The sequence below is a fragment of the Staphylococcus sp. TCBT05 genome, from assembly GCF_055179755.1.
In genome coordinates this window covers 922,743-1,374,888 of sequence record NZ_JBUQDQ010000038.1, presented here as the reverse complement: position 1 = coordinate 1,374,888, position 452,146 = coordinate 922,743, and the positions used below count along the sequence as shown (strand labels likewise).

General features: G+C 33.1%; 445 protein-coding genes, 1 tRNA gene, 1 other RNA gene, 5 pseudogenes, 1 riboswitch and 1 other annotated feature (1 of these 454 running past the window's edge). Of the genes and pseudogenes, 338 read left to right on the top strand and 114 right to left on the bottom strand.

What is annotated here, in order from left to right; genetic code table 11:
- Positions 1 to 445: 445 nt before the first annotated feature.
- Complete coding sequence (pdxR, locus tag ACY191_RS13665) at positions 446 to 1,843, bottom strand: MocR-like pyridoxine biosynthesis transcription factor PdxR (protein WP_107641623.1); 1,398 nt, start codon at positions 1,841 to 1,843, stop codon at positions 446 to 448.
- Between the two features lie 99 nt (positions 1,844 to 1,942).
- Here pdxR and pdxS point away from each other — a divergent pair, with 99 nt between their 5' ends.
- Both pdxS and pdxT read left to right on the top strand, forming a co-directional pair.
- A complete protein-coding gene (gene pdxS, locus ACY191_RS13660; RefSeq protein WP_042737944.1) occupies positions 1,943 to 2,830 on the top strand; it encodes a pyridoxal 5'-phosphate synthase lyase subunit PdxS in 888 nt (295 codons plus the stop codon).
- A 1-nt stretch (position 2,831) separates the two neighbouring features.
- The gene (gene pdxT, locus ACY191_RS13655; RefSeq protein ID WP_042737945.1) at positions 2,832 to 3,407 is read left to right on the top strand and encodes a pyridoxal 5'-phosphate synthase glutaminase subunit PdxT; all 576 of its coding nucleotides are present in this window, start codon (positions 2,832 to 2,834) and stop codon (positions 3,405 to 3,407) included.
- A 48-nt stretch (positions 3,408 to 3,455) separates the two neighbouring features.
- Here pdxT and ACY191_RS13650 read toward each other — a convergent pair whose 3' ends face one another.
- Complete coding sequence (locus ACY191_RS13650; protein ID WP_042737946.1) at positions 3,456 to 4,670, bottom strand: NupC/NupG family nucleoside CNT transporter; 1,215 nt, start codon at positions 4,668 to 4,670, stop codon at positions 3,456 to 3,458.
- Between the two features lie 157 nt (positions 4,671 to 4,827).
- Between ACY191_RS13650 and ACY191_RS13645 the strand changes: the two genes are divergently transcribed.
- From ACY191_RS13645 to tuf, 28 genes are all read left to right on the top strand, one after another.
- Positions 4,828 to 5,289: a CtsR family transcriptional regulator gene (locus ACY191_RS13645; protein WP_042737947.1), complete on the top strand. Its 462-nt coding sequence runs from the start codon at positions 4,828 to 4,830 to the stop codon at positions 5,287 to 5,289.
- 21 nt (positions 5,290 to 5,310) lie between these two features.
- Entirely contained in the window at positions 5,311 to 5,862 is a 552-nt protein-coding gene (locus tag ACY191_RS13640; protein ID WP_042737948.1) for a UvrB/UvrC motif-containing protein, read from the top strand.
- Positions 5,855 to 6,865: a protein arginine kinase gene (locus ACY191_RS13635; RefSeq protein WP_042737949.1), complete on the top strand. Its 1,011-nt coding sequence runs from the start codon at positions 5,855 to 5,857 to the stop codon at positions 6,863 to 6,865. Before ACY191_RS13640 ends, ACY191_RS13635 begins: the two co-directional genes overlap by 8 nt.
- A 13-nt stretch (positions 6,866 to 6,878) precedes the next feature.
- Positions 6,879 to 9,341 carry an ATP-dependent Clp protease ATP-binding subunit gene (locus tag ACY191_RS13630; protein WP_042737950.1) on the top strand — a complete coding sequence of 821 codons (2,463 nt, stop codon included), beginning with the start codon at positions 6,879 to 6,881 and terminating at the stop codon, positions 9,339 to 9,341.
- A 446-nt stretch (positions 9,342 to 9,787) separates the two neighbouring features.
- Positions 9,788 to 11,158 carry a DNA repair protein RadA gene (gene radA, locus ACY191_RS13625; RefSeq protein ID WP_042737951.1) on the top strand — a complete coding sequence of 457 codons (1,371 nt, stop codon included), beginning with the start codon at positions 9,788 to 9,790 and terminating at the stop codon, positions 11,156 to 11,158.
- 67 nt (positions 11,159 to 11,225) lie between these two features.
- Positions 11,226 to 12,284: a PIN/TRAM domain-containing protein gene (locus ACY191_RS13620; RefSeq protein WP_042737952.1), complete on the top strand. Its 1,059-nt coding sequence runs from the start codon at positions 11,226 to 11,228 to the stop codon at positions 12,282 to 12,284.
- Between the two features lie 425 nt (positions 12,285 to 12,709).
- Positions 12,710 to 14,164 (top strand): glutamate--tRNA ligase, encoded by a 1,455-nt coding sequence (gene gltX, locus ACY191_RS13615; protein WP_042737953.1) that lies wholly within the window; start codon positions 12,710 to 12,712, stop codon positions 14,162 to 14,164.
- Positions 14,165 to 14,513: 349 nt separating this feature from the next.
- Positions 14,514 to 15,155 carry a serine O-acetyltransferase gene (cysE, locus tag ACY191_RS13610; RefSeq protein WP_042738251.1) on the top strand — a complete coding sequence of 214 codons (642 nt, stop codon included), beginning with the start codon at positions 14,514 to 14,516 and terminating at the stop codon, positions 15,153 to 15,155.
- A complete protein-coding gene (gene cysS / locus ACY191_RS13605) occupies positions 15,139 to 16,539 on the top strand; it encodes a cysteine--tRNA ligase (protein WP_229366923.1) in 1,401 nt (466 codons plus the stop codon). Before cysE ends, cysS begins: the two co-directional genes overlap by 17 nt.
- 1 nt (position 16,540) lies before the next feature.
- Positions 16,541 to 16,930: a Mini-ribonuclease 3 gene (locus ACY191_RS13600; RefSeq protein ID WP_042737955.1), complete on the top strand. Its 390-nt coding sequence runs from the start codon at positions 16,541 to 16,543 to the stop codon at positions 16,928 to 16,930.
- A 4-nt stretch (positions 16,931 to 16,934) separates the two neighbouring features.
- Positions 16,935 to 17,684, top strand: a complete 750-nt coding sequence (gene rlmB, locus ACY191_RS13595; RefSeq protein WP_042737956.1) for a 23S rRNA (guanosine(2251)-2'-O)-methyltransferase RlmB — start codon at positions 16,935 to 16,937, stop codon at positions 17,682 to 17,684.
- Positions 17,681 to 18,208, top strand: a complete 528-nt coding sequence (locus tag ACY191_RS13590; protein ID WP_107526762.1) for an NYN domain-containing protein — start codon at positions 17,681 to 17,683, stop codon at positions 18,206 to 18,208. The genes rlmB and ACY191_RS13590 overlap by 4 nt, the downstream gene beginning before the upstream one ends.
- A 152-nt stretch (positions 18,209 to 18,360) precedes the next feature.
- Complete coding sequence (locus ACY191_RS13585; RefSeq protein ID WP_229366924.1) at positions 18,361 to 18,849, top strand: sigma-70 family RNA polymerase sigma factor; 489 nt, start codon at positions 18,361 to 18,363, stop codon at positions 18,847 to 18,849.
- Between the two features lie 134 nt (positions 18,850 to 18,983).
- Positions 18,984 to 19,127 carry a 50S ribosomal protein L33 gene (gene rpmG / locus ACY191_RS13580; RefSeq protein WP_082039164.1) on the top strand — a complete coding sequence of 48 codons (144 nt, stop codon included), beginning with the start codon at positions 18,984 to 18,986 and terminating at the stop codon, positions 19,125 to 19,127.
- Positions 19,128 to 19,255: 128 nt separating this feature from the next.
- Positions 19,256 to 19,435 (top strand): preprotein translocase subunit SecE, encoded by a 180-nt coding sequence (gene secE, locus ACY191_RS13575; RefSeq protein ID WP_042737958.1) that lies wholly within the window; start codon positions 19,256 to 19,258, stop codon positions 19,433 to 19,435.
- 14 nt (positions 19,436 to 19,449) lie between these two features.
- Positions 19,450 to 19,998 (top strand): transcription termination/antitermination protein NusG, encoded by a 549-nt coding sequence (gene nusG, locus ACY191_RS13570; protein ID WP_042737959.1) that lies wholly within the window; start codon positions 19,450 to 19,452, stop codon positions 19,996 to 19,998.
- Between the two features lie 291 nt (positions 19,999 to 20,289).
- Positions 20,290 to 20,712 carry a 50S ribosomal protein L11 gene (gene rplK, locus ACY191_RS13565; RefSeq protein ID WP_042737960.1) on the top strand — a complete coding sequence of 141 codons (423 nt, stop codon included), beginning with the start codon at positions 20,290 to 20,292 and terminating at the stop codon, positions 20,710 to 20,712.
- A 228-nt stretch (positions 20,713 to 20,940) separates the two neighbouring features.
- A complete protein-coding gene (gene rplA, locus ACY191_RS13560; protein ID WP_042737961.1) occupies positions 20,941 to 21,630 on the top strand; it encodes a 50S ribosomal protein L1 in 690 nt (229 codons plus the stop codon).
- Between the two features lie 98 nt (positions 21,631 to 21,728).
- Positions 21,729 to 21,876: a sequence feature (ribosomal protein L10 leader region), on the top strand.
- A gap of 70 nt (positions 21,877 to 21,946) precedes the next feature.
- Positions 21,947 to 22,453, top strand: a complete 507-nt coding sequence (gene rplJ / locus ACY191_RS13555) for a 50S ribosomal protein L10 (protein WP_463270057.1) — start codon at positions 21,947 to 21,949, stop codon at positions 22,451 to 22,453.
- 37 nt (positions 22,454 to 22,490) lie between these two features.
- Complete coding sequence (gene rplL / locus ACY191_RS13550; protein WP_042737963.1) at positions 22,491 to 22,859, top strand: 50S ribosomal protein L7/L12; 369 nt, start codon at positions 22,491 to 22,493, stop codon at positions 22,857 to 22,859.
- 258 nt (positions 22,860 to 23,117) lie between these two features.
- On the top strand, positions 23,118 to 23,726 hold the full coding sequence (locus ACY191_RS13545; RefSeq protein ID WP_042737964.1) for a class I SAM-dependent methyltransferase: 609 nt from the start codon (positions 23,118 to 23,120) through the stop codon (positions 23,724 to 23,726).
- 199 nt (positions 23,727 to 23,925) lie between these two features.
- Entirely contained in the window at positions 23,926 to 27,477 is a 3,552-nt protein-coding gene (rpoB, locus tag ACY191_RS13540; protein ID WP_042737965.1) for a DNA-directed RNA polymerase subunit beta, read from the top strand.
- Positions 27,478 to 27,637: 160 nt separating this feature from the next.
- Positions 27,638 to 31,234, top strand: a complete 3,597-nt coding sequence (rpoC, locus tag ACY191_RS13535) for a DNA-directed RNA polymerase subunit beta' (RefSeq protein WP_229367372.1) — start codon at positions 27,638 to 27,640, stop codon at positions 31,232 to 31,234.
- Between the two features lie 162 nt (positions 31,235 to 31,396).
- Positions 31,397 to 31,651, top strand: a complete 255-nt coding sequence (locus ACY191_RS13530) for a ribosomal L7Ae/L30e/S12e/Gadd45 family protein (RefSeq protein WP_042737967.1) — start codon at positions 31,397 to 31,399, stop codon at positions 31,649 to 31,651.
- 94 nt (positions 31,652 to 31,745) lie between these two features.
- Positions 31,746 to 32,159: a 30S ribosomal protein S12 gene (rpsL, locus tag ACY191_RS13525; protein WP_042737968.1), complete on the top strand. Its 414-nt coding sequence runs from the start codon at positions 31,746 to 31,748 to the stop codon at positions 32,157 to 32,159.
- Between the two features lie 70 nt (positions 32,160 to 32,229).
- A complete protein-coding gene (gene rpsG, locus ACY191_RS13520) occupies positions 32,230 to 32,700 on the top strand; it encodes a 30S ribosomal protein S7 (RefSeq protein ID WP_042737969.1) in 471 nt (156 codons plus the stop codon).
- Positions 32,701 to 32,819: 119 nt separating this feature from the next.
- Positions 32,820 to 34,910 (top strand): elongation factor G, encoded by a 2,091-nt coding sequence (gene fusA / locus ACY191_RS13515; RefSeq protein ID WP_042737970.1) that lies wholly within the window; start codon positions 32,820 to 32,822, stop codon positions 34,908 to 34,910.
- 223 nt (positions 34,911 to 35,133) lie between these two features.
- Complete coding sequence (tuf, locus tag ACY191_RS13510) at positions 35,134 to 36,321, top strand: elongation factor Tu (protein ID WP_042737971.1); 1,188 nt, start codon at positions 35,134 to 35,136, stop codon at positions 36,319 to 36,321.
- A 169-nt stretch (positions 36,322 to 36,490) separates the two neighbouring features.
- On the opposite strand, the gene ACY191_RS13505 is transcribed toward tuf, so the two are convergent.
- Positions 36,491 to 37,666, bottom strand: a complete 1,176-nt coding sequence (locus ACY191_RS13505; RefSeq protein WP_042737972.1) for a M20 family metallopeptidase — start codon at positions 37,664 to 37,666, stop codon at positions 36,491 to 36,493.
- A 187-nt stretch (positions 37,667 to 37,853) separates the two neighbouring features.
- Between ACY191_RS13505 and ACY191_RS13500 the strand changes: the two genes are divergently transcribed.
- A complete protein-coding gene (locus ACY191_RS13500) occupies positions 37,854 to 39,044 on the top strand; it encodes a glycine C-acetyltransferase (RefSeq protein WP_042737973.1) in 1,191 nt (396 codons plus the stop codon).
- A 98-nt stretch (positions 39,045 to 39,142) separates the two neighbouring features.
- Here the strand turns inward: ACY191_RS13500 and ACY191_RS13495 are convergent, their stop codons facing one another.
- Positions 39,143 to 39,604, bottom strand: coding sequence for a hypothetical protein (locus ACY191_RS13495; protein ID WP_042737974.1), 462 nt, complete (start codon positions 39,602 to 39,604; stop codon positions 39,143 to 39,145).
- Between the two features lie 268 nt (positions 39,605 to 39,872).
- On the opposite strand from ACY191_RS13495, the gene ACY191_RS13490 reads away from it, so the two are divergent.
- The 22 genes and pseudogenes from ACY191_RS13490 to ACY191_RS13385 all read left to right on the top strand — a co-directional run bounded on the left by ACY191_RS13490 (position 39,873) and on the right by ACY191_RS13385 (position 59,975).
- Complete coding sequence (locus tag ACY191_RS13490; protein WP_107511995.1) at positions 39,873 to 40,448, top strand: GNAT family N-acetyltransferase; 576 nt, start codon at positions 39,873 to 39,875, stop codon at positions 40,446 to 40,448.
- Between the two features lie 22 nt (positions 40,449 to 40,470).
- Complete coding sequence (locus ACY191_RS13485; protein ID WP_042737976.1) at positions 40,471 to 40,977, top strand: GNAT family N-acetyltransferase; 507 nt, start codon at positions 40,471 to 40,473, stop codon at positions 40,975 to 40,977.
- A gap of 231 nt (positions 40,978 to 41,208) precedes the next feature.
- Positions 41,209 to 41,874: a Wzz/FepE/Etk N-terminal domain-containing protein gene (locus ACY191_RS13480; protein ID WP_107589876.1), complete on the top strand. Its 666-nt coding sequence runs from the start codon at positions 41,209 to 41,211 to the stop codon at positions 41,872 to 41,874.
- A gap of 14 nt (positions 41,875 to 41,888) precedes the next feature.
- Positions 41,889 to 42,593, top strand: coding sequence for a polysaccharide biosynthesis tyrosine autokinase (locus tag ACY191_RS13475; RefSeq protein WP_229366925.1), 705 nt, complete (start codon positions 41,889 to 41,891; stop codon positions 42,591 to 42,593).
- A complete protein-coding gene (locus ACY191_RS13470) occupies positions 42,586 to 43,353 on the top strand; it encodes a tyrosine-protein phosphatase (RefSeq protein WP_107641624.1) in 768 nt (255 codons plus the stop codon). The genes ACY191_RS13475 and ACY191_RS13470 overlap by 8 nt, the downstream gene beginning before the upstream one ends.
- Positions 43,354 to 43,381: 28 nt before the next feature.
- Positions 43,382 to 45,197 (top strand): annotated as a pseudogene (locus ACY191_RS13465) (polysaccharide biosynthesis protein).
- 61 nt (positions 45,198 to 45,258) lie between these two features.
- A complete protein-coding gene (locus ACY191_RS13460) occupies positions 45,259 to 46,380 on the top strand; it encodes an MATE family efflux transporter (protein WP_229366926.1) in 1,122 nt (373 codons plus the stop codon).
- Positions 46,370 to 47,587: a glycosyltransferase family 39 protein gene (locus ACY191_RS13455; RefSeq protein WP_229366927.1), complete on the top strand. Its 1,218-nt coding sequence runs from the start codon at positions 46,370 to 46,372 to the stop codon at positions 47,585 to 47,587. Before ACY191_RS13460 ends, ACY191_RS13455 begins: the two co-directional genes overlap by 11 nt.
- Positions 47,577 to 48,134: an acyltransferase gene (locus ACY191_RS13450; protein WP_229366928.1), complete on the top strand. Its 558-nt coding sequence runs from the start codon at positions 47,577 to 47,579 to the stop codon at positions 48,132 to 48,134. The genes ACY191_RS13455 and ACY191_RS13450 overlap by 11 nt, the downstream gene beginning before the upstream one ends.
- Positions 48,135 to 48,137: 3 nt before the next feature.
- Positions 48,138 to 49,139, top strand: coding sequence for an NAD-dependent epimerase (locus tag ACY191_RS13445; RefSeq protein WP_229366929.1), 1,002 nt, complete (start codon positions 48,138 to 48,140; stop codon positions 49,137 to 49,139).
- A 19-nt stretch (positions 49,140 to 49,158) separates the two neighbouring features.
- On the top strand, positions 49,159 to 50,433 hold the full coding sequence (locus tag ACY191_RS13440) for a nucleotide sugar dehydrogenase (protein ID WP_229366930.1): 1,275 nt from the start codon (positions 49,159 to 49,161) through the stop codon (positions 50,431 to 50,433).
- Positions 50,434 to 50,435: 2 nt separating this feature from the next.
- A complete protein-coding gene (locus ACY191_RS13435; protein WP_052495402.1) occupies positions 50,436 to 51,581 on the top strand; it encodes a glycosyltransferase family 4 protein in 1,146 nt (381 codons plus the stop codon).
- A 15-nt stretch (positions 51,582 to 51,596) separates the two neighbouring features.
- Complete coding sequence (locus tag ACY191_RS13430) at positions 51,597 to 52,190, top strand: sugar transferase (protein ID WP_107512542.1); 594 nt, start codon at positions 51,597 to 51,599, stop codon at positions 52,188 to 52,190.
- Positions 52,190 to 52,807, top strand: coding sequence for an acetyltransferase (locus ACY191_RS13425; protein WP_463270056.1), 618 nt, complete (start codon positions 52,190 to 52,192; stop codon positions 52,805 to 52,807). The genes ACY191_RS13430 and ACY191_RS13425 overlap by 1 nt, the downstream gene beginning before the upstream one ends.
- 6 nt (positions 52,808 to 52,813) lie before the next feature.
- Positions 52,814 to 53,947, top strand: coding sequence for a DegT/DnrJ/EryC1/StrS family aminotransferase (locus ACY191_RS13420; protein WP_269669182.1), 1,134 nt, complete (start codon positions 52,814 to 52,816; stop codon positions 53,945 to 53,947).
- Positions 53,948 to 54,322: 375 nt separating this feature from the next.
- Positions 54,323 to 55,027, top strand: a complete 705-nt coding sequence (locus ACY191_RS13415; RefSeq protein ID WP_042737986.1) for a CoA transferase subunit A — start codon at positions 54,323 to 54,325, stop codon at positions 55,025 to 55,027.
- Complete coding sequence (locus ACY191_RS13410) at positions 55,020 to 55,667, top strand: 3-oxoacid CoA-transferase subunit B (RefSeq protein ID WP_229366931.1); 648 nt, start codon at positions 55,020 to 55,022, stop codon at positions 55,665 to 55,667. The genes ACY191_RS13415 and ACY191_RS13410 overlap by 8 nt, the downstream gene beginning before the upstream one ends.
- Before the next feature lie 9 nt (positions 55,668 to 55,676).
- Positions 55,677 to 56,453, top strand: coding sequence for a 3-hydroxybutyrate dehydrogenase (locus ACY191_RS13405; protein ID WP_229366932.1), 777 nt, complete (start codon positions 55,677 to 55,679; stop codon positions 56,451 to 56,453).
- An 82-nt stretch (positions 56,454 to 56,535) separates the two neighbouring features.
- Entirely contained in the window at positions 56,536 to 56,958 is a 423-nt protein-coding gene (locus tag ACY191_RS13400) for a hypothetical protein (RefSeq protein WP_229366933.1), read from the top strand.
- A gap of 9 nt (positions 56,959 to 56,967) precedes the next feature.
- The gene (locus tag ACY191_RS13395) at positions 56,968 to 57,921 is read left to right on the top strand and encodes an ornithine cyclodeaminase family protein (RefSeq protein ID WP_229366934.1); all 954 of its coding nucleotides are present in this window, start codon (positions 56,968 to 56,970) and stop codon (positions 57,919 to 57,921) included.
- Positions 57,922 to 58,118: 197 nt separating this feature from the next.
- Positions 58,119 to 59,033 (top strand): 5'-nucleotidase, lipoprotein e(P4) family, encoded by a 915-nt coding sequence (locus tag ACY191_RS13390; RefSeq protein ID WP_229366935.1) that lies wholly within the window; start codon positions 58,119 to 58,121, stop codon positions 59,031 to 59,033.
- 99 nt (positions 59,034 to 59,132) lie between these two features.
- The gene (locus ACY191_RS13385) at positions 59,133 to 59,975 is read left to right on the top strand and encodes a sialate O-acetylesterase (RefSeq protein ID WP_107641967.1); all 843 of its coding nucleotides are present in this window, start codon (positions 59,133 to 59,135) and stop codon (positions 59,973 to 59,975) included.
- Between the two features lie 61 nt (positions 59,976 to 60,036).
- Here ACY191_RS13385 and ACY191_RS13380 read toward each other — a convergent pair whose 3' ends face one another.
- Positions 60,037 to 61,422, bottom strand: coding sequence for a GntT/GntP/DsdX family permease (locus tag ACY191_RS13380; protein ID WP_229366936.1), 1,386 nt, complete (start codon positions 61,420 to 61,422; stop codon positions 60,037 to 60,039).
- Positions 61,423 to 61,920: 498 nt separating this feature from the next.
- Here ACY191_RS13380 and isaB point away from each other — a divergent pair, with 498 nt between their 5' ends.
- From isaB to cidR, 3 genes are all read left to right on the top strand, one after another.
- Positions 61,921 to 62,481: an immunodominant staphylococcal antigen IsaB family protein gene (gene isaB, locus ACY191_RS13375; protein ID WP_042737994.1), complete on the top strand. Its 561-nt coding sequence runs from the start codon at positions 61,921 to 61,923 to the stop codon at positions 62,479 to 62,481.
- 183 nt (positions 62,482 to 62,664) lie between these two features.
- Complete coding sequence (gene bla, locus ACY191_RS13370; protein ID WP_042737995.1) at positions 62,665 to 63,525, top strand: class A beta-lactamase; 861 nt, start codon at positions 62,665 to 62,667, stop codon at positions 63,523 to 63,525.
- 116 nt (positions 63,526 to 63,641) lie between these two features.
- On the top strand, positions 63,642 to 64,517 hold the full coding sequence (gene cidR / locus ACY191_RS13365) for a cidABC operon transcriptional activator CidR (RefSeq protein WP_042737996.1): 876 nt from the start codon (positions 63,642 to 63,644) through the stop codon (positions 64,515 to 64,517).
- A 675-nt stretch (positions 64,518 to 65,192) separates the two neighbouring features.
- Here cidR and ACY191_RS13360 read toward each other — a convergent pair.
- Positions 65,193 to 66,137 carry a LacI family DNA-binding transcriptional regulator gene (locus ACY191_RS13360; RefSeq protein ID WP_229366937.1) on the bottom strand — a complete coding sequence of 315 codons (945 nt, stop codon included), beginning with the start codon at positions 66,135 to 66,137 and terminating at the stop codon, positions 65,193 to 65,195.
- A 142-nt stretch (positions 66,138 to 66,279) separates the two neighbouring features.
- Between ACY191_RS13360 and eda the strand changes: the two genes are divergently transcribed.
- The 5 genes from eda (at position 66,280) to ACY191_RS13335 (ending at position 71,263) form a co-directional block, all read left to right on the top strand.
- Complete coding sequence (gene eda / locus ACY191_RS13355; protein WP_042737998.1) at positions 66,280 to 66,897, top strand: bifunctional 4-hydroxy-2-oxoglutarate aldolase/2-dehydro-3-deoxy-phosphogluconate aldolase; 618 nt, start codon at positions 66,280 to 66,282, stop codon at positions 66,895 to 66,897.
- Positions 66,898 to 66,900: 3 nt separating this feature from the next.
- Complete coding sequence (locus ACY191_RS13350; RefSeq protein ID WP_042737999.1) at positions 66,901 to 67,872, top strand: sugar kinase; 972 nt, start codon at positions 66,901 to 66,903, stop codon at positions 67,870 to 67,872.
- Between the two features lie 129 nt (positions 67,873 to 68,001).
- Positions 68,002 to 69,408, top strand: coding sequence for a glucuronate isomerase (gene uxaC / locus ACY191_RS13345; RefSeq protein ID WP_229366938.1), 1,407 nt, complete (start codon positions 68,002 to 68,004; stop codon positions 69,406 to 69,408).
- 2 nt (positions 69,409 to 69,410) lie between these two features.
- Positions 69,411 to 70,442, top strand: coding sequence for a mannonate dehydratase (locus ACY191_RS13340; protein WP_229366939.1), 1,032 nt, complete (start codon positions 69,411 to 69,413; stop codon positions 70,440 to 70,442).
- A complete protein-coding gene (locus ACY191_RS13335; protein ID WP_229366940.1) occupies positions 70,442 to 71,263 on the top strand; it encodes an SDR family oxidoreductase in 822 nt (273 codons plus the stop codon). The genes ACY191_RS13340 and ACY191_RS13335 overlap by 1 nt, the downstream gene beginning before the upstream one ends.
- 243 nt (positions 71,264 to 71,506) lie before the next feature.
- Here the strand turns inward: ACY191_RS13335 and ACY191_RS13330 are convergent, their stop codons facing one another.
- A complete protein-coding gene (locus ACY191_RS13330) occupies positions 71,507 to 71,989 on the bottom strand; it encodes a GyrI-like domain-containing protein (protein ID WP_229366941.1) in 483 nt (160 codons plus the stop codon).
- Between the two features lie 100 nt (positions 71,990 to 72,089).
- On the opposite strand from ACY191_RS13330, the gene ACY191_RS13325 reads away from it, so the two are divergent.
- The 3 genes from ACY191_RS13325 (at position 72,090) to ACY191_RS13315 (ending at position 75,476) form a co-directional block, all read left to right on the top strand.
- Complete coding sequence (locus ACY191_RS13325; RefSeq protein WP_229366942.1) at positions 72,090 to 73,049, top strand: helix-turn-helix transcriptional regulator; 960 nt, start codon at positions 72,090 to 72,092, stop codon at positions 73,047 to 73,049.
- Positions 73,050 to 73,199: 150 nt separating this feature from the next.
- Positions 73,200 to 74,921 (top strand): ABC transporter ATP-binding protein, encoded by a 1,722-nt coding sequence (locus ACY191_RS13320; RefSeq protein ID WP_229366943.1) that lies wholly within the window; start codon positions 73,200 to 73,202, stop codon positions 74,919 to 74,921.
- 453 nt (positions 74,922 to 75,374) lie between these two features.
- Positions 75,375 to 75,476, top strand: a complete 102-nt coding sequence (locus ACY191_RS13315; RefSeq protein ID WP_000228874.1) for a type I toxin-antitoxin system Fst family toxin — start codon at positions 75,375 to 75,377, stop codon at positions 75,474 to 75,476.
- A 144-nt stretch (positions 75,477 to 75,620) separates the two neighbouring features.
- Here ACY191_RS13315 and ACY191_RS13310 read toward each other — a convergent pair whose 3' ends face one another.
- On the bottom strand, positions 75,621 to 78,164 hold the full coding sequence (locus ACY191_RS13310) for an AAA family ATPase (protein ID WP_229366944.1): 2,544 nt from the start codon (positions 78,162 to 78,164) through the stop codon (positions 75,621 to 75,623).
- 355 nt (positions 78,165 to 78,519) lie between these two features.
- Positions 78,520 to 79,386, bottom strand: a complete 867-nt coding sequence (locus tag ACY191_RS13305) for a MurR/RpiR family transcriptional regulator (protein WP_229366945.1) — start codon at positions 79,384 to 79,386, stop codon at positions 78,520 to 78,522.
- Between the two features lie 174 nt (positions 79,387 to 79,560).
- Between ACY191_RS13305 and ACY191_RS13300 the strand changes: the two genes are divergently transcribed.
- From ACY191_RS13300 to ACY191_RS13285, 4 genes are read left to right on the top strand one after another with little or no spacing between them, the layout of a single operon-like run.
- Complete coding sequence (locus tag ACY191_RS13300; protein ID WP_405051314.1) at positions 79,561 to 81,051, top strand: aldehyde dehydrogenase family protein; 1,491 nt, start codon at positions 79,561 to 79,563, stop codon at positions 81,049 to 81,051.
- Between the two features lie 13 nt (positions 81,052 to 81,064).
- Entirely contained in the window at positions 81,065 to 81,934 is an 870-nt protein-coding gene (dapA, locus tag ACY191_RS13295) for a 4-hydroxy-tetrahydrodipicolinate synthase (protein WP_229366947.1), read from the top strand.
- 30 nt (positions 81,935 to 81,964) lie between these two features.
- Positions 81,965 to 83,335 (top strand): flavin monoamine oxidase family protein, encoded by a 1,371-nt coding sequence (locus ACY191_RS13290; RefSeq protein WP_042738017.1) that lies wholly within the window; start codon positions 81,965 to 81,967, stop codon positions 83,333 to 83,335.
- A gap of 31 nt (positions 83,336 to 83,366) precedes the next feature.
- Complete coding sequence (locus ACY191_RS13285) at positions 83,367 to 84,686, top strand: MFS transporter (protein WP_042738018.1); 1,320 nt, start codon at positions 83,367 to 83,369, stop codon at positions 84,684 to 84,686.
- A gap of 250 nt (positions 84,687 to 84,936) precedes the next feature.
- Here the strand turns inward: ACY191_RS13285 and ACY191_RS13280 are convergent, their stop codons facing one another.
- From ACY191_RS13280 to ACY191_RS13270, 3 genes are all read right to left on the bottom strand, one after another.
- On the bottom strand, positions 84,937 to 86,160 hold the full coding sequence (locus ACY191_RS13280; protein WP_042738019.1) for an Nramp family divalent metal transporter: 1,224 nt from the start codon (positions 86,158 to 86,160) through the stop codon (positions 84,937 to 84,939).
- Positions 86,161 to 86,176: 16 nt separating this feature from the next.
- Positions 86,177 to 87,124, bottom strand: coding sequence for an agmatinase family protein (locus ACY191_RS13275; protein WP_042738020.1), 948 nt, complete (start codon positions 87,122 to 87,124; stop codon positions 86,177 to 86,179).
- Between the two features lie 229 nt (positions 87,125 to 87,353).
- Positions 87,354 to 88,598 carry a Glu/Leu/Phe/Val family dehydrogenase gene (locus tag ACY191_RS13270; RefSeq protein ID WP_042738021.1) on the bottom strand — a complete coding sequence of 415 codons (1,245 nt, stop codon included), beginning with the start codon at positions 88,596 to 88,598 and terminating at the stop codon, positions 87,354 to 87,356.
- A gap of 222 nt (positions 88,599 to 88,820) precedes the next feature.
- Between ACY191_RS13270 and ACY191_RS13265 the strand changes: the two genes are divergently transcribed.
- From ACY191_RS13265 to mmuM, 10 genes are all read left to right on the top strand, one after another.
- Positions 88,821 to 89,141, top strand: a complete 321-nt coding sequence (locus tag ACY191_RS13265) for an ArsR/SmtB family transcription factor (protein WP_042738022.1) — start codon at positions 88,821 to 88,823, stop codon at positions 89,139 to 89,141.
- A gap of 31 nt (positions 89,142 to 89,172) precedes the next feature.
- Positions 89,173 to 91,635: a heavy metal translocating P-type ATPase gene (locus ACY191_RS13260; protein ID WP_042738023.1), complete on the top strand. Its 2,463-nt coding sequence runs from the start codon at positions 89,173 to 89,175 to the stop codon at positions 91,633 to 91,635.
- 217 nt (positions 91,636 to 91,852) lie between these two features.
- A complete protein-coding gene (locus ACY191_RS13255) occupies positions 91,853 to 92,737 on the top strand; it encodes a DNA/RNA non-specific endonuclease (protein WP_042738024.1) in 885 nt (294 codons plus the stop codon).
- Positions 92,738 to 93,050: 313 nt separating this feature from the next.
- The gene (locus ACY191_RS13250) at positions 93,051 to 93,362 is read left to right on the top strand and encodes a PTS sugar transporter subunit IIB (protein ID WP_229366948.1); all 312 of its coding nucleotides are present in this window, start codon (positions 93,051 to 93,053) and stop codon (positions 93,360 to 93,362) included.
- A gap of 15 nt (positions 93,363 to 93,377) precedes the next feature.
- A complete protein-coding gene (gene celB, locus ACY191_RS13245) occupies positions 93,378 to 94,673 on the top strand; it encodes a PTS cellobiose transporter subunit IIC (protein WP_042738026.1) in 1,296 nt (431 codons plus the stop codon).
- 6 nt (positions 94,674 to 94,679) lie between these two features.
- Positions 94,680 to 94,997: a PTS lactose/cellobiose transporter subunit IIA gene (locus tag ACY191_RS13240; protein WP_042738027.1), complete on the top strand. Its 318-nt coding sequence runs from the start codon at positions 94,680 to 94,682 to the stop codon at positions 94,995 to 94,997.
- Positions 94,998 to 95,005: 8 nt separating this feature from the next.
- On the top strand, positions 95,006 to 96,391 hold the full coding sequence (locus tag ACY191_RS13235; RefSeq protein WP_229366949.1) for a glycoside hydrolase family 1 protein: 1,386 nt from the start codon (positions 95,006 to 95,008) through the stop codon (positions 96,389 to 96,391).
- Positions 96,392 to 96,427: 36 nt separating this feature from the next.
- Entirely contained in the window at positions 96,428 to 98,335 is a 1,908-nt protein-coding gene (locus ACY191_RS13230) for a BglG family transcription antiterminator (protein WP_229366950.1), read from the top strand.
- 708 nt (positions 98,336 to 99,043) lie between these two features.
- A complete protein-coding gene (locus ACY191_RS13225) occupies positions 99,044 to 100,381 on the top strand; it encodes an amino acid permease (RefSeq protein WP_229366951.1) in 1,338 nt (445 codons plus the stop codon).
- The gene (mmuM, locus tag ACY191_RS13220; RefSeq protein WP_042738032.1) at positions 100,382 to 101,290 is read left to right on the top strand and encodes a homocysteine S-methyltransferase; all 909 of its coding nucleotides are present in this window, start codon (positions 100,382 to 100,384) and stop codon (positions 101,288 to 101,290) included.
- 276 nt (positions 101,291 to 101,566) lie between these two features.
- Here the strand turns inward: mmuM and ACY191_RS13215 are convergent, their stop codons facing one another.
- Complete coding sequence (locus tag ACY191_RS13215) at positions 101,567 to 102,571, bottom strand: fatty acid desaturase (RefSeq protein ID WP_042738033.1); 1,005 nt, start codon at positions 102,569 to 102,571, stop codon at positions 101,567 to 101,569.
- A gap of 604 nt (positions 102,572 to 103,175) precedes the next feature.
- Between ACY191_RS13215 and ACY191_RS13210 the strand changes: the two genes are divergently transcribed.
- Together ACY191_RS13210 and ACY191_RS13205 are read left to right on the top strand one after the other, a co-directional pair.
- Positions 103,176 to 104,576 (top strand): amino acid permease, encoded by a 1,401-nt coding sequence (locus ACY191_RS13210; RefSeq protein ID WP_107527876.1) that lies wholly within the window; start codon positions 103,176 to 103,178, stop codon positions 104,574 to 104,576.
- A 95-nt stretch (positions 104,577 to 104,671) separates the two neighbouring features.
- Positions 104,672 to 105,145: an SRPBCC domain-containing protein gene (locus ACY191_RS13205; protein ID WP_229366952.1), complete on the top strand. Its 474-nt coding sequence runs from the start codon at positions 104,672 to 104,674 to the stop codon at positions 105,143 to 105,145.
- A 220-nt stretch (positions 105,146 to 105,365) separates the two neighbouring features.
- On the opposite strand, the gene ACY191_RS13200 is transcribed toward ACY191_RS13205, so the two are convergent.
- A complete protein-coding gene (locus ACY191_RS13200) occupies positions 105,366 to 106,553 on the bottom strand; it encodes an MFS transporter (protein WP_229366953.1) in 1,188 nt (395 codons plus the stop codon).
- A gap of 125 nt (positions 106,554 to 106,678) precedes the next feature.
- Between ACY191_RS13200 and ACY191_RS13195 the strand changes: the two genes are divergently transcribed.
- The 6 genes from ACY191_RS13195 (at position 106,679) to ACY191_RS13170 (ending at position 113,108) form a co-directional block, all read left to right on the top strand.
- The gene (locus ACY191_RS13195; RefSeq protein WP_042738037.1) at positions 106,679 to 107,569 is read left to right on the top strand and encodes a LysR family transcriptional regulator; all 891 of its coding nucleotides are present in this window, start codon (positions 106,679 to 106,681) and stop codon (positions 107,567 to 107,569) included.
- A 438-nt stretch (positions 107,570 to 108,007) separates the two neighbouring features.
- The gene (locus tag ACY191_RS13190; RefSeq protein ID WP_107512766.1) at positions 108,008 to 108,967 is read left to right on the top strand and encodes an NAD-dependent epimerase/dehydratase family protein; all 960 of its coding nucleotides are present in this window, start codon (positions 108,008 to 108,010) and stop codon (positions 108,965 to 108,967) included.
- A gap of 417 nt (positions 108,968 to 109,384) precedes the next feature.
- Positions 109,385 to 110,425 carry an NAD(P)-dependent alcohol dehydrogenase gene (locus ACY191_RS13185; protein ID WP_042738039.1) on the top strand — a complete coding sequence of 347 codons (1,041 nt, stop codon included), beginning with the start codon at positions 109,385 to 109,387 and terminating at the stop codon, positions 110,423 to 110,425.
- Positions 110,426 to 110,675: 250 nt separating this feature from the next.
- Positions 110,676 to 111,752 carry a branched-chain amino acid aminotransferase gene (locus ACY191_RS13180; protein WP_042738040.1) on the top strand — a complete coding sequence of 359 codons (1,077 nt, stop codon included), beginning with the start codon at positions 110,676 to 110,678 and terminating at the stop codon, positions 111,750 to 111,752.
- 186 nt (positions 111,753 to 111,938) lie between these two features.
- Complete coding sequence (locus ACY191_RS13175) at positions 111,939 to 112,631, top strand: HAD family hydrolase (protein WP_042738041.1); 693 nt, start codon at positions 111,939 to 111,941, stop codon at positions 112,629 to 112,631.
- A gap of 87 nt (positions 112,632 to 112,718) precedes the next feature.
- The gene (locus tag ACY191_RS13170; RefSeq protein WP_042738042.1) at positions 112,719 to 113,108 is read left to right on the top strand and encodes a hypothetical protein; all 390 of its coding nucleotides are present in this window, start codon (positions 112,719 to 112,721) and stop codon (positions 113,106 to 113,108) included.
- 69 nt (positions 113,109 to 113,177) lie between these two features.
- Here ACY191_RS13170 and ACY191_RS13165 read toward each other — a convergent pair whose 3' ends face one another.
- Together ACY191_RS13165 and ACY191_RS13160 are read right to left on the bottom strand one after the other, a co-directional pair.
- Positions 113,178 to 113,840 (bottom strand): deoxynucleoside kinase, encoded by a 663-nt coding sequence (locus ACY191_RS13165; protein WP_042738043.1) that lies wholly within the window; start codon positions 113,838 to 113,840, stop codon positions 113,178 to 113,180.
- Complete coding sequence (locus ACY191_RS13160) at positions 113,833 to 114,450, bottom strand: deoxynucleoside kinase (RefSeq protein WP_229366954.1); 618 nt, start codon at positions 114,448 to 114,450, stop codon at positions 113,833 to 113,835. The genes ACY191_RS13165 and ACY191_RS13160 overlap by 8 nt, the downstream gene beginning before the upstream one ends.
- A 62-nt stretch (positions 114,451 to 114,512) precedes the next feature.
- Here ACY191_RS13160 and tadA point away from each other — a divergent pair, with 62 nt between their 5' ends.
- The 3 genes from tadA (at position 114,513) to ACY191_RS13145 (ending at position 116,563) form a co-directional block, all read left to right on the top strand.
- Complete coding sequence (gene tadA / locus ACY191_RS13155; protein ID WP_042738045.1) at positions 114,513 to 115,004, top strand: tRNA adenosine(34) deaminase TadA; 492 nt, start codon at positions 114,513 to 114,515, stop codon at positions 115,002 to 115,004.
- A gap of 100 nt (positions 115,005 to 115,104) precedes the next feature.
- Positions 115,105 to 115,977, top strand: a complete 873-nt coding sequence (locus ACY191_RS13150) for a Cof-type HAD-IIB family hydrolase (protein WP_042738046.1) — start codon at positions 115,105 to 115,107, stop codon at positions 115,975 to 115,977.
- Between the two features lie 19 nt (positions 115,978 to 115,996).
- Positions 115,997 to 116,563 carry an NADPH-dependent FMN reductase gene (locus tag ACY191_RS13145; protein WP_042738047.1) on the top strand — a complete coding sequence of 189 codons (567 nt, stop codon included), beginning with the start codon at positions 115,997 to 115,999 and terminating at the stop codon, positions 116,561 to 116,563.
- Positions 116,564 to 116,791: 228 nt separating this feature from the next.
- Here the strand turns inward: ACY191_RS13145 and ACY191_RS13140 are convergent, their stop codons facing one another.
- From ACY191_RS13140 to ACY191_RS13120, 5 genes are all read right to left on the bottom strand, one after another.
- The gene (locus ACY191_RS13140; RefSeq protein ID WP_042738048.1) at positions 116,792 to 117,127 is read right to left on the bottom strand and encodes a transcriptional regulator, SarA/Rot family; all 336 of its coding nucleotides are present in this window, start codon (positions 117,125 to 117,127) and stop codon (positions 116,792 to 116,794) included.
- A gap of 59 nt (positions 117,128 to 117,186) precedes the next feature.
- Complete coding sequence (locus tag ACY191_RS13135) at positions 117,187 to 117,696, bottom strand: hypothetical protein (protein ID WP_229366955.1); 510 nt, start codon at positions 117,694 to 117,696, stop codon at positions 117,187 to 117,189.
- A gap of 804 nt (positions 117,697 to 118,500) precedes the next feature.
- Positions 118,501 to 119,379: a GTP cyclohydrolase FolE2 gene (gene folE2 / locus ACY191_RS13130; RefSeq protein WP_042738050.1), complete on the bottom strand. Its 879-nt coding sequence runs from the start codon at positions 119,377 to 119,379 to the stop codon at positions 118,501 to 118,503.
- A 14-nt stretch (positions 119,380 to 119,393) separates the two neighbouring features.
- Positions 119,394 to 120,059: a bacillithiol biosynthesis deacetylase BshB2 gene (gene bshB2 / locus ACY191_RS13125; RefSeq protein WP_042738051.1), complete on the bottom strand. Its 666-nt coding sequence runs from the start codon at positions 120,057 to 120,059 to the stop codon at positions 119,394 to 119,396.
- 12 nt (positions 120,060 to 120,071) lie between these two features.
- A complete protein-coding gene (locus ACY191_RS13120; RefSeq protein WP_042738052.1) occupies positions 120,072 to 120,431 on the bottom strand; it encodes a YojF family protein in 360 nt (119 codons plus the stop codon).
- Between the two features lie 371 nt (positions 120,432 to 120,802).
- Here ACY191_RS13120 and nagB point away from each other — a divergent pair, with 371 nt between their 5' ends.
- The 8 genes from nagB to ACY191_RS13080 all read left to right on the top strand — a co-directional run bounded on the left by nagB (position 120,803) and on the right by ACY191_RS13080 (position 127,880).
- Entirely contained in the window at positions 120,803 to 121,543 is a 741-nt protein-coding gene (gene nagB, locus ACY191_RS13115) for a glucosamine-6-phosphate deaminase (protein ID WP_107513262.1), read from the top strand.
- A 108-nt stretch (positions 121,544 to 121,651) separates the two neighbouring features.
- A complete protein-coding gene (gene hxlA, locus ACY191_RS13110) occupies positions 121,652 to 122,284 on the top strand; it encodes a 3-hexulose-6-phosphate synthase (protein WP_042738054.1) in 633 nt (210 codons plus the stop codon).
- Positions 122,285 to 122,286: 2 nt separating this feature from the next.
- Entirely contained in the window at positions 122,287 to 122,835 is a 549-nt protein-coding gene (gene hxlB / locus ACY191_RS13105; protein WP_042738055.1) for a 6-phospho-3-hexuloisomerase, read from the top strand.
- A 328-nt stretch (positions 122,836 to 123,163) separates the two neighbouring features.
- Entirely contained in the window at positions 123,164 to 124,537 is a 1,374-nt protein-coding gene (locus ACY191_RS13100; RefSeq protein ID WP_229366956.1) for an AMP-binding protein, read from the top strand.
- Complete coding sequence (locus tag ACY191_RS13095; RefSeq protein ID WP_229366957.1) at positions 124,534 to 125,691, top strand: thiolase family protein; 1,158 nt, start codon at positions 124,534 to 124,536, stop codon at positions 125,689 to 125,691. The genes ACY191_RS13100 and ACY191_RS13095 overlap by 4 nt, the downstream gene beginning before the upstream one ends.
- Positions 125,648 to 126,013, top strand: coding sequence for a hypothetical protein (locus ACY191_RS13090; protein WP_229366958.1), 366 nt, complete (start codon positions 125,648 to 125,650; stop codon positions 126,011 to 126,013). The genes ACY191_RS13095 and ACY191_RS13090 overlap by 44 nt, the downstream gene beginning before the upstream one ends.
- Complete coding sequence (locus ACY191_RS13085; protein WP_042738059.1) at positions 126,013 to 126,276, top strand: hypothetical protein; 264 nt, start codon at positions 126,013 to 126,015, stop codon at positions 126,274 to 126,276. Before ACY191_RS13090 ends, ACY191_RS13085 begins: the two co-directional genes overlap by 1 nt.
- Positions 126,277 to 126,467: 191 nt before the next feature.
- Complete coding sequence (locus ACY191_RS13080; RefSeq protein ID WP_229366959.1) at positions 126,468 to 127,880, top strand: MFS transporter; 1,413 nt, start codon at positions 126,468 to 126,470, stop codon at positions 127,878 to 127,880.
- A 703-nt stretch (positions 127,881 to 128,583) separates the two neighbouring features.
- Here ACY191_RS13080 and vraX (ACY191_RS13075) read toward each other — a convergent pair.
- Both vraX (ACY191_RS13075) and thiD read right to left on the bottom strand, forming a co-directional pair.
- Positions 128,584 to 128,754: a C1q-binding complement inhibitor VraX gene (gene vraX / locus ACY191_RS13075; protein ID WP_042738061.1), complete on the bottom strand. Its 171-nt coding sequence runs from the start codon at positions 128,752 to 128,754 to the stop codon at positions 128,584 to 128,586.
- Between the two features lie 340 nt (positions 128,755 to 129,094).
- The gene (gene thiD / locus ACY191_RS13070) at positions 129,095 to 129,925 is read right to left on the bottom strand and encodes a bifunctional hydroxymethylpyrimidine kinase/phosphomethylpyrimidine kinase (RefSeq protein WP_042738062.1); all 831 of its coding nucleotides are present in this window, start codon (positions 129,923 to 129,925) and stop codon (positions 129,095 to 129,097) included.
- A 169-nt stretch (positions 129,926 to 130,094) separates the two neighbouring features.
- Between thiD and ACY191_RS13065 the strand changes: the two genes are divergently transcribed.
- The 6 genes from ACY191_RS13065 to ACY191_RS13040 all read left to right on the top strand — a co-directional run bounded on the left by ACY191_RS13065 (position 130,095) and on the right by ACY191_RS13040 (position 135,219).
- Complete coding sequence (locus ACY191_RS13065) at positions 130,095 to 130,751, top strand: uracil-DNA glycosylase (RefSeq protein ID WP_229366960.1); 657 nt, start codon at positions 130,095 to 130,097, stop codon at positions 130,749 to 130,751.
- 3 nt (positions 130,752 to 130,754) lie between these two features.
- A complete protein-coding gene (locus ACY191_RS13060) occupies positions 130,755 to 131,138 on the top strand; it encodes a DUF5327 family protein (RefSeq protein WP_107527372.1) in 384 nt (127 codons plus the stop codon).
- A gap of 24 nt (positions 131,139 to 131,162) precedes the next feature.
- Complete coding sequence (locus ACY191_RS13055; protein WP_107512341.1) at positions 131,163 to 131,525, top strand: DUF423 domain-containing protein; 363 nt, start codon at positions 131,163 to 131,165, stop codon at positions 131,523 to 131,525.
- Between the two features lie 54 nt (positions 131,526 to 131,579).
- A complete protein-coding gene (locus tag ACY191_RS13050; protein WP_042738066.1) occupies positions 131,580 to 133,067 on the top strand; it encodes an APC family permease in 1,488 nt (495 codons plus the stop codon).
- A gap of 178 nt (positions 133,068 to 133,245) precedes the next feature.
- Complete coding sequence (locus ACY191_RS13045) at positions 133,246 to 133,701, top strand: MarR family transcriptional regulator (protein WP_042738067.1); 456 nt, start codon at positions 133,246 to 133,248, stop codon at positions 133,699 to 133,701.
- A 120-nt stretch (positions 133,702 to 133,821) separates the two neighbouring features.
- Positions 133,822 to 135,219 (top strand): DHA2 family efflux MFS transporter permease subunit, encoded by a 1,398-nt coding sequence (locus ACY191_RS13040; protein WP_042738068.1) that lies wholly within the window; start codon positions 133,822 to 133,824, stop codon positions 135,217 to 135,219.
- Between the two features lie 337 nt (positions 135,220 to 135,556).
- Here ACY191_RS13040 and ACY191_RS13035 read toward each other — a convergent pair whose 3' ends face one another.
- The 3 genes from ACY191_RS13035 to hemQ all read right to left on the bottom strand — a co-directional run bounded on the left by ACY191_RS13035 (position 135,557) and on the right by hemQ (position 138,124).
- Entirely contained in the window at positions 135,557 to 136,015 is a 459-nt protein-coding gene (locus ACY191_RS13035) for a threonine/serine exporter family protein (RefSeq protein ID WP_042738069.1), read from the bottom strand.
- Positions 136,016 to 136,026: 11 nt separating this feature from the next.
- Entirely contained in the window at positions 136,027 to 136,800 is a 774-nt protein-coding gene (locus ACY191_RS13030; protein ID WP_107512329.1) for a threonine/serine exporter family protein, read from the bottom strand.
- Between the two features lie 574 nt (positions 136,801 to 137,374).
- The gene (gene hemQ / locus ACY191_RS13025; protein ID WP_042738071.1) at positions 137,375 to 138,124 is read right to left on the bottom strand and encodes a hydrogen peroxide-dependent heme synthase; all 750 of its coding nucleotides are present in this window, start codon (positions 138,122 to 138,124) and stop codon (positions 137,375 to 137,377) included.
- 160 nt (positions 138,125 to 138,284) lie between these two features.
- On the opposite strand from hemQ, the gene pta reads away from it, so the two are divergent.
- The 6 genes from pta (at position 138,285) to ACY191_RS12995 (ending at position 145,760) form a co-directional block, all read left to right on the top strand.
- Positions 138,285 to 139,274: a phosphate acetyltransferase gene (pta, locus tag ACY191_RS13020; protein ID WP_162846339.1), complete on the top strand. Its 990-nt coding sequence runs from the start codon at positions 138,285 to 138,287 to the stop codon at positions 139,272 to 139,274.
- A complete protein-coding gene (locus tag ACY191_RS13015) occupies positions 139,274 to 140,110 on the top strand; it encodes a lipoate--protein ligase family protein (protein ID WP_042738073.1) in 837 nt (278 codons plus the stop codon). Before pta ends, ACY191_RS13015 begins: the two co-directional genes overlap by 1 nt.
- 765 nt (positions 140,111 to 140,875) lie before the next feature.
- Complete coding sequence (gene mvk, locus ACY191_RS13010; protein WP_107512331.1) at positions 140,876 to 141,799, top strand: mevalonate kinase; 924 nt, start codon at positions 140,876 to 140,878, stop codon at positions 141,797 to 141,799.
- Between the two features lie 5 nt (positions 141,800 to 141,804).
- On the top strand, positions 141,805 to 142,788 hold the full coding sequence (gene mvaD / locus ACY191_RS13005; protein ID WP_229366961.1) for a diphosphomevalonate decarboxylase: 984 nt from the start codon (positions 141,805 to 141,807) through the stop codon (positions 142,786 to 142,788).
- 12 nt (positions 142,789 to 142,800) lie between these two features.
- Positions 142,801 to 143,877: a phosphomevalonate kinase gene (locus ACY191_RS13000; protein WP_042738076.1), complete on the top strand. Its 1,077-nt coding sequence runs from the start codon at positions 142,801 to 142,803 to the stop codon at positions 143,875 to 143,877.
- 251 nt (positions 143,878 to 144,128) lie between these two features.
- Positions 144,129 to 145,760, top strand: a complete 1,632-nt coding sequence (locus ACY191_RS12995; protein ID WP_229366962.1) for an alpha-glucoside-specific PTS transporter subunit IIBC — start codon at positions 144,129 to 144,131, stop codon at positions 145,758 to 145,760.
- Between the two features lie 65 nt (positions 145,761 to 145,825).
- Here ACY191_RS12995 and ACY191_RS12990 read toward each other — a convergent pair whose 3' ends face one another.
- Positions 145,826 to 146,593, bottom strand: coding sequence for a MurR/RpiR family transcriptional regulator (locus tag ACY191_RS12990; RefSeq protein ID WP_229366963.1), 768 nt, complete (start codon positions 146,591 to 146,593; stop codon positions 145,826 to 145,828).
- Between the two features lie 221 nt (positions 146,594 to 146,814).
- Between ACY191_RS12990 and ACY191_RS12985 the strand changes: the two genes are divergently transcribed.
- From ACY191_RS12985 to ACY191_RS12890, 20 genes are all read left to right on the top strand, one after another.
- Positions 146,815 to 147,900 (top strand): Gfo/Idh/MocA family protein, encoded by a 1,086-nt coding sequence (locus ACY191_RS12985; RefSeq protein ID WP_229366964.1) that lies wholly within the window; start codon positions 146,815 to 146,817, stop codon positions 147,898 to 147,900.
- A gap of 13 nt (positions 147,901 to 147,913) precedes the next feature.
- On the top strand, positions 147,914 to 148,630 hold the full coding sequence (locus tag ACY191_RS12980; protein ID WP_229366965.1) for a ThuA domain-containing protein: 717 nt from the start codon (positions 147,914 to 147,916) through the stop codon (positions 148,628 to 148,630).
- 21 nt (positions 148,631 to 148,651) lie between these two features.
- The gene (locus ACY191_RS12975) at positions 148,652 to 149,692 is read left to right on the top strand and encodes a Gfo/Idh/MocA family protein (RefSeq protein WP_042738081.1); all 1,041 of its coding nucleotides are present in this window, start codon (positions 148,652 to 148,654) and stop codon (positions 149,690 to 149,692) included.
- A gap of 19 nt (positions 149,693 to 149,711) precedes the next feature.
- Entirely contained in the window at positions 149,712 to 150,680 is a 969-nt protein-coding gene (locus tag ACY191_RS12970; RefSeq protein ID WP_229366966.1) for a sugar phosphate isomerase/epimerase family protein, read from the top strand.
- A 365-nt stretch (positions 150,681 to 151,045) separates the two neighbouring features.
- Positions 151,046 to 151,393, top strand: coding sequence for a YuzB family protein (locus ACY191_RS12965; RefSeq protein ID WP_107512339.1), 348 nt, complete (start codon positions 151,046 to 151,048; stop codon positions 151,391 to 151,393).
- A 466-nt stretch (positions 151,394 to 151,859) separates the two neighbouring features.
- Positions 151,860 to 152,798 (top strand): aldo/keto reductase, encoded by a 939-nt coding sequence (locus tag ACY191_RS12960; protein WP_042738084.1) that lies wholly within the window; start codon positions 151,860 to 151,862, stop codon positions 152,796 to 152,798.
- Between the two features lie 453 nt (positions 152,799 to 153,251).
- Positions 153,252 to 153,797, top strand: a complete 546-nt coding sequence (locus ACY191_RS12955) for a flavodoxin family protein (protein WP_042738085.1) — start codon at positions 153,252 to 153,254, stop codon at positions 153,795 to 153,797.
- Between the two features lie 132 nt (positions 153,798 to 153,929).
- Positions 153,930 to 154,406: a GNAT family N-acetyltransferase gene (locus ACY191_RS12950; protein WP_042738086.1), complete on the top strand. Its 477-nt coding sequence runs from the start codon at positions 153,930 to 153,932 to the stop codon at positions 154,404 to 154,406.
- A gap of 20 nt (positions 154,407 to 154,426) precedes the next feature.
- A complete protein-coding gene (locus ACY191_RS12945) occupies positions 154,427 to 155,743 on the top strand; it encodes an HD domain-containing protein (RefSeq protein WP_182475061.1) in 1,317 nt (438 codons plus the stop codon).
- 106 nt (positions 155,744 to 155,849) lie between these two features.
- On the top strand, positions 155,850 to 156,377 hold the full coding sequence (locus tag ACY191_RS12940; protein ID WP_229367375.1) for a YwhD family protein: 528 nt from the start codon (positions 155,850 to 155,852) through the stop codon (positions 156,375 to 156,377).
- A 182-nt stretch (positions 156,378 to 156,559) separates the two neighbouring features.
- A complete protein-coding gene (locus ACY191_RS12935; protein ID WP_042738089.1) occupies positions 156,560 to 156,976 on the top strand; it encodes a YwiB family protein in 417 nt (138 codons plus the stop codon).
- Positions 156,973 to 158,640 carry an arginine--tRNA ligase gene (gene argS / locus ACY191_RS12930; protein ID WP_042738090.1) on the top strand — a complete coding sequence of 556 codons (1,668 nt, stop codon included), beginning with the start codon at positions 156,973 to 156,975 and terminating at the stop codon, positions 158,638 to 158,640. Before ACY191_RS12935 ends, argS begins: the two co-directional genes overlap by 4 nt.
- 132 nt (positions 158,641 to 158,772) lie before the next feature.
- Positions 158,773 to 159,408 (top strand): endonuclease III domain-containing protein, encoded by a 636-nt coding sequence (locus tag ACY191_RS12925; RefSeq protein ID WP_229366967.1) that lies wholly within the window; start codon positions 158,773 to 158,775, stop codon positions 159,406 to 159,408.
- A 61-nt stretch (positions 159,409 to 159,469) separates the two neighbouring features.
- The gene (locus tag ACY191_RS12920) at positions 159,470 to 160,345 is read left to right on the top strand and encodes an ABC transporter substrate-binding protein (RefSeq protein WP_229366968.1); all 876 of its coding nucleotides are present in this window, start codon (positions 159,470 to 159,472) and stop codon (positions 160,343 to 160,345) included.
- 264 nt (positions 160,346 to 160,609) lie between these two features.
- Positions 160,610 to 161,560, top strand: a complete 951-nt coding sequence (locus ACY191_RS12915; RefSeq protein ID WP_042738259.1) for a FecCD family ABC transporter permease — start codon at positions 160,610 to 160,612, stop codon at positions 161,558 to 161,560.
- Positions 161,561 to 161,653: 93 nt separating this feature from the next.
- On the top strand, positions 161,654 to 162,349 hold the full coding sequence (locus tag ACY191_RS12910; protein ID WP_042738093.1) for an HAD family hydrolase: 696 nt from the start codon (positions 161,654 to 161,656) through the stop codon (positions 162,347 to 162,349).
- A 3-nt stretch (positions 162,350 to 162,352) separates the two neighbouring features.
- On the top strand, positions 162,353 to 163,150 hold the full coding sequence (locus tag ACY191_RS12905; protein WP_229366969.1) for an alpha/beta fold hydrolase: 798 nt from the start codon (positions 162,353 to 162,355) through the stop codon (positions 163,148 to 163,150).
- A gap of 150 nt (positions 163,151 to 163,300) precedes the next feature.
- The gene (locus ACY191_RS12900) at positions 163,301 to 163,807 is read left to right on the top strand and encodes an SA0570 family protein (protein ID WP_107527831.1); all 507 of its coding nucleotides are present in this window, start codon (positions 163,301 to 163,303) and stop codon (positions 163,805 to 163,807) included.
- 181 nt (positions 163,808 to 163,988) lie between these two features.
- The gene (locus tag ACY191_RS12895; protein ID WP_042738096.1) at positions 163,989 to 164,699 is read left to right on the top strand and encodes a hypothetical protein; all 711 of its coding nucleotides are present in this window, start codon (positions 163,989 to 163,991) and stop codon (positions 164,697 to 164,699) included.
- A gap of 189 nt (positions 164,700 to 164,888) precedes the next feature.
- A complete protein-coding gene (locus tag ACY191_RS12890) occupies positions 164,889 to 165,689 on the top strand; it encodes an alpha/beta fold hydrolase (protein ID WP_463270059.1) in 801 nt (266 codons plus the stop codon).
- A 292-nt stretch (positions 165,690 to 165,981) separates the two neighbouring features.
- Here the strand turns inward: ACY191_RS12890 and sarA are convergent, their stop codons facing one another.
- Positions 165,982 to 166,356: a global transcriptional regulator SarA gene (gene sarA / locus ACY191_RS12885; RefSeq protein ID WP_042738097.1), complete on the bottom strand. Its 375-nt coding sequence runs from the start codon at positions 166,354 to 166,356 to the stop codon at positions 165,982 to 165,984.
- Positions 166,357 to 167,244: 888 nt separating this feature from the next.
- Complete coding sequence (locus tag ACY191_RS12880; protein ID WP_042738098.1) at positions 167,245 to 168,174, bottom strand: DMT family transporter; 930 nt, start codon at positions 168,172 to 168,174, stop codon at positions 167,245 to 167,247.
- Between the two features lie 262 nt (positions 168,175 to 168,436).
- Here ACY191_RS12880 and ACY191_RS12875 point away from each other — a divergent pair, with 262 nt between their 5' ends.
- On the top strand, positions 168,437 to 168,700 hold the full coding sequence (locus ACY191_RS12875; RefSeq protein WP_042738099.1) for a hypothetical protein: 264 nt from the start codon (positions 168,437 to 168,439) through the stop codon (positions 168,698 to 168,700).
- A gap of 439 nt (positions 168,701 to 169,139) precedes the next feature.
- Here the strand turns inward: ACY191_RS12875 and ACY191_RS12870 are convergent, their stop codons facing one another.
- Together ACY191_RS12870 and sroA are read right to left on the bottom strand one after the other, a co-directional pair.
- A complete protein-coding gene (locus ACY191_RS12870; RefSeq protein WP_042738100.1) occupies positions 169,140 to 169,358 on the bottom strand; it encodes a DUF2922 domain-containing protein in 219 nt (72 codons plus the stop codon).
- Positions 169,359 to 169,372: 14 nt separating this feature from the next.
- Complete coding sequence (sroA, locus tag ACY191_RS12865; protein WP_229366970.1) at positions 169,373 to 169,579, bottom strand: sigS mRNA-stabilizing protein SroA; 207 nt, start codon at positions 169,577 to 169,579, stop codon at positions 169,373 to 169,375.
- Between the two features lie 149 nt (positions 169,580 to 169,728).
- Between sroA and ACY191_RS12860 the strand changes: the two genes are divergently transcribed.
- The 9 genes from ACY191_RS12860 to ACY191_RS12820 all read left to right on the top strand — a co-directional run bounded on the left by ACY191_RS12860 (position 169,729) and on the right by ACY191_RS12820 (position 178,708).
- Entirely contained in the window at positions 169,729 to 170,280 is a 552-nt protein-coding gene (locus tag ACY191_RS12860) for a tyrosine-type recombinase/integrase (RefSeq protein ID WP_107512843.1), read from the top strand.
- Between the two features lie 22 nt (positions 170,281 to 170,302).
- Positions 170,303 to 172,699, top strand: a complete 2,397-nt coding sequence (locus ACY191_RS12855; RefSeq protein WP_042738103.1) for a DUF4040 family protein — start codon at positions 170,303 to 170,305, stop codon at positions 172,697 to 172,699.
- A complete protein-coding gene (gene mnhB2 / locus ACY191_RS12850; protein WP_042738104.1) occupies positions 172,686 to 173,111 on the top strand; it encodes a Na+/H+ antiporter Mnh2 subunit B in 426 nt (141 codons plus the stop codon). The genes ACY191_RS12855 and mnhB2 overlap by 14 nt, the downstream gene beginning before the upstream one ends.
- Positions 173,108 to 173,455, top strand: coding sequence for a Na+/H+ antiporter Mnh2 subunit C (gene mnhC2 / locus ACY191_RS12845; protein ID WP_042738105.1), 348 nt, complete (start codon positions 173,108 to 173,110; stop codon positions 173,453 to 173,455). Before mnhB2 ends, mnhC2 begins: the two co-directional genes overlap by 4 nt.
- A complete protein-coding gene (gene mnhD2, locus ACY191_RS12840; RefSeq protein WP_042738106.1) occupies positions 173,448 to 174,950 on the top strand; it encodes a Na+/H+ antiporter Mnh2 subunit D in 1,503 nt (500 codons plus the stop codon). Before mnhC2 ends, mnhD2 begins: the two co-directional genes overlap by 8 nt.
- On the top strand, positions 174,947 to 175,429 hold the full coding sequence (mnhE2, locus tag ACY191_RS12835; protein ID WP_042738107.1) for a Na+/H+ antiporter Mnh2 subunit E: 483 nt from the start codon (positions 174,947 to 174,949) through the stop codon (positions 175,427 to 175,429). The genes mnhD2 and mnhE2 overlap by 4 nt, the downstream gene beginning before the upstream one ends.
- Positions 175,426 to 175,728 carry a Na+/H+ antiporter Mnh2 subunit F gene (gene mnhF2 / locus ACY191_RS12830; RefSeq protein WP_042738108.1) on the top strand — a complete coding sequence of 101 codons (303 nt, stop codon included), beginning with the start codon at positions 175,426 to 175,428 and terminating at the stop codon, positions 175,726 to 175,728. The genes mnhE2 and mnhF2 overlap by 4 nt, the downstream gene beginning before the upstream one ends.
- Complete coding sequence (locus tag ACY191_RS12825) at positions 175,703 to 176,149, top strand: Na+/H+ antiporter subunit G (RefSeq protein ID WP_042738109.1); 447 nt, start codon at positions 175,703 to 175,705, stop codon at positions 176,147 to 176,149. Before mnhF2 ends, ACY191_RS12825 begins: the two co-directional genes overlap by 26 nt.
- A 507-nt stretch (positions 176,150 to 176,656) precedes the next feature.
- Positions 176,657 to 178,708 carry a cation:proton antiporter gene (locus tag ACY191_RS12820; RefSeq protein ID WP_042738110.1) on the top strand — a complete coding sequence of 684 codons (2,052 nt, stop codon included), beginning with the start codon at positions 176,657 to 176,659 and terminating at the stop codon, positions 178,706 to 178,708.
- 328 nt (positions 178,709 to 179,036) lie between these two features.
- Here ACY191_RS12820 and mntC read toward each other — a convergent pair whose 3' ends face one another.
- From mntC to ACY191_RS12805, 3 genes are read right to left on the bottom strand one after another with little or no spacing between them, the layout of a single operon-like run.
- Positions 179,037 to 179,963 carry a manganese ABC transporter substrate-binding lipoprotein MntC gene (mntC, locus tag ACY191_RS12815; RefSeq protein ID WP_042738111.1) on the bottom strand — a complete coding sequence of 309 codons (927 nt, stop codon included), beginning with the start codon at positions 179,961 to 179,963 and terminating at the stop codon, positions 179,037 to 179,039.
- Positions 179,960 to 180,793 carry a metal ABC transporter permease gene (locus ACY191_RS12810; protein ID WP_042738112.1) on the bottom strand — a complete coding sequence of 278 codons (834 nt, stop codon included), beginning with the start codon at positions 180,791 to 180,793 and terminating at the stop codon, positions 179,960 to 179,962. The genes mntC and ACY191_RS12810 overlap by 4 nt, the downstream gene beginning before the upstream one ends.
- A gap of 16 nt (positions 180,794 to 180,809) precedes the next feature.
- Positions 180,810 to 181,541 (bottom strand): metal ABC transporter ATP-binding protein, encoded by a 732-nt coding sequence (locus ACY191_RS12805; RefSeq protein WP_229366972.1) that lies wholly within the window; start codon positions 181,539 to 181,541, stop codon positions 180,810 to 180,812.
- Positions 181,542 to 181,661: 120 nt separating this feature from the next.
- Here ACY191_RS12805 and ACY191_RS12800 point away from each other — a divergent pair, with 120 nt between their 5' ends.
- Positions 181,662 to 182,306 carry a metal-dependent transcriptional regulator gene (locus ACY191_RS12800; RefSeq protein WP_042738114.1) on the top strand — a complete coding sequence of 215 codons (645 nt, stop codon included), beginning with the start codon at positions 181,662 to 181,664 and terminating at the stop codon, positions 182,304 to 182,306.
- A 258-nt stretch (positions 182,307 to 182,564) separates the two neighbouring features.
- Here ACY191_RS12800 and ACY191_RS12795 read toward each other — a convergent pair whose 3' ends face one another.
- Positions 182,565 to 183,317 (bottom strand): M50 family metallopeptidase, encoded by a 753-nt coding sequence (locus ACY191_RS12795; protein WP_229366973.1) that lies wholly within the window; start codon positions 183,315 to 183,317, stop codon positions 182,565 to 182,567.
- A gap of 304 nt (positions 183,318 to 183,621) precedes the next feature.
- Between ACY191_RS12795 and tarA the strand changes: the two genes are divergently transcribed.
- Positions 183,622 to 184,377, top strand: coding sequence for an N-acetylglucosaminyldiphosphoundecaprenol N-acetyl-beta-D-mannosaminyltransferase TarA (tarA, locus tag ACY191_RS12790; RefSeq protein WP_107579341.1), 756 nt, complete (start codon positions 183,622 to 183,624; stop codon positions 184,375 to 184,377).
- A gap of 600 nt (positions 184,378 to 184,977) precedes the next feature.
- On the opposite strand, the gene tagH is transcribed toward tarA, so the two are convergent.
- Positions 184,978 to 185,772 (bottom strand): teichoic acids export ABC transporter ATP-binding subunit TagH, encoded by a 795-nt coding sequence (tagH, locus tag ACY191_RS12785; RefSeq protein WP_042738117.1) that lies wholly within the window; start codon positions 185,770 to 185,772, stop codon positions 184,978 to 184,980.
- A 378-nt stretch (positions 185,773 to 186,150) separates the two neighbouring features.
- On the opposite strand from tagH, the gene ACY191_RS12780 reads away from it, so the two are divergent.
- The 4 genes from ACY191_RS12780 (at position 186,151) to tagD (ending at position 189,743) form a co-directional block, all read left to right on the top strand.
- Positions 186,151 to 186,951 (top strand): ABC transporter permease, encoded by an 801-nt coding sequence (locus ACY191_RS12780; RefSeq protein ID WP_042738118.1) that lies wholly within the window; start codon positions 186,151 to 186,153, stop codon positions 186,949 to 186,951.
- 151 nt (positions 186,952 to 187,102) lie between these two features.
- On the top strand, positions 187,103 to 188,197 hold the full coding sequence (gene tarB, locus ACY191_RS12775) for a teichoic acid glycerol-phosphate primase TarB (protein WP_229366974.1): 1,095 nt from the start codon (positions 187,103 to 187,105) through the stop codon (positions 188,195 to 188,197).
- On the top strand, positions 188,194 to 189,252 hold the full coding sequence (locus tag ACY191_RS12770) for a glycosyltransferase family 2 protein (RefSeq protein WP_229366975.1): 1,059 nt from the start codon (positions 188,194 to 188,196) through the stop codon (positions 189,250 to 189,252). The genes tarB and ACY191_RS12770 overlap by 4 nt, the downstream gene beginning before the upstream one ends.
- Positions 189,253 to 189,344: 92 nt before the next feature.
- Positions 189,345 to 189,743 carry a glycerol-3-phosphate cytidylyltransferase gene (gene tagD, locus ACY191_RS12765; RefSeq protein WP_042738121.1) on the top strand — a complete coding sequence of 133 codons (399 nt, stop codon included), beginning with the start codon at positions 189,345 to 189,347 and terminating at the stop codon, positions 189,741 to 189,743.
- A gap of 548 nt (positions 189,744 to 190,291) precedes the next feature.
- Here tagD and pbp4 read toward each other — a convergent pair.
- Positions 190,292 to 191,587: a penicillin-binding protein PBP4 gene (pbp4, locus tag ACY191_RS12760; protein ID WP_042738122.1), complete on the bottom strand. Its 1,296-nt coding sequence runs from the start codon at positions 191,585 to 191,587 to the stop codon at positions 190,292 to 190,294.
- A gap of 220 nt (positions 191,588 to 191,807) precedes the next feature.
- On the opposite strand from pbp4, the gene ACY191_RS12755 reads away from it, so the two are divergent.
- From ACY191_RS12755 to ACY191_RS12700, 12 genes are all read left to right on the top strand, one after another.
- Positions 191,808 to 193,526, top strand: a complete 1,719-nt coding sequence (locus tag ACY191_RS12755) for an ABC transporter ATP-binding protein (protein WP_107512420.1) — start codon at positions 191,808 to 191,810, stop codon at positions 193,524 to 193,526.
- Between the two features lie 388 nt (positions 193,527 to 193,914).
- Positions 193,915 to 195,144, top strand: coding sequence for a NupC/NupG family nucleoside CNT transporter (locus tag ACY191_RS12750; protein ID WP_042738124.1), 1,230 nt, complete (start codon positions 193,915 to 193,917; stop codon positions 195,142 to 195,144).
- Positions 195,145 to 195,652: 508 nt separating this feature from the next.
- Positions 195,653 to 196,489, top strand: coding sequence for a YitT family protein (locus ACY191_RS12745; protein WP_042738125.1), 837 nt, complete (start codon positions 195,653 to 195,655; stop codon positions 196,487 to 196,489).
- Positions 196,490 to 196,809: 320 nt separating this feature from the next.
- On the top strand, positions 196,810 to 197,613 hold the full coding sequence (locus ACY191_RS12740; RefSeq protein WP_042738126.1) for an ABC transporter ATP-binding protein: 804 nt from the start codon (positions 196,810 to 196,812) through the stop codon (positions 197,611 to 197,613).
- Between the two features lie 34 nt (positions 197,614 to 197,647).
- Positions 197,648 to 198,625, top strand: coding sequence for a FecCD family ABC transporter permease (locus tag ACY191_RS12735; protein ID WP_371130142.1), 978 nt, complete (start codon positions 197,648 to 197,650; stop codon positions 198,623 to 198,625).
- Positions 198,622 to 199,638, top strand: coding sequence for a FecCD family ABC transporter permease (locus tag ACY191_RS12730; RefSeq protein ID WP_042738128.1), 1,017 nt, complete (start codon positions 198,622 to 198,624; stop codon positions 199,636 to 199,638). The genes ACY191_RS12735 and ACY191_RS12730 overlap by 4 nt, the downstream gene beginning before the upstream one ends.
- A gap of 212 nt (positions 199,639 to 199,850) precedes the next feature.
- Entirely contained in the window at positions 199,851 to 200,822 is a 972-nt protein-coding gene (dhaK, locus tag ACY191_RS12725) for a dihydroxyacetone kinase subunit DhaK (protein WP_042738129.1), read from the top strand.
- A 24-nt stretch (positions 200,823 to 200,846) separates the two neighbouring features.
- Complete coding sequence (gene dhaL, locus ACY191_RS12720) at positions 200,847 to 201,422, top strand: dihydroxyacetone kinase subunit DhaL (RefSeq protein ID WP_463270055.1); 576 nt, start codon at positions 200,847 to 200,849, stop codon at positions 201,420 to 201,422.
- A gap of 1 nt (position 201,423) precedes the next feature.
- Positions 201,424 to 201,783: a dihydroxyacetone kinase phosphoryl donor subunit DhaM gene (gene dhaM, locus ACY191_RS12715; RefSeq protein ID WP_042738131.1), complete on the top strand. Its 360-nt coding sequence runs from the start codon at positions 201,424 to 201,426 to the stop codon at positions 201,781 to 201,783.
- 170 nt (positions 201,784 to 201,953) lie between these two features.
- Positions 201,954 to 202,454: a hypothetical protein gene (locus ACY191_RS12710; RefSeq protein WP_229366976.1), complete on the top strand. Its 501-nt coding sequence runs from the start codon at positions 201,954 to 201,956 to the stop codon at positions 202,452 to 202,454.
- A 302-nt stretch (positions 202,455 to 202,756) separates the two neighbouring features.
- Positions 202,757 to 203,824, top strand: a complete 1,068-nt coding sequence (locus ACY191_RS12705) for a YkvI family membrane protein (RefSeq protein WP_042738133.1) — start codon at positions 202,757 to 202,759, stop codon at positions 203,822 to 203,824.
- 154 nt (positions 203,825 to 203,978) lie between these two features.
- Positions 203,979 to 205,010, top strand: coding sequence for an alpha/beta hydrolase (locus tag ACY191_RS12700; RefSeq protein ID WP_229366977.1), 1,032 nt, complete (start codon positions 203,979 to 203,981; stop codon positions 205,008 to 205,010).
- A 389-nt stretch (positions 205,011 to 205,399) separates the two neighbouring features.
- Here ACY191_RS12700 and ACY191_RS12695 read toward each other — a convergent pair whose 3' ends face one another.
- Positions 205,400 to 205,906, bottom strand: a complete 507-nt coding sequence (locus ACY191_RS12695; RefSeq protein ID WP_107512428.1) for a GNAT family N-acetyltransferase — start codon at positions 205,904 to 205,906, stop codon at positions 205,400 to 205,402.
- A gap of 121 nt (positions 205,907 to 206,027) precedes the next feature.
- On the opposite strand from ACY191_RS12695, the gene ACY191_RS12690 reads away from it, so the two are divergent.
- From ACY191_RS12690 to ACY191_RS12670, 5 genes are all read left to right on the top strand, one after another.
- On the top strand, positions 206,028 to 206,945 hold the full coding sequence (locus tag ACY191_RS12690; protein WP_107512429.1) for an NAD(P)H-binding protein: 918 nt from the start codon (positions 206,028 to 206,030) through the stop codon (positions 206,943 to 206,945).
- A gap of 16 nt (positions 206,946 to 206,961) precedes the next feature.
- A complete protein-coding gene (locus tag ACY191_RS12685) occupies positions 206,962 to 207,642 on the top strand; it encodes a response regulator transcription factor (RefSeq protein ID WP_042738137.1) in 681 nt (226 codons plus the stop codon).
- The gene (locus ACY191_RS12680; protein WP_042738138.1) at positions 207,629 to 208,651 is read left to right on the top strand and encodes a sensor histidine kinase; all 1,023 of its coding nucleotides are present in this window, start codon (positions 207,629 to 207,631) and stop codon (positions 208,649 to 208,651) included. Before ACY191_RS12685 ends, ACY191_RS12680 begins: the two co-directional genes overlap by 14 nt.
- 495 nt (positions 208,652 to 209,146) lie before the next feature.
- On the top strand, positions 209,147 to 209,764 hold the full coding sequence (locus ACY191_RS12675; RefSeq protein ID WP_042738139.1) for a DUF47 domain-containing protein: 618 nt from the start codon (positions 209,147 to 209,149) through the stop codon (positions 209,762 to 209,764).
- Between the two features lie 14 nt (positions 209,765 to 209,778).
- Complete coding sequence (locus tag ACY191_RS12670) at positions 209,779 to 210,786, top strand: inorganic phosphate transporter (RefSeq protein WP_042738140.1); 1,008 nt, start codon at positions 209,779 to 209,781, stop codon at positions 210,784 to 210,786.
- Positions 210,787 to 211,230: 444 nt separating this feature from the next.
- Here the strand turns inward: ACY191_RS12670 and ACY191_RS12665 are convergent, their stop codons facing one another.
- Positions 211,231 to 212,046, bottom strand: coding sequence for a LysM peptidoglycan-binding domain-containing protein (locus tag ACY191_RS12665; RefSeq protein ID WP_042738141.1), 816 nt, complete (start codon positions 212,044 to 212,046; stop codon positions 211,231 to 211,233).
- A 488-nt stretch (positions 212,047 to 212,534) separates the two neighbouring features.
- On the opposite strand from ACY191_RS12665, the gene ACY191_RS12660 reads away from it, so the two are divergent.
- The 3 genes from ACY191_RS12660 to ACY191_RS12650 all read left to right on the top strand — a co-directional run bounded on the left by ACY191_RS12660 (position 212,535) and on the right by ACY191_RS12650 (position 214,603).
- Entirely contained in the window at positions 212,535 to 213,194 is a 660-nt protein-coding gene (locus ACY191_RS12660) for a Bax inhibitor-1/YccA family protein (protein WP_042738142.1), read from the top strand.
- Between the two features lie 187 nt (positions 213,195 to 213,381).
- Positions 213,382 to 214,098, top strand: coding sequence for a YebC/PmpR family DNA-binding transcriptional regulator (locus ACY191_RS12655; RefSeq protein ID WP_042738143.1), 717 nt, complete (start codon positions 213,382 to 213,384; stop codon positions 214,096 to 214,098).
- 1 nt (position 214,099) lies between these two features.
- On the top strand, positions 214,100 to 214,603 hold the full coding sequence (locus tag ACY191_RS12650; protein WP_042738144.1) for a cupin domain-containing protein: 504 nt from the start codon (positions 214,100 to 214,102) through the stop codon (positions 214,601 to 214,603).
- Between the two features lie 59 nt (positions 214,604 to 214,662).
- Here the strand turns inward: ACY191_RS12650 and ACY191_RS12645 are convergent, their stop codons facing one another.
- The gene (locus ACY191_RS12645) at positions 214,663 to 215,775 is read right to left on the bottom strand and encodes a 5-methyltetrahydropteroyltriglutamate--homocysteine S-methyltransferase (protein ID WP_042738145.1); all 1,113 of its coding nucleotides are present in this window, start codon (positions 215,773 to 215,775) and stop codon (positions 214,663 to 214,665) included.
- A 211-nt stretch (positions 215,776 to 215,986) separates the two neighbouring features.
- Between ACY191_RS12645 and ACY191_RS12640 the strand changes: the two genes are divergently transcribed.
- From ACY191_RS12640 to ACY191_RS12620, 5 genes are all read left to right on the top strand, one after another.
- The gene (locus ACY191_RS12640; protein ID WP_229366978.1) at positions 215,987 to 216,670 is read left to right on the top strand and encodes a ribonuclease FAU-1 family protein; all 684 of its coding nucleotides are present in this window, start codon (positions 215,987 to 215,989) and stop codon (positions 216,668 to 216,670) included.
- Between the two features lie 278 nt (positions 216,671 to 216,948).
- The gene (locus ACY191_RS12635) at positions 216,949 to 217,806 is read left to right on the top strand and encodes a LysR family transcriptional regulator (RefSeq protein WP_042738146.1); all 858 of its coding nucleotides are present in this window, start codon (positions 216,949 to 216,951) and stop codon (positions 217,804 to 217,806) included.
- A 93-nt stretch (positions 217,807 to 217,899) separates the two neighbouring features.
- On the top strand, positions 217,900 to 219,111 hold the full coding sequence (locus tag ACY191_RS12630; protein ID WP_107527407.1) for a sugar efflux transporter: 1,212 nt from the start codon (positions 217,900 to 217,902) through the stop codon (positions 219,109 to 219,111).
- Between the two features lies 1 nt (position 219,112).
- Positions 219,113 to 219,601, top strand: a complete 489-nt coding sequence (locus tag ACY191_RS12625; RefSeq protein ID WP_042738147.1) for a DUF456 domain-containing protein — start codon at positions 219,113 to 219,115, stop codon at positions 219,599 to 219,601.
- 269 nt (positions 219,602 to 219,870) lie between these two features.
- Positions 219,871 to 221,040 (top strand): MFS transporter, encoded by a 1,170-nt coding sequence (locus ACY191_RS12620; protein WP_042738148.1) that lies wholly within the window; start codon positions 219,871 to 219,873, stop codon positions 221,038 to 221,040.
- A gap of 794 nt (positions 221,041 to 221,834) precedes the next feature.
- Here the strand turns inward: ACY191_RS12620 and ACY191_RS12615 are convergent.
- A complete protein-coding gene (locus tag ACY191_RS12615; protein ID WP_463270054.1) occupies positions 221,835 to 222,518 on the bottom strand; it encodes a DUF1129 family protein in 684 nt (227 codons plus the stop codon).
- 96 nt (positions 222,519 to 222,614) lie between these two features.
- Between ACY191_RS12615 and ACY191_RS12610 the strand changes: the two genes are divergently transcribed.
- The 4 genes from ACY191_RS12610 (at position 222,615) to ACY191_RS12595 (ending at position 224,631) form a co-directional block, all read left to right on the top strand.
- Positions 222,615 to 223,085 carry a GNAT family N-acetyltransferase gene (locus ACY191_RS12610; protein WP_229366979.1) on the top strand — a complete coding sequence of 157 codons (471 nt, stop codon included), beginning with the start codon at positions 222,615 to 222,617 and terminating at the stop codon, positions 223,083 to 223,085.
- 39 nt (positions 223,086 to 223,124) lie between these two features.
- Positions 223,125 to 223,337: an SA0632 family lipoprotein gene (locus ACY191_RS12605; protein ID WP_052495406.1), complete on the top strand. Its 213-nt coding sequence runs from the start codon at positions 223,125 to 223,127 to the stop codon at positions 223,335 to 223,337.
- Positions 223,338 to 223,698: 361 nt separating this feature from the next.
- Positions 223,699 to 223,995: a hypothetical protein gene (locus tag ACY191_RS12600; protein ID WP_042738151.1), complete on the top strand. Its 297-nt coding sequence runs from the start codon at positions 223,699 to 223,701 to the stop codon at positions 223,993 to 223,995.
- A 93-nt stretch (positions 223,996 to 224,088) separates the two neighbouring features.
- Complete coding sequence (locus tag ACY191_RS12595; RefSeq protein WP_042738152.1) at positions 224,089 to 224,631, top strand: GNAT family N-acetyltransferase; 543 nt, start codon at positions 224,089 to 224,091, stop codon at positions 224,629 to 224,631.
- Between the two features lie 242 nt (positions 224,632 to 224,873).
- Here ACY191_RS12595 and ACY191_RS12590 read toward each other — a convergent pair whose 3' ends face one another.
- A complete protein-coding gene (locus tag ACY191_RS12590) occupies positions 224,874 to 226,289 on the bottom strand; it encodes an aminotransferase-like domain-containing protein (RefSeq protein ID WP_232165284.1) in 1,416 nt (471 codons plus the stop codon).
- 162 nt (positions 226,290 to 226,451) lie between these two features.
- On the opposite strand from ACY191_RS12590, the gene ACY191_RS12585 reads away from it, so the two are divergent.
- Positions 226,452 to 227,069, top strand: a complete 618-nt coding sequence (locus ACY191_RS12585) for a LysE/ArgO family amino acid transporter (protein ID WP_107513194.1) — start codon at positions 226,452 to 226,454, stop codon at positions 227,067 to 227,069.
- Positions 227,070 to 227,297: 228 nt separating this feature from the next.
- Here ACY191_RS12585 and ACY191_RS12580 read toward each other — a convergent pair whose 3' ends face one another.
- From ACY191_RS12580 to ACY191_RS12565, 4 genes are all read right to left on the bottom strand, one after another.
- Entirely contained in the window at positions 227,298 to 227,864 is a 567-nt protein-coding gene (locus ACY191_RS12580) for an LOG family protein (protein WP_042738155.1), read from the bottom strand.
- Positions 227,865 to 227,882: 18 nt separating this feature from the next.
- Positions 227,883 to 228,332 (bottom strand): YaiI/YqxD family protein, encoded by a 450-nt coding sequence (locus ACY191_RS12575; protein ID WP_229366981.1) that lies wholly within the window; start codon positions 228,330 to 228,332, stop codon positions 227,883 to 227,885.
- Between the two features lie 4 nt (positions 228,333 to 228,336).
- Entirely contained in the window at positions 228,337 to 229,038 is a 702-nt protein-coding gene (locus tag ACY191_RS12570; RefSeq protein ID WP_229366982.1) for a hypothetical protein, read from the bottom strand.
- A 203-nt stretch (positions 229,039 to 229,241) separates the two neighbouring features.
- Positions 229,242 to 230,117 (bottom strand): undecaprenyl-diphosphate phosphatase, encoded by an 876-nt coding sequence (locus ACY191_RS12565; RefSeq protein WP_042738158.1) that lies wholly within the window; start codon positions 230,115 to 230,117, stop codon positions 229,242 to 229,244.
- A gap of 278 nt (positions 230,118 to 230,395) precedes the next feature.
- On the opposite strand from ACY191_RS12565, the gene ACY191_RS12560 reads away from it, so the two are divergent.
- Entirely contained in the window at positions 230,396 to 232,027 is a 1,632-nt protein-coding gene (locus ACY191_RS12560; protein ID WP_042738159.1) for an ABC transporter ATP-binding protein/permease, read from the top strand.
- Entirely contained in the window at positions 232,024 to 233,697 is a 1,674-nt protein-coding gene (gene cydC, locus ACY191_RS12555) for a thiol reductant ABC exporter subunit CydC (protein WP_229366983.1), read from the top strand. Before ACY191_RS12560 ends, cydC begins: the two co-directional genes overlap by 4 nt.
- Before the next feature lie 87 nt (positions 233,698 to 233,784).
- Here the strand turns inward: cydC and mgrA are convergent, their stop codons facing one another.
- Positions 233,785 to 234,228 carry a global transcriptional regulator MgrA gene (gene mgrA / locus ACY191_RS12550; protein ID WP_463270053.1) on the bottom strand — a complete coding sequence of 148 codons (444 nt, stop codon included), beginning with the start codon at positions 234,226 to 234,228 and terminating at the stop codon, positions 233,785 to 233,787.
- Positions 234,229 to 234,450: 222 nt separating this feature from the next.
- Between mgrA and ACY191_RS12545 the strand changes: the two genes are divergently transcribed.
- The 5 genes from ACY191_RS12545 (at position 234,451) to mdh (ending at position 238,382) form a co-directional block, all read left to right on the top strand.
- The gene (locus tag ACY191_RS12545) at positions 234,451 to 235,383 is read left to right on the top strand and encodes a CobW family GTP-binding protein (protein WP_463270052.1); all 933 of its coding nucleotides are present in this window, start codon (positions 234,451 to 234,453) and stop codon (positions 235,381 to 235,383) included.
- 27 nt (positions 235,384 to 235,410) lie between these two features.
- Complete coding sequence (locus tag ACY191_RS12540; RefSeq protein ID WP_042738163.1) at positions 235,411 to 236,319, top strand: aldo/keto reductase; 909 nt, start codon at positions 235,411 to 235,413, stop codon at positions 236,317 to 236,319.
- 25 nt (positions 236,320 to 236,344) lie between these two features.
- Positions 236,345 to 236,644 (top strand): hypothetical protein, encoded by a 300-nt coding sequence (locus ACY191_RS12535; protein WP_042738164.1) that lies wholly within the window; start codon positions 236,345 to 236,347, stop codon positions 236,642 to 236,644.
- 76 nt (positions 236,645 to 236,720) lie between these two features.
- Positions 236,721 to 237,332 carry a DedA family protein gene (locus ACY191_RS12530; RefSeq protein WP_042738165.1) on the top strand — a complete coding sequence of 204 codons (612 nt, stop codon included), beginning with the start codon at positions 236,721 to 236,723 and terminating at the stop codon, positions 237,330 to 237,332.
- 111 nt (positions 237,333 to 237,443) lie between these two features.
- Positions 237,444 to 238,382, top strand: a complete 939-nt coding sequence (mdh, locus tag ACY191_RS12525; protein WP_042738166.1) for a malate dehydrogenase — start codon at positions 237,444 to 237,446, stop codon at positions 238,380 to 238,382.
- 217 nt (positions 238,383 to 238,599) lie between these two features.
- On the opposite strand, the gene ACY191_RS12520 is transcribed toward mdh, so the two are convergent.
- From ACY191_RS12520 to ACY191_RS12510, 3 genes are all read right to left on the bottom strand, one after another.
- Positions 238,600 to 238,875, bottom strand: coding sequence for a hypothetical protein (locus ACY191_RS12520; RefSeq protein ID WP_042738167.1), 276 nt, complete (start codon positions 238,873 to 238,875; stop codon positions 238,600 to 238,602).
- The gene (locus tag ACY191_RS12515) at positions 238,872 to 239,489 is read right to left on the bottom strand and encodes a DUF1361 domain-containing protein (RefSeq protein WP_042738168.1); all 618 of its coding nucleotides are present in this window, start codon (positions 239,487 to 239,489) and stop codon (positions 238,872 to 238,874) included. Before ACY191_RS12515 ends, ACY191_RS12520 begins: the two co-directional genes overlap by 4 nt.
- Before the next feature lie 463 nt (positions 239,490 to 239,952).
- Positions 239,953 to 240,372 carry a PPC domain-containing DNA-binding protein gene (locus ACY191_RS12510; RefSeq protein ID WP_042738169.1) on the bottom strand — a complete coding sequence of 140 codons (420 nt, stop codon included), beginning with the start codon at positions 240,370 to 240,372 and terminating at the stop codon, positions 239,953 to 239,955.
- A 322-nt stretch (positions 240,373 to 240,694) separates the two neighbouring features.
- On the opposite strand from ACY191_RS12510, the gene norA reads away from it, so the two are divergent.
- The 10 genes from norA to ACY191_RS12460 all read left to right on the top strand — a co-directional run bounded on the left by norA (position 240,695) and on the right by ACY191_RS12460 (position 253,348).
- Positions 240,695 to 241,855, top strand: coding sequence for a multidrug efflux MFS transporter NorA (gene norA / locus ACY191_RS12505; RefSeq protein WP_042738170.1), 1,161 nt, complete (start codon positions 240,695 to 240,697; stop codon positions 241,853 to 241,855).
- 366 nt (positions 241,856 to 242,221) lie between these two features.
- Positions 242,222 to 242,998, top strand: a complete 777-nt coding sequence (locus tag ACY191_RS12500; protein ID WP_306669273.1) for a hypothetical protein — start codon at positions 242,222 to 242,224, stop codon at positions 242,996 to 242,998.
- A gap of 205 nt (positions 242,999 to 243,203) precedes the next feature.
- Entirely contained in the window at positions 243,204 to 243,659 is a 456-nt protein-coding gene (gene ybaK / locus ACY191_RS12495; RefSeq protein ID WP_107512575.1) for a Cys-tRNA(Pro) deacylase, read from the top strand.
- 217 nt (positions 243,660 to 243,876) lie between these two features.
- Positions 243,877 to 244,638, top strand: coding sequence for a DeoR/GlpR family DNA-binding transcription regulator (locus ACY191_RS12490; protein WP_229366984.1), 762 nt, complete (start codon positions 243,877 to 243,879; stop codon positions 244,636 to 244,638).
- The gene (gene pfkB / locus ACY191_RS12485; protein ID WP_042738173.1) at positions 244,635 to 245,558 is read left to right on the top strand and encodes a 1-phosphofructokinase; all 924 of its coding nucleotides are present in this window, start codon (positions 244,635 to 244,637) and stop codon (positions 245,556 to 245,558) included. The genes ACY191_RS12490 and pfkB overlap by 4 nt, the downstream gene beginning before the upstream one ends.
- A 2-nt stretch (positions 245,559 to 245,560) precedes the next feature.
- Positions 245,561 to 247,504: a PTS fructose transporter subunit IIABC gene (locus ACY191_RS12480; protein ID WP_042738174.1), complete on the top strand. Its 1,944-nt coding sequence runs from the start codon at positions 245,561 to 245,563 to the stop codon at positions 247,502 to 247,504.
- 174 nt (positions 247,505 to 247,678) lie between these two features.
- Positions 247,679 to 248,848: an N-acetylglucosamine-6-phosphate deacetylase gene (gene nagA / locus ACY191_RS12475; protein WP_042738175.1), complete on the top strand. Its 1,170-nt coding sequence runs from the start codon at positions 247,679 to 247,681 to the stop codon at positions 248,846 to 248,848.
- 268 nt (positions 248,849 to 249,116) lie between these two features.
- Positions 249,117 to 250,466, top strand: a complete 1,350-nt coding sequence (locus ACY191_RS12470; protein WP_042738176.1) for a hemolysin family protein — start codon at positions 249,117 to 249,119, stop codon at positions 250,464 to 250,466.
- A gap of 183 nt (positions 250,467 to 250,649) precedes the next feature.
- Entirely contained in the window at positions 250,650 to 251,489 is an 840-nt protein-coding gene (locus ACY191_RS12465; protein ID WP_107512572.1) for an aldo/keto reductase, read from the top strand.
- A 794-nt stretch (positions 251,490 to 252,283) separates the two neighbouring features.
- On the top strand, positions 252,284 to 253,348 hold the full coding sequence (locus tag ACY191_RS12460) for a glycosyltransferase family 2 protein (RefSeq protein WP_229366985.1): 1,065 nt from the start codon (positions 252,284 to 252,286) through the stop codon (positions 253,346 to 253,348).
- 207 nt (positions 253,349 to 253,555) lie between these two features.
- On the opposite strand, the gene ACY191_RS12455 is transcribed toward ACY191_RS12460, so the two are convergent.
- The 5 genes from ACY191_RS12455 to queC form a co-directional block, all read right to left on the bottom strand.
- Positions 253,556 to 253,816: a GlsB/YeaQ/YmgE family stress response membrane protein gene (locus tag ACY191_RS12455; protein WP_042738179.1), complete on the bottom strand. Its 261-nt coding sequence runs from the start codon at positions 253,814 to 253,816 to the stop codon at positions 253,556 to 253,558.
- 60 nt (positions 253,817 to 253,876) lie between these two features.
- Positions 253,877 to 254,473, bottom strand: a complete 597-nt coding sequence (locus ACY191_RS12450) for a hypothetical protein (RefSeq protein ID WP_229366986.1) — start codon at positions 254,471 to 254,473, stop codon at positions 253,877 to 253,879.
- 397 nt (positions 254,474 to 254,870) lie between these two features.
- Positions 254,871 to 255,587 (bottom strand): 7-carboxy-7-deazaguanine synthase QueE, encoded by a 717-nt coding sequence (gene queE, locus ACY191_RS12445; protein WP_042738181.1) that lies wholly within the window; start codon positions 255,585 to 255,587, stop codon positions 254,871 to 254,873.
- Positions 255,580 to 256,005 (bottom strand): 6-carboxytetrahydropterin synthase QueD, encoded by a 426-nt coding sequence (gene queD / locus ACY191_RS12440; protein WP_042738182.1) that lies wholly within the window; start codon positions 256,003 to 256,005, stop codon positions 255,580 to 255,582. The genes queE and queD overlap by 8 nt, the downstream gene beginning before the upstream one ends.
- Position 256,006: 1 nt before the next feature.
- Positions 256,007 to 256,678: a 7-cyano-7-deazaguanine synthase QueC gene (queC, locus tag ACY191_RS12435; RefSeq protein ID WP_229366987.1), complete on the bottom strand. Its 672-nt coding sequence runs from the start codon at positions 256,676 to 256,678 to the stop codon at positions 256,007 to 256,009.
- Positions 256,679 to 256,931: 253 nt separating this feature from the next.
- Between queC and ACY191_RS12430 the strand changes: the two genes are divergently transcribed.
- The 7 genes from ACY191_RS12430 (at position 256,932) to ltaS (ending at position 264,060) form a co-directional block, all read left to right on the top strand.
- Positions 256,932 to 257,525: an anthranilate synthase component II gene (locus ACY191_RS12430; RefSeq protein WP_229366988.1), complete on the top strand. Its 594-nt coding sequence runs from the start codon at positions 256,932 to 256,934 to the stop codon at positions 257,523 to 257,525.
- Positions 257,509 to 258,648: a chorismate-binding protein gene (locus ACY191_RS12425; RefSeq protein WP_229366989.1), complete on the top strand. Its 1,140-nt coding sequence runs from the start codon at positions 257,509 to 257,511 to the stop codon at positions 258,646 to 258,648. The genes ACY191_RS12430 and ACY191_RS12425 overlap by 17 nt, the downstream gene beginning before the upstream one ends.
- The gene (locus ACY191_RS12420) at positions 258,648 to 259,256 is read left to right on the top strand and encodes an aminotransferase class IV (protein WP_229366990.1); all 609 of its coding nucleotides are present in this window, start codon (positions 258,648 to 258,650) and stop codon (positions 259,254 to 259,256) included. Before ACY191_RS12425 ends, ACY191_RS12420 begins: the two co-directional genes overlap by 1 nt.
- Positions 259,257 to 259,409: 153 nt before the next feature.
- Positions 259,410 to 259,613 (top strand): hypothetical protein, encoded by a 204-nt coding sequence (locus tag ACY191_RS12415; protein WP_042738187.1) that lies wholly within the window; start codon positions 259,410 to 259,412, stop codon positions 259,611 to 259,613.
- A gap of 28 nt (positions 259,614 to 259,641) precedes the next feature.
- Positions 259,642 to 260,349, top strand: a complete 708-nt coding sequence (locus ACY191_RS12410; protein WP_042738188.1) for a 5-oxoprolinase subunit B family protein — start codon at positions 259,642 to 259,644, stop codon at positions 260,347 to 260,349.
- Positions 260,337 to 261,341, top strand: coding sequence for a 5-oxoprolinase subunit C family protein (locus ACY191_RS12405; protein WP_042738189.1), 1,005 nt, complete (start codon positions 260,337 to 260,339; stop codon positions 261,339 to 261,341). The genes ACY191_RS12410 and ACY191_RS12405 overlap by 13 nt, the downstream gene beginning before the upstream one ends.
- A gap of 778 nt (positions 261,342 to 262,119) precedes the next feature.
- Positions 262,120 to 264,060 carry a polyglycerol-phosphate lipoteichoic acid synthase LtaS gene (gene ltaS, locus ACY191_RS12400; protein ID WP_042738190.1) on the top strand — a complete coding sequence of 647 codons (1,941 nt, stop codon included), beginning with the start codon at positions 262,120 to 262,122 and terminating at the stop codon, positions 264,058 to 264,060.
- 394 nt (positions 264,061 to 264,454) lie between these two features.
- On the opposite strand, the gene ACY191_RS12395 is transcribed toward ltaS, so the two are convergent.
- Positions 264,455 to 265,273: a ZIP family metal transporter gene (locus tag ACY191_RS12395; protein ID WP_042738191.1), complete on the bottom strand. Its 819-nt coding sequence runs from the start codon at positions 265,271 to 265,273 to the stop codon at positions 264,455 to 264,457.
- Positions 265,274 to 265,386: 113 nt separating this feature from the next.
- Here ACY191_RS12395 and ACY191_RS12390 point away from each other — a divergent pair, with 113 nt between their 5' ends.
- The 6 genes from ACY191_RS12390 (at position 265,387) to ACY191_RS12365 (ending at position 273,776) form a co-directional block, all read left to right on the top strand.
- Positions 265,387 to 267,267 carry an ABC-F family ATP-binding cassette domain-containing protein gene (locus tag ACY191_RS12390; protein ID WP_107526561.1) on the top strand — a complete coding sequence of 627 codons (1,881 nt, stop codon included), beginning with the start codon at positions 265,387 to 265,389 and terminating at the stop codon, positions 267,265 to 267,267.
- Positions 267,268 to 267,280: 13 nt separating this feature from the next.
- Complete coding sequence (gene recQ, locus ACY191_RS12385; RefSeq protein WP_042738193.1) at positions 267,281 to 269,059, top strand: DNA helicase RecQ; 1,779 nt, start codon at positions 267,281 to 267,283, stop codon at positions 269,057 to 269,059.
- Between the two features lie 306 nt (positions 269,060 to 269,365).
- Complete coding sequence (locus ACY191_RS12380; protein ID WP_229366991.1) at positions 269,366 to 270,325, top strand: ABC transporter ATP-binding protein; 960 nt, start codon at positions 269,366 to 269,368, stop codon at positions 270,323 to 270,325.
- Positions 270,326 to 271,840: an ABC transporter permease/substrate-binding protein gene (locus ACY191_RS12375; RefSeq protein ID WP_042738195.1), complete on the top strand. Its 1,515-nt coding sequence runs from the start codon at positions 270,326 to 270,328 to the stop codon at positions 271,838 to 271,840.
- A gap of 168 nt (positions 271,841 to 272,008) precedes the next feature.
- Positions 272,009 to 273,064, top strand: a complete 1,056-nt coding sequence (hisC, locus tag ACY191_RS12370) for a histidinol-phosphate transaminase (protein ID WP_229366992.1) — start codon at positions 272,009 to 272,011, stop codon at positions 273,062 to 273,064.
- A 163-nt stretch (positions 273,065 to 273,227) separates the two neighbouring features.
- A complete protein-coding gene (locus ACY191_RS12365; protein ID WP_229366993.1) occupies positions 273,228 to 273,776 on the top strand; it encodes a 5' nucleotidase, NT5C type in 549 nt (182 codons plus the stop codon).
- A gap of 323 nt (positions 273,777 to 274,099) precedes the next feature.
- Here ACY191_RS12365 and ACY191_RS12360 read toward each other — a convergent pair whose 3' ends face one another.
- The 5 genes from ACY191_RS12360 to ACY191_RS12340 all read right to left on the bottom strand — a co-directional run bounded on the left by ACY191_RS12360 (position 274,100) and on the right by ACY191_RS12340 (position 280,047).
- Entirely contained in the window at positions 274,100 to 275,062 is a 963-nt protein-coding gene (locus ACY191_RS12360; protein WP_107526582.1) for a diacylglycerol/lipid kinase family protein, read from the bottom strand.
- A gap of 118 nt (positions 275,063 to 275,180) precedes the next feature.
- Positions 275,181 to 276,689: a peptide MFS transporter gene (locus tag ACY191_RS12355; protein WP_042738199.1), complete on the bottom strand. Its 1,509-nt coding sequence runs from the start codon at positions 276,687 to 276,689 to the stop codon at positions 275,181 to 275,183.
- 251 nt (positions 276,690 to 276,940) lie between these two features.
- On the bottom strand, positions 276,941 to 278,455 hold the full coding sequence (locus ACY191_RS12350; RefSeq protein WP_229366994.1) for a peptide MFS transporter: 1,515 nt from the start codon (positions 278,453 to 278,455) through the stop codon (positions 276,941 to 276,943).
- A 190-nt stretch (positions 278,456 to 278,645) separates the two neighbouring features.
- Positions 278,646 to 279,146 carry a preQ(1) synthase gene (gene queF, locus ACY191_RS12345; RefSeq protein WP_042738201.1) on the bottom strand — a complete coding sequence of 167 codons (501 nt, stop codon included), beginning with the start codon at positions 279,144 to 279,146 and terminating at the stop codon, positions 278,646 to 278,648.
- 34 nt (positions 279,147 to 279,180) lie between these two features.
- On the bottom strand, positions 279,181 to 280,047 hold the full coding sequence (locus ACY191_RS12340; protein WP_042738202.1) for a DMT family transporter: 867 nt from the start codon (positions 280,045 to 280,047) through the stop codon (positions 279,181 to 279,183).
- 730 nt (positions 280,048 to 280,777) lie between these two features.
- Here ACY191_RS12340 and nrdI point away from each other — a divergent pair.
- The 7 genes from nrdI (at position 280,778) to ACY191_RS12305 (ending at position 288,997) form a co-directional block, all read left to right on the top strand.
- A complete protein-coding gene (gene nrdI / locus ACY191_RS12335; RefSeq protein WP_107512128.1) occupies positions 280,778 to 281,176 on the top strand; it encodes a class Ib ribonucleoside-diphosphate reductase assembly flavoprotein NrdI in 399 nt (132 codons plus the stop codon).
- A complete protein-coding gene (gene nrdE, locus ACY191_RS12330; RefSeq protein ID WP_042738204.1) occupies positions 281,139 to 283,244 on the top strand; it encodes a class 1b ribonucleoside-diphosphate reductase subunit alpha in 2,106 nt (701 codons plus the stop codon). Before nrdI ends, nrdE begins: the two co-directional genes overlap by 38 nt.
- Positions 283,245 to 283,476: 232 nt before the next feature.
- Complete coding sequence (nrdF, locus tag ACY191_RS12325) at positions 283,477 to 284,445, top strand: class 1b ribonucleoside-diphosphate reductase subunit beta (protein ID WP_042738205.1); 969 nt, start codon at positions 283,477 to 283,479, stop codon at positions 284,443 to 284,445.
- A gap of 686 nt (positions 284,446 to 285,131) precedes the next feature.
- Positions 285,132 to 286,100 carry an ABC transporter permease gene (locus tag ACY191_RS12320; RefSeq protein ID WP_042738206.1) on the top strand — a complete coding sequence of 323 codons (969 nt, stop codon included), beginning with the start codon at positions 285,132 to 285,134 and terminating at the stop codon, positions 286,098 to 286,100.
- Positions 286,090 to 287,049, top strand: coding sequence for an iron chelate uptake ABC transporter family permease subunit (locus ACY191_RS12315; protein ID WP_229366995.1), 960 nt, complete (start codon positions 286,090 to 286,092; stop codon positions 287,047 to 287,049). Before ACY191_RS12320 ends, ACY191_RS12315 begins: the two co-directional genes overlap by 11 nt.
- The gene (locus ACY191_RS12310; protein WP_229366996.1) at positions 287,046 to 287,846 is read left to right on the top strand and encodes an iron ABC transporter ATP-binding protein; all 801 of its coding nucleotides are present in this window, start codon (positions 287,046 to 287,048) and stop codon (positions 287,844 to 287,846) included. The genes ACY191_RS12315 and ACY191_RS12310 overlap by 4 nt, the downstream gene beginning before the upstream one ends.
- Before the next feature lie 110 nt (positions 287,847 to 287,956).
- Entirely contained in the window at positions 287,957 to 288,997 is a 1,041-nt protein-coding gene (locus tag ACY191_RS12305; RefSeq protein WP_042738209.1) for a ferrated catecholamine ABC transporter substrate-binding lipoprotein SstD, read from the top strand.
- A 184-nt stretch (positions 288,998 to 289,181) separates the two neighbouring features.
- Here ACY191_RS12305 and ACY191_RS12300 read toward each other — a convergent pair whose 3' ends face one another.
- A complete protein-coding gene (locus ACY191_RS12300; protein ID WP_229366997.1) occupies positions 289,182 to 289,694 on the bottom strand; it encodes a transposase in 513 nt (170 codons plus the stop codon).
- Between the two features lie 351 nt (positions 289,695 to 290,045).
- Between ACY191_RS12300 and ACY191_RS12295 the strand changes: the two genes are divergently transcribed.
- Positions 290,046 to 290,372, top strand: coding sequence for a PH domain-containing protein (locus tag ACY191_RS12295; RefSeq protein WP_042738211.1), 327 nt, complete (start codon positions 290,046 to 290,048; stop codon positions 290,370 to 290,372).
- Positions 290,373 to 290,451: 79 nt separating this feature from the next.
- On the opposite strand, the gene ACY191_RS12290 is transcribed toward ACY191_RS12295, so the two are convergent.
- The 3 genes from ACY191_RS12290 to ACY191_RS12280 form a co-directional block, all read right to left on the bottom strand.
- Entirely contained in the window at positions 290,452 to 290,766 is a 315-nt protein-coding gene (locus ACY191_RS12290) for a CHY zinc finger protein (RefSeq protein ID WP_229366998.1), read from the bottom strand.
- 16 nt (positions 290,767 to 290,782) lie between these two features.
- Entirely contained in the window at positions 290,783 to 291,703 is a 921-nt protein-coding gene (murB, locus tag ACY191_RS12285; RefSeq protein ID WP_042738213.1) for a UDP-N-acetylmuramate dehydrogenase, read from the bottom strand.
- A 164-nt stretch (positions 291,704 to 291,867) separates the two neighbouring features.
- Positions 291,868 to 292,392 carry a GrpB family protein gene (locus ACY191_RS12280; RefSeq protein ID WP_042738214.1) on the bottom strand — a complete coding sequence of 175 codons (525 nt, stop codon included), beginning with the start codon at positions 292,390 to 292,392 and terminating at the stop codon, positions 291,868 to 291,870.
- Positions 292,393 to 292,518: 126 nt separating this feature from the next.
- On the opposite strand from ACY191_RS12280, the gene ACY191_RS12275 reads away from it, so the two are divergent.
- From ACY191_RS12275 to ACY191_RS12265, 3 genes are all read left to right on the top strand, one after another.
- Complete coding sequence (locus tag ACY191_RS12275) at positions 292,519 to 293,406, top strand: EMYY motif lipoprotein (RefSeq protein WP_229366999.1); 888 nt, start codon at positions 292,519 to 292,521, stop codon at positions 293,404 to 293,406.
- A 158-nt stretch (positions 293,407 to 293,564) separates the two neighbouring features.
- Entirely contained in the window at positions 293,565 to 293,885 is a 321-nt protein-coding gene (gene ytxJ, locus ACY191_RS12270) for a bacillithiol system redox-active protein YtxJ (RefSeq protein ID WP_042738216.1), read from the top strand.
- 357 nt (positions 293,886 to 294,242) lie between these two features.
- On the top strand, positions 294,243 to 295,367 hold the full coding sequence (locus ACY191_RS12265) for a glycerate kinase (RefSeq protein ID WP_042738217.1): 1,125 nt from the start codon (positions 294,243 to 294,245) through the stop codon (positions 295,365 to 295,367).
- Between the two features lie 255 nt (positions 295,368 to 295,622).
- Here the strand turns inward: ACY191_RS12265 and pepT are convergent, their stop codons facing one another.
- The 4 genes from pepT to gdpS form a co-directional block, all read right to left on the bottom strand.
- Positions 295,623 to 296,855: a peptidase T gene (gene pepT / locus ACY191_RS12260; protein WP_107512803.1), complete on the bottom strand. Its 1,233-nt coding sequence runs from the start codon at positions 296,853 to 296,855 to the stop codon at positions 295,623 to 295,625.
- 12 nt (positions 296,856 to 296,867) lie between these two features.
- Entirely contained in the window at positions 296,868 to 297,368 is a 501-nt protein-coding gene (locus ACY191_RS12255; protein ID WP_371130123.1) for a threonine/serine exporter family protein, read from the bottom strand.
- A gap of 15 nt (positions 297,369 to 297,383) precedes the next feature.
- The gene (locus tag ACY191_RS12250) at positions 297,384 to 298,145 is read right to left on the bottom strand and encodes a threonine/serine exporter family protein (protein ID WP_042738219.1); all 762 of its coding nucleotides are present in this window, start codon (positions 298,143 to 298,145) and stop codon (positions 297,384 to 297,386) included.
- Between the two features lie 443 nt (positions 298,146 to 298,588).
- Entirely contained in the window at positions 298,589 to 299,659 is a 1,071-nt protein-coding gene (gene gdpS, locus ACY191_RS12245; protein ID WP_107512802.1) for a GGDEF domain-containing protein GdpS, read from the bottom strand.
- Between the two features lie 404 nt (positions 299,660 to 300,063).
- On the opposite strand from gdpS, the gene ACY191_RS12240 reads away from it, so the two are divergent.
- The gene (locus ACY191_RS12240; RefSeq protein WP_042738221.1) at positions 300,064 to 301,113 is read left to right on the top strand and encodes a glycosyltransferase family 4 protein; all 1,050 of its coding nucleotides are present in this window, start codon (positions 300,064 to 300,066) and stop codon (positions 301,111 to 301,113) included.
- Between the two features lie 306 nt (positions 301,114 to 301,419).
- Here the strand turns inward: ACY191_RS12240 and ACY191_RS12235 are convergent, their stop codons facing one another.
- A complete protein-coding gene (locus ACY191_RS12235) occupies positions 301,420 to 302,061 on the bottom strand; it encodes a YigZ family protein (protein ID WP_229367000.1) in 642 nt (213 codons plus the stop codon).
- Positions 302,062 to 302,235: 174 nt separating this feature from the next.
- Between ACY191_RS12235 and fakB1 the strand changes: the two genes are divergently transcribed.
- From fakB1 to whiA, 19 genes are all read left to right on the top strand, one after another.
- Positions 302,236 to 303,099, top strand: a complete 864-nt coding sequence (gene fakB1 / locus ACY191_RS12230; protein WP_229367001.1) for a fatty acid kinase binding subunit FakB1 — start codon at positions 302,236 to 302,238, stop codon at positions 303,097 to 303,099.
- A 282-nt stretch (positions 303,100 to 303,381) separates the two neighbouring features.
- Positions 303,382 to 304,464 (top strand): DEAD/DEAH box helicase family protein, encoded by a 1,083-nt coding sequence (locus ACY191_RS12225; protein ID WP_229367002.1) that lies wholly within the window; start codon positions 303,382 to 303,384, stop codon positions 304,462 to 304,464.
- Positions 304,457 to 305,131, top strand: coding sequence for a ComF family protein (locus ACY191_RS12220; RefSeq protein ID WP_229367003.1), 675 nt, complete (start codon positions 304,457 to 304,459; stop codon positions 305,129 to 305,131). Before ACY191_RS12225 ends, ACY191_RS12220 begins: the two co-directional genes overlap by 8 nt.
- Positions 305,132 to 305,197: 66 nt before the next feature.
- Positions 305,198 to 305,776, top strand: a complete 579-nt coding sequence (hpf, locus tag ACY191_RS12215) for a ribosome hibernation-promoting factor, HPF/YfiA family (RefSeq protein WP_042738226.1) — start codon at positions 305,198 to 305,200, stop codon at positions 305,774 to 305,776.
- Positions 305,777 to 306,071: 295 nt separating this feature from the next.
- A complete protein-coding gene (gene secA, locus ACY191_RS12210) occupies positions 306,072 to 308,609 on the top strand; it encodes a preprotein translocase subunit SecA (RefSeq protein WP_042738227.1) in 2,538 nt (845 codons plus the stop codon).
- Positions 308,610 to 308,829: 220 nt separating this feature from the next.
- Positions 308,830 to 309,940 (top strand): peptide chain release factor 2 gene (gene prfB / locus ACY191_RS12205; protein WP_463270051.1). Its coding sequence is split into 2 segments (ribosomal slippage): positions 308,830 to 308,901 and positions 308,903 to 309,940, totalling 1,110 coding nucleotides; the frame shifts between segments, so codons are not numbered across the junction.
- A gap of 380 nt (positions 309,941 to 310,320) precedes the next feature.
- The gene (locus ACY191_RS12200) at positions 310,321 to 311,250 is read left to right on the top strand and encodes a COG3942 and LysM peptidoglycan-binding domain-containing protein (protein ID WP_107580346.1); all 930 of its coding nucleotides are present in this window, start codon (positions 310,321 to 310,323) and stop codon (positions 311,248 to 311,250) included.
- A gap of 229 nt (positions 311,251 to 311,479) precedes the next feature.
- Complete coding sequence (locus ACY191_RS12195; RefSeq protein WP_042738230.1) at positions 311,480 to 312,121, top strand: YfbR-like 5'-deoxynucleotidase; 642 nt, start codon at positions 311,480 to 311,482, stop codon at positions 312,119 to 312,121.
- Positions 312,122 to 312,126: 5 nt separating this feature from the next.
- Positions 312,127 to 312,357: a CsbA family protein gene (locus ACY191_RS12190; RefSeq protein WP_107512776.1), complete on the top strand. Its 231-nt coding sequence runs from the start codon at positions 312,127 to 312,129 to the stop codon at positions 312,355 to 312,357.
- Between the two features lie 305 nt (positions 312,358 to 312,662).
- A complete protein-coding gene (uvrB, locus tag ACY191_RS12185) occupies positions 312,663 to 314,645 on the top strand; it encodes an excinuclease ABC subunit UvrB (RefSeq protein ID WP_042738232.1) in 1,983 nt (660 codons plus the stop codon).
- A 5-nt stretch (positions 314,646 to 314,650) separates the two neighbouring features.
- Positions 314,651 to 317,488, top strand: a complete 2,838-nt coding sequence (gene uvrA / locus ACY191_RS12180; RefSeq protein ID WP_463270050.1) for an excinuclease ABC subunit UvrA — start codon at positions 314,651 to 314,653, stop codon at positions 317,486 to 317,488.
- A 459-nt stretch (positions 317,489 to 317,947) separates the two neighbouring features.
- Positions 317,948 to 318,883, top strand: coding sequence for an HPr(Ser) kinase/phosphatase (hprK, locus tag ACY191_RS12175; protein WP_042738234.1), 936 nt, complete (start codon positions 317,948 to 317,950; stop codon positions 318,881 to 318,883).
- Between the two features lie 3 nt (positions 318,884 to 318,886).
- Positions 318,887 to 319,723 carry a prolipoprotein diacylglyceryl transferase gene (lgt, locus tag ACY191_RS12170; protein ID WP_042738235.1) on the top strand — a complete coding sequence of 279 codons (837 nt, stop codon included), beginning with the start codon at positions 318,887 to 318,889 and terminating at the stop codon, positions 319,721 to 319,723.
- 9 nt (positions 319,724 to 319,732) lie between these two features.
- Positions 319,733 to 320,206, top strand: a complete 474-nt coding sequence (locus tag ACY191_RS12165) for an acyltransferase (protein WP_042738266.1) — start codon at positions 319,733 to 319,735, stop codon at positions 320,204 to 320,206.
- Positions 320,207 to 320,235: 29 nt separating this feature from the next.
- The gene (locus ACY191_RS12160; protein ID WP_042738236.1) at positions 320,236 to 321,672 is read left to right on the top strand and encodes a tetratricopeptide repeat protein; all 1,437 of its coding nucleotides are present in this window, start codon (positions 320,236 to 320,238) and stop codon (positions 321,670 to 321,672) included.
- 65 nt (positions 321,673 to 321,737) lie between these two features.
- Positions 321,738 to 322,682, top strand: coding sequence for a thioredoxin-disulfide reductase (trxB, locus tag ACY191_RS12155; protein ID WP_042738237.1), 945 nt, complete (start codon positions 321,738 to 321,740; stop codon positions 322,680 to 322,682).
- A gap of 422 nt (positions 322,683 to 323,104) precedes the next feature.
- A complete protein-coding gene (gene rapZ, locus ACY191_RS12150) occupies positions 323,105 to 324,031 on the top strand; it encodes an RNase adapter RapZ (RefSeq protein WP_229367005.1) in 927 nt (308 codons plus the stop codon).
- On the top strand, positions 324,018 to 325,013 hold the full coding sequence (locus ACY191_RS12145; RefSeq protein ID WP_229367006.1) for a gluconeogenesis factor YvcK family protein: 996 nt from the start codon (positions 324,018 to 324,020) through the stop codon (positions 325,011 to 325,013). Before rapZ ends, ACY191_RS12145 begins: the two co-directional genes overlap by 14 nt.
- Before the next feature lie 41 nt (positions 325,014 to 325,054).
- The gene (gene whiA / locus ACY191_RS12140) at positions 325,055 to 326,002 is read left to right on the top strand and encodes a DNA-binding protein WhiA (protein ID WP_042738240.1); all 948 of its coding nucleotides are present in this window, start codon (positions 325,055 to 325,057) and stop codon (positions 326,000 to 326,002) included.
- A 214-nt stretch (positions 326,003 to 326,216) separates the two neighbouring features.
- Here the strand turns inward: whiA and ACY191_RS12135 are convergent, their stop codons facing one another.
- Both ACY191_RS12135 and ACY191_RS12130 read right to left on the bottom strand, forming a co-directional pair.
- Complete coding sequence (locus ACY191_RS12135) at positions 326,217 to 326,606, bottom strand: hypothetical protein (RefSeq protein WP_229367007.1); 390 nt, start codon at positions 326,604 to 326,606, stop codon at positions 326,217 to 326,219.
- Between the two features lie 30 nt (positions 326,607 to 326,636).
- Positions 326,637 to 328,025 carry a DHA2 family efflux MFS transporter permease subunit gene (locus ACY191_RS12130; RefSeq protein WP_229367008.1) on the bottom strand — a complete coding sequence of 463 codons (1,389 nt, stop codon included), beginning with the start codon at positions 328,023 to 328,025 and terminating at the stop codon, positions 326,637 to 326,639.
- Between the two features lie 134 nt (positions 328,026 to 328,159).
- On the opposite strand from ACY191_RS12130, the gene ACY191_RS12125 reads away from it, so the two are divergent.
- The 4 genes from ACY191_RS12125 (at position 328,160) to ACY191_RS12110 (ending at position 331,231) form a co-directional block, all read left to right on the top strand.
- Positions 328,160 to 328,828, top strand: coding sequence for a TetR/AcrR family transcriptional regulator (locus ACY191_RS12125; RefSeq protein WP_229367009.1), 669 nt, complete (start codon positions 328,160 to 328,162; stop codon positions 328,826 to 328,828).
- 114 nt (positions 328,829 to 328,942) lie between these two features.
- Positions 328,943 to 330,079 (top strand): FAD-dependent oxidoreductase, encoded by a 1,137-nt coding sequence (locus tag ACY191_RS12120; protein WP_232165279.1) that lies wholly within the window; start codon positions 328,943 to 328,945, stop codon positions 330,077 to 330,079.
- Positions 330,080 to 330,124: 45 nt separating this feature from the next.
- Positions 330,125 to 330,376 (top strand): hypothetical protein, encoded by a 252-nt coding sequence (locus ACY191_RS12115; RefSeq protein WP_229367011.1) that lies wholly within the window; start codon positions 330,125 to 330,127, stop codon positions 330,374 to 330,376.
- A gap of 135 nt (positions 330,377 to 330,511) precedes the next feature.
- Complete coding sequence (locus ACY191_RS12110) at positions 330,512 to 331,231, top strand: SAM-dependent methyltransferase (RefSeq protein ID WP_229367012.1); 720 nt, start codon at positions 330,512 to 330,514, stop codon at positions 331,229 to 331,231.
- Between the two features lie 337 nt (positions 331,232 to 331,568).
- On the opposite strand, the gene ACY191_RS12105 is transcribed toward ACY191_RS12110, so the two are convergent.
- From ACY191_RS12105 to ACY191_RS12095, 3 genes are all read right to left on the bottom strand, one after another.
- The gene (locus ACY191_RS12105) at positions 331,569 to 331,895 is read right to left on the bottom strand and encodes a putative quinol monooxygenase (RefSeq protein WP_107580428.1); all 327 of its coding nucleotides are present in this window, start codon (positions 331,893 to 331,895) and stop codon (positions 331,569 to 331,571) included.
- Between the two features lie 37 nt (positions 331,896 to 331,932).
- A complete protein-coding gene (locus ACY191_RS12100; RefSeq protein WP_229367013.1) occupies positions 331,933 to 332,334 on the bottom strand; it encodes a cytidine deaminase in 402 nt (133 codons plus the stop codon).
- Positions 332,335 to 332,529: 195 nt separating this feature from the next.
- Positions 332,530 to 332,601, bottom strand: a tRNA-Arg gene (locus ACY191_RS12095).
- Positions 332,602 to 332,755: 154 nt separating this feature from the next.
- On the opposite strand from ACY191_RS12095, the gene clpP reads away from it, so the two are divergent.
- Positions 332,756 to 333,340 carry an ATP-dependent Clp endopeptidase proteolytic subunit ClpP gene (gene clpP, locus ACY191_RS12090; RefSeq protein ID WP_042738244.1) on the top strand — a complete coding sequence of 195 codons (585 nt, stop codon included), beginning with the start codon at positions 332,756 to 332,758 and terminating at the stop codon, positions 333,338 to 333,340.
- A 720-nt stretch (positions 333,341 to 334,060) separates the two neighbouring features.
- Here clpP and ACY191_RS12085 read toward each other — a convergent pair.
- Both ACY191_RS12085 and ACY191_RS12080 read right to left on the bottom strand, forming a co-directional pair.
- Positions 334,061 to 334,957, bottom strand: coding sequence for a TIGR01777 family oxidoreductase (locus tag ACY191_RS12085; protein ID WP_107580313.1), 897 nt, complete (start codon positions 334,955 to 334,957; stop codon positions 334,061 to 334,063).
- Between the two features lie 378 nt (positions 334,958 to 335,335).
- Positions 335,336 to 335,533, bottom strand: coding sequence for a hypothetical protein (locus ACY191_RS12080; RefSeq protein WP_229367044.1), 198 nt, complete (start codon positions 335,531 to 335,533; stop codon positions 335,336 to 335,338).
- 292 nt (positions 335,534 to 335,825) lie between these two features.
- On the opposite strand from ACY191_RS12080, the gene ACY191_RS12075 reads away from it, so the two are divergent.
- The gene (locus ACY191_RS12075) at positions 335,826 to 336,506 is read left to right on the top strand and encodes a DUF4887 domain-containing protein (protein ID WP_229367045.1); all 681 of its coding nucleotides are present in this window, start codon (positions 335,826 to 335,828) and stop codon (positions 336,504 to 336,506) included.
- Positions 336,507 to 336,648: 142 nt separating this feature from the next.
- Here the strand turns inward: ACY191_RS12075 and ACY191_RS12070 are convergent, their stop codons facing one another.
- On the bottom strand, positions 336,649 to 336,882 hold the full coding sequence (locus ACY191_RS12070) for a hypothetical protein (protein ID WP_042738249.1): 234 nt from the start codon (positions 336,880 to 336,882) through the stop codon (positions 336,649 to 336,651).
- Between the two features lie 372 nt (positions 336,883 to 337,254).
- On the opposite strand from ACY191_RS12070, the gene ACY191_RS12065 reads away from it, so the two are divergent.
- The 12 genes from ACY191_RS12065 (at position 337,255) to ssrA (ending at position 349,838) form a co-directional block, all read left to right on the top strand.
- Positions 337,255 to 338,283, top strand: coding sequence for a sugar-binding transcriptional regulator (locus ACY191_RS12065; RefSeq protein WP_107512320.1), 1,029 nt, complete (start codon positions 337,255 to 337,257; stop codon positions 338,281 to 338,283).
- 40 nt (positions 338,284 to 338,323) lie between these two features.
- On the top strand, positions 338,324 to 339,331 hold the full coding sequence (gene gap, locus ACY191_RS12060; protein WP_042739634.1) for a type I glyceraldehyde-3-phosphate dehydrogenase: 1,008 nt from the start codon (positions 338,324 to 338,326) through the stop codon (positions 339,329 to 339,331).
- 135 nt (positions 339,332 to 339,466) lie between these two features.
- Positions 339,467 to 340,657 (top strand): phosphoglycerate kinase, encoded by a 1,191-nt coding sequence (locus ACY191_RS12055; protein WP_042739635.1) that lies wholly within the window; start codon positions 339,467 to 339,469, stop codon positions 340,655 to 340,657.
- Between the two features lie 83 nt (positions 340,658 to 340,740).
- A complete protein-coding gene (tpiA, locus tag ACY191_RS12050; RefSeq protein WP_107512319.1) occupies positions 340,741 to 341,502 on the top strand; it encodes a triose-phosphate isomerase in 762 nt (253 codons plus the stop codon).
- Between the two features lies 1 nt (position 341,503).
- Positions 341,504 to 343,024 (top strand): 2,3-bisphosphoglycerate-independent phosphoglycerate mutase, encoded by a 1,521-nt coding sequence (gene gpmI / locus ACY191_RS12045; RefSeq protein ID WP_229367046.1) that lies wholly within the window; start codon positions 341,504 to 341,506, stop codon positions 343,022 to 343,024.
- Positions 343,025 to 343,215: 191 nt separating this feature from the next.
- Entirely contained in the window at positions 343,216 to 344,520 is a 1,305-nt protein-coding gene (gene eno, locus ACY191_RS12040) for a surface-displayed alpha-enolase (RefSeq protein ID WP_042739638.1), read from the top strand.
- A gap of 314 nt (positions 344,521 to 344,834) precedes the next feature.
- Positions 344,835 to 345,296, top strand: a complete 462-nt coding sequence (locus ACY191_RS12035) for a hypothetical protein (RefSeq protein WP_042739639.1) — start codon at positions 344,835 to 344,837, stop codon at positions 345,294 to 345,296.
- Positions 345,297 to 345,364: 68 nt separating this feature from the next.
- Positions 345,365 to 345,598, top strand: a complete 234-nt coding sequence (gene secG / locus ACY191_RS12030) for a preprotein translocase subunit SecG (protein ID WP_042739640.1) — start codon at positions 345,365 to 345,367, stop codon at positions 345,596 to 345,598.
- Positions 345,599 to 345,730: 132 nt separating this feature from the next.
- Positions 345,731 to 346,471 carry an alpha/beta hydrolase gene (locus ACY191_RS12025; protein ID WP_042739641.1) on the top strand — a complete coding sequence of 247 codons (741 nt, stop codon included), beginning with the start codon at positions 345,731 to 345,733 and terminating at the stop codon, positions 346,469 to 346,471.
- A 36-nt stretch (positions 346,472 to 346,507) separates the two neighbouring features.
- The gene (rnr, locus tag ACY191_RS12020) at positions 346,508 to 348,886 is read left to right on the top strand and encodes a ribonuclease R (RefSeq protein ID WP_232165244.1); all 2,379 of its coding nucleotides are present in this window, start codon (positions 346,508 to 346,510) and stop codon (positions 348,884 to 348,886) included.
- Between the two features lie 22 nt (positions 348,887 to 348,908).
- Entirely contained in the window at positions 348,909 to 349,373 is a 465-nt protein-coding gene (gene smpB, locus ACY191_RS12015) for an SsrA-binding protein SmpB (RefSeq protein ID WP_042739643.1), read from the top strand.
- Between the two features lie 104 nt (positions 349,374 to 349,477).
- Positions 349,478 to 349,838: a transfer-messenger RNA gene (gene ssrA, locus ACY191_RS12010) on the top strand.
- A gap of 108 nt (positions 349,839 to 349,946) precedes the next feature.
- Here the strand turns inward: ssrA and ACY191_RS12005 are convergent.
- Both ACY191_RS12005 and ACY191_RS12000 read right to left on the bottom strand, forming a co-directional pair.
- Positions 349,947 to 351,053, bottom strand: a complete 1,107-nt coding sequence (locus ACY191_RS12005; RefSeq protein ID WP_463270049.1) for a tyrosine-type recombinase/integrase — start codon at positions 351,051 to 351,053, stop codon at positions 349,947 to 349,949.
- Positions 351,054 to 351,062: 9 nt separating this feature from the next.
- Positions 351,063 to 351,590 (bottom strand): helix-turn-helix domain-containing protein, encoded by a 528-nt coding sequence (locus ACY191_RS12000; protein ID WP_107524430.1) that lies wholly within the window; start codon positions 351,588 to 351,590, stop codon positions 351,063 to 351,065.
- 182 nt (positions 351,591 to 351,772) lie between these two features.
- Here ACY191_RS12000 and ACY191_RS11995 point away from each other — a divergent pair, with 182 nt between their 5' ends.
- From ACY191_RS11995 to ACY191_RS11930, 14 genes are all read left to right on the top strand, one after another.
- Positions 351,773 to 351,991, top strand: coding sequence for a helix-turn-helix transcriptional regulator (locus ACY191_RS11995; protein WP_463270048.1), 219 nt, complete (start codon positions 351,773 to 351,775; stop codon positions 351,989 to 351,991).
- A gap of 36 nt (positions 351,992 to 352,027) precedes the next feature.
- Complete coding sequence (locus tag ACY191_RS11990; protein ID WP_463270047.1) at positions 352,028 to 352,210, top strand: hypothetical protein; 183 nt, start codon at positions 352,028 to 352,030, stop codon at positions 352,208 to 352,210.
- Between the two features lie 2 nt (positions 352,211 to 352,212).
- A complete protein-coding gene (locus ACY191_RS11985) occupies positions 352,213 to 352,521 on the top strand; it encodes a hypothetical protein (protein WP_463270046.1) in 309 nt (102 codons plus the stop codon).
- A gap of 58 nt (positions 352,522 to 352,579) precedes the next feature.
- The gene (locus ACY191_RS11980; protein ID WP_463270045.1) at positions 352,580 to 354,196 is read left to right on the top strand and encodes a phage resistance protein; all 1,617 of its coding nucleotides are present in this window, start codon (positions 352,580 to 352,582) and stop codon (positions 354,194 to 354,196) included.
- A gap of 166 nt (positions 354,197 to 354,362) precedes the next feature.
- Entirely contained in the window at positions 354,363 to 355,166 is an 804-nt protein-coding gene (locus ACY191_RS11975) for a bifunctional DNA primase/polymerase (protein WP_463270044.1), read from the top strand.
- Complete coding sequence (locus ACY191_RS11970) at positions 355,153 to 355,437, top strand: pathogenicity island protein (RefSeq protein WP_463270043.1); 285 nt, start codon at positions 355,153 to 355,155, stop codon at positions 355,435 to 355,437. The genes ACY191_RS11975 and ACY191_RS11970 overlap by 14 nt, the downstream gene beginning before the upstream one ends.
- Complete coding sequence (locus ACY191_RS11965) at positions 355,434 to 355,847, top strand: hypothetical protein (protein ID WP_463270042.1); 414 nt, start codon at positions 355,434 to 355,436, stop codon at positions 355,845 to 355,847. Before ACY191_RS11970 ends, ACY191_RS11965 begins: the two co-directional genes overlap by 4 nt.
- A 91-nt stretch (positions 355,848 to 355,938) precedes the next feature.
- Complete coding sequence (locus ACY191_RS11960) at positions 355,939 to 356,769, top strand: zinc ribbon domain-containing protein (RefSeq protein WP_463270041.1); 831 nt, start codon at positions 355,939 to 355,941, stop codon at positions 356,767 to 356,769.
- A 15-nt stretch (positions 356,770 to 356,784) separates the two neighbouring features.
- Entirely contained in the window at positions 356,785 to 357,258 is a 474-nt protein-coding gene (locus ACY191_RS11955) for a hypothetical protein (protein ID WP_112369595.1), read from the top strand.
- Positions 357,259 to 358,395: 1,137 nt separating this feature from the next.
- Entirely contained in the window at positions 358,396 to 358,869 is a 474-nt protein-coding gene (locus tag ACY191_RS11950; protein WP_232197784.1) for a phage terminase small subunit P27 family, read from the top strand.
- Between the two features lie 25 nt (positions 358,870 to 358,894).
- Positions 358,895 to 359,431 carry a pathogenicity island protein gene (locus tag ACY191_RS11945; protein WP_232197785.1) on the top strand — a complete coding sequence of 179 codons (537 nt, stop codon included), beginning with the start codon at positions 358,895 to 358,897 and terminating at the stop codon, positions 359,429 to 359,431.
- The gene (locus ACY191_RS11940) at positions 359,428 to 359,754 is read left to right on the top strand and encodes a hypothetical protein (protein ID WP_463270040.1); all 327 of its coding nucleotides are present in this window, start codon (positions 359,428 to 359,430) and stop codon (positions 359,752 to 359,754) included. Before ACY191_RS11945 ends, ACY191_RS11940 begins: the two co-directional genes overlap by 4 nt.
- Positions 359,751 to 360,083 carry a sigma-70 family RNA polymerase sigma factor gene (locus tag ACY191_RS11935; RefSeq protein ID WP_463270039.1) on the top strand — a complete coding sequence of 111 codons (333 nt, stop codon included), beginning with the start codon at positions 359,751 to 359,753 and terminating at the stop codon, positions 360,081 to 360,083. Before ACY191_RS11940 ends, ACY191_RS11935 begins: the two co-directional genes overlap by 4 nt.
- 234 nt (positions 360,084 to 360,317) lie before the next feature.
- Positions 360,318 to 360,842 carry a hypothetical protein gene (locus ACY191_RS11930; RefSeq protein ID WP_463270038.1) on the top strand — a complete coding sequence of 175 codons (525 nt, stop codon included), beginning with the start codon at positions 360,318 to 360,320 and terminating at the stop codon, positions 360,840 to 360,842.
- Positions 360,843 to 360,958: 116 nt separating this feature from the next.
- Here the strand turns inward: ACY191_RS11930 and ACY191_RS11925 are convergent, their stop codons facing one another.
- The gene (locus tag ACY191_RS11925) at positions 360,959 to 361,138 is read right to left on the bottom strand and encodes a hypothetical protein (RefSeq protein ID WP_463270037.1); all 180 of its coding nucleotides are present in this window, start codon (positions 361,136 to 361,138) and stop codon (positions 360,959 to 360,961) included.
- Positions 361,139 to 361,257: 119 nt separating this feature from the next.
- Here ACY191_RS11925 and ACY191_RS11920 point away from each other — a divergent pair.
- A pseudogene (locus ACY191_RS11920) lies at positions 361,258 to 361,449 on the top strand (hypothetical protein).
- A gap of 27 nt (positions 361,450 to 361,476) precedes the next feature.
- A complete protein-coding gene (locus ACY191_RS11915) occupies positions 361,477 to 361,863 on the top strand; it encodes a YbgA family protein (RefSeq protein ID WP_041612995.1) in 387 nt (128 codons plus the stop codon).
- 129 nt (positions 361,864 to 361,992) lie between these two features.
- On the opposite strand, the gene ACY191_RS11910 is transcribed toward ACY191_RS11915, so the two are convergent.
- Positions 361,993 to 362,574 (bottom strand): hypothetical protein, encoded by a 582-nt coding sequence (locus ACY191_RS11910; RefSeq protein ID WP_463270036.1) that lies wholly within the window; start codon positions 362,572 to 362,574, stop codon positions 361,993 to 361,995.
- A gap of 348 nt (positions 362,575 to 362,922) precedes the next feature.
- On the opposite strand from ACY191_RS11910, the gene ACY191_RS11905 reads away from it, so the two are divergent.
- The 10 genes and pseudogenes from ACY191_RS11905 (at position 362,923) to ACY191_RS11860 (ending at position 371,721) form a co-directional block, all read left to right on the top strand.
- A complete protein-coding gene (locus tag ACY191_RS11905) occupies positions 362,923 to 363,321 on the top strand; it encodes an NUDIX hydrolase (RefSeq protein WP_158256572.1) in 399 nt (132 codons plus the stop codon).
- Between the two features lie 28 nt (positions 363,322 to 363,349).
- Positions 363,350 to 365,095 carry a DNA/RNA helicase domain-containing protein gene (locus ACY191_RS11900; RefSeq protein ID WP_463270035.1) on the top strand — a complete coding sequence of 582 codons (1,746 nt, stop codon included), beginning with the start codon at positions 363,350 to 363,352 and terminating at the stop codon, positions 365,093 to 365,095.
- Between the two features lie 505 nt (positions 365,096 to 365,600).
- The gene (locus tag ACY191_RS11895; RefSeq protein WP_229367055.1) at positions 365,601 to 365,762 is read left to right on the top strand and encodes a hypothetical protein; all 162 of its coding nucleotides are present in this window, start codon (positions 365,601 to 365,603) and stop codon (positions 365,760 to 365,762) included.
- Positions 365,763 to 365,955: 193 nt separating this feature from the next.
- Complete coding sequence (locus tag ACY191_RS11890) at positions 365,956 to 366,156, top strand: sigma factor-like helix-turn-helix DNA-binding protein (protein ID WP_411841252.1); 201 nt, start codon at positions 365,956 to 365,958, stop codon at positions 366,154 to 366,156.
- Between the two features lie 1,205 nt (positions 366,157 to 367,361).
- A pseudogene (locus ACY191_RS11885) lies at positions 367,362 to 367,682 on the top strand (hypothetical protein).
- 304 nt (positions 367,683 to 367,986) lie between these two features.
- Entirely contained in the window at positions 367,987 to 369,198 is a 1,212-nt protein-coding gene (locus ACY191_RS11880) for a Fic family protein (RefSeq protein ID WP_229367056.1), read from the top strand.
- Positions 369,199 to 369,354: 156 nt separating this feature from the next.
- Positions 369,355 to 369,675, top strand: a complete 321-nt coding sequence (locus tag ACY191_RS11875) for a nuclear transport factor 2 family protein (RefSeq protein WP_229367057.1) — start codon at positions 369,355 to 369,357, stop codon at positions 369,673 to 369,675.
- A 227-nt stretch (positions 369,676 to 369,902) separates the two neighbouring features.
- Positions 369,903 to 370,247, top strand: coding sequence for a DUF4260 domain-containing protein (locus tag ACY191_RS11870; RefSeq protein WP_229367058.1), 345 nt, complete (start codon positions 369,903 to 369,905; stop codon positions 370,245 to 370,247).
- Between the two features lie 343 nt (positions 370,248 to 370,590).
- Entirely contained in the window at positions 370,591 to 371,013 is a 423-nt protein-coding gene (locus tag ACY191_RS11865; protein WP_229367377.1) for a VOC family protein, read from the top strand.
- A gap of 222 nt (positions 371,014 to 371,235) precedes the next feature.
- The gene (locus tag ACY191_RS11860) at positions 371,236 to 371,721 is read left to right on the top strand and encodes a DUF2798 domain-containing protein (protein WP_042739710.1); all 486 of its coding nucleotides are present in this window, start codon (positions 371,236 to 371,238) and stop codon (positions 371,719 to 371,721) included.
- Positions 371,722 to 371,837: 116 nt separating this feature from the next.
- On the opposite strand, the gene ACY191_RS11855 is transcribed toward ACY191_RS11860, so the two are convergent.
- Complete coding sequence (locus ACY191_RS11855) at positions 371,838 to 372,065, bottom strand: hypothetical protein (protein WP_107513475.1); 228 nt, start codon at positions 372,063 to 372,065, stop codon at positions 371,838 to 371,840.
- A 414-nt stretch (positions 372,066 to 372,479) separates the two neighbouring features.
- Between ACY191_RS11855 and ACY191_RS11850 the strand changes: the two genes are divergently transcribed.
- From ACY191_RS11850 to ACY191_RS11825, 6 genes are all read left to right on the top strand, one after another.
- Positions 372,480 to 372,794 (top strand): hypothetical protein, encoded by a 315-nt coding sequence (locus ACY191_RS11850; protein WP_229367059.1) that lies wholly within the window; start codon positions 372,480 to 372,482, stop codon positions 372,792 to 372,794.
- A gap of 309 nt (positions 372,795 to 373,103) precedes the next feature.
- Positions 373,104 to 373,829 carry an esterase/lipase family protein gene (locus tag ACY191_RS11845; RefSeq protein ID WP_463270033.1) on the top strand — a complete coding sequence of 242 codons (726 nt, stop codon included), beginning with the start codon at positions 373,104 to 373,106 and terminating at the stop codon, positions 373,827 to 373,829.
- A gap of 160 nt (positions 373,830 to 373,989) precedes the next feature.
- Positions 373,990 to 374,622, top strand: a complete 633-nt coding sequence (locus ACY191_RS11840) for an esterase/lipase family protein (protein ID WP_229367060.1) — start codon at positions 373,990 to 373,992, stop codon at positions 374,620 to 374,622.
- 139 nt (positions 374,623 to 374,761) lie between these two features.
- The gene (locus ACY191_RS11835; RefSeq protein ID WP_463270032.1) at positions 374,762 to 375,292 is read left to right on the top strand and encodes a hypothetical protein; all 531 of its coding nucleotides are present in this window, start codon (positions 374,762 to 374,764) and stop codon (positions 375,290 to 375,292) included.
- Between the two features lie 292 nt (positions 375,293 to 375,584).
- Complete coding sequence (locus ACY191_RS11830) at positions 375,585 to 376,118, top strand: CHAP domain-containing protein (protein WP_229367061.1); 534 nt, start codon at positions 375,585 to 375,587, stop codon at positions 376,116 to 376,118.
- Between the two features lie 213 nt (positions 376,119 to 376,331).
- Entirely contained in the window at positions 376,332 to 376,871 is a 540-nt protein-coding gene (locus tag ACY191_RS11825) for a DUF1541 domain-containing protein (RefSeq protein WP_463270058.1), read from the top strand.
- Positions 376,872 to 376,955: 84 nt separating this feature from the next.
- Here the strand turns inward: ACY191_RS11825 and ACY191_RS11820 are convergent, their stop codons facing one another.
- The 3 genes from ACY191_RS11820 to ACY191_RS11810 all read right to left on the bottom strand — a co-directional run bounded on the left by ACY191_RS11820 (position 376,956) and on the right by ACY191_RS11810 (position 379,790).
- Positions 376,956 to 377,312 carry a DoxX family protein gene (locus ACY191_RS11820; RefSeq protein ID WP_042739715.1) on the bottom strand — a complete coding sequence of 119 codons (357 nt, stop codon included), beginning with the start codon at positions 377,310 to 377,312 and terminating at the stop codon, positions 376,956 to 376,958.
- A 434-nt stretch (positions 377,313 to 377,746) separates the two neighbouring features.
- A complete protein-coding gene (locus ACY191_RS11815) occupies positions 377,747 to 379,177 on the bottom strand; it encodes a YfcC family protein (protein WP_229367062.1) in 1,431 nt (476 codons plus the stop codon).
- A 346-nt stretch (positions 379,178 to 379,523) separates the two neighbouring features.
- On the bottom strand, positions 379,524 to 379,790 hold the full coding sequence (locus tag ACY191_RS11810; protein WP_052495447.1) for a zinc ribbon domain-containing protein: 267 nt from the start codon (positions 379,788 to 379,790) through the stop codon (positions 379,524 to 379,526).
- Positions 379,791 to 379,965: 175 nt separating this feature from the next.
- Between ACY191_RS11810 and ACY191_RS11805 the strand changes: the two genes are divergently transcribed.
- The 4 genes from ACY191_RS11805 (at position 379,966) to ACY191_RS11790 (ending at position 382,053) form a co-directional block, all read left to right on the top strand.
- The gene (locus ACY191_RS11805; RefSeq protein WP_042739717.1) at positions 379,966 to 380,772 is read left to right on the top strand and encodes an alpha/beta hydrolase; all 807 of its coding nucleotides are present in this window, start codon (positions 379,966 to 379,968) and stop codon (positions 380,770 to 380,772) included.
- A 55-nt stretch (positions 380,773 to 380,827) separates the two neighbouring features.
- On the top strand, positions 380,828 to 381,010 hold the full coding sequence (locus ACY191_RS11800; protein ID WP_042739718.1) for a hypothetical protein: 183 nt from the start codon (positions 380,828 to 380,830) through the stop codon (positions 381,008 to 381,010).
- 138 nt (positions 381,011 to 381,148) lie between these two features.
- On the top strand, positions 381,149 to 381,535 hold the full coding sequence (locus tag ACY191_RS11795; protein ID WP_042739719.1) for a VOC family protein: 387 nt from the start codon (positions 381,149 to 381,151) through the stop codon (positions 381,533 to 381,535).
- Between the two features lie 83 nt (positions 381,536 to 381,618).
- Complete coding sequence (locus ACY191_RS11790; RefSeq protein WP_229367063.1) at positions 381,619 to 382,053, top strand: GNAT family N-acetyltransferase; 435 nt, start codon at positions 381,619 to 381,621, stop codon at positions 382,051 to 382,053.
- A 217-nt stretch (positions 382,054 to 382,270) separates the two neighbouring features.
- Here the strand turns inward: ACY191_RS11790 and vraX (ACY191_RS11785) are convergent, their stop codons facing one another.
- From vraX (ACY191_RS11785) to tsaT, 6 genes are all read right to left on the bottom strand, one after another.
- Positions 382,271 to 382,435: a C1q-binding complement inhibitor VraX gene (gene vraX / locus ACY191_RS11785; RefSeq protein ID WP_157946389.1), complete on the bottom strand. Its 165-nt coding sequence runs from the start codon at positions 382,433 to 382,435 to the stop codon at positions 382,271 to 382,273.
- 1,017 nt (positions 382,436 to 383,452) lie between these two features.
- On the bottom strand, positions 383,453 to 383,629 hold the full coding sequence (locus tag ACY191_RS11780) for a hypothetical protein (RefSeq protein ID WP_162846374.1): 177 nt from the start codon (positions 383,627 to 383,629) through the stop codon (positions 383,453 to 383,455).
- A gap of 314 nt (positions 383,630 to 383,943) precedes the next feature.
- Complete coding sequence (locus tag ACY191_RS11775) at positions 383,944 to 384,075, bottom strand: hypothetical protein (RefSeq protein ID WP_257211185.1); 132 nt, start codon at positions 384,073 to 384,075, stop codon at positions 383,944 to 383,946.
- Positions 384,076 to 384,200: 125 nt separating this feature from the next.
- Positions 384,201 to 385,157 carry an arsenic resistance protein gene (locus tag ACY191_RS11770; RefSeq protein WP_042739721.1) on the bottom strand — a complete coding sequence of 319 codons (957 nt, stop codon included), beginning with the start codon at positions 385,155 to 385,157 and terminating at the stop codon, positions 384,201 to 384,203.
- Positions 385,158 to 385,456: 299 nt separating this feature from the next.
- The gene (locus ACY191_RS11765) at positions 385,457 to 385,714 is read right to left on the bottom strand and encodes a hypothetical protein (protein ID WP_229367064.1); all 258 of its coding nucleotides are present in this window, start codon (positions 385,712 to 385,714) and stop codon (positions 385,457 to 385,459) included.
- A 166-nt stretch (positions 385,715 to 385,880) separates the two neighbouring features.
- Positions 385,881 to 386,066, bottom strand: a complete 186-nt coding sequence (tsaT, locus tag ACY191_RS11760; RefSeq protein WP_042739723.1) for a type II toxin-antitoxin system toxin TsaT — start codon at positions 386,064 to 386,066, stop codon at positions 385,881 to 385,883.
- 336 nt (positions 386,067 to 386,402) lie between these two features.
- Here tsaT and ACY191_RS11755 point away from each other — a divergent pair, with 336 nt between their 5' ends.
- Both ACY191_RS11755 and ACY191_RS11750 read left to right on the top strand, forming a co-directional pair.
- Entirely contained in the window at positions 386,403 to 386,609 is a 207-nt protein-coding gene (locus tag ACY191_RS11755) for a TM2 domain-containing protein (RefSeq protein WP_042739724.1), read from the top strand.
- 522 nt (positions 386,610 to 387,131) lie between these two features.
- Entirely contained in the window at positions 387,132 to 387,347 is a 216-nt protein-coding gene (locus ACY191_RS11750; protein WP_042739725.1) for a YozE family protein, read from the top strand.
- A gap of 7 nt (positions 387,348 to 387,354) precedes the next feature.
- Here the strand turns inward: ACY191_RS11750 and ACY191_RS11745 are convergent, their stop codons facing one another.
- The 5 genes from ACY191_RS11745 to ACY191_RS11725 all read right to left on the bottom strand — a co-directional run bounded on the left by ACY191_RS11745 (position 387,355) and on the right by ACY191_RS11725 (position 392,313).
- Positions 387,355 to 387,594: a hypothetical protein gene (locus ACY191_RS11745; RefSeq protein ID WP_042739726.1), complete on the bottom strand. Its 240-nt coding sequence runs from the start codon at positions 387,592 to 387,594 to the stop codon at positions 387,355 to 387,357.
- Positions 387,595 to 387,828: 234 nt separating this feature from the next.
- On the bottom strand, positions 387,829 to 389,124 hold the full coding sequence (locus ACY191_RS11740) for a CitMHS family transporter (protein ID WP_042739727.1): 1,296 nt from the start codon (positions 389,122 to 389,124) through the stop codon (positions 387,829 to 387,831).
- 579 nt (positions 389,125 to 389,703) lie between these two features.
- A complete protein-coding gene (locus ACY191_RS11735; RefSeq protein WP_042739728.1) occupies positions 389,704 to 389,955 on the bottom strand; it encodes a hypothetical protein in 252 nt (83 codons plus the stop codon).
- 258 nt (positions 389,956 to 390,213) lie between these two features.
- Positions 390,214 to 390,741, bottom strand: a complete 528-nt coding sequence (locus ACY191_RS11730) for a GNAT family N-acetyltransferase (protein WP_042739729.1) — start codon at positions 390,739 to 390,741, stop codon at positions 390,214 to 390,216.
- Between the two features lie 1,146 nt (positions 390,742 to 391,887).
- Positions 391,888 to 392,313 (bottom strand): organic hydroperoxide resistance protein, encoded by a 426-nt coding sequence (locus tag ACY191_RS11725; protein ID WP_042739730.1) that lies wholly within the window; start codon positions 392,311 to 392,313, stop codon positions 391,888 to 391,890.
- A gap of 328 nt (positions 392,314 to 392,641) precedes the next feature.
- On the opposite strand from ACY191_RS11725, the gene aroD reads away from it, so the two are divergent.
- Complete coding sequence (aroD, locus tag ACY191_RS11720) at positions 392,642 to 393,361, top strand: type I 3-dehydroquinate dehydratase (RefSeq protein WP_107512404.1); 720 nt, start codon at positions 392,642 to 392,644, stop codon at positions 393,359 to 393,361.
- Between the two features lie 67 nt (positions 393,362 to 393,428).
- Positions 393,429 to 393,968, top strand: a complete 540-nt coding sequence (locus tag ACY191_RS11715; protein WP_229367065.1) for a nitroreductase family protein — start codon at positions 393,429 to 393,431, stop codon at positions 393,966 to 393,968.
- A gap of 66 nt (positions 393,969 to 394,034) precedes the next feature.
- Here the strand turns inward: ACY191_RS11715 and ACY191_RS11710 are convergent, their stop codons facing one another.
- Positions 394,035 to 394,355, bottom strand: coding sequence for a thioredoxin family protein (locus ACY191_RS11710; protein WP_042739733.1), 321 nt, complete (start codon positions 394,353 to 394,355; stop codon positions 394,035 to 394,037).
- Between the two features lie 142 nt (positions 394,356 to 394,497).
- Here ACY191_RS11710 and ACY191_RS11705 point away from each other — a divergent pair, with 142 nt between their 5' ends.
- The 7 genes from ACY191_RS11705 to ACY191_RS11675 all read left to right on the top strand — a co-directional run bounded on the left by ACY191_RS11705 (position 394,498) and on the right by ACY191_RS11675 (position 399,186).
- Positions 394,498 to 394,851, top strand: coding sequence for an arsenate reductase family protein (locus ACY191_RS11705; RefSeq protein ID WP_042739734.1), 354 nt, complete (start codon positions 394,498 to 394,500; stop codon positions 394,849 to 394,851).
- Between the two features lie 174 nt (positions 394,852 to 395,025).
- Positions 395,026 to 395,406, top strand: a complete 381-nt coding sequence (gene gcvH / locus ACY191_RS11700) for a glycine cleavage system protein GcvH (RefSeq protein WP_042739735.1) — start codon at positions 395,026 to 395,028, stop codon at positions 395,404 to 395,406.
- Between the two features lie 296 nt (positions 395,407 to 395,702).
- Positions 395,703 to 396,095, top strand: coding sequence for a toprim domain-containing protein (locus ACY191_RS11695; RefSeq protein ID WP_042739736.1), 393 nt, complete (start codon positions 395,703 to 395,705; stop codon positions 396,093 to 396,095).
- Positions 396,092 to 396,391: a thioredoxin family protein gene (locus ACY191_RS11690; protein WP_042739737.1), complete on the top strand. Its 300-nt coding sequence runs from the start codon at positions 396,092 to 396,094 to the stop codon at positions 396,389 to 396,391. The genes ACY191_RS11695 and ACY191_RS11690 overlap by 4 nt, the downstream gene beginning before the upstream one ends.
- 55 nt (positions 396,392 to 396,446) lie before the next feature.
- A riboswitch (SAM riboswitch) is annotated at positions 396,447 to 396,554 on the top strand.
- Between the two features lie 83 nt (positions 396,555 to 396,637).
- Positions 396,638 to 397,663, top strand: a complete 1,026-nt coding sequence (locus ACY191_RS11685; RefSeq protein WP_042739738.1) for a methionine ABC transporter ATP-binding protein — start codon at positions 396,638 to 396,640, stop codon at positions 397,661 to 397,663.
- Positions 397,656 to 398,351: a methionine ABC transporter permease gene (locus tag ACY191_RS11680; protein WP_042739739.1), complete on the top strand. Its 696-nt coding sequence runs from the start codon at positions 397,656 to 397,658 to the stop codon at positions 398,349 to 398,351. Before ACY191_RS11685 ends, ACY191_RS11680 begins: the two co-directional genes overlap by 8 nt.
- A 22-nt stretch (positions 398,352 to 398,373) precedes the next feature.
- Positions 398,374 to 399,186, top strand: a complete 813-nt coding sequence (locus ACY191_RS11675; RefSeq protein ID WP_042739740.1) for a MetQ/NlpA family ABC transporter substrate-binding protein — start codon at positions 398,374 to 398,376, stop codon at positions 399,184 to 399,186.
- 621 nt (positions 399,187 to 399,807) lie between these two features.
- On the opposite strand, the gene ACY191_RS11670 is transcribed toward ACY191_RS11675, so the two are convergent.
- Entirely contained in the window at positions 399,808 to 400,836 is a 1,029-nt protein-coding gene (locus ACY191_RS11670; protein ID WP_229367066.1) for a hemolysin family protein, read from the bottom strand.
- A gap of 442 nt (positions 400,837 to 401,278) precedes the next feature.
- Between ACY191_RS11670 and sufC the strand changes: the two genes are divergently transcribed.
- The 12 genes from sufC (at position 401,279) to ACY191_RS11610 (ending at position 414,060) form a co-directional block, all read left to right on the top strand.
- A complete protein-coding gene (gene sufC / locus ACY191_RS11665; RefSeq protein ID WP_229367067.1) occupies positions 401,279 to 402,040 on the top strand; it encodes a Fe-S cluster assembly ATPase SufC in 762 nt (253 codons plus the stop codon).
- A gap of 97 nt (positions 402,041 to 402,137) precedes the next feature.
- Complete coding sequence (gene sufD, locus ACY191_RS11660) at positions 402,138 to 403,445, top strand: Fe-S cluster assembly protein SufD (RefSeq protein ID WP_042739743.1); 1,308 nt, start codon at positions 402,138 to 402,140, stop codon at positions 403,443 to 403,445.
- A 148-nt stretch (positions 403,446 to 403,593) separates the two neighbouring features.
- The gene (locus tag ACY191_RS11655; RefSeq protein WP_229367068.1) at positions 403,594 to 404,832 is read left to right on the top strand and encodes a cysteine desulfurase; all 1,239 of its coding nucleotides are present in this window, start codon (positions 403,594 to 403,596) and stop codon (positions 404,830 to 404,832) included.
- Positions 404,822 to 405,268, top strand: a complete 447-nt coding sequence (gene sufU / locus ACY191_RS11650; protein WP_042739745.1) for a Fe-S cluster assembly sulfur transfer protein SufU — start codon at positions 404,822 to 404,824, stop codon at positions 405,266 to 405,268. The genes ACY191_RS11655 and sufU overlap by 11 nt, the downstream gene beginning before the upstream one ends.
- Positions 405,269 to 405,427: 159 nt before the next feature.
- A complete protein-coding gene (gene sufB, locus ACY191_RS11645; protein ID WP_042739746.1) occupies positions 405,428 to 406,825 on the top strand; it encodes a Fe-S cluster assembly protein SufB in 1,398 nt (465 codons plus the stop codon).
- Positions 406,826 to 407,084: 259 nt separating this feature from the next.
- Positions 407,085 to 408,104, top strand: coding sequence for a hemolysin family protein (locus ACY191_RS11640; protein ID WP_107590038.1), 1,020 nt, complete (start codon positions 407,085 to 407,087; stop codon positions 408,102 to 408,104).
- A 48-nt stretch (positions 408,105 to 408,152) separates the two neighbouring features.
- Positions 408,153 to 409,214 (top strand): NAD(P)H-dependent flavin oxidoreductase, encoded by a 1,062-nt coding sequence (locus ACY191_RS11635; RefSeq protein ID WP_042739748.1) that lies wholly within the window; start codon positions 408,153 to 408,155, stop codon positions 409,212 to 409,214.
- Positions 409,215 to 409,499: 285 nt separating this feature from the next.
- Positions 409,500 to 410,348, top strand: coding sequence for a DUF72 domain-containing protein (locus ACY191_RS11630; RefSeq protein WP_229367069.1), 849 nt, complete (start codon positions 409,500 to 409,502; stop codon positions 410,346 to 410,348).
- A gap of 7 nt (positions 410,349 to 410,355) precedes the next feature.
- Positions 410,356 to 411,183: a sulfite exporter TauE/SafE family protein gene (locus ACY191_RS11625; protein WP_042739750.1), complete on the top strand. Its 828-nt coding sequence runs from the start codon at positions 410,356 to 410,358 to the stop codon at positions 411,181 to 411,183.
- A gap of 21 nt (positions 411,184 to 411,204) precedes the next feature.
- A complete protein-coding gene (locus ACY191_RS11620) occupies positions 411,205 to 412,524 on the top strand; it encodes a bifunctional metallophosphatase/5'-nucleotidase (protein WP_042739751.1) in 1,320 nt (439 codons plus the stop codon).
- An 81-nt stretch (positions 412,525 to 412,605) separates the two neighbouring features.
- Positions 412,606 to 413,538 (top strand): lipoyl synthase, encoded by a 933-nt coding sequence (lipA, locus tag ACY191_RS11615; protein WP_042739752.1) that lies wholly within the window; start codon positions 412,606 to 412,608, stop codon positions 413,536 to 413,538.
- A 138-nt stretch (positions 413,539 to 413,676) separates the two neighbouring features.
- Positions 413,677 to 414,060, top strand: a complete 384-nt coding sequence (locus tag ACY191_RS11610; protein WP_042739753.1) for a YutD family protein — start codon at positions 413,677 to 413,679, stop codon at positions 414,058 to 414,060.
- Between the two features lie 167 nt (positions 414,061 to 414,227).
- On the opposite strand, the gene ACY191_RS11605 is transcribed toward ACY191_RS11610, so the two are convergent.
- Positions 414,228 to 414,494, bottom strand: a complete 267-nt coding sequence (locus ACY191_RS11605) for a DUF3055 domain-containing protein (RefSeq protein ID WP_042739754.1) — start codon at positions 414,492 to 414,494, stop codon at positions 414,228 to 414,230.
- A 133-nt stretch (positions 414,495 to 414,627) separates the two neighbouring features.
- On the opposite strand from ACY191_RS11605, the gene ACY191_RS11600 reads away from it, so the two are divergent.
- The 8 genes from ACY191_RS11600 to dltD all read left to right on the top strand — a co-directional run bounded on the left by ACY191_RS11600 (position 414,628) and on the right by dltD (position 421,655).
- On the top strand, positions 414,628 to 415,059 hold the full coding sequence (locus ACY191_RS11600) for a DUF86 domain-containing protein (RefSeq protein WP_042739755.1): 432 nt from the start codon (positions 414,628 to 414,630) through the stop codon (positions 415,057 to 415,059).
- Between the two features lie 6 nt (positions 415,060 to 415,065).
- Positions 415,066 to 415,854: a TIGR01457 family HAD-type hydrolase gene (locus ACY191_RS11595; protein ID WP_229367071.1), complete on the top strand. Its 789-nt coding sequence runs from the start codon at positions 415,066 to 415,068 to the stop codon at positions 415,852 to 415,854.
- A gap of 10 nt (positions 415,855 to 415,864) precedes the next feature.
- Positions 415,865 to 416,824, top strand: coding sequence for a 2-hydroxyacid dehydrogenase (locus ACY191_RS11590; RefSeq protein ID WP_463270031.1), 960 nt, complete (start codon positions 415,865 to 415,867; stop codon positions 416,822 to 416,824).
- A 519-nt stretch (positions 416,825 to 417,343) separates the two neighbouring features.
- The gene (locus tag ACY191_RS11585) at positions 417,344 to 417,484 is read left to right on the top strand and encodes a teichoic acid D-Ala incorporation-associated protein DltX (RefSeq protein ID WP_229367072.1); all 141 of its coding nucleotides are present in this window, start codon (positions 417,344 to 417,346) and stop codon (positions 417,482 to 417,484) included.
- 14 nt (positions 417,485 to 417,498) lie between these two features.
- Complete coding sequence (gene dltA, locus ACY191_RS11580; RefSeq protein ID WP_229367073.1) at positions 417,499 to 418,962, top strand: D-alanine--poly(phosphoribitol) ligase subunit DltA; 1,464 nt, start codon at positions 417,499 to 417,501, stop codon at positions 418,960 to 418,962.
- A complete protein-coding gene (gene dltB, locus ACY191_RS11575; protein WP_042739760.1) occupies positions 418,962 to 420,176 on the top strand; it encodes a D-alanyl-lipoteichoic acid biosynthesis protein DltB in 1,215 nt (404 codons plus the stop codon). The genes dltA and dltB overlap by 1 nt, the downstream gene beginning before the upstream one ends.
- A gap of 22 nt (positions 420,177 to 420,198) precedes the next feature.
- Positions 420,199 to 420,435, top strand: coding sequence for a D-alanine--poly(phosphoribitol) ligase subunit 2 (gene dltC, locus ACY191_RS11570; RefSeq protein ID WP_042739761.1), 237 nt, complete (start codon positions 420,199 to 420,201; stop codon positions 420,433 to 420,435).
- On the top strand, positions 420,432 to 421,655 hold the full coding sequence (gene dltD, locus ACY191_RS11565; protein WP_229367074.1) for a D-alanyl-lipoteichoic acid biosynthesis protein DltD: 1,224 nt from the start codon (positions 420,432 to 420,434) through the stop codon (positions 421,653 to 421,655). The genes dltC and dltD overlap by 4 nt, the downstream gene beginning before the upstream one ends.
- Before the next feature lie 192 nt (positions 421,656 to 421,847).
- Here the strand turns inward: dltD and ACY191_RS11560 are convergent, their stop codons facing one another.
- Complete coding sequence (locus ACY191_RS11560) at positions 421,848 to 422,090, bottom strand: NifU family protein (protein WP_042739763.1); 243 nt, start codon at positions 422,088 to 422,090, stop codon at positions 421,848 to 421,850.
- 108 nt (positions 422,091 to 422,198) lie between these two features.
- Here ACY191_RS11560 and ACY191_RS11555 point away from each other — a divergent pair, with 108 nt between their 5' ends.
- Complete coding sequence (locus tag ACY191_RS11555; protein WP_042739764.1) at positions 422,199 to 422,513, top strand: YuzD family protein; 315 nt, start codon at positions 422,199 to 422,201, stop codon at positions 422,511 to 422,513.
- A gap of 265 nt (positions 422,514 to 422,778) precedes the next feature.
- Here the strand turns inward: ACY191_RS11555 and ACY191_RS11550 are convergent, their stop codons facing one another.
- Positions 422,779 to 423,843, bottom strand: a complete 1,065-nt coding sequence (locus ACY191_RS11550) for an NAD(P)/FAD-dependent oxidoreductase (protein WP_107513205.1) — start codon at positions 423,841 to 423,843, stop codon at positions 422,779 to 422,781.
- Positions 423,844 to 424,308: 465 nt separating this feature from the next.
- Between ACY191_RS11550 and ACY191_RS11545 the strand changes: the two genes are divergently transcribed.
- The 6 genes from ACY191_RS11545 (at position 424,309) to ACY191_RS11520 (ending at position 429,892) form a co-directional block, all read left to right on the top strand.
- Positions 424,309 to 424,545 (top strand): YuzB family protein, encoded by a 237-nt coding sequence (locus ACY191_RS11545; RefSeq protein ID WP_042739766.1) that lies wholly within the window; start codon positions 424,309 to 424,311, stop codon positions 424,543 to 424,545.
- A 13-nt stretch (positions 424,546 to 424,558) separates the two neighbouring features.
- Entirely contained in the window at positions 424,559 to 424,918 is a 360-nt protein-coding gene (locus ACY191_RS11540; protein WP_042739767.1) for a HesB/IscA family protein, read from the top strand.
- A gap of 224 nt (positions 424,919 to 425,142) precedes the next feature.
- Positions 425,143 to 426,351 carry an NAD(P)/FAD-dependent oxidoreductase gene (locus ACY191_RS11535; protein ID WP_042739768.1) on the top strand — a complete coding sequence of 403 codons (1,209 nt, stop codon included), beginning with the start codon at positions 425,143 to 425,145 and terminating at the stop codon, positions 426,349 to 426,351.
- 134 nt (positions 426,352 to 426,485) lie between these two features.
- Complete coding sequence (locus tag ACY191_RS11530; protein WP_229367075.1) at positions 426,486 to 427,967, top strand: leucyl aminopeptidase family protein; 1,482 nt, start codon at positions 426,486 to 426,488, stop codon at positions 427,965 to 427,967.
- A 203-nt stretch (positions 427,968 to 428,170) separates the two neighbouring features.
- On the top strand, positions 428,171 to 429,487 hold the full coding sequence (locus tag ACY191_RS11525; protein WP_229367076.1) for a Na+/H+ antiporter family protein: 1,317 nt from the start codon (positions 428,171 to 428,173) through the stop codon (positions 429,485 to 429,487).
- A 30-nt stretch (positions 429,488 to 429,517) separates the two neighbouring features.
- Positions 429,518 to 429,892 (top strand): PaaI family thioesterase, encoded by a 375-nt coding sequence (locus ACY191_RS11520; RefSeq protein ID WP_042739771.1) that lies wholly within the window; start codon positions 429,518 to 429,520, stop codon positions 429,890 to 429,892.
- An 85-nt stretch (positions 429,893 to 429,977) separates the two neighbouring features.
- On the opposite strand, the pseudogene ACY191_RS11515 reads toward ACY191_RS11520, so the two are convergent.
- The 9 genes and pseudogenes from ACY191_RS11515 to ACY191_RS11475 form a co-directional block, all read right to left on the bottom strand.
- Positions 429,978 to 431,129 (bottom strand): annotated as a pseudogene (locus ACY191_RS11515) (NAD(P)-binding domain-containing protein).
- Between the two features lie 691 nt (positions 431,130 to 431,820).
- Entirely contained in the window at positions 431,821 to 432,177 is a 357-nt protein-coding gene (locus ACY191_RS11510) for a Na+/H+ antiporter subunit G1 (RefSeq protein WP_042739773.1), read from the bottom strand.
- Complete coding sequence (mnhF1, locus tag ACY191_RS11505) at positions 432,155 to 432,448, bottom strand: Na+/H+ antiporter Mnh1 subunit F (RefSeq protein WP_107527661.1); 294 nt, start codon at positions 432,446 to 432,448, stop codon at positions 432,155 to 432,157. Before mnhF1 ends, ACY191_RS11510 begins: the two co-directional genes overlap by 23 nt.
- Before the next feature lie 2 nt (positions 432,449 to 432,450).
- Entirely contained in the window at positions 432,451 to 432,927 is a 477-nt protein-coding gene (gene mnhE1, locus ACY191_RS11500) for a Na+/H+ antiporter Mnh1 subunit E (protein WP_042739775.1), read from the bottom strand.
- A gap of 1 nt (position 432,928) precedes the next feature.
- On the bottom strand, positions 432,929 to 434,425 hold the full coding sequence (locus tag ACY191_RS11495) for a Na+/H+ antiporter subunit D (RefSeq protein WP_229367078.1): 1,497 nt from the start codon (positions 434,423 to 434,425) through the stop codon (positions 432,929 to 432,931).
- Positions 434,412 to 434,759, bottom strand: coding sequence for a Na+/H+ antiporter Mnh1 subunit C (gene mnhC1 / locus ACY191_RS11490; RefSeq protein ID WP_042739777.1), 348 nt, complete (start codon positions 434,757 to 434,759; stop codon positions 434,412 to 434,414). Before mnhC1 ends, ACY191_RS11495 begins: the two co-directional genes overlap by 14 nt.
- Positions 434,759 to 435,187 (bottom strand): Na+/H+ antiporter Mnh1 subunit B, encoded by a 429-nt coding sequence (gene mnhB1, locus ACY191_RS11485; RefSeq protein WP_042739778.1) that lies wholly within the window; start codon positions 435,185 to 435,187, stop codon positions 434,759 to 434,761. The genes mnhC1 and mnhB1 overlap by 1 nt, the downstream gene beginning before the upstream one ends.
- Positions 435,168 to 437,585 (bottom strand): Na+/H+ antiporter subunit A, encoded by a 2,418-nt coding sequence (locus tag ACY191_RS11480; protein ID WP_463270029.1) that lies wholly within the window; start codon positions 437,583 to 437,585, stop codon positions 435,168 to 435,170. The genes mnhB1 and ACY191_RS11480 overlap by 20 nt, the downstream gene beginning before the upstream one ends.
- A gap of 128 nt (positions 437,586 to 437,713) precedes the next feature.
- Positions 437,714 to 438,094: a kinase-associated lipoprotein B gene (locus tag ACY191_RS11475; RefSeq protein ID WP_229367080.1), complete on the bottom strand. Its 381-nt coding sequence runs from the start codon at positions 438,092 to 438,094 to the stop codon at positions 437,714 to 437,716.
- A 67-nt stretch (positions 438,095 to 438,161) separates the two neighbouring features.
- Between ACY191_RS11475 and ACY191_RS11470 the strand changes: the two genes are divergently transcribed.
- The 6 genes from ACY191_RS11470 (at position 438,162) to ACY191_RS11445 (ending at position 444,090) form a co-directional block, all read left to right on the top strand.
- Complete coding sequence (locus ACY191_RS11470) at positions 438,162 to 438,755, top strand: peptidylprolyl isomerase (RefSeq protein WP_042739781.1); 594 nt, start codon at positions 438,162 to 438,164, stop codon at positions 438,753 to 438,755.
- 289 nt (positions 438,756 to 439,044) lie between these two features.
- Complete coding sequence (ygs, locus tag ACY191_RS11465; RefSeq protein WP_042739782.1) at positions 439,045 to 439,425, top strand: S1 domain-containing post-transcriptional regulator Ygs; 381 nt, start codon at positions 439,045 to 439,047, stop codon at positions 439,423 to 439,425.
- A 273-nt stretch (positions 439,426 to 439,698) separates the two neighbouring features.
- Complete coding sequence (locus ACY191_RS11460; protein WP_042739783.1) at positions 439,699 to 440,832, top strand: NADH-dependent flavin oxidoreductase; 1,134 nt, start codon at positions 439,699 to 439,701, stop codon at positions 440,830 to 440,832.
- A 246-nt stretch (positions 440,833 to 441,078) separates the two neighbouring features.
- Entirely contained in the window at positions 441,079 to 441,207 is a 129-nt protein-coding gene (locus tag ACY191_RS11455; protein ID WP_267868253.1) for a hypothetical protein, read from the top strand.
- A 339-nt stretch (positions 441,208 to 441,546) separates the two neighbouring features.
- Positions 441,547 to 442,737, top strand: coding sequence for an ornithine--oxo-acid transaminase (locus ACY191_RS11450; RefSeq protein ID WP_229367082.1), 1,191 nt, complete (start codon positions 441,547 to 441,549; stop codon positions 442,735 to 442,737).
- A gap of 108 nt (positions 442,738 to 442,845) precedes the next feature.
- Positions 442,846 to 444,090 carry a Glu/Leu/Phe/Val family dehydrogenase gene (locus ACY191_RS11445; protein WP_042739785.1) on the top strand — a complete coding sequence of 415 codons (1,245 nt, stop codon included), beginning with the start codon at positions 442,846 to 442,848 and terminating at the stop codon, positions 444,088 to 444,090.
- A gap of 249 nt (positions 444,091 to 444,339) precedes the next feature.
- Here ACY191_RS11445 and ACY191_RS11440 read toward each other — a convergent pair.
- The 3 genes and pseudogenes from ACY191_RS11440 to ACY191_RS11430 all read right to left on the bottom strand — a co-directional run.
- Positions 444,340 to 445,305: pseudogene (locus ACY191_RS11440) on the bottom strand (glycerophosphodiester phosphodiesterase); the annotation flags it as partial.
- Positions 445,306 to 446,188: 883 nt separating this feature from the next.
- Complete coding sequence (argH, locus tag ACY191_RS11435; protein WP_229367083.1) at positions 446,189 to 447,568, bottom strand: argininosuccinate lyase; 1,380 nt, start codon at positions 447,566 to 447,568, stop codon at positions 446,189 to 446,191.
- Entirely contained in the window at positions 447,558 to 448,763 is a 1,206-nt protein-coding gene (locus tag ACY191_RS11430) for an argininosuccinate synthase (protein WP_042739787.1), read from the bottom strand. Before ACY191_RS11430 ends, argH begins: the two co-directional genes overlap by 11 nt.
- A 348-nt stretch (positions 448,764 to 449,111) precedes the next feature.
- Between ACY191_RS11430 and ACY191_RS11425 the strand changes: the two genes are divergently transcribed.
- From ACY191_RS11425 to lepB (ACY191_RS11410), 4 genes are all read left to right on the top strand, one after another.
- Positions 449,112 to 450,443, top strand: a complete 1,332-nt coding sequence (locus tag ACY191_RS11425) for a glucose-6-phosphate isomerase (protein ID WP_229367084.1) — start codon at positions 449,112 to 449,114, stop codon at positions 450,441 to 450,443.
- Between the two features lie 292 nt (positions 450,444 to 450,735).
- Positions 450,736 to 451,311, top strand: coding sequence for a TVP38/TMEM64 family protein (locus ACY191_RS11420; protein ID WP_042739789.1), 576 nt, complete (start codon positions 450,736 to 450,738; stop codon positions 451,309 to 451,311).
- 4 nt (positions 451,312 to 451,315) lie between these two features.
- Positions 451,316 to 451,837, top strand: coding sequence for a signal peptidase I (lepB, locus tag ACY191_RS11415; protein WP_042739790.1), 522 nt, complete (start codon positions 451,316 to 451,318; stop codon positions 451,835 to 451,837).
- A gap of 18 nt (positions 451,838 to 451,855) precedes the next feature.
- Positions 451,856 to 452,146, top strand: partial view of a signal peptidase I gene (gene lepB / locus ACY191_RS11410; protein ID WP_042739791.1) — the 5' portion only. 285 nt of this gene lie beyond the right edge of the window; only the first 291 of its 576 coding nucleotides appear in the window; it begins with the start codon at positions 451,856 to 451,858; its stop codon lies beyond the right edge, outside the window.

Here is a 452,146-nt window from a genome sequence, read left to right as displayed (position 1 = left end):
AGAGACCGTAAGGTCTCTTTTTTTTATATCCAAGGAGCTTAACTTCTGAATCACACTGACAAGTAGAAAGCGTTTGAAGCTGACGAATTGAGCGAACGACGACTTGAACTTATACGTGGTAAGTGAAAGAGGAGAAAGAGAAAATGAGGAAAGATGCGAGCGCTTGACTACATGTCAGAAAAGCTTCTTAGCGCCGATGGTAGCAGACTTACGTTCCGCAAGAGTAGGATAAGTGGAATATAAGAGCTAAAGCGCTTATATAAGTACCACTAAACTAAAAAGATAGAAAATAGAAATCTTAGTACATAGACTAATAGACATGATGTAATAAAAAGGCTGTAATAAGTGGTACTTTACAGGCAAGTAGAGACCGTCATGTCTCTTTTTTTATATCCTAAGCGCTTAACTTAAGTATTACTAACCTCAATTTATTTTATTATTTTAATCATTTCTTAATTAAAGTCTTAATTAAAGCTTGTGTATGAATTTCAAGTTTTGAAAATGGAATTCCACCGAATCCTAATATAAATTTTACATCTTGTAAGTTTTGATCATATTCATTAAATGGTATGATTTTTAGGTTATTTTGTTTTGCTCTCTTTAAGCACTCTTCTAATGTAAGACCATTTCTTACTGTTAAGGTGAAATGCATGCCAGCAAATGCACCGTTGACTTCTAATTGTTCTTGGTAAGGTGTGAGTGCATCAATTATGAATTTCAATTTAGCCTTATATACTTTCCTCATTTTATTTAAATGGCGTTCAAAACTACCTGATTCCATAAAGCTGGCTACCATTTTTTGCAAATGAGTTGGGACGGTATTACTTTCTTTATTGGAAAGTGTATCGTATCTTGAACAAAGATTTTTGGGGAGTACTAAATAAGCCATTCGACAACTTGGATAAAGAGATTTTGAAAAGGTACTGATATATATCACTTTGTCTTTAGTATCTAAACTTTGTAATGCAGGGATGGGTTTGCCGAAGTAACGAAATTCCGAGTCATAATCATCTTCAATTATATAACGCTGTTCACTTTGTTGTGCCCATTGAATGAGTTGGGTACGCTTTTTTAAATTCATTACATACCCAGTAGGGAATTGATGTGATGGAGTGACATATGCAACATTGTGATTGAATTTCTTAAATGCCTCTAAAGCAATACCAGTTTTTTCTACTGTAATTTGTTTATACTTGATTTGTTTTTTATCTAGTATTTTTTTAATTGGAGGATAACTCGGATTTTCAATATAAAATTGTGGTTTATTTAGAATGTCTGTCACTAAATTAATCAGTTGTTCAGTTGAAGAACCAATTATTATTTGTTCTGGATGACACGTTACCCCACGACTATTAAAAAGGTAATGTGCAATTTCTTGTCTCAATTGCCATTCTCCTTTTGGGTTTGTACGTTGTAATAGTGATAGTTGATCATCTTCGAAGGCGTCTCTAGCATATTTTCTAAATTGTTTCATTGGAAAATATTCTGCATCTATTTCTGATAAGTTAAACGCCAAAGTTTCATTGTTATTTTCATTATTACTAACTTCATTAGAGCTATATGCGATAGTTTGATTTGGTGATTCATTTAAATGTGTAGCATTGCGATTAACAATAGGTAAGGTTTCAATGTCGGACACGAAGTATCCTGATCGTGGCTTGGAATAAATATAGCCTTCATCTAAAAGTAGTTGATATGCATGTTCTATTGTTGTATGACTGATTGATAGATGCTGGCTCAAAGCTCTCTTAGATGGAAATTTATCATCAGATTGGTATTGGCCTTCGATGATTTGCTGTTTTAAATTTTCATATAAATTGAGATAAAGATGTTTATTAGGCATTTAACTGACCCCTTGAAATATTTTAAAATTGTACCTTTTTAAATACCAGTTTATCTTTTAAAATGAATTTAATCAACTAAGTAAAGGGGTAATTTATTCATGTCTAAAGTTACTGGATCAGAAAGAGTAAAAAGAGGAATGGCTGAAATGCAAAAAGGCGGCGTTATTATGGACGTTGTTAATGCAGAACAAGCTAAAATTGCAGAAGAAGCAGGTGCCGTTGCGGTAATGGCATTAGAACGTGTACCTTCTGATATAAGAGCTGCAGGTGGTGTAGCACGTATGGCTAATCCTAAAATTGTAGAGGAAGTTATGAATGCTGTTTCAATTCCTGTTATGGCAAAAGCACGTATCGGTCATATTACTGAAGCACGTGTATTAGAATCTATGGGTGTTGACTATATCGACGAATCTGAAGTTTTAACGCCAGCTGACGAAGAGTATCATTTACGTAAAGATGCTTTCACTGTACCATTTGTATGTGGTTGCCGTAATTTAGGAGAAGCTGCTAGAAGAATTGGTGAAGGTTCTGCGATGTTACGTACTAAAGGTGAGCCAGGTACAGGAAATATCGTTGAAGCAGTGAGACACATGCGTCAAGTAAATGCGGAAGTTAGTCGTTTAACTGTAATGAACGATGATGAAATTATGACTGAGGCTAAAAACATTGGAGCACCATATGATGTTTTAAAAGCAATTAAAGACAATGGTCGTTTACCAGTAGTTAACTTTGCTGCAGGTGGTGTAGCAACTCCTCAAGATGCTGCATTAATGATGGAATTAGGTGCGGATGGCGTGTTCGTTGGTTCTGGTATTTTCAAATCAGAAGATCCTGAAAAATTTGCAAAAGCAATTGTTCAAGCTACAACGCATTATCAAGATTATGAATTAATTGGTCGTCTAGCTAAAGAATTAGGCACAGCAATGAAAGGTTTAGACATCAATGAATTATCATTAGAAGAACGTATGCAAGAGCGTGGATGGTAATATGAAAATTGGTGTACTAGCATTGCAAGGTGCTGTGCGAGAGCATATCAGACATATTGAACTCAGTGGACATGAAGGTGTAGCTGTAAAGCGTGTAGAGCAATTAGCAGAAATTGACGGATTGATTTTACCAGGTGGCGAATCTACTACATTGCGTCGATTGATGAACTTATACGGTTTTAAAGAAGCGTTACAACAATCTACTTTACCTATGTTTGGCACATGTGCAGGTTTAATTGTGTTAGCACAAGATATTGTAGGCGAGGAAGGTTACCTAAATAAATTAGATATCACAGTTGAACGTAATTCATTTGGCAGACAAGTAGATAGCTTTGAAAGTGAGTTAGATGTAGCTGGGATTGCGAAAGATATTGAAGGTGTATTTATAAGAGCGCCTCATATTGTAGAAGCTCACGGTGAAACGAAAGTGTTAAGTGTTGTGGGTGAGAAGATTGTGGCAGTTCAAGAGGGACGTTATTTGGGTGTTTCATTCCATCCAGAATTAACTGATGATTATAGAGTCACGCAATATTTTATTGATCACATCGTAGCACCTACTACTGTTGAAAAAGTATAATAAAAAAAGCAGTTTGGTTAAATAACCAAACTGCTTTTTTGTTGTTTATTAAATGAAGAATCCTGCAATTGCTGCAGAAATAAATGATACTAATGTTGCACCGAAAAGTAATTTTAAGCCAAAACGTGCAACTACGTCACCTTTTTCACTGTTAAGTGATTTTATAGCTCCAGAAATAATTCCAATTGAACTGAAGTTAGCAAAAGAAACAACGAATACAGAGATTACACCTTTAGCGTGATCACTAATTTCCTTTGTCTTACTTAAGCTTTGCATTGCAACGAATTCATTTGATAATAATTTAGTTGCCATAATTGAACCAGCTTGTACAGCATCGTGCCAAGGTACGCCAATTAAGAATGCAAATGGTGCAAAAACAAACCCAATTAATGTTTGGAAATCCCATGTGATACTACCACCGCTAACTGCAGTGAAGATAGCACTAACAACGCCATTTAATAATGCAATGATAGCAATGTACCCAATTAACATTGCACCTACGATAATTGCGACTTTAAATCCATCAAGGATATATTCACCTAGCATCTCGAAGAAAGATTGTTTCCCAGCTTCACTTTCTTCTACGATTAATTTATCTTCCTTTGCATCAACTTTGTAAGGATTGATGATTGAAGCGATAATGAAACCACCAAATAAGTTTAATACAACAGCAGTAACGACATAGCGTGGTTCAATTAATGTGAAATATGCGCCGATGATTGAAGCAGAAACTGTCGACATTGCTGAAGCAGTCAATGTATATAAACGTTGACTTGGAATGTGTGCCAGTTCCTTTTTCAGTGAAATAAACACTTCTGATTGCCCAAGGATTGCTGCAGCTACTGCATTATAAGATTCTAAGCGTCCCATTCCATTAATCTTAGAAATAGCTAAGCCTAAAACATTAATAATCCAAGGTAAGATTCTCGTATATTGTAAGATACCGATTAGTGCCGAAATAAATACAATTGGTAATAACACGTTAAAGAAGAAAGGTGGGTTTTTAGGATCTACGAATTCAAATCCGCCAAAAACGAAATTAACCCCTTCTGCAGCTTTAGCTAATAGATAATTGAATCCATCAGATATAGCGCCGATAACTGTAATACCGAATTTAGTTTTAAGTAAAATAAACGCAAATACAAGTTGAATAACAAGTAACAGACCAACGTATTGCCAACGTACTTTCTTTTTGTCAGAACTAAAAAGGAAAGCTAGTCCTAAAAATACAGCAATTCCAATTAATCCAATGATAATGTGCATAATTTTTTCATCCCTTTTATTTTTTCTTAATACCTATAATACAATAAAATATCAGTCTCTGAACATCATTAATCAAAAATTTTTCAAACATATTGGTTGAAAAAGGTCAAAGTTGGTCATATAATATAGTCAAAGAAGGTCAAAAGAGGTGATAATCATGCACAACATGTCCGACATCATAGAACAGTACATTAAAAAATTATTTGAAGACGCCAATGAAGACGTGGTGGAAATCCAACGTGCAAATATTGCACAACGTTTCGACTGTGTGCCTTCGCAATTAAATTATGTAATCAAAACACGTTTTACTAATGAACATGGTTATGAAATTGAAAGTAAACGAGGTGGCGGTGGTTATATCCGAATCACTAAAATTGAAAACAAAGATGAAACTGGGTATATTAACCATCTACTTCAATTAATTGGACCTTCAATTTCACAACAACAAGCGTATTATATTATAGATGGTTTGTTAGACAAATCTTATATCAACGAGAGAGAAGCAAAAATGATTCAAGCAGTTATTGATAGGGAAACGTTGAAGATGGATGTAATTGCTAGAGATATTATCAGAGCAAATATTCTTAAACGTTTATTACCTGTGATTAATTATTATTAAAGTAAAGTGAGGTGTTTGGTCGTGCTATGTGAGAATTGTCATTTAAATGAAGCGGAAGTTAAGTTAGCAGTTAAAGGACAAGATGGCGTGAATGAGAAATGGGTTTGTTCAACTTGTGCTCAGGGAGGAAATCCATGGACGCAGAATCAACAACTTCAGTCTCAAGATGATATTGAAGGTGCATTTGTTGTTAAACAAATTTTACAGCATTTAGCAGCTAAACACGGAATTGAATTTGATGAAGTAGCTTTTAAAGAAGCAAAACGATGTCCAACTTGTCGCATGACACTTAAAGATATCGCACATGTCGGTAAATTTGGTTGTGCAGACTGCTATGCAACTTTCAAAGATGACATTGTTGATATAGTGCGACGAGTACAAGGTGGCCAATTTGAACACACTGGGAAAACACCTCGTTCATCATATAGAAAGTTAGCATTAAAGAAACAAATTGAGGAAAAGTCAGAACACCTCAATAAGTTAATCGAAGAGCAAAACTTTGAAGAAGCAGCTGTTGTTCGAGATGAGATCAAGGCACTAAAAGCGGACAGTGAGGTGAGCCGCGATGAGTAAAGATTATATTAGTCCTTATATGAGTGAATGGATGCGTGATAAAGAGGAAAGTCCAGTTGTCATGTCATCGAGGATTCGTTTGGCAAGAAATTTAGAGAATCATGTGCACCCACTTATGTTTCCATCAGAACAAGATGGATTTAGAGTGATAAATGAAGTACAAGATGCGCTTCCAGATTTGTCGATTCAACGTTTGGATACGATGGATCAACAGAGCAAGTATAAACTTGTTGCGAAACATCTTATAAGTCCAGAGTTAATAAGACAGCCAGCTTCAGCGGTATTACTCAATGATGATGAGTCACTTAGTGTAATGGTAAACGAAGAAGATCATATTCGTATACAAGCAATGGGTAATGATTTATCATTGAAATCACTTTTCGAGAAAGCATCTCATCTAGATGACGAACTTGATAAGGCAGTTGATATTAGCTTTGATGAACACCTAGGTTATCTCACAACTTGTCCTACAAATATCGGAACGGGTATGAGAGCAAGTGTGATGTTGCATTTACCAGGATTATCGATAATGAAACGAATGAATCGTATTGCTCAAACGATTAATAGATTTGGTTTTACGATTAGGGGTATATATGGGGAAGGCTCTCAAGTTTATGGTCATATATACCAAATTTCGAATCAATTGACATTAGGTAAAAATGAAGAAGCAATAATTGAGAGTTTAACTGAAGTGGTTCAACAAATTATAAATGAAGAATTACAGATTCGTGAACGATTAAATGAACATAATCATACGGAAACGTTAGATAGAGTTTATCGATCGTTAGGAATTTTGAAATATAGTAGACTCATATCAATGGAGGAAGCTTCGTTAAGATTAAGTGAAGTGAAACTTGGCATTGATTTAGGCTATATTGAATTGAAAGACTTCAAATTTAATGAGTTGATGATTGCGATACAATCACCATTCTTATTAGATGAAGAAGACGAGAGAACCGTGAATGAAAAAAGAGCGGATATATTGAGAGAACATATCGTTTAGGAGGTCATGTTATATGCTATTTGGTAGATTGACAGAGCGTGCGCAACGCGTATTAGCACACGCCCAAGAGGAAGCAATTCGATTAAATCATTCAAATATTGGAACAGAGCACTTACTTTTAGGTTTAATGAAAGAACCAGAAGGTATTGCTGCTAAAGTTTTAGAATCCTTTGATATTACTGAAGAAAAGGTAGTAGAAGAAGTTGAAAAGCTTATAGGTCAAGGACAAGAGCAAATGGGTGCGTTACATTACACACCAAGAGCAAAGAAAGTAATTGAATTATCAATGGATGAAGCTAGAAAGTTACATCATAACTTTGTTGGCACTGAACATATTTTACTTGGTTTAATTCGTGAAAATGAAGGTGTCGCTGCTCGCGTATTTGCAAACTTAGATTTAAATATTACAAAAGCACGCGCGCAAGTTGTGAAAGCTTTAGGTAGTCCAGAAATGAGTAATAAAAATGCACAAGCAAATAAATCAAATAACACACCAACACTCGATGGACTTGCACGTGACTTAACAGTAATTGCAAAGGATGGTACATTAGATCCTGTTATTGGTAGAGATAAAGAAATCACTAGAGTTATTGAAGTATTAAGTCGTCGTACAAAGAATAACCCAGTATTAATCGGGGAACCAGGTGTAGGTAAAACTGCAATTGCAGAAGGTTTAGCTCAAGCAATCGTTAACAATGAAGTACCTGAAACATTGAAAGGCAAACGTGTCATGTCACTAGATATGGGTACAGTTGTTGCCGGAACAAAATACCGTGGTGAATTTGAAGAGCGCTTGAAAAAAGTTATGGAAGAAATTCATCAAGCTGGTAATGTTATCTTATTCATCGATGAGTTGCATACACTAGTAGGTGCAGGTGGTGCAGAAGGTGCAATTGATGCATCAAACATCTTAAAACCAGCACTTGCACGTGGAGAACTACAATGTATCGGTGCGACAACATTAGACGAATATCGTAAGAACATTGAAAAGGATGCTGCGCTAGAACGTCGTTTCCAACCTGTGCAAGTTGATGAGCCAACAGTAGAAGATACAATTGAAATCTTAAAAGGTTTACGTGATCGCTATGAAGCGCATCACCGCATTACGATTTCAGATCAAGCACTTGTATCAGCTGCTAAATTAAGTGACCGTTATGTATCTGATCGTTTCTTACCAGATAAAGCAATTGACTTAATTGATGAAGCAAGTTCAAAAGTTAGACTTAAAAGTCATACAACACCACCTAACTTAAAAGAAATCGAGCAAGAAATTGAACAAGTGAAAAATGAAAAAGATGCAGCTGTTCATGCTCAAGAATTTGAAAATGCAGCTAATCTTCGCGATAAACAAACTAAATTAGAAAAACAATATGAAGATGCTAAGAATAAATGGAAAAACACACAAAACGGTGAAAATACTTCACTTTCAGAAGATGATATCGGTGAAGTTATCGCTGGTTGGACTGGTATTCCATTAACAAAAATTAACGAAACTGAATCTGATCGCCTATTAAACTTAGAAGGTACGCTTCATGAAAGAGTTATCGGTCAAAAAGACGCTGTTAATTCTATTAGTAAAGCTGTGAGACGTGCTCGTGCAGGATTGAAAGATCCTAAACGTCCAATTGGTAGCTTTATCTTCTTAGGACCAACGGGTGTAGGTAAGACAGAACTTGCTCGAGCATTGGCTGAGTCAATGTTTGGTGAAGATGACGCGATGATTCGTGTTGATATGAGTGAGTTCATGGAGAAACATGCTGTGAGTCGTTTAGTCGGAGCACCTCCAGGCTATGTAGGTCATGATGATGGTGGTCAATTAACAGAAAAAGTAAGACGTAAACCTTATTCAGTTATCTTATTCGATGAAATTGAAAAAGCACATCCTGATGTCTTCAATATCTTATTACAAGTATTAGATGATGGACATTTAACAGATACTAAAGGTCGTCGTGTTGACTTCCGAAATACGGTAATCATTATGACTTCAAACGTCGGTGCACAAGAATTACAAGATCAACGCTTTGCTGGTTTTGGTGGCGCATCAGAAGGTGAAGACTATGAAACAATTCGCAAGACGATGATGAAAGAATTAAAAAATGCTTTCCGTCCAGAATTCTTAAACCGTGTTGATGATATTATCGTATTCCATAAACTATCTAAAGACGAATTAAAAGAAATCGTTACAATGATGGTGAATAAATTGACAAATCGTTTGTCTGAACAAGATATCAATATTCACGTAACTGAAGCTGCGAAAGAAAAAATTGCTGAAGAAGGTTATGATCCAGAATATGGTGCAAGACCTCTAATTCGTGCAATTCAAAAAACAGTTGAAGATAATTTGAGTGAATTAATCTTAGACGGTAATCAAATTGAAGGTAAAAACGTAAATATTGATTACGATGGAAAAGAATATAAGTATGATATAACTGATAGAGTTCCAACAGAACAAGATAAAGAAACAACTGAATCGTAAAGCTTAATGTGCAGTACAATTATAGTGAATGACTATAATTTAGCTGTACGATATACTAAAGAAGTGACTAGCTAATTTCCTGTGATTATGAAATTGGTTAGTCACTTTTCTTTTTTTAAAATTTAAAATGCACAAAATGGTGAAAGATTTAAGTCATCGATGAAGCTTTGTCGATGTTGCCTTGACATGAAACTAGGCAATTAATATAGACTTATTATCAACATGAGTGAAATTAATTAATGCAAAGAACTTATATATAGTTGGCACAACACGCGATAACGTGGTAACTTATTAAAATAACTTTCTGCGAAAATGAATATCATAAATAGAAATACTATAAATAATATAGTAATTGTTCAAAAAATAAATGGAATGAGAATAAAGTTTGTCATTAAGCAAGTAGAGGTTTAAAATAGATTTGTTCATAGAAAGTTGGAGGTGCGAATTTGGCCAAAAAGAAAGTGATTTTTGAATGTATGGCATGTGGGTATCAGTCGCCTAAATGGATGGGGAAATGTCCGAATTGTGGTGGCTGGAATCAGATGGAGGAAATCGTTGAACAAAAGGCAGCGAGTCCTAAACATGGCGTGCGTAGCCGTGATAATGTTGCAAAGGTACAAAAATTAAATGATATTCAACACGAGAATACACCTAGAATTATCAGCAAATCAGCTGAATTTAACAGAGTGCTTGGTGGTGGAATCGTTAATGGTTCTTTAGTGCTCATCGGTGGGGATCCAGGTATTGGGAAGTCAACATTGTTACTACAAGTATGTGCGGCTTTATCGCAATCCTATAATGTACTCTATATAACAGGTGAGGAATCACTCAACCAAACTAAATTAAGAGCTGAAAGATTAGATGAAGATTCAAGCCAGCTCAATGTATTTGCTGAAACAGATTTAGAAGTCATTCACGAAACTGTTAAACAATTGAAACCGGATTTGCTCGTTGTGGATTCAATTCAAACAATATTCCATCCTGAAATTAATTCGGCACCAGGTTCGGTATCCCAAGTCAGAGAAAGTACACAAAGTTTGATGAATATCGCAAAGCAGATGAATATCGCGACTTTTATCGTTGGACATGTGACGAAGGAAGGGCAAATTGCTGGACCTCGTTTGCTAGAGCATATGGTGGATACGGTGCTTTATTTCGAAGGTGATGAACATCACGCGTACCGCATATTGCGAGCTGTGAAAAATAGATTCGGTTCGACAAATGAGATGGGTATTTTTGAAATGAAGCAAAGTGGGTTGAAAGGTGTTAAGAATCCTTCAGAAATGTTTTTAGAGGAACGTTCTACCAATGTTCCAGGTTCGACCATAGTTTCTACAATGGAAGGCACTAGACCATTATTAATTGAAGTGCAGGCGTTAGTGACGCCTACAACATTTAATAACCCTAGAAGAATGGCAACAGGGATAGACCATAATAGACTTAGCCTCCTTATGGCAGTGCTAGAAAAAAAGGAGAATTATCTTTTACAGCAACAAGATGCATATATTAAAGTTGCAGGCGGTGTTCGATTGACTGAACCTGCCGTCGATTTAGGGATAATCGTTGCAACAGCGTCGAGCTTTAAAGATTTGGCTGTTGATGGTTTAGATTGCTTTATAGGTGAAGTAGGTTTGACTGGCGAAGTGAGAAGAGTATCGCGTATAGAACAGCGTGTTCAAGAAGCGGCTAAACTCGGATTTAAAAGAGTTATTATTCCGGAAACGAATATTGGCGGTTGGCAATTCCCAGAAGGCATAAAGGTAATAGGTGTTAAAAGTGTACATGAAGCATTGAAGTATGCTATTAACAAACAGTAAATTTCTAAAACATACAGATAACCATTATTGGAATCTGTATGATTTTCTTGAGAGAGGAGAGTTAAACTTGAACGTGTTAAGACTCATTATTATCTTGTGCTACGTTATACTCGGTGCAAGTTTAGGTGTGTATCTCATACCAGAAATCATTGTTGATGCAGGTTTGAGTAAATTCACACTACTCACTAACAACTATTTTAATGGTTTGTTAGGGATAGTTATATTCTTTTTAATATTTGGATGGTTTATTGGTAAAGCAACACTAGCTATGAAAGAGCTTGAACAGGCTATTATGCGTAGAAGTGCCATTGAAATTCTATTTGCAACAATCGGATTAATTATCGGTTTATTAATTTCAGTAATGATTTCATTTATTTTCCAAATTATTGGAAATACAGTATTAAATCATTTTGTGCCTGTCATTGTGACAATTATTCTGGGTTATTTAGGATTTCAGTTTGGACTTAGAAAGCGTGATGAAATGCTATTGTTTTTACCGGAAAATATGGCGCGTTCAATGTCAATCAATGCACGCAATGCTGTACCTAAAGTGATTGATACAAGTGCAATCATCGATGGTAGAATACTAGATATTATTGAATGTGGTTTTATTGATGGGGAAATCTTAATTCCTCAAGGTGTGATTAATGAGTTGCAAGTAATTGCAGACGCAAACGATAGTGTGAAAAGGGAAAAAGGACAACGTGGTTTAGATATTTTAAATAGTTTGTATGATACTAAATATCCGACTCGAATCATTCACCCAACTAAATCTCACAGTGATATCGATGCTATGTTGATAAAGTTAGCACAACATTATAGAGCGCATATTATTACGACAGATTTCAATTTAAATAAAGTATGTCATGTCCATGGGATTCAAGCATTAAATGTCAATGACTTATCAGAAGCGATAAAACCTTCTGTACATCAGGGAGATCAATTCAGTTTGTTGTTAACCAAGATGGGAAAAGAAGCTGGACAAGCTGTAGGTTATTTAGATGATGGTACGATGGTTGTTGTTGATAATGCTAAAAAACATGTTGGTGAACATATAAATATAGAAGTCATTAGTTTATTGCAAACTTCTTCTGGAAGAATTATCTTTGCAAAAAAACTGGCTTAATTTTCTTGAAGGTTTGATGTGAAAGTGTAGCATAGGTTGTTACAATTTCACATCAAACCTTTTATTGTTATTGTGTCCTATTATTGCTACTTGTAAGAGGAATTACAAGGGAATTTAAGCAGAGTGATACCATAATAACCTTGAAAGTGCTACAATAGATAGCGAAATTGTATTGTTATGTATCGTAGTAGCGTTGTGTTTCTAAATTAGAACTTAGTATTAAGTGTATAGTGGCACTTTGAAATTCATCATGCTATGATAATTAAGCGAATGAATAAACAAATTGATAATGGTTGAACGTGTTGTAGAAGTAAATGTTACTAGTCTTCTGTTGCGTTTAACTATTTTTAATGTGTGTTCAGAATAAATTTTAGAATACAAGTGAGTATTAACAAATACTAAATTATTAAACAGGAGTGAACATAATGAGTGATCGTGTAAGAGTCAGATATGCACCAAGTCCGACAGGTTATTTGCATATTGGTAATGCAAGAACTGCATTATTTAACTATCTATTTGCTAAACATTATGATGGAGATTTTGTGATTCGAATTGAAGATACAGATAGTAAGCGTAACCTTACTGATGGTGAATCATCTCAATTTGAAAATTTAAAATGGTTAGGTATTGAATGGGATGAGTCTATAGATAAAGACAAAGGATATGGGCCATATCGCCAATCTGAGCGTGCTGAAATTTACAATCCACTTATTCAACAACTGTTAGATGAAGATAAGGCGTATAAATGTTACATGACGGAAGAAGAGTTAGAAGAAGAGCGTCAACAACAAATTGAACGTGGTGAAATGCCTCGTTACGGTGGTAAACATGCCCACTTAACTGAAGAAGAGCGCCAACAATTTGAAGCAGAAGGTCGTAAGCCATCAATTCGTTTCCGTGTACCAAAGGACACAACTTTCTCATTTGATGACATGGTTAAAGGTGAAATTTCATTTGATTCAAATAATATTGGAGATTGGGTTATCGTCAAAAAAGATGGCGTGCCAACATATAACTTTGCAGTTGCAGTAGACGACCACTATATGGAAATCTCTGACGTGATTCGTGGGGATGACCACATTTCAAATACACCAAAGCAATTGATGATTTATGAAACATTCGGTTGGGAAGCACCACGTTTTGCACATATGTCATTAATTGTAAATGAAGAGCGCAAAAAATTAAGTAAGAGAGACGGTCAAATCTTACAATTTATTGAGCAGTATCGTGATCTTGGATATTTACCAGAAGCGTTATTCAACTTTATTACATTATTAGGTTGGTCTCCAGAAGGTGAAGATGAAATTTATTCACCAGAAGAGTTTATTAAGATATTTGATGAAAAGCGTTTATCAAAATCTCCAGCATTTTTCGACAAACAGAAATTAGCATGGGTTAACAATCAATATATGAAACAAAAGGATACTAATACAGTATTCGAACTTGCTCTACCTCATTTGATTAAAGCAGAATTACTTCCTGAAAATCCAAGTGAGTCAGAATTAGCTTGGGGACGTAAATTAGTTGCACTTTATCAAAAAGAAATGAGCTACGCAGGTGAAATTGTACCATTATCTGAACTGTTCTTCCGTGATGAACAAGTATTAGGTGCAGATGAGCAAGAAGTTATCGATGGTGAACAAGTTCCTGAATTAATGTCGCACTTATACAGTAAACTTGAGGCGCTTGAGCCATTTGAAGCAGCAGAAATTAAACAAACAATCAAAGCTGTTCAAAAGGAAACAGGTATTAAAGGTAAGCAATTATTTATGCCAATCCGTGTTGCTGTTACTGGACAAATGCATGGACCTGAATTACCAAACACGATTGAAGTGCTAGGTAAAGACAAAGTGTTATCACGATTAAAGAAATACGTTTAAGTCAAAGCATTTTTTAGCTGTGTAAACATCGTATAGTAGTAAAATTTCACTTGAAAAATAACACTAAACGGCATATGATTAGAATTGAATTAGCGAAGGATTAGTAGATAACCATCAATGTACAGAGAGTGTGCGGTTGCTGTGAGCACATCATTGTAATTATTGAATGCACCTTTGTGTTTAGAATTGAATTAGCATTGACGAGAATATAAGTAGTCTATAATTATTGTAGTATTTACACAATATAAGGCGTTAGCTTATAGAAAATGAGAGTGGAACCGTGCAAAAGCGCCTCTAACAAATGTGTTAGAGGTGCTTTTTTGATAGGGAGGTAGCAATCTTGTTTAAGATTTTGAAACGGATAAAAGATGATATAAATATGGTGTTTGAACAAGATCCAGCAGCACGTAGTACATTAGAAGTTGTTACTTCTTATGCGGGCATACATGCAGTTTGGAGTCATTTAATCGCACATGAATTATATAAAAGGAAAAAATTTGTTACAGCGAGATTGATTTCACAAGTAGCACGATTTTTTACAGGGATAGAAATTCACCCAGGCGCACAAATAGGTAAACGATTATTTATCGACCACGGTATGGGGGTAGTCATTGGAGAGACTTGTCGTATTGGAGATAATGTTACTATATATCAAGGTGTGACATTAGGTGGTACGGGTAAAGAAAAAGGTAAGCGTCATCCAGACATTGGAGATAATGTATTAATTGCAGCTGGTGCTAAAGTGTTAGGTAATATCAAGATTGAATCTGACGTAAATATTGGTGCCAATTCAGTTGTGTTAGAATCTGTACCAAGCTATTCTACTGTAGTTGGTATACCAGGACATATTGTAAAGCAAGATGGTAAACGTATTGGTAAAACATTTGACCATAGAAATTTACCAGATCCAATTTACGAGCAATTAAAAGAATTAGAGAAACAACTTGAGAAAACGAGAAATGGAGAGATACAAGATGATTACATTATATAATACGCTCACACGTCAAAAAGAGACGTTTAAGCCTATTGAACCAGGTAAGGTTAAAATGTATGTTTGTGGACCTACTGTCTATAACTATATTCACATTGGGAATGCAAGACCAGCTATCAATTATGATGTAGTAAGAAGATACTTTGAATATCAAGGGTATGAAGTGATATATGTCTCAAACTTCACTGATGTTGATGATAAGTTAATCAAACGTTCGCAAGAATTAAACGAACCAGTACCAGATATTGCTGACCGTTATATCAAAGCATTCCATGAAGATGTAGGGGCATTAAATGTTAAACAAGCCACTTCTAATCCACGTGTAATGAATCACATGGACGATATTATTCAATTTATTAAAGAGTTAGTTGATGAAGGTTATGCATATGAAAGTGGAGGAGACGTTTACTTTAGAACAAGAAAGTTTGAAGGTTATGGTAAATTAAGTCATCAGTCATTAAATGATCTGAAAGTTGGCGCTCGTATTGAACAAGGTGAACAGAAAGAGGATGCCTTAGACTTTACGTTATGGAAGAAAGCGAAGCCAGGTGAAATCAGTTGGGATAGTCCGTTTGGTGAAGGAAGACCAGGATGGCATATTGAATGTTCAGTTATGGCTTATCACGAATTAGGTGCTACTATTGATATTCATGCTGGCGGTAGTGATTTACAATTCCCACACCATGAGAATGAAATAGCACAATCAGAAGCACACAACCATGCCCCATTTGCAACATATTGGATGCATAATGGCTTTATAAATATTGATAATGAGAAAATGAGTAAATCATTAGGTAATTTCGTGTTAGTACATGACATCATCAAACAAATTGATCCTGATGTGCTACGTTTCTTTATGATTAGTGTCCATTACAGAAGTCCAATTAATTATAATATGGAACTTGTAGAAGCAGCGAAAAGTGGTTTGGAACGTATCAGAAATAGCTATGAAGCTATAGTGGAAAGAGAAGCAATTGCAACAGATGTTATCGAGCAATCAGAATATAGCGAAGCAATCGATAAAGTGCTTGAACAATTTGAAACAGTTATGAATGATGATTTCAATACGGCTAATGCAATCACAGCATGGTATGATTTAGCAAAATTAGCAAACAAATATGTATTAGAAAACACTACTTCTACCACTGTATTAAATCGTTTTAAAGAAGTATACCAAATATTTAGTGATGTATTAGGTGTACCACTTAAAGGAAAAGAATCAGATGTATTATTAGATGCTGACATAGAAGCATTGATTGAAGAGCGTAATACTGCGAGAAAAAATAAAGACTTTGCACGTGCAGATGAAATTCGTGATGAATTAAAAGCGCAAAATATCATTTTAGAAGATACTGCACAAGGTGTGAGATTTAAGCGAGGCTAACATGGATAATAAATTATTAAATCCACTTACATTAGCATATATGGGTGACGCAGTGTTAGATCAGCATGTAAGAGAGTATATTGTATTGAAACTTAAAGCTAAACCCAATCGTTTACACCAAGAAGCAAAACGTTATGTTTCTGCTAAAAGTCAGGCGCAAACATTAGAACAACTGACTGAAGCTGACTGGTTTACTGACGTAGAGCTTGATGTTGTGCGCAGAGGTAGAAATGCTAAAAGTTATACCAAGGCTAAAAATACAGATATTCAAACATATAGAAAAAGTTCAGGTCTAGAAGCGGTCATTGGTTATTTGTATTTGGAAAAGGAACACGATAGATTACAAGCATTGTTGCAATATATTGTTCAATGTGTAGATGAAAGGAAGTGATACTGTGGAAGATATCGTAATAGTAGGACGCCATGCGGTAAAGGAAGCAATCGTATCTGGTCATACAATTAATAAAATATTAATACAAGATACGATTAAAAAAGGACAAATAAATGAGATTTTAAAACAAGCGAATAATAAGAAAATTATTGTCCAAAGTGTACCGAAGTCTAAAATTGACAACTTATCTGATGCACCTCACCAAGGTGTAGCAGCTTATATTGCACCATACGAGTATGCTGATTTTGATGCATTTTTATCAGAACAAAAGAACAAAGAAACATTATCTACAGTATTAATATTGGATGGTTTAGAAGATCCGCACAACTTAGGGTCTATTTTAAGAACGGCTGATGCCTCAGGTGTCGACGGTGTGATTATACCTAAAAGGCGTTCGGTAGCGTTAACTCAAACGGTAGCAAAGGCGTCAACAGGTGCCATTCAACATGTCCCGGTCATGAGGGTGACAAATTTAGCGCAGACGATTGAAACATTGAAGGAAAATGGTTATTGGGTCGTTGGTACAGAAGCGGAGAATGCTACAGATTATAGAGAGATGGATGCGGCAATGCCTTTAGCTATTGTGATTGGTAGTGAAGGACAAGGAATGAGTCGACTTGTAAAAGATAAATGCGATTTTTATATTAAAATTCCAATGGTAGGTCACGTCAATAGTTTGAATGCCTCAGTAGCCGCTAGCTTAATGATGTATGAGGTATATCGTAAGCGAAATCAGATTGGAGATCAGACATGAAGGATCGCTACTTGATTGTCGATGGTTACAATATGATTGGGCAGTCTCAAGAACTTAGCCGATTATCGAAAGAAAATTTAGAAGAAGCGCGAGAACAGTTGTTAACTGCAATTGCTAATTATAATGCGGTGATTGCTGACGAAGTAGTATGTGTCTTTGATGCTTATGAACAAGCAGGTGCACATTCTGAATATATGTATCATGGGGTTAAAGTGATTTTTACGAAGGAAAAGGAAACCGCAGATAGTTATATTGAGCGATATGTGTATGATTTATATGATAAACACACACGTCATATCACTGTTGTAACCAGTGATATGAGCGAACAACACGCTATATTTGGTACTGGTGCATACCGAATTTCTTCAAGAGAAATGTGGCGAGATTTAAAGGAAAACGAAATCACTGTCTCGAAGGAACTTGAAGGGTTCAATGAGCAAAAGCCACGAACTCGAATTGAACTTTCAAATGAAATATTAGAAGAATTTGAAAAACTAAGACGAGGCAATAATAATAAAGAATAATATGGCAAGTTGCTTTTTATTATTTGTCCGCTGTATCCTATGCTTAATCATTTAAGTTAAGAAAGGATACATGAATGCAAGAGAACACCAATGTTAATAAGTATGTACAATACGAAAATGTTAATTTAACTATCCATTCGGTGAATTGTATTTTGGAACAAACGAGAACGCATATTATTCAAAGAGTAAATCATTTTTCTATTCATCCAAACGATCGTGAAGATATATGCCAGGAAATACTTTTGAAAGTATTCCTTGCCCTGAATTGCTTTGATTTTGAACGTAATATACCACTAGAGCACTATATTAATCGTATAATAAAGCATGCTAAATGTGACTATATCCGAGACAAAGTGAAACGATTGAAACGACAAGAATCTCTTGTTCGAGAACACATCGTGAAGTATGGTACGCCCATAGCAAGTTCTAAACTAGAGTTGGATTTAATAACTAAAGATAGTATATGCATGCTACACAAACGTTTAGCTGATTGTACAACGCTAGAACGAAAAATTATGCAACTTGCATTTCGAGACCATAAGCCTAAAGAAATTGCTCACATTTTAAATATTGAAGTTAAAGTAGTTTACAATGCAATTCAACGTTGTAAAATGAAACTCAAGCCATATTTACAAGTTTGAATTTGCAAATATGTATCTATTTTAAAGGTGAAAATAGGCAATGAGTATGTGCTTGACCTATTGTGATGACAATTGACAATTGACTTGTATGTTATGTATAGTAGATTGGTATTATAATGAGTTGGGTGAGTAAAATGAAAAAAGTACCACTAAGTTGTGAAGTTTGTGGAAACAGAAATTATAATGTTCCAAAGCAGAGTAATCTTACATCTAGATTGGAATTGAAAAAGTATTGTCCAAGGTGTAATGCACATACCTTGCATAAGGAATCAAAGTAAAGTTAGCAATGTGATGAAAGTTAATCGAGTGAATAAATACCGACTAAGATAAGGTGTTATGTTTGCTTGGTTTTGTAGTAAGGAAATAAGCAAATAAGGAATAAAGAAATCACACGGAGGTCTTATAAATGGCTAAAAAAGAAAATTTCTTCCAAGGCGTTAAGTCAGAAATGGAAAAGACAAGTTGGCCAACCAAAGAAGAATTGTTTAAGTACACAGTCATTGTTGTAGCTACAGTAGTATTTTTCTTAGTGTTCTTCTATGCCTTAGACTTAGGAATTGGTAAAATTATAGAGTTAATCAAATAGATAGGAGTGACGACATGTCTGAAGAAGTTGGCGCAAAGCGTTGGTATGCTGTGCATACTTATTCTGGGTATGAAAATAAAGTTAAGCAAAATTTAGAAAAACGTGTTGAATCTATGAATATGACAGAGCAAATATTCAGAGTTGTGATACCGGAAGAAGAAGAAACACAAGTAAAAGAAGGTAAAGCAAAAACACTTACTAAAAAAACATTCCCTGGTTATGTATTAGTCGAACTTGTTATGACTGATGAATCATGGTATATCGTTAGAAATACGCCAGGTGTTACTGGCTTTGTCGGTTCGGCAGGTGCTGGTTCTAAGCCAAACCCACTGTTACCAGAGGAAGCGCGTTTCATCTTAAAACAAATGGGCATGAAAGAAAAAACTGTTGATGTACAAATTGATTTAGGTGAACAAGTGAGAATTAAATCAGGACCATTTGCGAACCAAGTCGGTGAAGTTCAAGAAATTGAAGTTGAAAAGTATAAATTAACAGTACTTGTAGACATGTTCGGTAGAGAAACACCAGTAGAAGTTGAATTTGATCAAATAGAAAAGCTATAAAATAGTTAAGGTAGAAAAAGGAATACAAGAGCAAGCTCATGCATAAGAACACCTAAGCCATAAAATGTCTAAGGTAGGAGAAGGAATACAAGAGCAAGCTCATGCATAAGAACACCTAAGCCATAAAATGTCTAAGGTGTTCTAAAAATTAACTATTGATTTAATATATAGTTTGATGTTATAATACTGTGGTCGCGCTTTTAGAGCGTTCATTTCGTCACGAAATGTAGAAGAGTGGGAGGGCAAAACTTAGTCCTGTGACCACATCACGATATCAAGGAGGTGCACATCGTGGCTAAAAAAGTAGAAAAAGTAGTTAAATTACAAATTCCTGCAGGTAAAGCAAATCCAGCACCACCAGTTGGTCCGGCATTAGGTCAAGCAGGTGTGAACATTATGGGATTCTGTAAGGAATTCAACGCACGTACGCAAGAGGATGCAGGTTTAATCATCCCAGTTGAAATCAGTGTATATGAAGATCGTTCATTTACATTCGTAACTAAAACACCACCAGCTCCAGTATTACTTAAAAAAGCAGCTGGTATTGAAAAAGGTTCTGGCGAACCAAACAAAAACAAAGTTGCTACAGTAACTAAAGATCAAGTACGTGAAATTGCTAACTCAAAAATGCAAGATTTAAATGCTGCTGACGAAGAAGCAGCTATGCGTATTATCGAAGGTACTGCACGCAGCATGGGTATCACAGTTCAATAATTAAAGTAATGATTTATAGATAGACGTATAGAAGCAGATGACAGATAATGACAAACATGATGACAGCGTTCAATATTGTCGTAATATGAGGTGAAATGTCATTTATTATGGAAGCAATTCCTACGATAAAATAACACTTTTAAACCTCACTGTTATCTGCTCTTAACTTGCAAAAGCAAGTAAACGTGGGAGGAAATTCCGCTAAAACCACTAAAGGAGGAACATGAAATGGCTAAAAAAAGCAAAAGATATCAAGAAGTAGCTAGCAAAATCGACCGCCAAAAACAATATTCTGTTGAAGAAGCTGTTGAACTAGCTAAAGAAACAAGTATCGCTAACTTTGATGCATCTGTTGAAGTTGCATTCCGTTTAGGTATCGATACTCGTAAAAATGATCAACAAATCCGTGGCGCAGTAGTATTACCAAATGGTACTGGTAAGTCACAAAGTGTATTAGTATTCGCAAAAGGTGATAAAGCATCTGAAGCTGAAGCTGCTGGTGCAGACTTCGTTGGCGAAGGTGAATACGTAGAAAAAATCCAACAAGGTTGGTTCGACTTTGACGTAGTAGTAGCTACACCAGATATGATGGGTGAAGTTGGTAAATTAGGTCGTGTATTAGGACCTAAAGGTTTAATGCCAAACCCTAAAACTGGAACAGTTACAATGGACGTTAAAAAAGCTGTTGAAGAAATCAAAGCTGGTAAAGTTGAATACCGCGCTGAAAAATCAGGTATTGTTCATGCATCAATTGGTAAAACATCATTTGATACTGACAAACTTGTTGAAAACTTGAAGACTTTACAAGATGTATTAGCTAAAGCTAAACCATCTTCTGCTAAAGGTACTTACTTCAAATCAATCACAGTTACTACAACAATGGGACCTGGAGTTAAAGTTGACGCTTCAACTTTCTAATATCCACCTCATGCTATAAAAATAAATTTCAAGACTAAGGCAATTTTGCAGTAGTCTTGAAATTTAATATTGACATAACACAATATAAGGTTTATATTGATGTATGTATTATTTTACCTAAGACAGTAGGAGTTAGTAATAACTTAAAACATGATCCTACCGAGGCTAAAATTGACTTGAACGTGATTATTTTAGAACTTTCAAGCACTTTTTGCCATGGGTAGAAAGTGCTTTTTTTATTGAGGGATAGACGAGATAATACATCTTAGTCGACTCAAGATTAAAAGCACCAAATAAAATTTATGGAGGTGTCTAAATGTCTGCTATCATCGAATCAAAAAAACAACAAGTTGATACAATTGCTGAACAACTTAAAAATTCAGTATCAACAGTAATCGTTGACTATCGTGGTCTTAGCGTTGCTGAAGTAACTGAATTACGTTCACAATTACGTGAAGCTGGTGTTGAATACAAAGTATTGAAAAACACTATGGTTCGTCGTGCAGCTGTACAAGCTGGTGTCGAAGGTTTAGATGAGCACTTAGTAGGTCCTACAGCGGTTGCTACTTCAACTGAAGATGTAGTTGCTCCAGCTAAAGTACTTGCTAAATTCGCAAAAGAACATGAAGCTTTAGAAATTAAAGTTGGTGTTATGGAAGGTGCAGTTATTTCAGCTGAAGAAGTTAACACAGTTGGTACATTACCATCACACGAAGGACTTGTTTCTATGCTATTATCTGTATTACAAGCTCCAGTCCGCAACTTCGCATATGCAGTTAAAGCTGTTGGAGAAAACAAAGAAAACGAAGAAAGCGCTGAATAATTGCGCATAATAATTAAAAAAACGGAGGAATATTAAAATGGCTAATCAAGAACAAATCATTGAAGCAATTAAAGAAATGTCAGTTTTAGAATTAAACGACTTAGTTAAAGCAATCGAAGAAGAATTTGGTGTAACTGCAGCAGCTCCAGTAGCAGCAGCAGGTGCAGCAGGCGGCGCAGACGCAGCAGCAGAGAAAACAGAATTCGACGTAGAATTAACTTCTGCTGGTTCATCTAAAATCAAAGTTGTTAAAGCTGTTAAAGAAGCAACTGGCTTAGGATTAAAAGACGCTAAAGAATTAGTTGACGGAGCTCCTAAAGTTGTTAAAGAAGGTTTAGCTAAAGAAGAAGCTGAAAAACTTAAAGAAGCTTTAGAAGAAGTTGGCGCTACAGTAGAATTAAAATAATTCTTGCTGGCTAACAGTTAATAATTATATATTGCAAGTTTATAATGTTGCTTAGTTTATCACTAACTAAAGTGACGAGATTTAAGTTACGTTGAAACTTGAAATCTTTGAGAAATGAAAACCCCGTTATTGTAATAACGGGGTTTTGTCTTATTTTGTCTATATCTATGATTTGAGGATAATTCAGTAATGACTTTTATACTCAGCGAAATGGGTATAGTATTAATCTAAGAATAAAAGATTAAATGAGGTGTAGTCATGAGTCATTATTATGATGAAAATCCTGAAGTAGAAAGTGATGAATCACTTTTTACATACTCCTACAACAACCATGACATTGAGCTAATTACAGATGCAGGTGTTTTTTCAAAAGGGAAAATCGACTTTGGATCTGACTTATTGGTAAGCACTTTTTTAAATGCACATCCCCCAGGACCTACAAAACATATATTAGATGTTGGTTGCGGTTATGGCCCAATTGGTTTAATGATTGCAAAGGTATCCCCGCATCATGAAATTACGATGGTAGATGTTAATCGACGTGCGCTAGCATTAGCGAAAAGAAATCAACAGAAAAATCATATTGATAATGTGGAGATAGCAGAAAGTGATGGGTTATCCCAAGTTGAAGATCAAGCATTCGACTTTATCTTAACGAATCCGCCGATAAGAGCTGGGAAATCAGTGGTCCATGGTATTTTAAATGACGCTTATAGTAAATTGAAACAAGATGGCGAGCTTTATGTAGTTATACAAAAAAAGCAAGGTATGCCATCAGCAAAAAAGAAAATGCAAGAAACATTCGATAATGTTGAAGTAGTAGAAAAAAGTAAAGGTTATTACATTTTAAGAAGTGTAAAAGGTTGATTAAAATGTCTGCTTCTGATATAGTTATAGAATGTAAAAATTTATGTTCAATAAGTGTGTACTTTTACGTTCAAAATAACATTGTATATAATATGAAATAGAAAATGGTGTCATCAGGAGTGCTACCGTTTTCTTTTTGTCTTATTATATTTGCTATTTTTCTAAAAGTAAACACACAATTTTTGAGGGGTGAATCTGTTTGGCAGGTCAATTTGTCCAATATGGAAGACATCGTAAACGTAGAAACTATGCGAGAATTTCAGAGGTATTAGAATTACCGAATTTAATTGAGATTCAAACTAAGTCTTACGATTGGTTCTTAGAAGAAGGTTTATTAGAAATGTTTAGAGACATTTCTCCAATTGAAGATTTCACAGGAAATCTATCATTAGAATTTGTAGATTATAGACTTGGTGAACCAAAATATGATTTAGAAGAATCTAAAAACCGTGATACAACGTATGCAGCACCTCTTCGTGTTAAAGTACGTCTAATCATTAAAGAAACTGGCGAAGTAAAAGAGCAAGAAGTGTTTATGGGCGATTTCCCATTAATGACAGATACAGGTACATTCGTAATCAACGGTGCTGAACGTGTAATCGTATCACAATTAGTTCGTTCACCATCCGTTTACTTCAATGAAAAGCTAGACAAAAACGGCAACACAAACTTTGACGCAACAATTATTCCTAACCGTGGTGCATGGTTAGAATATGAAACTGATGCCAAAGATGTTGTTTATGTACGTATTGACAGAACTAGAAAGTTACCATTAACAGTATTATTAAGAGCTTTAGGTTTCTCAACGGATCAAGAAATTGTTGATTTGTTTGGTGAAAGTGAATACTTGCGTAATACATTAGAAAAAGATGGAACTGAAAATACTGATCAAGCATTGCTTGAAATTTATGAGCGTCTACGTCCTGGTGAACCACCAACAGTAGAAAATGCTAAAAGTTTATTATATTCACGTTTCTTCGATCCAAAACGCTATGATTTAGCTAGTGTGGGTCGTTACAAAGCGAATAAGAAACTTCACTTAAAGCATCGCTTATTCAATCAAAAATTAGCTGAACCAATTGTTAATGCAGAAACTGGTGAAATTGTTGCTGAAGAAGGTACAGTACTTGATCGTCGTAATTTAGACGAAATCATGGATGTATTGGAATCAAATGCAAACAGCGAAGTGTTTGAATTAGAAGGAAGCATCATTGATGAGCCTGTAGAAATTCAATCAATCAAAGTTTACGTACCTAATGATGAAGAAGGTCGTACAACGACAGTGATTGGTAACGCGTTCCCAGATTCAGAAGTGAAATGTATTACACCTGCTGATATTATTGCATCTATGTCATACTTCTTTAACTTACTAAGTGGTATTGGCTTCACTGATGATATCGACCATTTAGGAAACCGTCGTCTACGTTCAGTAGGGGAATTATTACAAAACCAATTCCGTATCGGTTTATCAAGAATGGAACGTGTAGTACGTGAAAGAATGTCTATTCAAGACACAGATTCAATCACACCACAACAATTAATCAACATTCGCCCTGTAATTGCATCTATCAAAGAATTCTTTGGTAGTTCACAATTATCACAGTTCATGGACCAAGCAAACCCATTAGCTGAGTTGACGCATAAACGTCGTCTATCAGCATTAGGACCTGGTGGTTTAACTCGTGAACGTGCTCAAATGGAAGTACGTGACGTTCACTATTCTCACTATGGCCGTATGTGTCCAATCGAAACACCTGAGGGTCCAAACATCGGACTTATCAACTCATTATCAAGTTATGCGCGTGTAAATGAATTTGGTTTCATTGAAACACCATATCGTAAAGTTGATATTGAAACACAATCTATTACAGATCAAATTGACTACTTAACAGCTGATGAAGAAGACAGCTATGTAGTAGCACAAGCAAACTCTGTATTAGATGAAAATGGTCGTTTCGTAGAAGATGAAGTCGTTTGTCGTTTCCGTGGTAACAACACTGTAATGGCAAAAGAAAAAATGGACTACATGGATGTATCACCTAAACAGGTTGTATCTGCTGCGACAGCATGTATTCCTTTCTTAGAAAACGATGACTCTAACCGTGCATTGATGGGTGCGAACATGCAACGTCAAGCTGTACCTTTGATGAATCCTGAATCACCATTTGTTGGTACAGGTATGGAACACGTAGCTGCACGTGACTCTGGTGCTGCAGTTGTTGCTAAACGTAAAGGTCGCGTTGAGCATGTTGAATCTAATGAAATTCTTGTTCGTCAACTTATTGAAGAGGATGGCCAAGAATACGAAGGCGAATTAGATCGCTATCCATTAGCTAAATTCAAACGTTCAAACACAGGTACATGTTATAACCAACGTCCTATTGTTAGCTCAGGTGACGTTGTGACTAAAGGTGAAATCTTAGCTGATGGTCCTTCAATGGAATTAGGTGAGATGGCACTTGGTAGAAACGTAGTTGTAGGTTTCATGACTTGGGACGGTTATAACTATGAGGATGCTGTAATCATGAGTGAACGTCTTGTTAAGGATGACGTTTATACTTCAATTCATATTGAAGAGTATGAATCAGAAGCACGTGATACTAAATTAGGACCTGAAGAAATCACTCGTGATATTCCGAACGTTTCTGAAAGTGCACTTAAAAACTTAGATGACCGCGGTATTGTATACGTAGGTGCTGAAGTTAATGATGGTGATATCCTAGTAGGTAAAGTAACGCCTAAAGGTGTAACTGAATTAACTGCAGAAGAACGCTTATTACATGCAATCTTCGGTGAAAAAGCACGTGAAGTACGTGATACATCATTACGTGTGCCTCATGGTGCTGGTGGTATTGTTCTAGATGTTAAAGTCTTTAACCGTGAAGAAGGAGACGACACATTATCTCCTGGTGTAAACCAATTAGTACGTGTTTATATCGTTCAAAAACGTAAGATTCACGTTGGTGATAAGATGTGTGGACGTCACGGTAACAAAGGTGTTATTTCTAAGATTGTTCCAGAAGAAGACATGCCTTATTTACCAGACGGAACACCTATCGATATCATGTTAAACCCATTAGGTGTACCATCACGTATGAATATCGGACAAGTATTAGAGTTGCACTTAGGTATGGCTGCTAAAAACTTAGGTATTCATGTTGCGTCACCTGTATTCGATGGTGCCAATGATGAAGATGTTTGGTCTACAATTGAAGAGGCCGGTATGGCACGTGACGGTAAGACTGTACTTTATGATGGACGTACAGGTGAACCATTTGATAACCGTATTTCTGTCGGCGTAATGTACATGTTGAAACTTGCACACATGGTTGACGACAAATTACACGCACGTTCAACTGGACCATACTCACTTGTTACACAACAACCACTTGGTGGTAAAGCACAATTCGGTGGACAACGTTTCGGTGAGATGGAGGTATGGGCACTTGAAGCATACGGTGCTGCATATACACTTCAAGAAATCTTAACTTACAAATCAGATGACACAGTAGGTCGTGTTAAAACATACGAATCTATTGTTAAAGGTGAAAATATTTCTAAACCAAGTGTTCCTGAATCATTCCGAGTATTGATGAAAGAGTTACAAAGTTTAGGATTAGACGTTAAGATTATGGACGAGCATGACAATGAAATTGACATGCATGACACTGAAGATGAAGATGTTGTTGAGCGTAAAGTTGATCTTCAACAAAAAGATGCTCCAGAATCACAAAAAGAAATCACTGACTAATCGCATTTAAGTTTATAAAGGTATATTCCATATCGAGTAGCCAATTCGGCACTCGATAGTGGTCTTGCCATTTATCAATATAGAGCAATCAATCAATTTGCACAGCTAATCTAAATTGAAGGAGGTAGGCTCCTTGATTGATGTAAATAATTTCCATTATATGAAAATAGGACTTGCTTCACCTGAAAAAATCCGTTCATGGTCTTTTGGTGAGGTTAAAAAGCCAGAAACAATAAATTACCGTACTTTAAAACCAGAAAAAGATGGTCTTTTCTGTGAAAGAATATTCGGACCTACAAAAGATTGGGAATGTAGTTGTGGTAAATACAAACGCGTACGCTATAAAGGTATGGTTTGTGACAGATGTGGTGTAGAAGTAACAAAATCAAAAGTGCGCCGTGAAAGAATGGGTCACATTGAACTTGCTGCTCCTGTATCTCACATTTGGTACTTCAAAGGTATTCCAAGTCGTATGGGTCTATTATTAGACATGTCACCAAGAGCATTAGAAGAAGTAATTTACTTTGCATCTTATGTTGTTGTTAATCCAGGACCAACTGGTCTTGAGAAAAAGACATTACTATCTGAAGCTGAATTCAGAGAGTACTATGATAAATTCCCAGGACAATTCACTGCTAAGATGGGTGCCGAAGGAATCAAAGAACTACTTGAAGAAATCGATTTAGATTCTGAATTAAAATTATTACGTGATGAGTTAGAATCAGCTACTGGTCAAAGACTTACACGTGCTATTAAACGTTTGGAAGTTGTTGAATCATTTAGACATTCTGGTAACAACCCAGCGTGGATGATCTTAGACGTACTTCCAATTATCCCACCTGAAATCAGACCAATGGTTCAATTAGATGGTGGACGTTTTGCTACAAGTGATTTGAACGATTTATACCGTCGTGTTATTAACCGTAATAACCGTTTGAAACGTTTATTAGATTTAGGTGCGCCTGGTATCATCGTACAAAACGAAAAACGTATGTTACAAGAAGCTGTAGATGCGTTAATCGATAATGGTCGTCGTGGCCGTCCAGTTACTGGACCAGGTAACCGTCCATTAAAATCACTTTCTCATATGCTTAAAGGTAAGCAAGGTCGTTTCCGTCAGAACTTATTAGGTAAACGTGTTGACTATTCAGGTCGTTCAGTTATCGCAGTTGGACCAAGCTTGAAAATGTATCAATGTGGTCTACCGAAAGAAATGGCACTTGAATTGTTCAAGCCTTTCATTATGAAAGAATTAGTACAACGTGAGATTGCTACAAACATTAAAAATGCTAAGAGCAAGATTGAGCGCATGGATGACGAAGTATGGGATGTTTTAGAAGATGTAATTAAAGAACACCCAGTACTACTTAACCGTGCACCTACACTTCACAGACTAGGTATCCAAGCATTTGAACCAACATTAGTAGAAGGCCGTGCGATTCGTTTACATCCACTTGTAACGACAGCATATAACGCCGACTTTGATGGTGACCAAATGGCTGTTCACGTACCTTTATCTAAAGAAGCACAAGCAGAAGCACGTATGTTAATGCTTGCTGCACAAAATATCTTGAACCCTAAAGATGGTAAACCAGTTGTTACACCATCTCAAGATATGGTATTAGGTAACTATTACCTAACTTTAGAACGTAAAGATGCTGTGAATACAGGTACAATCTACAATGATACAAATGAAGTATTAAAAGCTTATGCTAATGGTTACGTACACCTACACACGCGTATTGGTGTTCACGCTAAATCATTTAACAATCCAACATTCACTGAAGAGCAAAATAATAAAATCTTAACAACTTCTGTTGGTAAGGTAATCTTCAATGAAATTATTCCGGATTCATTTGCTTACATCAATGAACCATCACAAGCCAATTTAGAAGGTGAAACACCTAATAAATATTTCGTGTCAGCAACTGAATTAGGTGAAGGTGGACTAAAAGCTTACTTTGAAAATGAAGAATTAATTGAACCTTTCAATAAAAAATTCTTAGGTAACATCATCGCAGAAGTGTTCAACCGTTTCAGCATTACAGACACATCTATGATGTTAGATAGAATGAAAGACTTAGGTTTCAAATTCTCTTCTAAAGCAGGTATCACAGTTGGTGTATCAGACATCGTGGTATTACCAGACAAGAAAGATATCTTAGATGAGCATGAAAAATTAGTTGAAAGAGTTACAAAACAATTCAACCGTGGTTTAATCACTGAATATGAACGTTATAATTCTGTCGTTGAAATTTGGACAGATGCTAAAGATCAAATTCAAGGTGAATTAATGCAATCACTTGATAAGACTAACCCAATCTTTATGATGAGTGACTCTGGTGCCCGTGGTAACGCGTCTAACTTTACACAGTTAGCCGGTATGCGTGGATTAATGGCCGCTCCATCAGGTAAGATTATCGAGTTACCGATCACATCTTCATTCCGTGAAGGTTTAACAGTATTAGAGTACTTTATCTCTACACACGGTGCGCGTAAAGGACTTGCCGATACAGCACTTAAGACTGCCGATTCAGGTTATCTTACTCGTCGTCTTGTTGACGTTGCACAAGATGTTATCGTTCGTGAAGAAGATTGTGGTACGGACAGAGGTTTACTTGTTTCTGATATTAAAGAAGGTACAGAAATGATTGAACCATTTATCGAGCGTATAGAAGGTCGTTATTCTAAAGAAACAGTTCGTCACCCAGAAACAGATGAGATTATTATCCGTCCAGACGAATTAATTACTGCAGATATCGCAAAACAAATCGTAGACGCTGGATTTGAAAAAATGTATATCCGTTCTGCATTTACTTGTAACACACGTCACGGTGTATGTGAAAAATGTTACGGTAAAAACCTTGCTACTGGTGAAAAAGTTGAAGTTGGTGAAGCAGTTGGTACAATTGCAGCCCAATCTATCGGTGAGCCAGGTACACAGCTTACAATGCGTACATTCCATACAGGTGGGGTAGCAGGTAGTGATATTACACAAGGTCTTCCTCGTATCCAAGAGATTTTCGAAGCGCGTAATCCAAAAGGACAAGCGATTATTACGGAAATCGAAGGTGTTGTGGATGACATCAAACTTGCGAAGGACCGTCAACAAGAAATCGTAATTAAAGGTGCAAATGAAACAAGATCTTATCTTGCATCAGGTACATCTAGATTGAAAGTTGAAATCGGTCAAAGCGTTGAACGCGGTGAAGTATTAACAGAAGGTTCTATCGAGCCTAAGAACTACTTATCAGTATCAGGTTTAAATGCAACTGAGAGCTACTTATTAAAAGAAGTTCAAAAAGTTTACCGTATGCAAGGTGTAGAAATTGATGATAAACACGTTGAGGTTATGGTAAGACAAATGTTGCGTAAAGTACGTATCATCGAAGCTGGAGATACTAAGTTATTACCAGGTTCATTAGTTGATATTCACAACTTTACTGATGCTAACCGTGACGCATTTAAAGAGCGTAAACGACCTGCAACAGCTAAACCAGTATTATTAGGTATCACTAAAGCGTCTCTTGAAACTGAAAGCTTCTTATCAGCAGCTTCATTCCAAGAAACAACTCGTGTACTTACAGATGCTGCAATTAAAGGTAAACGTGATAACTTACTTGGTCTTAAAGAGAATGTTATCATCGGTAAATTAATTCCAGCAGGTACTGGTATGAGACGTTATAGAGATGTTCAATATGACAAAGCTGTACCAGCACAAGAAGAAGTGGAAGAAGTTCAAACTACTGAAATTTAATTCACTGATTTAATATAAACAAGGTGATCGGAATGCTTTATTTCGGTCACTTGTTTTTTATTTATTTTTTTAATAAATTATGCGATAAAACGTTGACTGAATCACATAGGAGATGTTATTATTGTAAAGGTTGATGCAAGCAGAACTTTGGAGGATATCTAAATGTCTAATGAAAAAGTTGCACGCTTTAACAAACAACAATATGTTGTTGGTCTTAAACAAACGCTTAAAGCTTTGAATAAAGATCAAGTTACATCATTGATAATTGCTCAAGACGTAGAAGTTCATTTATTGACTCGCGTGTTAAGCCAAATCAATCACAAATCAATACCTGTCTCATTTTTCGAAGGCAAACGTGCTTTAGGAGAATATGTAGGTATCAGTGTGAGTGCAACGATTGTTGCATGTCTGAAATGAGATTAGTAAGATTTATCTTACTAAATTTTATTTACCCTTAAAATGAACCACCTGGATGTGTGGGATTATAAAACAGGAGAGGAGGAAACATTCAATGCCAACTATTAATCAATTGGTACGCAAACCAAGACAAAGTAAATCAAAGAAATCTGATTCACCAGCATTAAACAGAAACTTTAACAGTAAACAAAAGAAATTTACTGACTTAAATTCTCCACAAAAACGTGGCGTTTGTACTCGTGTAGGTACAATGACACCTAAAAAACCTAACTCAGCGTTACGTAAATATGCTCGTGTTCGTTTATCTAACAACATCGAAATCAATGCGTATATCCCTGGTATCGGACATAACTTACAAGAACACAGTGTAGTACTTGTACGTGGTGGACGAGTAAAAGACTTACCTGGTGTACGTTACCACATCGTTCGTGGTGCACTTGATACTTCAGGTGTTGATGGACGTAGACAAGGACGTTCATTATACGGAACTAAAAAACCTAAAAATTAATTTTAAGATTGCGTAAATTTTCGCAACACAATTTGAAAATATACTATAATAGGAAGGGAGGACTTACATTATGCCTCGTAAAGGATCAGTACCAAAAAGAGACGTATTACCAGATCCAATTCATAACTCAAAATTAGTTACAAAATTGATCAACAAAATCATGTTAGATGGTAAACGTGGAACAGCTCAAAGAATTCTTTATTCTGCTTTCGACCTAGTTCAAGAACGTAGTGGTCGTGAAGCTGTTGAAGTATTCGAAGAAGCTATCGACAACATCATGCCTGTATTAGAAGTTAAAGCTCGTCGTGTTGGTGGTTCTAACTATCAAGTACCAGTAGAAGTTCGTCCAGAACGTCGTACTACTTTAGGTTTACGTTGGTTAGTAAACTATGCACGTCTTCGTGGTGAAAAAACTATGGAAGAGCGTTTAGCTAACGAAATCTTAGATGCAGCTAACAACACAGGTGGCGCAGTTAAGAAACGTGAAGACACTCACAAAATGGCTGAAGCAAACAAAGCATTCGCTCACTATCGTTGGTAGGATAGAAGCTTTCTCCCTGAGTATGTTCCAAAAGGATGGTTTACCATCAGTGGTGCGTGCTTAGGGCATCGCCATATTTATAGTATTTATTCGCAGTAATACTGGAAGGAGAAAAATACATGGCTAGAGATTTTAGTTTAGAAAAAACTCGTAATATTGGTATCATGGCTCATATCGACGCTGGTAAAACAACTACGACTGAACGTATTCTTTACTATACTGGACGTATCCATAAAATTGGTGAAACTCACGAAGGTGCTTCACAAATGGACTGGATGGAACAAGAGCAAGATCGTGGTATCACAATTACATCAGCTGCAACAACAGCTCAATGGAATGACCACCGTGTTAACATTATCGATACACCAGGACACGTAGACTTCACAGTAGAAGTTGAACGTTCATTACGTGTACTTGACGGTGCGGTAACAGTACTTGATGCTCAATCAGGTGTTGAACCACAAACTGAAACAGTTTGGCGTCAAGCTACAACATATGGTGTTCCTCGTATTGTATTTGTAAACAAAATGGACAAATTAGGTGCTAACTTTGAATATTCAGTAAGTACTATTCATGACCGTTTACAAGCAAACGCGCAACCAATCCAATTACCAATTGGTGCAGAAGATGAATTTGAAGCAATCATTGACTTAGTTGAAATGAAATGTTTCAAATATACAAATGACTTAGGAACTGAAATTGAAGAAATTGAAATTCCTGCAGATCATCAAGAAAGAGCTGAAGAAGCTCGTTCAACATTAATCGAAGCTGTTGCTGAAACAAACGACGAATTAATGGAAAAATATCTTGGTGATGAAGAAATCAGTAACGACGAATTGAAAGCTGCAATCCGTCAAGCAACTACTGACGTAGAATTCTACCCAGTACTTGTTGGTACAGCATTCAAAAACAAAGGTGTTCAATTAATGCTTAACGCAGTAATTGACTACTTACCATCTCCATTAGATGTTAAACCTATTGTTGGTCACCGTGCTGACACACCAGACGAAGAAGTTATCGCAAAAGCTGATGACAATGCTGAGTTTGCTGCTTTAGCATTTAAAGTTATGACTGACCCTTATGTTGGTAAATTAACTTTCTTCCGTGTTTATTCTGGTACATTAACTTCAGGTTCTTACGTTAAGAACTCTACTAAAGGTAAGCGTGAACGTGTAGGTCGTTTACTACAAATGCACGCTAACTCTCGTGAAGAGCTTAACACTGTATACGCTGGAGATATCGCTGCAGCAGTTGGTCTTAAAGACACTGGTACAGGTGATACTCTATGTGGTGAGAAGAATGACATCATCTTGGAATCAATGGAATTCCCAGAACCAGTTATTCACTTATCAGTAGAACCTAAATCTAAAGCTGACCAAGATAAAATGACTACAGCTTTAGTTAAGTTACAAGAAGAAGACCCAACTTTCCATGCTTCTACTAACGAAGAAACTGGACAAGTTATCATCGGTGGTATGGGTGAACTTCACTTAGATATCCTTGTTGACCGTATGAAGAAAGAATTTAACGTTGAATGTAATGTTGGTGCACCAATGGTTTCTTATCGTGAAACTTTCAAAACATCAGCTCAAGTTCAAGGTAAATTTGCTCGTCAATCAGGTGGACGTGGACAATACGGTGACGTTAAGATTGAATTCTCACCAAACGAAACTGGTGCTGGATTCGAATTCGAAAACGCTATCGTTGGTGGTGTAGTTCCTCGTGAATACATTCCATCAGTAGAAGCTGGTCTTGTTGATGCAATGGATAACGGTGTATTAGCTGGTTACCCATTAATCGACGTTAAAGCGAAATTATTTGACGGTTCATACCATGATGTCGATTCATCTGAAATGGCCTTCAAAATCGCTGCATCTTTAGCACTTAAAGAAGCTGCTAAAAAATGTGATCCAGTTATCTTAGAACCAATGATGAAAGTAACAATCGAAATGCCTGAAGAATACATGGGTGACATCATGGGTGACGTAACATCTCGTCGTGGACGTGTTGATGGTATGGAACCTCGTGGTAATGCACAAGTTGTTAATGCTTATGTACCACTTTCAGAAATGTTCGGTTATGCAACATCATTACGTTCAAACACTCAAGGTCGCGGTACTTACACTATGTACTTCGATCACTATGCAGAAGTTCCTAAATCAATCGCTGAAGAAATCATCAAGAAAAACAGTGGTAACAACGCTGAATAATTGATTAGTTTATAAGTGTCTTTTATAGTCACTTTGACTAATTAGGGTGCAATTCGTACCCTATGGTTTTATCAATTGATTTTTTGGGAAAAATGCATTATAAAGGTACTATATGGATAGTACTTATCCCTAAAGGATAAATTGTCTTCTCATGATGGTGAGAAACTGTCATGAGAGATAAATTTTAATATTAATTTTCTAACAGAATAGGAGAGATTTTATAATGGCTAAAGAAAAATTTGATCGCTCAAAAGAACATGCCAATATTGGTACTATCGGTCACGTTGACCATGGTAAAACAACTTTAACAGCTGCTATCGCAACTGTATTAGCAAAAAATGGTGACACTATTGCACAATCATACGACATGATTGACAATGCTCCAGAAGAAAAAGAACGTGGTATTACAATCAATACTGCACACATCGAATACACTACTGAAAAACGTCACTATGCTCACGTTGACTGCCCAGGACACGCTGACTATGTTAAAAACATGATCACTGGTGCTGCACAAATGGACGGAGCTATCTTAGTAGTATCTGCTGCTGACGGTCCAATGCCACAAACTCGTGAACACATTCTTTTATCACGTAACGTTGGTGTTCCAGCATTAGTTGTATTCTTAAACAAAGTTGACATGGTTGACGATGAAGAATTATTAGAATTAGTTGAAATGGAAGTTCGTGACTTATTAAGCGAATACGACTTCCCTGGTGACGATGTACCAGTTATCTCTGGTTCAGCATTAAAAGCTTTAGAAGGCGACGCTGACTATGAGCAAAAAATCTTAGACCTAATGGAAGCTGTTGACACTTACATTCCAACTCCAGAACGTGATTCTGACAAACCATTCATGATGCCAGTTGAGGACGTATTCTCAATCACTGGTCGTGGTACTGTTGCTACAGGCCGTGTTGAACGTGGTCAAATCAAAGTCGGTGAAGAAATCGAAATCATCGGTATGCAAGAAGAATCAAGCAAAACAACTGTTACTGGTGTAGAAATGTTCCGTAAGTTATTAGACTACGCTGAAGCTGGTGACAACATTGGTGCATTATTACGTGGTGTTTCACGTGAAGATGTTCAACGTGGTCAAGTTTTAGCTGCTCCTGGTACTATTACACCACATACAAAATTCAAAGCGGAAGTTTACGTTTTATCTAAAGACGAAGGTGGACGTCATACTCCATTCTTCACTAACTACCGCCCACAATTCTATTTCCGTACTACTGACGTAACTGGTGTTGTTAACTTACCAGAAGGTACTGAAATGGTTATGCCTGGCGATAACGTTGAAATGATCGTTGAATTAATTTCTCCAATCGCTATCGAAGACGGTACTCGTTTCTCTATCCGTGAAGGTGGACGTACTGTAGGATCAGGCGTTGTTACTGAAATTAACGAATAATCATTATTTATTATGATTTGAGAGTCTCCTTAGGGAGGCTCTTTTTTTGTGGCATAATATATAGCTTTTTATAAAAAATAAATGCTATAAGTATTATTAGATGTAATAGCAAAAGAGACAATGGGGTATAAAAAAAGCGCTATTAATAGCGCTTTTTACATAAGATGATTTATAGTTGTTTAAATATATTTTCTAATTCTAGAATTTTTAAAAACTCACTTACTGCGTATTTCATGGCCTTTTCATCAATATTAAAATATGGGCTATGATGAGGGTAATCAGAGTTCTTTTCTGGGTTACCACATCCAGTTAAAAAGAAAGCGCCTGGACGTACTTTTAAATAGTGTGAAAAGTCCTCTCCGACCATCATTAAATCAGATTCATTGTATCTTAAATTAATATCATTAGCGGCCTGTTTAACAACTTCGTAGCAATTTGCATTATTATGAACAGGTAAGTATCCTTTAATATAATCTAATGAATATTCTATATCATTTGCAACAGCTAATCCCTGTAATAGTTTGTCCATTTTATTAATAACGTGATCTTGAATATCTGTATCAAATGTGCGAACGGTACCTCTGCAGTATGCTGAATCGGGTATGACATTATCGGCTGAGCCAGCTTGAATCATGCCAAAGCTAAGTACTGCTTGCTTTACAGGGTCAATTGTACGAGAGATTATTTTTTGTGAACTCATAATAAATTCAGCCATAATTACTACAGGATCAATTGTTTCATGTGGCTTGGCACCATGTCCGCCTCTACCATGAATTGTAATATTAAATTCATCAGGAGATGCCATCATAGCGCCTGGACGTGAATATATCGTACCTGTAGGATAACCACTCCAAAGATGGTTACCATAAATTCTATCGACACCTTGCAAGCATCCATCATCAATCATCTCTTGAGATCCACCCGGCATAATTTCTTCACCATATTGAAAAATTAAGACAACTGTACCATTTAATTGATTTAAATGACTCTCTAATATTTCAGCAACAGCCAGTAATATTGCTGTATGACCATCATGGCCACATGCATGCATTGCACCTGGATTCTTTGACTTATAATCGACATCCGTTAATTCATCAATCGGCAAAGCATCAAAGTCTGCTCTTAGAGCGATTGTAGGACCGTCACCATTTCCTTTAAAGCGAGCAACAATGCCATTGCGTCCTACAGGTGTTTGAATTTCACAAGATAATTGGCTTAATTGATTCATAATGAAATCATGCGTGTGATATTCCTCAAAAGATAATTCAGGGTACTGATGGAGATAGCGACGTACTTGAACCATTCTATTTTCTTTTTCATTTGCTAGTTGAAACCAATCAAACAACTTCAACCCTTCTTCCATAACTTTTTATCTAGTATACCATTTCAACACGATAATCAATAGGTACAATTAATTAATGCAAAGTATATTGCTTAAAACACAGTTGTCGTGGGCATTGTTCTACTTCCCTCAAACTTTAAAATAGGTTATGATTAACTTAACACAAAGACAATTCAAAGGGGGACTTGCAGTGGTACAGTCACTACATGGCTTTTTAGATGAAAATATTCAGTATTTGAAAGATAACGGTTTGTATAATGAAATTGATACAATTGAAGGTGCAAATGGACCTGAAATTAAGATCAACGGGAAATCATATATTAACTTGTCTTCAAATAACTATTTAGGACTAGCAACAGATGCAGATTTGAAACAAGCGGCAAAGGATGCAATTGATACACATGGTGTTGGTGCAGGTGCAGTGCGTTCAATCAACGGTACGTTAGATTTACATGATGAGCTAGAAACAACGTTAGCTAAGTTTAAAGGTACAGAAGCTGCAGTTGCGTACCAATCAGGATTTAACTGTAATATGGCAGCAATCTCTGCTGTTATGAATAAAAATGATGCGATTTTATCGGATGAATTAAACCATGCTTCTATTATTGATGGTTGTCGTTTATCTAAGGCAAAGATTATCCGCGTTAATCATTCAGATATGGATGATTTAAGAGCTAAAGCAAAAGAAGCAGTCGAATCTGGTCAATATAATAAAGTAATGTATATTACTGATGGTGTGTTTAGTATGGATGGCGATGTTGCAAAATTGCCAGAAATTGTGGAAATTGCTGAAGAATTCGGCTTGATTACTTATGTTGATGATGCACATGGTTCTGGTGTAATGGGTAACGGTGCTGGTACTGTGAAACACTTTGGTTTACAAGATAAGATTGACTTCCAAATTGGTACATTATCAAAGGCTATTGGTGTAGTCGGTGGTTATGTTGCTGGGACACAATCGCTTATTGATTGGTTGAAAGCTCAATCAAGACCATTCTTATTCTCAACATCATTAGCTCCTGGAGACACGAAAGCAATTACTGAAGCTGTGAAGAAGTTAATGGCGTCAACTGAATTACACGATAAACTTTGGGATAATGGAAATTATCTAAAAGCAGGATTGAAGGAATTAGGCTTTAATATCGGGGATTCTGAAACGCCTATTACACCTGTTATTATCGGTGATGAAAAGGAAACACAAGCATTCAGTAGTCGTTTGAAAGAAGAAGGCGTATATGTTAAATCAATTGTCTTCCCAACTGTTCCTAAAGGCACTGGACGTGTACGTAACATGCCAACAGCTGCCCATACAAAGGAAATGCTAGATGATGCATTAGCTGCATTTGAAAAGGTTGGCAAAGAAATCGGTATTATTAAATAATATAGTCAATTTACATTAAGATTGATTTAATATCATGTCTCAATGAAAGAAGCAACTTGTACATCACATTTTAGATGTTGCAAGTTGCTTTTTAGCTACTATTTATATTTATCATAGATCGCTTTGTTTTTTTCTAGTAATTCTTCACGGCGTTGCTTATTTTGTAAGAATGGGATAGCAAACCATAAAATATGCAACATACTGGCCAAAATAATTAAAATAATCGGTATAAATATTTCAATAATACTTATATCTACGATAAATGAAACAATTACAAATGCTGTAATAGATGGTAAAGCGGAAACAACAACTACAGTGAGTAGTACAAATTGTAATACTTGTGTAGCAGTCGTACTAAATATATCTAATATCAATATACCAATATAGAATAACGTAATAATGGCTAGTAGCGTAATAACCCATCCTGCTGAAATACCATTTTGATTTTCAATATATTTTTGATAAGGCGTCAACATAGGTAAAATAAATAAAAACATCGTAGATAACCAAGATAATATGCCGAAAAACACGAAAAATATTTTAGATGTATTACTGTTCATAAGTAACACCCTCCTTTATCTACCAACCACATGTATACAATTTAAGCGACAGTCGTTGTATGCTAAAGGGACATTTTTTGTGCAAATCATGTTAGCGTTTTCATTATATTATATACCCAAAATATAAAATTTTAACGCAGATAAAGTGCTTAGATAGCTTTATTTCTCTTTGCGTATCAGATGTATTATGATAGGTATAAAGTCATTATCATTAATTTGGATAATTGAACGTAATTACACTATAAAATTAGATAAAGGTTGTTAATCATTGAAACAAAATTTAAGGTTGCAATTCAGTACTCAACGGCTTATCATAAGACCGTTGGAAGAAAATGACTATGAAATTTGGCTTTCTGGATTTATAAATCGTAAACCATCACAACATCAATTTGATGAGGGACAAGTTGATATGTCTGATGCGACTCAACCCTGGTTTGCTGAGTTGGTTGAACGTCAACGCCAGGCGAGAAATGCTGATGATTTATATATTTTTGCAATTTTCGATAAGGTGAGTGCTGCTCATATTGGCATGCTAGATTTGAAGAATTTGAGTAGAGATGCATTTCAATGGGCAGAGATTGGTTATTTTATTCATAATCAATATTGGCGTCAAGGCTATGCCTTTGAAGCGATATCGGAATTAATTAAACAAGCTAAAGATAATTTTAAGTTTCACCGACTAGAGGCACATATTGATATTGGAAATAAACCATCGCAACATTTAATTGAAAAGTTAGGATTTCACTATGAATGTTTAAGAAAGGGATTTATTTTCCAAGATGGCGCATGGACGGATCAACTCGTTTATTATCAGAATTTACACGATGATCCAATAAATATTTAAGGAAATAGAAAGGAGCGTTGACATGATGGAATTTAGAGAGTTAACAATGAGTGATGAATCTTTGTATTGCGATTATATGAGTGAATGGATTGACCATGACGAACAAGTTGTGCCAGCAGCAACGAATATTGTTAAATATGATAACTTTGAGACATTAGTGCATGAGTTGGCAGATAATAAATCACGTAATTCAGAAATTGATAATACGACCTTATTTTTGATTGATGAAAATGAAATCATTGGAGCAGCAAATATTCGTCATGATTTAAACGATCACTTGAAGCGTGTTGGCGGTCATATTGGATATGGAGTACGTAAGAAACATCGCGGTAAAGGGTATGGAAATAAGATATTAAAGAAATCATTAGATTATTTGTCACGTATTGGTGTTCAAGAAGCATTAGTGACATGCGACGAATCCAATAAAGCGTCTGCTGCTGTGATAAAGCATAATGGTGGCGAAGAAATTGAACCTGCATTGTTAGATGATGGGACAGTCATACGTCGATTTCAAATTGAAATTAGTTAAGGTCATTTTTACTATATAAAATAATTTACTCAAGCCTTTTGGCATAAATACAAAACTGTGTTTATGTCGAAAGGCTTTTTTGCGCCTTTTTTTGTAGATGTATAGATATTAATTATATTTTAAGGTTTTGTAAAATTAGTTAAATAAAAATAATCAATGCACAACAGACTATTGTGCAAAACAGAAATGTTTGGTTTAATAGAATTAAATTTTGTTTTTTGGGAGGTTTATATGGAAAATACATTTGATTTATCTAAAATCACACGTATTATCAAAAAGAATTTAAAGTTACTTATCTTGTTACCATTAATTTGTTTAATAGTTAGTGCTATTATTACTTTCTTTTTTATGACGCCTAAATATCAAGCAACCACTCAGGTTCTTGTTAATGAAAAAAATAAAGATCAACAAATGATGGCTCAAGAAGTACAAAGTAACATAGAGCTTGTTAATACATATTCTGAAATCATCAAGAGTCCACGAATTATAGATAAGGTTTCTAAGTCTGTAAAACATCAATATTCATCAAGTGAAATTTCTAGTATGTTAACTGTTACAAATCAAGATCGATCTCAAATACTAGAAATAGGGGTTACAAGTAATAGCAGGAGAGATTCTGAAATTGTAGCTAATAAAATTGCAAAAGTATTTAGTAAAGAAGTACCAGATATTATGAGTGTCGATAATGTATCTATTTTATCTAGTGCAGATGGCACTGCATCAAAAGTTGAACCGAAGACAATCGTTAATTTAGGTCTTGGATTATTAGCAGGATTATTCATTGCATTTTTAATTATTATATTTAAAGAACTATTCGATAAACGTATTCGTACCGAAGAACAGGTGAAAGAAGAGTTTAATATTCCAGTATTAGGATCAATTCAAAAATTTGAATAAGAAAGGAATTTATTATGGCAAAGAAGAATAAGGGTGCATCAAAAATATCGCCACTTTTTACGTATGACAAACCAAAGTCCATTATAAGTGAGAAATTCAGAGGTATCCGTTCGAATATTATGTTTTCAAATGCAGATAAAGAAATCAGTAGCATATTGATTACTTCAGAAAAGGCTTCATCTGGTAAAAGTACCATTTCTGCAAATATTGCAATTACATATGCTCAAGCTGGTTATAGAACCTTAATTATTGACGGAGACATGCGTAGAGCAACTCAACATTATGTATTCAATTTAACTAACAATAGTGGTCTTTCAAATTTGATTATTGGTAAAACACTAGAAATAGATGCAGTTAAAGAGACACATATTGAAAACCTTGACGTATTAACTTCAGGACCGGTACCACCAAACCCGTCAGAATTGATAACAACTAGAAAGTTCCGTGAATTATATCAAAAATTAGCTACTGAATATGACTTTATCATTATTGATACACCACCAGTTAATACAGTGACTGATGCACAATTATATGCACAAATTGTGAGAGATTGCATTCTAGTTATTGATAGTGAAAAAAGTGATAAAAATGAAGTGAAAAAGGCAAAAGAACTCATTGAACAATCAAACGGCAAAGTTATTGGTGCAGTTTTAAACAAAGCAGCTAAAGATAATTCTTCAAGTTATTACAACTATTATGGGGATGGAAATGATGATTGATATACATAACCATATTTTATATGGCATCGATGATGGACCAAAATCACTTGAAGATGCCATTGAACTTATTAGACAGGCAATATCAGAGGGTGTAACAGGTATTGTGGCAACTCCACATCATTTACACCCTAACTTTTCAAATGATATCAATAGTATTCAAGAAAAGCTTATTGTATTGGATACTGCACTGAAACATCAAGAGTTGAATATTGATTTATATTATGGACAAGAAATTAGGATTACTGATCAAATTTTAACAGATATTGAAGCAGGAAAAATAACAGGAATAAATGGGTCAAATTATTTATTAATTGAGTTTCCTTCAAATGAAGTACCAGTTTATACGAATAAATTATTTTATGAAATTCAAACAATGGGATACATACCAATCATCGCGCATCCAGAGAGAAACAAAGCTATTGTACAAGATTTGGATGTGCTTTTTGAGTTGGTCGATGGTGGTGCTTTGGCGCAATTGACCTCTGGATCGTTAGCAGGCGATTCTGGAAAGAATATTAAAAAGACTTCGCTCAAAATGATTGAAAATGATTTAGTCCATTTTATAGCATCAGATGCGCATAGTGTTGACCAAAGGCCATTTTTAATGGATATATTATTGCAAGATAAAAGTTTGAAAAATTACAGAGATGAAATAGAAGGCTATTTTATCAATGCTGAAAAATTGATTAAGAATGAAAAGATTATAAAAGGACGTCCAACTAAAGATTATAAACAAAAGAAATGGTTTGGCATTTTTTAGAATAAATTATAGTGAATGAGGGGATTAGGTGACACATCTTTCTATCAGAGTGCGATTAATGTTGCTCATATTTATAGATTCATTAATCGTAACATTTTCAGTTTTTTTGGGCTATTTAATTTTAGAACCGTTTTTTTGAGAGTTATTCAATAAGAATTTTAATGATTTCAGCAATTAGTTTATTGATATTTCACCATCTCTTTGCAGCAATATTTAATTTATATCATCGTGCATGGGAATATGCGAGTGTCAGTGAATTGCTACTTGTTGTTCAATCTGTGACATGTTCTATATTAGCAACAATTGTTGTTGTACCACTAATTACATGGCAAGCACCATTCTTAAGATTATATTTTATTACGTGGATGATGCACATCATACTAATTGGGGGATCCAGAATATTTTGGAGAGTTTATAGAAAATATGTAGTAGGTAAAGCAGTTAAGAAAAAAACAACATTAATTGTTGGTGCAGGTCAGGGCGGTTCATTACTAATTAGACAAATGTTAAGAAGTCCAAATATGGGCATGGAACCTGTACTGGCAGTTGACGATGATATTAATAAGCAAAAAATTGTAATTACTGAAGGTGTGAAAGTTCAAGGATACATAAAGGACGTGCCACATTTAGTAAACAAGTATAAAATCAAAAAAATTATTATAGCAATACCTACTTTATCATCAGGTCGAATGAAGGAAATTAATGATATTTGTAATATTGAAGGCGTTGAAATCTTTAAAATGCCTAATATTGATGATGTACTTTCAGGTGCACTTGAAGTTAATCAATTAAAGAAAGTCAAAATTGAGGACTTACTTGGTAGAGAACCTGTAGAGCTGGATATGGCTATGATATCAAGACAATTGACGAATCAAACCATTTTAGTAACGGGCGCAGGTGGTTCCATTGGATCAGAAATTTGTCGACAGGTATGTAAGTTTAATCCAAAGCGCATTATATTATTAGGCCACGGTGAAAATAGTATTTACTTGATACATCAGGAATTAACAAAAAAATATAAAGATCAAATTGATATTGTACCAGTAATAGCAGATATTCAAAATAAGCAAAGAATGTTAGAAGTTATGCAAGAACATAAACCATATGCGGTATACCACGCGGCAGCGCATAAACATGTACCGTTGATGGAATATAATCCGAAAGAAGCTATTAGAAATAATATATTAGGAACAAAAAATACAGCAGAATCTGCAAGGGAAGCTAACGTAAATAAATTTGTAATGATTTCTACTGACAAAGCAGTTAACCCACCAAACGTAATGGGTGCTACTAAACGTGTAGCTGAGATGATTATTCAGAGTTTAAATGATGAATCAAGTAAGACAAGCTTTGTAGCAGTACGTTTTGGTAATGTACTGGGTTCAAGAGGATCAGTGATTCCATTGTTTAAGAAACAAATTGAAGCGGGAGGACCTGTTACTGTTACACATCCTGATATGACGCGTTACTTTATGACGATACCTGAAGCTTCTAGATTGGTATTACAAGCTGGTGCCTTAGCAAAAGGTGGAGAAATATTTGTATTAGACATGGGTGAACCAGTTAAAATTGTAGATTTAGCTAAAAATTTAATCCATCTAAGTGGTAAAAAAGAAGAAGATATTGGTATTGAATTCTCGGGAGTGAGACCAGGAGAGAAATTATTTGAAGAACTACTTAACGAAGATGAAATACATCCTGATCAAGTATATGAAAAAATTTATAGAGGTAAATCGAAAGTATATACCAATAGCGAGTTATTGCTAAAAGTCAATAGAATAACAAATGGAGAAATAGACGTTGTAGACTTTGTAAATCGGAGTGATAGTTACTTTGAAGCATAATTTTTTAGTATACCTTCTAGGGAATATTGTCTTCGGCTTTATGCAATGGATAGTTATTTTATTGATTTTAAAACTAGGTACACAAAATGATTTAGGTGCATACACATATGGTGTGGCATTAATTGCTCCATTAGTATTATTGCTATCTTTTGGATTTAATACATTGATAGTCACAACGGATGAATTCAAAAGAGAACGTTATTTTAAAGCAAGATTCATTATGTCTGTTCTTATTTTACTTATCTATATGATTATTATCATGCTTTTTACAAGCATAAATTCAAATCAGTACCTTTTACTATTTATGGTTGGATTAAGTAAAGTTGCTGAAAATTTATTAGATATTAATTTTGCTTATTATATAAAAGAACAAAAGCACAGATTTGTTGGATATTTCAAACTTGGATTATCTTTTTTACAAATGGGGTTAATTATAGCTTTATATTATACAATAGGAAATTTAGTTTTACCTTTTACTATATACAGTCTACTAACAATAGTTTGCTTCTTTATTATTAATAAACAGGCATTTGTTTTAGAAAAACTAAACATAAGTGAATATAAAAAGTTAATTTCATTGGGTATTCCATTATCCATTACATTATTTTTATCATCATTAAACACCAATATACCAAAGTATGTCTTAGAATATGCTTCAAGTATTGCAGCAGTTGGTATATTTAGTAGTATTTTAACAATTTATTCTGCGGGTAATACGTTCTTCTTTTCGATATACAACTACGTGTTACCCAAGACTGTTGAAAATAAATTTAATTTTAATTATTTGAAAAAATTGTTTGTTGGAATTATTATAGGTGGCATTTTTTCATACATTATTGTGATTATTGTCAGTTTTACTATTCTAGATAACATTATAGTTATTATGTTTAATCAAAAGTTTTTAGCTTATAAATCACAAATTTTAATTATTATTTTCAGTGCAATATTGGTTTATATGAGTATTCTATTTGACCTTTATATCAATGCGCATAATAAATATAAATATAACACTAGAATACAGGTGATAAGCGTAGTCATCGTCTTATTATCAAGTTTGATACTGATTAATTTATTTGGGATTTTAGGCGCCACATATACATTCACTATTTTTGCAATTTCCATATTTGTTATGAAATTGATCTTGAGTCTTAAAATAATCAAAGGAGTAAAAAATGAAATTTAAGAAAGAGCTCTTATTAATCATCCCCTTAATTTTATTATTTGCTTTAGCGCTTTGGTATGGGTGGTTTAACATATTTTTAATTGTGATTATAAATCTATTAATCTTAATGTATTTATTAATTAGTAAGTTAAATATAAAACTATTTTTATTAATAATAATTCAATGGTTGATTTATCTTACAGCATTAATTACTCATAAATATTTTATTGAACTGCCTGGTTCTGGTAACGATGATGTCAGATTTGAAAAATTGGCCATAGGCTATTATAACCATTTGGCATTAAACATGAATGTGAATGTATTTCAAAGCTCGACTGCCTACTCTAAATTGCTATCCTTTGTTTATTTTCTAGGCAAACCTTTTGAAATTTTGCCTGGATTAGTCAATATCACCGTACATACAATTTGTGTTATTTTGTTATACAAAATTGTTGTGAATGTATTTGGAAATCAAAAAGTAGCAATTATTAGTTCATATTTATTTGTTTTATATCCACTGACACTTATTAACACTGTTATTACTTTAAGAGAGATATATGTAATATTATTTGTCTTAATTTTTACTTTAGCAATTTTAAAATATCATGATAGCAAAAGGATTTTATATCTATTTATCAGTATATTGGCGATTGTTTTAGGTAGCGTTTTCCATGTGGGTATGGTAGGACTTCTAGCTGTACTAGGTGTTTATTTTTGTTTGTTTTCAAAACAGAATTTCTTGTTTAAGTCGTTTGTAGTTATTTTATCAATTTTGGCATTACTATTATTTATTACCAAAACTGACAATACTAAAATTCAAAATAGTATTGGTACAGGGGAGAATATGGAAGTAAATGAAATGACAAGTTCAAGAGCTGACTACATTAGTCCAACTGAAAGAGGCGGTTTGGGTACTAAAGTTAAACAGGAAGTATTCTTTGCTTTCAAACCATTCCCATGGGAAGTAAGAACGGTTTCCGATATGATTGGATTTTTTAATATTGTGTTAATCGTTATTGCATTTATTTTAGGTATGCGTATTTACAAGCAAACTAAGAATCAAAAAGTCTTAATCATCTTAATAATTGTGGCGTTATCATTTATGGTATTTGCGTTAGGTACATATAACTATGGTTCTGCACTAAGACATCGTGATAAAACGTCATTATTATTGATTATGTTTATCTGCCAATATTATTTTGGGAGGAAAAAATTAAATGAACAATAAAATTTATAGTTTAATGAAGCGTTTTAGCAAATTATTACGTTTTTTCCCATATAAATTAAGAACATCATTATATGAAATTAATACTGGTACTAATTTTAAAATTCAGCTTGCACTACGCTATATCATTTTGGCAAGTATGACAAATAAAATTGGTAATAATGTGTACATTGGTAAAAATGTAAGTCTTAAAAATATGAAAGATACAATTATTGGGGACAATGTGAGTATCCATGATATGTGTTATATAGATGGCTATGGAGGTTTGGAAATAGGTAATAATGTTTCGATAGCACATAGCTCTACATTAATTACTACGAATCATACATGGAAAGACACTACAATACCAATTAAATATAATGAGGTATCTAAAGGGAAAATTGTTATTAAAGATGATGTTTGGATTGGTTGTGGGGTCAGAGTTTTAAGTAATGTGACTATCAAACAAAGATCTGTTGTGGCAGCAGGTTCGATTGTTGTGAAAGATTTGGAATCTGGATGGTTAGGTGCAGGTGTACCAATGAAAAAGATTAAAAAATTGGAGGAATAATTTATGAAAATATTAATAACAGGTGCTGCTGGGTTTATAGGCTCTCATTTAGCTAAAAAGTTAATTGCACAACATCATGAAGTTATCGGTGTAGACAATATAAATGACTACTATTCTGTGTCGTTGAAAGAAGATAGATTAAAGTCAATAGGCGATAATAACTTTACATTTTTTAAATTGAACTTAGAAGATTATGAAGACTTGAAGGAAGTATTTATTAAAGAACAGCCAGAAGTCGTAGTTAATTTAGCTGCACAAGCAGGGGTTAGATATAGCTTAGAAAACCCAAGAGCATACATTGATGCAAATGTAGTAGGGTTTATGAATATACTTGAATGTTCAAGACACTTTGACGTGAAACATTTAATTTATGCATCTTCAAGTTCAGTATATGGTGCGAATACATCTAAACCATTTAGTACATCAGACAATATTGACCATCCATTAAGTTTATACGCTGCAACGAAGAAATCAAATGAACTTATGGCCCATACATATAGTCACTTGTATCAATTACCAACAACAGGATTAAGATTCTTTACAGTATACGGACCGTGGGGAAGACCAGATATGGCATTATTTAAATTTACTAAAGCGATTGTAAATGATGAAGCTATTGATGTGTATAATCATGGAAATATGATGCGTGATTTTACTTATGTGGACGATATTGTTGAAGCGATTAGTAGACTTATTAAGAAACCAGCTGAACCAAATCCTGAGTGGTCAGGTGCTAATCCGGATCCATCTTCATCTTACGCACCATACAAAGTATATAATATCGGAAATAATAGTCCGGTTAGATTAATGGAGTTTGTTGAAGCCATAGAAAATAAATTAGGTAAAACTGCTAAAAAGAATTATATGGATTTACAAGCAGGTGATGTACCTGAAACTTATGCTAATGTAGACGATTTATACAATAATATTGACTTTAAGCCAGAAACATCAATACAAGACGGCGTTAACAAATTTATTGATTGGTATTTAAATTATTACAAATAAAATAAGGGAGAAATCATTAATGGATAGAAATATAGCTGTTGTAGGTTTAGGATATGTTGGTTTACCAGTTGCTGTATCATTTGGGAATAAACACAAGGTTATCGGTTTTGATATTAATGAAAGTAGAATAAGCGAATTAAAAAATAATTATGATAGAACGAATGAGGTAACAACTGAAAAACTTGAAGCTTCAAATGTAGAATATACTTCAGATAGAGACAAATTAAGTGAGTCAGATTTTATTATTGTGGCTGTTCCAACACCAATTGATAAACATAATAAGCCAAACTTAACACCACTGATTAAAGCAAGTGAAACAGTTGGTAGTGCATTAAAAAAAGGCTCTATTATTGTTTATGAATCAACAGTTTATCCTGGGGCAACTGAAGAAGCGTGTGTCCCTGTCTTAGAGAAATTTTCAGGACTAGAATGTGGAAAGGATTTCTTTATTGGCTATTCACCTGAGCGAATTAATCCTGGTGATAAAGAACATACATTTGAAACAATTATAAAAGTTGTATCTGGTCAAACTCCAGAAGTCCTAGAAATTGTAGCTGAAGTATATGACTCAGTAGTTAAAGCGGGTGTTTACAAAGCTTCATCAATTAAAGTCGCAGAGGCTGCAAAGGTAATTGAAAATACACAGAGAGATGTAAATATTGCATTAATGAATGAATTAGCAATTATTTTTGATAAATTAAACATTGATACGAACGAAGTATTAAAAGCCTCAGGTACGAAATGGAACTTCTTAAACTTTAAGCCTGGATTAGTAGGTGGGCATTGTATAGGAGTTGATCCATATTATTTAACTCATAAGGCACAAGAGGTAGGACATCATCCAGAAGTAATACTCTCAGGTAGAAGAATTAATGATAATATGGCAAAGCATATAGCTTCTAATGTTATAAAAGAGATGTTAAAACATGGAATGGAAGTTCAAAATGCCAGTGTTAATGTTTTAGGATTAACATTTAAGGAAAACTGTCCTGACTTAAGAAATACAAAAGTGATTCATATTATTGAAGAATTAGCATCGTATGGTTTGGAAATTAAGGTTAACGATGTAGAAGCCGATAAAAAAGAAGCTAAAGATATCTTTGATATTGACCTTAAAGATAAGGAACAAATGTCAAAAGCAGATGTGTTAATTTTCGCAGTCTCGCATAAAGAATATTTGGAAAATAAGTCTGAGTATATAAATTTAGTACAAGAAAATGGTGTGATATTTGATATTAAAGGAGTAATATCTGATAAGGATATAAACGAAAGTCAAAGACTTTGGAGGCTATAGTGATGAAAATTGTCCAAATTGCAGCTATAGAAATGACACATTTGAAGTTATTAAAGGCACTGAATGAAACAAGCGTACGTGAAGGTCATGAAGTGCATTGCATTAGTACTATGGGGGAACAACAAGATGAACTCGAAAAGCAAGGTGTGCATGTTCATAATATAAATATTGATAGAAAAATCAGTCCTGTGAATAACTTGAAATCTATTTTAAAGATGGTCAAATTATTTAGACAAATTAAGCCTGATATTGTGCATGTTCACACACCTGTTGCAGCAGTGTTGGGTAGGATTGCAGCTAAATTAGCTCGTGTAAAAACAATAATATATACTGCACATGGTTTTTACTTCCATGATGAAATGAATACAGTCCAATATAAAGTGTATTTTAATATCGAAAAATGGATTGGCAAATTAGCGACAGATTATATTTTTACTCAAAGTGTTGAAGATTATGAAGTGGCTAAAAAGAATAATTTTTTACTTGAATCAAAACATAATAATTATTTGCACATCAGTAACGGTATAGATATCGATAATAAATTTAATTATGATGTTGTAACTTCAAAAGATTTATCACATTTAAGAAATAACTTAAATATTTCACATGAAGATATTGTGGTTTCATTTATTGGAAGGTTAGTTAAAGAAAAAGGTATTTTGGATTTATTAAATTCATATGAAAAACTGACTTCAAAAAATGTTAAATATATAATTATTGGTGACTTGCCTGATGGTGAAAGGGATACAGAGACAATTCATTTAATTGAAAAATTTAAACAAAATAAAAACATCACTTTTACTGGTCAAATATCAAATATAAATGAATATTTAGCAATTAGTGATATTTACTGTTTACCATCATATAGAGAAGGCATGCCACGATCAATTATTGAGGCTATGGCAATGAAAAATGCTGTGATTGCTACAAATATTAGAGGTTCTAGAGAAGAAGTGGTCGATGGAGAAACAGGTTATATCGTTCCCTTAAATGCACCAAAGTTTATTGCAAATAAAATTGATATTTTGGCAAATGATGCAGCAGAATTAAGCCGATTTAAAAATGCGGGATATCAACGCGCGAAAGATTTATATGATGAAAAAAATGTGGTGGAAAAACAATTATTCGTTTTTGATGCTAACAAATAGTTTGAGGGTGAGTGCATGTTAAAAAGATTGTTCGACTTTTCTGTAAGTTTATTTGGATTGATACTAAGTGCACCAATTTTAATTATTGCTTACTTTTTAATCGCGACAAAGCTAGGAAAGCCTGTGTTATTTAGACAAATTAGACCAGGTAAAAATGAAGTGCCATTTGAAATCTTTAAATTTCGTACAATGACGGATGAAAAGGATAGTAATGGTGAACTGTTGCCAGATGATCAAAGAATGACCAAATTAGGCGCTACTATTAGAAAAACAAGTGTTGATGAGTTACCACAATTATTTAATGTGTTAAAAGGTGACCTAAGTTTAGTAGGACCAAGACCGTTATTAATGGAATATTTACCCTTATATAATGAAGAACAGAAAAAACGTCATCAAGTTAAACCAGGCATAACAGGTTGGGCTCAAATCAATGGTCGTAACGCAATTACTTGGGAACAAAAATTCAAATTAGATGTTTGGTATGTAGAAAATCAGTCTTTCAAATTGGATATGTATATTCTTTATAAAACTGTTCAAAATGTTTTACAAAAGAAAGATATTAATGCTACGGATCATGTCACAACAGAGAAATTTAGAGGTAATTTATGATGAAAAAGGTTGTAATCATTGGTAATGGCGGTCATGCCAAAGTCATAAAGGATGTTATTAATGCACAGGGTGAATTTATCTTGGCTGGTTATTTAGACAATAACATTGATAATTATTATGAAGAAAGTGGATGCTTTTATGATAATTTATCACATTTAGAGCGCTATCGTAATGATTATTACTTTATTATTGCCATTGGTGATAATAAAGTAAGGGCACAAATTTTTGAGCAAAGTAATATAGCGATTAAGCAGTTCGCGAAAATGATTCATCCTACTGCAATCATCAGTCCTTATAGTGAGATAGGCTATGGAACAGTGGTAATGCCGAATGCTGTTGTTAACGCAGATACGGTTATAGGTGAACATGTCATTATAAATACGAGTGCTGTTGTAGAACATGATAATCGTATAGGAGATTATGTTCATATTTCACCTGGAGCAATGCTAGCTGGTGGTGTTTCAGTGGGGAGGCAAACACATGTAGCTATAGGCGCCAAAGTCATACCGCAAATTAATATAGGCCAAGATTGTGTCATCGGTGCAGGTGCTACTGTTATTAATGATATTGAATCGTATCAAACGGTTGTAGGGACACCTGCAATATCTAAGGAGTGAATATAATTGGAAAATGAAAGAGTATTCTTGTCTAGACCGCATATGGGCGGAGACGAACTAGATTTTATCAACCAAGCATTTGAACAAAACTGGATTGCTCCATTAGGAGAAAATGTTACTGGATTTGAAAATGATATAAAAGCATATGTTGGTGTGAATGAGGCTTTAGCAGTAAGTAGTGGAACAGCTGCGATTCATTTAGCTTTGATAGAAAGTGAAGTTGGTGTAGGAGATATTGTATTTTGTTCATCATTAACATTTTGTGCAACGTCTAATCCTATTTTATATCAAGGTGCAACACCCGTACTTATCGATTCTGAATTAGATTCTTGGAATATGTCTCCAAATGCACTTGAAAAAGCTTTTGAAAAATACGCAGCAAAAGGTCAATTGCCTAAAGCTGTGATTGTAGTTAATTTATATGGTCAATCTGCACAATTAGATAAAATAAAAGCACTTTGTGACCGATATAAGGTGATATTGATTGAAGATGCGGCTGAATCGTTAGGATCTGAGTATCAAGGGGCAATGAGTGGTAGCTTAGGAGATTATGGAATATTTTCATTTAATGGCAACAAGATCATCACAACAAGTGGTGGAGGAATGTTAGTAACTCACAGTAAATCTAATAGAGATCATGCATTGTTCTTATCTACACAAGCTCGAGATAAAGCGTTACATTATCAACACAGTGAGTTAGGTTATAACTATAGATTAAGTAACATTTCAGCGGGAATTGGTAGAGGACAAATGAAAGTATTAGATAAGCGAGTTGAAAGAAGAAGAGCAATCTTTGATAAATATCAACGTGAACTAAGTGATATCGAAGGGCTCGAATTCCAACCTGAACTAAAAGATTCCAAATCAAATCGATGGCTTACAGCGTTGACTATTGATGAAAGTAAGGCTGGTTTCTCTGCAAATGACATAATTCATAAATTAGATGAAGTAAATATTGAGGCGCGACCAGTATGGAAACCTATGCATTTACAACCACTATATAAAGATTATGATTTTATTTTTGATCATGACGATAATGCAAAATTCCTATTTGATCATGGTGTCTGTCTGCCATCTGGATCAGATATGACTGAAGCACAACAAGATAAAGTCGTTGCTATAATCAAAGAACTAAAATAATAAAATTAGTAATAACAATTTATACTGAATTAAGTATAGTTGTTGATGTTCTGTCATTTTATAATAGTGATTTATCACTGAATTTCGTAACAGGCTAAAACATTAAGTAACAATGTTTTAGCCTGTTTTTTCACCTTAAAAAGTCAAATTAATATCTTTAACTGTTGTTAAAGCAAACAATTAATAATTAGCGCAGTTACTGTGTGCAAAATGGCAGTGCAATATTTAACTAGAATACCATTTATGATTCCTTCTCAGTATACGAACTGCTATAAAAAGACTTTCAACTGAAGATAAAGTATAATAAATATTAGTACTAGGTGCTAAATAGCTAAATGAAATATGTAATTATCAACGATAGAAATGAGGGATATGATGTCTAAAGTAATTCAAAATTTAGAATCTGCATTTGAGGGCTTAACGGATGGCATGTCGATATTAGCAGGTGGATTTGGGTTATGTGGTATACCGGAGCATTCAATTGAAGCAATTCGTGCTAAGGGGACGAAGGGTTTAACAGTGGTGAGTAATAATTGTGGAGTAGATGATTTTGGTTTAGGTAGATTACTGGAAAATAAGCAAATTGATAAGATGGTTAGTTCTTATGTAGGTGAAAATAAAATCTTTGAGCAACAGTTAATTAATGGTGAATTGGATGTGGAATTAACGCCACAAGGTACATTAGCTGAGAAATTGCGTGCAGGTGGTGCTGGTATTCCAGCATTTTATACGAAGACGGGTGTCGGTACGCTTGTCGCTGAAGGTAAGGAAACGCGTGACTTTGATGGTGAAACATTTCTTATGGAGCGAGCAATAACAGGGGATTATGGCATTGTTAAGGCGAAAAAGGCGGATACTTTTGGTAATTTAGTCTTTGAGAAGACTGCGCGTAATTTTAATCCGCTATGTGCCATGGCTGCAACGACTACAGTTGTTGAGGTTGAGGAATTAGTAGAAATTGGTGAAATTAACCCAGATGAGGTACATTTGTCTGGTGTATATGTGGATTATATTTATTTAGGGAAGCATTTTGAAAAGAGAATAGAGAAACGCACTGTAAAGGAGGCTAATCATGAGTAAACAAATCCAAAGGCATAGGATTATTCAACGTGCAGCGAAAGAAATTGAAAGTAATATGGTTATTAATCTTGGTATCGGTATGCCGACATTAGTTGCCAATGAGCTTAATGATCATGTGCAGAATGTTTACTTCCAATCTGAAAATGGTTTATTAGGTATTGGACCTTATCCAACGGAGGATGAAGTAGATGCTGATTTAATCAATGCGGGTAAGGAGACGGTTACTGCTGCTAAAGGTGCATCATTCTTTGATAACGCAGAGTCCTTTGCCATGATTAGAGGTGGTCATATCGATTTGGCCATTCTAGGTGGTATGGAAGTTTCTGAGAAGGGTGATCTGGCAAATTATATGATTCCAGGGAAATTAGTCAAAGGTATGGGTGGCGCCATGGATTTAGTCGTTGGCGCAAAGAAAGTGGTTGTGATAATGGATCATATGAATAAGCATGGAGAGTCTAAAATTAAGGCACAGTGTGAGTTACCGTTAACTGGTGCGCAAGTGGTGGATACATTAATTACTGATTTGGCAGTATTTCAATTTGAACATGGAGTGATGCAGTTAATAGAACTACAAGAGGGTGCGACGTTAGAGCAAGTTGAAGCAAGTACTGACGCGTACTTTGAAAATCATTTAAAGTAGGTGTGAACAATGGTCAAAGATAAAGTGACGATAATTACGGGTGCGGCAAGTGGTATTGGTCTTGGCATTGCAAAGGTATTTCTTGAACATGGAGCAAAGGTCGTATTGGCTGATATGAATAAAGAGAAATTAACTAGTGAGGTAGAGCAGTTAATTGCATTGGGGTATGATTGTATGGCAATTCAAGTAGATGTCACAGATGAAATGGCTGTTCAACAAATGATAGACCAGACCGTAGAGCAATATGGTCGTTTGGATGTATTGTTTAATAATGCGGGCCTTCAGCATGTTGAAGCGATAGAGTCATTTCCAACAGATAAATTTAGACAAATGATTGATATTATGTTGACGGGAAGCTTTATTGGTACGAAATATGCTTTGCCAATTATGAAGGCGCAACAAAGTGGCAGAATCTTAAATATGGCTTCAATTAATGGTGTGATAGGATTTTCTGGAAAGGCAGCTTATAATAGTGCGAAACATGGCATTATTGGTTTGACGAAAGTAACAGCATTGGAAACGGCTACAGATGGTATTACTGTGAATGCGATTTGTCCTGGTTATATAGATACACCATTAGTTAGAAATCAGATGGCTGATTTAGCTAAGCATAGAGGTGTGAGTGTGGAAGCGGTACTTGAGGATGTATTATACCCATTGATTCCACAAAAGCGTTTGGTTGATATTGCTGATGTTGCGAATTATGCGTTGTTCTTATGCAGTGATGGTGGAAAAAGTGTGACAGGTCAATCTATATTAATTGATGGTGGTTATACTGCACAATAATTATTATAAATATGTGTGATTTAGAGTTGTCATGCTTTATGTTATGTTTGAAGAAATAGTATTCAGATAAGGTGTAATAAATATGAAGCGGTATGATGCGCAATTTTCAGAAATGCTTACTATATTAGTACCAGTTATTCTGGTCTTATTATCAAACTTTATAGATAAATCGTCATATCATTTAGTGTTAATGACACTATATTTAATTGTTTTAGGGTACGTAGTAATTAGAAAGTTAATTACTACGGTACAGGCTATTGATAATTATCGACATACAAGGCAACCGGTGTTTATAACGGTGAAGGCAGATTTGTGGTTGGCCTTTACTTTTTACATAATATTTATGATGTGTATTGTAGGTATAATTTATACGATTTTATTTTGGAAGTGGCCAGTAAATATTGTAGTTATAGCATGTATTGTGGGAGTGATTTTCCTGCTAATATTTATTACAAGTATCTTGGGTAAACGCTCATTTGTCTTTAGTGATAATCATGAACAGTAGGGGTGTTTTATGCTTTATATTAATGCAGAGGAACAAGAGAAATTGTTAAATATGGAAGAAGTCGTTGATGCGGTTGCACAATCATTGCGTGCTTATTCTGAAGGCAAGACGGATACGCCGTTGCGTTACGTATTACCATTTAATGAGGATAATCGCTATTTAGTAATGCCGGCATTATCAGATGAATTAAAAATAGTTGGCTTGAAAACGGTGACGGTTGCACCTAATAATTCAAAACAAGGTAAGAATACAATTGTTGGTTCGGTTATTTTATCAGACTATGAAACTGGTGAAACGTTGGCTGTTCTAGAAGGTTCTTATTTAACTAAAATTCGTACGGGTGCAATTTCTGGTGTAGCCACTCAGTATCTTGCGCGTAATGATGCATCGACTTTATGTGTTATTGGTACAGGTGACCAAGCTCAAGGACTCATTGAAGCGGTACTTGCAGTGAGAGATATTAAGCGAATTCAGTGCTTTAATCGTACATATGACAAAGCTGTGAAATTTGCTGAGATGGTACAGCAACAACATAAAGAACTAGAGGTTGAAGTATATGAACGAGTAGAGCATGCTATTGCTGGTGCTGATGTGATTGTTACTGCAACCAATGCTCAGACACCAGTGTTTGACCAAATGTTAGAGCCTGGGGTACATGTTAATGCGGTAGGCTCATTTAAACCAGACATGCAAGAGTTGCCATCTCAATTAATCGCGAACGCGGATAAGGTAGTTGTAGAAGCTGAATCTGCTGCTTTAGAAGAAACAGGCGATTTGCTTACACCTATATCAGAAGGTGAATTTACTGCTAATGATTTGCATGGCGAATTGGGACATATCGTGGCAAAACGCTTGGAAGGCAGAGTTTCAGATGACGAAATTACGGTATTTAAATCTGTAGGCGTTGCTATAGTAGATATTGTGGTTGCAAATTATTTTTATCGTAAAAAGTTAAATGCATAATAGTAATCTATCATAAGAGGTTGACCATTGGTGTGCTTTAGTTTGCGAATGCAATATTAAAAGTGTCATAACAGCGATGGGGCCTCTTTTTTTAATATATAAAAACTTTATTGTGTAACCAAATTAATGTTTAAAATTAATTTATAGCATAGTAAGATAGTGATAAGAAATATACATAATAATTAGGGGTGGCGTAATTGAATAAAATCGCAAAGTATTTAACAGTTTTTTCTTTAGCAAGTACTATGACTTTATCGACAACGGTGACTGCAGATGCAAACACTACTACAGCAACGAAACAATCGGAAGTAAAGCAACAAGCATCAACTGAGCAACAGGTTAATCTAGGTGCTGAGAATATCATGGCAGTTTCATGGTATCAAAATTCTGCTGAAGCTAAGGCTTTATATTTACAGGGGTATAACACAGCAAAGACGAATTTAGATCAAGAATTGAAAAAACATAAAAAGAATAATGGACATAAGAAATTAGCGATTGCATTAGATATTGATGAAACAGTATTGGATAATTCGCCTTATCAAGGTTATTCTGCATTACATAATAAATCATATCCAGAAGGTTGGCATGAATGGATTCAAGCAGCTAAAGCTAAACCAGTTTATGGTGCTAAAGATTTCTTGCAATATGCTGATAAAAAAGGTGTAGATATTTATTATATTTCTGATCGCGATAAGGACAAAGATTTTAAAGCAACTAAAGAAAATTTAATAGCGCAAGGATTACCACAAGCAACAGATCAACATATTATGTTAAAAGGTAAGAATGACAAAAACAAAGCAGAGCGTCGCGATAAAGTTAGAAAAAATCATAAACTAGTTATGTTATTTGGTGATAATTTATTGGACTTTGGTGATCCGCAACAACCGACACAAGCTTCACGTGAACAATTAGTAAATAAACACCAAAAAGATTTTGGTAAGAAGTATATTATTTTCCCTAATCCAATGTATGGTAGTTGGGAATCAGTGCTATATAATAATGACTTCAGTCAATCTGATGCTAAAAAGGATCAATTACGTAAGCAGTCTATCCAATATTTTGACCCTGAAACAAGTGCAATTAAGCAAGGTCAAACAACAAATAGCAATTAATAGTTGCAGGTAGAGCCACTAAAATGTGACAATAATCCAATATCATATGACTAGTAAATGGTGAATAGAAGTTAAATGCGTATAAGGGGGTTAAGAAAAATGAAATCAATATTATTAATTGGTCAATCTAATATGGCTGGACGTGGCTTTATAGATAGCGTATCTCCGATTATTGATGAGCGCATCAAAGTATTGAAAAATGGTCGTTGGCAAATGATGGCTGAACCTATTCATGGTGACAGATCTGTTGCGGGTATTGGTCCAGCAGCTTCATTTGCTAAAATGTGGGTTGATGCACATCCTGGTGAAACGCTTGGTTTAATTCCTTGTGCTGATGGAGGTACAGAGATTGATGAGTGGTCAAAGGATGGCGTGTTAACACGTCATGCATTAATGGAAACTCGCTTTGCGTTAGAAACGAGTGAATTAATCGGTATCTTATGGCATCAAGGTGAAAGTGATAGTTCTGGTGGGAAATATCGAACATACGCTTCTAAGTTACAACAATTGATTGAGGTATACCGCTCTGAATTAGCATTGCCGCAGTTACCATTTATTATAGGTGAGCTCGGAGATTATCTAGGAAAATCAGGATTTGGTTTAAGTGCTAATGAATATAGTCAAATCAATCAATGCTTAAGAGATGTGGCAAATGATGTAGAGCATTGCTATTACGTTACAGGTTCTGGATTGCAGGCTAACCCAGATGGCATTCACATTGATGCAGCATCACAACGTTTATTAGGAATGCGTTATTTTGCAGCATTTAATCAACGAACGCATATTCCTGAACCATTATTAGAGGAAGAACACGCAGACACGCTATTATATAAAACGGAATATACGAAAAATGAACAAATGTATCAGTTAGTTGAATCATTTTCAAAGAGTGAGATTAACTTTGAAACATTTGCTGCTGAAATGGCTAAATTGCAATCATAAAATAAAGGTGTCGTATGTACAGTATCGAATTGTACATATGACACCTTTTAAATATTGAAATTTAGAATAAATTGATAACTGCATTTAGTAGTAACACCATGACTAATCCACATAATCCGACTATGGATTGTACGATTGTAATAGTCTTAAAGGTTTCTCCCATGGACATCCCGAAAGATTCTTTAACTAACCAAAATCCACCATGGTTAACGTAATTAAAGAATAAAGAGCCTGATCCAATGGCAATCGTCAGCAACTCGACATTGATAGAGGAGTCGGCTTGAATTAATGGAAATAATAAATTTGTAGCTCCAACAATACCCACTGTTGCAGAACCAGTTGAAATAGAAAGCAGCGCTGCAACAATCCAGCCCATCAATAATGCAGAGAGTGAAAATTGATCAGCTAAATGTACAATTGAAGTACCTACACCAGAGTCTTCAAGTACTTGTCCGAATGCACCCCCACCTGCAATAATCAACATGATACCTGCAATTGGTTTTAAGCTGCTGCCTAATGCGTCTCTTAACTGTTGAGTGTCTTGTCCTCTAAGATAACCTAGGGTAAGCAATGCATAAAGTACACCGATGAACATTGCAATAATTGGACTGCCTAAAAATTCGAATACTTTGTATTGAAGTGATTGTTCTCTAAAACAAACACCGGCAATAGCATGTAAGAGCATCATTACAACAGGAACGAGTATAGTTGAAAAGGCAAGTGCTGTTGAGATGGGTTGACGTGTTGTAAGATTTGAGTCATTGGTATATTGTTGCAACAAATCGTTACTCGGTTTTACTGATAAACGAGGTGTAATAAATTTACCGTATAAAGGACCGGCAATGATGATGGTAGGGATGGCACAAATCATACCATAAATCATAGTCAAACCAATATTAGCACCAAATTGGTTCACAGAAATCAGTGGACCAGGGTGAGGTGGTACCATACCGTGCATCGTACATAATGCGGCAATTACAGGTACACCAATTGCTATGTATGCAGAGCCCTTTATAGTATTACTGTCTTCAAGTTTTCTAGCAATGGTAAATATGAGTGGTAAGAGCATGATGAGTCCTACTTCAAAGAACATTGGAATGCCGATGATAAATGCTGCAAGTGCCATGAGCCATGGTAAACGTTGAGGTGTCGCATTTTTTAATATAGCAGTTGCAATACGATCGCTTGCACCTGAATCAGAAAGTATCTTGCCTAACATTGCTCCGAGCGCAATGGTAACACCAGTTTCACCTAATGTTGAACCGGCCCCTGTTTCAATAGATTTAACGATTTTATCGATGTCTAATCCAGAAGTAAATCCAACAAAAATAGCAGTTAAGAGTAAAGCTAATAGTGGATGAAAGCGTAATTTGGAAGTTATTAAAAAGATTAATAATAGAATACTTACTACCGTAATGATTAATAATTGATAATCATGCGATGTCATAACAATGCCCCCTTTGTTTGAAGGTTGATGAATACAATTAATTAATTTTTTAAAGAATCAATACTATATACAACCATAAAAGATATTTTAATCCGAATATATAAATGTTTCAAGAAAACGTTTTCAAAAATTAAACATTGAAAGAAATTTTTATAAAAATAAAGTTAAAGTTTATTACTTGAATTTAGTTAAAATCGGAGTAAGATAAAAGGTGAATAATTACACTTTGGATTAGGGACTTAAAGAAGGAGTGAGTTTAAAGTTAGGTGAATCATTTCTATACTATGCCACTTTGATTTCAAGTATTGGATCTCCCGCATTGTTATAAGTTCGTTAACTTGCCACTCGTGTTGATTCGCTATCTTAAGACTTGGTGCTATGTGTTACATGTCACTTTCGCATGTAGGATATAGCTCAACATAATGACGTATCTATAATGCGAATAAAGTAGTTTTATATCTTGCCAATAGCGTAATTTTAATACGAGGAGTGTTTATTATGCGGAAAATAAATAAAATGTTATCTTCCACAGCAATCGTATCTGCATTGGTATTAGGGACGTCTACAGTATATCTAACGGCTAATGGACCTGAGATTCAAGCGAAGGCAAGTAAAGAAGCAACATGGGGTTATGGAACAAGTGGTGTGTCAGCTAAAGCAGAACTCCCATGGTATAAATATGAAGGTTATACATCATATGATGCAGATTTCACACAAGATTATAACTTTGTTAGAGCTTTAAAATATGACAACGTAACTATTAATGGTTATAAAGTAGATACAGATGCAAAGGCTGAATTTGATCATACTAAAAAACTTTATGATACATCGGTTGAATTTAATAGCGATGATGAAGTAGTTCAAATTACATTCTTTACCAAACCAGATGCTGTATCTAAAGCAACATTCAAAGATGCACACAGCTCAAATGAAATTGTAGATGAAGGAAAATTAGGTAATGGCGACGGTACATTTGTTAAATATGGAACAAATGACGGCTCATATACAGCATTCTTTGACCAAAATGATAAGTTAATGGAAATTACAATTGGACAATAAATTGAATTAAATATAAGGCTATATTGATTTGATAGGAGTAGCGAACCTCTATTGTAATTATTATAATAGGGGTTCTTTTTCATATAATGTATATCTTAAATCATTGTCTTATAATTTTTAGAGAATTATAATAAATATAATAGAACGATTTTGTATATAAATTGTATAAAAAAGGGGATAGTTATGAAACGAATTACTATTATGGTGTTAGTTGGATTGATAACGTTAGTTATAAAGGCACAAAGTGTGGATGCCAGCGAAAGTAAATCAATAAAAGATTTAGAAGCAACTTATGATACGACTATAGGTGTTTATGGGATAAATACGCAAGATGGTAAACAAATTGAGCATCGTGCGAATGAACGTTTTGCTTTTGCTTCGACTTACAAGGCTATTGCAAGTGGCATATTATTGAATCAACTTTCACCACAAGATTTGAATCAAAAGGTAACAATTAATAAATCAGATATTGTTACATACTCACCGGTTACAGAAAAATATATTGGTAAGACGATGACGCTTAGACAACTCATTGAAGCGTCGATGTTGAAAAGTGATAACACTGCAAATAATAAAGTAATTCAAGCAATAGGTGGTGTGAATGCATTTAAATCAGAATTACGTCAGCTAGGTGATTGTGTATCAGAACCGCAAAGGTTAGAGCCGGATTTGAATAATTATGATCCTAAGAAAATTGCTGATACGACAACACCGCGTGCTGCAGCTACGACACTTAATTACATTTTAACGCATTCTAATATGCATAAGGGCAATTTACAGTTCTTAAAAGAGCTAATGATTAAAAATGAAACAGGAGATAGCTTAATCAAAGCAGGTGCTGCTAAAGATGATATCGTTGGTGATAAGAGCGGACAAGGTATTACTTATGCAACGCGTAATGACTTAGCATTTATTTATCCAAAGGGGCAATCAAAACCAATTATATTAGCGATTTATACCAAGCAAAGTGATAAAAATGCGAAACCTAACGATGAAGTTATAGCAAAGACAGCTGAAATTGCGATTAAGTATTTGAAGCATTAAATTATTGTGAATCGTTCTTTAGTATAGATGGATTGAAGATGTGAGTATACTTCAATTCATCTCAATTTTAGAATATAGAATGAAAGTAAATTGGAATGAGATTAAGGAAGTGCGATATGGAAATTAAGCAGATGAAATACTTTGTTGAGGTAGTGAAACATGGTGGAATGACGCAAGCATCAGAACATTTATTTATTGCGCAGTCTACGATTAGTAAAAATATTAAGAGCTTGGAAAGCGAATTTAATATTCAATTATTTGATCGAACGAAAAAGCATATTGTCTTAACAGATGTGGGAGCCATTTTTTACGAAAAATGCATAGAGGCCTTGGCGGTCATAGACGATTTATCTTTACAAATGGGGGATGTTACCAATCTTGAACGCGGTCATATTCGAATTGGTATATCCGCTATTATGAATGTCAGATTATTTACAGAGAGTTTAAACAGATTCCATCAACAATTTCCAAATGTGACTTATGAGGTCATTGAAGGTGGGGGAAAGGCAGTTGAATTCTATTTAAATAATGATGATATTGATGTTGGTATTACAACCTTACCTGTAGATAATGATATTTATCATGCTGTACCTTTATATAAAGAGAAACTGTTGCTCGTTGTTGATAAACAATCCCCCTTTGCTACAGAAACTGTCGTGCATTTGGGTGATTTAAAACGAGAAAGCTTTATTATGTTCCACGATGATTATTATTTGAAAGATCAAATAATAGAGAGCTGTCGAAAGGTTGGCTTTCATCCCAAAACGGTAGCCAAAATGTCTCAAATTACCTTTATTGAAAATATGATACGTGATGGCATAGGAGTAAGTATTTTACCAGAAAGTATAGTTAATGTCCTAAGTAATGAAGTGGTTGGAATTGAGTTGGATGAGGCTGACGTTGCATGGAATTTAGGTATTGTATGGAAAAAAGACAGTTATATGAACTATGTTACAAATGAATGGATTAAGTTTATTTCAAATATTCAATAAACCATAAGAGGTAATAATGTGCTTAACAAGGTATACACACACTAGATGAGTCACTACTGTTATACTGGAAAATATAATGATGAATGGATTGCTTTGTACAAGTAGGTAGAGATAGCGCAAGATAACAAACGAATATGACACGTATAGAATGAGAAAAAGCGTGCCATTTTGTCTTAAGTATTCCTTTGAGGAATGGTTTGTATTCCAACTATGTATTTTAATCATGGTTCAACAGGTTATATAATAAGGGTGTAGAGGGTTGTGAGTAATGATAATTTATTCACGATGATTCATCAATAAGTCAGTTTCAAACTATTCAAAAGTTGATACACCTAAGTATTACGATGACTTATGTTAATTAGTCAGAACTCATAACTTAATTATGCTATGTTAAGCATCGCATTTTCGAAGGTATGATTTATAAAATGTAAGCGTAATCATTAGTATGGTGCTAAGTGAATGAGATTACGTGAGTCGAAGTATTTTGAGCCGTTACGTTCGATTGTTGTATCGTACCTTTGTTTCAATGTGTTGTTGTTAAGACATTAGTATTTAGCGATTCGTTGAAATAATGAAACTATTCTGACCCTCTAGATAACTATCTCTCTCAAGTAAAACGCCTAAAGTTACATCTGTCCAATGTACTTTAGGCGTTTTATTATTTGTATATGAATGTTACATATTATTTTGAAGTTCTGGATGTAAGTCATAGGATGCTTCTGTGTCTTCGCCGTTAATAATTTTGTTTAGTATTGCAACGATTTGTTCTGCGATTTGTGATGTTGGTACACCAATTGCGTTTACTGGATAATCTAATTTTTTTATTTGTGGAATGTTATCATATGAGTAAATAATAGGTTGCTGTGTTTCATCTAAAGCATTAATGGTGCCCACTGTTATATCATAACTACCACAAATTACGCCTGGCGCTAAGCTGTTTGTCTGTAGAAATTTCTTGATAGAAGTTTCTGTTTCAATGGAATTTAATCCTTTGGAATTGATAAGGCGATAGTCAATATTGTGCGCAGTGCAATATGTTTCAATGGCACGCTTTTTGGTGATTTGACGCACATCATTGGTGTCCGTATCACCGATATAATCAATGGATTCAATGCCCTTTTCTTGTAATGCTTGAATAGCCATAACCATTGCTTCTGCGTGATTGACATTAATAATTGGGTAAGGTGTATTTCTATCCGCACCATAAGCGACGACTGAAATATTATGATAAATCTCAGGTGGTAGATTAGTATGTTCACCTTCATCAAAGATAACGATACCATCGCATCCAAATTCAACAAACTTTTTGGACGCAGTAGAGACATCATCTATAGATACAAACATTGCATAACCATAAGATTTGATAGCGTGATTAATTTCAGAAATGAGGTGCGTTACAGCTATTCTGTCAACAGAAGGCCATATTAAACCAATTGTGCCACTCTTTTTTGAGACTAACGATCTGGCAGATTGGTTGGCTATGTAATTCATTTCAAGTGCTTTTTGTTGTATCATTTGCTTTGTTTTTGGCTTTACTAAATGTGAATTTTTCAATGCTTTACTTACTGTAGAATAACTGACGCCACAGGCTTCGGCGACATCTTTTAAAGTTACAGCCATAGAACGTCTCCTTGAAAGTATTTGATTTAAGATAGAATTAATTATAACATAGAGGTAAGCGTTACAATATTTTTTTGAACAAAAATAACAACGTTGTTATTTTTAAGTAAAGGATAAATTTCTCTGATAAGGGGCTGTAATTATGAATTCCGTCGAAATTTTAAAGGCAATAAATAAAGGTAAGCACATCGCTGTTATGCGAACGAATGAACCCAATACATTTATAGAAATCGCACAGACAATTATCGATAATGGATTAACGATTATAGAGGTCACATTAACAACGCCTCAAGCATTAAATATTATTAGTAAGTTATCTGAAAGAGATGATGCATTGATAGGTGCTGGAACAGTCCTTGATAGTGTGTCGGCTCGAAATGCCATATTAAATGGTGCCAAATTTATAGTCAGTCCTTCATTTGATGTGGAAACTGCAAAAGTAGCAAACCTTTACGATGTCCCTTATATTCCAGGCTGTATGACAGTGAAGGAAATGGTAGAGTCTTTAAAGTATGGCTGTAAATTATTGAAACTATTCCCGGCAACGCAATTTTCACCAAAGTCAATTAATGATTTTAAAGGGCCGTTACCACAAATAGAAATTGTACCAACTGGAGGTATCGGTAAAGCCAATCATAAAGCGTGGTTAAATGCTGGTAGCTTTGCTGTAGGCATTGGTAGTGAAATAACGAAAGTATATCAAGAGCAAGGTAGAGCAGCACTGGAACAATATATTGTTGATTTAAAAAGTGAGGTGTAATGAATGACTATCTATGGTTTAGGAGAGGTCATGTTACGGTATACGCCACCCGATTATAGTTTACTGAAAAATGCACATACATTTGATGTGCAAGTTGGAGGTGCTGAATTAAATACACTCATATCATTGTCAAGCTTTGATCATAATACCGAAATGATTACAGTGTTGCCTGAGCATGAATTAGCAAAAATTCCATTACAGAAAATGGCACAGACAAAGATCGGCACGCGCAATATTAAATATCGTGAAGGGCGCTTAGGTACTTATTACTTAGAAGAAAGTTTTGGTTTTCGTAGTAGCAAGGTTATTTACGATAGGCAACATTCAACATTTGCAGAATTTGAAGCAACATTGTTTGATATAGAACAAATGCAAGCTGGAGATTATTTTGTGATAACAGGTATTACTTTAGCAGTGAATTCAATGTTACGTAATAATATTATTTCATTGTTAACGCAGATCAAAGCACGTGGTGCACACATTGTATTTGATATTAATTATCGAAGTAATCTTTGGGATAAGGAAGTGGCAAAGGCAACTGTTGAATCGATACTCCCATTAGTTGATGTGTTGCTCTTTGGCAAGATGGATGCTACACATTTATTAAATTTAAATTCAGAAATTGATAGCATGGAAACATGCGCGCGAACAATTCAGGATCACTATCATATTCCAATGCTCGCTTCTAGTAATAGAGATATTGCGGCCAGTACTTTACAAGGGGTTATATTGCAAGGGGATACGTTTATAACAGGCGAGATATATCCTTACCAAGTATTAAATCGTATTGGTGCAGGTGATGCATTTATGTCAGGTATCATACACGGATTAATTGAGCAATATCCGATAGAAGATACACTGGATTTTGCTACAAAATGCGCCGTATTACAGCACACGACAAAGGAAGATGCATTGTCATGCCAAGTGGATGAAGTGCTCAATTTAGCACAATATGCAGGTTCGTTAAAACGTTAGTTAGAACTATGAAAAATTTTTAACAATATTTGTAAGCGGATACAGATAATTTTGTAACTGTAATCCTTGTTGTAAAGGTGACTTATTACAAATAGTTTGTAATGTACGATACAGAAAAGAGGTTAAAGTATGACATTAATTCATGACAATTTTTTATTGAACAACAAGACAGCGATTAAACTTTATCAGAAAGTAAAAGATTTACCAATTTATGACTTTCATTGCCATTTAGATCCTAAAGAAATATATGAAAATAATAAATATGAAACAATTACACAATTATGGTTGTCTGGAGATCACTATAAATGGCGCTTAATGCGTGCATTTGGTATTGATGAAGCCTATATCACAGGTGACGCAGATGATTTTGAAAAATTCCAAGCATTTATGGAGATGTTACCGTATGCTGCTATGAATCCGATGTATCACTGGTGTGCATTAGAACTCAACCGATACTTTAATGAGGACACTGATTTAGATAAGGTGAATATTAAAAAATTATATAAGACTTTAAATAAAAAATTAGCTAAATCAACACACACGCCTCAATCATTAATTAAAGCAAGCCAAGTTTCTGTGGTGTGTACAACAGATGATCCATGTGATGATTTAAAATATCATAAATTATTAAGTCAAGATGACAATGTAACATTTAAAGTATGTCCTACATTTAGACCAGATAGTTATGTGCTGTTAAATGAGCAGTCGTTCGAAGAGAAAGTAGAAAAACTAGATGCAGTTACTGATGGGACAATCACTGATTTAAATTCATATATTAATGCCTTGAAAGCACGTGTATATTATTTTGATCGCCAAGGAGCTAAAAGTTCGGATCAAAGCTTTGAAAAGGTGCCATTAATGACAGCAACAACTGAAGAAGCACAAGCCATTTATAACCAGTTAGTAGCAGGTCATGCTGTTTCTGAAACAGAACAGTACGAATTAGCAGGATATATTTTAACTGAAATTAGTAAAGTTTATCATTCTCTCGGATGGGTCGTACAATTCCACTTAGGTCCAATCAGAAATAATAATACGAAAATGCTAAACATTGCAGGCACAGATAGTGGATTTGATAGTGTGGGTAACCAGCTCAATGCAAAGACATTAAATGCAATGTTGAATCACTTAGAATTAAATGATGCATTATCTGATACGATTATTTATCCGAATAATGGTAATGATCATTTAATGGTACAAGCGACTGCAGGTAACTTTAGTAACAGTGCGCATAAAGTACAACTTGGAGCAGCATGGTGGTTTAATGATACAAAAGAAGGTATGGAACGTCACCTAGTAGACTACGCAACTGTTGGCTTATTATCTAAATTTGTCGGTATGTTAACAGACTCTAGAAGTATGATTTCATATACAAGACATGAATACTTTAGAAGAATTCTTTGTAACTTTATTGGTGAAAAGATAGAACGTGGTGAAATTGCATTATCTAATACAACGATTGAACAAATGTTAAAGGATATTTGTTATAACAATGCAGTTAAATTATTCAAAATAGAAGGAATTAAGGAGGTATAATGATGAAACTTTCATTTCGTTGGTATGGACAGGATGACCCTGTAACGTTGGATAATATTAGACAAATTCCCAATATGAAACATATTGTTTCTGCTATATATGATGTACCAGTTGGTGAAATTTGGGAGAAAGAACGTATTCAACAACTTAAAAACACAATTACCGAAGCAGGACTTAACTTTGAAGTGGTTGAAAGTTTACCAGTTAGTGAAGATATCAAGTTAGGAACTGAGAAACGTGATGCATTGATTGAAAATTATAAAACATCACTGAAAAATTTAGCTGAGTGTGGCATTAAGACAGTTACCTATAACTTTATGCCTGTATTTGATTGGACTAGATCACAATTAGACTATCAACTTGAGGATGGTTCTAATACGCTAATATATGATCACAAGCAAATTAAGGATATTGATCCGTTAACGACCGATTTAAACTTACCTGGTTGGGATGAAAGTTATACACGTGACGAAATGAATAAACTCATTTTGAAATATCGTGAAATGTCAGAGGATCAATTGTGGGATAATCTGCAATATTTCTTAGATGCTGTGCTTCCTACGGCTATAGAGCATGATGTAAACCTGGCTATTCATCCAGACGATCCACCTTGGTCTATTTTTGGTATACCTCGAATTATTAAAAATAAGGACAGTTACTTAAGATTAACTAAGATTAATTCAGCTTCAAATAACGGCATTTGTTTCTGTACAGGTTCGTTAGGTTCCTTAGCTGAAAATAACTTACCCGAGCTGATTAAAGAATTTGGCAAACATATCCATTTTGTACATATGCGTAATGTGAAAAGATTAGATGCGCAGTCATTTGTCGAAACGGGTCATTTGTCTGAAACAGGTTCTGTAGATATGAAGGCTGTAACACAAGCGTTGTTGGCTATTAACTATAAGGGAACAATCCGCCCTGATCATGGTCGTATGATATGGGGTGAAACTGGTAAAGCAGGTTATGGTCTGTTTGATAGAGCGCTTGGTGCAACATATATTAATGGTTTAATCGAAGGGGTGAGTGATTAATGGATGCTCAATTTAAAGGTGTAAATGTCATTATTACAGGTGCCACTGGTGTAATTGGTAGTACGTTTGTTAAAGGATTGGTTGCCAAAGGTGCGAATGTCGGTTTATTAGGTCGCTCAGAAGAAAAAATTACTGCATTGCAGAATGAATTAGGTGAAGCTAAAGCACAAACAGTGGATTTAGTAGCCGATGTATTAGATAAAGTAGAATTAGAACGAGCAAAACAAAGATTTAATGAAACATTTGGTACGATTGATATTCTGATTAATGGTGCAGGTGGCAATCATCCGAACGCAACTACCAGTGATGAATTTTATGATGCTCAAGGAACTAACACATTCTTTGATTTAACAGAACCTGGTGTTGATGCAGTATTTAAATTGAATTATGTTGGAACGTTTCTGCCATCACAAGTGTTTGCGCAAGATATTGTAACCTCAAAGCAAGGTTCGATTATTAATATTTCATCGATGAATGCTTTTACACCACTGACAAAGATTCCAGCATATAGTGGAGCTAAGGCGGCAGTGAGTAATTTCACTGAATGGTTAAGCACTTATTTCTCAGGTAAGGTTCGAGTTAATGCGATCGCTCCTGGATTCTTTGAAACCAATCAAAACAAAGGGCTATTAAGGAATGGCGATGGTTCCTATTCTGATAGAGCAAACAAAATATTATCTCAAACGCCAATGAATCGATTTGGTGAACCAGAAGAAATTCTAGGTACATTATATTGGTTGATGGATTATAACGCGAGTAGCTTTGTGACAGGAATCGTCGTACCTGTTGATGGAGGATTTAATTCGTATTCTGGCGTTTAATCCACAGTATTTGTACAGTATAATTGCAGTAAGTTAAAGTTTGAAACATTAAAAACCCACGATAAAGTCTGTTAAAGCACATGTACCAATCAATATTGGATTGTAGTCCAATGGTTATAGTACATACTTAACAATGGCTTAGTCGTGGGTTTTATTACTGGCTCTAATTATGATGTTTCAACTGTTATTAACATCGTTCAAATGTGTCTATGACATAGGCATTTATCACACATTTTCGACGATTTAATTCTTTTTCACAATAGGAATCCACATTTCTCCGTATACTAGATCCTCATTATTTCCTTTGATAACAGCAGTGTTTGGTCCGCCTACATAGGAAATATCAGAATTTGAAGGTAACACTTCACCAAAAGCGCGCCCAGTTAGTAAATCACTGAGTTCCTTTTCACTTTGAGCTTCTCCTTCAACGACTAGATACTCACTTGACGGAAATTCAATTTGACGCGTTGCTTCAGGAAGTGTCTCATTAGTCATTACGCCAACATAATGCATCATTTTACTATTTACTGCCTCATTAACGATAAAAAGATAATCATTTGTAGCTATAGATTTTAATTTATCTATAATACCTTTGTTAACCATATCATTCCAAAAGGCAGTCTTTTCATTATTAATACCAGCATAATCTGTATAATCACTTTTTAATTCTGTTCCAACACCTAACACTGTAAAATTTTCTTTTGTTTCAATTGAATAGTTTGTCATCATAAGTTCCTCCTTTAATATAAGTCATACCCATTTATCTTTTGCTAAATTTATATTAACATTTAATCATGTCAAAAAATGACTATGTTTAGGAGGTAACATGAAAAAAGTTGAACGTATAAATACAATGATGCGTTATATGAATAATAGATCATTTTTCACAATTACTGAAATAATGAAGGAATTCGACATTTCAAGGTCGACTGCCTTTCGAGATATAAAGGAAATAGAAAGTATGGGTATGCCACTCATATCAGAAGTAGGGCGAAGCGGTGGGTTCATCGTAATGAATAATTCAATGTTGCCACCTATTCAATTTACAGATGATGAGGTAAAAGCATTATTTATTGCTTTTATGGCATCGCGCAACCAACAGTTGCCATTTTTGGAAAGTAGACAATCAATAGCGGAAAAATTATTAGGTTTGATACCTGAGCATCAACAAGAAGTGCTTGTTTCATTAAACGATTTTCTTATTTTTGAGAGAACCAATGTACAGAATCCTGACTTATTGGAGTTATCGGATATTGCACATCCATTATTAGAGCAGCTGATACAAATATATTTATATAGTCAATTTATAAAAATTACGGTAATTAGTAATGGCGCAGAACAAAGTTATCCAGTATTTGTTCTACATTTATATAGAGAAAAGCATTTATGGATGGTAGAGGGGTTTGACTTAAACAATAAAGTGTTAATGGTATTTGCACTTGATAAAGTCACACATGTAGAAGCCTTTCAACCTTCAGCAAAATGGACGAAACCAAAAATATTAAAAATGATTGCACGCGCGCAACCAGAAACGAATGTTGAAATCATATTAGGTCCCGAAGGCATTGCACAATATCAAAAATATCATCCAATTAAGGTGTCAATTGCTTATATGGATCCCTTTCAAACAACAGGCGTCTTAAAAATGTCAGTCAATCTTCAAGATGATAAGACCTTAGATGAATTGGTAAACTGGATTTTATTTTTAGGACAAGATATAACCATAGTGGATTTGCCTGAACAAATAGCAAAAAAATTACGAAATAGAAGTCAATTGTATAATTAATATTATATAAATTGAACAACTGAACTATTTTCTTTAGACTGAAATTATCAACTTCAATTAAATATTTTATTATTTTATTGAAAATAAAAATTATTTAATACATAATGTAAGGGATTGATTAAGATAGATAGAGAAAATAGGTGAATTAGCGTGAGAGAATTCTTTAAATATTACAAACCTTATAAAGGATTGTTTTTCTTAGATTTTAGTTCTGCAATTTTTGTAGGATTATTAGAATTAATTTTTCCATTAATAACAAGTGTTTATATAGATAAATTATTACCAACAAATCATTGGAATTTAATTGTTTTGTTCGGATTGTTATTATTATTTGTTTTTGCAGTTGAAGCAGTACTCAAATTTATCGTCACATATTGGGGTCATAAATTAGGAACCAATATTGAACGAGATATGCGTAATGATTTATATGGGCATATTCAAAAATTGAATTTCAAATACTTTGATAATCAAAAGTCAGGCAAGTTAATTGGTAGATTAACTAATGATTTGATGGATATTGGTGAGGCGGCACATCATGGACCCGAGGATGTCTTTTTATCAATAATGACACTTATAGGTGCCTTTGTCATCATGCTAACTATTGATGTGAAATTAGCATTGATAACATTCTGTGTGGTGCCGATTGTCTTTGTGTTAGCTATTTTCTTTAGCCAAAAAATGTCACGCGCTTTTAAAAAATTATTCGCTAATGTATCTCGATTTAATGAGTTGATAGCCGATAATGTAGGTGGTATTCGTTTGGTTCAAGCATTTACTAATGAACGTTACGAGAATGATAAATTTCGTAATATTAACGATAACTTTAGAGCGACTAAGTTAAAGGCTTATAACTATATGTCTTGGAACATTACGATTAGTCATATTGCACAAAAAATTACCTTAATTGTTGTATTAATTGTCGGTAGTTACTTTGTGTTACATGGAGACTTATCTTATGGTGGTATCGTTGCATTTATTATGATTACAAATGTACTATTTAAGCCACTCGAACAAATCAATATGATTATTGAACTCTTTCCTAAGGCTATTGCTGGATTTAAGAATTTTAGAGAAATATTATTAGTTGATCCTGAAATTAAGGATGAACCAAATGCGGTAGAAATGCCCAAGGCGCTTCGAGAGATTGAATATCAAGATGTGACCTTTGGTTATGGAGAAGATAAGATTCTAAATGGACTAAATTTAAAGGTACAACATGGTGAGAAAATTGCACTCGTTGGACCTAGTGGTAGCGGTAAGACCACTATTAGTGCACTATTGCCAAGATTTTATGAGGTGGATAGTGGGGCTATCATGATTGATGGTGAAAATATAAAAAATATACAACTGCGTTCACTTCGTTCAGAAATTGGTGTTGTACAACAAGACGTCTTTTTATTTTCCGGCACATTACGAGAAAATATTATTTACGGTAATTTAGATACAAGTGAAGAATTGTTGTTTAAAGCAATTAGACAGGCACAGCTAGAAGAATTTGTAATGAGTTTACCTGAAGGATTAAGTACGATGGTAGGAGAAAGAGGTACTAAATTATCCGGTGGACAGAAGCAACGTATCGCGATTGCACGTATGTTCTTAAAGGATCCATCAATCATTATATTAGATGAAGCCACTAGCGCACTTGATATTGAGACTGAAAACAAAATTCAAGCTGCCTTTAAAAAATTGTCTGAAAATCGTACATCACTCATCATTGCACACCGTTTATCAACAATTAAGGATGTAGATCGCATTGTCTTTGTAAAGGATGGGCAAATATTAGAAGAAGGTAGTCATGAGGTATTGATGCAACATGATGGTCCTTATAAACAGCTTTATTTATCCCAATTTCATGAGATAGATACCTTTTAAATTTAAAACGCAATATATTGAAGTAACTAAACAAGTGTTTGTCTCGTTACGCTATTTACGTATTGGCTACGCAAGCGTGACGAATAGGCGACTAATCATACGGAAAAAACCCCTCACTACTCGTAATAGTGAGGGGATTGGTGTATCTATGCTAGTCCCTTGTTAAATGACTTATAACATTATAGTCGGTAGGAATGCAAAAAGATCACTTTCAAAAAATCTTTACGAGGAACACGAATATTTATTTAATGTTGAAATATGAATGATAGTACATACATGAAATTAATCAACTTTATTTTTGTAAGTTTAGATTGGATTTGCTATTAAAATGATATTTTTAACATAATCCAACTTATCGGAAGTGCATACGCTTCAAAAGATACAGATGGTATAATAATGGGGTCGCCTATCTCTCAGGCGTCAATTTAGACGCAGAGAGGAGGTGCATATCAGATGGTCGAAGCTCTTGTTCACATCACGACCACAGTCATCAGTGGTTGTATTGTTGCGTTATTTACGCATTGGCTACGTACACGTAACAATAAGAAAAAATAGGCGATATTAGCCAGCACCTAAAAAATCCCCTCACTATTGCGAGTAGTGAGGGGATTGGTGCATATAATGCACGAAGCTCTTGTTATCTAAATTATAACACTGATTAGTAGAAGAATGCAAAATTATAATTGTATATATAAACTACTACTTTATTAATTTTTTTAGTTTTTTTGTGAACTTTTCCAAATCATCAATATATTCTTTCAATTGTTCGGGGCTCGGTGTTTCTTCACCTAGGGCAGATGACCTATCATGAACCCATTTTGAAGATTCTGTCATACCTTTTTCAACTTCTTCATATAATTCTCTATTAAATGGAGCTTTTTTTAGTCTAGACGTTTGAATTGCTGGATTAAATCTTTCGATAGATCCATTTAATAATAATTCTTCTATACTTTTTTCCCAAGTTTCCCTTAATTCTTCACACCACATTTTTGCCTTATGACTATATTCTAACTGTTCTTCCGGAGCATCAGAAGAGATATTGTTATAATAAGTTGTGATATTTTGAAGTTGTTCTCTTAGATAACCAATTCTTTTTCTAACAGTCATACTTATCCAAGGATGTGAGTTTGTAGAAATACCTGTTTCATTTTTAATTTTTCTAAGTGTATTATGACAACAATCAAGTTGTTTTTCTGAAGATTTATTTTGCATTAATAGTAAAAAAGGTAGGTCATGAGTGAAAATTACTACTTGCTTTTGTTGTGCTTCACCAATTAATCGATCAGCAATTATTTCTTTTCTTTTGTGATCAAGAGATGAAACAGGGTCGTCAAATACAATACAAACATTATTTTTGTTCATTGAGGTTTCAGACAAAAAATTTGCTAAAGCAATAGCCCGTTGTTCTCCCTCACTCAATATATCTATTGGTTTCTTTTCTTGTATAGTTAATTTATTTAAGGTTGTACCTTTTCTCCCCCTTTGTTTGATTTCAGCTGAAAAGTTAGCATTTAATTTTTGACATTCATTATTGAATGTCTCAATATATGTATCAGTTACATATTTAGAAAATAAACTGTTTTGTTTTGAAGTGATAGAACGTGTGTTAATTTTTATTTTGTTAGCATTATCTACCCACTCTTTGTTGTTTATAAAATCTTCTATTTTAGGAAGTAATTTTTCCACTTTTAATTTATCATTAAAGTCATTCTCTTTAATTTGTAGTTCTTCAATTTCCTTTTTTACACTGTCTTCATCAAGATTTTCAATTAAATCATTTAAATTGTTTATAACTTTTTCAATTTCATTATAATCAAAATTATAACCTTTAATTTGTGAATCCCATTGTAAATTATTGAGAGCTTTAAGGACCTTATCTTTGAGGTTTTCAAAATTATTTGAAGCTTGATTAATAGAATTAAATAAATCTATATTGTTATCTTTTAGAGAGTAACTTAATATAGAATCTTTATTTAAAATAGTTGTATTTATAAGTTTAAAGCGTCTTTCTTCGTCCTTGATAGAATTATTTTTAACGACTAATATTTTTTCGGACTCGTTTTTTAGATATTTCCAATATTTATCTATTAGTTTTATATTACTAATATCTTGGTGACAAAAAATACAGTAATTAACACTATGATTTATAGTTGTATAATATTTATAGGCTGATTCTATAAAATCTTTCCATTCTTTTGATCCTAATTTTTCTATGTTTTCATCTTTAAATTGAGTTATCCCTTCAGCTAAAGATACGTCTTTGTAATGATTTCTCTCTTCTATCAAACCTTTAACTTCACTTAAATAAGCAGAACTAAAAAGTTGGTTGAGTTTTTTTATTGTTTTTTTAACATCTTCAAGAATTGATATTAAATTTTGGTACTCTTGTTTTTTATCAAATATTTGCATTGATTGTAATTCTGATATTCGCTTATTATTATTAGCATGATTTTCCATATCATTTTCAGTTAATTTTACTTTTATTTTTAATTTATCAAAATCATCCTTTGTATTTAAATTTAGTAACAATCGTTTGATAGAAGTTTCTTTATCAAAATGGTTTATAAATGTATTGTCTAAGGTTTTATCATTGATTTTAGCTTCAAATTTTTCTTTTAATTTTTGAACAATTTCTAATAATTTATCAAAAAATTTAAATTCTGTTGGTGAAAATGATAGTTCAGATTCTTGGGTTAAATCGTGTAAAGCACTATGTGAATCAAATACCGATACATGGTCTGTATAAGGATGGTTTGTATCTTCTGGATAATATAGTTTATCTATATTACCATCATTAGTTTCAAAGTTAATATTAGCTGAAGGAGGCGACGGATTATCATTGAATATATTGGAAAGTAATCTAGTATCTCCTCTTGAAATAAAAATATTATTAAGTAAACGAGTAAACCCTGATTTACCACTACCATTTTCACCATAGATTAGTGTTAATTGAGGCCCAATAACTAAATTAGCATTATCTTTAATGGCATTTACACCAATAACATTATCTAAACCTTTCCAATTTGCTATTTTATGTTCATCAGTAGTATTAGTAATATTTCGGAATTCTATTTTTTCTCTATTAAGATTTCCATGTTCAAGCTTGTTATATTTCATAAATATAGAAAAAAAATCCTCTATATCTTCATCATAAATGTGACTCTTATCTAGTATTTTTTTAGCTATAACTTGTTGCCAGTAAGGTTGCTCTTCGATCCATTTTACTATATCATCAATAATCACTTTTCATTCTCCTTTTATAAAAATATAGATTGCAACTTTATTATACTAATTTTTTAAAAGTAGAAGATATATTTTTATTATTTTATTGTGTATATATTATCAAAAAATTAGGCTGATAAAGGTACACCTTAACCATACAAACTGAAGTATCGAAAATGATGCATTCTCATCGTGCAGTTAGGGTGTGTATAAATTGTGGTGTGAAAATAAAACGACAATATATTTTATTAAACCAACGAAAAGGTCAAATATATGTTGAATCATAATAATAGAATCCAGTAAATGATTATCAATAATCATTTACTGGATTTTTTAGTGTTTACGTCTTAACTAGTTAATTTATCAAGAGAATTAACTAGTTATTAGAAGTATCGTAAGTGACGTGATTTCTATTCAATACTTCTTCTAGTTTTTCTAAATGTTTAAGGGATGTTTCGGAGGTTCTTTTTCCTAATTCTAATACGATGGCATCAATTAAGGCGATGATTGGCAAAATAGAAAAATGATCCTTTCTTACAGATAGTTTTAATGTAACATTGCTAAATTCAATTAATGGTGATGTGTCATGATCGGTAATTAAGATGATGTCGTTTCCCTGTTGTTTGGTTTCTTTGACAGCGTTTATTACTGAATAAGTATAAGGTTCGAATGAAAATGCAATAAGCAAGTCACTGTTAGTCATTTTTTTAGTTTTATCAAATATGGCATCTGTATCATAGCTCAGTTGCTGGATACTTAAATTAAATTCATTTAATAAATGTTCTAAGTAGAGTGCTGTTGTTTTATAAGGTCGTGTACCTAATACATAAATATTGTTTGCTTGTTCAATTAAATTGATTGCTTGGTTAAATGATGAAATTAAATCAGGTTTCAGTGATTGATTTAGCAACGAAACACTTTTATCCCATACGTGTGTCAATGTATGGGATTTTACTTTGCCACTTTCGATAAATGCATTTTTAAGAGAAAATTTGGAATCATTTGGCATTGCGCTATTGTAGATATCTCTGCGAAAGTCATTGAAATTGTCATAATCTAAAGCGTGTATGGTACGCATAACTGTGGAAATACCGACTTCAGCATCTTTTGCTAATTCTTTGATAGTCACTAATCCTAAATCTTCAAAGTGTTTCAAAATGTAATCGCATAGCTTTTGCTGTTTTTTTGGAAGTGTTTTTTTGGTACTTACAATTTTAGCTTTTAAATCAAAAGTTTGATTCATAACTTTCGTTTGCCCCTTTACTCGTCATCAACATTATTTTCTATATCATATCAAAGAACTAGAAAGAATAAAAATTCTGAAAATGAACATAAATAATCCTTTTTAAATTAAAATGATTTACATTTGTTCATTTAGGTGGTAATATGCCATTAAATACTCAAAAGGGGGCAGGAAGTGTTGAATGTAAAAAGAAATGAATTGAAACAGGAAGTTCTAGAGTTTTTAGAAAATGAAATTCCATTGTATATTAATGGCGAATTTCAAGCATCAAGCAAAAATGAAGTATTTGAAGTAGTAGACCCTTCAGATGAATCATTAATAGCTAAGGTCCATGAAGCGAATGAAGAAGATGTAGATAAAGCGGTAAATGCTGCAAGAGAAGCATTTGATAATGGTTTATGGACAAAAATGGAAGCGCATACAAGAGCGAATATTATTTATGAATTTGCTAGATTACTTAAAGAGAATAGGGAAGCATTAGCTCAGTTAGAATCCATAGATAGTGGAAAACCTTATGAAGTTGCATTAGCTGATGATATTGATGGAACAATTCAACAATTTGAATATTATGCTGGTTTTGCTACAAAGATAAATGGTAAAACAACGCAAATTTCTAATGATTTGGTTAGTTATACAGTGCATGAACCTATAGGTGTAGTAGGACAAATTATCCCTTGGAACTTCCCATTATTAATGGCGGCATGGAAATTAGGAGCGGCTTTAGCGGTAGGTTGTACGATTGTGATTAAGCCTGCAACGGAAACGCCGTTATCGTTATTATATGCTGCGAAATTATTTAAAGAAGCTGGCTTCCCTGATGGTGTTGTGAATATAATCCCAGGACCTGGGCGCACAGTTGGAGAATCAATTGTAGCTCACGACAAGATAGATAAGGTTGCGTTCACTGGTTCTACTGGTGTAGGAAAATCAGTAATGAAAGGTGCAGCTGATCAGATTAAGAATGTCACACTTGAATTAGGTGGTAAATCTCCAGCGATTATTTTAAAAGATGCTGATTTAAATGAAGCAATTGAGGGTGCATTTAATGGAACCATGTATAACCATGGTCAAAACTGTAGTGCTTGTACAAGAGTCTATGTACAAAGAGCCATTTATGACGATGTAATTGCTGGATTAAAGCAACGTGCTGAAGAAGTGACAATTGGACCAAGTTTAGATGAAACAACGGATATGGGGCCATTAATTTCGAAACGTCAGCAAGAGAAGGTATTAGAATATATCAGTAAAGGTAAAGATGAAGGCGCACGTTTGATTGTGGGAGGCAATCGCAAGTTTGATAAGGGCTATTATGTAGAGCCTACAATATTTGCTGATGTCCAAGATGATATGACGATTGCACGTGAAGAAATCTTTGGTCCGGTAATGTCAGTATTTGTATTTGATGATATTGATGAAGTCATTACGAGAGCTAACGATAGTGATTATGGTTTGGCATCAAGTGTTTGGACTCAAAATATTAAGCATGGTCATTATATTTCTAAAAAGTTAAAGGCAGGTACGGTTTGGATTAATACAGTTGGACTTGAATTGGAAACAATGCCTTTTGGTGGTTACAAGCAGTCTGGTATTGGTCGTGAAATGGGTGGCGAATACGGTATTCAAAGCTACACAGAAGTTAAGAGCGTAATGATAAATATTAATTAATGGAGGTAATTATATGTATAAACCATACGGAATGATATCAGCATTACCAACACCAATGTTAGAGAGTGGTGAAATAGACTATGAATCATATAGCAAATTGATTGAACATGTGATAAGTGGTGGTATTCATGGTGTATTAGTTGGAGGTAGCACTGGCGAATATTCGTTAATGACGTTTGAAGAGCGTAAGGAAATTATTAAATTCGTTACAGAAACTGTAAATAAGCGTGTTCAAGTGATGGCTGGTACTGGATGTCATAGAACTAAGGATACGATTGAGTTAACGCAATATGCTGAAAGTGTAGGCGTAGATAGCGCTTTAGTTATCAATCCTTATTATATGGTGACAAGTGATGAAGGTATCATTGAACATTACCAACAAGTTGCTAATAATACGAATGTTGGAATTGTAATTTATCATTACCCAGATGCGACAGGAGTTGAATTGGCACCTGAGTTAATTCATGAGATTAGTAAAATAGAAGGAATCATTGGTATTAAAAATACTGCAGACGGCATTCATACATCTAAATTATTCGCACTTGTAAAGGACGACCCAGATTTTGCATTGTTAACAGGGTTTGAGGATTTATTCTTACCAACTTTAGCGTTAGGGGGCGCAGGTGCAATTGGTCTAGTGCATAATTTGGTACCAGACAAAATTGCAAAGCTCTATGAGTTAATTCAAGAAGATAAAATTCAAGAAGCAGCAGCATTGAATCAAACATTGTTACCACTATATCAATTGTTAGAAGAAGAAACTGTTCCTGGTACTGTGAAAGCTGGTCTTAAGGCTTTAGGCATTGCAAACACAACATGTAGATCACCATTGAAGCCGGCCTCATCTGAATTTGAAGCTAAGATTAAAGCATACCTAAATTAAGTTAAATTAAAATGTGAGAAGGTGCTTACTATGAAAGATGTAATTATTATAGGCGGTGGATTGGCTGGTTTATCAGCTGCATGGAGATTAAAGAATCATGACATCTTATTACTAGAGTCTGAAAATAGAGTCGGTGGACGTGTAATGTCTGAAAGAAGAGGTAACTATTGGATGAACTGGGGAGGTCATGTGTATGCAGGTAAAGGTTCTGCTACTGATGAATTACTGAAGTCTGTAGGTGTAAAAGCATTACCGGTTCCTGGAAAGTTATCGGCAATGCATTTAAATGGAAAACTATTATTAAACGGTAGGGTTGAATTATATCCATTTAGAGTACCAATGTCGTGGAAGTCTAGATTGTCGTTACTTAAAGCAGGAGCTAAGGTAAGAGCTGCAGTGATTAAATATGGCAAAGTTGCAAAGCAACTCGAGCATGAAGATTACAGTGTTAGACAACAGCGAATATTAGACTTTATGAATAATAAGACGTTTACCGACTTTACTGGAGCATTACCAGTTGATGCAGACGCTATATTTAGACCGACAGTTAGTCGTTCAACTGGTGAACCAGAACAGATTTCAGCAGGAGCTGGTATTGGCTATTTCCATATGATTTGGAATAAAGAAGGAGGGCTATCTCAAAATATTATGGGAGGTCCATCAACATTGACCAATACTATTGCTTGTCGTTTAAAAGAGCAGATTAAATTAAATGCACAGGTTTCTGAAGTTATCAAAAATAATGACTTTGTTACTGTCAGATATAAGATAGGAGATACGGAATATACTGAAACGGCCAAATATGTCATTTTAGCTACACCAGCCCCAATAACACAAAAAATCACTAAAAATTTAAGTCCAAAATTAGAACATGCATTAAAGCAAGTTAAATATGGTCCGCACGTAAGTGCATCATTTTTAACAAATGAAACGAGTGAACAAGTTTGGGATGACGTATATGCATTTGCAACACCTAAAAAATCATTTGATATATTAATACACAATTCAAATGTAGTACATGCCATGCATAATAAAAGAGAGCAAGGGAGTAGTTTTATGACTTTTTCTCCTGCAAATAGAGGAAAAGCATTGATAGATAAAAGTGAAGCAGAAATCTTAGAAATTTATTTAACTGATTTAGAAGAGATGTTTCCAGGATTTAGAAATTTAGTAGTCGAAGCAAAAGTTAATAAATTTCCTTATGGCTCTGCATATGTTTATCCAGGACGTGGTCAAATTCAAGCTACATTAACTGAGCCAGATGGTCGTTTATTCCTTGCTGGCGATTATTTAGGTACATTTTATACAGAAACTGCAATTCAAACAGGTTTTACAGCAGCACAAAATATTAACAGCCTATTAGGTTTTAATAAAATGGAAGAAATGCAAAATATTTTGTAAGCGTTTACAATAAAGAGCGGAGGCTTTTGCCATGAAAAAGAGAGAAATGGAAGATATGCCCCTTTGTAAATTTCACATGAAAATTTTCGCTTATGCAAGCGGAAGTTCATTTGTAGATGGCTACAGTTTAGGAATTATTGCTATTGCTTTGTCAGTGATGCAAAGTGATTTCGACATGTCCGTAACCATGATTGGTCTATTAGGTATGGGAACTTTAGGTGGCATGGTCATTGGTGGTTTAGTCGGAGGTTACTTCACCGATATATTAGGCAGAAAGAAAATGTTTATCATCGATATGCTGTTATTAGGCATATTTACTACATTGCAATTTTTTGTGACAGACCCAACACAATTAGTTGTATTAAGGTTTTTAATAGGCATTGCATTAGGGACAGATTATCCGATTGCAGGTTCGTTAATGAGTGAATTTGCTCCTAGTAAGCATAGAGGTGCGTTACTAGGGGGAATTAATGCATTTTGGTTTATTGGCTATGCGATTTCCTATTTAATTGGTTATTTTTTATTGCCATTAGGTCAAGGCAGTTGGAGATGGATGTTGATTAGTGGTGCATTACCAATTGTTCTGTTATTATTAGCGCGTCTAAACATGCCTGAATCGCCACATTGGTTGATTAAACAAGGTAGACATAAAGAAGCTAATACAATAGTTGAAAAGGTCTTTGGTCAAGGTGTGGTAGTATCTCATGAGGAGCAGGAAGCTAAAAAGACCAGTTTAGTTGATATTTTTAAAAATGGTTATGGTAAAAGAACATTTTTTGTATCTACATTTTGGTCCTTACAAGTAATGACTACATTTGCTATAGGTACATACATCCCTGAAATACTAGGTCAGTTTGGTTTTCAAGATGGTTCTCAAAAGTATTTAGGATCAGCAATTATCAATTTATTTTATTTAATAGGTATTTTTCCTGCGCTTTATTTAGTTGAAAAATATGGTCGTCGTCCAACATTAATTTGGCCTTTCCTAATTACAGCTATTGCATTGTTTAGTTTGGGCGTATTGTCTGCAGGCTCGACACCATTTATATTTATTATCTTAATATTTATTATATATGGCATTTTTAATACAGGTATGGGAAGTCATCAATGGATTTATCCATATGAATTATTTCCGACCCATGTAAGAGGGACTGGTGGTGGATTTACGACAACGATTAGTCGTATTGCTTCAGCGATTAGCACTTTCTTCTTCCCAGTTATCTTAGATAATTTTGGTGTTAGTATAACGATGTATATTGCTGCATTCTTATTAATGATTGGCTTCGTAATATCGGCTTTTATGGCACCAGAAACAAAAAGTATGAATTTAAAGGAAGCGGGATCGATTTAAAATATTGTTAAGTATTATAAAGTTTAGACATGAGACCGAGTATTTGTATTAATATGATTTACTATTCATTCATCGTAATAGTTGTAATTTAGAAAGATTGACATAAATATTATAGAGCCAAAAAACGCCATTAAATGAATTTTCCAATTCATTTAATGGCGTTGCTCGTTAAAATTAGGTGCTGATAAATATTAGATATGCAACGAAATAGCAGAATAAGTTAAATTACATTTTGAACTATAACTTTATATTAACGTTGTATAAAGCTATTAATTGCATCAATAAGACTGTATACACCTAAGAATGTCACGACGATTACGACGATACCACCGATGATATTAAGCCACACAGTATTGACATAGTTGCCCATTAAATTCCTTTTATTAATTACAATAAATATCAGAATCGCCACTGTTGGTAAGATGATACCGTTTAGTGCTTGTGCAACAAGTAATACTTGCAATGGTTCGAATCCTAATGCGGATGTAATAATACCAATAATAATGATACATGTGAATACAAATTTGTATTTTTTACTTTCCATGCCACCTTGCCAACCGAGTAAACTACTGATGGTAGCAGCTGCACCAGTTGGTGAGGCAATTGCTGAAGATAATCCAGCTGCAAATAAACCAATACTTATAGCAAATGGTGCGGCATTGCCTAATACGGGTTCTAATGGACCTGCGAGTTGGATGATACTAGTAACTTCTTTACCTTTGATTAAAGTGGCTGCTGCGATAAGAATAGCAGCTGAAATAATACCACCTATAGAAATTGATATAATTGTATCCCAACGTGCAAATTTTAATTCTTTGATATTACCAAAGCGTTCATGTACTGCAGTAGAATGGATAAAGAAATTATAAGGAACGACTGTGGTACCAATTAATGCGATAATAGTTATAATTGAGCCGTTAGGAATAGTCGGCACAAAGATACCCTTTAAGATTCCAATAATATCCGGTTTGATGACAATCATTGTTGTAATAAATATAATGCCCATGATTACCATTAGGAATATCATGATTTTCTCTAAAAAACGATAGTTACCAAACAGACCAATTAATAAAATAATTACACCAATGACAGGTGCTACTGCATTTTCAGGCAAATGTAATAAATAAGCAGCACCCAGTGAAGTACCAATTAAATCACCACTTATATATGCGGCACACCCCAGTGTTACGGCAATTAATGTAAACCAAACGATGATTAATTTACCTATCTTATTGGCGAATAAATCTTGAATCGCTTCGCCTAAACCTTCTCGTGTAACAAGGCTTAAACGAATAATCATTTCTTGTAAAACAATTGTTGCTACAATTGAAAAGACAACCGCCCATAATAAACTATAACCAAATCCTGCGCCACCTTGGGTCATTGTTGTGACAGTACCAGGACCGATAAATGAGGCTGTGATTATCATTCCAGGACCAATAGACTTAAATAGTTTCTTTGCATCCTTAAACATCTACACCACTCCTCAGTTATTTAGTTTTATTTAAATAGGCAACGTGTCCAGCAAGTACATACAGTACGGCAGTAGATACAAAATGAGCTGAATTTTGGTTCGGATCATTCATTGGATAAACCTCAACATAATCCATACCACATAATCCGAGTGTGCCGAATTCGTATATCATCGTTAGTAATTCATATGAGGTCATGCCATTACCATCAACTGGTCCACCAGGATTAAAGGCAAAGTCTAAAACATCACTACAAATAGTTAAGTACACGACATCGACATCTTTGCTTGCTTGCTTATATATGTCTCTTGCGAATTGTTTTAAGTTAGTTGCAGCACGAATATCGTTTATAGTAATTGTAACTGCGCCAGCTTCATTTGCGTATTTTCCGGTTTCAGGTTTATTTCTAGGGCCATGAATACCGGTATGAATAATACTTTCATTTCTGATACCATCAGTATGATATAAGTGCATAAATGGTGTGTTACGCGCGTAAATTTCACCCTCATAATCTGGCATATTATCGTAATGTGCATCTAAATGTATAATACCAACTTTTTTTCCTGTAGTTTCTGTTAAGGATTTTAAAATTGGATATGTAACACCATGCTCACCGCCAAAGCCGACAAGAAATTTGCCACTTTCCCATAAAGGCTTTACAAAGTCTTCAATATTTTCATAACTTTGCTTATTGTCATGGGCTACAAATGGGACATCGCCTACATCACCCAGTGATAAATGATTACTAATATTGATGTGATTCAATTCCGGTAAATACTGACTATAACGTGCTGAACTAGATCTAATTTGTTTAGGTCCTAATTCGACACCTGTATAATCTCCCCAAGTACTTTCACCTTCAAATGGTGCACCATAAATGATGACATCCGTATCTAATGTTTGTGACTTAGTTAGGTTCTTACTATTTAAAAAACAAGGTATATTGCCATATATATTATTTTTCATAATGTAATTCCTCCCCTTTGTTGTAAATAATTATATAAATTATTGTTTTGTATTTCAAATGAATGTAAATACTCGATTACTTATATAATTTATATTACCTGGGAAAGTTAGAAACTCAGCTTAGTTTAAAGGCGAATAGGGAACGTAATTTTGCGAAGATTTAAGCATTGTACCGCAGTGATGTAATAGCGAAGTGTTATGGAACGTGAAGTAGTATCAAAAGGTTGTATTATGCCCAACCACGGAAACGAGATGCTTCAGCAGTGCGTTTGATACCTAATACATAAGCTGCCAAACGCATATCCATTTTTCTATCTTCAGCTAAATCATAAATTGTGTTGAATGCTTCGACCATTTTGTCACGTAGCTTTGATTCTACTTCATCTTCAGACCAATAATAACCTTGCTTATTTTGTACCCATTCAAAATAAGATACAGTTACGCCACCTGCACTAGCAAGAACGTCGGGAATTAATAGTACACCACGTTGGTTTAATATTGCAGTTGCTTCTTGTGTTGTTGGACCATTAGCAGCTTCTGCAATAATGGTTGCCTTAATATTTGGTGCATTGTCAGCTGTAATTTGATTAGATAGTGCGGCAGGTACTAGAATGTCACAATCTAACTCAAGTAAATCTGAATTTGGAATCACATCGTCAAATAAATGTGTTACGCGACCGTGTTGTTCCTTTAATTCCACTAAATGTTCAATGTCTAACCCATCTGGATTATACAGGGCACCATAGCTTTCTGAAATTGCAACAATTTTTGCTCCCATTTCATGTAAAATTTTAGCAATAAAGCTACCAGCATTCCCGAAACCTTGAATTGCAACACGTGATTCTGAGATATTAATATTTTTACGTTTTGTAGCTTCTTCAATAGTTATTACAGCACCTAATGCAGTAGCACGATTTCTGCCTAATGAGCCTCCGAGTGCCAATGGTTTACCAGTTATAAACGCAAAAGCATTAGAACGGTTGATCTTACTGTATTCATCCATCATCCACGACATAATCTGTGGGTTTGTATATACATCTGGTGCAGGAATATCACTAGAAGGGCCAACGAACTGTGACACTGCTCTTACATATCCACGAGATAAGCGTTCTAATTCTTGTTGACTCAATTGTCTTGGGTCACAAATGATACCGCCTTTACCACCGCCATATGGTAAATTGGTAATACCACATTTCAATGTCATCCACATTGATAGTGCCTTTACTTCATCTTTATTAACATCCGGATGGAAACGAATACCACCCTTAGTTGGACCAACTGCATCGTTATGTTGCGCACGGTATCCGGTAAATGTCTTCATTGTTCCGTCATCCATACGAATAGGGATACGTACTTCGAGAAATCGTAATGGTTCCTTGATTAATTCGTACATCCCCTCATCAAAACCTAATTTATGTAAAGCAGCTTTAGTTACTTGTTGCGTTGATAACACTAAATTACTTTCTTCCGTCATAATATAACCCCTTTATTAAATATCTTCTATATTTATACATACTTGAAATACAAATATTAGCCTTATTGAGAATTAAAATCAATAAAATTTTATATATTTATCGAAAAATTCAGAAAATATTTTTGGAAAATTTATGAAGATCGCGTCATGACAGTATTTGTAATTCATATTAGAAAATGATAATATGAAACATATTAAATAGAAATAATATGAGGTGGAGATTTGGATTTTATAACAATTGAGGAGAGGGCAGATTTTGTTCATGGTTTATCCAATCCTATACGTCTACAAATATTAGAATTGATCAAAGATTGTGAATGTACTGTAAATCAAATTGTGTCAGCAACTCGAATTAGTCAATCTAGCGTGTCGCAACATTTAGCTTGCCTCAAAGGCTGTGGTTTAGTTACTTCTAGACAAGCAGGTAAGTATGTGTATTATAAGCTCACAACGAATAGTGTGAAAACATTGTTAACACTTATTGATACAGTGATTATAGAAACGCAAGATGATACAAAAAAATGTCAGCATCATATTAAATAATTAGTATTAGTAAAGAAAGAAGTTGATATGAGTGAGTCGTCAACAGTATAGAGGCAACAATTTACAAGGGCATCATGATAAGGCAGTAGAAGCGCACGATAATCATTGTTGCACAATAAATTCACATGAAGTGAATGATCATAGTAATAACAGTGAAACTGACTCTCAAACAGTTAAACAATCAGCAGAAACTTATTATATTCTTAAAATAACAGGTATGGATTGTAATAATTGCGCTAAGACCATTGAACAATCAGTACTAAAGTTAAATGTTGTTCAAGATGCGCGTATTAGTTTTGCAACTGGAAAATTACATTTGAATGTTAATTGCAAGGAAGATATACAGCAAGTCATACAAACGATTGAACAGTTAGGCTATGGTGTGAGTGTGCTTAGTAATGCTGGTACTGAAACAGTATTTAAGATTCAGGGTATGGATTGTAGTGATTGTGCCAAAACGATAGAACAGCATATGACTCAATTAGATTATGTAGATCGAGCGAGCGTTAATTTTGCAACTGGAAAGTTAGCTTTACAATATAATGGACAGCCCAAACAGGTTATTAAAGAAGTAGCTAAGTTGGGATATAGTGCGACGCTATCAAATGAACAAACCCAACAACAGTCGATACTGACTTTATTTAAATTGCCATTGATATCGTTAATATTACTGTTGTGTGCTTGGTTATTCACTTACTTTAGTATGTCAAATATTTTAGTTAATACATTGCTACTAACTGCAATTATCATTTGCGCATTTAAAACGGTAAAAAGTGGCATTTTTGCCTTGAAGGCTAAACGATTAGATATGAATGTATTGATGTCAGTTGCTATTATAGGTGCTGTGTTACTTGGAGAATACTTTGAAGCGACAATGGTTATCTTATTATTTGTAATAGGCACAAGTTTACAACAAGCTTCCATAGAAAAGACCCGGGCGACTATCCAATCACTTATGAATCTAACACCACAAGTAGCACGAGTTAAACAAGAAGATGGTTGGTCAGAACAAAGCGTTGCCAGTATTGCTGTTGGAAACATAATTCAAATTAGACCGGGTGATCGTGTGCCATTAGATGGTGTGATAATAGAAGGTACATCAGCGATAAACCAAGCTCCGATAACAGGTGAGTCTATTCCTGTAAATAAAAGTATGGGTGATGAGGTCTATGCTGGTACTATTAATGAGGATAATACATTAGTAATTGAAGTGACTAAAACAGAACAACAAACCATGCTGGCACACATTATTGATTTAGTTGAAACTGCACAAGAACAACAGGCACCAACACAGAGTTTTATTGATAGGTTTGCAGAAATATATACACCTGTAGTGTTTGTATTGGCTCTACTTGTTATGATAGTGCCTCCACTATTTGCCTTTGGTACATGGGGGAGCTGGATTTATAAAGGATTGGAATTACTGGTTATCGCATGCCCATGTGCGTTAGTGATTTCAACACCTGTCGCAATTGTGACTGCTATAGGTAATGCTGCTAAAAACGGGATTCTAATTAAAGGGGGCAGTTATCTAGAACAGCTTAGCTCACTTAATGTTCTGGCGTTCGACAAGACAGGTACATTGACTACAGGGGAGCCAACGGTTCGATCAGTTGTAGAAATTGATAGTGACAAACAGCAGTTGATTGCAATAGCACAAGTCCTTGAATCGCAATCATCTCATCCGATTGGACAAGCAATATTAAATTATACTGATCCGCAGAATAATTTAACTTCAATGCAACCTGAAACATTTGAGAATATACCTGGCAAAGGTATTAGTGCTGTTATAAAGGGTGAAAGATATTTCGCAGGTAATATGTCATTTGTAGCTAGCATAAATGACAAAGTTACTCAATATCAGCATGCTATTTTAAATCATATGACTCAAGGCGAAACCGTAGTCGTTATTGCTAATCAATCACAATTACTTGGCTATATTACTTTGAGTGATAAAGTACGTGAAGGAACACAGGAAACTATGCTGAAGTTAAAACGTTGTGGTATTGAAGAAACGATAATGTTAACAGGGGATAATAAAGGTTCCGCGAAAAATATTGCGCGAAGTTCTGGCATAAAATCATACTATGCTGAGTTATTACCAGAAGATAAATTGCGCCAAATAGAAATGATTCAACAGCAAGGTAAAGTTGTCGGTATGATAGGAGATGGCATAAATGACGCGCCTGCATTAGCAACGAGTAATATTGGTATTGCTATGGGTGGTATCGGTACAGATACAGCAATGGAAACTGCAGATGTAGTGTTAATGACAGATAAATTGGAGTATGTTCATTACGCGATACAATTAAGTAAACGAACGACTGCAATTATCAAACAAAACATTTATTTTTCTATTATTATAAAATTAATTGCTTTTATGCTTGTCTTTCCTGGATGGCTCACGCTGTGGTTAGCCATTTTAAGTGATACAGGGGCTGCAGTATTAGTTGTCTTGAATGCATTGAGGTTATTGAAAGGAATCAAGATATGATGGCTTAATATATAATGAAATTATTAAAAAATGAATTTCATATGAATGTCTTGTTGTGAAAAAACGATAAATGTACCTTAAAATTGTTTGTTACACATAATTGATGTAATTATGCCTCTTTTAAAATCAGTTATAGCCTTTATCATTGAGGTAAGTAAGCGAATAGAGTTAATTTAAATCGTGTTATAAATTAAATTGAAGCAGGAGTTCAACTATCATGAAAATACTTAAAGTAATTGCCCTTATTATATTAACGACAACATTATTAACCGCATGTGATAGTGATGGGAACTTTACACAATCAGATTTTGATAAGGTAGAGCAAGGATTAGAAACCTTAACTAAGCATTTACAACAAGACTCAGACGATACATCCAAGCCTGAGGTTACAAAGGCAGATATTGATCTGATTAACGCTAATACTAATAGTGAAAATTATGCCTATATTAATGATAATAAAACAAATTTAACAACAGCAGATAATAAGTTACTTGATAAATATAGTCGTGAAAAGTTCTGGGTAATTTATCCGAAATTAGATCAATATGGTAGGGCTGGAACTGTTACTGCATTAGTAACGCAGCAGTCTGTGGAAAGTCATTCTTCAAAGGTTAGAAAGCGACCAGCGTTTGATTATGGTGTGCATATAGCTGGTGAATATAAAGACGGTGTATACAATCCTGAAAAGCAAGCGTGGAAGGGAGAAGAATCTAATAACGAAATTTTGCAGTTAAATGGCTATCGAGGCTATATTTATAATAAATCACATTCATTAGCTTGGTCACTTGGAGGAGATATGGAAACACATAATCTTACCTTAGGTACACGCGCACAAAATGTTGGTACTAATCGAGACCGTAATGGTGGAGGAATGGGTTATGCTGAAACACAAATTCGTAATGCGATTCACGAACATCCACAAACTAAAGTGTATTATAAAGTGACACCAGTTTATCAAGGCAGTGAGTTACTTCCTAGGGGTTCACACGTAAGAGCTTATTCTGTTAATGACGAAGGCCAAACAGTAAATATAAATGTATGGGTGTCTAATACACAAAAAGGTGTAAAAATTAATTATCAAAATGGCACGCATAATGGCTAAAGCCTATGCTACAAAATAGCAATTAACAATAGATGTAACCAAAAATAAACTCAAAACCTTTCGATGAAATTATTTCATTGAAAGGTTTTTTGATGTGTCCGTTTATTAAGTGATGATGTTCTTGGATATAAGTCAGTACCTAGATTTAATTTACATCGTTATAGCGTTAAATAAAAGTATAGTTTAGCTGTTGAATGATATAGGCATTTTAAGCGGTAAACAAAATTGCCGTTAATAGTGGAAAAAGTAATCATTAATATGTAAGCGTATACATTGTATGATGGGTTCAACATAAAGAAAGGGATGATGAATGATGAAAAAAATATTACTATCCTGTTCGGCAGGTATGTCTACAAGCTTGTTAGTTTCAAAAATGAAAGAGGTAGCAGAAGAGCAAAGTTTATCAGTTCAAATTGATGCGGTGTCTAGTGACAATGCTTTCTCAATGTTAAATAGTTATGACGTCTTATTAATTGGTCCACAAATGCGATTTATGAAGAGAAAATTTGAAAAACATGTCAAAGAACAAAATATTAGTATTCCTATTGATGTTATAGATACGGTTGCTTATGGACGCATTGATGGTGCTGGAGTGCTAAAACAAGCACTGAATTTAATTGAGTAATAAGGGGATGAAAGTATGGAAAGTAAATTTATGGAAAAATTGGAAGATATTTTATTACCAATAGCCGATAAATTAAATAATAATAAGTACCTTTCAAGTTTACGTGATGGTTTTATGGTGGCTTTACCATTAATCATATTTGGATCAATTTTCATTGTAATTTCAAATTTTCCATTTTTAGATAAAATTTTATCCAAACAGCAATTTGCTACATGGCAACAACTCGTAGGTCCAGCATCAGAATCAACATTATCAATAATGGGACTATTTGTCATTATCGGTATTGGATATAAATTAACCGAAAAAAATGGGTTTGAAGGAATATATGGAGCAGTCACTGCTTTAAGTAGTGTGCTGATTTTGACGCCACAAATTGTAGGGAAAACACAGGGTGTGATACCTGTTGAAATTCTAGGTGCAAAGGGAATGTTCTTAGGATTAATCGTATCGATGTTGAGTTGTGAAATATATAGCTACTTATGTAAAAAAGAAATTACGATTAAAATGCCAAATGGTGTACCGGAGCAAGTATCAAAGTCATTTAGTGCATTGATACCTATTTCTGCTACTTTAACAATAGTGTTATTGATTAGAATTATAGTTTCATTTACACCATTTGAAACTTTACAAAATCTTATATATACAGTATTACAGCAGCCATTGACAGCATTAGGTAGTGGATTACCTGCAACAATTGTTGCAGTGTTATTGATACAAGTATTTTGGTTTTTCGGGTTACATGGTCAAATCATTGTCAATACTGTTTTCGATCCGATTTGGTACTCCTTAAATAATGAGAATTTAGAAGCATTTAAAGCACATCAAGAACTGCCAAATATTATAACAAAGCAATTTATTGATACATTTTTAGTAGGTATGGGTGGTACTGGTGGCACAATGGCAGTAATTTTATTAATTTATATTATTGCACGTAGTCAACAAAATAAAGAAATAGGTAAGCTTGGTGCACCTTCTTCTATATTTAATGTAAACGAACCGATATTGTTTGGACTACCTATCATAATGAATCCAATCATAGTTATACCATGGGTTATTGCACCCATTGTTGTAACTTTAATCACCTATTTTTCAATGCAATTAGGGCTAGTACCTAAACCTTCTGGAGTTATAGTTCCGTGGACGACACCAATATTTATAAGCGGTTATTTAGCAACAGGAAATGCATGGCAAGGTGCTGTATTACAATTAGTCAATTTATTAGTTACTTTTATCATTTGGTTACCATTCTTTAAGGTACTAGATAATGGTTACTTTAAACAAGAGCAGAAAAATAAACAGAATGAGGAGTAATGCTTTATGGAGAATAATACAGAAATGGCTTTTCAAATCATCTTGCTTGCGGGAAATGGTAGATCAAGCGCTATGGAAGCAATACAATTTGCAAAGGACAATGACTTCAATGCTGCACAAGAAAAATTAGCAGAAGCAGCATCAGAAATAAATAAGGCCCATAACTTCCAAACCAAACTATTACAAGCAGAAGCACAAGGAAAGAACTATGAACTTAATTTAATCTTGATTCATTCACAAGATCACTTAATGAATGCAATAACGATTAAAGACATGGCCAATGAATTTATCGATTTGTACCAATATATTAATGAAAAGGGATAGGTGATAGGATGAATATTTCATTTCCAAAACATTTTTGGTGGGGAAGTGCAGCTAGTGCAACACAAACTGAAGGGACACAAAGTATAGATGATCAAACAAATTGGGATTATTGGTATCAACAAGAACCAAATCGCTTTTTTGATCAGGTCGGTCCGGATGTAGCATCTAATTTTTATTATACCTATAAAGATGATATTCAATTGATGAAAGCGACTGGCCATAATTCATTTAGGTTATCAATTTCATGGACTAGATTGATTAATCAAGAGACAGGTGATGTAAACGAAGCGGCAGTAGATTTTTATAATAAAGTAATTGACGAATTAATTAGTAATGATATTGAACCATTTGTTAATTTATATCACTTTGATATGCCATTGAAACAGCAAGAACAAGGTGGATTTGAATCCAAAGTCGTGGTGAAACATTACCTAGATTATGCACAAACATGCTTTGAATTGTTTGGAGATAGAGTAACGAAATGGTTTACGTTTAACGAACCAATCGTTCCAGTAGAAGGTGGTTATTTTTATAATTTTCACTATCCAGACGTGAACGACGCTAAAAGAGGTATTCAATTTGCGTTTCATACCATTTTAGCAAATGCTAAAGTAATTGAGCTGTTTAAATCACGAGGTTATCAAGGTGAAATAGGCATTATATTAAATTTGACACCTTCATATCCAAGAAGTAATAACCATGCTGATGTTAGAGCTGCCGAAATTGCAGATTTATTTTTTAATAGAAGCTTTTTAGATCCTGTTACAAAAGGAGAATTCCCTAGTGGCTTAATAGAAATATTAGAACAGCATGATTTGTTACCTGAGTATGAAGCGAAAGACTTACAGGTGATAAAGCAAAATACGATTGATTTACTAGGCGTAAATTATTATCAACCAAGAAGAATCAAAGCAAAAGATAATTTACCAAACCCGAATGCACCTTTTAAACCGGAATATTATTTTGATAATTATGAAATGCCTGGTCGAAAGATGAACCCATATCGAGGTTGGGAAATTTATCCTAAAGGTATATACGATATAATGATTAACTTGAAACAAAATTATAGTAATATCAAATCATTTATTTCTGAAAATGGTATGGGAGTAGAAAATGAACAGCGCTTTTTAAAAGATGGGCGTATTGAAGATGATTATCGTATGCGTTTTTTACAGGATCATTTATATTGGTTACATCGAGCACTTGATGAAGGCGCTAATTGTCATGGTTATCACATGTGGACATTTATGGATAATTGGTCATGGATGAATGCTTATAAAAATAGATATGGGTTTATTTCAGTAGATTTAGAAAATCAAAAAAGAACAATTAAGAAAAGTGGTTATTGGTTTAAAGATTTAGCTGAAACGAACCAATTTGATTATCAAGTATAGTCCCTTTAAAACGATAAAGATAATGGAAGTGAGCGCATGAATAAAAGGGCATTAGAAACTATCAGACTATTATATAACCACACAAATTGTTATGTTTCAGGAGCATTTATAGCTAAAAGTTTAAGCGTTTCACCAAGGACAATTAGAAATGATATAAAAATGATCAACGGCATCGCAGCAACGCATGGTTTTTATATTGAATCAAAAAAATCCGCTGGTTACAAAATCGATATAAAGGATAAAAGCAAATTCAATTTATTCATTAATAATCAATATCTTAAAGATGAGTTGTTGAATTTTAATAATCAGGAAAGCAGAGTGCATTTTATATTGAGTAAATTACTCATATTAGATAATTACGTCAAAATAGAACGTTTGAGTGAACGTATGTATGTCAGTGACACGACAGTGAAAAAGGACTTAAAGGTTATTAGGAACGAACTTGATAAATATGAATTACAACTGATATCTAGTCCGTACTATGGTTTGAAAATAGAAGGTTCTGAATTTCAAAAAAGATATGCCATTGCAAATATGTTGCTCGATAAACCTTATCACAATCACACATTTGATACAGATAAAATCAATGATTTAAAAGAACAACTGATTAAGTTAATCAATCAATTTCAAAATACAATTCCAGACGTTAAACTTGAAAATTTGGTGATTCATATTTATATTGCCATGTTCAGAGTTGAAAATAAATTTATGATAGCCGATAAAGATAATATATTTCAGAATTTTGAATATTACGATGCTGAATTGAAACATTTCTTTCAAGCAATTGTAGGTCTGCTCGAACAACGTTATGATGTTATATTGCCAATTGAAGAAAAACAATATATTAAAGCACATATTGCGGCATCTGGAATAGTTTCAAAAAAATATGAACTCATAGATCGTAAAGAAATTAACGATTTAATTCATCAAATGTTTAATAAAATTCAGGATGTTTTTCAAATTAATTTGGATAATGAATTGGAATTAAAGAAAAATTTGGCATTACACTTATCTACTTCAATCAATCGTTATAAGTATAAGATGAATATTAGAAACCCTATTTTAACTGAGATAAAGAAGAATTATCCCTATGCATTTGATATTGCTTTAGTTGGAGGAAAGGTTATTGAAGAAGCATTTAAGATAAAAATTTCAGAGAGCGAGATTGGGTTTTTAGCATTACATTTTCAATTAGTATTACAAAAAGCGCAATCAGTAACAGAAAAAATCAGAGCGACTATCGTCTGTGCTTCTGGCATGGCAAGTTCAGAATTAATAAAGTATAAATTACTTGAGAATTTTGGAAATGCATTAACTATGACAGATTCTCAACAAATGTATGAATTGAGTAAAGAAACACTTAAAAATACAGATTTAATCATTGCTACAGTACCACTATCAAGGGAATATGATGTGCCAGTTATCACTGTTAATACAATTTTAACTCAAGAGGATATTTTGCAATTAAATCATTTTATAAACAATTACGATAAAAATGAGAATGAGCAACTGATAGAAATATTTGATTTGAAAAATGGTATCAATTCTAAAGAAACATTATTAACCGCAATAGAAAGTGATTTAAAGCAATTAGATTACATCGAACCCAATTTTTTGAAACAGGTGTATGAAAGAGAGGCAGTAGCAACAACAGCATATGGAAATTTAATTGCAGTGCCACATCCAGTCACACCTCAAGCTAAACAGTCATTTATATATGTAATTAAACTGGATAAACCGATAAAGTGGGAGACTAAGGAAGTGCAACTTATATTTTGTCTTGGATTGAAACAACATACTACTGTTGATATGAAACCTATATTTAAAAAATTGAGTTATATTATTAATGACTTTAATGTTGTGTTGAATTTAATAAGTCAACAAAATAATGCTGACTTAAGGTTGGCTTATAAAACGATAAGCAATGAAACAAAATTAAATTAAGGTGTTAATGGACACCTATAAATAATAGTTATGAAAGATAAATAGCAATAATTTATTATTTTATATTTTAAGCGTCTAGTATATTAATCCTGAAAAAATAACCCTAAGATGAATAATTCATTTATCTTAGGGTTTCTTCTTATTAAATATTTTAGTATTGTTGTCTCGCTTTCCTAGGGGACAGCTTCAGCCTGTAGTCTTCAGCTTGTCCTGTTCCCTCAGGAGTCTCGCCAAAATACGAAGCATTCATTTCGTGTTTTTTTACAGAAACATACATTAAAATACTCGTATTAAATTTGAGTTGTTTATGTTGAAATAAATCATTAATTGCAGAATACTTCATCAACATACTTTTTATTAAATATTTTAGTATTGTTGTCTCGCTTTCCTAGGGGACAGCTTCAGCCTGTAGTCTTCAGCTTGTCCTGTTCCCTCAGGAGTCTCGCCAAAATACGATATTTAGTGATATTTGTGTAATTGATCGATGCAATTATACAAATTGATGTGGGTTATTAAATATATATAAAATAAGTGTTTGATAGGCGTTATAACTTAAATAGTAAAAATTTAACATCAATTTAGTATTTTTACTTTTATTCCTGAGTAATCTTATTGATTTGCCATTGACTAAATTTTCAGACATTAATAAAATGTTTAATTATACATAAAAGGATAGTGCACAAAATTACATAGAGATCAGGTGAAAGTATGGAACAAGTGAGATTCAAACGAGCGATGAAGCAACGGCATTTAATGTTACTTAGTTTTGGAGGCGTCATTGGTACTGGGTTGTTTTTAAGTTCTGGTTATACATTGCAGCAAGCGGGACCATTAGGAACTGTATTGTCTTATGTAATTGGTTCGTTATTAGTATATTTAGTGATGTTATGTTTGGGGCAACTTGCGATGAAACATCCTGAAACGGGAGGTTTTCATATTTATGCAAATAAATATATTCATCCAGCAATTGGTTATATTGTAGCTTGGTTCTATTGGTTAACATGGACAGTAGCTTTAGGTTCTGAATTTACTGCTGTTGGATTATTAATGCAAAAATGGTTCCCGCATATTCCAGTTTATGTATTCGCTACGTTAGCAATCCTGTTAATTCTAGTGTTTAATATTGTATCAACACGTTTTTATGCAGAGGTTGAGTTTTACTTTTCATTAATCAAAGTTGTGACGATATTTGTGTTTATAGCGTTGGGAGCTTTAGTTATTGTTGGTTTACTACATTATAATGGTTATCAAGGTATTGAGACGATTAATCATCGTTATACAGATCCAACATTCCCACATGGTTTAGGTTCAGTATTCTTAACAATGTTGGCAGTGAATTACGCATTCAGTGGTACAGAATTAATAGGTATTGCTGCAGGTGAAACTAAAAATCCTGAACAAGTTATTCCTAAGGCAATCAAAGCAACACTTTGGCGTCTAGTTATTTTCTTTATTGGAACGATGGTTATTATCTCTATATTAATTCCAAGTTACCAAGGTAAGTCATTAGAGAGTCCTTTTGTAGTTATATTTCAAAGAATGGGTATTCCATATGCGGGCGACTTAATGAACCTTGTAATTATAACAGCATTGCTTTCAGCGGCAAATTCTGGATTGTATGCAGCTAGTAGAATGATTTGGAGTTTATCAAATGAAGGGCTATTCCCAGTATGGTTTGGTAAGTTAAATAAATTTAAAATGCCTGTTCGTGCAACATTATTTAGTATGTTGGGTGGTCTGTTGGCATTGCTATCAAGTGTTTATGCTGCAGATTCATTATATGTTGTGTTGGTATCAATAGCAGGGTTAGCAGTTGTAATTGTGTGGATGAGTATTTGTCTAGCATATTTTAATGCTAAGCGTCGCGATAAATCGTTAAAGATACAACAATGGGTACCAGTAACAGGATTTTGTTTATGTTTTGTATCGTGTGTTGGGATGATATTTGATCCTAATCAAGCGCCAGCACTATATTTTGGAGTGCCATTTGCGCTGATTGCACTCATTTATTATTTTATTAAATACAATAAAAAAGGGGCAATTTAAATGCGACTATTAGAAAAAATCAAACACACAGATTCAAAGGCAATTGTGTTAGATGGTGGTTTAGCTACTACTTTAGAGCAAGCAGGGTGCAATTTAAATTCAACGCTATGGTCTAGTGAAGTGTTGAGACAACAGCCCGAAGAGATTTATAAAGCACATCAAGCATTTGTAGATGCTGGAGCTGAAATTATATTAACTAGTACCTATCAAGCAAGTACAGCGACCTTTTTAGATATTGGCTTAACAATTGAAGATATTGACCATATTTATAATACTGCGACAGAAACGGTTTATCATGCAACTACAACGCAACAAGTGATAGTGGGTAGTCTGGGGCCGTATGGTTCGTATTTAAGTGATGGTTCAGAATATACAGGTGATTATAATTTAAGTAATATAGATTATTATCAATTTCATCAAACACGTATTGATCGTCTAGTCGAAAAAGGAATCGTAGATTTTGTATTTGAAACAGTGCCTAATTTTAATGAAATCAAGGCATTGGTGGAATTTATCATACCGAAGTATCCAACATGTACATTTTGGATATCGGTGACGGTCAATGCAGAAGGTGATTTGTCCGATGGCACACCTTTTGATAAAGTTTGTGAATATATTGCGTTGCATCATAATGAAGTACCGGTTTTTGGTATCAATTGTTCTCATGTTAGTGCTGTAAATAAAGCAATGGACAAAGGTTTACAGGATTTACCACAAACGCTTGCTTTGTATCCTAATGGTGGTGCAATCTATGATGCCAATGAGAAAATATGGCAAGATGAAGGTGATACAAGCGCAATATTAGAAAGTATACCAACTTGGATTAGCAAAGGGGTAACAATTATTGGGGGTTGTTGTCAAACAACACCTGAAGATATTAAACAAATAGCTAAGTTAATTAATGAATAATAAAGGATTGGAAAGACTTGCTTTGAAGAAATCAGCGACGATAATTTTTTACTAAGTGCATTAGTCTTAATTTATATAGTTTAATGATTGAAGTGAGATAGCAAAGGTAACAAGTTGAGTCATTGAGACTGAGCATCGACATATATTCAATTGTAAAGAGAATTTGATTAAGTTGAAGGACTTGTATAAAGATAGCCTCCCAAAAGATAACTTTTATCTTTTGGGAGGCTTATTCAAATGTTACTGTACTACAGACATTTATTATATTTTCTTAGATTATGCCATCTTATAACGTAGTGAAAATTCTTTAAATGTGATGAAACATTTTTTCTGTTCATCATATAATTTGAATTTTAACGATGACAAACTTTCTATCAAGGTAATAGATGTTGCATGATGTAACGGTTTTACATTTTTATGGGTCGCTTCTAAGGCGTAATTTGGGATTCTGGGATTGAGATGGTGTACATGATGATAACCAATATTTCCAGTAATCCAATGGATTAATTTAGGTAATTTATAATACGAGCTACCTTCAATTGCTGCCTTTACATAATCCCACTCAGATGGTTCTTCAAAATATGAATCTTCAAAGGTATGTTGTATATAAAATAACCAAATGCCGATCATACCAGCAATAAAGACCATTGGTGCGAAAATTGCGAAAAATTGTCCTGCACCTAATAAGTAGATAAGACTGCCATATAATATGATAAGGACAATATTGTTCAACCAAGTATTTCTTTTTTCGCCTAATTTTGCATCCTTTGCGTTAAATCTATTAGATATAAGTACCAAGAAAAAAGGCCCCAAGACAAACATGACAAAAGGATTACGATAGATTTTATAGAGACAGCGCTTTGTTGTTGATGCGCATTTATATTCAGTTACTGTCATAACCCAAATATCACCAATTCCACGCTTTTCAAGATTTCCACTACCTGCATGATGGATTAAATGTTCTCTTCGCCATTTTCTATAAGGGAAAAATGTTAAGAATCCAGTGACATTGCCTAATAAATCGTTATGCTTTTGTTTCTTGAGATAAGATCCATGACAAGCATCATGAAAGATTATAAATGTACGAATTAAAAATATTGCTGCAACAGCACTACATAAAATGGCTAATGACCAATGAAGTTGATATAGTAATCCACTTGCTATTAATAGTGCCAACAATGGTAATAATGTATTTATAATTTGAATCGTACTTTTCGTATAACTTGTCTTCTCGAAAGGTTTAACCATCTTGCGTAATAATTTCTTTTTTTCTGCTTCCATATTCACCATACTTTCTGTGCTAAGTAATATAAATTAATATGTTTAATTACAAAGCAATGAATCAATTGTATATAAAAGTGGTTACTATTACAAAAGTTAGTTGAAGAATAGTGTAAATTAACTGATTTAATTGCAAAATAACGCTATTTCAAGTGGAAAACAAATATTGTATCCAAATATAAAATACATTTATATTACAAATTATGCATATTTAATTATTCTAGTGTATTTTTTCTTATATAATTAATTTATTGCGTTAAAATGGCAATTAATTAAAGAGTGCAATATTATTTAAATTTTTTTGCATAATTAGTTGTAATTTTCTGATAAAAGGAATATTATACAACCAAGCATTATCAAGATTTAATTTAGATAGCAATATAATGATCATTTAAAGACTTGAGAAAGGCGTGGTTGAGCTGTTTTTAACATAATTAAGTAAAGTGGAATATGCGTGAGTGCAACCATAAATATTGCTCGTCACTATACTTGAAAATTACATTTTTATCTAAATTTATTGATTTTTACATAAAAACAAAGGGGTATGTGAATCAATTTTTTATGTTGATTATGCTTTAAACCAAATGAATGGGAGCAAATTGTTATGTCGAATTCATTAAGCAGAGAGTTGAGTAATAGACATATTCAACTTATTGCGATTGGTGGAGCTATAGGGACTGGCTTATTTTTAGGGGCTGGCCAGTCTATTAGTTTAACGGGTCCATCGATTCTACTCACTTATATTATTGTAGGTTTCGTATTATTTATGTTTATGCGTGCGATGGGAGAGTTATTATTAGCTAATACAGAGTATAAAACTTTTGCTGATATTGCACATGACCAAATCAGTCCATTGGCAGGATTTATGACCGGTTGGACATATTGGTTAACTTGGATAACATCTGGTATGGCAGAAATAACAGCTGTAGCAAAGTATGTGGAATATTGGGTGCCTGATTTACCCAATTGGATTACGTCGCTAGCTTGTATCTTACTCTTGATGGCATTTAATTTAACAAGTACAAAAATGTTTGGAGAATTGGAATTCTGGTTTGCGATTATTAAAGTATTAACGATAGTTGCTCTAATTGTAGTTGGTATTGTAATGATTGTATTTGCAGTGAAGACACCTTTTGGACATACTGGACTTGGCAATATGGTAACCAAAGAAGGTTTCTTCCCTAATGGTGCTAATGGATTTTTAATGTCGTTCCAGATGGTTGTATTTTCATTTACTGGCATTGAAATATTAGGTATTACAGCAGGTGAAACCAAGAATCCTGAAAAGACAATTCCAAAGGCGATTAATAGTGTACCAATTAGAATTTTGCTCTTTTATGTTGGAGCATTAGTTGTAATGATGTCCATTATTCCATGGCAAAATATCAAAGCGGATGATAGTCCATTTGTGAGCTTATTTGCATTGATAGGTGTACCGTTTGCCGCTGGATTAATAAACTTTGTATTATTAACTGCAGCTTCTTCGGCATGTAATAGTGGTATATTTGCTAATAGTAGAATTCTTTTTGGCTTATCTGAAAAGGAACAAACGCATCCGTTGATGATGAAGACTAATAAACGCGGTGTACCATATATAGCGATTATTGTAACTTGCATCTTATTGTCGGTTACGGTAATTATGAACTATTTTATTCCTAATGCGACACAAGTATTTTTCTATGTGACTGCAATATCGACAATTCTATTAATAATTGTTTGGATGTTTATTATGCATGCTTATGCAATGTACACTAAAAGGAATCCAAATGCACATAAAGAAAGTATTTATAAATTACCAGGTGGCTTGCATGCTGCAAGACTAGTGCAACTATTCTTTGTATTTGTCCTTGTTGTACTATTCATTATGCCAGACACACGTATGGGTGTCGTATTATCACCTATTTGGTTTATCATTTTAGGTATATTATATTGGCGTTTGCAAAAATCAAATGAAAGTAGAGCTTCAAAACAGAATATTCAGCTACCTAATAAAGAAAACGGGTAGAGTATAAATACATGAGCCAGAAATAGCGTTTAAAGTGTCTTGAGATACTATCTTACTGCTATTTCTGGTTTGTTTATATTGAGGAGGGTATTGCTATGGAAGTCAATTATATTAAGAATGATAAAGGTGTTTATCAAACAATAGATGTTTTAATTAATGAAAAATCGAGTATTATTTTTAATTATTTATCTACGACAGAGGGTATTCAACAATGGTTTCCTCAATTATATGTTGAGGAAAGAAGTGAACACGGAAACTTATATTTCCATATTGAAGATGATGAAGATTTAAGAATGGAAATTTTACAATTTGATGAACCGAATACCTTTGAATTCACTTGGGATATTGGTACCGTGAAATTTCAGTTAAGCGAGCAACAAGGTCAAACATTGTTGACACTAAAAGAATATTTGCCGTATGAATTTCCACACATTACGCTTGATTTTTCTGGTTGGCAATATCAAATGCACAGTTTGAAAAACTTAATCGAGCAAGGTGAAATTTTAGCACAGTCAGACTTTGATTTTGAAACAAACCAACAAGAAATTGCACAAAAATTACGTTTATAGATAGAAGCATTTTCCCTTGGGAAAGCGAGCCAAAAATATGAATTATGAATAAACAAAGCACTCAGATAAATTGAATTCAATCATCTGAGTGCTTTGTTCTGGAATTTATAATTCAGATACAATATTTTTCATTCTAATTAAATGCCAATCATACTAAACGTTGTGCTAACTTTAAGTTTATTTATGGTTGATAAGGTGATTGGCTGTTTATCATTTCTATCTATTGAGATGTTTGTGATTTCTGAGGATGTGACTTTCTACCGTGTAAACCATAATAAAGTACGACAGAAGCTAGAACAACAAGAGCCATAATAAGATATAAATTACTGTATCCGACATAAGGAATTATAACGCCTAAAATAAATGGACCAATTCCGGCACCGAAATCTGCAAACATAAAGAATGTCGAAGTAGCTAGACCTACTTTATCTTTAGGTGATTGTTGCACTGCAATTGCTTGAGCGCTAGGAATGATGGTGCCATAGCCAATGCCAATAAAGACAGCGGATATGAGCAACATTATACCGGTTGTAGTACCACCTAATAATAGTAAACCGATCATAAAACTGATTAGCACTGGGTACATCACTTTATTTTCACCAAAATGATCATATATTTTCCCAGTAAAAGGTCTAGTAACAAAGGTACTCAATGCATAAACGACAAAGAAGAAACTGGAGACGTTTGCTAGATTCAACTGTTCTGTATAGACAGATAAGAAAGATAATACACTAGAATATGCAATGCCTACAAAAACGACAAAAATTGAAATAGGTAATGCTTCTATTTGTAAATAGGCCGAAATGCCTTTTGTTTCTTGGTTATAAGAATTTTGATTTTCTGATTTACTTAAACTTTTTATAAAAATTGTAGCAATTAAAGCAAGTAAAATAGCAATAAGGCTTACATTGAAGATAGATTCAAAACCAAATTGCTGATTAAGGACAATACCACAAAATGGACCGATTGCAGATGCTAACGTTACACTTAATGCATAGTAACCAATACCTTCACCTTTTCTATCGTCTGGAATAATTCTTGAAGAAATAGTGCCTGTAGCAGTTGAGGCGATACCAAAAGCAATACCATGTACAAGTCGAATTATCATTAATAGTGATAAACTTTGAATTGTATAGTAAAGACCGACTGCGATAATTGATAAAATAATACCACCAAATAGAATGCGTTTCGGCGGCAAATTATCTATGATTCTTCCAGAAAACAATCGTCCGAACAACATACCTATAATAAAAATACCCGCAGCTAAACCTCCCATGCTTTCAGAGGCATGGTATTGATTAATTGCGAATTTTGTCACAGTCACAATGAGAGTATAATGAATCAAATACATTAAAAAGTTTACAATTGTTATAAGGATGAAATCTTTTGACCATAGTTTGTTATACATAGAAAGACCTTCCTTTTATTTGTATTAAATTTTTCCTACATCTATAATTATATGAATCACAATAACTAATGTATAATTAGAATTTGTGATATTTATATAAGTTCCGCTTATATTGAGGTGATGAAATGAACTTTGAACAGTTGGTATACGTAAAGAAAATTTATGAAGTCGAATCTATTATTCATGCAGCTCAAGCATTGCATATTAGTCAATCGGCAATGAGCCAATCTATTGCAAATTTGGAAATAGAGCTAGGTTATAAATTATTTGAACGTTCTAGAAAGGGAACATTTCCCACGGAGGTTGGAAAACGATTAATTCCATTTATTATAGATATTCTAGATGCGCGGGATGATTTAGAGGGTGAGATTGATGCATTGAATAGTAAATTAACCGGCTCTTTGAAAATTGCTACAATACCTACACTTTTTAATAAAATAATTCCAAAAGCGCTCTCGGCGTTTAAAAATGATTACCCACATATAGAGATTGAAGTCATAGAAAGTGACAGAGCTAATATTATTACTATGGTAAATAATAATGAGGTCGATATAGGACTAGTTGGAAAGAGAGAGAATGAGACATTTAACAAAGGGTTAAAAATATACCCCCTTAATTTATCAACTGATTTTAGACTCATTGTACCTAAAAAATCAAAATTATCGTTGAAAGACAATATTGATTTGACAGTTTTACAACAATATCCTTTTGTACTTTATGATCGTAATTTTTATCACGATAACTTAAAGGAATTTGAAGAGGAAAACGGTCCTTTAAAAATTGTTTTTAGGACCAATAATCCTAGTGTTTTAATTAAAACAGTGTCAGAAGGCTTAGGTATTAGTATCGTTTCTAGCTTAATGTTAGAAGATGATCCATACATTGAGCATGAATTAATTGAACAGTTACCAATGGGTTCACCGTTTGATTATTTTATCTATTTTGTAGCGTTGTCTAATAAAGAGAATAATCATAAAAAAACGATTCAAACATTTATTGAATATTTAAAGTATTGATAGGTCGAAATTAAATTATTTAGTTAACAAAGTACTTTTAAAAGCAATATGAACAGATTTGTCGTTTAACAAACTGTTGGCGTTTGTAGGTGCATGGCCATCCTGATTTCAAGAAAGTATAATTTTGAAAAATAAAACGTTCTAACTTAACTTAAAGTCAAGAAATGATAAGCTATAGCTAGATATAAGAATTTTGAAACCGTCAAAATCCATTTGCTTTGAATGGCTGTTGACGGTTTCTTTATGGTGAAAATTAGGTTCAAAAAATAGAAAAGTGGTAATTTAAGTAATGAGTAATATTCCACTAAAATCCATAACTTTTGTACACTCATAGTATACAAAATCATTCATATATACTATAATGAGGTTAATAATAACTGTTTTGTACACATGGAGAATACATTACAATTTCTGTAATATACAAGGGAGATAATTACTATGAAAAAAATTATGATTACTGGGGCTTTAGGTCAGATAGGGACGGAACTTGTTGTGAAATGTAGAGCGTTATATGGAAACGATAATGTATTGGCAACTGATATCAGAGAACCAGAAGCTGGCTCACCAATTATGGATGGACCATTCGAAATTTTAGATGTTACAGATAAAACGCGTATGTATCAATTAGTGGAGTCTTTTCAACCTGATACGTTCATGCATATGGCGGCATTACTTTCTGCGACTGCAGAGCAAAATCCATTATTTGCGTGGGAACTTAATATGGGTGGTTTAATGAATGCATTAGAAGCGGCTCGTGAATATCAATTACAATTCTTTACACCTAGTTCTATTGGAGCGTTTGGACCATCGACTCCAAAGGTAAATACACCACAAGTTACTATTCAACGTCCAACTTCAATGTATGGTGTGAATAAAGTTGCAGGTGAATTGTTATGTCAGTATTACTTTGATAAATTTAATGTTGATACACGTAGTGTTAGATTCCCAGGGCTAATTTCACATATTAAAGAACCTGGTGGCGGTACGACTGACTACGCGGTTGATATTTATTTTAAAGCTGTGCGTGAAGGACACTACACTAGTTATATTGCGAAAGACACATATATGGATATGATGTTTATGGACGATGCCATTGATGCAATTATTCAGTTGATGGAAGCTGATGGTGTGAAATTAATCAACCGTAATGCTTATAATTTAAGCGCGATGAGTATTGAACCAGAAATGGTTAAAGCAGCTATTCAAGAATATAAACCTGAATTCACATTAGATTATGATGTGGACCCTGTGCGTCAAAGTATTGCTGATAGTTGGCCAAACAGTATAGATGTAAGTTGTGCACGTGCTGAGTGGGGGTTCAATCCTAAGCATGATTTACAAAAAATGACTGAGATTATGTTAGAAGCGATTGAGAAAAAAGAAAAAGTAAGTCAATAAGGTTTATTAACTTTAAATAATAATGTACAACTTTAAAATAGTATTAAAGTCAGATGATATCACTGCGTATATAAGGTTATGAATACGTAGAAAGTATGAGGGACATTGTGTCTCAAATTAGCGAATGAACGTCAATTTCTATTCTAGTTATAGAGATTGACGTTTTTGTATTTTATTCTTGTTGTAATGAATAGAGGTACGATTTGAATATTATCAATTTCTTTTATATGTAACATATCTCATATGAGTTATTTTTCGAATCCTTTTAAATAAGTGCTGTATAGTGTAATAAAATACAAAATTCATAGCATAATCAAAGTCACTTTAATTGACCTAGAGTTCACTCCAGGACATATCATAGTAAATGAAGAATATGATTGAGATATTCTATTGTTTAAGCACTGGAGGAATTAAAATATGATAAATGCTAAAGCAAGAGCGGTAAGTGGTCCGGATTCTAATTTTTACGCAACTGAAATTGAAAGAAGAGACCTTGATACACATGATGTATTAATAGAAATAAAATATGCTGGTATATGTCATTCTGACATTCATACTGCACACGGAGAATGGGGACCTGTACATTATCCGCTAGTGCCTGGTCATGAAATCGCAGGTATTGTTAAAGCAGTAGGTACTGAAGTAAGTAAATATCAAGTTGATGACCGTGTGGGTGTAGGTTGTATGGTAGATTCCTGTGGCGAATGTGAACATTGTCGAAATGGTGAAGAACAATACTGCTTAAAAGGTAATGTTGGCACATACGCGGGAACAGATAGATATGGAGAACCTACTCAAGGTGGTTATTCAACTCATATCGTAGTCCATGAAGACTTTGTCTTGAGAATACCAGATAATATTGGTCTGGATGTTGCAGCGCCATTATTATGTGCAGGTATTACAACGTATTCACCACTAAATCATTGGAATGCAAATTCAGATAAAAAGGTAGCAGTAATTGGTATGGGTGGTCTTGGTCATATGGCTGTTCAAATTGCACATGCAATGGGGGCAGAAGTGACTGTTTTATCTCAAACCTTAAATAAAAAAGAGGATGGCTTGAAATTAGGTGCTACACACTACTATGCGACAAATGATACAGCGACCTTTGAGAAACTTGCAAGTTCATTTGATTTAATTATTAATACAGTTAGTGCAAATTTAAATTTAGATGAATATCTACGTTTATTAGCATTGGACGGTACTATTGTTAATGTTGGTGCGCCTGCTGAACCAATTTCATTACGTGTTGCTAACTTAATTGGTCATCGCCGATCATTTGCTGGTTCAGCAATTGGTGGTATTAGAGAAACACAAGAAATGCTTGATTTTTGTGCACAACATCAAATAGAACCACAAATTGAGTTAATTACAGCGGATGATATTGATAACGCATATGAAAGAGTATTGGCATCAGATGTTAAGTATCGCTTCGTAATAGATACAAGTACGATGTAATGGATATTTCAGTTACTTAGTAAATTGGACACAGGTTGAGACATTTTTAATGTTTCAGCCTGTTCTTTTTCTTTTAATAAAAATTGTTATATCTTGCTTTGATATATTAAAATTGCTACATACAATTGAATTGATTTTTATTTATTAATAATTGATATATTTTAAATTTTTTGAAAATTATTGAACAGCGTATCTGCTATTGGTATAATTTAGTATAAATACTTTAAATGAGCATTGGGAGGAAAGAATCATGTCAGAAAAAATTAAATTTGTACAACGTGAAAACTTAAAAGAAAAACCGGATCCTAGTGATTTAGGTTTTGGGAAATACTTCACTGATTATATGTTAAGTTTCGACTATGATATTGATCAAGGATGGCATGATTTACAGATTGTGCCTTATGGGCCAATAGAAATTTCACCAGCAGCACAAGTGCTTCATTATGGACAAGCAGTGTTTGAAGGATTAAAAGCCTATAAGCATGAGGGAGAGGTAGATTTATTCCGACCTTCAGAGAACTTTAAGCGTATCAATCATTCATTAGCTCGTTTAGATATGCCTGAAATTGATGAAGCATTATTACTTGAAGGATTAAAGCAATTGGTAGACGTAGAAAGAGACTGGGTACCAGAAGGTGAAGGACAATCATTATATATTCGTCCATTTGTATTTGCAACAGAGGGTATCTTAGGCGTACGTCCTTCTTACTCTTATAAATTATTAATCTTATTATCTCCATCAGGTTCATATTATGGTGGCGCTTCATTACAACCAACTAAGATTTATGTTGAAGATGAATATGTGCGTGCCGTAAGAGGTGGCGTCGGACATGCCAAAGTGGCTGGTAACTATGCAGCGAGTTTACTCGCACAAACAAATGCTGCAGATCAAGGTTATGACCAAGTACTTTGGTTGGATGGTGTTGAACAGAAATATGTTGAAGAAGTTGGAAGTATGAACATTTTCTTTGTTGAGAATGGTAAGTTAGTTACGCCAGAATTAAATGGTAGTATCTTACCTGGTATTACACGTAAGACAATTATCGAATTGGCTAAAAAGTTAGGCTATGAAGTTGAAGAGCGTCGTGTATCAATTGACGAACTTATTGAAGCCCATAATAGTGGTGCTTTAACAGAAGTATTTGGTACAGGTACAGCAGCTGTAATCTCACCAGTAGGTAAATTAAAGTATGAAGATACTGAAATTGTGATTAATAATAATGAGACTGGTGAAATTACGCAAAAATTATATGAAAACTATATTGGTATCCAAAGTGGTAAATTAGATGATCCAGAAGGTTGGAGAGTTGTAGTTCCAAGATATTAATATGAATTATAATATGAAGGCTTGCTCGGGTGTGTATGACTCGAGCAAGTCTTTTTTATAACAAAGTATAGAATTAGCTGCAATTATTTTATTATTTCAAATTCAACATTTGTTTCATTAGTGAAAAATATATTAAAATAGTAAGCGTTGGTATTAAGAGTTAAAAATACAGGAGCTGTTAACGAGATGGAATGGATATTATTCGATAAAGATGGTACTTTGATATATTTTGATAAAAGTTGGATGAAAATCGGTTTACAATTAGTCGATGATTTTTTGACAACATATAAAGCTGATATTACTGATGTTGATACAGCTTACGAATCATTAGGTGTTATTGATGGTGAGATACAACCTGGAACTGTTATGGCATCAGGCGCTTTGGATGAAATGATTGATGCATTCTGCGAAATCGCTGGCCAAGATGTATCAACATGGGCGCAACAACGCAGCCAAACATTGGTGGATCAACGTGTGCCAGAAAATGAATTAGTTGAAGGGATCGAACAGACACTTGAGACGCTAAAGCAACGTGGATATAAGTTAGGTATTGTCACAAGTGATTCGAAGATTGGTGTTGATCAATTTTTAGAAGTAACAAAATTTGATCGCTTTTTCGATTTGATTATTTCAACGGAAGCAGATGCAGTTGAAAAACCAAATCCTGAAGTACTAAACCCTTTATTCTATAGATATGATGTAAAGCCAGAAAATGTTGCGATTGTTGGAGATAATGCGAATGATATTCAAACTGGTATTAATGCGAAGCTAGGATTGAAAGTTGCAGTATTGACAGGTGTTGGTTTGAAAGAAGAATTAACACAAGCGGATTATATCGTAGATAATGCTAATGAAATTATAAACTTAATAAATCGATAGGCGCTGTACTTAAATTATGTCATAATATACTCAACGTATATTATGGCTTTTTTATTTAAAGCATATTTGAATAATAGGGGTGGTAGGATGATAGATGGTAAGTATGCTGACTACAAAGGCGAGACATATAAAGTTGTAGAAATTATCAGTCAAGAAGTCGTACTAGTAACAGAAGATAATCATGCAGTAGAGCATGGTTTTGAAGCACAAACTACGCATCACTCAAATCATACATTGTACTTTAAACAAGTGCCGAGAACAGACTTGGATGAATTATATGAGTTATTTCAAGAAGCACGTTATGAGGGCTCAGTATTTGATCTCTATCAAGATACAGAGGGCGATTATTATATCGGCACAGAAGATGAAGATAAAGCAAGTACATTTGGTTTAACTAAAACGGATACGGATTATTTTAGTAAATATGTAACAGAAGAAGAAATCGAGAAAATTATTTACCGTAGTCATATTGAATAATAAAAAAATCGAAGCATGACGACATCATATCACTTGCCGTATGCTTCGATATATTTTTCTAAATGATATTTAACGTTGGTCAACTTTGCGATAAGCTTCGATTGCATTGCGTATCTTATCAATAATTGGATCTAACGTATCAGGTGACTCGTGCAAATCGTATTCATTGATATTTACACGCACAACAGGGCATGCATTGAACTCATTAATCCAGTCGTCATAACGTTTAAAGAGCTTTTGCCAATAGGCATGATCCGTCTCAATCTCCATTTGACGACCACGACGTTCAATTCGTTCGATGACCTCGTCGTAATCACATTCTAAGTAAATGAGCACGTCTGGTTTTGGAAAGTATGGTGTCATAACCATAGCATTAAATAATTCTGAGTAGGTATTGAAATCTTCCGGACTCATCGTACCTTGTTCTTCGTGCATTTTTGCGAAAATATCTACATCTTCATATATGGAACGGTCTTGTATAAATCCGCCACCATATTCAAACATGCGCTTTTGTTCTTTAAAGCGTTCTGCTAAAAAGTAAATTTGTAAATGGAAACTCCAGCGTTCAAAATCGTTGTAAAATTTATCTAAGTATGGATTTTGATCTACATTTTCAAATGATGTTCTAAAGTTGAGACGTTCAGCTAATGCTGTTGTTAAAGTAGATTTACCCACACCAACTGTACCTGCAATTGTGATGACGGCATCTTGAGGGATTCCGTAATTATTCATTATTTGCTCCTCCAATCAATGGTTCAATCATTTCTAATATATATTGATAGTGCTCATTGTAATTAACAAAATCCAAATCAGTAGTGTCGATGCGAATTACACGTTGACCTTCAGCTTTCAACGATTCGTAATAATCTTGGTAATCACGCTTTAAGTTAATTAAATAATTATCTTCTATTTGATGTTCAAAGCTTCTGTTACGATGAGCGATGCGCGATTTTAATGTTTCTAATTTAGCATCTAAAAAGATAATGACGTTTGGCATCTCCAAATCTTCAGTTAATATATCATAGATACGAGAAAACTTTTCAAACTCTTTTGTTGTTAGTGTATTGCTCGCAAATATTTTATTTTTGTGAATGTGATAATCGCTAACGATACCGGAATGCATTTTGGCAATATCCTGAAATTGTTTGTAGCGATTACATAGAAAGAACATTTCAGTTTGGAAACTCCATTTTGAGATATCTTCATAAAAATCAGAAAGAAACGGGTTTTCAGAAATGATTTCTTTTTCTTCGTAATAATTAAGTGACTGACTAAGTTTGTGTGCTAATGATGATTTGCCAACACCGATTGGCCCTTCAATAGCTATAAAAGGTTTTTTCATATTTACCGCTCCAATGTTAAAATAGACAATAAGTATTGTACCATATATAAGGTGTGTGACACATGACAACTGATGAATATTATATGAATTTCGCAATTACAGAGGCTGAAAAAGCGGGGGCAATGGGAGAAGTACCCATAGGAGCAATTATTGTTTATAATGATGAAATTATTGCGCGTGCCCATAATTTAAGAGAGCAAGCACAAATGCCGACTGCTCATGCTGAACACATAGCTATAGAACAAGCGGCTGCCCAAATAGGAAGTTGGAGATTAGAAGATTGTACATTGTATGTAACTTTGGAACCATGCGTGATGTGTTCTGGAGCAATCGTAATGAGCCGAATTCCTCGCGTAGTATATGGAGCAAGTGATCCTAAAGGAGGGTGTGCTGGCAGTTTGATGGATTTATTACAAGAAGCGCGATTTAATCACAGAGCGAGCGTTACTGCTGGTATTTTAGAGGAGCAATGTGGCACGTTATTGAAGCAATTTTTCAAGCAATTAAGAAATAAGAAAAAAATAGACCAATCGGCGGATAATACAAATAGTTAAACTTTTGTTAGAATATAATTATGTTACAAAATTATGTCTAAAAAATTGAGTGTGTAGTTAAATTTGTAGTAATGATAATAGAGGGAAATGAGGAAAACGAATGATAAATCTAATTGCAACAGATATGGATGGTACATTATTAAATGCGGCACATGAAATTTCAGAGGAAAATATTCAAGCCATTAAATACGCACAATCGTTAGGTATTACAGTTGTTATAGCGACTGGTAGAGCGTTTTATGAAGCGAATACGCCTGTGAACCAGACGGATTTAAAGGTGCCATATATTTGTTTGAATGGCGCGGAAGTTAGAGACGAATCATTTAATATAATGAGTACATCTAATTTAAACCGTGAATTGATAAACAGAATTACTGAAGAATTAAATCATGAGGATGTTTATTATCAAGTTTACACGAACTTGGGTATTTATACTGAAAATCCCCAAAAAGATTTAGATATATATATTGATATTGCAGAGCGAGCTGGTCAAACTGCTGATGTTGAAAAGATTAAGCAAGGCATACAAAAACGTATTGATAACGGTACGTTAAAGGTAGTAGAGAATTATGACAAGATTGAAAAAACACCGGGTGAAATTGTCATGAAAATATTAGCGTTCGATAGTGATTTATCAAAAATTGAACGTGTCAGTCGTAAATTAGCTGAATCAGGTAGTTTGGCTGTTTCTTCATCTTCAAGAGGCAATATTGAAATTACACACTCTGATGCACAAAAAGGAATTGCTTTGGAGACTATTGCAGAGCGTCTCAACATCGATATGCAGAATGTAATGGCTATTGGTGACAATTTAAATGATGTGTCAATGTTAGAACGTGTTGGCTATCCAGTAGCTATGGATAATGCAACAGAAGAAGTTAAACAAGTGGCTAAATATGTAACAGAAACAAATGAACAAAGTGGTGTAGGTAAAGCCATTATGAAATTAATACAAGAAAATAACGAGAAATAATATAGAGGTGAATGAATCAATGAAAGGTTTAATTATTGTAGGAAGTGCAAAAATAGGTTCTCATACTACAGCTTTAGCTCATTTTTTAAAGGGACATTTCGAAGAACATGATTTTGAAGCAGAAATATTCGATTTAGCTGAGCGTCCAATCCATCAATTAGACGTATCAGGTGCATCAAACCCAAGTGAAGACTATAAACAGAATTTACAAGACTTACAAAGTAAGGCAAGAGAAGCAGACTTTTTCGTCTTAGGTACTCCGAACTATCATGGTTCATATTCAGGTATCTTAAAGAATGCATTAGATCATTTAACTATGGATGACTTTAAGATGAAACCTGTTGGATTAATTGGTAATAGTGGCGGTATCGTAAGTTCTGAACCATTGTCACATTTAAGATTAATCGTTCGTACATTATTGGGAATTGCAGTACCTACTCAAATTGCAACGCATGATACAGATTATAATAAATTAGATAATGGTACACTTTATTTAGATAATAGTGAATTCCAATTAAGATCTAAATTATTCGTTGATCAAATTATTTCATTTGTTAAAAATAGTCCATACGAACATTTAAAATAAATCATACAAACTGATGACTTATTTAATGTGTTAATAGATGACGAGCAAGCATAAATTTGCTAAGTGACACGTATTAACGAAAATAATTAAAAGCACTTCCGTTAAATACATTTTAAGACAATGTATCAAAACGGAAGTGTTTTTTTTGATGTAAATAATTGTATTTTAAAATTATAGTTATCAAGATGATGAGTATGTTTAGTAATGATGTTTGTACATCGTTGATTTTTAATTATCTGCAAGTATAGACTGCACGATATAGTGGTATTGTTCGAGTGTCTGTTTAATTTTAGTTAAATTAATATCATTTAATATAATAAGTCGCTCATCTGAATCATTACGGACTTTTGTTAAATATCCAGAGTTGATTAAATGATTCAATTGTACTGAGAAGGGCATATTACGATTGAATAAGATTTGCTTTAATTCTGTGGAATCTAGTTGTGTTTTATTTAACTGATATAACTTGTCTAGAATAATGATATCTGCGAATGTAAGTTGAAGATTTTGTTTAATAATTTTTTTGATAAGTTTTCTTCTTTCTTCGTAATTAATGAAATTCATATTCAACACCTCAATATTAAAATAGTTATATTGCTATGTATGATGCAATGAAGTTATATTTATCTATCAGTTACAGGGCGAACAATTTCATGAGGGGGACAGTGATGAAATCTTTGGAAATGAGCAATGTAATCTTGATGTGATTTGAAATTATACTTTTCCCAAAGTTGTTCTGAAGGGCGTCCTCTAGATAATTCGCATGTCGAGGCATGTATTTTACAGCCTAAAATATACTCAGATAGTGGGCAGGACATAAATGTTGAAAATTCACGCGATAGGTAACTATAGTTTAAGTAATAGCGTTGTGCAAACCAAAGACAACTATGTTTATCAGTTGAACATTGATTAATGTGCTTGACGATTGCTTCAATAATAGCACTATTTGAAGTTGTAACATCGGCAGCTTTATGATGTACATCTACATGGAAAATATACTGAATCAATTGGTTCAAAGCAGTTTGAATCATCGTTGAATGATGTGCAATTTCAGCAGTTACAACTGTATTGAATTGTTGCTCAATTGTATTAGGTGACGGTGGAGGTTGCTTGACGATTTGTTCTAAGTTCAAATTACGAGTTACTTCATGATAATAGAAATTGTTAAAAGTCAAACGCACTAATGTGCCAGTAAAGTCAATTAACTTAAAATTGTCGTAATCATGGACCCAAAATAATTCCTTCTCCTGATATTTTATTAAACAAGTGTCGTTTAAAATAGTTAAATTGCCATCTAATAAATAATAAATATTTACAAAATATAGTGTACGCAAATCTTTACTTGGTAGTTCTTTGTTATTGAAATAATGTATTTGAAAGTCAATGTCTGAAATCTTTTACTCACTCCTATTTATAAATATTCCGGAATTAGATTAGTTAAATTTTAATATGGAAGAGGTATATTGAACATCGAAAAAATTTAAAAAGTGACACATGTTTTTTTAATATTTAATGTTAATATGCTACGGTTTGTAGCAATATTTAAACAGGATTTGTAAAAAAATTGACTTATTAAGCAATAAGGGGGAGTGGATTCTTAAAAAACGAGGTGCTGTTTATTCAAAGTTAATGGTTTTTATTAATTATAGTCGGTATCGGTGTGGATTGAATAAATGTTAACAATTCTAAATAGAGGTAGTTGAAGCGGTATGGTTTGCATAAATAATTCGTTTATATATATTGTGTATGTTGATTGATGTCATATCTCTTAAATTAAAGGAATAAAAAAACACTTCCGTATACATGCTCAGTTAATGAGTGTAACGAAAGTGTTGCTTTATATTTGGCCTGTAAACTGCGTCGATTATTTAACGAGTTAATATAGTTATTATCTGTCATTTATTTATGACACATATTAATTAAAGCGTGATAACAGATTACTTTCTATATTTAAGCTTTGCAAATGCATCGTGTTGATGAATTGATTCTTCATTACGACATTCAATATCAAAGCCATCTAACCAATCAAAACCAACTAAATCTGCTGCGATAAGACGAATTAAATCTTCTACAAAGCGAGGATTTTCATAAGCGCGTTCGGTAACGCTTTTTTCGTCAGGACGTTTCAAGATTGGATAGAGAATTGAACTCGCATTTGCTTCCATTGCATCTAAGATTACATCTTTGAAATCGTCATTTAATATGACATCTTTATTTAGATACGCTTTTACAGTAACAATACCTCTTTGGTTGTGAGCTGAGTATTCACTGATTTCCTTTGAGCAAGGGCAAAGTGTTGTTACTGCAGCTTCAATCGTAATTTCTTTACGTGTAACGTCCTTTTCATCAATAGCGATACCATACGTTACATCAGCATGACCTACAGCTTTAATTTGTGTAACTGGGCTATAACGGTCGAAGAACCATTTTGCAGAAACATCTAATCCGGCTGAAGATTGATTCATGCTTTCTTGTAAGCTACGTAATACATGATATAAAGTATCAAAATTCAACTCAATACCATTGTGATAATGCTTTTCCACACTTTCCAATATACGGCTCATGTTAATGCCTTTTTCATCTTGGTTTAAGCTTGTTGAAAAGCTGAAGTTTCCAGCAGTTTGGAAACGGTCCACGTGAACGGGATAAACTAAATTCTTAATGCCTACTTCTTCTATTTCAAACAAGAAATCTTTATGCGTACTTTGTAAGTCTTTCATTTTTTCTTTAACGGTTGGTTTAGTACCTTCGACAGGATCGACAGAACCAAAGTGTTTCCATCGACCCTCTCTCGTTGATAAGTCAAATTCAGTCATGCTATTTCCTCCACTTAAGATTCAAAGTTATAAGTCCAATAAGGTTCTACTTCTAAGAAGCTCTTTACTTGTCCAGATACATCAGGTGTTGCAAGTTGCTCTAAGAATGGACCTGTTTGTGATGCGTGTGCTTCAAATGCGCGTAGTTTTACCTCTTTATAATCACTGATCTCATTTAGAATGTCAGGTTCACCAAGTTTTTCTTTTGCGTCATTGCTAAATGCTACGAGTTGTAAGCGTGGTCGATCTTCTTTTGCCATACGTCCTACAGTTCTAACTACCGCTTCTGCAGTAGCTTCATGATCTGGATGCACAGCAAATTTAGGATAGAATGAGATAATTACGGATGGTTGTAATTCATCTATTAAAGATTTTACCATGGTATCCATCTCATCGTGTGGTTCGAATTCCACTGTTTTATCGCGTAATCCCATTTTTCGTAAATCGGTAATCCCAATTGCTGCCATTGCATTTTCTAATTCTTTTTCCCTAATATGTGGTAATGATTCTCGTGTTGCAAAAGGTGGATTCCCTAAGTTACGCCCCATTTGTCCTAATGTCAAGCATGCGTAAGTAACTGGGATGCCATTGTCTATATAACGTGCTAGTGTCCCAGCAGATGAGAACGATTCATCATCTGGATGTGGGAAGATTACTAATACGTGGCTTTCCTCTGTCATGATTCGCCCTCCTTAAACTTCAAATGGTTGTGTACTAATTTCTAATGCAGCAGCGAGTTGCCCTTCATAGTTAAAGCCTGCTAATAGAAATTCACCATTGTCATTTACTTCATAATGCGTTAATCCTTGAACATAAACCCAACCGTTGTTAACGAGCTTTAATCCAACTCTGTATGGATCCTTTTCTCCGCCTTTAAGTTGTGCATGTTCATAAGTCACTTGTATATTACGTAAAAATGTTCCTGCGTTAAATACACGTTGATCGAAATGTGCAGCATAAGCACCGTTCGTCGTTTCTACATGTATATATACTGGTTTATTTTCATATGATGAAAGTAGCGTCTGTACTTGTTCAACATTAATTTGTTCCAAAATTTTGCCTCCTTGCCATTAGAAACGGACATTACAAAATTCAATTATAGTCATTGCGTATTGCAAAATAATTTAGAATATAGAAGTATATCTTCTAGTGTAAACGGACTTGTATACATTTTCTACTAGTAATGTGAATTTTATCTCTAACAATCCTACTTTATTAATGATTATCTTCCTATTTTACTAAAAACAGTAACAGAAATGTAACTCTCTGCTCAATTATTCGCAAAGAATTTTAAGTTTTTAATGATAATCTGTGAAAAAGTGCTTATTCTGTTAAAAATCAACAATATTCTATAGTATAGGAATCGACAAGTGCTTCTTAATTTGTTGCAGAATGATATAGCATTTTAATGGAGGGAATTGGTATGAAAATTACAAATTTAGGTACGCGTTCATATGCATCATTTTACGTAGCGTGTGAATTATATAAACAAATGAGTCAACATCCCCACAGTAAACTTGGTTTAGCAACGGGAGGGACAATGGTTCAAATTTATCAATATTTAGTCGATTTATTACACAAGAATCAGTTAGACGTTTCACAGATTGAAACATTTAATTTGGATGAATATGTCGGACTAGATGCTAAACATAAAGAAAGTTATCACACATACATGAGGGAGCAATTATTTAGTCGATATCCTCACTTCGATGCATCATTGATCCATATTCCACAAGGAGATGCATCCGATTTAACAATAGAAGCAACTAGGTATGAAAATTTGATAAATCAACAAGGACCAATTGATATTCAAATACTAGGCATAGGAGAGAATGGTCATATTGGATTTAATGAACCTGGAACAGATATTAATAGTCCAACACATATCGTCAATCTAACAGAAAGCACCATACAAGCTAATAGTAGATACTTTGCTGATGAGAATGAAGTACCTAAACAAGCAATTTCGATGGGTTTAGCAACGATTCTCAAGGCTAAGAGAATTATTTTAATTGCTTTTGGTGAGAAAAAAAGGGCAGCCATTGAGGCATTAACTAACAATGAAGTAGACCCAGAGGTACCAGCAACTATCTTACATGCACATCCTAATGTAGAAATATATGTAGATGATGATTCAGCACCGAGAATTGAACCAGTCGTTTAATAGAAATAACTAAGGGTAAACAGATGATGTGTAAAGTTAGATAATTAATGTTTAAATGTAATGTGTAAGTAGATAAACACATTTATTACAATAGAAGGGATGATTATATTGGAATTACAACTAGCAATTGATTTATTAAATAAAGAGGATGCTGCAGAATTAGCAAATAAAGTTAAAGATCATGTGGATATCGTAGAAATTGGTACACCTATTGTAATTAATGAAGGTTTACCAGCTGTAAAACATTTAAGCGATAATATTGATGGTGTGAAAGTTCTAGCTGACTTAAAAATTATGGATGCTGCAGATTATGAAGTGAGCCAAGCGGTTAAATATGGTGCAGATGTAGTTACAATTCTTGGTGTAGCTGAAGACGCTTCAATCAAAGCAGCTGTTGAGGAAGCACACAAACATGGTAAACAATTATTAGTAGATATGATTGCGGTACAAGATTTACAAAAACGTGCGAAAGAACTTGATGCACTAGGTGCAGATTATATCGCTGTCCATACTGGTTATGATTTACAAGCAGAAGGTGTTTCTCCGTTAGATAGTTTACGTCAAGTTAAATCAGTAATTAGCAATTCAAAAGTAGCTGTAGCAGGTGGAATTAAGCCAGAAACAATTAAAGATATCGTGGCTGAAGATCCTGACCTAATTATTGTTGGTGGCGGCATTGCAAATGCTGATGACCCTGTTGAAGCTGCAAAACAATGTAAAGCGGCTATTGAAGGAAAATAATAATGACTGAAATTACAAACTACCGTTTAATACTTGATGAACTTGATAACACATTATCGCATGTGAAAGATAGTGAAGCGGAGACATTTTTAAAGCAAATCATTAAAGCAGAACAGGTATTTGTATCTGGAAAAGGTCGTTCAGGGTTTGTAGCGAATAGCTTTGCAATGAGATTAAATCAATTGGGTAAGGTAGCACATGTTGTTGGTGAGTCAACGACACCTTCTATTACTGACAAAGATATATTTGTTATTATTTCGGGTTCTGGTTCTACAGAACATTTAAGATTATTAGCAGATAAAGCGAAATCTGTCGGTGCAGAAGTTGTATTATTAACAACAAAACCATCATCTCCAATTGGTGACTTAGCAAATGCGATTATTGAACTTCCAGCAGGTACAAAGTATGATGCAGAAGGTTCAGCACAACCTTTAGGAAGTTTATTTGAACAAGCGGCACAAATTTTCTTAGACAGTATTGTCTTAGACTTAATGAGTGCATTGAAAGTTGACGAAGAAACAATGCAACAAAATCATGCAAACTTAGAATAAGTTACAAATGTAAAATTGTATTGTAGTAATGACTTATATGTTATTTAAATAAGAAGAAATAGGTGACGCTAAATCATCGACGATTAAGTTGGTGGTTTAGCGTTATTTTTTTATGCAAGGTGTATTTACTCGACAAAAATGGGAAACTATACCACTTTTATAGCAAAATCCTTGAATATATTGTTGTTTCAATAATGAATTGCTAGTGTTGAGTCTGAAAATAGGGATTAATATGTCATCGGTCACCCTATTTGTATTTTTTTCAAAAGCATAAAGTGACTATAAAATGTTAATATATAAAATATAAAAGTTTACAAAGAGAGTGGATATGATGCAACTACTAAATAAGATAGCAAAATATGCTGAACAACAAGGATCGCAGATTGCCCTTGATTTTGATGGAAAGCAATTAACATATGCACAATTACAAGCTGAAATTAATCGAGCAAGACAGCCAATTTCAAAGTTGGAGTCAAATAATATTGTGGCATTAACGATGCAACAACCTCTATTACTGATTGTTAACTATCTAGCTGTTTTAAGTGAAGGTAATATACCATGCGTATGTGATTTTCGATGGACGAATAAACAACGTAAGCAGATATTAGCTCATTATCAAATTCCATATGTTATGGATGATAAATTAACTGTTATTACTACGGGTTATTCACAACAAGATACATATGATAATACTGAGTTACAGTTATTACATATTGGTTTTACATCTGGTACGACAGGTTTACCAAAGGCATATTATAGAGATGAACCATCTTGGATAAATTCTTATGTAGAAAATGAAAAACTACTGACAACAACAATATCGACAATACTAGCGCCTGGTCCCTTATCTCACTCATTATCGCTATATGCATGTATTTATGCATTATATAGCGGGAGAACATTTATAGGACAGCAAACATTTAGTGCAGCATTATTTATAGATCAAATTACAGCAGTACAACAGCAAGTTGCTCTATTTTTAGTGCCTACGATGTTAATTGCATGCCTCACAGGTTATCAGCAACTAAATGGGCAACATTTTATATTTAGTAGTGGAGATAAATTAGCACCACACATTAGGGAAAAAGTGTCACTCATGTTTCCTAAGGCAATTGTTGTAGAATTTTTCGGAACATCTGAAGCGAGTTTTATTAGTTACAATTACAATAATCAGGCGCCTACTAACTCGGTAGGTAAATTATTTGATAATGTATTTGTTCGTTTCGATAACCAAGATCATAATCAGATTGGCACACTTAATATTAATAGTAATATGGTGTTTAGTGGATACGTAGATCAAGGATTTCAACAAGATGAATGGATTCGCACTGGAGACTTTGCATCTATGGATGATGCGGGCTATCTCTATTTACATGGTCGAGAACATGACCGTTTGATTATTGGTGGTAGGAATGTCTATCCATCTGAAGTTGAGGAAGCAATTAAAGGTACGGGATGGTTTGATGAAGTGTTAGTTATTGGACAAGCACATCCTAAATTTGGAGAGATAGCTATTCTATTGTACAAAGCCCCAACATCAATAGACTACATTGACTTAAAGTGCTACTTATCACAGCAAATTCCAAGATATCAGATTCCATCAAAATTAATCAGAGTTGAACAATTTGAATATACTGTAAGTGGGAAAATAGCACGTCATAAGATGAAACAATGGTATAGAGAGAGTGGGGATAAGGGATGAGAGAACCAGTTATTGTCGCAGCTAAACGAACAGCATTTGGAAAGTACGGGGGGCAATTACGCCATTTGGAACCAGAGCAGTTGTTAGCCCCTTTATTCAATTATTTTAAACAAACTTACCCATTTATTATGGGGAAAATAGATGATGTAGTGCTAGGTAATGTTGTTGGAAATGGCGGTAATATTGCACGTAAGGCTTTGTTAGAAGCTCATTTAAGTGATGAAATTCCTGGACTTACAATCGATAGACAATGTGGCTCAGGATTAGAGTCTGTCATTCATGCTTGTCGAATGATTCAAGCGGGTGCAGGTGATATCTATATTGCCGGAGGGGTGGAAAGCGTTAGCCGCTCGCCATGGAAGATTAAACGTCCTCAGTCAGTCTATGATACACAGCTTCCGGAATTTTTTGAGCGCGCATCATTTGCTCCTGAGCATATCGATCCATCGATGATTGAAGCGGCAGAAAATGTTGCCAAATTATATGCAGTGTCTCGCGAGCAACAGGATACATTTGCATGGCAAAGTCATCAAAAAGTAATACAAGCTTACACTGATGGCATTATACCAAATGAAATAATTCCTTTGAAAATTAGAGGTCAACAATTTGATGAGGATGAAAGTATCAAGCCTAACTTAACAGTACATACTTTAAATCGTTTTAAGCCATTATTAGAACAAGGAACAGTTACAGTTGGAAATAGTTGTATGAAAAATGATGGAGCAGTATTACTTATAGTTATGGAACGTAAATTAGCAAAACATCATGGATTTGATCAAGGTTTGCTATTTAAACATAGCAAGACTAAGGGTGTTTCACCTGAAGTTTTGGGCATAGGTCCAGTACCGGCTGTTACAAGTTTATTAACTGATGCAGAATTCACAATGGCTGATATTGATGCTGTAGAGTTAAATGAAGCCTTTGCCTCTCAAGTTATCGCCAGTCAACACGCTCTAAAAATACCAGATGATAAATTAAATATATATGGAGGTGCGCTAGCAATGGGGCATCCCTATGGTGCGAGTGGCGCAGCATTAGTTACACGTTTATTTTATATGAATAACAAACAACGAACGATTGCGACAATGGGCATTGGAGGTGGAATGGGGAATGCAGTCTTATTTGAACGATGGAGAGGAAACGTTAGAGATTAACTTTTCTCAAGAGGAAGTTGCTCAATATTATAGCTTTTTCAAACAACCCATAAACAATATAGTGCCACCTTTGCAATGTGCACGAATTTGGCCAAAGTTTAAAATGTTTCATAAATTTGAGCAAGAAACTTTGTTATTACAAGAAACAATAATTGAACAATTTGAAGATATCTATGTTGGAAATCAATATACAGCAAAATTAACAATGATAAAGCAAAGAAAAATCAAACAATTCATCCAATATAGCTACAAGTTAGAAATGAATAAAAATTCTGAAAAGTGTATTAATATCACTCAAGTGTTTTTGAGAAAGGTGACGTAATGATTCGAATAGCAAAAAATGAAGTGTTAGATTATTTGCAACTTGTTCATGATAAAAACCCAATCCATCAACAACTTGTGCCAGGTCAGTTGGTTGTAGAAATAGCGAAATTAAGCCTTAATATTTCATGGACAAATTATAAAATTAAATATGTTGAACCTGTTGAAATAAATGAATTCATCCAGTTTGAACTTGCTGAAGTAGGTCATATCATTGTTTCAAATTCGGATAAAAGGGTAAAAATCCACATCCTTAAAATTTAAAGGTATGTATATAAATTGTATGTAGTTAAAAAAGTGGTTTTCAAAAATTGTAAAATTCTTCTGTCTTGTTTTTTTGATTTATTGCAAAATGAATAAAAATAAAAAATAGGAAATTAGAGAATTGTATTCAATTTGACAAAATAGATTAACTACGTATAATAATATAACATGTTAAGGGGAGTGACATGTTCATGGATTATGATAAGGATTTTGATAAAAGTAACATAAATAAGGTAGATCCTAAAGCAGCTAAAAAAACGGTATTTGCCACTGGTATTGGTAATGCGATGGAGTGGTTTGACTTTGGTTTATATTCTTATTTAGCAGTTATAATCGGACAAAACTTTTTCAGTTCGGTAGAAAATGATCAACTCAAAACTATTTTTACCTTTGCAACGTTTGCAATTGCATTTTTACTTAGACCTGTTGGTGGTATCATCTTTGGTATTATCGGGGATAAGTATGGTAGAAAGGTAGTATTAACAACCACGATTATCATGATGGCATTTTCAACATTGTTAATCGGATTATTACCTACATATGATCAAATTGGTGTTTGGGCACCTATACTACTGCTATTTGGTAGGGTGTTACAAGGATTTTCAACTGGTGGAGAATATGCAGGTGCGATGGTGTACGTAGCGGAATCTTCACCTGATAATAAAAGAAATACACTTGGTTGTGGACTAGAAATTGGTACTTTATCTGGTTACATAGCAGCTTCGGTTTTAAGTGGTTTATTATTCTTCTTCTTAGATGATCAACAAATGGCATCTTGGGGTTGGAGAATTCCATTTATACTTGGACTATTCTTAGGTATCTTTGGTTTCTATTTAAGAAGACGATTAGAAGAGTCGCCGGTATATGAAAATGATGTTGCGACACAACCGAAAAGAGACAACATTCGTTTCTTTACAATCTTAAGATATTACTATAAAGATATTCTTGTTTGTTTTGTAGCAGTTGCATTCTTCAACTGTACTAACTATATGGTAACTTCATATATGCCTTCATATTTACAAGAAATAATTAAACTTGATAGCACAACTGTTTCATTTTTAATTACGATTGTAATGGCGATTATGATCCCATTAGCGTTAATGTTTGGTAGAGTTGCCGACAAGATTGGTGAAAAGAAAGTATTCTTAATTGGATTAATCGGAACAGCATTGTTTAGTGTTGTATCGTTCTCATTCTTCCAATCTAAATCATTAGTATTGATTATCATCGGTATCTTTATTCTAGGTTTCTTCTTATCTACGTATGAAGCGACGATGCCTGGTTCTTTACCAACAATGTTCTATACACATATTAGATATAGAACTTTAGCTGTAACGTTTAACGTATCTGTATCATTATTTGGTGGTACAACGCCATTAATCGCTTCTTCATTAGTAGCGAAAACGGGAGACCCATTATCTCCAGCTTATTATTTAGCAGCAATGAGTGTCGTTGGAATAATTGTAATTTCATTATTACATGTAAGTACGGCAGGTAAATCATTAAAAGGTTCTTATCCAAACGTACAAAATGATAAAGAATATGAATATTATGCCAACAACCCAGAAAAAGCATTGTGGTGGGCCAAAGACAAACGTGTTTAATTAATAGAAAAAATAGTATTGGAATAATAAATACTGTTAATTGTTTCATGTCTAGGACATTGCAATATTTAGAATGAAAAATAAGTGCATGGAATATCGCACTATATTGAATAAAAGAGATTCTGGATTGTAAATTTCAGAACTATAGCACTCAGATGAATTCATCCAATTTATCTGAGTGTTTTTCTATGCTGTACTATGTTTTATGAGCTTGGTTTCTTAGAAACGGTTTTCTAATTTAAGTAGATATGTGTGGTATAGATGTCAGACCGAAAGGAATAGAATAACCGATTCTCTTTCGATTGTAAGTTGAAATGTGTATGATAGATACTTTGGTAAATCGAGTTATTTGAAGTATAAGGTGTCGAACGTAACGAATATTTATTTAAATTAACTAAAGAGCAAAAAACAAGGAGGCTGTCATATGACAACCTCCTTGTTCTATTGGCATAACACGTGTTAACGACAATACTTCGAGTTGCTCTCCAAGTGACAAAGGGGACAATCTTTGGTCGAATGGGCGTTATGCCAATTAGGGTGAGTGTTTTTAGGAATGTTTTATGCAAAGTAGACTAAAGGGGACAACTTTAATCATACTTTTGAGTTTTAACTTCATATTTTTTTGGGGTAGTTATTTATGTTCTTCTGAATTTGTTCATCGAGCTTTATCTGTTTAGTCTTTGATGTTCGTTCAATCATGTGATTAATAGCTTAATTTCATACTATCAACATCACCTTCAAGTAGAGAGAGTAACTTATATAATTCGTTTTTACTAAAGTTCTCATCAAATTTAACAGTTATCGATTTAAAGGTCTTGGTGATAATTTCATAAATTGGGTTTCCATTTTCGATTGTCTGTTTGTAGATAATCATGTTGTAATTCCCTCCTTTGTCTCTCTACACTTAATATAGTAATATAATACGTTATATTTATCATGAGTCTGTAGTATCAACTTTAATTCAGACTATTGTCGTACTAGAATGTTAAGCTCATGTTAACTATATTTAAGGTATGTCAGACACTAACATTGATCGCATTTAAGCAAGAATTTAAAACAACAAATTTAGTGTCTATGAGAAATAATTAGAATGAATTCCTTCTATATAATAATGGAGCCATGAGTTGGAAGGAATATGGACACAAACAAAAAAGGTAGTTGCATAGCGAGTATGCGACTACCTTTGAGAGTTTGTATATCGTTCTAAAGCGACTTTAAACTTCAGTTACATCGATATCAATATGTTCGATACGGTTATAAGCACCATGATCTACAGGTCCGACGAATTCATTCATCTTCCAACCATGTTTAATTGCAGATGCTACAAATGCTTTAGCAGCGATAACTGCTTCACGAGGTGATTTGCCATTTGCTAAATAAGCAGTTGTTGCTGCAGCAAAAGTACAACCAGCCCCATGATTGTAACTTTGTTGGAACATATCTGTAGATAATTGATAGAATTTATCGCCATCAAAGTATAAATCATAAGATTTATCTTGATCTAAAGCCTTACCACCTTTGATGATAACGTGTTGTGCTCCGTGGTCATGAATAATTTTAGCTGCTTCTTTCATGTCCTCGATCGAAGTCAATGTACCTAAGTTGGCTAATTGACCCGCTTCAAATAAGTTTGGTGTCACTACAGTTGCCTTTGGTAACAAGTACTTAATCATTGCATCTGTATTCCCAGGATTTAGTACTTCATTTTCCCCTTTACAAACCATAACTGGATCTACGACAAAATAGTCAGCACCTGATTCAACAAATGCTTCACCGGCACGTTTGATAATTTCTTCAGTTCCTAACATCCCTGTTTTGACTGCATCAGGTCCAATAGAGATAGCAGTTGCAAGTTGCTTTTCAAATACATCAAATGGCAATGGTGTAACATCATGAGACCATGTTTTTGTATCCATAGTCACGATAGAAGTCAACGCCACCATGCCATAAGTATCTAACTCTTGAAATGTTTTCAAGTCTGCTTGCATACCTGCACCAGCGCTTGTATCAGAACCAGCAATTGTTAGTGTTTTCTTTAAAGCCATTGAAGTTCACTCCCTATATTTTTATATGATAATATCATACCACGATTGTCGACTATTCTAAATAATGAGAATTTATATAATCTATGGATTGTTTAAATGAGTTTAATAGATGTAGTAGTAACGTAGAAGTTTGCTATATGTTAATATATACAATGAGGTGATTCACTATATGGAATGGTCCGATATATTTCATGAAATTACGACAAAACACGACTTTCAAGCGATGCATGATTTTTTGGAAAATGAATATACGACACAAATCGTTTATCCAGATAGAAAAGACATATACCAAGCCTTTGATTTAACACCTTTTGAGCGAGTAAAGGTAGTTATTTTAGGTCAAGATCCTTATCATGGACCAAATCAAGCACACGGGTTAGCTTTTTCAGTACAACCCAATGCTAAATTTCCACCATCGTTGAGAAATATGTATAAAGAATTAGAAGATGATATTGGCTGTCACAGAAACTCTCCGCACTTACAAGATTGGGCGAGAGAGGGTGTATTATTATTAAATACGGTATTAACAGTTCGCCAAGGCGAAGCGCATTCACATAAAGATATTGGTTGGGAAGTATTTACGGATGAAGTAATAGCGGCAGTATCTCACTATTTATCGAACGTAGTATTCGTATTGTGGGGGAAACCTGCACAACAAAAGATCAAACTAATTGATACAGAGAATCATCATGTAATCACAGCGCCCCATCCGAGTCCATTATCAGCATATAGAGGATTCTTTGGCTCGAAACCATATTCACAAGTGAACGCATACCTTGAGTCACATGGAATTAGTCCAGTTAACTGGTGTGAAGGTGAGGAATAATATATGGAAAAGGAAAAAGTAATTCAACTTATTGAACAAGAGCTTGTGCAAGCTGATGAAGCGAGTAGTAAAGTTGAATTTGAAAAACATATCTATGCAATACGTACATTGACAGAACTTGTAACAAGTGATTCGAACAATGTATCATTCTATGAGCAACGACAGGTATTATCTAAATCTGCACATTCACAAGGATTATCACAATCAAATACATCGGTAACAACGAATCAACCGAAGAGCGATGAAATATCAATGGCTGAGTTGAAGGCGATGGGTGGTCATGTACCATCAAAGCAACAAACGACGACAAGTGATAACGCTGTGTCAGGAAATCGAATGGTTACTGATGATGAATTAGGTAATGGCGAATCTATTTTTGACTTTTAATATAGAAGGGATATAGCAAACATGATGAAATTATTTATTATATTAGGTGCTTTAAATGCGATGATGGCAGTTGGTACGGGGGCATTTGGAGCCCATGGATTGGAAAACAAATTGTCAGCTAAATATATGTCAGTTTGGGAGAAGGCTACAACGTATCAAATGTATCACGGTTTAGGATTATTAGCGATTGGTATTATAAGTGGTACGACTTCAATTAACGTTAATTGGGCTGGTTGGTTGATGTTCTTCGGTATTGTATTTTTCAGTGGCTCATTATATATATTAGCATTGACGCAAATACGTATATTAGGTGCAATTACTCCAATTGGTGGCGTATTGTTTATAGTAGGTTGGTTAATGTTAATTATTGCAACAGTTAAATTATAATTGTTTAAGAATTCATCTTGTGGTTAAATACATTCCATGAGGTGAATTTTATTTATGGATAAAAAAGATGTGCAAGTAGATAGAGGGGACTTAAAGCAGAACTTGTCTGAAAAATTTGTTTGGGCAATTGCTTACGGTTCTTGTATAGGTTGGGGTGCATTTATCCTACCAGGAGATTGGATTGCTAAATCTGGTCCTATGTCTAGTGCGATTGGTTTAATCATTGGTGCATTACTGATGATACTTATTGCAGTTAGTTATGGTGCTTTAGTAGAACGATTTCCTGTTTCTGGGGGTGCATTTGCCTTTAGTTTTTTAGGATTTGGTAGATATGTTAGTTTCTTCTCATCATGGTTCTTAACCTTTGGTTATATCTGTGTTGTTGCCTTAAATGCGACAGCCTTTAGCTTATTAATTAAGTTCCTATTGCCTGATGTATTGAAAACGGGCAAGCTTTATACGGTAGCTGGATGGGATGTTTACATAACTGAAATTATTATCGCATCACTATTATTAATTGTGTTTATGTTTATAGCTATTGTAGGTGCTAGCGTATCAGGATCGCTACAATATTATTTCTGTGTTGCAATGGTTATCACAATTTTATTATTATTCTTCGGCTCTTTCTTTGGCAGTAACTTTTCATTAGAGAATTTACAGCCACTTACTAACGAGCATTCAGGGTGGTTAACATCGATTGTTGCAATCGTAGCAGTTGCGCCATGGGCATATGTAGGATTTGACAACATACCACAGACGGCTGAAGAATTTAATTTCTCTCCAAACAAGACATTTAAATTAATTGTCTACAGCTTGTTAGCTGCTGCAATCACTTATGTTGTAATGATTTTCTTTACTGGATGGTTAAGTACATCAAGTAAAAGTTTAAACGGTAATTTATGGTTAACAGGCGCAGTAACACAAGAGGCCTTTGGTTATATTGGCTTAGCAGTACTTGCAATCGCCATTATAATGGGGATCTTTACAGGACTTAATGGATTCTTAATGAGTTCAAGTCGATTGCTCTTCTCAATGGGACGTGCAGGTATCATGCCAACTGTGTTTAGTAAACTGCATCCACGTTTTAAAACACCATATGTAGCAATTATCTTTTTAGTAACAATTACTTTAATTGCACCATGGTTGGGTAGAACAGCTTTAACATGGATTGTAGATATGTCTTCAACAGGTGTTTCTATAGCATATTTTATAACTTGTTTATCAGCTGCTAAGTTATTTAGCTATAACAAGGCGAGCAACACTTATGGGCCGGTTTACAAGACCTTTGCTATTTTAGGAACGATTGTTTCATTTATATTCTTATGTTTATTATTGATTCCAGGCTCACCGGCATCATTATCGATACCTTCATATATTGCTTTAGCCGGTTGGTTGGTCATTGGTTTGATTTTCTTCTTTGTTCGTTATCCTAAATTGAAACAGATGGATAATGACAAATTGAGTCAACTTATTTTGAATCGAACTGAAGACGAGTTGGTAGATTTAATTAATGAAAATAAGTCAACTAAAGCAAATCAATAATATTTTTTAGTTATAATAAATGCAAATTACATTATTTTATTTGTCTATTTGGCGAATCATAAAAATCCTTACATCAATCAAAGTGATGTGAGGATTTTTATGTTTGAGGTATATGATATGATATATTGTGAGTAAGCTAGTGGTCAGCGTTTATGTAGAGTAGAAAAGGAGTGATATCATGGATAAGTCAGAACAGTTATTAAATGATATCAAGGAAGTATATGATAAGATTGTGTGGCTTAATAAACCTGTTATGGAAGAACATTTAAAGGGTTATACACCAACTGAAGTGCATTGTATTGATGCGATTGATAAGTTGAATAAGCCTAATGTAAGTAAATTATCGAAAAAGCTTTTTATGACACGTGGAGCGATTAGTAAATTGACTAAAAAATTAATCGACAAAGGTGCTATAGAAAGTTTTAGAGAAACACAGAATAAAAAAGAAATTTATTTTCAATTAACTGATAAAGGACAAGAAGTGGCTGTGCTTCATGCATCATTACATAATAAATTTAGAGAACGTGATAAACCAGTATTTGATACCGTAACTGATGAAGCGTATGATGTAATGTTAGATTTTTTAAGTAAATATAATGCGCATTTAACGAAAGAAATAAACAACAGAAATTAATAAATTAAGGTTAGGAACTCAATTGAACAATGATTGAGTTCATTTTATCTACACTTATTGTTGACTAGGAAACAAAATCGAGGTATATTGTTTCCTGAGAAACAATAAGGAGGTTGCAGGATGACGCAATCATTAAATAAGATACCACGACATATGATGTTAATGGCTTGGTTGATCGTATTAGGTGCCATTGCACCAATGCTTGATGCTACTATGATAAACATTGCTATTTCAGACTTAACACACGACTTTAATGCAACGCTCAAGACTATACAATGGGGGATTACTGGCTATACACTCGCAATTGGAATAGCAGTACCTATTGCAGGATGGTTAATGAATCAATTTAATAGTAAGTGGATTTATATATATGCATTAATTGTATTTGCTGTGATGTCATTATGTGTGGCATTAAGTGGGACGGTTCAACTATTTATTCTATTTAGAGTATTCCAAGGATTAAGCGGAGGCATTATTTCTACCTTAATGATGACACTTTTAGTGAAAGTTACTGATCAATCCTATTTAAACAGAATCATTGCAATAGTAACGACACCAATGATTTTAGGTCCTATGCTAGGTCCAATATTAGGAGGTATGATTGTTGAATATGCAAACTGGCAGTGGATTTTTTATATTAATGTATATATTATGGTCGTCATTGTGCCCATTTTAATTTATTTTTTGCCTAACTTTGAACCTTTTAATAAAGAAAAAGGGTTTGATAAGATAGGCATATTATTATTAACATTGATTTGTTTGTCTACTATGTTATGTATAACACAAGCAACAAACCAGCATAGTTTAATCAACCGAGTGACTATTATATTTGCACTAATAACTATCATACTGATATGGAGTTATGGTTATTACAATAAAGTTAGAAATTATCAGACCATTTTACCTACAACTTTGTTTAAAAAACGTAATTTTTTAAGCTCGACAATGGGGCTATTTATTGCTAATTGTGCCATTTTAGGTCCGATGATTATATTTCCATTATTTATTGCCAATTTAAATGATTACAATACAGTTGGTATTTCTATTGCATTGATTCCACAAGGATTAGGTATGTTAATTGCTAGACCGTTTATTGGTATCTTAGCTGATAAATATGGAGTTAAAGTAATTTTAATGATTAGCCTGGTTTGTTCTATTGTGTCTACGATTCCGTTTGTTGTTATGTCTGTAAACACACCGATGATTTATTTTGAAGTGGCATTATTTATTCGCGGATTATGTGTAGGCGGTATTATGTTGCCATTTACAACAAATGCTTACCAAGGTTTGGAGGATCACCAGTTATCTGAAGCAGGTGTAGGTATTAGTATGATTGAGAATGTGGGCGCGAGCTTCGGAGCTGCCATCTTATCAACATTAGTAAGTAGTATGTCTCAACTATTGCAAAATCAATTACAAGCATTTCATGTTGCTTTCTTCGTAACATTTGTACTATTCCTATTGCTCTTTATACCGACATGGATGATTGAAGGTGTAAAAGAGAACAGCAACACATAATGTGAAAACATATACTGTAAATAAATCTTGAAAAATAACCCATAAATGAAAATAAACGCATTTATGGGTCATAGAATAGATAATATTTTTATAGTTGGTTTGCTTTATTGATAAGGCGTTGAACCTTTGCTATTTGACTAGTATTTTTATCGTAGCTGTCTTGCCAAAATAGCTATTGAAAAATTATGATTTTATATAAAAAGAGAATTATTCCAACAAGACATAGTTTTCTATTTTTGAAATTGGAAATTATAGTTCAAACATTTATAGGTTAATAACTATTATATAATCTGGCACATGTGAGCGATGAACGCTATTTAGAAAGAGAGTATAAGTATTAAGGTTTACGATGGCGACTGAGTTTGTATTTGTCAGATAATATCAGTTTAAAGAAATGATCTGCAAATAATAAACCAAGTGCAATGGCACCAGCGATTAACGTAACTTCTAACATCGTATTGATGGCTTTACTAAATTCTAATAAGACAAGGTTTTTCGTTGCATCGAATGCCAAGCCTCCTGGAACGAGAGGGATGATACCAGGAATCATAAAGAGAATCACTGGTTCCTTCTTAACTCGTGCCATAATATGACTGAGAATTCCTAAGACTAAGCTGCCGAAGAAACTAGAATAAATAGTATGTAATTCAAAGGTTTCATAGAATAATGTGTAAATCATCCAACCACTTGCACCAACGAAGCCGACCGTGTTATACAAGCGCTTCGGCACATCGAAAATGACTCCAAAAAACAATGAAGCAGTATAGCTAAATACTAAGTTTAATATCCAAAACATAGACATTACTCCTAAAAAATTATGAGAATCGTACCAACACCCGCGCCGATACCAAATGCAGTGACCAGTGCTTCAAGTGATTTGGTCGTAAACATTAACATATGTCCACCAAATAAATCTTGAATTGCATTGGTTATCAATACACCTGGAACGATTGGCATCACAGCAGCAATTATGATTGTTGCACCGGAACCACCGGGGAATAATTCACGTCCTATAACGGTTATTAATCCAATAACCATAGCACCAGCAAATTCTGGAATAAATTGTGCCTGTAATTTACGATCTAACACTTCAACCACTAAATAGCCAAAAGCACCTGCAACCAGCGCTGTAATTACATCGACAAAGTGGCCTCCTTGTAAATATAAGAAACTTACCGATATGATTGCGGCAGCGATAAATTTGAAAAGCAAATCATGGTTAATGCTTTGTGATGTACGAATTTTACCTAGTGCTTGATAAGCATCTTCAGCTGATATATCGCCACTGGCTAAACGTCTAGAAATTCTATTGGTTTCAGATATTCTATGTAAATTTGTATCTCTTGTTTTTATCCTGAAAATTCTTGGATAGGTTTCATCATGTAGCATAAAGTTTATAACAGTATTTGTGACGAAACTATTACTTTCGGTATAACCAAGTGTATGAGCAATATAGGTCATTGTATCTTCGACACGAGATCCCTCAGCGCCAGATTCAAGCAATATTCTACCAGCCAAGACGATAATATCTTTGGCCAGCTTTTCATCATAACTGTCAATAGTTTGAGAATAATTTGTCATTAGATCACCAGTAAGTAAGATTTTGTAATTGCGCGATGTTTAATTCCTAAATAGCTTGGAAATAGAAATTACTAAGATTACGTTTATTCTAACACGATATCTATGATAAATAAGCATAAATTTATGCTTGTTTTGTTTATAAAATTTAGAGCTATTATATTTAGTGCAACTCTAGAAAGTCAAATATGTTTCAATTATTGCAAATAGGTTAATATAATATTAGTTAACTGTTACAACTTGATATTGAGTAGCGACAATCTCACAGTTTGTTTAGCAGTTAATAATTAAATTAAGTAGTGATTAAAGTTCTCCCAAACACACTACACAAAACAGGCTAGGGTGAGTATCCTAGTAAAAAGAGAGCCCATTGAACTGAATGTTTCAACGGGCCCTCTTTTTTTGTAGCTATTGTATGTCAGTTAGTGCTTATCTATCGTTAGAACTTATAATTACAAATTGAAATGAATGGGTTGGCATTTAAGAAACTTTAGTTAATACAATAGAAGACAACAAAAAAGACGACCTCATCATTTGAGGGCGTCTTTGGCTATCATAAATTACGATTCGAAGTAGTTTATACGTTGAATAAATCTTGTAATTCGTCTTTTGTAACTACATGACCTACATAGAAACTACCAAAATCACCATACCGTGCTGTTGTTTCATCGAAGCGCATTTCGTATACTATTTTCTTGAATTGTAATGGGTCGTCAGCAAAAAGTGTTACACCCCATTCATAGTCATCGAAACCAACAGAACCAGTGATAAATTGTTTGATTTTTCCTGCATATTTGCGACCAATCTTACCATGGTTATACATAAGTTCTTGTCTTTCTTCTAGAGGTAACATATACCAGTTATAAGTTTCATTACGTCGTTTATCCATTGGATAGAAACAGATATATTCTGATCTTGGTAATTCAGGGAATAAACGTGGTTTAATATGTGGATTCTCATATGGATCTTCATCGGATTTCCCTGCAAGATAATTTCCTAATTCAATGATAGAAACAAATGAATAAGTTGGAATTAAATAATCCGTAATCTTTAATTTGTTAAATTCATTTTCAAAGGCATTTAAATCTTTCATTTCTGGACGTAGTGCCCATAATAAAATGTCCGCCTTTTGACCGGTAATATTATAAAATGCATGATCACCAGTATTGTTTGTACGTGCTGATTCATGCTTGTTTAAAAATGATTGTAATTCTTCAACAAGCGCTTGTCGCTCTTCATTTGGAACTAAACGTAAACCTGTCCAATCAATAGCATATAATAAATGTAAACTATACCATCCATCTAACGTTTCTGGTGCTTGTGGCATCTTAATCGCTCCTTTATAAATTCTTGTCTACACTTAAAAATTTTACCATAAAGGTAGTGGTATAACATAAGTAAATGATTACAAATTAGTGACATGGAATTCTATAAAAAAATGGCGTATAATGATTGTGAAAAGTGAATATAAAAAACTCGAGGAGGCCATTATGTCTTTATTAGATGTATTACAAGAAAAACTTTCAGGAAAAAATGTTAAAATCGTATTGCCTGAGGGAGAAGATGAACGTGTATTAACAGCAGCAACACAACTACAAGCTACAGATTATGTAACACCTGTATTATTAGGTAACAAAGCAAATGTTGAAGCTTTAGCTACTGAAAAAGGTTTAGACCTTTCAAATTTAGAAATTATCGACCCTGAAACGAGTGAATTAAAAGCTGAACTCGTTGAAGCTTTCGTGGAACGTCGTAAAGGTAAAGCTACACAAGAACAAGCTGAACAAATGTTGAAAGATGTCAACTACTTTGGAACAATGCTTGTTTACACAGGTAAAGCGGAAGGCCTAGTAAGTGGAGCAGCGCATTCAACTGGAGATACAGTGCGTCCTGCATTACAAATCATCAAAACAAAACCAGGCGTATCAAAAACATCAGGTATCTTCTTTATGATTAAAGATGATCAACAATATATCTTTGGAGACTGTGCGATTAATCCAACACTTGAAGCACAAGATTTAGCAGAGATTGCTATCGAAAGTGCAAAATCTGCACAAAGCTTTGGCATGTCACCACGTGTTGCAATGTTGAGCTTCTCTACTAAAGGTTCAGCAAAATCAGATGACGTTGAAAAAGTTTCGAATGCTGTAAGTTTAGCTCAAGAAAAGATTAAAGCTGATAATTTAGAAGATATCGTTGTAGACGGTGAATTCCAATTTGACGCTGCAATTGTACCTGAAGTTGCTGCCAAAAAAGCACCAGGAGCTCAAATTCAAGGTGATGCAAATGTATTCGTATTCCCAAGCTTAGAAGCAGGTAATATTGGTTATAAGATTGCACAACGTCTAGGAGGATTTGACGCAGTAGGTCCAGTATTACAAGGACTAAATTCACCAGTGAACGATTTATCAAGAGGTTGTTCTACTGAAGATGTTTATAACTTATCAATCATCACTGCTGCTCAAACATTACAATAATGGATTTAACAAGCAAATATTTTAATGGTATTGATTGGCGCTATATTGATCATTCATCTGGTTTAGAACCGATGCAGTCCTTTGCGTTTGATGATACGTTTTCAGAAAGTGTAGGTAATGGTGCATCAAGTAATGTGGTGCGAACTTGGATTCATCAGCATACTGTGATTCTGGGGATTCATGATTCTAGATTGCCATTTTTACATGAAGGCATTCGTTACTTGACTGATGTGCGTGGATATAATGCTATCGTTAGAAATTCTGGTGGACTTGGTGTGGTATTGGACCAAGGTATTCTGAATATTTCCTTGATTTTTAAAGGGAAAAATGAAGTGACGATTGATGAGGCATTTACGGTGATGTATTTATTGATTGCCAAGATGTTTGAAGATGAAGATGTAGAAATTGAAACTCATGAGATAGAACAATCATATTGTCCAGGAAAATTTGACTTAAGTATTAACGGGAAAAAGTTTGCAGGTATTTCACAACGTCGTGTACGAGGTGGCATAGCAGTACAAGTGTATTTATGTGTCGAAGGTGATGGTAGTGAACGTGCGAGCATGATGAAGGACTTTTATGCGCATGCCTTAAATGGAGCTGCAACTAAATTTAAATATCCGGATATTGACCCACAGTGTATGGCATCACTAGAAACATTGCTTGGTAGAGAAATTACTGTGCAAGACGTAATGTTTCAATTATTATATGCGCTGAAGGATTTGGGTAGCCGTCTTAATATGGAACCAATTACCGACGAAGAATATACACGTTATGATGGTTATTTTGATAAAATGATTGAGCGTAACGCTAAAATTAATCAAAAAATGAATTAGTTCAAGCGTAAGTTGAAAATATAATTTGAGAAGTGTATGAAGCACAAAGTACCAATTTTGGTCTTATTAAATGCGGTTATAACCTTGCATTTAGTTATGCTTTGTCTCATACGCTTCTTTTTTATGTGCTTTTTTATTATGTTATTCTATTTAAAGTGGTTATATTGTGGTAAATAGAATAAATGAAAGTATAGCTTATTACATTCAATATAAAAGTAATGTTCAAATTAAATAACAATGACAAGTGATATTTTATTTGAAGAGATTAAAGCATTCTATATGATTTAATAACACAAAAAATATAAAAACAAGCGACTACAATTTTCTAATTGTTGAATTATGTAAGCTAAAAAAGTAATATAGTAAAAGTGAAGATGTATAGCGGTTTATATTTTGAATATGCTGGTGAACGATTTATAATAATAGCGTATTGTATATAATTAGTAGCAGGTAATAAGTTTTTTATGAACTGTGAATGAATAACGTTATATTTCATAAGTATGACTATAGTTGTATATCATAATTTATAAACTGTGAGATAATAAATAGAAATGTGATTAAGCAAATACTAAAACGATAGTAGCAAAATGTTAATAATCGTAATGTGATTTGAAATGACTTGCCCAAAATAATTTAACTTAAATTTCCTGGGAAATTTTGTATAATATTTTAGGTTAGTATGAGGAACTGTGTAATTATTTTGTCTATAGTAAGATTGAGAACTTAAATCATAAAATTAAAGAATAGCTAAAGGTGATTGAAAATATGGCACAACATGGATACGGGGAAGCAAATGGGAAAGTAATCTTAATAGGTGAACATGCGGTTACGTTCGGTGAGCCAGCAATAGCCATTCCATTTACTACCGGCAAAGTTAGAGCAACAATTGAGGCATTAAGTGACACAGAGACCTCATATATAAAAAGTGATGTTTATGATGGCGCGTTAATATACGCACCCGAACACTTAAAAGCAGTAATTAGACGCTTTATAGACTTATATCAAATTGATAATCCAATTAAAGTAACGATCGATACAAACTTACCTGCTTCTCGTGGACTTGGTTCTAGTGCAGCTATGGCGGTTGCTTTTGTACGTGCGAGTTTCGATTATTTAAATAAACCATTATCAGATGAACAACTTATCGAAGAAGCGAATTGGGCTGAACGTATTGCACACGGTAAACCAAGTGGTATTGATACACAAACCATTGTTTCGAATAAGCCGGTTTGGTTTCAAAAGGGAGAAGTTCAGAATTTAAAGCCCTTAGAACTAAAGGGCTATATGGTTGTCATTGATACAGGTGTACGAGGTTCAACGAAACAAGCTGTAGAGGATGTCCATAATTTGTGCAAAGAAGATGCGGCTTATCTACAATATGTTGAGCATATTGGCCAATTAGTATTTGAAGCAAGTGATGCCATAAATCATCGTAATTTTGAACAGTTAGCCTCGATTTTTAATTTATGCCAAGAAAATTTAAGAACATTAACGGTAAGTCACGACAAAATTGAAGCACTATTAGAAGCAAGTAAAAATGAAGGTGCAATCGCTGGTAAATTAACTGGTGGCGGTCGTGGTGGTAGTATGATTGTCCTTGCAACTACTATTGAAATAGCAGAGCGTATAGCTAAAACTGCTGAAGCACTAGGTGCACATCATACATGGATAGAATATTTAGGAGGTTAAGCGTTTTGGTTAAAAGTGGCAAAGCACGTGCACACACAAATATTGCACTCATAAAATATTGGGGGAAAGCAGATGAAGCATTAATTATTCCGATGAATAATAGCTTATCTGTAACGTTAGATCGTTTTTACACTGAGACTAAAGTTACATTTGACACACAGTATAGTAAAGATACCCTAATGTTAAATGGTAAAGAAGTAGACGCTAAAGAAACAGTGAAGATACAGCGCTTTATGGATGTTGTACGTGAAATAAGTGGCACAACAGCTCATGCATATATTGAAAGTGATAACTTTGTTCCCACTGCAGCGGGCCTTGCTTCGTCTGCAAGTGCATATGCAGCACTAGCAGCGGCATGTAATGAGGCATTAGGACTAGAATTATCGGGTAAAGATTTATCTAGATTAGCTCGAAGAGGTTCAGGTTCTGCGTCAAGAAGTATATACGGTGGTTTCGTTGAATGGGAAAAAGGGCATGATGATAGTACATCTTATAGCCATCCAATTGAAGCGAATGATTGGGAATCTGATTTAGCTATGATTTTCGTAGTTATCAATAATCAATCGAAAAAAGTTTCAAGTCGTGCCGGTATGTCTCATACACGTGATACGTCTCGTTTTTATCAATATTGGCTAGATCACGTAGATGAAGACATAGCGGAAGTTAAACATGCCATAAATAACCAAGATTTTAAACATTTGGGTGAGGTTTTTGAAGCAAATGGATTGCGTATGCATGCGACGAACTTAGGTGCACAACCGCCGTTTACATATATGGTCGATGAAAGTTATCGCGTTATGGAAATTGTTCATGAATGTCGTGAAGCAGGCTATCCATGTTACTTTACGATGGATGCTGGCCCAAATGTGAAGATTTTAGTAGAACAGAAGAATAAAGCTGCAGTCGTGGATGCACTGCGTAAATCATTTGATGAAACACAAGTGATTATGAGTGATATTACAAATAAAGGCGTCGAAATTATTAAATAAGGAAGAGATAACATGATTCAAGTTAAAGCACCCGGAAAACTCTATATAGCTGGTGAATATGCGGTTACTGAGCCTGGGTATAAATCTGTACTAATAGCAGTAGATCGATTTGTAACAGCTACGATTGAAGAATCTAATGCTGTAGAAGGTACGATCCATTCTAAGACATTACATCATGAACCAGTCACATTTCAAAGAAATCAAGACGAAATTGTAGTCTCTGATGTACATGCTGCCAAACAATTAAAATATGTTATTACAGCCATAGAGGTATTTGAACAATATGCCCGTACGAACAATACGAAATTAAAGCATTTTCATTTGACGATAGATAGTAATTTAGATGATGCAAATGGACATAAATATGGTCTTGGCTCTAGTGCAGCAGTATTAGTTTCTGTGGTAAAAGCTTTAAATGAATTTTACAATATGCATTTATCAAACTTATTTATATACAAATTGGCAGTTATAGCCAATATGAAATTACAAAATTTAAGTTCATGTGGTGATATTGCGGTAAGTGTTTATACAGGTTGGTTAGCGTATAGTACATTTGATCATGAATGGGTGTCTCAACAAATCGAAGATACCTCTGTAAATGATGTATTAAAGAAAAACTGGCCAGGTCTACATATTGAACCATTACAAGCTCCTGAAAACATGGAAGTATTAATTGGTTGGACAGGCTCGCCAGCTTCGTCACCACATTTAGTCAGTGAAGTTAAAAGATTGAAATCAGATCCAACATTCTACGGTAAATTTTTAGAGCGTTCGCATTTATGTGTAGAAAAATTAATTCATGCCTTTAAGACCAATCATATTAAAGGTGTTCAACAAATGATTCGTTTAAATCGTGAAATTATTCAATCTATGGATAAAGAAGCAACGATAGACATTGAAACAGCACATTTAAAGATATTGTGCTCTATTGCTGAAAAGCATGGCGGCGCAGCTAAAACATCAGGTGCTGGTGGTGGAGATTGTGGTATTACAATTATTAAAAATGATATCAATAAACAAGCTATATACAAAGAATGGCTCGAAAATGATGTGAAACCGTTAGAATTTAATATTTATAATGGTCAATAATAAATGAAGACAGCCCATGCTCAAAATTAAGCGTGGTGTTGTCTTATTTTTATGTGTTATAGCGACTGTTAGTTTATGTGCCTGAAATAAATATTCAAGACTCTGGAAAATTTACCTCAAAATGAAAACACAACCTTTGCTTGCTATCTATTATCTAAATATCTAAATAGGCTTGTATCGTGGAAGATAAAGGTCTATCATCACCTTTAAGCAAAAGAAAGCGCTTACATATAATTAGGAGAGTGATGGCTATGAAATTTGGGCAAAATTTTGGAAATGCAATTCGTCGGTTTGGCGGCGCCATGATTGTACCTGTATTATTATTTCCTTTTTTCGGAATTATTATAGGTATTGCCACGCTATTTAAGAATGAAGCCATTATGGGGCATATGGCAAAGCCTGATAGTCTGTGGTTCCAAATTTGGACATTGATTGAAAATGGTGGGTGGACAGTATTTGAAAATATTGAATTGATTTTTGTCATTGGTTTACCTATTTCATTGGCAAAAAAGTCAGCTGGACATGCCGTAATGTCTTCTGTTGTAACTTATATGATGTTTAATTATTTTATCAACAGTATTTTATCGATGTGGGGTAAATCGTTTGGTGTGAATTTTGATGAAAAAGCAGGTGCCGGAACAGGTTTGACTGAATTAGTTGGCATCAAGACATTAGATACAAATATTATCGGTGCTTTAATCATCTCAGGTATCGCAATTTGGTTACACAATCGTTATTATGACAAGAAATTACCCGAGTCTATTGGCATATTCCAAGGCTCACCTTTCGTGATTATGAGTGCCTTTTTTGTCATGATACCTCTAGCATTTTTAACAAGTTGGGGTTGGCCAATAGTTCAAGGTTGGATTGCTTCTTTGCAAGTATTCTTAGCATCATCAGGTTATGTCGGTGTTTGGTTGTTCCATTTTTTAGAGCGCATTTTAATACCAACTGGTCTCCATCACTTTATTTACACACCGTTTGAATATGGTCCTGCAGTAGTAAATGGTGGAATCAAATCATACTGGATTTCTCATTTGAATGATTATTCTAATACGACGCAATCATTGAAAGATATATACCCAGGAGGTGGATTCCTTTTACAAGGCAACATTAAAATGTTTGGCTCCATCGGTATTGCTCTGGCGATTTATTCAACAGCAAAGCCTGAGAAGAAAAAAGAAGTTGGAGCATTGTTAATTGCAGCAACATTGACAGCGGTGTTTGCAGGTATTACAGAACCTTTAGAGTTTACGTTTATATTTATTGCACCATTTTTATTCTTAATTCATGCGCTATTAGGTGCCACAATGGTAACGATTATGCACGTCTTTGGACTTGTCGGTAATTTAGGTGGGGGATTAATCGAAATTGCAGCTACAAATTGGGTGCCATTATTTGGTAATCATTGGAGTATCTATATTGCCCAATTTATCATTGGTTTTATCTTTATTTTTATATACTATTTCTTATTCAGATTTATCATACTGAAATTTGATATACCTATGCCAGGTAGAGAAAGTGAAGCATCTACAAATACTAAATTGTACACTAAAAAAGATTACCAAGCGTCCAAACAAGATAAAGCGATGCAAGGGACAATGACTACAGAATACGAAGAAAAAGCAGCTGCGTATTTACAAGGTTTAGGTGGTGTAGATAATATCATTGATGTCACAAATTGTGCTACCAGATTAAGGGTGACCGTGCAAGAACCTAATAAGGTTGAGTCGGTGGATTATTTTAAAGCAAATGGAGGCGCACATGGCTTAGTTAAAAGTGGCGGCAATGTACAAGTGATAGTTGGCTTGTCAGTACCTCAAGTGCGAGAAGCTGTTGAGCAAATAATTCATAGACAAACACAATCGACTGAACCACAATAGTTTAGCACAGTCGATGTAAATTACATTTAATAATAATTATGAAGCGAACGAATGATTTGGATCAATTACCTTGTGTCTGATTTATGTTGAGCGACTTTGTAATTATGGTAAGTTCTAGCAATAAAGTCAAAAACAACATAATATGGCGTGAAACTATAGTACTCAGTATTATTAAAGAACTGAATAGGCGCACTGTTGACGTAAATATTAAAGGCAGCATTTTTAGCTATATAATTATCGTGTAGTGTGGTAATGGAGACGTATTTGTAATTTCGAGATTTCAATAGCTGAATAGGCGCCTTTAAATTTTCAGTTTCGCCAGATAATGAGATGATAAATAGTAAATCATCTTGTGTCATTTGTTGAATGGCTAAGCGAAATTCACTTTCGTCATTGAGTACAATGCCTTTCTTAGAAATTGAGAGCATATGACGTTGTGCTTCTCGAGCAACATTTTGTTGTGCCATGCCTGTACCATAAATATAAATAAATGAAGCGGCATCAATAAATTCGTTTAATGGCTGATAATCAAACATTTGCAAGTGCTCAACAGTACGTTGGATATCTTCTACTATTGGTGTTGTATTGATAGTATTAGTAGGCGTACTATGATTTTCCATTTTTAAATAAAATTTAAAATCACTATAGCCTTCAAAACCTAATTTCTTTACGAGTCTATGAATCGTTGAAATAGATGTATGAGTCAGTAGACTTAAATCGTGAATTTTCATAGATGTCATTTCATCGATATGCTGATGAATAATACTCATTATATGTAAATCATTTTCAGTTAATTGTTCAAAGTTTTCATTAATCAGATGATCAAGAACCATAGATACGATGCCACCTATTCGTTGGAAAAATTTCCGGAATTTGAAAATATATTCTAATGTTAATATATAAATTCTAAATACGTCAAACTTATTGGTGAGTTTAAGGTAATAATTTAATATGAAATAAAAGAACCTTTATTTAGTAAACAATTTTAAATTACACGCAATATTTTGTAAGCGTTTACTTTATATAAAAGGAATAATGATAAGGGGATGAGTGTATGAAGTTGAACATAGGAATCATTGGTTGTGGTGGTATAGCTAATGGCAAACATTTACCTAGTTTAGAGAAGATTTCAGAAGCTTCTTTAGTAGCGTTTTGTGATATTGATAAAGCAAAAGCGCAGTTAGCTGCCGAAACATATGGAAGTGATGATTCAAAGGTATATGAAGACTATCGTGATTTATTGGCGGATAAGACGATAGATATAGTTCATATTTGTACGCCAAATAATACGCATAAATCCATCACAGTGGATGCTTTAGATGCTGGAAGGCATGTCATGTGTGAAAAACCAATGGCCAAGACTACAGATGAAGCACGTGAAATGATAAACGCAGCAAAACGTAATAAGAAAAAATTAACAATTGGTTATCAAAATAGATTTCGTGGTGATAGTCAATATTTACGTAAAGTTACTCAACGAGGTGACCTAGGTGAAATTTACTTCAGTAAAGCACATGCAATACGTAGACGTGCTGTACCAACATGGGGAGTATTCCTTGATGAAGAGAAACAAGGTGGAGGTCCATTAATTGATATCGGAACACATGCCTTAGATTTAACACTATGGATGATGGATAATTATGAGCCAGAATCTGTCATGGGTTCTACGTTTCATAAGTTAGGACAACAAGAAAATGCTGCTAATGCATGGGGATCATGGGATCCAAAACAGTTTAATGTTGAAGATTCTGCATTTGGATTTATAAAAATGAAAAATGGCGCGACAATCATTTTAGAATCTAGTTGGGCGCTTAACTCTCTTGAAGTAGATGAAGCGAAATGTTCATTATCAGGTACTCAAGGTGGTGCCGATATGAAAGATGGGCTACGTATTCATGGTGAAGACTTAGGCACACTCTATACATCTCAAATTGAAATTGATAATCCTGGGGTGGATTTCTTTGATAGTGAGTCAATTGACGAAGCTGAAGAAGAGGCGCGAGCATGGGTGCAGTGTATTATCGATGATACAGAACCTATTGTTAAACCTGAAGAAGCGTTGGTAGTGACGCAAATATTAGAAGCAATTTATCACTCTGCAAAGACTGGCAAGGCGGTATATCTTAATCAAGATAAATAGGGGGTATTAATTTATGAATATTACAATTTGGAATGAATATAGACATGAACAAGAGAATGAAACAATTAAGCAAATCTATCCAGATGGTATTCATCAAGTGATTGCTGATTGCCTAAGTTCAGAACACAATGTGTCAACTGCTACGTTAGACGAACCCGAACATGGTTTAACGGATGAGCGTCTCAATAAGACTGATGTCCTTATTTGGTGGGGACATAAAGCCCATGATGAAGTCAATGATGAAGTAGTAGAAAAGGTTAGACAACGTGTGTTACAAGGTATGGGGCTTATTGTATTGCATTCTGGACATTTTTCTAAAATTTTCAAATCATTGATGGGCACGTCTTGTGATTTAAAGTGGCGCGAAAGTGATGATAAAGAACGCTTATGGGTAGTAGATCCAACACATCCAATTACGGAATCATTACCGAGTTATATTGAATTAATACAAGAAGAAATGTATGGTGAGCATTTTGATATTCCAACACCTGATGAGACGATATTTATTAGCTGGTTTGAAGGTGGGGAAGTATTCAGAAGTGGTGTGACCTATAAGAGAGGTAAAGGTAAAGTCTTTTACTTTAGACCTGGTCATGAAAGTTATCCAACGTATTATCACCCACAAATTCAACAAGTCATAAAAAATGGAGTGAACTGGGCGCGTCCAATTGAAACACCTACACCTGAATATGGTAATGCACGACCATTAGAGACAATCAAGAAAAAATAATGTAATGAGAGGAGCGTCCCTATGTCTAAATTAACGATAGGTGTGATTGGTTGTGGTGGAATTGCGCGAGACAGGCATTTGCCGACACTAAAAGCACTGAGTGATGATGTTACAATTACCGCTGTACAGGACATCAATATGGAGGTGGCGAAAGCTGTAGCTGATGAATTTGAAATCAAACATATTGTAACAGATTATCAGGCACTGTTTCCCTTGGTTGATGCAATCATGATATGTACACCCAATAAGTTTCATGCGGAAATTGCTATAGCGGCTTTAGATGCAGGTGTTCATGTCTTTTGTGAAAAACCTATGGCGATGAATCAACATGAATGTCAACAAATGATTGATGCAAAAAATCGTTCTGGTAAATGTTTAGCTATTGGTTATCACTATCGTTTTACGGATGCTGCACAAACAGCTAAACAAGCAATTGAGGAGGGTGTAGTAGGAGATCCATTGGTAACGAGAGTTCAGGCGTTGAGACGTAGAAAGGTACCTGGATGGGGAGTCTTCACCAATAAAGCACTACAAGGTGGTGGTAGCTTGATTGACTATGGCTGTCATTTATTAGACTTGTCACTTTGGTTATTAAACGACATAGCGCCTGTAGAAGTAATCGGTAAAACATATAATCGTTTAAGTCAAAATCCATCCCAAATTAATGATTGGGGACCGTTTGACTATGAACAATTTGAAGTTGACGACCATGTTACAAGTTACATCACATTTGAAGATGGTTCATCAATGCAATTTGAATGTTCTTGGTCTGCTAATATCAAAGAAGATACGAGAATGTTAAGTATTTCTGGAGCTAACGGTGGGATTAACTTATATCCATTTGAAATTTATCAACCGCGCTTTGGTACATTCTTTGTAGAACAAGCCACAGCTGAGCATGATGAACAAATAGCGGCACAACGGCAGACACGTAATTTCATACGTAGTTGTTTGGGCCAAGAAACGTTAGTTGTTCAACCTGAGCAAGCTCAAATGATTAACAAATTGATTGATGCGATTTATCGCAGTGACGCAGAAGGAAAGAGTATACGACTAAATTAATTAGGGTGGAGTGATTATAATGAAAGTAGGTATTTTTTCAGTTCTATTTCAAGATAAATCATTTGAAGAAATGTTGGACTATGTAGCTAATGCAGGTGTCGAAATGATTGAGATTGGGACAGGTGGTAATCCGGGCAACCAATTTTGCCCACTTGATGAATTGTTAAATGATGAACAGGCAAGAAAGGCATATTTAAATAAAATAACAAGTCGTGGTTTGGAGATTAGTGCGTTAAGTTGTCATAATAATCCGATTTCCCCAAACCAACAAGAAGCGGATACCGCGCATGATACGTTATATAAAACAATCAAATTAGCCGCACTGTTAGATGTTCCGGTGGTGAATACATTCTCAGGGATTGCTGGTGCTGATGATGAAGCGAAACATCCTAATTGGCCTGTAACACCATGGCCAACAGTATATTCTGAAATTTATGACTGGCAATGGCATAAAAAACTCATTCCATATTGGAAAGAAGTTGCAAATTATGCAGCATCGCAAAATGTGAAGATAGGTATAGAATTACATGCTGGATTCTTAGTACATACACCTTATACTTTACTGAAACTAAGAGAGGCAACTGGGGACGCGATAGGTGCGAATTTAGATCCTAGTCATCTATGGTGGCAAGGTATTGATCCTATAGCAGCCATTAAAATCCTTGGACAAGCAAATGCGATACATCACTTTCATGCTAAAGATACGTATATTGATCAAGATAATGTCAATATGTACGGATTAACAGATATGCAGCCATACGCTAATGTGAAGACCAGAGCTTGGACTTTCCGAACTGTCGGTTATGGTCACAATCCACATGAATGGGGAGAAATGATTAGTGCATTACGTATGAATGGTTACGATTATGTGATGAGTATAGAACACGAAGATCCAATTATGTCGATAGAAGAAGGTTTTAATAAAGCTGTTCAAAATTTAAAATCAGTCAATATTACACAACCAGCACCAGATTTATGGTGGACGTAAAATGTATTATTGCTCAAGCTGTCAATCTATTAATTAAATTATCATAAAAGCAATCGGTAATAAGAAAATATCGATTGCTTTTATGCGTATTGCAACGCATAGTATGTAAATAAGGCGTACAACTTATGAATTATTAAGTGATGATAGTACAACTAGAAGTATAAAACGTTAAAGATTAATAATGTAATTATGACATCATAGAATTAAAGCTTGAATTTTTCACCAAAAAGAGTAAAATAATTAGAGTTGTAAATAGCGTGTATGATTGTTGAGCGTATGCTACGTTTAACGGTAAAATAAATAATAACTAGCAATTGTTGTAAAGTTACATCAAAGTAAATCTTAGGAGAAAGGTGAGGGCGGAAATGCAAAATAAATTTTTAATTTGTGATGATTGCCAAGGTGTTAATTGTAAATCATTAGAAAAAAAATTAACTAAGTTAGATCCAGACGCTGAAATTGAAATAGGTTGTCAGTCCTATTGTGGTCCGGGTAGAAGAAAGACGTTTGCCTTTGTAAACAACCGACCTTTAGCAGCCTTAACCGAAGATGAACTTATGGAAAAGGTTACGAAACAATTGCAAAAGCCAAGGGATCCTGAAGAAGAAGAACGTTTGAGATTGCGCAATGAAGAGCGTAAACGCCGTAAAGAAGAACAAGACCGAAAATTAAAGGAAAAATTGGCTCAACGCAAAGCGAAAAGTAAGCAATAGCAGTACGATGCTGAAAAGTAATTTGAGTCAAATTGTTATTGCAGAATATAAAATGTTCAAGAACTACGTTAAAATTGAACTTTTCATAAAAATAACTGAATAACCTAATTCGTAACTATATAGTTTCTAAATTAGACAGAGATTCACTGTGAATCGGTGTTACTAAACTACCGTATTTTATTGTTGGATCATGCTAATTAGAAACTATTTTTTTAGGGACATGGTATAAAATTTCAGTGCCTCATAATATTTGCATACATTATAAATAACATATAAAACATGTCAGCTTTGTAAGCAGTTTATTTTAATATTGGTCATTATTCATGCTAAGTTTTAACTAGCGTATATATTTAACATGCCTTTTACTAATAATGTGATTGAGAAAAGGATGTTTAGAAATATGAGAATCAGTGAATGTATACCGCAACAAATTGTAATGACATTTAAGATGAGGAGTGGGTAACATATGACTGAAAAAGTACAATTAGGTAAATCAGATGTTAAAGTAAATCCAATTGCGTTAGGGACTAATGCAGTAGGTGGACATAACTTATATAACAACCTAGATGAAGAACAAGGTAAAGAAGTGGTTCGAACAGCTATAAGAAATGGCATTAACTTGTTAGATACTGCGTATATCTATGGACCTGAACGTTCTGAAGAATTGGTAGGAGAAACGGTGAAAGAATTTTCTCGTGATGAATATGCTATTGCTACAAAAGGTTCACATTACTTTGATGAAGAAGGTAACGTACAACAAAGTAATGACCCAGAATTTTTAAAAGAACAAGTTGAAAAAAGTTTAGAGCGCTTGCAATTAGATTATATTGATTTATATTATATTCATTTCCCTGATGAAAACACACCTAAAGATAAAGCGGTGGCAGCATTGAAAGAATTGAAAGATGCTGGAAAGATAAAAGCGATTGGTGTTTCTAACTTTAGTTTAGAACAATTGAAAGAAGCGAATAAAGATGGATATGTTGATGTTGTTCAAATGGAATATAATTTACTAAATAGAGAAAATGAAGCAATATTCGATTATACTGCGGAAAATAATATTACCTTTATTCCATATTTCCCACTAGTGTCTGGTATCTTAGCAGGTAAGTATAATGAAAATAGTACATTTGATGATTTACGCTCTGAAAATCCAGAGTTCCAAGGTGAAAAATTTAAAGAAAACCTTAAAAAAGTAGATGAATTGAGAGGAATTGCAAATAATCATGGTGTCGATGTGGCACATGTGGTCTTAGCATTTTATTTAACGAGACCTTCACTAGATGTGGTTATTCCAGGTGCCAAACGTGCTGATCAAGTAGTAGATAACTTACAAACATTAGATGTGACATTAACTGATGAAGAGATTAAGCATATTGAGTCGATTTTTCCTGTTGAAAAATAATGCATAGCCATTTTGAATAAACGTGAAATAGGAAGCAGGCAGTTTCAAATGCATAATTTGAAACTGCCTGCTTGTTTTGTTTTAGTATATTCACCAAAGAAACACACAATTATAGAAATAAATTTTGCTCAGGTTGTATTATAAAATTTACATGCGCTTTAAGTTGTGTAACAACACGATAAATAAATGGATGTTATTCAATTTATTTAAGTTCTTAAAATCGTAACAATTTAAATATTTAAAAATGAAAAATTAGGGAATATACATTTTAATATATAAAAAATTTGATGATTTATGAGCAAATAACTTAATATATTAATGTATTTTAATTAAACTGTTTAATAACTGAGCAATTTAGTGTAGGATTATTAATTAAGTTTGGTGCATTGATATGCAATGTATATTGATAATTTTTAATGTGTAAATCATTAAAGATAGTAGAAGGAGTTTATTATGATTACAGTTTTATTCGGAGGAAGTCGCCCAGAGGGTAACACAGCTTATTTAACTAAGATGGCCGTTGAAGGATATGACTATGAGTGGATTGACTTAACAAAATACCAATTAAACCCAGTTCGAGATGTAAGACATGACAATACGACTATTGAAACTTATGATGATGACTATAAACAGATTATTGATAAAGTATTAGCGAGTGACACGGTAATCATCGCTTCACCAATTTATTGGTATAGCTTATCTGCGTCAATGAAAGCATTTTTTGATCATTGGTCAGAAACACTTGTGGACCCTAATTATAAAGATTTTAAAGCTAAGATGGCAGAGAAAGATTTCCGCTTGATTATCGTTGGTGGTGACTGCCCTAAAGTAAAGGCGAAACCATGTATCACACAAGTGAAATATAGTTTAGAATTTTTAGGTGCTAGCTTATCTGGTTACATTATTGGAACGGCTGAAAGACCTGGTGATATTGAAAAAGATGTCTACGCATTAAATAGAGCAGAAGAATGGCAAGAAACATTAAGTGCTAATAAATAAATAGCTAAACTTTAGTTTGAATGATGTACGCATCGTTCAAACTATTTTTATCTTTAAGGATAAGTATTTTGACTATTGGAAATATGGTATAATTAGACTGTTAAGACCGATTAGAAATAAGGGGAGTGCAACATGCATAAAGTAAGAAAAGCAACGGCAGATGATGTTGTAGGTATCAGAGATGTCGCAACAAAAGCTTGGTATAATACGTATTTAAATATTTATGCAGCAAAGACGGTAAATGAACTGTTGGCTGCTTCTTATAATGAACAACATTTATTAAAGCGATTAGATGAGCAACTCTTTTTAGTCGTTGAAGAAGACAATGAAATTATTGGTTTTGCTAATTTTATTAGTGGAACAGAATTATATTTATCTGCACATTATGTGCGACCTTCTTGGAAACATCATGGTTATGGTTCAGAGTTATTGAAAGAAGGTTTGGGTTACTTTGATAATTATGAGGCAATTTATCTTGAAGTAGATAATAAAAATGATGATGCGGTATCATTTTATAATAAAAAAGGTTTCGAAATAGTACGCTCATATAAACATGTAATGTATGGGGAAGAAATGGACTTAGCTTTAATGAAAAAAACCTTAAAATAATTTCAATAAAGGATTAGTGAATGGAGAGGAGGACTAAATTGACATTTACAACATATGCTACTCAGAAATTACCCGAAGAAAAAGTGTTTAAGGATCCGATTCATAGATATATTCACGTTAAAGACCAAGTGATTTGGGATTTGATAAAGACAAAGGAATTCCAGCGTTTGAGAAGAATTAAGCAGGTAGGTACTTTATATTTATCATTTCATACGGCGGAACATAGTAGGTTTGGACACTCATTAGGTGTTTACGAGATAGTACGCCGAATTATAGATGATTCATTTAATGGTCGTGAAGCATGGAATAATGATGATAGACCGCTCGCGCTATGTGCTGCTTTGTTACATGATTTGGGGCATGGTCCATTTTCACATAGCTTTGAAAAGATTTTTAATACAGATCATGAAGCTTTTACACAAGCGATTATTACTGGACCAACTGAAGTGAACGAAGTTTTAAGTCGTGTATCAGATGACTTTCCACAACAAGTTGCTGATGTAATCAACAAAACACATAAAAATAAACTCGTTATTTCTATGATTTCGTCGCAAATTGATGCGGACAGAATGGATTACTTACAGCGTGATGCCTACTTTACTGGTGTCTCATATGGTCAGTTCGATATGGAAAGAATCTTAAGATTAATGAGACCCTCTAAAGATGAAGTATTGATTAAAGAGAGCGGCATGCACGCCGTAGAGAACTTTATCATGAGCCGTTATCAAATGTATTGGCAGATTTATTTTCACCCAGTAAGTCGTGGTGGAGAGGTATTACTCAATAATTGTTTAAAGCGTGCAAAGCAATTATACGATGAAGGTTATCATTTTAAGATGGAACCGACAGATTTTATACCTTTCTTTGAAGGCACTATGACAATTGAGCAATACATTGAATTAGATGAAGCGGTTGTAGTCTACTATTTGAAGGCATGGGTTCGAGAAGATGATGAAATACTGAGTGATTTATCACGTCGTTTTATAAATAGAGATTTATTTAAACATATGCCATTTGATGGTTCGATTATTACGATAACAGAGTTGACGGATTTATTTATTCAAGCTGATATCGATCCTAATTATTATTTTGTAAGTGAGTCATTTTCAGATTTACCATATGATTATGATCGTCCGGGTTCAAATAGGCAGCCAATTCATTTATTAAGACGGAATGGCAAGATAAAGGAAATAAGCAGTCAGTCATTAGTCATTTCAAGTATCACAGGTATAAATAGAGAAGACTATAAATTATATTACCCTAAAGAACTCATCACAGAAATTGAAGACGATGATGTAAGAAATGCGATTATTGGTATTTTAAATGAATTGAACTAATGTGTGAATATTGCTGCTGCTTTGGTTGAGAAGTAGGTCTTCGAGGTAGTAGAATACACTTGTAGAAATTACTTATGTATAATAAATAATTTGAATAATAGTAATGATGGATAGGAGGTACTTTCTGGTGGCAGATAAAAAGGGCTTTAAATTTAACATTGTTAAGAATGATCCACTAGACGGTCATAAAGGTACGAATATTGGGTCCATTAGTTTAGATAATATAGCGCCAGTCTTTATTGATGTTGAGAATAAAGATGCTTTTATAGATATTGGCGGCATGCATGCACGAGCAAGTGTTGAAAAGGGTGTAAAATGGATTGATGATAAAGCTGCTGTAGAAGGTGATGAAGCGAAAGAATATTGGCTTTGTTGGGTAACTACAGAACGAGGAGAAAACGGCCCCTATTATGCAGGCTTGACGGCTTGTTATCTCTTAGTTAATAAATCAATTCGTCGAGGTTATAAAAGTATGCCAGAGCATGTCAATATGATGGATAAGTCAATGAAACGTCAAATCGAAATTGACCATATTGGTGAGGAAAATAAAGCGGTGCTTAAAGCATTTTTAATGGAACATGATCAGGATATGTGGAATAATTCAGATAAAGCGTTACATGAGGCTTTACAATAACATATTTAAATTTATCAGGAATCAAACTTTATATCGTTTGATTCCTTTTTTATATAGGTAACCATATACATCATAGTGGTAAAGGATAATTGACGTTGATAAAATGTCATACGAACTGTAACCGACAAATTAAATATGCTATAATAGTGTGTATTATTTTAAAAAGTAGGGTGAATCATCCGTTGGAAAACAATGTGAATATCCAGACGAAACAAGTCGTTAAACAACACGGGAACAAAGAAAAATTTTCCCATTCTACTCAAGGTTCATGGCAAAAAAGGAATGCAGAATTTATACGTTATAATGAACAAATTGATGAGGCACAAGTACAAGTCACAGTTAAGATAGAAGATAGTGGTGTTAAGATTATTCGCAAAGGTGATATCAAGATGAATCTCCATTTTGTTGAAGGTGAAGACACGATAACACTCTATGAAATCACTGGTGGTCGAATTCCACTAACTGTAAGAACGCATTCAATTATACAGTTTGTCACAGCAGATGGTGGTAAATTGAAGGTACATTATGATTTAATACAAGATGAAGAAAAAATGGGAACGTATCAATATGAAATAATATACAAGGAGATAGCGAAATGAATATCATTGAACAAGTGAAACAGACATTAATCGATGAAATTAATAATAGTATTCAAAAAGCGCAATTGGCGGACGCAGAGCAAATTCCAGAAATTAAAATAGAAATTCCTAAAGATAATAAAAATGGAGATTACTCATCGAATATCGCGATGGTACTGACTAAAATTGCGAAACGTAATCCTCGAGAAATTGCTCAAGCAATCGTAGATAATTTAGATACGACAGCAGCTAATGTTGAAAAGGTCGACATTGCAGGTCCTGGTTTTATTAACTTTTACTTAGATAATGCATATCTAACTGAAATTATTGTACAAGCCATCCAAAAAGGTGATGAATTTGGTTATACTGATACACCAAACGGTAAAAATGTCTTGTTAGAATATGTTTCTGCAAATCCTACAGGTGATTTACATATCGGACATGCACGTAATGCTGCTGTAGGTGATACATTAGCAAATATCTTAACTGCAGCTGGCTTTAATGTGACACGTGAATATTATATTAATGACGCAGGTAATCAAATTACAAATTTAGCGCGCTCAATTGAAGCACGTTACTTTGAAGCGTTAGGTGACAACACAGTCTCAATGCCTGAAGATGGTTACCATGGTAAAGATATCATCAATATTGGTAAAGATTTAGCTGAAAAGCAACCAGAACTTAAAGACTTGTCCCAAGATGAACGTATTAAGACCTTTAGACAATTAGGTGTAGATTATGAAATGACGAAGTTACGTAAGGATTTAGCAGACTTCAATACGCATTATGACAATTGGTTTAGTGAGACTTCACTTTATGAAAAAGGTGAAATCGATGCAGTGTTAGAGAAAATGACGGAACTTGGTTATACGTATGAAGAAGACGGTGCTACGTGGTTGCGTACAACAGATTTTAAAGATGATAAAGATCGTGTGTTAATTAAAAAAGATGGCAATTATACTTATTTCTTACCAGATATTGCTTATCATTTTGACAAGATTGAGCGTGGAAATGATATTTTAATTAACTTATTCGGTGCTGATCACCATGGTTATATTAATCGTTTGAAAGCATCACTAGAAACATTTGGTGTTGATAGTAACCGATTAGAAATTCAAATTATGCAAATGGTTCGTTTAATGCAAGATGGTGAAGAAGTTAAGATGAGTAAACGTACAGGTAATGCAATTACTTTACGTGAAATTATGGATGAAGTCGGAGTCGATGCTGCGAGATACTTCTTAACAATGCGTAGTCCAGATACTCATTTCGACTTTGATATGGAATTAGCAAAGCAAGAATCCCAAGATAATCCAGTTTATTATGCACAATACGCTCATGCTAGAATTTGTTCAATATTGAAACAAGCAGCAGAAAGAGGCATTACGCCATCGACAGATGTGAACTTCAAATTGATCAATAATGAAAAGGCATTTGAACTATTGAAGAAAGTAGCTGAATTTGAATCAGCAATTCAAAGTGCAGCAGAGCAACGCGCGCCACATCGTATTACAAATTATATTCAAGATTTGGCAGCGCATTTCCATAGATTCTATAACGCTGAAAAGGTATTAACTGACGATACTGAAAAGACAAAAGCGCATATAGCACTTATTGATGCAGTTAAGATAACATTGCATAATGCATTGAACTTAGTTGGTGTTACTGCACCTGAATCAATGTAATGAAATTATAAATCAATTCTTTTAATGAAGAGCACAGAGTGCGCGAAACTTTGGTTCATCAATGGATATGAGTATCTATTGAGTGAACTTCAAATGAGTTCGTGGCACTCTTTTTGTTTGGAGGGAAAATCATTGCTAGAGGTTAATCAGTTATATCGAATATTGTTACAACATATGGGTCCTCAAAATTGGTGGCCAGCAGATTCGAAAATCGAAATCATCTTAGGTGCAATTTTAGTACAAAATACGAATTGGAGAAATGCGGCTTATGCACTAGAAAGTTTAACTGAAAATACGGAATTGGAACCCCATCAGATATTAAATACCAATTTAGAAGACTTGCAATTATTGATTAAATCGAGCGGCTTTTATAAGGCTAAGGCACAAACAATTTTAACAATATTGACTTGGTTAAATCGCTTTGACTTTGATTATGCAGGCATTCAAGCACATTATGGTAAACAACTGAGAAAGTCTCTACTTGAATTGAAAGGTATAGGTGAAGAAACAGCTGATGTACTAATGGTGTATGTCTTTGATGGTATTGAGTTTATACCAGATAGTTATACACGTAGAATATTTAGCAAGTTGGGTTATAGTGGAACAGAACGATATCACAAATTAAAACAGAAAATAGATTTACCTCAGGACTTTACGAACCAAGATGCCAATGAATTACACGCACTATTAGATAATTTTGGTAAAGCATATTTCAATAGTAAAAATAATGGCGATTTTCAATTTTTAGAAAAATATTTTGTCAAATAATATTATAAAATAGTGATATTTTTGATAAAATTAAAGCAAAATATTAATTAGGAGCACAATCATGAACAAGTCTATTAAATTTATTTCTCTTGTTGCTATATTTGTTGTCTTGTTAACGGCTTGTAGTACAGGTCGAAATGAAACAGAACATGCAGAAAAAGCAAAATATAACAGAATTATTTCTTTGATGCCAAGTAATACTGAAACGCTTTACGAACTTGGTTTAGGTAAAAAGGTTATCGGTGTATCTACTGTAGATGACTACCCAAAGGCAGTAAAAGATAAAAAACAATTCGACGCTATGAAGTTAAACAAAGAGGCGTTATTAAAGGCTAACCCTGACTTGATTCTAGCGCATGAATCACAGAAATCTACTGCTGGTGATGTATTGAAATCACTGTCAAAGAGCGGTGTTAAAGTTGTTTATGTTAAAGACGCACAATCAATATCTGAAATGTATGATACCTTCAAACAAATCGGGAAAGTAACCGGAAAAGAGAAGCAAGCAAATGCATTGGTAAAGGAAACGAAGCAAAATATTAAAAAGATTAAAGATTCTGTACCAAAGGATGCTAAATCACAAAAAGTCTTTATGGAAGTTTCGTCAGAACCTGAGATTTATACATCAGGAAATCATACGTTCTTCAATGATATGCTAAAAACACTACATGCGAAAAATAGTTTTGAGGATGTAAATGGTTGGCAAAAGGTTAGTAAAGAAGACATAATTAAAAAGAATCCAGATATAATGATTTCAACAATGGGAGAAACAGAAAAAACTTATGCCAAAAAGGTAAAACAAAGAGGCGGTTTTGATAAGATTAACGCAGTGAAAAACGATAAATTAAAGGCGGTCAATGGAGACGAAATTTCTAGACCGGGGCCACGTTTAGACGATGGTTTAAAGGAATTGAAAGAAGCAATCTACAATAAATAATATATTTGATACAGTAGTTTCTGAGTTGTAATTTGGAAACTGCTGTATTTTTTATAATTCATCAATTGAACATTATTATAGATATTAAGCGTGTGCTTTATCTATTTATCAACATCATAGAAACGATTATTTATAGTCTTGGTGTACTGAAAATGGATCTTGTGGTTGCAATCAAAAAATGATATTTATAATTAATCATAGAGATAAATAACAACAGATGATAAGGTTAATTTGATAAAACAAACTGAAAGCGTGGCAACAATTATGAAATATTATAAAATTGTGATGATATGGATGTTTATGTTATGTCTCACTATCACACTGAGTTTGTTGTGGGGCTTAACCTCGATTAACCATAGTCTTACACAAACGATTTTATTAGAAGTTCGGATACCTAGAATGTTAGAAGCTGTTCTTGCAGGTATAGGCTTAACAATCGCAGGACATATGTTCCAAACGTTATTAAATAACCCACTTGCGGATAGTTATACGTTAGGTTTAGCAAGTGGTGCAACATTGGGGTCAGGTTTCGCAGTGGCGTTAGGAATGTCATTGATTTGGATACCTTTAATGTCAATAATCAGTAGTTTAATAACATTAGCAATCGTACTTAGCTTAACGGCCGTAATGTCGCGAGGATATCCGGTACGCACATTAATATTATCGGGTATTATGATTGGAGCATTGTTTAATGCATTACTGTATTTATTAATTGAATTTAACCCTAAAAAGTTAAATAGCATTGTCAATTATATGTTCGGTGGCTTTGCATCAGCAGAATATTATAAAGTAATCTATATTGCTATTGTTTTGGTGATAGCTATTAGTATATTATTAAGTATGATTTCAAGTATAAAAATATTACAACTAGGAGAGTTGAGGGCGCAATCACTTGGTTTACATGTACGTTTAGTAACATATAGTGTATTGATTCTCGCTTCAATTGTGACTGCCGTTATTGTGGCATATGTTGGTGTGATAGGCTTTATTGGTATGGTCATTCCCCAACTAGTGCGTCGCCATTATAAACAGTTTAATTTAGGACAACATTTTATGTTAAACATGCTAATTGGTGGCACGGTTATGGTTATTGCCGATTGGCTAGGGAGTATTGTTATTAATCCTTATCAAATACCAGCTAGTATTGTCCTTGCATTACTTGGTATTCCAGTGTTGTTTTACATTATGGTAACTGAGCCACGCTTGAACGAGTAATTATGTGAAAATGGGGTACTTGGCAAACAAAAAGATAATTAATTAAATGAATGATCAATTTTATGAAATGTTTGAATTAAAGAGGGTATGAAAATGGACTTAACAGAAATAAAAGCAATCGTATTTGATTTGGAAGGGACACTCTTAGATAGAAAAAAATCAAGAGATAAATTTATAGAAGAACAATATGAACGATTTCATGATTATCTCGTACGCATTCAACTTGCCGATTTTCGTAAAAAATTTATCGAACTGGATGATGACGAAGACCATGATAAGCCAGAGCTTTATAAGGCATTAATTAAAGACTTTCATGTCGACCGACTCACTTGGAAAGATTTGTTTAATGACTTTGAAATGCACTTCTATCGTTATGTATTTCCATATTATGATACGTTGTATACGTTAGAAAAATTATCGAATTATGGTTATTTAACTGGAGTCATTGCAAATGGAAAGTCAAAAATTAAACAATTTAGACTCCATGCCTTAGGTATTGAGGATGCGATAAACTATTTGACGACCTCAGAGACAGTAGGTTATAGAAAGCCACATCCTAAAATTTTTGAAAGTATATTAGAACAGTTAGGTACAAAGCCTGAAGAAACCATGTATGTAGGCGATGATCCTTTAAATGATGTTGCACCAGCACGTGCTATGGGTATGGTCAGTGTATGGTTTAAAGAAGAAGATGCAGAGTTAGAACCATTACCTGAAGAAGTTGACTATACAATTACGACATTAGAAGAATTATTGTCTATTTTGCCTATTGGAAAGAAGGGGAATTAGAAAATGAAATTATTTAAAACAAATGATGGCGTAGCATTAAACTATAGTTCTAGTGGTGAAGGTAAAGTCATTGTGATGTTGCATACATCATTTGATAATTTATCTGTGTTTCATCCGATTGAAGATAAATTTAATTCAGATTATCAAGTCATTTTAGTAGATTTACGTGGTCATGGTTATTCAGATAAACCATTAGACATTGCTTTTACAGATTATATTGAAGATATTAAAGCATTATTAGATTATTTATATGTGGATCAATGCGCGTTGATAGGACACGAGATGGGAGCGTCGATTGCGGTTGGGTTTGCAGCCGAGCATCCAGAAATGGTTAGTGCATTAACTTTAGTTAATCCAACATTACTCAATGATATGGATCCATCAGAACGTTTATTTAAAAAATACGCCTATAAGATTCGCAGTTGGGATAAAGATGAACAACAAAAATTCTTTGCAAAGCATTTATATCATTCAAAATTTAAAGTTAAAAAGTTTTTAAAGCAAGTTGAAAATACCAATGATATGGCTACAAAAACAGAATTATCAGCAGTACGACGTTCATTTAATGATAATAATATTATGTATTATTTAGATAAAATGGATGTCCCGACACAAATAATAGTCGGCAAACACGGTGAAAGAACGACGGTACTCGAAGCTAAAGAGGTTAGTGACATGATTGCAGGTTCTCTGTTTGAAGTATTTGCTGAATCAGGTCTTTATCCATTCATTGAGGAGAAAGCTAAATTTATAGCTGAGGTAAAATCATTTGTAAAAAAGAATTACCATTGTGTGAGATAAATGATACGATAGGTGTAGAATGTAGTGTTTTCTAGTGCTTCCGAATTACAAAAATAATTTCTCTGTAATAATATTGTAACATTACTGTTAATTTAGTAATGTTTATAGTACAATAAAAATACGGAAAACGTAATAAAGGAGAGAAATGCTATGAAAAAGATATTAGTAGCGGCATTAGTTTCAGGTTTGGCGTTTTCTGGGGTAAGTGCAGGAAGTGCGTCAGCAGCTTCTGGTAACACTATCCAAAATGTTAAACAATTACAACAAGGAGATACAACTTTAGAAGGTGCTAAACTAGGTGACTCAATTCAAACTGTATTAAAGAACAATAGCAAACCGATTTATTCACATAGTACTGACAATAAAGAACATTATTACGAGTTCAAACTTGATGATGGTGTATTAGTTGTAACAGCAAATGGTAAGAAGAATCAAGGTGAAATCACACGTATTTCAATGAGTTATAACGATACTTCTGGTCCAACATATAAAGCTGTAAAGAACGAAGTAAGTAGTAGTGCCATTACGCGTGAACATTACAATAATGTAACTGGTAACTTTGGATACGTTCAAGATAATGACGTATCTTACCAATTCAGTTCTTCATCTCCAAGTGATAAGAACATTAAATTATATCGAATTGATATTAGTGAATAATATGTTTTAATGTTTAAAGTTATAGAATAACCGGCAAGTGTGTATTTAATGCTTGTCGGTTATTTAATTGTTAAAATGTATTAATATGAGAGATAATATATTAAAAGTGTATTAGAATAAACAAGCGTCATAGAAATATGAACTGTTAAGCAACTGTTAAAATTTACTAAAGGAGTATTTCATGCGAGTTAATGACAAAGTATTATTAGAAAACATAAATGATTACTTCACTCATAAAGGTCTATCTCCAAATCTCATTGACGATATCAAAGATAAATTAAAAAGGGATTTTCATAAATCAGAAGCTCAAGATCAAGATTATATTGAGTATAGAAGTAAGTCGCCAGCAGAAATTATCTTAACAATCCAACGAAATTTATTTACATTACAGTTAAATCCAATCGTATTTTTTATTGTGAATTTTATTTTACTTTCATACTTATATGATAAACATTATGTGACTTTCCAAGCTGCTTCAGGTTTATCCATCTTTTACTGTCTAGTCATCTTACCAATATCTATCTTTATTTATTTAAGAATTGGTTGGAAGAACTATCTATATAGCAATAAATTTGAACGGATAATAGGAATTGGTATAGCAGGTATTTCATTTTTCTTAGTTATTGTACATGCACTAGATTTAAACTTAGGTATTGTGGCAGTATCAATGTATGCCCACCAATTTATGTTTTTTGTAGGAATCATATTTAGTATTTGTGGTATATATTTTAGACGATTAGAATTTACTGGCATAGGCTTATTATTTTGTCAAAAAACCATTGATGCAATGATAAGTAGTGCAAGCATTGCACAAATAGCTTCAATAGTTATCTGGGTATTATTACTAATAGTAATTATTTATTATACGATACGTATATCATCTAGAAATTGAATTATCGTAAAGGTAAAGAAAGGCCTCTTTAAGGTGTCAGTGTATAAAGACACAAATAGCTTAAAGAGGCTTTTTTATGCACTTTAATAACTATCGAATTGTAGAAAAATACAATATTATTAATTGGAAATGTAGCGTAGAGCACAGCAAATTCGGGTATATTACATTTGTAAAGGGAGGTGACCCATGATGAAAAAAATAGAGACGAGTTTTAACACCGAGATTGCATACATCCGTGAGGGTCGTGGTTTTCCTGTTATCTTAATTCATGGACTAGATAGTAATATGGCATCATTGTATAGTCTGAAAGATGAATTGAAAGATAAATATGATGTCATTATTTATGATGTGAGAGGTCATGGCAAATCATCTAAACCAACTTCATTTTACTTAGATGATCATGTTGAGGATTTAAAATGTTTGATGGACAAGCTAGAAATAAATTCAGCGCATCTCATAGGGCATGATATGGGAGGCGTGATCGCCAAACAATTTACTAATAAATATGAATGCAAAGTTAGATCTTTGACATTAATAGCGTCTAATTTAATACAAAGTGTACATGGATTAAACAAATTAATGGTCGAACATCAAGACGAAATAGAAGGTTTTGATAAGTCAGAGGCTTTGATCATCTTATTCCCGTATTTATACAAAAAGCAAGAAAAAGCGAAAAAATGGTTTCAAAATCAATTGATTTATAGCAGGCAATCACCTGAAGCAAGTGCTATAGCTACAAGAGCTTTATTGAACTTCCCAGTACTAAATGAAGAAATTATTATTCAAAAAGTAAATGTACCAACTTTAATTGTTAATGGTATATATGATCCTTTAGTAGAAATGGAAAATTTTGAACAATATCGTGGGGCATTTAAATCATTAAAAACTTTCAAATTTGAACAATCTGGACATGCGCCGCACATAGAGGAACCTAACCATTTTCTAAATGTTTATTTAAATTTTGTTGGCTCGCTAGAATTTCAAAAATAAAGTCTTATTAACTTAATAATAGAAATAGTACTTACTTTTTAAAGTAAAAGTAAGAATGAATAATTAAAATAATTTGGTGTTAAATATAAAGAGGGCTAAACCATGTTGAATGGATTGGCCCTCTTTTAAATTTTGCGAAATATTTTGAGGGCATTCCTAAGGAATTCAAGATATCAATTGAAGCGCAAGATTGAATTAGTGTACTAGAGAAGTAAGGTAGTATTATAAATAAAAAACCAGTAAATGACTATAAAATCATTTACTGGTTTTTAGGGTTTAAGTCTGTAGCGATTTATACTTCGTTATCGTCGTTAGCTTCTTTAATACGTTGGTTTACACGTGATAATAATTCATTAATTTTTTTACGTTGTTTAGTGTTAACTAAAATTAAAACAGTTCTTTCATCGTGTTCGTTACGCTTTTTATCAAAATAATCTTCTTGTGATAAGTTTTTAACTGCTTTAACAACTTGTGGTTGTTTATAGTTTAAGTGATTGATAATATCTTTTAAATAATATTCTTCACTTTCATGCTCACTAATATATGTTAATACAGCGAATTCCTCGAAACTTACTGAGAATTCCTTCTTGATAATACCTTTTAATTTATCAGCATATGTTACCATTGCCAATAATTCAAAACAATCATTGATTTTTGTGATAGCCATCCTAATTTCCTCCCTAGTTTTAAATGCCCAATTTAGTATACATATTAAATTTGTTTTTGTATAATTATCTGTCTTAATTCAAAGTTAAATTCAAAGGGTTATCATAATTTATTGCTTTATTATATTTGGATAATATATAATAAACCCTCTTTTATTTAGTTTATTATAACTAAATAAAAATAGAAAGTAAACAAAAATCTGTTTAAGCGTTACATTAATGTTTTCTGTTATTAATACAATTATTTCCAAACCATTAGTGTAAATTAAATTTATTCTGTTATATTTCAATTTATCGTCATTTGATAAATTTGAAACAAAAATAATTTAAATTTTATAATGCTAATCAATTATAATGTACACATCTGAAATTTAGACCGCATTGTGCCAATAATTCAAAAGAAAAACCAATGAATTTACTATTGAAAAAGTTTATACATAATTTTTATTACCCATATTTCCTTAAATAATAACCCGTTTAATAAATTTTTTAATTCTTCGATTTATAACAAGTTGCTCATTACATATTGTTATTTTTTAAATTTTAATTATTATAATTAAGAAAATACCCTTTAATATGCTAACGCAAAGGAGGAGTTTTGGGAAGTAAATATATACTAAATTCCTAAAAATTTTATGTAATATAACCCTAAAAATATAAAAGTACAATTAATTTTGTGGAGGCTATTTCGATACCAAATAAGTGGTTTATAAATTGTGAACATATTTGATAAATATTTAGTTTATAAATATGTTCTGTTGCTATGTATATGTGGTTTAGTTCAAATGCCACAACTGAAGGTTAGTGGATATTAGACAAAATAAAGCAGCCTACAACACGATAATTTAATATGTGTTGTAGGCTGCTAGTTGTTTACATATGAGTAAGTATTAGAAAAGACGTAACAATATAATACCTATCATAATTGAGACAATACCAATAACTTTGCGAGGTGTTATTCTATTTTTATTTGTCCCAAGTAAGCCAAAGTGATCGATAATAATACCCATTAACATTTGACCGAGCATACCAATAATTGTAGTTAATGCTGCACCTAAATGGGGCATAAGTATGATATTCGTTGTTACAAAGATGACACCTAATGTACCGCCAATAAAATATAATGGTTTCAATTTACCTTGTTTATTGTCATATGTAGTTAATTTTAAGCTTCGATTAAAGATTAGTGTAAGAATGAACAGTACAATAGTTCCAACTGTAAATGATACAAGGGCTGCCATTACTGAAGAGTGAATTTGTTGTCCTAGTGCGCTGTTAATTGCAGTTTGTATTGGGGGACAAAATCCAAAAATAAAGCCAACGATAATCCAAATATAAAATGTAGGATGTGTTTTACTTGTATTATTGGTATTCCGAACGTAGTTCATTAAAATAATTCCGAATATCAATAATATTACACCTAATACTTTAAATAGTGTGAAAGGTTCATGTTCTGCACCAAACCAACCAAATGTATCGATAAGGACACCCATTATGATTTGTCCTGCTACAGTCATCACAACAGTTAATGAAGCGCCTAACCGTGGTAATAAAACTAAGTTTCCAGTGAGGAAGATGACCCCTAACATACCACCCACATACCAAACATAACTTAGAGATTGATTATCGTAAAAAGCTAAAGTGAAAACGTGTGGATTCACAATAAGGTTGATAATAATTAAAAAGATTGTGCCAGTACCAAAAGAGATAGTAGATGCATAAAATGAAGATTTCGTGTAAATGCTGAGTCTTGAGTTAATAGAAGTTTGAAATGGGACCACCATTCCAGCTATAATTCCGACGATATATAAAAGAAACATAAAATCACTCTTTCTTATAAAGTTATCTTTATCATTATATAGCAAAGTAGTTAGATTTCATATCTTTATATTTCAGATAAGAATTATATAATTTATCACTACATTCATGTACACAATACAAAAAATGTTATAGAATGGCGTTAGTTATTTTTTATGTTTTAAACAACTGATAAATGTAAAGTTATCAATTAGTAAAGTAATGTAACCAAAAACTTCATATATTTATCATGATTGAGATTAGTGGAATTGGTGGAAAATTATATTGAAACAATTATCAATTATTCGTCTGTTAGACGAAGAAACATTTTTTGTTGATGCTGGTATTAATGACGGGATTAAGCAGCAACAATTTATAGAAGTACTAAATCCCAAACGCTCATATAAAAACTTAGCTCAAGTTATTGATGTTTTTGATCAGTATACGCTTTGTAAAAAACTAGGAAAGAAAAAAATCTTTTTTGGTGATACTGTTAGACTGAGACCTATAAATAATAATAGTGAAGCACCTGTAGATGAAAGTTTATAAAAATATAAATATGAATAGTTAAAAAAATATAGCGTAGTAAAAATTGCCGCATATGCATTAATATAGCACTGTTATATTTTTAGAATAAATAAGCCACTTTGATATGGAGGATACATTAAATATTCCTTTAGTCAAAGTGGTTTTTTATGGTTATAGCAAGGAAAGGTACCGATGAAAGAATCAATGGTGTTATGTTTTTATATAATTGAAGAACTAGGTACTTTATAGTTAAGTTATATAGCGTTCGGTAGCTGCTTTGTTAATAAAAAATGGCTAAGTAGTTTATCTTGTTCGTTCATTAATATATAACATCATATATTTCAATTTCTACTATATTAAATGTTGGGTTGATTATTAACAAGATTATGCATCCTACTTAGCCACTCACTACCTATAATATGCTATAACTTATTATATTTTTGTGTAGTATTGATAACGATTAATTATCAAAAATAACTTTAGTTGTTTTGTCGATGATATGTGCTGAAGCCACTTTAGTTGGGATACCTGCCTTAGGACGAAGTAAGTCCAAATCGAGTATCTTTTTCATGCCTTCTTTAACTGCAGATTCGTTAACAAAACGTTCGATATTAGGTAATTGAATCTTTATCGCTTTATTTACAGCGTCGTTAAATACCAATTCTAATGTTTGTGTCATTGCTTGTAACCTCCTTATTTAATTGCTTCTGTTTTAATAACTTCGAGTGAATCGAAACGTTCCCCAGTGATTTGTTCGATAATCGTTTTAAAGGCTAATAATTGTTCGTTCGTTGCAGCAGTATTTAAATTTGAAAAGTGCCGTTTAACAATCTTAGCTTTGCCATCTTTATCGTACAAAGTGCGTGCCATGTCTAGAGCTAATTGGTTTATATTGTTCATGGTTGTGAACCTCCTTTCACTCTATATATCGAACTGTCACAGGGAATTGGTCAAAATTTTTTTAAAAAATTAAGTAAAAAAACTTTAATGTTACTTAAATATCATATATCATTAAATATGAAACATTTATTAGTGATAGAGGTGGCTATATGAATCAAGTTGATCCGATAAGGGATATTAAAGAGATAAAGGCAATGTATGAAGTGTTAAAGCGCAAATCAGATAGAGATTACTTACTATTTAAATTTGCAATCCATACAGGAATTAAACTATCGGCATTGTTAAATCTGAGTGTGGCAGATGTAAGAAGTGAGCAGGAGGATATAAAAATGTATTGGTTAGAAGACCATGCACCAAATATCCATATCCGTTTACCTGAAGTGCTTAGACGAGAATTATCGCACTATATTGAAACACATAATATACAAGATGATGAATTATTATTTCAATCTAATAGAACACTGAAAGGTTTATCGAGACAACAGGCGTATCGAATTATTCATGCAGCAGCAGATGAGTTGGGCATGTTGCATATTGGATTGACAACGCTACGAAAGACATTTGCTTATCATGCTTATCAATCAGGTATTTCTATTTCAATTATTCAAAAATATTTAGGTCATCAAACGACCTTTGAGACAATGAAATTTATCGGTATATCGACTAAGAAAAGCAATACCACGATCGCATTAACTTTATAAATAGAGATGAAGGAGGGACCGTATGAGTTTAGTTATTCTATTCAGTGTATTAATTGTGCTGATGATATTGTTGTTATTTACATACACGCACCAGAAGTTACAAAATGTATCTGGCACAATTGTAATGATAGCACCGATTGTTTCAGCATTATATTTTTTATGGCAAATTCCGAGTGTATTTGCTGGGCATTATGTAGCGATTAGGTTACCATGGTTGCCATCTTTAGATATCAATATTGACTTTAGATTAGATGGCTTAAGTCTATTCTTCAGTTTGTTAATATCACTAATTGGAGTGGCAGTATTTTATTATGCTACACGCTATATGTCTAAAGATCATGATGATTTACCCCGTTTTTATATATATTTATTATTATTCATGATTAGTATGTTGGGTGTAGTTACTGCAAATAATACTATTTTACTGTATGTATTTTGGGAATTAACAAGTGTTTCTTCATTCTTGCTTATCGCATATTGGTATGGTAACCGAGATAGTCAATTTGGCGCACTACAATCATTTATGATTACGGTGCTCGGTGGTTTGGCAATGCTGACAGGTTTCATAATGATATATACCGTTACGGGTTCAAATACCATTACTGACATAATTAATGATAGTCATAGCATTGCAAATAGTCCGTTATTTATACCGATTATTATTATGTTATTGATTGGGGCTTTTACAAAATCTGCGCAGTTTCCATTTCATATTTGGCTACCTAAAGCTATGGTAGCACCAACACCGGTGAGTGCATATCTACATTCTGCCACAATGGTTAAAGCAGGTATTTTCTTGCTATTTAGATTTACGCCTATTTTAGGATTAAGTGATTTTTATATTTATTGTGTAACATTTGTAGGATTAATCACCATGATTTTTGGTGCGATTAATGCTATACGTCAGTTCGACTTAAAGGGTATCTTGGCATATTCTACAATTAGTCAACTCGGTATGATTGTTTCAATGGTAGGTATTGGTGGGGGTGTTGTTCAACAGCCGACTGGCGAAATGGCAAAGGTATATAGTTTAGTGTTATTTGGCGCGTTATTTCACTTGATGAATCACGCATTGTACAAAGGCGCATTGTTTATGGGTGTAGGTATTATTGATCATGAGACAGGTACGCGTGATATACGAAAGCTTTCAGGTTTGCGTAAGGTATTACCAATTACACACGTAGTGATGTTAGTTTCGGCTTTAGCAATGGGAGGGATACCATTTTTAAATGGTTTCCTCAGTAAGGAAATGTTTTTTGAAGGGTTAGTTAGCGCACACGAATTAACTCAATTTAATATATGGCTCACATTATTGTTAGATGCAGTTGGTGTTGTGGCAAGTATATTTACTTTGATTTATGCGGTTTACATGATTAAAGAAGTGTTCTGGGGAGATTACTCCAAGGCTCAGTTACCTAAACAACATGTTCATGAGCCATTCTTATTTACAGTACCCTCATTAATTATGATGCTCTTATTGCCTATTATCTTTTTCGTACCAAATCTATTTGCGCACTACATTATATTACCTGCATTTAGAAATATTTCAATTGGTAGTAAAGCAGATCAATTGGCGCCACATATTTCTCAATGGCATGGTGTGAATTTGCCTTTAATTTTAAGCGTAATTGTATTTATAGTAGGTATTACAGCAGCATTGAAGATTGATTGGAAAAAGCACACACAGCAAATTAAAGCAACATCTATATCTGACATGTACCTAGGTACATATAAACAATTTGAATATTATTCAGGATATAGTATTCGCTCGTTGATGAACAATAGATTAAATCACTATATCACAATTACATTAATTATCTTTATTATGATTGTTACGTATGGCATTATTCAGGCAGGATTTCCTAAGGTACATCAAATTCATGTCAGTGAGTTTGGTCCATTAGAGGTTATTACACTTATCGTAGTTTTTGTACTAGGTATTGCTTTGACATTTATCAGGCAGCGACTAACGATGGTTATCCTAAATGGTATTATTGGTTATTGTGTAACGATATTCTTTATCTTAATGAAGGCACCAGATTTAGCGTTGACACAATTAGTGGTTGAGACGATTACTACAATTCTATTTATTGTGAGCTTTTCAAGGTTGCCTAACGTACCTAGAACGAAAGTTCATAAGAAGCGTGAAGCTGTCAAAATCGTCGTATCATTATTAATGGCGATTATTGTAGTTACATTAGTGTTTATTGCACAACAAAGTAACGCGATGCCTACGATTTCAACATTTTATCATGATGCGTATAAACTGACAGGTGGCAAAAATATTGTTAATGCTATACTTGGAGACTTTAGAGCGCTGGATACATTATTTGAAGGTCTCGTATTAATTATCGCTGGTTTAGGCATTTATACATTACTTAACTTTAAAGATCGGAGGGGACAAGATGAAAGAGAATGATGTGGTATTACGTACAGTCACGAAAATTGTAGTCTTTATCTTATTAACATTTGGGTTTTATCTGTTTTTAGCAGGTCATAATAATCCAGGTGGTGGCTTTATTGGTGGCTTGATTTTTAGTTCGGCATTCTTATTGATGTTCCTAGCGTTCGATGTTAAGCAAGTATTAGTATCATTGCCGATAGATTTTAGAATATTGATGATAATTGGTTCATTAGTGTCATTTACGATGGCGATTATACCCATGTTTTTTGGTAAACCGTTCCTTTACCAAGCTGAGGCATACGTGACGTTACCTATTTTAGGAGAGGTACATCTAACGACAATTACTGTATTTGAAGCGGGGATTGTGTTAGCAGTAGTCGGTGTTGTGGTCACTGTTATGTTATCTATTAGTGGTGGTCGCTCATGAATCTTATCTTACTATTAGTTATTGGCTTTTTAATATTTATTGGAACGTATATGATATTATCAGTCAATTTAATCAGAATTGTAATCGGAATTTCAATCTACACACATGCTGGTAACTTAATCATTATGAGTATGGGTAAATATGGCAAAGATATGGTAGAGCCGTTAATCGGTGATGGTAGTAAAGCGTTCGTCGATCCATTATTGCAAGCTATTGTGTTAACTGCCATAGTTATTGGCTTCGCGATGACAGCCTTTCTCTTAGTACTCGTGTATAGAACATATCGTGTAACGAAAGAAGATGAAATAGATGTACTGAGAGGAGATGATGACAACGATGAGTAATTTACTAATATTCCCATTATTGTTACCAGCTGTATGTGCATTATTACTGGTATTTATACGCACACAAAGTAGATTGTCACGCATCTTCTCAATTGGAACGATGGCATTAACGACAATTATTTCATTGATGTTGTTAATTTCAGTAATGGTACATGGCCCAATTAAATTAGATTTTGGTGGTTGGCAGGCCCCATTTGGTATTCAATTTGTTGGCGATTCATTAAGCTTATTAATGGTTACTGTTTCGAGCTTTGTTGTAACGCTTATTATGGCTTATGGATTTGGTAGAGCAGAAAAAAGAGCAATTCGTTATTACTTACCTAGTTTTATTTTATTTTTAACTGTTGGCGTTATCGGTTCTTTTTTAACTGCTGATTTATTTAATGTTTATGTGATGTTTGAAGTTATGCTGTTAGCATCCTTTGTATTGATAACACTTGGACAATCGGTTGAGCAATTACGTGCAGCAATTATATATGTCGTATTGAATATTATTGGCTCTTGGTTACTCTTAATTGGTATTGGTATGCTTTATAAGTTAACGGGGACATTAAATTTTGCGCTTGTTGCATCAAGATTGGAAACGATGAAAGATGAAAGTTCAATCGTTATTATTTCAATGGTATTTTTAGTTGCATTTGGTGCTAAGGCAGCTTTGGTATTATTTATGTGGTTACCTAAGGCTTATGCAGTATTAAATACGGAACTTGCAGCATTGTTTGCTTCACTAATGACTAAGGTTGGGGCGTATGCGTTAATTCGTTTCTTTACGTTAATCTTCGATGAACATGAGTCGATTACGCATCCATTATTCGTATTTTTAGCGTGCATTACGATGATTATTGGTGCATTCGGTGTGTTGGCTTATAGAGATATTAAAAAGATAGCAGCATATCAAGTTATCTTATCAATTGGATTTATTATTTTTGGTTTAGGTACGCAGACCTTTGCAGGAGTGAATGGTGCAATATTTTATCTCGCAAATGATATTGTAGTTAAAACATTACTCTTCTTTATTATAGGTAGTCTTGTTTATATTACAGGTTATCGTCACTATAAATATTTAACAGGTTTAGCGAAGAAACAGCCATTCTTTGGTGTCGCGTTTATTGTTATGATATTAGCAATTGGTGGTGTGCCACCGTTTAGTGGTTTTCCAGGTAAATTGTTTATTTTTAAAGGTGCAATAGAAAATGGGAATTACATTGGTTTAACATTGATGATATTAACGAGTCTCATAGCTATGTTTAGCTTATTTAGAGTATTTTTTACAATGTATCTCGGTAACGATAAAACAGGTGAAGAAGTGGAATTTAAAGAGATTCCTGGTTATAGAAAGGGATTGATTGGCATATTAGTGGCCGTAGTGTTAGCTATGGGTATCGCGGCACCTGTGATTTTCCAAGTCACAGAAAATGCTACACATTTAAACATGGACGATGGTCATTACGAAAAATCAGTTAACCCTAACCTTAAAAAGGAGGTTGAAAAATGAGACAAGTCGTACTAAATATTGTTATCGCCTTTTTATGGGTACTATTTCAAGACGAAGAATCATTTAAGATTTCAACTTTCTTTGCAGGTTATCTCATTGGATTAATCGTTATATATATTTTACATCGCTTTTTCGGACAACAATTCTACTTGAGAAAAGTATGGGTTGCTATTAAATTTTTAGCAGTGTATTTATATCAATTAATCACATCGAGTATGACAACAATTAACTATATATTATTTAAAACAAAAGAAATGAATCCAGGTTTAGTTACGTACGAAACAAAGTTAGCTAGTGATTGGGAAGTTTCCTTCTTAACAATTCTAATTATCATTACACCTGGTTCCACGGTGATTAGAATTTCTAAGAAGAAACAAAAGTTCTTTATTCATGCGATAGATGTTTCTGAAAAAGAAAAGAAAAAATTATTAAAAAGTATCCAGCAGTACGAGGGGCTTATCTTGGAGGTGACAGAATGATCAATACACTTATAAACTTTTTTATTACGAGTTCACTTATTATATTTGGTATTGCACTGTTACTTACCTTATTCAGAATTATTAAGGGACCAACCACTGCAGATAGAGTTGTGGCATTTGATACGGCTAGTGCCATCTTGATGTCTGTAGTTGGTGTACTGAGTATTATATTTGGAACGTTTTCATTCTTAGATTCGATTTTACTTATAGCTATTATTTCATTTGTAAGCTCAGTCTCTATTTCTAGATTTATAGAAGGGGGTCATGTGTTTAATGCAAATAACAAGCGAAATTATTAACTTAATTGCCGCCTTTATGATGTTTCTAGGAAGTATTATCGCACTTATCAGTGCAATAGGTTTAATTAAGTTCCAAGATGTATTCTTACGTAGTCATGCTTCAACTAAAAGTTCAACATTGTCTGTACTCTTAACACTTGTTGGAGTCATTATATATTTTATCTCGTCACAAGGTTATCTCAGTGTTAGGATGATACTTGCACTTGTATTTATTAATTTGACTGCGCCAGTAGGTGGTCACTTAATCTCACGTGCGGCATATCGTACTGGAGCTTATATGTATAGGAAAAGCGATGCACCTAGACAGTCGAGTATATTATTAAGTGGTAGTGAGAATAATACCTTTGAACAACTAAAAAAACGTGCAGAAGCACGAGAAGCAAAAAGACGTAAAACTTATGAACAGGAACATGATTTTTAATCATATAATGTGTGATTCACGAGAGACAGGGCTAAGCCATGATATTGGGCTAGCTCTGTTTTTTTACGTCTATATTTATATGAAATGGTCAATTTGAAATTTAGATACGGGTATTGAGCGCATTGTGTTTATTAACTGTGGATTATATTTAGGGTAAAATGTTTAACAATATATTGATCGATACGCAGTTTATTTTATATATAGTTAAATAGTATTGTCATATATCTGAGTAAGTAGACTAATTTTAAAAGATTAAATCGCTTTGTAAAGGAAATATTACAAAATGAGTGCAATACATTTAAGCAATGAGCAAAAAAATGATAAAATAATATATATTTGTAATTGTGTTAATTTTGAAAATATTAATCACAAGGTGAATCAAGAAGCGCTTATTCATCGGTTATTAACTATGAATAATACATGTAATTAATTCACGGGAAAATTGATTTTATGTTTCAACCTCAACAATTATGAACAGTAAATCTCAAATAGAAAAGAGGTGAAACCTTGCAAATATTTGAAACGATACTTATCTTTTTAGCACTTGTTATCGCTAGTTCATTTGTACATACATTTCTTCCAAAGGTACCACTTGCCTTCATTCAAATCATTTTGGGAATGCTTTTATATGTCACACCGATACCAGTAGAATTTCAATTTGACACGGAACTGTTTATGGTTGCATTAATTGCACCATTGCTATTTGTGGAAGGGGTTAAGGTTTCAAGGGTGCACTTGAGACGTTATATTAAACCCGTACTGATGATGGCATTAGGTTTAGTAGTTACAACGGTAATCGTAGTAGGTTTATTTATCCACTGGATTTGGCCGGATCTACCTATGGCGGCAGCATTCGCACTAGCAGCCATCTTATGTCCTACTGATGCCGTAGCTGTACAAGCTATTACAAATGGGAAAGTCTTACCGAAGGGGTCTATGACAATTTTAGAAGGTGAATCTTTGTTAAATGATGCAGCGGGTATCATATCTTTTAAAATTGCTGTAGCAGCACTGGTTACGGGTGCATTTTCTGTTACTAATGCAATTGCTCAATTTTTAATTTCTTCCATTGGTGGATTTATTGTCGGAATCATTATCGGTGTTGCATTAGTACGATTTAGAGTTACACTTACACGACGTGGTATTGAAAATATTAACATGTTTACATTTATTCAACTCGTCACACCATTTGTAACTTATTTGGTTGCCGAAATGTTCCACGCTTCAGGCATTATTGCAGCAGTTGTAGCAGGTCTCGTTCATGGGTTTGAAAGAGATAGAATTGCACAAGCACGTACGCGTTTGCAAATGAGTTATAACCATACATGGAATATCCTAGGTTATGCATTAAATGGATTTGTGTTTACTATCTTAGGATTTTTAGTACCAGAAGTTGTCGGAAGAATTATAGAAAATGAACCGCATAACTTGGTATTTTTAATCGTGGTGACGTTCTTAGTCGCATTAGCGATTTATCTGTTTAGATTTTTATGGGTGTTCGTGTTATATCCTTATTTTTATTTACCAGTTAGTCCCTTCCAAAAAATGATTTCCTATAATCAAGATGAAGAAAAATCTACAGAAGCACCGCCTAAGCGTAGTATGTATGCCTTTATTATGACGTTATGTGGTGTACATGGAACAATTTCATTAGCAATCGCACTGACATTACCGTACATGTTGGCGAATCACCATTCATTTGCGTTTAGAGATGATTTATTATTTGTAGCATCTGGAATGGTCTTAATTAGTTTAATTGTGGCCCAATTGATATTGCCATTTGCAACGCCAAATGCGGAATCGCCGAAGATTAAAGGAATGAACTTTAAGCAGGCCCGTGTATTTATTTTAGAAAAGGTAATAGATAGTTTAAATCAAATGTCTACGGTGGATTCAAGCTTCCAGTATGGTAATGTAATCAAGGATTATCACGATAAACTTGCCTTTATTAGAACGGTAGAAAATGAAGATGAAAATACAAAAGAACTACAAAGATTACAAAAAATTGCATTCGACGTAGAGAATGAAACATTGAATGGGTTAGTAGAAAATGGAGACATCACTACCAATGTTTTAGACAATTATATGCGCTACTCCGAACGTACACAAGTTTATAAACAAGCTTCATTAATACAACGTATTAAAGTGGAGTTGAGAGCGATGATTTTAAAACGTCGAATCAAAAACAAAGTTAAAACGAATGCTGCATCATCACTATCAGTTGTAGACAATTTAAGAGAAATTTCTAATGTAATGAGAACAGTACATTATAGAGTCGTTAGTAGATTAGCAAAGGAAACGACAGAGGATAATAAATTAGAAGTAGGTATGGTATGTGATAGTTATTTACTACGAACTGATAACTTAACACCATCGAACTTCTTTAATCCTAAAAATGAAAACTCAATAACTAAAATTAAGTTAGTCGCTTTAAAGGAACAACGCCGAATTCTAAATCAATTGATTGAAGAAGAAGAAGTAAGTGAAGCGACAGCTTTAAAAATTAGGGAAGCGATAAACTATGACGAAATGATCATCGTAGATAGTTTAACAGATTAATAATAAAAAGAGACACGATTGACGCTTGTATAATGGTACGCACTTAGCTATCTATACATGACTACAATCCTGTCTCTTTTATTTTTATATTTAAAATACATAAAAAAATGAAGCCTATCTACTCAATTAAATGAGATAGGCTTCAAGTGGTTTTTTTCTAGGTGTATAACCTAGCTGCTACATGTCATAAATGGGGGGAGGAGCCTACCATTTATGATTTTTGGGAGATTATTTAAGGCTTGAATACCACCATACCGTACGTTTTTAGGAGGGTAACGTACGGTATGGGACTATTCACCTCAATGAGGTTAATAGCCCAAATCTATGATTACTTCATGCTACCATGGATTGTTTCGATATTTTCTTTCATCATATTATAATAAGAATCACCTTTAGATCCTTTTTTACCGATAGAATCTGTGAATACTTCACCGTAGATATCGCGGCCAGTTTCTTCACTTAAGCTTTCCATACTCTTATGATCTACACTAGTTTCAACTAGTAAATGTTTAAGGTTATTCTTTCTTACGAAATCAATTGCTTGTTTCATTTGTTCAGGAGTACCTTGTTTCTCAGTGTTGATTTCCCAAATATAACCAGGTTTTATGTCATATTGTTGTGAGAAGTAATTGAATGCCCCTTCACTAGTAATCATATTTCTTTCTGCTTTAGGAATATCATTGAACTTTTCTTGGCTAGAATTTTTTAGTTCTGTAAGTTTATCGATATAGGCTTTACTATTTTTGCTGATTTCATCTTTGTGACCTTTATCGCGTTCTAACAATGTGTCTCTAATTGTTTCAACGTATTTGATACCGTTAGATAAGCTTAACCATGCATGAGGGTCTTGCTTTGATTCGTCTCCTTCTTTAGCGCCATGAAGATAGTTTGGTTTTACATTTTTTGATACTTTAATTACTTTGTCGTCGTCTAATGATTTATTAGCTTGTGAAAGTGCTTTTTTAAACCATCCATTACCAGTTTCTAAGTTCAAACCATTATAGAACACGACATCTGCATCTGTAAGTGCTTTAATGTCTTTAGGCTTTACTTCGTATTCATGAGGGTCTTGACCTACAGGTACAATACTATGTATTTCGACATCTTTACTTGCTGTATTTTTAACCATGTCATATAAAATTGAGTTAGTTGTTACGATTTTTAATTTTTCATTTGAACTTGTACCGCTTTTTCCATTGCCACACGCGGCTAGGAATAATAAGAAAATAAGAGCGATTGAAATTATTTTTTTCATACAGTTGTTCCTTCCCTTTTAAAGAAATTAAGTTTACTACCAATAAACACTAAAATATAAATAAAGAATGCACATAAAACAATCATTGCACCACTTGGCAAGTTATATACATAGCTGAAGTATAGTCCAACAATTGAACTGATTGTGCTGATACAGCTAGAAATAATCATCATAGTACGCAATTTTTTCGCTATTAAAAATGCTGCAGAGGCAGGAGTGATTAATAGTGCAACAACTAAGATAATACCAACTGTTTGAATGCTAGCAACTGTAACAAGAGACAGTAATAGCATTACAAAATAATGAATTAGTGTCGTATTTAACCCGCTCATTCTACTGAATGTAGGATCAAATGTAGAAACCATCAATGGTCGATAGAATGCAATGATGAGAATCATTACGATAATGCCGACGATGATAGTTGACCAGAACGTAGCATGTGTTACGGCAAGTATGTTACCAAATAAGATATGGTACAAATCTGTCGTACTATTGATGACGCTGATCAAAATGATACCTGTTGCTAGAAATGCAGTGAAACTTATACCGATTGCAGCATCAGGTTTAGTCTTACTACTCTTAGTGATGAATCCAATAAAGATACTGGCAATCATACCTGTGACTAAGGCACCTATAAACATAGGAATTTGGAAGAAGAATGATAGTGCTACGCCAGGTAGAACTGCGTGACTCATTGCATCACCCATAAGTGATAGGCCTCTTAAAACGATTAAACATCCCACAGTACCACAGACGATACCTACGACAATGGAAATGATTAAGGCATTTCTAAGGAACAAATAGTCAAATAAATGTTGAATAAAATCCATATCAGTTACGTCCTTTCTACTGTGTTACTTCGCTATCATTTTCAGCAGTAGCACTAAGGAATGTACGATTTAAATAATCGGGTTGCATTGCTGTGCTGCTATCTCCAAAATAGCGAAGTGTTTTATTTAATAGAATTACACGATCAAAGTATTCTTCAGCCTTAGATAGATCATGATGGACGATAAGTAACAACTTGCCTTCATCTTTCAACTGGCGTAATTGTGTCATAATGATTTGCTCACTATGAAAATCAATCCCAACAAATGGTTCGTCGAGTAAGTATAATTTACTTTCAGTCATCAGTGCACGGGCTACAAGTACACGTTGTAATTGACCACCACTTAAAGCAGAAATTTGACGATGTCGCAATTCCTGTAGTTCCAAAGTTTGCAACAATTGGTTTAGTCTCAAGCGCGTATCGCCGTTGACCCATTTAAACCAACCGATGTCTTTATAAGCTCCAGATAAGATAACATCTTCAACTTTGATTGGAAAATCTAAATCAATATGCGCTTTTTGAGGAATGTACGTAATGTCTTTAAGCGCACTTTGGACAGGACGTTCTTCTAAATTGGCTACACCAGTCGATTTGAATTCACCAATAATCGACTTCAATAACGATGATTTCCCTGCACCGTTTGGTCCCATAATGCCAATTATTTCCCCGGAGATAGGTATGTCTAAATCTATATTTTTTAGCACACTTTTATTCCCTAAAGTAAGATTTAAATTTTGAATTTTTAACACGTTAGCCCTCCTTAAATAAAATTTTAGGTTAACCTAATTTATATTATAATATACTACGAACTTTTAGCGTGTCAAGTAGATTCGTGGTACAATAAAGTGAATGATTTGAGAGGTGAGAGAATGCTAACTGAAGAAAAAGAGGATTACTTAAAAGCAATTTTAACGCATGACGGCGACCGTTCATTCGTTTCAAATAAGACTTTGTCACAGTATTTAAACATTAAGCCACCTTCAGTCAGTGAGATGGTTAGCCGACTCGAAAAATCTGGTTATGTTACTACTAAACCATATAAAGGCGTCCAACTTTCTGAACAAGGTTTAACATATACTTTAGATATAATTAAAAGGCACCGATTACTAGAATTATTTTTAATTAAAGTGTTGCAGTATAATTGGGAAGAAGTGCACCAAGAAGCTGAGGTATTGGAGCATCGAGTATCACATTTATTTGTCGAACGATTAGACAAATTATTAGAATATCCGATTACTTGCCCACATGGCGGTGTCATTCCGAGAAATAATCAATATAAAGAACTATATACAAATAATTTGTTATCATTTGAGGCAGGGGACAAGGTAACGATTAAGCGTGTGAGAGATAGAACAGAACTTTTAGTATATCTAACGAGCAAAGATATACTGATCGATGAAGAGGTTTCAATAGTTAATAAAGATGATACGAATAAAGTAATTATTGTGCAGAAAGAAGATAATATTACGATATTGAGCTATGATAATGCCGAGCATATTTATGCTGAGAAATAAAGGATAGACTGTGAGGATATTACAAGCTGAGACGCTAGGTAAGTGGAGCAGATATTGTAGTGTTTATAGCTACATAATAATATAGATACGGATAGATTACAGATTACTGTACGACGAGATGCAAGTCATGCAGTGGTCTGTTTTTTAGTTTATAAAAAATGGGAATGCCAGTATGACTATAGGCAATAAAGACTCGATTGATGCAGTGTTTAAAAGGCATCGATCGAGTCTTTAAAGTGTCTATATGATATTAAAATGCTACCCATTAAATAAATAGTTTGTGATGAAAAGATAGACGACAAAAAGATTGATACCAATCCAAATCAAACTAAATATTACTGTTGGAATATGGGTTAAGTCTTTCAATGTACTACCATCCCAAGTTACGGAATGTCCAGAAAAAGTCAATCGAGCAATCGTCCATGATGATTGTAAGACTTCGCCTAATAAGACGGCGATAATAAAGTGATACGTAAAAGTAACGACATATGTCATCATGAGTTGATTATCACTATGAAATAAGCAATATAATACAATGATGAGCACTAAGATGATGAGTGTCGGTAATAATTTTCTAGATGTTAAAATAACAAAATAAATGAATATGACTAGATAAGCTGCTATAAATAAACTAGGGTAAGTCGATTTAATTGCTGCAAACCCGATAAGTAGCATTAAAGGAGGCATAATATAGCCACCGAATGTAGTGATTGCTTGACCAATACGACTTGTCGATTGAGTGATAGCATAACCTTGTTGCGAAGTTTCAGCGCGCTCTCTAGGTGAGGCGACGATGACTAAATCTTTAGCCTTACCATTACTCAATTTATTAAAAAGTATATGTCCAAATTCATGAGTTAGAACAGGGATATAATTTAAATATATATCTAAAAAGCGATTAAATGGTTTATGGCGATAGTTGTGTATGACAATATAAAGTAAAGCAACAACGATGACCGAAAATATATTCAATTGTATGGTGGAGCTGAAAAAATCATGTATATAAGTCATTAATACTACCTCGATTTTAAATTTCATTGGTGCTATAAGTACCATAAAACTATGAATCAAAAACTATCACGTCTTTGATGGGATGACATAGATGAAATGGATAATTTATGTAAATGATTTATAGTTTAGAGTAACTATAAGATAAATTATATAGGATATCACAGGATAAAGGATACGGACTTTTGATGTATCTTTAACAATGGACGTATTATATTATAATATGTTGACTATAATGATTGTGTTAATATGACAGTAAAATAAGCATAAAGTAGAATGGAATCATGGAGATAGGAGAATTGAATAAATGAATGAAACTAAGCAAGTACGACGTATAAATGTATTGTCAGTATTTTTTGATAATGTAACTTTAGCTGATATGAAACAAAACATTATATATTTTTTCGAAAAACAAACACAACACAATTTATTTATCGTTACAGCCAATCCTGAAATCGTAGATTATGCCCAACAAGACACTGAATATAGAGCATTGGTAAATTCTGCTGACTATGTTGTTGCGGATGGTACAGGTGTTGTTATGGCATCTAAATTATTACAAACCCCGTTAAAAGAAAGAGTCCCGGGTATTGAATTAATGGAAGTTTGTCTGAATATAGCAAATGAGCAACATCAGAAAGTATTTTTATTAGGTGCAGAAAATGAGGTTGTAAAAGCAGCATATGCAAGATTGAAAGCTCAGTTTCCTAACGTTAAATTTGATTTTCACCATGGATTCTTTGAACTGTCAGATAATAAGGTGGTAAAGCAAATTAAAGCATTTAATCCAGATTATATATTTGTTGGGATGGGATATCCACGTCAAGAGTCTTGGATTGAACAGCATGCTAATCAATTTGAACAGACTTTGCTTATGGGCGTAGGTGGATCGATTGAAGTATTTAGTGGTACTAAGAAACGTGCTCCGAAACTATTTAGAAAGTTAAATTTAGAGTGGGTTTATCGTGTGATTATAGATTGGAAGCGCATAGGCAGAACGAAAGCAATACCGAAATTTATTGTAAATGTTTTGAAAATGAAGTTTAAGCGTAAAAATGTTTAAAATAGATGTTATTTAGAAGGTGAATATTTAATATTATCAAGAGTTATGTATTGTTGGTTCGCTTTCCTAGGGGACAGCTTCAGCCTGTAGTCTTCAGCTTGTCCTGTTCCCTCAGGAGTCTCACCAAAATACGTCCAAAAAATTGTGATGCTACATAAAAAACACACTACGGACTTCTTTTTAAATTTGTGTCGAAATATAACATCAATTATGAATTTAAGAATTGCTTAATACTTTATAAACTGGCTTTTTATTTAAAATTTGGTACTGTTGGTTCGCTTTCCTAGGGGACAGCTTCAGCCTGTAGTCTTCAGCTTGTCCTGTTCCCTCAGGAGTCTCACCAAAATACGTCCAAAAAATTGTGATGCTACATAAAAAAACAGACATAAAATAACGTGTATGATATTTGTGGAAAGAGCTAATCCATCAAGGAATAGCTCTTTTATTTTGACGATTGGAATGTATTTCCGATACACATAAATTCATGAGTTTACTGTTGAATCGAAAACGACAGTTATGACGCTCAAAAATAAGACGCAACAATGCGCTTTAATTTAACAGCTTGTTACGTCTTATTTTTGTATTATTAAATTTTATTAGTTATTTTACTTCGAATCTTGATGCATCTAATTCTTCTCTGAATTGTTTTTGTTCTTTTTTAGAACGTTTTTTAAATCCACTTAAGAACTTTTCGTATTTCGGTAATACTTCATCGAGTTCACCATATTCTTTTAATTTTCCGCCTTCAATCCAAGCGATTTTAGTACAAAATTCACGTACTTGTTTCATATTGTGGCTGACAAAGAAAATTGTTTTGCCTTGTGCTTTATATTCATAAATTTTATCGAGACATTTTTGAGCGAATGTTTGGTCACCAACTGATAATGCTTCGTCAATAACTAAAATGTCCGGATTGGTTGTAATATTGATAGAAAAACCAAGTTTAGCTCTCATACCACTAGAATATTTTTTAACAGGTTGATAGATAAATTCGCCTAATTCACTAAATTCAATGACTTGTGGCGTCAGTGCTTTAATTTCTTTACGTGTGAAACCCATGCATAGCATTTTAAATTCAATGTTTTCAATGCCTGTTAATTGACCATTTAATCCTGCACTTATCGCAATAACACTGACATCGCCATTGCGCTCGATATGTCCTTCGGTAGGAGATAATGAACCACCAATCATATTGCTTAATGTAGACTTACCCGATCCATTTATGCCAACAAGTCCGATGACATCACCTTCATAAGCAGTGATAGATAAATCGTTAAGTGCGTAGAAAGTTTTATTTTTGTGAAAAGGTATGATAACATCCTTTAACCGTTCTTTATTGTTGCGATAAATACGGTACTCTTTAGTTACATTTTCAATGCTAACTGATACATTCATATTTTTACCTTCCTTATTTACAGTTACTTCAAGTATATTATATATTATATTGGTTGTTAAATTTATTAACCTATTGTAAAGTAAGTGAGTACTATTTTACTATTATTAGACTTATACAGTTGTTAAAGTTTACTTAATAATTGGCATAAAATCAACTATTAAGAAAAAAGAAATTAATGTTTTTTTGTTTGTTTTAAAAATTACAATTGTATTTGTTATGAAGTTACTGCTGATTTGGCTAGCGTATAAAAAATTATACTATTAAAACTTAGCAAAGAAATTGTTATGATATTTATAAAAGTTTCGCAGTATATTGTTTAACCAAAGTGAAAAAGAAATACAATATTGTCAAATCGATTGAAAGTGTGGTTTATTTAAATGAATGCTGTGTGGGTTGTATTTAAAGAACATATTAAGAATTTTTATCTAATTCAAAGATTAGCCCAATTCCAATTGAAAATTTCAAACACGAATAATTATCTAGGTATGGCTTGGGAGTTAATCAACCCAGCTTTACAAATCATGGTTTATTGGTTTGTATTTGGTCTGGGTATCAGAAGTAATAGTGATGTTGATGGTGTGCCATTTATTTATTGGTTGCTTGTCGGTATTAGTATGTGGTTCTTTGTTAACCAAGGTGTGTTAGAAGGAACTAAAGCCATTGCTACAAAGTATAATCATGTTGCGAAGATGAATTTTCCGTTATCCATTATTCCGTCTTACATTGTTATGAGTAGATTTTATGGGCACCTTGCCTTATTGGTTGTAGTGATATTATTGTGTACGATATCTGGTTTTTATCCTACTATTTATACATTGCAATTATTATTATATGTGCCTTTTGCATTGATATTAACGACAACAATAGCACTTTTCACTTCAACGTTAGGTGTGTTAGTAAAGGATACACAACAAGCGATTCAAGCACTGATGCGAATGGTATTCTTTGCATCTTCAATTCTTATTGTGCCGCCTGAAGGTATTGTTAAACAGGTAATGCAATTGAATCCGATTTACTATCTTGCAGAAGCATATCGTTCTGCAGTGTTGCATAAAGAATGGTACTTTATTACGCACTGGGAATTAACGTTATATAATTTATTTATTATACTGTTCTTATTTATGATTGGTTCTATTTTGCATATGCGTTATAGAGATCACTTTGCAGACTTTATGTAAAATGACAAATAGACAATAAAAGTTGAATATAGTGAGTTCAATGGTCCTTTGATGGCAAGTAATGTCGTCAAAGGATTTTTCTATAAATTTTACTTTAAGATAGATATAATAAAAGGACTGATGAAATATAATCCATTTGGCGGTGAATAATTTGAGGCAAGTGATAAAAGCACTATATATATTTATGACAAAATTTTTAAATATACTTTTCAGTAAGAAAAAGGTGAAACAACAAAGTATTGTTATTTTGATGACATTTCCAGAGGATATGTTACCCATTATTGAAGGGCTCAATCGAAAAGGGGATTATCAAATTACAGTAATTGGTAAGGATGTGCATAGAAAATATACCCAGCATTTGGAACATGTAACTTATGTGTTGGCAGGCAATAAACAGCTTTATAGACATTTGAAATATTTGAGTACAGCAAAGGTTATTATTATCGACACATACTATTTACTCATGGGTGGCTTTCTCAAGAAAGAGGGGCAAACAGTTATTCAAACTTGGCATGCTGCAGGAGCTTTAAAAAATTTCGGATTAACAGATCACCAAGTTGATTTGAATAATAACAAAATGGTTGAACAATATCGACAAGTTTATAATGCGACAGATAAATACATTGTTGGTGGTGAACCAATGGTAACATGCTTTAAAGAATCATTTGGAGCAACAGATGCACAGATGCTTAGAACAGGTTTGCCAAGATTAGTACCGTATCGTACGGTTGATATTACACAACGACAACGAGAATTAAAAAAACAATATGGTATTAAAGGTAAAATTGCACTATACGTGCCGACTTATCGAGAACATCACCAAGCGAATAGAACGATAGATAAACATAAATTTGAAACTGCATTACCGAACTATACTTTATTTAGTAAATTGCACCCATCTATAGTCAATGAACAACATACAGAAATCAATTTACAATCTTTAATGATTATGGCTGATATCATTATTAGTGATTATAGCTCATTGGCAATTGAGGCAAGTTTATTGAATAAACCGACTTTACTTTATGTTTATGATGAACAACAATATGAAACTGAGCGAGGGTTGAATACTTTTTATTATGAGATTCCCGACATGTATAAGGTATATAATGAAGGTGAATTGATTCAAAATATCAAAAAGTATGAAAGTGACTTACAACCGTTGTTTAAATCTTGGCATGAGTATAATGTGACACAAAGTTTAACGAAAGTTATAGAAACTATAGAAGAAATGGTGAAAGTATGAAAATTTCAATAATTATTCCAGTTTATAATGCAGCAAGTACAATTAGGCGTACAATTGCATCTATAGATACTAAACATGATTTTGAAGTGATTTGTGTTAATGATGGATCTACAGATGATACACAAGACGTACTGAAGCAATTGCAAAAGGAATATAAGCATATACAAGTGATTAATCAAGAGAATAAGGGTGCGGCTGCCAGTAGAAATGTCGGATTAACTAATATAAGTGGCGATGTATTTATGTTTATAGATGCGGATGATATATTCTTGCCAGGTAGAATAGATTTGATGGCTAACTGTTATCAGAAGGATAGCAATGTTGAAATTGTCATTGGTCAAATAGGACGAGGTGTATCTGGAGAGTGGAAGCCAGTACCGACGCATGAAGCGATGTGCAAGGATATGAAAGTAAGTTTAGCTCAAAGTCCTGAAATTATGCAATCAATCGGACCAGGAGCAAAATTATTTAGTGCAGACTTTAAATCATTGCGCTTTGATGAGGATATTGTATTTTGTGAGGAGCATTCCTTTATTATTCAAGCCTATCGTAAGGCTAAGGATATTCAAGTGCTATCAGAAATTGTCTATGGTTATCATGAAGTCGAAGGATCGGTTACGCAACGTAGAGCAACAGAATTTCTTGCCTATATGTCTGATGCTAGGGAAGCTAGAGCTAGAGTAATGCCCTTGTTACCGTTGAGAAACCAACGTATCTATTATAGCTATCGAATGGACGAGTTAATTGTCAGTTATTTAATACAAGCATATCTAACTCAGAATAGTGAACTTAATCAAAGCTTATTAGATGTTGTAATCAATTATCTTGATGATATGCAAAGGACTGATTATTCTGGTGAAGCATTATTTAGAATTGTCAACGTAGTTGAACAGGGTAGTACAAAGTGGAATAAAGCATTGTATGAGCAGTGGAGATCAGCATTATTAAGATGTGGCATTGGTCGCCCAAATTATTTGAGATTTAAAGTTGAAGTATTACCGAAGCGTACAACATTTAGAGGAAAGCAAAAATTGAAACAATACCTAAATCGCTAAATTCTTCGAATATTCGTAAACTTAAGTTTGTTATGCTATAATTCTTAAAAATGTAAATTTTAATTTAATTTTATGTTAAGGAGATTAAGCGAATGAAACGTGTAATTACTTATGGAACATATGATTTGTTACATTACGGACATATAGAACTATTAAGAAGAGCGAGAGAAATGGGCGATTATCTAGTCGTGGCATTATCAACTGACGAATTTAACCGTGTGAAAAACAAGAAATCATATTATAATTTTGAACAACGAAAAATGATGTTAGAATCTATTCGTTATGTGGACCTTGTTATTCCTGAAAGTGGATGGGGTCAAAAGGAAATCGATGTTGACCGTTATGAAATTGATAAATTTGTAATGGGCCATGATTGGGAAGGCGAGTTTGACTTCTTGAAAGATAAATGTGAAGTGATTTATTTAAATCGTACTGAAGGTATTTCAACGACTAAAATTAAGAAAGAATTATATGGTGATTCAGCTAAATAATTTAAGCGAGATGTATATTAATGATACATGTGCTTGCTTTGATTCGTGCTGTTAATGTTGATTACTGAGTGTATCGATATTTTTTAATATTTGTCATAACATTCATTTAATGCTAACAAGTTAAAATACTTGTTGGCATATTTTTATGCACACTTTCTGTTGGTGGAGCTTTATCCAGTAGTCTACGGCTTGTACTATTCCTACAGAAGTCGACGTATAAAATAGCATAAAGATTAGGCAACTCATAAACTTACAGAACGATATGGATTAAATTAGGTGATCGTAATTTCTCTGCTTGAAGCATTGTGTGTGATAGCTATATAGGGATAGGAAGATTTCAAGGCTAAGGAGCAACGCATACACTATGAAAGCGAGTAATACTTATAAAAATATGAAAAGCCACTGCAAAAGATGCATTTAATCTTCTACAGTGGCTTTACTATATGGCCAAGACTATTTTTCGATTGTAGTGATAGATTGTGCTGTAATGCATAAATTATTAGTATGCTACAACAAGTTACAGCATTGTAGTTTAACTAAAGCAAAGATTATTTTTTAGATGATTTCTTTCGAATTGCTTCAATGATGAGATAAATCACAATTGCAATGGCTGCAATAATCAATAACATACCTAATAAAGTTAGAATTGGATGGTCATCCCATGTAGATTTAACAACAGTCGTAGCTTTGTGCACGAGTGGTTTGTTCACTTCTACAGAAGGTGGACCATATTTACTAGAAATAAATTCACGATCATATTCGATGTGTACCTTATCGTCCTTTACGACTATTTTATAATCATCTTTATCAAAATCTTTTGGTAAAACATCATAGAGGTCCTTTTCTACATAATATGTATGACCGTTAATTTTATGTTCGCCTTTAGATAGAATTTTTTCGTATTTGTACTGGTCAAACGACATGTTCATTAATGCATTACCCATCATATTACGTTGCTTTTCGCCACCTAATGATTTGTAATTACCAGCACCCATGATTGTTTGTACAATTCTAAAACCATTACGTTTCGTTGTTATAGTATGATTGTAGTCAGCTTGGTCACTTGAACCAGTCTTCAATCCATCGGTACCTTTTAAGCTCATATCAGCACCTTCAAGTGAATGGTTAAATGTATAATAGGTTACACCATGTTGGGTTGGTGCTAACTGTTTTGTAAAGTATAAAATTTTAGGTGTATCTTGAATCACACGTTGGGATAGAATGTCGTAGTCTTTTGCAGTCGAAGTAGAATTATCCTCATTTTTATACTTTTTAGGAGCAAAGTCTTTTAATTGTTTGTTTTCGGCACCAGTTGGGTTTACGAAATGTGTATCTTTCATGCCAATTTCTTTTGCTTTTTCATTCATTTTATCGGTGAAGTCTGAAGTGTTGTCAGAGACTTCATTAGCTAAAATAAGTGCAGCAGCATTACTTGAGTTTGAAACAGTAATTTGTAGTAATTCTTTGATTGTGTATGTTTCACCAGGATAAAGTTTAGTGTTACTCAACTCTGGAAGTGTAGACATACGATAGTGATCTTGCGTAATTTTCACTTTGTCCTTTAAAGAGAGATCACCTTTTTTTACTGCTTCAAGTGTTAGGTACATAGTCATCAGTTTAGTCATTGATGCTGGGTACCATTTCTGGTTTGCATTGTATTGATATAAAATTTGTCCAGATTGAGCGATATTCATAGCACCTTCTGGCTGATAAGCGTCGGATACATTATAACCATATTGATTTGCCGCTTGAGTAGGTGTTACTGTTTCCGCATCGGCAAAAGGTGTTATAATTACGTTGACGCAAAATAAAGCGATAATTGTCAAAATTAATCTTTTAAACATAACATACCCTCTAACATATTCAGTTTTTTTAATAATAGACCTAGTTTAGCATATTGTATGTTGTTAGCAAAACTATTGCATTGCTAAAAATGGGGCGGAATATTGTTTTGCGCATGTTTTTATTAGAAAATTAATATCAATAAACACATATAATTTATCGCATGTATTTTTGCACTTTTAAAAATATATACATAACAAAATTTCAGAAGAGGTAGGAAAAATGAAACAAGAGAATCCATTGTTCTATTTATTCAAAAAGTTAACATGGCCTGTTGGATTAATTGTTATTGCCGTGTGTATATCATCTTTAGGGAGTATCACAGGACTTGTTGTTCCATTCTTTACAGGTAAACTTGTTGATAAGTTTTCATTTACAAACTTCAACTGGAACTTCCTAATTGCATTCGTCGGCATATTTATCTTGAACGCTCTGCTTAGTGGCATTGGGCTTTATTTACTAAGTAAGATAGGTGAGAAGATTATTTATGCGATACGCTCGCTATTGTGGCGTCATATTATTCATTTGAAAATGCCATTCTTTGACCAAAATGAAAGTGGTCAATTGATGAGTCGTTTAACAGATGATACGAAGGTAATTAATGAATTTATCTCGCAAAAGTTACCTAATTTATTACCATCCGTATTAACTATTATCGGTTCTTTAATCATGCTTTTTATTATGGATTGGAAAATGACGCTATTAACATTTATTACGATTCCTATTTTTGTAGCAATCATGATACCACTTGGTAAAATAATGCAAACTATTTCTAAGAAAACTCAGTCAGAAATTGCCAATTTTAGTGGTTTATTAGGTCGTGTATTAACAGAAATGAGATTGGTCAAGGTATCTAATACTGAGCGTGAAGAGTTAGATAACGCACATAAAAATCTAAAAGAAATATATTTTTTAGGTTTAAAGCAAGCGAAAATTACAGCAATTATTCAACCGATTACGGGTGTAATCATGTTATTAACGATTGCAGTTATCCTAGGCTTTGGTGCGATACGCATATCTACAGGAGCGATTACTGCAGGTACGTTGATTGCGATGATATTTTACGTGATTCAATTATCAACGCCATTGGTTAATTTATCTACGTTAGTAACCGATTATAAAAAGGCAATTGGTGCAAGTAGCAGAATTCATGAAATTATGGAAGAACCAATTGAAACAATTGAATTTAATGATCAATTGACGATTCCGGATGGTAACTTAACATTTGCGGATGTGAATTTTAAATATGGTGTAAAGCCCATCTTAAAGGATGTGTCATTTGAAATTCCATATAGTAAAGTGACAGCATTTGTTGGACCCTCAGGTTCAGGTAAAAGTACAATATTTAATATTATTGAGCGTATGTATGATATCGAACAAGGCGAAATTACTTATGGAAGTACATCTATTTATGATTTATCATTGGCAGATTGGAGAGCAAAAATCGGTTATGTCATGCAGTCTAATTCTTTAATGAGTGGCACGATTAGAGATAATATCCTTTATGGTATAAATCGACAGGTGACTGACGAAGAATTGATACATTATGCGAAAATGGCAAATTGTCATGAGTTTATAGAACAGTTTGAAGATGGTTATGATACTTTGGTTGGTGAAAGAGGTTTGAAATTGTCTGGTGGTCAACGACAACGTATTGATATCGCAAGAAGCTTTGTGAAAAATCCTGACATATTACTATTAGATGAAGCAACTGCAAATTTAGACAGTGAAAGTGAAAGAAAGATACAAGAAGCATTAGAAGTATTGATGGAAAATAGAACAACCGTTGTGATTGCCCATAGATTATCGACAATCAAAAAAGCAGAACAAATCATCTTTTTAGATGGAGGAGTAGTTACGGGCAAAGGCACACATCAAGAACTTATGGCGACGCATGAGAAATATCAAGCATTTGTAAATACACAAAATTTAGCAGATTAAAATGAGAGAAAATACAAAATACAAAATATCCCACTAATATGAATACGTTTTCATCACGTAAACCGAATATTAATGGGTGTTAGTAGTTGAATAGCACCAATAAATCGAACTTTAAAATTCTTATTTTCTATAAAGTACATACATGCTATAATTGTTTTGAATTATAAGGATGCAATGTAAATTAAAATGGCATTTATAATAAGTTATAGAGAGAATAAGATAATAAATGAGGTTAATGAAGGTGAACACACATAGTTACTGTACAAGATATGACTTCGTTCTTATCAAACTTATAGCTATAGGTGTTTACCTTTTATTTGTTTTACATAGCATGTGGTTTAAGGATTTATATCGTATCTTTATATAAAATTGAAATGGTAGGTGTATTATGTTTTTAGTTATTAACATAATTGGATTGTTCGTTTTCTTAGGCATAGCAGTCTTATTTTCTAGAAATAGAAAAAACATACAATGGACATCAATTGGGATATTAGTACTATTAAATTTAGTGTTAGCATGGTTCTTTATTTATTTCCCTTGGGGAAGAGCAGGGGTTCAAGGATTAGCGAATGGTATTGCTTGGATGATTAATTCCGCGCATGCAGGGACTGGATTTGCCTTTGCAAGTTGGGTAAAACCTGGTGCGATGGATATGGCAGTGAGCGCACTGTTTCCAATTTTACTTGTAGTACCGTTATTTGATATTTTAATGTATTTAAATGTTTTGCCAAAGCTTATTGGAGCAATTGGTTGGGTTTTAGCGAAAATTACACGTCAACCTAAGTTTGAATCATTCTTTGGTATTGAGATGATGTTTTTAGGAAATACTGAAGCTTTAGCTGTATCAAATGAACAGTTAAAAAGAATGAATGAGACACGCGTATTAACAATTGCGATGATGTCTATGAGTTCTGTATCAGGAGCAATTGTTGGTGCTTATGTAACTATGGTACCGGGTGAATTAGTACTTACAGCCATTCCGTTAAATATTATTAATGCAATTATTGTAGCCTGTATTTTAAATCCGGTAAGTGTTGAAGAAAAAGAAGACATCATTTACAGCATTAAGAATAATGAAGTTGAACGACAACCATTCTTCTCATTCTTAGGTGATTCCGTTTTGAATGCTGGAAAGTTAGTTCTAATCATTATTGCGTTTGTCATCAGTTTTGTAGCATTATCAGATTTATTAGATAGATTAATTAATTTATTCACTGGAATTATTGGTGGATGGATTGGTGTGAAGGGTAGTTTTGGCTTAGACCAAATGCTTGGTACTGTAATGTATCCATTTGCCTTATTATTAGGTCTACCATTTGATGAAGCTTGGGTAGTTGCCCAACAAATGGCTAAGAAGATTGTGACAAATGAATTTGTAGTGATGGGTCAAATTAAAGATGTCGTTGCGTCATACTCTCCACATAGAAGAGCAGTTATTACGACGTTCTTAATTTCATTTGCCAACTTCTCAACAATCGGTATGATTGTTGGTACGTTAAAAGGAATAGTTGATCAAAAAACGTCTGACTTTGTTTCTAAATACGTGCCGATGATGTTATTAGCAGGTATCTTAGTATCATTAATGACTGCAGGATTTGTAGGTCTATTTGCGTGGTAATGAATTAAATATTACATTTCTTAGACTAGGTGAAGTTATATTTCGCCTAGTCTATTTTTTTACAGTATAAAATTGATAATAAGATTAGAATGTTCTGATATATATTGGGATAAAAAAATAAAGCCAAGTGAATGAAGTGAGGAGACACATTCATCATTACTTGGCTTTTACGGGAAATGAATTAATTGTATATCAATAGTAAGGACTAGGTACTATTAATACACTCGAGCAAAAATTTGTTTTGTTTGTTACTATAAACAACACAAAGGAGATGGCTTCTTATTGGCTATCAATAAGAAGATAGATATTATTATAGCAAACAGAAGTGCATAAGTAAATCGAAAATTCAGAATTTTTAAAATTATAAATAAATAATTTTTGCAAGTGCCGTCATTATGGCATTTTTTAGATGTTAATTTTAATAACTTTTTTTGGAGATAGTGTTGTGATGTGAAAGAATATTTGCTAACATTCAATTGATTGAACTAAATAAGAGGGGGTTATGTGGATGAATAAAACAGTACGTGATTTAATATTAATCGTTATCGGTTCGTTTATTTTTGCTGCTGGCGTCAATACCTTTATAATATCTGCGGATTTAGGTGAGGGAGGCGTAACCGGTTTAGCGATCGTACTCTATTATGCCTTTCACATCTCGCCTGGTATTACAAACTTTGTCTTGAATGCGATTCTTATAGCGATTGGTTATAAATTTTTAAGTAAACGTAGCATGTATTTAACAATAGTGGCAACAGTGCTTATATCATTATTCTTGGAAGTAACGAAAAGTTGGGAAATTGAAACAGGCAATATCTTAGTCAATGCAGTATTTGGTGGAACGTGTGTTGGGCTTGGTATTGGTGTGATTGTACTTGCTGGTGGAACTACTGCAGGAACAACGATTCTTGCGCGTATTGCAAACAAGTATCTCGATGTCAGTACGCCATATGCGCTATTATTCTTTGACTTGATTGTTGTGGCGATTTCATTGTCTGTTATTCCGGTTGCGAGTGCATTAGTAACTGTAATTTCTTTATATATCGGTACTAAAGTAATGGATTACGTAATAGAAGGTTTAAATACGAAAAAAGCAATGACTATTATTTCTAGTAAACCAGATGAAATTGCTAAAGTGATTGATGAACAAGTAGGTCGTGGGCTAACTATTTTAAATGGTAGAGGTTATTTCTCTAGAGAAGATAAAGACGTTTTGTATGTAGTTATTACTAAGACGCAAGTGACGAAGGCAAAGCGATTAATTAAGAAGATTGATGATAATGCATTTTTAGTTATTCACGATGTACGTGATGTTTATGGTAATGGCTTTTTGATTGATGAACATTAATCGTTTTAAAGTAGTGTTTTAAAAATGAGACTTGTCTATGGATGGAAACAGCATCTAGCGACAAGTCTTTTTTTATTCTACTATGAAGTTTGATGATGATTGTCGGTAAAGATTTGACGACTGAACTTATCATGTAATGCTATTTAATTCATCTCGGTATCTACAAGCAATGGTAAAATTTCATAGTCAATAGAATTCAAAGATGATATAATATCACTTATGATAATGATTATCATTAACGTGATAATCGACAAAATTTGATAAATTACTGGTTAATATAAATAGAGACTTAAGCTTATTTTATAGGAAGAAGGGAACTTATGACTCGCTTAAATGGAGAACAAGTAACAATCGGTTATGGAGATAATGTTATCGTTAATAGTTTAGACGTGCAAATTCCAGATGGGAAGATTACATCGATTATTGGACCAAATGGTTGTGGGAAATCAACCTTACTAAAGGCACTATCTAGATTGTTACCTATTAAAGATGGTGAAATCAAGTTAGATGGGGAAAGCTTGCATGCACAATCAACCAAAGAGGTAGCTAAGAAGATTGCAATTTTACCTCAGTCACCGGAAGTCGCAGATGGTTTAACTGTTGGCGAATTAGTTTCTTATGGTCGTTTTCCACACCAAAAGGGCTTCGGACGTTTATCTGCAGAAGATAAAAAGGAAATCGATTGGGCAATGACGGTAACGGGAACGTATGACTTTAAACATCGTTCAATTAACGATTTAAGTGGTGGACAAAGACAACGTGTATGGATTGCTATGGCCTTAGCACAAAGAACAGATATTATATTTTTAGATGAACCTACAACTTACTTAGATATTTCACATCAATTAGAAATATTAGAGTTGATAACACGTTTGAATCAAGAACAAGGTTGTACAATTATTATGGTGTTACATGATATTAACCAAGCAGTTCGTTTTTCCGATCATTTAATTACAATGAAAGATGGAAATATTATTGCAGATGGCGACACAGAAAGTGTGTTGACGAAGGATATATTAGAACGCGTATTCAATATTGATGTTGAAATCAGCACAGATCCACGTACAGGTAAACCAATGCTTGTAACTTATGATTTGTGTAAGAAGAGCTATTCGCAAGTGTAGGAGTTAAATTATGTCGACAAATAGAAAAGGCAAGATGAACTTTCCGACAGTGCTGATTATCAGTATCTGTTTATTGGTGGCTGCATTGCTAGTCTCCATATTATTAGGTGATGCAAAGATTCACCTTTCAACGATAATTGATGCAATTTTCAACTATGATAAACATAATCAACAACATAACATTATTAGTGAAATTAGAATACCAAGAGATGTAGGAGCAATGCTGGTTGGTGTGGCATTAGCAACTTCAGGGGCAGTGATACAGGGTGTGACTAAAAACGGTTTAGCAGATCCAAGTTTAATTGGATTAAACTCAGGTGCTTCCTTTATGTTAGCGATGACGTTTGCATTTTATCCTTCAGCGCCCTTTTTAGTAATGATGTTTGCTGGTTTCCTTGGTGCATTAATGGGCGGATTTATAGTCTTAATGATCGGGAGATCGAGAAGTGATGGATTTAATCCAATGCGTATCATATTAGCTGGTGCAGCAGTAAGTGCTTTATTGACTGCATTAAGCCAAGGTGTAGCGCTATTGTTCCGTCTGAATCAGAGTTTGACATTTTGGAGTGCTGGTGGTGTTTCTGGAACGACTTGGCATCAACTTGTTTGGGCAGCGCCATTTATTATTATTGCTTTAACGATTATTATTGCAATGAGTAAACAGTTAACGATTCTTAATTTAGGTGAAACCTTGGCTAAAGGACTTGGACAAAATGTAAGTATGACACGTGGTATATCATTAGTATTATCGATGGTGTTAGCCGGTATTGCAGTTGCAATGGTGGGTCAAATTGCATTTGTTGGTTTAATGGTACCTCATATTGTTCGTTATTTGGTTGGTACTGACTATGCACGCGTGATACCATTAACGGCAATTGTTGGTGGCTTGCTCATGTTGGTCGCTGATACAGTAGCACGTATGTTAGGTGAGGCACCAGTTGGCGCTATTATTTCATTTATCGGCGTACCTTACTTTTTATATTTAGTTAAAAGAGGGGGCCGATTCTCATGATTGATCCAAAACTGAGATATAAACAGTGGGTTACAATGATTGTCTTGATCGTCTTGATACTATTAGCATGTGCTTGGAGTATGACATCTGGTGAATATAAGATGTCTGTAGGCACATTCTTTAAGACTTTGTTTGGACAAGGTGAGTATACAGACACCTTAATATTAATGGAATTTAGGTTGCCACGTATGCTTATCACTATTCTTGCTGGAGCAGCCTTAGCTATGAGCGGTGCTATCTTGCAAAGTGTTACACGCAATCCATTAGCAGAACCAGGGATACTGGGTATCAATGCAGGTAGTGGTTTTGTCATTGCCTTATTTATTGTAATTGGTCAGGTGAATGCTGAAAACTTTGTCTATGTGTTGCCAATTATTAGTATGATAGGCGGTATATTAACAGCAATTATTATATTTTCATTTAGTTATAACAGAGGTGAAGGTATTTCTCCGGCGAGCATGGTATTAGTTGGTGTCGGTATGGCAGCAGCTTTAAGTGGTGGTTCGTTAACATTGATGTCTACATTTGATAAAGATCAGTCTGAGTTTATGGCATCATGGTTTGCTGGTAATATTTGGGGCGATGAATGGACCTTTGTTATTGCTTTCTTACCATGGGTGATTATTCTGGTGCCATATCTATTATTTAAATCGAATGTCTTAAATTTATTAAATACACATCAACATATTGCGCAAGGTGTCGGAGTGAAAATAGGCAAAGAGCGTATTGTCCTACTGCTAGTGGCGGTTATATTGTCCTCTGCGGCAGTGTCTGTAGCTGGTGCTATTGGCTTTATTGGACTAATGGGTCCTCATATCGCCAAATCAATCGTCGGTCCTAGACATCAATTATTCTTGCCAATCTCCATATTGATTGGTGCTTTACTACTTGTTGTTTCGGATACGTTAGGTAAGGTGATACTACAGCCTTCAGGTATTCCAGCAGGTATTGTTGTAGCAATTATTGGGGCACCATATTTCTTATATTTAATGTATAAAACTAAATCAGTTTAAAGATGTGAATATTTAAGTGCATCATAGATGTTTTCCTACCACAACTTAGCAACACGCTAGGTTGTGGTATTTTTTTTATTAAAATTAAAACTAAATCATTGTTAAGCAATTAGAATAGAAAAATAGCCTGATGAATTATGTTAGCGTTTACAATTATGTGTGATGTATACTGTAAATGGATATATGGATATTATGAACAGGAGGCCACAAAAATGAAAAAACTAATTAAAGATAAAACTCAGTTCTTATCTGATATGCTTGACGGCATGTTAGAAGTAAATAAAAATATTGAGCTCATTGCCGATTCAGTCATTGTGAGAAAAGACAAGAAACAAGAAGGTGTTGCTATTGTTTCAGGCGGTGGCAGTGGACATGAACCTGCACATGCAGGATATGTGGCACAAGGTATGTTAGACGCTGCAGTGTGTGGTGAAGTCTTTACCTCTCCAACTCCAGATAAAATATTAAGTGCGATTAAAGCGGTTGATAATGGAGATGGCGTATTATTAGTAATTAAAAACTATGCCGGAGATGTCATGAACTTTGAAATGGCTCAAGAAATGGCCGAAATGGAAGATATCAAAGTTGCATCTATTGTAGTGAAAGATGATATTGCAGTTAGTGATGAGGATAAACAAAGAGGCGTTGCAGGTACCGTATTAGTTCATAAGTATGCAGGGTACCTTGCTGAACAAGGAGTCAAATTAGATGACATTAAAGCACGTTTGGACCAAGTATTACCAACTATTAAATCAATAGGCATGGCTGTTACAGCGCCAATGGTACCGACTACTGGGCAATATGGTTTCGATATCGCTGATGATGAAATAGAGATTGGCGTTGGGATTCATGGGGAAAAAGGATTGTCCAGGGAAAAAATGACCACAGTCGACCAAATCGTTGCTCGCCTTAGTGATGAATTGTTAAAGCAAGTAGACGCAAACCATTTAATCGTGATGGTAAATGGTATGGGTGGCACACCTTTATCTGAATTAAATATTGTAGCGAAGTATTTAGCTGAATATTTAAAAGGTAAAAATATCACAGTAGCACACTGGCTAGTTGGTGACTATATGACTGCATTAGATATGCAAGGTGTATCGTTGACCTTTGTACCTGTTAATGACGAATTATCGCAAGCTATTGTTGCAGAAACAAGTAGTAGTTATTTTAATTTGGTATAGATTAACTAAAGGAGTGTAATAATAATGGATGTCAAAGCGATGAAAGATAGATTACTTGAGTTAGTGTCTGTATTTGAGGACAAGGAAAGTGAACTTACTGAATTAGACAGAGCCATTGGTGATGGTGATCATGGTGTGAACATGGTTAGAGGATTCAAAGCTTTACCTGATCATATCGATGATAGTTCCATGCAAAATTTATTTAAATCTACGGGTATGACATTAATGTCAAATATAGGTGGTGCATCTGGACCGTTGTATGGATTTAGCTTTGTTAAAATGTCACAAGTAGTTGGAGATGACATAGATAATGAAAATGTTAAAGCGTTACTGCAGGCCTTTTCTGAAGCGATAGCCCAAAGAGGGAAAGTGAGTTTAAATGAGAAAACTATGTATGACGTGATAGAACGTGCTAATGAAGCGGTTCGAAATGGTGAAAAGGTTGATATGGAGAAATTACAATCCTTCGCAAATGCGACAAAGGATATTGAAGCAACAAAAGGGAGAGCGTCTTATTTCAAAGCTGACTCGGTTGGCTTTGTTGATCCAGGGGCACAAAGTAGCGTATATATATTGAATGCATTGATTGGAGAGGATTAATATGACATCAATAGTGATAGTGAGCCATAGTGAGGATATTGCAAATGGAACACAAGCCTTATTAGAGCAAATGGCTGGTGATGTTAATGTGATTGCACAAGGTGGCGCAGAAGGACGTATTGGTACATCTTATGACCAAATTCAAGAGATGATCAATGAATTATCGGATGATGCAATATGTTTTTATGATATTGGGTCAGCTGAAATGAATTTAGATTTGGCTATAGAAATGTATACAGGCGATTACCGTATTGAAAAGGTGGATGCGCCAATTGTAGAGGGTAGCTTTACTGCTGCCGTTAAATTGTCTGTGGGTGGATCCTATGATGAAACGCTTAATGAAATTAAACAGAACTTTTAATTTAAGAATATAAATGAAAAAGCGATTGATACAAGTGTTTAATAACAGTATAATGACGTTTTTAGAATAAATAGTCCTAAACAGTTTATTTTTATATGAATTAATTTTTGAAATATGATAAAATAAAAGCTAACTATAATTAGGAATCTGGATACTAGGAGGACATTGCCATGAAAGATTTAATCCAAAAGCATGTCTTAAACGGTGAGTTCGAGTCAGTCAAGCGATTAATGTCCCAGTCAGATTTTATGGAATTTGAAGAAGCTTATATTTCAAGTGCCCACGAAGTGGAAAGCGTCATGTTTTATACTTGTATCTTAGACATGATGAAAGAGGAAGAAACTGCTGAATTGCACGACTTAGCCTTTTTACTACTTGTTTATCCATTAAGTGAACTAGAAGGTGCACTTGACTCTGCCTTTTATCATGCGCAAACTTCCATAAAGCTCACTGAAGGCAAAGAAGTAAAGAGTTTATTGCAAATGTTATTATTACATGCAGTGCCTGAACCAGTCATTTCTGATAAGAAAGCTTTCGATGTAGCGCGTCAAATTCTTAAGTTAGATCCAGCTAATAGCGTTGCGCGTAATGTGCTAAAGGAAACTGCAAAACGTATGGATAACGTTATTGTAGATTTCAATGAATTAAATCGATTTAAGGATGCTCATTAGAAACTAACAGATAAGAACGTCTGTTTTTTAAGCTATTATTAGATTTGAATAATAATTAAACCGAAATACTCATTTTATGATAGTGAGAATTTCGGTTTTTTTGTTGTTTAATCGGGAAAATAATTGATATGTAATTTTATTCTATATAAATGGTTATTAGAATACTTTGAACTTTAAATTATATTACTGTAAATAAAAAATGAATTGATTAACATTTTAAGAAAGTTTTTTTGTGTGTTGCAAAATATAGTTGATAAGGTATAATATCTCAATGTGTAAACAATTAGGAGGTTGTAATATACATGGGGTTGAATAAAGAAGCTGTAAAAATTGGTTTTGCTTATGTCGGAATCGTGGTAGGTGCTGGATTCTCGACTGGACAAGAAGTTATGCAATTCTTTACATCTTATGGTCTATGGTCGTATATTGGTGTCATCCTATCAGGTTTAATATTAGGTTTTATAGGCAGACAAGTAGCTAAAATAGGTAGTGCCTTTGATGCACAGAACCATGAATCGACGTTAGACTATTTATTTAGTGATATTTTTAGCAAGATTATCGATTATTTATTAATATTTTTCTTATTCGGTATATCTGTAACAATGATTGCAGGAGCCGGATCAACATTCCAAGAAAGTTTTGGGGTTCCAACATGGCTTGGTGCTTTAATTATGGTCATTGCGATTTATATAACACTACTAATGGATTTTAATAAAATTGTAAGAGCTTTAGGGGTTGTTACACCATTCTTAATTGTCTTTGTAGTTATAATCGCAATTTATTATTTATTTAATGGTAGTGTTGCACTTAATGAAGTAAATAGTACAGTACCAAAAACAAGTTTATGGAAAGCAATCATTTTCGGGATTAATTATGGTGGACTTGCTTTTGCAGTTGGATTTAGTACGATTGTGGCAATTGGTGGCGATGCATCGAAAAGGAAGGTAGCCGGTTCTGGTGCATTATTTGGTGGTGTGATTTATACAGTGTTATTAGCATTGATAAACTTTGCACTACAAGCAGAATATCCAAAAATCAAAAGTGCCTCAATTCCAACATTAACATTGGCAAACGATATTCATCCATGGATTGGTTTTGCTTTATCAATTATTATGTTAGCGGTAATGTATAATACAATTCTTGGGTTAATGTATTCATTTGCAGCTCGATTTACTGAACCATATAGTAAGAAATATCATATCTTTATTGTATTAATGGTACTTATTGCATTTGCTTTAAGTTTTGTAGGATTTACAAGTTTAATCAATTTCTTATATCCAGTAATGGGTATTATCGGACTTATAGTCGTTGTAGCTGTTTTGATTAAATACTATTTACGTAAAAATCAAAACAAAAAGCATATCGCTTAATTTAGTAAAAAATAATTATAAGTATTTAAAGAAATCTCAGCTTTTCAGTTTTGTGAAGGCTGAGGTTTTATCTTTTATCATTTTTCATATCATTTGCAATTACTATTGTCAAAATAACAATTATGATACAATGCTTCCGAAAGGAACGGTAACTATGAAGAAAAAACATAAATGGACTTTAATAACAATCATTGTGTTCATAGTGGTTGCGATCATTACTGGATTATTGCTTAAGCAACATTTTGACCGTCAACACACGAAAGAAGTTAAAGAAAAAGTACAAATCAACAATAAAAATGTCAATGCATTTACGAATATTACCTATAGTAAAGGGATTCCTAATAGTCGTCTAGATATACTGACGCCAACTGAATTAGATAGTGACAACAAATTACCGGTCATATTTTGGATGCATGGTGGAGGTTACATTGCAGGTGATAAGCAATACAAGAACCCGTTACTCTCTAAAATTGCAGAACAAGGATATATTGTAGTAAATATTAACTATGCATTAGCGCCAGACTCAAAATATCCAACACAATTGAAACAAATTGATCGAGCAGTTAGGTTTATTAAACATAATCAACATGAACTGCCAATTAATTTCGATCAAGTTGTATTTGGTGGTGATTCTGCTGGTGCACAGCTTTCTAGTCAATATACAGCAATACAAACGAATAAATCTTTAAGAGAAGATATGCATTTCAAACAACAGTTCAAACCTGATCAAATCAAAGCTGCAATCTTTTTCGGAGGCTTTTATGATATGAAGACGGTGCGACAAACTGAATTCCCAAGAATCCAACTATTTATGGAAAGTTACACAGGAAAGCGTAATTGGGAGCAACAGTTTAAATATATTAGTGAAATGTCGACAATTAACCAAGTGACCAAAGAATATCCGCCAACTTTTTTATCAGTAGGTGATGCGGACCCGTTCTATAGTCAAAATATTTCATTTTATAAAAAACTTAAATCTAAAGATGTCCCAGTAGATAAACTATTCTATGATGGTTCTCATCATTTGAGACATCAATACCAATTCCATTTAGATAAACCTGAATCTCAACAAAATATGAAAGATGTCTTAAGATTCTTAAGTAGAAATACTAATTCTTCAGGTGTCGAAGCAAAATTAAATCCAGAAGATTCAAATCCAAATGGTGTTGAACTAAATCCCTATTAAATGAGCTGAAGAGTCCCATTGCAGTGGTATCTAGTATGGATAAGGCATATTAATAGGTTGATGTAGTAATAACATATAAGAACTGCGTATTGTTTGCGACACACCTGAGGGAGTAGAATGAGTATCGAGACCGAGACTCGAAACTGCCCACTTAGGTATGCGAGTAATTACAATACGCAGTATTGATATCAATAACAAGCCCATCAAAGATCAAAAATCTTTGATGGGCTTAATGCTGTGTATTTATGTCCCAGACTGTTTCCTACGATGAGTCAAGGTATCATATTTAAAATAATTATTTTTGCTCATTGTTATATGTAAAGATACATATGTTTTGACCGAAATTAAATAACATTTATAATAGTTTATTCTTTAGTGATAGAGGTAGATTATAGTAATAGCTTTGCCAAGATATATTTATTGTAATAACGACCATCGATATAGAGTTTATCACGTAACTCACCTTCGATTTGATAATTGGCAGCTTTGAATAATGAAACTGCTGTTTCATTTTCGGGAACGACTAATACTTCAATACGTCTGATATCATGGTTTAAAGACCAAGCTTCTACAGCGTTTATGAGTGATTGACCTAACCCCTTTTCACGGTAATGTCTAATTACGCCCATTGAGAATTTAGCTTCGTGGCGTGCACGCTCATAATCTTCTGTTGTCACAGTAGCAAAGCCGACGAGTTCACCATTGTTTTCGGCTACAAATATTGCGTTAGAGGGTGATGTGATAAAATGTTCTAAATTAGAAATAGCATCTGTAGTAGAAGGTGCATATTCGCCTGGGTTATAGATGAGGTAGTCTGACTCATCATAAATCGTGGTTAATAGTTTAATAAATGGGTCGATATCTTTTATACTAATTTCTCGGATTTGATGAACCATTCATTTCCACTCCTTGTTTGAATTTTACATATATTTAATCATAATATAATTTAACATCAAAATCATTATTTTACTAGACAATATTAATTTTTAATAAATCATTATAAAGGAAGTATGTTTTATGAAGCCTAATATATTACTAGCTGGTGCAACAGGTTATATAGGAAAGAACTTGGTGCCTCAAATAAAAAATGTAGCGCATTTATATACATTATCAAAGTATCCTAAGGAACAGGATTTACGAGATGTGCAGTGGTTAAAGAAAGATATTTTTAATTATAGAGATGTTGTAGACGCAATGGAAGGTATGGATATTGCTATCTTTTACTTAGATCCTACCAAACATTCTGCAAAGCTTACGAAGGCTAGTGCACGCGATATGAATTTATTGGCTGCAGATAATTTTGGCAGAGCGGCAGCAAAACAAAATATAAGCAAGATTATATATATTAGTGGGGGACGTTTTGACAATGAATCTATAGCAAGATTGAAAGCTTATGGTACGCCTGTTGAACAGACAGATAATATTGTGCCGAGACCTCATGTAGCAGTTGAACTACAAGTTTCGAAATATGATGATGTGCGCAGTGCCTTAAGTATGCAACAACCATTGAAGTTGACACTTGAACAACTTGTAAACTATTATTTTAATTGGTTGAATGAAACTAATGGAACATTGCTACACACAAAAATGGATCAAGATTACTATATTATATATATTAAAGATGCCAATAAGCCGTTGTTAGTCTTGAAGAAAGAACTGACAGATGATGATTTGATTACGTTATTTATTGTTGGTGGAAGATTGATGAATAAGAAGGTACAGAAACAAGGTAAACTTGAGTTTAGAAAATTAGCAGGTACTCAGACGGTAATGGTGCATTTATATGATTATATACCAAAATTAGTGTGGCCGATTTATTATATGGTTCAATCTCCATTTCAAAGTTTGATGATGAGAGGATTTGAAATAGAGTGCCGTATTCGACATTTTAATCGTCGTATTCAATCAGGAGAAGATATTAAATATACCAAATAAGTTGGGAGATTATAATGTGGAAATATTATTAGTAGAAGATGATATGACATTATTTAATGAATTGAGTACAGAGCTGGAGCAGTGGGATTTTATAGTTAAGGGTGTCGATGATTTTGGCGATGTGTTGAGTTTATTTGAACAGATTAACCCTGCAATCGTGATTATGGATGTTAAGCTACCTAAATATGATGGTTTTTATTGGACGCGAAAGATTAGAGAAGTGTCTAATACACCAATATTGTTCTTGTCCTCTAGGGATAATCCTATGGATCAAGTGATGAGCATGGAATTAGGAGCAGATGATTTTGTACAAAAACCCTTTAATACCAGTATATTAATAGCTAAAATTCAAGCTATTTATCGACGTGTATATGAATTTAGTAAAGATGAGAAAAGAGTTATTCAATGGCAAAAGGCGACACTTGATTTAGCAAAGGATAGTATCAATAAGGATGATACAATTATTTATTTATCTAAAACTGAAATGATTATTTTAGAAATGCTAGTGAAAAAACAAGACCAAATCGTCAATAGAGATACAATTATCACAGCGCTCTGGGATGATGAAGCGTTTGTAAGTGATAATACTCTGACAGTTAATGTGAACCGTTTACGTAAAAAATTAGCCGAGATTGATATGAAAGATGCGATTGAGACAAAAATTGGTAAAGGTTACATGGCACATGGAGCATCTTAAATGGTTTTTCTTATTTTTAAGAACACGTATTAGTTGGATTTTATGGATAATGTTGTTGCATCTAATTTTTCTAGGTATTGCGTATATTGACTATGATATAAGTGTGGGAAGCATTTATTATATTATTATTTTAAATTTAGGTTTAACTTCATTGTTCTTAGTATTTACATATGTGAAGGAAATTAAGTTTTTTATACATTTAAACGATAATATAGAGCCTGAAGAATTAAAGCATAAAGGCCTTGCTGATACACCGTTCCAACAAAAAATGGTCGAATACTTATATAATCAAATTACAAGTCAAAAGTTAATTGTGACCAAGCAAAGAATGAAAATTCAATCTACAGAAGCTTCGTTGACAGATTTTGTTCATGATATTAAGACACCAGTTACAGCTATGAAATTGATGATTGAAAAAGAAGCGGACATGGATAAAAAACGTGCATTGTTGTTCGAATGGACTCGTATCAATGATATGTTAGACAAGCAATTGTATTTAACACGTATAGAATCACAAAATAATGATATGTATTTTGAATATGTCCCTTTGAAAAGACTGATTATAGAAGAGATTCAACTGACTCGTTATCTTAGCCAAGCTAAAGGTATTGGTTATGAATTAGATTTAGATGAAAGTCATCATGTTTATACTGATTCAAAATGGTGTAGAATGATGATTCGACAAATATTCTCAAATGCAATTAAGTATAGTGAAAATGGGACGATTTATGTAAAATCATCACTTATCAATGAACAAGTCCAAGTTCAAATTAAGGATGAAGGCCGTGGTATTAGTAAAAAGGATTTACCGCGAATTTTTGATAAAGGTTTCACCTCGACGAATTATAGAAATGAAACGACTTCCTCAGGTATTGGATTATATTTAGTGAATACAGTAAAACAAAATTTAGGTATTCAAGTTGAAGTGGTTTCTGATGAAGGTCATGGGACAGAAGTTACCTTTATTTTCCCAACACAAAATGAGTTAGTGAAAAGAATATCGGAATAATGATAAAGTTGAAGTAACGCCATATCGGTCACTTCAACTTTTATTTTTTTTGACACTAAATAATAATGACTGAATTAAGTTGAACGTTATGAGTTGAAAAAATGAAATAATTATGAAAATATAAGCGTGAAAGATGTTTTTTGATTAGATTACTTTAATAATCTAAAAATTAAAAATCTTGAAACGTCTTGTCAGTGTAGATGTGAACAACTTTATTAATTTTATGAAAATGTAATGTTAAGAATTTGTAAATCTAATTGTAGGATTGTAAATTTTATGCTATTTTCAATAAAGGACAAATAGAGAATTGTGAGATTTTTTAAAACGATTAGAGCAAAAATTCATTTACACTATTTTTACAAAACTGTTTGAAAAGTCAAAAAAATGAGTTTATTGTAAATCTGCGCATGCTCAGTTTGTCAGGAAGTAATTATTAATTTTTTAAATTTATTGAAGGTGATTGGTGACAGTCGCTGTAAATGGAGGATTTTTTGGATGTTAAACAAGAAAAAAGATAAGTTCATGGTGCAACTAGAGGAAATGGTATTCAACTTAGACCGAGCAGCAATTGAATTTGGGAAGATGGATTTTAATACACATTTAGACCTTAAAGCTTATTCAGATAATATTAAAACCTACGAATCTCATGGTGATGAGTTGATGCACCAAGTGATTTCAGATTTAAACCAAACTTTTATTACACCAATTGAACGTGAGGATATCCTCTCTTTATGTAACGCAATTGATGATGTATTAGATGCAATGGAAGAAACTTCAGCAATGTTTGAAATGTATTCAATCGAATACACAGATGAATATATGGCTGAATTTGTAGATAATATACAGAAGGCTGTTGCAGAAATGAAATTAGCAGTGGGCTTACTTGTTGATAAGAAATTATCACATATGCGTATACACTCTATTAACATTAAAGAATTTGAAACAAATTGTGATGGTATATTACGTCAATCAATTAAACACATATTTAATAGTGAAACAGATCCAATCACATTAATTAAAGTAAAAGATATATATGAAAGCATGGAAGAAATTGCTGATAAATGTCAGGCAGTAGCGAATAATTTTGAAACTATAATTATGAAAAATAGCTAAGGAGTCTTAATTTTATGGAATACATTATGATTATCACAGTAGCTATCGTTATTTTTTCACTTGCATTTGACTTTATCAATGGTTTCCATGATACAGCCAATGCTGTTGCTACTGCTGTTTCAACGCGTGCATTAACTCCTAGAACTGCGATTCTATTAGCAGCTGTTATGAACTTTATTGGTGCATTAACATTTACTGGAGTAGCGGGCACAATTACAAAAGATATTGTCGATCCATTTAAATTAGAAAATGGACTTGTCGTAGTTTTAGCGGCGATTATTTCTGCGATTCTTTGGAACTTGATTACTTGGTATTATGGAATTCCTAGTTCATCATCACATGCATTAATCGGTTCTATTGCAGGTGCAGCGATTGCATCTCAAGGTTCATTTGCCGTATTGCATTATCAAGGATTTACAAAAATAATCATCGTATTACTATTATCACCTGTAATTGCTTTTGCAGTAGGGTTTATTATTTATTCGATTGTTAAAGTCGTATTTAAAAATGCTAATCTTACAAAAGCAAATAGAAACTTTAGATTTTTCCAAATTTTCACAGCGTCATTACAATCATTTTCACATGGTACAAACGATGCGCAAAAATCAATGGGTATTATCACTTTAGCACTTATCGTAGCTAATGTTCAGCAAGGTACTAGTGTTGAGCCACAATTATGGGTAAAAGTTGCCTGTGCGACAGCGATGGGTCTTGGTACTGCAGTTGGTGGTTGGAAAATCATCAAAACAGTTGGTGGTAACATTATGAAAATTCGCCCAGCTAATGGGGCAGCAGCTGACTTATCATCAGCACTAACAATCTTTGTAGCATCATCACTACATTTCCCATTATCTACAACACATGTTGTATCATCATCTATTCTTGGTGTTGGTTCAGCAAACCGTATTAAAGGTGTTAAATGGAACACTGCGCAACGTATGATTATCACTTGGGTAATCACATTACCAATTTCAGCGCTTGTAGCAGCAATTATTTATTATATCATTAATATTTTCTTGTAAATGGTTGAATGATAGTTTAAGACTATGAAATAGCCTATACTTAAAGAAGCAATCTGTGCTTATATCGCATAGATTGCTTCTTTTTTTGAAATTATATTCATGTTGGAAATGGTTATTAATCGTTCAACCTATAAATATAGACAATGCTTGTTCTCGACGATTATTCGTCTGAGTAGTTGTCTTACAAACACATGCAGCATTTTGTAGTTTAAATTATGACTATAGAACTATGAAATCTAAAGCGGTTCAATACATTTAATGAGGGAAGGCAACTATAGTCATATGATATCTATGGTCATTGTCGTATACTGTCAGAAATACGCTATATCTATATTCATTAGATGTAAGATTAAATCCATTCATAATGCATCATATAATAAATAAAAAACCGATATGCCTTTGGTGAGATTACCAAATGGCGTATCGGTTACTTTATTTAATCAATTAATGAATGTAATTGTAGCTTGATACTTCTGAAGCTGGGATAGTACGATAGTCAACTGTACCTGGAGGTGTATTATAATTCATTTCTGAAATTAAGATACTACCATCAGGGTTAACACGTTCAACATATGCTACGTGTCCTACAGCACCTGCATATGTTTGTAAAATAGAACCAGCACTTGGTGTATTGTTTACTGTATAACCATCAGCTGCGGCATTGTTTGCCCAGTGATCAGCGTTCCACCAGTATGTACTGATAGGTTGTCCAGTTTCAGCTCTGCGATTAAATACGTGCCAAGTACATTGTCCCCAGTCGTATAAGTTAGCATCGCTTGCTGTTGAACCTGTATTTGAAGTTGTAGTTGATCCCGTAGCTGTACCACCTGAACCGCCTACTCCTGTTCCTCCAGGAATTGTTAATGTTTGATTTGGTTGTATAATATAACTATTTAAGTTGTTTGCAGACATGATGTCTTCTACAGAAACACCATATTTACTTGCAATAATGTCTAATGACTCACCAGATTGTACTGTGTGTGTATTGCCACCTGCTGATTGTTGAGAAGTGTTAGAGTTACTGCTTTGACTTTGTGATCCACTTCCACCAATTTCAATAACTTGTCCCGGAAATACCATATTGTTATTGATATTATTATTTTGCTTAATTTCCTCTACAGAAACACCATATTGTTGTGAAATAGTCCAAAGTGACTCACCCGACTGTACTGTATGTTGTGTCGATGCTTCAGCGTCATGATTAGCTAAAAATGCTGCTGCTCCAGAAGCAGCGGTTACTGCAAATGCTAATTTTTTCAAAAGAACTCCTCCTCTGATACCTTATATATGTCCCGAAGTTATAAGAGCATATAGTTTATAGTAATAATCTAAATACAATTTCCATATTAACAAAAATCACAACCTTTGTGTCCGTTGTTATAAAGTTGTAATATTATTAACATTTTAAGGCAAATAATCCTATGCACGTTGAATACCCTTACAGCCGTATTTAAAACTAATAATATTGATTTAATGTAATAGTTAATTTTCACATTTGTAATATTAATTTATAAATCAATATGTAACAATAGGATTAACTGAAAGCAATTTTAATTATTAAAAAATAAGGTCAAAATTCATATACTTTATATGGTTTGCTGTTTAAAGATGTTATATTGATGTTTGTAGTGACTCATTTTAGTGAAAATGTATGTGAAGTAATATTTTTATCACAAGAATAAACAGTGAGATATCACGCATCAGTGAACCACGCAACTGAGTAGTTGTTAATTAGAGGAGTGAACAATATGGCTGAAACAGCACATAGCACAAAGAAGCAACACCGCCAATCTAATAACAAGTCACAAGCCCGAACATATGGCAAAGTATGGTTATTCTTTGTATATTATTGGATTATTTTTGGCATAGGTTGTTATTTTGGACAATATCTACCTTTAGAATGGCGTCGGCCATTATCTATTGTGTTACTTGTCTTAGTACTGATTACAGTTCTGTTTAACCGTGCGAGACGTTATGGTATCGTCATTTCTCATATATATGCAATTGTCGTAGGACTATTATCATACGCTACCTTTACTGCTTATTTACAAAATTTAGGACCAGAAGTTTTTTATAAAAATGTGATTCTTGCAATTGCAGCATTTATTGTATTTGGATTGATAGGATACTTCCTCATCGGCAATGCTGCGAGTATGGGTAAATATTTATTTGTCACTTTAATTGCATTAATTGTTGCTAGTTTAATAGGTATGTTTATACACAATCCTATATTTCACACAGTGATAACGGTAGTAGGTTTGTTATTGTTCCTATTATATACGTTGTATGACTTTAACCGTATGAAACGCGGACAGTTCTCACCGCGAGAAATGGGCTTTAATTTGTTTATCAATTTATTACACATTATTAAATATGTATTGAACTTAGCTAATAGATTTAAACGCTAAATGTCATAATTAAATAGGGCAACTTTGCCAAGCTAAACACACACTTGATTAATAAAATATTAAGTGTGTGTTTGTTTGTAACGAGGCGTAAATAGATTAACTATGCGTGCATCTATGTTATAAATAGAAAATATTGTATAATATATCATGGTAGTTAAAGTATTTATCGAGAAAGTGAGATGACAGTATGGGACGTAAATGGAATAACATTAAAGAGAAAAAGGCCCAAAAAGATAAAAATACAAGTCGAATTTATGCGAAATTTGGTAAGGAAATCTATGTTGCAGCTAAATCTGGTGAACCAAATCCAGAGTCTAACCAAGCGTTACGTTTAACGTTAGAACGAGCTAAAACATATTCAGTACCTAATCATATTATTGATAGAGCAATTGAGAAAGCAAAGGGCGCTGGCGATGAAAACTTTGATGAATTGAGATATGAAGGTTTCGGTCCTAGTGGTTCAATGATTATTGTCGACGCGTTGACAAATAATGTAAATAGAACAGCATCAGATGTACGTTCTGCATTTGGTAAAAATGGCGGCAATATGGGTGTTTCTGGTTCAGTAGCTTACATGTTTGATCATACTGCTGTGTTTGGTATTGAAGGTAAATCTGTCGACGATACATTAGAATCATTAATGGAACAAGATGTTGATGTACGAGATGTGATTGATGAAGATGGTCTGACAATTGTTTATGCAGAACCTGATCAATTTGCTCAAGTACAAGATGCATTAAAAGCATTTGGTGTGGAAGAATTTAAAGTAGCTGAATTTGAAATGTTACCTCAAACAGATATTGAATTATCTGCAGAAGATCAAGCTACGTTTGAAGGTTTAATTGATGCGTTAGAAGACTTAGAAGACGTACAAAATGTTTTCCACAACGTGGATTTGAAATAATATGAAACATATAGTGAATAACTGGGTAAAACAACTAGAATTAACACCACATCCAGAGGGTGGTTATTATAAAGAAATAATTAAAGGAGAATGGGACGAAACAACATCTCGTGCAAGTTATTCGAGTATCTATTTCTTGTTAACCCATGATAATATTTCCCACTTTCATCGCATTGATGTAGATGAAATTTGGTATTACCATGCTGGAGATTCTTTGACTGTACACATGATTCAGCCAGACGGTACATATAAATATGTCACTATTGGTAATAACATTGATAAAGGTGATGTCTTACAGTATGTTGTACCGAAAGGAACGATATTTGCATCGTCAATTGAAGGTGGACAAGGTTATGCTTTAGTAGGTTGTATGTGTCAGCCAGCCTTTGAATTTAATCACTTTGAAATGTTGAGTGTTGAAAGGCTTAATAAGGATTATCCACACTTAACTGAAATTAATAAAAGATATGCATTATCAGAATCTGAGATTAATCAATCATATTAACACATAAAAAAAGAATGTTATCACATGCGAATTGCGTGGTGTGATAACATTCTTTTTTATTATTTAGCTGTTCCAAATACTTCTTTGGCAATTTCTACTACATAAGCTAGCTTTTGCCATTGTTGTTCTTCAGTTAAGTTATTTCCTTCTTCTGTAGAAGCAAAGCCACATTGTGGACTTAAACAAATTTGATCTAAATCTATATAAGCCTGTGCTTCTTCGATGCGTTTTAGTACGGTTGCTTTATCTTCTAAGTCACCTTTTTTCGAAGTGAACAATCCAAGTACAGCAGCCGATTGCTCTTTAGGGAAGAATCTTAATGGCTCAAAATCACCTGAACGTTCGTCATCATATTCTAGGAAGAAACCACCTAAGTTTTCCTTGAATAAATAAGGTGCGACGGGTTCATAACCACCAGAAATAGCCCATGTTGATTTATAATTACCGCGGCAAATGTGAGTAGTAATTAATAAATCTTCTGGTAAATCTTGTACAGCATCATTGACGACACGGTAAGCCAATTGTCTTGCTACTTCTTTTTCTTCTTCTGAACGATCTCTACCACGTGTCTTTTGAGTACCAGATGTTAAATTTGCCCAGTAAACATCATCCAATTGTATATAACGAGCACCCAATTCATAAAATTTAAGTAAACTATCATGATATGCTTTAGATACATCTTTTGCAAAATCTTCAATATCTGGGTATATATCTTCGTTTAAAATATTTGGATGGAAGAGTTGATTAGGACTTGGGATGGAAACTTTTGCTGTTGCGCGGCCATTTACTTTATCATGTAAAAATTTAAAATGTTCAAAATGAGGATGTTCAGCATTGAATGCTACTTTGTCTACTACTTTGACATTATGATTACGCGTTTCTACACCTTCGAAAGATAAACCTTTTTCAGAAGTATAACCTTCAACACCTGCTAAATTTTCTAAGAAGTCAAAATGCCACCAACTTCTGCGAAATTCGCCATCTGTGATACTATGTAAACCTACTTCTAATTGCTTTTCGATAATATGTTCAATTTCTTCATCTTCGATTTGCTTTAATTTATTAGCATCGATGACGTTATTTTGATAATCAGCGCGGGCGTCTTTTAAACGTTGAGGGCGTAACAAACTGCCGACATGATCCGCTCTGAAAGGTCTATGTGTTATTGCCATGTCTCTATCTCCTTTTATTAAGAATTTTCAGAAAAATATAAATAAAATTTAACAGAATTCAAAAGTAATGTCAATTTCGCTTTTGGGCTATGAAATATAGTACAATAGTACTAAATAAATTGTGCAAAGTTATTTTGGACGTTGAAATGGCATAACAACAGATGACACATAGAAGTCAGTTATATATAATAATGACAAGGAGTTGATGGCAGTGAAAGTAAAATATATTGATAAGCGTCACTGGCGTCGCATCATTGATAGAGAGTATACAGAAGTTAAGGTGAATAATAATAAATACAAAGGGATTATCGGCTTAGTAACGATGAAGAAAGTACGTGAACCATTAGAGGTGAGCGTCGTTGGACAAAATATCGTCGTAGCTGATGATAATTATCAGTGGCTACAAATTTTACCTGAAAAGAAACGTTATAGTATCACAGTGATGTTAGATGACAAGGGCAATCCATTAGAGTATTACTTCGATATAAATATAAAAAATGTAACACAAAAAGGAAATGCTCGTACGATTGATTTATGTTTAGATGTGTTGGTGTTACCGAATGGTAAGTATGAATTGGTGGACGAAGATGATTTGCAACGTGCATTAGATCAAGGGCAAATTACTAGAAAGCAGTACCATGAAGCATATGTTATTGCACATCAACTCATGATTAAGATAGATGAAGATTTCAAGACAATGCAAGATAAGATTATGTATTGCTATCATAAGATAAAGCATAAACCTAAAGCGAAAAAGCCATATAAACATCCCAAACATAAAAAGAATGAGCGTAACCACCATGGGCATAAACCAAAGCATACAAAACATAAGCAACATCCTAATTATGTTTCAAACACACAAAATAAACAAATTGACTCAAAAGAGCAGAATTAAAGTTATTTACCCATTATAGCGGTATAGATTTAGAGATAATCACATTTAAATGCCTGTTGTATCAATAGCTAAGAATCTATCAAAAAGGATATGAATCATTATATCGGTATAGGTATAATCATGTTATAGTAATTATTATGGTTAACAAACAAATAAGAGTATCAGAGACTCAAGTTAAACCATCGACACATTGCATATATAGTTAAATTAATGATAAATGCATTGATTATTAAATGAACAATAGAATGTCAGTTTTTTTGAGCATATAGGGGGATAATATGAAGATTGATGATTATCGCTTGTTAACTACTTTAGACGAAACGAAAACACTACGAAAAGCTGCTGAAATACTCTATATATCACAACCAGCGGTAACACAACGTTTGAAAACCATTGAAAATGCTTTTGGTGTGGAAATCTTTATACGTACGAAAAAGCAACTGATTACGACAACTGAAGGAACTATGATTATAGAACATGCTAGAGATATGTTAAATAGAGAAAGACTATTCCTCGATAAAATGCAAGCGCATATAGGCGAAGTGAATGGGACAATTTCAATAGGTTGTTCGTCGTTAATTGGTCAAACATTGTTACCAGAGGTATTAAATTTATATACAAGACAATTTCCAAATGTAGAAATTCAAGTTCAAGTAGGATCAAGTGAACAAATAAAGGCGAATCATAGAGACTACCATGTAATCATTATTCGTGGTAACAAAATTATGAATTTAAGTAACACACATCTTTTTAACGATGAACATTACTTTATTCATCCAAAAAATCGCTTTGATGAAGTTGATAAATTACCATTTATTGAATTTCAGGCAGATCCGATTTATATTAATCAAATCAAAGAATGGTATAGTAGCCAAATTGGACAAGATTATCGTGCGATGATAACAGTGGATCAAGTCGCAACATGTAAAGAAATGCTACTCAACGGTGTAGGGGTAACGATTTTACCAGAGATTATGATGCGTCATTTAGACGAAGAGCAGTTTGAATTTAAACGCGTTAACATCGATGAGAAACCACTTATTAGATCGACTTATATGAGTTATGATGCAAGTATGTTGCAATTGCCTCAAGTGGATTCATTTATTAATTTAATGATGGAATATGTCGAATCATAAATAAAAAATAAGGCATGTAAATTCAAGCATTCATGTGAATATAATTGGATGGATGTATTCAAACCTATTTTACAAAGAATTGAGGTTAAATCGATGTTTGGAGCATTACTACATATTAAAAATTATAAATTATTTGTGGTGAATATGATGTTGTTAGGTATGGGCATTGCAATAACAGTACCATACCTCATTTTATTTGCTACAAATGAATTAGGCATGACATCGTCACAGTATGGTTTATTATTGGCTTTAGCTGCGATAAGTCAATTTATAATGAATACGATTGTAGCGCGTTTTTCAGATACACATGATATTAACAGAAAATTAATTATAGTCTGTGCGCTATTTATGGGAGCAGTAAGTTTTTCTATTTATTTCTACATCCATGAAATCTGGTTGTTTATCGCTATTTATGCAATATTCCAAGGTTGCTTTGCACCTGCAATGCCACAAATGTATGCATCAGCACGTGAATCTATTAATGCTTCTGCCTCTAGAGATAGAGCAAAGTTTGCTAATGCAGTATTACGTTCAATGTTTTCATTTGGATTTTTATTTGGGCCATTGATTGGAGCTTTATTATTGCAAATGAATGGTTATTCAGGCTTATTTGCAGGAACTATTTCGATTATTTTGTTCACACTCATATTGCAAGTATTTTTCTTTAAAGATATTAAAACCAAGAAAAGTGTTTCTGATGTTACACATGTGGAAGCGGAAGCGCCTAACATGTTACGTGATAAACGTTTATTCGTGCCATTTGCTGCCTTTATTTTATTACATATTGGACAGTGGATGTATACACTCAACATGCCATTATTTGTTACAAAGTATTTAAAGGAACCAGAAGGCTATGTAGGTGGACTTGCCAGCCTTTGTGCAGGATTAGAAGTACCATTTATGGTGTTGTTAGGTGTGTTGTCGGCAAAGTTAGCAACTAGAACATTATTGATGTTAGGTGGTTTGTTTGGAGGATTATTCTACTTTAGCATTGGTGTGTTTGATAGTTTAGTTATGATGTTTGTTGGTCAGGTATTCTTAGCAATCTTCTTAGCAATTTTATTGGGATTAGGTATTAGCTACTTCCAAGATATTTTACCTGACTTTCCGGGATATGCTTCCACGCTTTTTGCTAATGCCATGGTTATCGGGCAGTTGTGTGGTAATTTGCTCGGAGGTATTATGAGTCAATGGGTTGGCTTAGGAAATGTTTTCTTTGTATCAGCATTGTCTATATTTATTGGTATGGTACTCATTTTCTTTACTAAAGATCAAAAATTCACAGAAGAAAGTACGGTGAACTAGATTGTCTCTAATCTTATGGATACTAATTATTTTAGCATTTGTGGTGGCTTTTATTGGTTTGATTAAACCGATTATCCCATCAGTATTAGTTTTATGGATAGGGTTTTTAATTTATCAATTTGGTTTTCATAATCATCATTTAACATGGGTGTTCTATGTTTCAATGATATTATTTACGGTATTTATTTTATTGGCAGATTTCTTAATGAATAAATATTTTGTTAATAAATTTGGAGGTTCAAAGTTAAGTGAATATGCAGCTCTAGTTGGTGTAATTATTGGGTGCTTTGTATTTCCTCCATTTGGTATTATTATCATTCCTTTTGTAGCAGTATTAATAGTAGAATTAATTCAAGAACCTAACCTTTCACAAGCATTGAAGGCAAGCTTCGGCTCAGTTATTGCTTTCTTAGCAAGTTCAGTTGCGCAAGCAATTGTAATGCTTATCATGGTAATTTGGTTCTTTGTTGATGCTTTATTAATTAATTAAATCATTAGTGAGTAATCGAATGAGTTAACAGAATGTAGTGTCGATATTTCAAATAATATTGGTGCTGCATGTGTTAACTCTATTTTATTTTTATTAACTTTAATCATTCAATATATATAGTTATGTCAAATTGTGTAATTAAAAATTTAATGAAAGCGTATTATTTATAAAAATTAATTAAATTTAAGCAACCCTCTTGTTTTCACTAAGCAATTTTTAGTATAATCACAAACATGTTTGAAAAAAATTGAAAACGGAGGGAACCACATATGAAATATCCAGTAGCTATATGGATGCTTGCGATTGGTGCATTTGCGATAGGGATGTCAGAATTTGTAATTATGGGTTTGTTACCAAATATTGCACGTGATTTTGATGTAACAGTCAGTCAAGCAGGACAACTGATTACCGGCTATGCATTAGGTGTAGCGATTGGTGGTCCTATACTAGTAATGTTAACAATCAAATGGAATAGAAAGTATCTACTGCTCGTACTAATGGGAATATTTATTTTGGGAAATATTGCCGTTTCACTAAGTCCTAATTATGGCTTAATGATGACAAGTAGAATTATTACTTCTTTAGCACATGGTTCTTTCTTTGGGATTGGTTCTATTCTTGCAGCAAGTATGGTTAATCCTGAAAAACGTGCAAGTGCAATGGCACTTATGTTTATGGGATTGAGTTTAAGTAATATCTTAGGCGTGCCATTCGGTACATTAGTAGGACAAAATTTTGGTTGGCAAATGACCTTTATCATTATTTCAATTATTGGTGTACTTGCGTTAATAGGAATTATTATATTTGTTCCTATGCGTCGTGAAACTGTGAAATCATCAGTACTCAAAGAATTAAAGATATTAAAAGAAAAGCGTTTGTGGTTAACGTTAGCAGTAACATTGTTTGGTTTTAGTAGCGTTTTTGCTTACTTCACATACATTTCTTCGACGTTAACAGATGTTTCACATGTACCGGAAAACTTGATTTCTTATTTATTAATCATTTTCGGGGTGGGTGTGACATTAGGTAATATTGTAGGTGGTAAACTTGCAGACTGGAATCTAAATAAAGCACTTAAAATTATCTTTGTTGTGTTTATTTTGTATTTCATTTTATTATATTTTGTACAGACAAGCGGTATTCTTATGGTAGCAGGTATTTTCTTCTTTGGTTTAATCGGCTTTAGTATGAGTCCATCTTTACAATTTAAGAGTACGTTAATTTCTAAAGATGCACCAACTTTAGCAAGTACTTTAAATCAATCTGCATTTAATTTAGGTAATGCATTAGGTGCCTTTATTGGTGGTGTTGTGGTTACAAACTTACCACTTGCATCATTAAGTTTAATTGCACCTATTTTAACTGTTATCGGTTTAATATTCTTATTTATCAGTATAGCTGTTGAACGTAAGGAAGATACACTAGTATCTCATTCATAGTTAAACGTTATTGTTTCATGTGTTTGATGTAGTATATGCCATATAAATAATGAATTTACTACTTGTGTTTAAAATAAAGTGTCTCAAGGACATACAATAAAGCACACAGATAAATTATCAATTTATCTGTGTGCTTTTTTAATATTTAAATATTACGTATTGTTGTCTCGCTTTCCTAGGGGACAGCTTCAGCCTGTAGTCTTCAGCTTGTCCTGTTCCCACAGGAGTCTCGCCAAAATACGTTTAAAGAATTATGATTTTACATTGAAATACTTTAAGGTACGTTAATTAAATATCTTTTGTTTATGTTTAAATCATAAAACACACAGTACTTCATTTATTATTTGTTGTCTCGCTTTCCTATTTGCCTTCTCGTTTTTGGTCTTCAACTGTCATTGCTTCTTTGGAGTCTCACCTATATACAATGTGTCTATGTGTAAAGTCAGATTAGTATACTATTGAAAGAAAAAGTTAAGATCCTCTCATTTAATAACCACTTATAAAATAAAATACTGAAATATTTTAAGTATAAAGACTGTAACATGACTCAGCTAGACTACCAAAGGTAACTTCAGTACGTATGTGATCAAATGTTATATCGCGTTAAGTTAATGAAATCGTTGAAATAAGGCCTGGAAATAAATTTGATGAATTCAAATGTTAGCATAGTTGTAAAACATATCACTCCAAATAATATTGAAATAGGCAATTTCTATATTATTTCAATAGAAATTGCCTGTTTATACAGATCCAAAACTTTATGTTTCAGACTCGTTATTTTATAAAAATGTGTTTTATAAGGAAGTAGTTGTTTCCTTTTTAATGAATTTGTGATCTATATACAAGGCAATGGGTAACACGATGAATGAGATAATGATAAATGTCCAATTACCAACAAAGATATAGGGTCCAAAATCTAAGCTAGATTGTGGAATAAAAAATACATAAAATATTGCTGATAATAGGAGCAATATTACTATATATGTAATTATCCAAGTCCAATGTGATTTTGTAAAGCACTGCATCTGTACTGTTTTAAAAGCCATCCAAATAAACAAAAAGATGATGAAAATGCCAATGAGTATCATGATTGGGAATGTATATAAATATAGACGATTCGCGCCAATGAAGAAACCTATAAAGCCCTTTAAAAAACAAAAGATACCAAAAAATAATAATAGATGTTGAACGATGTATTTAAAAATATTGTACAGTGTTTCATTAGGCAATTTTTTTAACTCTTTTTTGGCATGTGCTTTTGGATCATGGTCAAAGAAATCCATAGCTAAAGTGCCATTACTTTCAGCTTTAAAAAGTTGATTTAAAATGCGATTCAACATTTTTTCAGAATCATGAGGATTCACACTTAAATCAGCACGTACATATGTCATATAATTTTCGAAAATTTCTCTATCCGTATTATTTAGGCGTAAAGATTTAACATTATTTTCGCGCATCAATTTTTCAGTAGATTTCATTTGAATTTCGCATTCCTTTTTATAAAATATTAATGATAGGCTTATTATGACGAATATAATAAGAGAAATCAATATAACTTTTTTATAGGGGGCTACATGCGATATATAACATACGAAGATAAGCATATTATTTCACAAATAGCACAGCTTCATGAAAGTGAACTTGAAAGGCAGAATCAAGATTATCAACAGACAACTTTGTCGGTCGCGTTACGCGAAGAGATGCTCTTAAATGGGTTATACCACGGAACGGATGTCCTAATTACACATATTGTAGATGATACATTAATAGGAGTAATTTGGGGACGCTATTTAAAGCATGAACAGAAGGTCATCATTGAATTTCTATATGTCGCTTTGAGGTATAGACAACAAGGTATAGCATCCAAGTTGAAAGATGAAATAGAGCAATGGGCGATAGAACAGGGAGCTGAGGAAATACAAGGCACAGTTGATGCTCATAATATAATGATGCAACAGTTGAATCAACAAAAAGGTTACCAAGTGAGTAAAGTAATAATGACCAAAAAATTACCGTTAAATAATGAACACAACAAGGATAAATGATAAGATAATTGTGATAAAGTATGAAAAAGGAGCTCCCAAATGAAAAAATGTTTAGCTTTAATATTAGCGTCTACTTTGGCGCTGACTGCATGTGGAAAAAGCGATGAGAAAGCAGCATTAGAGAAAGATGTTAAAAAGCTTGAAAAAGATAATAAATCTTTAAAAGAACAAAAAGAAAAATTACAAAAGCAACATGATAAACTAAAAGACAAGTCAAAAGATTTAGAAAAAGAAATTAACGCAGATACGTAACAAGCATAAGAAAAATATTAGAAATATAGTGAGAGTAATTGTTTAAGAAAATTTCTAAAATCGAACGAAATGACTGCTCAGTATATAAATGATTCGTAAATCAAGCATATGCGGTTTAATTAAATATACTATTATTTTGTCGTTTATTTCCTAGGAAATTATTGTAATATGGTTTTGCTACTTGTTATAATGGGTATCATTAATGATAAATGCAGTTTAGTATATGTGTATTAATTGAAAATATAAAAAAAGAATTGGCTTACTGGATAGTTATGTTGTTTTACATTTGTTTTATAGGGACATTTAAACTAAGGTTAAAACAAATGAATGATTATCCTATATAAGGAGAGAGGTAATTATTATGCATGAACAAGATTTTAATTTATTAGAAGGTCGATCAATAACGCTACCTGAATTAGGTAGAGAAATAGAAAATATTACTGGTAGACAAATAAAAGATTCTACAGGAGAAATCAAACGTGTTATCGCACATTTACCGAATTTTGAATCAGATACGGATACATTCGTAGCTACTTATCAATTGAATCATCAAAATGATTTCATTGATGCAACATTTACTGCTCCGAAAAGTGAGCGTAATCGTTTGAAAGAAATACCGGTTCACGTAGAATTAATTAGTTATATTTCAAGAGCTTAGTGAATTTTGATGTTAGGTGAGTAGCGCGCTATGATTAGTCATAACGCGTTACTTTTGTATAGGGAGTAATTAACCAGTATCGAGGTGTAACAAATGACAGTTTATATTGAAACTGAACGTTTAAGGTTACGTGACTGGGAGGAAAATGATCTACTGCTATTTCAACAAATGAATGCCAATCCGCAAGTTCGAAGATATTTTCCAAGTTTATTAAGTTACCAACGTTCAAAAAGCGATATGAATAAAATGAATAAAGCAATTAATCAAGAAGGTATTGGGCTATTTGCAGTGGAACTAAAGGAGACAAATGGCTGGCTTGGTTTTATTGGTGTAAATTACATAACAAGTGATAGTAAATATAAATTTGATGAATTGCCATTTTATGAAATTGGTTGGCGTTTAATACCTGAAGTGTGGGGCAATGGATTTGCTACAGAAGGTGCAGAAGCAGTATTACAATACGCTAAACAAAAAGGGATATCTGAAGTATATGCATTTTCAACTGAAAATAATATACCATCACGTAAAGTTATGGAAAAGATTGGAATGACCTTTTATGATCATTTTGAGTATCCAGAATTGAGCCCTTATCATGAATTGAAATCGTGTGTACGATATCATATTAAGCTTACTTAATTTTATATATTATTGTCGTTGGGAGATTCGACTATGGGCGCAACAATAATATATACACATATACTTTAAAGAAGTATCAATACAGTGGAAATAATTTTAAATCAAATGTTTTTAATAAGTTATTAATGAATAAATAATGCAACAGGCTGAGATATGTTTAGTTTAATATCTCAGCCTGTTATTTTGATGTTTATTGCGCTGTTAAACAAAGGATAGGAGTAAGAAACGAATGAATAAGTTTGTTACTGTAATTGAATAATCAATTGACTTAGTTGTTTTAATGCGTTGTCTATGTCTGATACATCTATATAGGAATATGAGAATCTGATAGCGCGATTGGCTTGTTCACTATAGATTTCACCTGGGTTGATCAATATGTGATGACTGATGGCTAAATCGAAAAGTGCTTTCATATCAATCGGATGATAGAGCTCAAACCAAATGTAAAACGAACCTTCAGGAATATGCCATGTTCCTAAATTTGAAAAATAACTTGTTAATGATTGTAAGAATTGGTCTCTTTTTATTAATAATTCATGCTTTAATTTTTGAATATGCCATTGGTGATACTGTGGATTTGTAAGCCATTGTGTAGCAATAAATTGAGAAATTGAGCTTGCTCCATAATCATTTTGCATTTTTAAATCTGCTAAGTGTGAAACTACAGTTGATTTACCAATAATCCAACCTATTCTTAGTCCAGGGCTTACAGATTTTGATAGACTACCTAAATAAAGAATGTTGTCGTTATGATCTAGTGACTTTAATGGGCGTGGTCTAGGACTATTAAAGTAGAGCTCGCCATATACGTCATCTTCAACAATTGGAATACCATGTAGTTGGCATTGGTGAACGATTTTTTTGCGTTCTTCTATACTATAGCTATGTTGTGTCGGATTATGACAGGTTGGGATAGTATAGAATAGACTATGTCTAAAACGTTGTGAATGATTAAATATATGATTGATATTACGTTTGATTGTTGAAATTGGTAGTGACTTTAATTCAGCATGTATATTGTGCCATGTTCGAATGGAATGAATATATGAAGGCGATTCAATAATGATATGTGATTGTGGTACCAGTAAACCATCAGCAATTAATTTCAATCCTTGTAATGCCCCTGAAGTAATGCATATTTGATCTACCGTGCAGTCAATTCCCCATTGTTTCACATGCTCGACAATAGCGCTTCTTAAACTCAAACTCCCTAACGGGTATTCATAATTTGATGTTAACGGAATATCATTACTCTGTGCTAGTATTTCTTTGAATTGTTGGTTAGGGATTAAACTTGGACTTAACTCTCCGGTACTGAGCCTATATAAATCTGAACGAAATTCTAATTCATTGATTCGTTGTATAAAATACTGATTATTTTTAGAAGTACTGTGACTCATATAAGTTTGCCATTGAATATTATCTTTGATATAAGTATTCCATTTGTTATCGGCAATAAATAATCCGTTTCTTGGTTTACTTTCAATAGTGCCATAGCTTTGTAATATATCCAAAGCTTGTATCACAGTTGAGCGATTCACTTGATACATTGTGGCTAGTTCACGTTGAGTTGGTAATTTCATACCAGCTTCAAGTGAGCCATTTTGAATTTGGAGAAGGATATCATCGATAATTTGTTGGTATTTTGCTTTTCCCATTAGCAAACGACTCCTCATGATTGGTTGGGTTATAAATTATGTCGTGGTTGGTCAAAATATTTGAATTTTATTATAGCATAATGATTATAGATTTATATAAATTCTTACGATTATGGGTTGTGCCATAGCATGTTAAGAGAAGCTAATTTGGAGGGACGTTCGTTGATAGAAGCTATTATACATGGATTTATTTTAGCACTAGGCTTAATCCTACCATTAGGAGCACAGAATATTTTTATTTTTAACCAGGGTGCCAACTATAATGGTTTGAAAAGTGTCGCGCCAGTTATTATTGCGGCAGGGTGTTGTGATACGTTTCTTATACTATTAGCAGTATTAGGTGTGTCGCTAATCTTTTATTCGCTACCAATGTTACAAGTAATCATATATGTAATTGGGTTAGTATTTTTACTATATATGGCTTGGACATTATGGAATGAACAAGTTGGAAAGGTGTCTCAACAGTCGGCATTGTCAGTCAAAAAACAAATTACTTTTGCAATGTCAGTTTCTCTATTAAATCCACACGCTGTTATGGACACAGTAGGTGTAATAGGGACCAATGCAACACTGTATCATGGTGAGGATAAGGTGGCATTTACTATTGCTACTATATTGGTTTCATGGATATGGTTTGTCTTGCTTGCAATATTGGGAAAAACTTTACATCACATAGATAAGAGAGGCAAATGGATTGTATTACTTAATAAAATATCAAGTATTATTATCTTAGTTGTGGTATTTATTATTATTAAACAACTTATCCAATTATTTAAATAAGCGGGTAATGTTTGACGTGAAACTTTAATAATAAGGTTTAAAAGGCAAAACATTCACCAGACGGTGATTTGAAAATATGTAATAAAAAATGCTATTCCTCTCATAACGTAGAGAAGAATAGCATTTTTATTGTATATGAAAACTATTACTTTAGGATGGAACAGAGTGCTTTGGTAAGCAACTAACAAAGATGAAAGTAAATCTAATACGTTTTAATGATAGTGACGATTAGTCATATGTTCTAATACCTAATGGTTGGTAGGTATTAATTGTTTCAAATAGCTGTTCGGGCGTTTCGCACAATGGGGCCAGTGATTTATATTTATCATCGATAAAACCTTCCTCAATCATATGATGAATCATAGTATTTAATGGGTCATAGAAATGATTGATATTATAAATTGCGATTGGTTTTTCATGAATACCTATTTGTGCCCAACTATACATTTCGAAAAACTCTTCTAATGATCCAGCACCACCTGGAGCCATAACGAAGGCATCTGCAAGCTCTGCCATTTTATACTTTCGTTCATGCATTGAATCAACTAGTATAAGTTCTGTTAGTTTTTGACTAGTGATTTCGCGTTCATTTAACATGTTAGGCATAACACCGATGGCGCGTCCACCATGGTCTAACACACCATCTTGAATTGCGCCCATAATACCAACAGAACCAGCGCCAAACACAAGTTCATAGCCTTGTTCTGCCATACTTTTACCTAATTGATATGCTTCTTTCATATATGTTTCATTGTTTCCTTTACTTGCACCACAATAAACAGCAATGCGTTTCATATTCATATCCTCCTTTGTTTATAACAATTCTTGAATTAACGTTATAAATTTTGACTCAAAAACTTTAATATCTTGATTTGTAAAGGGAGCAGGTCCTTTTGTCCGACCGCCACTTTTTCGAAACTGTGCGCTGACATGGCGCTGTTCTAATAATGTATTAATATTTTGTGTATCATAATGAAATCCTTTGTGGTGGAGTACAGTATGTACCTTGTTGATTAGTAAACTGGCTAAACCATAGTCTTGTGTAATCACAATGTCATTTGATTTGGCGAGTTGCACAATACGATAATCAACGGCGTCTGGTCCATCATCAACATATTTAGTATCTACATGAGCAGGCTGTATTACAGTAGAAAAGTGACTAAAACTACGTACTATTATAACAAAAATGCCTGTCCCTTTGGTCAATTCAATAACTGAATTGGTTACAGGACAAGCATCTCCATCTATTATGACTCGTGTCATGAAATTATTTGCCTTTTTCTTCGTTGTTTTGTTTTACGACACTTTTTGCAACGTAGTTTTTATATTTTTTAAATTCAGCTAATCTAGCTTTTTTATTCTGCTCTTGTTCTTTTTCTTCTTGTTTATGGCGTTTATCAATATTTTTTTGTAGAATTTTATCTAATTTATTGATATCTTTACGGTTATCTTTTTCTAACTTCTCGCCTTTTTTCTCTATAGTAGCGTCAAGCTTTCCAGGTGTAAGACCAACTTTTTCCATATGTTTGTTGGCTTTTTTCATGTCTTTAATACGTTGCTTTTTGTTTTCTTCGCGTAATTTATCTTCTTGTTTATGACGCTTTTCGATGTTTTTTTGTAAAATTTTATCCATTTTACTAGCTTCTTTACGATTTTCTTTAGCTAATTTCTCGCCTTTTTTCTCGATATAAGCAGGGTCATGTTCTTTAGCAATACGCTTTAATTCACGTTTTTGATCTCTGTCATGTTTTTTCTCTACGACATAGTCTTTTGCAGTAGATGATTTATCAACAACTGCATCTTTAAATTGAACTGATTTACCTGCTACTGTTTTTGAAGCACTTACAGTTTTATCTGTAGCCTTTTTAACATCTGGATGATCTTTTATTTTTTTTCGCTCAACAATTAGAGGTACTAAAAACACAGGAGCTACTGTGATGATTGTTTTGATTAATTGTTTTTTGTCCATACTCGTTGCCTCCATTTAATTTATACTATCTTCATATTACCCTATGATACATGAAAATAAACTGTAATTACAGTTTTATAAAAGGCTTATTAAAAATAAATAAATAGCGCGCTACGCATTTAAATCCTCGAGATATATGCTCTTGGTGCAAAAAAAGATTGGGCACATGCGACGCATGTGTCCAATCTTAAAGTATGTTGTAATTATGCATTTGTGATGCCTTGTCCAATACCAAAACCAAAGTAAAGAATTGCAATGATAATAACTAAAATAATTCGGTAAATTGCAAATGGAATCAGCTTTACTTTACTGATTAAGAATAGGAACGTCTTAATTGCGATTAAACCAACTATAAATGCAGCTAAGAAACCTAAAATATAGAATCCGATATCACTGATGTGAATATATTCCATATTTTTGACTAAAGATAGTGCACTTGCTGCTAGCATAACTGGGACAGCCATAATAAATGTAAAATCAGAGGCTGCTTTATGGTTCATCTTCATTAATACCCCAGTTGAAATTGTTGACCCTGATCTACTGAAACCTGGCCACATCGCTACAGCTTGTGATAAGCCAATGACAAAGGCTTGGAAGTAGTTGATTTGGTCTACAGTTTTAGGGTTAGTAACTTTTTTGCTATAGATGTCTGCAACTATCATGTAAATTGCACCTATAAACAACCCAATCATAACTGTTGGAACACTAAATAAATATTTTTCAATTACGTCATCAAATAATACGCCTAAAATACCTGCAGGAATCATACCTACTAAGATATGTAATAAATTCAAACGTTTAGGCTTTTGGCCAATACCGTCGATGGGTTCTGATTTATATTTACCAATGTGTAACATTTCAAAATAACGTTCTCTGAATACCCATGCACCGGCAAAAACAGAGCCGAGTTGAATTACAATTTTAAAAGTGAAAGCGGACTGAGAGCCGAGGAACTCACTTGATTTCAACCACATGTCATCAATTAATATCATATGACCTGTAGATGAAACAGGGGCAAATTCAGTTAAGCCTTCTACAATACCTAAGATAATACCTTTTATTAATTCAAGTATTAACATATTTTACCTACTTTCTGTCTTTTTGTTCAATAATATGGTGCTGTTCATTTTTTAATCATAGCATAACAAAAATATGATTTACCACATATATCTGTGAATTTAAGAGGAAGATTAAATTGTAGTAATATTCTATATATTGATGGGTATTTTAACTATTAATATTAAAAAATATAAATATGACAGAAATATGAAACCACCATAAATTTTCCACTAAAATTTAATGCGAATTAATTCAACTTTCATAGAATAAGTTTATAATATGTGACAGGTGATATTTTGTGAAAAGATTAACAAATATGGTTTTACAATATAAAATTTATCCAATACTAATGTTTATATTTAGTATTTTATTAGCAATTACGGTTGTAATACAGAATGTTTCAATCGCAGAAATATTGAATAGGTTACTGCTAAAAACAAATCAAGATGTCGTCGTCATAATCACGATTACATTATTTATATTATTAGCTAGAGCGACCTTCAATACATTAAATCAACTCATGGGTGATAGATTAGCTCAGGTTGTTAAATATGATCTGCGACAACAATTAATATCAAAACAATCTGTAGCACCAATTGGCGCACAATTAAATACATTAACTCAAAATATCGACGGAATAACATCGTTTTTTAATGGTTATTTGCCACAAGTATTTAAATCTATGATGATTCCAATCTTTATTATTGTGGCGATGTGCTTTATCCATTTAAATACTGCATTAATAATGATTGTTACCGCACCATTTATTCCTTTGTTTTACATCATTTTCGGTTTAAAAACGCGGGATGAATCTAAAGATAAAATGATGTATCTAAATCAATTTAGCCAACAATTTTTGAATAAGGTGAAGGGATTAATTACATTAAAACTGTTTAATAAAACATCAGTAACTGAACAAGAATTATATAATGAGAGTACAACTTTCAGAGATCTAACTATGAAAATATTAAAAAGTGCTTTTTTATCAGGTTTAATGTTGGAATTTATTAGTATGTTAGGTATCGGCTTAGTTGCATTAGAGGCTGGTTTAGGACTTATTCTATTTCATAATATTGATTTTAAGACAGCAGCGATAGCAATAATCTTAGCTCCTGAATTTTATAATGCAATCAAAGATTTAGGTCAATCCTTCCATACAGGAAAGCAGAGTGAAGGTGCCAGTGACGCAGTGTTTGAATTACTTGATCAATCTACTGTACCAGAGGAAAGACAATATAACGTCAATATCAATCAAATCCCACTTGTACAATTACGTAATGTTACTTATCGATACAAAGATGCGACACAAAATGCATTAAATAACATTAATCTTGATATCAATGAAGGTGATAATATTGCTTTAGTTGGGTCAAGCGGTGCAGGTAAATCAACATTAGCACAAGTTATCGCTCAACGATTTCGACCAATAGAGGGTAGTGTCTCCTTTAAATATAAAGATTTAAAGATTGGCTTTCTAAGTCAATCACCCTATATATTTAGTAGCTCAATTAAAGAAAATATTGCTATGTTTGATGATGTACCGGATGAGACAATTATTAAAGTGCTAGATGATGTAGGACTTAAGCAACAGGTTCTAGCATTGAAAAATGGTATTCATGCGGTGATAGGTGAAGGTGGAGAAATGTTATCAGGTGGACAAATGAGACGTATTGAACTTGCACGAATCTTATTACTGAGACCTGATTTATTGATCTTTGATGAGCCAGCGACGGGGCTTGATGTTAAGACAGAACATATTATTCAAGAGGTCTTGCTCACATCATTCCGGAAAACAACAATGATTACTATTGCACATCGTGCCCATACGATTAAAAATGCGAATAAATGTATTGAGATGAACAATGGTTGTGTGCAATCACAACGCACAACGCAACCTGTTCAATCATACAAGGATGGTGAAAGACGATGAAACCCCATATTAAATTTAAAGCAGATAGAGACTTAATACTTTCAATCGTCGTAGGTGTGGTAGGTAGTCTTGTAGCGCTAGGAATGTTCTTTTTAAGTGGATATATGGTTACCCAAAGTGCACTGGGGGCACCGTTATTTGCATTAATGGTACTCATTGTATCGGTGAAAATGTTTGGATTTTTACGTGCCATTGCGCGTTATATTGAACGTTTATTGTCACACCGGACTACATTTACAATGTTACGTAATGTAAGAGTTCAATTTTTTAAAAAATTGATTCCAGTGGTGCCAGATATTTATCGGAAATATAATTCAAGTGATTTAATTTCAAAAATGGTAGATCGGGTAGAAGCATTACAAAATATCTATCTAAGAGTGTATTATCCGCCTATTGTAATAGGTATAACAGCAATAGTTGCTGGAATTGTAATGATTTATTTTTCGTATATACATGCAATAATCATATGTTTAAGTATGCTATTAACATTACTAGTTATTCCATGGTTAAGTGGTAAACGTGCCCGTCAGTTGAAAATAAAGGTGGATCGTGAACAAAGTGCCTTACTCAGTACATTTTATGATTATAAAGAAGGTTATGAAGAACTCGTGCGATTCAACCAAGTAGACCAATTTAAAACGGGATTACTACAAAAGTTAACTACATTTAAACAGGCTCAGGCGAGAGAGCAAAATTTCTTGACGCTATATGAGTATAGTTTGAATATTGTCTCCATGATCGCATTATTTGGAACTTTAGCTTTAGGGGCCTTTCAAGTTCAGCACCACGAATTAGATGTCGTGTATTTGACGAGTATTGTTTTAATGATGTTAACGTTATTTGAACAAGCGATACCAATGAGTAATGTTGCCTACTATAAAGCAGATACGGATGAATCACTAGCGAGTTTAAATGAAGTGATTGCACACCCAGTTAAGCAAGGTACACATGCGTTAGACCAGTCTGAGCAACAACCTTTGCTTGAACTTGAAAATGTAGCCTTTAAATATTGGAATCAATCACAAAACGTGCTGGAAAATATAAATTTAACAATCCATGAAGGTGAACAAATAGCGGTAATAGGACCGTCTGGTTCTGGTAAGAGTACGCTACTACAATTGATGCTAGGACTTTATCAAAGTGAGACTGGACAACTGAAGCTAAAGGGACAAGACATAATTGAGGTCGAAGATCAGTCCAAATATCAATATATAAATGCATTATTACAAGCTCAACAATTATTTGACGGTACTGTCAGAGAAAATTTGTTTACGGACAAAGATGATAAGTCAATTCGACAAGTATTTAATGATTTAGGATTACAACATATTGAATTAGATAGAGAAATAACATTAAGTGGAAACACTTTATCTGGAGGAGAAATACAGAGATTAGGCTTAGCAAGATTATTGTTGAAACAGGCTCCGTTATGGATATTAGATGAACCAACGACTGCATTAGATATTACGCATACAGATGCAATCATGGAAAAGATTCATACAGTGGCAGAAACATTAATCGTGGCTACGCATGATTTAAGATTGTTACCACACTTCGATAAAATTATTGTTATGATAGAAGGTCATATTGTAGAATCTGGAGATTATCATACACTGATAGCTAATAAAGGTTACTTATATCAAATGTTACAAATCAATAGAAGTGAATAAAAAAAGAGGGCTCAAATACGTTTGTGTTTGAGCTCTCAATATTACAAAATTTATAATTTGATTGTTTGACTTTAACTTAAGAAAAAATTATTTTGCTTTTTCTTCAGTAAAAGCATTAATTACTTTACTTAATAGGCGATTTAATTCATCTGACTCATCTGAGCTTAATGACGATGCCACAGCGACGTCTTGGCATGCAGTGTCTAACTCAGGACGAATTTCTTCGCTCTTCTCAGTTAAGTGAATAAATACTTCTCTTTGGTCTACTTCAGAACGTTCACGCTTAATTAAATCAACCTGTTCCATTCTTTTAAGTAGTGGTGATACAGTACCTGTATCAAGTGCCAACTCTGTTACGACCTTTTTAACATTTACGGGTGACTCAGACCATAAAATTGTTAAAACTAAAAATTGTGGGTAAGTAAGTTTGTATTTCTTAAAGACATTGTTTGAGTAGTAGCGATTTACTTGTCTTTGAGCATTATACAAACTGAAACAAAGTTGTTCCTTTAAATTAAGTTCTTCAGGCATAAAGTTCTCCTCCAGACATTCTATCCGTTTTGTTCTCTCTGTATCGGACTGAATCCGTCTAATGTTGTGCGATACTACCTCCTGAATACTTTTGTGCTTTGCCATGCTAAAATAAAACCTGTACAAAAATTCGGAAGTCTTTTAATATTGTATCAAATAAAGACCTAATTATATAAGTATTTAAACTCTTATGCAAACATTTATTGGAAATGAGTGATAATTTTGAAAAATATTAAAAATCGAAAAATTTCTATCACAATCTTAACGGGGTTTCTAGGTAGTGGGAAAACTACATTTTTAAATAAATATGTAAGTTACCTATTAAACAACCAAGAAAAGCCACAAGTTATTGTTAATGAATACGGGAATTTAGATGTTGATAGCTATGCGCTCGGTAATCAAGTAGAGGTCGCATCTATATTAAATGGTTGCGTATGCTATGATTCGCAACTAGATTTAATAAAACAATTAAAACATTTTATTAACGAAAGTGCAATGCACCATATAATAATTGAAGCAACTGGCATTGCCCATCCCATAGAAATTATAGCTGCATGTCAAGATCCAGAAATTGCTGAATATACTGATGTGCCTACTGTTATCGGCTTAGTTGATGGGCCACAATTTTTAAAAAGAAAGTTGTATACAAATAATACAAAAGATTTAATGGAAGAACAGTTAAAAGTGTGTCACGCAATTATTGTTAACAAAATGGATTTAATTGACAATGAAGCAAAAGAAAATTTGAAAGTATTAAAAGAGTTAAATCCTCATGCTGCAATTACATACACAACATATACAGAATGTGATATTGAGGAACTACTTAATGAGGCAAATATTGCCACACCATCAATGACTGGAGTTAAATATGGACATCATCATGGTATTAATAGTTTAGTTTATACCTTTACTAGTCCGATTGATAGACAACTATTTTATCAATTTATTTTACGGTTGCCTGATAATGTTCTAAGATTAAAGGGATATGTTAAGTTTCGAGATGCACCGATGGATACTTATGAATTTCAATATGCAAATGGATTGCCAGATTACCATGTTATTGATGAGGCAATGGAATTAAAGATTGTATTAATTGGCGAACAACTTGACATCAATCGATTACGCAATAAATTAGACGGATTACAATTCACATAATTAAAAAGGTAGAGGTGTGGTGCAATTATGGAAAAAGTTAAAATTAATCAACACGTATCTTTCTCTAAACTCATACAAGGATTTTGGAGGGCGAAAGACTGGAATTGGACGGCGCAAGAATTAAATAGATATATCAACGAATTACATGATAGAGGAATCACTACAATGGATCATGCCGATATTTATGGCAATTATAGTTGTGAAGGTATCTTTGGAGAGGCGTTAAAGTTATCACCGCAATTGCGTGAACAGTTAGAAATAGTGTCGAAATGTGGCATTGTTTTGCCGACAGACCGCATACCAAATGCAGATGGTCATCGCTATGATCACAGTAGTCAACATATTAAACGTTCAGTTGAACGCTCTCTTCAAGAGTTGAACGTGGAATATTTAGATTCACTACTCATCCATAGGCCATCACCATTAATGGATCCTGAAGAAATTACAGACGCGTTAAAGGTGTTGGTTACGGAAGGTAAGGTCAAGTCCTTTGGTGTGTCGAACTTTAACAAATCTCAATATGATTTAATAAATCGTAGTTTGGTTTGCGACAAACTACATATTACTGTCAATCAATTGGAGGTTTCACCATATACCTTAGATGCGCTTGATGATGGTATTATCAACCATATGTTTAAAGATGATGTTAAAATAATGGCATGGAGTCCTATGGCTGGTGGTAAATTGTTTGATCCGAAAGACGAAAGGTCACAACGCATCATGACTGTAATAACACCATTAACAGAAAAATATAATGTATCTACAAATAGTATTATTGTGGCTTGGTTAAATAAGCATCCTGCATCTATTATGCCAGTATTAGGTACACATAATATTAATAGAATAGATGAAGCAATAGATGGCTTTGGATTAACATTGACGGATCAAGAATGGTTTGATATTTATACGGCATCTTTAGGACATGACATAGCGTAATTTATTTGTAAGAGGAGTAAAAGTAATGAATAACCAAAATGAAACACATCGTAGAAAGCAACTTAAATTTGAACGTAACTTTATTAATATTCCATTTTTAGCATTTGCATTAATTATTGCGATATTAAATCTAAGCTTTCCGGATATAAATATAATGATGACATTATTTGGATTATTTTTCTTATATAATGGCGGCATTTTGTTCGTATCATTTATAAAACATTATAAACGAACTACAATTTTGTCATTAATATTAACCATCTTATCATTAACATTATTCGGTTTATCACTTTATTTATACGCAGCAGCAAACAATTTAATATAATATTTTCTATTTTAGCTAGGCTAAGAATTGGGAATTATAATCATAAAATAGATAATACGATTATAGGGGGAAATGAATGGAAGTCTGGATTACACACTTTATGGAGAAATTTGGTTATTGGGGAATCGCGTTTCTAATCTTTTTAGAAAATGTGTTTCCACCAATTCCTTCAGAAATTATATTAACCTTTGGTGGATTTATGACTACGAAATCTGATTTGAGTTTTCTTGGCGTTACTATCACATCAACGATTGGCTCAGTGTTAGGTGCTATTGTATTATATGGTATCGGCGCTTGGATAGGTGAACGAAATCTATATCGTTTTGTTAATCGCTATGGGAAAATATTACGTGTAAAGACCCAAGATTTAGATAAAACAATTGGTTGGTTTGAAAAGTATGGCTATTGGACGATATTTTTCTGTCGTTTTGTACCATTATTAAGAAGTTTGATTTCAATTCCAGCAGGCTTAACAAGAATGAACATGCCATTATTTATTATTTTTACCACGATAGGTACTCTGATTTGGAATATTGTATTAATTTATTTAGGGCAAGCTGTCGGTGGTAATTGGCATACGATTGTACATTATATGGATATATATTCACGTATTATCTATATCATTTTAGCTATTCTAATCATTTTCGTTATTTGGAAATGGTTAAAACGTTCTAAAAAGAATAAGTAAAGCTGATAAACCTAGTTAACTAAAATGAATCACTATTTTATTTGTGCTGAGACAATATATTTATTTCTGATGTTATAATAAAGATAATAAATTAATGATTGAAGGGATATTATGGCAAATAGAAAGGTTTCAATTATAGGAGCAGGTAATACAGGAGCAACATTGGCGTTCATTATCGCACAGCAAGAACTTGCAGATGTTGTAATGATTGACCGACCACACAACGAAGGTCAAGTTAAAGGTAAAGCTTTAGACATTTTAGAAAGTAGTCCTGTTTATGGCTTTGATGTTGATGTGAAAGGCTCTATCGATTATGCAGATACTGCAGATTCTGACATCGTGGTAATTACTGCAGGGGTTCCACGAAAGCCTGGAATGAGTAGAGATGACTTAGTTCAAGTAAATGAATCCGTCATGCATGATGTTACAACAAATATTGTTAAATATTCACCTGATTGTACAATCATTGTCTTGACTAATCCGGTTGATGCGATGACATATTCAGTAATAAAGGCATCTGGGTTCCCTAAATCACGAGTGATTGGTCAATCTGGAATCTTAGATACAGCAAGATATCAGACATTTATTGCGGAGGCACTTAATGTATCTGTAAAGGATATTAGAGGATTGGTCTTAGGTGGTCATGGTGACACAATGGTACCTTTAGTAGATTCAACAAATGTCAACGGCATACCTTTAAGTAAGATGTTGGATAGTGATACAATTAAAAAAATTGTTGAACGTACTAGAAAGGGAGGAGCAGAAATTGTTGAATTATTAGGCAATGGTTCAGCATATTATGCACCTGCTTCAGCAATTTATAGTATGATTGCGGCAATTTTAAAGGATCAAAAGAGATTATTACCAAGTATTGCACTATTAGAAGGTGAATATGGTTTTACTGATATTTGTTTAGGCGTTCCAACTATTTTAGGAGCAAATGGAATTGAACAAGTTGTCGAGTTACAATTATCAGAAGATGAACAACAACAATTGCAAATTTCAGCTGATTCGGTGACTGAAGTAAAACAATCATTAACAAATAAATAAAAGACTACTATTAATAATAGTTATTTATAAAGCGTTTGGAACATAAACACCCAGCATTAAGCCCATCAAAGAACAAAAATCTTTGATGGGCTTGTTATTTATATCAATATTCCGTATTGTTATTGCTTGTTTATCTTGGGGGGGGGCGAGCCTTGCTCTCGACATTCACCTTACGCCCTTAGGTGTCTCGCAAGCAATACGAAGTTCATATATGTTATTACATTTTAAATAAACAGATATAGACTGCTACATATTCGAAAAAGGTTAAGATATACATATATTTTAGTCTTAACTTGGCTTGTATTGGAACATCCCATTTATGATATCGGCGTTCATAGTAGAAGAGTTGTAAATAAAATAGACCAATACCAAGGGGAAAGCACATTAAGATAATACTTTTTTTGTAACTAAAGCCAATATCATGTAACAAATGACCAATGATAAGTTGAGCGATAATTAATACAATCACTAGGAGTATAATATTAAACGTCATTTGATAGCTCGCACTCCTTTCGCGAATGAAAATAATAAGACTTGTAGCACGACTAATAATAGAATAAAACCAAATGCATTTATATCAGTGCGTAATACGACCTCTTTAAATATTCGCATCGGTTCATTAATCAGATACACGGAATGTAATCTTAAAAAGCGACCGATAAATATCCCGAATCCATTTAAGAACATCATTATGACAATCAACACATAATTTAACCATTTGTAATGTGTGAATCGTTCCATTTCTAAAAACATAATAGTTAAGAGGTATAGCGCAAATATGACTGCTGATACAAGAAAAGTAAAATACGCCCATTCAATTAGTATCAAGCCCTGATAAAAATTAAATGAAAATTGATTTAAATGTATTAGATCTGTAACCATGTACAATGTGTTCGGGACCATCAATAAGAAAATAAGTGAAAAAATAATAAAAAGTGGCCATTCAAATTTAAATTTGGGTTTGAATAAATTGAGTAACAAACAAAGCTCAAATGGTACATAGGCTAGAAATAAGTTGAGTGTCATAAATTTATAAAAACTATTAAAGAATATAGATACAATCATTAAAATAAGAAAGACAGTTCTAGCAATATAACGTGCGCGCATATTCACACCTACCTTTTAATTATATTAAATAATAAACCTTAAAATATTTAACCTCGGGAGTATTGCACATAATTCCCAAAGATAATAAAAAAATGTAGTTCCACATTTTTGAAATACAAATATACATAATACAAGTTGTAAAAATAAAAATCAATAATTGCTAATTTTTTGCAGTAGTAATGTTGAAATATAATTAAGGTTAATGTGCAATCGATTGTGTGATATTAATACGTGGTATAAGTGGTGTAAGTGTATAAAGCACTAAATATCAAAAATCTCATGTAAAGAAGAAAGAGCCTAGGACAATGGTATTGAATGTATTCAGAAAATCGTGTGCAGTAATTAATCTGTATATAGTTCTGCTAAACTCCAAGTTAAATAGCAACATAATTACTGTCGATGATCAAGTACATAACAATACACTTTGTCATAAGCTCTTGAGTTAATCGATATATGATTTTTTCTATAAATTGAGTAGGTTAAGACCTATTTCATCATTGAACTTTCGGTTAATATCTAAATTTGTCATTGTGATAACAATTTCTGCTGTAGCAGAAACAGTTGCTTTCGATAAGTGACCACTATAAGTTTCATATTTGTTCGTGCCAAACGTCGCATGTAGATGTGCAAACGGTTGATCATCAATATGTGAAATGTTACCTAATAAGCTTGTTAATTCTAAAGGCTCTTGTATCAGTTTTTTCTCATAAGTTTTAGTTTCTAGATTATAGAAGTTTAATTCGACTTCAGAACAAGCGCCAATACCGCTCACAGTTCCAAATTTTCCATTTTTGTCACGAGCGATATCCGTTACTGCTTCTACGATATCTTCTCCTTGTTCTAACACTAGTACGATTGTATTATTATCTTCTTGATATACCATTCTCAATCACCGTCCTATCACTCTTTACCCATTATTATATACTGTAATAACGCATATTTCATAATTTACAGTAAAAAATAAAATTCTTCTATTGTGTTTTATAGTCTATATGTTATAGAATGTTCTAATATTATGTTTGCGACAATTATATAGGGAATAGGGTATAAGGTATTTATAGTTTAAAAAATGTGAGTTAATAAAATTTTATCTTAATTAAAAATTATAGTCTTTATTTGTTAAATAGGTTAAACATCTGTGAACTTCAATTTGAAAATGTAAATCGTACTTACTCTATCCAAAGCAATAGAATGGAGGGAGCCATGTGAATAAGCAATTTGTAATTTTATATTTTAATATTTTTCTAGTCTTTTTAGGTATTGGCTTAATTGTACCGGTACTACCAGTTTATCTTAAAGACTTAGGGCTTAATGGTAGTGATCTTGGAGTGCTAGTAGCAGCATTTGCACTTGCTCAAATGGTCATATCGCCTTTTGGAGGGACGTTAGCAGATAAACTTGGTAAAAAGTTAATCATTTGTATTGGATTGGCACTATTTGCGATATCTGAATTTTTATTTGCGGTAAGTCATTCATTTAGTTTGCTAATTATTTCAAGAATATTAGGTGGATTTAGTGCAGGGATGGTTATGCCTGGTGTAACAGGTATGATTGCCGACATTTCACCAGGAAAAGACAAAGCCAAAAATTTTGGCTATATGTCTGCAATTATTAACTCTGGCTTTATTTTAGGACCTGGGCTAGGTGGATTTTTAGCAGAATTCTCACATAGATTACCATTCTTTGTTGCAGGTGGTAGTGGCTGTTTAGCCTTGGTATTATCTGTGATATTAATTAAAAATCCTAAGAATGAAACGCAAGATGGTTTTACAAAATATCAGCCAGAATTATTGTCTAAAATTAATTGGAAAGTGTTTATAACACCTATTGTTCTAACTTTGGTATTAGCATTTGGTCTATCAGCATTTGAGACATTGTTCCCGTTATATACTGCTGATAAAGCACATTATTCACCATTAGATATTTCATTTGCAATTACAGGTGGAGGCATCTTTGGTGCTATCTTCCAAGTATTTTTCTTCGATAAATTCATGAAATACTTTAAAGAATTGACATTTATCACATATGCACTGATATATTCAGCGTTAATTTTACTTGGATTGACTCTAGTGCATAGCTATTGGTCAATTATGATTATCAGTTTTGTTGTATTTATTGGTTTTGACATGATACGTCCAGCAATTACAAATTATTTTTCAAATATTGCAGCAGATCGTCAAGGATTTGCTGGTGGACTCAACTCAACGTTTACAAGTATGGGGAACTTTATTGGTCCACTTGTAGCTGGAGGACTATATGATGTAAACTATGAATTTCCATTATATATGGCAGTATTGGTTATGCTATTAGGTATTTTTGTGATTTTTGTAGAAAAGTCTATCAGAAAGAAGTTTAATAAGGCTTAAAACTAAAAATGAACAATTAAACAATATGCTATTTAAATTATAGGCAGAGAATGATTAGGATAACTCAATTCTAATCATTCTCTTTTTTATTAGTTCAATTAGTCAATGAGTTCATAACGGTTTAAACACTGTTTTTATATGGGAGTAAAATGAGAAACAATTGCAGATATAGTAGAGATCAATAGCTGAATATTGGATTTAGTGGAGTGAAGTAAACATGACAATTGTATTAAATTGAATCATATTGCGTAATACTATTGTTACAGATATTACATTTGTTTTAAATTGTGGTCTATATAAGTTTTTTGTTAATTTTATGTGCTAATATGTAGAGAAATGTTAAAAGAAATGTGGGTATCTATATAAATGAGTATGAAAAATATAACTTTGGCTTTGTCAGCGATGGTATTAGCTAGTTGCTTAGTCTTGTTGTTATTTTTAGCAACACATCAAAATGCATTAGTTAAAGTGCATGAAAAGATTTCAAGTTATTCAGGTGTTGAAAGTGTGGTTGAAGCTAAAGATAAATCAAAGCAAGCACATAAACAAGATAAAGCGCAGAACGATAAGCATGAGGGAATTATTGAAGCATCAATGAAAAAGGATGAAAACGAAAAGCCGCATAACGCCAAGAATTTTGTTCCGATTGCACAGAATTCTACACATAACTTAGAAAATAATGCAGTTGGCAAAGCTAATTTACCTGAATTTAGTAAAGCCTTAGCTATTGCACAAAAAAAGGTGAATAACGATAATCATAGTAATAACCAATATAATGATTATGGTATAGATAGCACGTGTCAAGGTGTATACTATTATATTTTCACCTTTAAAAATGACAAGAATCCAGGATCTTATTATAGAGTCACTGTTAATACCCACAGTAATGCAGAAATCTTTGATAAATCATACCGAGTAACAGATAACCCATCTCAAAATGCACCATGTATATCACCACAAGAATCTGAAGTCATAGCCCAAAAGTATGCAGCAGATCATTTAGGTGCGAATGCGAGCCTTAAACAAGTTAAGGAAGCTAAAGAGGGCATGTATTATACATTCATAGACTCTAAAACAGAAAATGAATGCAGAGTAGTTATTACTAAGGCGGGAGATGTTATTCAACAACCTGCACTAAAATAAACATCGAAACTGACTATACTACAGTCGCGTATGAATTGATTGTAGTCTAATAGTCAGTTATTTTTTTAGCGTTATTGATTTTTGAAATAAATTATAATAGGTAAAGCAAGCGATTAGCTAGTTTAATCATAATAAGAGGCGTACAATTGATTTAAAGAGAAGTAGATGAGGTGTATTTAACGTGAAATCCAAAAAAACAAATGCAATGCGGATGCTTGATCGTAATCATATAGACTATAAAGTTAACAACTATCCTGTTACTGAAGCACATATGGACGGTACTCGTGTAGCGCAACTCGTCGGAGTGAGTGTAGATGAGGTATTTAAGACCTTAGTATTAGAAAATGCACAACACGAGCATTTTGTATTTATCATTCCTGTTAATGCAACTTTAAATATGAAACTAGCAGCAAAGTCAGTAAAGGAAAAGAAACTTCATTTAATGCCACTTGATGATTTGAAGCGGGTGACTGGTTATGTGCGAGGTGGTTGTTCGCCAATAGGAATGAAAAAACTTTTCCCAACAGTCATAGATAGTCAGTCTGAACGATTAGACGCTGTTTATGTAAGTGGTGGTGAGAGAGGTACCCAAATTCAGATTAAAGTAACAGATTTAATAACACAAACTAAAGCACAAGTTACCTCAATTATTGAAAGTTAGCTGATTAACATTATATACAATGAAGTTACAGAGATGTATAAACGAGTAAAGTATTTGATCGTTTGTGCATCTTTTTTTGTTGTTTTCGAAATGAATGGGCAAAAAGTGACAAAAAGTTGAAAAATTTCAGAAATAATGATTGTTTTTGATTGTTTTTGATAAAATGTGATTGAAAAAAGAAAGCGGAAACATTATAATATCTTTGAGATGAGGTGAAATGATGATTACGGAAAAACGCCATGAGTTAATTTTGACTGAACTGTCAAAAAAAGACTTTCTAACGTTACAGGAATTGATTGATAGAACTGAATGTAGTGCTTCAACAATTAGAAGAGATTTATCTAAACTTCAGCAACTAGGTAAACTGAAAAGAGTTCATGGTGGCGCAACACTCAACCAATCATCTCTATTAGAACCTAATTTAGCAGATAAGCGCAGTACTAACCATAGAGAAAAGCAAGAAATAGGAAGATTAGCAGCACAGCAAATTGAAGATAATGATTGTATCTATTTAGATGCTGGTTCGACAACACTGGAAATGATTCCGTATATACAAGCGCAAGATATTATTGTTGTGACAAATGGTTTAACCCATGTTGAAGAGCTGTTAAAGCAAGGTATACGTACATTGATTATTGGTGGAGAAGTGAAATCTACGACATTTGCAACTGTCGGAGTTAGCGCGGTTGAAACACTGGATCGTTATCGCTTTGATAAGGCATTTCTCGGTATGAATGGTATTGATTTGAAATATGGATTGACGACTCCAGATGACCAAGAAGCCATTATTAAGAATAAAGCGATGGGCTTAGCAACACGAAATTTTGTGTTAGTAGACCATTCAAAATTTAACAAAGTGTATTTTGCACATGTGCCACTCTCTGATGAAGTGACATTAGTTACATCTAAGAAAGCAATAGAAGGTACGACGTTTCAATATTTTTCAGAAAAATACAATTTTATCGGGGGAACATTATGATTTACACAGTAACTTTTAACCCTTCTATCGATTATATAATGTTTGCACAAGGTTTCGAACTAGATGGTTTAAACCGTGCTACAGAAACATATAAATTTGCAGGAGGAAAGGGAATTAATGTATCAAGAGTATTAAAGACTTTAGACGTTTCGTCAACTGCATTAGGCTTTGCAGGAGGATTTCCTGGACAGTTTATCGAAGATACATTAGAGCAAGCAGATATTGCAACTCATTTTGTAAAGGTAGACGAGGATACCAGAATCAATGTGAAATTAAAGACTGGGAAAGAAACAGAAATTAATGCACCAGGACCTACTATTTCAGAGACTCAATTTTCAGATTTATTACAGCAAATAGAATCAACGACTCCCCAAGACACAGTTATCGTTGCGGGTAGCATTCCAAAAAGTGTACCAGCGGATGCTTATGAACAAATTGCAAAGATTACTAGTGAAACAGGTGCAAAGCTTGTAGTAGATGCTGAGAAAGATTTAGTAGAAAGTGTGTTGAAGTATAATCCGCTATTTATCAAGCCGAACAAAGATGAATTAGAGGTTATGTTTAATACAGAGATTACAACTGATAAACAAGTGATTAAGTATGCACATGAAATTTTAAATAAGGGTGCAGTGTCAGTCATTATTTCACTTGGTGGAGATGGAGCGATTTATGTTGATCGCAAACAAAGCTTTAAAGCTATTGTCCCAAATGGCCAAGTTATTAATACTGTTGGTTCAGGTGATAGCACAGTGGCAGGTATGGTTGCCGGTTTAGAAAATGGATTATCTGTGGGAGAAGCATTTAAACAAGCAGTATCAGCAGGGACTGCAACAGCGTTTAGCGAAGATTTAGCGACGCGTGATGCTATATCAGACATCCAGTCACAAGTTGAAATTAAGACACTAGATGGGAGTGTATAACTATGAGAATTACTGAGTTATTAACAAAAGACACGATAGCGATGGACCTTTCTTCAAACGATAAAAATGGAGTAATTGATGAATTAGTTAATCAATTAAACAAAGCTGGTAAATTAAATGATGTTACAGCCTTTAAAGAAGCAATTCATAATAGAGAATCACAAAGCACGACGGGAATTGGGGAAGGAATAGCAATACCGCACGCTAAGGTTGCAGCAGTGGACACACCAGCAATTGCGTTTGGGAAATCTAAAGCAGGTGTCGATTATCAAAGTTTAGATATGCAACCAGCGCATTTATTCTTTATGATTGCAGCACCGGAAGGCGGCGCACAAACGCATTTAGATGCATTAGCAAAATTATCAGGTATCTTAATGGATGAAGATGTTCGAAAGGATTTATTAAACGCATCATCTGAAAAAGAAGTATTGAATATTATTGATAGAGCTGATGATGAGGCAACCGAAGAAGAGGAAGCTTCAGAAGCAGCTGCAGCATCAGCAACAACATCTGCTGATAGCAATGAACCATATGTATTAGCTGTTACAGCATGTCCGACAGGTATCGCACATACGTATATGGCACGTGATGCATTGAAGAAACAAGCGGAAAAAATGGGCGTCAATATTAAAGTTGAAACAAATGGTTCAGGCGGAATTAAAAACCATCTAACAGCAGAAGATATTGAACGTGCTCAAGGAATTATCGTTGCGGCTGATGTTCATGTTGAAACGGATCGCTTCGATGGTAAAAATGTAATTGAAGTACCAGTTGCTGATGGTATCAAGCGACCTAAAGAGTTAATTGATATGGCTCAAGATACTTCAAGAACGCCATTTGTAGCAAGAGGAAATAGTAGTAAATCAGAAAGTTCGAATGAGAAACAAAGTGTCGGTAAGACAATTTATAAACACTTAATGAACGGTGTTTCTAATATGTTACCACTTGTTATTGCTGGTGGTATCTTGATGGCAATCGTCTTTTTATTTGGACCAAACTCATTTGATCCAAAAAGTTCAGAACATAATGCCTTTGCAGAGCAATTATGGAATATCGGTAAGAATAGTGCCTTTGCTTTAATTATTCCGATATTAGCTGGATATATCGCACGTAGTATTGCAGATAAACCAGGTTTCGCAGCAGGTTTAGTCGGTGGTATGCTAGCAGTTTCTGGTGATTCAGGATTTATTGGCGGTATTTTAGCAGGTTTCTTAGCAGGTTACTTAACACAAGGTATTAAAAAGGTGGTCAGTGGTTTACCACAAGCACTTGAAGGTTTAAAACCAACATTGATTTATCCAGTATTCTCTGTAGCAATTACTGGTTTACTAATGATCTATGTATTAAATCCACCAGCATCTTGGTTGAATAATTTATTACTTAATGGTTTACAAAGTTTATCAGGCACAAATATTATGTTACTAGGATTAGTTATTGGTGCAATGATGGCGATTGACATGGGTGGTCCTTTCAATAAGGCAGCATATGTATTCGCAACAGCGGCACTAACTGAAGGTAATGCGGCTCCAATTACAGCAGCAATGATTGGTGGTATGGTTCCTCCAATTGCTATTGCTACAGCAATGTTAATCTTTAAGAAGAAATTTACTAAAGAACAACGAGGTTCTATAGTACCAAACTATGTAATGGGTCTATCATTTATTACAGAGGGCGCGATTCCATTCGCAGCAGCTGACCCTATACGTGTTATTCCATCTATGATGGTTGGTTCAGGTGTTGCAGGTGCGATTGCACTTGGTTTAGGTTCTTCAATTCAAGCGCCACATGGTGGTATCTTCGTTATCGTTGGTACAGACTTTGGTCACGTATTACAATCGTTAATAGCAATTGTTATTGGTTCAATCGTTGCAGCGATTTTATATGGTATCTTGAAGCCTAAACTTGGAAAAGAAGAAATCCGTGCTTCAGAAGCAATGAATGAATAAGATGTGATATATTAAATTAATTCAGTAGAAAGGCGTTGCTAACGTATTTCTACTGAATTTTTTATTTTATATGAAATAAACTTAAGATTATAATATGGTAAATAATTTTGGTAAAATGGGAGAAAAGCGTCAGTGTGTGAAATGAGTAAAATAACGTAAAGAAGGTAGATAGGCATGGCAGAGTATGTAATTGAAAATGGTCGAATTTATACAGAGTATGAAACAATAGAAAAGGGTTATTTAATCATCAAAGCTGGTAAGATTGCCGGTGTAGGTAAAGGAAAATATGAAGGTGAACTGACTACATATGACGCACAAGGTCATCACGTATTACCAGGTTTTATTGATATTCATATTCACGGAGGATATGGTGAAGATGCAATGGATGCATCTGAAGACGGATTACAACATCTTGCAAAATCGTTATTATCTGAAGGAACAACGAGCTTTTTAGCAACGACAATGACACAATCAGATGATAATATTACGAAAGCTTTGAAAACAATTGTGAGCTATCAAAGTAAACATGATAAATACCAAGCAGCAGACATAGTTGGAATCCATCTAGAAGGGCCATTTATTTCTGAACATAAAGTAGGCGCACAGAATCCAGAATTTGTTCAACGACCTTCGATTGAAAAAGTACGACAATTTCAAAGCATTGCGAATGGTCAAATTAAAGTGATAACCTTTGCTCCTGAAGTGACTGGAGCCGAAGAAACATTAAATGCATTCCATGACAAAATTAAATTCTCAATAGGTCATACTGTTGCAACGTATGATGAGGTAAATAAAGCCGTATCACAAGGTGCTAAACATGTAACGCACTTATATAATGCTGGCACTGCATTTGAACATAGAGAGCCTGGTGTGTTTGGCGCTGCATGGACGAATGACGCATTGAGTACTGAACTGATTGTTGATGGTATTCATTCGCATCCTGCTGCTGTAAAGATTGCCTTTAAACAAAAAGGTAATGAGCAATTTTTCTTAATTACTGATGCTATGAGAGCTAAAGGTATGCCAGATGGTGAATATGATTTAGGTGGTCAAAATGTGCATGTACAAGGTGCTGAGGCAAGATTAGCTTCAGGAGCTTTAGCTGGCAGTATTTTAAAAATGAATGAAGGCCTAAATAATTTATTGAAATATACAGGCGAACCACTTGAGAAAGTTTGGCGTGTCACAAGTCTCAATCAAGCAATAGCATTAAATATTGATCATCAAAAAGGTAGCTTATCTGTGGGGAAAGATGCAGATATAGTTATTTTAGATGACGATCAACAAGTTTGTGCAACGATTAAAGAAGGTGAAATACACCAATTTGTTAAAAGATTATTTTAAAAGATAAAATAAAAAGAAAAATTAGAAAGTTGACTCAAACAAATTTTTGCGTTTAAATGTCTAGTTGAACAAATAAAATTTTGTAGTATAAATTAGATTGCAAGATTACATTATGATAAAATAAAGGAAATGCGTATTTTTAGGGAGGTGTTACAATGGGAAGGATTTAGTAATTAATTTAATAGTAGTACCAGATAAACAATTTTATGAACGGTCACCTATTGTGACACGAAATTTTGGAGGTGAATCCCTAGAAATAGGGAACTAATTGGAAACTGTGACCATAATGAACTTAGTTATATTTTTTCTTTTAATAGCATTGACGACGGTATTCGTCGGATCGGAGTTTGCACTTGTTAAAGTAAGAACGACAAGAATAGAACAACTTGCGTCAGAGGGCAATGGTAGCGCTCGAGTCGTGAAGAAGATGATTAAGAATTTAGACTATTATTTATCAGCATGTCAGTTAGGTATAACTGTTACATCTTTAGGACTTGGGTGGCTTGGTGAGCCGACATTTGATAAATTATTGCATCCATTGTTTGAATTGATTCACTTACCAGAGGCTTTGACTACAACCATTTCATTTATCGTAGCATTTATTGTAGTGACATATTTACATGTGGTACTTGGTGAATTGGCGCCTAAGACTTTGGCCATTCAATATACGGAGAAACTAGCTTTAATCTATGCTAGACCATTGTATTACTTTGGAACAGTAATGAAACCATTAATTTGGTTAATGAATGGATCAGCGAGAATGATTATTCGATTGTTTGGAGTTGATCCAGACGCTAATAACGATGCAATGTCTGAAGAAGAAATTAAAATCATAATAAACAACAGTTATAATGGCGGAGAAATTAATCAAACTGAGTTAGCTTATATGCAAAATATCTTCTCATTTGATGAACGCCACGCAAAGGATATCATGGTACCACGTACACAAATGATAACGTTAAATGAACCGTTTAATGTCGATGAATTATTAGAGACGATTAAAGAACATCAATTTACACGTTATCCTATTACTGAAGATGGTGATAAAGACCATGTGAAAGGCTTCGTAAATGTTAAAGAATTTTTAACAGAATATGCATCTGGTAAGCCAATTAAAGTAAGTAATTATATCCATGATTTACCAATGATTTCTGAAACAACACGTATCAGTGATGCTTTAATTCGTATGCAACGTGAGCATGTACATATGAGTCTTATTATTGATGAATATGGTGGTACAGCAGGTATTTTAACAATGGAAGATATATTAGAAGAAATTGTTGGTGAGATCCGAGACGAATTTGATGATGATGAAGTGAACGATGTAGTTAAATTAGCTGACAATAAATATCAAATTAATGGTCGAGTATTACTTGATGATTTAAATGATCAATTTGGTATTGAATTTGTTGATTCGGATGATATTGATACAATTGGTGGATGGTTACAAGCACACAATACCAATTTACAACAGAATGATTATGTCGATACTGAATACGATCGTTGGGTTATTTCAGAAATTGATAATCATCAAATCATTAGTGTTATATTAAAATATGAATTTAATGAAACACGTCCAACACCAGAGGATGAAGAAGACGAAGAAGAAAAAGATTAATTTTTGATTCTGAACTTGTCATAATTAATTAACCAGTTGAGCCTATGTAAAGGCTTAGCTGGTTTTTTTATGAGTTGATATTAGGATGAAAATCAATTATAAGCGCTGTTAGTATATTTTTATGGCAGTGTATATTAAAATGTAATGAACAATGATTTAAGTTATTGAAAGGGGATTTGCATCATGATTGAAGACGTTTATTATTTAAATAATAGTTACCCAATGCCTAAGGTTGGTCTCGGTGTATATAAAATTACAGAAGAAGAAATGGAGACATCTATTGAAGCGGCATTAGCAGCTGGTTATAGAGCATTTGATACTGCATATTTTTATAAAAATGAAATTGCACTTGGTAATGCACTCAAACATTCAGATATACCTCGCGAAGATTTATTTATTACTTCAAAATTATGGAATGATTATCAAGGTTATGATAAAACAATCGAATATTTTACCAAGTCTATTGAAAACCTTGGCACAGATTACTTAGATTTATTCCTTATTCATTGGCCATGTGAAGAAAATGATTTATTTATTGAAAGCTATAAAGCAATGGAAAAATTGTATGAAGAAGGTTGGGTACGTGCGATTGGTGTTTGCAACTTCAAACAACACCATTTGGAAAGGTTGATGGAAGAGACAGATGTGGTACCAGCAGTTAATCAAATTGAAGTACATCCTTACTTTAACCAACAAGAGTTGCAAGATTTTTGCGACAAGCATGATATAGCAGTAACCGCATGGATGCCGTTGATGAGAAATCAAGGACTACTAGATAATCCAATAATTACTGATATTGCGAAACGATATGATAAGACACCAGCACAAATTGTGTTACGTTGGCACCTTGCACATAATAGACTCATTATTCCTAAATCTAAAACACCAGACCGCATTAGAGAAAATATTGATATTTTTGATTTCAATTTGGAATTAACAGATATTGCTCAAATTGATAATTTAAATGTGAATGAAAGACAAGGTAAAGATCCTGATAAAGTAGCGATAGGCACTTTAAAATAACAGATTGGCAAATATAAGATATAACAAATGGAGTAGGGGCTAAATCTCCATTCGCAAAATAAGAGAGTTATTCCGTAAAGGATTAACTCTCTTTTATATTTAAACGCTATAATTATGAACGTATATCTTTGTCATAGCTTAAGATAAATAGATTTGAGTTTATAATTTCAAACGCATCATTTTTACCTATTGTGTCATTTTGTGTATGAATCGTTACAAATGACTGATTATTATAGAAAAAATAAGCATTATCTTGTAATAAAAGACTTTCAAATTAAGTTTAATACTAAGTCATCAATGTCTAAAACTAATGTGGAACTATAATACATTGCTTAGTATTCAGGCGAGACTCCTGAGGGAACAGGACAAGCTGAAGACAACAGGCTGAAGCTGTCCCCTAGGAAAGCGAGCCAATAATACGGAATACTGTAAATAATAAAATGAGTTAATGAGCGATTAGAATAAGTGCTTTTATGTATTAAATATAAAGTGAATTTGTTTTTATTATTAAAAAAGGGGAATAATTTAAAGACTTGAAACTAATTATAATTTTTATGCGTATTAGTTTTAGACTATTATATTATTGAATATATCAAACAAATGACGTCCATCCGTTATTAGATTTATAATGAAATCTAATCAAAAAAGCAATTATAATTTTAAAAAGATTAAGTTTTACACATGAATATTAACAGAGTATAAAGATTGTGTAAATTCAAAGGGTTAAGTTAGCATAAAGATGATTAATATTGATAAAGTAGGAATAGAAGTAACTGAAATGAAGGTGTTAAGGTATGCAAATAAGAGTAATTGTGCCTTGCTTTAATGAAGGTGAAGTAATATTAAAAACTTATCAACGTTTATCGGAGATATTATCAAAAGATAGTGCGCATCATCAATATGAATATGATTTATTATTTGTTGATGATGGAAGTAAAGATAAAACAATTAACTATATTCAAGAAGCAGCTACTAAAGATCAACACGTAAAATTCATCTCATTTAGTAGAAACTTCGGTAAAGAATCAGCTATGATAGCTGGTTATCAGCATAGTAAAGACTGTGATGCAGTAATTATGATAGATGCTGACTTGCAACATCCACCAGAATTAATCCCTAAAATGATTGAAGGCTACATGGATGGTTATGATCAAGTTGTAGCAAAAAGAGATAGAACAGGTGAAAAACAATCACGTAAAATTATGACACGCATTTATTACAAAGTAATCAATCGCTTTGTCGAAGACATTGAATTGGAAGATGGCGTTGGTGATTTTAGATTGTTAAGTCAACGTGCAGTTAATTCACTTACAGAGTTGGAGGAATGCAATCGTTTCTCTAAAGGTTTATACGAGTGGATTGGTTATAATACTAAAGTGTTTACCTATGAAAATGTTGAAAGAGAAGATGGCGAGTCCAAATGGTCATTTGGTAAATTGTTAAATTATGGTATTGATGGATTGTTATCATTTAATACAAAGCCACTGCGTGCAATGATTTATCTTGGATTATTTGTATTCTTTGTTAGTATACTTTACATTACATTTATTTTCGCAGGTATTATATTAAATGGAGTTAATACGCCAGGATACTTTTCAACTATAGCAGCTATATTACTACTTGGTGGTATTCAACTCATTTCTATAGGTGTTGTCGGTGAATATATTGGACGTATCTATTATGAAGTTAAAGCGCGACCTAAATATATAGTGCAAGCTTCTAATTTAAGTAATGATAAAGTGAAGTCGAATTTAAGTCATGATTTAGATTCAAATGTGACTACAGAGGATTTGAATAGCAATCATTTCAAATATAAGAGACACTATAGAAAAGATAAAGAGTTAGTTAATCATCGTTAATTTATAAAAAATTCAAAGTAAATAGTTCCACAATGATTATCCAGAGATAGTGATAATTATACTAAGTTGATTGCTTTGAATCATTTCAATAAAAGCTTCGTAATGTGCAGTAAATATACTGAGATTACGAAGCTTTTTATTATAAAAAAGCAGTCAAAATGTTTCATTTGATAACATTTTGACTGCAAACAATTTTAATTGGTTATATTATTTTGAATTTTTCTTACGTAGTCTACCTACTACAAATGATACAACTGCAACTAATATAATTGTACCGATTAACGCAGGGAAAATGGCGATGCCACCTAAATGCCAACCCCAATCTCCAAGTAGCCAACTACCTAGAGCAGAACCAACGATACCGGCAATAATATTACCTAAGATACCGCCTGGAATATCTTTACCGACGATGCCACCAGCAATCCAACCGATTAAACCGCCGACGATAAGCATTAATATAAATCCCATAATATAACCTCCTTATAATTAATTTCTACGATATTAATAATTACCACAATTTGAATTGGATTAATCACGTTTATGTAAAAATATATTTTGCCAAATAATAAAAGCGATAAAAATGGCATGGATTATAATAAACATGTACCAATAAGGTGTGAGTAATGTCATTAATGTAGTAGCAATAATCATTAGTATTTGTCCTACAAGAATCGGATGTTTAATACGATGTATAAATCCGAATTTCTCCTTTTCACTTGGTGAAAAGGTAGTATAAAATACGATGATTGCCCCGAACATAAATACTGTTGGTGCTAAATAAGGTACTGACATATAGTATGAATCATTACTTGTACTATACGTTAGGATTAACGAAGTGCTCAATATACTTGTAATAATAAAGGCAATGAATTTTTGTTGTGAAATTACATACGTATGTACCTTTCTATTTAAGTAAAGCTGTAAGATTGTCCATAATATCAATTGTATATTGGTATAAAGTGAAATGAAGTCATACTTGCCGACGATAATTAAATTGATAAAGCTAGAAATGGTTAATGCAATGAGTATAGAGCTAAACTTGAGTTGTTTATAATTCTGACGATATAAATCAATGCCGAGGATGACTAATACCGTAGCTATATTTATGATTATATTAATTAGCATGGTGCTCTCCTAACCTAGATACTTCACTGCAATATTATATCAATTAAGATAAATTTATTCATACGAAAACATGCAATGTCACGTGTTTAAAATCATTTATTCAAATGTTTTATTTTAGTATTATTTTTCAAATAAATTATATTTAATAATAAGCAGTGTAACTGTCCTATTAAATGATTAAGTAAGTTTTATTTATTATAGCATTTATTAAATACTTGTTAATCAGTTAATAAACGTAATGGTTGTTAAGCTTGAATGACAGGGTTTCAAATTCAATTTAATAATTGGCTTAACAGTAATTTATGATTTTATTTAATAATGCTAAATTTTATCATAAAAAAGTGATGCGTTGTTAGGACAAAGAGCATTATACAACGCATCACAGTAAAATCTCAATTTAAACACCTTTTTTATTACTCCAAAGTAGTGTGTGTAATTGAGGTAAAACATAAACATTATTCATATCGGGACTCGCCATAACACGATCAACCAAGGTTTCATATAATGTTAATAATCTTTCAGTATGTGATTCAACATATTCTCCATCTAAGTATGGATTACCAACTTGCAAATAAAATGGTATCTCTGGATAACGATGATGAATCATTTTAGCAAATTGATAGTCTTCATCATCGAATATAACAACCTTAAGGTTAAGTGTTTCTGGAACACATTTCGCTATTACGTCATCAAGTATAGGTAGATTAGGTTTCATTTTAGAACTTGGTGGTTTGGGACTAATTGTTAAGTCATCAATTTGTGTCATCCAAGGTTGGAATTTACTTCCTTGTGTTTCTAAAGCGCTTTGGATATTTTTACTGTCGAATAAATCAACTAAAGATTGAATCCCTTTAATCAATGCAGGATTACCTCCTGAAATAGTTACATGATTAAAGGAATCGCCGGCGATTTCATATAATTTATCGTATATTTCTTCAGCAGTCATTAACTGAATATCTTCTTTTGCACTTCCGTCCCAAGTAAAGCTCGAATCACACCAACTACATCTATAATCACATCCAGCTGTTCTGACAAACATCGTCTTACGGCCGATAACACGACCTTCACCTTGAATGGTTGGACCAAAAATTTCTAGAACAGGTATCTTACTCATGTGAAGTCTCCTTAGGTCTAAAGACAACATAACTTGTTGGCGTTTCTCTTACATATACTTGTAAGCACTGTGGCTTATTCTGGCGTTCATCTAATGCACTTTGTACCATTTCATAAATTGTTTGTGCCACAACTTCAGTAGATGGACTCTTACCTGTAAATTGTGGTAGTTCATTTAGTAATTGATGATCAAATTGACCATGTACTATTTTTTTTAATTCACTAAAATTCACAAGAAATCCATTATGATCTAATGTATCCCCAGCAATCGTTAGGTTGACGAAATAAGTATGACCGTGTGTTCTCATACATTTTCCAGCATCTTCACTAGGAATGTAATGTGCTGCTGAAAAATTGAAATCTTTATTTAATTCAAATTGATAATCGTGTTGTACACTTGGATAATTTTGTTGGAACATATTATCGCGCTCCTTTTTCTTCTAAATATGCATTTAAACCGCGTGCACGTAAATGACAAGCCGGACACTTCCCACAACCTTCGCCGATGATGCCGTTGTAGCAGGTAAGTGTTTTTGTTCTTATATAATCAAGTACGCCTAAGTCATCGCTTAGGGCCCATGTTGCTTTTTTGTCTAGCCACATCAAAGGTGTGTGAATGACAAAGTCTTTATCCATTGAAAGTGACAGTGTTACATTCATAGATTTTATGAAACTATCTCTACAATCTGGATACCCTGAAAAATCCGTTTCACAAACACCCGTTATAATATGTTTAGCATTTATTTGATAAGCTAATGCACCTGCAAATGAAAGAAACAATAAGTTTCTTGCAGGGACAAATGTATTAGGTACACCATCTTCTGTCTCTTCGATATCCATGTCATGTTGTGTTAATGCATTTGGAGTTAGCTGTGATAATAATGACATATCTAACAAGTGATGTTTGACGTTTTGTTCTTCAGCTATTTGTTGAGCTACTTTTATTTCTGTGTCGTGACGCTGCCCGTATTGAAAGGTTACGAGTTCAACTTCTGAGAAATGTTTCTTAGCCCAGAATAAACAGGTAGTACTGTCTTGACCCCCGCTAAAGACGACAATGGCTTTATCATTATTTAATGTTTGTTGCGTCATAGTATTGTACACTCCTTATTAATTTCATACTAGCTTTTTAAATTAAAAATGACGCAAAAAAACGTCTGTCTCTATAAAAAGACAGACGTTTTTGAGTGTCTAGTTTTTTATAGAGGGTATCAGCTAGGAACCTCTTTGTATTCATTTATGCCGTGATATAGAATAATATATTTACGTTGTAAAATCAAGGTGATATTTGTGATAATAGGGTTAATATCATATTATAGAATATCTATTAAAAAGAGGTGAACGCATGATACTAATGATTGATAATAAAGATTCATTCACATACAACATTGTAGATTATATTAAGCAAATCTACAAAGATGGTGTTTGTGTTATTGATGTTACAGCGTTGTCGATTGAGAAGATACAACAAATTCAACCAAAAGGCATTGTGATTTCTCCGGGGCCGGGAACACCTGAGGATTATCCAATACTAACGGAAGTAATGGACGAATTTGCACAACAAGTGCCAATTTTAGGAGTGTGTTTGGGATTTCAACATATTATTACATACTATGGTGGCGACATTGTTAAAAGTTATCGCCCAATTCATGGTCATACGACAGTTATTGAGCATACTGGCGAAGGTATATTTAAGGACTTACCACAGTCATTTAAAGTAATGCGATATCATTCATTGATGGCACAACAAGATACAATGCCATCGCAATTAAAGGTTACTGCACGTAATGATGAAGCAATTATTATGGCAATTGAACATCAAAGCCTCCCTATATACGGCGTACAATACCATCCGGAATCCATATTAAGTGAATTTGGCATTGAACAATTGAAATTATTTATAGAAATTATGGTGACAAAACATGCAAATCCAGTTTAATTATCGCTATTTAAAGGATGAAATAGAACATGAAACACATCAGTATAACTTTACAAATAGTATTGAGCAAAGGCTTGCCTATCAATTGCAAGATGTAGGTGACGTGGTTAACTTTGCAGAGACTAAGCAAAAAATGGGGTATTATGTCGCATTATATTTATCATATGAAGCGGCAAGCTATTTTAATCCAGAAATGGCAACCGTCTCAATTTCTGAATGTAACCTTTATGCTGCGGCCTATGTTTTTGAAAGCTATGATATGACAGAACCTCCGAAATATGAAGGGCATAGTCAACGATGCAATTTTCAATTTCAATTAAGTCATACGACGATGATGGATCATATAAAGTCAGTTCAACAGGCAATAATTGAGGGGAATACGTATCAAGTAAATTACACAACACGTTTAATAGATGATATTCATTATCCGATTGCGGCATTATATGAAATATTATTAAAAGGAAATAATGGCTTTTATTCTGCTTTAATCGATACATCAGAACTGAAAGTGGCATCAATATCACCTGAATTATTCTTTCAGAGGGGGCCATTTAAAGACGATGAGGATGTTATCGTCAGTAAACCGATGAAGGGGACCATAGCGAGAGGTCGGACGCCTGAAGAAGATCGTCGAAATTTAGAAACATTGCGTCATTCAGCAAAGGATAAAGCTGAAAATGTAATGATAGTAGATTTATTACGTAATGATATAGGTAGAATTGCACAATCAGGATCAGTTCATGTCTATCAACTTTTTAATATAGAAGCATACACGACCGTTTATCAGATGACGACAATGGTGACGGGTAAAGTCAATCACACAATGTCACTAGTCAATGTATTAAAGGCACTATTTCCATGTGGCTCTATAACTGGAGCGCCCAAGCTAAATACGATGAAATATATCAAAGCATTAGAACAAACACCGCGTTATATTTATTGTGGCTCAATAGGTTTACTCTTACCGAATGGCAAGTCTATCTTTAATGTGCCTATTAGAACCATTCAATATATCAATGGTAAAGCGGTATATGGCGTTGGTGCTGGGATTACAATTGATTCAAATCCAGAATTAGAAATTCAAGAATTTAAAGATAAGACGCGTATATTGGAGAGATTATAATGCAATTATTTGAAACAATGAAGTTAGAGAATGGAACAGTAAACAGGTTGAATTATCATATTAAAAGAATGCGTAGTGCATGTGAAAATCTCGATATTAAATTTCAACAACAAACATTTGAGGATATTATCAAAGAAGTTAGTTCAACTTATCATTATGGGACGTTCCGCTTAAAGGTCTTGGTTGATGAGCAAGGACAGATGGAACATGTCGTAGCTGATTTACCAAGTAAAAGTTATTTTACGGCACGACTAGTACAATTGAAATGGCCAACTAACAGAGATCAAGTCATTTATAAGACAACGCATCGCGACCATTTGGCACACGATCATACGACAGATTTGATATTATTATATGATGCATCTGGCAAGTTATTAGAATTTGATATCGGTAATGTCATGATAAAGGAAGATGATCAATATTATACGCCGGAGTATAATGGGGATTTCTTGAAAGGTTGTATGCGAGAGGAACTCATTGAAGAAGGTAAATTAATAGAGCGAGATTATTCGATAGACGTGTTCAAGGATAAATTGATTCGTGGAGAGATTGAGGTTTTTCTGATAAATAGTTTAAGAGAGGTTGCCGAGGTTAGGTTTTATCTTTAAAATAAAGCTTAAGTACAACAGTGATACTTTATTACAAAGTAAATGACGATAAAATAATCGTTTCCACAATGAACTTTAAGTAATAACTTAGATTAATATGTCGTTGAGTAGGTACAGTTTAAATAAAAATAATGAGTTAGTGAGGCAAGATGGATGATATGGATTTGGGCAGTAGCGATTATCATTTTAGCGATGTTAACAAAGTTATGGACGAATCAATTATTAAAGCAACACGCGGTTATACGTGCGCAAATCATAGTTACTATATCTTGTATTGTCCAAATTATCTTTATTTACTTTTTTATGATTGAACTTATACATCACTTAGTTCAAGGATTGCGTGTATTCTACCATTAAGCAAGGTAACTATTTATGAGGTGAATTTATGAAGATTTATAGCCAGGGAGATCAGGCAATTGTGGTCTCTATAGAAAAAGAAGTCTCAAGAGATTTAACAGAAGATTTATTGGCGTTAAAGTCTTATTTATCAAGCAAAAACTTTTCTTTTATTACAGAAATTGTTCCAACAGAATCAGACATGATGATTTGTTATGATGCAAGAGACATGATTAAACATCATAATATTCGCTCGCCATTTCTGTATATGAAAGCATTGTTACAATCCATACAACTAGAAATTACACATGTCGATGAAGCGGCACCAGCTATAGAAATCCCTGTCATTTATGGTGGGCAATATGGTCCAGACTTAGAAGCTTTATTAAAATACTATAAATTAACAATGGATAAATTTGTTAAATTACATACGAAGCCTAATTACTTTGTGTCAATGATGGGCTACACGCCTGGTTTTCCTTATTTAACAGGTATGGAAAAACGTTTGTTTGTCAATCATACCGGTGATGAAAAGACCTTTATTCCTGCAGGATCAGTTATTATTGAAGGTAAAAAGTGTGGCATAACAACAACGGATACTTATGGTGACTGGTTGGTTGTTGGTTATACTCCGGTTGAGCTATTTAATCCTAACAAAGTTGATTTTGCTAAATTAAAGTTAGGAGATAATGTGCAATTTAAACCTGTTACAGAACAAGAACTTGACTTAGGAGGCTTTAAACCATGTCAATTATAATTGAAGATGCGGGGCTATTTTCAAGCTTTCAAGATTTTGGACGTCAAGGATATGAACATAATGGTGTTATACCTGGTGGCGCATTAGATCCATTAGCACATGAAATTGCAAATAGGCTCGTCGCAAATGATAAACGTGAAGCAACATTAGAAATGACTAATAATATGGCACGTATCCGCTTTACCGAACCAACACTTATTGCTTTAAGTGGTGGGAATTTTAAAGCTGCAACAGAGCATATGAAGGTATTGCCTAATAAATTATATTTAATGGAAAAAGGGGATGTACTTGCTTTTACGGAAACAAAGCGAACGTCTCGTGTCTATTTAGCAATCGGTGGCGGTTTTGAATTAGACGAATGGCTTGGTTCTACGTCTACAGACTTTAAATCTCAAATTGGTGGTTTTCATGGTCGCAAATTAAAAAAAGGCGACGAGATAAATATGAAACGTGATTATACAGAACGTCATCATAAACTATTTGAAAATCTTGAAGAACGCCGAGAAACAGACTGGGGTATAGATGGCTATGCATTATCATTTAACTATATGTCAGATGTAATTCATGTCATCAAAAATAAAGGTACAGAAGACTTTAAAAAGAATGCACTGAATCGTTTCACACTTGGTGAATATAAGGTCTCAAGTAAGGCAAATAGAGTTGGCATGCTCGTTGAAGGACCGTCTGTAAAAGCATATTATGAGGATATGCCAGCACATCAATCTGTCCAACGAGGCACAATTCAAGTAAAGCGTGACGGTACACCGATTATCCTACTCAATGATCATTATACGTTAGGGAGTTACCCCCAACTAGGAACAATTGCGAGCTATCATTTAACTAAATTAGGACAAAAACATCAAGGTACTAAATTAAAATTCCAATTTATAGATGTTGAAACTGCTGAGAAAAATCTTGTGAAATATTCTAACTGGCTAAACCAATTATTTCATGGCATTGAGTATAGAATGCAATTAGAAATGCTGAAATAGCAAAAAAAAGTGGAATTATATAACAATATGATATTCTTATCATGTTGCGTGCAGATATAGTTTGTACTCATTAATAATAATTGAGATAATACGAAAAGAAATCACGTTTGCTTTAACGTGATTTCTTTCGTTTTTAGTTTGAATTGACGGATGATTGTTTGATATTATTAAAAAAATATAAGAAATTAATACATATTATAATTGTTTCTTATTTTATATATAGGACTATAGTCTGATTAATATATCAGAGATAGTGCGTATAATTAAAACGTATCTTGTTCCTTAATAGATTGTTAATATGTCGTTAATAAGTCCTTAATAAAAGGATTTTTATAAGTTTATTCACCTCAAAAAGTGTGTTTTTACTTGAAATTTGACTTGAATTGCTTTATATTAATTAATTGAACTGTATGCGTTTTGTTACAGTTGTATTACAAAAATAGGCAGAATGTAAATCTTGCCTTTACATAATTAAATTTGATAGCAAATTATTAATATTATGTGTTGGTACAATTGATAACTATGATATGCATATTGATATTAAAAACAATGAATTGAACTCAAATTTTAAATTAAAAAGAAGTAAAATCGCCAACATAACTGATGTGTTTCTTAATGACTTTAAAGCCTGAAGGATTGTATTTTTGCAAATAACGATTTAATGAATTACTAAGCAATATGATTATCGCAAACAGGACATCATTACAGTAACTTTGCCAATTTTTTCTAGGTATGGATAATAACCAGCCTATATTAATTTATAACGGGGGAAACAAACATGAGTTTACACAAAAAGAAATTGACTCTTTTTGCGTTTTTTATACTGACGGTGATTACTGTCACGTTGAAGACGTATTTTTCATATTATGTTGATTTTTCTTTAGGTGTTAAAGGATTAGTTCAAAACTTAATCTTATTAATGAATCCATACAGTTTAGTGGCTTTAATTTTAAGTGTCTTCTTATTCTTTAAAGGTAAGAAAGCTTTTTGGTTTATCTTTATTGGAGGCTTTATCTTAAGTTTCCTATTGTATGCTAACGTTGTGTATTTCAGATTCTTCTCTGACTTCTTAACGTTCAGTACGTTAAATCAAGTGGGTAACGTCGATTCGATGGGTGGAGCAGTAACAGCTTCATTTAAATGGTACGATTTCATTTATTTCCTTGATACGATTATTTACTTATTTATTTTAATCTTTAAACAAAAATGGATTGATAAACGCGTATTTAGCAAAAAATTTGTTCCAGTCATAATGGCAGCATCAGTCGCGTTATTCTTCTTAAACTTAGCATTTGCAGAATCTGATCGTCCACAATTGTTAACACGTACATTTGACCATAAATATTTAGTTAAATATTTAGGACCATATAACTTCACAGTGTATGATGGCGTAAAAACAATTCAAAACAAACAGCAAAAAGCGCTTGCAAACGAAGATGATTTAACAAAAGTGTTAAATTATACAAAGCAAAAGCAAGTCGAACCAAATAAAGAATATTTTGGTGCAGCTAAGAAGAAAAACATTATCAAAATTCACTTAGAAAGTTTCCAAACTTTCTTAATTAATAAAAAGGTTAACGGACAAGAGGTAACACCATTCTTAAATAAACTGTCAACTGGTAAAGAAGGATATAGATATTATCCAAACTTCTTCCATCAAACTGGCCAAGGTAAAACATCTGACGCTGAGTTTACAATGGATAACAGTTTATATGGTCTACCACAAGGGTCAGCTTATTCATTGAAAGGTGATAATACCTTCCAATCATTACCAGCTATCCTTGATCAACAACAAGGTTATACATCAAGCGTTATGCATGGTGACTACAAAACTTTCTGGAACCGTGATCAAGTGTACAAACACTTTGGTATCGATAAGTTCTATGATGCAACATACTTCGATATGTCACCAGATAATATCGAAAACCTTGGACTTAAAGATAAAGAGTTCTTTAAAGAATCAACTGATTACTTAGCAAAAGAAAAAGAACCATTCTATACACATTTAATTACATTAACAAACCACTATCCATTTACGTTGTCATCTGAAGATGCAACAATAGATAGACCAAATACGGGTGATTCTACAGTTGATGGTTATATTCAAACTGCGAGATACTTAGATGAATCATTAGAACAATTTGTTAATGAATTGAAGAAAAAAGGTCTATATGACGATTCAGTTATCATGATCTATGGTGACCATTACGGTATCTCAGAAAACCATAATAAAGCCATGGAAAAACTATTAGGTGAAGACATTACTCCAGCTAAATTTACAGACTTAAACCGTACAGGTTTATGGTTGAAGATTCCTGGTAAAGAAGGTACAGTCGATAAGACATATGCTGGTCAAGTCGATGTAATGCCTACAATCTTACACTTAATGGGTATTGATACTAAGAATTACTTGATGATGGGTACAGACTTATTATCTAAAGATCATAATGATACAGTACCATTCAGAAATGGTGACTTTATTACTAAAGACTATAAATATGTTAATGGTAGAATTTATGATAATAAGACAAATGAGCCTGTAACAAAAACACCGAAAGACTTTGAAAAACGTAAACAACAAGCTGAAAAAGACTTAGAAATGAGTGACAATGTCTTAAACGGTGACTTATTCAGATTCTATAAGAACCCTGATTTCGATAAAATAAATCCTTCTAAATATGAATATAAAACAGGTCCAAAAGGACAAGAAAAAAATTAGAAGAGACTTAACTATAATGTGAAAATAATAATAAATAGCAAGAAGGTAACGCTCGATGAAACAGAGCGTTACCTTCTTTTTTGTATTAAAAAACCTTACGCTATGCGCATCGTACAGTGTGGTTTTACCGCTGTATTAAAAAATTGTATATCTAGTGCAAATACTCTAACTTCACAAGCGTTATGTTGCCTTATTTGTGCATACATGAGGAATCTATATATAAAACAAAAAAGCGTTTAATGACGATATGATATAAATGAACAATAAGTCACTAGGTATGATATGAGATTGATGCTTAATCATCGCAAACAATATTACCGTAATGTCATCATTTATAAATCATATGCTAAACGCTTTGTTGTAAATCAGATATTAATAAGTAATGCTATCGTCCTTATCCAAGTGCAACGTCAAGAATCATCATTATGGTGAATCCTAACATTAGACTGAGTGTGGCAAGGTCGGTGTTATTACTAGCTTGTGAATCTGGGATTAATTCTTCAACAACAACAAATATCATCGCACCTGCAGCAAATGCCAATGCATACGGTAACATAGGTGTAATGACTAATACTGCAGCTGCACCAATTGTAGCAAATATTGGCTCTACAATTGCTGATGCTTGTCCATAGTTGAAAGCCTTCCATCGAGATGCCCCCGCTGCTCGAATAGGCATAGATAGTGCTGCCCCTTCAGGTATATTCTGTATACCTATACCTATAGCTAAACTTAATGCCCCTAATAATGTCGCTTGACCATTACCCGAAACAATACCACCGAAAGCAACACCAATTGAGAGGCCTTCGGGTATATTGTGTAACGTGATTGCTAAGACTAGTAAAGTATTCTTGTTGAGTTTCTTAGTGCCAACACCTTCATGGAACTGATTCTCATCGGATGTATTGGGATGGATATGAGGTATAACTAAATCTAAGGCACGAATAAATAGCCCACCCAATAAAAATCCGATAGCAGCTGGTAACCATGCAAATGAGGAGTCCTTACCATAATCGATGGCAGGTTGTAATAAAGACCAAAAACTTGCAGCAATCATAATCCCTGCGGCGAAACCCTGCATTGAGTTTAAAATCTTATCATTTACACGTTTAAATATGAATACGGCTGCAGCTCCTAGTGCTGTTAATAGCCAAGTGATAATTCCAGCTATTAGTGCTTGGATATAAGGAGGTAATGCTTGGAAAAATTCCGTCATAAGCTTGTCTCCTTTGTATCATTTGAACCCAAAAAGGTGTATAATGTATGGAACTGAAATTAATTTTAACAGAATTAACTATATTTATCGATATTTAAAAAGGATGTTGGATTATGGAAGCTTACAAAATAGAACATTTACATAAATCCTATGCCGATAAAGTTATCTTTGATGATTTACAACTCTCGATATCCAATGGTGAAAAAATTGGTCTCGTAGGTATTAATGGTACTGGAAAGAGTACTTTATTAAAGGTAATAGCAGGTATAGACGAAGATTACGATGCAGAAATCACGCATCCCAACTCCTATCGCATCCGTTATTCTTCTCAAAAGCAAGAATTTGATGAAGATTTAACTGTTTTTGAGGCAGTATTAACTTCGGAGACAAAGACACTACAAGTCATACGTGATTATGAGTTTGCTGTGAATCAATATAGTGCAGAACAAACTGATGCACATTTTCAGAAAATGATGCAAGCTCAAGAAGCAATGGATGCCAATCAAGCTTGGGATTACAGTTCTGAAATCAAGACAATATTATCTAAGCTAGGCATTAATGATACGACGAAGCCTGTAAATCAATTATCAGGAGGCCAACAAAAGCGTGTCGGCCTCGCTAAAACATTAATCGAGCAACCTGATTTACTATTATTAGATGAACCTACCAACCATTTAGATTTTGAATCTATAAATTGGTTAATAAACTATGTGAAACAATATCCTCATACTGTTTTGTTTGTAACGCATGATCGTTATTTTCTAAATGAAGTTTCGTCCAGAATCATTGAATTAACACAAGGAAAATTAAAAACGTATCCAGGGAATTATGAGGCATATATTGAGCAAAGAGCTGAGAACGAAATCATTGAGCAAAAGCAACAAGCTAAGCAACGCTCACTGTATAAACAAGAATTAGCATGGATGCGTGCGGGAGTTAAGGCACGAACTACCAAACAACAAGCAAGGAAGAATAGATTTAGTGATTTAGAACAAGAAGTAAAGCAACAACAGCAACAAGATCAAGCTTCGCTCAACTTAGCGTATTCACGTTTAGGCAAGCAAGTGTTTGAATTAGAACAATTAACAAAACGTATTCCAGATAGAACATTGTTTGCAGATATTACGCAAATTATACAAAATGGTCAACAAATCGGTATTGTCGGACCTAACGGTGTCGGTAAAACAACGTTATTGAATATTTTAAGTGGTGAAGATAGTGCATTTGAAGGGACCTTAAAGGTTGGACAAACCGTCAAAGTCGCATACTTTAAACAGACAGAAGAGCGTTTAGACAGAGATATTCGTATGATTGACTATCTTAGAGAAGAAAGTGAAGTTGCAAAGGAAAAAGATGGCACATCAGTGTCAATTACGCAACTATTAGAGCGATTTTTATTCCCGAGTGCCACACATGGAAAGAAAGTCTATAAACTTTCTGGAGGAGAACAGAAACGTTTGTATTTATTGAAATTATTAGTACATCAACCGAACGTCCTATTACTCGACGAACCAACCAATGATTTAGATACTGAGACGTTAACGATATTAGAATCATATATCGATACATTTGGTGGTACAGTAATTACCGTCAGTCACGATAGATATTTCTTAAATAAAGTTGCTAAAGAGTTTTGGTATATTCATGATGGTATAATGGAGCGTATTATTGGTTCATTTGACGATTATGAAGCTTATAAAAAAGAACAAGATAAACAACGGGAAATAGAAAAACAACAACAAAAAGTGAAACCTCAGCCTACTCAAAAAAGGAAAAAAGGTTTGAGCTATAAAGAAAAACAAGAATACGAATTAATTATCGAGCGCATAGAAACGACTGAACAAAGGCTAGAAGAGATAGAAGAAGAAATGATAAATGCAAGTTCAGACTACGCAAAGATTAAAGCATTAAGTGAAGAGCAACAAGAACTAAATCAAACTTATGAAGATGATATTGCTAGATGGAGTGAACTTGAAGAACTAAAAGAACAATGAGGGATCTTATAACATGGAATCAACTTTATCGCATTATTTTGGTTATGACACGTTTCGTCCTGGCCAAAAGGAAATAATTTCAAAAGTAATGGATCAACGTAATGTATTAGGGGTGTTACCAACTGGTGGTGGTAAATCGATTTGTTATCAAGTGCCAGGTTTAATGCTAGGTGGTACGACAATTGTCATTAGTCCATTAATTTCATTAATGAAGGACCAAGTCGATCAATTGAAGGCTGCTGGTATTCGCGCAGCATATTTAAACAGTAGTTTAACGCAGAAAGAACAAAAGGCGATTGAAGCGCAATTGAAAAATGGTGACATACAGTTTCTTTATGTTGCTCCAGAACGTTTTAATAATGATTATTTTATGGCGTTATTACAACGTCTACCTATCCATTTAGTAGCATTTGATGAAGCACACTGTATTTCTAAATGGGGGCATGATTTTAGACCAAGTTATCAAGAAGTGATTCATAAGGTATTTGCTTTACCACAAGACTTTACAATTGTAGCTTTGACTGCAACTGCCACGACTGAAGTGCAAAAAGATATCATGGAAAGACTAAATATTAATAAACACGATGAAGTTAAAACAAGTACGAAACGTCGTAATTTAGTCTTTCAAGTCAACCCAACTTATCAACGCCAAAAATTTGTACTTGAATATGTGAAATCACATGCAAATGAAGCTGGCATTGTTTATTGTTCTACGCGTAAACAGGTTGAAGAGTTGCAAGAAGCATTAGAAGATCATGAAATCAGCAGTACGATTTATCATGCAGGGTTATCTAACAAAGACAGAGAAGCTGCGCAAAATGATTTCGTCTATGATCGTGTGCGTGTAGTAATTGCAACGAATGCATTTGGTATGGGGATTGATAAGTCGAATGTGCGTTTTGTGATACATTATAATATGCCAGGTGATTTAGAGTCATATTATCAAGAGGCAGGTCGTGCTGGCCGTGATGGTCTGAAAAGTGATTGTATCTTACTCTTTAGTGAACGCGATATCGGTTTGCATCAGTACTTTATTTCTGCTTCAAAAGCAGATGATGATTACAAAGATAAAATGGGTGAAAAACTAACAAAGATGATTCTTTATACAAAAACGAAGAAGTGTTTGGAAGCAACGTTAGTCCATTACTTTGAACCAAATGAAAAGCTAGAAGAGTGTGAGCAATGTAGTAATTGTACGCGAGAGAACAAGACGTATGACATGACTAATGAAGCAAAAATGATTGTAAGTTGTATCGCGAGAATGAAACAAAAAGAAAGCTATAGTGTTATTATTCAAGTTCTACGAGGTGAAGATACTGATTATATCCGTTATTGTGAATATAATAAATTATCTACACACGGCATAATGAAGCAATATACAACCTCAGATCTTAGTCATTTAATCGATGAACTTAGATTTAAGGGATATTTAAACGAACACGATGAAATTTTGACGTGTGATAATTCAGTCAAACAATTGTTGACGGATGAAGTGACAATCTTTACAACTCCATTTAAACGTAAATCGAAAGAAATTGTGAATATCAATACCGTCGAAGGTGTTGATCGTGCATTATTTGATGAATTGATTGCAGTCCGTAAGAAATTGAGTGAAGATTTGGATATTGCGCCGGTAAGTATTTTCTCAGATTATACCTTAGAAGAATTTGCAAAAAGAAAGCCAGAATCTAAACAAGATATGATCTCTATTGATGGTGTAGGAAGTTATAAATTAAAGCATTACTGTCCAATGTTCTTAGAGACTATTCAATCTTATAAAGCACAAATTTAAATTGACTATGCGGAAAATGCATATGTAGTGTTGATAACCATTGTACAACAATGGGCAATTTATAAATTATCTCAAAGTTAATTTTAACAACATGTCGAAATAAGTCTTGTATAGGCATTATTTTGATTGGTTATTAAAATTAACTTTATTTTTTGAGTATTAAATAGATTTTGTGGTATTTAATTTTGTAAGTGTGTATTTTTTTTGGATAAATTAATGATATTTACATATACATTTAATTAAAAGGGAATACGGACACTACAATTAATTGTATATTAGTGTATATAAAAGACTGAAGGTGACAATGTGATAGAATTTAAAGATGTTGTAAAGAAATATGGGGATAAGACGGCGGTCGATCATGTAAGTTTTAATATTAAAGAAGGAGAGTTTTTTGTCTTAATTGGTCCATCAGGTTGTGGCAAAACGACTACTCTGAAAATGATTAATCGATTGATTGCTCTAACTGAAGGTTATATTTACTTTAAAGACAAACCAATAAGTGACTATCCTGTATATGAGATGCGCTGGGATATTGGTTATGTGTTACAGCAGATTGCACTGTTTCCACATATGACAATTAAAGAAAATATTGCCCAAGTACCACAGATGAAGAAGTGGAAAGAGCAAGATATTGAAACGCGAATCGATGAATTATTAAATATGGTTGGTTTAGATCCCACTGTATACAAAGAACGTAAACCTGATGAATTATCTGGTGGGCAACGACAACGTGTTGGGGTAGTAAGGGCGCTTGCTGCAGATCCACCCGTTATACTCATGGATGAGCCATTTAGTGCATTAGATCCGATTAGCAGAGAAAAACTACAAGATGATTTAATTCAACTCCAACAACAAATTAAGAAGACGATTGTTTTTGTCACACATGATATTGAAGAAGCAATGAAATTAGGTGACAGAATATGTTTATTGAATGAAGGTCAAATTGAACAAATTGATACACCAGAGGGATTTGCTACAAGACCTAATAATGCATTTGTAGAACAATTTTTAGGCAATAAGGTACAACGCTCATTAAATGATGTGAAATTATCAGAGTTAACAGAACAGTTAACATTAATTAATGAGTCACAGGAAGTGCAGACGTATCCATTAGTAGACAGTGGTCAATTGGTCAAGGATGTATATTCGCATTTTGTTACACATGATGCAGTAATCATAGATGATAAAGCTAATGCCCAACGCTATTTGATGTACAGACAAGATGTGTTTAAATTGTTCGCTGAAGCGAAAGGAGTGTCTTAGATGACTGAAATATTACAGACACTTTCAGATAGACGCGGTCAACTACTGACGACGATATTTGAACATATACAAATTTCATTTATTGCATTACTTATTGCGGCGTTAATTGGAGTACCCTTAGGTATTTTATTAACAAAAACTAAAAAACTATCTGAAATTGTTATGAATATCGCTGCGATACTCCAGACTATTCCATCATTAGCACTATTAGGATTAATGATTCCATTGTTTGGTATTGGTAAAGTGCCAGCCGTTATCGCACTTGTAGTTTATGCCTTACTACCTATTCTAAGAAATACATATACAGGTATAGCAGAAGTAGATCCTTCTCTTGTAGAAGCGGCAAAGGGTATTGGTATGAAACCAGGACGTAGACTAACAAAGGTCGAGTTACCTATTGCAATGCCAGTAATAATGGCTGGTATTAGAACTGCTATGGTATTGATTATTGGTACCGCTACGCTTGCTGCACTTATTGGAGCAGGGGGATTAGGGGATTTAATTCTATTAGGTATTGATAGAAATGATAGTTCACTTATTCTTATTGGTGCAATACCTGCTGCGTTGTTAGCGATATTATTTGATTTAGCCTTACGTTATATGCAAGGTTTATCATACAAAAAATTGATTATTTCATTAACAATTATCGTAATTGTATTATTATTAGTTATTATCGCACCTTTATTAGCTCAGAAGGGTGAAAAAGTAACGTTAGCTGGTAAATTAGGATCAGAACCATCAGTTATTACGAATATGTATAAGATATTGATAGAAAAAGAGACTGACGATACGGTAGAAGTTAAAGATGGCATGGGTAAGACATCATTCTTATTTAATGCCTTAAAGTCTGACGATATCGATGGTTATTTAGAATTTACTGGCACTGTGCTTGGAGAATTAACGAAAGAAGACTTAAAATCAAAACAAGAAGATAAAGTTTATCAACAAGCTAAAGATAGCTTAGAGAAAAAATACGATATGACCATGCTGAAACCTATGAAATACAATAATACTTATGCCTTAGCGGTTAAACGAGACTTTGCTAAAAAGCATAATATTAAAACAATTGGTGATTTAAATAAAGTAAGTGATCAAATTAAGCCAGGTTTTACATTGGAATTTAATGATCGTTCAGATGGTTACCCTGCAGTAAAAAAAGCATATCATTTAGACATATCTAAGCCGAAGACAATGGAGCCTAAATTACGTTATCAAGCAATCAAAAGTGGTGACATTAATTTAATAGATGCCTATTCAACGGACGCGGAATTAAAGCAATATGATATGGTTGTATTAAAAGATGATAAACATGTATTCCCACCATATCAAGGTGCACCGATGTTTAAAGAAAAGTACCTTAAAGAACATCCTGAAATTAAAAAACCATTAAATCAATTAGCTAATAAAATTTCTGATGAAGACATGCAACAAATGAATTATGATGTAACCGTGAAGAAAAAGGACCCATATCAAGTTGCAAAGGATTATTTGGAACGCGAACACATTTTAAAATAAATTGGAATAATAAGAGAGTTTTTTATGTATTTTACATTTAAAACTCTCTTTTTGTATATCAGAGTATTTCTTCTGTCTAGGGGACACATTGATTTTCCCATCATATAAGGTTTATAATAGTTACTAAGTTTTGAAATTTCTGTAAAATTAAGGAGGACCGAAGCAACCATGAAAAAACAAATAGAACAATTATCAGCATATGAACCGGGGTTATCGCCTCGTGCATTAAAAGAGACTTACGGCATTGAAGGTGAATTATATAAATTAGCATCAAATGAAAATTTATATGGACCATCACCAAAGGTTAAAGAAGCAATTCAAAGTCATTTAGAAGAGTTGAATTTTTATCCGGAAACGGGTTCTCCAATGATTAAAGATGCAATTAGTAAACATCTAAATGTCGAACCATCACGTATCCTGTTTGGAGCGGGTTTAGATGAAGTCATCCTGATGATTTCTCGTGCGGTGTTGACTGCTGGTGATAAAATAGTGACAAGTGAAATGACATTTGGTCAGTATTATCACAACGCAGTAGTTGAAGCGGCAACAGTAGTACAAGTACCATTGAAAGATGGCTACTTTGATTTAAATGGAATACTTAATGAAATTGACGACGAAACAAAGTTAGTATGGCTATGTAATCCGAATAATCCGACTGGGACATATTTTACGCATGAAGAACTTAAAGGGTTCTTAGAACAAGTACCAAGTCATATTCCAGTAATTGTAGATGAAGCATATGTAGAATTTGTCACTGCACAAGATTTTCCTGATACTTTAGCATTACAGCAACAATTTAGCAATGCATTTTTATTACGTACATTTTCAAAAGCATATGGCTTAGCAGGCATGCGTATAGGCTATGTCGTTGCTGCACAAGAAGCGATAGAACAATGGAATATTATTCGCCCACCATTTAATGTGGGACGCTTATCAGAATACGCTGCACTAGCGGCGTTAGAAGATCAAGACTATTTAACGTTTATTCGTGAACGTAATGCGGAAGAACGAGAAAAATTCTTCGCAATTGATAAACGTGATGCATTCTTTGATAGCCAAACCAATTTCGTCTTTGTAAATACTTCCAAACCACATGAGTTATATGAAGCATTGTTAAATGTTGGTTGTATAACGCGAGAATTTCCAAATGGTGTAAGAATTACGATTGGATTCCCAGAACAAAATGATAAAATGATTGAGGTACTAAAGGACTTTGAGTTATAAAATATAAATAAAAAATAGTCCAATTATGCTTTATGGTTGATACATTTATGATGATGTAGGAAACGTTCCATTTTACAAGATGTAGTAGGGATAGTAGCAAGGGAAAGATAGCTTAGTGATGTTTGAAATGAATGATGTTATTAAAAAGGGAGTAGAGTATTAAATGACACGACAATCTATTGCAATTGATATGGATGAAGTATTAGCAGATACAGTAGGTGCATTAATTGAAGATGTTAATAAACGAACGGATTTAGGTATTTCATATGATATGTTGGATGGTATGAAATTACGACATGCAATGCCAGAACATGATGGACTACTGACTGAAATCCTTCGTGAACCAGGTTTCTTTAGGAAATTAGAGATTATGGCTGATGCGCAAGCAGTTGTGAAGAAACTAACTGAGCATTATGATGTGTATATTGCGACAGCTGCGATGGATGTACCAACTTCTTTTCACGATAAATATGAATGGTTAAGGGAGTATTTTCCATTTTTAGATCCACAACAGTTTGTTTTTTGTGGTAGAAAAAATATTGTACATGCGGATTATTTAATTGATGATAATCCAAGGCAGTTGAGTATTTTTACAGGTAAGCCTATTATGTATACAGCATCTCATAATATTAATGATGATCGTTTCACACGTGTTAATAATTGGCAAGATGTGGAAGCTTATTTCTTAGGAGATAAATCATATCAAATTTAGGTAGATTTATTCTATTGTTGAAAATATAGAGTAAATAATCTGCACTATAAATAGAAATAGCCATTAAATGAAGTTATTATTGATTCATTTAATGGCTAATTTTTTTGTTTTTTAAGCGTATGTAAAGGGCAACGCTTTCCTAGGGGACAGCTTCAGCCTGTAGTCTTCAGCTTGTCCTGTTCCCTCAGGAGTCTCGCCCACACATACGCAAGTAAATAGTTTACTTCTATAACAATAAACAATTGAACAAAGTCATTATTTTTTCGATGATTAAAGTGTGCTATCAGCGTATGACTATTTAGTAATAATAATAGCGATATTAACTACGATTCGATTTCTTCATCCGCTGTTGTATTGTTATTTGATACTGTATTATTTAGTGTTAGGATTTGAACAGCGTTTGGAATGATTTCTATCTCTAATGGTGTTTCTAATGCAATTTCACCATCGATATCTACTTTGACTACGGGGTCAGTTGTTATCGAAATCTTTTTGGCTAAAATGTGTTGAATACCTTCAGTCATATGATTCCAATTCATACTATCACGTTGTTTGAAAATATCATTTAAAACTCGAGTATTTTGTTCTTTAAATATAAATGAATTCAAATAACCGTCACTTGGAGATAAATCAGTTAATGGGATACGACTACCACCAATGAAAGGTCCATTTGCAACGACTAGCATAGACGTCTTACCATTTATTTCTTTATCGTCTACAGTGACTTTATAGTTAAAGTATTCAGGATTTAGCAAGGTCTTAACGGTCGAACCAACATAACTCAATTTACCAAATACATCTTTGTTTCCGTTTTGAACGTTTTCGGCATTTTGTACAATTAAACCTAATCCGACAAAGTTTAATGCGTACTGGTTATTAATCTTCATTACATCATAGGGTTGCAACTCGGCCTCTATTAATTGTTGGCTAGCTGCTTTATGACGCGGACTTAGGTTTAGCGTTTTGACAAAGTCATTAAAGGTTCCACCAGGAATAATACCGATAGGGATATCGAGTTCACTGTGCATGATTCCATTGATTAATTCATTGACCGTTCCGTCTCCACCCAATATAAAGACAATATCTACATCATCACTATATGACTTTGATTTGATTTTCTTACAATATTCAATAATATCGCCTTCATTTTCACTTAGTTGAATAGATAGGTGTTTACAAAATGTTGTCAATGCAGCAGTAACGTCACCTAATCCTCGATAAATATCTTTGATACCAGAATGTTCATGGTAAAATAAGACACCATGATTATATTTTTTGTTAGTCAATATATTCACCATACTTCTCTTTATTTATGTTTAGCAATACCTACTTATTTATTATACCTTTTATAACAATAAAAAAACTATGATGAACCATTCAGTTCACCATAGTTAAGTTTAACAATTATTTAATTCCTCGCATACCTTTAACAATCTTCGGTACAAAAGCTAAAATAATCACACTGACAATAATTGCTACAGCACCTAAGAATAAGAAATAGTTCTTATAACCAAGTGGCTCAATTAAGTGGACGAGTGATCCATTGATTGCTTGTGCACAGGCATTTGTTAATAACCATAAACTCATCATTTGTGCGTTAAATGCTTTTGGAGCTAACTTAACAGCAGCACTATTACCAGTAGGTGACAGACATAATTCACCAATAACACAGATAATATACGATAAGATGACCCAGTTAACACTAATATGTGAAGCGCCTGCAGAATGACCAATTAAACCAATCATAATATATGATGCCCCTGCTAAAAATGCTCCCAAAACAAATTTAGTTGGTAGACTTGGTTGACGTCGTGCCATTTTAGCCCAAATCATTGAAACCACTGGTGCTAATAGCACAATGAACAATGGGTTGATTGATTGGAATAATGCTGGACCAAAATCTGATTTCCATCCGAAGAGATTTAACTTCATATCACTGCTTTCAAATGCATATAAATTAAGTACGTTGGCACCTTGTTCTTGGATTGACCAGAAGAGGACACCAAGAATAAACAATGGAATAAATGCTATAACTCTTGAGCGTTCATCATCTGTCACATCTTTACTTCGAATCATAATCGTGAAGTAAATGATTGGTAATGCTACGCCTAACACGAGTACTGCAGTACTGATAATGTTGAATGATAGGGTACCAGTCAAGCCAGTGATAATTAATACAGCAGCAATAATTATGATCGCAATAGTGAATAATATACCGTATTTCTTTTTCTCACTAGCGCTTAGTGGGTTTGATGCTTTCGTTCCAATTGTACCTAGATTCTTCTTGTTAAATAATACATACCATACTAATCCTAATGCCATACCAATTGCTGCGATTAAGAATCCACCATGGAAATTACCTGTACCGACGAAATGATTTAAAATTAATGGTGAGATTAATCCGCCCATATTAACTGACATATAGAAGATTACAAAGCCTGCATCTAGTCTTACGTCATTTTCAGGGTAAAGTCTACCAACAATATTTGAAATATTTGGTTTCATTAGACCAGAACCTACAATGATGAAGAACATAGAGATAAATAATCCTATAATATCAAGCGGTAAACTTAAGAAGATATGACCAATTATGATTAATATACCACCGATTAGTGTTGCTGAACGTGTCCCCGTAACTCTATCAGCAATCCAACCACCAAGTACTGAAGTCATATAAATCAATGCACCATAAACTGCCATTACAGACTGTGCAGTGGCTTTATCCATACCGAGACCGCCATCTTTAATAGCGAAATACATATAAAAAATGAGTAGTGCGCGCATACCATAATAGCTAAATCGTTCCCAAAATTCTACGAAAAATAATACGCCAAGTCCTTTTGGATGACCGAAAAAGCCTTTTTGTGGGATAGACTGCACGTCTTGCTCATGGGTTGTTGTTTGATTTTGCATAAAACATTCCCCGTCCTTTCTTGCTCCCAATAAAAAAATGTATAAAAAAGATTTTACTCCTAATATTATTGAATTTCAATAATATTCTCAAAATAACAATATTCCGAATTTTCACATAATTTATTCATATAATAGCATGACAGAAAGGTGTATAAAATATAATTATTGTAAAATAACACTTATAAAAAAGGCATAAAAAAACAGTGGTGCATAAATACACCACTGCATTAATATGATTCTATTGACTTATGTTAATAAACACCTTTCATAGCACGTTTAACAATAGGTGAAATAACTAACAATACAATACCGATAACAACTGCTACAAGTCCTGAATACATGAAATAATCACTTTGATTTATCTTTGTATATACCACTACGAGTTGTGAATTTAGTCCTTGTGCAGTAGCGTTACTTAGCATCCATAAGCTCATCATTCTAGCTGTAAACGCAATTGGTGCTAATTTAGTCGTTGTTGATAATCCAACAGGTGAGATACATAATTCGCCAATCGTGATTAAGAAGAAACTTAATACGAGCCATAATGGATTAACTAGTGATTGTCCAGATGCTAGCGGAATGATCATTACAAGATACGATAAACCAGCAACAATTACACCGTATGCAAATTTATGCACAGTTGGAGGATTATGCTTACCTAGTTTCAACCATAATGTAGCAAAGACAGGTGCTAATAAAACGATAAAGATAGGATTTAATGATTGTGCCCAAGATGCTGGGATAGAGAAATCAATTAAACCGCCTGTTAAGACAGACATTTCAAGTTGTGTTTTTTTGTCAGCAAAACTTGCCAAAACTGTAGAACCTTGTTCTTGAATCATCCAAAATGCAACTGACGTAATATAAAGTGGTATGTAACTGTAGATTCTAGAACGTTCTTCTTTGGTAACATCCTTACTTAATATCATATTCAAGAAAATGTAAATTGGTAATACGATACCTAATATTGTTACTAATAAACTAAAGTTTTCTAATGATAATGCATTATTTAAATGTAGTAAAAATAAATATAGTAAAAATAATACGATTACGACAAGTGTGATAAATACAAACTTTTTAATTTCCGGTTTAGTTAATGGGTTCGGTACATTGCGTCCCGCTAAACCTAAATTCTTTTTGCGTTTGATAGCATAGACAACTAAGCCACAGAACATCCCAATAGCTGCAGCTAAGAAACCAGCATGGAAACTCACTCTTGTTTGTAAATAACCAGTGATTAATGGTGCCAATAAACTACCTAAGTTAATCCCCATATAGAATAATGTAAAGGCAGCATCACGACGTACATCATTACGATCGTAAAGTTCACCAACTGTTGTGGAAATGTTTGGTTTTAATAGGCCTGTACCTGCTATGATTACGGCCAATGCAATCATTACCAAAGTTAGATTGTTTGGTAGTGACAATAAGATATGTCCGATCATAATTAAGAATCCACCATAGAAAACAGCATTTTGAGTGCCGGTAATTCTATCAGCAATCCAACCACCAATTACACCCGACATATAAATCAATGTTCCGTAGATGGAAACAATTTGCAGTGCGACTGCTTCATCTAAACCGAAACCACCTTTAGCAACGGTATAGTATAAATAATAGATTAATATGGCTTTCATACCATAGTAACTGAATCTCTCCCAAAATTCAGTGAAGAATAACGTGCTTAGTCCTTTTGGATGTCCGAAGAAACCTGTACGTGGTGTACTTTCCATAATTTCTTCGTGCGTATAATTAACCTTTCTCATAAATTCCCTCCCCAATTATAGTTGGATTAATTTTATACTGTTTTTATAAAAATGACAAGTGTATGTATTATTTGTACAATATTAAATGCTAAATGATTTGTTTGGACTTTTGTACTGTTTATTTATTAAAAAAGTGACGAAAACAGATGTTTTCGTCACTGATGATGCTCTTTATAATTGTAAGAAATGTTTAACGGTTGTCTATTTTTTCAGGGTAGAGGTCATGATTCATTAATCTGTGCTCTGCCATTTTTTCATATTTAGAATTAGGACGACCATAATTGGTATATGGATCAATTGAAATCCCACCACGTGGCGTGAATTTGCCCCATACTTCTATATAATGTGGATCCATTAACTCGATAAGATCATTCATTATTATATTCATACAGTCTTCATGAAAATCTCCATGATTTCTAAAGCTGAATAAGTAAAGTTTTAATGATTTAGATTCTACCATTTTAATATTAGGGATATAAGAGATATAAATCGTCGCAAAATCAGGTTGACCTGTGATCGGACATAAAGATGTAAATTCAGGACAGTTGAATTTAACGAAATAATCTCTACCTTGGTGTTTATTATCGAATGACTCGAGTACGTCTGGGCGGTAATCAAAATCATATTGATTATTTTGGTTACCTAATAGTGTAATATCTTGTAATTCATCTTTGTTGCGGCCTTCAGCCATATAAATCGCTCCTTTTAAGATATATTTTTAACATTTATTTCTGTATGTCAATGGGTTGTCGGCGTGCTTTTTCAAACATGTAGTAACTAGATCCTATAATAATGATATAACCTAAAATTGCATATAGATCTGGTGACTCTCCAAAGAGAATAAAGCCAAATAATGCAGTAAATACAATGGATGCATAGGTGAATATCGAAATGTCTTTTGCTGGTGCAAAGCTATAGGCAAGTGTGATACCAATCTGACCAATGGCTGCAGCTAATCCGGCGCCTAATAAATAGAGACACTGTAACCACGACATAGGTTCAAATGTAAAAATCGTGAATGGAATTAACACGATGATTGAAAAGAATGAAAAGTAAAATACAATTGTATATGGTGCTTCTCTAGAACTTAGAGCGCGTACACATGTATAAGCTGCTGCGGCAAAAATACCAGAGAACAAACCACCGATAGCAGGAATCACTGACGAAGAGAACTCAGGTTTAACTACAAAGAGCATACCGAAGATCGCCACAATCATAGCTATAAATTGATAGTTGCGTACTTTTTCATTTAAGAATAATAAGCTAAGTAAAATAGTCCAAAATGGATTTAATTTCATCAATGTATCTGCGTCGCTTAATATCATATGATCAATGGCATAAATATTAAGTAATACACCAATTAAACCAAAGGTTGATCTAGAGATAAGTAATGGCTGACTACTTAGTTTACCAAATAGAGGTTGCTTGTATTTAAATATGAAATAGAGAGGTATAAACATAGCTACTAAGTTTCTGGCTAATGACTTTTGAAATACAGGTAAATCGCCTGCTAAGCGAAAGAATACTGACATAAAGCTAAAGCCAATAGCAGAAATTAAAATAGCGATGATACCTTTAACTTTAGGATTCAATAGTATCGCCTCAATTTTAAAAATTTGACGTATCTATATTAGCATAAATATTTAAAACATGTATATATGGTTGAAATTAGGGAAGTAATATAATATCATATAAATACGAACAAATGTTCCCTTTTATCTTGGACTTTGTTCAAATTAAATTCTAGAAAAAGTAAAGCAAATTTTTTGAATATTTTATACAACATAATTGGCGCAATGTGCAAAACAACGGTATATAGCGCTTTGTATAACTTTTAGAAAAATCAAATAAAATGAACGGAATTTTAGTAAAAAAATTTTTTTAAAGTTAAGAGTTCAATTTAAAGTTGAATTGGTGCCATTTTCATTCCGTTTTCAAAATTTGTCCACAGTTTCCTAAAATAAAAAGGCTTTTAATCGTCTTCGGACTTATGTATAATGAAACACATAATATAGTATTAACGACAGAACCGAAACACTATATATTGTGTTTCGGTTTCAAGTCACTTTATATATAATAAACCAAATTTCAAGTAAAATCACACTGGTTTAGCCACTTAATCATGACAAATATAGTAGTAATACTTCAAAAATGTATTTTTGCATCACTATATGTAGATGACATGATCACTATATATTGTGTTTTTAAATAATATGATTTTCTATGGGGCATTACACGATTGAAATTAGGTGAATAGATTAGTGGAATAATATGATTTTCCATATTTAATGGATAGATCAAAGATAGAAAGTAGGTGTGCCGATGAAGGTTGTTTATTTTTCATTTTCCGGTAATGTGCGACGCTTTATTACCAGAGCAGAATTGAAGAATACGATGGAAATTACGCAGAATAATTGCACGGAAAGATTGGATGAACCGTTCATTATGGTCACTGGTACAATTGGTTTTGGTGAAATTCCACAACCTGTACAAGCATTTTTAGAGGTTAATCATGATTTGATTAGAGCGGTAGCAGCAAGTGGTAATCGAAATTGGGGACAAAATTTCGCCAAAGCTGGACGCGCTATTTCGGAACAATATAACGTTCCATTATTAATGAAGTTTGAAGTTCAAGGCACAAAGGAAGACATTAGCGAATTTAAAGATAAGGTGGGGCATTTTAATGAAGATAATAGACGAGAAGAAATACAATCATATTGAATTAAATAACGAAGTTACCAAGCGTAAAGACAATGGTTTTTTCAATTTAGAAAAGGACCAAGAGGCGTTAACAGTATATTTAGAAGAAATCCAAGACAAGACAATTTACTTTGATAGTGAGCTAGAACGCCTACACTACCTCGTCGACAACGACTTCTATTTTGATGTTTTTGAAGTTTATTCAGAAGCAGATCTTCAAGAAATTACTGATTTTGCTAAGCAAATTGAATTCAATTTTGCAAGTTACATGTCAGCTAGTAAATTCTTTAAAGATTATGCATTAAAAACAAATGACAAGAGTCAATATCTAGAAGATTATAAACAGCACGTTGTAATTGTTGCACTTTATCTTGCTAATGGTCATAAGGCAACAGCTAAGCAATTTATCTCAGCTATGATTGAACAACGTTACCAACCGGCGACACCTACATTCTTAAATGCAGGACGTGCTCGTCGTGGTGAATTAGTATCATGTTTCTTATTAGAAGTAGATGATAGTTTAAATTCAATTAACTTTATCGATGCAACAGCTAAACAATTAAGTAAAATTGGTGGCGGTGTAGCGATTAATTTATCTAAATTACGTGCACGTGGTGAAGCGATTAAAGGCATTAAAGGTGTTGCAAAGGGTGTACTTCCAGTTGCTAAGTCATTAGAAGGTGGATTTAGCTACGCAGACCAATTAGGACAACGCCCAGGCGCTGGTGCTGTATATTTAAATATCTTCCACTATGATGTTGAAGAGTTTTTAGATACTAAGAAGGTTAATGCTGATGAAGATTTACGTTTATCTACGATTTCTACTGGTTTAATCGTACCTTCAAAGTTCTTTGATTTAGCTAAGGAAGGCAAGGATTTCCACATGTTTGCACCACATACAGTATATAAAGAGTATGGGGTAACTTTGGATGATATTGATTTAGAAGCTTATTATGATGAATTAGTAGCTAATCCAAACATTGATAAGAAGAAAAAAGATGCACGTGAAATGTTGAATATGATTGCTCAAACACAATTACAATCAGGTTATCCATATTTAATGTTTAAGGATAATGCGAATAAAGTACATGCTAACTCAGATATCGGCCAAATTAAAATGAGTAACTTGTGTACGGAAATCTTCCAATTACAAGAAACATCAATCATCAATGACTATGGTACAGAAGATGAAATTAAACGTGATATTTCATGTAACTTAGGTTCATTAAATATTGTGAATGTAATGGAATCAGGTAAATTTAAAGATTCTGTTCACACAGGTATGGATGCATTGACAGTGGTAAGTGACGAAGCAGATATTCAGAATGCACCTGGTGTTAAAAAAGCTAACAGTGAACTGCATTCAGTTGGACTTGGTGTTATGAACTTGCACGGTTATCTAGCTAAAAACAAAATTGGATATGAATCTGAAGAAGCGAAAGATTTTGCTAATATCTTCTTCATGATGATGAATTACTATTCAATAGAACGTTCAATGGAAATAGCTAAAGAGCGTCAAGAAACATATGTAGGTTTCGAAAAGTCGGACTATGCTAATGGAAAATATTTTGACTTCTATACGTCACAAACATTTGCACCACAATACGAGAAAGTACGTAAATTGTTTGATGGTTTAGAAATTCCAACACCTGAGGATTGGAAAGCATTGCAACAACAAGTTGAAACACATGGTTTATTCCATGCGTATCGCTTAGCAATTGCACCAACACAAAGTATTTCTTATGTACAAAATGCTACAAGCTCTGTTATGCCAATTGTTGATCAAATTGAGAGACGTACTTATGGTAATGCGGAAACATTTTATCCAATGCCATTCTTATCACCAGAAACAATGTGGTACTATAAATCAGCATTTAATACTGACCAAATGAAATTAATCGATTTAATTTCTACAATTCAAACACATGTGGATCAAGGTATCTCAACAATTCTATATGTGAATTCAGAAATATCTACACGTGAATTGTCTAGACTCTATGTCTATGCACATCATAAAGGATTAAAGTCTTTATACTACACTAGAAATAAATTATTAAGTGTTGAAGAATGTACAAGTTGCTCGATCTAGTTTTAGTGAAACACGACGAAAGTGATTATTAACGTAAGTGAACACAACAGTTTAATATTTACATCAATGAATAAGAAACCCATCGTTAACAGCGAATCGTAACTTTAATATTAGGGCGGTAAGAGGGTCTTAATATATTAACGATTTAGCTGTTAACTTTGTGTGCTTATGTTGTCACTGTAAATAATCGCTATTTAAATAAATTTATACTGGAATAGGAGACATTATCTAAATGAAAGCAGTCAATTGGAATACTCAAGAAGACATGACAAATATGTTTTGGCGACAAAATATTTCACAAATGTGGGTAGAAACGGAATTCAAAGTTTCTAAAGATATAGCAAGTTGGAAGACGTTAACAGATGCAGAAAAAAATGCTTTTAAAAAAGCGTTAGCTGGTTTAACTGGTTTGGATACACATCAAGCAGATGATGGTATGCCACTTATCATGTTACATACAACAGATTTACGTAAAAAAGCTGTATATTCTTTCATGGCAATGATGGAACAAATTCATGCTAAAAGTTATTCTCATATTTTTACGACATTACTTCCCTCAAGCGAAACAAACTACTTATTAGATAAATGGGTTATTGAAGAACCTCATTTAAAATATAAATCAGATAAAATTATCGAAAACTACCATAAATTATGGGGCAAAGAAGCTTCAATCTATGATCAATATATTGCACGTGTATCAAGTGTATTCTTAGAAACATTCTTATTCTACTCAGGTTTCTATTATCCACTATATCTTGCTGGGCAAGGTAGAATGACAACGTCTGGTGAAATTATTCGTAAAATCTTACTTGATGAATCAATACATGGTGTGTTTACTGGAATGGATGCACAAAGTTTAAGAAACGAGTTATCAGAAAGTGAAAAGCAACAAGCTGATCAAGAAATGTATAAATTATTAGATGATTTATATAAAAATGAAGTGTCTTATACACATTCACTATATGATGAAATTGGTTTATCTGAAGATGTATTGAATTATGTTCGATACAACGGTAATAAAGCATTATCAAATCTTGGATTTGAACCATACTTTGAAGAAAGAGAGTTCAATCCAATTATCGAGAATGCTTTAGATACATCAACTAAAAACCATGATTTCTTCTCTGTTAAAGGTGATGGTTACACACTTGCATTGAATGTTGAAGCGTTGACAGATGAAGATTTTATCTTTGAGGATTAATCTTTTTTGCTAAGTAATTAAATATATCAGTAATTATCGATGCATATTGTTATTGAAGTGGCGATGTGTTTAAGATAATTATTGTTATAGTAAAATATTAAGAAAAAAGCTTCGCTCTAAGTAGAGTGAAGCTTTTTTAGTTATTACTTCGTATTGTTGGCTTACTTTCTTAGAGGACAGATTCAGCCTATGGTCTTCAGTTTGTCCTGTTCCCTCGGGAGTCCGCCAAAACACTGTCGCAAAAACCATAAAGGATAATCTAGAGAAATACTCTATAAAAAGCAGTATACAAAGATGCTAAACCCTTTAATTGTAAACTATATAAAAACACTCGATTAGACTACACGTATTCTGTATTGTACAGGAAATAGGTTGTCTAATTTTTTGTATTCGCTTAACAGTGTGGAGTTACTGTATTCACTTGCTAAAGATAGTGACAATTATTATCTACTCTTGCAACAACTAATGTATAAATAAACCTAGCCACTTAATTTAAATATAATCAAATGAAAATAATAAATTATTATGTTTAGCTCTATAAATTATTTTAACAAATAAGTAAAATTTTCGATTGCTATTGAATTTAACTAGGAACGTGGTAAAATTTTTATATATACAGTGATAATGATTATCATAACCAATAAGAATTGGGAGCAATTAAATAGAAGGGATTTAGGGAAGGCATTATGAAATTTTTACTTAAAGGTACAGTGTTGTTTACTGTTTTAGTTATTTTAACCATCCTTTCTTTGTTTATAGGTGTCAGCAAAGTTTCGATAACTGATATTTTTCATTTAACAAATGAGCAAAAGAATATCATTGTTTCAAGTAGAATACCTAGGACAGTGAGTATTTTAATATCTGGAAGTACGTTAGCGCTTGCAGGTTTAATTATGCAACAAATGATGCAAAATAAATTTGTTTCTCCTACAACTGCAGGAACAATGGAGTGGGCGAAGTTAGGAATTTTGATATCATTGATTTTTTTCCCGCAAGAGAATATTTTAATTAAATTATCTTTTGCTGTCGTACTTAGTATTTTAGGTACTTTTATGTTTGTTAAATTAGTTCAATTTATACAATTTAAGGATGTCATTTTTATTCCGTTGTTAGGTATTATGCTCGGTGGTATAGTATCAAGTTTTTCAACTTTTATTGCGCTTAGAACAAATGCTGTTCAAAGTATTGGCAACTGGTTAAACGGCAATTTTGCAATTATAACAACAGGAAGGTATGAAATATTATACTTAAGCATTCCGCTACTGTTACTTACATATATCTTTGCAAATCATTTTACAATTGCAGGCATGGGGAAGGATTTTAGTAATAATTTAGGTGTGAATTATGAAAAAATAATCAACATCGGTTTATTTATTACTGCGACTATTACTGCATTAGTTGTTGTGACGGTTGGTACATTACCATTTTTGGGACTTATCGTTCCTAATATCGTTTCTATCTTTAGAGGGGATCATTTGAAAAATGCACTTCCACATACAGCAATGTTAGGAGCAATATTTGTGATGTTTTCAGATATTATTGGCAGAATTGTCGTCTATCCGTATGAAATCAATATTGGTTTAACGATTGGTGTATTCGGCACTGTTATATTCTTAATCTTGCTAATGAAAGGAAGACACCAACATGCAAATTAGTGCAAAGAATAAATTATTGATACTTATTGCTTTAACTGTGATTGTGGGCGTCATTTATTCAATCGTAGGCATTGATTTTGAAATTTTTCAATATCAATTCTCAAGTAGATTAAGGAAGTTAATCTTGATGATACTTGTCGGTGGAGCAATTGCTGCTTCAGTAGTCATCTTTCAAGCCATTACGACCAATCGGTTGTTAACGCCCTCGATTATGGGGTTAGATGCGGTTTATATGTTTGTTAAGGTGCTGTTAGTTTTTGCTTTTGGTGTGCAATCTGTATTAGTTACGAATCTGTATCTCAATTTTATAATTACTTTGGTCGTCATGGTGGTATTTTCGTTACTACTTTTCCAAGGTATATTTAAAATTGGAGACGTTTCAGTTTATTTTATATTATTAGTAGGTGTGATTTTAGGGACATTTTTCAAAAGTATCACAGGATTTCTTGAATTAATTATTAATCCAGAGGACTATTTAGCGGTTCAAAGTGCGATGTTTGCTAATTTTGACGCATCAAATAGTAAGCTTGTCATCCTTTGTGGCATTATACTTATTGTCTTAATTATTGTCACTGTACTATTAATTCCATATCTAGACGTATTGTTATTAGGTAGAGATCAAGCCATTAATCTTGGTGTATCTTATAAAACATTAACACGATTACTGTTAATCCTTGTTGCTATTCTTGTATCAATTTCAACAGCACTTGTAGGACCAATTACATTTCTTGGTTTGTTAACAGTCAACTTAGCACATGAAATGATGAGAACGTATGAACATAAATATATTTTACCGGCAACAATCTGTATTAGTTGGTTGAGTTTATTTATTGCGCAAGCAGTAGTCGAAAATCTCTTTGAAGCGACAACACAAGTAAGTATTATTATCGATTTAATTGGTGGTAGTTACTTTATTTACTTATTAATTAAAAGGAGGAATGCAAATTGATACGTGTGTCAGGACTTAATAAAACAATTCAAGATAAGCCTATTTTAAAGAATATCAATGTTGATATCCAAAAAGGGAAGCTCACATCGATGATTGGACCAAATGGTGCTGGTAAGAGTACTTTATTAGGTGCGATTACACGATTGATGGACTTTGAAGAAGGACAGATAGAGATAGAAGGGCGTTCGATTAATGATTTTAAAAGTAATGAACTTGCCAAGAAACTATCTATTTTAAAGCAAAGTAATCATACAGAGTTGAATATTACTGTTGAGCAGTTAGTTAACTTTGGTAGATTTCCGCATTGTAAGGGCCACTTGAAAAGGGAAGATAAGGATCAAGTTGAATATGCATTAGAATTACTTCAATTACAGGAAATTAGACATCGTTATCTTAAGACACTTTCAGGTGGACAACGACAACGTGCATATGTCGCAATGACAATTGCACAAGATACAGATTATATCTTGTTGGATGAACCATTAAACAACCTCGATATGAAGCACTCTGTTCAAATCATGCAAACGTTACGTCAACTTGCTAAAAAGTTGAATAAGACCATTGTCATTGTGATACATGATATTAATTTTGCATCTTGTTACTCAGATGACATCATCGCGTTAAAACATGGTGAATTAGTGAAAGCGAGTGATAAGGACGAAGTCATTCAAACGGATGTGTTACGACAACTTTATGATATGGATGTGAAAATCGAAGAAATACGTGGACAACGGATCTGTGTTTACTTCGATGAGTCTACAGAGGAAGAAGCACTGTCTTTAGTAGAATCCATTTAAATCTAAGATGTCTTTGTCCTAAACATTGAAGGGAGTGATGCAAACGTAGCGTTACTTTTAAAACGTGGGATAGATTGGGTATTAAACAAAAATTGGAGGAATGAAACACCATGAAAAAATATGCTTTAGTCTTAGTTATAGGTTTAATGTTTTTATTAGCAGCATGTGGTAATAGTGGATCTGGATCTGATGATAAAAAATCAGAAAGCAAGGACACTAAAGATACAGTGAAAATTGAAAATAATTATAAAGCAAGTGGCGAAAAACGAGATGGTAGCGATGCTAAAACGGTAAAAGAAACTGTAGAAGTACCGAAGAATCCTAAAAAGGCTGTAGTTTTTGACTATGGAACTTTAGACACAATGAAAGAACTTGGCTTAGCAGACAAAGTTAAAGCTGTGCCTAAAGGTGAAGGTGGTAAATCATTACCAGATTTCTTAAGTGATTTTAAAGATGAAAAATACTTAAATACTGGTAGTCTGAAAGAAGTTAATTATGATAAAGTAGCTGCTGCTAAACCTGACGTTATATACATATCTGGTCGTACGGCTAATCAGAAAAACTTAGATGAATTTAAGAAAGCAGCACCAGATGCAAAAGTGGTTTATGTAGGTGTAGATAACAAAAATGAAGTTAATTCATTAAAAGAAAATGCTGAAAAACTTGGTAAAATTTACGATAAAGAAAGCGAAGTTAAATCTTTAAATAAAAAATTAGATGATAAAATCGCTGAAGTAAAAGATAAAACGAAAGACATGAAAGACGAAAAAGCAATGTTCTTACTAGTTAATGAAGGTGAATTATCTACTTATGGTGCTGGTGATCGTTTTGGTTCATTAATCTTCAATACAATGGGCTTCACCGCTGCTGATGATAATATTAAAGGAAGTACACACGGACAAAATGTAACAAATGAATATATTGCTGAGAAAAATCCAGCAATTATCTTTGCAATGGACCGCGGACAAGCAATCGGTGGTAAATCAACAGCGAAACAAGCTTTAGGCAATGATGTAATTAAAAATGTAGATGCAGTAAAACATAATAAAGTCTATGAACTAGATCCTAAATTATGGTACTTTGCAAGTGGTTCTACTACAACTGCCATTAAACAAATGGATGAAGTTGAAAAAGCATTAGACAAAAAATAATTAACATCTAGAGTGGGGAAATGTTAGTTAAAATGATTTAAATGCATTGTCTAGATATGAAATTCGTACTGTTAATAAAGTAACTGAATGTATTCTATACGTATCGAATTTGATTGTAGATAATCATAAGACCTAAAAGGTTGGGATTTAGATCCTAGAATGAAAGAGTCTGGAACATTAGTATTCAGACTAAAATGAAATCGATAATTTTTACTGTGAAAATGTAAAAATTATCGATTTTTCTATTATTATCAAATTGATTATCACTTAGTGTTATTATTTTACTTATATTGATAGCTAATAATGCTAATCCGAGTTCATGTTTTATCCTTGTTATTTCTCGAAGTGACATACGAGTAAATCCACAAATAGCCTTTAATAATACAAAAACAGCTTCTATCTCAATTTTATTTTGATTGTAGAATCTTTGTATTTCTGGTTCTGAAAGCTGTTGATTTATTTTAGTTTTGAAAGATTCCCAATTATAATTCCTCAAAACTTTTTTATTAGTCTCCGAATTATGTTTGCTATATCGGTTGGGGTGTGGACACCCTGAACAATCATCACATTCGTCTAATTTGAAACCTCTTTTAAAATCATAGTCATTATTTTTGTAGTAATTATATATAAGAACTTCGTATTGTTTGCGAGACACTTGAGTGAGTAGGGTGAGTGTCGACATCAAGGATTGAGCCATCCCCCTAGGTAAGCGAGCAATAACAATACTGAGTATCGATAACAATAACAAGCTCATCAAAAATCTTTACTGGGTTTAATGCTAGGTATTTATGTTCTAGATTCGTTACTGTACTTTGTATTATTGATAAGATCATCTGAATCTAGACATAAGAATGACAATGTTTAATTAGGTATTTTGCAACAAACATACGTAAATATAGTGTCTTTTAAATAACCTTGGATTAAAGTAGAATTGTGTTATTTTAGAAATGGAAAGGGTAAATGGTTTATAAACACTAAATTAAGGTGACGTTTCTAGGTTTAATGTTAAAAGGAAACTGAGTAATTACATTAGAACAGAGGTGCAATGATGATATTAGATAAAGTGAATCCTAATGATTTATATCCAACAGAAGAGCAAGGTCCTACTGTATTAGGGACGATTGAGTATAATATGCATGGTACTTCAGAATTCGAAGGTGCCTTTATTGCGACAAATGAGCGATTGATTTTAAATGTAGATATGAATGGTGAATTTTATTATAGAAGTATTGCTTATAATGAAATTGAACAGATTGAAGCACACGACGATAGTATTCAATTTGTCTTTAATGTGGGACCAATGCCAATAAAAGAACTACAAAAGGGTGATATCCAAACTTTTGTGGATTATGTTAAGTCACAAATGCCTTCATAAATAATTAAGAAGAATGAAATATTCATATTAAGAAACCAGACCTTTCCGGGATTTGAAAAGGTCTGGTTTTTATTATGCATTAAATAGCAAAGTAAAGATGATAGTGATATTTACAACGGTTGTTAAAATGCGCATTACATTCTGTACAAGCCTCAATCATCATATATTCGTTAATTGTCATTTCGTGTTTACAAACACCACACAAAATTGCACGTTCATTAAATTCGTCTGATCCCCATCGCTTTATAGGATGTGATTCGCTTTCGTTATGGCATTTATAGCATGGATAGTATTTATCGCAACATTTAAATTTAATTGAAATAATGTCTAAAGGCGTTTGATAATGTGTGCATCTGCCTTCGCTATCTACCGTTGGACCATAAATATTAACCATTGTATCTGTCTCCTAACTAGTCTTGCGGATGCTCTCCGATAATTCGTACTTCTGGATGTAACTCCACATCGAATTTTTCTTTAACGACCTTTTGTACATAATGTATTAAATCTTCGTAGTCTGTGGCTGTACCTTTATCAACATTAACCATAAAGCCAGCATGCTTTGTTGAAACCTCAACTCCACCAATGCGATGACCTTGTAAGTCTGAATCTTGTATTAGTTTTCCTGCAAAGTGTCCAGGTGGGCGTTGGAATACACTACCACATGAAGGATATTCTAATGGTTGTTTTGTTTCTCGGCGTTCAGTTAAATCATCCATCTTCGATTGAATGTCTTCTTTATGACCTGGTTCTAGTGTAAAAGCAGCTTCCAAAACTACAAGGTGTTGTTTCTGAACAATACTATTTCGATAATCTAATTCTAATTCATGCTTAGTTAAGGTGATTAATTCTCCCTTTTCGTTTACACAAAGAGCATAATCAATACAATCCTTTACTTCGCCTCCATAGGCGCCCGCATTCATAAATACAGCACCACCAATAGAACCCGGAATGCCACATGCAAACTCTAAACCAGTTAAACTATAATCTCTTGCAGTGCGTGAAACATCAATGATTGCAGCACCACTTCCAGAAATAATAGCATCATCTGAAACTTCAATATAATCGAGTGAAAGTAAGCTGATAACAATACCTCTTATGCCGCCTTCACGAATAATAATATTTGATCCATTACCTAAATAAGTAACAGGAATATCATTGGAATAAGCAAAGTGCACAATCGCTTGCACTTGTTGATGTGTGGTTGGTGATAAGTAGTAATCTGCTTGACCACCAGTTTCTGTATATGTATAGCGCTTTAAAGGTTCATCAATCTTTATTATATCTTTAGGTACAATTGCTTCTAATTCCTTTAAGATGTCATCTTTATGCAATGTATTGTACGTCCTTTCCTAGTGAATTCATTTATACATTATAGCAATATTTGTGGGTATTTGCTAAATAGTATGCTAGTTAATCACAAAACTTATACATCTATTAAAATTTGAGTTGATTATACCATGTCTGTATGAAAAGTGAACGTAAAAAGCGATTCAAATTAATCTGTATGTATTTGCTTTAATAATTTAGAGAATAACTGTTGCTTTTGATTCTCATATGCACGAATTGTAGGTGCATGTTGAGCAATATTTTGTTTAGCATTTCCAAAAGTTTGCGCTGCTGATGGATTATTTTCCAAATACTTTGTACTTAATAAGTAATCATTATATAGCGTAGAATCCTTTTGGATAATATGTAGACGGGCGATTTGCTTTAAATCAATAAGGTTATTAAATTGAGCCATGACCACTTTCTTTTTATATGGATGATGTAAACGATAGAAGCCAGCATAATTCAGTCGTTTTTCATCTAAAGATGTTATGTCATGTAAATTATCTACTCCTACAAGAATGTCTAAGATAGGTTCGGTAGGATAATTAAAATGTTTCGTACCACCAATATGGTGCGTTGATTTTACGGGCGTATCTAAAAGGTTAAATAAAGTTGTACTAAGCGTTTCATACTGCTGTGCAAAATCAATGTTTTTATCCTCAATGATAAAATTTTGTACTTGAGAATACATTAAGTTGAGCGCTCCTTTTATTCTGATTTTATTCTTGTTAAACTGTAAATTCTGAAATAATATATCACATATCATTTTCAAGTTAAATAAGTTTCTGTATAATACGGAATAATAAGGAGTGCAGAAATGAAAAGAATACTTTGCATCGTTTTATTACTTAGTATATCAATCATATTAACGTCATGTAGTCATAAATGGTCTTCTGAATTTAGAGATTTTAACAAATCATTGAATGATGTTAAAAATAAAGGGAAGAATGTAGAAGAAGCAATGGACAGTATCCAACTTAAACGTTTGGATGATTTAAGTAAAACAGACACCACTGATAAGAATAAGCAAGAGTTTAATGATTTACAAAATAAAATAAATAGTAAGGTTATTCCTAAAATGGATGCATATGAAAAGGCAGCGAAACATTTACCTGCTAAATCTGCTGAAACCAAAGCGCTTAAATCTGAATACCTAGAGGTTGTTCAAGATAAGAAAAAAGCACTAAATCAAACAAAAAAGTTTGTCGATTTATATAATCAATCTATAAAGGCTAATGAAGACATATTAGATTATACGAAATTATTTGAGAAGAATCGTTCGCAGGTTGAGGCAAATATGAAAAAAGCTAAAAAAGCTGGCGAAACATCAGATGTGAAATATTTTGAGGAAAAATTAGAAGAAAATAATAAAGCATTAAAATCAACTGTAGATGATGGTTTTGATTCTTCGGATCCTCAAAAGGTAAAAAAATTAATTAACGATGATATTATGCCGCTGATTACTAAGGAAATTAGAGATTTAAATAAAACAGAAATCACTAGTGGCTACGTCAATGATGCGCGTAAAAATGCAATAGAAATGTACTATAGTTTACAAAATTATTATGAAACAAGAGAAGAAACGATAGAAATAAGTGAAAAAATAGAGAAAATGGATATCGATGCATTACCTAAAGAGGGGAAAGACCTAGAACGTTATGATAAAGCGTTTAACAAGAAGTATAAAAAAATTAAAGATAGTTAAAACGAGATAATATTTTTGATTAGTTATAAGAATTTAAATAAACGGTTAACAACAAAAAGGTAATTGTGTATAATTGGAAACGATGATATGTTAATATCGTGGCACTTTCACACAATTTGGAACTTATTGTGTGTTAAATATTTTTAGAGGTGAATAGAATGGCTATAAAGCTGAGTTCGATTGACCAGTTTGAACAAGTTATTGAAGAAAATAGTTATGTATTTGTACTGAAACATAGTGAAACTTGTCCTATTTCAGCAGATGCATTTGATCAATTTAACAAATTTTTATATGAACGAGATATGGATGGATACTATTTAGTCGTTCAACAAGAACGTGAATTATCTAACTATATTGAAGAGAAGACAAATGTAAAGCACGAATCGCCACAAGCATTTTACTTTGTGAAGGGACAAGCGGTTTGGAATGCAGATCACGAAAATATCAATGTAAGTTCTTTAGCAAATGCTGAAGAATAATAAACTTAAAAATTAGCACAAGCGCTTGTAGTATGTTTCTAATATGGAAACCTATCACAAGCGCTTATTTTATCTTTTAATGTGAAAAAAATGATAATGACATGTATAATGTAAAAATGAATGGGAAATTATAGCTTGCGATATGATAGTGCGCCAAATTATAGCACTTAAATTTTGTAGCTATATCATTTCGTGAGTGGGAAGCGTGCCACATGTGTATAAAATCAGCATGTAGTGACGACATTAAGTCGTTTGTGACTCACTAACTATTTTTGAATTGTACTATGTATTGAAATAAATAATGCTTAAATTAGTATATAGTAATTGTTGTTAATATAAATATTTTGAGGTGACAAGATGAAAGTATTAGTGGCGATGGATGAATTTAATGGTATTATTTCAAGTTACCAAGCGAATAGATATGTGGAAGAAGCGGTAGCGAGCCAGATTGAACGTGCAGATATCGTTCAAGTACCATTATTTAATGGTCGTCATGAGTTAATGGATTCTGTATTTTTATGGCAATCGGGAACGAAATACAGAATTATGACACATGATGCAGATATGAATAAAGTAGAAGCTGTTTATGGTATTACGGATAATGATGTAACTGTCATTGAAGGGAATTTATTTTTAAAAGGGACTAAACCAATCAATCAACGTACGAGTTATGGTTTAGGAGAGCTCATCGTAGATGCTTTGGAAAATCATGCTAAACATATCATTATTTCATTAGGTGGTATTGATAGTTTTGATGGTGGTGCGGGTATGTTGCAAGCATTAGGTATGAAGTTTTACGATGATGAAGCAAATGAAGTCGATGTCACTGAAGGAACGCGTGTATTGAAATATATTCGAAAAATAGACGCTTCTGGGTTACATCCACAACTTAAAGATGTCAGGTTACAATTGATGTCAGATTTTGACAGTAAATTGTATGGTAAGGAAAGTGAAATTATTCAACTTCACGAGCAATTAGGTCTTGAGCGAAACGATGCGGCAGAAATTGATAACTTGATTTGGTATTTAAGTGAAATATTTAAAAGTGAAATGAAACTCGCGCTTGGTCCAATTGCTAAAGGTGGTGCAGGTGGTGGTATTGCAGCTGTACTTCATGCTTTATATGATGCTGAGATTATGACTAGTCATGAGTTGGTTGACCAAATTACGCACTTGGAATCGCTGATAGCACAAGCTGATTTAGTAATATTTGGCGAGGGTGTAAGTGAAGAAGACCGTTTATTAGAAACGACGACGATTCGTATTGCGGAATTAGCGACGAAGCATCATAAACCATCAATTGCGATATGTGCGACTGACGATAAGTTTGATTTATTTGAATCAATGGGTGTTACATCTATGTTTAATACGTTTATTCAAATGCCAAAGTATTTTACTGATTTTAAAATGGGAATTCAAATCAGACATTATGCTGTTCAAGCTATTAAGCTATTAAAAACAGATTTTGATTCGACAAAATAAATTAGAATAAAGTTTATGTTATGTTCGTAGAATGCGATTAATTCAGCATATTATTAATAAATAGTATATGGATCCGGGACTTTAGTCTTTCAGACTAAAAAATAAAATCGATGATTTTTACTGTGAAAATGTAAAAATCATCGATTTTTCTGTCCATAATCTTTTACGACTAGCTACATTCTTTGTTTTCTCTATCGAATGTGACAAGTGATAATCATAATAACCTAACGATTGACCTGAATACTCCTAGATAAATTATTGTTCGTATGTGTTAACGACTTCTTGTACAATACCAATTATTACATCGATTGCCTTTTCCATAACATCAATTGAGGCATATTCATATGGGCCATGGAAGTTAGCACAACCAGTAAAAATATTAGGTGTTGGTAAGCCCATATACGAGAGTTGTGATCCATCTGTACCGCCACGTATAGGTTCTGTATTAGGCTCGATACCAAGATTTGCGAAAACACGTTTTGGGATATCAATAACGTGTGGGTTTTCGGCAATTTTTTCACCCATATTATAATATTGATCATTGATTTCTATTTCGATTGGATCATCTTGATAATGTGTGTTGATATCTTCTTTAATTTCGATCAAACGTTTTTTACGTAATTCAAATTGTTCGCGATCATGATCGCGAATAATATATTGTAACGTTGTTTTCTCTACATCACCATTAAATTTCATCAAATGATAAAATCCTTCATAACCTTCTGTACGTTCAGGGACTTCTTGTTGTGGTAATAAGGCATTGAATTGTTGGCCGAGTAATATAGCATTAATAAGAGTGTTTTTGGCAGAACCAGGGTGTACGTTCACACCATGACATGTAATCTTCGCTTCTGCAGCATTAAAACTTTCATATTGTAATTCTCCATACTCACTACCATCCATCGTATAAGCGAAATCAGCATTGAAACGTTCCACATCAAATGCGTGAGGTCCCTTACCGATTTCTTCATCAGGAGTAAAGGCGATACGAATATCACCGTGTTTGATTTCTGGATGTTCAGTAAGGTATTTTACTGCTTCCATAATTTCCACAACACCAGCTTTATCATCTGCACCTAATAAAGATGTACCGTCAGTTATCATCAATGTATGTCCTTCGACTTGCTTTAAGCCAGGGAAGACATCTTGTGATAATTCACGTGTTGTATCGCCCAATTTAATAGTATTGCCATCATAATTTTCGATTATTTGTGGATTTACATTTGTAGCATTAAAATCTGGTGACGTATCAACATGTGCCAAAAAGCCTACGGTCGGTAAATCCGCTTCAACATTACTTGCTAAGGTTGCAAATAAATAACCATTGTCATCTAATTCAGTTTCTAAACCTAAATCTGTTAACTCTTGTTGTAATAAATTTAATAGATTCCACTGCTTTTCAGTAGATGGTGTTGTATTTGATTCAGGATCAGATTGTGTATCAATAATGACGTATTTTGTTAAACGATCGATTATATCTTTTTTCATAGTTAACACCTCTTAAGCTCTGTTGTTCATATTATAAGATTTTTTATATATCTTACCATTCATTTTACCAAAATATTGTTTGATGCGTGTATAGAGATAATAAATTATTTCAGCACATAATATTCCAAAGGCAATGGCACCTGAAATTAATGTCACTTCTAGGAATGTGTTAACTGCGTGTGTGTATTGATTACTGACTAAAAAGCGTGTCGCTTCATATGCTAATCCACCAGGCACAAGTGGGATGATACCTGGAACAATAAAGATAATGACAGGTCTCTTATAACGTCGACTCATCACATGACTCATTAAGGCTAAGATAAAGCTACCTAAAAATGATGCCATAACTTTACCTAAATCTAAATCAACCGTTAATTTGTAAATAAACCATCCCATAGCGCCAACAAAACCACATGCTAACAATAAGCGTCGTGGTGCATTAAAGATAATAGAAAAAAGCATTGTAGCTAAATAACTAATAACAAATTGGAGAAGATAATATATCAAGACCATTTTACTGCTCCTTTCTTAAAATAGTAATAGGACAATTGCAACGCCTGCACCAATTGCAAAAGATGTGAGGGCAGCTTCGACACCACGAGACATCCCGGCAAGTAACTCACCAGCCATTAAGTCACGAATGGCATTCGTAATTAATATTCCTGGTACTAATGGCATAACACCAGCAATAGTGATAATATCTTGGTTTTGTGCCCATCCTATATGTGTAAAAAATGCTGCAATTGTTATAACTACTGCGGCACTAATAAATTCTGAAAAGAACTTGATTTGAATAAAGCGTTGCACGAAGTCAAAGGTCAAGAAAGCACCGGCTCCTGCCAATATTGCATAAATAAAGTCATGCATAACGCCTCCAAACATAAAGAGAAAGAATCCACAAGCAATTGCTGCAGCAAAGAATTTTGTTATAGATGAAAATTGTAACGAAGCATGGTGTAAGTGAATGAGTTCTGACTTTGCTTCATCGATATCCAGTTGTTTGCTAGCAATTTTACGTGAGAGACTATTGGTTAATGCAATTTTCTCCAAATCCGTCGTACGCTCACGAATACGTATGAGTCGCGTATTAGTACGATTGTTTAGTGAAAATATAATAGCTGTGGAAGTGACAAAACTATATGTATCATCTAATCCATAACTTGCAGCAATACGATTCATCGTATCTTCTACGCGATAAGTTTCAGCGCCACTCTCCAATAATATTCTCCCAGCTATGAGTACGACATCGATGACTTTATCTTCATCAATGATTGTAATCGACTCTGACATAGATGATTCACCCCCATAATTGTAGTTTATAGAACAATTGAAAGTTTACAGTGTACAATTAGAACTTTCAATAGCAATGATTATTCCGTCATCATTTTTTAATATTTCTTATTAATTAATAACGTAATAAATAGGCTAAAATATAAATAATTGTGCAATCGCCGTAAACTATTTGCTGTAATGTTACTAAAATAGGTGATGCTCTATTTTAAGTAATAATGTTAGTGTCTTTTATTAGCTGGCTATTTTTAAAATGATGACAACTGTGTCTTATATCATATTATAAAATCAACGACGCGCAATAAAAAAGATGATTACTGCGTTTAATACGTCAGTAATCATCTTATATAGATGTGTCCTAATGTTATTGAATAAAAGTAATAAGACTTGTTGCAATTAAATTTGAATAGTACGAACAGTACTACATGATTAAATAGGTTGTATTAAAGTTTTACAATAGGATTAAACATGACTTGATTTCTGCCTTCATTCTTAGCCATGTGTAACATATCGTCTGCAACTTTAAAGACCTTTCGTTGTGACTTATAATCTTCTTGTGTTAAATAACCAACACCAATTGAGACAGACAATTTAATAACTTCTTTATTTGGTAAATGGAATGTGGATTGTTCTACGCCTGCACGTATACTTTCACCTAACTTTACACATTGATCCAAAGTATAGTCGTTTAAGACAATTGAAAATTCTTCGCCACCATTACGAAAAATATTAAATTGTTGAGGGACATAGTTTTTCAATAGCTGTGCTATTTGTCTAAGGACAGCATCACCAGATTGATGTGAATAAGTATCATTAACATCTTTAAAGCCATCAATATCGATTAACAATAATCCTAGGCTTTCGTTATTTGTTTCGGCAATACGTGTCACTTCGTTTAAATGTCTATCAAATTCCTTTACATTGCCTAAGCCAGTTAAGTAATCTAGCTTATCTTCATTCTCATAGCGATTAACTAACGAGAAGAAATGCCACATATCTACAAAAGTAAATGAAGAGGCAATTGATAACACATAAGATAGCGGAATAAGATAAAGCACTTCTTTAAATTCATAATATGGACTTATTAACGACAATATTGCAAAAATAATTAAAGCAATCGCATTCAAAATTTGAATGGATATAATATCATTTTGCTTTAAAAATGGACCAACTGCGCCTACAATAATAGCTATGACTACAAGTATAACTGCAGCTATCACCGTATCATTGCCTAATAAGACATTAATCAATGCCACAATAATTGCTGATAACACAGTGTAGAAAGTGTTCGTAAAGCGTCCTAGAAATAAAATAGGAACAAATGTTAAGTACAACGAATATTCATTAAAGATCGTTACTGGATAGGCCGATAATAATAATGCAACAATTGTCATTAATACAGTTACATATTCTTTAGAAAACACCATGTTTCGATTTTCGGAATATTGTAATCGATGGAACAAATAGATTCCTGCTACAATAACTGAAATATTGTAAATAATTGCTTCGAACATTTTATTTTACGCTCCTTTTGAATAACCCTTAGTTATTGTAAGTGAAAACTTACATTTTGTCATCAATATGTAAACAGAAAGTTATAACAATCACTATAATTTCATGTTAAAATATTTGTTTGAGGAAATAACTAAATAATAATTCGCTTATTATATAAAAATATTAACTATTTTGTACATTTAGTAGTCATTATCTCATTACCATTTGTATATGTAAAAGCGAATCATGTATGATAGAGTTAAGTGATTTATAGAGAATATAATTTGCTCAATACATTATGCTGTTATAAATATATTATACGTTGAATACATAATGAACTAGTGAATTTATTATTATAAAGAATAACTCATTTACTAAAATTTAAATCTAAATAATTTTGAATTATTTTATTGAAGGTGAACTGATGTATACGTTATTATTAATCATTTTTTCAATGATTGTCAGTTTAATACTCACACCAATTATCATAAAGGTGTCCCATAAATTAGGTATTGTAGATAAACCTAATTTCAGAAAGATTCATACAAAACCTGTTTCTGTTCTTGGCGGAACTACAATCTTGTTATCTTTTTTATTAGGAATATGGTTAGGGCACCCAATTGAAACGGAAGTTAAACCTTTGGTTATTGGTGCAGTGTTAATGTATTTAGTAGGATTGATAGACGACATCTACGATTTGAAGCCGGTATTGAAATTGTTAGGTCAAATTATTGCAGCATTAGTAGTAGTATATTATGGTGTGACAATTGATTTTATTTCATTGCCAATTGGTCCGACCATTCATTTCGGAATCTTAGCTATTCCAATTACGGTGATTTGGATAGTCGCAATTACAAATGCGATTAATTTAATTGATGGTCTTGATGGTTTGGCATCAGGTGTTTCGATGATTGCATTAATTACAATAGGTTTTATAGCAATTTTGCAGGCAAATGTTTTTATTATTATGATTTGTAGTGTCTTAATTGGTTCACTGCTCGGATTTTTATGTTTTAATTTCCATCCTGCAAAAATATTCTTAGGAGATAGTGGTGCCTTGTTAATTGGATTTATAGTTGGGTTCTTGTCACTACTTGGTTTTAAAAATATTACATTTGTATCGCTATTCTTCCCAATTGTTATATTAGCAGTACCATTTATCGATACATTATTTGCGATGATTAGACGTGTGAAAAAGGGTCAACATATTATGCAAGCTGATAAATCGCACTTACATCACAAATTATTGAATTTAGGATACACGCATCGACAAACTGTCATGTTAATTTATTCGATAGCATTATTGTTCAGTTTGTCGAGTATCATCTTGTATCTATCTCAACCATGGGGTGTCTTGATGATGTTAATCTTGATACTGATAACAATAGAATTAATTGTAGAGTTTACGGGATTGATAGACGATGATTATAGACCATTATTGAAATTAATAGAAAATAAGGAAAAGCATGATTAATTGCTGATCAAATAAGACCTATTCGGCTAAGTCGAATAGGTCTTATTTTTAGCATTGTAGTAAGTTAAAATAGAATGAATATCTTTGAGTATTTAATAAGAAATAAATTATTAAGTGTTTGTAATCGAGCTAATATAACTATAAGACTGGTTGAAAACGAGCAATGCCATATGACGCTACTCTTTGAAATGTTTTCTCTTTAATAGACTACATGACGAAGGACAATATAAATATTAAAATTCGTCTATTTGTATACAAATAGACGAATTTGCTGATGTTGATTGTATGTCTAGTAAAGTATTGAGGCTACGCAGTTTCGATATCAAATGGTAAAAGTACGATATCATCCTGTGTTAAATCATAATTACCAGATGTATTGCGGTTTAAAAAGGCGATAAAGTCATCATAATCGGTAGCTACTACATCGATTTGATAACTCACCTTGTCTGTATAGACAGTATCTCTCAAGAAGAAGGGAGTCGTTTCAAGTTCATACTCAAATTTACCAGTTAAATCGTAACCAATACTGACCGTAGTTGGGATGGCTGGCCTTAATTGTACACGTCCTACATCATAAATCACATCTCTAACGGCACCACTATATGCGCGGATTAAACCGCCACCACCGAGTTTTATACCACCAAAATAGCGTGTAACCACAACACAGGCATTGTGTATGTCTAATTTTTTTAAGATTTCTAACATTGGTACACCTGCTGTACCACTTGGTTCACCGTCATCGTTGGCCTTTTGTATATTCATCTGATCACCAACGGTATAAGCTGAACAGTTGTGTGTCGCTTCTTTATGTTCTTTCTTGATATGTTCAATAAAGTCCTTTGCTTCTTGTTCGGAAGCAACAGGTTGAATATGTGCAATAAAACGTGATTTGTTAATTACATTCTCTATTGTATGTGCACGTTTAATTGTAATAATTGATTCTCCCAATATTTTGCCCTCCAATAAAAACGACGTAAATTATATATGTTATTTATTATACGTGTTAGTCAATTTATATATAGTATACACTGAAATGAAGCCTGTATTAAATGTTTAAAAATAAATTTTCTTTTAACTAAAAATAATGTATTATTGTTGTGAGTATAATGAAGGAGGATTATGATGAAGATTGCTGTTTTGACAGATTCTACAAGCTATCTATCACAAACATTAATTGATAAATATAATATAAGAGTTGCCCCTTTAAGTGTTACGTTTGATACTGGGGAAAATTTCGTTGAAAATGAATCTATTTCTAGATTAGAATTTTATGACAAGATGAAGACATCTAAAACTATACCAACAACAAGTCAACCTGCTATTGGTACTTTTATAGAGCATTTTGAAGCATTACGTGGAGAAGGGTATACCGACGTCATCTGTATCTTCTTATCATCTGGTATTAGTGGTTGTTATCAAACTGCTACACAAGCTGGTGAAATGATTGAAGGCATCAACGTACATACCTTTGATTCGAAGTTAGCAGCTATGATTGAAGGCAGTTACGTCTTGCGTGCTATCGAAATGGTTGAACAGGGAAATCAACCTGATCAGATTCTCGAAGAATTAAATCGCATGATTGATGTTACGGGTGCCATTCTGATGGTAGATGATCTGAAAAATTTACAAAAGAGTGGACGAATTACAGGTGCGCAAGCATGGATTGGTACAATGTTAAAAATGAAGCCTGTTCTAAAATTCGATGACGGTTTAATTGTTCCAGATGAAAAGGTAAGAACTAAAAAGCGTGCATTGAAAAAAATTATTGAAAAAGTAAATGAACATATTCAAGGCTTTGATGAAGTGACCTTACATGTTGTCGTGGGTGACATCGAAGAAGATGGTGAGTGGTTGTACAATGAAGTGCAAAAGACATTCCCACAACATAAAATTCACAAATCATATTTTGGACCTGTTGTCGCTGCACATTTAGGTTCTGGTGGCATAGCAGTAGGGTACGTTGGTAGAAATATTCGCTTAGATTAAGAACATATAGAGATAAAGACATGACATGCTTCGGTAATGTGATGTCTTTTTTTAATTAAAGGAGGTAGATTTAATATACATTATTATGGAAGGTTAGTAACAGATCGCAAGTTATTAACGACAGAAACGATTCATGAAGTAACTACAGGTGTATGTGACATTGGAGGTCAGTGGCATTGTAAACAATGTGAAACAACAGTTCAGCAACACTTTTATACGTATCGGTCGGATTGTCTAAATAAAGCAATTGTTTATTGTCGAAACTGTATTTCTCTTGGAAAAATGGATAGTCATCATCAAGTTTATATCACTGTAACAGGGCATAAAAAGAGTGAAGCAGCTTATGATTTACCTTTCAAGTTATCTCCCCAACAACATTATGCCTCTGCTGCAATTGTGACGGCATTAATGAAACGTCAAGCGCTATTACTATATGCTGTCACAGGTGCTGGTAAAACTGAAATGATATTTGAGGCGATTCATCAAGCAAGAAAACAAGGTTTAAATGTAGCTATCGTATCTCCACGTGTCGATGTGATAATTGAACTGCAAATCAGAATACGAGAGGCCTTTCACGATGAACAAATCGATGTGTTGTATCAAGGACAAAGGCAAAAATACGATGGACATTTTGTTATTGCTACTGTGCATCAATTAATGCGCTTTAAAGGTCATTTCGACTTTATTGTTGTGGATGAGGTTGATGCATTTCCATTATCAATGGACCCTACACTGATGTCAGTCATTACTGCTGCTCAAAATGAAGATGGTAGTGCAGTTTATATGACTGCTACACCAACACCATGGTTAATCAAACAATTTGATAAATCACACATCATTAGATTGCCAGCGAGATTTCACCAATCCCCCTTGCCAGTACCTATTTTTAAATACTTTCGAATTATCCCTCATAAAAAGCAATTTAAGTTTTTAAGTTTATTAACCCAACAAATACAAGCTAAACGGTATACACTTGTATTCTTTCATAATATTGAAATAATGGAATATATGTATCAAATTTATCACAAAGATATTGAAACGCTTACGACTGTACATAGTCAAGATCCATATCGGTTGGATAAAGTTGAGGCATTAAGAAGCGGACAATATCGTGTTGTATTTACAACGACAATTTTAGAGCGTGGATTCACGATGGCTAACTTAGATGTAATTGTTGTAGACAGTCATAAATTTTCAAGTAGTGCATTAATACAAATAGCTGGGCGGGTTGGTAGAAAAATGGCATCACCAACTGGTTTAGTCATGTTCTGTCATCAAGGTATTACATTTAAGATGATTAAAGCACGAAGCACAATTGTGCAGATGAATAAACTCGCACGTAAAAAGGGGTGGATTCATGATTAAATGCCTCCATTGTAGAGGTTACTTTACCGAACCATTAAATGCAGTTACATTGTTCAAACCAGCTACACTATTTTGTAAACAATGCACAAAACTTTGGGTTAAAGTGAAAATAAAAGATAATATAAAGCGTTGTTCGAGATGTTTAAAGTATTTAAGTACAGAAGAACAGACATGTTTAGACTGTAAATACTTAGAAAGCAATTATACGTTAATGGATCAATTATATTGTCAATTTCAATATGATGGCGTAATGAAGGATTTGATAAAGCGATATAAATTTGATAAAGATGTTGCCTTGTGTGAACAATTCGCATCAATGATGAACTTACCAAAGCAACACTATGATTTAATTATACCGATACCATCACCCAAGGAACGCGATTATCAAAGAACCTTTAATCCTATTAGGATGGTACTGTCACAAATGCGTATACAATATAAAGCAGTGCTTACGATGGATTATAGAGAGAAACAGGCGAATTTGCCAAAAAGTAATCGAATTAATGCGCGTAATCCATTCCATGTCATAGACGATATTGATTTAACTCATGCACAAGTATTGTTGGTAGATGATATTTATACGACTGGATTAACGGTGCATCAAGCTGCGGAAAAACTTTTTATTAGAAAAATCAGAAAATTCGATGTGTTTACGTTTGCACGGTAGCATAAACGTGGTATTATATGAGTAAGCAATATTACCAATATAGAGGTTTTAAAGGAGTCGATTACTATGATTAGATTTGAAATTCACGGAGAGAACCTCACTATTACTGATGCGATTCGCAACTATATTGAGGAGAAAATTGGTAAATTAGAACGCTATTTTAACGATGTGCCAAACGCAACTGCACACGTTAAAGTAAAAACATATCAAAATTCAGCTACTAAGATTGAAGTAACTATTCCATTGAAAAATGTTACTTTGAGAGCTGAAGAACGCCACGATGATTTATACGCTGGCATTGATTTAATCAATAATAAACTTGAAAGACAAGTAAGAAAATATAAAACACGTGTTAACCGCAAAAAGCGTAATCGCGGTGAACAAGAAGTGTTCGCTTCACTGCCAGAAGAAAATGAAGCTGAACAATTAGAAGCCGAGCCAATTGAAAATGATGGTGACGGTGATATCGAAATTATCCGTGCAAAGAACTTCAGTTTGAAACCTATGGATTCAGAAGAGGCAGTATTACAAATGGATCTTTTAGGGCATGATTTCTTTATTTTCACAGATCGTGAAACTGATGGAACTAGCATCGTATACAAACGAAAAGATGGGAAATATGGATTGATTGAAACTACTGATTAATCTTTGTACTTTCTATAAATGATTTGTACGCAGGGCGTTCATGATTATGTTAAATCGTGGACGTCCAATTTTTGTTATGTTACTATGAAATAATTTGAAAGTGAAATATAATAGTACATGCAAAGTTATATCAATGGGTAGTATTTAATTAAGGCAATACAATGATATTAATGAATTGACACATATATGTTAATAAAGTAGGAAATAGAGAGGTCTATAAGTGTAAATTTAGGCTTATAAATGATATCATAAATTGTTGTAAGCTAAGAGTTATTAAGCTAAAGGAGCGAACAAAATGGGTTTTTTATCAAAAATTGCAGATGGCAATAAAAAAGAAATAAAACGCCTTGGCAAATTAGCCGATAAAGTCCTTGCATTAGAAGAGGATATATCGATATTAACAGACGATGAAATTAAACAAAAAACGCAATCATATCAAGAAAGATTGCGTGATGAAGAGGACATTAAGAAACAAAATAAAATATTAGACGAAATTCTACCGGAAGCATTTGCATTAGTAAGAGAAGGTGCAAAGCGTGTCTTTAATATGAGTCCATATAAAGTTCAAGTTATGGGTGGTATCGCGATTCATAATGGTGATATCTCTGAAATGAGAACCGGTGAAGGTAAAACTTTAACAGCAACGATGCCAACCTACCTCAATGCGTTAACAGGTCGTGGGGTACACGTTATTACTGTCAATGAATATTTAGCAAGTAGTCAAAGTCAAGAAATGGCGGAATTGTATGAGTTCCTTGGTTTGACGGTTGGTTTGAACTTAAATAGTAAGTCTACCGAAGAAAAACGTGACGCTTATGCAAGTGATATCACTTATAGTACCAACAATGAACTTGGTTTCGATTATTTACGTGATAACATGGTGAATTATGCTGAAGAGCGTGTAATGAAACCTTTAAACTATGCCATCATTGATGAGGTAGACTCAATCTTAATCGATGAAGCACGTACGCCATTGATTATTTCTGGTGAAGCGGAAAAATCTACTTCATTATATACACAAGCTAACGTTTTCGCTAAGATGTTAAAAAATGAAGATGATTATAATTATGACGAAAAAACAAAGGCAGTTCAATTAACAGAACAAGGTATCGATAAAGCAGAGCGTATGTTCAAAATCGATAACCTCTATGATGTTAAAAACGTAGAAATCATTAGTCATATCAATACAGCATTGCGCGCACATGTGACACTGCAAAAAGACGTAGATTACATGGTAAATAACGGCGAAGTATTAATCGTCGATCAATTTACTGGACGTACAATGCCTGGTCGACGTTTCTCAGAAGGTCTGCACCAAGCCATTGAAGCTAAAGAAGGTGTGACGATTCAAAACGAATCCAAAACCATGGCCTCAATTACATTCCAAAACTACTTCAGAATGTACAATAAACTATCTGGTATGACAGGTACGGCTAAGACGGAAGAAGAAGAGTTCCGCAATATTTATAATATGACGGTAACACAAATTCCTACCAATAAACCTGTACAACGTCAAGATAAACCGGATTTAATTTATATTAGTCAAAAAGGTAAATTCGATGCAGTCGTTGAAGATGTCATTGAAAAGCACAAACAGGGTCAACCGGTACTATTAGGTACAGTAGCAGTTGAAACGAGCGAATATATTTCAGACTTATTAAAGAAAAAAGGTATTCGACACGATGTATTAAACGCTAAAAACCATGAACGAGAAGCAGAAATTGTAGCAGGCGCAGGTCAAAAGGGTGCTGTAACAATCGCTACAAACATGGCTGGTCGTGGTACGGATATTAAACTAGGCGATGGCGTTGAAGAACTTGGTGGTCTTGCTGTTATTGGTACCGAACGTCATGAGTCACGAAGAATTGATGATCAATTACGTGGACGTTCTGGTCGACAAGGTGACAAAGGTGATAGTCGTTTCTACTTATCACTACAAGATGAATTAATGGTGCGTTTCGGTTCTGAACGTTTACAAAATATGATGAACCGTTTAGGCATGGATGATTCAACACCAATAGAATCAAAAATGGTGTCACGTGCTGTAGAATCTGCCCAAAAACGTGTTGAAGGTAACAACTTTGATGCACGTAAACGTGTACTTGAATATGATGATGTATTACGTAAACAACGTGAAATTATCTATACAGAGCGTAATAGTATTATTGATAGTGATTCTAGTGGTGAATTAGTCGAAGCAATGATGCGTGCTACTTTAGAACGCAGTGTACGTTACTATGTAAATGACGAAGAGGACGAACCAGATTACGAACCATTTATCAACTATGTGGATGATGTATTCTTAAGCGAAGGTGCTTTGAAAGAATCAGAAATAAAAGGTAAAGATAATGATGATATCTTTGAAATTGTATGGGCAAAAGTCGAAGTTGCATTTAAAGATCAAAAGGAAAAAATAGGCAGTCAATTCGCAGAATTTGAGCGCATGATTCTATTAAGATCTATAGATGATCATTGGACAGACCATATCGATACTATGGATCAGTTGAGACAAGGTATTCATTTACGTTCTTATGCACAACAAAATCCATTACGTGATTATCAAAATGAAGGTCACCAATTATTTGATACAATGATGGAAACAATAGAAGAAGATGTAAGTAAATATATCTTGAAATCTGTCATTACTGTTGAAGATGATATTGAACGTGACAAAACGACTGATTTCGGTAAAGCTGAACACGTATCAGCAAATGCTGAAGATGGTAAAGAAAAGGTAAAGGCTCAACCTTACGTTAAAGATGAGCATATTGGTAGAAATGATCCTTGTCCTTGTGGCAGCGGTAAAAAATATAAAAACTGTCATGGCGCTTAGGTGATTTAAGCGTGACAGTATGAAACCGGAAGCATTGATTTGTGATTATCAACTTCCGGTTTTATTTTGAAAATGAGTGTGAGTTTAACATATAATAACCATGATGCTCGTATACTATTGAAACGGAGTGAACCATTTATGTAGCTTTAGTTAGCTTTTCTTCAATCAATTGTTATGTAATAGTAAGTAAATTTTCAATTATAATAGGAGCGATGTTTAGATGGAATTATCGGAAATAAAAAGAAATATAGAGAGTTATAATGAAAAATTAGAGCAACTTAGGGGGTCTCTTTGACTTAGAAGAAAAAGAGACGAATATTCAAGAATATGAAGAAATGATGGCTGATCCAACATTTTGGGACAATCAAGATAAAGCACAAGAAATAATTGATAAAAATAACGCTTTGAAAAGTATTGTTAATGCATATCGTGATCTAGAAGCACAAATTGAAGATATGGAAACGACAAGAGAATTATTACTCGAAGAAGAGGATGCAACGATGAAAGCTGATTTAGAAACGTCAGTCCAACAATTCAAAGATAATTTGGACCAATTTGAATTACAGCTCTTATTAGATGGACCATATGATGCAAACAATGCCATCGTCGAGTTACATCCAGGTGCTGGTGGAACAGAATCACAAGATTGGACAAACATGTTATTACGTATGTACCAACGTTATTGTGAACAACAAGGCTTTAAAGTAGAGATTATGGATTATTTACCAGGTGATGAAGCTGGAGTTAAAAGTGTGACATTTGCTGTGAAAGGTCACAATGCATATGGGTATTTAAAGGCTGAAAAGGGTGTACACAGATTAGTTCGTATTTCGCCATTTGACTCATCTGGAAGAAGGCATACGTCCTTTGCATCTTGTGATGTTATTCCTGAATTTAACAATGCGGATATTAAAATCGATATAAATCCAGACGATATCACAGTAGATACATTTAGAGCATCAGGTGCTGGTGGTCAACATATTAACAAAACAGAATCTGCAATTAGAATTACCCATCATCCGTCTGGAATTGTTGTTAACAACCAAAATGAACGCTCACAAATTAAGAACAGAGAAGCTGCCATGAAGACATTGAAATCTAAACTATATCAATTAAAATTAGAAGAGCAAGAACAAGAAATGGCAGAAATACGTGGTGAACAAAAAGAAATTGGCTGGGGTAGCCAGATTAGATCTTATGTGTTCCATCCATATGCAATGGTCAAAGATCATAGAACGAATGAAGAAACCGGTAAGACTGATGCAGTCATGGATGGTGAAATTGGGCCATTTATTGAAGCATACTTACGTAGTCAAATGGATCATTCATAATACAATAGTTTAATAAATCATTTTATGCCTTATATACAGTTGTGCATCTTGCAACTGTCTTATAAGGCATTTTTATTATATAGAGGTGGCATTGTTGTCAGCAATAGTACAATAATTTATGCAGAAATTGATATGATGTTCTAATTATATGCTTCTATCATCTAGTTATATTACATGAGCTTATATATGAAGGGTGCAATTTTAGTAATATTAAGCTAGTAAAGCTAGTTATACCATAGCTTTCTTAAGAGATTTTATTTTACTGCATATAGGACTAAATAACCATTGTATTACAGTCTGTTAACAGTTCAATATGGCATAAGGTTTTGTGCTATATTAAATTTGTATAATAATAAGACAGCAAAGGAATGAACATAACAATGAAGAAAGGTTTAATAGTTACTGCATCGACGACGGCACTGTTTTTAGGTGTGAATCATATAGCGTCAGCGGAACAAATACATACAACATCTTCGGAGATGGAACTTACGCAAATTGCTGAAAGATTTGCTACCAATATCGATGAAATTAAGGCGCTAAACAATTTGGATGATAGTGTGACTTCTATTGCGACTGGAACAAAAGTGGTCGTGCCTGATCGTGATATCGTAGAAGTATTAAGTGGCGACACACTTACAAATATCGCCAATAAGCATGAGATATCATTAGATGACTTATTTAAATTGAATCCACAGATTACAGAAACGATTCATCCGGGGCAACTTATTGCTATATCGGAAGCAGGTTCAAAGCATTTATATAATGATGATAAAGCAAGCTGGGGGACACCAGATACATTACAACAACCAACAGATGAAAGTGATTCGCAAATATTGACACCGAATTATCCTCAGAATGATGTGGCTCAACCAACTCAATTTTCTAACTATCAATCGTGGAATAATGATGTAAATAGTAATTATTCCAATGCTTATCAATATGACGCCAATCATTATTACAGTGGACAACAAAGTATTGGCCGTAGTGGTGGCACTAATTACTATGATAATGGTCAGTGTACAAGTTACGCATTTGATAGACGTAGTCAATTAGGTAAGCCTGTAAGCAATTTATGGGGTAATGCCAATCAATGGGCAAATGCAGCTAGACAAAGTGGTTATGAAGTTAATCATACGCCAGAAGTAGGGGCAATTATGCAAAGTACATCTGGTCCAAATGGACATGTTGGTGTGGTAGAACATAAAAATACCGATGGATCCATTGTTGTTTCTGAAATGAATTGGCAAGGCGTCGGACAGAAATCATATCGTACGATACAACAACCTAGTGCGTATAACTATATTCACTAGTAACAATTTAAAAATAATATCTAATATGAGATAAAGCCATACTGTTATATTACGGTGTGGCTTTATTTTAACGATAAAAATTTATATGAAATCTTAATAAACTGAAAAGATAGAAATTCTAAATTGCTAATTATTTGTTTAACAGCTATTTGATAAGACATTTTGATTGTTGAATGATATTATAAAAGCAAGTATAATCATTCATTAAATAAACTTAGGAGGCGATATCATGGGCGTACATCAATACTTTAAACGTTTATCTGATTTAGAAAAATTAATTCGATTACCAGGCCAATTCAAATACTTTGAACATAATGTTGCTGCACATTCATTTAAAGTAACTAAAATTGCTCAATATCTTGGAACTGTCGAAGAATATCATGGCAATGAAGTGAATTGGAAAAGTTTATATGAGAAAGCACTAAACCATGACTTTGCTGAAGTGTTTACAGGTGATATTAAGACACCAGTTAAATATGCGAGTGGAGAATTAAAAAAACTATTCTCACAGGTTGAAGAAGAAATGGTAGATCATTTTATTAACGAAGAAATTCCTGAAGCATACCAAGATATCTATCGTGAAAGGTTACAAGAAGGTAAGGATGATTCCTTAGAGGGTCAAATCTTATCGGTAGCAGATAAAATTGATTTATTATATGAAACATTTGGAGAAATACAAAAACGTAACCCGGAACCATTGTTTTTTGAAATTTATGAGATGTCTTTAGAAACAATTATGCAATTTGATCATTTAAGTTCCGTGCAAGATTTTATAGATAATATTATTCCAGAGATGTTAACTGAGAACTTTATTCCACGTGCCGAACTGAGAGAAACAACGATGACAATCCTAAATAATAGAAATGGGTGACATAGATGATTTGGTATATGCTTGCGGCATTTTTTCCATGCATATTAGTCGTACTATTTAGTGTGCTGACGAGAAATAAATGGGTCGGCACTATTTTGACACTCATCTTAATTGGGGCATCTGTTGCCAAAGGCTTTTTTCATAATGAATGGATCATATTTATTGATGTCGTGTCATTATTAGCGGGATATATAATTATCGATCAACTCGAATTTCATAAGCATGATGGTGATTAATGATAAGTTACAAGCAATCTAGTTGTAAAAATGACTTGTAAACTATAAAATAATTACCTTCTTAAAATAAATAAAGCAATAAATTAAGGCAAACATGGTAAGATACTATGTTTGTTTTTTGTTGTTTACACATGTTAAAATAACGAACAAACGTTTGTCTTTTTGCGCATAAATCTGTTAAAATATAGAATAAGGTTATACACTATACACAATAATTTACAATTTAGTAGACAAATCAATATTAAAGCATAGAACTTTGCGTTACATTTGTCACATAAGAAAATATATAGGAGGCGTGTGTCAACATGGAACACTATCCATTTAAACTACAATCCAATTTCGAGCCACAAGGTGATCAACCAGAAGCGATTAAAGAAATTGTCAAAGGTGTAAATGAAGGGAAACGTCATCAAACATTACTTGGTGCGACGGGAACTGGTAAGACATTTACGATGAGTAATGTTATCAAAGAAGTCGGCAAACCGACGTTAATCATAGCACACAATAAGACATTAGCAGGTCAATTATATAGTGAGTTTAAGACATTTTTCCCTGAAAATAGAGTAGAGTATTTCGTAAGTTACTATGACTATTATCAGCCGGAAGCATATGTACCATCTACAGATACTTTCATTGAAAAGGATGCATCAATCAATGATGAAATTGATCAACTACGACATTCTGCTACAAGTGCTTTGTTTGAACGAGATGATGTCATCATAATTGCCAGTGTGAGCTGTATTTATGGTTTAGGTAATCCGGAAGAATATAGAGATTTAGTTGTAAGTGTACGTGTAGGTATGGAAATGGATAGAAGTGAGTTACTGAGAAAGTTAGTTGACGTCCAATATACTAGAAACGACATTGATTTCCGAAGAGGTACCTTTAGAGTACGCGGTGATGTTGTTGAAATTTTTCCTGCTTCTCGTGAGGAAATGTGTATTCGAGTTGAATTTTTCGGTGATGAGATTGATCGTATACGCGAAGTCAATTATTTAACTGGAGAAGTATTGAGAGAGCGCGAACATTTTGCAATTTTCCCGGCATCCCACTTCGTAACACGTGAGGAAAAGATGAAATCTGCAATACAAAGAATTGAAAATGAATTAGCAGAACGTTTGGAAGAATTGAGAGCGGAAAATAAACTACTAGAAGCGCAGCGGTTAGAGCAACGTACGAATTATGATTTAGAAATGATGCGAGAAATGGGATTTTGTTCTGGTATAGAAAACTATTCCGTTCATTTAACATTGAGACCAATGGGTTCGACACCATATACCTTACTTGATTATTTTGGTGACGATTGGCTGGTTATGATTGATGAATCTCATGTGACATTGCCACAAATTCGTGGTATGTACAATGGTGACCGTGCACGAAAGCAAGTCTTAGTTGATCACGGATTCCGTTTGCCAAGTGCTCTGGATAACAGACCGCTTAAGTTTGAAGAATTTGAAGAAAAAACAAATCAGCTGGTCTACGTTTCTGCAACACCAGGACCTTATGAACTAGAGCACACAGACGAAATGGTACAACAAATTATTCGACCAACTGGCTTGCTTGATCCTAAGATTGAGGTCCGACCTACGGAAAATCAAATTGATGATTTACTTGGCGAAATTCAAGAACGAATAGACCGAAATGAACGTGTACTAGTTACGACATTGACGAAGAAAATGAGTGAAGACTTAACGACATATATGAAAGAAGCAGGAATTAAGGTTAACTACTTACATTCGGAAATAAAGACATTAGAACGAATTGAAATTATTAGAGATTTACGAATGGGTACCTATGATGTAATCGTCGGGATTAATTTGCTTAGAGAAGGTATAGATATACCAGAAGTATCACTTGTTGTAATTTTAGATGCTGATAAAGAAGGTTTCTTAAGATCAGAGCGTTCATTAGTTCAAACAATTGGACGTGCTGCGCGTAATAGTAAAGGTGAAGTAATCATGTATGGAGATAAAATTACGGATTCTATGAGATATGCGATTGATGAGACAGAACGTCGTCGTAATATTCAAATGGCATACAATGAAAAACATGGTATTACACCAACGACCATTAATAAACAAATCCATGACGTTATTAGCGCGACAGTAGAAAATGATGACACAAATGAAAAACAACAAACAGAAGTACCTAAGAAATTAACGAAGAAAGAACGCGAAAAAACAATTGCCAATATAGAAAAGGAAATGAAACAAGCCGCCAAAGATTTAGATTTCGAGAAGGCGACAGAATTGAGAGATATGTTATTTGAATTAAAAGCAGAAGGGTGAAGTATATGAAACAACCATCTATTGTAGTTAAAGGCGCTCGTGCCCATAATTTAAAAGATGTAGATATCGAAATACCTAAAGATAAGTTGATTGTGATGACAGGACTTTCAGGGTCCGGTAAATCGTCACTAGCGTTTGATACTATATATGCCGAAGGACAACGTCGCTATGTAGAGTCATTAAGTGCATATGCAAGACAATTTTTAGGTCAAATGGATAAACCCGATGTTGATACAATTGAAGGTTTATCACCTGCAATATCTATTGATCAGAAGACAACAAGTAAGAACCCACGTTCGACGGTAGCAACAGTTACAGAGATTTATGATTACATCCGTTTATTATATGCACGTGTAGGGAAACCAATATGCCCAAATCATGGCATTGAAATTGAATCACAAACAGTGCAACAGATGGTCGATCGTGTTATGGAGTTGGAAGACCGTACTAAAATTCAATTGTTAGCACCCGTCGTTTCTCATAGAAAGGGATCTCATGAGAAGTTGATTGATGATATTGGTAAGAAAGGTTATGTTCGTGTACGAGTAGATGGTGAAATTACTGATATTAATGAAGTGCCAGAATTAGATAAGAATAAAAATCATACTATCGAAGTCGTAGTCGACAGATTAGTTGTGAAAGATGGTATCGAAACACGTCTAGCAGACTCAATTGAGACAGGATTACAACTTGCAGATGGCAACCTCGTCGTAGATATTATCGATGGTGAGGAGTTAAAGTTCTCTGAAAATCACGCCTGTCCAATTTGTGGGTTTTCTATTGGAGAACTAGAGCCACGTATGTTTAGTTTTAACAGTCCCTTTGGAGCGTGTCCAACTTGTGATGGTTTAGGTCAAAAGTTAAAAGTAGACTTAGACTTAGTTGTTCCTGATCCAAACAAAACACTGAATGAAGGTGCAATCATCCCTTGGGAACCAACAAGTTCGGAATATTATCCAACATTGTTAAAACGTGTTTGCGAAGTCTTTAAAATAAATATGGATAAACCTTATAAAAAATTAACAGATAGACAAAAGGCCATCATCTTATATGGTTCTAAAGGTAAGGAAATCGAATTTACCTTTAAACAACGTAATGGTCAAACACGTAAACGTACAATGGAGTTTGAGGGTGTAATTCCAAATATTAATCGTCGCTATCATGAGTCACCATCAGAACTAGTGAGAGAAATGATGAGTAAGTATATGACTGAGCTACCATGTGAAACATGTCATGGTAAACGATTGAGTAGAGAAGCGCTATCAGTTTATGTAGCAGGTCATAATATTGGTGAAATAGTAGAGAATTCTATTAAAAACGCATTACATTTATATCAACATATCGATTTATCAGAGCAAGATCAAAAAATTGCCGATCAAATCCTAAAGGAAATTATTTCGCGATTAGAATTTTTATATAATGTTGGGTTAGAATATTTAACTTTAAATCGAGCGTCAGGTTCACTATCTGGTGGAGAAGCGCAACGAATTCGTTTAGCCACACAGATTGGTTCTAGATTATCTGGAGTACTCTATGTACTCGATGAACCATCTATTGGATTACATCAACGTGATAATGATCGCTTGATTAACACGTTAAAAGAAATGAGAGATTTAGGTAATACATTAATCGTTGTTGAACATGATGATGATACGATGAGAGCTGCTGATTATCTAGTGGACGTAGGACCTGGTGCCGGAGAACATGGTGGTCAAATTGTTGCAAGTGGCACACCAAAGCAAGTTATGAATAATAAAAAATCACTAACAGGTCAGTATTTAAGTGGTAAGAAACGTATTGAAGTACCAGAACAACGTCGTGAAGTTACTGACAGAAAGATAGAAGTTAAAGGTGCACGTAGCAATAACTTAAAGGGTGTAAACGTGTCATTTCCACTATCTACAATGACAGTAGTAACTGGTGTATCCGGTTCCGGTAAAAGTTCACTAGTTAATGAGGTATTATATAAATCATTAGCAAAAGAAATTAATAAATCTAAAGTTAAACCTGGTGATTGTGATGAGGTCACAGGTATTGATCAACTAGAACGAATTATTGATATTGATCAATCACCAATTGGTAGAACGCCAAGATCAAATCCAGCAACATATACTGGTGTGTTTGACAATATTCGAGATATATTTGCACAAACAAATGAAGCCAAGGTTCGTGGCTATTCTAAAGGACGCTTTAGCTTTAATGTTAAAGGTGGCCGTTGTGAAGCTTGTAAAGGCGATGGAATTATCAAAATCGAAATGCATTTCTTGCCAGATGTGTATGTTCCATGTGAAGTATGTGGTGGTACAAGATATAATCGTGAAACGTTAGAAGTAACTTATAAAGGGAAAAATATTGCTGATATCTTAGCGATGACTGCTGAAGATGCGACTAATTTCTTTGAAAATGTACCTAAAATACATCGTAAATTAAAAACATTAGTCGATGTTGGCCTAGGATATGTAACCTTAGGGCAACCTGCAACGACATTATCAGGTGGAGAAGCGCAACGTGTTAAATTAGCTTCAGAATTACACAAACGTTCAACAGGTAAATCTATTTATATTTTAGATGAACCGACAACTGGTTTACATGTTGATGACATTAGTAGATTGCTTAAAGTATTGAATAAACTAGTAGAAAATGGTGACTCTGTCGTTATTATTGAACATAACTTGGATGTTATTAAAATGGCAGATCATATTATTGATTTAGGTCCTGAAGGTGGAGATGGTGGCGGTACAATTGTTGCCACAGGTACGCCTGAAGAGATTGCGAATGTTGAAGCAAGCTATACAGGTCGATACTTAAAGCCAGTATTAGAAAGAGATACAATCACTACTTAGTTCAACAATAGTAGCATATATCAGTGATATTAATTTATCGTGTATTCATATGAGGTCGATTGGATTATAATTATCCAATCGGCCTTTAATTATATTGAGCTATTAAATTTTGGTTCTATAATAAGTTAGACTGCTGATAAATTATTCGTAACAGTCGGAATCGACGAAGAACTTAAATTTAAAGGCGTGAGCTTTATGCTTTAATTTATTGGTTCAATACATAACGAATAGATTTCATTAAACTACTATAAAGCATTATAAGTTTAGGCTGAAATTTAGCGATAAAGCATGATTATAGAGACTTAATATCGTAATATCGCTAAACAGAAATGTAAGGTAGAATAGTATTGTATGAATTATTTTATTAACTACTACACTTTTTAATATGGATTATCAATGCTTTTTGATATGATAAATACATATCGCAAATGTAGGAGAAATATTGATAGAGGTGAAGCTATGTTAACTACGAAAAGCTTAGTCGAACGCTTTGAACTTGAAATTATTGCAGGTGAAGCGGGTTTAAATAAGCAAATTAAAAATACTGATATTTCAAGACCTGGTTTAGAAATGGCAGGTTATTTTTCTCATTATGCCTCTGACCGTATTCAGTTATTGGGAACAACGGAATTATCTTTTTATAACTTGTTGCCAGATGAAGAGCGAAAGGGTAGAATGAGAAAGCTATGTCGCCCCGAAACACCAGCTATCATTGTAACGCGTGATTTAGAACCACCTGAAGAGTTGATACAAGCTGCAACTGAGCTTGAAACACCATTGATTACATCAACGATTGCGACAACACAATTAATGGGTCGTTTGACAACGTTTTTAGAACATGAATTAGCTAGAACGACTTCATTACATGGTGTGTTAGTTGACGTTTATGGCGTAGGTGTCTTAATTACTGGTGATTCTGGTATCGGTAAGAGTGAAACAGCATTAGAACTTGTTAAACGTGGTCATCGACTCGTTGCAGATGATAATGTCGAAATTCGAGAAGTGAGTAAAGACGAACTCATTGGTAAAGCGCCAAAGTTAATCGAACATTTACTTGAAATTAGAGGTTTAGGTATCATCAATGTAATGACGCTATTTGGTGCGGGATCAATTTTAACTGAAAAAAGGCTACGTTTAAATATTCATTTAGAAAATTGGCACAAAGATAAATTGTATGACCGTGTTGGTTTAAATGAGGAAAAGTTAAAAATCCTAGATAATGAAATCACGAAGAAGACGATTCCAGTCAGACCCGGACGTAACGTGGCCGTTATCATTGAAGTAGCAGCGATGAATTATCGTTTAAATATTATGGGTATCAACACTGCTGAAGAATTCAATGATCGTCTCAATGCTGAAATTATGAGAAATGGACACCACAGTGAGGAGAACTAATTGATGATGAGTTTAAATTATATTGATCCTATTGCATTTGAATTAGGACCAATTTCAGTACGTTGGTATGGCATAATTATCGCTACTGGTATATTACTTGGCTATTTTATTGCACAGGCTAGTGTGAAGCGAATTGGTCATGATAAAGATACGTTAGTAGATATTATTTTTTGGAGTGCTATTGTAGGATTTATCGTTGCACGTATTTACTTTGTAATATTTCAATGGCCATATTATGCACAGAATCCAATAGAAATCCCTATGATTTGGCATGGGGGTATCGCAATACACGGTGGTTTAATAGGCGGATTTATTACCGGTATCTTTGTGTGTAGACATAAGAATCTTAATCCATTTCAAATTGGTGATGTGATTGCACCAAGTATGATATTAGGTCAAGGTATAGGTCGTTGGGGTAACTTTATGAATCATGAAGCACATGGTGGTCCTGTTGCTAAGAGTTTCTTAGAGAACCTACATATTCCAAATTTTATTATTGAGAATATGCATATAAATGGTAAGTACTATCATCCGACATTTTTATACGAATCACTTTGGGATATTATTGGTTTTATTGTGTTAATCTTTATTAGAAAGCATTTACGTGTTGGAGATACGTTGTGTCTCTATTTAATATGGTATTCGATCGGTAGATTTTTCGTTGAAGGATTACGTACGGATAGTCTTATGTTGACAGAACATATTAGAGTTGCACAAGTGATGTCCGTAGTACTTATTATCGTCGGTATCGTGATAATGGTAATACGTAGAGTGAAATATAAGGCGCCACAGTATAAAGCTGTCGGACCTTTAGCTTGGCCAACTAAAAAGGTGAAGTGATGATTGTTTATGCGTAAGTTAACAAAGTTGCCATCCAAGGGGTCTAATCCCCTTTGGCAAATGTATCGATATGTCAAAGCCGTTAAAGTATTTAAGCAAACGATAGTCATAGAACTATGTCGCTATATGCCAAACTTAAAGGTTAAGCGATGGATATATCAGCATATATTAAAGATGAAGATAGGTACGAATACAGCCTTTGCATTTAAGGTTGTTCCAGATATCATTAAGCCGGAACTTATTACTATTGGCAATAATTGTGTAATAGGCTACAATACAACTATTTTAACGCATGAATTTTTAGTTGATGAATATCGCACTGGACCAGTTCAGATTGGTGACAACACATTAATTGGTGCAAATGTTACAATTTTAGCTGGTGTGACGATAGGTAGTAATGTCAAAGTAGGTGCTGGAACGGTCGTTGCAAAGGATATTCCAGATTATGCTGTCGCATACGGCAATCCAATGCAAATTAAATAATGAAACATGTAACTAGGAGGTGAACATAGATGGCGCAAAACAATAAAGTGATACAAATGAAATTAGATAGTCATTTTTATAAGCGATTAGCTGAACAAAAATTTCAACATCAAGATTATAAAAAGGCTGCAGAATACTTCGAAAAAGTGCTTGATATGTCACCCCATGATTTTGAGAGCAAAGTAAAGTATGCAGAAAGTCTTGTGAAATTGGGATTAAGTAATAAAGCAGAACAGCTTTATTATGAAAGCATTGCACAAGATGAAGACGTTGCTGATAGTTATTACGAATTAAGTCAGTTAAATATTATAAAAAATGATCCTAATAAGGCCTTCTTATTTGGAATGAATTACGTTATTCTTGCTGAGGATGAAGATTATCAAGAAGAATTAGAAGAGATGTTCGAAGTATCTTATCATTCTCCAGAGAAAATAGAAATTGAGAGTCAATTATTTGCCATACAATTAATTTTCCAATATTTATTTTCACATGGACGTTTAGTAGATGCTCAGAAATATTTGTTAAGGCAAAGTGACACACTTCAAGCACATCGAGTACTACGTAATTTACTTGCAATGTGCTATTTATATCTCAATAAATATGATACGGCACGTGAAATGTTTGAACAATTACTAGCTGAAGATAACACCGATGTACACGCACTCTGCCATTACACGTTGTTACTGTACAATACAAATGATGTAGAAAAGTATGAACGCTATTTAAATTTATTGAATAAAGTCGCACCGATGAATGAAGATGAATCGTTTAAACTCGGTATCGTTCTTTGTTATTTAAAGCAATACGAAGCTTCGCAAAGTGTGCTCTTACCTCTATATAAAAAAGGCAAATTTCTTTCAATTCAAATGTATAATGCACTCAGTTTTAATTATTACCATTTAAATAATATTGAAGAAAGTAAATATTTTTGGTCAAAATTACAAGATATTGCACAAGTTGACGTTGGCTATGCACCGTGGGTCATTGCCGAAAGTAAAGTATATTTTGATGAACAAATTTTACCACTGTTAATGAATGATGATAATCACCATAGATTATATGGTATTTTTTTATTGAATCAATTAAGGGGTAAGGAAGTATTTATGACCGAAGAAATTTGGTCTGTATTAGAAACAATGAATGATTATGAGAAGTTATATCTAACTTATTTAATTCAAGATTTAAAATTAACTAAATTAGATTTCATTCACAAAGGCCTACTGATGATGTACAATGTGGAAGCATTAAAAAATAATGAAATGTTATTTATTATTTGGATTGACCAAGCAGAAGCAATTATTGCCGAACAATCAGATTTAACAGACGTAAATGCTTATGTTGCAGCTTATGTGTATATGCATTATAGAGCTTCTGAGCAAAAGGTCACAAAGCAACAAGTCTGTGACTGGTTTGAAATTTCTAATTATAAATTAAATAAAACCATAGATTATTTATTGAGCATATAAGTTTAATAAAATCAAGAAATCATATATAATGCGCATAATGAATTAATAAACAGGAGGCAATTTAAATGGCTGAACAAGTGGATTTTGATGTTGCAATTATTGGTGCTGGACCAGCAGGTATGACTGCAGCAGTTTATGCATCTCGTGCAAATTTAAGCACTGTTATGATAGAGCGTGGTATGCCAGGTGGACAAATGGCGAATACGGAAGAAGTTGAAAATTTCCCAGGTTTCGAAATGGTAACTGGACCAGATTTATCAACAAAAATGTTCGAACATGCTAAAAAATTTGGTGCAAAATACCAATATGGCGATATTAAATCAATTGAAGATAAAGGCGACTATAAAGTCATCAATTTAGGTAATAGCGAAATTACAGCACGTGCTGTTATTATTTCAACAGGTGCAGAATATAAGAAAATCGGTGTTCCTGGCGAACAAGAATTAGGTGGCCGCGGTGTAAGTTATTGTGCCGTATGTGATGGTGCATTTTTCAAAGGCAAAAAATTATTCGTTATCGGTGGCGGTGACTCAGCAGTTGAGGAAGGTACTTTCTTAACTAAATTTGCAGATAGTGTGACAATCGTTCACCGTAGAGATGAACTACGCGCACAAAAAATCTTACAAGATCGTGCATTTAAAAACGACAAAATTGACTTTATCTGGAGTCACACACTGAAAACAATCAATGAAAAAGATGGTAAAGTAGGGTCAGTAACATTAGAATCAACTAAAGATGGTGCTGAACAAACATTAGACGCAGACGGTGTGTTTGTTTATATCGGTATGAAACCACTAACTGCGCCATTTGAAAATTTAGGCATTACAAACGAAGTTGGATATATCGTAACAAATGAAGATATGAGTACAAGCATTCCTGGTGTTTATGCAGCAGGAGATGTTCGTGATAAAGGTTTACGTCAAATCGTTACTGCAACTGGCGACGGTAGTATTGCTGCACAAAGTGCCATTGCATATATCGAACACTTAATGGATACAATTGAAGCATAATTAATATAATTCGCAGTACACGAACAATAAAATAATAATTCAGTCATAGCTAGAATGTTTATCACATAGAATTAATGGTGAATATAACATTCTAGCTTTTTTACGCATGTATATAGAGATATGAAAGAGGTTAATAAAAAGTTTATTATTGTTATCTTTAAAGTTATTTGGGAAAAGAAATAGCATAAGATTTTTCACACAAAAACATATTATTTAAAAAATGATAAGTACATAAAGACGGAGTCGTTAAAATGTGGTTTAATAATTAAGATAATAAACTATTACCTATGTGGTTTTTAATGTAAAATATAATATGATAGCATGATTAATATTAGTTGATTTTATACAACGACAATATGGTTGATAAGATTGTCATCTATAGTGAAGTGTAATAGAAAATATGTAACGGATGGTGTGAAGGTATGCAACATGGAGAAAAGGAAACAATTAAAAGTGAATTATTGGTTGTAACAGGCTTATCAGGTGCTGGTAAATCAGTCGTTATACAAAGTTTAGAAGATATTGGATATTTTTGTGTTGATAATTTGCCACCCATTTTGTTACCAAAATTTGTTGAATTGATGGAACAGGGAAATCCATCATTACAAAAGGTTGCAATAGCAATTGATTTGAGAGGAAAAGAACTTTTTAAATCATTGATTCAAGAAATAGATCAAATAAAGAGCAATACTAATTTAATTGTCGATTTAATATTCTTAGAAGCTTCAAATGAAAAGCTAATTTCTCGATACAAAGAAACACGCAGAGCTCATCCATTAAATGAAAATGGACAACGTTCACTCATAGAATCTATAGATGAAGAGCGATATCTTTTAAATGAAATAAAAAGTTTAGCTAATTATACGATAGATACATCTTATATGAAGCCAAAGGAACTGCGTAAAAGGGTTGAAGACTACTTTAATCGCAATGATATAGATACCTTTAATATCAGTGTGACAAGTTTTGGATTTAAGCATGGTATTCAAATGGATGCAGACTTAGTCTTTGACGTACGTTTCCTACCTAATCCTCATTATGTTGACGAACTCAGACCGCTTACTGGTGAAGATGAGCCTGTATACAATTATGTGATGAAATGGAAAGAGACAAATATTTTCTTTGAGAAATTAATGGATTTACTAAAATTTATGATCCCTGGCTATAAAAAGGAAGGGAAATCACAATTAGTTATCGCAATTGGTTGTACAGGTGGTCAACATAGGTCTGTTGCTTTAGCAAAGCGTATAGGAGCAGATTTGCAAGATAGCTTTGACTATAATGTCTATGTGCACCATCGTGATGCACATGTTGAAAGTGGCGTGAGAAATAAAAATGAGAAAAATTAAACTTGTACTCATCGGAGGTGGCACAGGTTTATCCGTACTAGCACGTGGCTTAAGAGATTACCAAATTGATATAACTACGATAGTAACTGTAGCTGATGATGGTGGTAGTACAGGTAAGATTAGAAATGAAATGGATATTCCTGCGCCTGGAGATATTCGAAATGTAATTTCAGCATTAAGCGAAACAGAAACAACGTTAAATCAACTATTTCAATATCGTTTTAAAGAGAATCAAGTCGAAGGACATGCATTGGGTAATTTGATTATTGCTGCTTTGACAAATATTACTGATGATTTTGGTCATGCGGTAAAGTTATTGAGTGAAATTTTAAATATAAAGGGTCGAGTGATTCCGTCTACGAATACCAGTGTACGTTTAAATGCAGTGATGGAGGATGGTGAACTTGTTTATGGTGAGTCAGAAATACCAAAAAAGAATAAAAGGATTAAGCGTGTATTTTTAGAGCCTGAAGATGTAGAGCCTATGGAAGAAGCGGTTAGGGCATTAGAAGATGCTGATTTAATTGTACTTGGTCCTGGTTCGCTGTATACGAGCGTGATTTCCAATCTATGTGTCAAAGGTATTAGTAAAGCTTTATTACAAAGTGAAGCACCAAAATTATATGTATCTAATGTGATGACACAACCTGGTGAAACAACAGGTTACACTGCAGAAGATCATGTTAAAGCGATACATGAACACATTGGTAAAAGATGCATTGATTATGCAATCTGTGGACCACAAACCTATAATGAAGAAGTGTTGAGACGTTACAGGGAGGAAAATGCTAAACCTGTACATTGCGATATTCAAGAAATGGAAAAATTAGGTATCAAAGTGATGACACACCCAGATTTAATTGAAATTTCAACTCAAAATTATGTACGACATAATTATGAAATTTTAGCTAAAATGATTTATGAAATCGCAATTAACGAAACAGAAACAATTGAATTTAATAGAGATGAAAAGACTAAATAAATATTACTAAAGTGATTTAGTAAGGAAAGGACTGATAAACAATGAGCTTTGCATCCGATATGAAAAATGAACTCACGAGAATAGAAGTTGATGAAGCGAATGCAAAAGCAGAGCTCAGTGCACTTATTCGTATGAATGGTGCGCTCAGTCTTGCCAATCAGCAATTTGTCATAAATGTTCAAACAGAAAATGCCACGACGGCACGCCGTATTTATTCTTTAATTAAAAAGGTATTCGGTGTTGAAGTAGAACTACTTGTTAGAAAAAAAATGAAGCTAAAGAAGAATAACATTTATATTTGTCGTATCAAATCACAATCTAGAGAGATATTGAATGATTTAGGTATCTTAAAGGACGGCGTATTTACTAGAGAAATTGATGAGTCTATGATTCAAGATGATGAAATGAAACGCAGTTATTTAAGAGGGGCCTTTTTAGCAGGAGGCTCTGTAAATAATCCAGAAACGTCTTCATATCATTTAGAAATTTTTTCATTATATGAAGATCATTCAGAAGGCTTAACACAATTAATGAATAATTATGAATTGAATGCGAAACATTTAGAACGTAAAAAGGGTAGCATTGCCTATTTAAAAGAAGCAGAAAAAATATCTGATTTCCTAAGCCTAATCGGAGGATTCCAAGCATTATTAAAATTTGAGGATGTCCGTATCGTCAGAGATATGAGAAATTCAGTAAATCGTTTAGTTAACTGTGAAACAGCTAATTTAAATAAAACTGTAAGTGCTGCAATGAAACAAGTTGAAAGCATACAGCTGATTGATGAGGAAATTGGGCTGGATAATTTGCCAGAAAGATTAAGAGAGATTGCTAAATTAAGAGTAGAACATCAAGATGTATCTTTAAAGGAATTAGGTGAAATGATGTCTACAGGTACGATTTCAAAATCAGGTGTGAATCACCGCTTAAGAAAATTAAACGAAATGGCTGATAAAATTCGAAGCGGAGAACCATTAGAATTGAAATAGTATAATTAATTAAGCACTTAACATTTATGTTAAGTGCTTGTTTTAATAGGGAAGAACGCTATAATTAAACATTCGAATATATGTGTTTGTGTATACATAGGTTTATATTTTAGAACTGTAAATTATTTAATTATATACTATCAAAAAACAGGCAAGTGTCATATAACACTTGCCTGTTTATAAATATTGTGGTTACTGTTATTTAATTTGCAAATTATTTTAAAGATAATAAGTTATTTACAATATCTAAAGTCTCTTCTGGAGTATTATTAAATCCAATTTTTGATTGTGGTGCTGATTCATGTACAGCGTTGATAATACTCTCAAATGTTCGAATACCGACATTATCAATACGCATTCCTCCACCAAGTACGACACAATCATAAGGTCCATCTGCGTTTATTTTATTTTTAATAATATTTACTGCTTTTGTTTGTTCTGAAGGTAAAAATAATGGTGTAGCTTCCCAACCTTTATCAGTCATCATTTTAATTCCATCATCTACCATTTTATTTAATACATCTTTTGTGAACCCTTCTGGGAATTTAGGGTCAGAAAAATCAATTGAATTGTGATCTTGTCCAACTAATAATACTTTTGTCATAATAAAACCTCCATCATTTTTGAGTAATTATTAATTTGTTGTTTTTGCTTTTTTACTTGATAATAATGTTGCACCTAGACAACCAACAATTGCCACACCTAGCAATAGGTAAAATGTATGATCAAAGGAAGTCATTAGTGCGTTGTTTTTCATGGAATTTGAATAAATACTACTGATTATAGCAATTGATATAGAATTAAATAATTGCATACTCGTGTTTGTTAGTGGTGTAATTCTGTTAATTGTTTTTGGTGGTGCTGCTTCCATAATATGTGTACCTATTTGCATTTGAACAAGTCCTTGTCCTAAACCTAAAAGACAGAAAGTCATAATCCACAGTATTAATGAAGAAGATGAATCTAATGCAATCATACTGATAATTGAAATTATTTCGAAAATAATTCCAGGTAGAACAGATGATTTTGCACCAAATTTATCTAATAACCTACCACCAATTATAACGCCTATAAATGTTATAACAGCTTGAGGCATCATTGCAAAACCAGATTCTAATGAAGATAATCCCTTTGCATTTTGTAAAAATATTGGGATTAAGAACATTGCTCCGAATACAGTGAATTGGTTAAGCTGTTGTACAATATAACCTTTTGAAAATTCCTTTGATTTAAAAGCACTGATTACAATAATCGGGTCTTTTGCTTTTAGTTCTCTAAAGATAAATAATATTAGTGCAATAACACTTATGAGCAACGGAATGAGTGTACCTACATCTGTAAAACTATTGTCTGAGCCATGATTGATACTATAAATGATCCCAACAAATGCTATAGGTGATAAAATTGCACCTATAATATCAAGTTTACTTTCTTTTTTACCTATTTCTTTTGGTAATACTTTAAGACAAATGAAATAGGCAATAATACCGATTGGAACATTTAATAAGAATATCCATTTCCAAGTTATATAATCCAACACGAATCCAGAGAAAATAGGTCCCAAAATGGGTGATATAAGTACAGGAATACCTAAAATCCCCATAATTGAACCTCTTTTTTCAGGTGGTGCCATAGCAAATATGAGTGCCATTCCTATAGGTGCAATCATACCACCGGTTAAACCTTGTAAAACTCTGAAAAATATTAATTGATTCGTTGTATCGGCAAGTGAACATAAAAACGATGAAACAGTAAAACCGATAATGCTAAATAACATCATTTTCTTATTTGAAAAACGATCAGAAAAGTAACCAGCTAAAGGTATAATTGCTGCTAGTGCTAAAGTATATCCTGTAATAGACCATTGCATTTTACTTAAATCAGTATGAAATGCACCTTGTAATTTTGGTATGGCAACATTCATAATTGTTGTATCCATCATTACTAATAACATAGCTGCAATAATTCCTATTAAAGCTGGTACTATGCTTGTACTATTTTTTTTTGAACTATTTTGTGTCACTGGAAAAACCTCCTTCTACTAACACTGTTAGTTTATATGGGTAATCTAACACGAAATTTTAGGAATGTAAATCATTTACTAACACTGTTAGTTATAATTTTTGTTATACTACATGTAAGAAAGGGTGAAAATGAATGGTTAGAAGAAAGAATATTGACGAAAGTAAAATTTTGTCTGCTTCTTGGGATGTGATAGAAGCTCAAGGCTTTAATGATTTTAGTATGAGAAAGTTAGCCACTGAGTTAGATATAAAAGCTTCTTCTCTTTATAATCACTTTGAAAGTAAACAAGCTATTTTTCAAAAATTGGCAGATCAATTGGCAAAAGAAATATTAAATACTATAGAAGATAAAAAGCAATGGGACAAACAATTGTTTGAGATAGGCAAAAAATACAGAGCATGCTTAAATCGTTATCCATACTCTGGACAGGTTATGTTAAAAGCATTACCATTTGAAGTTCATTTCTTAGAACTTATGAGTCGTATATTAAAGACGATTGATTTTGATGAAATATCTAACGCAAATAAATTTTCTGCTTTAAATTGTTTTATGAATTATATTATCGCTTTTGTTAATGATACGTATGAAAAAAAAGCAAACCTCCAATATTTAAATAGCGATGATAGTTTAACGCATCAAATGTTATCAAAGGTGAATCACTTAGAGGAAAAAAACCAACAACTAATAAAAAAAGTTATTATAGATTTAAAAAGTGATGAAGATAAAGAATTTGAATATGGATTAAAAATACTTATTAACGGTATTAAAGAAGATGTAGAAAGAAATAACATTTATAATTGACTAACGATGTTAGTTATGTTAAAACTAGTTTGTATTAAAAATCGATGTTTAGCTTAAGGGCTAAATATCTTTTTTAACCAAAAACTAACAGTGTTAGTATAGGAGGAATTTACTGTGACTAAAGAAAATATTGCAATAATCGGTGCTGGACCAGGTGGATTAACGTTAGCACGTATTTTACAACAAGCTGGCTACAAACCTACAATTTTCGAAGGAGATCCATCAGCAACATACAGAAATCAAGGTGGCACACTAGATTTAAGTACAGAAATGGGACAAAAAGCATTAAAACGAGCAGGATTAATGGATAAATTCAAACAACTGTGTAGATATGAAGGGCAAGCCATTAAAATAATGGATAAATCAGGAAATATTTATGTTGAAGAAACAGCAACGGAATTTGATAGACCTGAAATAGACAGAGCAACATTACAAAATATGTTATTAGAATCTGTTAATTCTGATTCTATTTATTGGGGATATAAATTAGAGTATATAAATGAATTAGAAAATAACCAATTTGAATTAAAATTTAAAAACGAAGAAAGCGTAATTGTCGATATGGTTATAGGTGCAGATGGGGCATTTTCTAAAGTAAGACCTTTAGTTAGTGATGCTGTACCAGAATATTCAGGTCTAAGCATGATTGAAGTAAACACATTAAATGTAAAAGAAAAGCATAAAGACTTATTGGAATTAAATGGACCAGGATCTTTCTTTGGTTTAGGAGATCAAAAAGGTATCTTAGCACAAGTGAATGGTAACAACACAATTCGTACTTATGTGAGTTTTAAAATTGAAAAAGATTGGTTACACAATAATGGTATAAATTATGAAAATCGTGAAGAAACAAAAAATAAATTAATAGATGAATTTTCAGATTGGAATCCAGAACTGCATAAGTTCATTTCATATGGAGACGGAGAGATTTTTCCAAGACGTATTTATGAATTGCCTATTGGTCACAAATGGAACCATAAAAAAGGGGTTACTTTGATTGGCGACTCTGCACATTTGATGTCACCATTTTCTGGATCTGGTGCAAATTTAGCTTTATTAGATGCATCAGAGCTAGCTTTAAAAATTATTGAAAATAATAATTTAGATGAAGCAGTTATACAATATGAAGAAAAAATGTTTAAATACGCGAAAGATACGGCAGAACAAACTAAACAAATCTTAGATTTATGTTTTAATGACAAGGCTGCAAAAAACTTTAGTAATATGTTCAGTAATTTTAAGAATGGATAGATATATAAGCATTAAATTGATTAATATCTAAAAGGAAGTGAAATTATGAGTCTTATTTTTTCAATAATCATAGGTATTTTGGTAGGATTAGGATTATCATTTTGGTTAACAAATAATAGAAGTACTTCAATTATCGTTAGCATTTTATCTGGTGTAATAGGTGCATTTATAGGTTTTTCTACCTTAGCAACTGTAGGTATTGCAACAGTTATTTTAACTATGATTATAGGTGCATTTTGTTTAAGTCTGTTAGTATTATTCTTGTATGAAACTTTTAAAGAAATTATTATAAAATAACAACAGTATAAATTTAGAGTTCACTCATTAATAAGTGAACTCTTTTTTATTTAATCACTTATTTCAGAATATTCTAATAAATGTTAAGTTAAAAGATGGATATATGAAATCAATTTTGTGAAGGATGTGTTTTGTTTGAGCGTAAATACAGATCGGTTAAGTCTAGATAGAATTATATTTATTGGACGTACGTTTGATGAATATATGAAAATGTTTAATTTAAATGCGTCAGAATTAAAGGGGAAGAATATACTTGATTGTCCAGCAGGTGCATGTGCTTTTGGTTCTCAAATGAAATCGTCTTCAATAAATATTAAATCATGTGACATAGCTTATTATTTTGATAAACAATCATTATATAAGAAAGGGCAACAAGATATTGAACATGCGATAGAAAATATAGAGAAAGCAAAGCATCTTTATAATTGGACATATTTTAAGAATACACAAGAATTAAAAAATTCGCGCATCCAAGCATTAGAGAATTGTTATTCGGATATGGTCATTAATAAGGAAGATTATGTAGCCGCGAAGTTGCCTGTTCTGCCATTTGCAGATCATAGTTTTGATATTTTATTATCTGCACATTTTTTATTTATGTACGCTGACCAGTTAGATTATGAATTTCATCGTGCTTGCATTAATGAAATGCTTCGCGTGTCAAAGAACGAAATTAGAATTTTTCCTATAGTTGATTTAAAAGGTGAGCAATACCAATATCTATCTGAGATTTTGAGCTATATTTCAGATTTAGGTCATGAGACAGAACTGATTAAAGTTGATTATGAATTTCAAAAAAATGCGCATACTATGATGAAAATTACAATAAGAGGTAATGATAAAGTTGAGCTATAACACAACACAGAATTATAACCATAATAATTAGAAAATGAAATTGATAGTTTAAGCTGTAAAAAGTTTACTATTACCAAATTGATATAAGTTGTGAAAGTCGGACTGATATTTTTGTTGAAAATAATTTAAAAAATAGCATTATAAAATCATATTAAAAAGACAAAGTGATAATCATTAAGTTAACACTTTGTCTTATTGTTGCTTGCATGTTTAGGATAAGATGTAGTTCAAAACGCACCTCTTAATCATGCCATTAGAAGTCGCGAAATGCGCAGTCAATCAATGAAGTTGATGTGTATAAAAAACGTGAAAAGTCACCTTTTGTGAAAAGTTGCGATTACTTTCTTAAAAAATGATCATCATTATGTGAATCATTATCTTCTTTGTAACGTTCCATTTTCATATGTAAATCATATTTATCTCGTAATGCAGCAATTTCTTTCATCATATCTGAAGCATGATGCTTATCCAATGCTTCTTGATTTATCCAACTATCTATCAGTAACACAGTTTCAGGATCTTCATAAGATAAGAAATAATCATATTTTAAATTACCAGGTTGCGCTTTAATTCTTGCTACAATTCCTTCATTAATCATAGCTTCGATAAAGCGTTTTGCGCTTCCATTTTTACCAGTATAATATAAATTTACGGTTAAACTCATTTTAAAAATCTCCTATCTAAATGCATTAATTAAATATTTAATCGTAATATGCTTGTGACCAATGATAAGGTTGTAATTCTTTAAGTGTAACAAATGTTAGAGTAAAGTTTTTGTCAGTAACAGCTGCTTTAATTTCACTACCCCAATATTTTAAGCGCTCTTGACAAGTACCACAAGGTGTAAGAATCTTAAACTGACTTTGTTCATCATCTCTTACAACACAAATTGTATGTGTGATTGGATCATTATTTTTATGTGCTTCCAAAATGGCACCAGTTTCAATACATAAATTCGTAGATGCATTTATAACTTCAGGTGCTATTGAAGTGTAGATATTGCCATTTAGTGAATACATAGCTGCCGCACCACCCCAACCATTCGGATATCTAAGTTCGATTAAAGACTTAGCAGCTTCAAAAAGTTGTTTTTCTATAGACATGTTTTTCCTCCTATGTAGATGACTGAAAATTCAGAAATTCTTACTTGTTATTATATAACATTAATATTAATTATTGAATCCCAAAAAGTCTCTGAAATATTGTAGAATATAGTACATTATTGATAGATAATATAAAAAGAACCCCATCATTATGGGGTTCTTTATCTTAAATTGTATGTAATTATGGGTTAGGTATCCCCTCGAAGGGAATCGAACCCCTATTCTAAGAACCGGAATCTTATGTGTTATCCATTACACTACGAGGGGTAAATATAACAATAATATTAGTTTACAAATGTTATTTGTAAGGGTCAACAAGAATGAAATAAAAATGGTTAAATATTTTGAGCTTTATTTTTTGACCATGTTTGACTTTTAGGTTAAAATAAGTTTATCAGTTAGAAATAAGGAGGCAATATTAATGAATTTAATACCTACAGTAATTGAAACTACAAACCGTGGGGAACGCGCTTATGACATTTACTCACGTTTATTAAAAGATCGTATTATCATGTTAGGTTCACAAATCGATGATAACGTAGCAAACTCTATCGTATCACAATTATTATTCCTACAAGCACAAGATGCTGAGAAAGATATTTATCTTTATATCAACTCACCAGGTGGAAGTGTGACTGCTGGTTTTGCTATTTATGATACAATCCAACATATCAAACCTGATGTTCAAACAATTTGTATTGGTATGGCAGCTTCAATGGGTTCATTCTTACTTGCTGCTGGTGCGAAAGGTAAACGTTATGTATTACCAAATGCAGAAGTAATGATTCACCAACCATTAGGTGGAGCGCAAGGTCAAGCAACTGAAATCGAAATTGCTGCTAACCATATTTTAAAAACACGTGCTAAATTAAATCAAATTTTAGCAGATCGTACTGGTCAATCAATTGAAAAAATTGAAAAAGATACTGATCGTGACAACTTCTTATCAGCTGAAGAAGCGAAAGAATACGGTTTAGTAGACCACGTTATGAATCCTGAAGATTAATTTTCAAAGGATACAATGAAATAAAGTCTCTAAGACATAAAGTTTTAGTACAATTACTAGAAGGCAATTTCTATTGAAATCATATAGAAGTTGCCTTTTTTATAATTTTTGGGACACAATTTTGGCGGGCCTCCTGAGGGAACAGGACGAGCGGAAGACTATAAGCTGAAGCTGTCTCCTAGGAAAGTGAGTCAACAAAACGTACTATGAATGAAAATCTAGTAGATAAGGTATTAAGTATTTAATGATTGATATACCAACATAAACAAGACAAATTGAATATAAGAATTTGAATGTACAGTAATTTAAAAGACATAAATAATTTCAACGTATTTTGGCGAGACTCCTGAGGGAGCAGGACGAGCGGAAGACTACAGGCTGAAGCTGTCCCCTAGGAAAGCGAGCCAACAATACGTAATTAAAACAAAAAAACACTCAGATAAATTGAATGCATTTATCTGAGTGCTATATTTCGGGAATTTATGATTCAAACTTTTTGATATGAATAAGATTACGACTTATACTTTTTGAAAATAAGTAGACTGGCAAAAACTGTGCAAATACTTCCTATTACAATGAAAAAACTAGAAACAATAATCATCGGTACAGAATTTTCAAATGCAAATATGCCATTAATAAATATAAGTATGCCTGCAATTAATAAAAGGATATGAGTAACACTATCTTGCTTCATGTATATCTCCTCTCATTATATTTAAATTAATGTACCAAATCTTCAAGTGCAATTTTCAAGTCAGGATATTTAAATTTAAAGTCTAGTGCTTGAAGTTTGTTTGGAATGACTTTTTGCGTATCTAAAACAACAGTGGACATTTGTCCTAGTACTAATCTCAAAGCTAGTGACGGCACCCATGTATAGTGAGGGCGATGAGTAATACGAGCTAATGTATAACCAAATAAGTTTTGACGTTCTACAATTGGCGCAGTGAAGTTAAATGCCCCTTTTGCATTTTCGTCATTGATTGTATATAGAATGGCTCTAACTAAATCATCGATATGAATCCATGAATACCATTGGCGGCCAGAACCTAGTTTGCCACCAACATAATAGTCGTAACTTTGTTTCATTAATGGTAATGCGCCACCTTTGTCTGATAACACCATACCAAATCTACCGATGACTACGCGTGAACCTAATGTTTCGAATTGTTTTGCGCGTCGTTCCCATTGATAGACGACCTCAGAAAGAAAGTCAAAAGGTAACGATTTATATAATTCTGTATAGGTACGGTTATAATCAGGTCTATAATACCCAACGGCACTTGCATTGAAAAATACGTCTGGGCGTTTTGTTCTTGATTTAAACAATTCATATAATGTTTGAGTTGCTTGAATACGACTTAACATAATTTGTTGTTTATGTTGCTTAGTCCATCTATGGTTAAGACTTGCACCAGCTAGATTTATCACAATATCTATATCTGGAACTTTACTTTCCCAATCAGATTCAGTCCAATTCACATAGGAAATTTTTGGGTGTGAATTGATTTTGTTTTGTCTTGTTAATACAGTAATATGCGCATCACTTTCCACGATTGCATCAATTAATTGACTGCCAACCATACCAGTGCCACCTGTGATTAAATACTGTTTCATCGTATCACCTCTAGAATAAATTGCATTTCATTTTAATTATTCATCTTCTTAGTTACTTTAAAATAGAAGGTCATAATTTTTTCAAAAATTGTTCATTAATATGTCATTAACTAACCTTTAGAAGCCTTTATATTCATATTGTATAAGTTATAATAAAAGTACCTTCAATAATAATTAATCTTTTCTTAATTATTCGAGTATACCCCATAATATACAATGAAGGTAAAATTTTGACTCCCTTTAGTATAGGTCTATACATTATAGTATAGACCTTTTTTATGTTATCTCAATTATTGTTGTAAAATTATCTTTTTGAATTTTGATAACTTTGAAAAATGAATTAATCATACTAAGAGAATAATACATAATCATTTATGGTTATAAAAATATAAAAAAGGTAATTAGAGTAATAGCTATAATAATCAGTAAAGCCAAAGTGATTGGTATTATTTTGTGATTAGACTTATCATTATCTGTTGATTCATATGCATCATTTTCTTTCATCATTTGTCGTATACCATGCTGCTTAAATTGTTGTGGATCGTTTGAATTTTTGAATAAATCACTATTTTCCACTTATTATGACACATCCTTACTCGAGCTATAATTTATTAAAAAACTTATGTTTTCATTTGTTTTATTGAAAGGGTGACTTCTTTTAATTTAAAATGGATTTACAATAAATAATAAGATATTTTGTGTTTTTATTCTACAATTGTAAATGTAATTTCAATATTAACTAGTGAAAAAAGTGGTAATAAGTTTTAATCAACTTTGAAATGTTGTAAAATATATTTTTGACAATAGTAAATTGTAATTTAACAGAGCTTACGATTAAATAGATATAAAATTAAAGTGAGGGAAGCATATGCCAAAGCATAATCAAAATAATGATTTTGATGGTCGTGGTAAAAAGAAGATGAGCTTGTTTGCCAAAATCGTTAGTGGGGTTATAGTATTCCTACTTTTATTCGGCCTTGTTTTCGCAATCTTTGCTTTTGTAGATCATTCTAATAGAGCGAATGAACGCTTAAGTGACCAAAAGCAAGAAGAAAAAGAAAAGAAAAAAGAGAAAACTAAGGAAGAAAAAAAGAAAAAAGACAAATCAACTGAAGAAACGCAACAAACAATGCAACAAACCCAGCAGACTCAGCAAACGCAACAAACGCAACAAACGCAACAAACACAGCAACAGACCCAACAACCAGCAACAGTAGAACGTAATACTACACAAGAGCAGAAAACTAAGGAAAAACCTTCAACCGAAGAGAAGTCAACTGAAGAAAAGACTACTGAGGAACCATCAACTGAAGAGAAAACAACAGAAGAACCATCAACTGAAGAAAAGACTACTGAAGAGCCATCAACCGAAGAGAAAACAACAGAGCAACCATCAACACAGCAAAAAAAGACAACTGAACCAAAATCCACAGAACAACCATCAACACAACAAAAATCAACTCAGAATTCAGGTCAAGGATCATCTAGTTCAAGTAGCCAAGGTAATAACAGCTCAGAAAAGAGTAGCCAATCTTCAGATGAAGACTAACATATTAATTTAAAATAAGGCACGACACGATTGACGAGTGTGGTACATCTAATAGTAAGTATGCATAATCTCAACTTACTTAATAGGGGTACAACAATACTAAAGTTACGTGGCGTGTCTTTTTATATTTTCAATGGAAAAATCAAAAGAATAATTGTAAGAAATAAATTATAATTATTGGTAGTAGTATTAAAGTCAAACAACCGCCTAAACAACCGAAAGGACCACATCCAATTCTCGTACCATAATGATAATGGCGACTGTAGCCTTTGGCATCATGATTATTGTTGCTATGTCGATGATGCTTAAAATAGCTATCATCTTTATATTGACCATCACCAGGCGTTAAAACTTTAGGTTTTTCATTGCTGGACATAACACGACCCCCTTGTAAGTAAAGTTACTTTTAGTTTAACTTTTAAGCTCCCTCTAGGCAAAATAAAGGTAGCAAGTTATGAAATTTGACTTATGACTCGAATTATTACAATAATATAAATATAAAGTGCAATTTAATGATTAAGATTGTACATAAAAGGGTAATTTGTAAATTGTAAAGCCTATTAATAAATGAGTAACGAAATGTAAGTGTTATCATTAATTTTTAACGTTGTATTTCCCTTGCAATTTCGAATATATAGTAGTAGTATTGCAACTATAAAAGGTTATATTTTTTTGTCCCACCAGGGACGTAAAAAGTCAATCTATGGTTAGAACTTGACCCTTTAAATTGATAAGGAGGAGGATAGTAGTGAAAGACTTGATAAAAATTCAACAGAAGTTAGTTCCTGAAATTGTTGAAAAAATGTATCGGCGTTTTTCAATCCTCACTACTATCTCAAAGTATCAACCAGTAGGTCGACGTAGTTTAAGTGAATATATGGATTTAACTGAACGTGTGTTAAGGTCGGAAACAGATGCATTAAAGAAGCAAGAGCTTGTTAAAGTGAAACCAACAGGTATGGAGATTACTGACGAAGGAGAAGCAACGATTCGACAGTTGAATAGTTATTTCAATAGTTATTCGGATGATCATCATTTGGCTCAAGTAATCAAAGACGCATATGATATCAAAGATGTCTATGTAATACCTGGAGATTCTGATACAGATAAGACTGTTAAGATTGAATTATCGAGACAGGCAGGTCAACTTGTTGAAGATGTTCTCTATGAACAAGCGATTGTTGCCGTTACGGGTGGGTCAACGATGGCTTATGTAAGTGAGGCGATGCATGATCAACCATTTGATGTGTTTTTCGTGCCAGCGCGTGGGGGGTTAGGCGAAAATGTTGTTTATCAAGCCAATACAATTGCGGCAAGTATGGCGCAACAAACCGGCGGGGATTATACGACATTATACGTTCCTGATAATGTAAGTGAGACAACTTATAACACACTTATGTTAGAACCTTCAGTCATCCATACACTTGAAAAGATTAAAGAATCCAATATTACAATCCACGGCATTGGTGATGCGCTGAAGATGGCGCGTAGACGTCAATCACCTAGTGAAGTTATAAATAAACTTCAACATCACAATGCCTCAGGAGAAGCATTTGGATATTATTTCGATGATCAAGGCGATGTGGTTCATAAAGTGAAAACGATTGGACTACAATTAGAAGATCTTGAGTCGAAGAAGTTTATTTTTGCCGTAGCAGGGGGTAAATCAAAAGGAGAAGCAATTAAAGCTTACCTATCAATTGCTCCTAAAAACACTGTATTAATTACAGATGAAGGTGCGGCTAGAGTTATTGCAAACAATAGTACTAAAAAGTGATTTCACTTTTTAAATATCATTTTTAAAGGAGGCCATTTTAATGGCAGTAAAAGTAGCAATTAATGGTTTTGGTAGAATTGGTCGTTTAGCATTCAGAAGAATTCAAAACGTTGAAGGAATCGACGTAGTAGCAGTAAATGACTTAACAGATGACGAAATGTTAGCTCACTTATTAAAATATGATACTATGCAAGGTCGCTTCACTGGAGAAGTTGAAGTTGAAAAAGACGGTTTCCGTGTTAACGGTCAAGAAGTTAAATCATTCTCTGAGCCAGACCCAAGTAAATTACCATGGGGTGACTTAGACATCGATGTAGTATTAGAATGTACTGGTTTCTTCGCTGACAAAACTAAAGCAGAAGCTCACATCAATGCAGGTGCTAAAAAAGTATTAATCTCAGCTCCAGCAACTGGTGACTTGAAAACAATCGTTTTCAACACTAACCATAACGAATTAGATGGTACAGAAACAGTTGTTTCAGGTGCTTCATGTACTACTAACTCATTAGCTCCAGTAGCTAAAGTATTAAATGATGACTTTGGTTTAGTTGAAGGTCTTATGACTACAATTCACGCTTACACTGGTGACCAAAATACACAAGATGCTCCACATGCTAAAGGTGACAAACGCCGTGCTCGTGCAGCTGCTGAAAATATCATCCCTAACTCAACTGGTGCTGCTAAAGCAATCGGTAAAGTTATCCCTGAAATTGACGGCAAATTAGACGGTGGTGCGCAACGTGTACCAGTTGCTACTGGTTCTTTAACTGAATTAACAGTTGTATTAGAAAAAGACGTAAGCGTTGAAGACGTTAACAATGCAATGAAAAACGCTTCAAACGAATCATTCGGTTACACTGAAGACGAAATCGTATCTTCTGACGTAGTTGGTATCACTTACGGTTCATTATTCGATGCAACACAAACTCGTGTAATGACTGTTGGCGATCGTCAATTAGTTAAAGTTGCAGCTTGGTACGATAACGAAATGTCTTACACTTCACAATTAGTACGTACATTAGAACATTTAGCAACTCAAGCTAAATAATCATTAATGTCAAATTAATTTAGCAAGCCCAGTGTGCTGTATTAAATTTTAGCAATAGGCTTAGGAGTAAGCGGGGAGCACAAACGCTTCTCCGCTTATTTTACTTTATTGTTCCATTAAGAGGAGGAAGTTTAGATGGCTAAAAAAATTGTATCTGACTTAGAATTAAAAGGTAAAACTGTACTTGTCCGTGCTGATTTTAACGTGCCGATGAAAGACGGAAAAATCACAAACGACAACCGTATCGTTCAAGCATTATCAACTATCAAGTATATTATTGATGAAGGTGGAAAAGTTGTATTGTTCTCTCACTTAGGAAAAGTGAAAGAAGAAAGCGATAAAGCCGAATTAACTTTAAAACCTGTTGCAGAAGCTTTAACAGAAAAATTAGGTAAAGACGTTGTGTTTGTACCAGAAACACGCGGCGAACAACTTGAACAAGCAGTGAACAATCTTAAAGAAGGCGATGTATTATTAGTAGAAAATACACGTTTCGAAGATGTTGATGGCAAAAAAGAATCTAAAAATGATCCTGAACTAGGTAAATATTGGGCTTCACTTGGTGATGTTTTTGTAAATGATGCATTTGGTACAGCTCACCGTGAACATGCCTCAAACGTAGGTATTGCATCTAATTTAGAAACAGTTGCAGGATTCTTAATGGAGAAAGAAATTAAATATATCGGCGGCGTAGTCGAAAATCCTGAGAAGCCAGTAGTAGCTATCCTTGGTGGAGCTAAAGTTTCTGATAAAATTGGTGTCATCACTAATCTTTTAAACATTGCAGATAAAGTACTTATTGGTGGCGGTATGTCATATACATTCTTCAAAGCACAAGGTAAAGAAATTGGTTTATCTTTATTAGAAGAAGACAAAGTTGACTTTGCAAAAGACTTATTAGAACGTGCTGGAGATCAAATTGTATTACCAGTAGATTGTAAAGTCGCAAAAGAATTCTCAAACGATGCTGAAATTACAGAAGTTTCAGTTGATGACATCCCAGCAGATCAAGAAGCGATGGATGTTGGACCTAAAACAGTTGAACTATTTAAAGAACAACTTCAAGGCGCACATACAGTTGTATGGAATGGACCTATGGGCGTGTTTGAATTAAGTAATTTCGCTAAAGGTACAATTGGTGTTTGTGAAGCAATTGCAGGACTTAAAGATGCTAATACAATCATTGGTGGTGGCGATTCAGCTGCAGCTGCAATTTCTTTAGGTTATGCTGATGATTTCAGTCACATTTCAACAGGTGGCGGTGCATCATTAGAATATCTAGAAGGTAAAGAATTACCTGGCGTAGTAGCAATCGCTGATAAATAATACACGCAACTCATAACTGAGAAACTTTGATTAAAGGGCTGTTACAGATTTAATCATAATTTAACTAATAGGAGTGTAATATAATGAGAAAACCAATTATCGCAGGTAACTGGAAAATGAACAAAACTGTTCAAGAAGCAAAAGATTTTATCGATGCATTACCAACTTTACCTGATACAAATGAAGTAGAATCTGTTATTTGTGCACCAACTATTCAATTAGATGCATTAGTATCAGCAGTTAATGATGGTAAAGCACAAGGACTACAAATCGGTGCTCAAAACACTTATTTTGAAGATAATGGTGCATTTACTGGTGAAACATCACCTGTAGCATTAGCTGATTTAGGTGTTAAATATGTTGTTATTGGACACTCTGAGCGTCGTGAAATTTTCCATGAAACAGATGAAGAAATCAACAAAAAAGCACATGCTGTATTTAATCATGGTATGACACCTATCATTTGTGTTGGTGAAACTGACGAAGAACGCGAAAGCGGTAAAGCAAATGAAGTTGTTGGAGAACAAGTTAAGAAAGCAGTAGCTGGTTTATCTGAAGAACAATTGAAACAAGTTGTAATTGCATATGAACCAATTTGGGCTATCGGTACAGGTAAATCATCAACAGCTAAAGATGCAAACGAAATGTGTGCATTCGTTAGAACTACAGTTGCTGATGTAGCTAGCCAAGAAGTAGCAGATGCAACTCGAATCCAATATGGTGGTAGTGTTAAACCAAACAACATCAAAGAATACATGGCTGAATCAGATATCGATGGTGCTTTAGTTGGAGGCGCATCTCTTAAAGTAGATGATTATGTACAATTGTTGGAAGGTGCAAAATAATATGGCAAAACAACCAACTGCATTAATTATTTTAGATGGTTTTGCAAATAGAGAAAGTGAGCATGGCAATGCCGTAAAACTAGCTAACAAACCCAATTTTGACCGTTACTACAGTAACTACCCAACGACTCAAATCGAAGCAAGTGGCTTAGATGTTGGTCTTCCAGAAGGACAAATGGGTAATTCAGAAGTTGGACACATGAATATTGGTGCTGGACGTGTTGTTTATCAAAGTTTAACTCGTATCAATAAATCAATTGAAGACGGCGATTTCTTTGACAATGGCGTATTAAATAATGCAATGCAACATGTTAAAGATAATAATTCAGGACTACATGTCTTTGGTTTATTATCTGACGGTGGAGTTCACAGTCACTATAGACATTTATTTGCTATTTTAGAATTAGCGAAACAACAAGGTGTAGAAAAAGTTTATGTTCACGGTTTCTTAGATGGACGTGATGTAGATCAAAAATCTGCCTTGAAATATATTGAAGAAACAGAAGCTAAATTCAAAGAAATTGGCGTTGGTCAATTCGCTTCTATCTCAGGTCGTTATTACGCAATGGATCGTGATAAACGTTGGGATAGAGAAGAAAAAGCTTACAATGCTATTCGCAACTTTGGTGGTGAAAAATTCGATTCTGCTAAAGCAGGTGTAGAAGCAAACTATGCTAAAGATTTAACAGATGAATTTGTTGAACCATTTGTTGTAGCTGATCAAAATGATGGTGTGAATGACGGAGATGCAGTTATCTTCTTCAACTTCAGACCAGATAGAGCAGGACAACTTTCTGAAATTTTCACAGATAAGGCATTTGATGGATTCAAAGTTGACCGTGTAAATGACTTATACTATGCGACTTTCACTAAATACAATGATAATGTAGACGCTGAAATTGTGTTTGAAAAAGTTGATCTAACAAATACGATTGGCGAAGTTGCGCAAAACAATGGCTTAAAGCAATTACGTATTGCTGAAACAGAGAAATTCCCACATGTAACTTACTTTATGAGTGGTGGTAGAAATGATGAGTTCGAAGGTGAGAGACGTCGTTTAATCGATTCTCCAAAAGTAGCAACTTATGATTTAAAACCAGAAATGAGTGCTTATGAAGTTAAAGATGCATTATTAGAAGAATTAGCTAAAGGTGATTTAGATTTAATTCTTTTAAACTTTGCTAACCCTGACATGGTAGGTCATAGTGGAATGCTAGAACCAACAATCAAAGCGATTGAAGCTGTTGATGAATGTCTTGGAGAAGTTGTAGATAAAATTATCGAAATGGGTGGACAAGCGATTATTACTGCTGACCATGGTAACTCAGATATGGTCCTAACAGATGATGATCAACCAATGACTACGCATACAACAAATCCGGTACCAGTCATCGTTACTAAAGATGGATTAACATTGAGAGAAACGGGAAGATTAGGAGATTTGGCCCCAACATTATTAGACTTATTAAATGTTGAGCAACCAGAAGATATGACTGGTGAATCACTAATTAACCATGAATAATTAACAGGACTAACTTATAGAAATTTCAAGATGTTCTGTGACTTTAATTTTATTTTAAAAAATAGATTGAGGAATAGGACATCTTGCTAAATTTATAGACAATTAAATTACTTGTATTTATGGCTTTAATAGCTATAATGAAGATGAAATTTAATATTTCTAAACTACTTACAAAAAAGGAGATTATAAACATGCCAATTATTACAGATGTTTACGCTCGCGAAGTCTTAGACTCACGTGGTAACCCAACAGTTGAAGTTGAAGTGTTAACTGAAAGTGGCGCATTTGGTCGCGCATTAGTTCCATCAGGTGCTTCAACTGGTGAACATGAAGCAGTTGAATTACGTGACGGAGACAAATCACGTTATTTAGGTAAAGGTGTTACTAAAGCTGTTGAAAATGTTAACGAAATCATCGCACCAGAAATCGTAGAAGGTGAATTCTCAGTATTAGAACAAGTTTCTATTGATAAAATGATGATTCAATTAGACGGTACAGAAAACAAAGGTAAATTAGGTGCTAACGCTATCCTTGGTGTATCAATCGCCGTAGCTCGTGCAGCAGCTGATTTATTAGGACAACCACTTTATAAATATTTAGGTGGATTCAATGGTAAACAATTACCAGTTCCAATGATGAACATCGTTAATGGTGGTTCTCACTCAGATGCTCCTATCGCATTCCAAGAGTTTATGGTATTGCCAGTAGGCGCGGAATCATTCAAAGAATCATTACGTTGGGGAGCTGAAATCTTCCACAACTTAAAATCAATCCTTAAAAACCGTGGTTTAGAAACAGCAGTAGGTGACGAAGGTGGATTCGCTCCTAAATTCGAAGGTACTGAAGACGCTGTTGAAACAATCTTAGAAGCAATCAAAGCTGTAGGTTTAGAGCCAGGTAAAGATGTATTCTTAGGATTTGACTGTGCTTCTTCTGAATTCTACGAAGATGGCGTATACAACTATGCTAAATTCGAAGGTGAAAATGGTGCAAAACGTACTGCCGAAGAACAAGTTGACTATTTAGAAGAATTAGTTAACAAATATCCAATCATCACAATCGAAGATGGTATGGATGAAAACGACTGGGATGGTTGGAAAGTATTAACTGACCGTATCGGCGATCGTGTTCAATTAGTAGGTGACGATTTATTCGTTACAAACACTGTTAAATTATCTGAAGGTATCGAAAAAGGTATCGGTAACTCAATCTTAATCAAAGTTAACCAAATCGGTACATTAACTGAAACATTTGATGCTATTGAAATGGCTCAAAAAGCTGGTTACACAGCAGTTGTATCTCACCGTTCAGGTGAAACAGAAGACACTACAATCTCTGATATTGCAGTGGCAACAAATGCTGGACAAATCAAAACTGGTTCATTATCAAGAACTGACCGTATTGCAAAATACAACCAATTATTACGTATCGAAGATGAATTATACGAAACAGGCAAGTTTGACGGGCTTAAATCTTTCTATAACTTATCTAAATAATAAAGCTAAGATTTCATAAATGAGAGTTCACGCGCTTAAATTTAAGATTTAAATCTTAGACAATAGAGGGTCGATTGAAATTTAAGGATTTCAATCGGCTCTCTTTATTTTTGGTGATACGAAGTCGAATACAAATAGATTATTGTGTGTTTATGCATTATGTCGTATTTATAGGTCAATCACTTTATTTCATTATTTATATAGAACTGATATCACTTTCAATTGAAGTTATATATGCTATTTAATTTATTCATATTTTGGTCTGAAACTGATATAATTAAAGATGTAATATAAAGAAGGAGCACGAACTTATTATGGAGGCAAAAGCAAAATCAAGGGAAACCAAGACTGCTCATATGATTGCTTACTGTTCTTTAATTATCGCAATACTTTATGCAATACATTTATTTGTGATATTAGACGATAGTGTAGTTAAACAAATGTTAGCTAATAGTGGTCAACAGCCATCAGAGAATGCGATTGGTACAATTAGAAATAGCTTTCAATTTACTGGCGTAATGTATATATTAGCTAATTTAGCTGGTGTGATTGCAATTTGGAATAGACACACATATTTATGGTGGTTTATGTTTGCAGTATTTACATCACAAATATTATACAACTTAATTAATATAGGCTCAGTTTATGGTGCTATCTTAGATGTTAAGGGAACAATCAACATTTTCCCATTAACGATAGTGTTAGTGATGTCATTATTATTAGCAATTTATATGTTTGTCGTTTCAGTAAAGCGTAAAAGTACATTTAATAGATAGAAGTTTGCTAAATTCAACGAACGTGTGATATAATGCGATTCGTATATAATGAATGGAGGACAATTTTCATGCATACATTATTCATCATACTTTTAATTATAGATTGTATTGCATTAATAACTGTTGTGTTACTCCAAGAAGGTAAAAGTAATGGACTTTCAGGTGCAATCAGTGGTGGCGCCGAACAGTTATTTGGAAAACAAAAGCAACGCGGCATCGATTTATTCTTGCATAGATTAACAATTGTATTGTCTGTCATTTTCTTCTTGTTAATGTTAGGCATAAGTTATTTGGGTATATAAGGTCCGACAATGTAAAAGTCGGGCTTTTTTATTTATAATGTATAGAGTAGGACTCTATATTGATTTGGTTTAGTAAATTAATAATTATTAAAGTAATATTGATACAAGCATATGCGAAAGGATTGAATCACAATGCAAATCAAACTACCAAAACCGTTCTTCTTTGAAGAAGGTCCTCGAGCTGTGTTATTGTTACATGGTTTTACTGGGAATTCTGCAGATGTCCGTCAATTAGGTCGATTTTTACAGAAGAAGGGCTATACGAGCTATGCGCCACAATATGAAGGCCATGCCGCACCACCTGAAGAAATTCTCGAATCTAGCCCACATGTGTGGTATAAAGATGCATTAGATGGCTATGACTTTTTAGTTGAAAAGGGCTACGAAGAAATTGTTGTAGTAGGTTTATCTTTAGGCGGCTGTTTTGCGTTGAAATTAAGCTTAAATAGAGATGTAAAGGGTATTGTAACCATGTGTTCACCTATGTATATTAAGACAGAAGGTGCTATGTTTGAAGGCGTCTTAGACTATGCACGTAATTTTAAAAAATACGAAGGCAAAGACCAAGACACAATTGAGTCAGAAATGGCTGCCTTTCATCCAACTGACACATTAAAAGAATTACAAGGTCAAATACAAGATGTACGTGATCATATAGATGAAGTTATGGATCCTCTATTAGTGATTCAAGCTGAACAAGATAAAATGATAAATACAGATTCTGCAAACATTATATACAACGAGAGCGAATCTGATGACAAAGCAATTAAATGGTATGCTAATTCTGGACATGTAATTACAATAGATAAAGAAAAGGAATTAGTATTTGAAGATGTATATCAATTTTTAGAATCATTAGATTGGTCAAATTAAAATATAAACGTAGAAAATATAGAAAGGAGGGGCATAATGAATTTAAAACAATCCATTGAAGAAATAATCAAACAACCAGATTATGAACCGATGTCAGTGTCTGATTTTCAAGATGCCTTAGGCTTAAGCAGTGCAGATTCATTTAGAGATTTAATTAAAGTACTTGTTGAACTAGAACAAGTTGGTCTAATTGAACGTACGAAGACAGATAGATATCAACGTAAAGCATCTGCTAAGTCAAAAGAAACTAAATTGATTCGAGGAAAATTGAGTCAAAACAAAAAAGGATTTGCATTCTTACGTCCTGAAGATGAGGATATGGAAGATATTTTCATCCCACCAACCAAGATTAATCGTGCTATGGATGGCGATACCGTAACTGTTGAAATCCAGAATTCGAAAGGTGAGCATAAAGGTAAAGTAGAAGGCGAAGTAAAATCCATTGAAGACCACTCTGTAAAGCAAGTTGTTGGAACTTACAGTGAAGCACGCCACTTCGGATTCGTATTACCAGATGACAAACGTATCATGCAAGATATCTTTATTCCTAAAGGTCAAAATTTAGGTGCAGTTGATGGCCATAAAGTATTAGTACAAATCACTAAATATGCAGATGGTACAGACAATCCTGAAGGTCATATTTCAGCAATACTCGGTCATAAAAATGACCCAGGCGTAGATATCTTATCTATTATTTATCAACATGGTATCGAAATAGAGTTTCCAGACAATGTGTTAGCTGAGGCAAAAGCTGTACCAGAAGAAATCAATCCAAATGAAATAGAAGGTCGCAGAGATTTACGTGATGAACTTACAATTACCATTGATGGCGCGGATGCAAAAGACCTGGATGATGCAATTAGCATTAAAAAGTTAAACAATGGTCACACACAATTGACTGTAAGTATTGCTGACGTGAGCTACTACGTTCAAGAAGGCTCTGCATTAGATGAAGAAGCCTATAGTCGAGCAACTAGTGTATACCTTGTAGACCGTGTTATACCAATGATTCCGCATCGTTTAAGTAACGGAATCTGTTCATTAAATCCTGATGTAGACCGATTAACTCTAAGTTGTCAAATGGAATTGGATGAACGTGGAGAAGTTGTGAAACATGAAATATTTGATAGTGTTATCCATTCTAATTATCGAATGACTTACGATGAAGTGAATGAAATTATTACCGATCAGAACGCAGCTACACGCAATCATTATGCAGAAGTTACACCAATGCTCGATCTCGCACAAGATTTATCAAATCGATTAATTAACATGCGTAGACGCCGTGGAGAAATTGACTTTGATATTAATGAAGCAAAGGTATTAGTTGATAAAGATGGTATTCCTACTGAAGTTCAATTAAGACAACGCGGAGAAGGCGAAAGATTAATTGAATCATTTATGCTTGCAGCCAATGAAACGATTGCAGAACACTTTAACAAATTAGACGTTCCGTTTATTTATCGTGTACATGAACAACCAAAATCAGATCGTTTACGTCAATTCTTTGATTTTATAACTAATTTCGGACTTATGATTAAAGGTACTGGAGAAGATATCCATCCTTCAACATTACAGAAAATTCAACAAGAAGTTGAAGGTCAACCCGAACAAATGGTTATCTCAACAATGATGCTACGCTCAATGCAACAAGCTAAATACGATGATATCAATTTAGGTCACTTTGGATTATCAGCTGAATACTATACACACTTCACTTCACCAATCCGTCGTTACCCTGATTTAATCGTACATAGATTAATCCGTAAATACCTTATAGAAAAATCTATGGATAATAAGACTTTAAATAAATGGGAAGATATGCTGCCAGAAATTGCAGAACATACTTCACAACGTGAGCGTCGTGCCATTGAAGCAGAACGCGATACAGATGAACTGAAAAAAGCAGAGTATATGATTCAACATTTAGGTGAAGAATACGAAGGTATCATCAGTTCAGTTGCCAATTTTGGTATGTTTATCGAATTGCCAAACACAATTGAGGGTATGGTCCACGTGTCTAACATGACAGATGACTACTATCACTTTGATGAACGTCAAATGGCAATGATTGGAGAACGCCAAGCTAAAGTATTCCGCATCGGTGACCCAGTTAAGATCAAGGTCATAAACGTTGATGTAGATGAACGCATGATAGATTTCCAAATTGTAGGTATGCCATTACTTAAAAATAACGATCGCGCTAGTCAAAGACCAGCACGTGGTAAGACAATACAAGCAAAAACACGTGGTAAATCACTAGACAGCTCTAAAGACCAAAAGGGCAAAAAGCAAAACCAACGTAAAGGTAAAAACCGTCGTAACAAAGAGAAACATAGTGATGGTAATACCAAACACAAACCTTTCTACAAAGACAAGAAAGTTAAAAGAAAAGCACGTAAAAAGAAAAAATAAATCAACAAAGAGGTGAAACTCAATGCCAAAGAAAAAATCACCTGGAACATTAGCTGAAAATCGTAAAGCGAGACATGATTATATTATTGAGGACACGATTGAAGCGGGCATTGTGTTACAAGGGACAGAGATTAAATCCATTCGTCGTGGCAGTGCAAACTTGAAAGATAGTTACGCACAAGTCAATCGCGGTGAAATCTACCTTCAGAATATGCATATTGCACCATATGAAGAAGGTAATAGATTTAACCATGATCCACGTCGTTCACGTAAGCTACTTCTTCACAAACGTGAAATTAACAAACTTGGTGACCAAACAAGAGAAGTGGGTTACTCAATCATCCCATTAAAACTTTATTTAAAACATGGCCACTGCAAAGTCTTACTTGGTGTTGCAAGAGGTAAGAAAAAATATGACAAACGCCAAGCATTAAAAGAAAAAGCAGTAAAACGTGATATAGATAGAGCAATGAAAGCCCGTTATTAAGCGAAAATATTGCCAAAGGTCTCCATCTTTGGTAATATTAAATGTGCTTTCTGAAATGTAAACACAGTGTTAACACATCAGAAAGTACATTAATTTCATATTAAGGGGACGTTCTTGGATTCGACAGGGGTCCCCCGAGCTAATTAAGCGTGTCGGAGGGTTGTCTCCGCAACAACACACACAGTTAATAATAACTGGCAAATCAAACAATAATTTCGCAGTAGCTGCCTAATAGCACTCTGCATCGCCTAACTGCATCTCCTATGTGCAGTTAACGCGATTCAACCTTAAGTAGGATACGCTAGACACTGCCGTTTGAAGTCTGTCTAGAAGAGATGAATCAAACTAGTATGATGTTGGTTGTCTATCTCCTACCATCATGCGAAATTGATTGATAGACTACACACGTAGAAAGGTTAGTATCAGGACCTCTGGACGCGGGTTCAAATCCCGCCGTCTCCACTATAGAGTCTGCAACCCATGTGGTTGTAGGCTTTTTATTTTTGTTGCCACAGTATTGCCACAGTATTGCCACAGTACATAAAAAACCACCACCATAATTTAAGGTAGTGGCTACAAATATTTGATTATTTCTTTTTGTGTACTAGGATACAAATGCCCATAGCGTGAGCTTACCTCTTCAATAGATGAATGTCCTAACCTTTGTGCAATTATCATTAAACTAGCACCATGATTGACTAGCATAGAAGCATGGCTGTGCCTTAATTCATGGATTACAATACGAGAGAATGTTTCACCAGCAGGTAATTCATCATCTAATATTTTTAATGCATTAGTAAACCATCTATCAATAGTGGATTCACTGAACGCTTTAAAGAATGTACCGAACAATACATAATTATCCTTATATATGTTATTCTCTTTGTACCAAGTTAAATAATTTCGTAAGTCGTCCATCATGTGAGTTGGTAGGTATATATCACGTGTGGCTGCTTTCGTTTTAGGGGCTGTCACTTCACCGTGATAGTCCGTTTTATTTATATGGATATAATCATCGTCAAAGTTCACATCTGCCCATGTGAGCGCTCTAATTTCACCCTTACGTGCGCCACTGTAGAATAATAGTTTGAAGAACACTTTTTGCTGTATAGTAGGCAAAATATCGTAAAACTGATTAAATTGCTCTAACGTCCAATAATTTAATCGCTTTTGTGATTCAATTTCAAAGTTACCTACTAAAGATGCAACATTTTGCTTTAGATCATGATACTTCATAGCGTGGTTAAGTATTGATACTAAAAACACATGCATTTTCTTCAAATATTCCCCAGAACGTCCTTCTTTCATCTTCTTATTCTGAAACTTCATAATATCTTGTGTAGTCATATTGAAAACGTCCATTGATTTAAAATAGGGTACTAAATGATTATTGGTATGTGTTTTTAATGCTTTCACACTTGATGATTTACGTCTTGCTGTGTACCAATCCACATACTCCTCTACCAGCTTATCAAAAGGCAATTGATTAATCTTGCCGATGCCCTCTAATTCATCCATATAAGCGTTACAAGCCTTCACAGCTTCCTTACGTTGCTTAAATCCAGTACGTTTTATCTCTTTTCTTGTATTCGTCTTATCATAGTATGTGATACGGAAGTAATATGTACTACGTTTAGCATCTTTATAAATATTGTGGGATATTTTTAGGTCGTGTTGCAATTAGATCACCTACTTAATTTTTAAGTATTCTTTTAGAAATTCGCTAAATTCATTCATTATATCGTCATATACTTCTTTGCTTTCTGAACCTTTGTCATTAAAGATTTTTTGTAACAATACAGAAACGAACAATAAATTATTTTTATTATTTTTTTCTAATTCATAAAAGTTATAGACATTGTTTAAATAATGTATATCTAAATATTCTAAATTTGTCTTGACTAGTTCTAGCAGGTTGTTTTTCAAAGTTTCTTCTCGAGAAGCATTTTCAGATGAAAACATGTTTTTGAATTTTATATACTCGCTATTTTTTTCATCATCAGTTAAATCACTGAACATTTTATTTCCAGAAGTTAAGTAACCTATTGTGACGTTTAATTTATCTGCAATTTGCTTAGCAGTATCAATACTTATATTTTTTCTTCCATTTTCTAAGTCACTCAAATAGGATTGTGAAATATTTAATTGAGTCGCAAAATCAGTTTGTTTTAATCCCTTTTCTTTTCTTATTTTTTTAATATTATCGCCGATATTCATTATTTCATCACCTCTCTATTCATTCTATCAGAATTAATTTTAATTAAAAGGTTGCAAGTGTTTTTGTTTTAGTTTATGATATAACTATATCGCCGATACTGATATTTAAAACGTAAAGTTTATATTTTTTTAGACATAAATATCGCCGATATTAATATGGTTTTCGAGAAGGAGGAAACAAAATGAAAAAACTAGCATACCCACATCTTTATGTTCAACGTAAGGAACATGGACATAATCAAGCGTTCGTTGCTCACAAATTAGGTATCTCAAAGGAACGTTACTCTTTGAAAGAGCTCAACAAGGCAAACTTTACACTACCAGAAGCGAAAATTTTATCTGAATTATATGAAATGCCTATAGACCAGCTTTTCAGTAATTCAATCACAGTAGGATCATAACGGACATTACAATAAGAAAATTTAAGGAGAGATAACATGAAAACATTTATAGGATTAATAACACTTAGTGCCACAGCATCATCAGTAGTAGGAATTGTGACAGAGGATATCTTTAATGCAATAAGTTTATATACGCCACTAGCACTTATATCAATTGTGGTTAAAGATAGTTTGGACGATAGAAAAATCAGACGTAAATATAAGTTAGGAGAGAAGTAATTATGAAAATCACAGAACAATTACAAGAAACAGTTGAGCATGCAGATTTAGTAAATAAAGTACAAAGTATTTTAGATTTCCTTATTACAGAAGTATCAGAACTTGAAGATGAAAGAGAACATGCAGTTAAAACTAATCAACCTGTTTATCATCAAGCTATCAATAACAACATTAAGCAAATTTATCTAACTACATCTACTTTATTGGCAATCAGAAATGATATTGAATCAATGCATGATGATATTCAGAGACATATTAACAAAGAAAAAAAGGCATTATCACAAGCCGGCAAGCAGAATGATAACGCCTAAACACAGATATTTAGTTAAATACCTAACAAGAATATAACATAAACGAAAGGATGGTTGTATGGACGAAACAACACTATATAAAAAACATTTTGAGTTTCATTCAAATTTAGATTATATCAATACAACGAGTTTATCCAAAATCAAGGAGATTAGTAAGCGAATCAATTTCGCTTCTATCTCTGGTGATAAACAAATTTTTAATAATAAAGGAAATTTATATCATCGTGAAAAAAGTGATATAGGTGATTACATTAATAATCTTACTTTAGATTATATCATAATTCCTAAAGAAATTGGAGTTATTTATGGGACGATTTATACAAAAACTACTGAAAATGATAATGGCGAAGAAGAAAAAAAATCTACATTTAAAGCAGATGCCTTCAACAATTACGCACGCTTTATAGCTGATCTCATATCAGATAAAGTGATTTATTCGGATGAACTAGATGCATTTTTAATAGTAAAAACTAATACCTATGAAGTGATAGACGAAACCAATTTTGCGTTAAATTATCCAATCGACAATAAGCACCAGATAAACGACTTTTTAGACGTCATGATTGAAATGTATCGAGAACATTTAAATATTGAACACGGGTACAATATTTTTCCGTATACCGTTGCAGGTAATAATTGGATTTACGATTGCAGAAACTTAGAGTTTAGGAAGAAAACACTTAATCCAGATGAACTATACGCCAAAATGTATGATGTGAATGAATCGGATATTAATTTAGAAACACCTAAAAAATTTTATGATTTAGTAACGGAAAATGATAAAAGCAAAAATAATTTAATGCTAATGCATGCTTATACAATGTATCGCAAGATGGACCTTATACAAGCTGAGAAATGGTTCCTTATGAAGGATTTCGGCCGTTCTGGCAAAGGGTTACTCATGACTACATTTGATGCACTGTTACAGGTTAATAAAGTGAACTTTGACAGTCTATTATCTCCCGGCTTTGAAGCATCTAACGAATGGATGAATTTTTACGGTGCAGATATTGCACATGCAAATGAAACAGGTGAGATTACTAAATTTATGATGCGAATATTACGAAAAATCGCTACTGGTGAGACAATTTCCGGACGTGGTATTCAAAGAAATAGTTTTAAATTTACAAATAGAGCAGTTTTAATCTTAGATACTAATGAAAATGTAGATACAGGAGAAATTACAGCAAACACAACACGTACAATTAAAATTTCACTCAAAGATAGACCACTTAATGAAACAGATGAAGAACGTTATCAAACATTTAAGCCTTATTGGGATTTCGTGCAACCTAATGGTAAGAAATCAGTAGCAGCTGCAGTTTCATTTTTGATTGCGAGTTTAGAGTATCTGAAAGAAATTGGTCGAGAGTTTAATTTTAGTGATGTAACACTTAAAAACTATTTTAGCGAAGATGAATTGACTGAAACACAAGTTAATATGCTTAAAGTTTTAGCAAAACAAAGTTTTTTATTTGCTGGTGATGAAACATTACAAAAAATGATTGAACAAGATTATAAAAGTTTGAGGTACAAACAAGCTAGAGATGATATGAAGAAAATCGGAATAAGCATAAATAATCAAAAATGGATAGATGGAGTAAATACAAAGGTTCATAAAGTAGAAAATCCAGAATTGTTTAATATGGCATTAGAATTAATTTCTGGAGATTAAGGGTTAGTATAACTCTTACTAACTCTTATCATAACTCTGAAAATGTTGTAACAACAGTCACTAACTCTTATAACCCTAAATTCCTATAGCGTTTTTTATAAAAATAAATATGTATTACTAGTAGGGAAAAAATAAGCGTTATAAGGGTTAGTAAAGGAGGTATTCAATGACAGGTTATCATGTAGCAAAATATTTATTAAAAAAGAATATTCAAGTTATACCTTTAAATCAGTACAAGAAACCTAGTGTTACTTTTGCAGATATAGATGTTACAGATGATTTTATTGAATATCATTCGAGTTTTTATCATCAAACACATGTATTAGGTGTACTAACACGTGGAGTGTGGTGTATCGATATTGATGTAGATCATCAAGAAGGTAGTAACGGATTAGAAAGTTTAAAAATGATACCTTTTTATGGCGAAGTTGTAGCTAATGCACAAAATACTTTAGTACAAACGACGCCCAGTGGTGGAAAGCACATAATATTCAAAAAACGTGGTGGTATTGAATACAGTCAAAAAATAGATTATTTACCATCAGTAGATATAAAGGCGCACTATAACAATTATTTTGTGTTAGCAAACAGTCAGACACGAAAAGGGATTTATAAACACAATAAAAAAGATGTAACGGAATATAATGGAGAATTTGAAAACCGTATATTTTCTAAACGTGGTAATTACACACAACAAGTATTAGAACCGTATTCTATGAAACGAGTTTTATCAGACCATAATTTTGACCATTTAGGTGCTGGTAAAGGTGGATTAGGTAAACAAGCATATCAACGTATTGTTAATGGTGAAAGTGAATATAGAAATGATGATTTATATAAAGCAGCAAGCTATGCGAAGCAATGTAACATCGATATTGAGCCATTGCGTATATTAATTGGGGATAATAAAAATGGCGATATATTTGATGAAAGAAGTTGGGAGGCGACTGTAAGAAGTGCAGGCTACTAATGTTGAAATAAATTATGATGAACAAGCTAAAAAATTAGAGTTAATCGTTGGCATACCAGAAGAAATGTATTTTTGTTCGATCAGTAAGGTGTCGCAAGTATACGTTGAGTATATTGATAATAATTGGGTGGCATGGCGTGAAAGCTATGTACCCAATAGTAATAGGCGCACCAGTTATAAAATGATTGCCCACGGTGGCTTTGAGTTGGTAATGGCACGTACTAAGAATTATTTAGAATATATCAAAAAGAATAGAGGGCGAAGAAAATGAGATACCTATACAATAGTGGCAACAGATATGGAACAGTAGTAACTAATAATAATGTACATCGTGTGATTATGGATTATCCACGTGAAGTATTTAACTTTACCGATGAAGAATTGCAGCAGTATATGAGTGATAATAATTTAGGATTTAATGCAATAGATTTTAATGATATGACAATGGAGCAACTTGAAACAGTATTGATGTGGTGTAAACAGTTAGAGCCTATTAAGACAGTCAACGAAAACTATTCCAGTTATAACTTAAAGCACATGTTTGAACGTGAACCATATGGTTTTTATATATCAAATAGCAATATGAAAGAAGCGATGGCACTTGCTGGATTTAAACCTAAAAGTGCAGATGATCTAAACTGGTTTTATCCAATAAGTGAGCGAAGTATTAAGCAGCTTTAAAAGGGGTAAAAACATTTAAATTCATATTGATACAAACTAATAATAGATATTAAAGATATTCTATATCTATTTAATTAAAGGGGATATGCACATGTGGTATAGGGATGTGGCGAATCAAATTGTTGCTAGATTACCAACTAATATAAGTAATGTGTCAGAGAGTTATTTAGATACAGTAATCAGGCGTTATGTAACTAAGTGTGAAGATATTGAAGAAGTGAAACAATGCATTAATGAAATGAAAAGCAGTAAGCAAATTAAAACATATAAAGATTTTATAACTAAAAATAAGGGAGTTTTTTTAATGACTAAAGTAAATGAAAAATCAATCGAAGTATTTAATAAGGTAATTGAACCAAAGGTAGAGAATAAAAAACACGTGGCTTTAGAAAAAAGCAAAGTCACTGACAAATTAAAAGAATTTGATATTAAGATGTCACATTATCGAAATGAAAATGATTACACTATGATTGCATCACTTAAAAAAGAACAAGGAAAACTTGAAGATGAAATTGTAGCATTACAAGAACAAAGTGAAGATGACAATCATAAATTATTAGATGAAGATATAAAAGCATTTAATGTTGCGTATGATAAAGAGATTAAAGAATTAAAAGATAATAACAGTAAACTAATACAAGAATTCAATGAAAAATTACAAGAAGCATATGATGTATATGAGAAGATTGCAGCTAATAAAGTTGAAGCCATTCGTAGAGCATCAAGACGCAATTATATGAATACTGCTATTAACAATCCAGAGCAATGGAGATTGAGTCTACAGCGTAATACAAGTTTAGTTGATGATCCATTTAGAACGAATACAGACCCAACTACATTAGCCAATAGTTTTAAGGAAAAATTATTTAATGTAAATGGTCGTGCTGATTCAGAATACAATAACGGAAATCATAAATGGTAAGAAGGGGAATATAAAATGAGTTACACAGTATTAAGTCCAATAAAACAAGATTATGCTTTAGGCTTTGATGAAAAGAAAAACACTATTATTTTAAAACCATTATATTCAAATACACAAGTTGGGATTGCTACCGTTGATGGTGTGGCTAGTTCGGATATTAATTATAAAAAAGGTTCTTTAACTAGAAGGGTATTTAAAAACTTTAAAGATACTGATGGTATCAATATTGTGATAAACAACAATGAGGAATCATTTGTTGCTAACAGTAAAGATTCAGGCGTACTTACTGTTATTAAAGAAGAATTCATTGGCTTTGGTATTCAAGTTGATAGGGTTCAAGATAAAGGTGAGGGATTGCAAGAATTAATCGATATAGCTAAGAATAATAAATCGGTATCAGTACAATGTTACGCTAGTAAATTGGGTATGGATAATACAACTATTGGCAATATTGATAAGATTGATTTAGTGTCTATTAATACAAAATAAATAACTTATAAAATACTATTGTTATAATGTATTTTATGTAGTATAATGTAAGTAGGTAGGAATCTACCTTGAATGCTTTATAAAACATTCACTAATTCTTCTGGTATCGGTTGTTTAAACGCTTGTTCTTGAAAGTTGTATACTTCCTTTGTACGCCATCATCACTTGTTCTGCTCTTATACTTGTGGTGGTGGCTGTTTTAATATCAAGATTTATTGTAGAGGAATTAGCATTGCTTGGTTCTAGTATTAAGCAATCATATAAAGACATGTGATTAGATCATGATTAACATATTGATAACGAACATTGATTCAGAAGAGAATAATAATAAGTTGTTGTGATGTTAAGTTAAGAAGTATTTAAGATAGATAATGATTGAAGTTGTATTGAACATTAATAAAGAGATTTGTTTAATGATGATAAATATTATGTTGTTATATCATCAATGATATTAAGATAAGTAAAATGTATTTAACTAAATGATTAGATCATAATAAATTCTTTTATATTATTAATAGAAGATTGATTAACGAAATAACTTTGATGAACAAACTTAAAAGATAAATGATTACAAAATGTTTTTGTTCATTCATTTGAAATTAAATATTAAATAAATTATTAAAATAAAAATAAATATTCAATATGAACATGAATACAATAAGTATCTTCATACTTGTTCATAGGTTGAATGCTTAATAGTGATAAGAGGTTAATAGCAAATAAATTACTAATACAATGGTTATAAATTATCCAATTATAATGATGTGTTTAAGGATAAAAACATTTATAGATAAAGTTAAATTACTTACCTAAATAAAGTTATAAAATGAAATAAATATGAAGCTAAAGCATTTAAAAATAGACTTCATAGAAGGCATTTAGAGCTTGTTTTAGAGCATATAACAACACTGTGATTAAAGCTATATAAATAATAAATGCACGTCATAATCGTTCAGCTATTACCATCTAAGCATTACTAATATAAAAAGCCAGGGGTCTGTTAGGCGCCCTCGTATTTTAAAAAGATTTGTAATCGCTCGATACTTAATCTTAACCGAATGTTGAAAATGAAAGTTGAAAATGCGTAAAGTAAAATGACTTTAGATAATAGAATGCATAGAAAAAGGGGGAGTTTTAATGGCTCAAAGAAAGTTATTGTCACAACAAAAGAGTAGGTTAACTACAGAAGTTCAGGAATCGAAACAAGCTACAGAAGAAGCATTGCAGCAATTAACAAAACTATCACCAGAACCTCCTGAATGGCTAGATGATACGGCTACAAAAGAATGGCATAGGATATTTCCATTACTACAAGAATTACCTGTAGCTAGTTTAGATTTAGCATTAGTTTCTGCTTATTGTACAGCTTATTCAGATTACATCAATGCAACTATACGTATGAAAAATGAAGACGCAATTATCGTTACTGAACGTGGCACAAAGCTTAATCAGAATCATGCTATAAAAAGAGATTCGTTATCGCAATTAAATAGCATTGCGCCTAAGTTAGGGTTAACTGTAGAATCACGATTAAAAATATTAGATCCTTCAAAAGAAAAGACAAATGATAAATCAGTATATGAAATGTTTGGTATTGATGATAACGATTAATTTATAAAATTCTAGGAGGGCTACTATGATATTAAAACGTCGTAAATCAGTTTTGTGGTATTACGAAGAAAAGAAAATTACTGAATATGAATTGCTAACGCATTATAATCCACAATTCATTAATAGTAAGATACGTGCAATACAGGAACAAATCGATGCAATGTACCACTTAAATACATCTCATATGAGTTGTGATGATGTGATGGGCGTGATTTCTATTTCATATCCATTAGAGAAGTTAGTTTTATGGATTATAGATCAAAAAGAAGAATTGAATCGTTTTAAAAATAGTAGTACTAAGAAGTTAAATTTATTAAAGAAAATCATCTATAATTACACACCAAAAGAGCAGCAAGAAGTGATGAGATACTTCAAATCTAATGGCAGTAACAAGCCATTAAAGACGATTGATAAGTTACAGGAAGATTTATATAAAGTACATCATCATAAGCGTTTAGAGCGTAATAAACAGCATGAAAAAGAGAACGAAGTCATGTATCAAAACTTTGTAGTAGAAGTAAAGCAGTCATTAAATAATGAACGTGAGGAGTTGGTTGTGTGATTAGAAGTTTAAACGAGGTGGATTATCCTATATTAGAACGCTACATGCGTAATTATCATAGTATGGTAGATACTTATAAGAATAAACCTAGTGATATGGACGACCTAAAATATATGAACCTAGAATCGATTGTAAAGGGTGTTACTCAAGTTTATAACGATAGTGATGTGAAAGTGCAGCAGATTATTAAGCTCACATGGCGGGATGATAAGAAGTACACAGATGAAGTTATAGCTGATGTGATAGGAGTTAGTCAGTTAACGTTAAGACATGCGAGAGAAGTTATATTAAAACGTGTTGCAAAGGCAGTAGATTATGTATGAGGTATGATAAAGCAACAGTAAAAGAGTTTATATTGAACTATCACAAGACAATAAATAATACTGATGCATATAATGAAGATATTGATATAGATGAGTTCTTTAATGTGAATGATCAAACAGAAACTCACGATATAGATAATAATGTTGAAGAAAGTATATTTTATAATGAACTAGAAGCTGTTATTGAAAGAGTAGCGACTGAAAAAGAACATAATTTATTTTTACTAATATGTAATGGTGTGAGTTTTGAAAAAGCTGGAAGTATATTTGGTGTCAAAGAAGCAAGAGCTAAGCAAATGTTGAATCGATTGTTGGATAAGTTGGAGTAATAACTAGAGGTAGGCACTTATGTGCTTGGCCTATTTTGTGTTAAAATTATCCACATGTATAAGTCCTTTCCAAAATAGTTTTTATATCCGGCACCCAAACATGTCACTGGGTGTTTTTTTATAATTTTATACGTAAGATAGGACGAAAAGTTAAAAAAATGTACAAAAAGCACCTTACATGCTATATTGAAATCCCTACTACTGTCTCCTAAAAATTAAAAAAGGAGATTTAATATGATAAATATTATTTCAGCAATTGGATCACTAGGAACTTTTATTATGGCGTTATTTTATTTTGTATCGGTATCAGTTCAGCTTTACCAAATGAAAATTAGTTTTATCCCAGCACTTGGTTTTAATCAAATCCTTTTAGAAAAAGAGGATAATAAAAATTTAAATTTAAGAAATACGACTTCAAATTCTGAAGAAAACGAAGATCATTTAAAGTTATATAACCTTGGTGGAGGAGCTGCTAAAAATATAACTGTCGAAGTTATCTTAGGTAAAGATAATGTAATTCAAAAGAAATATATAAATATGTTACCTAGCAAAGAAAGCTATATGTTGCCTATTAATAAAACTGTATTTGATGAATTGGATGATACTATTCAAAATAACGGTTACGAATCAGATATGAATATTAGGCTTACATATTATCACAATGTGAGTAGAAAGAAACAAGAAATATTATTAAAAGGTCATATTGATAGTTTTAATACTTATGAAAATAAAAATGTATATGAACTACAATTTATATAAGTTTTTTATTTATAATTAGTTTTCAATAAGTATATTGGGGTATTTAATTATCAAGCGACGTGGAATGCTTAACAAAGTGTAATAAATTAGCCTATCTGATTAGATAGGCTGTTTTTTTATTTATTTAAAAACTCATTGAGTAGTGGATTATTATTTTCTTTTTCAACAACCACTGATAGATCTTCGGTTACATCTTCTTTTATATCGATTACTTTTTCTTCTATTAAACTTTCAACTCGATTAGTTACTTCTTTATTATTCCAGCCCATTTTTTCAATTTCTTTTTTATAATCCATATATTCTCCTAAATTGTCTGATTTTATCTAACACTTAATTATAATTGGTTATAAGAAAAAAAGATATTAAATTTATTTATAAGAACAAATGTTCTATAATATTCATGAGGTGATTATAAATGGAACCAAATTTAGACTGGAATAAAGATTTCCAAGAATTCCAGGATATTTTGAATTCAGGAATAAATCCCGAATGGTTATATAACGCAAAAGCAAACATGATACTAAACCCTGCATATACAGGATAGGGTAAACAATTTTTCTTTACTAAAGATATTATTAAAGCTAGTAAAATAGTTCCTTTTTATTAAATAGAACATTGAAAGAAGGTATATAACATTAACAAACAATTTCAAAAAGAAAAACTGTGGAGTAGATATAAATACGAAGTTTTATGGCATGATCAAAACGCTTATAATGATATTAGATTTTTGATGAATAATGATGTTGAAATTGAAATAATTCAACAAAAAATTCAATATGCTCTAAATAAGCAACCTTCTAAAGGATCAATAATAAATGCTTATTGCCATATGTGGGGATATTTTAAAAAAATAAGTACTGAACAAGAAAAGCAGTTATTTAAAAAACTAAAGACAGATTTTGAAAATCATATTATAACAGAAAAAGTATTAATTGATTTTATCAAGAAATTAGCCGACTTATATGAAGTTACTTATTTAAAACAATCTACTATTATAAATAAAGCCCACCTAAATGAATAGGTGGGGTGTTTTTGCGTGTCAATTTCATGAAGTTTAAGAGTATAAAGTCTATATAAAATGTTTAATCAAGCTATAAGAGATTCTCCAAAAAAAGATGAAAATATATAGGCACGGTGGGGTGCCCCAAAATTATTGACCGTATTGTTGTTCGTAATATTCTATAGCTTCCATTATTTCATCACTATCCTCACCTTCATAAGTACCATTTAAAATTTCTTGTTTTAATTGGGTTTCGCCAGACGATAGACCATTAGAAGAATTTTGTCTCCATTCTTGATTCTGTTGAATGTATTTATTCTCATTTGCTGTAGAACTTTGTCCATCAGATTGTGTATTTTGTTGTGATTCTTCTTGTGTAGGTGCTTCTTGCGTCTGAGTAGGCTCTTGTTCAACTTGTCGCTCTTGTTGTACAGGCGCTTGTTCTTGTGATTGTACAGGTTCTTGTGTAGACTGTTGTTCAGTATTTTGAGTTTGTTGCGCTGTGTTTTGTTGTCGAGCATCATTATTGTTAGTAGAATTTTCCTTATCTGATTCTTCTTTTTTATCGTCATCTGATTTTTTACTATCTTTAGACTTCTTATCGTCTTTCTTGTTGTCTTTACTCGATGATTTAGTTTCCTTCGTATCATCTAAACGACTTTCTTCTTCCTTATTCCCGCATGCTGCTAAAACTAGTAAACTTGCTAATAATAAAAATAAGACTTTTTTCATTGAATACTCTCCTTAAAAAATAAATTGTTAACTTAAGTGTACTACACATAAAAAACAATAGTGATAACAAAAAGTTATGACTGAAAATATTTAGTAATAATATACTTATAATTCGTTCAAAATCAAAGACGACTGCAGTACATCAAATGAACAACTATACGTTAATTCATTTCTCGATGCAGCACAGAGTGAATGTCAGAGCACTTTTAGATGAATATATTATGATTAATTTTTGTTATGTACAAATCGCTTTATGTTATCATTTAGTAGAAATATATAATTCGAACCAATTAATAATAAAGATAATAGTAACAAAATGGAAATATGATTTTTATTAGGGGAAATATTATGAAATTTAATTTGATTATGGTTATTAATAAAGATATGAATAAGTTGCTATTTTGTTATAGAAACAAAAAGCCGTATAAAGACAGATATAATTTTGTCGGTGGTAAAATTGAAGGTCATGAAAATAGTATAAGCGCCGCTTATAGAGAGTTGTTTGAAGAAACAGGTATCTCCAATGATAAAATAAATTTAATAAAATATATTGATTTAAATTATTGGTTAGAAGACGTCTTTATTGAAGTCTATTATGGAGTATTGAAAGATGACATTGAATTAGTTCCCGAAAAAAATGAGTTATTTTGGATAGATTTAAATCAAAATTTCTATGATAATGATATTTTTGCGGGAGATGGCCTTATTGGTCATATTATTACTCACTTGGAAATTTTGAACAAGTAAATAATCAAAGACAGAAAGGAGATTGAAAGTGGCAAAGTATGATGCATTTGAATTAGATATAGTAGAAGGTCAAATAACTAACTTAGATAAACTGAATAATAAAAAAAAGAAATTAATAGAAAATGGGAATATAATTTATATATACCTAAGTAATAAGCCTAAAAAGAAATATATAGGCCAAACTAAGCATTTTTTTAAAAGGCATAAGCAACATTTTAATGGAACTGAAGAAAAATTTAATGAAGCAAATTTTAACAAGGTGATAATTCTTACTTCTCAATATTTTCATTTATCAGCTTTAAATGATGTTGAAAAACAATTAATTACATATTTTGCAGCTGATTTATCCAAAAATCAAAAATTAAATTATGATGATGACGAAGTGATCAATTTGACTAACGGAAATGCTGTAATTGATTACATAGAAAAAGAAAAAGTTGAAACAGAAGTTATATTACCCTTTTGGGAAAATGAATTATATCCTTTATGGGTGAATACACCAACAATTAATAAATTAAAATCTAATGTTTTAGTAAAATATAGTCCTATAAAAACATTGACAATGGAACAAAGTAATTTAATTTCAAAAATAGTAAATAAACCACACGAAGATTTTGTTATAAACGGGGATGCAGGTACAGGGAAAACAGTATTACTTACACATATTGTTGCTGAATTATTAGAAAACACAAATAAGAGAGTTGCTATTGTAGTACAACCCAATTGGATTGATACGGCTGCGAATATTTTTAAAGTCTATAACCTGAAGAATGATAATCTGAAAATTACAACATCAACATCACTAATCAATAATTATTTAAGTGAAAAAGAAATGTTTGATGTAGTTATAGTAGATGAGTCACATAAAATGTCTAGAAGGTATTCAAAACAGCATCCAACATTCAACAAAGTTTATCAAGATCAGTTTGAAGAAACAGAAAATCATTTAGAATGTATTAAGCAGATTGGGAAGCAAATTATTCTAATGTATGATGTGTTACAAGGGATTAGGCCTGCAAACATTCAACGTTCTAAATTTATGGATGAAACAAAAAATTTCCAAAAAGAATATTTAACAACTCAATTTAGAATTCAAGCACCAGAAGGTAAAAATTATAACTCTGATGATTATATAAATGGTATTAAATATTTATTATATAAAGATACTGGACTTTTAGATATGACAAATTTTAATTCTGATTTTGACAGGGATTTATTTAGAGATAAAAGTGAAGATGCATATTTTGGTTATTTTGAAAATAAGCCGTTGAATAGTTTAATTGAATGGTTAGATGATGATTTAAATTATAATCATAATCATGTGAATAGAGTTTTAGGCGGATTAGTTGAACCGTGGAAACAAGCACATGGCAAGGATCCTAGTATTACACATTGGCACGAAGATGGTATTAAGAGAAGGTGGAATTCTAAGCAAGAAAATTGGATTAATTCCTCCGATGAAGATGCTAAAGAACAAATAGGCTCAGTATTTGCAGTTCAAGGAATTGATCTTAATAAAGTCGGGGTGTTAGTAGGTAATGATCTACAAGTGGATGCGAATGGTAAATTGTATGGAGAAACTAAAAACTTTTATAATGTAAATGGGGTTTTTCCAAAAGATGATTTTACTCCTGAAAATGAATTTGAATTTACTATATTTGTTCTAAATATCTATTATGTATTACTTACTAGAGGAATAGACGGAATTCGTATTGGATTTTGGAAAAACGAGAAATTTAAGAATTATATGAAGAAAACTCTTGATATTAATTAGATAAAAAATAAAAAGTGGTATACAAACTGAAAGCATTTTTAATTAGAATTAAATCAATTTAGAGTGCACAAATTTATGTTGTTTTTCAATGTATTTCATATCCGAAAAATAAAGGTATCTCACGCATACGAGAATGAATACGAATATGTTGCCACAGATTCATGTTGTTTTTGCAATTTTAACATTTTACACTGAATCAGTAATGCAATGTAAACGTTGATATGACAATACTTATAGCAATTTTTAAATGTATAGATAAACGGTATAATCAACTCCCGCCGTCTCCACTATACAGCTCTCAACCCTTGTGGTTGAGGGCTTTTTATTTTGGGGGTCACAAAAAGTGCACAGCGAATAAAAAGCACAATCATTATTTAGATTGTATTTTGACAAATTATATTTGATATTTGAGCCTGAAAACTAATAAAAGCATCAAGGAATAGGATCACACATATTAAAAGTATACTTCAAAAATTATCATAAAATGTTAAGGTATTATTAATCATTGAACATCGTCTCAAACGATTTATATCATCATATTTTAGATAAACTTATCAAAGGTATAACGACAGTACTTAATGAAACTTCTATACTAAAACAGCATATTATCGAGCTATCATTGTGGAAAGATGATCAAATTGATGAAGTAATCGCATCAGCTACTTAATATAGGTAAGAATGTACTTAATAAAGGGCGTAGAGCTATTATCAAACAATTAGCTAATGAGATAGGTTGGATATGAAACGTTTCGACAAAAAGGGGTTAAAGCGTTTATAATGCAATATAAAAATGATGTTATCGATGTGGTAGAATAAGGTGATTTTGATAATTTCTTAGCTTAAAAAGTGAAGATAATGATATTGATATTGTACCTGTAGATAACACAATATATTTTAATATATTAGACATAATAATACTATCTATAGCTAACGATAAAGAAAATCTTATCTTTTGGCTTATTAGTGAAGGGCAAACTTATGAAGAAGTTGGTAAGATATTTAATTTAAGTGGGGAACGAATAAGACAAATATTTGATGGACTGTTGGAAAAGCTACCTTGAATTGCAGGTATATATAATGTTTATAGACAATGTGAGAAATAATCAATACCATATTATGAAGGGGAGAGGCATGTGCCTACCCTATTTTTTTATGTTAAAATTTAATTGTAAATTTCAACGACAAAAAAAAGACCTAAAAAGCGACAATTAATATGATAAAGTTTCCAAAAAAGGTGTGACTGAATTAATGAAAATTATTAGTATTATTTAGGAATTTTAGTTATTCTTTCTTGGTTATTTGTAATGAGAGAATACAGACAAGGAAATGAAAAGACGGAAAAAGGTAAGTTAGTTATATTAATTGCTTGTTTATTAACCTTTATTATGACCGTAATGAATTTCTTTGATTAGACCACACATATATATATAGAAAATTTATTGAGCTTGAAGGAGATTCTTATATGCTTTTAACGATACTAATAATCTTTTTATTAGTTCATACTTTTCCAGCTTTTTATTTTGGGAAAAAGTATATTGAGTTAAAAATAAATAAATCATCAGATAAAGAATTTAAAAGATTATCTGAATCTATGATGAATGCTGATAAAGTAATAATTCCAATTTCTATAATCATAGTTTTAATACTTTATTTTATTTAGAAATAGGGTTTTGCTTTTGGGATTTAGGAATGTTTTGAAGACAAGTTTCTTCTTGTCTTGTTATTAAATATTAAACCATCTACGTATGTCACTGGGTGGTTTTTTTGTAATACATATGACTCTATATGTATTTGTATTAAAAATTGTCAGAAACAAAAAGTAGACGATGCATTTATGGCGATCAACTTTATTGAGGGTTAAGGATTACGAAATTTAACATCAATAAAGCGATTATAATAATATTTTTTGAAAAGGAATGGTTGTTTTGAAGTGGTTTTTGGCTATCATACAAATAATTTTAGGTATTTTTTTAGCATTATTTGCTTATAAGCAAATGAATCAAAATCATCTAGATACTTGGTTTATTATCTTCACGGTTTTATCCTTGATTTTTATATTTTGGAGTGCTAAATGTATTGACAAAAGTTAGACAAAGCAATAATTTTTATTAATCTAAATAGAGAAGTAAATGAATAGTTTCTACATAACTTGATGTTGTATTTATACAACCCACATTAGCCACTGATATGCTTCCTTTAAAGTAGACACATAAAAAGTAAAACTTTGAAGGGAGTTTTTTGTTATTTCTAAAAATAAAGTTTCAGATTGCTATATCAAGCTATAAGAGAATATCAATTCGTATTGGAGATAATCAACTCGCAACTAATTCTGTTAGTTTATTATTATTGGAATCCGACTTTGAACATGAGGTGTTTGATAAACTGCTTTTAGCTATTTTAAAGCATTTAGATAGAGTAAGTTTAGATAATATAAATCACAAAGAAATATTAGAATTAATAGATAATACAATTCCGGGAAGATAGAGAAATCAACGACATGGTTAAAAATAAAAATAATTATTTCCCTGAATTACAGGTATTAGCTAATAATATAAAGTCCAGTATGGTAGTTTCGATAGAAGAGTGATTTGTCTTAAAAGGTTTATTTACTACTTAATGTTATTCTTTTGGTTACAGTAAGTTACAAAAATATGAAAAAGCACGAAAATGAGTAAATAAAAATACATGGGATGGGCGATATGCCTACCCCTTGTATCTAAATATTAAGAGTTAAAGGATCACTTTATTTTTTATTTATCAACTGGATGATCAGTCTTTTTGTGAGGTTATAGAATTATAAGGAATTAATATCGAATAATGATTTAACTTTTGATATAACTTCGACTAAGTGGTAAAATATATTGAAATTACCATTTAGGGAGAGTGAATCTATGGAGTATATGCATAAATATCACTATAAGTATAGTAAGAATGTTGAAAATGAATATATAAAAAGAATAGAAGCTCCCAATGTTCAAAAAATTAATTTAACGATTAAGCCATATAAATCTGGTGAGAATTTGACTTTATATTTTTTACCTACTTTATATACTATGAAGCTTGTAAATAAAATAGAAAAGTATAGCTCTTTGCTCAGAGAATTAAGCATATTATTACCTGAAGGTGCAAAAGAATCACTATATGACGACATTATTGCTAACGAATTATTATCTACAAACCAAATTGAGGGAATAAAAAGCAGTAAAATGGAGATTGTTCAAAGTATGAAATCTATAAGAGAAAATGATCATAAGAAACCCAGATTTTATAGTATGCTTAAATCATATTTAAATATTTTATATTCAGATAACTTACTTCCACGTACCACAAAGGATGTTAGAGAAATATATGATAATATTACTGCATCAGAAATAGATGAAAAAAATAAAATTGAAGGCCCATTGTTTAGAAAAGAATCGGTCAATGTTGTTACATCTACTAATAGAGTGATTCATGAGGGAGTATATCCACATTACTTGATAGAACAAAAAGTGCAAGAATTATTAAACTTATTAAATGAAAAAAGTGAAATAGTCATGGTGATTAAAATAGCAATATCTCATTATTATTTTGGATATATACATCCATTTTATGATGGTAACGGAAGGACTTCACGTTTCATTAATAGTTTATATTTAAATAAAGAATATGATAAGTTAACCGCTATTTCATTATCAAGATCTATAGATAATGATAAGAAAACATATTATGATATGTTTGATATGACAAACAAGATAATAAATAAAGGGGAATTGAATTATTTTATAGACAAATTTTTAGAGTTTGTAATAAATGGGCAAAAATTGTTAGCAGATGAATTAAAAATTAAGAAAACACAGTTAGAACACGCTAAAGAGATAATAACACTGGATGAAAATTTAAACGAATTCAATGATGCTTACAAAGAAATTTTATTTATAATGGCTCAAATCTTCTATTTTTCCTCAGAAGAATATACTACAGTCCAGTCCTTAAAAAAATATGTAAGTATATCGGAAAAAACTTTAAGAAAATTTTTAAGTGAGTTAATAGATATGGGCTATATTGAAAAAGAAGGTATACGCCCAGCACAGTATAAGATATCAGAAGATTTTATTGATTAACACTCACCAACATGTGGGTGTTTTTTACCTTATTGATGATTAAATAAATAACACTTAGGTATTTAATATACTTATTTGAAAAACAATTTAATACTAGTAGAATGAGGTTATTACCTGATATTACTTACTAATTACTTCTGTATAGGACTGAATTAAATGATTGAATATGAATGGTTACATTTAAAAAGTAAGAATAGAGCAAATAAAAAATTTTTAGATATTTTACACCCTGATTTCAAAGAATTTGGAAAATCTGGAAAAGTCTATTATAAATCTGATATTATAATGCACCAATTAGATACTGATTATTACAAAATTGAAAATTTTGAAGAATATATTTTATCGGAAGATTGTATATTATGTACTTATAAGTTGTATAATGTTACGAATGATTTTACCACTAATAGAAGCTCTGTTTGGAAGTTTTATGAAAATGAGTGGAAGTTATTATTTCATCAAGGCACAGAAACATATTAAACATAGATATCAAAATATATACAGAGTTTTAGAAAATATTTAATGTACATATTATTGAACTTTCGTTACTTATTTTTTTAAAAGCACTCAACCAACTTATGGTTGGGTGCTTAATTTTTTGAAACATCAAATTATTTCCATAATGCGAATGTCTTATTTCTTATCTATGAAACTTTAGGAATAATTTAATATATTTTGGGCAATATATTAAAAAAGGAGATGATTTGTTGAGCAATTTTATTAGGTTAGAAAATGCAGCTGTATTTTTAGTAACGCTTTGTGTTTATTTAATTTTTGATTATTCCTTGTTAATTTTTCTTTTGTTATTGCTCGTTCCAGATGTTTTTATGTTTGGTTATTTAATTAATAAAGAAATAGGGAGTAGAATTTATAATATTGGTCATACTTATATTGTTCCTATTTTCATAACCTTAATTTACTTTTTGGTTAAAGAAGCATTGATATTGCAAATAGCTTTGATTTGGTTAGCTCACATTAGTATGGATAGAGCTTTTGGTTTTGGCTTAAAATATGCATTTAATTTTGATAAAACAACAATTCAAAAAGTCTAAAATAAGTTGAAAATTTTTTGTACTTTTAAACTCCAGTAATCAAAATATAAAGGAGTATAATTTATGGATATATTAATCAATATCACTAGATTTATTATGAGTACATTTTCTAATTTAGCGGGTATCGAATCATTGATAAATGATATTAAAAAAGGGCTTAATGAATATTTTTAAAATAACCTGATCGACATGAAGCATAGTTGTTTAAGAACGTATTTATTTTATGATAATGAATGGGGTGTTAATTATGGCAAATAATATTAAAGGTATTAATCATGTGGGACTGACTGTACCCAATATAGAAGAACCTACTGAGTTTTTTTAAAATGCATTTGGTGCAAAGATTGCATATGATGGATTGAGTTATGATGATGATCCAAGACAGGGAGAAGAGGTTGAAAGAATGTTAGGATTATCTAAAGGAACTAAAATTGTAAAGCAAAGAATGATTGTAATAGGTAATAGTGCAAATATTGAAATGTTTGAAATAGTAAGTGATTTGCAAGACGGGCCTTTAAAATTAGAGGATTTAGGTTTTAATCATATTGCTCTATTTGTAGAAAATATGGATAAAGCTATAAATGATGCGCGTGATGCTGGTGCTATACCTTTATCTGAAAAACATGATAACTCAAGATATGAGGATAGTGATGAAAGTAGTAGTGTTTATTTAAAAACAAATTGGAATTTACTCATTGAATTACAGTCAATTCCTAATGGCTATTATTATCTAAATTATAGTGAAAGTGACGTTTTTATACCCTAAGAATAATTATTATCTATTGAATGTTTGACTATTTTTATATTCAGCTTACTTAATAAAGAAAAAATTAGATTGATCTTGAAGTTGAAAAATGGAGTGTTATTTTTTAGTCATAGTAGATTTTTTGGTCAATGCATCTAATTGCTTTGTTCACAAAATGTTCACTTACGAAGCATTTTCTTAGTCACTATACTGAGTACATGTGACTAAGAAAGGATGATTAATATGCCAACGACAAAAAAAGAGAGTTTTCAGTTTGGATTTATAATGTGCTTTGGTATGGTATTTTTGATGACAATATATAATTTATGTATAAATGGAACTATCACAAAAGTTAGTTTTCTAGACGTTATCTATAATTTTATAATTGCGTTTGTATTAGCTTTTATTTTAGATTTGTTTATTGTTGGGCCTAGTGCGAAGAAGGTGGCATTGTATTTAACTGTAAAATCAGATAAAAAGATTTTTAAAATTTTAGCTATATCCATATGTATGGTTTTCGGGATGGCAGGTTGTATGTCAATTTATGGATTGATTTCAGATTATATCCATAATGGCTTTCACTCTAATGCTGTAATTTTAGATTATCTGAGTGTATTTTCGAAAAATGTAATATTTGCGTTACCTTTACAAATAATAATTATGGGGCCGTTAGTTCGTTATATTTTTATAAATTATATTAAAAATAATAAAATAATCACGGAACAATAGGTTTATTTTTGAAGTGAGTTATGTATAGATTTTAGCAAATAGCCAAACTTAAAAATGAGAATCAGTAATTTAAAAAATCTCCCCAGGCTGCACTATTAGCCTGGGGATAATTATGTTTATGCAATGATTACGAGTATAAAGCCAATGGCAAATACGAGTAGGTTTAGATTTTTGTTTTTTATAAGTTCGCTTAATAAAACCATAGCTGCGCCGACAATGAGTAAAGGTTTGTCATAGGGTGGCCAGCCAAAGTATTGCATTATCATGCGTATTACGCCTTGTATGAGTAAACAGGTTAATGCTAAAATAGCGATTCTTCTAATCCATAAACCAAATTTTTCCATTTTTACAACCTCATTCAAATTTATAATCTACTATATTATCCATATTAACTGTTTTTACTTACACATTGAAGAAATTGCGTTTTAATAAAAAAGAAAATCAATAAGCGGTAATATAAATTATTTGTAAAAAAAACACTAGAGCAAGGACTCTAGTGACAATATTCGTTACAAGGGTTGCCTCTAGTAATTACTAGAGGCAGGTGTTATGTTGTAGGCTTTTGACGAGCCTAGCTATAATATATCCTAATTTAATTATGTGTGCAACTTAATTTTGTGCAATTATTAAGCGTTATACGACTATATCTATAAAAACTTTTACTTTTATTTCATTAGGTCTATAGCACTATGACATTGTTAAATATTTTAATTATACTATCAATTCATTTACTAAAAGAAATAGTGGAGTTGATAAAATTGAAAAAATGGTTATTCATTATCTTATCTAGCATAATAATCTTTATAGTTGCATATTTTGCATGTATCATTATGCTCTTCAACAAAACAGAGACATATTACGGAAAAGTAGATAAATCAAAATCAAAAGTTTGGTTATATTCTAAAGATGATCGTTATCTTACGACATTAAATGAAATAACTGAATGGAAAAAAGCAAAAGATGGAGATATTTTGAAAGTTCAATATCGAGATAATAAAGGTGTTATTTTAAAAATTGAACCTGTAAAAATTAATGATGTTCCAAATGATATTATGAAAAAAATAAAACAGTAATATACTATTTCTAATAATTAAAGTAATCTCAAATTATTGATATGACAATAGATAATTTGGGATTTTTTATTACTAAGTATTTGTATGAATAGTTAATTTGAGATTGTGATTTAGATTTTGAAAATTGAAATAAACTTGAAATGTTACTAAGAAGTATTACAGTTGAATAAATTTTATTGTAAAAATTGTAACAATAATTTAATTAAAGTATTTTAAATCAAAAAAGTTAATAATAATAAAGAAATCACTATTGATTGTATAAAAAAATTAGTGTAATATTTGTATATATCATTTCAGGAGTAACAAAGTATGAAGAAGAAAATTATTATTTTAGCAATGATTTTTGGACTTATCTTTACTATATTTCCTGGTGGCAATCGTAATGTTAAAGCAAGTACGCATCACAATCCTGTTGTCTTTGTACATGGAATTGGAGGTGCGTCTAATAATTTTGATAAAATTGAAAGTTATTTAGCGGCAAATGGTTGGGACAAGCATCAGTTTTATGGTATAAATTTTCAAAATAATGAGGGATATATTTCAAAGGATAGTCCTCAGTTGAAAAGATTTGTAGATCAAGTATTACAAAAATCGGGTTCGCAAAAAGTAGATATAGTGGCACATAGTATGGGTGGTGCAACTACGTTAAATTATATAAAGCATTTAGGTGGCGGTAATAAAGTAGATAATGTCATAACATTAGGTGGTGCTAATGGTTTAACGACTAATACTGCATATACAGGCACTGATGCACGACATAAAATCTTATATACCTCTATATATAGCTCAACGGATTGTGTTGTAGATTCACAATTGTCTTATTTGGCAGGAGGAAAAAATATCCAAGTTTCTGGTATCAGTCATTTAGGATTGCTCAATAATTCAAAAGTTAAAAATTATATCAAGCAGGGGTTAAATGGAGACGGCGTAAACACCAATTTAAAATTGAATAGTAAAAGAACGCAAAAAGGTATAGTTTCATTTTTTAACTTTATTAGTTTTAATATTAGTTCGCATTCGTTAAGTGATAATTAATTATTCAATTTATATTTGATTAATTATATATTGCATTGAAATAGGATGAATGGGTATATAAATTATTAAGGTATATTATCTTTAATAAGTATTTAGGGCATGCACATTGTGTAGTTGCCCTTTTATTTAAATTCATGTTAAAAGCTAATAGGAGAATAGTATGAAAAAATTTAAATTAGTTATGTTACTTATAGTAAGTGTTTTTATGTTTGGCATTATGAGTAAAATGACTTCGGTAGAGGCAAAGACACATCATAATCCAATTGTGTTTGTTCATGGATTTGGGGGAACACAATATAACTTTCATAGTATACAAAATTATTTATACACTCAAGGCTGGAATAGGAATCAATTTTACTCAATCAATTTAAATAGTAAATCTGGTGATAATAAGGTTAATGGACCACAAATTTCAAAATATGTTAAACAAGTACAACATGAGACAGGAGCTAATAAAGTTGATTTAGTAGGTCATAGTCTAGGTGGAAAGAATATCATGTACTACATAAAGAATTTGGATGGGGGCAAAAATGTAGCTAATGTTGTTACGTTGGGTGGTGCTAATGGCTTAACAACAAATACTGCAATACCTGGAACAGATTCGCAACATAAGATTTTGTATACCTCTATTTATAGTCGAACAGATGGCGTAGTGCCCAATCAATTATCATATTTAATAGGTGGGAAAAATATTATATTAACTAAAATCGATCATATTAGTTTGTTATTTAATAGCACGGTTAAACAGCATATTAAATATGCGTTAGAGGGTAACGGTATGAATACGAATTAGTTACACTAGATAAATTGAGATTTAAGCTAAATAAACTTTAAGAGTGGATTCAATATTAATTATTTTATTATAAATTTAGATATGTTAATATAATTGTCCTACTTCTGTCTCCCAATATTAATTTAGAAGGAGCAATTTAATGATAAATATTATTTCTGCAATAGGTTCTATTGGAACATTTATTATGGCTTTATTTTATTTTGTATCTGTTTCACTTCAATTATATCAAATGAGAATTGGCTTTATTCCAGTATTAGGATTTAATCAAGTTTTCCTAACGCTAAATCATAATAATGAATTATCTATGCAAAATACGACTACGACTGAATCAGATCATCAAGATTATTTAAAGTTGTACAATCTTGGTGGTGGTGCTGCAAAGCATATTAATATAAAGATTGTATTAGGAGAAGAGCACGTTATTCAGGAAAAATTTGTTAATATTTTACCGAGCAAAGAAGGTTATCTGTTACCAATCAATAAGGATGTATTTGATGAATTAGAAAGTACAATCCAAAATAATGGTTATGAATCTGATATTAATATTAAGTTATCCTATTATCACAATGTAAGTAGAAAGCAAAAATATTTAATATTACAAGGCAAACTAAGTACGTTTAACACATATTCAAATAAAAGTATCTATGAATTACAATTTGTAAATGAATAATTAATAGGCGGGGTGCAATCAACGGATTGCGTCCCGTCTTTTGATTGTTATTCGATATAATGACTGTTAATTGAATAGTTAAAATAATTTAATAATTATTAATTAAGTATTGATAATTATATTACAAAAATATAAAAATAATTAAAATGAAATTCATGTAAGTGTAATATCGTAGAAAAATTCATATGATATATTATTGTAGAAATAGAAATAATAATATTCATTTTAATTTTTTGTGAGATGGATGCACTCTATTTCTGTAGTAATTTACAAAGATATGAAAGGACAAATAATGACAAAATTTATTTTAAAGTTTTTTACATATTTTATGTTAGCAACGTCGATATTTTTTATATTTAATATACACACAGCATCAGCTGGAACGACAATGTCACATGATGAATCAATGAATTATACTCAATCACTTGAGGGTAAGGGTTGGGATTATGATAATGAATATGGTTGGCAGTGTTTTGATTTGGTGAATGAGCAGTGGGACTACTTATTTGGTCATGGATTGAAAGGGGATTATGCAAAAGATATTCCTACAGAAAATAATTTTGAAGGTGAAGCTACGGTATATAAAAATACATATGATTTTAAAGCTAAACCTGGTGATATAGTTGTATTTAATGAAAATTATGGCAATGGAGCAGGGCATACAGCAATTGTTACGGATGCCAATTATGATGGTAATTATATGAAATTTGAATCATTAGATCAAAATTGGGAAGGTGGAGGAGCTGATAAGACTGAGGTTGCACATAAAGTCGTTCATGATTATGAATCTGAGATGTGGTTTATCCGTCCACATTATCAAAAGTAAGAATGTAAACAACATGATAATTAAAAAAAGAAGTTATTTAATAATATATTATTGCTTAATGGTCCATTTCATAGCTAGTCTATGCGTTGGACTATTTTTTTATTATTTTATTCTAGTGTGAATATAGTCATATATTTAATGTTTGAGTATACCATAGAGGGGTATGTGTTGTATGATGTTAACATAATGAAAACTATGAAAGGTGGTATTGATTTGATAAAAAAATTACTTACAGTATCTTTTACTGCAGCTATATTGCTGTCATCATGTTCTACAGGTAATGATCAAGCAGATGAAACAAAGGAATCACAGCATACTTCACATAAAAGTAGTGCAGGTGATTTGCCAGATGGTATGCAGACTACAGATAAAGCTAAATTTAAAAAAGGTGATAAAGTCACAGTTAACAGTGATCACATGAAAGGAATGAAAGGTGCTAAAGGAGTAGTTAAAGCTGCTTATAAAACGCATGTATATGAAGTAACTTATAAACCAAAAGATGGGAAAAAAGAAGTGAAAAACCATAAATGGGTTGTTAATGAAGAAATAGAAAATGCAAAACAACATGGGTTTGAAAAAGCTGATTCTGTGAAATTAGAAGCGGATCATATGGCTGGAATGAAGGGTGCGATAGCAGAAATTGATAATGTTAAAAAAACAACTGCTTATGTTATAGATTATAAGTCAACAACTGATGATAAATGGATAAGAAATCATAAATGGATGATCGGTAGCGAACTTGAATCTAGATAAGACATTTTTTAACTGTAAAAGAGCTATAGAGAAGTCTATCAACATAGATTTCTTCATAGCTCTTTTTATTTTATATCAGGTTAATTAATAAAATTGGAAGAACTTTTTCCAATTATATGAAGTAGCTACTGCAATACTCATTATTAATAATGTAATGACAAATTCTGATGCCATATATCCTTGTGATAAATGAACTGTAAATAATGCGCCTAACATGATTACAATGAATCCTAGAGCAATATAGTTTGTTAGAATTCCTAAAATGATAAGAATACCACCAATAAATTCAAATAAAGCTAAGAGTATACCGAGAAATGCTGGTAATCCTAATCCTTGCATCATATGCATTGGTTCACCAAAACCACTGAATACCTTTTGGCTACCATGTATGATAAATGTTAATCCTAACATTAATCTTATAAGTAACATTCCAAATCTCATATTACATTGACCTCCTTTTTATAATTTAATATTATATGATAAATTATATTGAAATAGTAGGAAATTATTTTGTGAAAGCGCTTTTTATTTATTTTAAATATATAAAGCAATGCTTTTAAAAGTATGAGATAAGGATTTTACTAAAAATCACGTTTTAAAAATAACATGTATAAGGATATATAACTATGGAGTATGCAAGTGAATATTATATAAAAGCATTTGGGTGGCAACAATAGACTTGGTTATAGCATAGTAATTGAGCAATCTGCGTTAACATTTATAAGTAAAATGACCGGTAAACTGCTTTATAAATCATATGTTTCCTTCAAAAATTTCATATTTTTGTACTTACTTTGAAGGAAGCATATCACAGATTTACTGGCCATATTTTTATATTTATTTTTAAATTTTCTCTTGGTAAACTGTCCTCTTTATTACGACCACCCTGTCAATTGGGCAATTATTAATGTGATAATTGAAATGACACCCCAAATTATAAATAATGGAAAGAAAAAGCGAATCCATTTAGTATATGATACGCCACCTATTGCTAAGGCGGCCATGAAGTAACCACTCGTTGGGTAAAATATATGTGTGAAGCCATCGCCAAGTTGGAATGCAAGAACGGCGGTTTGTCTTGTAATACCTAACATATCTGCTAAAGGGGCCATAATAGGCATAGTTACCAATGCTTGACCACTACCTGAAGAAATAATAAAGTTAATTGCTACTTGTACAGCATACATGCCGACTACTGCAATTGTTGGTGTAGCACCATCAATTACTGATCCCAGTCCATGAACAATAGTGTCCATTATTTTGCCATCTTCTAAAACAACTGCGATGGAGCGGGCTAGGCCAACGATGATTGCGCCCATCAGTACATCTTTAAACCCTTCGTTAAATGCCTCACATATAGCCTGTGTACTAAGACCAGTCACTAATCCTACAATGATTCCCATAATGATAAATAAGCCAGCCATTTCGATCATAAACCAACCTTGTGAAATAACACCGTACACTAAAATAACAAAAAAGAGAAGGACGACTGCGATACCCCATTTTTGTCTATTTGTAGCTTCTATTGGTTCTTGATTAGTAATGTTTTGGTAAAGATCACGTTTTTCAATATCTGCGTGATAAACAGAACTTAAAGTTGGTTTATTTTTAATTTTTTGTGCGTATCGCATGATAAACATAATTGTGACTGCTAATACTACGATAAATAATATAATTCTTAGTCCGATTCCAGAAAATACAGGAATTCCTGAAAGTTTTTGTGCTAAGCCAGTATTAATCGGATTTAACACGCCAACTGTAAATCCAACCACTGTACCACACAAAGCGATGGCAGTTGCTGTGATTGAGTCGTAACCTAATGCAATAATCAATGGAATAATAACCGGTATGTATACGAGAGAGAGTTCGGCAGTTCCAATAAGCGTAGCAACAATCGCAAATACAGTAGTTAGTACTGGTATAATTAACACACTTTGATTGATAAAACGACGTGCTAATTTATCTACTGCAATTTCGATAATGCCTGTTTTCCTTAACACCATAAACATGCCACCTATAATTAAAGTGAAAAAGACAATTTCACCGGCTTCTATTAAACCTTTTGGAATTATAGAAATGAAATCAACTATTCCTACTGGTTTAGAGGAAATAAAATGAAATGAATCTGCGTCAACCATCTCTCGTCCTTCAGGTCCTTTTATTCTTTTAAACTGTCCAGAAGGAATGAAATATGTTGAGATTGTTGCGATAACACCAAAGATAAATAAAATGACATAAATATGCGGCATATTAAATTTTTTAGCTTTCTTTGTTATTCGTTCTGTATTATTTTTTTGTTTAACCAATAACTATACAACCCCTTTGTATATATAAAATAAATTTATTGTAGCATGGAATTGTATAAATTAAATTGTAAAATTCTGAAAATTTAGAATATTATTTTGTCTAAATATACAATGTAAATTACAAATATGTGATGTAAATAGTTCTTATTAAAAGTTTTGAAATATAAAATACATCTTCTTTATATTACAAAGTAACTGGATAAAATCTTTAACGTAGTATTGAAATTGTGTATAAGTTAATGCTATGAGCAGAATATAAGGGGGATATAAGGAATGAAAAATACCGTATGAAGTGTTGAGAAACATCATACGGTTAAAAGTGAGAAGATAAAAATGTATTTGTTAATTATTGCCAACGTTCTAATTTTTTCATGAATTTTTTGGTATACATTTTATTTAAGATAAACTTTTGGAATTTATTCATATCTGATTCTTGAAATTTTTTTAGATTATGTTCATACATTTCGTCAAAACTTAAATTTAAAGTCCATTCACCATTTTGATAACAGTGATGACAATATTTTTCGGATAATGAACCGTCTTTTTCAGTACCTGCTGGTGTTTTATCATCTAATGGTATTCCACAACTTTGACAAAGTTTAACTTTAGCCAATTGAATCGCTCCCTTTTACATACAAATATTTATATTGTTATAAACTATATAAATATAAAAAATAAATAAAGTCAACTGTTTAATAATCTGTTGTAATGGTAAATAAAGGATGAAACAGAAGTAGCATCATTTATTTTTATTACAATAGCAAAAAATAAAGAAAGGAGAGGAAAAAATGAATTATATAAAATATCTCAAGTCAAAAGATGGCACTAATATTTATACAAAGGTTAATGATGTACCAAGAGCGAAAGCTAATGTTATTCTCGTTCATGGTTTAGCAGAACATTTGGACAGATATGATGAACTGACGAATTATTTAAATGAACAAAATTTTAATGTTATACGATTTGATCAACGTGGACATGGTAGATCTGGTGGAGAACCAACATTTTATAGTAGAATTGATGAAATTATTGAAGATTTATCTGCAGTAGTGGATTATGTGAAGCAACATTTTAAAGAGAAAGTCTATTTAATTGGGCATAGTATGGGTGGTTATAGTGTCACTTTATTTGGAACGAAAGAAGCAAATAAAGTTGATGGTATCATTACATCAGGTGCTTTGACGCGATATAATTTACCACTATTTGGTCAACCTGATCGCCAATTGAATACTAGAACATATATTGCCAATGAATTAGGTGAAGGTGTGTGCTCAGATACTACAGTTATAGAAAAATATAAAGATGATGATTTAAATGCTAAACAAATTTCTATGGGATTAATCTATACATTATTAGATGGTGTGGATTATTTGAAACAACATGCAAGTGAATTTAAATATCCAATATTAATTTTACATGGGAAAGAAGACGGTTTAGTAAGTTATCAAGATTCCCTTGAATTATTTGCAGAAATAGGTACTGAACAAAAGTCCATTCATATATATGAAGGATTACAGCATGAAATATTTAATGAAAGTTCATATAATTTAAGTATATTTGCAGAAATTGTTGATTGGTTAAATAGCAAATTGTAATCATAATGAGCTTCATTTAAGTGTTAAATTAAATCATAAAGGGAAGGTGTTTTTATTGAAAATAAAGACATTATATAATCAATATGAGGAAAGCTTTGAGGCATTTGATGAACGTGTGAACCAATATATAGAACGTATATTAACTTCAGATACAGCTGAAATTATAAGTGTTACGCCGTTAGTGACGAATAGTGTGGAAGGTGTAGACTACTTTATTACGATTGTATTTAAGTCTTAATTTAGAGTATAACTTAAATTGATGTATATACTTTAAAATTTAAATAACTATTTTTATAAAATGATTTAAATGAAGTGTTAAGCTATGCATAATGGATATATGTTAAATATAAATATACTGATATAAGGATGGATAATTGTGAAAATAATAGCGACTAGTATTTTTGTAGAAAACCAAGATGCAGCTAAGCAATTTTATACAGAAAAATTAGGATTTGAACTCGTTAATGATATGGATGTAGGCGGGGGTTATAGATGGTTAACGGTTAAAGAAGCAAACTCATCAAATCCCGTAGAGGTTGTTTTGGAGCCTAATGCAAGTCCAATTGCTAAGAATTATCAAGAAGGATTGTTTAATGCGGGGATACCTGTCACTATGTTTGGTGTAGATGATATTGAAGCAGTCCAACGAGATTTAAAGGACAAAGATGTTCAATTTCACACAGAAGTAAAGGAAGTTGATCAAATAAAAATGGCAATTTTTAATGATACTTGTGGAAACTTAATTCAAATCATTGAACAATAAGATGTAGTGAAATTAATAACATGTAGAAAGTACTAAGTTAACTTTTAAACAATGACTTAGTACTTTTTGTTAGGAGTAACCTTATGGAATATAAAATTGTAAATACACAACATTTATCAACAATTGAACTCATAGATATGATGAGGGAACGAATCAAGGTGTTTGTAGTTGAACAAAACTGTCCCTATCAAGAAGTTGATGAGGAAGATGAAAATGCGCTTCATGTTATGTTAAAAGATCAAAATAAGCTAGTTGCGTATACTAGAATTATTGAGCGTGAGAATGATATTAGTTTTGGTCGCGTACTCGTAACTGAAAAATATAGAAAGCAACAATATGGTAAACAGATTGTTCGTCAAACAATTGATGAAATCAAGAAGCGGTATAAAAGTGGCATAATTAAAATTTCGGGACAAGCACATTTACAAAAATTTTATGAATCATTTGGGTTTAAATGTGTGTCAGAATGCTATTTAGAAGATGGTATTCCTCATGTTTCGTTAGAACTCACATTCTAATTGAATAAAAAATAAAAACCGCCTAGTTGATATTCATTGAAATGAATGACAATAGGTGGCTTGTTTTTGTAAAAGTTAATAGTTATTAAGACTAAATTAATAGTAATTATTTTTGATAAAGTAAAATACTTTATCCCCCTTAAATTGTAAAAGCTATTTTTGTGAGACGTAGTTTATGTTTATATGAGTCGTTAATTTATTAAGAAACTGTATAGAATTATTTTGTCATTTTATCTATATCTTGGGAAACTAATGTAAGTAACTCTTGTGTTTCCTCTTCTGTTAGATCGTCTGACCCTTTAATTCGAATTACAGATCCTTTGTCTGTCTTAACGTGATAAACCGGCTCGTCGTCTTTATATACTTTACGTAGTATTTCCATTCCATCATCCCTTTTTTATCTCAATCTTATGTCAAATCAATCATGATTAATGTGTCATAAGATAATGATACGAATTGCTTAAATCATACATTAAATAAAACAAACTATTAATGTCTCTCTTATAGGATAACTTTTTAGTTAATTCTTTTCCAACAGTATGTATTGAATTATTAGTTTTTTTGAGTAGGATTATATTTTTATATCATATTAATTAAATTTTCAAACGGTTAATTAATAAAACGGAAATCTTTTTTTGATTAAATGCATATATTTGTGTTTTTATAATATGAAAATGGGTAAATTTATATTAAGCACTAGAAGTCCTCCAAACTTTTGTGTGAATTATATTTTCTTAAAAAGTGTCTGGACATAAATGCCCAGCATTAAGCCCATCAAGGATTAAAATCTTTGATGGGCTTTTTATTTATATCAATACTCCGTATTGTAATTGCTCGCTTACCTAAGGGGATGTGTCGATCCTTGGTCTCGACAATCATCGTACGCCCTCAGGTGTTTCACAAACAATATGAAGTTCATATATGTTATTACTACAAAAAATAAGACACTTTCGTATAATTTAATAAACTCCACTAAACTATATTAACGAGGTATCTTAAGTATAAGAATTATTACATGTCCCAATTTACTCTACCAATGCAAACTGAAATACTTATACCTGAAAATGATATCGCATAAATTGTAAATCATTTAGTAGAAACAATCCCATAAATATTAAACGTCAATTACTAATACATAGGGATATAACCAATAGTAATTGACGTTTTCATAATTTTTTATAAACTGTAATGCGTTGCTTCAATTTGTTTAATTAAATGTTTCTTTGGAAGTACTACGATAGTATAACAATTTAAATTCTACCAAGTTATTTGAATTTGTAATTTATTATATATTCAGTTGGTGTTACCTAAACGACAGACTGAACACTTTTCATAAATGCAAACTGTGTAATTCCGTAAGTTTTAATGATTAACGTTGAAATGATAGTTATCTCATTGATTATTCTATATTATTTTTTAATTTCTCATCCATATTTAGTGCAACATCTTTTAATAATTGAGTAGTCTCTTCTTCGGAAAGGTGGTTATGTGATTTCACCTTTATTATTAATCCTAGATCGGTTTTTATATAAAAAATCGGTGTTTCATCTTCATATATTTTTCTTAAGATATGCATAATATCACCTCATTTTACTATCAACTTATCTGCAAAGTGATTCAAGCGACAACTATACGGTATTGAGGTAAGTGTAAAATTTCATCTTCATTCTATTCTATAGTATTTTAGTAAAAATTGGTAATGATACGTTTTCAAAATAGCGCTAAATACTTAGATTTGCTATGGAAAAATGATTTATTAAATAGGTGAATTAAGTAACAAAATAAAAACACTTAGCAAAGCATACACAGAATCTTAAAATAGCTGGATGTTGTATATAGCCTTATTTAGCTAAGTGTTTGAAAGAATATAATAATTTTTGGAAATGTATTTTATAGGTTTGCATTACTCTCTATTTCATCTTCTTCTAAGTCATCTTCAGGAATAATACTAATAGTAGCTGCCAATTTAACTAATAGGAATAGTGAACCGACACCTAATAACATTAACAAGAACCTTTTCATTATATAATCTTCTTTGCTTGATATGCGTTGAGATAATTATACCAAAAAAGGTTGTTCTAGGTATATTTTTATATATGTTTAAAACTATATATATTTTATGGATAGAATTTGAATTGCGCTTAATTTTATCGACGGATTAACTTTGGTATGAATTTGATATAGATTATTTCTCCTAATAGTTCTACTAATGTTTGTGTAACAACTACAATTGTTGCGATATTCGAAATATTATTAGGTAGTGCAAAGGTTATTGGTAAGACCACAAGTGCATTTCTGGTTCCAGAACTAAATGCTAAAGTACGATTGGTATTAATTTCTAAGTTGAAAAGTTTTCCGCTTAAATATCCAAGTAATGGGGCGATTAACAGATATATAATATAAATAGGAATAATCATATATATAATAGTTAGATGCGATGTGATTTTTTGAATTTGTGAACTTACTATTACGAATAAGACTAGTGCCATAATTATTTCAGGAAACCAATTAGTAATGTGTAAGCACTTTTGTGCTTTAGTACTTTTTATACTAGTCCATTGTAATATCAAAGCTAAGATTAGTGGTATTAAAATATAGGCTATGAATGTATGTAAAAATGGTTGTAACGTAATCGATGGTATAGTTATATGATTTAAAAATATAGTTAAATAAATAGGCAAGAAGATAATTTGTAATATAAGTAATATAGGTGTAGACATTAACATGTATTGCGCATTACCCTTACCTAATGCAGTAAACACAATCACATAATCAATACATGGCGCAAGTAATACTAAATAAAGTCCTATTAATATACCTGTATGCGTAATATGGAATACAGAAATTAAACAAAAAACAAATATGGGTATTAATATAAAATTTGAGAAAATAAGTGCAATTATAAATTTAAAAGAAATTAATCTGCCCTTAAACTTAAAAAAGGGGATTTGAGAAAACATGAAAAACATAAGTAGAGTCAATAATATTGAAATCGCAGGTTCAAATGATTTTGTAAAATTTGGAATATATAATCCTAGTAAAGCAGCGAATACAAGTGATAATAGATAGATATAAATTTGACGTTGTTCTATAAAATTTTTCATATTTTAACTCCTTAAATTAAAAACAAAACACACAACTATCAATTTATCATTTTGAACGTTGTGTGCTTAACTGACCTTTTATTTCTTTTTGTCTTGTACCATAACTTTATTTTCTATAGAATCGTTATTTGAATTATCGATACTTAACAAGAGTGCTCTTATGATTAAAATACCTGTTACGAGTAATAAAAGATTTTTTATTAATTTCATTGTCATCACGCACCTATCTTTAGTTATGGCACAAAATATACATTGGAATAAAAATAAATAAAACCATTGCGTTGAATAAATTTGATATGTTAAATTTCGTTTTGATCGTCTATAGTGATTATCTTATTTTCTTGGTTAACTGATACAAATAGTCCGGGGCTGTTATTCTCAACAGTTGTTTCGGTGACCACGCCATTTGTTGTGGAAAATGTTACTTGACTCAAAATTCCCATGGCGTATTCATTAATTGGACTAACTATTGAAATAGAAGTTTCATCCTCTTGAATAACGAATTGTTTTTTACTGTTATTTTGAACTTTCCACTGTGGTAAATAGGTTAACTTCAAGTGTAAACCTCCTTATGTCCGTTTTGATTTCTACTTATTTACATTATAAACGAAATAACGAGGTTGTACTAATAACTAAATTTAAATATATAGGTTGATAAAATAAAAAAATATTCTAACAATCACCATTAATATTATGATGATTATTAGAATATTAGCGTTATTATTAATGACCAAAAATTAAAACAAAAAGGATGCCTACAACACCAAAGACAAGCAAAATAACTGTTAATCCTAATAGTGATTCTTTTGCTTCTTTTGATCCACGCACTTTGTATGCTATAAGTGAAGCTATACCACTAACTAGAAAGATAACTGAAAGCCAAAATACAATCATAAAATGTAGAGTCAAAACTCAAAACCTCCTCTATTTGTATAAAAATCAAGTTTTGATAGACGTATATTTTGAGTATGACGCCTAAAATGGTTATTTCAATATTTTTTAACAAATTCATCTTATCACTAAATACATTGTTACAATAGTGTCATTTTGAAATGTTCACTGTTTTATAATATATATCGTACTAACCTTTTAACGCACTTTAAATAATTGAAGACCACAATCGTAATTAATACTCACTACTAAAATGATTCATAGTCATTTTATGTAATGCGATGTTAAATATTTAATTAATTAAGCATGATGATATATAATAAAAATATCAATTTTATGTTAGGAGCATTTATTATGAATGAAGTAAACAAAGTTATTTATATTGTCTTAGCGTTATTTTTAGGTGGTTTCGGAGTTCATAAATTTTATGCTAGAAAAACGGGAATGGGCTTATTATTCTTGGTATTCTGTTGGACTGGCGTGCCACATGTACTTGCAATTATTGGTGCAATAATTACTGTATTTAAACCTGCTGATCAAAATGGAAATGTTTTAGTTTAATAAAAAATGCTTATTTAATTAATCATTCGCTTAAGTATGGAAGGTAAATTTGTCATTTTAAAAAACAAATACAGGTTATAAACTTCATAGTCTAAACTAGAGGGCTCATCCATTTATTGTGGAGATGAGTCCTCTTTTAATTTGATAAGTTATAATTGGACAGAGATTACTATTCTAGCTAATTAAGTTCGTAATATTTATATTCCTGTCAATACGTAGTCATTAAAGCATGATGAGTCATTAATAAGCAAGTGTCTAAATAGTATTAATATAAATTTAAAGGCCAAAAAACGCCAACGATAAATCAGTTGGCGTTATAGTTAGTTATGTTAACTAAAATTATAACTAATTTTAACAAAATTAACAGTTACATTTAAAACGGCGTAACATAAAGGTTGAATGGCTTTAAAATCAAAATTTGGTAATTTATACACGATAGACAAATTTGAATATTTTGATATGATGAACGAAAGATTTATATAAAAACGATATAAAATATATTAGATTGATGAGGTATGGCATATGACTTTCTATGATTTTGTAATTAGCTTTGAAGAAGATAATACACCTTTAGGATTCTTAGCACACAATATAATTGGAGATAAAAACTTTCCAAAACAAGCGACTTGTTACAATGAATTGCATGCTTATTTTTATCGTAACTATATCGATCAACAACTTTTAGCAACTGCTAACAGAGCACTAAGTTTGTATAATTCAAATCTTAATCGTGCATAATCATTATTTAATTTGGTGCATAATACCAGTTTTGTTGTTCTAAAGCGTTTTTTATATCAGTTGTTTTGAAATTAATTTCGTTATTTCTGATAGAGAACGGTTTAATTATATTTTGAGCCATCCAACTATTAATAAGTTCTTGAGGCAATCCATCTAATTCCATATCACTTTTACTTATTACAAAGCATTCCCAATCAAGCGAAATAGTAGAAGGGTTAATATAATTACATTCACCAAGCGGTTCCATAAATAAACACTCCTTAATAATGTAAATTGTACGTTAAGTTTTACCCAAGTGTTTACAAATTAAAACTGTTTTTATAATAGAATTATTATAAAATGTATTTTTAAACGATATCATCAATTATTTATATTTTTCAAGAAACGTAAAACTATTATTTATTATATTTCCATGACACATAAAAATAAAACCTGAAATAGCTAATTTGCTGTTTCAGGTTTTATTAGGTTTCATATTAAATTACCAAGGAATGATACCGAGTATACAAGCGACTAGTATCATAAATAAGCTAGAACCAATGGCCCATTTAATTACAATACGTTGGTTTTGTCCATATTCGATATCTAGCATACCTACAAGTAAATAACCAGCAGCATATAAAGGACTTAGCACATGAAGTGGTTGACCAAGCACTGATGCTCTAGCCATTGCAACTTTTGAAATACCAAATTGCTGTGCTGATTCTGCTAAAATTGGTAGGACACCATAGTAGAATGGATCATTTGCCATAAAGTATGTAAATGGCCCACTCAGAATAGCTGTGATTAATGCGAAGTGATTACCCATTGCATCCGGAATGATATGTACTAAGGCATTTGCCATTTCATTTACCATTTTCGTACCATTCATAACTCCTGTAAAAATACCTGAAGCGAATACTAAACTGATTACTGCAAGTACATCGCCAGCATGTTTTTTGACTACTGAATTTTGAATACTTAAATTTGGATAGTTTACTAATAAAGCTACGCCAAACCAAAGCATGAATAATACTGGAATTGGTAATAATCCAATAATTAAACAGATAATTAATGAAATTGTAAGAATAGCGTTGGGAATAATCATTTTTGGTCTTTTTAGTAATGATTCTTCTTTAGTATCAGTTTTAGTGACATCATCTAAATCGATGTCAGTATAAGATGTGATAAATTTTCTTGAACGTTTACCTAAAATATAAGCGACAATAAAGGCAAAGACTATACCTGCAACCATAGCTGGAATAATAGGTATAAATACTTCTTCCGTTGTTACTTGTAATGAAGAAATTGCTCTCGCAGTAGGTCCACCCCAAGGTAACATATTCATAACACCGATTGATAACAGTGCTAAAGTCGAAAGTGTGTAAAGACTCATGCCAATTTTCTTATATAAAGGCATCATTGCGGTAACGGTTATAATAAAAGTTGTAGTTCCATCGCCATCTAATGCAACCATTGAAGCAAGTATGACGGTTCCAAATGCAATTTTTACAGGATCCCCCTTAACAACTTTTATAATTTGATTAATAACAGGTTCAAATAAACCAGCATCAATCATAACCCCGAAATACAAAATAGCAAAAGTAAGCATAATACCAGTTGGTGCTACTGTTTCTATTCCTTCAAGCATGAACTTGCCTATGCCCGCATAGAATCCGCCGATAAGTGCAAAAATTGTTGGAATAACAATTAACGCAATTAAGGCTGACATTTTACGTGTCATAATAAGAATCATAAAGATAATAATCATGACGAAACCTAAAATAGCTAAATTCATATATTAATCCCCCTTATTTTTATCATTATAGCGCTTTCAGAATATTTTTAAAATTAAAATTGCTATAAAATTGAAAAAATTTATTTAAATTAAGAATTGTTAATATAACTACAATATTTCAAAAATAATTATTAGTTAAAGTTATGCTATTTAGATGGTTTGCTTGAGGGATAATTCAATAAAACTAATTTTTAATAAGTAGTTGTGAACATTAGTTATAGACAGCTAATAGGGGAGGCACCATTCAATTTATAGCTGATGATAAATGGATTAAAACCAATAGAATTATATGGAGGTAGCATATTTCTATAATCAGCGCAGATGAATGTTTAACAATATTTAAAATACCAAAGAGAGTAGAAGGAGTATTAAGGGCAAGGGGAATTGAGCTATCTCTTTATATTAGCGAATGATACATTATGCCGTTATTAATATAGAAAAAGCCAACCCTATAGATTGATTGAATCATTGTAAAGGATTGGCGTTCTTCTTGAATTTTTGTTTTATGCTATTAAAAATGTCAGGTTTTATTTTGATATGAATACATTATGTATTAAATATATGAAACTGTGTTAATTATTAAATTAACGAATTCCATAATGGGAATGACAATAATATGAAAGAGAAAATACTCACACACATTGCAAATATGTTAGCAATACGATCACCACGTAAACATGCGTAAATATTGATTAACAATACACCTAATATAAATAAACCGCCTGCAATGATTGATAAATTACCATCTAATATTTTATTTACAACGAGTAATGGTGTTGCAAGTGTAATTAATGATAAAAATAATGACAATAATGTTGTTGCATATTTCAACTTGTTCAGTCCTCTCAATATTTAAAAGATGAATGAAAATATCTACTCAATTTCAACTTAAATAAAAGTGTTATACGTACTCACTAAAAATGATATTTGGTTCTAAATGTAATTGCAAGTAATTATAAAAAAGTTTTATAAAAGGTTTGAAATGTATGTGGGATCATTTAAACTGCTCAATACAGAAAAAGACGTCAATTTCCATAAATTATATAAATTTCATACGATACAACAATGTAGTACGGTTCAATTGCTAAATTATTCTTGTTCGTTCTCTAAAAAATTATAGATTAGCCAATGTTCATCAACATAACGCTCACCATATTTTCTAGCATGATGTTCTAGTACAAGTGTTTCAAAATTCAACTGGCTAAAAAATACTTTGCCACTAATATTGTTAGAAATTAAAGAAGTTAATAATATTTCAATTTTCTTTTCTCTACAAATTTGAAATAAATGTTCCATCAATAGTTCTGCGATTTGCTCTTTTTCTTCATGATCTGAGCCGTTAGCGCATAAATTTTCTATGATAGCTTTGTGAGTTAATCCATAAGATTGATCATGAATTAAAGTCGCGGCACCAACTAATTCACTACCTTCAAACACACCAATTACGTTATGATGATTGTTATTTATATCTAGAATATCGGTGAGTACATTTTTTGATATGCAGTGTTCATTCTGGTATTTCCACGCGTATACTTCAAGTTTTTTATGGATGCCTTGCAATAAAAGCGAATAATAAATCGATAAATCTTCAACTGTCAAATAACGAACGTTTCTCATTAAAAGGCCCCCTAAATATTTGAAGTAAAAACTTAAATCAATATTTTGATAATTTTATTATAATATTAAAGGAAAAAATTTATTTGAGCAATACTATTTTTGATTTTTTATGAAAAGTTAGTAGTACGTTTAATTTGAATATAAAATAATCTATCAATTATAAAATGTGTAAATGTAATTAGTTGAATTTTTTTAGAACTCATTTATATATAAAAATTATGATATAATGTGGTGAGATACATATTTGAAAGAGAGGGCAAAGATTGTGACGTCAATTATCACAATAGTTGTTTCGCTAATCGTTCTTGTCCTGATTGCTTTTTTGGTTTTAATTACTTATTTTATCTTAAATGATAAAGATGACAGATTCTAATATTTATTTGATGGTTTATAAAAAGAAATCAAGATTTGAACAAAAAAGATTTTGGGACAAAAATCCTAGAAAAATAGCACTCAGATGAATGAATTAAATTTATCTGAGTGCTATTTTAATATTACATATTGTTGGCTCGCTTTCCTAGGGGACAGCTTCAGCCTGTAGTCTTCAGCTTGTCCTGTTCCCACAGGAGTCTCGCCAACATACTGCAAAAAATAATGTTTTATATTGAAATACAAATGTTAAACTTTTATAAGAATGTAAATCATGAAATATCCATTTTTCTTATCTACTGTTTTATGTTCAATATTATAAATTATAGGCTCGCTTTCCTAGGGGACAGCTTCAGCCTGTAGTCTTCAGCTTGTCCTGTTCCCACAGGAGTCTCGCCAAAATACGTCGATTTAATAAAAAATTCACGTTAAAATATACTTAATAAAATAAGGCCTTTTCATATAATTTGATAATCACTACTAAGTTAATTTAACGAGGTGTCTTAAATATAAAGATTATGACATTTTTCAACTTATGCTGCCAATGGCAATTTCAATACATATTTCTTTAAATGATATGTCATGCTATGTTAATACAATCATTGAAATAATCTCTGACAATAAAACAAATGAATTCAAACATCATCATGGAACGATGTCTTATCATTCTAAATGAATATTAAAAAGGCAATTTCTATATGATTTCAATAGAAATTGCCTTCTTATCGTTGTCCAAGAAATTTGTTTCTTAGACGCTTTTGATTTTATATTAAGTGCTTATTTTACTACTTCAACACTTAAATCTACATCAATATTGCCACGTGTTGCTTTTGAATATGGGCAAAAGTCGTGTGCATCTTGTAAATACTTTTCAGCATCTTCTTGTGATAATACATCTTTCACTTTTGCATCTATTGAGACGCTTAATTTTGGACTTTCTGCTTCAGGATCGTCTTCTAAACGGACTGTTAAAGTTACTTCTGGTTCTGCACCACGAACTTTATTTTGTTTTAAAATTAAATCAAATGCACCATTAAAGCATGACGCATAACCTGCTGCGAATAATTGTTCAGGATTTGTACCCTTTTCAGCATCAGCTTGAGCTGGTGGAATTACCGCTACGTCAATTGCTTTGTCATCAGTTTGAACGTGTCCATTACGTCCACCTGTATTTGTTGCTTTCGTTTCATATTTTACTGCCATTTAAAATACCTCCTTTAGGTCTTTATTCTTATGTCTACCCATTGTATAAAATTTAAACCATAGGAATTCGTTTTCATTATAAAATAAATTTTAATATGGTTGATGCAATATGCATATACCATCAAATTGGAGTGTATTATAGGCAGAAATGACTCAGGTTATGTAACGGGACTAGTTGTAATAAATAACTTTATCGTGGTATGAAATGAATAGCGCAGTAAATGTGTTATGTATTGCTGATTCTGCTGAAAATAATAACTTGGCATTGTGTTATTTTCAAAATTTGTTATACAATAATTTTAATTATCTTATAAAGGGAGTACATATAATGACAAAAGTCGATATTGCTGTGACGATAGCTCCAGAAAATAAAATAACTGAAGAAACACTACAACAATTAAAATTGTATAGTGACTCATTTGAAATTATTGAATTGCGCATAGATCAGTGGCAAGCGTACAATAATGAATTATTGGAGCAAACTATTGAGTCAATAAAAGAGTTGAATATCAATAAGCGATTATTGGTGACCTATAGAACGCAATCACAAGGTGGTGCAGGAACACTTGAAGATGATAATTATAGACAATTGTTATTCAATATTAGCAATGTCAATGGTGTTGATTTACTAGATATTGAATTTGACAAGTCTGTTAACAGAGATTTATTCATAGCACTTGTAAATGATGTGGAGTCACAAGGTGTGGAAACTGTATTGTCATATCATGATTTCAAACAAACGCCGCCTATAGAAGAATTAAAGCATTTATATTTTAAAATGCACCAATTGTCACCAAGCTATATCAAGGTTGCTGTGATGCCACATGACAAGATGGATGTGCTACGCTTGTTAGAAGTGGTTTCTGAAACCGCTGATACAGTATCAGAAAAAGTGATTGGCATATCAATGTCTAAATTAGGTATTGTTTCAAGGACTGCGCAAGGTGTATTTGGTGGAGTAGTTTCTTATGGTTGTTTGGATACACCGAAAGCACCTGGTCAAATTCATGTTGAAACATTGAGAGCACAGTTGAATCTATATGAGTAATTTGAAAATATCGTCATTCTACATTATAATTGATAATAGTTATCAATAGAGAAAGGGCGATATAACTATGGAACTGCAAGAGGCTATTTCACAACGTAGAAGTGTAAAAATCTTTAAGAGAGATATGACTATAGATGAAGATGCATTATATGATGCGATTAAAAAGGCTGCTGATGCACCTAACCATGGACACAGGGAACCGTGGAGAGTGATTCACGTTGCTAAAGATAGATTGGGAAATATGAGTAAACAACTAACTCAAATTGCGTTTCATGATAAACCGAAAAAGCAAGAAGATCACTATCAAGTCGTTACTAATTTAGGTGGTATGTTGGTCTTGATTTTAAAGGAAGACCCTCATCAATTAGAAGGTTTAGAAGATCATTTGGCGTTTGGTGCTTATGTACAAAATTTGATGCTATTGTTGCATGAAGCAGGAATAGGTACATGTTGGAAGACGCCGTCTTATATTTTTGACAAAGAAGTCCAAGCTCTATTTAATATTAAAGAAAACGAACGTTTACTAGGATTTTTATATTTAACTGACTTAGAAGATAAAATGAATTATAGACCACGACATACTGAAAATATAATTGAAAAGTTTTAGCCCATTAAAAAAGGAGTGAGACCAAGAAGTCTATATCAATAGATTTTAGTCTCACTCCTTAATTTATTATTTAAATGTTTCTGCTAAGAAAGATTCAACTTGTTCTGGTGATTTAGCATTTGCAGAATGTAAGTGTGCTAATTTATTTCCATCTTTAAATACGAGTAGACTTGGAATTCCCATCACTTCATTGTCTGCAGCTACATCTTCTAATTCATCTCTGTTAACTGTAAACCATTGGTAATCATTATATTTTTCAGTTATTGGATCAATCCACATATCCATAGCTTTACAATCAGGGCACCAGCCTGCTTCGAATTTAACAATGACTGGTTGATCACTTTGAATTGTCTCTTTAAATTGATCAGTTGTATTAATAGGTTGCATAATTAATTCTCCTTTTTGATAGATTAGTAATACTATTATAGCGAAATTATAATTCTAATAAAAAAAATTAGCTTAATAATTAGAGCGTTTTATGAATAAATTTGATATATTAGTGATAACTAGACATAGGAGGTACAGAATAATGATAAAATTTTACCAGTATCCTAATTGTACAACATGTAAAAAAGCAGCAAAATTCTTAAAAGACTATGGCGTTAGCTTTGAACCAATTGATATTGTACAACACACACCTACTAAGAGTGAATTTAAAGAAATTTTAGCTGGAACAGATATTGAAATTAATAAACTTTTCAATACGCATGGCGCAAAATACAGAGAGTTAGGTCTCAAAGATAAGATAAATGATTTAACAGATGATGAAAAACTAGATTTACTAGCTTCAAACGGTATGCTAGTTAAACGACCACTTGCTGTATCTGGTGATAAAGTGACTGTTGGCTTTAAAGAAGACGAATATAAACAAGTTTGGTTATAAGACAATATTAGTCATGGCAATCAAGTAAAGCATAATAAGTTTACAAAAAATGAAAACGCTTTATAAAAATGAGCGAAAAACGGTTGAAGGTGCAATGTTATCCCACTTTATAGTTGCCCTAATACCTTTCATATGGCATCATGAATATGTAATAACATTTAGGAGGGGATACTCGTGGCAGTACCAAACGAATTAAAATATTCTAAAGAACATGAATGGGTAAAAGTTGAAGGAAATACAGCAACAATTGGTATTACTGAATACGCTCAAAACGAATTAGGAGATATCGTATTCGTTGAATTACCAGAAGTTGATGATGAAATTAATGAAGGCGACACTTTTGGTAGTGTTGAATCTGTAAAAACTGTTTCTGAATTATATGCACCACTTTCAGGTAAAGTACTTAGCTCAAATGATGAGTTAGAGGATAGCCCTGAGTTTGTAAATGAATCACCATATGAAAAAGCATGGATGATTAAAATTGAATTAAGTGATGAAAGCCAATTAGAAGATTTATTATCAGCAGAACAATATTCTGAAATGATTGGTGAATAAACATGACTGAAACTCCTTGATCCTTTGAATCTGGGAGTTTTATTTTATATGTAAAAATAGTGCAAATTATATTAAGCGGATGAATAATCTTTAACAATATAAAAAGAAGATGTTATATGCTGTGGTAATGCATAAAATAGATGCAATAACTATATATGAACAATTAAGATATAGTCAAATTTATCTAGAGTGTGCAAAGGTTACATGATAAAAATGTAAATAATGTTTATGCTTATTAACTAATGTGAAAAACTTAATAGAAGAGAATAACTATCAACATTTAGAGGGTGGATATCATGACGATACTAAACCAAGTAATCATTGTCGAGGGGAAGTCCGACAAGAAGAGGGTAAAGCAAGTTATAGATCAGCCAATTGAAATTATTTGTACGAATGGTACAATGGGCGTTGATAAATTAGATGCAATGATTGAATCATTATATGGAAAACAAGTGCATATACTTGTTGATTCAGATAATGAAGGTGAAAAAATCCGTAAATGGTTTAAACGTTATTTAAGTGAAAGTCATCATATTAGAATTGATAAACAATATTGTGAAGTTGCAAAATGTCCAAAGCCATATCTCTCACGAGTTCTAGAAAAAAATGGATTTAAAGTAAAGGATGAAGAGAGCATGGCAAAGGCTCAAATAGATTATATAGCTGAAAGGGTTAGTTTATTAACATGAACGTAGCAAAAGAAACGCGTGTCGATATACATGAACACGATGATAAAGAGAAATCACTGGTGTTTGGCTATACACCTACGTGTGGAACATGTAAAATATCTGAACGAATGTTAGACATCGCTAATGAAATCTTACAATTACCAATTACGAAAGTGGATTTGAATTTTTATCCAGAATATAGCCAAAAGCACGAAATTCAATCTGTACCCGTACTAATAGTCATGTCAAAAGGCCAAGAGATAAAGCGTATTTACGCATTTCAGTCGGTACCTTATTTATTAGAAAATTTAAAATAGTTATTGACGAATCTCTAGTGCGATGGTAGGATTATTGATAATTAAATAAATGAAACTCTTATCACGAGAGGTGGAGGGATGTGCCCTACGAAGCCCGGCAACCGTCTGTAACAGAAATGGTGCCAATTCACAAAAAGTCTTGTTGGACTTTTGGAGATGAGAGAAGCGGCAAATGCTTTCTCTATTCTTCGGTGAACAAGGGAAAGCATTTTTTAATTGATAGAGCAATACAAGGAGGCAACTATGATGATTGAGTTAAATCAAATAGTGAAAAGGTACAAAACTAAGAAACAAGACGTACTTGCTGTAGATCATGTTGATTTAAGCATTCAATCAGGCTCAATCTTTGGGGTAGTTGGTTTTTCTGGTGCAGGAAAGAGTACTTTAATCAGACTCTTAAATAATCTCGAACAGCCTACTTCAGGAGACGTTATCATTGATGGCGATACTATAGGGAAACTATCAAAATCAGAATTACGTAAAAAACGTCAAAAAGTGAGCATGATATTTCAACATTTTAACTTACTATGGTCAAGAACGGTTTTAAATAATATTACGTTTCCATTAGAAATTGCAGGTGTTTCAAGATCAGAAGCGAAACAACGTGCACTAGAACTAGTGGAGCTAGTAGGATTGAAAGGTAGAGAGGACGCTTATCCGTCAGAACTATCTGGTGGTCAGAAACAACGTGTCGGTATTGCAAGAGCATTGGCTAATGAGCCGAATGTATTACTATGTGATGAAGCAACGAGTGCCCTTGACCCACAAACAACGGATGAAATCTTAGATTTGCTGTTGAAAATCAAGGAACAACGTAATTTAACAATTGTGATCATTACACACGAAATGCAAGTTATTAGACGCATATGTGATGAAGTAGCCGTGATGGAAAATGGCCGAGTCATTGAACAAGGTGCAGTAACATCTGTCTTTGAAAACCCACAACACGATGTGACAAAACGTTTTGTCAAAGATGATTTAAATGATGATTTTGATGAGTCTATTACTGATTTAGTACATATTGATGATAATTCGTATATCGTACGTTTGAACTTTACAGGTAATAATACGACTGAACCACTTATTTCATATATTACAAAAACACATGATATTGATGTGAACATATTGGAAGCGAATATCAAACATTCTAAAGACGGTTCCATCGGATTCTTGGTATTACATTTACCATCATTAGATTCAGAAAAGTTCGAAAAGTTCAAAAATGATTTAGAAGCGCAACATGTTTCATTGGAGGTGTTAAAGCATGGGTAATTCATTTAGTGACATACTCCAAGAAATGATTACAATGCCAAATGTTCAATGGAGTGAGGTTTGGATTGCAACATACGAGACATTGTATATGACAATTGTTTCTACGATATTTGCATTTATCTTTGGTTTAATTTTAGGTGTGTTATTATTCTTATCTGCTAAAAGTGATTCGAAGGCAGCTAGAATATTTTATAATATTGTATCGTTCATTGTTAACTTGTTCAGAGCGATACCATTCATTATCTTGATATTACTATTAATTCCTTTTACAAGCTTAGTACTTGGAACAATTAGTGGTCCTACTGGTGCTTTACCAGCACTAATTATCGGTGCTGCACCATTCTATGCACGATTAGTCGAAATTGCATTTAAAGAAATCGATAAAGGTGTTATCGAGGCAGCATGGTCAATGGGTGCAAATACTTGGACTGTAGTTAAAAAGGTATTAATACCTGAAGCAATGCCAGCATTAATCTCAGGTATTACGGTTACTGCCATAGCATTAGTTGGTTCAACGGCAATTGCCGGAGTTATTGGTGCAGGTGGGTTAGGTAACTTGGCATATTTAACTGGATTTACCCGAAACCAAAATGATGTCATTTTAGTTTCAACTATTTTAATACTTATTATTGTCTTTATCATTCAATTTATTGGTGATTGGGCTACAAATAAGATAGATAAGAGATAAAATTAAAAGGAGACTTAACGATATGAAAAAATTATTTAGTTTTGCTTCGGTTTTAGTTCTTGCACTTGTTTTAGCAGCTTGTGGTAATGGCGGCGGGAAAGATAAGACCATTACAGTTGGAGCATCACCAGCGCCACATGCAGAAATTTTGGAAAAGGCTAAACCATTACTTAAAGACAAAGGTTATAACTTAAAGATTAAAACAATTAACGACTACACTACGCCAAATAAATTATTAAATAAAGGTGAATTGGATGCAAACTTCTTCCAACATACACCATATTTAAAAACAGATAAAAAAGACAAAGGTTATAAAATTGAATCTGCTGGTAACGTACACTTAGAGCCAATGGCTGTATATTCTAAAAAATATAAAAGCTTAAAAGACTTACCAAAAGGTGCAACAGTTTACGTATCAAACAACCCAGCTGAAGAAGGTAGATTCTTAAAATTCTTCGTTGATGAAGGCTTAATCAAATTGAAAAAAGGTGTAAAACCTGAAGACGCAACATTTAAAGATATCACTGAAAACAAAAAAGATATTAAATTTAACAACAAACAATCTGCAGAATACTTACCTAAGATCTATCAAAACCAAAAAGCAGATGCTGTAATTATTAACTCAAACTTTGCTATCGATCAAAAATTAAGTCCACAAAAAGATTCAATTGTTGTTGAGAAAGCAAAAGATAATCCATATGCTAACTTAATCGCAGTTAAAGAAGGACACAAAGACGATAAGAAAATCAAAGCATTAATGGAAGTATTACATTCTAAAGAAATCAAAGACTACATTAATAAAAAATATGATGGTGCAGTAGTACCAGCAAAATAATATTGAATATAGTCCATCCCTCTCTAGCCGTAATGGTTAGTGGGGGATTTTTTATATTAAAGAGTTTAAATAATGTCTCTCAAATAACTATAAATAGTTAAGGAAGAAATGTGACTCCTCAGTAAATGTTTAAATATAAATTAAAGTGTATACATTAATATTAAAGGGCGATTAATGATACTATATCGCTATTTAAAATCATATATTAAGTGTTAATAATAAGAGATACAAATGAGGTACGTACTTATGAATGTTGGACTGATATTAGTAATAGTTATTTGTTGTGGGTTATTACCAGTAATTATTTCAATAAATGAAAAGAAGAAAAAATAGTTCCTGCCGTTTAGAACTATGGGAGTTTGAGACATATTAAATATGAGCAAGAGATATTTGATAAATATTGTGTTATAGCGTAGTGGGGTGTGTGGAAGCAAATGGTCAAGTTATAAGGTCGATTTGAACAGGATGTGTTGAAGTGTGTAGTGGTCAGTTGAAAGCAATCTGACTATTAATAGTATCGTAAATAAATTTATTGTTAGTACATAAATAAAAAAAGAACAAACACTCAATAAATGAGATGTCTGTTCCTTTAAAAGAATATTCAATTACTTAACTTATAAATTAAACATGATCGTGCTCATCTTTGATGTCGCCGACGATTTTTTCTAAGATGTTTTCCATAGTTACGATACCAAGAGGTTGTTGCTTGTCATCTTCGATTAACGCAATATGAATTTGATGTGCTTTCATTTGTTCTAAAGCGTAATGTGCTTTGGTGTCGGGCTTTAATTTAAGAATTGAATTGGTAATTGTCTCGAGTGAAGTAACATTATCTTTGAGTAAATCTTTGGCATGAATATAGCCGATAATATTACTTTTTTCTCCTTTATACACAGGGAATCTTGTGTAATGTGCCTTGCTAATATAAGACTTTGTGTCATCATAACTATCTTGTACATTAATCACAGCTACATCTGCCATTGCTACATACCCATCTTGAAGTTTCATTTCGTCAAAGGCAAACGCTCTGTTGATATGCGTTAATTCATTTTGCGAAATTTCTCCACCAGCATGACTTTCTTTCAATAGTAACTTGATTTCTTCCTCAGAATGATATATTTCACTTTCCTTTGCAGGCGTCATACCAAATAACTTTAATATTAATGTCGCTGAACCGTTAAGTATAAAAATAAATGGATAAAATAATTTAGAAAACAAGATTATAGGTTTTGCGATTAATAAAGTAATTTGTTCGGCTTTTTGGATAGCGATTGTCTTTGGTGCCATCTCACCAATCGCAACGTGTAAATAAGTTGCAATAACAAATGCGCCTATAAGTGTGAAAACATGTATCAAAGTGTCTGAAAGTCCTAAACTACTGAACAATGGATGTAGTATGAATTCGAATGTCGATTCACCAACCATACCGATACCTAGAGCCGTTATCGTGATACCCAACTGACAGGCAGCTAAATATTCGTCGAGATTGGACACGACTTGTTGTGCAGCACGTGCTCGCTTGTTATTCTGTTTTGCGAGTGTGTTAATGCGTGATGATCTCACCTTTACGATAGCAAACTCGGTCGCTACGAAAAATGCTGTTAATGCTAATAAAATGATAAAAGTCAATAAACTAAATAAGGTTCCCAATAAAGAATTAATTCCTCCTAAATAATTAAGTTCAATCATATTGATTGAACTATTATTATAAATAAATCAAAAATAAAAGTCTAATGTAAAGAATGAATTTTATAGTTAAAATACACAAAAATTAAATGAGCAAATTCAATTATTACATTCTATTAATGAGTGTATATTGATTCTATGATAAGCGCATATTTTGATTTATATGTCTAAATTATAGTATTGAGAACATTACTTCATATTTTATCAGTTAATCAATTCTTAGTATCATTATCAAAAATCATTGTGTTTTAAGAACTATTTTAATTTAGCGCTTGAAAAGGTTTATATTCGGATGTAACTACGTTATAATTATTAGTTGTAATATGATTTTAGTCTTTTGACTGTAGATTAAAATTATTATAAACTAGTAAGGAAAAACATATCATATATTACGGAGGGAATATGTATGCCATCTACATTAGAAATTAAAGACCTACATGTGTCTATTGAAGATAAAGAGATTTTAAAAGGTGTTAACTTAACAATCAAAACTGGTGAAATACATGCAATCATGGGGCCAAACGGTACTGGTAAATCAACATTATCATCAGCTATCATGGGACACCCAAGCTACGAAGTAACTCAAGGTGAAGTATTATTAGACGGTGTTAACATTTTAGAATTAGAAGTTGATGAACGTGCAAAAGCAGGATTATTCCTAGCTATGCAATATCCATCTGAAATCACAGGTGTAACAAATGCAGATTTCATGCGTTCAGCTATTAATGCAAAACGTGAAGAAGGCGAAGAAATCAACTTAATGCAATTCATTAAAAAATTAGACAAAGAAATGGATTTCTTAGATATCGATCAAGATATGGCACAACGTTATCTTAACGAAGGTTTCTCTGGTGGGGAGAAAAAACGTAACGAAATCTTACAATTAATGATGTTAGAACCTAAATTTGCTATTTTAGATGAAATCGACTCAGGTCTTGATATCGACGCACTTAAAGTAGTTTCAAAAGGTATTAACCAAATGCGTGGAGATGAGTTTGGTTCATTAATCATCACTCACTATCAACGTCTATTAAACTATATTACACCAGATCACGTACACGTAATGTTCGGTGGTAAAGTTGTAACTTCAGGCGGTCCTGAATTAGCAAAACGTCTTGAAGAAGAAGGCTATGAATGGGTTAAAGAAGAGTACGGTGCTACAGAATAAATCTGAACTTTTATGCAAAAAATAAGATGAAGATTTAAGGCATTCATTATTGCCAAAGGATTTAAATCATACGATCATCAAATGGGAGGAAAAAAGTATGACGACTGAAACTTTAAACATTTCTGAAGCGCAACTTGTTGAGTATTCACAAGCCCATAATGAGCCAGCTTGGATGACAGAATTACGTAAAGAAGCGTTGAAATTAACTGAAACTTTAGAAATGCCAAAACCAGATAAAACGAAAATTAATAGATGGGACTTCGACTCATTTAAACAACATGAAACAACTGGAAGTGTATTCCAGTCATTAGAAGAATTACCAAATGCAGTAAAAGAAATTATAGATGTAGAAAATTCTGATAATCTAATTATTCAACACAATAATACATTAGCTTTTTCAAAAGTATCTGAATCAGCTACAAAAGATGGTGTAGTCGTTGAAGGTCTATCAGAAGCCTTGGTAAATCACCCAGAGCTAGTTAAACAATATTTAATGACAGAAACAGTTGCTCTAGATGAACATAGATTAACTGCTTTGCATACTGCATTAATTAACGGTGGTGTGTTTGTATACGTACCGAAAAATGTTGTAGTAGAAAACCCTATACAATATGTTGTATTACATGACGATGCTAATGCTAGTCTATACAATCATGTTATTATCGCTACTGAAGAAAGTGCTGAAGTAACTTACGTTGAGAACTATTTATCTACTGCAAGTGGTGAAGGTAATCAAATTAACATCATTTCAGAGGTAAATGCTGGAAAGAATTCTACAATCACTTATGGTTCTGTGGATTATTTAGATAAAGGATTCACTGGACACATTATTCGACGTGGTATCACAGCTGAAGATGCAACGATTAACTGGGCGTTAGGTTTAATGAACGAAGGTAGCCAAATTATTGATAATTCAACTAATTTAATTGGTGACCGTTCAGAAAGTGCCTTGAAATCAGTTGTCGTTGGTACTGGAGACCAAAAAATCAACTTAACTTCTAAGATTGTACAATATGGTAAAGATACGAATGGTTATATCTTGAAACACGGTGTAATGAGAGAAAATGCTTCTACTGTATTCAATGGTATTGGCTATATCAAACATGGTGGTACAAGATCAATTGCGAACCAAGAATCTCGTGTATTGATGCTTTCTGAAAATGCACGTGGCGATGCGAACCCAATCTTACTTATCGATGAAGATGATGTGGAAGCTGGTCACGCAGCATCAGTTGGACGTGTTGACCCTGAACAATTGTATTATTTAATGAGTCGTGGTATCTCACGTGAAGAAGCTGAAAGACTTGTTATTCATGGTTTCTTAGACCCTGTTGTTCGTGAATTACCTATTGAGGACGTTAAGCGTCAATTACGTGAAGTTATTGAATTAAAAGTAAACAAATAATAAATAGTTAAGCAATCAGAGTAATGTTAGGACAATAGTCATGAAAGAAACGATTATGCTGTAGTAAAGTATTGGTTTAGCATAATGATGTTTCGCCTTAACAAAGGACTGATTATAGATTCTTAATAAAGAAAGGTCTGAGGATAATTTGACCGAATTATTAAATGTGAATGAAATTATAAAAGACTTTCCAATTCTTGACCAACAAGTAAATGGTAAGCGATTGGCATACTTAGATTCAACAGCGACAAGTCAAACGCCAATTCAAGTTATAGAAGCGATTGACGATTATTATAAACGTTATAATTCTAATGTTCATCGTGGTGTTCATACTCTAGGTTCACTTGCGACAGACGGTTATGAAAATGCACGAGAGACAGTTAGAAATTTCATTAATGCGAAATACTTTGAGGAAATTATTTTTACGAGAGGTACAACTGCTAGCATTAATCTAGTAGCGCATAGTTATGGCGATGCTAATGTTTTTGAAGGTGACGAGATTGTGGTTACAGAGATGGAACATCATGCAAACATTGTGCCATGGCAACAATTAGCTAAACGTAAAAATGCTTCTTTAAAATTTATACCAATGACAGAAACTGGAGAATTAAACATTGAAGATGTTAAGGCTACAATTAATGACAATACTAAAATTGTAGCAATTGCTCATATTTCTAACGTTCTTGGTACTATTAATGATATTAAAGCAATCACTGAAGTGGCACATGCACATGGTGCAGTTATCAGTGTAGATGGTGCGCAAGCGGCACCGCATATGGATTTAGATATGCAAGACTTAGATGTTGATTTCTATAGCTTTAGTGGACATAAAATGCTTGGACCAACAGGTATCGGCGTACTCTATGGTAAACGACAGTTGTTAAATCAAATGGAACCTACTGAATTTGGCGGTGACATGATAGATTTCGTCGGTAAGTATGATGCATCATGGGCAGATTTACCAACTAAATTCGAAGCGGGAACGCCTTTAATTGCACAAGCAATCGGTTTAGCTGAGGCGATTCGTTACTTGGAAAGTATCGGCTTTGACGCGATTCATGAGCATGAGGCAACGTTAACGCAATATGCTTACGATAGAATGTTAGAAGTCGAGAATATTGAAATTTATGGTCCTCCGAAAGAACGTCGTGCAGGTGTTATTACCTTTAATTTAGGTGACGTACATGCGCATGATGTGGCTACAGCAGTAGATACAGAAGGTGTTGCTGTAAGAGCGGGCCATCACTGTGCACAACCGTTAATGAAATGGTTGAATCAATCTTCAACTGCCCGTGCTAGCTTTTATATCTATAATACGAAAGAAGACGTTGATCAAATGGTTGAAGCATTGAAACAGACGAAGGAGTTTTTCTCGTATGAATTTTAATAATTTAAATCAATTGTATCGTTCTGTAATTATGGACCACTATAAGAGCCCAAGAAACAAAGGGAAATTAGATAATGGTTCGATGACGGTAGATATGAATAATCCAACATGTGGTGACCGTATTCATCTGACATTTGATATAGAAGATGGCTTCATTAAGGATGCGAAATTTGATGGTGAAGGATGTTCGATTTCAATGTCTAGTGCTTCAATGATGACTGAAGCGGTAAAAGGTCATTCACTTGCAGAAGCAATGAAGATGAGTCAAGAATTTACAAAAATGATGTTGGGCGAAGATTATGAAATTACTGAAGATATGGGAGATATTGAAGCATTACAAGGTGTTTCTCAATTCCCTGCAAGAATCAAGTGTGCCACACTAGCTTGGAAAGCATTAGAAAAAGGCACAGTCGAAAAAGAAGGTAATGAGGAATAATTAAGCACAACACGTTGACATTGTGTAAAATTCCATTCACACTAAGGGTAACAGCAAGACTTAAAATTAGAAAATGAACAGACAAGTTATAATACATGCTTAGAATAGACGAGCGTTTGCAATAGAAGTCGTTTTAAATATATAAAAGGAGTGATTGAAATGGCTAAAAAAGCACCTGATGTTGGAGATTATCAATATGGTTTCCACGATGAAGATGTTTCCATTTTTAGATCAGAACGAGGATTAACAGAAAATATCGTTCGAGAAATCTCAAATATGAAAGATGAACCAGAATGGATGCTTAATTACAGATTGAAATCATTAAAGCAATTCTATAAGATGCCAATGCCACAGTGGGGTGGAGACTTATCAGAATTAGATTTTGATGATATCACTTATTATGTAAAACCATCAGAAAATACTGAACGTTCTTGGGATGAAGTACCAGAAGAAATCAAGCGTACGTTTGATAAATTAGGTATTCCAGAAGCTGAACAAAAATATTTAGCTGGTGTTTCAGCTCAATATGAATCAGAAGTTGTTTACCATAATATGGAAAAAGAACTTGAAGAAAAAGGTATTATATTTAAAGATACTGACAGTGCATTAAGAGAAAATGAAGAACTATTCAAACAATATTTCTCAACGGTTGTTCCAGCAGCAGATAATAAATTTGCGGCATTAAACTCAGCTGTATGGTCTGGTGGATCATTTATTTATGTTCCAAAAAACATTAAATTAGATACACCATTACAAGCTTATTTCCGTATTAATTCTGAAAATATGGGACAATTCGAACGTACTTTAATCATTGCTGATGAAGGTGCATCAGTAAACTATGTTGAGGGTTGTACTGCGCCTGTTTATACAACAAGTTCACTACACTCAGCAGTTGTTGAAATCATCGTACACAAAGATGCACATGTACGATATACTACAATTCAAAACTGGGCTAATAATGTTTATAACCTAGTTACTAAACGTACATTAGTTTATGAAAACGGAAATATGGAATGGGTAGATGGTAACTTAGGTTCTAAGTTAACTATGAAATATCCAAACTGTGTATTAATGGGTGAAGGTGCTAAAGGTAGCACATTATCTATCGCATTTGCTGGTAAAGGACAAGTGCAAGATGCTGGTGCGAAGATGATTCATAAAGCGCCTAACACTTCTTCTACAATCGTCTCTAAATCTATTTCTAAAGATGGCGGTAAAGTTGTTTATAGAGGTATCGTTCACTTTGGCCGTAAAGCAAAAGGTGCGCGTTCAAATATCGAATGTGACACATTAATTTTAGATAATGAGTCAACTTCTGATACAATTCCATATAATGAAGTATTTAACGATAATATTTCATTAGAACACGAAGCGAAGGTTTCTAAAGTTTCTGAAGAGCAATTGTTCTACTTAATGAGTAGAGGTATTTCTGAAGAAGAAGCAACTGAAATGATTGTAATGGGCTTCATTGAACCATTTACAAAAGAACTTCCAATGGAATATGCAGTTGAAATGAACCGTTTAATCAAATTTGAAATGGAAGGATCAATCGGATAGGATTGTATCTCCACATTTAACACTTATAATTTAAAGAAAAACACGAGGCATACACATTTGATACCCATTGTCGAAATGGTATTGAATGCATAGTATGGTCTCGTGTTTTTTGTATCAATTTATACTATGAAGTCATTTATAACCGTCATGCTAAATTTGATTGTATGCCTATAGCTAAGCGTTTAGTAAAAGTGTATGATGGGAATATATGTTTAAAAGAAAATAACATTTTGTTAAATTAAAAAGGAGAAATGCATAGATGATTATAGCCATAATCATACTTTTGTTTGCGTCAATCTTCTTTTCAATCAGCGAGACAGCTTTATCTGCTGTAAATAGGATGAAGCTACAGTCAAAAGCTGAACAAGGGGAAAATAAAGCAAATAAAATTTATCAGCTATTAAATAAACCAAGTGTCTATTTAACAGCTATTGTTATCGGTAAAAATGTTGCTAATATTATTTTAATTTCTTTGGTAACTTTGTGGTCTGAGAACCGGGAATTTAACATGATATTAACGATATTACTTGCTATTATAGGCGTCATTATTATTTGTGAGGTTGTTCCAAGGGCTTTTGCTGAGGCTTATCCAGAGAAGACCACACGATGGATTTATCCGATACTTGTAGGTTATATTTTTGTAATAAAGCCTCTCATTATCATTTTAAATCAATTAACTAAGATAATTAAAAATATGGTGCCGAATCATTCACAGGAAGAGCAGCGTTTTTCTAAGGAAGAAATTAGACAAATCGTTACGATTGCAGAGAGTCAAGGTGCGTTTAATGAAGTTGAGAAAAATCGCATACAAGGTGTCATGAATTTTGAAAAGTTAAAGATTACAGATATTGATACAACACCTAGGATAAATGTTACTGCGTTTCCTTCTGATATTTCTTATGAAGAGGCATATGAAACTGTAGTTTCCAATCCGTATACACGATATCCGGTATACGATGAAGATATTGATCATATTATTGGTGTCTTTCACTCAAAATATTTGTTAGCTTGGAGTAGAAAGACTTCAGATGATATTTCTAACTATATTTCAGAGCCATTATTCGTCAATGAACATAATAGAGCGGAATGGGTGTTGAGAAAAATGACAGTGTCTCGTAAGCACTTAGCAATTGTATTAGATGAATATGGAGGAACGGATGCTATCGTTTCACATGAGGATTTGATTGAGGAAATGTTAGGTATGGAAATCGAAGATGAGATGGATGAAGAAGAAAGAGAAAAACTGAAACAGCAACTCACTGCATATTATAAAAAATAAGTGCTAGATTAATAATCGTTGTGGAGATCTTTAAAGGGGTGTTTTTTCATGAAATTAACAAATGATGTCACAGAGAAATTAGGTATTCGTTATCCAATTATCCAAGCTGGTATGGCAGGGAGTACAACGCCTGAGTTAGTAGCAACGGTGAGTAATAGTGGAGGGTTAGGCACGATAGGTGCTGGTTACTTTACAACGGATAAATTAGATCAAGAAATTACACACGTCCAAGAATTAACAGACTTACCATTCGCAGTGAATTTATTTGTGCCAAGTGATAAGTTATATTTACCTGAAAAGGTTGAAAAAATGAATGCTTGGTTACGACCTTATCGACGGGCGTTGAACCTTGAAGAACCTACAGTTAATATTAGTGAAGAAGAACAATTTAATACTGCAATAGAATTATTAATAGAAAAAAATGTACCTATTGTTTCGTTTACCTTTGGTATACCTGATGGTGCAATTATTGATAAATTAAAGCAAAATCATATGAAATTAATTGGTACTGCGACTTCAGTTGAAGAAGCTATTGCGAATGAACAAGCAGGGATGGATATGGTGATTGCACAAGGTAGTGAAGCTGGTGGTCATAGGGGGTCATTTACATATGTTGCAGGTGATCAAGTACCCTTGGTTGGTACAATGTCATTGGTGCCACAAATTGTAGATGCTGTTAATATTCCAGTGATTGCTGCTGGTGGAATAATGGATGCGCGAGGATTAATTGCGAGCATGGTTTTAGGGGCTAAAGGTGCCCAATTAGGTACAGCGTTTTTAACTACTGAAGAAAGTGGAGCTTCAACGTTATATAAAAATGCGATACAAGAAAGTAAAGAAACGGATACGGTAGTTACCAAGGTCTTTAGTGGTAAGCCAGCGCGAGGTATTGATAATGATTTCATTCATAATATGAATAGATATGATGATGACATCCCGGATTATCCAATTCAGAATCAACTTACAAATGCTATAAGAAAGGCATCGGCACAAAATGGTGATACAAAATGGACGCATTTATGGAGTGGTCAGTCGCCAAGATTGGCGCGTGCAGTTTCGGCATCTACATTGATGCAACAAATCATCCGACACACAGAAACTTTGATTTAAAGTGAATTTTATAGACTATAACTGAATATATTTGTAAAAGAGCAAAGCACTCAAATACAATAAAATTGAAAGTGATTGTTATTACAATGATTCAATTGCATTGTATGCATTAGGGTTAGTATTAACTTTACTAAACAGAGGAGCGATTGCTCTTTTCTTTTTAACTAAATTCAAAAACAACTGCAGATTAAATGTTATTCTGTTTACATTGTAAAGTTATGATGATTTAGAATTTATCAAGTGATTACCTTAATTCAGATATGGTATCATTAATGTGGTGATATTATGATAAATATAGGATTAACTGGTTGGGGAGATCACGATTCACTCTATGTAGACTTGCAAAGAAAATCAGATAAATTACTTACATATGCGAGTCATTTTCCAATAGTAGAATTAGATGCTTCATATTATGCAATACAGCCGGAGAGAAATATTAATAAGTGGATAAGAGAAACGCCTAAAAGATTTGAATTCATTGTGAAAATTCACCAGGCATTAACGTTACATGCTGATTATCATGATTTTGCAGAAACGAGACAAGCATTGTTTGATCAGTTTATTGCTATGATTAAACCTTTGCAAGGCGTTAACAAATTAGCAATGGTATTAGTTCAATTTCCACCTTGGTTTGATTGTACTGCTAAAAATATTGCATACATCCGTTATGTTCGAGAACAATTAAAGTCATTTCCAGTATGTGTAGAATTTAGACATCAGTCTTGGTTTAATGAGGAGTATAAAGAGCAAACATTAGCATTTTTGACTGACCATGAACTGATTCATGCAGTTTGTGATGAACCGCAAGTAGGCCAAGGTTCTATACCTTTAATTAATCGTATTACGCATGAAACTGCATTTGTACGATATCATGGGCGTAATACTAATGGTTGGACGAAAAAGGATATGACAGATGAAGCGTGGAGAGATGTTAGATATCTTTATGATTACAGTGATAAAGAATTGCTGGAATTAGTTAATAAAGTTAAAGTTTTAGAGCATAAAGCTAAAAGGATTTATGTTGTGTTTAATAATAATTCTGGTGGTCATGCAGCAAATAATGCTAAGCAATATCAACAATTATTAGGAATAGATTATGAAGGACTCGCACCAAAGCAATTGAAATTATTTTAGGAGAGATTTGATGTTAACTATAGTGTTATTGGTATTAATTGGTGCATTATCAGCTATTTTAGGATCGTTGGTAGGCATAGGTGGTGGAATAATTATTGTGCCAACGCTTGTTTATTTAGGCGTGGATAATGATATTTTACATGGTATTACACCACAAATTGCAATAGGTACTTCGTCAGTAATCTTGATTGTAACGGGATTATCATCTACGTTAGGGTATTTAAAGACTAAACAAGTGGATGTGAAAAATGGTTCTATATTTTTATTTGGTTTATTACCTGGTTCGTTAATTGGTTCTATCTTAAGCCGTTATTTAACGTTAGAGTCATTTAATTTATATTTTGGGATATTTTTAATCTTTGTTTCAATATTATTAATGGTTAGAAATAATATTAAGCCACTAAAAATATTTAATAAACCAAAATATGAAAAAACATATGTGGATGGTACAGGTAAGACGTTTCATTATAGTGTGCCACCGGTCGTGGCATTTATTGCAACACTATTTATAGGTGTCCTAACAGGTTTGTTTGGTATCGGTGGTGGTGCATTAATGACGCCGTTAATGTTAATTGTATTTAGATTTCCACCACATGTGGCAGTTGGAACAAGTATGATGATGATTTTCTTTTCAAGTGTGATGAGTTCTGCAGGACACATTGCTTTAGGTCATGTAGCCTGGATTTACTCTATTGTATTGATTATTTCAAGTTACTTTGGTGCTAAGTTAGGAGTTAAGATTAATCATTCAATTAAATCAGATACAGTTGTAACATTATTACGCACAGTTATGTTAATAATGGGTATATATCTAATAATTAAGTCATTTTTATAATACTTGAGGAGGGGAATAGCGATGCAGTTAACAATCTATCATACGAATGATATACATAGTCACCTTCAAGAATATGCAAACATATCAGCATATTTGAATGAAGAAAGACCTAAATTAAATCATCCCTCACTCTATCTTGATATCGGTGACCATGTTGATTTATCAGCACCTGTGACTGAAGCAACTATGGGGACAAAGAATGTTGAATTATTGAATCAAGCACATTGTGATTTAGCTACGATTGGCAATAATGAAGGAATGACAATTTCACATGATGCATTAAATGCATTATATAATGATGCTCAATTTCCAATTACCTGTGCGAATGTATTCGACGAACAAGGTAATCTACCAAATCATATTCAGTCTTCTTACATTAAAGAAATTGAAGGTGTTAGAATTCTATTTGTGGCTGCAACTGCACAATTCACGCCGTTTTATCGTGCTCTAGATTGGGTTGTTACAGATCCATTAGAGGCTATTAAAGATGAAATCAGTGCAAATGAAGGTGCCTATGATATACTTATAATTATGAGTCATGTTGGTGTGTTTTTTGATGAAAAATTATGTCAAGAAATCCCAGAAATAGATCTTATTTTAGGCAGTCATACACATCATCACTTTTTAAATGGAGAGATGAATAATGGGGTGTTGATGGCGGCCGCAGGAAAGTATGGCTACTATCTTGGTGAAGTTACTTTAGATATAGAAGATAAGCGTATTATAAATAAAAAAGCAACGTTATATCCAGTGACACAATTACCAAAAGTTGAAACCAACTATGAAGAAGAAGGGCGCTTACTCTTGAGTGACCCAGTTGTTGATCATCCAGTATATTTACCTAGAAGAACAGATGTAATCACGCAATCAGCATATTTGTTAGCAGAGAGTGTATTTGAATTTACCAATGCGGATTGTACGATTATTAATGCGGGATTAATCGTAAAAGGCATTGAAGCGGATCAAGTTACAGAGTATGACATACACCAAATGCTTCCACATCCGATTAATTTGGTGCGCATTAGATTAACTGGACAGGAATTAAAGCAAGTCATCATCAAAAGTCAAAAGCAAGAGTATATCAATGAATTTGCACAAGGATTAGGTTTTAGAGGAGATATATTTGGTGGTTATATTTTATTTAATATTGGCATCATTCAATCTGAATCTCGTTTCTTTATAAATGGGGAGGAAATTGATGACGATACAACATATACACTAGGCACCGTCGATATGTATACATTTGGTCGTTATTTCCCAACATTAAAGGAACATGCAATTGAATATTTAATGCCTGAGTTTCTACGTGATATATTTAAAGAGAAACTTTTGGAATATTAAAAGATGGACAATATACATTTAAATTTGCCCCGAATTTCGTTATAATATATACAGATTTCAATTCAGGAGGATTGTGCGTTTATGGCTACTAAAAATGAAGAAATTTTACGTAAACCGGATTGGTTGAAGATAAAGTTAAACACAAACGAAAACTACACTGGTCTTAAGAAAATGATGCGTGAAAAGAATTTACACACAGTTTGCGAAGAAGCAAAATGTCCGAATATACATGAGTGTTGGGGAGAAAGACGTACTGCTACTTTTATGATTTTAGGTGCAGTATGTACTAGAGCTTGCCGTTTTTGTGCGGTTAAGACAGGATTACCAAACGAATTAGATTTAGAAGAGCCAGAACGCGTGGCAGAATCAGTTGAATTAATGAACTTAAAGCACGTTGTAATTACAGCTGTTGCGCGTGATGATTTAAGAGATGCTGGTTCAAATGTATATGCAGAAACAGTCCGCAAAGTAAGAGAACGTAATCCATATACATCTATTGAAATTTTACCATCTGATATGGGTGGCGACTATGAAGCATTAGAAACGCTTATGGCTTCTAAACCAGATATTTTAAACCACAATATTGAAACAGTGCGTCGTTTAACACCAAGAGTTCGTGCGCGTGCAACTTATGATCGTACATTAGAATTCTTGCGTCGCTCTAAAGAATTACAACCAGATATCCCTACTAAATCAAGTTTAATGGTTGGTTTAGGTGAAACGCATGAAGAAATACTTGAAACTATGGATGATTTACGTGCTAATGATGTAGATATCTTAACTATTGGTCAATATTTACAACCATCACGTAAGCATTTGAAAGTTGAAAAGTATTATACACCATTAGAATTTGGTAAATTAAGAAAAATTGCAATGGATAAAGGTTTCAAACATTGTCAAGCTGGTCCATTAGTACGTAGTTCTTATCATGCCGATGAACAAGTTAATGAAGCGGCAAAAGAAAGACAACGTTTAGGTGAAGAACAACTTAAGCAAGACGCAACTACAAAATAACTAAATAATTAATGCAAAGACTTAGTTCAATTTTAATGTATGCCGACAATGTTACATTAAATGAGCTAAGTCTTTATTAAAACTTTAAGCTATTCCAATCATATTATAATGGAGAGCGCGATAGATTAGGTGAGTACAATGATAAAGGTAAATGAACAACATTTTGAAATTGTTGAAGATTATAGGGACTGTTTTGATGAAGAAATATTTGCCAACCGTTACTCAGATATATTAGATAAGTATGATTATGTTGTTGGTGATTTTGGATATGAACAATTGAGACTCAAAGGTTTTTATAGTGATCACAATAAAAAGGCAGAACTTAGTAAACGTTTCTCAACGATTCAAGATTATTTATTGGAATATTGCAATTTTGGTTGTCCTTATTTCATCTTGAGACACATACCAGAAAAAGAAATCAAAGATAAGTTAGCTCAGCAACAACAGGAAGATGAAATTATTGAAAGTAATAAACTTCAAGACGTCAAGATTCAACCTAGCATCCAACAACCTGAAAAATAAAAGAACCAAGTGTCTATAATTTGAACTGCTTCATTCAAGGTTTTCATTTTTAAATGTCTACTTTGTATGAAGTATGTCAATTGACGCTTGGTTTTTTTATTAATGTTATTTAATGTATTAATGAATCTTACTCCTACGAAGTTTGTGTTTAAAATCAAATCGCTGATTTATTGAATGACTTCGTTGAGATATTCAGAAATTTCATTTCCTTCTTCTTCTGATACACCGAGGATATGTGCGATATAACCTTCCTCTTCTAAATCATCCGTACCGATAATGCCAAATTTATTCGTTTGCATATTCAAGACAATCGTTTTACCATAATGACGATTGGTTTGTACTAACATTAAATCATAGCGGCTGTGTTCGCCCACAAACCCAACAAATTGTACTTGTGCTGATTCGTCATCATCATATAAATACATATCTATCATTTATATTCGCTCCTTAAGGTGTATTTATTAAAGTTAATATTTTTAAGTTTAATAAAGCGTTAATAATTAGTATAACTGGAAATGAATTAACCTGTAAAGTTATGGTATGATGAACAAGATAGGGGTGACGAGTATGTATTTCGTAAACAAAGAACAATTAAATGCTAAATTAAATTACTTACAACAATTACTTAGCGATTATCCACAGCAGAAACATAATCATTATGCATTTGAACGCATAGCTCAAATGTTGATTGAATCATCAGTGGATATAGGTAATATGATTATTGATGGATTTATTTTGAGAGATCCAGGTAATTATAAAGATGTTATTGATATCTTAGAATTAGAAGGTGTCATTTCAAAGGACACACAACAACATATTAATGAAACTGTTGAAGTTAGAAAGCAATTTGTTCATTACTATGATGAACTGAATACTACAGAACTTATTCCAATTTTTGATAAGTCAGTACAGTACTATCAGCAATTTATTACTGAAGTATTGCAATTTTTAGAGAACGAGAATGTACCAATTACTGCATTTGGTCAAAAAGGAGAATAAATAGAAATGAAAAATTACAAAGCATATCTAATTGACTTAGATGGAACTTTATATAAAGGTAATGAAACAATAGATGGCGCTAAGGCCTTTATATCATATTTAAATCAGCATCAAATACCGCATTTATATGTAACAAATAATTCAACGAAAGAACCAGAAGAAGTAGCGACAAAATTATCGTCAATGGGCTTAGATGCCAAAGCTACTGAGGTGGTTACTTCTGCACTTGCGACTGCCGAATATATTTCAGAAGCTTCACCAGGAGCATCAGTATATATGTTAGGTGGCACAGGTTTGAAAAAAGCATTAACGAGTCATGGTTTACAATTGAAAAATGATGAATTTGTTGATTATGTTGTTATTGGTTTAGATGAAGCGGTGACTTATGAAAAATTAGCTACAGCAACATTAGGTGTGCGTAATGGGGCAACATTTATTTCGACGAATAAAGACGTTTCTATTCCGAAAGAACGTGGTTTCTTACCGGGTAATGGCGCGATTACAAGTGTGGTTTCAGTATCTACTGGCGTCCAACCAACATTTATTGGAAAGCCAGAACCAATTATTATGCATAAAGCACTAGAACAATTGGAATTATTAGGAATTAAGCCTGATGATGTTGCCATGGTGGGTGACTTATATGACACGGATATACTGTCAGGCATTAATGTTAGTATCGACACGATTCATGTTCAAACGGGCGTAACAACTAAAGCTGAAATTGAACAAAAAGATGTACCACCAACATATAGCTTTAAAGATTTAAATGAGGTTATTAATGAGCTAGAACAATAGGGGTGATTAGATGGAAAAAGTAATCGTAACAAGAAAGATTCCGCAACCATTTATAGATCAGTTAGAATTATTTGCAGATGTAGAGGTATGGAATGAATCATACACACCAATGCCACGAGAAAAATTTTTAGAGGCATTGAATGATGCGACAGCTTGCTTTATTACATTAAGTGAAACGATAGATGAAGAAGTTATTGCACACGCGCCAAAATTAAAGGTTATTGCAAATATGGCAGTTGGTTTCGATAATATAGATGTGCAACTTGTTCGCAGTAAGGGGATAGTAGCAACTAATACGCCTGAAATTCTAACTGAAACTACCGCAGAATTAGGCTTTACTTTAATGTTGACTGTAGCAAGACGTATCATTGAAGCGGAACAGTATGTTCAAAATGGCGAATGGCAAAGCTGGGGACCTTATTTACTTGCAGGTAAAGATCTATATAATGCTAAAGTAGGTATTTTTGGCATGGGAGATATTGGTAAGGCATTTGCAAGACGTTTAAAGGGCTTTAATGTTAATATTATGTACCATAATCGTAGCAGACAGGTAGAGGCAGAAGAAAGTTTGGGTGCGCTTTATGTATCGTTTGATACATTATTAGAACATAGTGACTTCGTTGTTTGTACAGCACCGTTGACTGAGGAAACACGCGACAAGTTTAATGAGGCAGCATTTAAAAAGATGAAAAATGATGCTATTTTTATCAATATTGGACGAGGTGCAGTCGTTGATGAAACAGCATTAGTTGCAGCATTACAAGATGGTGAGATTGCTGCATGTGGCTTAGATGTATTACGAAAAGAACCTATTGATATGTCACACCCATTATTATCTATGAAAAATGCACTCGTCTTACCACATATTGGTAGCGCATCAGTCATCACTAGAAACCGTATGATACAGTTGTGTATTGATAATATTAGACTAGTCTTAAGTGGCAAAGATGCGAAAACACCAATTAAATAATAAATTATTTTTTGTATTATACTATCTTTAAATATTGCTGGCAGAGTTACTTAAACTCTGCTGGCTTTTTTTATGTGAAAAAGACTATATTACGAGTGGATAAATAAAATCAAGTATTGCATGTCTATAAAAATCAGAAAAGTGATTGGCTTTTTATCAATAATATTTCAAAAAACAATTGCTAAACTAAAAATACAATAAAAATAAGCAATATCTAAGTGGAATTTATCTTGGATAAGTATGTATATATATCCATAAAAGACTAATATTTATGTTGTTTCTAACTTCAAAATAACAATAGATATATGAATTATAGATAATAAAACTAAACGCAAAGCATTTAATATAACATTTTTGTTAGATGAAGAAATATGGATTTAATTGTAAAGATGGGAAATTGATTGTATAATTATGAACAGTAAATAAAAAATATTTTAATTACATATGTGTTAAAATATATTAGAAAACAGATAAATAGAATATAGTATTTTGCACGTGTTATAAAGGAGGCTCAGACATATGAATCATGATAAAAAGCACACCTTTGAAAAAATCAAACCATGGTTGCTTACTATCTTATACGTAGCAATATTTATTGCGCTTTATTTGATTTATGGAACTGGAGATACGCAAAATAACTTTATTTATAATGAATTTTAATGAAGGAGACAACTATGAAAGACATTATTCAATCATTAATTGAAAATAATAAAAACGATGCGAATCAAATAGCGATTAAATATAATGATGAATCATTAACTTACGGTGAATTAAATCATTATTCAAATAAATGTGCAGATATGATTGCTAAATCAAGTCGACCTGTAGTGATTTATGGTCATATGTCACCTTTTATGATTGTCGGTATGATTGGAGCTATTAAGGCAGGATGTGGTTATGTACCAATAGATATTTCTATACCTCAAGATAGGGTAGAGGCAATTGTAAATAAGGTTCAGCCAGAATTTATACTTAATACATCTGAAGCGATACTGCCATTTTCCGATATAACGATATTTGATGTTCAATGCATTATTGATCACGAAGAGGTCAGTGAATTTGAAAGTAAAATGCAGCCCAATGATGTCGTTTATACTATTTTTACATCAGGTTCGACGGGAGAACCGAAGGGCGTGCAAATTTCATACGATAGCTTAAATGAGTTTACACAGTGGATGGTGGAACTAAATCAGTTAGGGGTTAAACAGCAATGGCTCAATCAGGCGCCATTCTCCTTTGATTTATCAGTAATGGCTATTTATCCATGTTTAGCTACTACAGGAACATTAAATTTAGTAGATAAAGCAATGATAAATAAACCAAAGCTATTAAATGATATGTTGCAACAAGCCACTATTAATGTGTGGGTGTCGACCCCTTCGTTTATGGAAATGTGTTTAATGTTACCAATGTTAGACCAACAACAATATCCAAGCCTAAAAGAATTCTTCTTCTGTGGTGAAATTTTGGCACATAGAACAGCAAAAATGTTATCTAAAAAGTTTCCTGATGCATATATTTATAATACTTATGGTCCAACAGAAGCCACTGTTGCTGTCACAAGCATTTTGATAAACGAGGAAGTACTAGCCAAGTACAATCCATTACCAGTTGGTCAATCTAGACCAGGTACACAGTTACATTTAACTTCTGAACAAGAGTTAATTATTTCAGGGAATGCTCTAAGTAAAGGTTACCTAGAAGACAAAGTAAAAACAGATGCCGTATTTAGATATGACAATGAAATTCGTAATTATTACACAGGTGATAAAGCTGAGTACAAAGATAATCAATGGTTTATCAATGGTCGATTAGATTTTCAAATTAAATTAAATGGCTATCGAATGGAGATAGAAGAAATTGAGTTTCAGTTAAGACAATCACCTTCTATACAAGAGGCAGTGGTTGTTCCGAACTATCGTGACAATAAAGTCACGCATATCAATGCCGTTATAATAACAGCGGATACCATAACTCAGATGACTGATGAGCAGGCATTTATTCATGAAATTAAAGCGGAATTAAAGCAACACCTGCCTGAATATATGATACCTAAAAAGATTATGTTTACTGACCGTTTACCATTGACTCATAATGGTAAGTTAGACCGTAAACAGATTGCTGAGGACTTTACATAATGACACCATATGGCACATTTACGTTCTTTCTCATTGCATTCATCGTATTATTACCGGTTATAATATTAGGGTTTTTAGGTAAGAGAAGTCATATTTATAATGGTCTGAGCACATTATTTATGATTGAACTTATTTTCTCATCGACAAAACATAATTTCTTTGATCAACCATTGTTAAGTGTAGCTTTTGTTAACTTTATTATATATGTCGTCTGGCAAGTATTAATCATTATGTATTATTGGAAATCACGTTTTGTTAAAAATACATTTAGCAAATTCTTTATGGTGATAACACTGTCAATCTTGCCATTGATTATTGTTAAAGTAATGCAAAGTTCATTATTAGGTACTGCACAAATTAAATTTCATGAAAGTAAGGTAGTCGAATTAATAGGTTTCTTAGGTATTTCTTATGTGACATTTAAAAGTGTCCAATTATTAATGGAAATCAGAGATGGCTCAATTAAAGAAATTGATCATTGGAAAGTTGTTCAATTTATTACATTCTTCCCAACGATTTCATCTGGGCCAATTGATCGATATAAACGCTTTGTCAAAGATGATCGTGTAGCACCAAGTGGTGAGGCGTATAGAGCATTAGTGGAAAAAGCGATTCATTATATTATGCTTGGCTTTTTATATAAATTTATTATTGCACACTTACTTCACGTATACGCAATTACCCCGTTATTAATGGATTTAACAGGATTTACTGCAAAATGGTTATATATGTATGCTTATAGTTTATATCTGTTCTTTGACTTTGCAGGTTATACATTGTTTGCGATTGCATTTAGCTATTTATATGGTATTAAATCTCCGCAAAACTTTAATCAGCCATTTAAAGCCAAAAATATTAAAGACTTTTGGAACAGATGGCATATGTCATTATCATTTTGGTTTAGAGATTGTATTTATATGAGAGCATTATTCTTTATGTCTAAGAAAAGATTATTAAAGAGTCAATTTGCGATGTCTAATATCGCATTTTCTTTAAATTTTATTATCATGGGAATTTGGCATGGTATCGAAAGCTATTATATTTTGTATGGCATGTATCATGCTGCATTATTTATAGGTTATGGTTATTACGAAAGATGGCGTAAACAACATCCACCACGTTGGCAAAATCAATTTACAACTGTAATGAGTATTATCATAACGTTCCATTTCGTAGCATTTGGATTTTTAATCTTTTCAGGGAAACTGTATTAAAACATAGGAGGAATTTAAAAGTATGGAATTTAAAACACAAGTATTAGATTTATTAGAGGAAGTTACTGAAAATAACATTGTAAAGGAAAATCCTGATATTGCGCTGTTTGAAGAAGGTATTATTGATTCATTCCAAACTGTTGGTTTATTATTAGAAATTCAAAATAAATTAGATATTGAAGTTTCAATTATGGATTTTGATAGAGATGAATGGGCAACACCGAATAAGATTATTACGGTATTAGAAACATTAAGATGAAGTTAAAAGCATTTATTCCTATCATTGTAAGTCTCATTCTATTTGGTGTATTTCTTATATTACCAGCTAGTTGGTTTACAGGTTTAATCAATAATAAAACACTTCAAGAACAACGACTAAATATAACTGATCAAGTGCTAAAGGGTACACAAATACAAGATAAAATGTATAAATCTGATAAATACTATCCTATATACGGTTCAAGTGAACTTGGAAAAGATGATCCGTTTAATCCAGGTTTATTGTTAGATGATAAGAAAAAGGCGCCAATGCAACCGTTTCTAATTGGAACAGGAGGTTCTACTGATCTTGTCAATGCAGTTGAAGCCGCATCACAATTTCAGAATTTAAAAGGGAAAAAAATGGCATTTATTATATCACCTCAATGGTTTACAAATAATGGTTTAACAAATGTAAACTTTAAAGCGCGTATTTCAGATGCTCAAGTGAACCAATTATTTCAACAATCTGGGATGAGCGATAAATTGAAACAACGATATGCGGATCGATTATCCAAATTTAAAGATGTCAAGAATAAGTACTATTTAAAGGAAATGAAGAAACATCCTAACAAGGTTAAGGATAATTATTTATCATCATTTAAAGCACAACAATTAATGAAGATAGAAGCGATCAAGTCAATCTTTCCAGCAAAACCATCTCCTTTGTCACAAGTTAAGCCTATAGATAGTAAAAATAAATCATGGAAAGATTTATCTAAAGAAGCGGAAAAGCTTGGAAAAGACAGTACTAAAACTAATAAATACGGAATTAGAGATGAATATTGGAAGTTGATCAATAGTCATAAGAGAAAAATTAATCGTGATTACGAATTTAATGTAAATTCTCCAGAGTTTCAAGATTTAGCACTCTTTGTGGATACAATGAATGAAGCAGGTGCAGATGTGCAGTACATTATTTTACCATCAAATGGTAAGTGGTATGATCGTATCGGTATTAAGCAAGAACGCCGGCAAAAGGTGTACGATAAGATTAATAACACAATCACACAACGAGGTGGTAGTGTTTATAATATGACCGATAAAGATTATGAACCATATGTAATAAGCGATGCTGTTCATGTAGGCTGGAAAGGTTGGGTCTATATTAGCGAACAAATTGCACATCATATGAAAGGTGAAACGCATCATCATAAACATCATAAACCAGACGATAATGCACCAGTTCAGCATAACAATAAAGCACCAAGTGTAAGCTAAATATTATTTAATAAATCAAAGTAAAAGACAATCCATTTTTATTGAATGGTTGTCTTTTTTTCTATAAAAAAACTGCTATCCATTGTCGGATAACAGTCTTTGTCATAAATTATCATGAGATAATTCTAGATGATAGAAAACTAACTCATGTCTATTATTGATGTGCATGTGATGGTCTTAACATATATGTTGTTAGAAAACTTGTTCTACTTCGATAACGCCAGGTACCTCTTCGTGTAAAGCACGCTCAATACCCGCTTTTAATGTGATTGTAGAACTAGGGCATGTACCACAAGCACCATGTAATTGTAACTTAACAATTCCATCTTCTACATCTACGAGTGAGCAGTCACCACCATCACGTAGTAAGAATGGACGCAATCTTTCGATAACCTCTGCTACTTGATCAAACATCGTTGCGTTTTCAGTTGGCATGGAAATGCCTCCCTTCCAAGTAAATAATTTCATGTTATACTTATCTTTTTATTATAATAGAAATGTGTTGAAAAATCTATAAATGAAAACAAAAGGGGATAGTAAAATATGAATAAAGCGAGTGTAGTTGTTTATGGCGCCGATATCGTGTGTGCAAGTTGTGTTAATGCACCGACTTCTCGTAATACGTTTGACTGGTTACAACCATTGTTAAAAAGAAAGTATCCAGAAATTTCGTTTGAATTTACTTATATTGATATAGAAAAAGATACCGAAAATTTAACTGACCATGATCAACAATTTATAGAACGTATTCAAGAGGATGAATTGTTTTATCCTTTAGTGACAATCAACGATGAATACGTTGCAGATGGTTATATTCAATTGAATACGTTAACAAAGTTTATGGATCAATTTGGGTAAGAGGTATGTAACATTACTATTTTTAACAAAAGGCTAAGATACATTTAAGAAAGACTGAGCCATCAATATGAAAAACCAGTAAATGATGATAATCGTCATTTACTGGTTTTTTACTTGGATTTTAGTCCTACTAAATGCTATAACAATAAAAACATAACTATGGAAAGTCTATCATTATCGATAGCTTCATAGCTATGTTTAGTATATTTCAATAGGAATTATAGTACATCTCAATTAATACCATTGATACGACTCCTTGAAATGATTAGCCGTTGTGATATTTGTATAACCAAAGTACTCCGGATTTCAAGATTGATGCTAAGCGGCCTGTCACAGTTCTGTCCATGATATAGGCGAAACCTTTCTTATCACCTAATGAGCCTAAGAAACCTTGAATTTTAATTTCAGGCATTTTTTCTGGTAGAGGTTTATTTTGCCATTGTAATTTCATGACATCGGCAATTTGATCACCCTGTGCTTCAGCGAGTTGTGCACTAGGTGCATGTGGTAATTCAGCACAGTCACCCACGACATAGACATTTGGATATGTTGGAACTTGATGATATTGATTCAAGATAACTCGACCACTCTTACTAATATCAATAGGTAAGTTTCTCACTAATTCAACTGGTTGAATACCAGCAGTCCAAACGATTAAGTCTAATTCTTCTGGTACATCGTTGTTGTAAATACGCCCAGGCTCTACACGATTGACATCTGAATTAGGGATAACCTTTACGTTATTCTTTTTGAACCATTTTTCAATATAAGTACTTAATTTTTCAGGGAAACGACTTAGGATGCGTTCACCTCTGTCATATAAGTAGATTTCTAAGTCTTCACGACTTTCACGTAATTCACTAGCAAGCTCAATGCCACTTAAGCCAGCGCCAACAATACCGACCTTCGCTCCATTTGGAAGTTCGCTAATGTGATGGAATGTTTCTCGAGATTTCGACAATGTCTGAATACTGTGTGTATACTCTTCAGCACCAGGCACATTGTGATATTTATCTTCACAACCAAGACCAATAACTAATTCATCGTAGTCTACTTTTGTATTCCCAACTGAAACAATTTGATCGTCGAGATTAATATCATTAATTTCTCCGTAAACATTGTTTAAACGGTCAGAGTTTGGAAAGTTCATACGAATATCTTTATCAGATTTCGTACCTGCAGCTAACTCATAGAACTCTGGTTTTAACCCATGATAAGGCATACGATCGATTAGTGTAATGTTATAATTTTCCGGAAGCGCATTTGGTAAAATGTGTGACATAATGCGCATATTTCCGTATCCGCCACCTAAAAGAACTAAATTTTTCATTATTAGATACCCCTCTAGTAAAAATTGTATTGAACATTTGATAAAACATTGCGAGTTGAGCTGTGAAAAGCATTGTGTTTTTATCAATTATGCATCAATGTAAGTTATTAAATATAATGTGGTTAAATCATATTTCGCTTATATTGATATACCAATTTTCTATAAACAGCTTACTTAAATACATTATATGCTTTTTTGTATCGTTCTACAAATAAGTTATGGTAATAAAGGGTTATCATGAAATCGTTTTAACAATCAATTAAAGTAGTAAGTAAACCTAACTATTGGCTAAGTAATGCATAGTTCATAGATTTTTATATAAGGATGTTAAATTACACAAAAAAATTTATTGTAAAAAGACGATTAAATTTAAAATGATACTTTCTTAAATATAAGCACGTATGTGTTAAAACATAGTTGTGTTTGTTATAATTATATGACTGATAATTAATGAGAGGGTGTATTATGAATCCAATAGTAGAGTTCTGCATTTCGAACTTAGCGAAAGGTGGAGACTATGTATACAATCAACTGGAGAATGATCCTGGTATAGATGTATTAGAATACGGTTGTTTACAAAATTGTGGCTTATGTTCTAGTGGCTTGTATGCATTAGTGAATGGTGATATTGTTGAGGGTGAATCGCCAGATGATTTATTACAAAATATTTATGCGCATATAGAAGAAACGTGGATTTTTTAGGGAGGTAATCATAATGGCAGTAATTAACGTTACAGAAGCGGCAGCATATGAAGTTAAAGATATGTTAGAGCAAAATGAAATGGCAGATGGCTATTTAAAGGTCAAGGTTAACGGTGGTGGATGTACTGGTTTAACTTATGGTATGTCTGCTGAAGCTGAGCCTGGTGACAATGATGAAGTGTATGAATTTCACGGTCTTAAGGTATTAGTAGATAAAATGGATGTACCAGTACTACAAGGTACAACAATAGATTTTAAACAATCTCTTATGGGTGGCGGATTCCAAATAGACAATCCAAATGCGATTGCATCATGTGGTTGTGGAAGCTCATTTAGAACTGCAAAGGTGGCAGGAACACCTGAAGATTGTTAATAAATAAAAGGTTATAGTTTTATCGATTGAATGATAAACTATAGCCTTTTAATAGTTTATGTGAAAAAATAAACAATATGTGCGTTAGCGCTTGAAAATCAAGCATAAAAACTATAAAATTAGTATTGGATGAAAAATGTCTTTTTTGTGACTTACATATGTATAATTAGGGTATAGAAAAAGACTTATGCAACAAATAATATATGAAAGCTTAGGTGAATGAAATGGCTCAAGATCGTAAAAAGGTATTAGTTTTAGGCGCTGGTTACGCAGGTTTACAAACTATTACAAAATTACAAAAGCAAATTTCAGCAGATGAAGCTGAAATTACGTTAATTAATAAAAATGATTACCACTATGAAGCTACATGGTTACATGAAGCATCAGCAGGTACAATTAGCTATGAAGATTTACTATATCCAGTTGAAAGTGTTTTAAATAAAGACAAAGTAAACTTTGTTAAAGCTGAGGTTACTAAAATTGACCGTAATGCTAAAAAAGTTGAAACTGACGCTGGAATCTTTGATTTTGATATCTTAGTTGTAGCATTAGGCTTTGAAAGCGAAACATTTGGTATTAAAGGTATGAAAGAACATGCTTTCCAAATTGAAAATGTATTAACTGCTCGTAAATTATCTCGTCACATCGAAGATAAATTTGCAAACTATGCATCTTCTAAAGAAAAAGACGACAATGACTTAGCTATCTTAGTTGGTGGCGCAGGTTTCACTGGTGTTGAATTCTTAGGTGAATTAGCTGATCGAATTCCAGAATTATGTAACAAATATGGCGTAGAACAAAGTAAAGTTAAAGTTACTTGTGTTGAAGCTGCTCCTAAAATGTTACCACAATTCTCTGATGAATTAGTTAACCATGCAGTTAGCTACTTAGAAAGTAAAGGTGTAGAATTCAAGATTGCTACGCCAATCGTTGCTGCTAACGAAAAAGGTTTCGTTGTTAAAGTTAACGATGAAGAACAACAATTAGAAGCAAACACTGCTGTTTGGGCAGCTGGTGTACGCGGTAGCCAATTAATGGAAGCTTCATTCGAAGGCGTTAAACGTGGTCGTATCGTAACTAAACAAGATTTAACTATCGAAGGTTATGACAACATTTTCGTAATCGGTGATGTTTCAGCATTTATTCCTGCTGGTGAAGAGCGTCCATTACCAACAACTGCTCAAATCGCTATGCAAGAAGGTGAACATACAGCTAAAAACATTAAAAACATTTTAGAAGGTCAACCAACTCAAGAGTTCACATACGTTGATCGTGGAACAGTATGTTCATTAGGTTCTGGAGACGGTGTTGGTGTTGTTTACGGTAAAGATATCCAAGGTAAAAAAGCTGCTTTCATGAAGAAAGTTATTGATACACGTGCTGTATTCAAACTTGGTGGTATCGGATTAGCATTCAAAAAAGGTAAATTTTAAGATTTAAATTAATAAATCACATAGGCGTTATGCATGTGAATCATTAAGCAAAAAGACCTGTCTTTCAATAAGATAGGTCTTTTTCTTAAATCTAAATGATTAAATTATTTCAATACCAAAGTGAGGGATTTTAAATGAAAGCATTGTTACAATCTACTGATAAATTATTATTTGAAACATTAATCATAGGGATACCGGATCATTTAAATCAGTTGGAAGACATAAAGATAAACGGTGAAGTTATTAATGAAAATCTAGCATCATTAAAAAAGGCACATATTATTAGTAGTAATGTTGGTAAAGTAACTGCTACACATTTTACAGTAGATAATCAACTCATAAAGTTAATTGCTGTTGGTCTAGGTAATTTGAAGTCAACGACACAATTACAGTATTTATCTGTGTTTGGCTCATTATTCCAATATTTGAAGCAAGAGCGAATCGTAGAAGGGGACATATATTTCGAGAGCTTTAAAGCGAAAGATTTTGATCTCTTAAATATTGCTACATTACTAGGTCAACAAAGTGAAGCGTCTGTCTACCAATTTGACGGATATAAGACAAATAAAGGTGCGCCATATAAATTAACATTGAATCTACATACGATACAAGATCAAACTCAAATAAATGCAGCAATCGATAAGGGGATAGCGTTAGCTCGTGCCATCAATTTAGCACGAGATTATAGTAATATCCCACCCAATATATTAACGCCGGCATATTATGCAGAATTGATTACTAATCACTTTAAAGGAAGTTCAGTATCTGTAGATGTGAAAGACGGAGAGACATTACAGCGTGAAGGTTTTGGATTAATACATGCTGTAGGTAAAGGGTCTAAGCATACACCACGATTAATTACTTTAACTTATCATGGTGCTAATAATGACAAAGCACCGATAGCACTTGTAGGTAAAGGGATTACCTATGATTCAGGTGGCTATTCAATAAAATCAAAAACAGGTATGCAAACTATGAAGTTTGATATGTGTGGCTCAGCTAATGTAATTGCTATGATAGAAGCTGCGAGACAGCTAAACCTTAACATTAATATTGTGGGTGTAATTGCTGCTGCAGAAAATATGGTTAATGAATTAGCAATGAAACCTGATGATGTTTATACGGCACTCAGCGGTGAGTCTGTAGAAGTCTTGAACACTGATGCAGAAGGTCGTTTAGTTCTAGGTGATGCTGTATTCTATGCAACACAATTTCAACCGGAACTGATTTTAGATTTTGCCACTTTAACAGGGGCAGCAATTGTTGCATTAGGTGAGGATAAAGCTGCAGTATTCAATAATCATGCTTCGACACAACTTGCAGATATACTGTCAATTGCCGAACGACAAGGAGAATATGTATTTGAATTACCTATGACAGATACAGAAAGAAAGTTAATTAGAAAAAGTGATGTGGCAGATCTTGTCAATCATACAAATGGACAAGGTAAAGCATTATTTGCAGCTACCTTTATAAATCACTTTGCAGGTGATGTACCACATATGCATTTTGATATAGCTGGTCCAGCAACTACGAATCATGCTAGTTATAAAGGACCTAAAGGACCAACAGCATTTTTAGTAACGACTATTGTTGAATGGTTATCAAATCAATAATCAATAAATATATGCGTGAGTTGGAATTGTATAACTCGCGCATAAATTATATAGTTTAAGTAAACGGAAATGTTAGATGATATAGTTTAACCTCATGGATGATACATTTAAGCTGTAACATAGCATTGACATTTATAATTGAAATTGTTACGATTATTCTCGTGATACTTTAGTTCGATAATGTGATAAAGGAGTTATGTTTTGTGATTAATGCAGTTGTTATAGCAGTTGTGCTGATGATTATACTTTGCTTATGTAGACTTAATGTAGTAATCAGTTTATTTGTCAGTGCATTAGTAGGCGGGCTGGTTGCAGGTATGAGTATACCTGAAATCGTGTCTGTGTTTGGTAAGAATATTGTCGATGGTGCAGAAGTTGCACTAAGTTATGCCTTATTGGGAGGCTTTGCGGCACTGATTTCATATAGTGGAATTACGGATTATTTAGTAAATAAGATTATTAACAGTATCCACGCTGAAAATAGCAAGATGTCTCGAGTAAAGGTAAAAGTAATTATTATCATTGCTTTATTAGTATTAAGTATAATGAGTCAAAACTTAATTCCGGTTCATATTGCATTTATTCCAATTGTTATACCACCTTTAATTAGTTTATTTAATGACTTGAAGATAGATCGTAGACAAATTGCTATTATTATTGGATTTGGACTTTGTTGGCCATACGTTCTTTTACCATTTGGTTTTGGTCAAATTTTCCACCAAATTATTGATAATGGTTTCACCAAAGCACATCACCCAATAGAGATGAGCATGATTTGGAAAGCTATGATTATTCCTTCTTTAGGGTATATTGTTGGATTGATTTTGGGTGTGTTCTATTACAGAAAGCCTAGAGAATATAATGATCGAAATGAAGATAGAAATAATGAAACTATTGAACTCAAACCTTATGTCTTAGTTGTTACAATCGTATCGATTATCGCAACATTTGTCGTACAGACATTAACTGATTCAATGATTTTCGGTGCACTTGCCGGAGTCTTGATATTCTTTGTTTCAAGAGCATTTAAATGGACTGAGTTGGATAAGAACTTCGTTGAAGGTATTAAGATTATGTCATTTATTGGTGTAGTGATATTATCTGCAAATGGCTTTGCTGGCGTAATGAATGAAACGGGAGATATTACTAAATTAGTACATAGTTTAAGTGGTGTTACAGGGGATAATAAACTCATTAGTATTATTGTTATGTACATTATTGGACTTATTGTTACTTTGGGTATTGGATCTTCTTTTGCAACAATTCCTATTATCGCAACTTTATTCATTCCATTAGGAGAGTCATTAGGATTAGATACAATGGCATTAATCGCTTTAATTGGTACTGCGAGTGCCTTAGGTGATTCTGGTTCACCAGCTAGTGACTCTACATTAGGACCTACAGCTGGTTTGGATGTGGATGGTCAGCACGATCATATTAGAGACACGTGTATTCCCAACTTTATATTTTATAATATTCCGTTAATCATTTTTGGTACAATTGCCGCTATGGTATTATAGTAATACTAAGTAGTGAATGAGGTGTCGAAAATGACAAATATGATAGAGACTTTAGAAATGAAAGTAGAAAGTGAAGCACACGGTAAGATTGTAATGTCGATGCCTGTTACAGATAAGGTGAAACAACCTTTTGGTTATTTACATGGTGGTGCAAATCTTGCTTTGGGTGAAACAGCTTGCTCAATTGGTGCGGCACACATCATTGATACTGAAAAATTTATTCCATTAGGTTTAGAAATGAATGCTAACCATATTAGCTCAACGACTGAAGGTACAGTTTATGCTACTGCTACTATCGTACACGAAGGTAAAACAACACAAGTTTGGAACATTGAAATAAAAGATGATGTTGATAGATTGATTAGCATCATGAGAGGTACAATTGCGATTAAACCACGCAAATAATAAACACGCTTGATACTCAGACGCATTTCGGCGTTTCTATAGAGTATTGAGCGTGTTTTTGTATGTTCATCATAATGTATTTTACTTATATACTTGATACCGTAGTTTCTTTTGAAAAAGCATTCGAGATTCTTGTGGCAGCTTCTCTACCACCCATGATATTTCTTGCAAAGGGCCCTAATTCTAAATCTGCTAAGCCTCCAGCAACATATAAATGTGGTAACCACTCCAATTCTGTTGAAATATTTGGTAAACCACAACTACATAGTGGGGCATGATGTTGGTGGATTAATTGTTTAATAATTGGTTGTTTCATTATCGTTTCTTCAAATCCAGTTGCTAAAATAATATGATCATAGGTTATTGCCTTATGTTCTGTAATGATTTGATGATTTGAAATGGCTTGTAATTCGTTTGTATGTATTACTAATTTACCTTGCTTTACATATTTTTTCAGCCTTAATTCTAATTCTTTTGGCATTGAGCCTTTGTGTCATTCATTCAGAATAACTTGTTGCTTTTCCTCAGAAGTTGTAATTTGCTTAAAGCGTGTCATATATTTAGGACCGAGCCAACCTGGATCAGCATCAAAATCATGCACTGCTAAGGGTTTATTTGTCCATAAATGAATTTGTTGTGGATTATGTTTAATCAACTTAAGTGTTAAGTGAGCTGCAGAAATACCACTACCTATCACATGTGACGATTGAGAATATGATTTGTATGAACCATCAAAGATGTGTGTGACATCGGGTTGATTTTTATATGCTTTTGGAAAGTTAATTTGATGGTTACATCCAAAGGCAATGATAAGGTTTTCGGTCGAAAATGCTTCTGAATTATTACATTGAACAAACCATAGATTATCTTGTTTAGTGATAGAAGTTGCGCTAGCTTGCACATGACTATGATTTAAATTTAATTCATGTATTAACATATGCGTATGAGCCATAAACATCTCTCTATTAGGTCTTTGATATCGTCCGTAAGAAGCATTGGTATATTGTCTATGTTTTGCAAATTGCTTAAGATGAAAAGGATCTGGATGAACATGATGAACACAAGGTGAACGTAAGTAGGGCATATCGATAGTGGATGTATATCTATTAAATTGTTCGCATAAGCTAGTATGAGGATCTATTATACACAAATCATTTGTAGCTAATCCTTGTGTGCGTAGTTTAAGTGCAATTGTAACTGCCTGGATACCTCCACCAATAATTGTCCATTTAAACATAAAATTACCTCCTTAAATCGTAATAATTACGATTTAATATAACATGATTGCTGAAGTAATACAAATGATTAAAGGTGTATTGTCTTTTGAAAAATATGACTTTATACCATACGTCATTTCAGTCTATAAATACTTATTTTCGACTATAATTAAATACTAACAATCGACGGACGGTAAGACTTATGATAAAGCTAAAAAGAGTAATCAGTAATAAACAGTCTAGTCCATTACCCTTGCAGACTAAAATAAAATCAATGAATTTTACTATGAAACGTAAAGAACATTGATTTGAGTTGATAAATGATTTGCGATCTTATTTAATGTTTCATCACTTAACTCGTTATTCATTTCTTTATTTATCTCATGGATCAGTGCTGTTTCAATTCATTCATTATTAGGTGTCTTATTTTTTGTAGTAATAACATATAAGAACTGCGTACTGTTTGCGAGACACCTGAGGGAGTAGGATGCGTGTCGAGACCGAGGATCGACCCAGGCACCCATAGGTAAACGAGCAATAACAATATGCAGTATTGATACAAATAACAAGCCCATCAAAGATCAAAAATCTTTGATGGGCTTAATGCTAGGTATTTATGTCCTAGACTCGATTTAGGGTTTGTACCTTTTTTTATTAATTATAAGAAATTGGAATCCTCATATGTTACAAACAAATTGCGCATGATGCTAATTAAAGTTTAGTATCCTTTAAATCTTTTTTAATATCGTCTAATTTAGTTCGTTTGGAAGCAGGGGTATTTAAATTATAGGCTGCCTTTATGATTAAGTGACTGGAAAGTGGTCCAGTAATGAGAATAAATAATATACCAATTACTAATTGCATATTTACGTAACCATCTCGACCTATAAAGAATAGGAAGACACCACTTAAAAGTAGCATTGCCCCTAACGTTGCTGCCTTTCCTGCTGCATGAGAGCGCGCATATACATCATCTAATCGAACTAGTCCAATTGCAGCTAATGCACTAATAATTGATCCTAGGACAACAAGTATTAAGGCAATACTAATGATTATCGTTCCGGTCATGCTCAATCACCTTACCTTTATCCATATATTTCGCAAATACTGCAGTGCCTAAAAATGCCAAAATACCTATCATTAAGATTGCAACAATTAAGTATTTGGTACCTAAAAAGATACTGAATAAGGCGATGATAGCCATTAACTGTATCCCCATTGCATCTAAAGCTACGACACGATCAGCTAGTGAAGGTCCAATAATTACACGGATTAACATGGCCAACATTGATAGGGCAACAATAATTAGCGCAATGATAAGAATTATATTGTAATTTATCATTATTCGCCCACCTCTCTCACAACTTTTTCTAGAGATGACTTTATACCCTCAGTTTCCTCTTTTTTAGTACTAAAATCAATTGCATGAATATAAATTTTAGTTCGGTCATCGCTAATTCCAAGTACAATTGTACCTGGTGTTAGGGTAATCAGATTAGATAATAAGACGATTTGCCAGTCCTTTTTTAAATCTGTCTGATAAATAAAAAACGCAGGTTCATTCTTAATTGTTGGTTTAATAATGATTCTAATTACATCTATATTAGCTTTAATTAACTCAATGATGAAGACTACCAAGAGTTTGATGATCTTATAGACAGTAATCATATAAAATCGACCCGGTAACACACCACGCATTAAGTAGACTAATAATAAAGCGAACAGGTAACCTAAAATAAAGTTATTAAATGTATAGCTTCCAGTAACAAATAACCAAAATACTGCGAGAAGTAAATTAACGAGTATTTGAACTGCCATATTATTGTCCCCCCAATACACTTTCGATATAAACATTAGGATTATAGAATGGTTCTGCAGCATCTTTGATTATTGGATGTAAGATATCTGCTGATAATCCAAATATGACTGAAAGTACTACAGCGATAATGGCCACGACTAACAAGCCTTTATATCTTAATTTATGATTTACAGTAAATCCTCGAGTTTCGCCAAAGAATCCTAACAGGAATATTCGAATAACCGAGTAAAGGACAATCAAACTAGATAACAGTATAACAATACCGCTAATATAGAATCCTTTTTCAAATGTTGCCTGAACGATATAAAACTTTCCATAAAATCCACTAAATGGCGGTATACCAGCTAAACTAAGTGCTGCTATAAAGAATGTCCATCCAAGCACAGGGTAATGCTTGATTAAACCGCCATATTTGCGTAAATCATGTGTCTTTGTAATCTTATACATGATTCCAATTAAGAAAAATAATGCTGCCTTAATTAACATATCATGTAAAGTGTAATAAATAGCGCCCATCATACCACTTTGGTTCATCATTGCTACACCAACTAATATGACACCAATTGCAATCATAATATTATAGATAATAATCTTTTTCGTATCATAATAACTAACAGCTCCGACACAACCAAATATAATTGTTAGAAGTGCTAAGAATAAAATGGTGTAAAAAGAAAAATTACCTGTATCTCTGAAGAATAAGCTAGCCGTTCTAGCTATTGCATAAACGCCGACCTTTGTTAATAAAGCACCAAAGAAAGCGATGATTGCTACAGGAGGTGCGTAATATGCACCTGGTAACCATATATACATAGGGAATACGCCAGCCTTTGTTGCAAAGACAAAGATGAACATGATAAATATGATACTTACCATGCCTTTGTCATGTGCTGACAATTCACTTAATTTCTGACTGATATCTGCTAAATTAAGCGTACCAACTACTGAATAAAGCATGGCTACTGCAATAACGAAAAATGCAGAAGAAGTCACATTAACTAAGACATACTTTATCGTTTCGCTTAGTTGAACCTTTGTACCACCAATAACCAGTAATATATATGAAGACATTAAGAAGACTTCGAAAAATACAAACAAGTTAAAGATATCACCAGTTATAAAGGAACCAATAACACCAGTCAGCATAAACATAATTGAAAAATAGTAATAATATGTTTCACGTTCTAGTCCAATTGATTGATATGAGTATAAGATAACTAGCATAGTAACAATCAATGTTGTGATTACGAGTAATACACTAAAGATATCTAGTACAAAAACAATACTGTATGGTGCAGCCCAAGAACCTAATTCTAATTTGATTGGTCCATCTTTCAGTACATTGTGCAAATTAATAAATGCAAATATCAATGTAATTACGGTACCAATTAACGCAACATAGCGTTTGATAGTAGGGCGCTTCCCAATAAATACTAATATAATTGCTGTTAGCATAGGAATGATTAATAAAGAAACGATAAGGTTACTCTCTATCATCTTCAATCACTCCCTTCATACTTTCTACATTATCAGTACCTAGCTCTTTATAACTTCTAAATGCGAGTACTAAGAAGAAAGCAGTTACTGAAAAAGATATTACAATAGCTGTTAATATCAATGCTTGAGGAATAGGGTCAACGTAGGATGCTATTCCTTTTTCATATATAGGTACATCGCCTTTTTTCAGGCCACCCATTGTGATTAAAAATAAATTTGCCGTATGTGTTTGTAAAGTAGTCCCAATAATGATTCGTATCAAACTTTTAGAAAGAATGAGATAGACGCTCATTGCTGTGAGAATACCACAAACAAAAATCATCACTATTTCCATTACTCATTCTCTCCAATCGATAAAATTATAGTCATTACTGTGCCTACAACTGCAAATAACACGCCTAAATCGAAGAATGTTGCAGTGTGTAATTCCATCGGCTTTAGTATGATTAAAGGTATTTCAAAAGGTTTGTGCGTGAAGAAATTTTTACCATAAAACCAACTCGCCATTGGTGTAGCTAAACAAAATGTTAAGCCAATGCCAATTAATATCTTGAAGTCCCATGGAAATATCTTCCGCATTGTCTTTATATCAAAGGCAACTGCAATAATAACCAGTGCACTAGATAGTAATAAACCACCTACGAAACCACCACCAGGTGTATAGTGACCAGCTAAAAATAATGATAGTCCGAACATCACAATAAGGAAAAAGATGATGACTGCAGAATATTGAAAGATCAGATTATTCTTTTGTCTGTTCAATGTCATGACCTCCCTTATTTTTAGCTTTGTTATTGTAACGTAATTTAATCATGGTATAGACACCTAAGCCTGCAATACCTAATACAGATGATTCGAATAATGTATCGGTACCACGGAAATCAACAAGAATGACGTTAACCATATTTGTACCGTGTGCTAAATCGTATACGTGTGTTTTATAAAATGAACCAATAGATCCAAAGTGTCTATTTCCATATGCAATTAAGCCAAGTATAGTAACAACTGCACCAGCCCCAATAGATATGATGACATTGATCCATTTGAAAGGTTGCGTTTCTTGGTGTCTATTTAAATTAGGTAAATGATAGAAACAAAGTAAAAATAGTGCCGTTGAAATTGACTCAACAACAAATTGTGTAAGTGCTAAATCTGGAGCACCAAAGAAAATGAAGAAAATTGCTACACAATAGCCTACAGCACTTGCCATAATGATGCTAAATAATCTTGAATGTGCAAATATAATCATTGATGCTGCCGTTATGATAAGCACGACAATAATTAATTCAAACGGTCTGATTTCACTGACATCTTTAAAGTTAATACTGAAAGGTGTCACGATGAGTGTCACAACCGTAATTGCAATCAGTGAGATAAAAATAATCACCAAGTTGTTACGTGTAAATCCAGTGACATATGAATTTGTTATATGTTTAGAAATATCAGGTGTAACGTTACCTAATTTGTCATACCAATAGTTAATAGTTAACTTAGTTGGGTGTGATTTTAGTAACTTAATCCAATAACTAAAACTTAAAATTAAAATAATACCGACACCATAAATAAATAGTGTTGATAAAAAGGCTGGCGTGAAACCATGGAACATATGAAACTCAATATGAGTTGTTTGCGTTGAACTCATTGCATTTACAGCCGGTTCGATAATTGAATCGGTAAGCATTGCTGGAAACAAACCGAAAGTAATTACTAAGATAGCCAATATAATAGGTGCAATTAACATTAATGGAGATGCTTCATGTGGCTTGTTAGGTAAGGCATCAGGTTTATAGCTACCTAAAAAGACCTGACCAATCAAACGCACTGCATATACAAATGTAAATACACTACCTAAAATCGCAACTATCGGTATCAGTATACCTAGTGAATTTAAATTAAAGACATTAGCATGTGTAACGTCAATCATACTTTCTAAAAACTTTTCCTTTGATAAGAAACCGTTGAAAGGTGGAACACCAGCCATACTTAACGAACTTATAATTGTAATTGTAAATGAAATGGGCATTATCGTTAGTAAGCCACCTAGCTTATGAACATCACGTGTACCCGTAGCATGATCTACAGCACCTGTAATCATGAATAATGCTGCTTTAAATGTTGCATGGTTAATCAAATGAAAGACTGCTGCCGTAAAGGCTGCAACATACAGTTGACTGTCTGATCCTTCAAAATGATAACTTACAGCGCCTATACCAAGCATAGCCATAATCATCCCTAATTGTGAAACAGTAGAAAATGCTAAAATGCCCTTTAAATCTTGTTGCTTTGTCGCATTTAATGATGCCCAAAATAGGGTGATTAAACCAACAGCCGTTACAGTCCAAATCCACCCCTGAGACACTGCGAAAATTGGTGTCATACGAGCGACTAAGTAAAGTCCGGCTTTAACCATTGTAGCTGAATGCAAGTATGCACTTACTGGAGTAGGGGCTTCCATTGCATCTGGTAACCAAATGTAAAATGGAAACTGGGCAGATTTAGTCATTGCGCCAACTAATACCAGTACCATGGCTAAAATAAAGAATGGACTTGTTTGAATTTCGTCTACATGTTTAATGATTTGTTGAACACTTGTAGTGCCACTAGCTAAGATTAAGAGGATGAGTCCTCCTAACAGCGATAGACCACCAAACACTGTGACGAGCATAGATTTCTGTGCGCCATATAGTGATGCTGGCTTTTCTCTCCAAAATGAAATAAGTAAAAAACTAGAAAATGAAGTTAATTCCCAAAATAAGTATAAGATAATTAAATTATCTGATAATACAACCCCTAACATTGCACCCATAAAGAGCAGTAAATAACAATAAAAGTTTCCCAACTGCTCTTGTCGACTTAAATAACTAATAGAATACAGGACAATAAGACTACCAATACCTGTGATCAGTAAGCTAAATAACAGTCCTAGACCATCAATATATAAATTGAAATTCATACCAAAATGAGGCATCCATTTCAAAGTTCGCATTACTGTATCGCCCAACATTGTTGTCGGAATATATGATAGGAAGTATATAAATAAGACGACAGGGATGGGTATGACAAACCATCCGATATGTATACGCTTATGAATGCGATATACAAATGGAATAATGAGTGCAAATATTAACGGGAGGAGTACCGCTAAATGTAACCAGCTCATTATTTTATCCTCCTTTTACATTTAAGTATAAGTTTATTATACATGAATTAGACTATTCTGAAAAACGTCCCAGCCCTTGAAATAACTATGCTGAATGTCCTTGTTAAATAAGAAGAAACAAGGTATTTTTATTCAAAATTTTGTTTATATTGAAGGCTGTAATCCTTCTTTAAACGTTGTAAATTGTCTAATGACATTTGTGAATGCAAATTATCTTGTTTAGCCAATTTTTGTTCTAACTCTGTGATTGCTAGTTGTAAAGAAGCTGTATACGTCATGGGTTCAACATTAAATGGTCTAAGTTGAGAACGAGATGCATAACGTTTTTCAAATTGACTCAATGCTTTACGCTCATGAAAAAAGACATTTTCTGTTGACGTTGGATTATGTAAATCACCTTGTTTAGGATGCTTAATTACTTGTTCCACTTGTACTAAGACTTGATTGTCATTCTCTTCAACTATGGATACACCATAACTTCCAGTTTTATGTGCAAATCGATATAACATAATTCATTTCACCCTTTCAAATATGTTAGAATACATATATCATCTTAACATGAAATGGAGAATTTAAATGACGAACTATCCTCAATTAAACACAGAAATTAATGGTAATGAAATTAAATTAGTTATGCACACAAATAAAGGTGACATGACTTTTAAATTATTCCCTGATATCGCACCAAAGACTGTAGAAAATTTTGTGACACATGCAAAAAATGGTTACTACAATGGTGTAACGTTCCATCGCGTTATCAATGACTTTATGGTACAAGGTGGAGACCCTACTGCAAGTGGTATGGGCGGTGAAAGTATTTATGGTGGACCATTTGAAGATGAATTCTCTTTAGAAGCGTTTAATCTTTACGGTGCACTTTCAATGGCGAATTCAGGACCAAACACAAACGGTTCACAATTCTTTGTAGTACAAATGAAAGAGGTTCCAGAGTCAATGTTAAGTCAATTGGCTGATGGAGGCTGGCCAGAGCCAATCGTAAAAGCTTATGGTGAAAAGGGTGGGACACCATGGTTAGATCAAAAACATACAGTATTTGGTCAATTAATCGAAGGTGAAAGTACATTAGAAGATATCGCAGCTACTAAAGTCGGTGCACAAGATAAGCCAGTGCATGACATTACAATTGATTCAATTGATGTTGAAGGATAATAATTAAGCAATATTAAGTGTGTTGATAAAGTTAGATTTTATGTTTTTCAATTCAACACTTCATAATAGACGTGTGAAGAACAGGTTGAGACATGATAGATGTCCAACCTGTTTTTTTGATCATTATTCATGCCATGGGTTACTTTATGCAAAGTATATAGGGTTGTGAACTTACTTTTAGATACTTAAATCAACAAATCGTGAAATTTTTCTATATTAATGTTAGTGCCTGTAAGTATTTTATGCTATTATAATAGTGTTAAGTAATACGAAATAAGGGGTTATCACGTTGAATAATCACTATAAAGTAGGTCAACATGTAAAAGTTCGTGTGACTGGTATTCAACCGTATGGCGCTTTTGTAGAAACCCCTGATAATACTGAAGGTTTAATCCATATTTCTGAAATCATGGATGATTACGTCCATAATTTGAAAAAGTTTTTATCAGAAGGTCAAATTGTAAGAGCTAAGGTAATTTCAATTGATGAAGAGGGGAAGATTAACTTCTCTTTAAAGGATAATGATTATTTTAAAAATTATGAACGTAAAAAGGAAAAGCAATCAGTATTAGATGAAATTAAAGAAACCGAAAAATATGGGTTTCAAACAATTAAAGAACGCTTACCGGTTTGGATTAAACAGTCCAAAAACGCGATTAAAGATGAGTAATCATCTTCAGAACGCTAACACTTGAATGAGTGTTTAGCGTTTTTTTATGTAGTGTTGAATGTTAATGAATTAAGTTGAATGTTAAAGCTAAGCTATAAAATTTATTGATGCAAACGGTATATAAACCTAATGTACAGGGATTGATAAATAATCAAATTTAAATATATACATGCGCAAGCATATTGTTTTCATTTGAGGTTGAAAATAGTTAGAATTAGGTAGTATTAAAAAAGAGTTATTATATTTAATAACATATTAGGAGGATTTTTAAGAATGGAATCAAAATTTCAACCTTTATTTGAGTCATTAACTTTACCAAATAAAGTAGAATTAAAAAATAGATTTGTATTAGCACCGTTAACACATGTTTCTTCGAATGATGATGGTACAATTTCTGAAGAAGAATTAGTTTATATGGAACAGCGTTCAAAAGATGTAGGTTTAGCTATTTCAGCGGCTAGTAATGTTACAGACTTGGGTAAAGCATTCCCAGGGCAACCATCAGTAGCACATGATTCAGATTTAGAAGGTTTGAAACGTTTAGCTAAAGTAATGAAGAAGAATGGTGCGAAAGCGGTCGTGCAAATTCATCATGGTGGTGCGCAAGCATTACCTAATTTAACACCGAATGGTGATGTTGCTGCACCAAGTCCTATTTCCATGAAAAGCTTTGGTGAACAAGAGGCACATGATGCTCGAGAAATTACAGTTGAAGAAATTCATGAATCTATTAAAGCATTTGGCGAAGCAACTCGACGTGTTATTGAAGCAGGTTTTGATGGTGTGGAAATACATGGCGCCAATCACTATTTAATTCATCAATTTGTTTCACCTTACTATAATCGACGTGAAGATGAGTGGGGACAAGATCGACTTAAATTTGCTTTATCCGTAGTAGATGAAGTTACTTCTACTGTAAAGACACATGCGGATGAATCATTTATTGTGGGATATCGTTTTTCTCCTGAAGAAGCAGAATCTCCTGGTATCAGCATGGAAATCACGGAAGAATTAGTGAAGCATTTAATTGATAAACCATTAGACTATCTACACGTTTCATTGATGGATATTTACTCAACGACACGTGAAGGTAAATATAAAGATCAACAACGAGTTGAATTATTACATGAATGGATTGATGGACGTATGCCATTAATTGGTATAGGATCAATCTTTACAGCACAACAAGCATTAGATGCAATTGAAAATACAGATGCAGATCTTATTGCTTTAGGCCGTGAAATATTACTTGATCACAATTTTGTAAGTAAGATAGTAGAAGGTAAGGAAGATGAAATCATTTCACAATTTGATGGTACAAGAGCGGATAAACATGAATTACCTATTAAATTATGGACTCAATTTAATAATGCATTTTATCCTTTACCAAGAACAGATGGGAAATAATATGAATTAATATCATAGCTATTCAATATTTATAATAAGACAGGTGCAGTATTTATAATTTTGACGATTTTTAAGCAGTGTTTCAATACTGTAGAAGAAACGTTAGTAGATTATGAATAGCTGCACCTGTTTTTAATATTGTTAACTAAAGTTGTAGCATATCATCCAACCATAGCTTGATGACAAAGTTCTGTAAAAGTATATAATCAAGCACAGTAAATTATAATGATGAGGTGTTGGAAGCATATGAAACAAGCATTATATACAAAGACAGTTGTAACATTGATTCATAAACGACATAAGTTATATCAAGGTATAAAACATAAAAATGAATACAATCAATTACTTAATCAATGGAAATTAGTATTTAAATAAATTTTAAGTTTAATAATCATTAGAATTTACTATTATTTGAATGATTAATAATGCAATAAATTGCAATAAAAGTAAGTGGAAAATTTATTTGAGAATTTAATATTATGGTCTTGTGTTAAGTGTAAAGGTTGTGTCATTATATATGTAAGGGCTTTCACTGAATTGAACTGATTACAACAGTACTTGTCAAAGCTTTTTCCTAAATATTCATCTAGCGAACTGTGATGCAATAACTCTTTTTGAAAATAGTTTCAGTTTACGTTTAAATACGTTATGCTAGGAGTAAGTATTGTTAAAGAGTCAAAAAAGGCTCTTAAATTTAAACTAAGGGGAGATATCATGTCAAGATCAGAAGAAATCATTGAGTTAACAAACCATTATGGAGCATCAAACTATGTGCCACTTCCAATCGTTATTTCGGAAGCTGAAGGCGTATGGGTTAAAGATCCTGAAGGTAACAAGTATATGGATATGTTATCAGCATATTCAGCTGTAAACCAAGGTCATAGACACCCAAAGATTATTCAAGCGTTAAAAGATCAAGCAGATAAAGTTACTTTAGTTTCTCGTGCGTTTCATAGTGATAATTTAGGTGAATGGTACGAAAAAATTTGTAAGCTTTCTGGTAAAGAAAAGGCTTTACCAATGAACACTGGTGCAGAAGCTGTTGAAACAGCGTTAAAAGCTGCACGTCGTTGGGCTTATGATGTAAAAAACATTGAACCTAATAAAGCAGAAATCATTGCATTCAATGGTAACTTCCATGGTCGTACAATGGCGCCAGTATCATTGTCTTCGGAAGCAGAGTATCAAAGAGGATATGGTCCTTTATTGGATGGATTTAGAAAGGTTGATTTCGGTGATATTGAAGCAATTAAAGCCGCTGTAAATGAAAATACTGCCGCTATTTTAATTGAACCAATTCAAGGGGAAGCAGGAATTAACGTTCCACCAGAAGGATACTTAAAAGCGATTAGAGAGTTATGTGATGAGCATAATATTTTATTTATAGCAGATGAAATTCAAGCAGGATTAGGTCGTTCAGGTAAATTGTTCGCAACAGATTGGGATAATGTAAAACCAGATGTTTACATTTTAGGTAAAGCATTAGGTGGTGGCGTATTGCCAATTTCTGTTGTATTAGCAGATGAAGAAGTATTAGGCGTGTTTACACCTGGTTCACACGGTTCTACATTTGGTGGAAATCCACTTGCTTGTGCCGTTTCAAATGCTGCTTTGGATGTAATCGTAGATGAGGACTTACCAGGTCGTTCATTAGAGTTAGGTGAATACTTCAAATCAGAATTACAAAAGATAAATCATCCATCTATTAAAGAAGTACGTGGTAAAGGATTATTTATCGGAATTGAATTAACTGAAAATGCTAGACCATATTGTGAATCATTAAAGGAAAAAGGTTTATTGTGTAAAGAGACACATGATACGGTAATAAGATTTGCGCCACCATTGATAATTTCTAAGGAAGAATTGGACTTTGCACTAGAAAAAGTGAGAAGTGTATTCGAATAATTAGCGTTATGTAATATAAGTATTTAAAACACTTTAAAAAGAAAAATCTTATGTTACAATTAGCATGAAAGCGAAATCATTAGTAACGAAAAAGAGGCGAAATGGATCATGACTGAGAATAATAATTTAGTTACTTCTACGCAACAAATTATTAAAGAAGCATTGCATAAATTAGGTTTTGACGATGGCATGTATGATTTAGTAAAGGAGCCATTAAGATTCTTACAAGTAAGAATTCCAGTACGTATGGACGATGGTACAGTTAAGACCTTTACGGGTTATCGTGCACAACACAATGATGCTGTAGGACCAACAAAAGGTGGCGTCAGATTCCACCCTGATGTTGATGAAGAAGAAGTTAAAGCATTGTCAATGTGGATGACATTGAAATGTGGCATTGTGGACTTACCATATGGTGGTGGTAAAGGTGGTATTATTTGTGATCCACGTCAAATGAGTATTCACGAGGTAGAGCGTCTTTCTAGAGGCTATGTTCGTGCAATTTCTCAATTTGTTGGACCAACAAAGGATATTCCTGCACCAGATGTTTTCACAAACTCTCAAATTATGGCATGGATGATGGACGAATATAGTTCATTGGATAAATTTAACTCTCCAGGTTTTATCACTGGTAAACCGATTGTATTAGGAGGCTCACAAGGACGTGACCGTTCTACTGCATTAGGTGTAGTTATTGCGATTGAGCAAGCTGCTAAACGTAGAGGTTTAGAAATCAAAGGTTCACGTATTGTAATCCAAGGTTTCGGTAACGCTGGTAGTTTCTTAGCGAAATTCTTATTTGATATGGGCGCTAAAATTGTCGGTATTTCTGATGCTTATGGTGCGTTACACGATCCTGAAGGCTTAGATATCGATTACTTATTAGATAGAAGAGACAGTTTCGGTACAGTAACAAACCTATTTGAAGATACGATTTCAAATAAAGAATTATTCGAAATTGATTGTGATGTATTAGTACCTGCAGCAATTGCTAACCAAATTACTGCAGATAATGCACATGATATTAAAGCAGATGTAGTTGTTGAAGCAGCTAACGGACCAACAACACCAGAAGGTACACGTATTTTAACTGAACGCGGTATCTTATTAGTACCTGATGTATTAGCAAGTGCTGGTGGTGTAACAGTTTCTTACTTCGAATGGGTACAAAATAACCAAGGTTATTATTGGACTGAGGAAGAGGTTAATACGAAACTTCGTGAAAAGCTTACAACAGCTTTTGATACAATTTATGAATTATCACAAAACCGTAAGATTGACATGCGTTTAGCTGCGTATATTGTAGGTATCAAACGTACTGCAGAGGCTGCACGTTATCGTGGTTGGGCTTAATCATTATCTCGGTATGATTAGCTGTAAAGATAATTTAGACTAAAGTACAGTCATAAATATTTGTAGTTAAAGTAAGGGACAATTTCTATTGTAATTTAATAGAAGTTGTTCCTTTTTTATATCAAAATTCAGCACTGAATTTTTCTAATTGTATAGTTTAATATGTAATCTAAAAAGCCAACCTAAAAGATTACATTAATCTCATAGATTGGCAGATTGGCAATAGTGATCGTATTGTTATTGAATTATTTATTTACTTTCATCTACAACTTGTTTGTATACATCTGCATAGTTAGTGAAAACACCGTCTACACCATAGCTATTAAGACGCTCCATATCGGCTTTATTGTTTACTGTAAATGGATGAACTAAGAATCCCATTTCCTTTAAGTGTTGTACGTTATCTTTAGTTAAGTCAGAATATTCGGGACCTACACCAATTGCTGTGTTTTTAATACTTTCTAAATCTTGATCTGTAAGATTAGGTAATTCACCTTTGTCTAATAATCTTACAAGTGGTACGTCAGAATTTAGATTATGCATTTTTTCTAGACTTGCTTGTGAAAATGATTGAATCATAACATGTCCATTTTTTAAAGATTGATTTGTTAACATGTGATGTTTATCTAAAGTATCTAATAATTTTTCTTCCATACCAGGATACACATCAGGTGATTTTGTTTCGATATAATAGTTTGCATCTGTACCATATCTGTCTAAAATTTCATCTAGTGTTGGCACTTCTGCACCTTTATATTGCTCATCTGCGTATTCAGGATGTTGCTCATTGAATTTACTGCCAGCGTCTAATTTTTTCAGTTCCTCTAATGTATAAGAGTCAACTCGACCTGTACCATTAGTCGTTCTATCGACTGTTTCATCATGCATTGCTACAAGGTGCCCGTCTTTTGTCATTTGTAAATCAATTTCGATGTAAGATGCACCTAATTCATTATGACTCTTATCATAAGAATATAAAGTGTGTTCAGGTGCATAGCCACTAGCGCCTCTATGGGCGATTGTTGTAAACTTTTCTCCTGTTAAATTATGTATTTCCTTGTTTTTTGCACTTTTTTCTGTTGCTTCTGAAAGTGGTCTCGCAGAAGTTGAACTATTTTCATTTTTCTCGGTAGTTGTGTTATTTTGAGGTGATTTATTTACTTTGTCTTGTGGTGTGGGTGTATTTTGTTCTTGGTTATCAGATTCTGAATGGTTTTGATTCGCATGTTGTGATTTCTGTTGTGATTGATTGTCAGTTTGTTGCTTGGTATTAGCAGTTGTGTCTGATTGTTCAGGGGATGGATTAGTAGTTTCTGTAGTTGAATTGGTAGCACTTTGTGTTTGTTCTTGAGTGTTGTCTTGTGTTTGCTGTGTAGAATCATTAGGTGATTGTATTGTATTTTGCTTTTGTGTTGAATCCGTATTTTCATCTGCTTTAGCCATTGCTGTAGAAGCTAGTAAAGATAAAGATAAAGCTGTCATACTGGTTACCATAATTCTTTTTGCATTTTTCATAAGTGCTTCACTCCTTAAAATGAACTGTACACTGTACTTACCTTAGAATTTAATTGTTTAAACACTATTTACATTTTCTTTATTTTAAGTATAAAAAATTAATTATAGTTTAATAAATTAAATGTTTAAGAATAAAAGTGGTGTATTTAGGGTGATGAGGCACAATTTATAAATAGGTAATCGTAATATTTAGTATCAATAGAATGAAAATAATAAGGATAATGCTAGAACATAAATCCCCAGCATTAAGCCCATCAAAGATCAAAAATCTTTGATGGGCTTGTTATTTATATCAATACTACATATTGTTATTGCTCGCTTAACTAGAGGCTGGATCGAGCCTTGGTCTCGACACGCATCCTACTCCCATAGGTATTTCGTAAACAAAACGCAGTTCTTAAATGTTATTACTCCAATAAATAAGACACTTTATAATGAATTAATTGAAACAGCAATTATCTCTGAGATACAACAAGAAATGAATAACGAATTAAGTGACGAATATTTAAATAAAATCGCAAATTATCCATTTTATTTAAGTCTAGAAGACTAATGTCCCAGAGTTATCCTTAATTGTATAGTGTTATTCTTTATTTTTACTTTTTATAACTTTAAGTTGCTCTTTAACCGCTGCTTGACCAGTCGAGCCATAACTAATTCGACGGCTCACACAATTTTCAGGTTTAAGATAATCATAAATATCAGCTTCTATACTTGGGTGTGCTTGTTGATATTCAGTTAACGGTACATCTAGGAGGTATACATTATTTTGTATAGACCATAGCACAATTTTACCGACAATTTCATGCGCATTTCTGAATGGTACACCTTTGTTTACTAAATAATCTGCTAGTTCAGTTGCATTAGAGAAATCATTGTAGACAGTTGATTGTAACTGTTCAACATTAATAGTCATCGTATCAATCATACCTTCAAATATTCTTAACGAACCTTTAAGCGTATGCACTGCATCAAATAGACCTTCTTTATCCTCTTGCATATCTTTATTGTATGCTAACGGTAAGCCCTTCAAAGTCATCAACATGCTCATTAAATGACCAGTAGTTCTACCTACTTTACCTCTAATCAATTCAGCCATATCTGGATTTTTCTTTTGTGGCATAATTGATGATCCAGTTGAGAATGCATCTGATAAGGTAATAAAATTGGCTTCTGCAGAAGACCAGAAGATGATTTCCTCTGCAAAACGTGATAAGTGAACCATTGTTAACGAAATATTATGCAATGTTTCAACAATGTAATCTCTATCACTAACAGCATCCATACTATTTTCATATAAAGAACCAAAGTCTAATAATGATTGTGTTTCATGGCGATCGATAGGGTATGTCGTACCACTTAAAGCGGCTGCGCCTAATGGTGAAATATCAATACGCTTAATACTATCTTGGAAACGTGATTTATCACGCTCTAACATCCAATAATAAGTTAAGATGTGATGCGCAAATGAGATAGGTTGTGCTCTTTGTAAGTGTGTATAACCTGGCATGATTGTATCAATATTATCCTCTGCTACAGAAACGATGGTTGCTTGAAATGATTCAATTAAAGCGATTAGTTCAGTTACTTCTGATTTCGTATATAAGTGCATATCCGTCGCAACTTGATCATTTCTACTACGACCAGTATGCAATCTACCACCAGCGTCACCAATACGTTTGATGAGTTCATGTTCAATATTAAGGTGAATGTCTTCTAATGAAACATCTAAATCTAATTTATTTTGTTTATAATCAGCGAGTATATCGTTTAATCCTTGTTTAATTTGCTCACAATCCGAATTAGAAATAATACCTTGATTTGCTAACATAGTGGCATGAGCAATACTTCCTTGCACATCGTATTCAATTAATGCTTTATCGAAGTGGATGGAAGCATTGAATTCATCGACCCATGCTTCCGGTTGTTCACTAAATCTACCACCCCAAGCTTTATTGCTCATCGTGATAACCACCATGTAACATTGAATTTACTTGTGTAGGTAAGCCAAAGATATCGATAAAGCCGACTGCTGATTCTTGATTGAATGCATCTTCCTTAGTATACGTCGCTAATTTTTCATTGTATAAAGTATGAGGTGATTTTCTACCATTTACAATTGCATTACCTTTATATAATTTGACACGTACTTCACCAGAAACATACTTTTGTGTACTGTCGACAAATAATTTTAAACTGTCAGTTAAAGGTGAGAACCATAAGCCGTTATAAATTTGTTCTGCAAATTGTTTTTCAATAATTGGTTTAAAATGAGCAACATCTTTCGTCAATGTAATCGTTTCTAATGATTTATGTGCATTAACAATAACTTCTGCAGCTGGTGTTTCATATACTTCTCTTGATTTAATACCAACTAATCTATTTTCAACATGGTCGATTCTGCCGATTCCATGCTTACCAGCTAATTTATTTAAATATAAAATTAATTCACTTAATTTATAAGATTTGCCGTCTAACGCAGTAGGGATACCTTGTTCAAAAGTTAAGACAATTTCATCCGCTTCATCAGGTGCATCTTCTAATTCTTGAGTTAAATCATATGCATCCTTTGGAGGCGCAGCATAAGGATCTTCTAAGATACCGCATTCGTTACTTCTACCCCATAAATTTTGGTCAATTGAATATGGAGAGTCATGTTGAATAGGTACTGGAATGTTATGTTTAATAGCGTAATCAATTTCTTCTTCACGACTCCATGCCCATTCTCTAACTGGAGCAAATACTTTTAATTCAGGATCTAATGCTTTGATTGCCACTTCGAAACGTACTTGGTCATTACCTTTACCGGTACAACCATGTGCAATACCTACAGCATTTGTTTTATCTGCGATTTCAACTAATTTTTTTGAAATTAAAGGTCTTGATAATGCTGAGACAAGAGGGTAAGTGCCTTCATACATTAAATTACCTTTGATTGCATATGAAACGAAATCTTCACTGAACTCTTCAGTTGCATCAATGATATGACATTCGATTGCACCCATGTCTAATGCTTTTTGGTGTACTAATTCTAAATCTTTACCTTCACCAACATCTAAACAACATGCTACAACATCATAACCTTTGTCGATTAACCATTTCACTGCAACACTTGTATCTAATCCACCTGAATATGCTAATACTATTTTTTCCTTCATTATTTCCACCTCGGTTTAAAATTTGCTAATTATTTTTTAACTTTGTTTATTTGATAAAATCAGTATAACAGAAAGATAATGAAAATAAAACCACTTTTATACATAAATATACATTTTTATGAAAATTGTGAGTAGAAACTTTTATATCATATGACCTTTAACAATAAAGTATATCGCTTTTTATAGATATAATTGTAAATGTATATAAATGTGAATATAATGATATGGGAATTATTGCTTAGATGAATTAATTGTCACAATTATCGCAATAAATAGGCTAGTTGTTTGAATAGTAAAAATAAACTTAGTAAAATGATTTTGAAATCAAAAACACTGGAGGCAAAATAAATGACTCATATTCAATTAGATTATGGCAAGACTTTAGAATTTTTTGGCGAGCATGAATTAGAACAACAAAAAGATATTGTTAAAACAATTCATAAAACAATACATGAAGGTACAGGTGCTGGCAGTGATTTCTTAGGTTGGATTGACCTACCTGTTAATTATGATAAAGAGGAATTCTCACGAATTTTAGAAGCTTCAAAACGTGTTAAAGCAAACTCAGATGTATTAGTAGTAATCGGAATTGGTGGATCTTATTTAGGTGCACGTGCTGCGATTGAAATGCTAACACCATCTTTCAGAAATAATAATGATTATCCTGAAATCGTATTCGTAGGTAATCACTTATCTTCATCTTATACTCAAGAATTAATTGATTATTTAGATGGAAAGGACTATTCAGTAAACGTAATTTCTAAGTCTGGTACTACTACTGAACCAGCAGTAGCATTTAGATTATTTAAACAGTTGTTAGAAGACAAATATGGTAAAGAAGAAGCGAAGCAACGTATTTTTGCAACAACTGATAAAGAAAAGGGTGCCCTAAAACAACTTGCTACAAATGAAGGTTATGAAACATTTGTCGTTCCAGATGATGTAGGTGGCCGCTATTCTGTATTAACTGCTGTAGGTTTATTACCAATTGCAGCTGCAGGAATTGATATTGAAGCAATGATGAATGGTGCTGCTAAAGCAAGAGAAGAATTATCTTCAGATAATTTAGAGGATAACATTGCATACCAATATGCAACAATTAGAAATATTCTATATGCCAAAGGTTATGACACAGAAATGTTAATTAACTATGAACCATCAATGCAATATTTCAATGAGTGGTGGAAACAATTATTTGGTGAATCTGAAGGTAAAGATTTCAAAGGTATTTATCCTTCAAGCGCTAACTATACAACAGACTTACACTCATTAGGTCAATATGTACAAGAAGGACGTCGTTTCTTATTTGAAACTGTAGTTAAAGTAAATAATCCAAAACACAACATTACAATCGAAGCGGATCCAGATGACTTAGATGGTTTAAACTATTTAGCTGGTAAAACAATCGACGAAGTTAATACGAAAGCATTCGAAGGTACATTATTAGCTCATACTGACGGTGGTGTTCCAAATGTAGTTGTTAATATTCCACGTCTAGACGAAGAAACTTTCGGCTATGTTGTATACTTCTTTGAATTAGCTTGTGCAATGAGTGGATATCAATTAGGCGTTAATCCATTTAACCAACCTGGTGTTGAAGCTTATAAACAAAACATGTTTGCGTTATTAGGTAAACCAGGTTTTGAAGATAAGAAAAGAGAATTAGAAGAACGCCTATAATAGTAGAATACTGTTTGGTGAATCAATATCTTATAGAAAATTAAATAACTTTAAATTATAAGACAGGCAATTTCTATTTACGTTAGATAGAAATTGCCTTTTTTTGCCAATATCATTATTCGAAAGATTGTAAATCGTGTGTTACACATTATGAATGATACTAGCTTTTATAATATTAAAAAATTTATAGTACTTGAGACTGATTTATTGTAAAAAGAGGACATAATTGTTTTAAAAAACAGCATATAAACTTATAATTATTAAGTACAGTAAACTTTAGGGAATGGTGGTCATGACACAAGAGCAAGTCCAACATTGGTTTGATCTATTTGGGGATTTAGGTTATATTGTCGGATTTTTATTACCTTTTATAGAAGCATTTATACCAATTTTACCGATTATCGTGTTTGTAATTGTGAATGTAAATGCTTATGGTTTATTAATTGGTACGTTATTAGCTTGGTTAGGTACTGTGATTGGGAGTTATATTGTCTTTTTAATATTCAGAAGGTTAACACATACAAAATATATGCAGAAAATACAAAATCGTAAATCGGTACAGCGCTTAATTCATTTTATAGATAGACATGGTGTGATACCCATATTTATATTATTATGCTTTCCATTTACGCCGAGTGCGCTTGTCAATATTGTTGCTAGCTTGTCGCATATAAAAGCACATGTGTATTTATATGTGTTATTTGCATCTAAGTTAATCATGATAGGACTTATTGGGTGGTTAGGTAGCGATATTACCACACTGTTTACGAATCCATTTAGATTAATTATTGTAATCTTAATCATTGTACTGATGTGGTTTATAGGTCATCGTATTGAGAAACATTTTATGCATTCGTCAGAGGAGTGACAACATGCAACGGATACTAAAACATTTGATTTTAATTATCATTGCGATTATGATTGTAATATTAATCCAAGCGTTACTTGTTACAGGCTTTGTTGTAAAGGATAATCGGATGTCTCCGAATTTAAACAAAGGTGATAGAATTATTGTAAATAAGATTAAAAGCACTTTTAATTTATTAGAAAATAATGATATTATTATGTACCGTAACGGAAATCATATAGAAATAAGTAGAATTATTGGAAAGCCTGGTCAATCTATTGCTTATAAAAATGAAACGTTATATAGAGATGATAGAAAAGTAAATGAATCTTATAGTAAAGGGCAGCAGATAGAATCCTTATCATTAAGGCATATAAAACATTCAGAAGGTGATATTGTACCGCCGAATGCTTACTTTGTCCTAAATGATCAAAGAACAGATAAACAAGATTCACGAACATATGGCTTGATATCAAGCAAAGATATTATTGGTAATGTGAGTTTGAGGTTTTATCCTTTTAATAAATTCACAGTAGATTTTAACTAAATGGATGAGGTGTAAACATTGAGAAAAGAGATAATGGAATGGTTCGTATCGATTGTCGTTGCAGTAGCATTAGTATTGCTTATCATGAACTTTGTTGCGAAACCATATACTGTTAAGGGTGATTCTATGGACCCGACGCTTAAAGATGGTGAGCGTGTCGTAGTAAACTTATTCGGATATAAGTTTGGCGATATTAAAAAAGGTAATGTCGTTGTATTCCATGCAACAAAAGATAGTGATTATGTAAAACGTGTAATTGGTACAGCTGGTGATAACGTTGAGTATAAGAAAGATAAATTATACGTAAAT

What these genes read in the sequence shown, in the direction of transcription:
- ACY191_RS12770 (WP_229366975.1), top strand. Translation starts at nt 188,194, where the DNA reads ATGAAAATTTCAATAATTATTCCAGTTTATAATGCAGCAAGTACAATT.
- ACY191_RS12920 (WP_229366968.1), top strand. Translation starts at nt 159,470, where the DNA reads ATGAACAAGTCTATTAAATTTATTTCTCTTGTTGCTATATTTGTTGTC.
- ACY191_RS12510 (WP_042738169.1), bottom strand. Translation starts at nt 240,372, where the DNA reads ATGGTATATCAAGAAGATAATAATACAATCGTACTAGTGTTAGAACAA.
- ACY191_RS13405 (WP_229366932.1), top strand. Translation starts at nt 55,677, where the DNA reads ATGGTCAAAGATAAAGTGACGATAATTACGGGTGCGGCAAGTGGTATT.
- ACY191_RS13210 (WP_107527876.1), top strand. Translation starts at nt 103,176, where the DNA reads ATGTCGAATTCATTAAGCAGAGAGTTGAGTAATAGACATATTCAACTT.
- ACY191_RS12375 (WP_042738195.1), top strand. Translation starts at nt 270,326, where the DNA reads ATGACTGAAATATTACAGACACTTTCAGATAGACGCGGTCAACTACTG.
- ACY191_RS11425 (WP_229367084.1), top strand. Translation starts at nt 449,112, where the DNA reads ATGACTCATATTCAATTAGATTATGGCAAGACTTTAGAATTTTTTGGC.
- mnhB2 (WP_042738104.1), top strand. Translation starts at nt 172,686, where the DNA reads ATGAAAGAGAATGATGTGGTATTACGTACAGTCACGAAAATTGTAGTC.
- rpmG (WP_082039164.1), top strand. Translation starts at nt 18,984, where the DNA reads ATGAAAAAAGTACCACTAAGTTGTGAAGTTTGTGGAAACAGAAATTAT.
- vraX (WP_157946389.1), bottom strand. Translation starts at nt 382,435, where the DNA reads ATGGAAATACTACGTAAAGTATATAAAGACGACGAGCCGGTTTATCAC.
- ACY191_RS12365 (WP_229366993.1), top strand. Translation starts at nt 273,228, where the DNA reads ATGACACGACAATCTATTGCAATTGATATGGATGAAGTATTAGCAGAT.
- rapZ (WP_229367005.1), top strand. Translation starts at nt 323,105, where the DNA reads ATGCAACATGGAGAAAAGGAAACAATTAAAAGTGAATTATTGGTTGTA.
- eda (WP_042737998.1), top strand. Translation starts at nt 66,280, where the DNA reads ATGAATTCCGTCGAAATTTTAAAGGCAATAAATAAAGGTAAGCACATC.
- ACY191_RS13455 (WP_229366927.1), top strand. Translation starts at nt 46,370, where the DNA reads ATGAAATTTAAGAAAGAGCTCTTATTAATCATCCCCTTAATTTTATTA.
- rnr (WP_232165244.1), top strand. Translation starts at nt 346,508, where the DNA reads ATGAATTTAAAACAATCCATTGAAGAAATAATCAAACAACCAGATTAT.
- ACY191_RS11640 (WP_107590038.1), top strand. Translation starts at nt 407,085, where the DNA reads ATGATTATAGCCATAATCATACTTTTGTTTGCGTCAATCTTCTTTTCA.
- mdh (WP_042738166.1), top strand. Translation starts at nt 237,444, where the DNA reads ATGGCAAATAGAAAGGTTTCAATTATAGGAGCAGGTAATACAGGAGCA.
- ACY191_RS12890 (WP_463270059.1), top strand. Translation starts at nt 164,889, where the DNA reads ATGAAAAAAATAGAGACGAGTTTTAACACCGAGATTGCATACATCCGT.
- ACY191_RS13600 (WP_042737955.1), top strand. Translation starts at nt 16,541, where the DNA reads ATGGATAATAAATTATTAAATCCACTTACATTAGCATATATGGGTGAC.
- ACY191_RS12070 (WP_042738249.1), bottom strand. Translation starts at nt 336,882, where the DNA reads ATGTCCAGCAATGAAAAACCTAAAGTTTTAACGCCTGGTGATGGTCAA.
- ACY191_RS13425 (WP_463270056.1), top strand. Translation starts at nt 52,190, where the DNA reads ATGAAAAAGGTTGTAATCATTGGTAATGGCGGTCATGCCAAAGTCATA.
- ACY191_RS11975 (WP_463270044.1), top strand. Translation starts at nt 354,363, where the DNA reads ATGACAGGTTATCATGTAGCAAAATATTTATTAAAAAAGAATATTCAA.
- ACY191_RS13335 (WP_229366940.1), top strand. Translation starts at nt 70,442, where the DNA reads ATGGATGCTCAATTTAAAGGTGTAAATGTCATTATTACAGGTGCCACT.
- ACY191_RS11680 (WP_042739739.1), top strand. Translation starts at nt 397,656, where the DNA reads ATGGGTAATTCATTTAGTGACATACTCCAAGAAATGATTACAATGCCA.
- ACY191_RS11845 (WP_463270033.1), top strand. Translation starts at nt 373,104, where the DNA reads ATGAAGAAGAAAATTATTATTTTAGCAATGATTTTTGGACTTATCTTT.
- dltB (WP_042739760.1), top strand. Translation starts at nt 418,962, where the DNA reads ATGACACCATATGGCACATTTACGTTCTTTCTCATTGCATTCATCGTA.
- sufU (WP_042739745.1), top strand. Translation starts at nt 404,822, where the DNA reads ATGAATTTTAATAATTTAAATCAATTGTATCGTTCTGTAATTATGGAC.
- ACY191_RS13100 (WP_229366956.1), top strand. Translation starts at nt 123,164, where the DNA reads ATGATGCAACTACTAAATAAGATAGCAAAATATGCTGAACAACAAGGA.
- ACY191_RS11460 (WP_042739783.1), top strand. Translation starts at nt 439,699, where the DNA reads ATGGAATCAAAATTTCAACCTTTATTTGAGTCATTAACTTTACCAAAT.
- ACY191_RS12200 (WP_107580346.1), top strand. Translation starts at nt 310,321, where the DNA reads ATGAAGAAAGGTTTAATAGTTACTGCATCGACGACGGCACTGTTTTTA.
- gltX (WP_042737953.1), top strand. Translation starts at nt 12,710, where the DNA reads ATGAGTGATCGTGTAAGAGTCAGATATGCACCAAGTCCGACAGGTTAT.
- ACY191_RS13230 (WP_229366950.1), top strand. Translation starts at nt 96,428, where the DNA reads ATGAATAAAAGGGCATTAGAAACTATCAGACTATTATATAACCACACA.
- ACY191_RS12955 (WP_042738085.1), top strand. Translation starts at nt 153,252, where the DNA reads ATGATTACAGTTTTATTCGGAGGAAGTCGCCCAGAGGGTAACACAGCT.
- ACY191_RS12605 (WP_052495406.1), top strand. Translation starts at nt 223,125, where the DNA reads ATGAAAAAATGTTTAGCTTTAATATTAGCGTCTACTTTGGCGCTGACT.
- ACY191_RS12085 (WP_107580313.1), bottom strand. Translation starts at nt 334,957, where the DNA reads ATGAAACAGTATTTAATCACAGGTGGCACTGGTATGGTTGGCAGTCAA.
- mnhF2 (WP_042738108.1), top strand. Translation starts at nt 175,426, where the DNA reads ATGATCAATACACTTATAAACTTTTTTATTACGAGTTCACTTATTATA.
- ACY191_RS11595 (WP_229367071.1), top strand. Translation starts at nt 415,066, where the DNA reads ATGAAAAATTACAAAGCATATCTAATTGACTTAGATGGAACTTTATAT.
- ACY191_RS11430 (WP_042739787.1), bottom strand. Translation starts at nt 448,763, where the DNA reads ATGAAGGAAAAAATAGTATTAGCATATTCAGGTGGATTAGATACAAGT.
- ACY191_RS13170 (WP_042738042.1), top strand. Translation starts at nt 112,719, where the DNA reads ATGATAGATGGTAAGTATGCTGACTACAAAGGCGAGACATATAAAGTT.
- ACY191_RS13140 (WP_042738048.1), bottom strand. Translation starts at nt 117,127, where the DNA reads ATGAATTTCATTAATTACGAAGAAAGAAGAAAACTTATCAAAAAAATT.
- ACY191_RS12220 (WP_229367003.1), top strand. Translation starts at nt 304,457, where the DNA reads ATGATTAAATGCCTCCATTGTAGAGGTTACTTTACCGAACCATTAAAT.
- ACY191_RS11995 (WP_463270048.1), top strand. Translation starts at nt 351,773, where the DNA reads ATGAAAAAACTAGCATACCCACATCTTTATGTTCAACGTAAGGAACAT.
- ACY191_RS13085 (WP_042738059.1), top strand. Translation starts at nt 126,013, where the DNA reads ATGATTCGAATAGCAAAAAATGAAGTGTTAGATTATTTGCAACTTGTT.
- ACY191_RS13045 (WP_042738067.1), top strand. Translation starts at nt 133,246, where the DNA reads ATGGATAAGTCAGAACAGTTATTAAATGATATCAAGGAAGTATATGAT.
- ACY191_RS13545 (WP_042737964.1), top strand. Translation starts at nt 23,118, where the DNA reads ATGAGTCATTATTATGATGAAAATCCTGAAGTAGAAAGTGATGAATCA.
- sroA (WP_229366970.1), bottom strand. Translation starts at nt 169,579, where the DNA reads ATGAACAATATAAACCAATTAGCTCTAGACATGGCACGCACTTTGTAC.
- ACY191_RS13485 (WP_042737976.1), top strand. Translation starts at nt 40,471, where the DNA reads ATGATGGAATTTAGAGAGTTAACAATGAGTGATGAATCTTTGTATTGC.
- ACY191_RS11775 (WP_257211185.1), bottom strand. Translation starts at nt 384,075, where the DNA reads ATGAAAAGGTTCTTGTTAATGTTATTAGGTGTCGGTTCACTATTCCTA.
- ACY191_RS11875 (WP_229367057.1), top strand. Translation starts at nt 369,355, where the DNA reads ATGATTGAATATGAATGGTTACATTTAAAAAGTAAGAATAGAGCAAAT.
- vraX (WP_042738061.1), bottom strand. Translation starts at nt 128,754, where the DNA reads ATGATTATCTACAAACAGACAATCGAAAATGGAAACCCAATTTATGAA.
- ACY191_RS11930 (WP_463270038.1), top strand. Translation starts at nt 360,318, where the DNA reads ATGATAAATATTATTTCAGCAATTGGATCACTAGGAACTTTTATTATG.
- ACY191_RS12910 (WP_042738093.1), top strand. Translation starts at nt 161,654, where the DNA reads ATGGACTTAACAGAAATAAAAGCAATCGTATTTGATTTGGAAGGGACA.
- ACY191_RS12895 (WP_042738096.1), top strand. Translation starts at nt 163,989, where the DNA reads ATGCGAGTTAATGACAAAGTATTATTAGAAAACATAAATGATTACTTC.
- ACY191_RS12610 (WP_229366979.1), top strand. Translation starts at nt 222,615, where the DNA reads ATGCGATATATAACATACGAAGATAAGCATATTATTTCACAAATAGCA.
- ACY191_RS12125 (WP_229367009.1), top strand. Translation starts at nt 328,160, where the DNA reads ATGGTTAGAAGAAAGAATATTGACGAAAGTAAAATTTTGTCTGCTTCT.
- nrdE (WP_042738204.1), top strand. Translation starts at nt 281,139, where the DNA reads ATGAAGATAATAGACGAGAAGAAATACAATCATATTGAATTAAATAAC.
- ACY191_RS11445 (WP_042739785.1), top strand. Translation starts at nt 442,846, where the DNA reads ATGACTGAGAATAATAATTTAGTTACTTCTACGCAACAAATTATTAAA.
- ACY191_RS13180 (WP_042738040.1), top strand. Translation starts at nt 110,676, where the DNA reads ATGTCAGAAAAAATTAAATTTGTACAACGTGAAAACTTAAAAGAAAAA.
- ACY191_RS12535 (WP_042738164.1), top strand. Translation starts at nt 236,345, where the DNA reads ATGAATAACCAAAATGAAACACATCGTAGAAAGCAACTTAAATTTGAA.
- rpoC (WP_229367372.1), top strand. Translation starts at nt 27,638, where the DNA reads ATGAAAATAGGACTTGCTTCACCTGAAAAAATCCGTTCATGGTCTTTT.
- ACY191_RS12990 (WP_229366963.1), bottom strand. Translation starts at nt 146,593, where the DNA reads ATGGTTCTTGATCATCTGATTAATGAAAACTTTGAACAATTAACTGAA.
- ACY191_RS13055 (WP_107512341.1), top strand. Translation starts at nt 131,163, where the DNA reads ATGAAATTATTTATTATATTAGGTGCTTTAAATGCGATGATGGCAGTT.
- ACY191_RS13315 (WP_000228874.1), top strand. Translation starts at nt 75,375, where the DNA reads ATGGTCGAAGCTCTTGTTCACATCACGACCACAGTCATCAGTGGTTGT.
- ACY191_RS11690 (WP_042739737.1), top strand. Translation starts at nt 396,092, where the DNA reads ATGAACGTAGCAAAAGAAACGCGTGTCGATATACATGAACACGATGAT.
- tagH (WP_042738117.1), bottom strand. Translation starts at nt 185,772, where the DNA reads ATGAATGTATCAGTTAGCATTGAAAATGTAACTAAAGAGTACCGTATT.
- ACY191_RS12265 (WP_042738217.1), top strand. Translation starts at nt 294,243, where the DNA reads ATGAAAGTATTAGTGGCGATGGATGAATTTAATGGTATTATTTCAAGT.
- ACY191_RS11555 (WP_042739764.1), top strand. Translation starts at nt 422,199, where the DNA reads ATGAATAAAGCGAGTGTAGTTGTTTATGGCGCCGATATCGTGTGTGCA.
- trxB (WP_042738237.1), top strand. Translation starts at nt 321,738, where the DNA reads ATGGCTGAACAAGTGGATTTTGATGTTGCAATTATTGGTGCTGGACCA.
- ACY191_RS12420 (WP_229366990.1), top strand. Translation starts at nt 258,648, where the DNA reads ATGCAATTATTTGAAACAATGAAGTTAGAGAATGGAACAGTAAACAGG.
- ACY191_RS13015 (WP_042738073.1), top strand. Translation starts at nt 139,274, where the DNA reads ATGGATTTAACAAGCAAATATTTTAATGGTATTGATTGGCGCTATATT.
- mnhE1 (WP_042739775.1), bottom strand. Translation starts at nt 432,927, where the DNA reads ATGGCAGTTCAAATACTCGTTAATTTACTTCTCGCAGTATTTTGGTTA.
- ACY191_RS12460 (WP_229366985.1), top strand. Translation starts at nt 252,284, where the DNA reads ATGCAAATAAGAGTAATTGTGCCTTGCTTTAATGAAGGTGAAGTAATA.
- hxlB (WP_042738055.1), top strand. Translation starts at nt 122,287, where the DNA reads ATGACTGAAATTACAAACTACCGTTTAATACTTGATGAACTTGATAAC.
- cydC (WP_229366983.1), top strand. Translation starts at nt 232,024, where the DNA reads ATGAAACCCCATATTAAATTTAAAGCAGATAGAGACTTAATACTTTCA.
- ACY191_RS12620 (WP_042738148.1), top strand. Translation starts at nt 219,871, where the DNA reads ATGAAATATCCAGTAGCTATATGGATGCTTGCGATTGGTGCATTTGCG.
- ACY191_RS11860 (WP_042739710.1), top strand. Translation starts at nt 371,236, where the DNA reads ATGCCAACGACAAAAAAAGAGAGTTTTCAGTTTGGATTTATAATGTGC.
- ACY191_RS12970 (WP_229366966.1), top strand. Translation starts at nt 149,712, where the DNA reads ATGAAAGTAGGTATTTTTTCAGTTCTATTTCAAGATAAATCATTTGAA.
- ACY191_RS13190 (WP_107512766.1), top strand. Translation starts at nt 108,008, where the DNA reads ATGAAAAAAATTATGATTACTGGGGCTTTAGGTCAGATAGGGACGGAA.
- ACY191_RS11830 (WP_229367061.1), top strand. Translation starts at nt 375,585, where the DNA reads ATGACAAAATTTATTTTAAAGTTTTTTACATATTTTATGTTAGCAACG.
- ACY191_RS11925 (WP_463270037.1), bottom strand. Translation starts at nt 361,138, where the DNA reads ATGGATTATAAAAAAGAAATTGAAAAAATGGGCTGGAATAATAAAGAA.
- ACY191_RS12160 (WP_042738236.1), top strand. Translation starts at nt 320,236, where the DNA reads ATGGCGCAAAACAATAAAGTGATACAAATGAAATTAGATAGTCATTTT.
- ACY191_RS13645 (WP_042737947.1), top strand. Translation starts at nt 4,828, where the DNA reads ATGCACAACATGTCCGACATCATAGAACAGTACATTAAAAAATTATTT.
- ACY191_RS13385 (WP_107641967.1), top strand. Translation starts at nt 59,133, where the DNA reads ATGAAATCAATATTATTAATTGGTCAATCTAATATGGCTGGACGTGGC.
- pdxT (WP_042737945.1), top strand. Translation starts at nt 2,832, where the DNA reads ATGAAAATTGGTGTACTAGCATTGCAAGGTGCTGTGCGAGAGCATATC.
- sufD (WP_042739743.1), top strand. Translation starts at nt 402,138, where the DNA reads ATGACGACTGAAACTTTAAACATTTCTGAAGCGCAACTTGTTGAGTAT.
- folE2 (WP_042738050.1), bottom strand. Translation starts at nt 119,379, where the DNA reads ATGACTGAATTTGACTTATCAACGAGAGAGGGTCGATGGAAACACTTT.
- ACY191_RS12055 (WP_042739635.1), top strand. Translation starts at nt 339,467, where the DNA reads ATGGCTAAAAAAATTGTATCTGACTTAGAATTAAAAGGTAAAACTGTA.
- ACY191_RS13225 (WP_229366951.1), top strand. Translation starts at nt 99,044, where the DNA reads ATGGAACAAGTGAGATTCAAACGAGCGATGAAGCAACGGCATTTAATG.
- ACY191_RS12860 (WP_107512843.1), top strand. Translation starts at nt 169,729, where the DNA reads ATGAATCAAGTTGATCCGATAAGGGATATTAAAGAGATAAAGGCAATG.
- ACY191_RS13200 (WP_229366953.1), bottom strand. Translation starts at nt 106,553, where the DNA reads ATGTATAACAAACTATGGTCAAAAGATTTCATCCTTATAACAATTGTA.
- ACY191_RS11905 (WP_158256572.1), top strand. Translation starts at nt 362,923, where the DNA reads ATGAAATTTAATTTGATTATGGTTATTAATAAAGATATGAATAAGTTG.
- pepT (WP_107512803.1), bottom strand. Translation starts at nt 296,855, where the DNA reads ATGAAAAAAGATATAATCGATCGTTTAACAAAATACGTCATTATTGAT.
- tarA (WP_107579341.1), top strand. Translation starts at nt 183,622, where the DNA reads ATGAATGAAACTAAGCAAGTACGACGTATAAATGTATTGTCAGTATTT.
- nusG (WP_042737959.1), top strand. Translation starts at nt 19,450, where the DNA reads ATGTCTGAAGAAGTTGGCGCAAAGCGTTGGTATGCTGTGCATACTTAT.
- ACY191_RS13395 (WP_229366934.1), top strand. Translation starts at nt 56,968, where the DNA reads ATGCTTTATATTAATGCAGAGGAACAAGAGAAATTGTTAAATATGGAA.
- ACY191_RS11560 (WP_042739763.1), bottom strand. Translation starts at nt 422,090, where the DNA reads ATGCCAACTGAAAACGCAACGATGTTTGATCAAGTAGCAGAGGTTATC.
- ACY191_RS13080 (WP_229366959.1), top strand. Translation starts at nt 126,468, where the DNA reads ATGGATTATGATAAGGATTTTGATAAAAGTAACATAAATAAGGTAGAT.
- pdxS (WP_042737944.1), top strand. Translation starts at nt 1,943, where the DNA reads ATGTCTAAAGTTACTGGATCAGAAAGAGTAAAAAGAGGAATGGCTGAA.
- hpf (WP_042738226.1), top strand. Translation starts at nt 305,198, where the DNA reads ATGATTAGATTTGAAATTCACGGAGAGAACCTCACTATTACTGATGCG.
- ACY191_RS13000 (WP_042738076.1), top strand. Translation starts at nt 142,801, where the DNA reads ATGATTCAAGTTAAAGCACCCGGAAAACTCTATATAGCTGGTGAATAT.
- ACY191_RS11480 (WP_463270029.1), bottom strand. Translation starts at nt 437,585, where the DNA reads ATGAGCTGGTTACATTTAGCGGTACTCCTCCCGTTAATATTTGCACTC.
- ACY191_RS12565 (WP_042738158.1), bottom strand. Translation starts at nt 230,117, where the DNA reads ATGTTAATACTTGAATTAATAAAAGGTATTATCTTAGGTATTGTAGAA.
- ACY191_RS12425 (WP_229366989.1), top strand. Translation starts at nt 257,509, where the DNA reads ATGCAAATCCAGTTTAATTATCGCTATTTAAAGGATGAAATAGAACAT.
- ACY191_RS11600 (WP_042739755.1), top strand. Translation starts at nt 414,628, where the DNA reads ATGTATTTCGTAAACAAAGAACAATTAAATGCTAAATTAAATTACTTA.
- ACY191_RS13150 (WP_042738046.1), top strand. Translation starts at nt 115,105, where the DNA reads ATGATAAATCTAATTGCAACAGATATGGATGGTACATTATTAAATGCG.
- tpiA (WP_107512319.1), top strand. Translation starts at nt 340,741, where the DNA reads ATGAGAAAACCAATTATCGCAGGTAACTGGAAAATGAACAAAACTGTT.
- ACY191_RS13145 (WP_042738047.1), top strand. Translation starts at nt 115,997, where the DNA reads ATGAAAGGTTTAATTATTGTAGGAAGTGCAAAAATAGGTTCTCATACT.
- ACY191_RS12195 (WP_042738230.1), top strand. Translation starts at nt 311,480, where the DNA reads ATGGGCGTACATCAATACTTTAAACGTTTATCTGATTTAGAAAAATTA.
- ACY191_RS12905 (WP_229366969.1), top strand. Translation starts at nt 162,353, where the DNA reads ATGAAATTATTTAAAACAAATGATGGCGTAGCATTAAACTATAGTTCT.
- ACY191_RS13205 (WP_229366952.1), top strand. Translation starts at nt 104,672, where the DNA reads ATGGAAGTCAATTATATTAAGAATGATAAAGGTGTTTATCAAACAATA.
- bshB2 (WP_042738051.1), bottom strand. Translation starts at nt 120,059, where the DNA reads ATGACAGAGGAAAGCCACGTATTAGTAATCTTCCCACATCCAGATGAT.
- rplJ (WP_463270057.1), top strand. Translation starts at nt 21,947, where the DNA reads ATGTCTGCTATCATCGAATCAAAAAAACAACAAGTTGATACAATTGCT.
- secE (WP_042737958.1), top strand. Translation starts at nt 19,256, where the DNA reads ATGGCTAAAAAAGAAAATTTCTTCCAAGGCGTTAAGTCAGAAATGGAA.
- ACY191_RS11935 (WP_463270039.1), top strand. Translation starts at nt 359,751, where the DNA reads ATGAGGTATGATAAAGCAACAGTAAAAGAGTTTATATTGAACTATCAC.
- ACY191_RS12135 (WP_229367007.1), bottom strand. Translation starts at nt 326,606, where the DNA reads ATGACAAAAGTATTATTAGTTGGACAAGATCACAATTCAATTGATTTT.
- secG (WP_042739640.1), top strand. Translation starts at nt 345,365, where the DNA reads ATGCATACATTATTCATCATACTTTTAATTATAGATTGTATTGCATTA.
- ACY191_RS12465 (WP_107512572.1), top strand. Translation starts at nt 250,650, where the DNA reads ATGATTGAAGACGTTTATTATTTAAATAATAGTTACCCAATGCCTAAG.
- ACY191_RS12650 (WP_042738144.1), top strand. Translation starts at nt 214,100, where the DNA reads ATGAAACATATAGTGAATAACTGGGTAAAACAACTAGAATTAACACCA.
- hisC (WP_229366992.1), top strand. Translation starts at nt 272,009, where the DNA reads ATGAAAAAACAAATAGAACAATTATCAGCATATGAACCGGGGTTATCG.
- ACY191_RS12025 (WP_042739641.1), top strand. Translation starts at nt 345,731, where the DNA reads ATGCAAATCAAACTACCAAAACCGTTCTTCTTTGAAGAAGGTCCTCGA.
- ACY191_RS13050 (WP_042738066.1), top strand. Translation starts at nt 131,580, where the DNA reads ATGGATAAAAAAGATGTGCAAGTAGATAGAGGGGACTTAAAGCAGAAC.
- secA (WP_042738227.1), top strand. Translation starts at nt 306,072, where the DNA reads ATGGGTTTTTTATCAAAAATTGCAGATGGCAATAAAAAAGAAATAAAA.
- ACY191_RS11955 (WP_112369595.1), top strand. Translation starts at nt 356,785, where the DNA reads ATGAGTTACACAGTATTAAGTCCAATAAAACAAGATTATGCTTTAGGC.
- ACY191_RS11980 (WP_463270045.1), top strand. Translation starts at nt 352,580, where the DNA reads ATGGACGAAACAACACTATATAAAAAACATTTTGAGTTTCATTCAAAT.
- gdpS (WP_107512802.1), bottom strand. Translation starts at nt 299,659, where the DNA reads ATGTTCGAAGCAATTATTTACAATATTTCAGTTATTGTAGCAGGAATC.
- ACY191_RS12675 (WP_042738139.1), top strand. Translation starts at nt 209,147, where the DNA reads ATGTTAAACAAGAAAAAAGATAAGTTCATGGTGCAACTAGAGGAAATG.
- mmuM (WP_042738032.1), top strand. Translation starts at nt 100,382, where the DNA reads ATGCGACTATTAGAAAAAATCAAACACACAGATTCAAAGGCAATTGTG.
- ACY191_RS12415 (WP_042738187.1), top strand. Translation starts at nt 259,410, where the DNA reads ATGATATGGATTTGGGCAGTAGCGATTATCATTTTAGCGATGTTAACA.
- rpsL (WP_042737968.1), top strand. Translation starts at nt 31,746, where the DNA reads ATGCCAACTATTAATCAATTGGTACGCAAACCAAGACAAAGTAAATCA.
- ACY191_RS11770 (WP_042739721.1), bottom strand. Translation starts at nt 385,157, where the DNA reads ATGAAAAATTTTATAGAACAACGTCAAATTTATATCTATCTATTATCA.
- aroD (WP_107512404.1), top strand. Translation starts at nt 392,642, where the DNA reads ATGACAAAAGTCGATATTGCTGTGACGATAGCTCCAGAAAATAAAATA.
- ACY191_RS11540 (WP_042739767.1), top strand. Translation starts at nt 424,559, where the DNA reads ATGGCAGTAATTAACGTTACAGAAGCGGCAGCATATGAAGTTAAAGAT.
- ACY191_RS13360 (WP_229366937.1), bottom strand. Translation starts at nt 66,137, where the DNA reads ATGGCTGTAACTTTAAAAGATGTCGCCGAAGCCTGTGGCGTCAGTTAT.
- ACY191_RS11590 (WP_463270031.1), top strand. Translation starts at nt 415,865, where the DNA reads ATGGAAAAAGTAATCGTAACAAGAAAGATTCCGCAACCATTTATAGAT.
- ACY191_RS13275 (WP_042738020.1), bottom strand. Translation starts at nt 87,124, where the DNA reads ATGAAAAATAATATATATGGCAATATACCTTGTTTTTTAAATAGTAAG.
- ACY191_RS12900 (WP_107527831.1), top strand. Translation starts at nt 163,301, where the DNA reads ATGAAAAAGATATTAGTAGCGGCATTAGTTTCAGGTTTGGCGTTTTCT.
- ybaK (WP_107512575.1), top strand. Translation starts at nt 243,204, where the DNA reads ATGCGGATGCTTGATCGTAATCATATAGACTATAAAGTTAACAACTAT.
- ACY191_RS12630 (WP_107527407.1), top strand. Translation starts at nt 217,900, where the DNA reads ATGTTTGGAGCATTACTACATATTAAAAATTATAAATTATTTGTGGTG.
- ACY191_RS13590 (WP_107526762.1), top strand. Translation starts at nt 17,681, where the DNA reads ATGAAGGATCGCTACTTGATTGTCGATGGTTACAATATGATTGGGCAG.
- ACY191_RS12410 (WP_042738188.1), top strand. Translation starts at nt 259,642, where the DNA reads ATGAAGATTTATAGCCAGGGAGATCAGGCAATTGTGGTCTCTATAGAA.
- ACY191_RS11620 (WP_042739751.1), top strand. Translation starts at nt 411,205, where the DNA reads ATGCAGTTAACAATCTATCATACGAATGATATACATAGTCACCTTCAA.
- ACY191_RS13415 (WP_042737986.1), top strand. Translation starts at nt 54,323, where the DNA reads ATGTCTAAAGTAATTCAAAATTTAGAATCTGCATTTGAGGGCTTAACG.
- dhaK (WP_042738129.1), top strand. Translation starts at nt 199,851, where the DNA reads ATGAAAAAACTAATTAAAGATAAAACTCAGTTCTTATCTGATATGCTT.
- ACY191_RS13235 (WP_229366949.1), top strand. Translation starts at nt 95,006, where the DNA reads ATGAATATTTCATTTCCAAAACATTTTTGGTGGGGAAGTGCAGCTAGT.
- ACY191_RS12300 (WP_229366997.1), bottom strand. Translation starts at nt 289,694, where the DNA reads ATGGCTCAATCCTTGATGTCGACACTCACCCTACTCACTCAAGTGTCT.
- ACY191_RS11550 (WP_107513205.1), bottom strand. Translation starts at nt 423,843, where the DNA reads ATGAAAAATTTAGTTCTTTTAGGTGGCGGATACGGAAATATGCGCATT.
- queC (WP_229366987.1), bottom strand. Translation starts at nt 256,678, where the DNA reads ATGACGCAACAAACATTAAATAATGATAAAGCCATTGTCGTCTTTAGC.
- uxaC (WP_229366938.1), top strand. Translation starts at nt 68,002, where the DNA reads ATGACATTAATTCATGACAATTTTTTATTGAACAACAAGACAGCGATT.
- rplA (WP_042737961.1), top strand. Translation starts at nt 20,941, where the DNA reads ATGGCTAAAAAAAGCAAAAGATATCAAGAAGTAGCTAGCAAAATCGAC.
- ACY191_RS12660 (WP_042738142.1), top strand. Translation starts at nt 212,535, where the DNA reads ATGGCTGAAACAGCACATAGCACAAAGAAGCAACACCGCCAATCTAAT.
- ACY191_RS13340 (WP_229366939.1), top strand. Translation starts at nt 69,411, where the DNA reads ATGAAACTTTCATTTCGTTGGTATGGACAGGATGACCCTGTAACGTTG.
- ACY191_RS11450 (WP_229367082.1), top strand. Translation starts at nt 441,547, where the DNA reads ATGTCAAGATCAGAAGAAATCATTGAGTTAACAAACCATTATGGAGCA.
- ACY191_RS13255 (WP_042738024.1), top strand. Translation starts at nt 91,853, where the DNA reads ATGAAAATACTTAAAGTAATTGCCCTTATTATATTAACGACAACATTA.
- ACY191_RS12700 (WP_229366977.1), top strand. Translation starts at nt 203,979, where the DNA reads ATGAAGAAAAAACATAAATGGACTTTAATAACAATCATTGTGTTCATA.
- ACY191_RS11725 (WP_042739730.1), bottom strand. Translation starts at nt 392,313, where the DNA reads ATGGCAGTAAAATATGAAACGAAAGCAACAAATACAGGTGGACGTAAT.
- ACY191_RS11545 (WP_042739766.1), top strand. Translation starts at nt 424,309, where the DNA reads ATGAATCCAATAGTAGAGTTCTGCATTTCGAACTTAGCGAAAGGTGGA.
- ACY191_RS12355 (WP_042738199.1), bottom strand. Translation starts at nt 276,689, where the DNA reads ATGCAAAATCAAACAACAACCCATGAGCAAGACGTGCAGTCTATCCCA.
- ACY191_RS12165 (WP_042738266.1), top strand. Translation starts at nt 319,733, where the DNA reads ATGCGTAAGTTAACAAAGTTGCCATCCAAGGGGTCTAATCCCCTTTGG.
- queE (WP_042738181.1), bottom strand. Translation starts at nt 255,587, where the DNA reads ATGAGTAAGATACCTGTTCTAGAAATTTTTGGTCCAACCATTCAAGGT.
- ACY191_RS11950 (WP_232197784.1), top strand. Translation starts at nt 358,396, where the DNA reads ATGGCTCAAAGAAAGTTATTGTCACAACAAAAGAGTAGGTTAACTACA.
- ACY191_RS13635 (WP_042737949.1), top strand. Translation starts at nt 5,855, where the DNA reads ATGAGTAAAGATTATATTAGTCCTTATATGAGTGAATGGATGCGTGAT.
- fakB1 (WP_229367001.1), top strand. Translation starts at nt 302,236, where the DNA reads ATGAAGATTGCTGTTTTGACAGATTCTACAAGCTATCTATCACAAACA.
- dltA (WP_229367073.1), top strand. Translation starts at nt 417,499, where the DNA reads ATGAAAGACATTATTCAATCATTAATTGAAAATAATAAAAACGATGCG.
- ACY191_RS11635 (WP_042739748.1), top strand. Translation starts at nt 408,153, where the DNA reads ATGAAATTAACAAATGATGTCACAGAGAAATTAGGTATTCGTTATCCA.
- ACY191_RS12405 (WP_042738189.1), top strand. Translation starts at nt 260,337, where the DNA reads ATGTCAATTATAATTGAAGATGCGGGGCTATTTTCAAGCTTTCAAGAT.
- ACY191_RS13495 (WP_042737974.1), bottom strand. Translation starts at nt 39,604, where the DNA reads ATGAACAGTAATACATCTAAAATATTTTTCGTGTTTTTCGGCATATTA.
- sufB (WP_042739746.1), top strand. Translation starts at nt 405,428, where the DNA reads ATGGCTAAAAAAGCACCTGATGTTGGAGATTATCAATATGGTTTCCAC.
- ACY191_RS12730 (WP_042738128.1), top strand. Translation starts at nt 198,622, where the DNA reads ATGATTGATCCAAAACTGAGATATAAACAGTGGGTTACAATGATTGTC.
- ACY191_RS12960 (WP_042738084.1), top strand. Translation starts at nt 151,860, where the DNA reads ATGACTGAAAAAGTACAATTAGGTAAATCAGATGTTAAAGTAAATCCA.
- ACY191_RS12100 (WP_229367013.1), bottom strand. Translation starts at nt 332,334, where the DNA reads ATGTCTATAGAAAAACAACTTTTTGAAGCTGCTAAGTCTTTAATCGAA.
- ACY191_RS11695 (WP_042739736.1), top strand. Translation starts at nt 395,703, where the DNA reads ATGACGATACTAAACCAAGTAATCATTGTCGAGGGGAAGTCCGACAAG.
- dapA (WP_229366947.1), top strand. Translation starts at nt 81,065, where the DNA reads ATGTATAAACCATACGGAATGATATCAGCATTACCAACACCAATGTTA.
- ACY191_RS11610 (WP_042739753.1), top strand. Translation starts at nt 413,677, where the DNA reads ATGATAAAGGTAAATGAACAACATTTTGAAATTGTTGAAGATTATAGG.
- ACY191_RS12105 (WP_107580428.1), bottom strand. Translation starts at nt 331,895, where the DNA reads ATGAGTTTAACCGTAAATTTATATTATACTGGTAAAAATGGAAGCGCA.
- ACY191_RS11805 (WP_042739717.1), top strand. Translation starts at nt 379,966, where the DNA reads ATGAATTATATAAAATATCTCAAGTCAAAAGATGGCACTAATATTTAT.
- ACY191_RS12780 (WP_042738118.1), top strand. Translation starts at nt 186,151, where the DNA reads ATGAATGCTGTGTGGGTTGTATTTAAAGAACATATTAAGAATTTTTAT.
- ACY191_RS12530 (WP_042738165.1), top strand. Translation starts at nt 236,721, where the DNA reads ATGGAAGTCTGGATTACACACTTTATGGAGAAATTTGGTTATTGGGGA.
- ACY191_RS11685 (WP_042739738.1), top strand. Translation starts at nt 396,638, where the DNA reads ATGATTGAGTTAAATCAAATAGTGAAAAGGTACAAAACTAAGAAACAA.
- ACY191_RS11605 (WP_042739754.1), bottom strand. Translation starts at nt 414,494, where the DNA reads ATGATAGATATGTATTTATATGATGATGACGAATCAGCACAAGTACAA.
- ACY191_RS13480 (WP_107589876.1), top strand. Translation starts at nt 41,209, where the DNA reads ATGGAAAATACATTTGATTTATCTAAAATCACACGTATTATCAAAAAG.
- ACY191_RS12305 (WP_042738209.1), top strand. Translation starts at nt 287,957, where the DNA reads ATGAAAAAATATGCTTTAGTCTTAGTTATAGGTTTAATGTTTTTATTA.
- ACY191_RS13650 (WP_042737946.1), bottom strand. Translation starts at nt 4,670, where the DNA reads ATGCACATTATCATTGGATTAATTGGAATTGCTGTATTTTTAGGACTA.
- ACY191_RS11840 (WP_229367060.1), top strand. Translation starts at nt 373,990, where the DNA reads ATGAAAAAATTTAAATTAGTTATGTTACTTATAGTAAGTGTTTTTATG.
- ACY191_RS11455 (WP_267868253.1), top strand. Translation starts at nt 441,079, where the DNA reads ATGAAACAAGCATTATATACAAAGACAGTTGTAACATTGATTCATAAA.
- tagD (WP_042738121.1), top strand. Translation starts at nt 189,345, where the DNA reads ATGAAACGTGTAATTACTTATGGAACATATGATTTGTTACATTACGGA.
- dhaL (WP_463270055.1), top strand. Translation starts at nt 200,847, where the DNA reads ATGGATGTCAAAGCGATGAAAGATAGATTACTTGAGTTAGTGTCTGTA.
- ACY191_RS12945 (WP_182475061.1), top strand. Translation starts at nt 154,427, where the DNA reads ATGGAGAGGAGGACTAAATTGACATTTACAACATATGCTACTCAGAAA.
- ACY191_RS13410 (WP_229366931.1), top strand. Translation starts at nt 55,020, where the DNA reads ATGAGTAAACAAATCCAAAGGCATAGGATTATTCAACGTGCAGCGAAA.
- ACY191_RS13280 (WP_042738019.1), bottom strand. Translation starts at nt 86,160, where the DNA reads ATGTTTAAGGATGCAAAGAAACTATTTAAGTCTATTGGTCCTGGAATG.
- ACY191_RS12190 (WP_107512776.1), top strand. Translation starts at nt 312,127, where the DNA reads ATGATTTGGTATATGCTTGCGGCATTTTTTCCATGCATATTAGTCGTA.
- ACY191_RS12540 (WP_042738163.1), top strand. Translation starts at nt 235,411, where the DNA reads ATGGAAAAAGTTAAAATTAATCAACACGTATCTTTCTCTAAACTCATA.
- gpmI (WP_229367046.1), top strand. Translation starts at nt 341,504, where the DNA reads ATGGCAAAACAACCAACTGCATTAATTATTTTAGATGGTTTTGCAAAT.
- ACY191_RS13330 (WP_229366941.1), bottom strand. Translation starts at nt 71,989, where the DNA reads ATGACAAACTATTCAATTGAAACAAAAGAAAATTTTACAGTGTTAGGT.
- ACY191_RS11990 (WP_463270047.1), top strand. Translation starts at nt 352,028, where the DNA reads ATGAAAACATTTATAGGATTAATAACACTTAGTGCCACAGCATCATCA.
- ACY191_RS11910 (WP_463270036.1), bottom strand. Translation starts at nt 362,574, where the DNA reads ATGAAAAAAGTCTTATTTTTATTATTAGCAAGTTTACTAGTTTTAGCA.
- ACY191_RS13165 (WP_042738043.1), bottom strand. Translation starts at nt 113,840, where the DNA reads ATGAATAATTACGGAATCCCTCAAGATGCCGTCATCACAATTGCAGGT.
- nrdI (WP_107512128.1), top strand. Translation starts at nt 280,778, where the DNA reads ATGAAGGTTGTTTATTTTTCATTTTCCGGTAATGTGCGACGCTTTATT.
- ACY191_RS11750 (WP_042739725.1), top strand. Translation starts at nt 387,132, where the DNA reads ATGACTTTCTATGATTTTGTAATTAGCTTTGAAGAAGATAATACACCT.
- ACY191_RS11985 (WP_463270046.1), top strand. Translation starts at nt 352,213, where the DNA reads ATGAAAATCACAGAACAATTACAAGAAACAGTTGAGCATGCAGATTTA.
- queD (WP_042738182.1), bottom strand. Translation starts at nt 256,005, where the DNA reads ATGTTCCAACAAAATTATCCAAGTGTACAACACGATTATCAATTTGAA.
- ACY191_RS12635 (WP_042738146.1), top strand. Translation starts at nt 216,949, where the DNA reads ATGAAGATTGATGATTATCGCTTGTTAACTACTTTAGACGAAACGAAA.
- ACY191_RS12695 (WP_107512428.1), bottom strand. Translation starts at nt 205,906, where the DNA reads ATGGTTCATCAAATCCGAGAAATTAGTATAAAAGATATCGACCCATTT.
- ACY191_RS11780 (WP_162846374.1), bottom strand. Translation starts at nt 383,629, where the DNA reads ATGCATATCTTAAGAAAAATATATGAAGATGAAACACCGATTTTTTAT.
- smpB (WP_042739643.1), top strand. Translation starts at nt 348,909, where the DNA reads ATGCCAAAGAAAAAATCACCTGGAACATTAGCTGAAAATCGTAAAGCG.
- mgrA (WP_463270053.1), bottom strand. Translation starts at nt 234,228, where the DNA reads ATGCCTGAAGAACTTAATTTAAAGGAACAACTTTGTTTCAGTTTGTAT.
- thiD (WP_042738062.1), bottom strand. Translation starts at nt 129,925, where the DNA reads ATGGCTTTAAAGAAAACACTAACAATTGCTGGTTCTGATACAAGCGCT.
- lepB (WP_042739790.1), top strand. Translation starts at nt 451,316, where the DNA reads ATGCAACGGATACTAAAACATTTGATTTTAATTATCATTGCGATTATG.
- dhaM (WP_042738131.1), top strand. Translation starts at nt 201,424, where the DNA reads ATGACATCAATAGTGATAGTGAGCCATAGTGAGGATATTGCAAATGGA.
- ACY191_RS13215 (WP_042738033.1), bottom strand. Translation starts at nt 102,571, where the DNA reads ATGGAAGCAGAAAAAAAGAAATTATTACGCAAGATGGTTAAACCTTTC.
- eno (WP_042739638.1), top strand. Translation starts at nt 343,216, where the DNA reads ATGCCAATTATTACAGATGTTTACGCTCGCGAAGTCTTAGACTCACGT.
- ACY191_RS13470 (WP_107641624.1), top strand. Translation starts at nt 42,586, where the DNA reads ATGATTGATATACATAACCATATTTTATATGGCATCGATGATGGACCA.
- ACY191_RS11855 (WP_107513475.1), bottom strand. Translation starts at nt 372,065, where the DNA reads ATGGAAAAATTTGGTTTATGGATTAGAAGAATCGCTATTTTAGCATTA.
- uvrB (WP_042738232.1), top strand. Translation starts at nt 312,663, where the DNA reads ATGGAACACTATCCATTTAAACTACAATCCAATTTCGAGCCACAAGGT.
- ACY191_RS13305 (WP_229366945.1), bottom strand. Translation starts at nt 79,386, where the DNA reads ATGAATCAAACTTTTGATTTAAAAGCTAAAATTGTAAGTACCAAAAAA.
- ACY191_RS13090 (WP_229366958.1), top strand. Translation starts at nt 125,648, where the DNA reads ATGCAGTCTTATTTGAACGATGGAGAGGAAACGTTAGAGATTAACTTT.
- ACY191_RS12690 (WP_107512429.1), top strand. Translation starts at nt 206,028, where the DNA reads ATGAAGCCTAATATATTACTAGCTGGTGCAACAGGTTATATAGGAAAG.
- ACY191_RS11820 (WP_042739715.1), bottom strand. Translation starts at nt 377,312, where the DNA reads ATGAGATTTGGAATGTTACTTATAAGATTAATGTTAGGATTAACATTT.
- ACY191_RS12275 (WP_229366999.1), top strand. Translation starts at nt 292,519, where the DNA reads ATGAAAAGAATACTTTGCATCGTTTTATTACTTAGTATATCAATCATA.
- ACY191_RS11675 (WP_042739740.1), top strand. Translation starts at nt 398,374, where the DNA reads ATGAAAAAATTATTTAGTTTTGCTTCGGTTTTAGTTCTTGCACTTGTT.
- ACY191_RS11420 (WP_042739789.1), top strand. Translation starts at nt 450,736, where the DNA reads ATGACACAAGAGCAAGTCCAACATTGGTTTGATCTATTTGGGGATTTA.
- ACY191_RS13450 (WP_229366928.1), top strand. Translation starts at nt 47,577, where the DNA reads ATGAACAATAAAATTTATAGTTTAATGAAGCGTTTTAGCAAATTATTA.
- ACY191_RS12655 (WP_042738143.1), top strand. Translation starts at nt 213,382, where the DNA reads ATGGGACGTAAATGGAATAACATTAAAGAGAAAAAGGCCCAAAAAGAT.
- ACY191_RS13270 (WP_042738021.1), bottom strand. Translation starts at nt 88,598, where the DNA reads ATGACGGAAGAAAGTAATTTAGTGTTATCAACGCAACAAGTAACTAAA.
- rpsG (WP_042737969.1), top strand. Translation starts at nt 32,230, where the DNA reads ATGCCTCGTAAAGGATCAGTACCAAAAAGAGACGTATTACCAGATCCA.
- ACY191_RS13630 (WP_042737950.1), top strand. Translation starts at nt 6,879, where the DNA reads ATGCTATTTGGTAGATTGACAGAGCGTGCGCAACGCGTATTAGCACAC.
- ACY191_RS12870 (WP_042738100.1), bottom strand. Translation starts at nt 169,358, where the DNA reads ATGACACAAACATTAGAATTGGTATTTAACGACGCTGTAAATAAAGCG.
- ACY191_RS11715 (WP_229367065.1), top strand. Translation starts at nt 393,429, where the DNA reads ATGGAACTGCAAGAGGCTATTTCACAACGTAGAAGTGTAAAAATCTTT.
- whiA (WP_042738240.1), top strand. Translation starts at nt 325,055, where the DNA reads ATGAGCTTTGCATCCGATATGAAAAATGAACTCACGAGAATAGAAGTT.
- ACY191_RS13475 (WP_229366925.1), top strand. Translation starts at nt 41,889, where the DNA reads ATGGCAAAGAAGAATAAGGGTGCATCAAAAATATCGCCACTTTTTACG.
- ACY191_RS13435 (WP_052495402.1), top strand. Translation starts at nt 50,436, where the DNA reads ATGAAAATTGTCCAAATTGCAGCTATAGAAATGACACATTTGAAGTTA.
- ACY191_RS12000 (WP_107524430.1), bottom strand. Translation starts at nt 351,590, where the DNA reads ATGAATATCGGCGATAATATTAAAAAAATAAGAAAAGAAAAGGGATTA.
- ACY191_RS12570 (WP_229366982.1), bottom strand. Translation starts at nt 229,038, where the DNA reads ATGGACAAAAAACAATTAATCAAAACAATCATCACAGTAGCTCCTGTG.
- ACY191_RS12615 (WP_463270054.1), bottom strand. Translation starts at nt 222,518, where the DNA reads ATGAAATCTACTGAAAAATTGATGCGCGAAAATAATGTTAAATCTTTA.
- queF (WP_042738201.1), bottom strand. Translation starts at nt 279,146, where the DNA reads ATGGCTGAAGGCCGCAACAAAGATGAATTACAAGATATTACACTATTA.
- ACY191_RS13160 (WP_229366954.1), bottom strand. Translation starts at nt 114,450, where the DNA reads ATGAAAAAACCTTTTATAGCTATTGAAGGGCCAATCGGTGTTGGCAAA.
- ACY191_RS12995 (WP_229366962.1), top strand. Translation starts at nt 144,129, where the DNA reads ATGAAATTTGGGCAAAATTTTGGAAATGCAATTCGTCGGTTTGGCGGC.
- ACY191_RS12500 (WP_306669273.1), top strand. Translation starts at nt 242,222, where the DNA reads ATGAGTATGAAAAATATAACTTTGGCTTTGTCAGCGATGGTATTAGCT.
- ACY191_RS12350 (WP_229366994.1), bottom strand. Translation starts at nt 278,455, where the DNA reads ATGAGAAAGGTTAATTATACGCACGAAGAAATTATGGAAAGTACACCA.
- ACY191_RS11510 (WP_042739773.1), bottom strand. Translation starts at nt 432,177, where the DNA reads ATGACCGGAACGATAATCATTAGTATTGCCTTAATACTTGTTGTCCTA.
- ACY191_RS11535 (WP_042739768.1), top strand. Translation starts at nt 425,143, where the DNA reads ATGGCTCAAGATCGTAAAAAGGTATTAGTTTTAGGCGCTGGTTACGCA.
- lgt (WP_042738235.1), top strand. Translation starts at nt 318,887, where the DNA reads ATGATGAGTTTAAATTATATTGATCCTATTGCATTTGAATTAGGACCA.
- sarA (WP_042738097.1), bottom strand. Translation starts at nt 166,356, where the DNA reads ATGGCTATCACAAAAATCAATGATTGTTTTGAATTATTGGCAATGGTA.
- ytxJ (WP_042738216.1), top strand. Translation starts at nt 293,565, where the DNA reads ATGGCTATAAAGCTGAGTTCGATTGACCAGTTTGAACAAGTTATTGAA.
- ACY191_RS13030 (WP_107512329.1), bottom strand. Translation starts at nt 136,800, where the DNA reads ATGACAAATTATTCTCAAACTATTGACAGTTATGATGAAAAGCTGGCC.
- ACY191_RS12240 (WP_042738221.1), top strand. Translation starts at nt 300,064, where the DNA reads ATGTATACGTTATTATTAATCATTTTTTCAATGATTGTCAGTTTAATA.
- pbp4 (WP_042738122.1), bottom strand. Translation starts at nt 191,587, where the DNA reads ATGTTTAAAAGATTAATTTTGACAATTATCGCTTTATTTTGCGTCAAC.
- ACY191_RS12520 (WP_042738167.1), bottom strand. Translation starts at nt 238,875, where the DNA reads ATGACGTTTAATATTATACTCCTAGTGATTGTATTAATTATCGCTCAA.
- ACY191_RS12145 (WP_229367006.1), top strand. Translation starts at nt 324,018, where the DNA reads ATGAGAAAAATTAAACTTGTACTCATCGGAGGTGGCACAGGTTTATCC.
- ACY191_RS13290 (WP_042738017.1), top strand. Translation starts at nt 81,965, where the DNA reads ATGAAAGATGTAATTATTATAGGCGGTGGATTGGCTGGTTTATCAGCT.
- ACY191_RS12795 (WP_229366973.1), bottom strand. Translation starts at nt 183,317, where the DNA reads ATGACTTATATACATGATTTTTTCAGCTCCACCATACAATTGAATATA.
- ACY191_RS13325 (WP_229366942.1), top strand. Translation starts at nt 72,090, where the DNA reads ATGAAAAAAGTTGAACGTATAAATACAATGATGCGTTATATGAATAAT.
- ACY191_RS13095 (WP_229366957.1), top strand. Translation starts at nt 124,534, where the DNA reads ATGAGAGAACCAGTTATTGTCGCAGCTAAACGAACAGCATTTGGAAAG.
- ACY191_RS11475 (WP_229367080.1), bottom strand. Translation starts at nt 438,094, where the DNA reads ATGTTATATCGATTTGCACATAAAACTGGAAGTTATGGTGTATCCATA.
- ACY191_RS12115 (WP_229367011.1), top strand. Translation starts at nt 330,125, where the DNA reads ATGAGTCTTATTTTTTCAATAATCATAGGTATTTTGGTAGGATTAGGA.
- ACY191_RS12825 (WP_042738109.1), top strand. Translation starts at nt 175,703, where the DNA reads ATGCAAATAACAAGCGAAATTATTAACTTAATTGCCGCCTTTATGATG.
- gap (WP_042739634.1), top strand. Translation starts at nt 338,324, where the DNA reads ATGGCAGTAAAAGTAGCAATTAATGGTTTTGGTAGAATTGGTCGTTTA.
- tuf (WP_042737971.1), top strand. Translation starts at nt 35,134, where the DNA reads ATGGCTAAAGAAAAATTTGATCGCTCAAAAGAACATGCCAATATTGGT.
- ACY191_RS12670 (WP_042738140.1), top strand. Translation starts at nt 209,779, where the DNA reads ATGGAATACATTATGATTATCACAGTAGCTATCGTTATTTTTTCACTT.
- ltaS (WP_042738190.1), top strand. Translation starts at nt 262,120, where the DNA reads ATGAGTTTACACAAAAAGAAATTGACTCTTTTTGCGTTTTTTATACTG.
- ACY191_RS12645 (WP_042738145.1), bottom strand. Translation starts at nt 215,775, where the DNA reads ATGGCAATAACACATAGACCTTTCAGAGCGGATCATGTCGGCAGTTTG.
- mnhC2 (WP_042738105.1), top strand. Translation starts at nt 173,108, where the DNA reads ATGAATCTTATCTTACTATTAGTTATTGGCTTTTTAATATTTATTGGA.
- ACY191_RS11585 (WP_229367072.1), top strand. Translation starts at nt 417,344, where the DNA reads ATGAATCATGATAAAAAGCACACCTTTGAAAAAATCAAACCATGGTTG.
- pfkB (WP_042738173.1), top strand. Translation starts at nt 244,635, where the DNA reads ATGATTTACACAGTAACTTTTAACCCTTCTATCGATTATATAATGTTT.
- ACY191_RS11835 (WP_463270032.1), top strand. Translation starts at nt 374,762, where the DNA reads ATGATAAATATTATTTCTGCAATAGGTTCTATTGGAACATTTATTATG.
- ACY191_RS11705 (WP_042739734.1), top strand. Translation starts at nt 394,498, where the DNA reads ATGATAAAATTTTACCAGTATCCTAATTGTACAACATGTAAAAAAGCA.
- ACY191_RS12455 (WP_042738179.1), bottom strand. Translation starts at nt 253,816, where the DNA reads ATGGGATTTATATTAATGCTTATCGTCGGCGGTTTAATCGGTTGGATT.
- ACY191_RS11730 (WP_042739729.1), bottom strand. Translation starts at nt 390,741, where the DNA reads ATGAGAAACGTTCGTTATTTGACAGTTGAAGATTTATCGATTTATTAT.
- ACY191_RS12515 (WP_042738168.1), bottom strand. Translation starts at nt 239,489, where the DNA reads ATGCGCGCACGTTATATTGCTAGAACTGTCTTTCTTATTTTAATGATT.
- ACY191_RS13285 (WP_042738018.1), top strand. Translation starts at nt 83,367, where the DNA reads ATGAAAAAGAGAGAAATGGAAGATATGCCCCTTTGTAAATTTCACATG.
- mnhE2 (WP_042738107.1), top strand. Translation starts at nt 174,947, where the DNA reads ATGAGACAAGTCGTACTAAATATTGTTATCGCCTTTTTATGGGTACTA.
- fusA (WP_042737970.1), top strand. Translation starts at nt 32,820, where the DNA reads ATGGCTAGAGATTTTAGTTTAGAAAAAACTCGTAATATTGGTATCATG.
- uvrA (WP_463270050.1), top strand. Translation starts at nt 314,651, where the DNA reads ATGAAACAACCATCTATTGTAGTTAAAGGCGCTCGTGCCCATAATTTA.
- ACY191_RS12450 (WP_229366986.1), bottom strand. Translation starts at nt 254,473, where the DNA reads ATGCTAATTAATATAATCATAAATATAGCTACGGTATTAGTCATCCTC.
- ACY191_RS12810 (WP_042738112.1), bottom strand. Translation starts at nt 180,793, where the DNA reads ATGGATTTTATTCAACATTTATTTGACTATTTGTTCCTTAGAAATGCC.
- ACY191_RS11495 (WP_229367078.1), bottom strand. Translation starts at nt 434,425, where the DNA reads ATGATAGAGAGTAACCTTATCGTTTCTTTATTAATCATTCCTATGCTA.
- cidR (WP_042737996.1), top strand. Translation starts at nt 63,642, where the DNA reads ATGGAAATTAAGCAGATGAAATACTTTGTTGAGGTAGTGAAACATGGT.
- ACY191_RS13380 (WP_229366936.1), bottom strand. Translation starts at nt 61,422, where the DNA reads ATGACATCGCATGATTATCAATTATTAATCATTACGGTAGTAAGTATT.
- clpP (WP_042738244.1), top strand. Translation starts at nt 332,756, where the DNA reads ATGAATTTAATACCTACAGTAATTGAAACTACAAACCGTGGGGAACGC.
- ACY191_RS12580 (WP_042738155.1), bottom strand. Translation starts at nt 227,864, where the DNA reads ATGAAACGCATTGCTGTTTATTGTGGTGCAAGTAAAGGAAACAATGAA.
- argS (WP_042738090.1), top strand. Translation starts at nt 156,973, where the DNA reads ATGAATATCATTGAACAAGTGAAACAGACATTAATCGATGAAATTAAT.
- ACY191_RS12800 (WP_042738114.1), top strand. Translation starts at nt 181,662, where the DNA reads ATGCTAACTGAAGAAAAAGAGGATTACTTAAAAGCAATTTTAACGCAT.
- ACY191_RS13065 (WP_229366960.1), top strand. Translation starts at nt 130,095, where the DNA reads ATGGAATGGTCCGATATATTTCATGAAATTACGACAAAACACGACTTT.
- ACY191_RS11755 (WP_042739724.1), top strand. Translation starts at nt 386,403, where the DNA reads ATGAATGAAGTAAACAAAGTTATTTATATTGTCTTAGCGTTATTTTTA.
- ACY191_RS12755 (WP_107512420.1), top strand. Translation starts at nt 191,808, where the DNA reads ATGAAACAAGAGAATCCATTGTTCTATTTATTCAAAAAGTTAACATGG.
- ACY191_RS12225 (WP_229367002.1), top strand. Translation starts at nt 303,382, where the DNA reads ATGGATAGTCATCATCAAGTTTATATCACTGTAACAGGGCATAAAAAG.
- mvk (WP_107512331.1), top strand. Translation starts at nt 140,876, where the DNA reads ATGGCACAACATGGATACGGGGAAGCAAATGGGAAAGTAATCTTAATA.
- ACY191_RS12390 (WP_107526561.1), top strand. Translation starts at nt 265,387, where the DNA reads ATGGAAGCTTACAAAATAGAACATTTACATAAATCCTATGCCGATAAA.
- ACY191_RS11960 (WP_463270041.1), top strand. Translation starts at nt 355,939, where the DNA reads ATGTGGTATAGGGATGTGGCGAATCAAATTGTTGCTAGATTACCAACT.
- ACY191_RS11745 (WP_042739726.1), bottom strand. Translation starts at nt 387,594, where the DNA reads ATGGAACCGCTTGGTGAATGTAATTATATTAACCCTTCTACTATTTCG.
- ACY191_RS11530 (WP_229367075.1), top strand. Translation starts at nt 426,486, where the DNA reads ATGAAAGCATTGTTACAATCTACTGATAAATTATTATTTGAAACATTA.
- ACY191_RS13430 (WP_107512542.1), top strand. Translation starts at nt 51,597, where the DNA reads ATGTTAAAAAGATTGTTCGACTTTTCTGTAAGTTTATTTGGATTGATA.
- nrdF (WP_042738205.1), top strand. Translation starts at nt 283,477, where the DNA reads ATGAAAGCAGTCAATTGGAATACTCAAGAAGACATGACAAATATGTTT.
- ACY191_RS12680 (WP_042738138.1), top strand. Translation starts at nt 207,629, where the DNA reads ATGGAGCATCTTAAATGGTTTTTCTTATTTTTAAGAACACGTATTAGT.
- ACY191_RS12740 (WP_042738126.1), top strand. Translation starts at nt 196,810, where the DNA reads ATGACTCGCTTAAATGGAGAACAAGTAACAATCGGTTATGGAGATAAT.
- lipA (WP_042739752.1), top strand. Translation starts at nt 412,606, where the DNA reads ATGGCTACTAAAAATGAAGAAATTTTACGTAAACCGGATTGGTTGAAG.
- ACY191_RS12490 (WP_229366984.1), top strand. Translation starts at nt 243,877, where the DNA reads ATGATGATTACGGAAAAACGCCATGAGTTAATTTTGACTGAACTGTCA.
- isaB (WP_042737994.1), top strand. Translation starts at nt 61,921, where the DNA reads ATGCGGAAAATAAATAAAATGTTATCTTCCACAGCAATCGTATCTGCA.
- mnhC1 (WP_042739777.1), bottom strand. Translation starts at nt 434,759, where the DNA reads ATGGAAATAGTGATGATTTTTGTTTGTGGTATTCTCACAGCAATGAGC.
- recQ (WP_042738193.1), top strand. Translation starts at nt 267,281, where the DNA reads ATGGAATCAACTTTATCGCATTATTTTGGTTATGACACGTTTCGTCCT.
- ACY191_RS12035 (WP_042739639.1), top strand. Translation starts at nt 344,835, where the DNA reads ATGGAGGCAAAAGCAAAATCAAGGGAAACCAAGACTGCTCATATGATT.
- celB (WP_042738026.1), top strand. Translation starts at nt 93,378, where the DNA reads ATGGAAAGTAAATTTATGGAAAAATTGGAAGATATTTTATTACCAATA.
- ACY191_RS11790 (WP_229367063.1), top strand. Translation starts at nt 381,619, where the DNA reads ATGGAATATAAAATTGTAAATACACAACATTTATCAACAATTGAACTC.
- ACY191_RS12315 (WP_229366995.1), top strand. Translation starts at nt 286,090, where the DNA reads ATGCAAATTAGTGCAAAGAATAAATTATTGATACTTATTGCTTTAACT.
- ACY191_RS11945 (WP_232197785.1), top strand. Translation starts at nt 358,895, where the DNA reads ATGATATTAAAACGTCGTAAATCAGTTTTGTGGTATTACGAAGAAAAG.
- ACY191_RS12280 (WP_042738214.1), bottom strand. Translation starts at nt 292,392, where the DNA reads ATGTATTCTCAAGTACAAAATTTTATCATTGAGGATAAAAACATTGAT.
- ACY191_RS13350 (WP_042737999.1), top strand. Translation starts at nt 66,901, where the DNA reads ATGACTATCTATGGTTTAGGAGAGGTCATGTTACGGTATACGCCACCC.
- ACY191_RS12735 (WP_371130142.1), top strand. Translation starts at nt 197,648, where the DNA reads ATGAACTTTCCGACAGTGCTGATTATCAGTATCTGTTTATTGGTGGCT.
- nagA (WP_042738175.1), top strand. Translation starts at nt 247,679, where the DNA reads ATGGCAGAGTATGTAATTGAAAATGGTCGAATTTATACAGAGTATGAA.
- bla (WP_042737995.1), top strand. Translation starts at nt 62,665, where the DNA reads ATGAAACGAATTACTATTATGGTGTTAGTTGGATTGATAACGTTAGTT.
- ACY191_RS12710 (WP_229366976.1), top strand. Translation starts at nt 201,954, where the DNA reads ATGAAAGATTTAATCCAAAAGCATGTCTTAAACGGTGAGTTCGAGTCA.
- ACY191_RS12975 (WP_042738081.1), top strand. Translation starts at nt 148,652, where the DNA reads ATGTCTAAATTAACGATAGGTGTGATTGGTTGTGGTGGAATTGCGCGA.
- ACY191_RS13060 (WP_107527372.1), top strand. Translation starts at nt 130,755, where the DNA reads ATGGAAAAGGAAAAAGTAATTCAACTTATTGAACAAGAGCTTGTGCAA.
- mnhD2 (WP_042738106.1), top strand. Translation starts at nt 173,448, where the DNA reads ATGAGTAATTTACTAATATTCCCATTATTGTTACCAGCTGTATGTGCA.
- ACY191_RS12855 (WP_042738103.1), top strand. Translation starts at nt 170,303, where the DNA reads ATGAGTTTAGTTATTCTATTCAGTGTATTAATTGTGCTGATGATATTG.
- ACY191_RS12600 (WP_042738151.1), top strand. Translation starts at nt 223,699, where the DNA reads ATGCATGAACAAGATTTTAATTTATTAGAAGGTCGATCAATAACGCTA.
- ACY191_RS12575 (WP_229366981.1), bottom strand. Translation starts at nt 228,332, where the DNA reads ATGACACGAGTCATAATAGATGGAGATGCTTGTCCTGTAACCAATTCA.
- ACY191_RS12750 (WP_042738124.1), top strand. Translation starts at nt 193,915, where the DNA reads ATGTTTTTAGTTATTAACATAATTGGATTGTTCGTTTTCTTAGGCATA.
- ACY191_RS12985 (WP_229366964.1), top strand. Translation starts at nt 146,815, where the DNA reads ATGAAGTTGAACATAGGAATCATTGGTTGTGGTGGTATAGCTAATGGC.
- argH (WP_229367083.1), bottom strand. Translation starts at nt 447,568, where the DNA reads ATGAGCAATAAAGCTTGGGGTGGTAGATTTAGTGAACAACCGGAAGCA.
- ACY191_RS13185 (WP_042738039.1), top strand. Translation starts at nt 109,385, where the DNA reads ATGATAAATGCTAAAGCAAGAGCGGTAAGTGGTCCGGATTCTAATTTT.
- ACY191_RS12950 (WP_042738086.1), top strand. Translation starts at nt 153,930, where the DNA reads ATGCATAAAGTAAGAAAAGCAACGGCAGATGATGTTGTAGGTATCAGA.
- ACY191_RS13035 (WP_042738069.1), bottom strand. Translation starts at nt 136,015, where the DNA reads ATGTTTTGGATATTAAACTTAGTATTTAGCTATACTGCTTCATTGTTT.
- ACY191_RS13400 (WP_229366933.1), top strand. Translation starts at nt 56,536, where the DNA reads ATGAAGCGGTATGATGCGCAATTTTCAGAAATGCTTACTATATTAGTA.
- ACY191_RS11710 (WP_042739733.1), bottom strand. Translation starts at nt 394,355, where the DNA reads ATGCAACCTATTAATACAACTGATCAATTTAAAGAGACAATTCAAAGT.
- ACY191_RS12075 (WP_229367045.1), top strand. Translation starts at nt 335,826, where the DNA reads ATGCCAAAGCATAATCAAAATAATGATTTTGATGGTCGTGGTAAAAAG.
- pdxR (WP_107641623.1), bottom strand. Translation starts at nt 1,843, where the DNA reads ATGCCTAATAAACATCTTTATCTCAATTTATATGAAAATTTAAAACAG.
- ACY191_RS12595 (WP_042738152.1), top strand. Translation starts at nt 224,089, where the DNA reads ATGACAGTTTATATTGAAACTGAACGTTTAAGGTTACGTGACTGGGAG.
- cysS (WP_229366923.1), top strand. Translation starts at nt 15,139, where the DNA reads ATGATTACATTATATAATACGCTCACACGTCAAAAAGAGACGTTTAAG.
- ACY191_RS12250 (WP_042738219.1), bottom strand. Translation starts at nt 298,145, where the DNA reads ATGTCAGAGTCGATTACAATCATTGATGAAGATAAAGTCATCGATGTC.
- hemQ (WP_042738071.1), bottom strand. Translation starts at nt 138,124, where the DNA reads ATGCCACAAGCACCAGAAACGTTAGATGGATGGTATAGTTTACATTTA.
- dltD (WP_229367074.1), top strand. Translation starts at nt 420,432, where the DNA reads ATGAAGTTAAAAGCATTTATTCCTATCATTGTAAGTCTCATTCTATTT.
- ACY191_RS12745 (WP_042738125.1), top strand. Translation starts at nt 195,653, where the DNA reads ATGAATAAAACAGTACGTGATTTAATATTAATCGTTATCGGTTCGTTT.
- ACY191_RS12880 (WP_042738098.1), bottom strand. Translation starts at nt 168,174, where the DNA reads ATGTTTCTTTTATATATCGTCGGAATTATAGCTGGAATGGTGGTCCCA.
- ACY191_RS13440 (WP_229366930.1), top strand. Translation starts at nt 49,159, where the DNA reads ATGGATAGAAATATAGCTGTTGTAGGTTTAGGATATGTTGGTTTACCA.
- ACY191_RS12705 (WP_042738133.1), top strand. Translation starts at nt 202,757, where the DNA reads ATGGGGTTGAATAAAGAAGCTGTAAAAATTGGTTTTGCTTATGTCGGA.
- ACY191_RS11965 (WP_463270042.1), top strand. Translation starts at nt 355,434, where the DNA reads ATGAGATACCTATACAATAGTGGCAACAGATATGGAACAGTAGTAACT.
- sufC (WP_229367067.1), top strand. Translation starts at nt 401,279, where the DNA reads ATGCCATCTACATTAGAAATTAAAGACCTACATGTGTCTATTGAAGAT.
- ACY191_RS13240 (WP_042738027.1), top strand. Translation starts at nt 94,680, where the DNA reads ATGGAGAATAATACAGAAATGGCTTTTCAAATCATCTTGCTTGCGGGA.
- ACY191_RS12255 (WP_371130123.1), bottom strand. Translation starts at nt 297,368, where the DNA reads ATGGTCTTGATATATTATCTTCTCCAATTTGTTATTAGTTATTTAGCT.
- tadA (WP_042738045.1), top strand. Translation starts at nt 114,513, where the DNA reads ATGACAACTGATGAATATTATATGAATTTCGCAATTACAGAGGCTGAA.
- ACY191_RS11630 (WP_229367069.1), top strand. Translation starts at nt 409,500, where the DNA reads ATGATAAATATAGGATTAACTGGTTGGGGAGATCACGATTCACTCTAT.
- ACY191_RS11880 (WP_229367056.1), top strand. Translation starts at nt 367,987, where the DNA reads ATGGAGTATATGCATAAATATCACTATAAGTATAGTAAGAATGTTGAA.
- ACY191_RS12395 (WP_042738191.1), bottom strand. Translation starts at nt 265,273, where the DNA reads ATGACGGAATTTTTCCAAGCATTACCTCCTTATATCCAAGCACTAATA.
- dltC (WP_042739761.1), top strand. Translation starts at nt 420,199, where the DNA reads ATGGAATTTAAAACACAAGTATTAGATTTATTAGAGGAAGTTACTGAA.
- ACY191_RS12980 (WP_229366965.1), top strand. Translation starts at nt 147,914, where the DNA reads ATGAATATTACAATTTGGAATGAATATAGACATGAACAAGAGAATGAA.
- ACY191_RS12965 (WP_107512339.1), top strand. Translation starts at nt 151,046, where the DNA reads ATGCAAAATAAATTTTTAATTTGTGATGATTGCCAAGGTGTTAATTGT.
- ACY191_RS11470 (WP_042739781.1), top strand. Translation starts at nt 438,162, where the DNA reads ATGACGAACTATCCTCAATTAAACACAGAAATTAATGGTAATGAAATT.
- ACY191_RS11740 (WP_042739727.1), bottom strand. Translation starts at nt 389,124, where the DNA reads ATGAATTTAGCTATTTTAGGTTTCGTCATGATTATTATCTTTATGATT.
- ACY191_RS11520 (WP_042739771.1), top strand. Translation starts at nt 429,518, where the DNA reads ATGACAAATATGATAGAGACTTTAGAAATGAAAGTAGAAAGTGAAGCA.
- ACY191_RS13530 (WP_042737967.1), top strand. Translation starts at nt 31,397, where the DNA reads ATGTCTAATGAAAAAGTTGCACGCTTTAACAAACAACAATATGTTGTT.
- ACY191_RS12295 (WP_042738211.1), top strand. Translation starts at nt 290,046, where the DNA reads ATGATATTAGATAAAGTGAATCCTAATGATTTATATCCAACAGAAGAG.
- ACY191_RS13175 (WP_042738041.1), top strand. Translation starts at nt 111,939, where the DNA reads ATGGAATGGATATTATTCGATAAAGATGGTACTTTGATATATTTTGAT.
- ACY191_RS12590 (WP_232165284.1), bottom strand. Translation starts at nt 226,289, where the DNA reads ATGGGAAAAGCAAAATACCAACAAATTATCGATGATATCCTTCTCCAA.
- hprK (WP_042738234.1), top strand. Translation starts at nt 317,948, where the DNA reads ATGTTAACTACGAAAAGCTTAGTCGAACGCTTTGAACTTGAAATTATT.
- nagB (WP_107513262.1), top strand. Translation starts at nt 120,803, where the DNA reads ATGAAAATTACAAATTTAGGTACGCGTTCATATGCATCATTTTACGTA.
- ACY191_RS12290 (WP_229366998.1), bottom strand. Translation starts at nt 290,766, where the DNA reads ATGGTTAATATTTATGGTCCAACGGTAGATAGCGAAGGCAGATGCACA.
- ACY191_RS13445 (WP_229366929.1), top strand. Translation starts at nt 48,138, where the DNA reads ATGAAAATATTAATAACAGGTGCTGCTGGGTTTATAGGCTCTCATTTA.
- ACY191_RS12320 (WP_042738206.1), top strand. Translation starts at nt 285,132, where the DNA reads ATGAAATTTTTACTTAAAGGTACAGTGTTGTTTACTGTTTTAGTTATT.
- ACY191_RS12480 (WP_042738174.1), top strand. Translation starts at nt 245,561, where the DNA reads ATGAGAATTACTGAGTTATTAACAAAAGACACGATAGCGATGGACCTT.
- mntC (WP_042738111.1), bottom strand. Translation starts at nt 179,963, where the DNA reads ATGAAAAAAATAATTTCAATCGCTCTTATTTTCTTATTATTCCTAGCC.
- ACY191_RS13040 (WP_042738068.1), top strand. Translation starts at nt 133,822, where the DNA reads ATGACGCAATCATTAAATAAGATACCACGACATATGATGTTAATGGCT.
- ACY191_RS12915 (WP_042738259.1), top strand. Translation starts at nt 160,610, where the DNA reads ATGAAATATTATAAAATTGTGATGATATGGATGTTTATGTTATGTCTC.
- ACY191_RS12430 (WP_229366988.1), top strand. Translation starts at nt 256,932, where the DNA reads ATGATACTAATGATTGATAATAAAGATTCATTCACATACAACATTGTA.
- ACY191_RS12940 (WP_229367375.1), top strand. Translation starts at nt 155,850, where the DNA reads ATGGATAGGAGGTACTTTCTGGTGGCAGATAAAAAGGGCTTTAAATTT.
- rplL (WP_042737963.1), top strand. Translation starts at nt 22,491, where the DNA reads ATGGCTAATCAAGAACAAATCATTGAAGCAATTAAAGAAATGTCAGTT.
- ACY191_RS13250 (WP_229366948.1), top strand. Translation starts at nt 93,051, where the DNA reads ATGAAAAAAATATTACTATCCTGTTCGGCAGGTATGTCTACAAGCTTG.
- ACY191_RS13195 (WP_042738037.1), top strand. Translation starts at nt 106,679, where the DNA reads ATGAACTTTGAACAGTTGGTATACGTAAAGAAAATTTATGAAGTCGAA.